Here is a 458,585-nt window from a genome sequence, read left to right as displayed (position 1 = left end):
GGCCCAGAAGATGGGCTACGAGCGGGAGCTCGGCAAGAAGCTGAAGGAACTCCCCTCCATCACCCTCGGCGGCCAGGAGTCCACCCCGCTGGACATGGCGGCGGTCTACGCGACCTTCGCCAACCGCGGCACGTACTGCACCCCCGTGGCCATCGAGTCGATCACGACGGCGGCCGGCCAGAAGCTGTCGGTCCCGCAGACCGAGTGCTCCCGGGCCATGAGCGAGCGGACCGCCGACATGGTCAACCAGATGCTCAAGGGCGTCGTCGAGGACGGCACGGGTACGAAGGCCGGTCTGAGCGACCGCGACAACGCGGGCAAGACGGGTACGACCAACGACCGCAAGGACGCCTGGTTCGTCGGCTACACGCCGAACCTGTCCACGGCGGTGTGGGTCGGTGACGACGTCGGCGAGAAGACCTCGATGTACGACATCACCATCGGCGGCCAGTACTACGACAAGGTCTGCGGTGGCTGTCTCCCGGGTCCGATCTGGAAGATCGCGATGACCGGGGCGCTCAACGCCTCCGAGACCCCCTCCTTCGTCCCGGTGAGCGTGCCGCGCGGTGCGGCTCCCGCGGACAAGGAGAAGGACAAGCGCCCGGGCGCCGACAACAAGCCGGGCGGCCGGCAGCCGGGCACCACGCTCCCGGGTGGGATCGTGATCCCGCCGGACCTGATCGGCGGTACGCACGGCCGTGGCGGCGGCCGTGGGGGCGGCGGAGGCGGCGGAGGCGGCGGCAACGACTGACGCCGGTCTCCCGCGCGGAGCTCGTACGTGAGAAGGCGCCCCACCCGGTCTCGGGTGGGGCGCCTTCGTCGTACGTACGGAAGGGAAGGGAAGGGGAGGTAAGGGAATGGCCGGGCCGCCACGGTAGGGCCGGTGCCGTGCCGCGGGTCACGGGGCTCCCTGGGCGCCCCTCCCGTCCGAGTCCGCCGCTGCGGGAACCGCGCGGTCGGGCCGGTCAGCCGCCCGCGAGGAGCTTCTTCACGGCGGCGGCGACCCGGCCGCCCTCCGCCTGGCCGGCGACCTTCGGATTGACGATCTTCATGACGGCACCCATGGCGCGCGGCCCCTCCGCCCCGGCGGCCCTGGCCTCCTCGACGGCGGCGGCGACGATGCCCTCGAGCTCCTCGTCGGTCAGCTGCTTCGGCAGGTACGCGTCGAGGATCTCGCCCTCCGCGCGCTCGCGTTCGGCCTGCTCGCCGCGACCGCCCTGGGCGAAGGCGTCCGCGGCCTCGCGGCGCTTCTTCGCCTCCTTGGCGATCACCTTCTGCACCTCGTCGTCGGAGAGCTCGCGCTTGGTCTTGCCCGCGACCTCCTCCTTCGTGATGGCGGCGATGGTCAGCCGCAGGGTCGAGGAGCGCAGCTCGTCGCGCTCCTTGATCGCGGCGTTGAGGTCGTCCTGAAGCTTGGCCTTGAGCGTGGTCATGGGCTCAAGTGTGTCAGGGCCGGGCCGTACCGTCCGCACATTTACGCGGCCGGGGTCTGCGACGATAGGGCGATGCGCGCACGGTACGGGATCCCCCTGAAGATCACGGCCGGCCTCACCGCGACGGCGGCGGCCGGACTCGTCTACGCGGCGGGCTTCGAAGCCCGCTCGTTCCGACTCCGCCGGGTGACGGTCCCGGTGCTCCCCCGGGGCATGCGTGACCTGCGGGTCCTCCAGGTCTCGGACATCCACATGGTCAGCGGCCAGCGCAAGAAGCGCGCCTGGCTCCAGTCCCTCGCCGGGCTCCGCCCCGACTTCGTGGTCAACACCGGTGACAACCTCTCCGACACGGAAGCGGTGCCCGAGGTGCTCGACGCGCTCGGGCCGCTGATGGAGTTCCCGGGCGTGTACGTCTTCGGCTCCAACGACTACTACGGGCCGCGGCTGCGCAACCCCGGCCGCTACCTGCTGGAGAAGGTGCAGGGCCGGCACGGCCTCAACGGCAACCCGCCGGTGAAGGGGGCCGTCCACAACCCGTGGGAGGGCATGCGGGACGCCTTCGACGCGGCGGGCTGGGTGAACCTGACCAACGCCCGCGGCCGCCTGAAGCTGCCCGACCTGGACCTCGCCTTCACCGGCATCGACGACCCGCACATCAAGCGGGACCGTTACGAGCGGGTCGCGGGCGGCCCCGACCCGGACGCCGACTTCACGATGGGCGTGGTCCACGCGCCGTACCTGCGGGCCCTGGACGCGTTCACGGCGGACGGCTACGACCTGATCCTGGCCGGCCACACCCACGGCGGGCAGCTGTGCATCCCCTTCTACGGGGCCCTGGTCACCAACTGCGACCTGGACACCGACCGTGTGAAGGGCCTCTCCACCCACACGGCCGGCGGCCACACCTCGTACCTCCACGTCTCCGCCGGCTGCGGCACCAACCGCTACACCCCGGTCCGCTTCGCGTGCCCCCCGGAGGCGACCCTCCTCACCCTGACGGCACGGGACTGAGCACCGTCCGGGCGCGGGCGGGCACGTACGGTGATGTCATGCCGACCCGCCCGCATCCCGTCGTGCCCGCCGTCTTCCGTTGCCTGATCGCGCTGGCCGCGGCGACCGGCATCGTGATCGAGTGCGTCGAGGGCGACCCCCGGGTCGTCTTCAGCTTCTTCACGATCTGGTCGAACACCGCCGTCGCGGTGGTCCTGGGCCTCGGTGCCGTCCGCGCCGGGCGGCGTCAGCCGGCGCTGCCGCCGTTGTGGACGGGCGGGGTGCTGCTCTGCATCCTGGTGGTCGGACTCGTCTTCCACCTGGTCCTGGACAACAGGGCGAGCGGGTTCAACCAGGCCGCGGAGATCGCCCGCCTCACCGGCGCCAGGGCCGTCGCCAACCAGCTCCTGCACACCGTCACCCCGATCGGCGTGCTCCTCGACTGGCTCCTGTTCACCGCCCCCGGCACCCTGCGCCCGCGCCACGCCGCCCAGTGGCTCGCCGCGCCCGGGGCGTACCTGGTCTTCGCCCTGACCCGGGGCGCCCTGGTCTCCCCCGACACGCCCGCCCGCTACCCGTACCCCTTCCTCGACGTCACCGCCCACGGCTACCTCGGCGTCCTCACCCATGCCCTCGTCCTGGGCCTCGGCTTCTGGGCCCTGGGCCTCGCGCTCGTGGCCGTGGACCGCTTCCGACCTGCGGTGGCGCGGCGCGAAAACCGGATTTCGTCTCTGGGCGCGGGTGGGCTAAAGTAATCGATGTCGCCGCGACGTGAAGAGCAGAGCAGCGACATCGGGGTGTAGCGCAGCTTGGCAGCGCGCTTCGTTCGGGACGAAGAGGTCGTGGGTTCAAATCCCGCCACCCCGACAGCCGAAACACCAGGTGAGGCACCTAGGAACGTTCCTAGGTGCCTCACCTGTTTTCGTGTGCCTGTCCGTCTGCGTGACCACCGCTTCTCGCGTGTCTACGGCCGCTGCGGGTGGGCGCGACGATTCCGTCCGTGACCAGGGTGCTGGTCTGGATCACGGGCCGCCCCCGTCGACCGGCCGGGACGATCCCGATCACGGTCGGCACCGCGACGACGAGGACGAACCGCCTCGGCACGGCCGTCGAGCCCGCGGTCGGGGTGCCGGCCGGCTTCTCGCCGCCTCGCGGCCTGCCGTGCTCCCCCGGGAGGCCCGCCGACGCCGGGCGTCCGTGCCGGATCGCCGGCGGTTCCGGCCCGACGCAAGAAGGCTTCAAAAACCGCTCTACGATGGGGCGTCCAAGGGAAGGGTGGGTCTTCAGGTGCTGGTCGCGGACCGATATCGGCTCCATGTGTGCGTCGGGCGTGGCGGCATGGGCGAGGTGTGGCGGGCGACCGACGAAGTGCTCGGCCGTGATGTCGCCGTGAAGCTGATGCTGGGTCAGGACCATGATCCGTCGGCGGCCGACCGGTTCCGGATGGAGGCCCAGACCGCGGCGCGGCTCAGCCACCCGCATGTGGTCGGCGTCTTCGACTTCGGTACGTGGGACGGAAAGCTGTTCCTCGTCATGGAGTTCGTCGACGGCGACAGCCTGGCCGGCGACCGGAACAGGCCCACGGTGCTGACCGCCGAGCAGGTCGCGACGGTGGCCGCGCACGCGGCGGCCGGGCTCGCCGCCGCCCACAAGCAGGGCGTGGTGCACCGTGACATCAAGCCCGGCAACCTCCTGATGGACGCCGACGGCACCGTGAAACTGGCCGACTTCGGCATCGCGCGGTTCGTCGACGACCCCTCGGCCGGGCTCACCACCACCGGGCAGATCGTGGGCACGGGGCTCTACCTCGCGCCCGAGCGGGCGCTCGGACAGCCCGCCTCCCCCGCGTCCGACGTGTACTCGCTCGGCTGCGTGCTCTACCAACTGCTCACCGGTCAGCCGCCGTTCCGCGCCGACACCGCCACCGCGCTGCTCTACCAGCACATCGACACCCCGCCGGCGCCGCCGCGGCAGCTCGGGGTGCCGATACCGGCCGCGTTCGAGGGGTTCCTGCTGTCGCTGCTGGCCAAGCAGCCCGAGCAGCGGCCCGGCGCGCAGGTCATCGCCGACTGGTTCGCCTCCGGGGCCTGGCGGGACCGCCCCATGCCGCTGCCCCAGGCCGTACCGCAGGGCGCGCCCCACCCGGCGCCGCAGATGGTTCCCCAGGCGGCACCGCAGCCGGGTCCGCACACCGCTGCCCATACCCGGCCGCACGCCGCACCCCATGCCGTACCCCATGCCGCGCCGCACGCCGCACCCCCCGGCATCCCCCACGGGATTCCGCAGCAGCGCGGCTCCGCGCCCACGGGAGCGCCCGCGCCCGCGGCGGCGCGAGGGGTCCGGCGGGCCCAGGCGCCCGCCGAGAACCCGCTGGCCGCGATCTCGCGGCGGCGGCCGCGCAGGACCGCCGCCGTCGCCGGGGCCGTCGCCTTCGTCGTCTTCCTGCTGATCGGGATGGCCTGGCTCAGCTGACCGCCCGGGTCGGCCGACGTGACGGGCGCCCGGGCCGGCCGACGTGACGGGCGTCCGGCCTCAGTAGGCGCGGGGGGCCATCACATGGCCTTCCTGCTCCTCGGGGCCGAGCAGCAGACAGCGCGGCATGCCCGGGCCCGGGGTCGCGCGGACGGCAACGAGGGTCGGCGGCTCCGTCGGCAGCTCGACGTGGACGGTGACCGGCCGGTCGGCGTGGCTCGTGGCATGGCCCGTCTCCTTGCCGTCGACGAGGACCTCGACCACCGGCGTGTGGCCGGTCTGGACGGTGGCGCTGACCGAGTGGCCGCGGTAGTCGATGTGGAAGTGGTGTCGTGCTCTCATGACGTCGCCTCCGGGCCCTCTGGCCGCCGCACCTGAGCACGCTCCCGCATGCCGTCTCCGCCGACGCGTCCGCACAGGGCGTCCCCTTCAGCGTAGGACGCCGGGGAGTGTCCGACACGCGGTGGTGTTCCGGGGGCCTCCGCCCGGAGCACCGTCCCTGGCGCCGGAGGTCCGTGGGGAGCGGTCCCGTAGGGCGGGCCGTCACGCCAGGACGTACGCGAGGCAGCCCATCAGCACCAGGCCCAGGCAGATGCCCAGGTTCACCGCCCGGTACTCCAGGAAGACCGCCGCGAACTCGCGGATGGTCGCGCTCGGCCAGAAGTACGCGGCGGTCGGCGAGCCGACCACCTGGCCGTTCACGCCCGCCTTGCGTGCCATCAGGGCGGCCCGGAAGGCGTGGAAGTTGTTGGTGACGATCACGCACTCCGAGCCGGGCCGCTCGGCCTCCATGAGGGCCTTGCTGAACAGCATGTTCTCCTCTGTGGTGCGCGAGCGGTCCTCGCGCAGGATCCGGTCGGCCGGGAAACCGCGTTCCACCAGGTAGTCGGCCATCGCGTGCGACTCGGCCAGCTCCTCGTCGGGGCCGCGGCCGCCCGAGGTGACCAGCACCGGGATGCGGTCCACCTCCCGGCGCTCGGCCAGCGTCTCGTACACCTGCCGGCCCCGCTCCAGGCGGCTGGCGAGCAGCGGCGGCACGTGGCGGCCGCCTGTCAGGCCGGAGCCGAGGACGACGACCCAGTCGGCGTCGCGGCGGATGCGCATGCGGCCGTAGAGGAAGGCGTAGCCGACGAAGCAGAGGAAGAGGAAGGAGACGTAGCCGAGGACCATCAGCAGGGTGCCGACGACGATGGCGAGCGTCTTGGACTGGGAGACGACGGCGGCGGTCATCAGGGCCATGACGCCGAGGATGCCGAGCCCGGCGAGCAGCGAGAGCAGGTTGGCGGGGCGCACGCCCTCCTTGCGGACCATCTGGACGCCGTTGGCGCACAGCAGCCCGGCGAGCGCGACCGGGCCGAGGGCGAGCACGAGCAGCACGACGACCATGACCGTGACGGCGACGCCGCGCGGGGCGCCCTGGAGGCCGGCGAGCAGGCCGAGGCAGAGGAAGGTGACGGCGAGGCCGAGATGGACCGCGTTGCTGAAGCGCCGCCGGTCGCGCAGCACACCGGCCCCGAAGAGGGCGAGGAAGACGGCGGCCACGACGTAGGCGAACATGACGTCATCGTAGACACCGCCGCCGACAACCGGCCCTGCCGCGGGGGGAGATGAAGCGAGGCGGGGGCGGACGAGGCCGACGAGGCCGACGAGGCCGACGAGGCCGACGAGGCAGTGTTTGGCGGGGGAGGCAGGGGCCCCGGGGGCCGGGCCGACGGGGGCGACGGCGGGGGCGGAGGGCGGCGGGGGCGACGGGGGCGGGGGCGGGGGCGGAGAACGAACTGAAGGAGCGGCGGGGATCCCCCGTGATGCGCGACGACGTGGAGGACGGCGCCCCGCCGCAGCGTTCGGCGGTCGATCCGGCGGGCGGGCGGTGATCAGGCCGAACCGCTCGGAGCGCCGGGCGTGACGCCTCGACCGGCCGGCCGGCCGGAGTTATCCACAGGTTGCGGGCATGGCGACCGCATTGTCGGGCGGGCGGCGCATGATGGCTCCATGACTGAGAGCAAGGACGAGAGCACGGCGGACGGCGGGTCGGCATTCGAGGGGTTCGCGGACGCGCCGCCGTGGGAGCAGCGGTTCCGCGCGCCGCGGGTGTCGCTGCCGGAGTGGGCCGAGGAGGCACCGGACCGTTCGCTGTTCGTGTCGAACGCGACGGGGACGTACGAGCTGTACGCGTGGGACCGGGCGACCGGCCGGCAGCGGCAGGTCACCGACCGGCCGAACGGGACGACGGACGGCACGCTGAGCCCGGACGGCCGGTGGATCTGGTGGTTCAAGGACAGCGACGGTGACGAGTTCGGGGTGTGGATGCGCCAGCCGTTCGACGGCGGCGAGGACGAGCCCGCCGTGCCGGGTCTCGCGCCTTCCTACCCGGCGGGCCTCGCCCTCGGCCGGGACGGCACAGTCGTGGTGGGCCGCTCGACCGACGAGGACGGGTCGACGGTGCATCTGCTGCGGCCGGGCGCGAAGGAGCCGGTGGAGATCTACCGGCACCGGCAGTCGGCCGGGGTCGGCGACCTGTCGTACGACTCGGGCCTGATCGCCGTCGAGCACACCGAGCACGGCGACGCGATGCACTCGGCGATCCGGGTGCTGCGCACGGCGGACGCGTCGGTGGTGGCCGAGCTGGACGACACCAAGGGCGGCACGGAGGAGCTGGGCCTGAGCGTCCTCGGCTTCGCCCCGGTGGCCGGGGAGACGCTGCTGCTCGTGGGGCACCAGCGGCGCGGCCGCTGGGAGCCGATGCTGTGGGACGTGGCCACGGGCACGGAGACCGATCTGCGGCTCGACCTGCCCGGCGACGTGTCGGCCGAGTGGTATCCGGACGGCTCGGGGCTGCTGATCGTGCACAGCTTCGAGGCGCGCAGCGAGCTGTGGCGGTACGAGATCGCCACCGGCGCCCTGGTCCGGGTGGAGACCCCGGCCGGTTCGGTGTCGAGCGCGACGGCCCGCCCCGACGGCTCCGTGGAGTACCTGTGGTCCTCGGCCGCCCATCCGCCGGTGGTGCGGTCCACGGACGGCTCGGTCGTGCTCGACCCTCCGGGCCCCGAGGCGCCTCCTTCGGTGCCGGTGGAGGACGTGTGGGTGGAGGGGCCGGGTGGACGGGTGCACGCCCTGGTGCAGCGCCCGGCACAGGGCGAGGGCCCGTTCCCGACCGTCTTCGAGGTGCACGGCGGTCCGGCGTGGCACGACAGCGACGCCTTCGCCTCCGGCCCGGCCGCCTGGGTCGACCACGGCTACGCGGTGGTGCGGGTGAACTACCGCGGCTCCACCGGATACGGCCGGGAGTGGACGGACGCGCTCAAGCACCGGGTCGGGCTGATCGAGCTGGAGGACATCGCCGCGGTCCGCGAGTGGGCGGTGGACAGCGGGCTCGCCGACCCGGAGCGGCTGGTCCTGGCCGGCGGCTCCTGGGGCGGCTATCTCACCCTGCTCGGCCTCGGCACCCAACCGGACGCCTGGGCGGTCGGCCTGGCCGCCGTGCCCGTCGCCGACTACGTGGCGGCGTACGAGGACGAGATGGAGGCCCTGAAGGCCCTGGACCGCACCCTGCTCGGCGGCTCGCCCGAGGAGGTCCCCGAGCGGTTCGCCGCCTCCTCGCCGCTGACGTACGTGGACGCGGTGAAGGCTCCGGTGCACATCTCGGCCGGTGTGAACGACCCGCGCTGCCCGATCCGGCAGATCGACAACTACGTCGACCGGCTGGCCGCCCGCGGCGCGGTGCACGAGGTGTACCGGTACGACGCGGGGCACGGCTCGCTGGTGGTCGACGAGCGGATCAAGCAGGTCGCCCTCGACCTGGACTTCGCGTCCCGTCACCTGGGGACGCCGGCGCCGCAGGGGACCCGGAAGGAGGTGGGCTGAGCGGTCTTGCGTACCGTGGGAGCGTGTACCGGTTCCTGAGAACGCCCCGCTGGTGGGGGATCAACGTCTTCGTCCTCCTCGCCATCCCGTTCTGCCTGTTCATGGGGACCTGGCAGATGGGCAAGTTCGAGGACCGCGTCGACTCCCACCGGGAGGCGGAGCGGCGGCCCGATCCTTCGACCCGGGCGGCCGAGGCCCTGGACGCGCTGCTGCCGGTGGACAAGGAGACCTCGGGGCGGATCGCGCGGGCCAGCGGGCGGTACGGGGAGCAGTTCCTGGTCCCGGACCGTGATCTGGACGGCCGCTCCGGCTCGTACGTGCTGACGCTCCTGAGGACGGACGGCGGCAAGGCGCTGCCCGTGGTCCGCGGCTGGCTCCCGTCGGGCGGCGAGGCCCCGGCCCCGCCGCCGGGCGAGGTCACCGTGACGGGCGCGCTCCAGGCCTCGGAGAACGCCGGTACGAAGGGGGTCCGCGCGGCGGGCGGTCTGCCCGAGGGGCAGCTCGGCATGATCAGCGCCGCGTCCCTGGTGAACGTGGTGTCGTACGACGTCTACGACGCCTGGATCACCCTGACGGACTCGCCGGCCGGGCTCACCCCGGTGCCGGCGGCGGCCGCCGCTGGCACCGGCCTCGACGTGAAGGCGTTCCAGAACCTGGGCTACACGGCCGAGTGGTTCGTCTTCGCCGGCTTCGTGGTCTTCATGTGGTTCCGGCTGCTCCGCCGCGAGGTGGAGGCTTCCCGGGACGCCGCCCTCGGGCTCTAGCCGCGCCCTCCGGTTCTCCCCCGGGCTCTGCCCCCGGGGCTTTCTCCCGGGCTCGGCCCTCGGGGCTCCTTACCGGGCTCTCCCTTCGGGGCTTTCTCCCGAGCTCTGCCCTCGGGGCTTCCCGGGCTCTGCCCCGGTGCTCTGGTGCCGGGGCGTGCGGGCGGTCCTCGCTCAGGAGGCGTCCAGGACCCCGGTTCGGTAGAGGGTGCCCGCGCACGCGTTCGGGATGGTGGCCGCCGCGACCGGGCTGCCGGGGTCGGCGGTGTGGGTCACCTCGATGCTGCCGTCCGCCGGGGTGCCGTCCGTGCCGAGCTGGGTGGAGACCGTGCCGTCGTCGGGACTCGTGCCCGTGGAGCCGGTGGCGCCGCCGCTCGACGGCGAGCCGCCGTCCGGTGTGGGGGTCGGGGTCGGCGTCGGGTTGGGGCCCGTGGTGGGGCAGGTCTCGCTGGGCACCCAGGCGAAGCGGACCTCGTAGGCGTTGTCGGGGGTGAGCAGCAGCGAGGGCGACTCCTGCGAGGGGTCGGGCAGACCGCTCGCGGCGTCGCCGGGGGTGTGCTCGACGACCGTGATCTTCGACTGGTCGGCCGCGCCCCGTGCCTCGAAGCCGAACCGTCCGTCGCCGCCGACGCGACAGTCGCGGCCGGAGACGTTGGCGATGCGGAAGGTGCCGTAGACCTTGCCGGTGGAGTCGGGGGCGCCCGTCGTCGCGGAGCTCACGGCCAGTTGGTCGGCCGCGCAGACCGGCCGCTCGTCCGAGGAGCCGGACGGGGCGGTGCTGCCGCCGTCGCCGCCACCGCCGGGGCCGTCCGACGGCGCGGTGGGCCGTCCGGCGCCCTCGGCCTCGCCCTCGCTGGGCTCGGCCGTGCCGGACGGCGGGCCGGCGCTCTTCTGCCCGCCCTCGATGCCGGTCTCCGTGCCGGTGCCGCCCTGGGCCTGCTCGCCGTGCCCGGCGTTGACCGGCTGGTCGGCGGAGATCCCGCCGGACGAGGCCACGTGCACCAGGGCCGGGACGGCCGTGCCGACCAGGACGATCGCGGCGGCCATGCCGACCACGGCCTGCCGCTTGCGGGCGCGGCGGGCGGGCACGGCACGGCGGAGGTGGTCGAGCGCGCCCTCGGAGGGCTCGAGCCCGGCCACCGCGCCCTGGAACAGCCGCCGCAGCGCCAGCTCGTCGGGCGTGCCGTTCTCCGGCGCGTCGCCCGGCGCTTCGTTCACCATCCCGCGTCCACTCAGGTCGTCCTGGTCGTCGCCGCGCCGATCGTCCTGATCGCCCCGGCCGTGCTCGTCGTGCTCGTGGGGCTCGCGCGCCCCAAGGGGTTCGTGGGGCCCGACGTGCCCCTGTGGCCCGCGCGGCTCGTGTGGCTCGTGCACCTCGTGCGGTTCGGCGTGCCCACCAGGCCCCTCGTGCCCACCAGACCCACCAGACCCCGCGTGCCCACCAGGCCCACCAGGGCCCGCGTGCCCACCCGGTCCGTGCCCACCAGGCCCGCGCTCGCCACGCTCGCCGCGCCCACCGTACTCGCCGTACTCGCCGTACTCGCCGTGCTCGTCGCGTCCGTCCCGCTCGGGGCGTTCGCCGCCCTCGCCGTACCCGAGGCGCTCTCCCCGCTCGCCCCGCTCCGGTCGCTCGCCCAGCGGCCCGCTCATGACGTGGCCTCCATGGCTATGCGCAGCGCCGCGATGCCACGGGAGCCGTACGCCTTGACCGAGCCCAGCGAGATGCCGAGGGTCTCGGCGACCTGGGCCTCCGTCATGTCGGCGAAGTACCGCAGCACCAGGACCTCGCGCTGCCGCCGCTGGAGTCCGCGCATCGCCTTGATGAGCGCGTCCCGCTCCAGCTGGTCGTAGGCGCCCTCCTCGGCGGAGGCCATGTCGGGCATGGGCTTGGAGAGCAGCTTGAGGCCGAGGATGCGCCGGCGCAGCGCGGAGCGCGAGAGGTTGACGACGGTCTGCCGCAGGTAGGCCAGGGTCTTCTCGGGGTCGCGCACCCGGTTGCGCGCCGAGTGGACGCGGATGAACGCCTCCTGCACGACGTCCTCGCAGGAGGCGGTGTCGTCGAGGAGGAGCGCGGCGAGACCGAGCAGCGAGCGGTAGTGGGCGCGATAGGTCTCGGTGAGGTGGTCGACGGTGGTACCGGCAGCCATCGTCTCGTCAGCGCCCTCGCGGGGCGACGGAATGCCGCTCACGGCGGCCGGACGGGTCCTGAGGGGCATGGGCGCGATCACCGGCATGCCGCTGACCGGGCGCGGCCGCCGAAGCGGGCGCACCGCGGTGCCGTGCAGCGGGATGACCGCCGCCATGTCGAGTACCTCTGCCACGCCTGTTGGACACGCTTCCCCCCGTCAGGGTTGTACGCGTACGCCACCGTTTTTGACGGTGCGTCGTTTGCCCTCATGCGTACCCGTTCTCCCCGATGCCCCGCTTGTGCGGCGTGCTCCACGACACATGCTCCTGGGTGCCCGCGAAGACGCTCCCGCCCGACCACTGGTTGCGGAAGGGGGGAAGAGCATCGTCGTCCAGGACATCTGACCTGATCAAGAGGCACCGGACGCCGATTTGCTCACAGGGCCTTCAAGGTCTTCACAGAGCCTACAAAGACGGCCGGTCAGGCGATGCCGATTTCCGGACACCCGACGAGCCCTCCGGCGCCGGGCCGCGAGGCGCCCTCGGGCACATCGGGTACATCGGGCACATCGGGCACAGTGGACCGTCGCGTTCACGAGCGGGCGGCTTCGCCCGCGATGCGCTCCGCGATCTGCACGGCGTTCAGCGCGGCTCCCTTGCGCAGGTTGTCCCCGCACACGAAGAACTCCAGGGCCCGTTCGTCGTCCATCGACCTGCGCACCCGCCCGACCCACGTCGGGTCGGTGCCCGCCACGTCCGCGGGCGTCGGGAAGTCGCCCGTGGCCGGGTCGTCGTACAGCACCACGCCGGGCGAGGTCGCCAGGATCTCGTGGGCGCGGGCGACGGTGACCGGCCGCTCGAAGCGGGCGTGCACGGAGGCGGAGTGTCCGGTCACGACGGGGACGCGGACGCAGGTGGCCGCGACGCGCAGCCCCGGCAGGTCCAGGATCCTGCGGGTCTCCTCACGGATGCCCAGCTCCTCCGAGGACCAGCCGTCCGCGGCGGGCACGCCCGACCAGGGCAGCACGTTGAGGGCGAGGGGGCCGGGGAAGGGACCGGTGTGGTCGCCGACCGCCCGCCGTACGTCTCCGGGGTGGGTGCCGAGCTCGCTGCCGGCGACCAGGGCCAGCTGCCGGCGCAGCGCTTCCGTGCCGGCGCCTCCGGCGGCGCTGGCGGCCTGCTGGGCGGTGACGACGAGCTCGGTGAGCCCGAACTCGGCGTGCAGGGCGCCCACGGCGACAATCAGCGCCAGGGTGGAGCAGCCGGGGCTCGCGACGATGCCGCGTGGCCGGATCCGTACGGCGTGCGGATTGATCTCGGGGACCACGAGCGGCACGTCCGGGTCGGCCCGGAACGCCGTCGAGGTGTCCACGACCACCGCGCCCTTGGCGGCGGCGATCGGCGCCCACTGGGCCGCCACGGCGTCGGGCACCAGGAAGAGGGCCAGGTCGACGCCCGTCAGCGCCTCCTCGCCGAGGGCGAGGACCTCGCACTCCTCCCCCCGTACGGCCAGCTTGCGGCCGGCCGAGCGGGGGGAGGCGAGGAGACGGATCTCGCCCCAGACGTCCGCGTGGTGCGTGAGCGCCTGGAGCAGCACCGCGCCGACGGCCCCGGTCGCTCCCACGACCGCGAGCGTCGGCCTGCGGCTCGTCAAGATGTCACCGAAGTCGTCACCACGAAGATGTCACCACGAAGTCGTCACCACGAAGATGTCACCACGAGGTCAGCGGCCGGTGCCGCCGTAGACGACGGCCTCGTCGGAGTCGCTGTCCAGGCCGAAGGCGGTGTGGACGGCGCGCACGGCCTCGTTGACGTCGTCGGCGCGGGTGACGACCGAGATGCGGATCTCGGAGGTGGAGATCAGCTCGATGTTGACGCCCGCGTCGGACAGCGCGCGGAAGAAGTCCGCGGTGACGCCCGGGTTGGTCTTCATTCCGGCGCCGACCAGGGAGATCTTGCCGATCTGGTCGTCGTAGCGCAGCGAGTCGAAGCCGATCGTGGCCTTCGTCTTCTCCAGGGCGTCGATGGCCTTGCGGCCCTCGGCCTTGGGGAGGGTGAAGGAGATGTCCGTCAGACCGGTGGAGGCGGCGGACACGTTCTGCACGATCATGTCGATGTTGATCTCGGCGTCCGCGACGGCCCGGAAGATCGCCGCGGCCTCGCCCGGCTTGTCCGGCACGCCGACGACGGTGATCTTCGCCTCGGAGGTGTCGTGGGCGACACCGGAGATGATGGCCTGCTCCACCTTGGAGTCCCCTGTCGGTTCGTTGCTGACCCACGTGCCCTGGAGCCCCGAGAAGGAGGAGCGGACGTGGATCGGGATGTTGTAGCGGCGTGCGTACTCGACGCACCGGTGCAGCAGCACCTTGGAGCCGGAGGCGGCGAGCTCCAGCATGTCCTCGAAGGAGATCCAGTCGATCTTCTTCGCCTTCTTCACCACGCGGGGGTCGGCGGTGAAGACGCCGTCGACGTCCGTGTAGATCTCGCAGACCTCGGCGTCGAGCGCGGCGGCCAGGGCGACGGCGGTCGTGTCGGAGCCGCCGCGGCCCAGGGTGGTGATGTCCTTCTTGTCGGCGGACACGCCCTGGAAGCCGGCGACAATGGCGATGTTGCCCTCGTCGAGCGCGGTCCGGATGCGGCCCGGCGTGACATCGATGATGCGCGCTTTGTTGTGGACCGAGTCGGTGATGACACCGGCCTGGCTGCCCGTGAACGACTGGGCCTCGTGACCCAGGTTTTTGATCGCCATGGCCAGAAGGGCCATGGAGATCCGCTCTCCGGCGGTCAGCAGCATGTCGAATTCACGCCCGGCCGGCATCGGCGATACCTGCTCGGCGAGATCGATCAACTCGTCCGTCGTGTCGCCCATCGCGGAAACCACGACGACCACCTGGTGGCCGTTCTTCTTGGCTTCCACGATCCGCTTGGCGACGCGCTTGATGCCTTCGGCATCGGCAACGGAGGAGCCTCCGTACTTCTGCACGACAAGGCCCACGTGCGCTCCTCGCTCAGTCCTTGCCACAGCTGGCACTGCGGTCGGTTCAGTCTAACGAGGGACCGAAAAACGCCACCGTGATATCAGATGGTGAGATTCAGCGTTCGAAGATCGGGACCGGGGTGGCCGTCCGCACCGCTGTGACCAGGACGGGAGGCTCGAAACACGCCCTTCACAAACGTCCGCCATACGAGACCACATTGGCGTGACCTGGACACCTTCCCTTCCCGGGTGCGAATCTCCCGCCATGCCTCATCCCTCCCGCCTCGCCGCCGCCGCAGCGGCCTTCGCGTTCGTCGCCCTCGCCGCGTCCGCCTGCGCGCCGCAGCCCGAGGCCGGCGGCTCCGGCCCGTCCGGTGCCGCGTCCGGCTCCGCCTCGGCCGCGGGCACTCCCGCGTCCTGCGCCCCGGACGCGCTGGCCACCAAGGCCAGGGGAAAGCTGACCGTCGGCACCGACACGCCCGCGTACGCGCCCTGGTTCCAGGACGACGACCCGGCCAACGGCAAGGGCTACGAGTCCGCCGTCGCGTACGCGGTCGCCCGCGAGCTCGGCTTCGCCAAGGAGGACGTGGTCTGGCAGAAGGTCGCCTTCAACAACGCCTTCGCCCCCGGCGAGAAGACCTTCGACTTCGACATCAACCAGGTCTCCGTCAACGAGGACCGCCGCAAGGCCGTGGACCTGTCCACCGGCTACTACGACGTCCGCCAGGCCGTCATCGCGCTGAAGGACTCCGAGGCGGCCAAGGCGACCACCCTCGCCGAACTCAAGGGCGCACGGCTCGGCGCGCAGGTCGGCACGACCAGCCTCGACGTCATCAACGAGCAGATCCAGCCGCGGCAGCGGCCGTCGGTCTTCCAGAAGAACGACCTGGCCAAGGCCGCGCTCAAGAACGGCCAGGTCGACGCGATCGTCGTGGACCTGCCCACCGCGTTCTACATCACCGGTGCCGAGGTCCCCGAGGCCAAGGTCGTCGGCCAGTTCGCGACGACGCCCGGCGCCGGCGCCAAGGAGCAGTTCGGCCTCGTCCTCGACAAGGGCTCCGCGCTCACCGCCTGCGTCTCCCGGGCCGTCGACGCACTGCGCGCGGACGGCACCCTCGCCGCCCTCGAGAAGCAGTGGCTGTCCGACGCGGCGGGCGCACCGGTGCTGAAATGACCTTCGCCAAGGAAGACGCGCCCCGGGACGGGACACCGTCGGACAAGGGCGGGGACACGGGCAGGGGCCCAGGCCAGGACAAGGACCAGGGCCGGGGCCCGGACCGGGGCCCGGACGAAAACCAGGGCCCGGACAAGGACCAGGGCCGGGGCCCGGACCGGGGCCCGGACAAAAACCAGGGCCCGGGCCCGGACGCGTACACGCCGTCCGCGCGGCGCATCGAGCGCGAGCGCTTCAAGCGCTCGCGCACCCGCCGCGCGACGGCCGTCGCCGCCCTGAGCACCCTCGTCACCCTGGCCGTCCTGTACGTGGTCGTCACGGGCTCCCCCGGCTGGCCGCGCACCAAGGAGACGTTCCTCGACGGGGAGTACGCGCGCCAGGCGCTCCCCCTGGTCCTCGACGGCCTCTGGCTCAACCTCCGCCTGCTCGCCGTCTGCGGCGCCGTCACCCTCGTCCTCGGGCTGCTCCTGGCCGTCGCCCGCACCCTGCGCGGCCCCGCGCTCTTCCCGCTGCGCGCCCTGGCCACCGCGTACGTCGACTTCTTCCGCGGCCTGCCGCTCATCATCTGCCTGCTCGCGGTGATCTTCGGCCTGCCCGCGCTGCGCCTCCAGGGCGTCCCCACCGACCCGGTCGTGCTGGGCGGCATCGCGCTGTCCCTGACGTACTCGGCGTACATGGCCGAGGTCTTCCGGGCCGGCATCGAGAGCGTCCACCCCAGCCAGCGGGCCGCCGCCCGTTCGCTCGGCCTGTCGAGCGCGCAGACCATGCGCTTCGTGGTGCTGCCCCAGGCCGTGCGGCGCGTGGTGCCGCCGCTCCTCAACGACCTGGTCTCGCTCCAGAAGGACACCGGCCTGGTCTCCATCGCGGGCGCGGTCGACGCCGTGTACGCGGCGCAGATCCTGGCCAGCAAGACCTTCAACTACACCCCGTACGTCGTCGCGGGCCTGGTGTTCGTCGTGCTCACCATTCCCATGACCCGGTTCACCGACTGGGTCACGGCGCGGATGAACCGGCGCCAGTCGCAGGGAGGCACCGTATGACGGAGAACCCCGGCCCCGTCCTCCGGCTCGAATCCGTCCGCAAGACGTACGGCTCCGGCTCCGGCGCCACGGTCGTCCTGCGCGACGTGGACCTAGAGGTCCCGCAGCACACCGTCACCGTCCTCATCGGCGCCTCCGGCTCCGGCAAGTCGACGCTGCTGCGCTGCTCCAACCTCCTGGAGGAGATCGACGACGGCGCGATCTTCCTGGACGGCGAGGAGATCACCGACCCGCGCACGGACCCCGATGCCGTACGGCGCCGGATCGGCGTCGTCTTCCAGGCGTACAACCTCTTCCCGCACATGAGCGTGCTCGACAACATCACGCTCGCCCCGCGCCGCGTCCACCGCACCGAGCGCCGGGAGGCCGAGGAGCGGGCCCGCGATCTGCTCGACCGGCTCGGGCTCGCCGGCAAGGCGGGCGAGTACCCGGACCGGCTCAGCGGCGGCCAGCAGCAGCGCGTGGCCATCGCCCGCGCCCTCGCGAACCGGCCGCGGCTGCTGCTGCTCGACGAGGTGACGGCGGCGCTCGACCCGGAGCTGGTCGGCGAGGTCCTGGGCGTGGTGCGGGACCTCAAGGAGGAGGGCATGACGATGGTCATCGCCACCCACGAGATGGGCTTCGCCCGCGAGGTCGCCGACCAGGTCTGCTTCCTGGAGAACGGCGTGATCCTGGAGCGCGGCACCTCGGCGGAGGTGTTCGGCGCCCCCGCCCACGAGCGCACGCGCCGCTTCCTGCGCCGCATCGTGGAGGCGGGGCGGCTGTAGGGCGGGCGGCGGGTGGAGGGCGAGCCCCGGGGCCGGACACACCCGGGGCGCCTTCCCGGGGCGTACGGCCCCCCACTCAGGCTCCAGTCCTCCGGTCGCACGGCCCCGGCTCAGGCTCCGGTCCTCCGGTCGTACGACCCCGGCGCAGGCTCCGGTCCTTCCGTCGTACGGCCCCGGCTGCAGCCCTCTGGTCGTGCGACCCAGGCCCCCCGGCCCTGGCCCTGGCCCCGACTGCCGTCCTACCGCACTACGCCTTGCGCCGCACCAGACCGAGCGGGCCCGCGATCTCGCGGGCCATCACGCGGCCCGCCTCCTCCGCGAGGTCCTCCTCCGTGAGGTCCTCGTCCGTGTCGAGCCCGTCGAGCTCGGCGAGCGGCTGGTCGAGGCGGATGTGGGCGATCAGGGACTGCAGCGCGCGCAGGGTGGCGGAGGCGGTGGGGCCCCAGTTCGAGAAGTACGAGAACTGCCACCACCACAGCGCCTCGCTGGTCCGGCCCGCCCGGTAGTGGGCGAGGCCGTGCCGCAGGTCCGTGATGATGTCGGCGAGGCTGTCGGAGATCCGGGCCGGGACCGGCGCCTTGCGCGGCTCGTACGGGTCGAAGACCTCGGAGAAGACGTCCACCGGCTCCAGGAGCGCCGCGAACCGCTCGCGCAGCTCGTCCACGTCCATGTCGGGGCCCGTGTCGGTCTCGTACTGCTCCTCGGGGACGAAGTCCTCGTGCGCCCCCAGCCGCCCGCCCGCGAGCAGCAGCTGGGAGAGCTCCAGGAGCAGGAAGGGCACGGCGCTGCCCGGCTCGTCGCCCTTGGCGACCTCGGTCGTGGCGACGATGAAGCTCTCGATCGAGTCCGCGATCTGGACGGCGAAGTCGTCCGGGTCCTGCGTGATGGAGTGCAGCGTGGGATCAGACATCGAGGAGCCTCCCTGCGAGTGCGCCGTCGCGCGCACGGACCCGGTCGTCGTCATACATCTAGCAGGCGCCGCCCCTCGAAGGCACGTCCCAGGGTGACCTCGTCGGCGTACTCCAGGTCACCGCCGACCGGCAGGCCGCTGGCCAGACGGGTCACCTTCAGGCCCATGGGCTTGATCATCCGCGCGAGGTACGTCGCGGTGGCCTCGCCCTCCAGGTTGGGGTCGGTGGCCAGGATCAGCTCCGTGACCGTGCCGTCCGCCAGGCGGGCGAGCAGCTCACGGATGCGCAGGTCGTCCGGGCCGACGCCCTCGATGGGGCTGATCGCGCCGCCGAGCACGTGGTAGCGGCCCCGGAACTCCCGGGTCCGCTCGATCGCCACGACGTCCTTCGGCTCCTCGACCACGCAGATGACGGTCTGGTCCCGGCGCGGGTCACGGCAGATGTTGCACAGCTCCTGCTGCGCCACGTTGCCGCAGACCGCGCAGAACCGGACCTTCTCCTTGACCTCCAGGAGCGCCTGGGCGAGCCGCCGCACATCGGTCGGCTCGGCCTGGAGGACGTGGAAGGCGATCCGCTGGGCGCTCTTGGGACCGACGCCGGGCAGCCTGCCCAGTTCGTCGATGAGGTCCTGAACCACGCCTTCGTACAACGGAACGCCCTTCGGGAGTGCTTGATTCTTACGGTAATGGCTGGGATCCAGCCGCAGAAGGTGTACGGATCAGAAGAGGCCGTACGGAGGGGCCGGACGAGGCCGTACGGAGGGGCCGGACGAGGCCGTACGGATCGGGCCGGACGAGGCCGTACGGAGGGAACGGCCTACGGACCCGTCGCCCTCAGAAGCCGAGGCCCGGCATGCCCCCGAGGCCCTGCGCCAGCGGGCCCAGCTTGGCCTGCTGCAGCTGCTGGGCGTTGTCGTTGGCGGCCTGCACGGCGGCCAGGATCAGGTCGGCGAGCGTCTCGGTGTCCTCCGGGTCGACCGCCTTGGGGTCGATCACCAGGCCGCGCAGCTCGCCCGAACCGGTCACGGTCGCCTTGACCAGGCCGCCGCCCGCCTGGCCCTCGACCTCGGTCGCCGCGAGCTCCTCCTGGGCGCGGGCGAGATCCTGCTGCATCTTCTGGGCCTGCTGGAGGAGCTGCTGCATGTTGGGCTGGCCACCACCGGGGATCACGGTCACTCCAAACGTTCGGTGTCTCGGTGAACCGAGCCTACGTGCTCGCGGAGCGGGGTGCCGACACAACTCTTTCGAGTGAGAAACTGCGTGCTCCTCTACCTGATCACGACCCTCTTGCGGGCGGAAATCCCGGGATTCCGGGCCCACAGCCCACCATTCGGCGGTAGGAAGGGCAGGCACCACGTGCACCGCACGTCACAGAAGGACACGAGCGCTGAGCTGAACAGAGGAGTTCCCCGGTGAGCCAGCAGCCGGACATGCAGCCGCAGCCGGGGAATCCCGAAGGTCCGGACACGCCCGCGACCCCGGGGCGCTCCGGCGGCCCGGAGAAGCCCGGACGTCCGGCCGCCCGTCCCGACCTGACCGGGGCCCCGTTCCCGCTCGGCGACTGGGGCGAGCCCGCCGAGCGGCTGGACGAGCTCTACCGCTGGGTGGAGTCCCACGCGCTGCGCACCGCCGAGTGGTACCTCTCCGACCGCGTCCGGAAGCGCCGCTGGGCACGCGTGCTGCGCGTCGGCACCGCCCTCGGGGTGATCGCCGGAGCGGCGCTGCCGCTGCTCGACCTCGCGGGGGCCGTCGAGGGGGCGGCCGGCTGGGGCTACCTCTCGCTGCTCCTCGGCGCCGCCTGCCTGGCCTGCGACCGCCACTTCGGCCTGACCTCCGGCTGGATCAGGGACATGGCCACCGCCCAGGCGGTGCAGCGGCGGCTCCAGGCCCTCCAGTTCGACTGGGCCTCGGAGAGCGTGCGGGAGGTCCTCGGCCCCACCGAGGGCACGGCCGGCGAGGCCGCCGAGCGCTGCCTGGGCGTGCTGCGCCGCTTCCAGGAGGACGTGACCGAGCTCGTTCGGGCGGAGACCGCCGACTGGATGGTCGAGTTCCGCTCGGGCCCGGCGCCGCTGGCCCTGCAGTCGGTCGGCACGGCCCCGGCCCGGCCCGAGACCAGTCACCCCGCGGGCCGTTTCCCGCTGCCGCCGGGCACCCGGCCCAACATGCCCCGGCAACGCCCGCCGGAGCCGCGCTGATGGTTGCGGGGGCGGCCCGGTCGGGGGCCCGTACGGGAGGGCGTCCCGTACGGGGGGTCCCGTACGGGTACGGCGACCCCCTGGCCGTATCGGTACCCAAGGAGAACGGGCCCGACGCTTGGGAGGGCCCGACGCTTGGGAGGGCGCGGCGCCCGGGGGCGCGGCGCCTCTCCGCCCCGGGGGCTAGCTCAGGATGATCATGGAGCCCTGGCCGAGGCTCCGGGTCGCCGCCGCGTGCAGGCCGAGCCAGACGTGGCGCTCCCGGGCGAAGGGGCTGTCGTCCTGGTACGGGACCGGGGCGGCGGGCTCCTCCAGGGCGGTGGGCCGGTCCGGGGGCCGCGGGGCGGCGGGCGGGTTGGCCGGGTCGATGCCGATCGCGGGCGCCACGAACTCCAGCTCGCGCAGCAGCCCGTGCGAGGAGCCGAGCGGGCCGCCGCCCTCCAGGAGCCGGTCGTTGCTCAGCGGCGCGGGGAAGTCGACCGGCACGTAGGCACCGGCGTGGTCGTAGTGCCACACCAGGTGGGACTGCTGGGCGGTCGCCTCGAACATCTCCAGGAGCTGCTCGTAGTCCCCGCCGAGCTCGCCGACCGGTTCGACGGGCAGTCCGCACATCTGGAGCAGATAGGCGCGGCGCAGGAAGTGCAGGGCCTCGTAGTCGAAGCCGGCGACGGGGGCGACGTCCCCGGACAGTCCCGGCATGTACGCGTAGACGGGCACGGTGGGCAGGCCGGCCGCGGTCAGGGCGTGGTCGTAGGACGCGATCTCTTCGGCGAAGGGGTTGTCGGGGCTGTGGCACAGCACGTCGACGAGGGGGACCAGCCACAGGTCACAGGCCAAGGGATGCTCGCTCTCCGTCAGTTGCGCGGTCGTCCCGCGGATCGGTCACGGGGACCGCCAGGGTAGTCCGGCCGCGTCGCACGGGCGACGCGTACGGGGGGACTGCCCCCGGAAGGGCCGCCTCAACCCGCGCGGGCGTCCAGCCGGTCCGCCCACTCCAGCGACCGCGCGTTGTACTCCCGTACGACCGCGACGGCCCCGTCCCCGTCGCCGCGCGTGATCGCGTCCACCAGGTCGACGTGGCCGCTCCACAGCCAGCCGAGCAGGTCGCGGTCGGAGCGCAGGTAGGGCACGGAGAACACCCAGGCCTGGACGCGCAGCCGGTGCAGGAAGTCGGCGATGTAGTCGTTGGCGGAGACCAGCCGGCCCAGCTCGCGCCAGTAGCGGATGTCGTAGCCGATGAGGACGTCGAGGTCACCGGCCCGGGCCGCGCGGGCGGCCGCCTCGCCCCGGCGCCGTATCGACACGAGGGCGACCCCGGCGGAGACGTCCGGGTCGGCGGTGCCGGCGCCCGGCGGGGCCTGCGGGGGCGGCGTGGTGCGCGGGGCGTGTCGGCGGAAGATGCCGTCGACGACGAGCATCCGGGCCTCGACCATGCCCCGGTAGTCGTCGACCGAGAACTGGTGCACGCGGAAGCCGCGGTGCTGGTCGGAGTCGAGGAGCCCCTGGGCGCAGAGGTCGACGAGGGCTTCGCGCACGGGTGTCGCGGACACTCCGTACTGCTCGGCGATCTGCTTCACGGTGAATTCCTCGCCGGGCTGGAGACGCCCTGCGAGGACCTCGTCACGGAGCGCGTCCGCGATCTGCCGCCGCAGGGTATTGCGGGTGACAGCTCCGCTCGCGGGCATGTGTGCGGCCCCCTCCGTCCGGTTCCCGGACACCCTAGTCGAGACCACGGAGGGGGCCGATCACGTCACGCGCCGTGCGCCGGGCGCGGGTGGTGAGCCGGTCAGACCGTGTGCCGGTCGGCCACGGTGAGCGCCGCGTCGAGGGCGGCGAGGCCCTCCTTGGCCTCCGCCTCGCTGATGTTGCAGGCGGGGACGGCGTGGGTGCGGTTCATGTTCACGAAGGGCCACAGGCCGTTCTTCTTCGCCTCGGCGGCGAAGGCGGCCATCGGCGCGTTGGCCTCGCCCGCCGCGTTGTACGGGACGAGCGGTTCGCGGGTCTCCTTGTTCCTGACCAGGTCGAGCGCCCAGAAGACGCCGAGTCCGCGTACCTCGCCGACCGAGGGGTGGCGCTCGGCGAGCTCGCGCAGGCCGGGGCCGAGGACGGTCTCGCCGATGTGGGCGGCGTGCTCGACGACCTTCTCGTCCTCCATGACGTGGATGGTGGCGACGGCGGCGGCGCAGGCCAGCGGGTGACCGGAGTAGGTCAGACCGCCCGGGTAGGGCCGCTTGTCGAAGGTGGCGGCGATCTCCTCGCTGATGGCGACGCCGCCGAGCGGCACGTATCCGGAGTTGACGCCCTTGGCGAAGGTCAGCAGGTCGGGCACGACGTCGAAGTGCTCGGCGGCGAACCACCTGCCGGTGCGGCCGAAGCCGGCCATGACCTCGTCGAGGATGAGGACGATGCCGTACCTGTCGCAGATCTCGCGCACGCCGGCGAGGTAGCCGGGCGGCGGGATCATGATGCCGGCGGTGCCCGGGACGCTCTCCAGGATGATCGCGGCGATGGTCTGCGGGCCCTCGAAGGCGATGGTGTCCTCGAGGTGCTGGAGGGCCCGCGCGCACTCCTCCGCCTCGGTGGTGGCGTAGAAGGGCGAGCGGTAGAGGAACGGCGCCCAGAAGTGCACGACGCCGGCGGAGGCGGTGTCGGAGGCCCAGCGGCGCGGGTCGCCGGTCAGGTTGATCGCGGTGGAGGTGGCGCCGTGGTACGAGCGGTAGGCGGAGAGCAGCTTCGTACGGCCCGTGTGCAGCCGGGCCATGCGGACGGCGTTCTCGACGGCCTCGGCGCCGCCGTTGGTGAAGAAGATCTTGTTGAGGTCGCCGGGGGTGCGCTCGGCGATGAGGCGTGCGGCCTCGGAGCGGACGTCCACGGCGAAGGCGGGCGCGAAGGTGGCGAGCTTCCCGGCCTGCTCCTGGATGGCGGCGACGACCTTGGGGTGCTGGTAGCCGATGTTGGTGTAGACGAGGCCGCTGGTGAAGTCGAGGTAGCGGTTCCCGTCGTAGTCCCAGAAGTACGAACCCTCGGCGCCGGCGACGGCGAGCGGGTCGATCAGGCCCTGGGCGGACCAGGAGTGGAAGACGTGCGCGCGGTCGGCCGCTTTGACGGCCGCACCGGCCTGGGGGTCGGGTTCGACATGAGGGGTCATGCGTCGAGCGTAGGTATGCGCAGGTGGGAGGGGCCATGACCATCTTGTCCACCGAGACGGGGGCGGACCCGACACGTTGACTCCCTCGACGAATTCCGAACGCCATTGACAGCATCCTGTCATCATGACAGCCTTCTGTCATAGGGAGATTCGTCCCACGGAGCCGGGGAGGCCGCCATGACCAGCACCGCCCGCACCACCGACGCCAGCACCACCAACGCCACCACCGACGCCCGCACCACCGTCCATCTCGCCGTCTACGACACGCTCGCCGACTGGGAGACGGGCCACGCCACCGCCTGGCTCGCGCGCGCCGGCTACACGGTCCGGACCGTCGGCACGACCGCCGGGGAGCCCGTGACGACGATCGCCGGCATCCGGATCGTCCCGGACCTCTCCCTCGCCGACCTCACGCCCGAGGACAGCGCCCTGCTGATCCTCCCGGGCGCCGAGCAGTACGACGAGGGCGACGAGCTCGCCCCCTTCACCGCCAAGGCCCGCGCCTTCCTCGACGCCGGTGTCCCCGTCGCGGCGATCTGCGGCGCCACCGCCGGGCTCGCCAAGGAGGGCCTGCTCGACGACCGCCCGCACACCAGCGCCGCCTCCTTCTACCTGGCGGCCACCGGCTACAAGGGCGGCGAGCGGTACGTGGAGGCCGACGCCGTCAGGGACGGCGACCTGATCACCGCGGGCCCGACCGAACCGGTCGCCTTCGCCCGTGAGATCTTCGCCCGCCTCGGCGCGTACGAGGGCAAGCGGGACGCCTGGTACCGGCTCTTCCACCATTCCGACCCGGCGGCCTTCGCCGAGCTCAACGCGGACGAGGACTGACCCCGTGACCCGCGCGCAGCAGGAGGCCCTGTCCCGCACGGCGCTGGGCGTCTTCCGTCTCAACGGCCAGTTCCTGGCCGTCTCCGAGAGACTGGCCGCCCCGGCCGGCCTGACCGCCGCCCGGTGGCAGGTCCTCGGCGCCGTACTGACCGAGCCGCTGCCGGTCGCCGGGATCGCCCGCGTCATGGGCATCACCCGCCAGAGCGTCCAGCGCGTCGCCGACCTGCTCGTACGGGACGGCCTGGCCGCCTACGCCCCGAACCCCGCCCACCGCCGGGCCAAGCTCCTCACCCCGACGGAAACCGGCCGCGCCGCGATCCGGCGGATCGACCCGGGCCACGCGGACCTGGCGGCCCGCCTCACGCGGGAGCTGGGCGGCCAGGAGGCGTTCGACGAGACCGTACGGGTCCTGGAACGGCTCTCGAAGGCGATGGAGGCACTGGAGGCCGTCGAGGCAGGCGAAACGGCGGGCGGCGAGGACTGACCCCACCCCCAGGGGCTTTGGCCAAAGCTTGGCCGGTTCCGTCGCTGTCCGACGGACGGTGGGCGCCTAGTCTGCCCGTCTGCCCTACCGTACGGACACCGCGGGGGAGGCCGGATGGCAGGCGACGACGGGACCGCGGCACGGCACGAGCGGACCTGCGTGGGGTTCGCGGTGGACGAGGCGTACGCACTGCCGATGGCCGTCGCGGGACGCTCGCTCATCGACCACCACGCCGGGGCCGAGCCCCTGGAGATCGTGGTCCTCGACCTCGGCATCACCGCGCCCACCCGCGCCCGCGTCCTCGCCTCCTGGCCGCCGGGCACGCGGGTCCGCTTCGTCCCGCTCCCCCGCGAGAACCTCGACGGACTCCCGCTCTCGGACCACGAGTTCGTCCTCCACCTCAACCGCAACGTCTACGGCCGCTGGTTCCTGCCCGAGCTCCTCCCCGCCGCCTACCGGCGCCTGATCTACCTCGACGCCGACATCCTGGTGCTCCGCGACCTGTCCCCGCTGTGGCGCATCGACCTCGGAGGGCAGCCGTTCGCCGTCGCGCAGGACAAGGGCATCCCGTACGTCTCCTCCGACCTGGGCGTGCCGGACTACCGCGAGCTCGGACTCCCCGCGCGCACCAAGTACTTCAACGCGGGCGTCATGGTCATCGACCTCGACCGCTGGCGGACCGCCCGCATCCGCGAACGCGCCCTGCACTACGCGCGGAGCCACCCGGACATGCGCTTCGCCGACCAGGAAGCGCTCAACGCGGTGAGCGGCGGCGCGTGGGCCGAACTCCCGCCGGAATGGAACTGTCCGGTCGACGAGGAGCTCCTCGGCCCCCGCCACGACGCCGCCCCCCGGATCATCCACTTCCTCGGCCCCGACAAGCCCTGGCTCACCGACGTCGCGTGGGCCCCTTACTGCCAGGCCGCCTACACGACGTACCTGCGCCGGACGGCGTGGGCGAAGGAGCTCCCGGCCCTACCGGTGCCGCGCCGGCGCGGCGGTCACCAGTAAGTCGCCCTGCCGGATGCAGACGCACTCGTGACGAGGCAGAACGAGATAGGCGAGATAGGTGAACATGCCGCCCGGCACGAAGGCGTCATGCGTCCTCGTCCGGGTCGTACTCCCGCCAGCGCTCACTCGGACACCGCCCGTGTGGCCTCGTCGTCCACTGCGCGGAGTTCGTCCATGGCGGCCCGGAAGGCCGGATCGCCCTTGCCGCCAGTGTGGTGCAGCACGTCCAGAGCCTGACGGCGCCGGTCGCCAGATCGAGCCGCCGCTCGCTCTCCACCTCCCGGGGCCCAGACGACGAGCCAGCCGTGAATCGGCCGCCCGTCACACGAGCAGCTCCGTCACGGCACTCCGCAGGAGCAGCGGATGGACGAACCGGTCCGGGCCGGTCGGCGGGAACCGCCAGGCGAGCGGCCAGGTCCTGCCCGTCAGCGCGGGCACCGGCACGTAACTCACATGGGCGGGGCCTGAATTGAACCGCGTCACCCCACGGGGCCACGACCGGTGGGCCGTCGTCCCCGGCGGGAGGAGGAAGTAGACCCCGCGCCGCCCGTTCTCCTCCACGACGACCGGCCCCGGCTCCCCTCCGGTGAGGACCCCCATCCATTCGGCGAGGCGCCGGCCGTCGTCCCCGTCGACGCGGACGGCGTCGAATTGCACACCGGCCTTGCGGAGCTGGAAACCGGAATGGGGAATCCAATCACACGGGACCGAATCCCGCTCAGATTTTGAGGCATTCACAGGGACATGTTCCCGCGCCGACGCTAGCGTTTTCCACGACTGCGAGGGCGCGTCGGCAACCCGTTGACCTGCGTCAACGCGCCTTGCAGGCAGTCGAATTCGGCGGGGAGCAGTTGAGACCGGTTGAGATCGGTCGAGACCGAATGGGGACGCGAATGGCACGATCGGAAAACAAGGAAACGGCGGGCCCGGCGGCACGCATGGCCGCGGTGCTGGCAAAGCGAATGCGCCAGCGCGCGGGACTGACGCAGGAGCAGTTGGGGGCGCGCATGGGGTACAGCGGCGCGGCGGTGAGCGCGATGGAGACGCTGGCGCAGCCGGTGAGCGACGAGATGCTGGTGAAGCTGGAGGAGGTGCTGGGGGACGGGACGGGGGTGTTCGAGGAGCTGCGGGAGCTCGTACGGATGGAGAAGCTGCCGCAGAAGTTCCGGGGATACCTTCCGATCGAGCAGAAGGCCCTGAGCCTCTATCTGTACGCGAACCAAGTCATTCACGGGCTGTTCCAGACGGAGCGGTACGCCCGGGCCCTGATCAACGGGAGCTACCCGGAGACGACCCCGGAGCGGGTCGAGGAGCTGGTCCAGATGCGCATGGGCCGCAAGGCCCTGTTCGACCGCAGGCCGTCCTGCATGATCGAGCTGGTGCTGGACGAGTCGACGCTGCGGCGACCGTTCGGCAGCTGGGAGATCATGAGCGAACAGCTTGAGTATCTGGTGGAGTGTGCTGGGCGGCGCAATGTCAGCCTCTTCGTCCTGCCTCTGGACGCCGGCCTGAAGGGGGAGTACGCAGCCGACCGGGGTGAGCTGAACCTCGTCGAGACACCAGAGCATGACCGGCTCGTCTACCTGGACGTACAGGACGAGAGCCTGCTGATCAGCGACCCGGCGAAGGTGACCACATACTCCCAGCGCTATGCGAAGATCCGGTCACAGGCCCTGAGCGCCGACGCGTCCGTGACGCTCATCAAGCGGTTGGCAGGAGACGGAAGATGAACAAGCCCCTGAGCTGGTTCAAGTCCAGCTACAGCGACGGCAGTGGCGGCAACTGCGTCGAGGTCGCCTTCGACTGGCACAAGTCCTCGTACAGCGACGACAGTGGCGGCAACTGCGTCGAGGTCGCCACCTGCCCCCACGCCGTCCACGTCCGTGACTCCAAGACGCAGGACGGCCCGACGTTCGCCGTCGAGCCGTCCGCGTGGTCCTCGTTCGTCGCCTGGCAGGGCTGAGGAGCCCCGGTCTAGCAGTAGAGGTTGGAACCGGTCGGGACGCCCAGGATCTGGGTGAACTGCTGGTACTTGGTGACCCGGCTCTGCACCTGGGCCGGGTTGCCGCCGTTGCATTCCAGGGCGCCGTTGATGGAGCGGATGGTCTCGCCGAAGCCGGCGCCGTTGACCATGGCGTTGTGGGCGGTCATGGTGCCGGGGCCGTTCTGGGTGTTCCAGTACCAGAGGCCGGTCTTCCAGGCGACGGCCGGTTCGCGCTCGACGCGGTAGGGGTCGTTCAGCAGGTTGATGCCGAGGGCGTCGCCGGCCGCCTTGTAGTTGAAGTTCCAGGAGAGCTGGATCGGGCCGCGGCCGTAGTAGGCGGCCTGGCCGGCGGGGCAGCCGTAAGGCTGGGTGGCGTCGCAGTAGTGCGGGTAGTTGGCGGTGTTCTGCTCGACGACGTGGACGAGGCCGCCGGTCTCGTGGTGGACGTTGGCGAGGAAGGCGGCGGCCTCCTGCTTCTTCACGGTGTCGCTGCCGGTGGTGGCGAAGCCCGGGTACGCGCTGAGCGCGGCGGTGAGACCGGCGTACGTGTAGAAGGGGTTCCGGCTCGGGAACATCTGGTTGAACTGGGCCTCGGAGACGACGAATCCGGAGGGCGTGGGCGGCGGAGTCGTGCCCCCGCCTCCGCAGGCGCCCTCGTCACGCCAGACGTCGGCGGAGCCGGGACGCTCGTTCTGGGTCCACCACTTGGCGTACCAGTTGCGGCCGTTGTACGAGGCGGTCATGCCGCCGGTGTAGACGCTGGAGGAGTTCCAGGCGGCGACGCAGGCGGGGGCGGCGCCGGCCTGCGCGGTGGGGAGGAGTACGGCGAGGCCGACGACCGTACAGATCGCGGCGAGGACAGTGAGCAGACGTCGCAGCATGCGCTCGTCCTTCCGGTGGGGGAAGGCAAGCACAGCGCGATTGGTCTGGACCTGTCAATGGTCTGGACCGGACCGAACCGGTCCGAACGAGGCCGCACTTTTCCGCTCAGGCGGAGCGCGCGACACTGACGGCCCATTCTTGAACCGGTTCGCATATGGGCAGGCCGGCGTCTACGACTACGGCGAAGTCCTCGGTGACCGTGCCGCCGGACGAGGCCCTGCTCGGCGACGGCTACGTCGTCACCCAACGGCGAGGTCTATCTGTACAACCACGCCGGCGCCGTCGATCTCCTCGCCGACGTGCAGGGGTACTACGTGGACGGCCCCGGATCGCGGTACGAGCCGCTGGTCCCGGCCCGGCTCATGGACACCCGTAACGGGACGGGCGTGGTCAAGGCCAAGGTCGGCCCCGGACGTACGGTGACGCTGCCCGTCGCGGGGCGGTCGGGTGTCTCGGGCATCGACGTCACGGCGGTCGTGCTCAACGTGACCGCCACCAACACCACGGCGCCCACGTACGTCACCGCGTACCCCTACGGCACCGCCCGCCCCGGCGCGTCCCACCTGAACGTGCCCGCCGGGGCGACCGTGCCCAACCTCGTCACCGTCCCGGTGAAGGACGGAAAGGTGACGTTCTACAACCACGCCGGCACGACGGACCTCATCGCCGACGTGCAGGGTTACTTCGCAAAGTGACCCCGGCGGCCCCCGCTCCGGCCGGATCTCAGATCATCAGGATGATCCGGCCGGGCCGGTGGCCCGATTCCGCGCGGCGGTGGGCCTCGGCGGCCTCTTCCAGGGGCATGACGTCGGCCACTCGGGTGATGAGCTGCCGGTCCGCCACCTGCTGGAGGATCTCCTTCAGGGCACGGGCGTCGGGGGTCGCGAGGGCGGTCTCCACGCGGATCTCCCGCTCGGCGGCCGGCGCGCGGTCCGGGGCGAGGGCGAGGAAGACGCCGCCGTCCTTCACCGCGGCGAGCATCGGCGGGCCGGTCAGGGCCCCGTCGAAGACGGCGTGCACGCGTTCGGGGGCGTGATCGAGGACCCTGGTGAGCACCTCCGCCGGTTCGCCGCGGGTCACGCAGTGCTTGGCGCCGAGGACCTTCAGCTCGCTCTCGTCGCCCTCGTAGGAGACGGCCACCACCTCCAGGCCGGCCGCCGCCGCGAACTGGACGGCGAAGCGTCCGACCACCCCGCTGGCGCCCGTGACCAGCAGCGTCGACCCGGCCGGGAGCCGGAGCCGGTCCAGGGCCTGGCGGGCGGTGACGGCGGCGAGCGGGACGGAGGCGGCCGCCGTGAAGTCCACGTCGTCCGGGACGGGCGCCAGCCAGGCGGGGTCGACCTGGATGACCTCCGCGTAGGTGCCCTCGCCGCTCAGCTCCTGGAGCCAGGGCCGGAAGCCCGCCACCCGGGTGCCGGCCGGGAGGCCGCCCTCGGGGCCGGGGGCCGGGTCGAGCAGCCGGCCGGCGAAGTCCGTGCCCAGGACGAACGGCGGCCGCAGGTCGCCCGTCTCGTGGACGTACAGGCCCGCGCGGATCCTCAGGTCCGCGACGGTCACACCGGCCGCCTTCAGCCTCACCCGCACCCGGCCCGGCACGTCACCGGCCTCGGGCTCGGGGCGGCGGGCCATCCTCAGCACCTCGGGTCCGCCGTACTCGCTCACTTCGACGACACGCATGGGGTTCTCCTCCTGCGGAAGGCCCCCTCGTCGCCATTAGACCCACGCCCGCCACCCCCGGCAACAGATGACGGAAGGCGGAACTCCAGGTGGCGGTACGCGGGCTCCCCCACCGGAGCCGCACACACGTCCGTACGGTGGCGTCCGTGGACTGGGTCAGCCCCGAGAACGTCATCGCCGTCCTCACCGCGCTGCTCGGTGTGGCCGTCACCCTCGCCTCGCTCGTGATCGAGCGGCGGATACCGCGCCGCAAGCGGATCGGATACCGGGTGCAGCTGGACACCCCGGTGGGTGAACGGGACGACGCCCGCCTGGGACTGTTCAACGAGCAACCGAACATGGCGGACGCCACGCTCGTCCTGCTGCGGATCGAGAACGACGGCGGCGTCTCGATCGGCCGGGAGGACTACCACGGCGAGACCCACGGACTGACGGTCTCCTTCACCGGCCGGACGGTCCGGGCCGCCGCCCTCACCCACACCCCGTCCGGCACCGCCGCGCTCGGCCGGCACGGCTCCGAGATCAGGCTGCCCCGGGTGCCGCTCAACCGCGGCCAGTACGTCAAACTGCTCGCCCTGCTCACCGGCGGGCCCGTCGGCAGCCCCGTCACCGTCACGGGCGAGATCCGCGACGGCGACATCCACGTCAACCACAGCACCACCGTCGACGACAAGACGCCCGTCTTCAGCCGCGCCGCCCGCGCCGTCACCGTCACCCTCACCGCCTGCGTCGTCGCCCTCGCCTCGATCATCGTGGTCCGCGACGACACCCCGCCGCCCATGGGCTGCGCCCGGGGAACCCTCACCGTCACCGGATCCACCGCCTTCGCCCCCGTCGTCCGCGAGCTCGCCCGGCAGTACGAGAAGGACTGCGACGGCGCGAGCGTCGTCGTCGACGCCCACGGCTCCGCCGCCGGCATCCGCCGGCTCGCCGCCGAGGGCGCCCGGACCGCCGACGGCTCCCCCGCCCTCATCGCCCTCTCCGACGGCCGGAAGCCCGGCGGCCACCCGCAGCTGCGCGAACACATGGTCGCCGTCTCCCTCTACACCCTCGTCCTCAACGACGACGTCCCCCTGGAGAACCTCACCCTGGACCAGATCCGCCGCCTCTACCGCGGCGAGACCGACAACTGGCGCCGGCTCGGCGGCCCCGACCTGCCCGTCCGGCTGGTCAGCCGCGACGCCAACTCCGGTACCCGGGAGGTCTTCCAGCGCCGGGTCCTCGGCCGCAACGAACCCGCCCACTCCTCCCGCGACTGCGCCCACAAGGACGACCCCGAGGCCCGGGTGGTGCGCTGCGAACTCGACAGCACCGAGCAGGTCCTGTCCACCGTCGCCGCCCTGCCCGGCGCCCTCGGCTACACCGAGCTGCGTTCCGGCACCGGCCTCGCGGGCCTGCACCGGATCGCCGTCGACGGCCGCCGGCCCGCCCTCGACGAGATCGGCGCGTCCCCCTACCCGTTCCGGGAGATCACCTACGCCTACACCTGGGGCCAGCCGCCCGCCGACTCGCTGACCTCCAGTTTCCTCACCTACCTCAGCCGCGGCGGCGGCCAGGCCGTCATCTCCACCCACGGCCACCTTCCCTGCTCCACCCCGAAGGGCCTGAGGATCTGCGGCGAAGGATGAGACGCCCTCGCGGCGGCCGGTCACCGAACGCCCGGCACCGCCCGCGAGCGCGTCTGGCATCCTCTAGCGACGTGGATCCCTTGAACGCGGAAGACCCGGTCACCATCGGTCCGTTCCGGCTGCTCGGCCGGCTCGGCGTGGGCGGCATGGGCCGGGTGTACCTGGCCCGGTCGGCGGGCGGACGTGCCGTCGCCGTGAAGGTCGTGCACCCGGAGCTGGCCGCCCAGGACGAGTTCCGGCGCAGGTTCGCCCGCGAGGTCGCCGCCCTGGAAAGGGTCGGCGGCACCGGCACCGCGCCCGTCCTCGGCGCGGACACCGACGCCGAACTCCCCTGGGTCGCCGTCGGATACGTCCCGGGCCCGTTCCTGCGCACCGTGGTCCACGACGAGTACGGGCCGCTGCCGCCCGCCAGCGTGCGCACCCTCGCCGCCGGTCTCGCCCGCGCCCTCAGCCACATCCACGCCTCGGGCCTGGTCCACCGCGACCTGAAGCCGTCCAACGTGCTGCTGACCGTCGACGGCCCGCAGATCATCGACTTCGGCATCGCCCGCGCCGTCGACACCGTCACCGACGGGGGTCTCACCAGCACCGGCGCGGTCGTCGGCTCGCCCGGCTTCATGTCCCCCGAGCAGGTGCGCGGCGAGAAGCTGACGCCCGCATCGGACGTGTTCTGCCTGGGCTCGGTCCTGGCGTACGCGGCGACCGGCCGTTCCCCGTTCGGCGGGTCCGACAGCGGAGTCCACGCGACGATGTTCCGCATCGCCCACGACGAGCCCGACCTGGCCGGGCTGGCCCCCGAGCTCGCCGGTCTGATCCGGGCCTGCCTCGCCAAGGACCCGGCCGCGCGGCCCTCGGCCACCGAGCTGGCCGACACCCTCCGGGTGACCGACCCGTGGCTGCCCGCCGACGTCCTCGCCCGCCTCGGCCGCCACGCCGCCCGGCTCCTGGAGGCCGAGGACGGCGCACCCGCCGAGGCCGGCGACCCCACGCCCGCGACACCGCTGCCGCAGGCCCGCGCGGCCGCCCCGCGCCGCCGCGGGGGCCTCCTGGCCGCCGTCACCGCCCTCGCCGTGGCGGCCGCGGCGGGGCTGGCGTACGTGTACGGGCCCGGCCTGTTCGGCGCCTTCGCCCGGGGCGACGACGGGCGGAACGGCACGGCGGGCGGCACCACCGGTGCGGCGTCGGCCCGGCCGGCCGCCGGGATCGTCCCGGACGCGTTCCTCGGCGCCTGGGAGGGCGTCCTGCGGGGCACGGCGAACAACCCGTACGAGACCAGCCGGATCGAGATCTCCCAGGGCCCCGCGGGGGCCAGGACGGCCGTCTACACCCATGTCACCGGGGAACGGCTCTGCATCGGCCGGGCGGTGCTGCTGTCCGCCACCGACAGCGAACTGGTCCTCGGCGAGGCCGAGATCACCGAGAGCGTCCCCGCGCAGCGCTGCACCCCCGCCGCCCGGCAGACCCTCCGGCTGCGGTCCACCGACGTCGTCGAGTGGACCTCCGGCGTCGCGAAGAGCACCTTCCAGCGGGTCAAGGCCGGCGCGGACGTCGTCCCCGCCGCCCTCGTCGGCTCCTGGAAGCAGACCCCGCTGCACGCGGTTCCGCCGGACATGGTCGACCGCTACGTCTACCGGGTCACCATCAACCAGGGGCCGGTCGGCGCGCCCCTGGTGCGTTTCGAGCAGTCCTATCCGCGCACCGACAACGAGGGCAACCCGACGGCCGAGGACATCACGTGCGCCTCCACGGCCGTCGTCGCGGGCGCGGGCTCCCTCCTCGTCATCGGCCCGGAGACCCGGGACCCGGACGTCTGGGACCCGGACTGCGTCGAGAACGGCTCCGGCAACTTCCGCATCGTCCGCTACCAGGGCAAGGAACTCCTGCACCTGTACGGGATGTCGGCGGACGGGGAGCCGGGCGAGTACGTCCGCGACTAGGGCCTTTCCGGCCTGATTCGAAAGAAGACCCCAGGGGCGCCGCCAGACACCCCCGAGGGCCCCTCGCGCACCACCACCGGGGCCCGCCCGGCGACGGGCCCCGGTCCGGCGTGTCAGTGCTCGTCGCGCAGCCCGGCCGCCAGGGAGGCCAGCGGCTCGGTCAGCTCGGTGTGGCCGTGGGCGGCCAGCCGGGTGACCGCCGCGTCGAGGCGGGCCAGGGCCGGGGCGGGGCGCTCCAGGTAGATGCCCTCCACGGCGCTCGCGAGGCGGACGCACTCGGCCCACTCGCCGGCCAGGTCCTCGTCCGCGCCCGGCTCTCCGAGCAGGTCCATGGCCTTCTCCAGGGCGGTCACGGCGTCCTCGTACGCGCCGGCGTGGGCGTGCACCCTGCCGTACTCGTAGGCCAGTGCGGTGTCCAGGGAGCGGCCCTGGGCCTCGTATCCGGCGGCGCGGGCCTCGTCGGCGACCTTGCCGGCGTCGGCGAGGAAGGCGAGGGCGTCGGGCAGGCCGTCGGCGCCCTCCTGCTGGGCCTGGAGGCGGGCGAGTTCGCGCAGGCAGCTGCTGAGCTGCCCGTAGCGCGGGGACTTCGCGTGGGCGGCGAGCGCCCGGTCCACGGCCGCGCGGGCCTGGGCGAACTCGCCGGATTCGCCGAGGAGCACGGCCGTCTCCGAGGCGATCATGGCGTGGCTGCCCGGGTCGTCGTCCCAGTCGGCCGACTCTCCCGCGAGGGCCACGAACTCCGCCGTGGCGGCCTTGAGGTCTTCGCCCGCGTGCAGCGCGCGGGCGCGGGTCAGCCGCAGCTGGGCGACGAGCCGGTCGTCCATCTCACCGGCGACGACGTCCGGTTCGGCCAGCAGGGAGTCGAGCAGGGCGATGCAGTCCTCGACGCGCCCGAGGTCGAGGCTGAGCTGGGCCGCGTTGCTGTAGGCGCAGAAGGCGTCGGTGCGGTTGCCGTGGCGCAGCTCCGTCTCCGCCGACCGCGTCAGCTGCCGCAGCGCCTCCTCGGGGCGGCCCAGGTGCATGCACGCCTCGGCGAGATCGCCGTGGAGACGGCCGAGGTCGAAGGCGTCGGCGGGCCAGTCGGCGGCCAGCCGCAGGCCCTCGGTCAGCTCCGCGTACGCGGCCTCCGCGTCGTGCAGGGCGAGCTGGAGCCGGCCGCGCAGCCCGAGCACGTGGGGCAGGTGCCAGGCGGGGCCGTGCGTCCTCAGCCGGTCGAGCAGGGCGTCGGTCTCGGTGAGCGCGGCGGGCAGGTCGCCGGAGATGGCGTACGTGCTGGCGCGCATCCGCAGGGCGCCGGAGATCTGCCCGATGACGTCGTGCCGGGTGGCGAAGGCGTGCAGCAGGTCCACCTCGGCGAGGACCGCCGCGACGTTCTCCTCGGTGACCGAGGTCTGCAGGCGCAGGGCGAGCGCGGTCACCCGCAGCCGCAGCAGGCGGGCCTCCTGGTACGGGGCGAGGCCGGGGGTCTCCTCCTGGAGGCGGGTGATCCGCCCGTGGACGGCGGTCAGCGCGGCGGCCCTGGCCTCGGCCCCGTCCGCGCCCGCGGGCCCGTCTCCCGCGGCGGCCTCGACTCCGGCGAGCAGGCCGCAGGCGCGGGCGAGCGCGGCGTGTCCGGGCAGGCCGGCGTCGTCGTAGAGGGCCGCGGCCTCCTCGTAGAGGTCGGCGGACTCGGCGTGCCGCTCCTTCTCGCCGGCCCGGCCCGCCTCGTCGTCCAGGAGGTCCGCGCGCAGCCGTACGAGCGGGCCCACGGCCGGGTCGTCGGGGTGGGAGTAGTCGCGCGCGGTGACGAGCGTCCGCAGCCGGGCCCAGCACCCCTGGGCGTCCGGGTGTCCCTGTTCCTCCAGGGCGCGGGCCCGCAGGACGAGTTCGGGCAGCGTCTCGGGCACCTCGGTGGCGGGACGGGACGGGGGCGCGGCGACCGGAGCGGCGGGCGCGGTCTCGTCGAGGCGGCGGGGGCGCAGGGTCAGTTCCAGCGCGTCGAGGAGCGGGGCCTGGGCGAGGCGGGTCCGGCGGCGGTCGGTGTGGGCCGTGGTGCCGTTGCGGGCGTCGAAGCGGGCCGCGAGGTCGTCGGCGCGGCCGCGGATCTCGGCGCGCAGGCCGGCCACCGTCCAGGTGCGGCCCGCGTATCCGGCGGCGGGCAGGTCGCCGTGGCCGAGGAGCTCGACGCGCTGGAGGAGGACCTCCACGCCGGTGAGGAAGGTGAGCTGGGACAGCGGCGAGTCGACCTCGTCGAACAGGCCGCGGTTCTCGGCGAGCAGTTCCAGGCCGCGTGCCTCGTTGCCGGTGAGCGCGCAGAACTCCAGGTGCCGGCTGACCTCTCCGGACATGGAGGGGTCGCGGCGGCAGGCGCGGTAGCCGGCGAGGTGCATCTCGCGGGCCTGCTCGGTGCGGCCGGTGCGCAGCAGGGGCAGCAGCGCGTACGAGACGGAGCGGGCGGGCTCCTCCTTGCAGGACTCCTGGCCGGCCAGGACCGGCTCCCAGGCGCGCAGGGCCCGCTCGTCGTCGCCCGCCACGAGGTGGTGGCGGGCGCGGCGGCAGGTCTCGCACGCCTCGCAGTCGCTCAGCGGGGTGCGGGTGCGGCCCGCCCACAGCTCGTAGGCGAGCGTGGTGTCCTCGCCGACGTGGGCGGCGAGCTGGTACGCCTGGGCGTAGTAGGGCTGGAGGCCGAGTCCGGCCTTCTCGTACCGGTCGCGCATCTCCGTCAGCCACTGGCGCAGGCTGGTCAGGGGCACCTCGGGAAGGGCGATCAGCGCGCTCGCCACCCACTTGAACCGCCAGAAGATCTGGTGGCGCAGCCGCTCGTCGAAGGCGTCGGGCTGCTCGTCGAAGAGGGTGAGCAGGCGGGCGAAGACGACGGGGGACTTGCGGGGTTCGGCGCCGTAGGTGTACGCGTCCTGGAGTTCGAGGAGGGCGTGGACGAGCGGGACGGTCTCCTGGAACTGCTCGGCGGCCTCGACCAGTTCCTCGGCGGTGATGGTGCGGGCGCGGCCGTAGGGGCGCTGGTCGTTCTCGCGCAGCGCCTGGTACAGCTCGTCGGTGCTCTGGGGGTGGGGTGCGGTGGGCATCGTCAGCTGTCCTTGCGGAGGGCGTGGGCGAGGAGGTCGAGGAAGGAGCGGTTGATGAGGCTCGACTCGGCGGGCCGCAGCGGGCGCCGGGACAGCAGCGCGGCCTGGCCGTAGAGGGCTTCGGCGCTGGTGCGGGCCAGTTCGGGCTCGTCGATGGCGACGGCGGTGCGGACCAGCGGGTTGAGCTGGTTGAGGATCAGCTGGGCCCGGGGGGCCTCCTGGCGCAGGGCGCCGAGGATGTCGCCCCACAGGCCGCCCTCCTGCTCGCGGGCGAGCTGGGAGCGGGTGCGCTCGTGGCGGGCCTCGCGGCTGTCGATGAGGAGGGCGGGCGCGGAGGCGGGCTGGAAGGTGCGCAGCGCGACGTCGCAGTCGAAGACGGCGAGGGCGTCGCGGGCCAGGGCGAGGTAGGGCGCGGCGGCGAGTTCCGTCTCCCGGTCGACGGGGTCGAGGTGGGCGGTGAGGGTGGCCGGGTCGAGGTCGGCGACGCCGACCTCGGGCCGGATCTCGGGGAGCCGGTGGACCAGGTCGCGGTCGTAGGTGTAGCCGCCGTTGACGACGCCGAGCCCGGCGGCCGAGGCGATCGCCGCGACCTGCCGGAACTCCTCGACGCTCGACGTCACGAGCACCGTGCGGTGGGTGCGCGCGAACTCGTCGAGGGTGGTGTGCCCGTCGGTGGTCTCGAACGGCAGCCAGGGCAGCAGCATCCGCAGGATCTCGTCGTCGTGGACGGCGAGCGACTTCACGGCCAGGTGGTGGGTCTGCAGGAAGCGGCCGAGCAGGTCGGGGTCGCTGGCGGCGGCCCGGGCGATCCACGCGCGCAGCCGCTCGGCGAGGGCGTCGCGGACGGCGGCGAGGGTGTCGTCCTCGTACAGCGACTCGCGGGACGCGGTGGGACGCAGGCTTTCGGCGTCGACGACGCAGCGGACGAAGAACGCCCACTCGGGCAGGATCTCCTCGGCCTGTTCCGACAGGAGCATGCCCTTGACGTGCACGCGGTGGCCGTGGCGGCGTCCGGCCGGGACCGCCTCGGGCAGCACGCAGGCGATGCCCTTGAGGCCGACGGCCGGCAGGTCGAGCTCGATGGTGTCCAGGGGCGTGAAGCCGAAGACGTCCGTGCCGTACGCGGCGAGCGCACGCGAGCGGGCTCCGGGCGTGGGGTACGTACGGGCCCAGGGCGCGGGCTCGGGGTTGACGGGGGCGCCGGTGCCGCCGGTGCCGTCGTCGAAGGTCACCGGGTGGCGCAGCAGGGACCCGAAGTGCCGGGCCAGCGCGTGCACCTGGGCGGGGCGGGTCCACTCGCCGGCGTCGACGCGCGGGGTCAGCGTGACGGTGGTGCCGGGGCGGGGGCGGGCGGAGGCGGGCAGGGTGCGGACGGTGTAGCTGCCGTCGCCGCGTCCCCGCCACTCCACGGCGGGGGCGTCGGGGGTGCGGGCGGAGCGGCTGAGGACGTGGATCTCGTCCGCGACCAGGAAGCAGGAGAGCAGGCCGATGCCGAACTGGCCGATGAAGTCGCCCCGCTGTTCGGCGATCCGGTCGGCCCGCTTGCTGCTGCGGCCGATGGTGGCGAGGAAGGTGTGCACGTCGGCCTCGGTGAGGCCGACGCCGTCGTCCTCGACGCGGACGACCGAGCCGTCGGCGAGCAGCCGGATGCCGAAGGCGCCTTCGGGGGCGTCCGGTTCGAGGGCGTGCCGGGCGGTCAGCGCGTCCACGGCGTTCTGGAGGAGTTCGCGCAGGTAGACGCGGGGGCTGGAGTAGAGGTGGTGGGAGAGGAGGTCGACGAGGCCGCGCAGATCCACCTGGAAGGTGCGGTCGGCGCCGGCCGGGTTCGCGGCGGTGTCGGGCAGAGTCATCGGGCAGTCCGGGGTGGGAAGGGCGGTGGGTGGCGTGCGGGCCGGGCCGGGTGCGCGGGGCGGGCCGGTGCGCGGGGGCCGGGCCGGGCACGGGAGCCGGGCACGGGGGCCGGGCCGGTGCGCGGGGCGGCCCTGGTGTGCGGGCCGGGCCGGGTGCGGCGGTGGCGGCGGGTCAGGCGCGGCGGTGGCGGCGGGCGAATTCCTTCTCGGGTTCCGCGAAGTAGGTCCACGGCCAGCTGGTGTATGCACCGTCGAGGGCCTGGAACACCCGCCGGACCGTGTGCCGCTCCCCCGCGAGCGACAGGGCCATGGCGAACATGTTGAAGTCGTTCTGCCAGCCCAGGCGCCGCACGTAGGCGGGATGCAGGATGCTGTGGTCGGCGGCCCGGCGCAGCTCGGCCTGGATCGCCGGGTCCACGAGGCAGTCGGCGTCGTCCGACTCGACCCAGTCCTCGATGTGCGCCATGGCGATCACGCAGCCGAGGGGGTGCCCCTGCGGGGCGCGGGAGAGCGCCGCACGGGCGAAGGCCATGGCCTCGCCGGGCTCGCCGCCCCAGCGCGGCTGGAGCTGCGACAGCCACTCCAGGTGCGTCTCCAGGTCCAGCGGCTCACGGCGCAGGGCGGCGTCGCGCCGGGTCTCGTTGACGGCGGCGCCCAGCGACATGCCGCGGCCGGAGGTGAGGAGGCGGCGCCACGGCGTGACCCAGTCCGGCCGCAGCTCGGCGGCCTCCAGGAGCTGCTCCTCGGCGATGTGGAGCCGCTCGTGGAAGATCCGCCACTGCTCCTGCGTGACGTCCACGGCACGCGCGGAGGTGCGCGCCTCCCAGCCCCACATGATGTGGCGCGCACCGGATATCAGCAGCGCGGTGGCCCGGTGCTCCTTGTCCTCCTCGACGGCCCGGCCGATCCACTCCTCCACGCCGTCCACGTCCGCGACCACACCGAGGACATCGTGCTCACGGCCGAGGTCGAAGGGGGCGAGGGCCTCCTTGACGGCCTCCCATTCGCCCGCGTCGGCCGCCTCCACCGCCGCCAGCACCCGCGTGTCGCCGAGGGCGCGCAGGACGTACATGTCGTTCCTGCGCCTGCGCGGGACGGGCAGGGCGTACGGATCCGCCGCCGGCCCCTCCGTACCCCTGCCGAACAGCTTGCCGAACATGGCCGCGCCCTCCCCTGGTCCGCGTATGAGTCCGGTGCAGCATAGGCGGACCCACCGACACCGCTTCCACTGGGTTTCCGCGGGTGCCTCACCTGCCCGGCGCCGTGTCCGGGGCCGTGGCCGGGGCCGTCTCCCGTGCCGCGTCCCGTGCCGTGTCCGGGGTCGTGTCCCCTGCCGTGTCCGGGGTCGGGCCGAGGTGTCCGTCGGTCGCGGGGAGGCGGGTCACCCGGGCCGCCGCGCGGACGTAGTCCCGGACCTCCGCGCGCGGGTCGCCGGCGCGCCAGGCGAGGGCGAGGCGGGACGGCGTGACGCCGTCGACGGGGCGGGTGACGACGCCGCCACGGGTGAGGAGCGGGGCGTTCCCGGTGGCGACCAGGCAGATGCCGAGGCCGTCGACGAGGGCCTCGTAGGTCTCGTCGGCGGAGGCGATCTCCGCGCCGATACGGGCCGGGCGGCCGGCCCGCGCGTCCAGGGCGAGCCAGTGGTCGCGCAGTTCGGGGGCGGCGGCGGGCAGCGCGAGGAAGGGTTCGTCGAGGAGTTCGGTGAAGGCGACCCGGTCGCGGGCGGCCAGCGGATGGCTCTCGGGCAGGGCGATCAGACGGGGTTCGGCGGCGACGACGATCCAGCGGTAGCGCTCGGCGCCGGCCAGCGGCAGCCAGACGAAGGCGAGGTCGCTGGCGCCGTCGGCGAGCCCCGCGGTCGGGTCCTCCCAGCCGAACTGGCGCAGCCGGAGCCGGACGCCGGGGTGCCGCTCGGTGAAGCGGGACCGGATCGCCGGGAGCAGTCCGCCGCGCCCGGGGCTCGTGGACATGCCGATGACGAGGGTGGCGTCCTGCGCGGAGCGGGCGTCCCGGACCGCGGCCTCGGCGTCGGCCCAGGCGGCGAGCACGGCGCGGGCGTGCGGAATCAGGGCCGCACCGACGGGGGTGAGGCGGACGCCGTGCCGGTCGCGGTCGAAGAGGGGCGCGCCGAGCTGCCGTTCCAGGGCGCGTATCTGTTTGCTGAGACCGGGCTGCGAGACGTACAGCCGCTCGGCGGCGCGGGTGAAGTGGAGTTCCTCCGCGACGGCGAGGAAGTAGCGCAGGTCCCGTCCGTGCACGTCGATGGTCATGACCATGGGCTATCACGACGGTTCTTGGACGGACAACACCCGCCTCGGGAAGGGTGGTTGACGCAAAGAACGCCGAAGAACGAGGGGAACCCCGACATGAGCAAGGTCTGGCTGATCACCGGTGCCAACAGCGGCTTCGGACGCGCCTTCACCGAGGCGGCCGTCGCCGCCGGCGACGTCGTGGTCGCCGCCGCCCGCCGCGCGGGCACCCTGGACGAGCTGGTCGCCGCCCACCCCGACCAGGTCGAGGCCGTCACCCTGGACGTCACCGACCACGCCGCCGTCGAGCGGGTGGTCGGCCAGGTCGCCGAGCGGCACGGACGCATCGACGTCCTCGTCAACAACGCGGGCCGCACCCACGTCGGGTCGGTGGAGGAGACCGGCGACGCCGAGCTGCGCTCGCTGTTCGACGTACACGTCTTCGGTCCGGCCGCCCTGACCCGGGCCGTGCTGCCCCACATGCGGGCCCGCCGCTCCGGCGCGATCGTCCAGCTCAGCAGCGTCGGCGGCCAGATGTCGATGGCCGGCTTCGGCGCGTACAGCGCGACGAAGTTCGCCCTGGAGGGCATGTCGGAGGCGCTGGCCGCCGAGGTCGGTCCGCTCGGCATCCGGGTGCTGATCGTGGAGCCGGGCGCCTTCCGCACCAGCCTCTTCGGCAACCACAGCCTGAGCGAGGGCACCCTCGACGACTACGCGGAGACCGTCGGCGCCACCCGCGCCTACGTCGAGACCGGTGGCGGCACCCAGGCCGGCGACCCGGCGAAGGCGGCCGCCGCCGTCCTGGCCGCCCTCGACGCCGACGAGCCGCCGCTGCGCCTCGCCCTCGGCGAGGACGCCATCGACACGATCCACACCCACCTGGACCAGGTGCGGGCGGACCTGACCGCCTGGGACAAGGTGGGGCGGGACACGAAGCTCGACCAGTAGCGGAACACGGGGGCCCGTACCCGGACGTCGGGGTACGGGCCTCCACGTGCCGGTGGGTGGGCTACGGCCCTACGGCCTCCATTCGCCCGCCGGTCCCAGAGCGGTCTTGCGACAGTCCGGGGTCTGGGCGCGGGGCGTGGTCACCGGCTCACCGTCGAGGGCGAAACAGAGCTGCGCGTGCAGCATCTCGGCCTCGCCGGCGGTGAGCCGAAGGGCGAGGTCCGTGTCGAACCGGCCGTCCCGCTGGAGCCAGAGCGGAATGGAGAGGCCGCCGTCGGCCTCACGGACGACGGGCTTGCCGGGGACCCGGCTGATCCGGAGTCCGGACAGAGGCGCGGCCATCAGACCGTCCCTCCGACCCCGACGAGTCGCCCGTGGATGACCCACGGCCCGACGTCGATCCCGTCCAGCGCCAGGGCGAGGGCGATACGGCGGTCCCGCTGCTCGTGAGCGACGAGGTACGGCCGTACGAGAGGCCCGCCGGGGTCGAGGACGGGTGCGTCGGCACCGGTCGCCGCGCGGAGCGGGGCGGGCACGCGGAGGGGACCGCTACGACGGACGACCAGGCACCGGCCGGTGGCCGTGCGGGAGGCGCTCACGGGGGCGGGCGGGGCGAGCAGTCGGGCGAGTGCGCGGCCCAGGACGGACCGGATACGGTGGTTCATGCTGACGCTCCTGCTAAGCGTTGGCCATGCCCCGGGGTGCTGCTAACACCGCCGGGGCACTGTCGTTCCAGGACGTGACGGAACGGTCACACCGTGGAGTTGAACCGTAGCGCCAACCAACGTGTCTCATCAACGTTTATGCACGCTCAACCGAAATTCGCATATGCCAGTAGCGCCGCGCCCGCGAAACGACGCGTGCCTCACACGAGGTCGTCGAACTCGCCCGCCTTCACCCCGGCCAGGAACGCACGCAGCTTCTCCGGCGACGTCCTGACGATCACCTCGGGGTCGTCACTCTCCCGCACGAGGATGTCGCCACCGTGTGTGGCAAGTTCCAGGCAGTTCCCGTCGGAGTCCTCCGAGAACGAGGACTTGCGCCACTGAATGTCCACTCTTCTCACGCCTTCAGAGTTGCTGAGCTATCTCGCGGATGAAGTCCCGCGAGCGGTCCGGGCCGAGGGATCGCTCCTCCATGCGGTCGAGGACCACGCGGTAGTTGGCCAGATGCGTCTCGGCGTGAAGGAACCTGGACCCCAGCGGGGTGTCCGACTGCACCGTGTCCAGCTGCCCGACCGGCCCGTAGACGTAGAGGGTTGAGCTGCCCGCGCTCGGGAACCCTCCGCCGGCAAACGGCATGACGCGAATCGTGACGTGGGCCCGCTCCGACTGCCGCAGCAGGTGGTCCAGTTGCACCTTGGTCACCGCATCACCGCCGAACCGCATGCGCAATGCGGCCTCATGGATGATGAACGTGCAGGCGGGCGGGTCTGGGCGGTCGAGAACGCAGCTGCGCCGGAGGCGGAAGGCGACCTTGCGTTCGAGATCCTCCGACGACAGCGACGGCACGGCTTCCGCGAAGACGGCGCGTGCGTAGTCCTCATGCTGCAGAAGGCCCGGCATGTGCGTGAGCTGCACGGAGCGGAAGGCCACCGCGTGGTGCTCCAACTCGGCGAGATCGAGGACGCCTGCGGTGAGGACGCCCCGGTATTCGTCCCACCAGTTCGAGCCGCGTTCCCTGGCCATGTCCGCGAGGGCATCGATGTACGCGGCGTCCGGGCACGAGTAGTTCGCAGCCCATACGCGCACCCTGTCGGGGCTGACACCGAAACGGGCGGACTCGGTGTTGCTCATCGTGGTCTTGTCCACGCGGTGCATCTCGGCGGCCTCGGTGAGCGACAGCCCCACCTGCTCCCGCATCTTGCGCAACTCCGCGCCCAGCCTGCGCTACCGCTCCGTCGGCGGCTTCCTCGCGGCCATCGTCTCCCCCTTCCGTACCCTCGGAGGAACCGTAGCGGTGCACGGAAGCCGGTGAGGAGACCCCACCGGCTTCCGTGGCCACCGGCCACCTGTCAGAGGAACGAGTTGATCTCGATCGTCTCGGTACGGCCCGGGCCCACGCCGATCGCGGAGATCGGGGCGCCGGACATCTCCTCCAGGGCCTTCACGTACGCCTGGGCGTTCTTCGGCAGGTCACCGAAGGTCTTCGCCTTGGTGATGTCCTCGGACCAGCCCGGCAGCATCTCGTAGATCGGCTTCGCGTGGTGGAAGTCGGTCTGCGAGTACGGCAGCTCCTCGACGCGCTTGCCGTCGATCTCGTACGCGACGCAGACCGGGATCTGCTCCCAGCCGGTCAGCACGTCGAGCTTGGTGAGGAAGAAGTCGGTCAGGCCGTTGACGCGGGTCGCGTAGCGGGCGATGACCGCGTCGAACCAGCCGCAGCGGCGGTCGCGGCCGGTGGTGACACCGCGCTCGCCGCCGATGCGGCGCAGGTCCTCGCCGTCCTGGTCGAACAGCTCGGTCGGGAACGGACCGGCGCCGACGCGCGTGGTGTACGCCTTGAGGATGCCGATGACCCGGCTGATCTTCGTCGGGCCCACGCCGGTGCCGGTGCAGGCACCGCCGGCGGTCGGGTTCGAGGAGGTGACGAAGGGGTACGTGCCGTGGTCGACGTCGAGCAGGGTGCCCTGGCCGCCCTCGAAGAGCACGACCTTGTCCTCGTCCAGCGCGTTGTTGAGGATCAGGGTGGTGTCGGCGACGAACGGCTTGATCTGCTCCGCGTACTGGAGCATCTCCTCGACGATCTGCGCGGCGTCGATCGCGCGCCGGTTGTAGAGCTTGGCGAGGAGCTGGTTCTTGCCCTCGAGCGCCGCCTCGACCTTCTGGGTGAGGATCGACTCGTCGTAGAGGTCCTGCACCCGGATGCCGACGCGGTTGATCTTGTCGGCGTAGGTCGGGCCGATGCCGCGGCCGGTGGTGCCGATCTTGCGCTTGCCAAGGAACCGTTCCGTCACCTTGTCGAGGGTGACGTTGTACGGCGTGATCAGGTGGGCGTTGCCGCTGATCAGGAGCTTCGAGGTGTCGACGCCGCGCTCGTTGAGTCCGCTCAGCTCGGAGAGCAGGACCGCCGGGTCCACGACGACGCCGTTTCCGATGACCGGGGTGCACCCCGGGGAGAGGATTCCGGAAGGGAGCAGGTGCAGTGCGTATTTCTGGTCGCCTACGACGACCGTGTGGCCGGCGTTGTTGCCGCCCTGGTAACGCACCACGTAGTCAACGGACCCACCGAGCAGGTCGGTGGCCTTTCCCTTGCCCTCGTCACCCCACTGAGCACCGAGCAGCACAAGTGCGGGCACAGGCGTACACCCCTTCCGGGCGGGGCATGTCCAAGGTCAGGGGGCCTACGCCGCCTCACCGGTGTGCCCCGGAATAGACGAAGCCCCTGGCGCAATAGCGCAAGGGGCTCTTGCACAAAGAGACTACCCGAGGAAGGACCGAGGTGTCGGATCACGACCAGCTGCTGGTCATCATCGACCCGGTCGCCCGCCGAATGGACGGCGAGTCCGTGCGGATCGCGAAAGATGTGCTGTCCGCGGGGGCGCAGACGAAGATCTGTCTTCCGGACGGTCCCGAGGAATTCGCCCGCGCCCTGGCGCGGCGCGGCTCCCGGCGGCCCGTGGTCCTCGGGGACGACCGTGCGCTGCTGCGCGCGGTGACCCTGCTGCACCGGGAGCGGGAGGCCGTCTGCGGGGCCCTCTCGCTGGTCCCGATCGGCTCCCCCGACCGGCTGGAGACGGCCCGCGCGCTCGGCGTGCCGCCGGGCACGGTCGCCGCCGCCCGGGCGGTCCTGGACGGGGTGGTGCGCCGGCTCGACCTGCTGGCCGACGACAGCGGCGGTGTCGTCCTCGACCGGCTCGACGTCCCCGCCTCCCGGGTCCTCGCCCCCGCCGCGCCCACGGTCTGGAACACCTGCCGCTCGCTGGTGCGCACCCTGGTCCGTCCGGCGCCGACGGCGGTCGCGGACCGCGGGCACCGGCTGCGGGTGGAGGCGGACGGGGTGCTCCTCGTGGACGTGGACGAGCCGGTCGAGGGCATGACGGTCCGCGCCCTCGGCGGTGCGGCGGCCCTCACCCTGGTCCCGGCGGGCGCCCCGCCCGTCCACGTCACCGCCCAGACCCTCACCGTCACCGGCCCGGCCTTCCGCTACCGCTCCGACACGACGGTCTCGGTCCCGGTGCGCCGGCGGACCTGGACGGTGCGGCCGGGGGTGTGGGGACTGACGCTGCCGACGGCCGCCCTGTCGTCGTCCCTCTGACGGTCCCGGCGCCCCTCCCGCCGTCCCGGCGTCCCTCCCGCCGTCCCGGCGTCCCTCCCGCCGTCCCTCCCGTCGTCCCGTCGTCCCTCCGGCCGTCCCCTGGTCGTGAGCTGGTCATGTCCTGGTCATGGCCTAGGCTGCCCCGGGGCTTCGAGGGGGGATCTTCATGGGCGGGGACAAGGACGGCGCCGCGTTCGACGTGCCGGGGACGCCGGAGGCGCTGGGGCGCTACCGGGAGCGGGCACGCGGCTGGGTGATCGGCGGGGTGCTGGCCCTCGCGGTGGCGGCCTGGCAGCTGGCGCACCGGTGGGGCACCCTCTGGGGCCCGGTGGTGGCGCCCGTCTTCCTGGTCCTCGGCCTGGCCGCCTGCGCCGTGGGGCTGCGTTCGCTGTCCCTCGGCCGCCGGATGGAACACGCCCTGAGGTCCTGGCCCTGGGCCGCTCACCCGGCCGTCCTGGTGCCCCTCGGGCCGTACGGGACGGGTGTGGTCCTGACCGGCCCCGACGGGGCGGAGCCCCAGCCCCTGCTGGTACGGGCGCTGCCGTGGCGCCGGCGCCTCCTGCGGACGGCGCCCGGCGGCGAGCTGTGGTGGTGCGGCGTCCCGGGCCGGGGCGGGGTCCTGACCGCGCGCCGCGGCGGCGGACCGCTCTGGGCGGAGCCCGTACTCGGCGGGAGGACCCGGAACCGGCTCCTGGGCCGGACGGCGGCGGGTCCCGGTCCGGACGCCGCCGAGCCGCCCGCCGCGGATCCGGCGCGGGGACGGCGGCGCAAGGGGCGGTGGCGCTGGGTCGTCCTGGTGGGCCTGCTGGCGCTCGGCTTCGCCCGGCTCTGCACGGAGTCGGCGAAGGAGGACCCGAGGGTGGAGGTCCTCGTCCTCGACCGGGGCCCCGGTGACAGCTGCACGGTGGCGTGGACGGACCCGGTCGACGGCAGGCCGAAGTCGGGGCCGTTCCGGTGCGCACCGGCCCCGGAGCCCGAGCCCGGCCTGTGGCCGGAGCCGTACGAGGACCGGCAGACCGCTTACGTCGTCTCGTACGGGCCCTGGGAAGGCGAGCTGTACAACGCGCGGCGGGAGGGGACGAGCGCCTTCCGCGACGCCGAGGCCCTGCGCGTCCTGGGGGCGGTCACGCTTCTGGTGGGGCTGGTCGGCGGTACGGCCGGCCTGGTGACCCGGCGGCGGCTTGCCGGGCGCACGGCCGTCACCCCGTCGGGGGTCTCCCGCTAGCTAGGCGGAGCCCTCCGCTTCGCTCTCCTTGCGGGCGCGCCAGCGGTCCATGACTCCGGCGATCTCGTCGTGGAGGAAGGCGAAGAACTCGGCGGTCTCGGCCGTGCGGCGGCCGGCGGGAGTGTCGGGGCCGAGGACGTCGGCGCCCTCGCGGAGGACCTTCTCCCAGCGGGCGAGGACCTGGTCCCGACGGGTGAAGGTCTCGTACCAGAGCTCGTTGTGGAGCACGTAGCGGTCCCGGCGCGTGCCGGGTTCGCGTTCGCGGCTGACCATGCCGACCTGGGTGAGGTAGCCGATCGCACCGGAGACGGCGGCCGGGCTGATCCGCAGACGCGCTGCGAGTTCGGCCGAGGTCAGGGAACCGGTCTCGGAGGCGAGCAGGGCCGCGAAGACGCGGCTCGCCATGCGCTGCATGCCGGCGGCGGTCATCTCGGCCGCGAAGCGCTCCACGAAACGGGCTACGGCCTCGTCGTTCGTCGTCATCTCACTCACCCCTCCGACTTTATACGCTTCCTTAACTTCACAAATTTGTGAAAGGAGCGTAATTTGAAAAACATGACGAAGGCAATCAGCATCGCCGGGCTGCACAAGACGTTCGGCCGCACGCACGCGCTGGACGGCCTCGACCTCGCGGTGGAGACCGGCGAGGTCCACGGCTTCCTGGGGCCCAACGGCGCCGGGAAGTCCACCACCATCCGGATCCTCCTCGGGCTCCTGCGGGCCGACTCCGGCACCGCGATGCTGCTCGGCCGGGACCCCTGGGCCGACGCCGTCGAGCTGCACCGGCGGCTCGCGTACGTCCCCGGCGACGTCACCCTGTGGCGCAACCTCTCCGGCGGCGAGGTCATCGACCTCTACGGGCGCCTCCGTCAAGGCGGCGGCGCGAAGCGCGTCGGGCAGGGGGGTGGCGGGCGACGGGCGGACGGCCTCGACCGGCGGCGGCGCGACGAGCTGATCGAGCGCTTCGAGCTCGACCCCACCAAGAAGGGCCGGACCTACTCCAAGGGCAACCGGCAGAAGGTGGCGCTCGTCGCCGCGTTCGCCGCCGACGTCGACCTGCTGGTCCTCGACGAACCCACCAGCGGCCTCGACCCGCTGATGGAGGAGGTCTTCCAGAACTGCGTCAACGAGGCCAGGGAACGCGGCACGACCGTCCTGCTGTCCAGCCACATCCTCAGCGAGGTCGAGACCCTCTGCGACCGCGTCAGCATCATCCGCAAGGGCCGCACGGTCGAGTCCGGCACCCTCTCCGAGCTGCGCCACCTCACCCGTACCAGCGTCACCGCCGAACTCGCGGGGCCCCCGAACGGCCTCGCCCGCCTCCCCGGTGTCCACGACCTGGACGTGCAGGGCAACCGCGTGCGGCTCCAGGTCGACACCCACCAGCTCGACGCCGTGCTCAGGTCGCTCACCGCGTCGGGCGTGCGGAGCCTCACCTCCACCCCGCCCACCCTGGAGGAGCTCTTCCTCCGGCACTACGCGGAAGAGGCGGCCGCGTCATGAGTACGTCCGAACTGACCGCCACCGGAGCCCTCACCCGGCTCGCCCTGCGCCGCGACCGGCTGGTGCTGCCGGTCTGGGCCCTGCTCACCGGCGGCATGGTAGCCAGTGGCGCCGAGTCCCTGGAGGGCTTGTACGGCACCGCCGGGCAGCGCGCCGAGCTGGCCGCCTCCATGAACGCCAACAGCTCGATGCGCTCGCTCTACGGGCCGGTCCTCGACGACTCCCTCGGCGGCCTGGTCGCCTGGCGGTTCGGGACCATCGCCGCCGTCCTCGCCGCTGCCATGAGCCTGATCATCGTGGTCCGGCACACCCGCGAGGAGGAGGAGACCGGTCGGCAGGAGATGCTGTCGGCCGCCGCCGTGGGCCGCCGCGCCCCGCTGACCGCCGCCCTCCTGACCGCCCTCGCCGCCAACGCCGCCCTCGCCCTGATCGTGACGGCCGGACTCGCCGGCCAGGGCGCGGCCGGGGCGCTCGCGCTCGGCCTCGCGATCGGCGCCACCGGCATGGTCTTCGCCGGCGCGGCCGCGATCGCCGCCCAGCTCACCGAGAGCGCCCGGCTCGCCAAGGGCCTGACGGCGGGTGTCCTGGGTCTGGCCTTCGTCCTGCGGGCGGCCGGCGACGCCGGGAACGCCGCCGGGGACTCCGTCCTGACCTGGCTCTCCCCGATCGGCTGGGCCGGGCACGTCCGCGCCTTCGCCGGCGAACGCTGGTGGGTGCTCCTGCTGCCCGCCGCCGCCGCCCTGGTGCAGACGGCCGTCGCGTACCGCCTGACCGCGCGCCGCGACCTCGGCATGAGCTTCCTGCCGACCCGGCCGGGTCCCGCCGACGGACGGCTCGCGACGGCGGGCGCGCTCGCCTGGCGGCTCCAGCGCGGCACGCTGTTCGGTTGGTCGGCCGGCTTCCTGCTCGGCGGACTCGTCTTCGGCGGCATGGTCGAGGGCGCGGCCGACATCGTCGGCGACAACGAGCGGGCCCGGGAGATCTTCGAGCGGATGGGCGGCCAGGCCGCCCTCACCGACGCCTTCCTCGCCACCATGGTCGGACTCTTCGGCATGGTCGCCGCCCTGTTCGCGGTCGGCTCCGTGCTGCGGCTGCACGGCGAGGAGACCTCGCAGCGCGCCGAACCCCTCCTCACGGCTGCCGTCGGCAGACTGCGCTGGGCAGCCGGTCACCTGGTCATCGCGTTCGCCGGGCCGGCGCTGATCATGCTGCTCGCCGGGCTCGGCCTGTACGGCGGACACGGCGAGGCCCTCGGCCCGGTCCTGGGTGCCGCGCTGGCCCAGCTCCCCGCGATCTGGACTCTGGCGGGCCTCGCGGTCCTGCTGTGGGGGGGGCCGTCCCGAAGGCCGCCGTGGCCGGGTGGGGCGTGGCGGGCGTCTGCCTGGCCCTCGGCTGGATCGGCCCGGCACTCGGCCTGCCGCAGGCGGTCCTGAACCTCTCGCCCTTCGGCCACCTGCCCAAGCTGCCGGGCCAGGAGACGGCCTGGACCCCGCTCCTCGCCCTCACCGCCCTCGCCGCCGCCCTGGTCGCGGCGGGGCTCGCGGGGCTGCGCCGCCGGGACATGGCGAGCTGACCGTCCCACCGGTGAGACACCCCGAGGGCACGGCCGACGCACCGGCCGGGCCCTCGGCCCTCACACCCCGGCCCTCACACCTCCACCATCAGCGACTCGAAGCCCCTGATGACGTAGCCCGGCTTCCACACCGGCTCGGCCGCGAGCCGCATCCCCGGCGCCCGGCGCAGCAACTCGCCGAATACGGCCGTCAGTTCAAGGCGGGCGAGCGGGGCGCCGAGGCAGTAGTGGATGCCGGCGCCGAAGGAGACGTGGGGGTTGTCGGCGCGGGTGAGGTCCAGCCGGCCGGCGGTCGGGCCGAAGCGGGCGGGGTCGCGGTTGGCGGAGCCGAAGAGCAGGGCGACCTCGGAACCGCGCGGGATGACCTGGCCGTCGATCTCGATGTCGTCCAGGACCCAGCGCTCGAACATCTGGAGCGGGGTGTCGTAGCGCAGAATTTCTTCCACAGCTGTGGACAACTTCTCGGGATGCGCGGCGTCCGGGCGGACGCCCTCCTTCAGCAGCCGCCACCAGCCGTTGACCGTGGTGTTCACGGTGGCTTCGTGGCCGGCGTTCAGGAGCAGCACACAGGTGGAGATCATCTCCTGCTCCGTCAGCTCCGCCACGCCGATCAGCGCCGAGATCAGGTCGGCGCCGGGCTCCTTGCGACGCCGGGCGATCAACTCCCTGAGGTAGTCGGAGAATTCGACCGCCGCACGGACCGCGCGGCGAGCCGTCTCCTCCGACGGGTTCAGCTCGAACATCCCGCAGATGTCCGCCGACCAGGGCCGCAGCCGCCCGCGCTCCTCCTCGTCCTCGGGGATCCCCAGCATCTCGGCGATCACCGCCACCGGCAGCGGCGCGGCCACCACCGCGAGCAGGTCGCCGCCGCCCGCCGCGACCAGCTCGCCCACCAGACCGGCAGCGAGGCGTCGTACGGCCGGCGCCAGGTCCTCCACCGTCCGGGGCGTGAACGCCTTCGACACCAGGCGCCGGATCCGGGCGTGGTCGGCCGCCTCCAGATCGAGCAGCCCGTGGTCGTTGAGGGTGTGGAACGGCTCGTGGGCGGCCGGCGGGGCCTCGCGCCCGAACTCCTCGTGGGTGAAGCGGTGCGTGTACGTACGGCCCAGGCGCCGGTCCCGGAGCAGCGCCGACACGTCCTCGTGGTGCGGGATCAGCCACTGGCGGGTGGGGGCGAACCAGTGGGCGCGGCCGGTGGCGCGCAGGCGCGCGTAGGCGGGATAGGGGTCCGCCACGAACTCCGGGGACCAGGGGTCGAAGGGGGCGTCAGGGGCGTCAGGGGCGTCAGGGGCGTCGACAGCGTCCATGGACGGACGCTACCCCCGCGGCCTCCGTCATCCACCGACCCGCACCAGCCGCGCCTCGTACGCGAAGACCGCCGCCTGCGTCCGGTCGCGCAGCCCCAGCTTCACCAGGATCCGGCTCACGTGCGTCTTGATGGTCGACTCGGCGACGACGAGGTGGTCGGCGATCTCGGCGTTGGACAGGCCCTGCGCGATCAGCACCAGGACCTCGGTCTCGCGCTCGGTCAGCTCCCCGATCTGCGCCATCGCGGGCGGGCGGGGCGCGACGGCCGCCGACCTGGCGAACTCGGTGATGAGCCGCCTGGTGACGGTCGGGGCGAGCAGCGCCTCACCGGCCGCGACCACCCGGACGCCCTCCGCGAGCTGCCGGGCCGAGGCGTCCTTGAGCAGGAAGCCGGAGGCCCCGGCGCGCAGCGCCTGGTACACGTACTCGTCCAGGTCGAAGGTGGTGAGGACCAGCACCTTCGCGTCGGCGTCGGCCGCGACGATCTCGCGGGTGGCGTCGATGCCGTTGAGCTCGGGCATCCGGATGTCCATCAGGACCACGTCGGGGCGCAGCGCGGCGACCTGGGCGACGGCCTCGCGGCCGTTGACCGCCTCGCCGACGACCTCGATGTCCGGCATGGCGCCGAGCAGCACGGAGAAGCCCTCGCGGACCATCATCTGGTCGTCCACGATCAGCACACGGATCACGGCCGCGACTCCTCTCGCGTCTCGCCGCGCGGCTCGTCACGGACCTCGTCGCGGGCCACGGGGACGAAGACCGTGACCTCGTAGCCCCCGTCGGCGGACGGCTCGGCGGTCATCTCGCCGCCCAGCATGGCGACCCGCTCCCGCATGCCGGTGATGCCGTGGCCGGCGCCCGGGGACGCCTTGACCAGGCCGCGGGCCGGGCCGTTCGCGATCCTGAGGCCGAGACCGCCGAGGACGTGGCTCACCTCCACCTTCGCGGCGGCGCCGGGCGCGTGCCGCAGCACGTTCGACAGGGCCTCCTGCACGATCCGGTACGCCGAGAGCTCCACGCCCTGCGGCAGCTCCCGCACCGATCCGGTGACCGTGAGCTCGACGGCCAGCCCGGCGTCCCTGACGTTGGCGACCAGACCGTCGAGGTCGGCGAGCGTCGGCTGCGGCGCGTCGGGCGCCTCGTAGTCCTCGGCCCGTACGACCCCGAGGATGCGGCGCAGCTCGGTCAGCGCGGCCACCGCGTTCTCACGGATGGTGACGAACGCCTGCTCCAGCTCCGGCGGCGGGTTCTCCACCCGGTAGGGGGCGGCCTCGGCCTGGATGGCGACCACCGACATGTGGTGGGCGACGACGTCGTGCAGCTCGCGGGCGATGGTGGTGCGCTCTTCGAGCAGGGTCCGCCGGGACCGCTCGACGGCGGTCACCGACTGCTGGACGCTGACCTCGCGCGCGGCGTCGCGGCGGACCTGGCGCATGGCGACGACCAGCAGGAACAGCGCGGAGAAGAACAGCATCTGCGGGGCGTCCGAGCCGTAGCCGCCGAGGAGGACGGTGGCGAAGAGGGCGTAGGCGCCCGTCACCAGCCACATCCAGCCGGCGGTACGGGGCCGGGTGCGGGCCGCGACGACGACGAGCACGATGAGGTGGGCGCCGAAGGAGTTCGGCGACCACGGCCAGCCGTCGCCGTACCCGCTCGCGTACGCCAGGAAGGGGGTGGTGGCCAGCGAGGCCCAGAACGCGAGGACCGGGCGGACCAGGGTGAGCAGCACCACGACGGCGGGGACGCCCGCGTGGACCATCACCAGCAGGCCGATCGCGTGACGCATGCTCTCGTAGCCCATGAGGAAGACGATCAGCGCCAGGAAGGCGACGACGGCATGCGGAAGCAGGCCGGCGTGGACGCGTATCCGCCCCGGCAGGTGCCGGAGCAGGCCCCGCTCCACGTCCATGCGCGGCAGCGGGCGGTAGGCGAGGGCGTCGTCGAAGAGGTCCGCACGCAGACCGCCGAGCGCCTTCAGCGTCAGGCGGAGCTCGGGGCTGCGGCTCGATCCGGTGGTCTGGGTGTCGGTCACGCATGCCACCGTACGGGGGACCGGGGACGCGGTCGTCCGGCTGGATGCGGATCCTGCCGCGTCCCCCCTGAGTACTACGGGCCGCCGGGGGCCGTCAGCCGCGGGACGCGGCGGCGTGCTCGGCGGCCCCCTGCGGGAAGGTGCGCGCCGGGCGGCCGGTGACGCGAGGGGAGGACTTGCGGTCAGCTTCCGTCCGCTTCCTTCCGCGGCTCCCCGCTCCCTTCCGCGACTCTCCGCTCCCTTTCGCGGCTCCCCGCTCCCTTCCGCGACTCTCCGCTGCCTTCCGCGGCTCCCCGCTGCCTTCCTCGCGGCGCGGGTCCGGCCGGTTCTCCTCGGCGGCCTGGCACGTCCCGCCGGGTCCTCTCCGGCGCCTCAGAACGCCAGTTGCGCGATCTCCTCCGCGACCACCGCGCAGGCGTCGGCCGCCGGGTCGATCAGCGGGAAGTGGCCGACGTCCTCCAGGAGCGTCAGGCCGACCGTCTCGCCCGCCTTCGCCGCCGCCTCCACGTAGGCGTCCGCGACGGCGGCCGGGACGACGATGTCCTCGCGGCCCTGGACGACGGTCGTGGCGATGCCGGTGGGCAGGAGCCGGGACGGGTCGGCGAGGGCGGAGCGCTCGGCGAGACGGTCGGTGCCGCCGAGGAGTTGGGTCACCGCGCCGCCGCACACGTCCAGTTCCACGGCCCGGTCGAAGTGCGCGATCGGCGCCAGCGCCACCACGCCGCGCAGTTCCGGGGCGGCCGGCAGGCGCCAGGGCGAGCCGGCCGGCAGGACGTGGCGGGCGGCGGCCCACAGGGCGAGGTGGCCGCCGGCGGAGTGGCCGGTGAGGACGATCCGGCGGGTGTCGGCCTGCGGCAGGTGCGCGACGGCGAGGCCGGTCACCGCGTCCAGGGCCGCCGCCACGTCGTCGAAGGTCTCGGGCCAGCGGCCCGCGACCGGACCGGTCGCCCCCTGACGGGGGATGTCGCCGCCGCGCCGGTACTCGACGTTCGCCACGGCGAAGCCGCGCCGGGCCAGGAAGTCCGCGAACGGGGTCAGATGCCGCCGGTCGTACGGTGAGCGCCAGGCGCCGCCGTGCAGGGCGACGACCAGGGGCGCGGACGGGCTGCCGTCGCGCGGGGCGTAGAAGTCGACGACCTGGTCGGGGTGTGCGCCGTAGGCGGCGGAGGCGTCCGGGGCGACGGCCGGGTGCGAGAAGGCCGACGCTTCTTCGGCGGCGTCGCGCGCGGCGGGGTCCGGCATGCTGCTTCCAACCTCCTCGAACGGGGCCGATGTTGGCGAAGCCATCGGCCTGACCTGCGGGGACCGTACCAGGAGTACGGCACCCGCAGATCACGCGATCAGGAGATGATCCGACCGGGACCGGGCCCGGACCGTCTTCGGAGCGGGCGCTATCCCGCGGGGATGTCCCGCAGCACCTCGCCGAGGACCCGGGCCGCCCGCTCCGCGTCCGCGAAGCCGACGTACAGCGGGGTGAAGCCGAAGCGCAGCACGTCCGGGCGGCGCAGGTCGCCCACCACCCCGCGCCGGATCAGCTCCGCCATGACCGCGGGTGCCTCGGCGCAGCGCAGGGCGACCTGGCTGCCGCGCTCCGCGTGCGCCTCGGGGGTCACGGAGGTGACCCGGCCCTCGGGGGCGTAGGCCCGTACGCACTCCAGGAAGAAGTCCGTGAGGGCCAGGGACTTGGCCCGCACGTCCTCGATCCGGACCCCGTCCCAGACGTCGAGCGCCGCCTCGAGGGACAGCATCGACAGGATGTCGGGGGTGCCGACCCGGCCGCGCGGGGCGCCCTCGGCGGCCCGGTAGTCCGGGGTCATGCCGAACGGGTCGGCGTGCGAGTTCCAGCCGGGCAGCGGCGAGTCGAAGCGGGCCTGGTGGCGCTCGGCGACGTACAGGTACGCGGGCGCGCCGGGGCCGCCGTTGAGGTACTTGTACGTGCAGCCGACGGCCAGGTCGACGCCGTGCGCGTCCAGGCCGACCGGCAGGGCACCGGCGCTGTGGCACAGGTCCCAGACGGCGAGGGCCCCGGCCGCGTGGAGGGCGGCCGTGACGCCGGGCAGGTCCTGGAGCCGGCCGGTGCGGTAGTCGACGTGGTTGACGAGGGCCAGGGCGGTGCGCCCGGTGACCGCGCCGGGCATCTCGGCGGGGTCGAGGGGCACGATCCGGTGACCCGTCATGCGGGCCGCGGAGGCGGCGATGTACCCGTCCGTGGGAAAGGTCGTCGCGTCGACGAGGATCTCGTCCCGGTCCCCGCCCGCGAGGCGGGTGGCCGCGACGACCGCCTTGAAGACGTTGACGCTGGTCGAGTCGCCGACCACGATCTGCCCGTCGGCGGCGCCGACGAGCGGTGCGATCCGGTCGCCGATCCGCTCGGGGGCGGTCCACCAGCCGGACTCGTCCCAGGAGCGGATGCGCAGCTCGCCCCACTGGCGGGTGATGACGTCGGCCATGCGGGCGGGGACGTGGGCGGGCAGCGCGCCCAGCGAGTTGCCGTCGAGGTAGACGGTGTCGTCGAGGGCGAACTTCTCCCGGTGCTTGGCGAGTTCGTCTGCGGCGTCGAGGCGCGCGGCCTCGGCGGTGTACGCGGCCGTGGAGGTGTCAGACATGGCTGCGCGCCGTCCACAGCTCGGGGAACACGTTCTTCTGCGCCCGCTTCTCCAGCCAGGCCACGCCTGCCGAGCCGCCGGTGCCGGTCTTGGCGCCCATGGCGCGCCGGGTGGCCACCAGGTGGTCGTTGCGCCAGCGCCAGACGAGCTCGGCGACGTCGCTCAACGCCTCGCCGAGCCGCACGAGTTCGGCGTTCTGGTCGGGGTCGGCGTAGATCCCGGCCCAGACGCGCTCGACCTCGGCGTTCGGCTCGTAGCGCAGCGACGGGTCGCGGTCGAGGACCTCGGCGGGCACGGGCAGGCCGCGCCGGGCGAGCAGCCGCAGCGTCTCGTCGTAGAGGCTGGGCTCCTGGAGCGCCTTCTCCAGCTCGGCGTGGACGCGGGGCGCGCCGCGGTGCGGCACCAGCATGGAGGCCGACTTCTCGCCGAGCAGGAACTCCATGCGCCGGTACATCGCCGACTGGAAGCCCGATCCCTCGCCGAGGGCGCCGCGGTAGGCGTTGAACTGGGCGGGGGTGAGCTGGGCGAGCGGCCGCCAGGAGTGGTTGAGGGCCTCCAGCTCGCGGACGGAGCGCTTGAGCGCGTCCATGGCGACGGGCAGGTCGTCACGGCGCAGTGCGTGGCTCGCGGTCTCCCACTCGTGGACGATCACCGTGAACCACAGCTCCATGACCTGGGTGGTGACCAGGAAGACCATCTCGCCCGGGTCGTCCGAGCGCAGGTGCTGGAGGTGGGTGAGGACGTCCGCCTGGACGTAGTCCTCGTACGGCGTCGTGCCCGCGAAGTCGAGGTTCGGCGCGTCGGCGGACGCACCGGCTCCGGAGGCATCGGGAGAACCTGGGAAGGTCGACATTTCTGTCTCCTCGATACGTACTACCGGGTAGCGGTCCGCTCCTTCCGTGTGACGACGGAGCCCCGGTCCCCTCGGGAGGCGGGCGTCGTCGCGCGCGCTCCCACGCGCATCATGACACGATCGGCCCGGTGATGTAGATCCCTTCTTCGTCATACGGATACGCGTTCGAGCGGCAGCCGTGGAGCCCCTTGATCTGCTGCATCATGACGGGCGCGGGCTTTCCCGGCCCGGGGCAGCCCATGTGCTGCCGGATGCCGATCTCGTGCCCGACCTCGTGGTTGATGATCAGGTGCCGGTATTCGGAGGCCGGTCCGGCGAAGGTCGGCGAGCCGAGCAGCCAGCGCTTGAGGTTGACCACGACGCCGGAGGTGGTCTCGCAGTTCAGCTCGCCGCGGGTGTTCAGGCCGCCCGCCGCGCACAGCCGGTCGGCGGTGTCGGGAGTGGCGATCCGGATGACGAAGTCGGCGTTCTCGCTGACCAGCTGGAAGCGGCCGCGGCCGTGCGCGGCCCAGCCGCGCGGGTGGGCCAGGATGCGCTGGATCTCCTCGGCGGCCTCACGGGCGGACACGTCGATGCCGTCCTCGACCTGCACGCGGTAGCGGCGCAGCGAGCCGGTGGTGCCGACGGCGTCGCCGGTGGCACGGGCGGTGGTGAAGGTGCCGGCGCCGGACCGGGGCACCACGGTCTTCTTCGGCGTGGGCACGGGGGGCGGCGGTTCCGGCTTCCGGGAGGGCGTGGCGGGCCGTGCCGGCGGCGCGGGCGGGACCGTGGCGGTCCCGTGGCCCGGACCGGCGGTCGCCGGAGCCGGGGTCGGGGCGGGAGCGGCGGCGTCGGCCCGGCCGTTGTAGTGGGCGAGCGCCGCCCCGCCGCCGAGCGAGACCAGCGCGAGGGCGAGCGCGGAGAGGACGAGCCGCCCCGCCACCCCCCGTTTGCCCCGTCTTCTCCCTTTCCGGCGACTTCCCGTCGCGGCCCGCTTCCCCAAGACAGTTCCCCCCTGCACGCGGTCCGAAGGATCGTACCGGCGCTTCGAACGCGCTCGAACAGCGCGGGGAGTGCCTGTCCGGAATGCCCCCGCCACGAGGACGGGGGCCTTCCGGCCGGATCAGCGGGCGTCAGCGGGGGCCGGTGAAGGCCGGTGAGGGCGGGTGAGGGCGGGTGACGGCCCTCAGCCCAGCGTGTCCGCCGCCGTCTGCGAGGAGTCCCGCAGGAAAGTGGTGCAGCGCTCGTACTCGTCCTTCTCGCCGATCTCGCCGGCCGCCCGGGCCAGCGCGTGCAGGGCGCGCAGGAAGCCGCGGTTCGGCTCGTGCTCCCACGGCACCGGGCCGTGGCCCTTCCAGCCGTTGCGGCGCAGGGCGTCAAGGCCCCGGTGGTAGCCGGTACGGGCGTAGGCGTACGACTCGATCACGCGCCCGCCCTCGTACGCGTCGTCGGCGAGCTGCGCCCAGGCGAGCGAGGAGGTCGGGTACTTCGCCGCGACGTCGGCCGGTGCGGCACCGCTCGCGAGCAGCTCGCGCGGCTCCGGGTCGTCGGGCAGGTGGGTGGGGGCCGGTCCCCCCAGCAGGTTCTCGTGGATGGCCATGGGCCCCAGTCTGCCTCAGCTCCCGCCGTCCGGGCCGCCGGGCGGCGCGGGCCGCTCCCCCGGACCGCCGGGCGGGGCCGGGCGCCCTCCGGGCGGGCCGGGCCGGGCCTCCCGCGCCCGGCCCGGGTCCAGCGGCGGAGCCGTCACCCCGCAGTGCACCCGGCACTCGGGATGGCAGCCCGCCCGGGCCGGGACCCGCAGCGTGAACCAGGCCAGCACCGCTCCCGCCACCAGGACCCCGGCACAGATCGGCATCGCCCGCCGGAAGGTGGCGCCGAACTCGGCCGCCGAGCGGTACGCCTCCGGTCCCGTGCCCGCGAGCAGCGGCAGCGCGGCGACCGCGACCAGGCCCGCCGCCCGGGCCGCCGCGTTGTTGATGCCGCTCGCCAGGCCCGCCCGGGAGACGTCCACGGAACCGAGCACGGCCGCCGTGAGCGGGGCCACCAGGACGGTCATGCCGAGACCGAGGACGAGCAGGGCCGGCAGCACGTCCAGGGCGTACGAGGCGTCCGCACCGGCCCGCAGCATCAGCAGCATCCCGGCCGCGCACAGCAGCGGCCCCACGGTGAGCGGCAGCCGCGGGCCGGTCCGCTCCCCCAGCTCCCCGGCCTTCGCCGAGAGCAGCAGCATCAGGACCGTCGTCGGCAGCAGGGCCGTACCGGCGCCGAGGGCCGAATAGCCGGAGACCACCTGGAGCTGGAGGGCCGCCAGGAAGAAGAAACCGCCGAACGCCGCGTACACGCACAGCGTCACCAGGTTCACCGCCGTGAACAGCCGGGAGCGGAAGATCGACGGCGGCACCATCGCGTCCTCGCCGCGCCGCCGCTCCGCCGCCACGAACCAGGCACCGAGCAGCACCCCGGCCGCGCCGGCCCACCACGCCTCGCCGATCAGCGCGTACGTCACCAGCGCGAGCGCCGACGCCCCGAGGACCGCGCCCGGCACGTCGAAGCGGCCGTGCGCCGCCTCGTCCCGCGACTCGGGCACGTGCCGCAGCGCCACCGGCACGCACACCAGCGCGAGCGGCACGTTCAGCAGGAACACCCACCGCCAGCCGGGGCCGTCCACCAGCCAGCCGCCGACGAACGGGCCGACCGCCGCGCCGACCCCGCCGAAGCCGGACCACAGGCCGACCGCCCGGGCCCGGTCGTCCGGGTGGAAGCTCGCCTGGATCAGCGCGAGCGAACCGGGCGTGAGCAGCGCCCCGCCGACCCCTTGGAGGGCGCGGGCGGCGATCAGCACGCCCGCGTCCGGGGCGAGCCCGCACAGCAGCGAGGCGGCCGCGAACCACACGGTGCCGACCACGAAGACCCGCCGCCGCCCGTACCGGTCGCCGAGCGCCCCGCCGAGCAGGATCAGACCGGCGAGGGTGAGCATGTAGGCGTTGACGGTCCACTGCAGTCCGGCCAGGTCGGCGCCCAGGTCCTCGCCGATGTGGGGCAGGGCGACATTGACGACGGTGGAGTCGAGCAGCGCCATCCCCGAACCGAGGACGGTCGTGAACACGATCCACCGCCCGGTTCCCGAGGCGAGCCGGATGTCCATGCCTGCATGGTCCCGCGCACGGCGAGGCCCCGCCCACCGGAACGGCGGACGGGGCCCTCACCCGTCAGGGTGCTGCACGGCTCAGCGCGTGAAGTTGAAGTACTTCCACGGGCCGTAGGAGGTGGCGTTCACGTTGTCGCCCGCGGCGCCGTCGATGTAGGCGGAGCGGATGCGGAACTTGTGGCCCGCCAGGACCGGGTCGCCGTCGAAGCGCACGTACGACCTGCCGTACCGGTCGAGCAGGAAGAACTCCGGCCCGAGGTCACGCCAGGCACCGGAGTACCACATCTGGGCGTCCAGACGGGTGCTGCGGTTCGGGTACGCGTTGTGCCAGGTGGTGATCAGCGCGTAGTCCGACGTGCGGTACGTCTGGTAGTACGTGGTGCCGATCTTGGTCCACTTGTAGTGGCGCGACAGCGAGGTCGTCACGCCGGCGCGGGTGTACGCACCGGACTTGGCCTGCGTCCAGGCGTAGCGGCCGTCACCGGCGAAGACCGCGGTGACCGTGGTGTCGCGGTTCATCCACATCGACGCGGACAGCTTGCCGACCGAGTTGACCGTGCCGCGCTTGAGCAGCCGCTTGGGCTCGGGGCCCCACGGGTCGGCCCAGATCTCGACGACGCGGTTCTTGTACGTCGGGCCGAGGGTGGCGGTGTACGTGAGGGTGGTGCCGTAGTTGACGGTGGTGCCGTTGCGGTCGAGCGTCAGCGCCGGCCGCAGGTGCGAGACCCGGACCAGGGCGGACCCGGCGGCAGCCGCGCGCTCGGCGTCGCCCGCGTACGCCACCTTGTACGTGACGCCGCCCGCGACGGTCGGAGTGTCGCCGAAGGAGAACGCGCCGTTCGCGCCGAGCGCCTTGGTGCCGAGCGACTTGCCCTGCGGGTTCTCGGCGTCGAAGCGCGTCACGGAGACGGGCGTGCCGGCCGGCAGCGCCAGGGTGGAGGCGACGGTGCCGGTGATGGTGAGCGGCTTGAGCACCGGCGCGGTGGCCGGGGCCTTGACGGTCACCGTCGGCAGCGACTTGGTCGGCTCGTCCAGAACGTGCAGGCGGACCGAGGCGTCGGAGTTGCTGGTCACCGCGAAGAGGCGACTGCCGCCCGGCTCCCAGGCGAGACCGCCGTGGGCCAGGCCGTCCCCGCCGCTGCTGCTGCCGGTGCCGGGGAAGTCGTACTGCCGGACCGAGGTCTTGTCCTGGGGCCGGTAGACGAAGACATCCTTGCCGTACGTCGAGTTGGAGCCCGCCGCGACGGTGCCGTCGGGCGCGACGGCCACGGCGGCACCGTGGTAGTCACTGGCGAGGGTGTTGACCTCGGCGAGGTCCGCGCTCTGGAAGACGTGGTGCGCGTTGCCGGGGTTGGCCGTGATGATCTGGCTGCCGTCCGGCGTGAAGGCCAGGTCGGTGGTGATGCCGGTCAGCGCGTTGTCGTTGCGTACGGTGCGGGTCGCCGTGCCCGTGGTCACGTCGTACGCCGCCAGCCTGAAGCGGTGGTAGTACGAGGACGCGGCGGCGATCGTGTTCGGATTGGCCGGCGAGACCACGAGCCTCGGGGCACCCGAGTAGTTCGTCTCGCTGTCCTGGGCCAGCGCCACGACCGGCTCGGTGCCGGTGAGGTCGAGCGAGCCGATGTCGCCCTTGTCGCCGTTTCCGTAACCGAACCAGATCTTGCCGCCCGCGAGCACGAGGTGCTGCGGGTCGGTTCCCTCACCGGTCGCGTAGCGAGCCTTCTCGGTGACCGTCTCGGTCTCCAGGGTGACGACGGCATCCGCGCCCGGAACGGCCGCGTAGAGCTGCGTCGAGTCCGCGGAGAGCGCGAGGCCCGTGACGCCCGGCAGGCCGGTGGCGGTGCTCAGCACCCGGCCCGCGTAGTCGGTCGCGACGACCTTCCCGAGGTACGGGTCGCTGATGAAGATCTTCTGGTGGACGCCGTCCACCACCATGTCGCCCACGGACGACACCGGCAGGGCGACGCTGCTGTCCGCAGCAGCCGAGCCCGCCGTACCCGCGACCAGTGCCGCGGAGCTGAAGAGGACCGCGAGCGAGGTCGCGGCCGAGAGAGTGCGCTTACGCACGATGAAGAGACCCCCCAAAAATGGCCTCCGGCCCCCAGAAACGGGGCACGGTGATGCGCAGCCTAGATCACGCCCCGGACACCGCGCCTCCCGGTATCCGTCAACGCGTCAACTTCAGGAAAGTCGATAACTCAGCCAGGTCGTCGCATCATGTCCGCAGCCGTCCCGCCGCCCTCACCAGTGCGGCCACGCCCCGCTCGGCCTTGGCCCGGGAGCAGCCGACGTTGAGCCGGACGAAGCCCGGGGTGCCGTAGACGCCGCCCGGCATGACCGCGACCTTCTCGGTCCTTACGAGCTCCTCCTGGAGGGCGGTCTCGTCGATGCCCAGCGGACGCAGGTCGATCCAGGCGAGATAGCCGGCCTGCGGCGGGGCCCAGCGGACGTCCGGGAGGCCGGCGGCGAGCCGCTCGCGGACCAGGTCCATGGTGCCGGCGACGTACGCCCGCAGCGCGTCCAGCCAGGGCGCGCCGTGACGGTAGGCGGCGATGTGGGCGGTGAGGGACAGCACGGCCGGGGAGGCCAGGCCCTCGCCGGTCTCCATGCGGCGGACGAAGGCGGCCCGCTCGTCGGGGTCGCCGAGGAAGCCGTACGAGCCGGAGAGCGCGGGAAAGTTGAAGGCCTTGGTGCCGGAGGTGACCAGGGCCCAGCGCCGGCCGCGCCCGGATTCGGTGATCGCCGTCCACGGCACGTGGCGGTGGCCCTCGGCGGTCAGGTCGGCGTGGATCTCGTCGCTGACGACGGCGGCCCCGTGCCGCTCGGCGAGCCGGGCGAACTCCTTCAGCTCCTCCTCCCGCCACACCCGGCCGGTCGGGTTGTGCGGGGAGCAGAGCAGCAGCATCCGGCTGTCGGGCCGGGCCAGCTCGTGTTCCAGGGCCTCCGTGTCGCCGACGGGGACGCCGCGCAGGTCGCGGCCGAGGCCCGTGACCGCCTTGCGGAAGCCGTCGTAGGTGGGGGTGTGGACGACGACGCCGTCACCGGGCTCGGTCCACATCCGGAGCAGCTGGGAGAGCTGGTTGAGCACGGAGGGCGCGTAGACCATGGCCTCGGGGTCGACGGCGGTGCCGTAGCGGGTGGCGTACCAGTCCCGTACGGCCTCGCGGAACTCGCCGAGCCGCCAGTCGGTGTAGCCGAAGACCCCGTGGTCGACCCGCGCGCGCAGGGCGTCGAGGACGGCCGGCGGGGAGGCGAAGTCCATGTCGGAGATGGTGAAGGGCAGCAGGTCGGGGACGCCGAAGCGGTCCGCGACGCCGTCCCACTGCACCGACCAGGTGCCGCGCCGGTCCGTCTCTCGGTCGAAGTCGAACACCCTGCCTCACTTCCGGATACGACGACGGGCCCGGCACCACTCTCGTGGTGCCGGGCCCGTTCGCACAACCGCGCGAGGCGGCGCTTACTTCAGCTTCTGACCGGCCGAGCGGAGCGCGGCGCAGGCCTCGGCGACCCGCTGGGCCATGCCGGCCTCGGCGAGCTTGCCCCAGGTGCGCGGGTCGTAGGTGGACTTCTTGCCGACCTCGCCGTCGACCTTCAGGACGCCGTCGTAGTTCTTGAACATGTGGTCCGCCACCGGACGCGTGAAGGCGTACTGGGTGTCGGTGTCGAGGTTCATCTTCACCACGCCGTTCTCGATGGCGGTGGCGATCTCCTCGGCGCTGGAGCCGGAGCCGCCGTGGAAGACGAAGTCGAACGGGGACGCCTTGCCGTACTTCTCGGCGACGCCCGCCTGGAGGTCCTTGAGCAGCTCGGGGCGGAGCACGACGTTGCCCGGCTTGTAGACGCCGTGGACGTTGCCGAAGGAGGCGGCCAGCAGGTAGCGGCCCTTCTCGCCCAGGCCCAGGGCCTCGGCGGTGCGGATGGCGTCGTCGACGGAGGTGTACAGCTCGTCGTTGATCTCGTGGCTGACGCCGTCCTCCTCGCCACCGGTCGGGGTGATCTCGACCTCGAGGATGATCTTGGCGGCGGCGGCCTTGGCGAGCAGCTCCTGCGCGATGGACAGGTTGTCCGCGAGGGTCTCGGCGGAGCCGTCCCACATGTGCGACTGGAAGAGGGGGTTCACGCCACGGGACACGCGCTCGGCGGAGATCTCGAGCAGCGGGCGGACGTAGCCGTCCAGCTTGTCCTTCGGGCAGTGGTCGGTGTGCAGCGCGACCGTGATGTCGTACTTCGCGGCGACGATGTGCGCGAACTCGGCCAGGGCGACGGCGCCGGTGACCATGTCCTTGTTGTGCTGGCCGCCCAGGAACTCGGCACCGCCGGTCGAGATCTGGATGATGCCGTCGCTCTCGGCCTCCGCGAAGCCGCGCAGCGCGGCGTGGAGCGTCTGGGACGAGGTGACGTTGATGGCCGGGTAGGCGAACTTGCCTGCCTTCGCCCGGTCGAGCATCTCGTTGTAGACCTCGGGGGTTGCGATGGGCATTCGTCCGCTCCTTGTGATGTGCGGGGGTGTGCGTTGCTTGTCCCTGACCATGGGGGCGACGTCATCGTCGCCCCCATCCTTCCAGACTCTTCTGCGCACTCCCACAGGCACTACGCGACGAGGGATGGAGTGTTTCACGTGAAACACTCCACCCCTCGGCAAAACAGCAGGTCAGGCCCCGTTTGGGCCCGGTCCGGCAGCTACGTCACGACTTCGCGGCGGTTACGCCAGCCCGAGATCCGACAGCTCGTAGCCGGTGAGGTACGGCAGCCCCGCCTCGGCGATGGCCCCGGCGGCGCCCCGGTCCACGATCGTGGCCACCGCGACGACCTCGCCGCCGGCCTCCCGCACGGCCTCGACGGCGGTCAGCGGCGAGCCGCCGGTGGTCGAGGTGTCCTCGACCACCAGGCAGCGACGGCCCTTGACGTCCGTCCCCTCGATCCGGCGCTGCATGCCGTGCGCCTTCTGCGCCTTGCGGACGACGAAGGCGTCGAGGCGCTGACCGCGCGCGGCGGAGGCGTGCAGCATCGACGTGGCGACCGGGTCGGCGCCCAGGGTGAGCCCGCCCACGCAGTCGAAGTCCAGGTCGGCGGTGAGGTCCAGCATCACCTGGCCGACCATCGGCGCGGCCTCGCCGTCCAGCGTGATCCGGCGCAGGTCGATGTAGTAGTCGGCCTCACGACCCGACGAGAGGGTCACCTTGCCGTGCACCACGGCCTTGTCCTTGATCTGCTGGAGCAGCTCAGCGCGTACGTCAGTCATGCGCACGAGCTTAAAGCCGGCCGCTCACAGCCGCCGCCAGGCCCAGGTCGTCTCGACCTCCAGCGGGTCGATGGGGGTGACCAGGCGCGGGAGGGTGTTGAGGCCGTTCGGGGGGCCGGACTGCGGCTCGACGCAGACCGCGTCCGCCGGCTCGTCGTAGACCACGACCCACTCGGCCCGGCTGGTGAGCCGCAGCTGGAGCTCGCCGGGCCAGGTGAGGGTGAAGTCGACGCCGCCCGGCATGCCGAAGCAGTCGTCCCAGGGGCGCGGCGTCGGGTCGATCCGGCGGCCGGTGGGCAGGTGGTTCTCGCCGCGCTCCTCCTGCCAGGCGGGGCTGAAGTCGAGCTCCACGTCCGGGCCGCCGAGACTGCGGCGGAACCAGGGGTGCCAGCCGGCCTGCGCCGGGAAGGAGTCCCGGGCCGTCTCGACGCCCAGCCGGAGGGTGAGCGCGTCCTCGGTCAGCTCGAAGACCTGGGTGACCAGGCCCTCGTACGGCCACGGGTCGGTCAGCTCGGTGGTGAACGCGGCCGTCGTCGCGGTGACCTCGGCGGTCTTCCACGCCACGTCCCGGACGGTGCCGTGGAGGGCGTGCGGGGCCGCGTGCTCGCTGACGGGCAGCTGGTGGACGGTGGCGCCGTCACGGAAGCGCCCGTTCTCGGTCCGGCCGGCCCAGGGGGCCATCACGAAGGACCCGTACCGCGCTCCCTGGAGCAGCAGTTCGGTGCCGCCGATGCGGAGGCTGTCGATGCGGCAGCCGTGCTCCGGGTCGATCGTCACCTCGGCCTCGCCGGCCGTCAGTCGCGTCAGATTGCTCACGACCCGACCATAGGCGATGCCCCGCCGCCGTCGTGGCGGATCGTCAGCGGCGGCGCCGCAGCGCACGGCCGACCACGACCGCGGAGGCGATGGCGAGGGCGGCGGCCGGGGCGATCCAGCGCAGGGTGGCCGTGGCGCTGGAGCTCTCGGCGGCCGGGACGGGGGCGTAGCGGCCGCGCGGCGGGGCGTGGTCGACCTCCTCCGCGCTCCTGCCGATCATGGTCCGCCGGGCGTGCGCGGCCTCGGCGGGCTGACGGCCCGGGACGAGGTCGTCCTCCTCGTCGCCGTCGTCGAAGGGCGCGTCGAGAGGACCGTCGGCGGCGTCGGCGTCCGCGTCGAAGGTCTCGTCGGCCAGCGGGTCGAGGGAGGGCAGCGGGACGGGGGTGTCGAAGACGGAGGGACGGCCGGGCTCCTCCACGCCGTCGTCGACGCCGTCGTCGTCGCTCGCCGCCTGCGCCTCGGCCTCGCGTGCCTCCGCCTGTGCCTCCGCCTCGCGTGCCTCGGCGGCCATCTCGGCCTCCACGTCCGCGACGGCGACCAGCGCCTCGGCGAAACGGTCCAGCAGCCGGGCGCCCGCCGTGGCGCGGGCCTCGGTGTCGGTGTCCGCGAGCCGGCCGGTCGCCGTCACCTCTCCGGTGAAGCCGATCGTGGTGCCCTCGGACACGGGGGAGAGCGCGACGGTGAGGGTCAGCGCGGCCGTGCCCTTGCCCCGCACCTCCGTGCCCTCGCCCTCGACCGCGAAGCGCCCGTCGCGCTCGGCGATCCGCAGCGCCCCGCGGTAGGTGATGGTGTTGCCGCCGATCCGGACCTTCAGACGGCCCGCGAGCGGGCCGTCCTCCCCTTCGGCGTCCTGCTGGAAGCCGGGCACACAGCGCGCGACCCGGGCGGGGTCCGTCAGCGTGGCGCGCAGGACCTCGGCCGGGACCGGGACGAACACCTCATGCTCCATGGGAACCGAGCCTACTCAGCCGGGGCCCGCGCGTCGCCTGTCACGCGCACTCGCCGCGGCACCGCCGCCCCGCCGCCCCGCGGCGCCCTCGGCGACGGTGCCGCCCCCGCCGCGACGGTGCGGTTCAGTACCGCGGGTGTACCAGCGTCGACGGCGGCAGCCCGGTGGCCGCTGCCGTGCGGGTGCGTTCGACGTGGGTCTGGGCCGAGGTGAGGACGTCGGGGGTCAGGAAACGCAGCCGGGGGGCCTGCGGGGCCAGGGCCAGGGCGGGGGGCCTGGCTCCGGGTGCGGCGAGCAGGAAGCCCCACTCGCCCCTCGCCCCGGCCGGGCCGTCCGGGGAGCGGCCGGTCCGGTCGGGTCCGGCGGACGGGCCCGTCACCCGGCCGCCGGCTCCGTAGGGGCGGGTGGCGAAGCCCGCCGCCCGCAGGGTCGCGTCGACGGTCCAGTAGGTGTGGGGACGGGCGGCCGCCGACCCGGCGTGGACCACGAGCCGCCCACCGTCGGCGAGGGCGCCCGCGGCCAGCCCGTAGAACTCCTCGGAATAGAGCTTGGCGCCGGCGGTGACGCCGGGGTCGGGGAGGTCGGAGATCACCACGTCGTACCGTTCCTGCACGGGCCGGGAGCGGCGCAGCCAGCGAAAGGCGTCCCCGTGGGCGACGGTCACCCGCGGGTCCCGGAAGGCGTACCCGTTGAGCGCGGACAGGCCGGGATCGGTGCGGGCGAGGGAGACGACGCCGGGGTCGAGTTCGACGACGGTGACCGCGCGGACGTCCGGGTAGCGCAGCACCTCGCGGGCGGCGAGGCCGTCGCCGCCGCCGAGGATCAGCACGCGGGCGCGCCGGCCGTTCATCGCGGGGTGCACCAGGGCCTCGTGGTACCGGTGCTCGTCCTGACCGCCGACGCGCAGCCGGCCGTCCAGGAACAGGTCGGGAGGCCCGCCCCGCTCTCCGGTGACCACCACTTCCTGGAGCTCCGTGCGCAGGGCGACCCGGATGCTGTCGCCGTACACCGCCCGGCGCGCGGCCCGCTCGAAGTCGTCGACGAGCACGGTCGCGGTGGCGAGGACGGCGAGCACCGTGACGTTGACGGTGATGAGCAGCGCCCGCGAGCGGGCCGTCAGGTCGTGCCGGAACAGCCACAGCACGAGGCCGCCGCCCGCCACCGCGTTGACCGCACCGGTGACGAGCGCGCCGGTGAGCTGCCCGAGCCAGGGCAGCAGCAGGAACGGGAAGGCGAGCCCGCCGACGAGCGCGCCCACGTAGTCGGCGGCGAAGAGGTCGGCGACCGTCCCGGCGGCGTCCTGCTGCTCCGGCCGGTCCTGCCCGTCACGCTCCTCCCGCCCGTCACGCTCCTCCCGCCCGTCACGCCCGTCCTGCCCCTGACGCCCGTCCTTTCCGCGATCCCCCTCCGGCCGCTGACGCCGGTCGGGCAGGCCGGGCCCGCCCGGCCCGGGGCCCGTGGGCGGCTGGGCCGAGCGGGCCGACTCCGCCCGCTGGATGAGCGACATCAGCAGCGGAATCTCCGCCCCGATCAGCACCCCGATGGCTAGGGAGAACGCCACCAGCACGTAACGGGACTCGCCCAGCCAGGCGAAGGCCGCGTACAGCACCATCGCCGAGCAGCCGCCGAGCAGCGCCAGGCCGCCCTCGACCAGGCCGAACCCGACCGCGGCACGGCAGCGCAGCCGCTTGGCGAGCAGCGAGCCGACCCCCATCGCGAAGACCATGACGGACAGCACGACGGATGCCTGGGTGACCGAATCGCCGATCAAATAGGAAGCCAGGGCGACCAGTTCGAGCTCGTAGACCAGTCCGCAGGCGGCGCAGACGAAGACCACCGCGAGCACCGGATACCGCACCGCACCGGGCCGCGCCGCCCGCTCGGTCGGCAGGGTCGGGGGCACGGGCGGGTCGGTCATGCCGTAACGCTACGTCAGGCATGAATCGCTCCCTGTCACCCGCACGAGTGCACCTGAGGCATGTGTACGCCCCGCCGGGGCACCACGGCACCCCGGCGGGCCGGCGTCAGGGGGTCAGGGGGTCAGAGCGTCGCGGGCATCCGGGCTCCGATCCGGGTTCTGGTCACCACCAACTGCCCTTCCTGCGGGTACGCGTGCCAGGTGCGCCAGCGCACCTGACCCTCGTGCCGGTGCGCCAGCATCGCCGTGAAGGCGTGCGGCGATCCGGGGAAGGTCCCCGCCAGACCGTGGGGGTGGTCGGCGACGAGGGCCAGGAGCTCCTGCGCGCGGCCCGCGAACGAGCCCTGGTTCAGGTTCTCGACGCGCGCCGCGAATTCGTACTCCCACTCGCCCACCCGCTTGGACACGCCCAGCGGCAGCGGTGTGCTGCTGCCGGGCATGCAGGCGACGGTCTCGGAGCAACTGCGGTCCGCCTCCTCCAGGAGCACCTGGTGGGAGGCACCGAGCAGCCGCAACTGCAGCTTGGCTCCGGCGAGTTCGAGGTCGAGCACGGCGAGCGCGGGCAGCGGATCGCGCCCCAGCGCCCAGGCCAGGTCGGCCGCGCGCGTGTCGGTGTAGGAGGTCTTCAGGGTCGTGAGCATGGGTCGGCTCCGCAAACACGGTTTGACGGGTGGGCCGGGGGCGTCCCGGTGAAGGCTTTCGACCGGGAGTGGGGATCGCCGGCTCGGGTCCACACACGGTCCGAGGGCTGGATGTTCTCGACAGCGAGGGAATCATGAACCGTGGGCAGCTCGCTGTGTTTTTACCCAACTTGACGTGGTTTCCATCCCCTAGGGGGCTCTTGAGTTCAACTGTTCAGTGGGAATCGGGCGTGTGGCTCCCGATCCACGTCAACACCTGTTCCCGCGCACGGTGTTGCGGGGCCGCCCCGTCAGCGGCCCCGCGCCCCCGCGCCGTCTCGGTCGCCCCGCGCGCCCTTCAGTCGCCACCCCCGCCGCCGCAGCCGCCACCGCCCCCGCAGGACGAGCCGCAGCCGCCCCCGGAGGAACCCCCGCTCGACCAGCCGCCGCCCCCGCCCCGGCGCCGCCGGCGGGAGCCGCCGCTCACCGCCGACGCGAAGCCGATGACCACCAGGGCGCAGATCACCACGATCACTACCGCTTCCATGTGTCCCCCGTACGTGAGTCCGTATCCGTCGTCCGGACCGCCGTCCGGTCCGTTATCCGGTGACTTGGGAGCCTTTCGCGCTCCGTGCCAGGGGGATGCCCGTCCCGCCGCGCGGCCAAAGCGCACTTGAGCAAGTCCAGAGCTTCGCCGGAGGATGACCGGCATGACACGACCGCTGCTCAATCGCCGGCTCGCGGAGTTCGGGACGACGATCTTCGCCGAGATGTCCGCGCTGGCCGTCCGGACCGGTTCGATCAACCTGGGCCAGGGCTTCCCGGACACCGACGGCCCCGAGGAGGTCCGCGAGGCCGCCGTCCGGGCACTGCGCGACGGCCGGGGCAACCAGTACCCGCCGGGCCCTGGCGTCCCCGAGCTGCGCACCGCCGTCGCCGCCCACCAGCGGCGCTTCTACGGCCTGGACGTCGACCCCGACACGGAGGTCCTGGTCACGGCGGGCGCGACGGAGGCGATCGCGGCGACGCTGCTGGCGCTCCTGGAACCGGGCGACGAGGTGATCGCCTTCGAGCCGTACTACGACTCGTACGCGGCCTGCATCGCGATGGCCGGCGGCCGGCGCGTCCCCCTGACGCTGCGCGCCCCCGACTTCCGCCCCGACCTGGACGCCCTGCGGGACGCGGTCACGGACCGCACCCGGCTGCTGCTCCTGAACTCCCCGCACAACCCCACGGGCATGGTCCTGTCCCGCGAGGAACTGACGGCGATCGCCGAGCTCGCGGTGGAACGGAACCTGCTGGTCGTCACGGACGAGGTCTACGAACACCTGGTGTTCGACGGCGAACACGTCCCGCTGATCTCGCTGCCCGGCATGCGCGAGCGCACGGTCCGCATCTCCTCGGCCGGCAAGTCCTTCTCCTTCACCGGGTGGAAGGTCGGCTGGGTCACCGCGGCCGCGCCGCTGCTGTCGGCCGTCCGCTCGGCGAAGCAGTTCCTGACGTACGTGTCGTCCGGCCCGTTCCAGTACGCGGTGGCCGAGGCGCTGGCGCTGCCCGACGCGTACTTCACGGGCTTCCGTGACGGGCTGGCCGCCAAGCGCGAGCTCCTCTCCGCCGGTCTGGCGGAGGCGGGATTCGAGGTCTACCGCCCCCAGGGCACGTACTTCGTCACCACGGATGTCGCCGCGCTCGGCGAGAAGGACGCCCTCGCCTTCTGCCGCTCGCTGCCCGAGCGCTGCGGCGTCGTCGCCGTCCCCAACTCCGTCTTCTACGACGACGAGAAGGCCGGTCGCACCCAGGTCCGCTTCGCGTTCTGCAAGCGGACGGGTGTGCTGGAAGAGGCGGTCGAGCGCCTCGGTCGGCTGACTCACTGAGCGCGAGCCGGACGAACGTGCAGGCACAGGGCCCGGCCCTTCGGCCGGAGCCCGTGCTGTACGGGAACTACGAGCTACTCGGTGTCCTTGGGGTGCCGGGTGGATGCATAGACCAGGATGACGGTCGACGTCTCGGGGCTGACCAGGTAGCGCACGCGGGCGCCACTCGTCACCTCGAACTCCCATTGCTCCAGCGCCGAGCCCTTCCACTCCTTGGTGGCGAGCCTCCCGCGTAACTGGTGCTGACGGTTCCAGTTGTCACGCGACAGCGGGTCGGTGCGCAACGCCTCCAGGCATCGGTGAGCGCTGGGCAGTGCAGCGCGGCACAGCTCCTCCCACCCCGTCACCGCCTCCGTGGTCCCGAAGACCACGTTCCAGCCGCTCAGGGGTGGGACACTGACACGATCGCCCTTCTTCGGGCTCACCCGCCCACCTCGACCGGCCCCAGGTCATCCCCGTCGAGCGGACGCTGAGCTTCCTTGAGCTGCTCCGGATCAGCGTTGATACGAGCCGTCGCCCTCCAGGACACCAGCGCACGGTGCACGGCCTCCCGAGCACCCAGCTCCGCCGCGTCGGACAGAGCTTCCAGGAGTTCCACGGTGAAGGCGCGCATCTCCTCGTCGTCCAGGTGCCGCACCCACGGGAAGACGTCGGGCAGAGCCAGCAGAAGCGACCGGGCCCCGTCATCGTGCTTCATGAGCGCGAGGAAGAGTCGGGACGCCGTCGTGAGGTTCTCCTCGGTGCGCTCCGCGTGCACGGCCGTCGTCAGCACCATGTCGGGTGCGTCCCGGTGCGTGACGCGCAGAGCTCCGAGGGCGGCGGCCCGGGCGGCTACGGCCTTCGGGTTTCTCGACAGATCTGTGAACGAAACCGACTCGGGCTCGGCTCCCAGGTAAGCAAGGCTCATGCTCGGATTGTACTCAGACTGCATTCTGAGTGGCACAGTTCATGGGCACTCCGCGCTCATGCCGTGCCCCTCTGCAAGCGGGAGGAGGTCCTGCGGGAGGCCGTCCCCCCGGCCGCCGGGGCACCGCGCCGCCTGCCGGTAGGGTCCCCTCGCCCGGTCGAACGACCGTCGCGTCCGTCACCCATGGGGGGTAACGCATGTCCGCACCGCAGTACCGGCCGAGCCGCAGAACGGCCCTGATCGCCCTCGCCGGCGTGGCGGCGGGCGGCGCGCTGCCGATGGCCGCCGCGTCCGCCGCCGCGGCGCAGACGCCGACCACGGCGACGACGGTGCCGTCGGCCGGGGTGAGCGGGGCGGCCGCTCCGGCCGGTCCCGGGACCCGGCTGCCGATGCTGGTCGACCCGACCGACGCATGGCACTTCGCCCCGCACCCGGCGGGCGCCCTGACCACCCGTACCGTTCCGGGCGGTCTGGAGGTCTCCGACGACCGGGGCGTGCTCGCCACCCTCACCACCGGGGCGCGGACGGTGACGCTGCGCGGGCCGAAGCGCTGGTTCACCGAGCAGAAGAAGGCCGTCAGGGACGCCTTCGACCGCGTGCCGCCCGGCGGCGGGTGGGGCATGTCGCCCGGCGGCGGCACCTGGTCGCACCACAACGGCGTCGCCGCCGACTACTTCGTCGAGAGCGGCCGGGCGGCGATCACCCTCGCCGCCGGCAAGAGCCGCTACTCCCTGCTGCCCGACAAGGCGATCGGCGACCTCCACGCGGCCGCCCGCTTCTCCTTCGACCGGCTGCCCGCCGGCGCGCCCGTCTCGCTCGCCCTCGTCTTCTCCGCCCGGGACGTCAACAACCACTACCGCGCCCGGCTGATCGTCACCCCCGCGGGCGAGGTCCAGCTCGTCCTGGAGAAGGAACTGGCCGACACGCCGGTCACGCTGAGCGCGCCCGTCACCGTCGGCACCGGCTTCGCCGCCTACGACCACTGGTGGGTGCGGGTCGACCGGACGGGCGACCTGCTGCGCGCCCGCGCCTGGAAGCACGTCACGGGCGGGGAGGAACCCGACCTCTGGCACCACAGCGTCCACGACCCGGAGAAGGACCCGTCGAAGGTCTTCCGCACCGGAGCCGTCGGCGTCCGCGGTCTCGCCTCCACCGGCGCCACCGTGACCCCGCAGGCCCGGATCTACGACGTCGTCCTCGACTCGGCCACCTGGACCGATCCGCCGCTCGTCACCCACGACACCTGGGTACGGGTGCTGCCCGAGCCCTTCGACGGCACCTGGACCCCGGCCGTGGAGCAGCGGATCCGCGCGTGGGCCGGTGACACCTCCCCGGACGTCCTCGCGTACGCGAGCATGTACCGGCCCTTCGCCCCGGCGGTCACCGACCCCGCCCGGCAGGGCGCGCGGGTCCTCGGCGAGGCCGGCTACAGCAAGGCGGACCCGACGACCGGCCTGCGCAAGGTCGGCGCCGACTTCCACGAGTACATGGGGCTCGACTGGGACTTCCCGGCGAGCGGCGAGCACGCGGTCGCCGACCCGGACTTCAAGGGCCACCTGGACTGCTCGGGCTTCGTCCGGATGGTCTACGGCCACCACATGGGCATCCCGATGGTCCTGTACCGGCAGTTCGACGGCCGCACCCTGCCGCGCGAGTCCAAGGACCTCGCGGCCTCCGGCCCCGGCGTGAAGATCGCCGACGGCGGCGTCGGCCAGGCGCCGCCGCTCGACGGCCTGCGCATCGGGGACGTGGTCTTCTTCGACACCGACGAGGACTCGGACGCGGGCGGCCACATCGGCATCCACATGGGCACGGACCAGCACGGCGGACTGCGCTTCGTCTCCAGCCGCAAGACGCCGAACGGGCCCACCCTCGCGGACGTCGGCGGCAAGTCGATCCTCAACGGCGCGCCGAGGACCGAGACGAGCAGCGGCGACCTGTACACCCATGCGCTGCGGGTGATCCGCCGCTTCTGATCCGCGCGCCCCCTCCGTGCGCCGCGTCTTGTCCGGTAAACCGATTTGTCGGATGGATCCCGGATTCCCGCGCGCACGGAGGTGCCCCCTGTCCGCCGAGACGCTCGACCGCCCGGCTTCCACCGCTGTCCCCGCCCGGCGGCTGCCCCGCCCGCTGGACTCGCTGCACCGCGCGGCGCCCGCCCTCGGGCTGTTCGCCGCCGCGCGGGTCACCGGGATGCTGGCGCTCGCCCTGTGGGCGTGGCACACGGGGCGGTCGCCGCGCGCGCTGCTCGCGAAGTCCTGGGACTCGGACTGGTACCTCCGGATCGCCGCCCACGGCTACGGCCGCACGCTGACCTGGCCCGACGGGGCCGTCCAGTCGGACCTGGCCTTCTTCCCGCTCTATCCGGCACTCGTGCGGGCGGTCACCACCGTGCTGCCCGTGGCGGGCGGCACGGCCGGGCTGCTGCTGTCCTGGCTCGCCGCGGGCGCCGCCGCCTGGGGGATCTACCTGGTCGCGGAGCGGCTCGGCGGGCGGCCCGTGGCCGTCCTGACGGTGCTGCTGTGGGGGCTGCTGCCGCACTCGATCGTGCTGTCGATGGCGTACACCGAGCCGCTGATGACCGCCTTCGCGGCCTGGTCCCTGTACGCGGTGCTGACCCGGCGCTGGCTGTGGGCGGGCACCCTCGCCGCGCTCGCCGGGCTCTCCCGGCCCAACGGGGTCGCCGTCGCCGCGGCCGTCCTCGCCGCCGTCGCCCTGGAGCTGTGGCGGCGGCGCGGCCGGGCGGGGTGGCCGCTGTGGGCGGGGGCCGTGTTCGCGCCCGCGGGCTGGCTCGCGTACGTGCTGTGGGTCGGCGCGCGGCGCGGTGACCTGCTGGGCGGCTACTTCGCCGTGCAGGAGGGCTGGACCTCGCGCTTCGACTTCGGGCACGGCGCGCTGGTGTTCGTGCGGGACATGCTGAAGGGCCCGACGCAGTTCGGCTACGCCATGGCCCTGGTCATCACGGCGGCCGGGGTGCTGCTCTTCGTGCTGCTCGCGCTGTTCGACCGGCCGCCGCTGCCGGTGCTGGTCTACGCCGGGGTGCTGGTGCTGATCACCGTCGGCGGCTCGGGCTTCTTCGAGTCCAAGCCGCGCTTCCTGCTGCCGGCCTTCCCGCTGCTGCTGCCGCTGGCCCGCGCCATGACGAGAGCCCGGCCGGGCGCCGCGATCGTGGTGATCGCGGGCCTGGCCGGGCTCTCGTTCGCGTACGGGGTCTACGTGCTCGCGTTCGCCCGCATGGCCCTGTGAGGCGGAGGGCTACTCGGCGGCGTCGCCGGGCGCCTTGTCCTCCGGGGACTCCAGGCCGAACTGCTCGACGATCCACTTGTCGAACTCGATCGACGCGCGGACCCAGCTGACCGTGGAGGACACGAAGTGCTCCAGGGCCACGCCGGTGCCGATCAGCATCTGGGCCTCACCGATGAGACGGAGGGTGGCGGAGCCGTCCTCCTCCTCGTGCAGGTGGGTGTAGACCTTGGGCCACAGGGTGCGGCGGTTCCAGTCGTCGATCGCGTCGAGGATCCTCGCGCGGTCGTCCGCCGCGTGCGGGCGGTCGTAGAACGTGCGGACGGAGAAGACCTGCTGCTCGGCCTCGCCGCGGAACATGAAGTACGTGCGGAATTCCTCCCACGGCGCCGCGAGGTCACCCTCGTCGTCGACGACGTACTTCAGCTCCATCTGGTCGAGGAGCTGCTTGACCAGGTCCTGGTCGGGGACGACGGGGCCCGCCGGTCCTGCTGCCTGAGGCTGGGGCTGGGCCCCGAAATTCGGAATCGAGGACGGGTCGATGCTCACCGGGTTCTTCCCTTCGTACGGATGCCCGCCATCCTCCCCCATGCCGGGCGGTACGTGGCAAGTCCCCACGGCGCGGATCCGCTGCGGGCTGACAGGATCCCGCCCCTCGGAGCACATCCGCCGGGGGGGCCGGCCGACGTCGCGCCTACCCCGTACGGGGGCGGGGACACCACCCCCGTACGGGTCGCGGGTCACGACGTACGGGCCGGCCCGCCGGAGCGGACCCCGTTCAGGAGGCGCGGCCCACCAGGAGGCCGTCCTCGAAGCGGTCCACCCGCACCGTGTCGCCGTCGCGGACCTCGCCCGCCAGGATCTCCTTGGCGAGCCGGTCGCCGATGGAGGTCTGGATCAGGCGGCGCAGCGGCCGGGCGCCGTACGCCGGGTCGTTGCCCCGGTCCGCGAGCCAGGCCAGCGCCTCGGGCGTGACCTCCAGGGTGAGCCGGCGGTCCGCGAGGCGGCGGGCCAGGCGGTCGATCTGGAGCCGCGCGATGCGGGCCAGCTCGTCCTGGGCCAGGGCGGAGAAGACCACGATCTCGTCGAGCCGGTTCAGGAACTCCGGCTTGAAGCTCGCCCGCACGACCTCCAGGACCTGCTCACGCTTCTCCTCCGGGCTGGTCAGCGGCTCCATCAGGAACTGGCTGCCCAGGTTGGAGGTGAGGATCAGGATCGTGTTGCGGAAGTCGACCGTGCGGCCCTGGCCGTCGGTGAGCCGGCCGTCGTCGAGGACCTGGAGCAGGATGTCGAAGACCTCCGGGTGGGCCTTCTCCACCTCGTCCAGGAGGACGACGCTGTACGGGCGGCGGCGGACGGCCTCGGTGAGCTGGCCGCCCTCCTCGTAGCCGACGTAGCCGGGGGGCGCGCCGACCAGCCGGGCGACGGAGTGCTTCTCGCCGTACTCCGACATGTCGATGCGGACCATGGCCCGCTCGTCGTCGAAGAGGAAGTCGGCGAGGGCCTTCGCCAGCTCGGTCTTGCCGACGCCGGTCGGGCCGAGGAAGAGGAAGGAGCCGGTGGGCCGGTCGGGGTCGGCGATCCCGGCGCGGGTGCGGCGCACCGCGTCCGAGACGGCCCGCACGGCCTCGCTCTGGCCGATCAGCCGCTTGCCGAGCTCGTCCTCCATGCGCAGCAGCTTCTGCGTCTCGCCCTCCAGGAGGCGGCCGGCGGGGATGCCGGTCCAGGCGCCGACGACGTCGGCGATGTCGTCGGGGCCGACCTCCTCCTTGACCATGGTGTCCTTGGCGGCCTCCTGCTGGGCCTCGGCCTCGCTGGCGGCCGCGAGCTCGCGCTCCAGGGCCGGGATCTCCCCGTACAGCAGCTTGGAGGCGGTGTCGAAGTCGCCGTCGCGCTGGGCGCGCTCGGCGCGGCCGCGCAGCTCGTCGAGCTGTTCCTTGAGCTCGCCGACCCGGTTGAGGGACTGCTTCTCCTTCTCCCAGCGGGCGGTCAGTCCGCGCAGCTCCTCCTCGCGGTCGGCGAGGTCGCGGCGCAGCTTCTCCAGGCGCTGCTTGCTGGCCTCGTCGGTCTCGTTCTTCAGCGCGAGCTCCTCCATGCGCAGCCGGTCGACGGAGCGCTGGAGCTCGTCGATCTCGACCGGGGAGGAGTCGATCTCCATGCGGAGCCGGGAGGCGGCCTCGTCGACCAGGTCGATGGCCTTGTCGGGCAGGAAGCGGGAGGTGATGTAGCGGTCGGAGAGGGTCGCGGCGGCCACCAGGGCGGAGTCGTTGATCTGCACCTTGTGGTGGGCCTCGTAGCGGCCCTTGAGCCCGCGCAGGATGGCGACGGTGTCCTCGACGCTCGGCTCGGCGACCAGGACCTGCTGGAAGCGGCGCTCCAGGGCGGGGTCCTTCTCGATCCGCTCGCGGTACTCGTCGAGGGTGGTGGCGCCGACCATGCGGAGCTCGCCGCGGGCCAGCATCGGCTTGAGCATGTTGCCGGCGTCCATGGCGGAGTCGCCTCCGGCGCCCGCGCCGACGACGGTGTGCAGCTCGTCGATGAAGGTGATGATCTTCCCGTCGCTCTCCTTGATCTCGGACAGGACGGTCTTCAGGCGCTCCTCGAACTCGCCGCGGTACTTGGCGCCGGCGACCATGGCGCCGAGGTCGAGCGCGACCAGGCGCTTGTCGCGCAGCGACTCGGGGACGTCGCCCTTCACGATCCGCTGGGCGAGGCCCTCGACGACGGCGGTCTTGCCGACGCCGGGCTCGCCGATGAGGACGGGGTTGTTCTTGGTGCGCCGGGAGAGGACCTGGACGACGCGCCGGATCTCGTGGTCGCGGCCGATCACCGGGTCGAGCTTGCCCTCGCGGGCGGCGGCGGTGAAGTCGGTGCCGAACTTCTCCAGGGCCTTGTACGAGCCCTCGGGGTCGGCGGTGGTCACCCGGCGGGTGCCGCGGGTCTGCTCGAAGGCGTCCTGGAGGCGGCGGGCGGTGGCGCCCTGCCCGTCGAGGACCTCGCCGGCCCGGCCGCCCTTGGCGGCGATGCCGATGAGCAGGTGCTCGGTGGACAGGTACTCGTCGCCGAGCTTCTTCGCGCGCTCGGCGGCGTCGGCGATGACGGCGAGCAGCTCGCGGTTCGGCTGCGGCGGCGCGACGGTGGAGCCCGTGACGCTGGGCAGGGCGGCGAGCAGCCGCTCCGCACCGCCCCGGACGGCGGCCTGGTCGGCCTCCACGGCGGCCAGCAGGTCGGTGATGTTCTCGTTCTCCTGACCCTCCAGCAGCGCGAGCAGCAGATGTGCGGGGGTCAGGTCGGCGTGCCCCTGGGACACGGCGCGGCTGCTGGCCGCGTTCAGCGCGTCCCGGCTCCTGTTGGTCAGTTCGGCGTCCACGGGCGGACTCTCCTCCTCGGGGTCCAGGGGTCTTCGACTCCTATGCCTCTTCCTTCATGACTCCTCTAGCGTACACAAACTTGAGTCCGTTCCGCTCAAGGTGTCGGGGACGGGTCCGCCGGGAGTAGGTTCCGGGACATGGCCATCGACCCGAGCAAGCCGAGCGACTCGTATCTCGCCTTCTGGCGCGAGTACCACATGTGCACGCTGACCACACCCCGGCCCGACGGCACCCCGCACGTGGTGGCCGTCGGCGTCACGTACGACCCGGAGGGCGGCGAGCGCGGCATCGCCCGCGTCATCACCAACAAGCACAGCCGCAAGGTGGCCAACGTCCTGGCGGCGGGCGCGGACGGCGCGCGGGTCGCGGTCTGCCAGGTGGACAAGGGGCGCTGGGCCACACTGGAGGGCGTGGCGCGGATCCGCACCGAGGCGGAGGTCGTCGCTGACGCGGTGGAGCGCTACGCGGCCCGCTACAACCGGGTCCCGACGCCGAACCCGGACCGGGTCGTGATCGAGATCGCGCTCACCCGCGCGATGGGCCGGGCCTGATCCGTACGCCTCCCGGAGCTCAGGGACCTGCGGGACCTGCGGGACCTGCGGGACCTCCGGACCTGCGGGAGCTTCCTGGACCCCCAGGTCCTCCCGGACGACGCACAGCGGCGCCATCGCGTTTCAGGTCCGCGATGGCGCCGCTGTGTGGGGGAAGCACCTGAACGATCTGCAACGACGGGGGAATCGTTCAGGCACTGCGGGGGGTGGCGGTGATGGTCTCGGATTCGACCAGCTGGGGTTCGACCAGCTGGTGGTCGCGCTGGTCGAGATTGACGAAGATCATGCCGTACCGGATGGCACAGCGGACGGGTTGCGGGGCGCCGCGCGGGCGGCGAAGACACCGGTAGGCGCGAATGTCCTCGTCGTCTTCGCGGACGACGACGATCGGCTCCCCGAAGAGGGTGACCATCAACGACTCGCCACGGCGCGGCACCGCGGTGACGAGATCGATGAAGTGCCACCCGGACCGGTAGGCGCTCGCCATCTCGCGTCGGAAACGAGGATCTTCGGGAACCGTCATGCCCCCTCGGACTCCCATCCAGGATCGGAGGCCGCGGCGGGAGCCACGCCCCAGCCCGGGTCGCCGTTGAGCACCGGCGACAGTCCCCAGCCCGGGTCGGCGTTCACGACCCTCGTCTGCGAACCCCACCCCGGGTCCTCGGTTGCCGTGACCGCTCCCACAGCGGCAGCAGCCATCAGTGCGACACCGGCTACGGTGCGTATGAGCTTCTTGGACATGACCGAGCAACCTCACTTGAAGGTGTGTAACAACCTGCTCCCCCGCAAGTCACGACGATGGCTCACTCATCCCGTTTCCACCACTCGCTCAATGCATCATGTTCCTGTAATGCAAAAGCCTGGGGGTGTACGTATGCGGATAGAACCTGACGAACCGGGACATTCTCACACGCACGCAGACCTGTGCGAAGCGGGCACCCGGCTCTACACCGAGGCCCTTCGCTCCGGTCGCATCGCCCGTTCCGAGATCGGGCCCGCCCCCTGCCTCATGGACCTCGACCTGCTGCGTCCCGACCCCGACGACGCCGAATGGCTCCGCCCGGTCGCCCCTTCGGCCGCGCTCGCCCGGCTCCTGCTCCCCATAGAGAAGGAGATACAGGAACGCCGGCGCCTGACCCTCACCCTCTCCGACGCGTTCGAGCCGTTCATGACCCTCGGCGCCCGCGACCCCTCGATGACCCACGCCATCACGGTCCTCGAGGGCCTGGAGCGCATCAACGCCAGCCTGGACCGCGCCGTCGCCGAGTGCACCTCCGAACTCCTCACCGTACAACCGGGAAAGGGCCGCAGCGCCCACACCTTCGGAGAAGCACTCCGACGGGTCCGCCCCCTGCTCGGCAAGGGCATCAGGATGCGCACCCTCTACCAGCACACCGCGCGCCACCAGCCCATCACCCTGGCCTACCTCGAACGCATAGGGCCCGAGGTGGAGGTCCGCACCCTCGAAGAGATCATCGACCGGCTCATCATCGTCGACCGCAAGGTCGCCTTCGTGCCCGCGAGCCGCGACCGCACCATCGCGCTCGAACTGCGCCACCAGGGGCTCGTCGAGTATCTCGGCGGCGTCTTCGACCAGTTCTGGCTCCAGGCCACCCCCCTCGACGCCCCCGTCGCCTACGAACCGCCGCAGGGCGGCATCAGCGGCGTCCAGCGCTCCATCGCCAAACTCCTCGTCGAGGGACACGTCGACGAGGCCATCGCCCGCCGCCTCGGCATGAACGTCCGCACCTGCCGCGCCCACATCGCCAAGCTCGCCGCCGCCCTCGGCAGCGGCAGCCGCGCCCAGCTCGGCTACCTCATCGCCCGCTCCGGCATCCTCGAACGGGACAACTGACCAGCGTGTACGCCCACATCGACCTCGACGGCCCCGCCGGCACCCTGCGCGTCACCGGCCACCGGATGCCCACCGTGGAACTCCTGCGGACCCCCGGCACCGCCCCCGACGACCACACCCCCATCGGCACCCGCGACCCCGCCCTGCTCACCCTCACCGTGGACGGACGACCGGCCGGCCTGCGCCCCGCCAAGGGCCGCCTCTCCCGCCGCTCCTACCGCGTCGACGCCGTCGTCTCCCAGGCCCGCTACCGGCTCGTGCCCTGCTCCTACGGAGAGAGCCGGCTCACCCGCGACGGACGGCCGCTGGGCACCCTGGAGTCCACCGGCGACGGCCGCGTCGACGCCGACTGGTCCCCCGACGCCACCCCGCGGGACCGGGCCGTCGGAACCGCCCTCGCCGCCGCCTTCGGCACCGGCGCCCAGCCCTGGTGGCAGACCGCCGCCGACATCGTGGGCGAGCTCATCCCCTGAAGCACACGTCCTCGTTTCCCCCGAGGACACGACGAGGCCCCCTCCGCCGGAACGGAAGGGGCCTTCGGGAGACCTGAAGGAGCGTCGGAGAACGACGGCTACTCGCCGCGCTTGTGACCCGGCCGCCACACCACGAGGGCGCTCGCCTGCTGCACGTCCTGGTACGGGACCAGGTCACGGCGGTACGAGGCGTGCACCTGGGCCTCGCGCTGGCGCATGGCCGCCGCCGCGCCCTCGACCGCCGACGACAGCTCCGCCACCCGCTGCTGCAGCGCCGCGACCTGGTTCTCCAGCTCGATGATGCGCTTGATGCCGGCCAGGTTGATGCCCTCGTCCTGCGACAGCTGCTGCACCTGACGGAGCAGCTCGATGTCACGGGCCGAATAACGGCGTCCGCGGCCCGCCGTGCGGTCCGGGGACACCAGGCCCAGACGGTCGTACTGACGCAGCGTCTGCGGGTGCAGACCGGAGAGCTGGGCCGCCACCGAGATGACGTACACCGGCGTCTCGTCGGTCAGTTCATAAGGGTTACGGCGACGGCCGTCCATCTCCTCAAGCTCCCTTCGCGGCCTGGAACAGCTCTGCCCTGGGGTCCTCGCCCGCCATGGCCTCGCGGTACGTCTCCAGGGCCTCACGGGCCTTGTCGTCCAGCTCCTTCGGCACCGCGACCTCCACCGTCACCAGCAGGTCGCCGCGCGTGCCGTCCTTGCGGACCGCGCCCTTGCCCCGGGCGCGCATGGTGCGGCCGTTGGGAGTCCCGGCGGGCAGCTTCAGGGTGACCGCCGGGCCGCCCAGGGTCGGCACCTTGATCTCGCCGCCCAGCGCCGCCTCGTCGAACGTGACGGGCACCGTGACGGTCAGGTTGTCGTCCTTGCGGCCGAACACCGGGTGGGCGTCGACGTGCACGACCACGTACAGGTCGCCGTTCGGCCCGCCGCGCTCGCCCGGGGCGCCCTTGCCGCGCAGCCGGATCCGCTGGCCGTCGAAGACACCGGCGGGGATGCGGACCTGCATGGTGCGCGAGGACTTGGCGCGCCCGCTGCCCTTGCAGATGTCGCAGGGCGTCTCGGCGATCAGGCCGCGCCCTTTGCAGTCCACGCACGGGTCGGTCAGCGAGAAGCCGCCGCCGCTGCCGCGCGAGACCTGTCCGGTGCCGACGCAGGTCGGGCACACCCGCGGCGTGCCGTTCTTGTCGCCGGTGCCCGAACACGCCTTGCAGGGCTGCTGGCTGGTCATCCGCAGCGGCACGGTCGCGCCCTCGATGGCCTCGGTGAAGCTGAGCGTCACCTCGGACTCGATGTCCTGGCCGCGGCGCGGCTGCGTACGGGTGCCGGCCCCGCCGCCCCGGTTGAACAGGCCGCCGAAGACGTCCCCGAGACCGCCGCCGAAGCCGCCGGCCCCGCCGGGGCCCTGGGCACCGCCGAAGAGGTCGCCCAGGTCGAAGTTGAACGAGCCCCCGCCCGGGCCGCCGGCCCGGAAGCCTCCGTTGCCGAACAGGGCGCGGGCCTCGTCGTACTCCTTGCGCTTCTTGGGATCGCCGAGGACGTCGTTCGCCTCGGAGATCTCCTTGAAGCGCGCCTCGGCGCCGGCGTCGTTCTTGTTGGCGTCCGGGTGGTTCTCGCGGGCGAGCTTCCGGTACGCCTTCTTGATCTCCGCGTCGGTGGCGTCCTTGGGGACGCCGAGAACCTTGTAGTAGTCCTTCTCGACGAAGTCCTTCGTGCTCATCGACGTCCCTCCTCTCGGACGATCACAGCGCTAGCCCTCGTCGGGGCCACCGCTCTCCTCGTCGGCCTTCTTCTCGTCCTTGGCGGCCGGGGCCGCACCCGGCTGCGGCTCGGCGACGGCCACCCGGGCGGGCCTGATGGTCCGCTCGCCGATCCGGTACCCAGGCTGCAGGATCGCCACGCAGGTCGTCTCGGTGACGTCCGGCGCGTAACTGTGCATCAGGGCCTCGTGCACGGTCGGGTCGAAGGGCTCGCCCTCCTTGCCGAACTGCTGCAGGCCCATCTTGGCGACGACCGTCTCCAGCGACTCGGCGACCGACTTGAAGCCGCCCACGAGCTCACCGTGCTCCCGGGCGCGGCCGATGTCGTCGAGCACGGGAAGGAGCTCGGTCAGGAGGCTCGCGACGGCGATCTCCTTGACCGTGACCCGGTCCCGCTCCACGCGGCGGCGGTAGTTCTGGTACTCGGCCTGGAGCCGCTGGAGGTCCGCGGTGCGCTCGTTGAGCGCGGTGCGGGCCTGGTCCAGCTGCGCCAGCAGGGCTACGTCCGTAGCGTCCCCGGCCGGGGCCGCCCCCTCCGCCTGGTCGGCGGAGTCGGCGGCCTGCGGCTCCTCGGGCGTGCCGTCGGCGGGGACGTCGGGCTTCTCCTCAAAACCCGGGGTCTCCTCCGACATCAGGCAGCGCCACCCTTCGGCTTGTCCTCGTCGACGATCTCGGCGTCGACGACGTCGTCGTCCTGGGCCTGGCCCTGGCCGGCGTCGGCGCCGCCCGCGGCCTGGGCGGCCTGGGCGTCGGCGTACAGCGCCTGGCCGAGCTTCTGGGAGACGGCCGCGACCTTCTCGGTGGCGGTGCGGATCTCCGTGGTGTCCTCGCCCTTGAGCTTCTCCTTCAGCTCGGCGACGGCGGACTCGACCTCGGTCTTGACGTCACCGGGGACCTTGTCCTCGTTGTCCTTGAGGAACTTCTCGGTCTGGTAGACGAGCTGCTCGCCCTGGTTGCGGGTCTCGGCGGCCTCGCGGCGGCGGTGGTCCTCCTCCGCGTACTGCTCGGCCTCCTGGCGCATCCGGTCGACCTCGTCCTTCGGCAGCGAGGAGCCGCCGGTGACGGTCATCTTCTGCTCCTTGCCCGTGCCGAGGTCCTTCGCGGTCACGTGCATGATGCCGTTGGCGTCGATGTCGAAGGCGACCTCGATCTGCGGGACGCCGCGCGGGGCCGGCGGGAGGCCGGTGAGCTCGAACATGCCGAGCTTCTTGTTGTACGCGGCGATCTCGCGCTCGCCCTGGTAGACCTGGATCTGCACGGACGGCTGGTTGTCCTCGGCCGTCGTGAAGATCTCGGAGCGCTTGGTCGGGATCGTGGTGTTGCGCTCGATCAGCTTGGTCATGATGCCGCCCTTGGTCTCGATGCCGAGGGACAGCGGGGTGACGTCGAGGAGCAGGACGTCCTTGACCTCGCCCTTGAGGACACCGGCCTGCAGGGCGGCACCGATGGCGACGACCTCGTCCGGGTTCACGCCCTTGTTGGCCTCGTTGCCGCCGGTCAGCTCCTTGACGAGCTCGGCGACGGCCGGCATGCGGGTCGAGCCGCCGACGAGGACGACGTGGTCGATCTCGGAGAGCTGGATGCCCGCGTCCTTGATGACGTTGTGGAACGGGGTCTTGCAGCGCTCGAGGAGGTCCGCGGTCAGCTGCTGGAACTGGGCGCGGGTGAGCTTCTCGTCCAGGTGCAGCGGGCCCTCGGCGGAGGCCGTGATGTACGGGAGGTTGATCGTGGTCTCCGTGGAGGAGGACAGCTCGATCTTGGCCTTCTCGGCGGCCTCGCGCAGACGCTGCAGCGCCATCTTGTCCTTGGACAGGTCGACGCCGTGGCCGTTGGCGAACTGCTTCACCAGGTAGTCGACGACGCGCTGGTCCCAGTCGTCACCACCGAGGTGGTTGTCACCGTTGGTGGCCTTCACCTCGACGACGCCGTCGCCGATCTCCAGGAGGGACACGTCGAAGGTGCCGCCACCGAGGTCGAAGACGAGGATGGTCTGGTCGTCCTTGTCGAGGCCGTACGCCAGGGCGGCGGCGGTCGGCTCGTTGACGATGCGCAGGACGTTGAGGCCCGCGATCTCGCCGGCCTCCTTGGTGGCCTGACGCTCGGAGTCGTTGAAGTACGCCGGGACGGTGATGACCGCGTCGGTCACCTTCTCGCCCAGGTAGGCCTCGGCGTCGCGCTTCAGCTTCTGGAGGATGAAGGCGGAGATCTGCTGCGGGTTGAAGTTCTTCCCGTCGAGCTCGATCTTCCAGTCGGTGCCCATGTGGCGCTTCACGGACCGGATGGTCCGGTCGACGTTGGTGACCGCCTGACGCTTGGCGACCTCGCCGACCAGCACCTCGCCGTTCTTCGCGAAGGCGACGACGGACGGCGTGGTCCTGGCGCCCTCGGCGTTGGTGATGACGGTGGGCTCGCCGCCTTCCAGAACGCTGACGACGGAGTTAGTCGTGCCCAGGTCGATGCCGACCGCACGTGCCATTTCGATTCCTCCAGCTGACCGACTTGAGTGGAACTGACTCAAGGATGCACCAGGGCCGGGCGAGAGTCAAAGGACCTGAGTCGACAGGACTCAACTCTTCGCCATCCGCCCCGCTCAAAGGGCGCGTCGCTGCGGCAGTCGGCGGGCGCGCCGTGAGAGGGTCGGGCAGGAGTCGGACATATCCCATGATTCTCGCCGGAGGGTGTGAGCGCATGACGGCGAAGCGCGCGATGGACCTCGTGGGCGGCCTCGCCCTCCTCGTCCTGCTCGCACCGGTGATCGCCGCCGTGGCCCTGTCGATCGCCCTCGGCCCCGGCGGCCCGCACCGGGTGCTCCGCCGCCGTCCGGTGGCGGGCCGGGGCGGGCGGACCTTCACCCTGCTGACCTTCCGCACCAAGAGCCCGCTGGCCCATCTGCCCCAGCTGCTGCACGTCGTGGCGGGCCGGATGTCCCTCGTGGGGCCGTGCCCGCTGGCGCCCGGCCACCGGGAGTCCGTCGGCGAGGGCCGGCGCCGGCTCTCGGTGCGGCCCGGGATGACCGGACCGTGGCAGATCAGCGGCCGTTCGGAGCTGCCATGGGAGGAGCGGGAACTGCTCGACCTCCACTATGTGGACCATCACTGGCTCGGCATGGATCTGGCCGTTCTGGCGCGTACGCTTCCAGCAGTCCGTCGACGTCGCCAGACGACCCGCACGGCAGGCCGGACACCGGGACGTGCGGGCGACGCAGGCCGGGTGGCAAGGGTTGCCTGAGCGACACAGATCACCGTGAGCTCCGCTACAAGAGCGGCGCCCACACCGGTAATCTCGGCACGGACTGAATAAGTTACCGCTTAGTAGGCGTCCAGCTTAGTAGGCCCGCCCGAGGAGCCCCTCATGCAACTCGCCGCGATCATTGTGTCGCTGACCCTGACCGTGGTCGGCGTTGCGCTGCTCGCCCGCGCCATCGGCCAGTTCGTCCGGTACTTCAAGCTCGGCCAGCCGGTGCCCGCCGGCACCCGCACCGACAACCCGTACCAGCGCAGCGTCACCCTGGTGCGGGAATTCCTCGGCCACACCCGGATGAACCGGTGGGGCATCGTCGGTTTCGCGCACTGGTTCGTGGCCGTCGGCTTCCTGACCCTGCCGCCGACGATCGTCACCGCGTACGGCCAGCTGTTCCAGGCCGACTGGACGCTGCCGCTGCTCGGCGGCTTCCTGCCGTACGAGCTGTACATCGAGTTCATCGGCGCGATGACCACGCTCGGCATCGCCGCGCTGATCGTCATCCGGCTGCTCAGCCTCCCGCGCCGGGCCGGCCGCAAGTCGCGCTTCGCCGGCTCCAAGGCCGGCCAGGCGTACTTCGTCGAGTACGTCATCCTCACCATCGGCCTGGCGATCTACGTCCTGCGCGGCCTGGAAGGCGCGATCCACCACGTGGAGCACTACGAGGCCGCGTACTTCGCCTCGTACCCGCTGGTCCTGGCCTTCAAGGGGCTGAGCGTCGGCGCGCTGCAGAACCTGGTCTACCTCTTCGCCATGATCAAGCTGAGCACGACCATGATCTGGATGATCACGGTCTCGCTCAACACCAACATGGGCGTGGCCTGGCACCGCTTCCTCGCCTTCCCGAACATCTGGTTCAAGCGCAACGCCACGGGCGAGACCGCCCTCGGCGCGCTCCAGCCGATGACCTCCGGCGGCAAGCCGATCGACTTCGAGGACCCGGGCGAGGACGACGTCTACGGCGTCTCCCAGGTGGAGCAGTTCTCCTGGAAGGGCCTCCTCGACTTCTCCACCTGCACCGAGTGCGGCCGCTGCCAGTCGCAGTGCCCCGCCTGGAACACCGGCAAGCCGCTCTCCCCCAAGCTCCTGATCATGTCGCTGCGCGACCACGCGCACGCCAAGGCGCCGTACCTGCTCGCCGGCGGCGGCAAGACCATGGAGGGCGAGGAGAAGGCGTCCGCCGAGGCCCTGAAGGACGTCCCGGCGGCCGCGCTGGCGGAGGCCGAGCGTCCGCTGATCGGCACCGTCGAGGAGAACGGCGTCATCGACCCCGACGTCCTGTGGTCCTGCACCACCTGCGGCGCCTGCGTCGAGCAGTGCCCGGTCGACATCGAGCACATCGACCACATCGTCGACATGCGCCGCTACCAGGTCATGATCGAGTCGGCGTTCCCGTCCGAGGCGGGCACCATGCTCAAGAACCTGGAGAAGAAGGGCAACCCCTGGGGCCTGGCCAAGAAGCAGCGCGTCGAGTGGACCAAGGAGGTCGACTTCGAGGTCCCGATCGTCGGCAAGGACGTCGAGGACCTCACCGAGGTCGACTACCTCTACTGGGTCGGCTGCGCCGGCGCCCTGGAGGACCGGGCCAAGAAGACCACCAAGGCCTTCGCCGAGCTGCTGCACATCGCGGGCGTCAAGTTCGCGATCATGGGCGGCGAGGAGAAGTGCACGGGTGACTCCCCGCGCCGCCTGGGCAACGAGCCGCTGTTCCAGCAGCTCGGCCAGGAGAACGTCGCGATGCTGAACATGGCGTTCGGCGAGGACGACGAGGACGAGTCGACGAAGAAGCCGAAGTCGGCGAAGAAGATCGTCTCCACCTGCCCGCACTGCTTCAACACCATCGCCAACGAGTACCCGCAGCTCGGCGGCGAGTACGAGGTCATCCACCACACCCAGCTGCTCCAGCACCTCATCGACGAGGGCAAGCTGATCCCGGTCACCCCGGTGGACGGCCTCATCACCTACCACGACCCCTGCTACCTGGGCCGGCACAACAAGGTCTACACGCCGCCGCGCGAGATCATGTCCGCCGTCCCGGGCCTGCGCCAGCAGGAGATGCACCGCCACAAGGAGCGCGGCTTCTGCTGCGGCGCCGGTGGTGCCCGGATGTGGATGGAGGAGCGGATCGGCAAGCGCATCAACACCGAGCGCGTGGACGAGGCCCTGTCCCTCAACCCGGACATCGTCTCCACCGCCTGCCCGTTCTGCCTGGTCATGCTCACGGACTCCGTGAACGGCAAGAAGAACGACGGCAAGGCGAAGGAGAGCCTCCAGGTCGTCGACGTGGCCCAGCTGCTGCTCGACTCGGTGAAGACCCCGGCCGACCCGGGCCCGGAGGAGCCGGCCGAGGCGCCGGAGCCTGAGCCGGCCGCCTAGCCACTCGGCAGGACCGGTACGTGACGGAGGGCCGTCCCGCGCGATGCGGGGCGGCCCTCCGCCGTTACGGAGAGGGGGGGCGGGCCTCCGCCGTTACCGCGACAGGGGGCGGCCCTCGGCCGTTACCGCGAGAGGGGGGCGGGCCTGCCGTTACCGCCGGTGCGGGCAGGCGGCTCTCGGCCGTACCGCCGATCCGTCCCGGCGCGCCGGGGCCGGCCGCCCGCGCGCCCTGCAGCACCCCCCTGACGGGCCCCTTCCGGCCCCGTTCCGGCCCCGTTCCGGGCCCCCTAGGGAATCCCTAGGGGATGTCACAGCTCTGCCGCACTATCCCTCCGGGGCGCGAGCGCACGGCAGGACCGGGTACGTTCATTGACGTGGCTGGATTCAGGAACGGACGCGGCCGGGCCGGCGGCCCCCCGCGACAACAACCGCAGCAGGCGCCGTACGGGTACAACGCGCCCCCGCCGGGCTACCCGCAACAGCAGCAGTGGTCGCAGCAGCAACGGCAGCAGCAACCGCCGCAGGGGCACGGGGAGCCGGAGTACTTCGGCGACCCCTACGCGCCCCAGGCGCAGCAGCACCCGCAGCAGCACTACGCCGCCAACAACCCGGGCCACACCCAGGTCTTCAGCGTCCATGACGACCCCTACGGGCAGGGCACCCCGTACCAGGCCGGCGCGGCCCCCGTCCCCACGGGCCCGCGACTGCCCTGGAAGGCCCTCCTGAGCGGCATCGTGCTGCGTCCGGCGGACACGTTCCTGCGGATGCGCGACCACGCCGTGTGGGGCCCCGCGCTGGTCGTGACGTTCCTCTACGGGCTGCTGGCGATCTTCGGCTTCGACCAGGCCCGCGAAGAGGCGATCAACGCGACCCTGTCCAACGCCGTTCCGTACGTCGTCCTGACCGGCGTCGGCTTCGTGATCGGCGGCCTGGTCATGGGCGCCGTCACCCACACCCTGGCCCGCCAGCTCGGCGGCGACGGCTCCTGGCAGCCGACCGTCGGCCTGTCCATGCTGATCATGTCCCTCACGGACGCCCCGCGCCTCGTCCTCGCCCTCTTCCTGGGCGGCGAGAACGGCCTGGTCCAGGTCGTCGGCTGGCTCACCTGGCTGGCCGCGGGCGCGCTCTTCACCGTGATGGTGAGCCGCTCCCACGACCTGCCCTGGCCCAAGGCCCTGGGCGCGTCGGCGATCCAGCTGGTGGCGCTGCTGAGCCTGATCAAGCTGGGCACGCTGTAGTCACCCCGTACGGGAAGGGCCCCCGCCGACATCGGTCGGCGGGGGCCCTTCCCGTACGGGTGTCCCGCGGGGTCGGCTCGTCTCAGGCGTCGAGGACCTGGCCCTCACGGCGCACGACGGGCGGCTCGACGGACCAGGGGAAGTTGATCCACTCGTCGGTCTTCTTCCAGACGTACTCGCACTTCACGAGGGAGTGCGACTTCTCGTAGACGACCGCGGAGCGGACCTCGGCGACGTGGTCGACGCAGAAGTCGTGGACGAGCTTGAGGGTCTTGCCGGTGTCGGCGACGTCGTCGGCGATCAGGACCTTCTTGTCGGAGAAGTCGATCGCGTTCGGCACCGGCGCCAGCATGACCGGCATCTCCAGCGTCGTGCCCACGCCCGTGTAGAACTCCACGTTCACCAGGTGGATGTTCTTGCAGTCCAGGGCATAGGCCAGACCGCCGGCGACGAAGACGCCGCCGCGGGCGATGGAGAGCACGATGTCCGGCTCGTAGCCGTCGTCGGCGATGGTCTGGGCGAGCTCGCGGACGGCGCGCCCGAAGCCCTCGTACGTCAGGTTCTCGCGTACTTCACTCATGCCGGCTACCGCCTCACACCTGGGTCCGATGGAAGTTCATGTACGAGCGGGAGGCCGTCGGCCCCCGCTGGCCCTGGTAGCGGGAGCCGTAGCGCTCGCTCCCGTACGGGTACTCGGCGGGGGAGCTCAGGCGGAACATGCACAGCTGCCCGATCTTCATCCCCGGCCACAGCTTGATCGGCAGGGTGGCGAGGTTCGACAGCTCCAGGGTGACGTGCCCGGAGAATCCGGGGTCGATGAACCCGGCGGTCGAGTGCGTCACCAGACCGAGCCGCCCCAGCGAGCTCTTGCCCTCCAGCCGGGAGGCGATGTCGTCCGGCAGGGTGATGACCTCGTAGGTCGAGGCGAGCACGAACTCACCCGGGTGCAGGATGAACGCCTCGTCGCCCTCCGGCTCGACCTGGCGCGTCAGGTCGAGCTGCTCGACGGCGGGGTCGATGTGGGGGTGGCGGTGGTTCTCGAACACCCGGAAGAAGCGGTCAAGCCGCACGTCGATGCTCGAGGGCTGCACCATGGATTCGTCGTACGGGTCGATGCGCACCCGGCCGGCATCGATCTCGGCCCGGATGTCCTTGTCTGAGAGAAGCACGATCCCACGATACGCAGAGGGCACGGAGCTCCCCCAATCGGGAAGACCCCGCGCCCCTGGCCATCAGCGCCGATCGAGCTCCACGGGCACCGCGTGCCGCAGCCGCGCACACCGTGGACACCGAACGAGCCGCCCGGGCCCGATCCGCCCGGCCCCGAGCTGCTGCAGCGGGAACGAAGCGGTGCTGAATACGTGCCCTTCGGCACAACGGACGACGGTGCGCTCCATCGGACCCATCAAGTCCCTTCCCCGACAAGTGGTGGACGAGACAGCCACATTAGGGGAACAAGAGGACACCACTCCACGCGGCACTCCGCACACGCACGGCCGCCCTGAGAGAGGAGGGCGCTTCGCCTGATGTGCGGCATGGGGTACACTGTGCAATGCCGCATTGATCTTCAGGCGGTACTGCGGATGTAGTTTAATGGTAGAACATGAGCTTCCCAAGCTTATAGCGCGGGTTCGATTCCCGTCATCCGCTCCACGACAAAGCCCCAGGTCAGAGACCTGGGGCTTTGTGTTGTCCAGACCTCCTCAGGCGCCCCGCACCACCCAGGCACCACTGCCTTCTTTTCCTGCTCCCCGCACCTTCTCCCGGGTCGCCCCACCATCCGGTCCGAACCGCCGGCCACCTCCTTCTGTCGGTCATGGCCCGAGTGCTGGTAGATCTGAGCTCCACCGCCACCGCCGGCGGGAAGGTCCTCGGGTTCGACTTCGCGCAGGGCCAGGCGGGGGTCGGCCAGGTGGATGGGGGGCATGGGTGCGGGCCCACCCGCGAACCAGTCGGACGAGGACTGACATCGAGATGGCGGTGAAGGCTTCGATCTCCTCGCGCGGATCGGCCGTCACGCCGCCGTTTCAGCGCCCCCCGCGCACAGGGCGGCGTGGACGCACCGGGCGCTGCTGGCGATGCCGGAGTTCAGCTGTTCCACGGGGAGGTCGAGAACGGGGCACTGACTCGTACACCTGGACCGAGCGGTCCGGTCTTCTCGTCCTGGCGTCAAGGGCTGGGAAGATGACTGCGGCAGCTGACCCCAGTGACAGTGGGTCAGCCACCCTCTTTCGTCCACGGCTATGACCATGTCCCGGCACAGCCGGCGAGCACTCACGCCAGATAGTCGAAGGCGCCTGCAACAGCCGAGTCAGCCAAGGACCAGGGATTCGTCTCCGAAGTCTGCTACAAGCTTGAGCTGCCCTCCCAGAGCCGCCACGTAGGAGGCCAGGGTCTCGACTTCAGAGCGCCTTACCTCGCCTCTCTCGATGGCTGAGACGCGGCCCTGAGTGACGCCCAAGATCTCTGCGACCTGGTTCTGTGTGATGTGCTGACGCTTCCGCACTTCCGCCAAGCGGTACGCCCGAACCTCGGCAAGCATCTGCTGCGTCCCCGCCTCGATCCTTTCCTTCTCTTCGGGCGTGAACGCGAAATCTTCCTTAAGGTCGTCCCACGAGGTGGCGCCGCCCTTGTTGGTGGTCATGCCTGCGTCTCCTCTCGGTAGATCGCGTATGCCGCTTCGGCCTGTTCGATTGCGCTCGGGTACCAAGTCTGCCAGTTCCCCGACTTGTCGCCGCCGACCAGGATCACCGCGTTCCGGTCGGGGTCGAAGACGAATAACAGTCTGACCTCAGTTGATCCAGACGAGCCTGGCCGGAGCTCCTTGAGGTTCGGCAGCTTCGATCCCTTAATGCGATCGACCAAGGGACGCCCCAACGTGGGGCCTTCCTGCTTGAGGACGTCAAGGGCACTGGCGATCTGCACCAGCGTCTCCCGGTCGGTGCGACGTAGTCCATGAAGCCAGGCAAGCGCCGGCTCGATGACCTTGATCTCGTATGGCATAGGTCCCTCTGGTCAACTAATACCCCTGCATAGTATCACCTACACGTGATACTCGCAGGTGACGAAGGATGTCCGCATGGACCGCACTGCTGGTGATCCCACAGCAGTGCTCGGTCGCATGGGGCTCCACCCTCGGCTGACCGAGGAACCCGGTCCGGCGCGAAAGGCCGAACGCCGTCTATGGCCGGTCATCGGCGGAGGTCCCCGATCGATGGAGCGCGGTGTGCTACGCCCAGCCCCACGCTGTCGGCCGACTGAGAAGGCGGCAGGAGGGCGGACGCCCCGGTTCGTGTCGGGCTTCCTGCCGTCCCTCCAGCCGTCCGGTAGATCGCTCGGGCTCATAATGCGCGGGTGAACAGACCTCCCGTGCCGTTGCCCGCCGAGCACATACCGCCCGGCACCGCCGAGTGGCGGACTCCGGACGCCGAGCGCTGGCTCGCTGCCGCGCCCGCCCGGTGGGCACGCCCTCTGTGGACGCTGCTGGTGCTGGTCGCCTCGCTGGCGTGGGACGTCGCGGAGGCTCCCGTCGCCCCCTGCACGTCCGCCGCCCCCTGCGGGACCGACTGGCTGGGCCTCGGGACAGCCGTCGTGTTGCTGCTGACCCTGTACTGGGTGTGGCGGCAGCCACGGCTCGCGCTCGTGGGGCTCGCGGCCGCGCTGACGGGGTTCGCCGTGAAAGGCGGCTTCACGTCGGCGCTCGGCGAACCGTCCGCGGTCGCGTTCCTGATGGCCGCCGCGTTCACCACCGCCGGGATCATCCATCGGCTGGCCGCCGCCGGGCGGCAGCGGGCGCGGGCCCTGGAGGCGGCCGGGCCGGTCGCGCAACCGCTGCCCGCCGCCGCGCGGACGTTCCGCCGGGGCCGGCTCTCCTTCGTCCTGGCCGCCCTGCTGCTGGGCGTCGCCGGGTTCGGCTGCTGGCAGGTGCAGCAGGTCGTCGACGCGTACGAGGAGCGGGCCGCGGGAGCCACGCACCTGTCGGGGCGGGTCACGGCCCTGGAGCGGGACGACGACGACATCGACATCGTCGAGGTGGAGGCCGACGGGCGTACCCATCGCTTCGAGACGGCCTATCCCGAGGACTTCCCCGTGGGCAGCCGGGTCGACATCGTCGTGAACGGCGACTGGGCGGCGCTGGTCGCGGAGCCGTACGACGCCGTCGGCTGGGAGCTGCTGGCGTTGGTCGGCTTCGTCGCAGGGCTGGCGTTCCTCGCCAACGGCGCGGACGGGCGGGGGCGTTCGCAGCGGCTGCGGCGCGAACCGCTGCCGGTGCTGCGCGTGCTGGTGCGCGAGGGTCACGACGACGGCCGCACCTGGGTGTTCGCGGCCGACGACCCGGAGGGTCTTCGGCCGATCCTGCACTTCCATTCGCTATACGCCTTCGAGGAAGAAGAAGAGGAAGAAGCGGAGGACGATGACGGCGGCGACGCAGCCGTCGTCGAACTCGACAAGATCACGGAGATTCTCAGGGGCGAGGATCCTCCCCCGCCGCTACGGGAGGCCGTTCTGTACGGCGTCCCCCATGCCGGCGCCGAAGTCGCCTTCGTCGCGTTCGACGACGAAGACGACGTCGAGGTGTCGGTGCAGTGCAGTGTCACCGCGGTGAAGTCGGCCGGCCCGGCGTTGACGGAGCGCGGTCGGCGGCGCCACGAGCGGGAGGACCCGCAGCGGCCCTTCGACGGGATCGCCGCCGGCATGACGCCCTCGGCGGGCCCGCGCACGTGGACGGCTCACGGCTTCTCGCGCGCCGTGGGTCTCGGCCTGCTGCTGGTGCAGGGAGGCGGCATCTGGGCCGCCCTCGCGGACGGACCGTCGTGGCACTGGCTGTGGCTCGCCGTGGGTCTGCCGTGGCTGGTGACGGCCGTGGCAACGGCGCTCACCTGGCGGATCACCGCCGACCGCGACGGGCTGTGGGTGACCGGGGCGTGGCGCGTGAGGCGGGTTCCGTGGAACGTGATCACGTCCGTGCGCCACTCCGACGACGGCATCCGGATCGGCCGGGCCAAGGACTCTTCCGTCGAGCTGTCCCCCACTGGCTGGGCATGGCTGGAGCGCCGCCTGGGCCGCGAGCCGCATGCGCTGCGCACCGCCGAGGAGCTGCGGGCGCTGCTGCTCCACCCGGACCTACGGCCGCTGGAAGAGGCGCCGGCGGGACGGCAGGGCATGCCGGTCGGACCGCCACTCGTGGCGCTGTCGACGCTGTGGGGCGTGGCGGTGCTGCTCCTGCTGTGACCGGACCGCTTCGGCGTTCCGGGGGCCGCGACCGCCCGTCAGCCGGCGCTCATCGGTCCTGGAGTGCCGGAGCGGTGTGTCGGCCCCGTCCCCGAAGCTCGCGTCGGCGCACGAACCACAGCCTTCGGTCGCGTCCGCGGCGGCGGGACGAGGACCGCGGCACGGTCGCGCCGGTCCCGGAACGACATTCGGCTGGATCCGTCTCGACAGCTACACCTGGGCAGCCGCGGCCAATCTGCGCCAGCACCTGAAGAAGCACCGGGGAGGCCGGGAGATCTCGCGCTACGATGCCCGGCCGGGCGACGTCGTCTTCGGCTACTACAGGTCTTCGAAGACGTGGAACCACGCCGGGGTCGTCACCGGCGGCAAGGGGGACAAGATCACCATCACCCAGCACGGCCGGGTCCAACGACAAGGACCTGAGCGCCGTCAGCATCGTTCGCCCCGGGAAGCGCAGTTGAGGCGGGCAGCGGGGTCGGTGGGACTGGCAGGAGCGCTCGTACTCCTGCTCGGCGGCTGCGATGCCCTCGCCACCGACAAGACCCCCGAGCGCACCAAGAACGGCATCAACGAGCTGGAGCTGACGGTGACGGGGCGCCCCACGCCCGGGAGCCTCGCCACCACCGAGCACGTCCTGGCGCGGCTGAAGGCCCGCGACGCCGAGGGCCTGGCCGAGTTCGCCAGGGAGGACGGCGAGACGAAGAACGACGCGAAGCGCTGGGTGGCCCGCTGGGGCGACGCCGCGCAGCGCCCGGCCACCGCGGCCTTCAGCCTGGGAGAGAAGGACGCCTCCGTCGACGTCCGCTTCACCGGTGAACGCGCCACGCTCTCCCTCCTGCTGATGCCGCAGGACGAGAGCGACGCCTACGCGGACGAGTACGTGGTGGTCCTCCGGGAGGACCAGTGACGTAGGCAGCCGCCCCGCCGGGCGGCCGGCGGGGGCTCACGCACGGCCGTGAGCAGGTGCGGGGGTGCCCCCGCCCGGTTTCTCCGGGCGGGGGCACCTCGCGTTCTCGCGCCTCCTCGCCCGTCTCGGGGCCGGGCCACGGGCCGGGCGGCGCGGTCAGCGCGGTCAGCGCGGTCAGCGCGGTCAGCGCGGTCAGCGGGTGATGGTCCACCGCTGGCCTTCGGAGGCCTCGCAGGTCCACACGCCGAGCTTCTTGTAGTCCTCGTGGTAGGTCAGGCAGTCCTGGTCGCTGATCCTGATCTGGTAGGTGCCGTCACCGAAGGGGAGGACCTCCCACTTCTGCGTCGAGCTCGCCTTCCACGTGCTGATCTGGGCGTAGTACGTGCTGGTGTTCTCGGTGAGGACCGGGCCGTGACCGTTGGCGATCTCGTAGCGTCCGCCGCCCGCGTCCTTCAGCGTCCAGGTGCCGTTCGTGGTGCCGAGCGCGCCCGCCACCACGGACGAGCCGGAGGAGGTGTTCGTCGCGACCGCTCCGAGGTTGTTGACGGTCCTCAGCTGCACAGGGACGCCGACCGGAGGACGTCCGGACTCCGAGAGGGGAGCCTCCGGCCCGCTGTGGGAACGGAAGGCCGGGGGCGGGCCGGGGTGGGCCGGCACGCCGGGGATGGGCGTCACCTCGCCCGGACCGGGGGTCTCGCCCTTGGGCACACCGGGGGTCACCGGTGCCATCGTGGGGCGGAAGTCAACGGTGGACCCGTTGCGGTCCCACAGGCCGTAGAAGCCCCAGTTGATCCAGCCGCCGTCACCGTGGTTGGTGAAGCTGCCGCCGCCCGAGAAGATCCAGATGCGGTACGTCTGGTCCTCCCGCGAGGTCTCGTCGTGGTATTCGACGTCGCCCTGGAACGCCACGTCCTGGAGGTTCTGCGTGTAGTGGTTGACGAACCACGGGTCTCCGAAGGCGTTCTTGCCCTTGATGTCGAAGATCATGATGTTGTAGTTGCCGCCGGTGTGCAGCGTCAGCATCTCGAGCAGGCCCTTGACGAAGTTCTCCCTGGCCAGCCTCTTCGTCTCGGCGCTCTCCTTGGCCGCGATGATGCACCACGTCAGCGTGCCGGTCCCGAACGAACCGGGAGCCACCGTGTCCGCCGCGTTGCAGTTGTCCGCGGCGCCGTCGGCCCTGGCGGTCTGCGCCGTCCCCCCGACCAGCAGGGCGCTCGTACAGGCGGCGGCCACGAAAGCGGCCTTGTGCTTCTTCACCGGTGGACTCCTCGAAGGCGGGACGCGAAAGATCGGCGGTCCCCACCCTCGTCCGCTCCCCTAACGTCCTGCTAGTGATCCGCTCACGCCCCGGCGAGGGCGTGGGCGACGAGGGCCTGGGCGACGAGGGCGTGGGCGACGAAGGCCCCGTACTTCTTCACCGGGGCGACGACGAAGGCCCGGGTCGGGGACCCGGGCCTTCGCTCCTGCGTGAGCAGCGGTCCTACGCCTTCGTCACGCGGCGCTCGAACGCGGTGAAGGCGGCCTCCTGACGCCACTGGACCCGGGCCTTGAGGCTGCGGTCGAGGAGGCGGCGGCAGGAGGGGCGGGGGGTGTCCGTGCCGGGGCGGTCGTGGGCGCAGGGGCCGGCGAGGCGGTGGCCGTCGCGGGCCGGGGCGCCCTGCCAGATGCTCGCGCCGGGCAGGAAGGCGTGTTCCAGGGACGCCCGCGCCAGGTCCTTCAGGTCGCGGTAGCCGAGGCCGTAGGTCTCGGCGGCGTACTGGTACTCGTGGCTGATGTCGATGCGCGAGACACCGGGGTCGTCGGTGGCGAGGACGACCGGGACGCCGTGGGCGCGGTACGTCTCGAAGGGGTGGTCGGCTCCCTTGACGCCGAGGATCTGCGCGTTGCTGGTGAACGGTACCTCCACGGCGATCCGCCGCTCGGCCATCGTCCGGGCGAGCCGCCGCCAGTCGTCCTCGTGGACCAGGTCGACTCCGTGGCCGATCCGCTCCGCGCCCGCGACGTTCACCGCCTCGCCGATGTGGAAGGCGAGGTCCTCGGGCTTGACCAGACCGGGCCACAGCTCGCCGGCGTGGAGGGTGAGGTGCGCGCCCGGATAGACGCCCCGCAGGTACTTCAGCATCCGCATCTGGAGGCGGTAGTTCTTCAGGGAGCTGTCCCAGTCCTCGGGCTGGACGAGGTTCACGGCGACGAACCGGTCGTCCCGCTCGGCCAGCCGCATCCCGAGCGCCATCTGGGTGAACACCCGCTCCGGCGAACTGCCCCGCGACACCTGGGAGATCCACCGTACGGTCAGACGGCAGGCGGCCTCGGGCCGGGGCGTGTCGCAGGCCGCCTCCCGGCGGAACTCGGCGTCGCCCTCGTCCGCCTCGCGGCGCGCCTCGGCGACCAGCCGGTCGAGGCGTCCGCCCGCGACGAGCTTGCCGTGGAGCCGGGCGAGGTCCGCGTCCCAGCCGACCTCGGTGGCCAGCTGCTTCGCCGCCTCCGACGCGGGCGAGATCATGGTCTCCAGATAGAACTGGTTCTGTGCCGCGACGTCGTTCGCCACGGAGGCGAGCAGCTTGCCCCGGTGCTTCCACGTGACCTCGCCGAACTTCCCGAACGTGTCGAAGAAGTGGTCGTGCCCCGACTGCCCCGGCGGGAAGCCCTCCATGGACCAGGCCCGCACCAGCGTGTCGTGGAAGGCCCGGTCGGTCCGGGCGTCGGCGGCGGGCCGCTTGCCCGGGCCGCACGGAGGCGGCACCGCGGTCGTCGTGGCCTCGTCGATGCACAGGCCGTCCTCGCCGGCGAGGGCGATGAGGTACTCGGTCGACACGGCGCCGGAGAGGTGGTTGTGCAGTTCGCCGCCCTTGGGCAGGGCCCGGAAGAAGGCACGCAGCGCATCCGGTTCGTCCCGGATCGCCGCGAGCCGCGCCGAGGCGAGGGCCTCGCCCGGCGTCAGGGGCTTCACAGCCGCCGCCGAGGACGGGCCCGCCGGCAGGGTGGCGGGAAGGGCCGCGGACCGGGCTGCGGACGGGGACGCGGGCGAGGCCGCCGCGGCGGGAGCCGGCAGGGCCGCCGGGAGAAGGCAGAGAGCGGACAGGACGCTCATGCCGATGCCGACCGGGGCCCGGAAGCGTGGGCGACGATGCGGGGAACGCCCAGGGAGAGTGATCACAGCCGCATGATCACGAATGCCGGCCGGTCCCCCCGCTCCCGACGGGCCGGTCACCGGCCGTTCCACACGACCGGGTGACACCTCCGGGTTCGGCCGGCCGAGGGCGGTGCGACGTAGGGTGGACGTGTCGGGAGACGTGCCGGGCACCGGATCCCCCGGGTGTCGCCCGGGGCGGTTCGCCCCCGGCTCCGCGCGTGGGCGCGTCCGCCCGGGAGAGGACGGTGCCGCTTTGGAACGGAACGACCAGGAAGCCCAGGAAGCCCAGGAAGCCGCGGAGGCGCTGGAGGCCGAGGAGGCCCTGCCGCCGCCCGGCCATGCCGAGGTGCGCATCGTCGCCGCCACGCCGGACGCCGCCCGCGTCGTCGCAGACCTGCTGCGCCACTGCTTCGCCGGCGGCGAGCAGCGCAGCTATCCCGCCCCGGGCGGGGGCACCCGCCTGCACCTCACGGTCGACACCTCACGCACCGCCGAGCCGGCCCGGTCCTGGCTGGCCACGAGCCGACCCCCGAGCGGCGCCGGCCCCCACTCCGAGGAGCCCTGACCCGCCGCCCGCGGCGGGGCGCGGCGCACGGCGGGGCGCACGGCGGGGCGCGGCGCACGACGCGGCGCGGCGCACGACGCGGCGCGGCGCACGGCGAAGGCCCGGTTCGGTGACCCGGGCCTTCGTCGTGTTCGGCTCGTACGGCCTCCCGGCCGGGCGCGCCGGTCGGATCCGCCCGGGCCTGCCGGTCAGGTCGCGGCGGCCGGGGACTGGGAGCCGCGGGCCCCGTTGCGGAGCTGCTCGTTGATGCGGCGGGCTTCTTCCAGCTGGTCCTCGAGGATGACGATGCGGCAGGCGGCCTCGATGGGCGTGCCCTGGTCCACGAGCTCACGGGCCCGGGCGGCGATGCGCAGCTGGTAGCGGGAGTAGCGCCGGTGGCCGCCCGCGGAGCGCAGGGGGGTGATCAGGCGATGGTCGCCGAGGGCGCGGAGGAAGGCGGCGGTGGTGCCCAGCATCTCGGCGGCCCGGCCCATCGTGTAGGCGGGGTAGTCGTCGTCGTCGAGGTTGTCGGCGGGGCGGGGACTGCCAGGGGGCATAGACCTCTTCTTTCGGGAACGCGTCGGGGGGCCCGGGTGCCGTGACGGCACCCGGGCCCCGAGCTTTCAACACCATCTACCGGCAGACTGCGCCGGCCTTCTGTGTCCGCACGTGCCGCCCGGACGGGCGGGACTGCGGGGATCGCGGATGCGTGACCGGGGACCACCTTCCCATCGGGGGCCTGCGGTACCCGGGCGGACTGCTTCCTCGCCCGGGCGATCCTGACGGTGCTCTGCTCCTTACTTCGGTTGCGTGTTGCCTACTGCTACCTACTGCTGGTTACTGCTTCGGGTACTGCTCGCACGGCAGTCCGTCCCTGCCGTGCCCACGTGACTTCTGGGGTACGTCCACGACAGTAGCGCCACCGCGAGCGAATGTCTACCGTCGCCACGACAGATTTCCTGCCGGGCCCACTCGCGGCTTCCTGCCCCGCGCACACCCGGAGCCCCCACCGCGGCGGGATGAGAATTCAAGGGACCGCGCGCTCAGGCTTTTTACCGTTGAAAAAGAGCGGGGCAATTCTCCCGTCATCGGGCGCCGTGGCGTGCTAGCTTGGATTTCAGTTGCAGTTGTGGTTCCCAAAAACTTGGTAGTCCGGTCACGCCGGCGGGGTAATCATCACGGCGACACGGTGTCCGCACAGTGCGTACGCCGATGAGCCCCAAAGGAGATATGACATGACTACTGGCACCGTGAAGTGGTTCAACGCGGAAAAGGGCTTCGGCTTCATCGAGCAGGACGGTGGCGGCCCCGACGTGTTCGCCCACTACTCGAACATCGCCGCCCAGGGCTTCCGTGAGCTGCAGGAAGGCCAGAAGGTCAACTTCGACATCGCGCAGGGCCAGAAGGGCCCGACGGCCGAGAACATCGTTCCCGCCTGATCTGCCGCGCACGACGTAGCTGGGGCCCGCATCCTTCGGGGTGCGGGCCCCAGCTGCACGTCCTCGTTCCGCCGCAGTCCGGCGGATCACCTTCCCGCAGTTCATGCATTCCATGCAGTTCATGCGGTTCATGCAGAACCATTCGACGACGTCTCGAAATTCCTACCGCTCGTTCGCCGCGGGAATTCCCTGATGTGCGCCGGCATCCGCGCCGTATCAAGGAAGGCTCCGCATGAACAGCACCCGAACGATTGAAGGCCACGTCACCGACGAGGCCGAAACACACGTCTGGGACGACATGACCGTCGAAGTGGCCCTGGCCGTCATGACGAGCGCCCGCGCCGGGCACCTGGTCGTCCGTGACGGCGACGGCCGGCGCACCGGGCTTGTCACGCAGGCCCAGCTCACCGGCTTCCGGGCCAGTCCCGCGTACACCGACCGGGTACGGCTGCGCGACCTTTCCCGCCCCCACCGGGGTCTGCCGCGCTCCGGGCGTCCCCTGCCCACCGCCGCACCCGCGTCACCGCCGAACCCGTGTTCTCTCTTCCCTCTGTGAGGTCCCTATGCGCTGCGTCATCGCCCGCTTCCCGTTCGAGCTGACGAAGAACGGTGTCCTGGAGACGATGAAGGGCATCAAGCCCGAGCCCGTCACCGGAGAGTCGGTGGTCATCGGTCGCCGTGAGTACCCCGCCAAGCAGGTCGGCGCGGTCATCACGCGGCAGGACCGGCGTGACTTCACCGCCCACGAGGTCGTCCGGGCCATGACCAAGCTCGGCTTCACCTGCCGCGCCGCCCGTTCGGAGACCACCCCGCCCGACGCCGGCCTCAGCCCGGTCCAGCAGGCGTCCGCCCTGCTCGGCACGTCCACGGCGCTCTGACCGCCGTACGGACGCGTCACCAGGCGACGCACGTGTAAGGAAGGGCCCGGCCGGTGCACACCGGCCGGGCCCTTCTCGTGTCTCGTGCCCTGTCTCGAACGTCTCGTACGTCTCGTACGTCTCGTACGTCTCGTACGTCTCGTACGTCTGGTCGCGTACCCGGTCAGTGGTCGGAGTAGCTGAAGTCCCCCACCGTCCAGGCGCTGACGTCGGCGATCGCCACGCGGTACATCCCGCCCGTCTCCGGGATGCCCACCGTGCCCTGGATGATCCGGGCGACGTGGAAGTGCAGATGGGTCGGCGGCCCGTCGTTGCGTGACGGCTTCTCGAAGGCGCCGGCGAACTCGCCCAGGCGGGTCGAGTCCGTCAGGACCTCCGTCACCCGCTGCCGCCACACCGCTTCGGGAGCCAGGCGCCCCGTGATGACGGCCCCGCCGGTGATGACGGTCAGGGACATCTGATTGCTCTGCCCGGACTCGACCGTTGCGGCGATGTCCACGAGCAGTTCGTCAGGCTTCGGCATGGAAGCCGATTGTATTCGCCCGCCCGTCCGGCCGACATGGGCACCGCCGGGTGACCGCCCCCGCGCGGGCGCGCGCGTCGCCAGGGCCGGGCGGCGGTACCGGCGGCGCGGATCTCGGCATTACCCTCGGTGATGCGCCGGAACGCCGGCGCGTGCGCCGTGCCAGGCGGACCGCCCCCGTTCGCAGTACCTCTTCGGGGCCCTCGACGCGTCCTCCAGAGAGGTGAGAATGACAGCAGACGACCCCCTCGGCCGTCTCGAAGACGACGACTACCCCGCCTACACGATGGGGCGGGCCGCCGAGATGCTCGGCACGACCCCCGGCTTCCTTCGCGCCCTCGGGGAAGCCCGGCTGATCACCCCGCTCCGCTCGCAGGGCGGCCACCGGCGCTACTCCCGCTACCAACTGCGGGTCGCCGCCCGCGCCCGCGAACTCGTCGACCAGGGCACCCCCATCGAGGCCGCCTGCCGCATCATCATCCTGGAGGACCAGCTCCAGGAAGCACAGCGCATCAACGCCGAATACCGCCGGGCGGCGGGCGAACCACAGCCGCCGGCCGGGGACCGGGACCCCCGGGTGGACTGACCGGGAGGACCGACCGGGAGGACCGACCGGGAGGACCGACCGGGCGGTGCGAGGGGCTGAGGAGACCGGGCCGACCGAGCGGGCTCGGGGACGGGCGGACGGAACGACGCGCCGAGGGCCGGCCGGGCCCATGTGCCGCGCCGGTACGCCCCCCTGACGCCCCCTCACGCCCCGTACGGCGGCGCCACGCAGCGCCCCTGTTACCGCGTGGGCGATACGATGCGCCATCGCGACCGGCTCTTTTCACAAGATTTGCATGGGGGATTCCGAAAGATGAACGTCCCGCGTACGCCCACGGTCTCGATCGTCGTCCCGGTCTACAACGCGATGCCGTACCTGGAGCTCACCCTCCAGTCGATCGAGCAGCAGACCATCGGCATGGAAGCCCTCGAGATCGTCGCCGTCGACGACGGCAGCACCGACGGCAGCGGAAAGCTGCTCGACGCGTGGGCCGAGCGGTACCCCCGGACCATGAAGGTCGTGCACCAGGAGGCGTCCGGCGGGCCGAGCCGGCCGCGGAACGTCGGCCTCGAACACGCCACCGGCACCTACGTGTTCTTCGTCGACGGCGACGACGCCCTCGGGCCCGAGGCGCTGGAGCGGCTCGTCGCGATGGCCGAGAAGAACGGCTCGGACATCGTCCTCGCGAAGCTGATCGGCGTCGGGCGGCGGGTGCCGAAGCAGGTCTTCGCCCAGAACGTGGACAAGGTCGACCTCTCGAAGGGCGACGCCTACTACACGCTCATGCCGTTCAAGCTGTTCCGGCGCGAGATGATCGAGAAGCACTCCATCCGCTTCCCCGAACACATGCGGATCAGCGAGGACCAGTACTTCGTCGCCCAGGCCTATCTGCGCAGCAAGGTCATCTCGATCGTCGGCGACTACGACTGCTACTACGTCGTCAAGCGGGGCGACGAGGGCAACATCACCGCGCACGGCATCGACTTCACCGTGGCCCTCACGCAGGCCGACGAGATGGTCGGGCTCGTCACCGGACTCACCGAACCGGGCTCGCTGCGCGACCACTTGGTGGGCCGTCACGTCAACGTCGAGATGATCCGGCGCTTCGACCAGCGCTTCCTCGACGCCGACCACGATGAGCAGAAGCGCATGGTCGAACTGGCCCGCCCGTACGCGCGGAAGTGGATCAGCCCCGCGATCCTCGCCAAGATGCCCGTGCACGAGAAGCTCGTCGCCCACTGTCTGCGCGAGGGCCTCGTCGACGAGCTCGCGGAGGTCGTCGCGTGGCAGCTGGCCGGCCGCCCCGGCAAGGCGCTGGTCCGCGACGGCAGGCTGTACGCCACGCCGCCGTTCCCGGCCGCCGACTCCCCCGTGTTCGCGGAGCTGTGCGACATCACGTCGGCGATGACCGGCGTCAGCCCGCGCCGCCGCGTCGACCGGCTCGCCTGGCGCGGCACGGTCCTGGAACTGGCCGGCTACGGATACCTCGACCAGGTCGACACCGACGACCTCGTCACCGAAGTGGTCCTGAAGCACGCCGGCACCGGCCGCGAGGTCGCCGTCACCGCCGAACAGGTGCCCTCGCCGCACCTCACCGTCAGCCGCGGCAAGGAGGTCCACGACTACGGGCGCGCCCGCTTCCGGGCCTCCGTGGACCTGGCCACCGCGGACAACGGCGCGCCCCTCCCCAAGGGCGACTGGCACCTCTCGCTGCGCTGTTCGGCCAAGGGCCTGACCGCGAGCGGCGGCCTCGGCACCGCGCTGGGCGGCAAGGTCAGCAAGCGGGCCGACGAGCACGCCGTGTCCCTGCCCGGGGCCGGCAAGAAGCTGCACACCGTGCGGGTCGGGCCCAAGGAGGGCAAGCTGCTGCTCCAGCTCAGGCCGGCGCCCTCGGCGGTCACCGCGTACGCGGTCAGCTTCGGCTGGAAGGCGGCCCGCGCCGTCAAGGCCCGCATCAACTGGAAGTGACCGGGGGCCGGACTCCCTCCGGCCCGCGGCGTACGCGATCATGCGGTGTATGAACTCTCCGGCACCTGCGCTGCGTTGCGCGATCCTCGACGACTACCAGGGCGTCGCCCTCTCCTCGGCCGACTGGAGCCGGGTCGAGGGGCGGGGCGACGGCCGCGTCGAGGTGCGCGTGCTGCGTGAGCACCTCACCGACCGGGAGGCGCTGGTCGCCGCCGTCGAGGACTGCGAGATCCTCGTCGTGATGCGCGAGCGCACCCCCCTGGACGCGGAGCTGCTGGCCCGGCTCCCCCGGCTCCGGCTGATCGTCACCTCCGGGATGCGCAACGCGTCCGTCGACGTGGCGGCGGCCCGGGCGCGGGGCGTCACCGTCTGCGGTACGGACAGCAGTCCGGTGCCGCCGACCGAGCTGACCTGGGCGCTGATCCTGGGCCTGGCCCGGCAGACGCACGTGGAGGGCCGGGCGATGCGGGAGGGCGGGCCGTGGCAGTCGACGGTCGGCATGGACCTCGCGGGCCGCACGCTCGGACTCGTCGGCCTCGGCAAGATCGGCGGCCGGGTGGCCCGGATCGGCCTCGCCTTCGGCATGGACGTGGTCGCCTGGAGCCCCCACCTGACGGACGAGCGGGCCGCCGAACACGGCGTGCGGCGGGCGGCGAGCCTTCCCGGCCTCCTCGGCGCCGCCGACGTCGTCTCCCTGCACCTGGTGCTCTCCGACCGCACCCGCGGGCTGCTCGGCGAGCCGGAGCTGCGGGCGATGCGCTCGCACGCGTACCTGGTCAACACCTCCCGCGCGGGGCTCGTCGACGGTCCGGCGCTGCTGCGGGCGCTGCGGGAGGGCTGGATCGCGGGGGCGGGCCTCGACGTCTACGAGACGGAGCCGCTGCCGGCCGACGACCCGCTGCGGACGCTGCCGAACGTGCTCGCGCTGCCGCACCTGGGATACGTGACCGAGGCCAACTACGCCCGCTACTTCGGGCAGGCCGTCGAGGACATCGAGGCGTTCCTCGCCGGGGCGCCGGTCCGCGAGCTCTCCTGACCCTCGCCGACGGCCCCGTGCCCGGCCCCGGAACCCACCGGCCCCGTACACCGCGGTGGGTGTACGGGGCCGGTCGGGCGGTACGCGGACGGGCTCAGGCGGACGGAGCGGCCGCCCCGAGCGCCTGTGCGGAGGCGGGTCGCGGTGCGAGCAGCCGCTGGGCGAGCAGCCCGAAGGCGAGTCCGAAGGCCACCCACAGGGCGGCCTGGATGCCCAGGGTCGCGAGCCGGAACTCCCACAGCACGGCGGCCGGGAAGTCGGCGGCGACCGCGTCCCCGTTGCCGGGCAGGAACGCGCAGGCGATCGCGACCGCGGCGACGAAGCCCGCGCCGGCGACGACGGTCGCGTTCCAGTTGCCGAGGCGCGGGGCGAGCCGGCGGCCCGCGACGACCGCGGCGATGCCCAGCAGCACGCTGAGCAGGACCATCAGGAAGAAGAGCGCGGTGCGCTTGCCGATGGTGTCCGGGTTGCCGACGGCCGGAGGGGTCGCCGGGTACTTGAGGAACGGCACCAGATAGACGGTGGTGAAGGCCGCCGCCGCGACGAGCGCCGCCGTGGCCTTCGGGGTGAACCGGCCGAGCCGTCCCAGGGCGAAGCAGAACGCCAGGGACGCGATGCCGCCGAGGGCGACACCGTAGACGAGGACACCGGTGGCGAGCCCCGCCGTGGACTGGAGGTCCCGGCTGACGAGCTCTTCCTCGGCCTGCTCGGCCGCGCCCGTGCCGTGGCCACCGCCGTGGCTGTGCGCGGCGGCGTGCTCCGCCTTGGCGGCGGCCTCCTCGACGGCGATCGAGGCGTCGACGGACGGCTCACCCACGACGTACGCGACGGCGAAGGCGAACAGCCCGGCGATCAGGCCCGCGAGCATGCCGCGGACCAGGAGCTTTCCCACGAGCGAGCCCGTGGGAGCGGAAGGGTCGGACATGGTGCGGTGGCCCCTCAGTGGCAGGGGAAACCGAGCAGGTGGCGACCGTCGTGCACCCACTCGTGCACGCCCTCGCCCGCGAAGAGCGAGGTCGCCCCCTGCTCGGCACCGACGAAGTAGAGCGCGACGAGCGCCAGGATGCCGACGAAAGCCGCCCACGGCAGCACCGCGCGGACCGGCAGCGAGACCGGGGCGACGGACGGGGTGGACGTGACGGCGGGCGACGCAATGGCCTCGGCCATGGTGGAACCTCCTCGGGAACGCGCGTCCCATACGGTGGTGCGCGACGACGGTCGTCGGGTCTGACTCGCCTTTCCCGGCGTACCGTTGGACACCGGGGCGGCTCACAGTGGCGCGACCGTGCCGGACTTGCACCGGACTTCCGTCTCGCCGTCGTCGTTCTGTGGAAATGTCGACTGACCGTACCGCGCCGAACACTCCCCGCCAAGAGCGCCCGAAGCGCCGACCCGCGAAGTGAGGGATGAATCACCCATGGCCGCGCCCCCGTCCGGGCCCCCGTCCGGGCCGCCGTCCCCGCCCGGGACCGTGCACCTGTCGCTGTTCGCCCCGGCCGTGAACGCCGCCCTGCGCGAGGCCCGGTTCGACGACGACGGGCCGCTGGAGCCCGTACGTGAGCGAAGGGTGAGCCCGCTGTGTCCGGCGCGCCGGGTGCGGACGCTCCGGTCGCCCTCGGCCCGCTGCCGGGAGACGGCCGAGCTCCTGGGCCTTGCGGACGTGCCGGCCGAACCGGCCCTTGCGGGCTGCGCGATGGGCCGGTGGCGGGGCCGGAGCCTGGACGAGCTGGCCGCACGGGAGCCGGAGGCCGTGGCCGCCTGGCTGTCCGACCCGGGCGCGGCCCCGCACGGCGGCGAGTCGCTGCGGGAGCTGCGCGAGCGGGTCGTGACCTGGATGGAGGCGCTGGAGCCGGGCACCGTCTTCGCCTTCGCCGAGCCGGACGTGATCCGCGCGGCCGCCGCCCACGCCGTCGGCGCACCCGAGGCCGCCTTCTGGCGCCTCGACGTGCGCCCGCTGACCAGGGTCGACCTGTCCGGCCGCGCGGGCCGCTGGAACCTGCGACTCGGGGCGCCGCTTCCGTAGCGGGGGGGGCGGCGACCCTCAGCCCAGGCCCGCGCGGGCGAGGTCCAGGAACTCCTCGTCCGTCAGGCCCAGGCGGCGGGCCTCGGCGGCGAGGGTGCGGAGGCTGTCGACGAGTCGGGCGCGGTCGGGGGCGCGGGCGCCCGGCACGATCACCGCGCCCCGGCCGCGGCGCAGTTCGATCAGGCCCTCTTCGCGCAGCCGCTGGTAGCCGCGCAGCACGGTGTGGACGTTCACCCCGAGGGAGTCGGCGAGTTCCCGTGCGGCCGGCAGGCGCTCGCCGGGCGAGGCGCTGCCGTCGGCGAGCGCGCCCCGGACGCAGGAGGCGATCTGGTCGCCGAGCGGCACGGAGGAGGCGGGGTCGACGCGGAAGAGCACGGTCAGATCCTCTCACCGGGTGCGGCGGGCGGGTGGTTCGCGGCGTCCGCGCGGGCCCGCTCGACAAGGGTGTCGAGGAGGGCGGTGGCCGTCCGGGCGTCGGGGACGGTGACGGCGAACTCGCGGCCGTCGTCCCGGCGTACGACGAGGGCTTCGCCGGAGCGCAGGACGAGGCCGGTGCGGTGGGCGCGGACGCGGTAGCCCCAGCCGCCGAAGTCGGCCACCGGGTCGACGTGCCGGACCGCGGCGGAGGCCACCTCATCGAGCGGGATCCGGACGCGCGGGCGGGGCAGCAGCATCGGCGTGACGGTCAGCCCGCGCCGGTCGACGGTGACCCGGACCCGGGAGAGGGCGAGGCCGGGCACGCCGACGAGCGGGCCGGCCGCCGCGATCAGCGCGTACGGCCAGGGCGCGAGGAACAGGGCGAGGAGGCCGCCGGCGAGGCCGGCCAGGAGGAAGGCGGCGGCGAGCGCGGTGAGCGGGCGGGAGCCGGTGGCGCGGGACCAGCCGGCGACCTCGTGCGCGCCGAGCGCGAGGCGGGGGGCGGGCGGCTCGGCGGGCGGCGCGGAGGGCTCCTGCGGGACGAGCCGGGTGAGCGCCAGACCGGTGAGGGCGGCGAGTCCGGCGCCGCCGGCCGCCAGGGACAGGACGGCGAGGGGGTAGCGGGCTTCCGGCGCCGCCGCCGCGTCCAGGTTGCCGCGCAGCAGCAGGGCGAGGAGCCCGCCGAGGAGACCCGCGGTGGCCCAGGCGCCCCAGAGGGCCGCACGGCGGACGAGCAGGGTCCAGCCGGCGCCGAGCGCCAGGAGGAGGCCGGTGCTGACGACGGTGTAGGCGCCGAGTCCGGTGAATCCGTCGGGCGTTCCGCCGGCGGCGGAGAAGTGCGTGGCCAGGGGGTCCGGAAGGCGGTCGTGCCAGAGGGCGAGCAGGAGGAGGTGGACGGCGAGCGCGAGGACGAACGGTGCCGCGGCGAGCGGACGGAGACGGTTCACGGAGAGCCCTCCTGGTTCTAGTTGTTTGCACTCTACTAGAACAAGTTGGTAGGCGCCGCCCCCGGGGGCGTGTTCCGGGTCGCCCGGCACCACGGTCGCGGCGGCAAGGGGCGCGGTCGGGTCGCCGGCGGCAAGGGCGCGGTCGCCGGCGGCGGCGACGCCACGCCGCTCCAGCCCTGCGCGCCGGACCCGGCGGCCGTGATGAAGACGGGCCGCGACACGGCGGCCGTCCGCAGCCGCTCCCCGAACCGGGCCTCGGGAACGTGGAAGCGGCGGCCGCCGTCAAGGACGCGGCCGCCGCCAAGGGCTCCTCGTGACGCCGACGCCTACGAGCGCGTCTTCTTCGGGGCCAGCGTCCTCATCTCCCACACCGGCCGGCTGGGCCTGACGCCCTCGCGGGACGGCGTGGCGGTCGGGGCGGTGGGGATCCCGGCGCTCGGCGTCGCCTCCGGCGCCGGGGTCGTCGCAGGGGCCGCCGGGGTCGTCGCCGGGGCCTGCGAGGTGCCGCGCGGCTTCGGGGTCTTGCCGCCGTCGCCCGGGCCGGAGCCCGAACAGGCCGCCAGGGCCAGGCCGAGGCCCAGCACCGTCGCCGCCATCACCGTTCCACGGGCTCGCACGCCCACCACCCCACCCCAGGTCTCGCCCGGATCGTAGCTCAGCCGTCCGCGTCGTCCGCGTCGTCCGCGCCGCCTTCGAGGTCGCCCTCCGTCTCCAGGAAGACCTGCCGCAGCGCGGCCAGGGTCTCCGGGTCCGGCTTCTCCCACATGCCGCGGGACTCGGCCTCCAGGAGCCGCTCGGCGATGCCGTGCAGCGCCCACGGGTTGGCCTCCTTCAGGAAGGCCTGGTTCTCCGGGTCGAGGACGTACGCCTCGGTCAGCTTGTCGTACATCCAGTCGGCGACCACGCCCGTCGTGGCGTCGTAGCCGAAGAGGTAGTCGACCGTCGCCGCCAGCTCGAAGGCGCCCTTGTAGCCGTGGCGGCGCATCGCCTCGATCCAGCGCGGGTTCACCACGCGGGCGCGGAAGACGCGCGAGGTCTCCTCGACGAGCGTGCGGGTGCGGACGGTCTCCGGGCGGGTCGAGTCGCCGATGTACGCCTCCGGGGCGGTGCCCCGCAGCGCGCGCACGGTCGCCACCATGCCGCCGTGGTACTGGAAGTAGTCGTCCGAGTCGGCGATGTCGTGCTCGCGGGTGTCGGTGTTCTTCGCCGCGACCGCGATCCGCTTGTACGCGGTCTCCATCTCGGCGCGCGCCGGGCGGCCCTCCAGGCCGCGCCCGTACGCGTAACCGCCCCACACCGTGTACACCTCGGCCAGGTCGGCGTCGGTGCGCCAGTCGCGCGAGTCGATCAGCTGGAGCAGACCCGCGCCGTAGGTGCCCGGCCGGGAGCCGAAGATACGGGTGGTGGCGCGCCGCTCGTCGCCGTGCTCGGCCAGGTCCGCCTGGGCGTGGGCCCGGACGAAGTTCTCCTCGGCCGATTCCTCCTCCAGCCCGGCCACCAGCCGGACCGCGTCGTCGAGGAGCCCGATGACGTGCGGGAACGCGTCCCGGAAGAAGCCGGAGATGCGCAGCGTGACGTCGATGCGCGGGCGGCCCAGCTCGGCGAGCGGGATCGGCTCCAGGCCGTTGACGCGGCGGGAGGCGTCGTCCCACAGCGGGCGGACGCCCAGCAGGGCGAGGGCCTCGGCGACGTCGTCGCCGGCGGTGCGCATCGCGCTGGTGCCCCACAGGGACAGACCGACCGAGGTCGGCCACTCGCCGTTGTCGGCGCGGTAGCGCTCCAGGAGCGAGTCGGCGAGCGCCTGGCCGGTCTCCCAGGCGAGGCGCGACGGCACGGCCTTGGGGTCGACCGAGTAGAAGTTGCGGCCGGTCGGCAGCACGTTGACCAGGCCGCGCAGCGGCGAGCCGGAGGGGCCGGCCGGGACGAAGCCGCCGTTCAGGGCGTGCACGGCATGGGTGAGCTCGTCGGTGGTGGCGGCGAGGCGCGGCACGACCTGCTCGCAGGCGAAGCGCAGCACGGCCGCCACGTCCGGACCGTGCGCGGCGGCGACCGCCTCGACCGCGTCCACGGACCAGTCGGCCGCCTCCATCGCCTCGACCAGCGCGCGCGCCGTCGCCTCGGCCTCGTCGGCACCCGAGCGGGTCGCGGCCGACTCGTCCAGGCCCAGGGCCTCGCGCAGTCCGGGCAGCGCCTGCGTACCGCCCCAGATCTGGCGGGCGCGCAGGATCGACAGGACCAGGTTCACCCGCTCCGGGCCGGTCGGGGCGCCGCCGAGGACGTGCAGGCCGTCACGGATCTGGGCGTCCTTGACCTCGCACAGCCAGCCGTCGACGTGCAGCAGGAAGTCGTCAAAGCCGTCGTCGTCGGGCCGGTCCTCGAGGCCCAGGTCGTGGTCGAGCTTCGCGGCCTGGATCAGCGTCCAGATCTGGGCGCGGATCGCGGGCAGCTTCGACGGGTCCATGGAGCTGATCTGCGCGTACTCGTCGAGCAGCTGCTCCAGGCGCGTGATGTCGCCGTACGACTCGGCGCGGGCCATCGGCGGCACGAGGTGGTCGACCAGGGTGGCGTGGACGCGGCGCTTGGCCTGGGTGCCCTCGCCCGGGTCGTTGACCAGGAACGGATAGACCAGCGGCAGGTCGCCGAGGGCCGCGTCCGGGCCGCAGGCGGCGGACAGGCCGGCGTTCTTGCCCGGCAGCCACTCCAGGTTGCCGTGCTTGCCCAGGTGCACCATCGCGTCGGCGCCGAAGCCGCCGTCCTCGGCGCGGGCGGCGATCCAGCGGTAGGCCGCCAGGTAGTGGTGGGACGGCGGCAGATCGGGGTCGTGGTAGATCGCGATCGGGTTCTCGCCGAAGCCGCGCGGCGGCTGGATGAGGATCAGCAGGTTCCCGCGGCGCAGGGCCGCGAGCACGATGTCGCCCTCGGGGTTGCGGGAACGGTCCAGGAACATCTCGCCCGGCGGCGGGCCCCAGTGCTCCTCGACCTCGTCGCGGAGCTCCTTCGGCAGCTGCCCGTACCAGCGCTTGTAGTCGGCGGCCGGGATGCGGACCGGGTTGCGGGCCAGCTGCTCCTCGGTGAGCCAGTCCTGGTCGTGGCCGCCGGCCTCGATCAGGGCGTAGATCAGCTCGTCGCCGTCGCCGGACACCAGGCCGGGGATCTCGTCCTCGGGCCCGAAGTCGTAGCCCTCGGCGATGAGGCGCTTGAGGAGCGCGACGGCGGAGGCCGGGGTGTCGAGACCGACGGCGTTGCCGATGCGGGAGTGCTTGGTGGGGTACGCGGACAGGACGAGCGCCAGCTTCTTCTCGGCGTTCGGGATGTGCCGCAGGCGGGCGTGGCGGACGGCGATGCCGGCCACGCGGGCGGCACGCTCGGCGTCGGCCACGTACGCCGGGAGGCCGTCCTCGTCGATCTCCTTGAAGGAGAACGGGACGGTGATGAGCCGGCCGTCGAACTCGGGGACGGCGACCTGGCTGGCGGCGTCCAGCGGGGACAGGCCCTCGTCGTTCTCCTCCCAGGCGGACCGGGAGCCGGTCAGGCACAGCGCCTGGAGGATCGGCACGTCGAGCGCGGCGAGCGCGCCCGCGTCCCAGGCCTCCTCGTCCCCGCCGGCCTGCGCCTCGGCGGGCTTGGTGCCGCCGGCGGCGAGGACCGTCGTGACGATCGCGTCGGCGCTGCGGAGGGCGTCGAGCAGCTCGGGCTCCGGGGCGCGCAGGGACGCCACGTACAGGGCCTTCGCCTGCCCGCCGGCCTCCTCGATCGCGTCGCACAGGGCGCCGACGAAGGCGGTGTTGCCGCTCATGTGGTGGGCGCGGTAGTAGAGCACGGCGACGACCGGGCCCGTGGTGTTCTTCGGGGTGCGCTCCAGCGGGCCCCAGGTGGGGGCGGGCGCCGGGGCCTCGAAGCCGTGGCCGGTGAGCAGGACGGTGTCGGAGAGGAACCGGGCCAGCTGCTCCAGGTTGGCCGGGCCGCCGTGCGCGAGGTAGGCGTGGGCCTCGGTGGCGACGCCGATCGGGACGGTGGACGCCTCCATCAGCTGGGCGTCGGGGGCCTGTTCGCCGCTGAGCACGACCACCGGCTTTCCGGCGGCCAGGACCGCGTCCAGGCCCTCCTCCCAGGAACGCAGGCCCCCGAGGAGGCGTACGACGACGAGCTCGACGCCGTCGAGGAGTTCCGCGAGTCCCCCGGAGCCTTCGGCCTGGGAGGTGTCCCCGGCGAGGGGCAGCCGGGCGGGGTTCGCGAACCGGTACGGGACCGGGCCACCGGCCGCGCGGGCGCTGAGCAGGTCGGTGTCGGAGTGCGACAGCAGCAGGAGCATGGCGAGCTCGGGCCCTTCCTCGGGGTTGTCCGCGCCCCGGGTGGTCGTATGGACGGCGGGAGTTCCTGGCTCACCGGCACCGGGTCGCGCTGGCGCGCGGCCGGACCGGCTCACAGTGGCGGGACCGCGCCGGATTCTCACCGGGCTTCCTCCCCGGGGCCCTGGGACCCCATGCCGGTCTGCATCCTAGATCGTGCGGTCGGCGGGCCGGAGGGGACGCGAGAGTCGGCCGGATCACACCCGGTGGTCGGCCGGTTTCCCGTGGGTATGCTCGCCGCCATGCCGCCCACCCCACCCTCGACGCCCGAACCGGGCGAAGCTCGCATACGGGACCGTGGCGACGCCTGCCCGGGGGCGCTGCGCCTGCACCCGGCCGACGACGGCCACCTGGCCCGACTGCGGCTCCCGGGAGGACGCCTGACGGTACGTCAGGCACGGGTGCTGGCCGCGGCGGCGGAGGCCCTGGGCGACGGGCGGATCAGCATCACCTCGCGCGGGAACGCCGAGCTGCGGGGCCTCGCCGACGACTGCGGCAGCCGCCTCGCCGCCCTCCTCGACGACGCGGGCCTGCTGCCCTCCCCCAGCCACGAACGCGTCCGCAACATCGTCGCCTCCCCGGCCGCCGGCCTCGACGGACTCGGCCACGGAGCGGCCCAGTTGTGGACCCGCGAGCTGGACTCCCTGCTCTGCGCGCAGCCCTGGACGGCGGCGCTTTCCGGCCGTTTCCTCTTCGTCCTGGACGACGGCCCGGGGGACGTGGCGGGGCTCGGCGGGGATGTGACCTTGATCGCAGTGGAGGCGGCCGGAGCACCCGGGGCACTGCTGCACGTCGGGGGGCAGGGCTTCCTGGTCGCGGGCGAGGACGCGGCGCGCGCCGCGCTCGCCGGGGCGGAGGCGTTCCTGGCGGCGGCGCGGGCGGCCGGGAACGGGGCCTGGCGGGTGCGGGAGCTGCCCCCGGGCACGGCGCTCGACGTGGCCGGCGCTCTCGCGCGCGCCGGCATCGAGGCCCGGCCCGTACCGGATGCGACGCTCCCACAGGGCGAACCGCCCGTGCCGGGAGTCCTCGGCGCGAACGGCCTGTACGTCCTCGCCCCCCTCGGCCGCCTCACCGCCACCCAGCTGCGCGCCCTGGCCGACGGGGCGGAGGAGCTGCGGCTCACGCCGTGGCGGGGGGTGGTCGTCGTGGACGGGGCGGAAGGGGGGCAGGGCGGTCACGAGCGCGCCGCCCGGTCCGCTGCACCACGCACGGGGGGCGGCCCGGACCAGGTCGCCGAGCCACCTGCTGCGCCCCGCGCCGGGGGCGGCCCGGGCCCGGACCAGGTCGCCGAGCCCCGCACCGGGCACGGCCCGGACCAGGTCGCCGAGCCCCGCACCGGGCACGGCCCGGACCAGACCGCCGAACCATCTGCCACACCCCGCGCCGGGGGCGGCCAGGACCAGGCCACCGAGCCCCGCACCGGGCACGGCCCCGACCGGGCCACCGAGCCATCCGGCGGCCCCGCCCCTGGCACGTACGCCCCGCAGGACCGGCTCGGCCGGCTCGCCGCGCTCGGGCTGGTCGCGTCCGCCGCCGCGCCCCTCGCCGGGGTCAGCGCCTGCACCGGGCGGCCCGGGTGCGGCAAGGCCCTGGCGGACGTCCGGGCGGACGCCGGGCGGGCGCCGGCCGGAGGGCTGCCCGTGCACTACTCGGGGTGCGAGCGCCGCTGCGGGCACCCGCACGGCGCCTGGGTCGACGTCCTCGCCGTCGGCGACGACCGCTACCTGGTGGACGGCGCCCCCACCCCCCGTACCTCCCTGACCGACGCAGTCGCCACTGCCCGCACCACGAGATGAGCGAGAGCAACAGGATGTTCGAGTACGAGAAGGACGGCGCGGAGATCTACCGCCGCTCCTTTGCCACGATCCGCGCCGAGGCGGACCTCGCGGGCCTGCCCGCCGACGTCGCCCAAGTCGCGGTGCGGATGATCCACGCCTGCGGCATGACCGACCTCGTCAAGGACGTCGCCCACTCCCCCGCTGTCGTGACCGCCGCCCGCGCCGCGCTGCGCGCCGGCGCGCCCATCCTGTGCGACGCGCAGATGGTCGCCAGCGGCGTCACCCGCAAGCGGCTGCCCGCCGACAACGACGTGCTGTGCGCCCTGTCCGACCCGGCCGTGCCCGCCCTCGCCGCCGAACTCGGCACCACCCGCTCGGCCGCGGCCCTGGAGCTGTGGCGGGACCGTCTGGAGGGCTCCGTGGTCGCCATCGGCAACGCGCCGACCGCGCTGTTCCACCTCCTGGAGATGATTGCGAAGGGTGCGGGCAAGCCCGCGGCCGTCCTCGGGATACCGGTCGGGTTCATCGGCGCGGCCGAATCGAAGGACGCCCTCGCCGAGAACACCCTCGGCCTCGAGTACCTCGTCGTCCGGGGCAGGCGCGGCGGCAGCGCGATGACCGCCGCCGCCATCAACGCGATAGCGCACGAAGCGGAGATCCAGGCATGAGCGGCACCACCACCGGCAGGCTCTACGGCGTCGGGCTCGGCCCCGGCGACCCGAACCTCATGACCGTGGCCGCCGTGAAGGCCATCGCCGAGGCCGATGTGATCGCGTACCACTCGGCCCGCCACGGCCGTTCCATCGCCCGGTCCATCGCCGCGGAGCACATCCGCGAGGACCACATCGAGGAGCGGCTGATGTACCCGCTCACCGTGGAGACCACCGACCACCCCGGCGGCTACCGGGGCGCGCTCGACGACTTCTACGAGGAAGCCTCGGCTCGGCTGGCCGCCCACCTCGACGCCGGGCGCACCGTCGCCGTGCTCGCCGAGGGCGACCCGCTCTTCTACGGCTCGTACCAGCACATGCACAAGCGGCTCGCGGACCGCTACGACACGACCGTCATCCCCGGTGTGACGTCGGTCAGCGCCGCCGCGGCCCGGCTCGGGCAGCCGCTGTGCGAGGCCGAGGAAGTGCTCACGATCATTCCCGGCACGCTGCCGGAGGACGAGCTGACCGCCCGGCTCGCCGCCACCGACTCGGCGGTCGTGATGAAGCTCGGCCGCACCTTCCCGACCGTGCGGCGCGCCCTGGAGCGGGCGGGACGCCTGGAGGACGCGCGGTACGTGGAGCGGGCGTTCATGCCGGGCGAGCGGACGGACGCGCTGGCCGACGTGGACCCGTCGACGGTGCCGTACTTCTCCGTGGCCGTGCTGCCCTCCCGCATCGACGCCGTCGCCCCGGAGTCCCGGGAGGCCGTCGGCGAGGTCGTGGTGGTCGGCACCGGACCGGCCGGGGCGCCCTGGCTGACCCCGGAGTCGCGCGGCGCGCTCGTCAACGCCGACGACCTCGTCGGCTACACCACCTACCTGGACCGGGTCCCGGTGCTGCGGGCCGGCCAGCGGCGGCACGGTTCCGACAACAAGGTGGAGTCGGAGCGGGCCGAGTTCGCCCTCGACCTGGCCCGACGCGGGCGGCGGGTCGCCGTCGTGTCGGGCGGCGACCCGGGCGTGTTCGCCATGGCCACGGCCGTCCTGGAGGTGGCGTCGGAGGAGCGGTACGCCGACGTGCCCGTACGGGTCCTGCCGGGCGTGACCGCCGCGAACGCGGCCGCCGCCGCCGCGGGCGCCCCCCTCGGCCACGACTACGCCACCATCTCGCTCTCGGACCGGCTCAAGCCCTGGGAGGTCATCGCCACCCGCGTGCGCGCCGCCGCCGAGGCCGACCTGGTCCTCGCCATCTACAACCCGGGCTCGCGCTCCCGCACCCACCAGGTGGCCGCCGCCCGCGACCTCCTCCTGGAGGTCCGCTCCCCCGACACCCCGGTGGTCGTCGCCCGCGATGTCGGCGGCCCCGAGCAGTCGGTCCGGGTCCTCACCCTGAAGACCCTGGACCCGGCCGAGGTCGACATGCGCACCCTGCTCCTCATCGGCTCCTCCCAGACCCGCGTCACGGAGCGCGCCGACGGCCGGACGATCGCCTGGACACCGCGGCGGTACGGCTGACCGCGCCGCGGGAGACGCCCGTCAGAACTCCTGCTGCTCGACCCCGGGCGGCAGGAGGCAGGGGGTATGGACGATGAGAGTGATCAGCTCGTCGTCCAGGTCCCCGGCGCTGACGAAGAAGCGCTCCTTCGGCTGCTTGGCGTCCACGAGATTCGCGGGGTCCATCGTCGGATCGGATCGATAGCCGACGATCTCGAAGCCACGTTTCTCGAGCTCTGCCTTGATCGCGCGGATGCCGGCCGCCTGCCGAGCCCGGGGCAGCTTCGCACGGGCGTCGTACATCAAGACGAACCGTCCGTCGTCGGCCGACTCACCGTTCTTCCCCGAACAGTCGTGGAAATTCGCCTGCCGGTCCGCCGGGATGATCTCCGCCTCCGCGGTCCGGGCCATGGACTCGGTCCAGTGCTCGGCCCATGCCTCGGCCTCCGCCTTGCTCATTCGGGGAAGCGGATCGTTCTTGCCGTCGCTGGACACACAGCCTCCCAGAAGCAGGGCGAGAGTCGGTACAAGGGCGAGCGAGGCCCTGCGAATCGTGGGCATGGGCCCGGCACTCCTCCTAGTCATGGGCGAGGGGCGTTCTCGGCTGCTTGTCGGCGATGATGCGCCCTTGGTTGTTCAGGCTCTCGCTGCCGTCGTCCCAGTAGCCACTGTGCCCGCTGGTGTCGACGTACATCCGCCGGCCTCCGAACTCAGGTTCCTTCGGATCGGCGCCGAGGGTCCTGTCGGCCGTCCAGTTCACGACGCCGTCGTCCGGCGCCGCGCCAGCCCAGAGCCGCGACGGGGAGACGTGAAGTTGGTCCGCCCGGTCCACGTTCAGGCCCGGACTGCCGACGACGATCATGTCGTCCGTGTCCAGGCCACGGCCGCCTGCGTCCCCCGTACCCACCATCGTGGACCCGTAGCTGTGCCCGATGACGGTCATGTGGGTGCGCTCCCCCTGGTGGGCGGCGCGCAGCCCGTGCGTGAAGTCACGCAGGGTCTCCGCGTCGTCCTCAGCCCGGCCCGGCGTGGCGATGCCGAGGTTGAGATAGAGATCGGCCGGCCTGGACGGATCCACATCCGCCTCTGGCGCGTCATAGTCGAGCCAACTGATGACAGCGATGTCCTCCTCCCGTCTTCTGTTCCAGGCACCCGCCGCTTCCTGCAACTTCTCCGCCCGGCTGATCTGGTCCCCGAAGTTGTCGAGCTGGTTGCTCGTCCCCGCCACCGAGACGGCCGTGTGCCGGGCCGTGTCCGGGTTGCCGACCGAGACGATCGCGCGGCCGTCCTCCCTCGTGTCGAAGCCCAGGAGGTAGAGCTGCTTGTGCGCGGGCGCGGTGTCGGACCTGTCCAGGCGGTCTTTCAGGGCGGTCAGGCTCCGGTAGCTGTACCGGTCGTGCCATCCGAGGCTGCCCTCGCGCAGTGCGTAGTCGTTGAGCCGGAGGTCGAGTGCCGTCCTGTTCGCCTGGTCCCTGGCGACGGCCGGCAGCCCGTCCAACGCACCCACCTCCGCCGGGAAGGCGGCCAGGTAGAGCCGCTGCTTCTCGTCTCCCAGGCCAGCCCACCAGTCGGCGGTCCGCCGGGGGTCCGTCCCGTCGGGGAGGTCCTTCACGTCGATGCCCGCGAAGACCGCGACGCGTGCGGCGTCCTCACGCGCGTGAGCCCCGCCGTACCGCTTGTCGAGGTCGAACGGGTCGATCTGGCGCAGGATCGCCGCCGCTTCGGTACTCGCCCTGGTCGCTTCGTCCACGGCCTCGTCGATACGGGCCCGAAAGCCTCCGAGCCCCGCATTGGCCCGCTGTTGGACGGCCTGGTAGTCGGGGTCGTTGTGGTACGCCGGGTCCGCGGCCTGCTTCCCCTCGACCCAGCCGTCGTCCCGCACCCGGTGACCGGCGGCCTCCGCGTCGGCCACCGCCGCCCGGAGCTTGCGCTGGGCCGCCATCATCTTGGTGCCCAACGCGTCCAGGGTCGTGGAGATCAACTGGACGTTGGTCCGTGCCGTGCCCAGTTTGCTCTCCGTCGCCTCCATGGCACCGAAGCCGTAGGTGGCGCTGACGCCTGTCCAGCCGGCCTTGTGCAGCGGCCCGGTGACGCGCCTGCCGCTGCCCGTCTGCGTCTTGCCCAACACGTCGGCGAGTTTCTTCCAGGAGGCCACGGCACTGTCGAGGTCCGCGAAGTCCTGCTTCATGAGCTGGGCGAAGTTCTCCGGCACGCCGGGTCACCAGCCCCGGAAGCAGGCCAGCACGTCCTGCTCCATGATGTCGCGTCCGGCCGCGAGGTGCCGCAGGCCCTCCGCGTGCGCGGCGAGGTCGTCTCCCAGGCCGCTGAGTGCCGGTCCCCAGCCTTCGCCGGTCGCCGCCATGCGCGGTCCGACCGTCCACGCGCTGAACGCCGTCGCCGCGGCCGCCAGGTCCCTCAACGCCTTGCGCAACGGCTCTCTCAGGTCCGTCACCAAGGTGTCGGCGGCGCCGGCCGAGGCCCGTAACTCCCCCGGCGAGATATCGAGATCCCACCCCATGTGTACCCCCGTGCACACTCGCTCTTCAACGGCAGAGGGAGACTAGCGGGAATCTTCCCCGCGTGAACGTCAGCAAAGCGAAGACCTACGATTTCCAGCCAGAGTTCGGGAAGGGTCTCCTCCACCACGTTCGCGATCGCACTCCCAGGGCGTCTCCCCGCTACCCCGCGCCGTTACGGGTGAACGTTCCCAGCCCCTCGTGGTTCAGGTACTCCACCGTGAAGGACCTGCCGTCCGGGGTGAAGGTGACGCCCGTGCGGCCGACGGCGTTCTCGCCGGTGGTCTCGAAGCTGAAGGTGTCGCCGGCGTAGTGCGTCAGGCGGTACGTCCGGGGCTGCGGTCCCAGGCGGAGGGCGAGGGCGCCGTCCTGGGCGGTGACGACCTGGGCGCGGCCGTAGTAGGCGTTGTCGAAGGTGCCGGTGTAGGTGGCGGCGGGCTTCGCGGGCGGGGCGTCGCGCGGCGGGCGGGCGTAGTCGGTCTTCGACCGGGCTTCGTCCGCCTGCTGCTGGTAGACCGCGTCCACAAGGGGGATCCAGTCGCGGCTGATCTCGCCGGTCTGAGCGATGTCGAAGAAGTCGAGGGCGACGGCGTCGGCGACGCCGACCGGCGAGGCGTTGGTGAGCACGACGATGCCGAGCTGTTCCCCGGGCAGCATCGTGACGTTGGTGTGCGCGCCCTCGGCGAACGCTCCGGTGTGCGAGAGCCTGAGCCTGCCCTCGTCGTCGTAACTCACGTTCCAGCCCAGGCCGTAGAAGCCGGTGTGCCCGGCCGGGGCGCGGGGCGGGCTGGCGACCGACTCGGGCCAGTGGGTGCGCACCAGGGCCTCGGCGTCGATGACCTTCCGGCCGTCGAGGGTGCCGTTCGCGAGCTGCAGCCGCAGCCAGGTCGCCATGTCGCGGGCGGTGGAGCTGACGCCTCCGGCCGGGGACTGGGCGTCGGGGTCGCGCACGAACCGCGCCTGCCAGGCGCCGCCGGCCCTGACGTGTCCCCAGGCCCGGTCGGCGGACTTCTCGAAGTCCTCGAAGCGGGAGCTCGTGGAGTCCATGCCGGCCGGCGCGTACAGGACGTCCTCGGCGAGCTTCTCCCAGGGCACGCCCTTCTCCTCGGCGACGGCCTCGGCGGCCGCCGTCAGGCCGAAGTTGGTGTAGGCGTAGCTCGCGCGGAACGGCGTCAGCGGCTCGTGGCGCAGGTGGGACAGGATGTACGCCCGGTCGTAGCCGAGGTCCTCCAGCAGGTCCCCGGCGTGGTCGGGAAGGCCGCTGCGGTGCGCGAACAGGTCGGCGACCGTCACGTGGGAGGTGACCCACGGGTCCTTGAGGCGGAAGTCGGGGAGGTGCGGCGCGACCGGTTTCTCCCAGCCCTTCGTGCCGACCGCGCCGGACACGACGGTCGAGGCGATCGGCTTGGAGACCGACGCGAGCTGGAAGACGGTGTCGGCGTCGACGGCGGCCTTCTCACCGGCCTTGCGCACCCCGTACCCCTTGAGGTGGAGCACCTTCCCGTCGTGCACGACGGCCACGGCCACGCCGGGCACGCCGGTGCGTTTCATGGCCGCCTGGACGACCCCGTCGAGCCGGTCGACGGCCCGCCGGACCTCCGCGTCGTCGAGCTCGGGCGGCGGCTGTGCCGGTGGCGGCGTGGGTCCGGGGGTGGTGGCGGCCGGAGGGGCGGGGGGCGCGGCCGCCGTGACGCCGAGCAGCGCCGTCAGTCCCGCCGCGGCAAGCCATCGAACGGTCCTCATTCCTCCATTGAACGGCCCCCGGCCGTGCCTGTCGCGCGCAGCCAGTCCGCCGCCTCCCGCGGGGTCGCGGCCGTCGGCACGCCCTCCGGTACGGGCGGTCGGCGGACGATCACGACCGGGATGCCGGCCTCGCGGGCGGCGGCGAGCTTGGGCGCGGTGGCGGCGGCGCCACTGTCCTTCGTCACCAGGACGTCGAGGCGGTGGCGTGCGATCAGTTCCCGCTCTCCCTCCAGGGTGAACGGCCCCCGGTCCAGGAGGACTTCGGTCCGGGCCGGCATCGGCGGCTCGGGCGCGTCCACGGAGCGGACCAGGAACCACTCGGGTCGCCCGGCGAAGGCCGCGAGGCCCATCCGGCCGGTGGTGAGGAAGACCCGGTCGACGGGGCCGCCGAGGCGGTCGAGGGCAGCCGCCGCCTCGTCGAGGGACGCCACCTCGTGCCAGTCGTCGCCCTCGACCGGGACCCAGCCGGGGCGGCGCAGCGCCAGCAGGGGAACATGGGCGGTGGCGGCCGCCCGGGCCGCGTTGAAACTGATCCGCTCCGCGAAGGGATGGGTGGCGTCGATGACCGCGTCCACGGCGTGCTCCCGCAGCCACGCGGCGAGCCCGTCCGCCCCGCCGAAGCCGCCGATCCGCACCTCGCCCACCGGCAGCCGGGGCACGGCCACCCGCCCGGCGAGCGAGCTGGTCACCCGCAGCCCGGGGCGCGGCGGCCCGGAGTGCAGCAGCCCGGCCAGGGAGCGGGCCTCGGTCGTCCCGCCGAGGATGAGTACGTGCATGGGAATCCTGGGAGTCCGTTCATGAGTTCCGGCGGGCGTGCGGCCCAACTCAAGCACACCGGTCTGCGGCCCGGCTGGACGACCGGTGCCTGCGCGACGGCGGCGACGACCGCCGCGTACACGGCGCTGCTCACCGGAGAGTTCCCCGACCCGGTGACGATCACCCTGCCCAAGGGCCAGACGCCGGCGTTCGCGCTCGCGGCGGAGCACCTGGGGCCGGACGCGGCCATGGCCGCCGTCGTGAAGGACGCGGGCGACGACCCGGACGTCACGCACGGGGCGCTGATCCGCTCGACGGTACGGCTCCTGCCGGCCGGCTCCGGTGTGGTGTTCCGGGCCGGCGAGGGCGTGGGCACGGTCACCCTGCCGGGGCTGCCGCTTGAGGTGGGCGAGCCGGCGATCAACCCCGTGCCCCGGCAGCTGATGCGCGCGCACGTGGCGGAGGTCGCGGCGGCGCACGGCGGCACGGGCGACGTGGAGGTCACGATCTCCGTCGACGACGGCGCCGAGATCGCCCGCTCCACCTGGAACCCGCGGATCGGCATCCTCGGCGGCCTGTCCATCCTCGGCACCACCGGCGTCGTCGTGCCCTACTCGTGCTCCGCCTGGATCGACTCCATCCGCCGCGGGGTCGACGTGGCCCGCGCCGGCGGCCTCACCCACGTCGCCGGCTGCACCGGTTCCACCTCCGAACGGACGGTGACCGAGCTGTACGACCTGCCGGAGATCGCGCTGCTCGACATGGGCGACTTCGCGGGCGCCGTCCTCAAGTACGTCCGCCGCCATCCCGTGGACCGGCTCACGATCTGCGGCGGCTTCGCGAAGCTGTCCAAGCTGGCCGCCGGCCACCTGGACCTGCATTCCGCCCGCTCCCAGGTCGACAAGACCTTCCTCGCCGAGCTGGCCCGCACGGGCGGCGCGTCCGAGTCCCTGGCCCAGGAGATCGCCGACGCCAACACGGGCCTGGCCGCCCTCCGCCTCTGCGAGGCCGCCGGGGTCCCCCTGGGCGACCTGGTCGCCGCCCGCGCCCGTGACGAGGCCCTGGCGGTGCTGCGGGGGGCGCCGGTGTCCGTGGACGTGGTGTGCATCGACCGGGCGGGGGCCGTGGTGGGACGCTCGGCGGTGGCGGGGCCGTAGGGACGACGGGCGGGGCCGGGCCCGCCGGGGCCGGGGCTGCCGGGTCGGGGCAGGGCCGGCCTGTCGGGCGGGGCAGGGCCTGTCGGGGCCGGGGCTGCCGAGTCGGGGCAGGGCCGGCCTGTCGGGCGGGGCAGGGCCTGTCGGGCGGGGCGGGGCCGGGCGAGACCAGGGGCGCACCGTGAAGCACCGGGCCGGAACGGGCGGCTCCTGCCGGGCCGGGGCCGGGGCCGTAGGAACACCGGACCGGCCCGGACCGGCCCGTAAAAGCGCACGACAAGCCGGCCGTCCCGCCCCCACAATCGTCCGATGGCCGACTTCTCCCACAAGCCCACCCTCACCGGCGACCGCGTCGTGCTGCGCCCCGTCACCGAGGACGACGTCCCCGCGCTGCTGCCGATGTTCCAGGACCCCGAGATCGCCCGCCTGACCGGCTGCCACACCGACTTCGACGAGTCCGGGCTGCGCCGGTGGTACGGATCGCGGGGCGACCAGAACGACCGGCTCGACCTCGCGGTCGTGGAACGGGCCACGGGGCGGGTGGTGGGCGAGGCGGTGCTCAACGAGTGGGACCCCGACAACGAGAGCTGCGCCTTCCGGATCTGCTTCGCCCCGGCCGGCATCGGCCGCGGGCTCGGCACGGAGGCCACCCGGCTGATCGTCGGCCACGCCTTCGAGGCCGTCGGCCTCCACCGCGTCTGGCTGGAGGTCTACGCCTTCAACCCGCGCGCCCGCCGCGCCTACGAGAAGGCCGGCTTCCGCACGGAGGGCACCCTGCGGGGCGCGCTGCTGTGGGAGGGCCAGCGGGTGGACGCGACGGTGATGGCGGTGCTGGCGCCGGAGTGGGGCGTCACCGCGTGAGCGTCGGGTAGCCGATCTCCGCCATGTCCTCGGCGAGGTCCGCGAGCTCCGCCTCCGGGTTGAGGGCGGCGACCACCGCCGCGGTCAGGGGGCGCAGGGCGAGGACGTGGCGGACGGCGTCGATGTCGACGTCCGTCTCGTGGTAGTCGGAGGCCCATTCCGCGTACGCCTGTGCCGAGCGGTCGACGAGCAGCTCGAAGACGTACGCGGCGCCGTCGGGATCGTCCCCGTCCCGGGCGGGGAAGTCGACGGTGCCGGTCCGCCACGCGGTGTCGGCGGCCTCGCGCCACAGGCAGCAGGTGACCGTGGGGGTGCCGTCCTCCGCGCAGAACGCGGGCTCCGTCACGTACGGCCGGAAGACCTCCGGTACGGAGTCGAGGACGCCGGGCCAGGGCGCGGGGGTGTCCGTGCGGGCCCACGGGCTCATCGGCGACTCGTGGTCGAAGCCCCGGGCGTAGGCCCCGGCGTCGGAGAACACGATCGCGTACTCGTCGCCCATGCCGTTCCGCATGGAAGCCATCTGCTCGCCCTCCTCCCCGTGCGCGTCGAAGGAGTAGTACCGGTCCTCCCACTCCGGGCTGAGCACCGCGTCCAGCATCGCGAGCCCACGGCAGTGGTCGCGCAGTTCCCCGATGCCCGGCAGCGCCCGGGCCACGTCGTAGACGGTCACGGGACCCATTGCAGCGCACGGCACCGACAGCCGACGTGCGGGGCCCGGGCGGCGCCCCTAGGCTCGGCAGGGCAACCCCCCGACGCAACCCCCGACGCATACGAAAGGGAGGAATCCCCATGGCGAAGCGCGGCAACAAGAAGCGGGCCCGTAAGAAGAAGAAGGCCAACCACGGCAAGCGGCCCAACGCCTGAGCACCCGGCCGCCCGCCGCCCGGGCACCGCTCAGCAGGTGTGGCGGTCCCGGGCCGGGTCGTAGAGGTGGCTGTCGCGGAACTCCGAGGCGGCCAGCGTGCGGCCCACGAGGATGACGGCGGTCTTGGTGATGCCGGCCGCCTTCACCTGGTCCGCGATGTCCTCCAGGGTGCCGCGCAGCACGACCTCGTCGGGCCGGCTGGCCATCGCGACGACGGCGGCCGGGCAGTCGGCGCCGTAGTGGGGGACCAGCTCGGAAACGATCCGGTCGGCGTAGCGGGCGCCGAGGTGGAGGACGAGCAGGGCGCCGCTGCGGCCGAGGGTGGCGAGGTCCTCGCCCTGCGGCATCGGCGTGGCCTGCTGGGCGATGCGGGTGAGGATGACGGTCTGGCCGACGGTCGGCACGGTCAGTTCCCGCTTGAGCGCGGCGGCGGCGGCCGCGAAGGCGGGCACGCCGGGCACGACCTCGTAGGGGATGCCGGCCGCGTCCAGGCGCCGCATCTGCTCGGCCATGGCGCTGAAGACGGACGGGTCGCCGGAGTGCAGCCGGGCCACGTCCTGACCGGCCTCGTGGGCCGCGGTGATCTCGGCGACGATCTGGTCGAGGTCCATCTTCGCCGTGTCGACCAGCCTGGCGTCCGGCGGGCACTCCGCGAGCAGCTCGCGCGGGACGAGGGAACCGGCGTAGAGGCAGACCCCGCACTTCGCCAAGGTCCGCGCGCCGCGCACGGTGATCAGGTCGGCCGCGCCGGGGCCCGCGCCGATGAAGTAGACGGTCATGCTTCCTCTTCCTTGATGACGGACCACTGCGTGACGGGCATGGCCTGGCGCCAGCCCGTGAAGCCGCCCACGGGCACGGCGGCGGCGACGGCGAGCCGGATCAGCTCGCCGCCGTGGCGCCGGTGGCGGGCGGCGAGCACGGCCTCGGACTCCAGGGTCACCGTGTTGGCGACGAGCCGGCCGCCGACCGGGAGCGCGTCCCAGCAGGCGTCGAGCAGGCCGGGGACGGTGAGTCCGCCGCCGATGAAGACCGCGTCGGGGGTCGGCAGACCCGCCAGCGCCTCGGGGGCGGCGCCCGTGACGACCTTCAGGCCCGGTACGCCGAGGGCGGCCGCGTTGCGGACGATACGGGCGGCCCGCTCGGGCGACTTCTCGACGGCGAAGGCCCGGCAGGCGCGGTGGGCCCGCATCCACTCGACGCCGATCGAGCCGGAGCCGCCGCCGACGTCCCAGAGCAGTTCGCCGGGGGCCGGCGCGAGGGCGGCGAGGGTGGCGGCGCGGACGTAGCGCTTGGTGAGCTGGCCGTCGTGCTCGTACGCCTCGTCGGGCAGGCCGGGAGTGGTGCCGAGCCGCAGGGTGTCCCGGTCGCGCACGCAGTCGAGGGCGAGGACGTGCAGGGCGTCGGTCCGCTCGTGGGGCCAGTGGGCGGCGGTGCCGTCGAGGATCCGCTCGCGCGGGCCGCCGAGCTGTTCGAGGACCCGGATCCGGGTGCCGCCCCAGCCGCGCTCGCGCAGCAGCGCGGCGACCCGTGCGGGCGAGTCGGGGCCCTCGCCGAGGAGCAGCAGGCGGCGGCCGTCGTGGAGGGCGGCCGTGAGCGCGTCCAGGGGCCGCGCGACCAGGGAGATCGTCTCGGTGGCCTCCAGGGGCCAGCCGAGCCGGGCGCAGGCGTACGAGACGGAGGACGGGTGCGGCTGCACGTGGAGGGCGGCGGGGCGGTCCGGCCCGAGGGCCTCGGTGAGGGTGCGGCCGATCCCGTAGAAGAAGGGGTCGCCGCTGGCGAGGACGGCGACGCGGCGGCCCGCGTGGGCGGCGAGCAGGCCGGGCACGGCGGGCCGCAGGGGGCTCGGCCAGGGGACGCGGGTGCCGGGGCAGTCGGCGGCGGGCAGCAGGTCGAGCTGGCGGGGGCCGCCGATCAGGACCTCGGCGGAGCGCAGGGTCCGGCGGGAGGTCTCGGGGAGTCCGTCCCAGCCGTCGGCACCGATCCCGACGACCGACACCACCGGGCCGGGCTGCCGCACGGGCTCGGGGCCCGAGGGGTCCCGCTGCTGCGGCGGCTCGGGCTGCTCCGAGGCACCCCGCTGCTGCGGCGGCTCGGGCTGCTGGACGGGCTCGGGCTGCTGGACGGGCTCCGCCGGCTCCGGCTCCGGCTCCTGCGACGGCTCCGGCTCCGGCTGCTGCACGGGCTCAGACGGCTCCGAGGGCTCCGAGGGCCCCGAGGGCTGCGGCTGCTCCGGTATCGCGGCGTTCACACCGGCCGACTCTACGGGAGGGCGGAAACGGGCCGCTCAGTGGCTACTTCTGGGCGTTCTGACCGACGTAGAAGAGCAGCCAGACGAAACCGGCGAAGGCGTGCGTCGCGAACACGTACACAAAGACGCGGAGCATCACGCCCCGCTCCTTCCAGCGCTCCGTGTCGTGCGGGTCTGCGGCCACGCACCCCAGCGTAGCGGGGCCGGGAATAGGGCTCGGGGGTGCGCCGTTGGACGAGATGATTTAAGCTTCAACCAATACAGCCCGCGAGAGGTGAGCACGATGCAGTTCGGGATCTTCACCGTCGGTGACGTGACGACCGACCCCACCACCGGCCGCACCCCCACCGAGCACGAGCGGATCAAGAACACCGTCGCCATCGCGCTCAAGGCCGAGGAGGTCGGCCTGGACGTCTTCGCCACCGGCGAGCACCACAACCCGCCGTTCGTGCCGTCCTCCCCCACCACCCTCCTCGGGCACATCGCGGCCCGCACGGAAAACCTGATCCTGTCCACGTCCACGACCCTCATCACCACCAACGACCCGGTGAAGATCGCCGAGGACTACGCGACCCTCCAGCACCTCGCCGACGGCCGGGTCGACCTGATGATGGGCCGCGGCAACACCGGCCCGGTCTACCCGTGGTTCGGACAGGACATCCGCCAGGGCATCCCGCTCGCCATCGAGAACTACGCGCTCCTCCACAGGCTGTGGAGGGAGGACGTGGTGGACTGGGAAGGGAAGTTCCGCACCGCCCTCCAGGGCTTCACCGCCACCCCGCGCCCGCTCGACGGCGTCCCGCCGTTCGTCTGGCACGGCTCCATCCGCTCCCCGGAGATCGCCGAGCAGGCCGCGTACTACGGCGACGGCTTCTTCGCCAACCACATCTTCTGGCCCAAGCAGCACACCGAGAAGATGGTCCGCCTCTACCGCCAGCGGTACGCGCACTACGGCCACGGCACCCCCGAGCAGGCGATCGTCGGCCTCGGCGGCCAGGTCTTCATGCGCAAGAACTCCCAGGACGCCGTACGGGAGTTCCGCCCGTACTTCGACAACGCGCCCGTCTACGGCCACGGCCCCTCCCTGGAGGAGTTCAGCCGCGAGACCCCGCTGACCGTCGGCTCGCCGCAGGAGGTCATCGAGCGCACCCTGTCCTTCCGGGAGTACGTCGGCGACTACCAGCGCCAGCTCTTCCTGATCGACCACGCGGGCCTGCCGCTGAAGACCGTCCTGGAGCAGCTGGACCTGCTCGGCGAGGAGGTCGTCCCAGTGCTGCGCAAGGAGTTCGCGAACCTGCGGCCGGCCGGTGTTCCGGACACCGCCCCGCTGCACCCCGCCGTCCTGAAGAACGCCACGGAGAACACCGTGACGGACGCCGTGAAGAAGCAGGAGGTCTGACCACCATGCGCACCCTCAGACTGGTCGCCGTCTCGGCCGGACTCAGCAGCCCCTCCTCCACCCGGCTGCTCGCCGACCGCCTGCTGCAGGCCGCCCGGTACCGGCTCGCCGAGCAGGAGTACGCGGTCGACGTCGAGGTCGTCGAACTGCGCGACCTGGCCGTCGACATCGCCAAGAACCTCGTCACCGGCTTCCCCTCCGAAAAGCTCCGGCAGGCCGTCGACGCGGTCACCGGCGCGGACGGGGTCATCGCGGTGACCCCGGTCTTCACGGCCTCGTACAGCGGCCTGTTCAAGTCCTTCTTCGACCTGGTCGACCCGACCGCGCTCACCGGCACGCCCGTCCTGGTCGGCGCGACCGGCGGCACCGCCCGCCACTCGCTCGTGCTCGACCACGCCCTGCGGCCGCTCTTCGCCTACCTGCGGGCCGTCGTCGCACCGACCGCCGTCTACGCCGCGTCCGAGGACTGGGGCTCCGGCGGCGACGAGTACACCGAGGGCCTGCCGGCCCGGATCACCCGGGCGGGGAACGAGTTCGCGGACATGGTCGCCGCCCGGCCGGGCAGAAGGGCCGAAGAGGAAGAAATCGTCCCGTTCGAGCAGCAGTTGGCCGATCTGCGACTGGATTGACCTGAGGCTTCCCGGGCGGCGGAACGGAGGTCCGTGTGATGAGCGGCAGAATCGTGGTGGGCGTGGACGGATCGGAGCCGTCCCTGAAGGCGCTGCGGTGGGCGGCCGGGCAGTCGGCGCTCACCGGGAACTCGCTGCACGCGGTGATCAGCTGGGACTACCCGGCGTCCTGGGCCACGGCCATCCCGGGCGTGCCGCCCGGCTTCGACCCGGAACAGACCGCCAAGAAGATCCTGGACGAGTCCCTCGACAAGGCCCTCACCCCGGAACAGGCCGCCAGGGTCACCCGCACGGTGGTGGCCGGCAACCCGACCCAGACCCTGGTCGACCAGGCCGAGGGCGCGGAGCTCCTGGTCGTCGGCGACCGCGGCCACAGCGGCTTCAAGGCGGCCTTCCTGGGCTCCGTCTCGACGAACGTGGCCCAGCACGCGCCGTGCCCGGTGGTGGTGGTCCGGGGCACGTTCACGCAGCGGTAGCGCGCGTGGCGCTGGGCGGCACCCCGGTCGTGAAGGGGTGCCGCCCAGCTCCGCGCGAGGGCGAAAGGCGCCGCGCACCCTCCGCGCGGGGGCGAGAGGCGCCGCCCCGCCGCGCGGAGGGGAAAGGCGCCGCGCAGCTCCGCGCGGGGGCGAAAGGCTCCCGCCCCGCCGCGCCGCCGCGCCGCCGCGCCGGCGTCACTTGCGGTTGTACAGGCGCATCGTCACCGCACCGAAGACCACCACGAACAGCGCCGACCACCCCAGCGACCACGCGATGTCCGCCGCCGGCCAGTTGCCCGCCATCAGTTCCCTCACGGCCGTCGCCAGATGGGTCACCGGGCTGTTGTTGACGAAGGCCTGGAGCCAGCCGGGCATGGTCCTCGGGTCGACGAAGACGTTGGACAGGAAGGTCAGCGGGAAGATCACCATCATGCTGACGCCCATGACCGACTTCTCGCTGCGCAGCAGCAGTCCGAACATGGTCCAGATCCACGAGAACGCGAACGAGAAGACCAGCAGCAGCGCCACCCCGAGCAGCACGCCCGCGACGCCGCCGTCCGGGCGGTAGCCGATGACGATGCCGACCGTGAGCATCACGGCGGAGGCGATCAGATAGCGCACGACGTCGCCGAGCAGATAGCCCACCATGGGAGCCGGCCGCCAGATCGGCAGCGTGCGGAAGCGGTCGAAGACGCCCTTCTCGATGTCGGTGTTGACCGAGACCCCCGTGTACATCGTGATCATCACGACGCTCATCACGAGGATCCCCGGCAGCAGGAACTGGATGTACGCCGAGACCGAGCCGGCCAGCGCGCCCCCGAAGAGGTACGTGTACATCAGCACCATCATGATCGGGAACGCCGTCACGTCGAAGAGCTGCTCCGGCACGTGCTTGATCTTCAGCATGGCCCGCCAGCCGAAGGTCAGGGACGCGGAGAGCGCGCTGGGCCGCGGCGGCCGGGTGTGGCCCACCAGGAGGGCGGCGAGCTCCTCGGCCTTGGGGGCGACGAAGTCGAGGGCGTCGGTGTTCTGGGTGTCCTTGCCGGTGGTGACGGTGGTCATGCCGGCGTCTCCTTCGGGTCGTGGGCCGGCGTGCGGGCGGCGGGCGCGCGGTCCGTCAGGGCGAGGAAGACCTCGTCCAGACTGGGCTGGCCGAGCCCGAAGTCGTCGACCATGATCCCGGCCCGCGCGAGTTCGGTGAGCGCCCGCGCGGCCTGTTCGGCGGCGCCGAGGCCGGTCCCCCGGCCGTCGAGGGTGGCGGTCAGCGCGACCGGGTCCGGGTCGAGCTGGACGGTGGCGTCGAGGGCGGTGGTGAGGACGCGCTCGGCCTCCGCGCGCTGCTCGGGGTCCCGGAGCCGTACGCGCACGGAGCCCGAGCCCACGGACGCCTTCAGCTCGCCCTTGGTGCCCTCCGCGATGACCTTGCCGTGGTCGATGACGGCGATCCGGGAGGCCAGCTGGTCGGCCTCGTCCAGGTACTGGGTGGTGAGCAGGACCGTGGTGCCCTGGGCGACCACGGCGCGGACGATGTCCCAGACCTGGTTGCGGCTGCGCGGGTCGAGGCCGGTGGTCGGCTCGTCGAGGAACAGCAGGTCGGGCACGTTGAGGATGGACGCGGCGATGTCGATGCGGCGCCGCATGCCGCCGGAGTAGTTCTTCACCTGCCGGTCCGACGCCTCCGCGAGCCCGAACGCCTCGAGGAGCTGCGCGGACCGCTCCCGCGCGGCGGAGCGGCCGTGGCCGAGGAGCCGGCCGAGCAGGACCAGGTTCTCGGTGCCGGTGAGGTCCTCGTCGACGGAGGCATACTGGCCGGTGAGGCTGACCCGGCCGCGTACGGTGTCGGCGTCCTCGACGACGTCCTTGCCGAAGACGCGGGCGCGGCCGCCGTCGGGGCGCAGCAGGGTCGCGAGCATCTTGACGGCGGTGGTCTTGCCGGCGCCGTTGGGCCCGAGGACGCCGTAGACGGTGCCGGCCGGGACGCGCAGGTCGATGCCGTCGACGGCACGGTTGGTGCCGAAGACCTTGACCAGCCCTTCGGTCTCGATGGCGAGGTCGGTCATGCGCCTGTCCTCCTGGGGGCGGCGGTACGGCTCCGGGCGGGGCTCCGGGGTCTGGGGTCTGGGGCCTGCCGTGCCGGCAGCTGCGGGGCCGGGGCCTTGCGGGGCTGCGACCCTGCGGGGCCGGGGCCCGGGCCGTGGGGCGGCGGGTCGGGGCGGGGGTCCGCGGGCCCGTGCCGTGGGGCGGGGGCCCGGGAGTTCGGAGCCGCTTCAACCAGTTTCCGGCCAGGGAGCCGCTGGTGCCAGGGGACGAGGCCGGCTCCGTCGCGCGGCGGAGGCGGCCGGGCCTGCGGGCCGACGCGCCGCGGGGGAGCCGGGCGGCAGCCTGAGGCCATGGTGAAGATCAAGGCGCTTCCCGATGTACCGCGCTGGGCGGCGGTCGCCGCCCACGCCGTCCCGCTGGCCGTCCTGCCCTCCGGGCTGTGGCGGCTCGCGCTCGTCGCCGGGCTCCCGGTCACCCAGGACGCCGGCGACGGCACGACGGGCCTCGGCGAGTCCGTCTACGTCGTCTCGCTCAGCGTCGTCTCCGAGCTGCTCGCTTTCCTGACGCTGGGCCTCGTCCGCTCCTGGGGCGAGGTGTTCCCGCGCCGGCTGCCCTTCCTCGGCGGGCGGCGGGTGAACCCGGCCGCCGCGACCGGGGCCGCCCTCGCCGGAGCGGCGGGGCTGAGCGCGCTCGCGGCCTGGGGCGGGTACGCCGCATCCGCAGGACTCGGCCCGGGCGTCCCGGCCTCACCGGCGCAGGACGCCCTGCTCGTCGCCTGCTACGCGCCGCTGGCGGCCTGGCCGCCGCTGCTCGTGGCGGTGGCCCTCTCCTACCACCGGCGCCGGACCCGCGGCCGTGGTCCCGGCCGTGGCCGGGGTCCCGGCCGTGGTCAGTACGGGGCGGGGCGGCCGGCCGCGTCCTCGTGGGTGTAGAAGAGGTAGAAGGCGGCGGCGGAGACGGCCGCGGCGACCACGAGGCCGAGCACCGTCGCCGCGTAGACGCTGGCGTCGGAGAGGCTGAAGAGGAAGCCGATCGCGATGCCGGCCAGACCGCCCCAGGCGGCGGCGCGCAGCTCGCGCGGCAGGGCGCGGCCGTAGCGGCGGAGTCCGTGGACGGCGAGGGCGAGGACGAGGCCGCTGACGACGCCGAGCCAGAACTGTCCCCAGCTCGGTTCGCCACCGTGACGGACGACGGTGGGGGCGTACAGGCCGTAGACGATGCCGAGGGCGAGGGGCAGCCCCCAGCCGCGGCTGCTCAACCGCTGCTGTCCGGGCTGTCCCGACTGTCCGGGTTGTCCGCGTCCGTGCCGTCGGCGCTCTCTGCGGGCGGGTACCGCTGCGTGTGCGGCCATGGCGGAGGCTCCTTCCGGGCGCCTTTCCTGCACCCTCCAGAGCACACCCGCGCGGTACCCCCCGCAAGTGGATCAGCCGGCCGTGGCCGGTTCGCCCGCCGGCGTCGCGGGACGCACGGCGACCGCGTCGATCTCGAAGAGCATGCCGGGCAGGGCGAGGGAGGCGACACCGCTCAGGGTCTGGGCGGGCAGCCGCTCCCCGAAGGCGGCGTGCAGGGCCTTGCCGAGGACCTCCAGCTTGGCGAGGTCGTGGTCGACGACGTACGAACCGAGTCGGACGACGTGGGCGAGGCCGAGGCCCACGCCTTCCAGGGCCAGCCGGAGGTTCGCGAGGGCGAGCTCGACCTGGGCGGCGAAGTCGCCGGGGACCGGGGCGCCGGTGGCGTCGGAGGCGTACTGGCCCGCGATGAAGACGAGTTCACCGGGGGCGGAGGCGGCGTGGCTGTAGCCGAAGGGGGCGGGGTCGTGGAGGGTGGCGGGGTTGGTGAGGGTGCGCTGGTCGTGGTCGGCGTTCATGACGTTCTTCTCCGATCGGGACGTCCGGCACCCGGCACCCGGCACCCGGCGTCCTGCATCCGACGTCCTGCATCCGGAATGAAGGTCGGTCGTGACGGGCGGCGGCGGTGACTGGGGCTGGTGGCCGGGGTTGGTGGCCGGGGGTGGTGGCCGGCGGCGCGGGCGGCGGTGGGTGACCGGCGGCATGGCGGCTGGTGTGGACGGGCGGACGGTGGACGGTCAGGCGGTCGCGATCCAGCGGCGGATGCGGTCCGGGGCGCCCGGCGCCTGCCGTTCCGCCTCACGACGCACGTCCTCGAGGGTCCGGGCGGCGAGTTCGCGGCGCCAGGCCAGCTCGGCCCGGGCCATCGCGCCGGCGATGGCGCACTCGACGGCGGGCACCTCGACGCCTCCGCCCCCGCCCCCGCCGTCACCTGCCCCACCGCCGGGGCCCTGGGCGCGGATCTCGGTGCAGCGGAAGGCCTCCTCGGGACCCTCGATCGCCGTGACCACGTCCATCAGGGTGATGCGGTCCAGCGGGCGTGCCAGCCGGAAGCCGCCTCTGGGGCCGGAGACGGAGCCGAGGATGCCGGCCCGGACGAGGGCCTGGAGCTGCTTGTTCAGATAGGCGGCGGGCAGGTCGTGGTAGGCGGCGAGCCGGGCGGCCGTGACGGCTCGCTCCCCGCCGGTCCAGGCGAGGTTGAGGCAGCTGTGCAGTGCCCATTCCACGCCCTCGTTCATCCTCATATCCTGGATATTAGTTATCCAGGATATGAGGGGCAAGCCCCCTGTCTCACCCGAACGGCCCAGCAGAAGGTTCGTGCTCGAACGACCGCTCCGACGATGAGGCCATGAGCCAGAACACGACCCACGACCCGACCCGGGACAAGACGACGGCGCGCAGCGGGTGGGCCGCCGGAGGAACCCTCTTCGCCGGCGTCCTCATGCTGGTCACCGGGGCCATGGACATCCTCCAGGGCATCGCGGGCATCGCCGAGGACGACATCTACGCCCGCGTCGGCGACTACGTCTACGAGTTCGACCTGACGACCTGGGGCTGGATCCACCTCTGCCTCGGCGTCGTCGTCGCCATCGCCGGCTACGGCATCCTCACCGGCGCCGAGTGGGGCCGGGTCGCCGGCATCGCCCTCGCCTCGCTGAACGTCGTCGCCCAGTTCCTGTTCCTGCCCTACCAGCCGTGGTGGGCGCTGTTCTCCATGGCGGTGTCCGTCTTCGTCATCTGGGCGCTGGCCGTGGACGACTCCTACGGCAGGGCACGCCCGTGAAGCGCGCCCGGACCGCCCTCGCCGTCCTGGCCGGGCCGGCCGTCCTGGCCGCGTTCGCCCTGACCGGCTGCGACCAGGCGCAGGAAAAGGCCGGCGAGATCGTCTCCTCCGCCACGGGAGCGGTCGCCTCGGCGGCCGAGGAGAAGATGAACCAGGTCAAGGACGGCGTGAACGCCACCGGCGACGTCAAGGCCGGGCCCACGTCCACGGACGGCGACCGGACGGTCGCCGAGGTCACCGCCACCAACCCCAAGGACAAGAACGCCGACTACACGATCCGGGTCGACTTCCGCGACGACCGGGGCAACCTGCTCGACACCGTCGTCCTGAACGTGGGCGGGGTCGCGCCCGGCGCGTCCAAGACCGCGACCGCCCGCAGCAACCGGTCCCTCTCCGGCGCCACCAAGGCGGAGATCGCGCAGGCCCTGCGGCACTGACGGCTCCCCCGACCTGCACGGCGCGCGGAGATCGGCCACGCTGGAGGACATGGACAACGACGAGATCCTCGAGAACATCGGCGCGCTCGTCGAGGAGGAACGCGCCCTGCGGCAGCGCACCGGCGGCCTCCTGGACGAGGAACGCACCCGCCTCGCCGAGCTGGAGGTCCAGCTCGACCAGTGCTGGGACCTGCTGCGCCAGCGCCGCGCCAAGGCCGAGTTCGGCGAGGACCCGGACACGGCGGCCATCCGCCCCGCGGCGGAGGTGGAGGGCTACCGCAGCTGACCGCACCGGCACGCCTTCCCCCGGGGCCGGGCCGGCACCTCCTCGGCTCGAGCCCGTGCGGTCCGTCGTGCCACGCCGTAGGGGGCATTCGTCCCGCTGGGGATCCCCCACGGCGGGACGAACGCCCACCACGGGGGCGAGCAGAGGCACCGCAACCCGGGGCGCGGCGCGCCGACGGCCTGCGCGGAGGCACCGCAACCCGGCGCGCGGCACGCCAACGGCCTGCGCGGAGGCACCGCCCTCCTTCCTCCGCCCCCTCCCCTACCGTGACCCCATGGCGAACCCCGCACGGCTGTCCCCCCTCTCGCCCCCCGCCTGGCTCACCGCCGGGCTACGGCCGCAGCCCACGCCCATTCCCCGGGCCGCCGTCGTGCGCGCGTCCGTCGCGCTGGGGGCGCCGCTCGCCGTGGGGCTGGCGGCCGGGCAGCCGGCGTACGGGGCGCTGGTGTCGATGGGCGCGCTCTCCGGCGTCATCGGGGACACCGCCGACGCGTACCGGATGCGGATCTTCAACATCGCCGTGCCCCAGCTCTTCGGCGCCCTCGGCGTCACCCTCGGCACGCTCGTCCACGGCCAGGGCTGGCCCGCCGTCGCCGCGCTCACCCTCGTCGCGCTCGTGTCGGGGATGATCTCCTCGATCGGCGCCGTGGCCTCCGTCTCGGGTCTGCTCCTCCTCCTGAACGCCGTCGTCGGCGCGGGCCTGCCGATGCCCGGCCCCTGGTGGAAGGCGCCCCTCCTGCTCACCCTCGGCGGCGGCGTCGTCCTGGTGCTCACCCTGCTGGGCTGGCCCCTGCGCGGCGGGCAGCCGGAGCGCAGGGCGGTCGCCGGCACCTACCGGGCGCTGGCCGAGCTGTTCGAGGCCGCCGGCACCGACGCGTACGACGAGAAACGGCAGGCCGTCACCGCCTCGCTCAACCAGTCGTACGACCTCGTCCTCGCCCGCCGCGCCCGCCAGCACGGCCGGGCACCCACCCTCGTACGGCTGCTCGCCCAGCTCAACGTGCTGATCCCGCTCCTGGAGGCCGCGCCCGCCGCCCACTTCGCGGCCCGCCGCTTCCACCGGACGCTGCCGCCGGAGATCCCCGCCGCCGTGCGCACGCTGGCCGACGCCGTCGAGGAGAGCCGCACCGGCACCCCGGAGCTGTCCCTCCCCGAGGCCCGCCGCCCGTCGGAGAAGGCCGTCGACGAGGCCCTGCGGTACGCGGCGACCGTCGTGCACGAGGCGGAGCCGAGGCCGTACAACGTCGACGACCGGCTCGGTCGGCCCGCCGCCCTGCGGGTACGGGTGCGCCGCGCCACCCGGAACGTGCTGCTGTCCGGGGCGTCCTGGCGCTACGGCCTGCGGCTCGCCCTGTGCATCGGCCTCTCCCAGGCCCTCGTGTCGCTGATCGCCGTGCCCCGCTCCTACTGGGTCGCGCTCACCGTCACCTTCGTCCTGAAGCCCGACTTCGGCTCGGTGTTCTCCCGCGCGGTGCTCCGCGCGTTCGGCACCGCCGCGGGGCTCCTGGTGGCCGCTCCGCTGCTCGCCGCCGTGCCGCGCGGGTGGTGGGACGTGCCGGTGATGCTGGTGCTCGCCGCGCTGATCCCCGCGTTCTCGGCGAAGGGGTACGCCTTCCAGACCGCGGCCATCACCCCGGTGATCCTGCTCCTGTCCGACCTGCTCAACCACCAGGGCTTCCACTTGGTCCTGCCGCGCCTGTACGACTCGCTGATCGGCTGTGCCATCGCGCTGGTCGCCGGGTACCTGCTGTGGCCGGAGTCCTGGCACACCCGGGTCGCGGACCGGCTCGCCGACGCGGTCGCTGATACCGCCGCGTACGTCCGCCTGGCCTTCGGGCCGGGCGGGGACGAGGAGAGCGCCGCGCGGGGCACGGGCGCACCGGGAGGCACAGGCGGAACGGGCGGAACGGGCGGAACGGGCGCGCCGGGCGAGGCGGGCGGAACGGGGGTGCCGGGAGACACAGGCGTAACGGACGTGCCGGGCGAGGCGCGCGGCACGGGGGTGCCGGGCGAGGCGCGCGGCACGGGTGATCAGGCCGCCCGGCACCGGGCCCGCCGCAAGCTGTACCGCGACATGTCGACCGTGCGGTCGGAGTTCCAGCGCGCCCTGACCGAGCCGCCGCCCGCAGGTGACCTGGCCGCGGCCTGGTGGCCGCTCGCCATCGCCGTCGAGCGGATCGTGGACGCGACGACCGCCGCCCGGATCCGCGTCGACCACGGCGCCCCGCCCCCCGACCCGGCCGAGGTCGACGCCGTGGAACGGCAGCTGCGGGAGCTCGCCGAGGGACTGCGGTCCAGCGACGTCCTGGTGGAGGTGCGGGCGGACCTCGGCGGCGACGAGGACGGCGTCCTCGCCGCCCTGCGCCAGGAGGTACGGGCGGCCCGCGCCATCGCGACCCCCGGCGAGGACCGGACCCGCGCCCGCGACCGGGACTCGGCAGGCGCAGGGGACCGGGCCGGGGCAGGGGACCGGGACCGGGCCCGGGCAGGGAACGGGGACCGGGCAGAGGACCTGGTTGGGGAGCGGGACGGGGGCCAGGTCGAGGACCGCGACCAGGGCCGGGGCCCGCTCCGCGACCGCGACCGGCGCCGGGCCCCGAGCCCGGCCCCGGACCGGTCGTCCGAGCCGTAAACCTCGCCAAAGGGGCGTACCGGAGCCCTTACCGGCGGTTGCGGAATCCAACCCTCCCACCGCCGTTACCGGATCCCACGCGTACGACTACGATGCGCACGAATTCACCGTGATTCCGGTCCCTCCCAGGCCGCAAGCGACCTGGTGGCACGGTGACTTCGCCCTGCGCCGCCCCTCCCCCCACCGCCACGGACCGCCCCTCCTCCTCCCCCCGCCCCCGAGGACACCGCCATGCGCACTACCCCCGGCAGAGCATCCGGCAGGACCCCCGGCAGAGGTCTCCAGCCCAATGCCCTCGGCACCTTCGACACCATCGTGATGGCCGTGGCGGGCAGCGCTCCCGCGTACTCGCTCGCCGCCACCACCGCCGTCCTCGCCGGCGCGGTCGGACTCGCCGGGCCCGCGGCCCTGCTGTACTGCGCGATACCGATGCTCGGCATCGTCCTCGCCTACGCCCGCCTCGGCCGGATCGACGTCAACGCGGGCGCCGGATACTCCTGGGTGGGCCGCACCCTCCACCCCTTCCTCGGCTTCCTGTCCGGCTGGGCGCTGGTCTTCGCCGCCACCGTCTTCATGGTGGCGGGATCGCTGCCGGCCGGCTCCCTCACGCTCTCCCTCTTCGCCCCCGAACTCGCCGGGAACACCGCGCTGGCCTGCGCCGTCGGCGCCGGCTGGTTCCTGATGATGCTGCTGGTCGTCCTCGGCGGCGCCCGCCTCACCGTACGGGCCCAACTGCTCATGACCGGCGTCGAGATGCTGATCCTGGTGGTCTTCGTCCTCGCCGCGCTGCTGCACCGCGGCCACGCCACCGCCTTCGACTGGTCGTGGTTCGGCCTCGGCCACTTCGGCGGCACGTCCGGCTTCGCGTCCGGTGCACTGATCGCCGCCTTCTACTACTGGGGCTGGGACGTCACCAGCAACCTCAGCGAGGAGACCCGCGACAGCCGCCGCACCGCCGGCCTCGCCGCACTCGTCGGCATCGGCGTGGTCTTCCTGCTCTTCGAGGCGTTCACCGTCGCCGTCAACGTGCTGCTGACGGCGGAGCAGATCGAACGCGGCGGCGCGAACGTGCTCGCCGTCCTCGGGCAGGAGATCTGGCCGGGGGTCGGCGGCAAGCTGCTGGTCCTGGCCGTCCTCCTGTCGACCGTCGCCACCCTGGAGACCACCCTCATCCAGGTCACCCGCTCCCTGTTCGCGATGGGCCGCGACCGCACCCTGCCGGCCGCCCTCGGCACCGTCCACCGCCGCTGGAACACCCCGTGGGTGGCCGTCGCGGCCGTCGGTGCCGCCGCCCTCGTCATGTTCGCGGCCGCGGCCGCCGCCGGCTCGATCGAGCAGGTCCTCGGCGACGCGGTCAGCGCGATCGGGCTCCAGATCGCGTTCTACTACGCCCTCGCGGGGATCGCCGCCGTCGTCGCGTACAAGGGGCTGCTGCTGTCCTCGGTACGGGACTTCGTCCTCGGCGGGGTGTGGCCGGTGCTGGGCTCGGCGTTCATGATGTGGGCGTTCGTCGAGTCGCTCGGCGAACTGTCCACGGCGTCCCTCGCGATCGGCCTGGGCGGGCTCGCCGCCGGCGTCGTACCGATGCTCGTGTACTGGCGGAAGGGCAGCGCCTACTACCGTCCGGCCCGGCTCGACGCCTCCCGGGCGCTGGCCGCCGCGGAGACCTTCGCCTCGCCGGACTCGCCGCGCGCGCGTCGGGTCGACGAGTCACTGGCGACCGACTTCTGACGGCCCCCGCCGCACCACGGCACCGTGCTCCACCACGCCGCATGACCGCCCCACCGGCCCCCATCGCACCACACGCATCACCGCATCACCGCATCACACGCATCACCGCATCACCGCACCACCCGCTCCACCCGCACCACCCGCACCACCGCACCACCGCACCACCGCACCCGAGGGAGGTATCCGGATGGCCGCGCTGCGCCGCCCGTCCCGCCCGTCCCGCCCGGGCCGCTCGGCCCGAGGGGGCCGGTTCACGCCGGACTTCGACCCGGACTTCGGCGACCGGGCGCTCACCGAGGCCCGGCACGACATGGTCATCGGCCGCTGGCAGGGCGTACGGGACCTGCTGAAGTCGACCGGCGACGACTGGCAGCGCCGTACCCACCGGCTGCGGCTGCTGTCGCACGCCGCCGCCGGCAGCTCCACCGTCGAGGCGTGGCGGGCGGCCGAACCGGGCAACCCGGACGCGGCGGTGCTGCGCGCGGCGACCGAGGTGGTACGGGTCTTCGACGCGGCCATCGCGGCCGGCCGGGGCGCCGCGGTCGACCGGGGCAGGATCGACGCCGCCGTCGACACCTGCCTCGCCGCGGCGGCCGCCGCGCCCGCCGACCCCATGCCGTGGGTCTCGCTGCTCTCGGTCGCCCGGCTGTACGAGGGCGGGGTCCCGCGCCGCCAACTGCGGCACTGGTTCGACGAGTTGCGGCGCCGCGACCCGTACAACACCGAGGGTCACACGCAGGTGCTGCGCTACTGGTCGGCCCGGTGGCACGGCACGCACGGGGCCATGTACGACTTCGCGCGGGACGCGGCGGGCGTGGCGCCGCCCGGCTCACCGCTGCCGATCCTGGTGCAGATCGCGCGGGTCGAGGAGTACCGCTACATCGCGGACGGGGCACTCGGGCGCGGCCCTGTGCGCGGCTTCGACCAGCACTGGAAGCACGAGCTCGCGGTGACCGAGCTGCGCCGCACCCACGCCCGCTGGATCGGCGGCCGCGAGCCCGGCTCCCCGGTCCGCCCGGAGGAGGTGGCCGAGCTCAACTACCTCGCGCACGCCGCCTGTTACGCGGGCGAGGCGGAGGTGGCGCGGGCGGTGTTCGGACTGCTCGGGGCGCGGGCGGCATGGGTGCCGTGGGTGTACACGGGTGCGCCGGAGGAGCAGTTCGCCCGGTTCAGGGAGGGGTGGGGCGTGGGGGTGGACTGAGCCCACCCCCACGTGGCGCGCCACCCCACAGGGGGCGCCCCACCACAGGGGGCGCCCCGCCACACGGGGGCGTCGGACGCCCGGTGCGTCAGACGCCGATGTCGCGGCCGTCGGTGCGCCAGACGGCGACGACGGACGGGCGGACGATCTTGCCCGGCCCGTCGGGCCAGGCCGAGGCCGGCTTCTCGACGGAGGCGCCGTCCACCTCGCCCGGGTGCTGCACGGCGACCAGGACCCGGCGGTCCTGGATGATCGGGCCGCAGGTCTCGGCGCCGACCGGCACGGTCAGGAACTGCTTGAGCTCACCTCGCCGCTCGCCCTGCGTGGCGACGCCGAACAGGCCGTCGTGCGAACCGAGCTGGTTGCCGTCGGTGGAGAGCCACAGGTTGCCGTGCGGGTCGAAGGCCACGTTGTCCGGGCAGGAGATGGGGCTGACCTTCTCCTTGGGGAAGCCGGCGAAGTACGTGGCCGGGTCCTCCGGGTCGCCGGCGACGAGGAAGAGGCGCCAGGCGAAGCCGTCGCTCGCCGGGTCGTCCCAGTGCTCGGCGAGCTCCAGGACCTGGCCGTGCTTGTTGCCGTTGCGCGGGTTGGCCTCGTCGGCACCCGCCTTGCCGGGCTTGCCGCGGTCCTTGTTGTTGGTGAGGGCGACGTAGACGCGGCCGGTGCGCGGGGACGGCTCGACGTCCTCGGGGCGGTCCATCTTCGTCGCGCCGACCTTGTCACCGGCGATGCGGGTGAAGACGAACACCTCCTCGGCAGTCATGCCGGGCACGTGCGAGACGGCCCCGTCGGGGCCGGCGGTGGCCAGCGGGATCCAGCTGCCGGAACCGTCGAACTCGCCGTCGTTCGGGAGCTTGCCGCTGCCGTCGAGCTCGGCGGCCGGGGAGTCGCCGGTGAGCTTGGCGACGTAGAGGGTGCCCTCGTCGAGGAGGGTGAGGTTGTGCTCGCGGGCGGCCCGCGAGCCGCCCTTCTTCATCCGCTTGGACGAGACGAACTTGTAGAAGTAGTCAAAGCGCTCGTCGTCGCCCATGTAGACGACGGGACGACCGTCGGCGGTGAGGCGGGGCTGCGCGGCCTCGTGCTTGAAGCGGCCGAGGGCGGTGCGCTTTTGGGGCGTGGAGTCGGGGTCGTACGGGTCGAGCTCGACGACCCAGCCGAAGCGGTGGGCCTCGTTGGGCTCCTGCGCCAGGTCGAAGCGCTTGTCGAACCGCTCCCACTTGCGCTCGGAGGCGCCGCCGGTCATGCCGTACCGCTTGTCGGTGGCGCTCGACCCGTTGGCGAAGTACTGGTTGAAGTTCTCCTCGCCGTGGAGGGTCGTGCCCCACGGGGTGGTGCCGCCGGCACAGTTGTTGAGGGTGCCGAGGACGGTGCGCCCGGCGGGGTCGGCGGAGGTCCTCACGAGGGCGCCGCCGGCGGCCGGGCCGGTCAGCTCGAACGCGCTGGTGGTGTGCAGGCGCCGGTTGAGGGGGTGGCGGGTGACGGGCGTCAGCCGGCCGGTGCGGTGCTCCTCCTGGACCACGACGACGGACAGGCCGTGCGCGGCCCAGGCGATCTCCACCTGCTCGCGGGTCGGGTTCTCGGGGTCGTACCCACGGAACATCAGGACCTCGTCGGTGTACTCGTGGTTGGCCACGAGCACCTGGCGGTGCGGCTCGCCGCGCAGCGGGAGCAGGGAGAGGAAGTCGTTGTTGTAGCCGAACTGGCCGGCCTGGGCGCGGGCGGTCTGCTTCTCCGGGTCGAAGGCGGGCGCGCCGCGCAGGATGGGCTCGCCCCAGCGGATGACGACGTTCTGGGAGTAGCCGGCGGGGACGGTGACCTGGTCGGCGGTGTTGGGCGCGACGGCCTCGAAACGCAGACCACGGGCGCCGGTGGCCTTGGAACCGGGCTTGTGCCCGGCCGCGGGCCCCTGCGCGGGGTGCGCCTCGGCGGCGGGCGCGGCACCGACCGCGAGGGCCCCGCCGGCGGCGGAGGCGACGGTCACGACGGCGGCGGCGCGCATCACGGAACGGCGCGAGAGCGCCCCGGCTATGACGTCCCCGACGTACTCGTTGTCACTGGTGTTGGGCACCTCCTGGAAACAGGCGTCCCCGCACCGGAACCGGCAGGTCATGGCGGAACGACCGCCTCCGTGTGAGTGGTTGCTCAGCATCGGCAGCAGTTTGCGCACTTCGTCCTCCATGACTTCGGTTCACGTCCGGCGGCGACGTTATGTGCGCACCTCTGCACGGTGGCGGCGACGGAGTGAACGCACGATGAATGCGCGGCGACCGGGGACGCCCGGGTCGTAGGGAGGAGGGGAGGTGGCCGCTAACCTTACGTGTCCGCCCTGGCCAGGGATGAAGGACGCATACGCACACAACTCATGCGAAGGGGTTCGCCCATGGGTATTCGGAGTTTGCTGCGCAAGGTATTCGGCCGCGACCGTACGAACGCCGCCGAACCCGAGGTCCCGGCAACCTCCGTCCCGCCCCAGGCCGACGCCCCGGCCCCGGAGTCGACGGCGAACGCGACGGTCGCGGCGCGAGCGGAGACGGCGAAGACGGCGGAGGCGAAGGCCACCACGGACACGCGGACGTCTGCGGGGACGGGCGGGCCGGCGAAGGAAACCGCCGAGACCCCGGCGCCCACCGGAACGGCGGCCGACCCGGAGTCGGCCTCGGCGGCGACCGCCGCCGAACGCGCGGCGGCGGACCTGGTGGCGGCGGCCTTCGACAACCCGAAGATCCCGCCGGCCCGGAGGGCGTCGTCGTCGGGGTCGGAGCGGGGTACGGCCGAGGCGGAGCCGGATGCGGCCGGGACGGGCGCTGGGACGGCCGAGGCGGGCATCGGCGCGGCCGAGGCGGAGCCGGGTACGGGTGCGGGTGCGGGTGCGTCCGGGACGGAGCCGGCTACGGGTGCGGGTGCGGGTGCGGGTGCGTCCGGGACGGAGCCGGCTACGGGTGCGGGTGCGTCCGGGACGGAGCCGGCTACGGGTGCGGGTGCGTCCGGGACGGAGCCGGCTACGGCGAAGGCTCCGGAGGGCGCGGCTGCCGCGGGCGACGCGGCGGAGGCGGACGGCGCCGAGGCGGAGGCGGCCTCGGCCGACGCCGCCGACACGACCGGGCCGGAGGCGGATGTCGCCGAGGCCACCAAGACCGAGGTGAGCGAGACGACCGCGGCCGACGCCGCTGACGCCACGGAGCCCGCAGCGGACGCCGTGGACGCCGACGCGGAGCCGGCGCCCGCCCCCGCCGCGAAGGCGGAGGAGGCCGACCAGGAGCCGTCGGCCGACACCGCTGCCCCGGAAACGGACACCGCACCGGCGAAGGCCGTCGAGCCGACGGCCGAGGCCGCTGACGTGGAGGCGCAGGCGCAGACGCAGACGCAGACGGACGAGACCACGCCCGCCGCCGTCGCGGCGGAAGAGCCCGGGACCGACGACGCGGCTGCGGACGAGGCGACCGCCGAGGCTTCGGCCGACGAGCCGTCGGCCGCCCCGGTGGTGGCGCAGGCCGAGGACGCCGTCGCCGAGGCCGGGACCCCGGCCGACGACGCCGCCGCGGCGGAGCCGGAGAACGGCGTCGCGGACGCGCAGCACCCGACCGCCGGTTCGGCGGAAACCACGCACCCGACCGAGGAGCAGCCGGCCGCGGAGCCCGCCGGCGACGCCGCCACGCCCGAGACCCCCACGGCCGAGGCCGACGCCGACGCCGACGCCGAGGCCGACGCGGAGGCGCAGCCCGCGCCCGCCCCCGCCGAGACGGGCACCGCGACGGGCACCGAGGCCGACGTCCCCGCCCCGGCGCAGCCGCGGGCCGACACGGCAGAGGAGCCCACGCCGGAAGCCGTGGCGGCCGAGGCCGACGCCCCGGTCGCGGCCGAGGACGAGGCCACCGACGCCCCGGCCCCGGCACAGCCGGACGTCACGGAGGAGGCGGCCGAGGACGACACCGCCTCCGCACGCCCCGCCCTCGCCCTCGCCCGGCTGAAGGCCGACGCGCCGCACCTCGCCGACGCCTACAAGGCCGCCGGTGCCGTACTGAAGAAGCAGGGGCTCACCGGGGCGCGGGCGGCCGTGTACCTGGTGGTGGACCGGTCCGGGTCGATGCGTCCGTACTTCAAGGACGGGTCCGTGCAGCGGCTCGCCGAGCAGACCGTGGCGCTCGCCGCGCACCTGTCGGAGGACGCCGCCGTGACCGCCGTCTTCTTCTCGACGGACATCGACGGGACCGCCGAACTGCGCCCCGCCGACATGACCGCCGACCGCGTCGAGACGATCAACGCGGGCCTCGGCCGGCTGGGCCGCACCAACTACCACCGCGCGGTGGAGGAGGTCCTCGCCCTGCACGAGAAGTCGGCGGACCCGGCCCGCCCCGCCCTGGTGGTGTTCCAGACGGACGGCGCGCCGGAGTCGAAGACGGCCGCGACGCAGGCGCTGACGGAGGCCGCGGACCGCCCGTACGCGACGCACTGGCGGTTCACGGTGTGGGGCGAGGAGGACAACAAGGCCTTCGACTACCTGCGCAAGCTCGCCACCCCCCGTACGGGTGTGCACTTCGCCGGCCCGACGCCGGTCGAGACCCCGCACGCCGCGTTCTACCGGGGCCTGCTCGCCGACTGGTCCCTCTGACACACGGCCCAAGGAGCCTCAAGAACCACCCACCACCCCACGGGCACCTGGGAGTGCGAGCGGATGGCGAATGCCACGCTCCCAGGTGTCCCGTCCCGTTCCTCCTGTGGACCTGACGGATAGCCATGGCCACATCTTCACCGCACGGTCTGCCTTCTACCGCCGGGCGTTCAGGGTGGACCGAGCATTTCCGCAGGTGAGTGCCCCTCTCTACAGGTGGAGACCTGGCACAGCCTGGCCTCGGACGAATCGTTGCGATGGACTCGACGGTCTACAGTGACGATCGGGCGAGCACCGCTGGGGGGATGGCTTGTACGACGATCCGATCACGCCACAGGAGTGGGAGGACGTGGCTCAGGAGCGTCGGGTCGATGCCATGGAGCTGCATCGGGCAGGACGGCACCTCGCCTGCCTCTACTACCTGGGCTTCGCGGCGGAGTGTCTCGCCAAGGCGTTGTGCGCCGCCCAGGGTCGTCCCGCCCCGCGAGGCCATGACGTCTTGGCGCTCATCGAGCACGCGGGCTTCAGTTCTCAAGTCCTGCCCCAGAACACGCGGAACTTTCTCACGGACCGCGACGTCAGCCTGCGCTATCAGGCTGCCTTGCCTGATGATGTCAAGATTGACGACGAGATCGAGGCGGCCAGGCGCTTCATGATCTGGTGCATTACCCAGCTGCGACGGCGCCCGCGAGCGCGGGGTGCGAAAGCGCACAGGAGGAAGGCTCAGTGACACAGCCGGACAGCATCGACCTTGTGGAGGGGGTGCTGCGGGACGCTCTGGGAGGCCAGGTCCGCGTGACCGCCGACCCCTTTATCGGTGTGCGCGTAACAGCGATCACCGAGGCGTTCAGAGGCATGTCTCCTCGCAAACGCCGGGAACGGGTCCAGGCGCTGGTGCCCGACGCGAACATCGTTCGACATGATCTGCTGACACCCGACGAAGCAGCGTTCATGGAGCAGGACGAACTGAGCCCTGCCCCCGTACAGGCCGAACTGCCGCTGTGGCCTGAGGCACTGGCGAGTGGCAAAGCCGAAGAGATCACCGTTCGCTTCCCGTCAGAGAACTACGGCACCCTTCCGTCCCCTGTGGTGTCGACGTTCTATTCGCTCCGCGGCGGGGTCGGACGGTCCACCGCGCTCGCACACGCCGCCCGCATCATCGCCGGCCAGGGACTGACCGTTCTCTGCATCGACATGGACCTGGAGGCACCAGGCCTTGCCGCCCTTTTCGACGTGGAAGAACGTGTCACCGAGAACATGGGAGTCGTCCCGCTCCTCGCATCAGCAGAGGTGAGCGGCGAGATCCCTCCTCTCGATGATCACGTGCTCAGGGTCACGGAAGACTCGGGTTTGTTCCTTCTGCCGGCGGGTTGCCCCGGCGCCGAGTACGCCCGCCTCCTTTCCCACCTCGACCCTTCCGCCTGGTACGGCGAAGACGAAGTCAACCCCTTGCGCTTGCTGGTGAAGGCCGTCTCTGGACTCCCGGAGGAGCCTGACGTCGTCCTGATCGACTCCCGTACAGGGATAAGCCCGCTCGCGGCTCCGCTGTTGTTCGATGTCTCCGATATCAACGTCATCGCCTTCTATCCCCATCCACAGGCCAAGGCTGGTACGCGTGCACTCACGCGAGCGCTGCTGGCGGCGAAGTCGAGCCGGTCCACCGATGAACACCCGTACACGCCTGAGGTCCGCTTCATCGCCTCGCCGGTCCCGACCACCGAGAAAGTTCGCGAACTCTATGCTGAGCGGGCCCAGGACTGGATCAACGAATGGCTGTCCGTCGCCCGGAACTCTCAAGGCGGGCCCGCCTTCGAAGCTCTTGAAGAAATCGTTCAGGTCATCGGATACCAGGAGGCGCTGGCTTCCTCCGATTCGGTGATGCGCGTCCAAGGTACGGACGACTTCACGGTGGTGGCCGACTGGATCACCGGGCTTGTCGAGCCAAAGGATGTACTCGGCGAGGGAAATCAGGAAGACTCTGAGCCGAGCAAGGAAGAAGTACTCTCCTCGCTTCAGTTCGCGGGAGAGACAGCTGAGAAGCAGGAGCTGGAGGAGTTGCACGGGACTTTTCTCAGTACAGCCGACGTGGACCGTGCGCTCGCCCTTGACACAGTCGTGGTCATCGGCCGTAAGGGCACAGGCAAGACGGCGGTTTTCCGCAGACTTGCCGAATCAGAAACCGCCATCGTCATCACGAGCCCGCCTGGCCTCAACACACACAAGAGCTGGACTCCTGACGCAGACGTGTATTCGGCGCTCGGAACGGAACTCAAGGCTCGCGAACTGGAATGGCGGCAGATGTGGCCCGCCCTCCTCGGGCTCGCCATCCGTCAGCATCTGCCCGACATCCCGGCGCCCAGTTGGACCGAACGTCCGATCGGCGTACCGGATTCGGGGGGAGAATATCTCAAAACGGATCTGGTCAACGACGTAAGGACGCTTCTTTCCCACCCGCAGGCCCCTCTCCTTGCCGGGCAATGGCTTATCGAAATTGACCGCAGCCTTGATGCGGACCATGTGCTCTTGTTCGATGCCCTCGACACCGGATTCGGCAACAGCGAGAACGACCGCAAACGGCGCAATGACGGTGTGGCCGGCCTGCTCACCACCGTGGGTGCGCTTGGCCCCCAGCTGCGGCACCTGAAGTTCAAGGTGCTGTTGCGTGAGGACATCTGGCGCGAAGTGAGTGTGCCGAACAAGTCCCATCTCAGCGCACGATCCGCCCGCCTCAGCTGGTCGAACAAGATGGACTATCTCCGCATCGCCATCAAGCAGGCGTGGCGCTCCAAGCCGTTTCAGCGCCTCGTCACTGCGCGCCTGAACAAGCCGGACTTCAAACAGGACACCCCAGTCGAGTACTGGCCTGAGGAATTCGTGCGTATCGCATGGGTAATTCTCGCAAGTGAGCGTGTCTCTGGCGGTCGCACTGCGTACACGGATAACTGGGTGTGGTCCCGGCTGGCCGATGCCAATGGCGATCACGCTCCTCGGGCGCTCGCGCAGATGATGACGGCCGCAGTTGACTTGGAGCGGGGATTCGAAGCCGGGAATCGCTACTCTCGGTCCATCATCAGGCCTCGGGCCCTCGTCGAGTCACTGGACGAGGTCAGCGATTCCGCCCTCGACGCACTGCAGCGGGACGAGTTCCCCGAGCTTGCCCCGGTCTTCAGCCAGCTACGGGTAATTGGTTCGACCCCGTTTCCTGCCGAACTCCTGGACGGCACAGCGCCCGACCTTGTTCGCCTGGCCCGCGAGGTCGGACTGCTCGAAGCCGTCTCCGGTCCACGCGACAAGACTGAGCGCTACCGTGTGCCCGAGTTGTATCGCAAGGCCCTCAGCATGACCCGCAAGGGTCAGGCCTGATCGGTGACCCCGTTGCGTGGCGGCGCGGTGGCACGACCGCGCCGCGACCCGGACATCGCCGCTGGTGAGGGGATCGATCGAGTGCGTGAAGGTGTCATCCCTGGCACGGGCCACGGAGGGGCCTCCGTGGGCCCCGGCTTTTAACCGTGTGAGGACCGCTCCTCCCGGCCGTTAAAATTCGCACCATGGCGGCCACTGGATCAGAGAAGCAGGGAACGAAGGCGTACTACGTCTCGACCCCCATCTACTACGTCAACGACGCTCCTCACCTGGGCCACGCCTACACGACCGTCGCAGGCGACGTGCTCACCCGCTGGCACCGCCAGCGGGGCGAGAAGGTGTGGTACCTCACCGGCACGGACGAGCACGGTCAGAAGATCATGCGCACCGCGGAGGCGAACGACGTCACTCCTCAGGAGTGGTGCGACAAGCTCGTGGAGGAGGCGTGGAAGCCCCTCTGGGAGCACCTGAACATCGCGAACGACGACTTCATCCGCACCACGCAGAAGCGTCACACCGACCGCGTCCAGGAGTTCGTGCAGGACCTGTACGACAAGGGCGAGATCTACAAGGGCGGCTACGAGGGCCCGTACTGCGTGGGCTGCGAGGAGTACAAGCTCCCCGGTGACCTCATCGAGGCCGAGGACGGCACGAAGCTGTGCGCCGTCCACAAGAAGCCGGTGGAGATCCTCAAGGAGGAGAACTACTTCTTCAAGCTGTCCGCGTACGGCCCGAAGCTGCTGGAGTTCTACGAGGCGAACCCGGGCTTCATCCAGCCGGAGTCGGCCCGCAACGAGGTCGTGAACTTCGTCAAGCAGGGCCTCGACGACCTGTCGATCTCCCGCTCGACCTTCGACTGGGGCGTCCCGGTGCCGTGGGACGACAAGCACGTCATCTACGTGTGGATCGACGCGCTCCTGAACTACGCGACGGCCGTCGGCTACGGCTCCGACCAGGCGAAGTTCGACGAGACGTTCCCGGCGAACGTGCACCTCATCGGCAAGGACATCCTCCGCTTCCACGCGATCATCTGGCCGGCGATGCTGATGGCGCAGGGCCTGCCGGTGCCGGGGCGCGTGGTCGCGAACGGCTGGCTGATGGTCGGCGGCGAGAAGATGTCGAAGTCGAACCTGACCGGCATCAAGCCGCAGGACCTGACCTCGCACTTCGGCGTCGACGCGTACCGCTGGTACTTCCTGCGGGCGATCGCGTTCGGCCAGGACGGTTCCTTCTCGTGGGAGGACTTCTCCGCCCGCTACACCTCCGAGCTGGCCAACGACTACGGCAACCTCGCCTCGCGCGTGGCGGCGATGGTCGGCAAGTACTTCGGCGGCGAGCTGCCGGCCTCCGCGGCCGACGGCGACGCGGAGAAGGCGATCCACGAGGGCCTGGCGAAGGCCGTCGCGGTCGCCGACCAGAAGATCGGCGAGGAGCTGGACTTCCAGGCCGGCATCCTGGCGATCTTCGACTTCGTGAAGCAGGTCAACGGCTACATCACGGAGCAGGAGCCGTGGAAGGTCGCGAAGGACGAGTCGGACGAGGGCCGGGCCCGCCTGGCGACCATCCTCTACACGGCCGCCGAGTCCCTGCGCGCGGTCGCGGTCCTGCTGAACCCGGTCATGCCGGAGACCTCCCAGAAGCTCTGGGACTCGCTCGGCGCCGAGGCCGCCCTGGGCGCGCTCGCCGCGCAGCCGGTCCAGTCCGCCGCCACCTGGGGCAAGCTCCCCGCCGGCGCCACGGTCACGAAGGGCGCGGTCCTCTTCCCGCGCCTGGAGGACCCGAAGAAGGACTGACGCCGAAGGACCGACTCCCTCGGTCCCGCGACACACCGAAGGCCGTCGCCCCGCGCAGGGGCGGCGGCCTTCGCCGTCTCCGACGACATGACAGAAAAGCCCCTTCTCGTTGCGAACGGAAACTCGGCCCTGCGACCATCATCAGCTCAGGCAACCGTGGGCAGGCCGGGGGGCGGCGCGCAAGGAAGGTCTCGCGGTATTCGCGTGCGCACACGGCGGGGACGGAAGCCGTGAACTCGGGGGAGTGAGCGATGAGCGGGAACGATCCGGATCTCCAGGCGTCCGATGACGCCCTGGCGCAGATCGCGAAGGGGATCGACAAGGCGCACGGGGAGCTGAAGGACCTGTCACTCGGCCAGTCGGCCGTCACGGGCCGGGGTTTCTCCAGGCTGGCCCTGACCGGTGTGCAGCTGGGCCACCCGGGGCTGACGGAACAGTTGCAGACCTTCTGCGAGCGGTGGGGTTGGGGTGTACGCGGCCTCATGCAGAAGGCGAACGGATTCACCACGGCACTGGGGCTGTCCGCCGGGGCCTTCGGGGAGCAGGAGCGGTACGTCAAGGACACGTTCAAGATCGTCATGAACGCGGGCAACGGCAACCCGCACCTCTCCGAGGACGAGGTCACGCAGAAGAGCTGGGCCGAGATCGAGCGGCAGTCCCCGTTCGACGGCGCCGACTGGAGCGCGGAGTCCTTCTCCCAGGCGCAGGGCAGCGTCGAGCAGACCTGGCGCGACACCGCGTACGACGTCCGGGACGGAATCCTCGGCCCGCAGGCGGAGGCGCGCATGCGCGCGCGGCTGGAACCCACGGAGGAAGCGGACGGCCGGGCACAGGAGCCGAACCGGGGGGATCGCTGAGCCATGCCGGACTGGGGAGAGCTGTTCGACAAGGGGGCCGACGCCGTCGGCGACGGCATCGACTGGGGCAAGCGCAAGCTCGGTGAAGGCGTCGACGCCGCGACGAACGTCGCCGGTGACGGTCTGGAGCGCGTGGGAGCCGAGGGCTGGGCGGACAAGGTCGAGGACTGGGGTGACGGTGCCGCGTCCCGTCTCGGGGCGGAGGTGAGCGAGGCCCAGCTCGGGCAGACGGACGATCCGGACGAGCTGATCCACGGCAAGCCCGGGGACATCACCGCCGCGGTGGCGAACTTCCGTGACTTCCAGTCGGCCTTCGGCAGCGTCGGCAAGGGCCTGAAGGCGCTGGACTCCGACCGCTGGAAGGGCGAGGCGGCCCGGGCCTTCCGTGAAGAGTTCCAGGCACTGCCGCCCGACTGGCTGCGGGCGGCGGACGCCTTCGGCGCCGCGGCCGGTGCCCTGGAGGCGTACGCGCACACGGTGACCTGGGCGCAGGGCAAGGCGCGCGAGGCGATCGAGCTCCACAGGGACGGTGACGACGCATCCCGGGCGGCCGCCGCCGCGTACGAGAAGAAGTACGACGCCTACCGGGCCGCCTTCCACAGCGACCGTCCGCTGCCGGAACCGGCCCCTTACACCGACCCGGGCGAAGCCCACCGTGCTCGCGCCCGTGACCTGCTCGCCGACGCACGACGCCAGCGCGACGAAGCGGCGGAGCGGGCGAAGTCGGCCCTCGCCTCCGCCCTGGCCCACGCCCCGGCGGAGCCGTCCGCCGCGGACCGCCTCGGCATGGACTTCACGGACCACGCCCTGGGGATGAGCGCGGAGCTGCTCCACGTCGCGGGCGGTGTCACCAAGGGCGTCGTCGGCCTCTCGAACTACCTCCGGGCGACCAACCCGCTGGACCCGTACAACGCGACGCACCCGGCCGAGTTCTACGAGAACGTCCACATGACGCTGGCCGGTCTGGCGTCCACCGCGGCCCACCCGGACCGGGCGCTGAAGAACGCGTGGGAGACGGCGAAGGCCGACCCGAGCGAGTTCGTGGGCCGCCTCATACCCGAGCTGATCGGCACGAAGGGCGCGGGCGGCCTGAAGAGCCTCACCCGGCTGAGGAACGTCGACACCCCTCCGGCCGACGGAGGCAAGGGAACGGTCCGCGAACAGCAGAAGGAGGCGCCGGACCCCGCCTCCCGTCAGGGGAACGAGAAGCGGGAGTGCAACGACCCCGTCGACATGGCCACCGGCCGGGTCACTCTCCCCCAGACGGACATCGCCCTGCCCGGTGCGCTGCCGCTGCTCCTCAGCAGGTACTTCGAATCGTCCTTCCGCGCCGGCCGCTGGTTCGGCCCCTCGTGGGCGAGCACGCTCGACCAGCGCCTGGAGATCGACGCCCGGGGCGTGGTGCAGCTGTGCGAGGACGGCAGCATCCTCGCCTACCCGCATCCGGCGCCCGGCGTGCCGGTCCTGCCGACGCACGGCATCCGCCGCTGGGCACTGGACCGCAGCCCCACCGGTGACGCGTACACAGTGACCGATCCGGAGACGGGAATCGTCCGCCGGTTCGCCACCACCGCCGCGGGGGACGAGGCCGTTCTCGTCCAGATCGACGACCGCAACGGCAACTGGATCACCTTCGGCTACGACGCGGGGGGCGCGCCGACGGAGGTCGTCCACCACGGCGGATACCGGCTCCGCCTGACCACGGATGGATCACGGGTCACGGCCCTGCACCTCGGCGAGCGGGAGCTGCGCCGCTACGACTACACCGACGGCCACCTCACCTCCGTCGCCGACTCCGCGGGCCGGCCGCTGTGCTTCGGCTACGACGAGCGGGGTCGGATGACGTCGTGGACCGACAGCAACGGCCACCGCTACGACTACGTCTACGACGAGCGCGACCGCTGCGTCTTCCAGTCGGGCCGCGACGGCGTCATGGCCGGCCGCTTCACCTGGGGCGACGGCGAGACGACCTTCACGGACGCCCTCGGTCGCACGACCCGCTTCGAGGTGGACGAGCGCGCCCGGGTCACCGCCGAGACCGGTCCGGACGGAGGCGTCACCCGCTTCACGTACGACGCCCGGGGCAGGCTGCTCTCCCGGACGGACCCGCTGGGTCACACCACCGCGTTCGTCTATGACGAGGAGGGCCGGCTCACCTCTGTCACCCGTCCCGACGGCCGCGTCGTGTCGGCGGAATACGACGACCTCGGCCTTCCCGTCCGGGTGAGGCGGGCGGACGGCACGACGATCCGCCAGACCTACGACGACCGGGGAAACCGGACGTCGGTTACCACGCCTTCGGGCGAGCGCACCACGTTCTCGTACGACGACCGGGGGCGCCTCACCTCCGTCACGGACCCGCTGGGCGCCGTCACCCGCGTCCGCACGGACGAGCGCGGCCTGCCGGTGGAAGTCACCGACCCGCTGGGTGCGACGACGACGTACGAGCGGGACGCCTTCGGCCGTACGGTCCGGATCACGGACGCGACGGGGGCGCAGACCCGGCTGGAGTGGACGCCCGAGGGCCGCCTCACGCGCCGGACCCATCCCGACGGGGCGGCCGAGACCTGGACGTACGACGGCGAGGGCAACTGCCTGACCCATACGGACCGCATGGGCGGCACCACGGCCTACACATACGGGGACTTCGATGTCCTCGCCTCCCGCACCGACCCGGACGGGACGCGCTACTCCTTTACGCACGACGCGGCGCTTCAGCTGACCCGGGTCACCAACCCTCAGGGTCTGACGTGGGACTACAGCTACGACCCGGCGGGCCGCCTGGCCACGGAGACGGACTTCGACACCCGGACACTGACCTACGCGTACGACGGGGCGGGCCGCCTGGCGGCCCGTACGAACGCGCTCGGCCAGCGGGTGTCCTTCGAGCGGAACGAACTCGGCCAGGTCGTCCGCAAGGACGCGGACGGCACGGTCACCACGTACGAGTACGACGTCTTCGACGAGCTGGCGGCGGCGGTGAGCCCGGAGGCGACGCTCACCCGGATGCGCGACCGCTACGGCCGGCTCCTCTCCGAGACCGTCAACGGCCGCACCGTCTCCTTCTCCTACGACTCCGTGGGGCGCAGGACGGGCCGCACGACCCCGGGTGGCGCGGTCAGCGCGTGGTCGTACGACGCGGCCGGCCGCCGCACCGAGCTCACCACGTCCGGGCGGGCGCTGTTGTTCGCGCACGACGCCGTGGGCCGCGAAATCGCCCGCTCCGTCGGTGACTTCGTCACCCTCACGTCGGCCTTCGACGAGGGGGGCCGGCTGACCACGCACGAGGTCACGAGCCGGGGCCGCCGCGTCCAGCATCGCGCGTACCACTACCGCCCCGACGGGAACCTGATCGGCATCGACGACGAGCTCGCCGGCCCGCGCCGCTTCGACCTGGACGCGGCGGGCCGGGTGACCGCGGTGCACGCCGGCCGCTGGACGGAGCGGTACGCGTACGACGAGGCCGGCAACCAGACCCTGGCCGACTGGCCCCGCGACCCGGACGCCGCGGGCCCCCGTTCGTACACCGGCACCCGCATCACCCGGGCGGGCTCGATCCGCTACGAACACGACGCGCAGGGCCGGGTCACGCTCCGCCGGAAGTCCCGCCTGTCGAAGAAGCCGGACACCTGGCGCTACCGGTGGGACGCCGAGGACCGACTGACGTCCGTCACCACCCCCGACGGCACGGAATGGCGCTACGTCTACGACCCCCTGGGCCGCCGCATCGCCAAGCACTCGGAGACGGAGACCGTCCACTTCACCTGGGACGGCACCACGCTGTGCGAGCAGTCCACGGAGACCCTCACCCTCACCTGGGACCACGACGGCCTGCGCCCCCTCGCCCAGACGGAACGCCGCCACGCCACCGACGAGACCCGCTTCTTCGCCATCGTCACCGACCTGATCGGCACCCCGACCGAACTCGTCGACGAGTCGGGCGCCCTGGCCTGGCGCGCCCGCACCACCCTCTGGGGCACGACGGCCTGGACCCGCGACGCCACGGCCTACACCCCGCTCCGCTTCCCGGGCCAGTACTTCGACCCGGAGTCCGGCCTCCACTACAACTACTTCCGCTACTACGACCCGGCGTCGGCCCGCTACCTGAGCCAGGACCCCCTGGGCCTGACCCCGGCCCCGAACCCGGCGACGTACGTGGACAATCCGCATACGTGGAGCGACCCGCTGGGGCTCGCACCGTGCCCGTACGTCGATGAGCGCAAGCTGGACTACCTCTTCAACAGGGACATCAAGCCGGACGACCACAACACGGCGCGAGCACGGCAGAACGCACAACAGCTGAAAAGCATAGGTTTTCACGACACACCGGCCTCGAGGCAGTACGTACTGGAGCACCTTAAAGAGGCTACGACGCGTGGCTTTGATCGTACTTTCACAAATCAATGGGGAGAGTTCGGTGAAGTAAACTCCGTGCTCTACGGGCCCCACGGCGCACGGCAGGTCGAAGCTACCTGGCAAATAATGCCGGACGGCGGCCTCAGATTCTCCACGGTGATCTTCAAGGGGGGCACCTAGTGACACATGAGGAATTCACGGTACCGGACCTTCAGAACTTCGCCGAAGCCATCGGCGCCGAACCGACGGAGACACAAGAGGGGATCTATGAGATCGATCTGACGGAAGTGGGGTCAGAGCCGATTCGCTTCAGTTTCAGCCCCGCAGGACGCTCGGTTCGCATGGTCTGGAAAGTGGGCGACGACGTGCGAGTCGATATCTACAGAGAGGGGGCCACACGTCTATGGATCGACGAAGCGAACGGCGAAACGTCATTGTGCACCGAGTTCTCGATGGGGTCGGTGCGAGGAGTCCTGCGCCTGCGGGTATTTCCGTCCGCCGCCCTCAGGGACGAACTGCTTTTCCATTGATCGACCAAGTGGTCTGAGCGAGACGGGCTTCGGCGGACCACTCGACCAACTTCGTATCCGCCGCCTTGCGGGACCGAAGCCGAACTGCGCGCGAGTCCGTCCACCCGCCTCCGTGATCTCACGGCGGCCAGTAGGGTCCGCGTAGCCCGCTGGCGCGCTCATGCCCAGGGAATCGTCAGCCAGGGACTGCCCGGGTCCGTCGTCAGGACGCGGTGGGTGCGCAGGATGGTCTCGTACCACTCGCCGAATTCCTCCTCGTCGAAGTGGAGGCACCGGCCGAGAGATCGTACGGAGAACCGGGCTGCTCACGGTCGGCCCAGAGGTCGTACTGCCGAGGGCCCGGACCGTCTCCTACGACGGCTCCGGGCCCTCCTCACGTCCGCGTCCGGCTCGTGCTTACCGCGCCGCGTCCGGGTGCACGGCCTCCGTCACCGGGCGGCCCTCGACGACCTTGGTCTCGGCCGGCTTGCGCAGGGCGATGTGGAGCTCCTTCAGGCGGGACTCGTCCAGCTCCGTCGGCGCGCCCATCATCAGGTCCTGGGCGTTGCCGTTGAGCGGGAAGGCGATGGTCTCGCGGATGTTGGGCTCGTCGGCGAGGAGCATCACGATGCGGTCCACGCCCGGGGCGATGCCGCCGTGCGGGGGGGGCGCCGAAACGGAAGGCGCGGAGCATGCCCGCGAACTCCTGCTCGACGGTGTCGCGGTCGTAGCCGGCGATCTCGAAGGCCTTCAGCATGATCTCGGGCTCGTGGTTCCGGATCGCGCCGGAGGACAGCTCCACGCCGTTGCAGACGATGTCGTACTGCCAGGCCAGGATGTCCAGCGGGTCCTTCTCCTCCAGGTCCTTCATGCCACCCTGCGGCATGGAGAACGGGTTGTGGGAGAAGTCGATCTTGCCGGTCTCCTCGTCCTTCTCGTACATCGGGAAGTCGACGATCCAGCAGAAGCGGAACACGCCCTCCTCGAAGTGGCCGGCGCGCTTGGCGGCCTCGACGCGGACGGCGCCCATGATCTTGGAGACCTCGTCGAAGTCGCCCGCGCCGAAGAAGATCGCGTGGCCGGGCTCCAGGCCGAGGCGCTCCACGAGGGCCTTGACGTTGTCCTCGGTGAGGAACTTGGCGATGGGGCCGGTCAGGGCGTTCCCCTCGCCGACGCGCACCCACGCCAGGCCCTTCGCGCCCTGCTCGACGGCGAAGTCGCCCATGGCGTCGAAGAACTTGCGCGGCTGGTCGCCCGTGTCCGGCACGGCGAGGGCGCGCACGTGCTTGCCGGCGAACGCCTTGAACTCCGAGCCCTCGAAGACGTCGGTGACGTCGACGAGCTCCAGCTTGGCGCGCAGGTCCGGCTTGTCGGAGCCGTACTTCAGCATGGCCTCGCGGAACGGGATCCGCGGGAACGGGGAGGTGACCGGGCGGCCGCCGCCGAACTCCTCGAACAGCTCGGTCATGAGCTTCTCGATCGGCTGGAAGACGTCCTCCTGCTCGACGAAGCTCATCTCGACGTCGAGCTGGTAGAACTCGCCCGGCGAGCGGTCGGCGCGGGCGTCCTCGTCGCGGAAGCACGGCGCGATCTGGAAGTAGCGGTCGAAGCCCGAGATCATCAGCAGCTGCTTGAACTGCTGCGGCGCCTGCGGCAGCGCGTAGAACTTGCCCGGGTTCAGGCGGGAGGGGACCACGAAGTCACGGGCGCCCTCGGGGGAGGTCGCGGTGAGGATCGGGGTCGCCATCTCGTTGAAGCCGAGGGCCACCATCTTCTGGCGGATCGCGGCGATCACGGCCGAGCGCAGCATGATGTTGCGGTGCATGCGCTCGCGACGCAGGTCGAGGAAGCGGTACTCGAGCCGCCGCTCCTCGTTGACGCCGTCGTCGGTGTTGATGGTGAAGGGGATCTGCTGGGCCGCGCCGAGCACCTCGACCTCGGCGGCCTCGATCTCGATCTCGCCGGTGGCGAGGTCGGGGTTGACGTTCTCCGCGCCGCGCGAGACGACCTTGCCGTCGACGCGGACCACGGTCTCCTTGGTCAGCTTGTCGAGGACCTCGGCCGCCGGGGTGCCGGGGCGGGCGACGAGCTGGGTGATGCCGTAGTGGTCGCGCAGATCGATGAAGAGGATGCCGCCCAGGTCGCGCCGATTGTGCAGCCAGCCGCTCAGCCGGACGTCGGTGCCGACGTCAGAGGCGCGGAGCTCGCCGCAGGTGTGGGACCTGTACCGATGCATCGTCGTTCATCCAGTCTTCGGGATCGGTGGTGGGGAAGCCTGATAAATCAAGCCGTACCAAGCCTACCGGGCTGCCCGGGGCGGCGATCCGAATACTCTCGGTGGTGACCTGTGGCGACGTGGTGTCCGATATTCATAAAGTAGGGCAATGCGCACCGAGGACGTCCTGGCCGCCATCGCGACCGGCCTGTGGCGCTGGGACAACGCCTCCGGGATCGTCACGCTCGACGCCGAGGCGGCCCGGCTCCTCGGGCTGCCCGCCGAGCCCGTCCGGCTCAGCGAGGCGGCGGTGCGTTCGCGCTTCCATCCGGTCGACTGGAACGAGATCGACGGCGTGGTCGGCCTGGCCGTCGCCGAGGGCACGCTGGCCGAGGCCCGGCTGCGGATCATGGACGGGGACGGCCGGGTGCTCCGTACGGTACGGAGCAGGTCGAAGCCCCTGATCGAGGGAAACGACTACCAGCTGGTCGGCACCCTCCAGGAGGTCGCCGAACCCCAGCCCGGCACCGCCGCCCGCACCCCCGTCACGGGTGACTGGCGCCGCTCCCGCGAGGCGTTCCTCCTCGACGCCGGCCGGGCGCTCGCCGAGGCGCGGTCGACGGCCGAGGTGCTGCGGGTGGCGGCGTCGCTGTCCATGCCCGGGTTCTCGCCGGACGGGCTCGCCGTCTTCGGCATGTCGGGCGACCGGCTGACGATCATCGGGCACCACGGCCACGGCGACGGCGACGAGGGCCCGTTCACCTCGATGACCCTGGACACCGACTACCCGGCGGCCGAGGTGGTGCGGACCGGACGGGCGATCTACCTGCCCAGCCCCGAGGAGTACGCGCGCCGCTTCCCGATGACCTGGCCGCTGGCCCAGCGGTTCGGCCGCCGCTCCTGGGCCTTCGTCCCGCTCGTCGTCGCCGGCCGGACGATGGGCGCGTGGATGGCCGCGTTCAAGCATCCGGTGGCGTTCACGCCCGACGAGCGCTCCGTCCTGACGACGGTCGCCCGGATGCTCGCTCAGGCCCTGGCCCGGGCCGGGGTGGCCGAGTCGGAGCGCGAGCTGTCGCTCGGCCTCCAGCGGACGATGATGCCGGTGCTCGGCCCCGGCATCCCGGGGATCCGGGTGGCCGCGCGGTACGTCCCCACCGGCGGCGGGCTCCAGGTCGGCGGCGACTGGTACGACATGATCCGGCTGCCCGACGGGGCGGGCGCGGGGCGGATCGCCCTGGTCATCGGCGACGTACAGGGGCACGACGTGCGGGCGGCCGGGCTGATGGGGCAGCTGCGGATCGCGCTGCGGGCGTACGCCTCCGAGGGGCACGGGCCCGACGCGGTGCTCTCGCGCGCCTCCCGTTTCCTCCACGGGCTCAACGACGGCGCCGACATGGGCGCCGGCGCGGGGGAGGACGGCGACGGGCCCCGGTTCGCGACCTGCCTCTACCTGGAGGTCGACGTGGAGAACGGCACGGTGGAGATCGCGCGGGCCGGGCACCCCGATCCGGCGGTGCGGATGACCGACGGAACGGTTCTGCTCCGGCCCACGGCCGGTGGTCTGCCCCTCGGCATCGACCCGGACAGCGACTACCCCACCACCCGCCTCACCCTCGAACCCGGCGAGACCCTCATGATCTGCACCGACGGGCTCCTGGAGACCGGCGGCCACGACCTGGACAGCGGCTGGGAACGGGTCAGGAAGCTCCTGGAGTCCGACGACGGCGAGGACCTGGAGGCGCTCGCCGACCGGCTGGTCGAGGCCGTCCACGGGCCCGGCTCGCACCACACCACGGGCCCGCTCGCCGACCGCCGCGAGGACGACATCGCCGTCCTGCTGCTCTCCCGGCAGGGCACGGCGGTACGGGAGGCCCCGCGCCGCACGATGATGACCGTCGCCCAGGCCGAGCCCGAACGCATCGCCGCCGCCCGCGAGCAGGTGCGCCAGCTCCTGCACGACTGGTCGGACGAGGACCAGGTCGACTCGGCGGTCCTCATGGTCTCCGAGATGGTCACCAACGTCCTCGTGCACACCGACGGCGACGCCCTGCTCGTGGCCGAGGTCGTCTGCCTGGAGAACGCGCGCCGGCTGCGGGTCGAGGTGGCGGACACCAGCGACGACCTGCCGCACAAGCGGCACCCGGGCGAGATGGCGTCCAGCGGGCGCGGGCTGATCCTCATGGAGATGCTGGCGCACGCGTGGGGCGTGGACCCGCGCGGCGAGGGCAAGGCGATCTGGTTCGAACTGCACGAGCCGCCGTCGGGGCAGGGGCCCTGTGCGGAGCGGGTCCCCGGGCAGGCTCCGCCCGGCTGACGGGCGGGGGCCGCCCACCGGGCGGAGACTGGTGTCGTACGGCCGCAGGGGCACCACCCGCCGGGGGGACCACGGAGCTCGTCATGGACACCCACAAGGTCGGCAGCGACACCACCGTCCTGGCCGACAGCCTCGAGATACCGGGCATCGGCCACATCCCCGTCAACGCCTACGTCCTCACCGCCCGCGAACCCGTCGTCGTCGACACCGGACTCTCCCTCTCCGACCGCGACTTCGTGGCCACGATCGGCGAGGTCGTGGACCCCGCCGACATCCTCTGGATCTGGCTCACCCACCCCGACCGGGACCACACGGGCGGCATCTTCGACCTGCTCGTCGCCGCGCCGAGAGCACGGGTGGTGACCACGTTCATCGGCGCCGGGATCATGACCACCGAACGCCCGCTGCCGATGGACCGCGTCTACTTCCTCAACCCCGGCCAGTCCCTCGACGTCGGCGACCGCTCGCTCCACGCCTTCCGGCCGCCGCTCTTCGACAGCCCGGCCACGGTGGGCTTCTACGACGACAGGACCCGGATCTGCTTCAGTTCCGACTGCTTCGGCGGGCCCGTGCCGACCGCCGAGCTCGCCGAGAGCGGGCACGCGAGCGACCTCAAGCCGGAGGAGCTGCGGGAGGCGCAGCTGCTGTGGGCGACGCTGGACAGCCCGTGGGTGCACATCGTGGACCCGGTGAAGTACGCCCGGTGGGTGGACCAGTTCCGGGAGATGAATCCGGAGATCGTCCTGAGCACCCATCTGCCGCCGGCCGTGCGGATGGTGGACCGGATGATCGAGACGCTCACGATGGCGCCGGACGCGGACCCGTTCGTGGGCCCGGACCAGGCGGCCCTGGAGGAGATGCTGAAGTCCTTCCAGCCGGGAGGCATGCCGGCCGCGACGACCTGAGGATCACGGCTCCGCGGCGCGGGCACCGCCCGCCGCCCCGGTACCGCCCGCCCCGGCTCCCCGTCCGTACCGCGTGCGCAGCTCGCCGATCACCCCGAACGCGGCCGCCGTCAGCGGCACGGCGAGCAGCATGCCCAGGATCCCGGCCACGGACGCCCCGGCCGTGATGGCGAGCATCACCACGGCCGGGTGCATCTGCACGGTCCGGCTCTGGATCACCGGCTGGAGGACGTGCCCCTCCAGGACCTGCACGGCGAGGACGACGCCCAGCGCCCACAGGGCGATGACGAAGCCGCGGTCGGCGAGCGCGACGAGGACGGCGACGGCGCCGGAGATGACGGCACCGAGGTACGGGATGTAGGCGCCGACGAAGACGAGGGCGCCGAGCCCGACCGCCCCGGGCACGCGCAGGACCAGCAGCCCGACGGTGATGAAGGTGGCGTCGATCAGGGCGATGAGGGTCGTGCCGCGCATGAAGCCCTCGACGGCCTCGAAGGCGCGCCGCCCCATCGCCTCGACCGTGTCGCCGGTGGAGGCGGGGGCGAGGGAGCGCAGCGCGCCGACGGCCCGGTCGGAGTCGCGCAGGAAGAAGAAGACGAGGAGCAGCGCGAGGACGGCGGTGGCCATCATCTCGCCGACCACGCTGAGCCCGGAGATCACTCCGGAGGCGGCGGTGCCGCCGAACCTCTGGAGCAGCTCCCTGGAGTTCGCGGCGAGGTCGTCGAGGGAGGTGCCGGCGGCGCCGAAGTGCCCGGCGATGTCCCGCGCGGCCCGCCGCACGGAGGAGACGATCTGGTCGCCGGTCTCCAGGAGCGCGGCGACCACGATGTACGTGGCACCGCCGACGACCGCGAGGACGGCGAGGACTGTGAGCCCGGCGGCGAGCGACCTCTGCACCTTCATGCGCAGCAGCCGCCGGTGGAGCGGACCGAGGAGCGCGGTGCCGAGGAGCGCGAGCAGGACGGGGGTGACGGCCGTCCTGAAGGTGACGCACAGCCGGACGAGGACCGCGGCGACCCCGGTGACGAGCAGGAAGACGACGCACCAGGCGGCGGTGCGGCGGACGCCTTCGGGCAGGAGCGGTCGGGTGGTCTGCACCCGACCACCGGATCACGCCCGGCGGCGCGTCGTCGCGCGCTGGAGGCCGTACGAGTGACGCGCCGTCAGCTCGTACGGCCCAGGGGGCATAGGGCTCCCCGCATCCCGGCGCGGCACCCGGACGCGGGAGGCCAGACCCGGGGAGCCGGACGCGGAAGGCGGACCCGCGAGCCGGACCAGGGGAGCCGGACGCGGAAGGCCGGACCCGGGGGCGCTGGCCCCAGGGGGCCGGACGTGCCGGGGCCGGCCGCGTCAGCCCGTACGGCCCCGGTGCGGACGGACCGCCGTCACTCGCCCATGCCGTGCACGGCCGGGATCGTGCCGAGGCGGCCCGCCTGGAAGTCCTCGAACGCCTGGCGGAGTTCGGCCTGGGTGTTCATGACGAACGGGCCGTAGTGCGCCATCGGCTCGCGGATCGGGCGCCCGCCGAGGAGGACGACCTCCAGGTCCGGGGTGTTGCCGTCCTGCTTCTCGTCGGCGCGGACGACCAGCCGGCCGCCCTTGCCGAAGACGGCGGTCTGGCCCGTGTGGACCGGGCGCCGCTCGCCGCCGACCGTGCCGCGTCCGGCCAGCACGTACGCGAGGCCGTTGAAGTCCTCGCGCCACGGCAGGCTGATCTCGGCGCCGGGCCGCAGGGTGGCGTGGATCATCGTGATGGGGGTGTGGGTGATGCCCGGGCCCTCGTGGCCGTCGAGCTCGCCGGCGATGACGCGGAGCAGCGCGCCGCCGTCCGGGGAGGTCAGGAGCTGGACCTGGCCGCCGCGGATGTCCTGGTAGCGGGGGGCCATCATCTTGTCGGCGGCCGGCAGGTTGACCCACAGCTGGAGGCCGTGGAAGAGGCCGCCGCTGACGACGAGGTGCTCCGGCGGGGCCTCGATGTGCAGCAGGCCGGCGCCGGCGGTCATCCACTGGGTGTCGCCGTTGGTGATGGTGCCGCCGCCGCCGTTGGAGTCCTGGTGGTCGAAGACGCCGTCGATGATGTAGGTGACGGTCTCGAAGCCGCGGTGGGGGTGCCAGGGCGTGCCCTTGGGCTCGCCGGGGGCGTACTCCACCTCGCCCATCTGGTCCATCATGATGAACGGGTCGAGGTACTGGTAGTTGATGCCGGCGAAGGCGCGGCGCACCGGGAAGCCCTCGCCCTCGAAGCCCGAGGGCGCCGTGGTCACGGCGAGCACGGGGCGGGCGGCGGCGTCGGCGGGGGCGGCGACGCGGGGCAGGGTGAGCGGGTTCTCGACAGTCACGGCAGGCATGACGGACCTCCTAGTGCGACCTTGTACGACCACTTTAGTTGAACAATGAACTTCCTGCCACCCGGAACGCCGAGCGCCCGGGAGGAATTCCCCTCCCGGGCGCCCATCACCGCCGTCGCGTCCTCAGCCGTACATCCGGCGCATCGCGTAGTCGACCATCTGCTCCACCGCCTTGGCGTCGAAGACCATCCGGTGGTCGCCCTCCATGTCGAGGACGAAGCCGTAGCCGGTCGGCAGCAGGTCGATCACCTCCGCACCCGTGATCACGAAGTACTTGGACTCCTTGCCCGCGTACCGCCGCAGCTCCTTGAGCGAGGTGAACATGGGGATCACCGGCTGCTGGGTGTTGTGCAGGGCCAGGAAGCCCGGGTTGTCGCCCCGCGGGCAGTAGACCTTCGAGGTCGCGAAGATCTGCTGGAAGTCCTCGGCGGACAGCGTGCCGGTCGTGAAGGCCCGCACCGCGTCGGCGAGCGAGGGCGGCGACGGCTCCGGGTACAGCGGGGCCTGCTGCTGTCCGTACCCGCCGCCCGGCATGCCGCCCTGCATGCCGCCCTGCCCCGGCATGCCGGGCTGCCCCTGCGCGTACTGCGCCTGCGGAGGGGGACCGTACTGCTGCTGCGCACCCGGATTCTGCTCGTAGCCGTACATGGGGTCAGCCTATCGAGCGGCCGTCGCGGTGCGTCCCGCGTCACAGATGTCCGGATAGGGGTTGCCCTTATTACCGGTGGGTAGCATCATCGTAGAGAGCGTGGGCTACTCACGGGTAGCCACCGGTAGACATCCGCCTCCCCGAGCCTTTACGGAGCCGTCGCCATGGGGCACTACAAGTCGAATCTCCGCGACATCGAGTTCAACCTCTTCGAGGTGCTCGGCCGCGACAAGGTGTACGGCAGCGGTCCGTTCGAGGAGATGGACGTCGAGACCGCCAAGAGCATCCTCGACGAGATCCGCCGCCTCGCCGAGAACGAGCTCGCGGAGTCCTTCGCCGACGCCGACCGCAACCCGCCGGTCTTCGACCCGGAGACCAACACGGCCCCGGTCCCGGCGTCCTTCAAGAACTCCTACAACGCCTTCATGGAGTCCGAGTACTGGCGTCTGGGCATCCCGGAGGAGATCGGCGGCACCGTCTCCCCCCGCTCGCTCATCTGGGCCTACGCGGAGCTGCTGCTCGGCTCGAACCCGGCCATCTGGATGTACTCCTCCGGCCCGGCCTTCGCCGGCATCCTCTACACCGAGGGCAACGAGGCGCAGAAGAAGATCGCCAAGATCGCCGTCGAGAAGCGCTGGGGCTCCACCATGGTGCTCACCGAGCCCGACGCGGGCTCGGACGTCGGCGCCGGCCGCACCAAGGCCATCCAGCAGGAGGACGGCTCCTGGCACATCGAGGGCGTCAAGCGCTTCATCACCTCCGGTGAGCACGACATGGAGGAGAACATCCTCCACTACGTCCTCGCCCGCCCCGAGGGCGCCGGCCCCGGCACCAAGGGCCTCTCCCTCTTCCTCGTCCCGAAGTACGAGTTCGACTGGGAGACCGGCGAGCTCGGCGCCCGCAACGGCGTCTACGCCACCAACGTCGAGCACAAGATGGGCCTCAAGGCCTCCAACACGTGCGAGATGACCTTCGGCGACAAGCACCCCGCCAAGGGCTGGCTGATCGGCGACAAGCACGACGGCATCCGCCAGATGTTCCTCATCATCGAGTTCGCCCGCATGATGGTCGGCACGAAGGCGATCTCCACCCTCTCCACGGGCTACCTCAACGCCCTGGAGTACGCCAAGGAGCGCGTCCAGGGCACCGACCTGGCGAACTTCATGGACAAGACCGCCCCCAAGGTCACCATCACGCACCACCCCGACGTCCGCCGCTCGCTGATGACGCAGAAGGCGTACGCCGAGGGCATGCGCTCCCTCGTCCTCTACACCGCCACCATCCAGGACGAGATCGCGATCAAGGAGGCGGCCGGCGAGGACGCCAAGGCCCTGCACGGCCTGAACGACCTCCTCCTGCCGATCGTGAAGGGCTACGGCTCCGAGAAGGGCTACGAGCAGCTCGCCCAGTCGCTGCAGACCTTCGGCGGCTCCGGCTTCCTGCAGGAGTACCCGATCGAGCAGTACATCCGCGACGCCAAGATCGACACCCTCTACGAGGGCACCACGGCCATCCAGGGCCAGGACTTCTTCTTCCGCAAGATCGTCCGCGACCAGGGCGCGTCCCTGAACGCGCTCGCCGAGGAGATCAAGAAGTTCCTCGCCCTCGGCACCGGCGGCGACGAGCTGGCCGGCGCCCGCGACGCGCTCGCCAAGGCCGCCGTCGACCTGGAGGGCATCGTCGGCGCCATGCTGACCGACCTCACCGCCACCGGCGAGGACGTCAAGAACATCTACAAGGTCGGCCTCAACACCACCCGCCTGCTCATGGCCTCCGGTGACGTCGTCGTCGGCTACCTGCTGCTGCGCGGCGCGGCCGTCGCCGCCGAGAAGCTGGCGGCCGGCGCCTCCGGCAAGGACGTCGCCTTCTACCAGGGCAAGATCGCCGCCGCGAAGTTCTTCGCCGCGAACGTCCTGCCCGGTGTCTCCACCGAGCGCGTCCTCGCCGAGAACGTCGACGGCTCGCTGATGGACCTGGACGAGGCCGCGTTCTAGTACCGCACAGGTACGCGACGTCGTCCGCGCGAGGAACGGCTCGCTCCCGGGGAGGGGAGCGGGCCGTTCTGGTTTGCTTTTGTGGCTCGGTTCGCCTCGGATCTCGTGGGCACCGGCGGGTGCTCGGGGCGGCCGTCCTGCCCTCGGCGGGCGACCGCCGGTGGTCGTGGGCACCCCGAGGGGGGTCGTGGGCGCGGCCCCCGTCCGGCGGTCACGGGCGGTGGGGCGTCCGGAGGCGGATACCCCCCGTCCGCATGCCGGTACCTGCGTAAGGTGAACGGCATGAGTAGCGCAGCCTCCCGCTTCGACCGCGGCCACACCGATGACCTCATGACCTTCCTCGCCGCCTCGCCGTCGCCGTACCACGTCGTGGCGAACACGGCGGAGCGGCTGGAGAAGGCCGGCTTCCGCAGGGTCGAGGAGACCGACGCCTGGGACGGGACGACCGGCGGCCGGTACGTGGTGCGCGGCGGCGCGATCATCGCCTGGTACGTGCCCGAGGGCGCCGCCCCGCACACCCCGTTCCGGATCGTGGGCGCCCACACCGACTCCCCGAACCTGCGGGTGAAGCCGCAGCCGGACTTCGGCCGCGAGGGCTGGCGCCAGGTCGCGGTCGAGATCTACGGCGGGCCGCTGCTCAACAGCTGGCTGGACCGGGACCTGGGCCTGGCCGGCCGGCTCACGCTGCGGGACGGCAGCCACGCGCTGGTGAACGTCGACCGGCCGCTGCTGCGGGTGCCGCAGCTCGCCATCCACCTGGACCGGCAGGTCAACGAGGGCATGAAGCTGGAGCGCCAGCGGCACATGCAGCCGGTCTGGGGCCTGGGCGAGGTGCGCGAGGGCGACCTGATCGCGTTCGTCGCCGAGGAGGCGGGCGTCGACGCCGAGGACGTGGCGGGCTGGGACCTCATGGTCCACGCCGTCGAGGCCCCCGCCTACCTGGGCCGGGACCGCGAGCTGCTGGCGGGCCCGCGCATGGACAACCTGATCTCCGTGCACGCCTGCGCCGCCGCGCTCGCGGCCGTCGCCGCGCACGGCGACGACCTCCCGTACATCCCCGTCCTCGCCGCCTTCGACCACGAGGAGAACGGCTCCGAGGCCGACACCGGCGCCCACGGCCCGCTGCTCGGCACCGTCCTGGAGCGCTCGGTCTACGCCCGCGGCGGCGGCTTCGAGGACAAGGCCCGCGCCCTCGCCGGCTCGGTCTGCCTGTCCTCCGACGTCGGCCACGCCGTGCACCCCAACTACAGCGAGCGTCACGACCCGACGCACCACCCGCGCCCCAACGGCGGCCCGATCCTCAAGGTGAACGTCAACCAGCGCTACGCCACCGACGGCAGCGGCCGGGCCGTGTTCGCCGCCGCCTGCGAGAAGGCGGGCGTGCCGTGGCAGTCGTTCGTCTCCAACAACGACATGCCGTGCGGGACGACGATCGGCCCGATCACCGCCGCCCGCCACGGCATCTCCACGGTCGACATCGGCGTGGCCTGCCTGTCGATGCACAGCGCCCGCGAACTGTGCGGATCCGACGACCCGCACCACCTCGCGAACGCGCTGGTCGCCTTCCTGGAGGGCTGACCGGCCGGCTCAGCCGTCCAGGCCCGCGAGGATCAGCGGCAGGCGGGCCGCACCGCCCTCGGTGATCCTCAGCGGGACGCCCCAGTCCTGCTGGTGGACGTGGCAGGCCGGGTACTCGTTGGCCGGGTCGTCGTCGCAGGAGGCGGCCATCGCCGAGACGTGCAGGACGCCCTCGGTGAGGTCCGGGTTCAGTTCGAGTTCGCGGAACAGGTCCGTGCCCGTGCCCTCGCCCGCGAGGAGCAGCTCCGGCGGGGTCGAGGAGACCAGGAGCCGGGTCGAGGGGCCGTAGCGGTCGTCCAGCTTCTGGCCCTTGGGGGCCTGGAAGACCACGTCGAGGCGGAGGCGGCCCGGGGCGACCTCGGTGGCCTCGCGGCGGGTGCGGTGGGCGACCGCCTCGACCCGCACGGCCTCCTCCGGCAGCCGCAGCCGGGTGAGCCGGTGCCGGGCCGACTCGACGACCACGACGTCCTCGCCGACGACGACCGCGTCGCTCGGCTCGCGCAGATCCGTCGCCAGGGTGGTGACCTCGCCGCTCGCCGGGTCGAAGCGGCGCAGCGCGTGGTTGTACGTGTCGGAGACGGCGACCGAGCCGTCGGGCAGCGCGGTGACGCCCAGCGGGTGCTGGAGCAGGGCCTGGCCGGCCTCGCCGTCGCGGTGGCCGAAGTCGAACAGGCCGGTGCCGACGGCGGTGTGGACGGTCCCCTCCGGGTCGATCCAGCGCAGGGCGCTGGTCTCGGAGTCGGCGATCCACAGCCGGTCCTCGGTGGCGGCGAGCCCGGACGGCTGCGCGAACCACGCCTCGGCGGCGGGCCCGTCGACCAGGCCCTCGTTGGTGGTGCCGGCGGCGACCTCGACGGTTTTCGTCTCCGGGTCGTACGTCCACAGCTGGTGGACGCCCGCCATGGCGATCCACACCTTGCCCCGCCACCAGGCGACGTCCCACGGCGAGGACAGGTCGACCTCCAGGGCCGGTCCCGAGGTGGGGGAGCCCTGCCACCACTGGCGGCCGGTGCCGGCGATCCGCTCGACCGCTCCGGTCTCGGGGTCCAGCAGCTTCAGCGCGTGGTGCACGGTGTCCGCGACGACGACCTTCCCGTCCGGCAGCAGGGCCAGGCCCTGCGGCTCGCGGAACTCGCCCTCGCCGCCGATCCGCCGCACCACGCTCTCGCCGTCCGCCGCCAGCTCGACGAGCTGGTGCCGGGTGGTGTCCGAGACCAGGAAGGTGCCGCCCGGCAGCAGGACCGCCTTGCCGGGGAAGCGCAGGTCGGTCGCGACCGGCTCCGGCGGCACGTACGGGCCGTCGCCGCGGCGCAGCGTGCCCTTCGCCTCGTGCTCGGCCTCCAGCTCCTCGACCAGGGTCCGGATCGCGTTGGCGTGGCCTTCGCCCGCGTGCTGGGCGACGACGTAGCCCTCGGGGTCGATGACGACGAGGGTCGGCCAGGCCCGTACGGCGTACTGCTTCCAGGTCGCGAGCTCCGGGTCGTCGAGGACGGGGTGGTGGACCTCGTAGCGCTCGACGGCGTCGACGACGGCCTGGTGCTCGGCCTCGTGGACGAACTTCGGCGAGTGCACCCCGATGATCACGAGGGTGTCGCGGTGCTTCTCCTCCAGTTCGCGCAGCTCGTCGAGGACGTGCAGGCAGTTGATGCAGCAGAAGGTCCAGAAATCCAAGATCAATATGCGACCTCGGAAGTCGGCGAGCTTCAGGTCCTTCCCGCCGGTATTGATCCAGCCGCCCTTGCCGATCAGCTCGGGGGCACGGACACGGGCACGGCGGGGCGCGGGCGCGGGGGTGGGCGCCGGGGCGGCATCGTTCATGCTTCAAGCTTGCCATCCTGGTATGAACGTCGGGTCACACGCGTACGGCAGGACCTACGACAGGAGGCCGAGGGTTGGCTGCGGACGGGGACGAGAAGACTGCCGACGAGACGGCGCGGGCGGTTCACGGGTTCCTGCCGCTGCCGGGGCCGGTGGAGGACCGTAGGGAGGTGTTCGCCGGATGCGTGGCGGAGGTCGTCCGGGTCCTCGGGCTCGATGTCGCTCGGGAGCCGCAGCCCGGCGATCCACGAACCTGGGTGAACCATGCTCGGACGGCGCTCTACAAGGCCTGCCGCCGGGAGCTGGTCCTCTCCGAGGAGTCCTTCCAGGCGCTGATCAAGGCAGCTGTTCACGACCCCGATCCGAGCTTCAACCGCCAGTTCCTCGAACCCGCGCTGAACGCGTTCGGGCACAGGCGGGTCCAGGCCTCGCTGCTTGGATACCTGCGGGCCGGCACGGACCTTGAGCGGGCGGGCGCGGCGAATGCCTGGTACTGGTCGGCTCTGCCCCTGCGCATGCCCACCGTACGGGCGGAGCATCCCGCAGCCACCGGTCCGGCGGAACCCGACGACGCCGCGACCGTGAGGGCCGAGTGGTACGAAGCCGCGCTGCGCGAGTTCGTGAGCAACGAGCACCTGGACGTCCGGCGCTGCATCCTGCCGGGCCTGCCGCTCCGGAAGTCGGCTTGGCCGCCGGAACTGCACGACCTGGTGGACGCTGCCGTGGCGATAGCCCGGTCCCATCCGGACGAGTACATCCGCCACCGCGTGGAACACCAGGTCGGTGACTGACGCCCTCACTGGGCGCGCTCAACCACGGCGATTCCCGAGAACTCCCGCAGGAACGGGGCGCGGGTGCGGGTGGGGACGCGGAGTCGTCGTTCTTGGCTGAGGGTGCCGCGCGGTTCGGCGTACGGGTGAAACAGGGGTCCGAGCGGGGTGGGTGAGGCGTGTCCTGCCCCGGGCACGCGGCCGTGGCATGGCGAGCATGACCTACGGACCGATCATCCGACTTTTCGGCCACTCCGGTCGTCCGGTCCGCCGGACGGACGGCGGTACGGCCGTCCCAGCGCCAGGAGGTGCCCGTCATGTGGCTGCGGCACGCCCCGCTGTCCCCGCTGCTGCTCCTGCCCGCGCTCCTGGCCCTCCTGCTGACCCTGCTGCTGCCCCTGACGGCTCCGCCCGCCCGGGCCGGCGGAGCCGGGGACGGCGCCCTGGGGCTGACCGTCACCGTGAACACCGTCCGCGCCGGGTGGCCCGCCGTGCGGGTCGGCGCGGTGGTCGTCAAGCGCTACCGCCTGGTCAACCGGGGCGAGGCGGATCTCCACCGGGTACGGGTCACCGACCCCGGCGTGCCGGGCGGCCGGGTCACCTGCCCGGCGGGTCCGCTCGCGGCGCTCACGTCGGTGCAGTGCACGGCCCGCTTCCCGGCCCTGCCCGGCCGGCACACCACGACGGCCCGCGCGACCGGTGACGTCCCCTCCCTCGGCAAGCGCCTCACGGCCACCGCGCGCTCCGGTTACGAGGGCGTGGCCGGTGCCCTCGCCCTGGCGGAGGCGGTCCGCGTGACCGGCCCCGGGGAGGCGGTCGTGCGCTACACCGTGACCAACCGGGGCAACCGGCCCGTCCACGCGATCCGGCTCTCCGACCCGCCCCTGGGCGCCGTGCCGGGCGGGATCGTGTGCGGGGTGCGGCGGTCCGCGCCCCTGCCGTCGCTCGCCCCCGGCGCCTCCGCCGACTGCACGGCGACGGTACGGCGGCCGCCCGGGACCTACCGCAGCGAAGGGCTCGTCTCCGGCAGCGACCGCGTCACGACGGTGGGGGAGCTCGGCGAGCGGGTCCCGGCACCGCCGCTCACCGCCCGCGCCACGGCGGTGTTCCGGCTGGACGCCGTACCGGGGGCGCGTCCGGTGCGGCCGGAGCGGCCGGGCGGGACGGGTGCGTCCCCAGGAGCGCCGGGGACGCCGGGGGCGCCGGGTACTCCAGGGACTCCGGGGACGCCGGGGACGCCGGGTGCTCCAGGGACTCCGGGGACGCCGGGGACGCCGGGTGCTCCAGGGGCTCCGGGGGCTCCGGGGGCAGGCGCTGCGGGTGCGGGAGCCGCCGGTGTGCCCGGGGCGGCGGGTGCCGCCGGAGCCGGTGCCGGGGCCCCCGGTCTCGGCCCCCTGCCGGTCGGTCCTCCCGGCGCGCCCGTCTCCGCCGCGGAGGTCGCCGCCGACGCGGCGGCGGCCGCAGCGGTGGCCGAGGCGGCGGCAGCCGCCCTGGCCGAGGCCGGCGTGCGCGCCCTGACCGGTGGTACGGCTCCGGGCGCGGCCCCGCCCCCGGCCGCCCCGCCGCCCGGTGCCGTACCGCCGCCCGGTGCCGTACCGCCTCCGGGGGCCGTACCGCCTCCCGGCGTCGCCCGCCCGCCGAGCGCCGTGCGCCCACCCGGCGAGGTGCGGCCGCCCGGAGTGCGGCCGCCGGCCGCCGTCGCCGAGGAACCGGGCGAGGTCCCGGCCCAGGTGCCGGCCACCCGGCCCCCCGCGGCGGCGGCCGGCGACGAGGGACTCCTGCCGCGCCTGCACCGCCGCTACCGCGAACTCCCGCAGCTCGGGACCGTCCTGACGCTGCTCCTGATCCTCATCCCGGCCGCCGTCGCCGCCGCCCTGCTCGGTTCCCGCCACCGCTGAGAAAGCCTGCTGAGAGGTCTCATGGCCCTCCTCGAAACCCTCGTCGTCGTCTTCGCCGTCGCCGTGGTCGCCGCGCTCGCCGTGGTCGTCAAGACCAGGCTCTTCCCGCTCCGGGAGGGCGAGGAGCCCCGCGAGGACGTCGCCGAGTACATCTCAATGATGGTGTCGGTCTTCTACGCGCTCGTGCTCGGCCTGTGCCTGGTGTCCGTCTGGGACAACCGCGCCACCGCCGACGACCGGGTGCAGACCGAGGCGAGCGCCCTGCACCAGACCTACCTCCTGGCCGACGCGCTGCCCGCCGCCCAGCGGCAGCCGGTGCGGGACGCCGCCCGCGCGTACGCCGCGCACGTCGTGGAGGTCGAATGGCCCCGGATGGCCGAGCGCGAACCCCTCGGCACGGAGGGCTGGGCGCTGCTCGACCGGCTGCGCACGGCCGGCGAGCTCACCGGCCGCGCCACCCTGTCCCAGCAGATCGCCGCCCAGGAGGTGCTGGCCCAGCTCGGCTACGTCGACGACGCCCGCCGGGGCCGGGAGACCGCGGCCGGGGAAAGCCTCTCCGTGGTCCTGTGGACGGGACTGATCATCGGCGGCGTGCTGACCGTGGCCTTCATGTTCCTCTTCGGCCTCGAACGCAACACCACCCACGTGATCCTGGTGATGGGCCTGTCCGGCTTCATCGCCTTCACCGTCCTGCTGATCTACCAGCTGGACGCCCCCTTCGGCGCCACGCTCGGCGTGGCCCCGGACCCCTTCACCCGCTACTTCCCGCTGTGACGGGGAAGGCATACCGCCATGAAATACCTGGTACGCGACAAGATCTTCGCCGTCGGTGACGACTACTGGATCGAGGACGAGCGGGGCGGGCACGCCTTCCTCGTCGACGGCAAGGCGCTACGGCTGCGCGACACCCTGGAGCTGAAGGACCCGGACGGGCGGGTCCTGGTCACCCTGCGGCAGAAGATGTTCAGCCTGCGCGACACGATGACCGTCGAACGGGACGACAAGCCCCTCGCCACCATCCGCCGCAAGCGCCTGTCGCTGCTGCGCAACCACTTCCGGGTCACCCTGGCCGAGGGCACCGAGCTGGACGTGAGCGGGCGGATCCTGGACCGGGAGTTCGCCGTCGAGTACGACGGCGAACTCCTCGCCCACATCTCGCGCCGGTGGTTCCGCGTCCGCGACACCTACGCGGTCGACGTGGTCCGCGAGGACGCCGACCCCGCCCTGCTGATCGCGGTCGCGGTGTGCGTGATCCGGATGGCCGAACGGGAGCGGGAGGACTGACCGCCCCCGGCACCCTCCTCGTATCGGCCTACAGGGCCTTGGCCAGCGCCTGCTCCAGGTCCTCCCACAGGTCCTCGACGTGCTCGATGCCGACGGAGAGCCGGACCGTGCCGGGGGCGATGCCCGCCGTGGCGAGGGCCCGCTCGTCCAGCTGGCGGTGGGAGGTGGAGGCCGGGTGCATGACGAGGGTCCGCACGTCGCCGAGGGAGACGCTGAGCGACGCGAGGCGGACCGCCTCCACGAAGGCCCGGCCGGCTTCCCGGCCGCCCGCCAGGTCCATGGAGACGACCCCGCCGCCGCCCCTCGGCAGCAGCCGGGCCGCCACCTCGCGGTCCGGGTGCCCGGCCAGGGCCGGGTGGCGGACGGCGGCCACCGCCGGGTGGGCGGCGAGGCGGCCGGCGAGCTCGGCGGCGCTCGCGCTCTGCCGCTCGATGCGCAGCGGCAGCGTCTGAAGCCCGCGCAGCGTCAGCCAGGCGGCGAACGGATCGGTGACGGCGCCCTGTTCCACCGCGTGGTGGCGGATCCGGCGGTGCAGCTCCGCGTCCTTGAAGACGGCGACGCCGCCGAGGACGTCGGCGTGGCCGGCGAGGTACTTGGTCGCCGAGTGCACGACGACATCGGCGCCGTACTCGATCGGCCGGCACAGCAGCGGCGAGGCGAAGGTGTTGTCGACGACGGACGGCACCCCGGCCTCGTGGGCGGCGGCGATCAGCGCGGGCAGGTCGGAGACCCGGGTGGTCGGGTTGGCGATGGTCTCCAGGTAGAGCAGCCGGGTCTCGGGGCGCAGCGCGGCGCGCACCTCGTCCGGGTCGGTGCCGGAGACGTGGCTGACCTCGACGCCCCAGCGTGCGGCGAGGTCGGTGAGGACGGCGTAGGTGCCGCCGTAGAGGCAGCGCTGCGCGACGACGTGTCCGCCGGTGGAGAGCAGACCGAACAGCACGCTGTTGATGGCGCCCATGCCGGAGGCGTACGAGAGGGCGTCGGCGCCGCCCTCGAGCCGGGCGACGGCCAGTTCCAGGGAGCGGACGGTGGGATTGCCCATGCGGCTGTAGAGGAAGGCGTCGGGCGACTCGAAGGCCTCGGCGAGGGCGTCGGCGCTGTCGAAGCCGAAGACGTGCCCCTGGTGGAGGGGGACGCCGAGCGGCCGGCTGCCGCGGATCTCCGGCTGCGGCGCGTGGACGGCGAGGGTCTCGGGGCGGTCGGTGGACGAAGGGGTTGCGGTCTCGGCGCTCATGACGCCCAGTCTGGGGACGGCGGGCTTGCGCCCACAGGACCAATCCCGGCAGATTGGTCCGCCGATGGATCCAATGACACCCGCCGTGGGCGAGCTGGTCGCCTGGCTCGGCCGCTGGTCCGCCGGGCGCGGGCCGCTGTACCTGTTGCTGGCCGCCCGGATGCGGCAGCTGATCGACGAGGGCCTGTTGCCGGCCGGCGCGCGGCTGCCGCCCGACCGGCGGCTCGCGACCGCGCTCTCGGTGGGCCGCACGACGGTGGTCGCCGCCTACGACACGCTGCGCCAGGAAGGCCGTCTGGTGCGCCGTCAGGGCAGCGGTACGCGGGTGGCGCCGGCGGCCCTGGCCCCGCCCGTCCCACGGGTGACGGAGACGTCCAACCCGATGTTCCTGCACCTGCTGGAGCATTCCGGTGACGACGTCGTCCTGCTGAGCTGTGCCGCGCCGCCGTCCCCGCCGCCCGCGCTGGCCGAGGCGTACGCCGGTCTCGTCCTGCCCGCGCACGACCTCGGCTACCACCCGGCCGGGCTGCCCGCGCTGCGCGAGGCCGTCGCCCGGCGGTACGAGGAGCGGGGCGTGCCGACCTCGCCGGCGCAGGTCCTGGTCACCACCGGCGCCCAGCAGGCGATCGGTCTGCTGACCCGGCTCCTGGTGGCGCCGGGCGACGGGGTGCTCGTGGAGGCGCCGACCTATCCGGGGGCGCTCGACCTGTTCCGGGAGGCGGCGGCGGTGCCGCACCCGGTGGCGGTCGGACCCGACGGCCTCGACGTGGCGGAGGCCGTACGGCTGATGGAACGTCACCGGCCGGCCCTCGCCTATGTGGTCCCGCACCTGCACAACCCGACCGGCACGGTCCTGCCGCCCCTGCTCGGGCGGCGTCTGGTGGCGGCGGCGGAGGAGCACGGGGTGCCGCTGGTGGAGGACGAGGTGCTGAGCGAGCTGGGCTTCGGGGACCGCCCGGGGCCGCCGCCGCTGTCCTCGTACGGTACGGAGGTCATCGGCGTCGGCTCGCTCAGCAAGGCGGTCTGGGGCGGTCTGCGGATCGGCTGGGTGCGGGGCCCGGCCCCGCTGGTGGCACGGCTCGCCCGGCTGAAGGCACTGCACGACCTCGGCAGTGACGTTCCGGCGCAGCTGGTGGCGGCGCGGCTGCTCGGCTCCTTCGAGCCGCTGCTGCGGGCGCGGGTGGCGGAGCTGCGCGCCGGTCACGACCTGCTGCGTGCCGAGCTGGGACGCCGGCTGCCCTCGTGGAGCTGCCCGCCGGCCTCGGGCGGGCAGACCCTGTGGGTCGGGCTTCCGTACGGCGACGGGGTGTCGTTCGCGCAGGTCGCGCTGCGCCACGGGGTGGCCGTGCTGCCCGGCTCCACCATGGACGCCCTGGGCGGCAGCGGCCGCATGCTGCGGCTGCACTTCCTGCTGCCGGCGCGGGAGCTGGAGCGGGCCGTGAGCAGGCTGGCCGAGGCATGGGCCGCCTACGTCCCCGAGCCGGGGGCCGGGCCGGGGCCGGCGGTGGGGGCGGGGCCGGCGGTGGGGGCGGGGCCGGGGACACGGCCCGGGCCACCGGCGGGTCTCCGGCCCGCCGCCCTGAACGCCATCACCGTCTGAGGGCGCCGTCCTCCGTCCGGGCAGGGGGCGGGCGTGGGCGCGCGGTCGGCGGGCGGGCGACGGCGTCGTGCCGGGGTGGGGCCGGGGGGGGGCCGGGGGGGAGAGCGGCCGGGACCTGGCGCCCGGGGTCCGCGGACAGGTCGCGGACGCGGGCCCTACGGCACCGGTCCCGCAGCCCGGCCGGTCCTACAGGACCCGGTCCTTCAGCGCCGGGAACTGCTCGCGGGTGGCCGTGACCTTCGCCGGGTCGAGGGTGACGCGCAGGGTCTCCTCGTCGGGGCCGGCCTCCGCGAGGACCTCTCCCCACGGGTCGACGACCAGCGAGTGACCGGCCTGTTCGACCCCCGCGTGGGTGCCGGCGGTGCCGCAGGCCAGGACGTACGACTGGTTCTCGACGGCCCGGGCCCGCGCCAGCAGGGTCCAGTGGCCGAGGCGCCGGGCGGGCCAGCCCGCCGGGACGACGAGGAGCTGGGCACCGGCGTCGACGAGGCCGCGGAAGAGCTCGGGGAAGCGCAGGTCGTAGCAGGTGGCGAGGCCGGCGGTGAGCCCCGGCAGGCCGACGGTGACCAGGTCGGTGCCGGCCGCCATCATCACCGCCTCGCCCTTGTCGAAGCCGAAGCGGTGGATCTTCCGGTAGCTCGCGGCGAGTTCGCCGTCGGGGGAGAAGACCAGCGAGGTGTTGTAGAGGGCGCCGCCCGCGGCCTCGACGACCGAACCGGCGTGCAGCCAGACCTCCGCGTCGCGCGCGGCGGCGGACATCGCCTCGTACGTGGGGCCCTTCAGCGGCTCCGCCTCGGCGACGAAGTCCTCGTAGGCGAAGGCGCCCGTCGTCCACAGCTCCGGGAGGACGACCAGCTCGGCGGCGCCGCGTTCCTCCCGCACCAGCCGCGCCACACGGGCGCGCCGCGTTTCGACCGTCTCGTCCGGATTCACCGCGATCTGGATCAGTGAGGCGCGCACACTACCACCGTCCTGGCATTCGAGCCGTCGACTCCGGCCTACGATCGTCACACGAAAGCACTGCCGGGGTGCCTTCGGGCAGCGTAACTTAGCGACCGAGCCGCCCACGAGTCATGTTTTCAGCCCGCCAGCTAGCCAGCCCGCGCACCGCAGAACCGCCGAGGGGTCCCGTGACCGTCCATCCCAGCCTCCAGAACTACGCCGACGCCTGGACCCACTCCGTCGAAGCGATAGCCGAGCTGGTGCAGCCGCTCGTCGAGGGCGAGTGGAACCGCGCCACACCGTGCCCGGGCTGGTCGGTCCGCGACATCGTCTCCCATGTCATCGGCATGGAGACCGAGATGCTCGGCGATCCGCGCCCCATCCACAGCCTGCCCCGCGACCTCTTCCACGTGCGCAGCGACTTCGCCCGCTACATGGAGATGCAGGTCGACGTGCGGCGGCACCACACCGCGCCGGAGATGACCGCGGAGCTGGAGTACGTCCTGATCCGGCGGGCCCGGCAGCTGCGCAACGAGAACCGGTCGCCCGACACCCTGATCCGCGCCCCTCTCGGCGCCGAGCAGACCCTGGAACTGGCCTACCGGATGCGCGCCTTCGACTGCTGGGTGCACGAGCAGGACCTGCGCACCGCGCTGGGCGTCCCCGGCAACCTGGACTCCCCCGGCGCGTACATCACCCGTGACGTGCTCCTGGAGGCGCTGCCGCACGTGGTGGCGAAGGAGGCGGGGGCTCCGGCGAGTTCGGCGGTCGTCTTCGACGTGAGCGGCCCGGTGGAGTTCCTGCGCACGGTGCGGGTGGACGCCGAGGGCAACGGTTCCGTCGACGGCGCGCCCTCGCTCGGGCCCGCGGTGACGCTGGCGACGGACTGGGAGACCTATGTCCGGCTGGCCTGCGGCCGGGTCCGGCCGGCCGATGTGGCCGACCGGGTGAAGATCGAGGGCGACGAGGACCTGGCCCGCGCGATCCTCGCCCACTTCGCGGTCACGCCGAACTGAGCGGCCCCGAGCCGGCACGTGAGCGGGCCGCGCCGGTCCCCGGACGGGCCTCACGCGTGAGCGGCCCGCGCCGGTCCGCAAGCGGGCCTCACGCCCGGCACGTGAGCGGCCCGCGCCGGTCCCCGAGCCGGCCTCACGCCGGTACGTGAGCGGCCCGCGCCGGTTCCCGAGCGGGCCTCACGCCGGTACGTGCACCGCCTCCACGCGGCTCGCGACCAGCCGTTCGCGCTCCCGGCGGGCGGTGCGGGACTTCAGCCGGAGGATCTGCACGACGCCGAGCGCTTCGAGGACGAAGACGGAGGAGAAGGCGATCCGGTAGTCGTCGCCGGTGGCGTCCAGCAGCACGCCCACCGCGAAGAGCGTCGTCATGGAGGCCACGAAGCCGCCCATGTTGACGATGCCGGAGGCCGTGCCCTGCCGCTCGGGCGGGTTGGCGGGGCGGGCGAAGTCGAAGCCGATCATGGAGGCCGGGCCGCAGGCGCCGAGGACGACGCAGAGGGTGATCAGCAGCCACATCGGCGCCCGGTCCCCCGGATAGGCGAGCGTCGTCGCCCACAGCAGGGCCGTGACGGCGATGGTGCCGAGCGCCAGGGGAGCGCGGGCGGCGTGGTGCCGGGCGATGACCTGCCCGTAGACGAGTCCGACCACCATGTTGGAGAGCACGACCAGGGTCAGCAGTTCGCCCGCGGTCCCCCGTTCGAGGCCCTGGGCCTCGACGAGGAAGGGCATGCCCCACAGCAGCAGGAACACCATGGCGGGGAACTGGGTGGTGAAGTGCACCCACAGGCCGAGCCGGGTGCCGGGCTCCCGCCAGGACTCGGCGATCTGCCGGCGGACGGACGCGCCGCCGGCGCGCGGTGCGGGCGCGGGCTCGTGGCCCTCGGGGTGGTCCTTGAGGAACAGCAGCAGCAGCACGAGGACGAGGACGCCCGCGACGGAACTCCCCGCGAAGGCGGCGGTCCAGCCGACGCCGTGCAGGAGCCGGGAGAGGACGATCGTGGAGACGAGGTTGCCGGCCATGCCGACCAGTCCGGCGAGCTGTGCGACGAGCGGCCCGCGGCGGGCGGGGAACCAGCGGTTGCCGAGCCGCAGCACGCTGATGAAGGTCATCGCGTCGCCGCAGCCGAGCAGGGCGCGGGAGGCGAGGGCCATGCCGTACGAGGGGGAGAGCGCGAAGCCCAGCTGGCCCAGGGTGAACAGCAGCACGCCGAAGGTCAGCACCTTCTTGGTGCCGAGCCGGTCGACCATGAGGCCGACGGGTATCTGCATGCCCGCGTAGACCAGCAGCTGGAGTATGGAGAAGGTGGACAGGGCGGAGGCGTTGACGCCGAAGCGGTCGGCGGCGTCGAGTCCGGCGACGCCGAGCGAGGTGCGGAAGATGACGGCGACGAAGTAGACGGCGACGCCGACGCCCCAGACGAGGGCGGCGCGGCGGCCGCCGGGCGGGTCGCCGGGCAGGCTGACCGCCGGACCGTATCCGTCCCGGCTCACCGCTCCTCACCCCGGGCGAGCACCTTGACCCAGCTGAGGTGCTGGCGCACGCAGTGGGCGGCGCCCTCCACGTCCCCGGCCTTGATCCGGTCCAGGATCTCGGCGTGTTCGGCGATGTTCTTGGCGATCCGGTCGGGCTGCGACTGCATGACGGCGACGCCCATCCGCAGCTGCCGGTCGCGCATCTGGTCGTACAGCCGGGCCAGGATCTGGTTGCCGGCGTGGCGCACGATCTCGGCGTGGAAGCAGCGGTCGGTGACGGCGACCTCGGCGAGGTCACCGGCCTCGGCCCGCCGCTTCTGCTCCTCCAGGAGTTCCTCGAGCCGGGCGATCAGCGCGGGCGGCGCGGGCACGGCCCGCCGTACGGCGAACTCCTCGACGAGGAGACGGGTCTCGACGACGTCCGCGATCTCCTGCGCGGACACGGCGAGCACGAGAGCGCCCTTCTTGGGGTAGAGCTTGAGCAGCCCTTCCATCTCCAGCTTGAGTAGCGCCTCGCGCACGGGCGTCCGGGACACCCCGACGGCCTGGGCCAGTTCCCCTTCGGTGAGGAGGGTGCCTCCCTCGTAGCGGCGGTCGAGCACCGCCTGCTTGACGTGCATGTAGACGCGGTCGGCCGCGGGCGGCTGCTTGGTGCGGGTGGGTGCGACGGCGGGCATGCGCACAGCTTAGATACAACAGGGGTGCAACAGACAGGCCCGTCCGCGATGCGGACGGGCCTGCCGGCGGGTCAGCCGCTCCCGTCGGGCGGGCGGGGCGGCATCAGATCGCTCTCGCTGACGGTGTACGTCAGCGGCGGGTAGACGAAGTCCGTCTCCTCGTTCTCGCGGCGCCGCAGCCGGTAGAACGCGCGCCGCTGCTCCTCGTCGGCGGCCGTCAGGCGCGCTCCCTCCGGCAGGTGGACGTGGCCGTCGTGGTAGCGGACGAGGGTCTTCGACATCCGGAAGGTCACGCCCAGCCACGTGTTGTCCGGTGCCTGGGCGGGCGCGTCGAGGAGGATCCGGTGTCTGAGGCGCCGGTTCGTGGCGGTGGAGAACGCCACGACGCCGTGGTGGGCGAGGGGGATCTCGAACGTCTCCGTTCCGGGCCCCTTCTCCTCGAAGACCAGCTTCCTCGACGGGCCCGCCGAGGGGTCCCGGTAGCAGGAGAACACGGCGATGAAGGAGTTCTCGGCCAGGTCGAGGGCCTGGTCGGAATGGCTCCCCATGGTCCGGTAGGCGTGGGTGTAGCTCTCGACGAGAGCGTTGTCGAAGCGGCCGGGGAGGGCGGCCCGTTCCCGGATGCGTCGCGCGAGGCGTTCGTGGACCGGCCGGAAGGGCTGCGCCGGGCTGCCGTAGCGCGTGGTGGTCCTCACGAGGGGCACCCGCCCCGACTCGTCGATCCTGGTGAGCACGGCGCCTCGCCGGCCCTTTCCCACGTCCTCGAAAAGGACCGAAGCGGAAAGCTCCGCGAAGAGGTCCTCTTCGGTCGCGAGGTCACACAGAATGATCTCGTCGGAAATGCTGGACGACTCGCGGGGCGATTCAGACGTGGGGGGCAAGGTAATCTCCCGCGTTCATGCTGAAGAGGAATTCCTCGCCGTAATCGATGAAGGACGAGGTCCTGTTCTCCTCGGCGTACAGCCGGCGCAGCTCGTCCAGGCCGGCCGGCGTGGGCGGTTGCAGCCTCACCGGTCCGCGGGCCGTCTTGAGGAAGGTGTGGCCGTCCCGGTGGACGGCCTCGGTGCCCGAGCAGCGCACCACGTAACCCAGGCGGGTGGGAAGCAGTGCGGCGTCGAGCGCCGAGGGCCGGATCTCGTGCGTGTACAGGCGGTTGGTGGACAGCGGCATGAAGAAGACGGAGCCGGGATGGAGGGTCAGGCCAAATTCCTCGGGCAGCCCCGCGCCTTCTCCGGCGGGCTCCTTGAGACGGAACCGGAGCCGGGTGAAGGCGCTGACGCCCTTCACGCCGCGGTCGAAGGCGTCCCCGGCCAGGGGCTGCAGCCCGTCGAGGCGGTCGTAGAAGGTGCAGAAGGCCATGATGCCGTTGACGGGCATGTCCTTGGTCTTGTCGGCGTGGGAGGAGATCCTGGCCTTTGACTGTCTGCGCTCGGCCGTGGCACGGGTGTTGTGGTAGATCTGCGCGAGCACGTGGTTGAGCGGTGCGTGGTCCCGGAAGACGGCGGCGGCCTCGCGGTTCAGCTCCTCGACGATGCTCGTGTCGGTCGGGCGGAAGCCTTCGGTCGGCCCCGAGAGGTTCGTGGAGCACCGGAGCAGGCGGAAGTGCAGCTCGTCCCCGTCGCGCGTGACGGGGGTGAGGTAGATGCCGCTGCGATGCGCCGTTCCGGGCTTGGTGGACTCCGTCAGGGACTGGAAGGCGTGCTCCGCGCTGATCCGTGAGAAGTGATCGCCGTCGGGTGCGAAGAAGCGCCGGTAGTACACGCCGAGGCCGTGGACGCGGAGGGGAACGCGGCCGGGGCCGACGGTCGGCCAGGGCACGTCGGCGTCCGCGTGGTCACCGTGTGACGGCTCACGGACGGCGAACACCCGGGCAGCCGCGCGCAGGTGCTCCTCGCCGATCGCGGCCGCCCCGGATATGTCGCCGTACAGGTAGACGGTCTTCCCCGTGAGGCCGGGCGCACCGGAGGCCAGGTCCTCAAGGGTGAGGACGGTCCCGAAGAACTCCCTGACCAGGTCGTCGTCGTGCAGGACCGCAGGTGCGACCAGGATGTTGCCCGCGTCCTCGATGCGGGCTTCGATGGGCTCTGTCGTGTGCATCGCGTGCTCCCCCGTCTCTTCGCAGAGATCGTCTGTCGGGCGCAGCCTACGGGCGGAAGCCGCGAACGCCCGGCCGGGGACGTCGCCGTCCTCGGCCGGGCGTTTCACGTGAAACAGCGCGCGGGCGACTACGCCCAGGTGATGAGCCGCTTCGGCTGCTCCAGTATCGCGGCCACGTCGGCCAGGAACTTGGAGCCGAGCTCGCCGTCGACCAGGCGGTGGTCGAAGGAGAGGGCCAGGGTGGTGACCTGGCGGGGCTTCACCTTGCCCTTGTGGACCCAGGGCTGGAGCTTGATCGCGCCGACCGCGAGGATCGCGGACTCGCCCGGGTTGATGATCGGCGTACCGGTGTCGACGCCGAAGACGCCCACGTTGGTGATGGTGAAGGTGCCGCCCTGCATCGCGGCGGGGGTCGTCTTGCCGTCGCGGGCCGTGGCGACCAGCTCGCTCAGGGACTTCGACAGTTCGGGCAGGGTCTGGGCGTGCGCGTCCTTGATGTTCGGCACGATCAGACCGCGCGGGGTGGCCGCGGCGATGCCCAGGTTGACGTAGTGCTTGAGCACGATCTCCTGGGCCGCCTCGTCCCAGGTCGCGTTGATGTCCGGGTTGCGCTTGATCGCGACCAGGACGGCCTTGGCGATGAGGAGCAGCGGATTGACCCGCAGACCGGCCATGTCCTTGTCGGACTTGAGCTCCTCGACCAGCTTCATCGTGCGCGTGATGTCGAAGGTCACGAACTCGGTGACGTGCGGCGCGGTGAAGGCCGAGCCGACCATCGCCGCCGCCGTGGCCTTCCGTACGCCCTTGATGGGGATACGGGTCTCCCGGGCGTCCGTCGCCCTGGCGGCCGGGACCGCGGCGGGAGCGGGGGCCGTGGGAGCGGACGCCGGGGCCGCGTCCGCCAGGGCGGGCGCGGGTGCCGGAGCCTCGACCGCGGGGGCGGCCGCCCTGTGCACGTCCTCACGGGTGATGATCCCGTCCGGGCCGGTCGGGGTCACCGTCGTCAGGTCCACGCCGAGGTCCTTGGCGAGCTTGCGCACCGGCGGCTTGGCCAGCGGGCGGGCGGCGGTGGCGAGTCCGCCGTGGCCGTTGAGCTCACCCTGGATCGCCGCGGCCGCGGCGGCCTGGCCGGGCACCGCCGCGCCCTTGCGGGCCCGGCGCTTGGTGGAGGCAGCGGCCACGCCGTAGCCGACGAGGACCGGCTGGCGACCCTCCGGCTCGGGCTCGGCGGCCGGCTCGGGCACGGGGGCCGGCTCGGGCACGGGGGCCGCGGCCGGCTCCTGCGCCGGGGCCGCGGGGGCCTCCGGCGCGGCGCCGCCGACGTTCACCGAGATGATGACCTGGCCGACGTCGACCGTCGTGCCCTCGGGGAAGAGCAGTTCGTGGACCGTGCCGTCGAACGGGATCGGCAGCTCCACGGCCGCCTTCGCCGTCTCGACCTCGCACACGACCTGGCCGTCGGTGACGGTGTCACCCGGCTGGACGTACCACTTGAGGATCTCGGCCTCGGTGAGGCCCTCGCCCACGTCGGGCATCTTGAATTCGCGGATCGTCACGGTGCTCTCCTCAGAACGCCAGCGAGCGGTCGACGGCGTCGAGCACGCGGTCCAGGCCCGGCAGGTACTCCTCCTCCAGGCGCGCCGGCGGATACGGCGCGTGGTAGCCGCCGACCCGCAGGACGGGGGCCTCCAGGTGGTAGAAGCAGCGCTCGGTGATGCGGGCGGCGATCTCCGCGCCGGAGCCGAAGAAGACCGGCGCCTCGTGCACCACGACCAGCCGGCGGGTCTTCTCCACCGAGGTCTGGATGGTGTCGAAGTCGAGCGGGGAGATCGAGCGGAGGTCCAGGACCTCGACCGACTTGCCCTCCTCGGCGGCGGCCGCGGCGGCCTCCAGACAGGTCTTCACCATCGGGCCGTACGCGGCGAGCGTCAGGTCGGTGCCCTCGCGGGCCACCCGTGCCTTGTGCAGCTCGCCGGGGATCGCCTCGGTGTCGACCTCGCCCTTGTCCCAGTAACGGCGCTTGGGCTCGAAGAAGATGACCGGGTCGTCGCTCTGGATCGCCTGCTGGAGCATCCAGTAGGCGTCGGAGGAGTTCGCCGGGGTGACCACCTTCAGGCCCGCGACGTGCGCGAAGAGCGACTCGGGGGACTCGGAGTGGTGCTCGACGGCGCCGATGCCGCCGCCGTACGGGATGCGGATGACGACCGGCATCTTCACCGTGCCGAGCGAGCGGGCCCGCATCTTGGCCAGCTGGGTGACGATCTGGTCGTACGCCGGGAAGACGAAGCCGTCGAACTGGATCTCCACGACCGGCCGGTAGCCGCGCAGCGCCAGGCCGATCGCGGTGCCGACGATGCCGGACTCGGCGAGCGGGGTGTCGACGACCCGGTCCTCGCCGAAGTCCTTCTGCAGGCCGTCGGTGATCCGGAAGACACCGCCCAGCTTGCCGACGTCCAGGCCCATGACGACGACCTTGGGGTCGGTCTCCAGGGCCTTGCGCAGCGACTCGTTGAGCGCCTTCGCGAGGGGAAGCTTCTGAACAGCCATCGTTACTCGCCCTCTCCGCCCTCGAAGGACGCCTGGTACGCGGCGAACTGCGCGCGCTCCTCGTCGACGAGCGCGTGCCCGTCCGCGTACACGTTGTCGAACATCGCCATGTGGTCCGGGACGGGCATGGCGCGGACGACCTCGCGGACGTGCTTGCCGAGCGCCTCGCTCTCCGTCTCGAGCTCCTCGAAGAAGGCCGCGTCGGCGTGGCCCTCGCGCTCCATGTACGCCTTGAGGCGCAGGATCGGGTCCTTGGCCTCCCACGCCTCGCGCTCCGCGTCGCGGCGGTAGCGGGTCGGGTCGTCGGAGGTGGTGTGGGCGGCCATGCGGTAGGTGAACGCCTCGATGAGCGTCGGGCCCTCGCCGCGGCGGGCGCGCTCCAGGGCGTCGCGGGTCACGGCCAGGCAGGCGAGGACGTCGTTGCCGTCGACGCGGACGCCGGGGAAGCCGAAGCCGCGGGCGCGCTGGTAGAGCGGGACGCGGGTCTGCTTCTCGATGGGCTCGGAGATGGCCCACTGGTTGTTCTGGCAGAAGAACACGACCGGGGCGTTGTAGACGGCGGAGAACACGAAGGACTCGTTGACGTCGCCCTGGCTGGAGGCGCCGTCGCCGAAGTACGCGATCACGGCCGAGTCCGCGCCGTCCTTGGCGATGCCCATGGCGTAGCCGGTGGCGTGCAGGGTCTGGGAGCCGAGGACGATCGTGTAGAGGTGGAAGTTGTTGCTGTTGGGGTCCCAGCCGCCGTTGTTCACTCCGCGGAACATGCCGAGCAGGTTGGTCGGGTCGACCCCGCGGCACCAGGCGACACCGTGCTCGCGGTAGGTCGGGAAGACGTAGTCGTCGTCCCGCAGGGCGCGGCCGGAGCCGATCTGGGCGGCCTCCTGGCCGAGCAGCGAGGCCCACAGGCCCAGCTCGCCCTGGCGCTGCAGGGAGGTGGCCTCGGAGTCGAAGCGACGGGTGAGGACCATGTCGCGGTAGAGACCGCGCAGTTCCTCCGCGCTCAGGTCGATGTCGTACTCGGGGTGCTGGACGCGCTCACCCTCGGGCGTCAGCAGCTGAACGAGCTCGGGCTCGGCCTGCTGTGCGGCCTGGGCCTTCTTCGCGCTCGCGGCGCTGGTGGTGCGCTTGGCGCCGCTGCTGCGTCGCGTCGTCTTGCGCGCGGCAGTGCTCTCCACGGTCACGTGCGTGCTCCTCCGTCGGTCCGGCCCCCGGGTTCGCCGGTGAGGCCTGGGATCCCCCCTACCAGTGGTAAGGGGAGGCTCCGCCTTCTCCGTACCCTTCGCACGGGGTGGGTGCGACGCGGCCGGGGTGGGGCGTGACAGGTGCCCCGGCGAGCGCCGTCATAGGCACGTTACCCACAGTGCGGCATTCCTGCGAAACCCCGTTTGACCTGCGATTTTGCTTGGATTTCCAAGTAAATCGAGAAAAGCGGGATTCGCCGCTGGTCAGCGCATGGGACAGCGGCCCGACGACGTCGTCGGAACACCCGGCACGTTATCCCGCACACCCCGGGCGCGGGAAGAGCCAATATGTGAGACTGACCGCGTGCGCGAAGAAGGAAAAATCCGGGTATTTCTGCTGGACGACCACGAAGTCGTGCGGCGCGGCGTCCACGAGCTGCTCTCCGTGGAGGACGACATCGAGGTCGTCGGCGAGGCCGGTACGGCGGCGGACGCCCTGGTCAGGATCCCGGCGACCGGTCCGGACGTGGCCGTGCTCGACGTGCGGCTGCCGGACGGCAGCGGTGTCGAGGTCTGCCGCGAGGTCCGTTCGCAGGACGACTCGATCAAATGCCTGATGCTGACCTCGTACGCGGACGACGAGGCCCTGTTCGACGCGATCATGGCGGGTGCCTCCGGGTACGTCCTCAAGGCCATCCGCGGCAACGAGCTGCTGAACGCCGTCCGGGACGTCGCGGCCGGCAAGTCGCTGCTCGACCCGGTGGCGACCGCCCGGGTCCTGGAGCGGCTGCGCGACGGCAACGGCCCGAAGGGCGACGACCGGCTCGCGGGCCTCACCGAACAGGAGCGCAGGATCCTCGACCTGATCGGCGAGGGCCTGACCAACCGGGCCATCGGCGAGCGGCTCCACCTCGCGGAAAAAACGATCAAGAACTACGTCTCCAGCCTGCTGTCGAAGCTGGGCATGGAACGGCGCTCCCAGGCCGCCGCGTACGTGGCACGCCTCCAGGCCGAGCGCCACTGACCCGGGTGCGGGCCGGACGGCCCGCGTCCGGGACCTACGTCCCTGCAGACCGGGGCGGGCGGCCCTTCTCGCGCACGGCACCGGGGCGGAGAGTGGAAGCCATGTCCTGTGAGGAGATCCGCGCCGTCGAGCTGCTGGGCCGCGTGCCGTACGGGCGGGTGGCCACCAGCATGCACGCGATGCCCTTCGTCGCCCCGGCCCGCCACATCGTGGCCGACGGAGGCGTGCTGCTCCGGCTCCACCGGGGACTCGGCCGGCACCGCGCCTGCGAGGGCGGTGTCGTCGCCTACGGCGCGGACAACCTCACCTCCGGGGCCGCCGACCTGTGGTCCGTGCAGTTCACCGGCACCGCCGAGGCCGTCGAACCGACCGAGGCACAGCTCGCGGCCTTCGGCCCGGCCCCCCGCGCGGTGGACGGCGAGCCCTTCGACCCGGTCTACCTGCGCGTCGAGCCCCGGTTCGTCACCGTGCACACCGTCGAGCACGCACCCGCCGCAGAACGGGCCGGCCGATCGACGATAGACGTTCCCACCGCCCCGACGACGGACGTTCCCGCCGCCCCGACGACGGACGCTCCCACCGCCCCGTCGCCCGAGGCGTCCGCCGGGGACCCAGCCGGGGAACCCACCGGGAAACCGGTCACCGAGCGGGCCGGGGAACCCACCGAGGAACCGGCCGCCGAGCGAGCCGGGGGCCTCCGCTCCAGGGAGCGACACCTCCACCACGCAGCGTGATCTACCATCTGGCGAGTGCCGCGCTCATCTGCACCACCCGCTCCTCATCTGGCCCCGCCCGTCGGCGCCCTGCTGCGCCGCTACGCCGACGCCGGTGAGCCGCTGTCCTGCCAGCCGGTCGCCCAGGGGCTGCTCAACCGCGGCTACCGGCTCGCCACCACCCGGGGCTCGTACTTCCTCAAGCAGCACGTGGACGCCCGCACCGCCGACCGGGACACCATCGTCCGCCAGCACCGGGCCACCCAGCGCCTGCACGGCCTCGGGCTGCCCGTCGCCCCGCCGCTGCCGGACTCCGCGGGCCGCACGGTCGCCGTCATCGGCGGCCACTGCTACGCCCTGCACCCCTGGATCGACGGGCGGCACCGCGACGGCGCCCAGCTCACCCGCGCCGGCTGCCGGCGCCTGGGCACGCTCCTCGGGCACGTCCACACCTGCCTGGACCGGGTGATGGGCGCCCCTCCGCCCGACCCGGGACACGAGAGCGCCCGGCCCGAGGACACCTTCCGGCTCATCGACGAACTGCTGCGCCTGGTCCGGGCCCGCCGGCCGCGCGACGGCTTCGACGAGCTCGCCGAGCACCGTCTGCGCGAACGCCGGGTCCTGCTCGCCGCCCATGCCCACCGCCGGCCCCCGGCCGCCGCGGCGACCGGCTGGGTGCACGGCGACTTCCACCCCTACAACCTGCTCTACCGGGGCGCCGAGCCGGCCGCGATCGTCGACTGGGACCGCCTCGGGGTCCGCCCGCGCGCCGAGGAGGCCGTGCGGGCCGCCGCCATCTTCTTCGTACGGCCGGCCGGAGAACTGGCCCTCGACAAGGTGCGGGCCTACGCGCGCGCCTACCGCAGGGCGGCCGGAGCGGACGGCGCCGAACTGGCCGCGGCGGTGGAGCGGGTGTGGTGGGAGCGCCTCAACGACTTCTGGACCCTGCGCTGGCGCTACCAGCTGCACGACCGCAGGGCCGATCCGCAGTTCCCCGCGGTGTCGGCCCTGGCGGTGTGGTGGACCCGTGAATACGAGGCGGTGCGCGACGCGTTCACGGGCTGAGGATCAGCCGGAGCCGTTCCCGCTGCCCGTCCCCGTACCCTTGGAGGTCCCGGTCGTCGTGCCCGTGGAGGTCCCGGTGGACGTGCCCGTGGAAGTGCCGGTCGTCGTGCCCGTGGAGGTGCCGGTGGACGTCCCCGTGGAGGTGCCGGTGGACGTGCCCTCCGTGCTGCTTCCCTCCGTCGAGCCCTCGGTGGAACCCTCCGTCGAGCCCTCGGTGGAACCCTCCGTGGAGCCCTCGGTGCCGGTGCCGCCGTCGGTCGTGCCCGTCGGGTCGGTCGACGGCGTCGGTTCGGTCGTCGGGCGGTACGTCGGCCGGTACGTGGGCGTGTAGGTCTGCTGGCCGCCGCCGGTCGACGAGTCGGGCGTCCGGGTCTCCTGCGACGGCTCCTCGGACGGGCTCGGCGTCTCCTTCGTCGTGGACGGCGAGTCGGTGACGGCCGGCGGCTTGTTGGTGCCGCCGCTCTTCTCCGCGGCCTTGTCCAGCGCGTAGACGACACCGGCGACCATCGCGACCAGCGCGAGCGCCACGAACAGCAGCACCTTGCCGCGTCCGCCGGTCCGGCCGCCCGCGCCCTGCGTGCCGTAGGCGCCGCCCTGCCCGTAGCCGCCCTTGCCGTTGTCGTAGCCCCCGTCGTAACCGCCGTCGTCCGGGTTCATCGGCGGCAGGATCGGGCCCTGCGCGGTCTCGTGGTGCATGGGGTGGCCCATGACGGCCGTCGCCGCCGAACCGCCCGCCGGGGTGCGGAAGCTGTCGTGCGTCTCCACCGGGCCGGTGCTCCACACGCCGGTGTGGCCGCCCTGCTCCTGGAGCATCTGCAGCCCGTACTGGACCAGGCCGCGCATCTCCTCGGCGCTCTGGAACCGGTCGTCCGGGTCCTTCGCGAGGGAGCGCATGACCAGGCCGTCGAGCTCCGGCGGCGCCCCCTCGGCGACCTCGGACGGCGGGATGGGGGCGTCCTGGACGTGCTGGTAGACCACCGACAGCGGGGTCTCGCCGGTGAAGGGAGGCCGCAGCGCGAGCAGTTCGTAGAGCAGGCAGCCCGTCGCGTACAGGTCGGAGCGGTGGTCGACGGCCTTGCCGAGCGCCTGTTCGGGGGAGAGGTACTGCGGCGTGCCCATGACCATGCCGGTCTGGGTCATCGTCGACTGCGCCCCGTGCAGGGCGCGCGCGATGCCGAAGTCCATGACCTTGACGGCGCCGGTGTGAGTGATGATCACGTTCGCCGGCTTGATGTCCCGGTGCACGATGCCGTGCTGGTGGGAGTAGGCGAGCGCCTCCAGGACGCCGGAGACGATGATGAGGGCCTGCTCCGGACCGGGCGCCTCGGCGCTGATCAGCAGGTCGCGGATGGTGCGGCCCTCGACGAGCTCCATCACGATGTACGGCACGGACTGGCTGCCGACCAGGTCCTCGCCCGAGTCGTAGACGGCCACGATGGCATGGTGGTTGAGGCCCGCGACCGACTGCGCCTCGCGCGTGAAGCGGGCCTTGGAGACCGGGTCCTCCGCCAGGTCGGGGCGCAGCAGCTTCACGGCGACCGTGCGCCCGAGGCGCACGTCCTCGGCCGCGAAGACCTCGGCCATGCCGCCTCGGCCCAGCCGGTGGGTCAGTCGGTAGCGACCGTCACCGACGACTCCGCCGACGCCCCACGACTCGGCGGAAGCGTCCGGCACACCGCCACCTGCTCCGGATTCGGGTGCCATCAGTCCTCGCCGTCGTCTCTCGTGCCGTCTCCAGTCGTCACGCTACAGGCTCCGTACGACATCACGGTCCGCGGTGGACCGGCCACCCGGCACCCGGGACGTACGCCTGTGCAAATCCGATGCCGTTCCTGTCACGCTTCCGGAACACCGACGGTGCAGAGGGTCACGGATCGGGCACCGAACCGGTGCGCGGCTTGACGTGTCACTGCCCTCGGGCAGACTTGGCCAGGAAATTCCGGATCAGCGCCGCCGCGCGCGCGTAGGGGGAAGCACGAGATGAGCCAGGACGGCGCACAGGGCCGCTATGCGGGCGGTTCGGTCGCGAACGGCCGCTACCAGCTTCGCGACCTTCTCGGCGAGGGCGGCATGGCGTCGGTGTACCTGGCGTACGACAGCGCGCTCGACCGCCAGGTCGCCATCAAGACGCTGCACACCGAGCTCGGCCGCGAACAGTCCTTCCGCGAACGCTTCCGCCGCGAGGCGCAGGCTGTTGCGAAGTTGTCGCACACGAACATCGTCTCGGTCTTCGACACCGGCGAGGACACCCTCGACGGCGCCGTCATGCCGTACATCGTCATGGAGTACGTGGAGGGCCAGCCGCTCGGCTCGGTGCTCGCCGCGGACATCCAGAGCCACGGCGCGATGCCGGCCGACAAGGCGCTGAAGGTCACGGCGGACGTGCTCGCCGCCCTGGAGACCAGCCACGAGATGGGCCTGGTCCACCGGGACATCAAGCCGGGCAACGTGATGATGACCAAGCGCGGCGTCGTCAAGGTCATGGACTTCGGCATCGCCCGCGCGATGCAGTCCGGAGTCACCTCGATGACCCAGACCGGCATGGTCGTCGGCACCCCGCAGTACCTGTCGCCCGAGCAGGCGCTCGGCCGCGGCGTGGACGCCCGCTCCGACCTGTACTCGGTCGGCATCATGCTCTTCCAGCTGCTGACGGGCCGTCTGCCGTTCGACGCGGACTCGCCGCTCGCCATCGCCTACGCGCACGTGCAGGAGGAGCCGGCGCTGCCGTCCTCGGTGAACCGCGCGGTCACCCCCGCGATGGACGCCCTGGTGGCCCGCGCCCTGAAGAAGAACCCGAACGAGCGTTTCCCCAGCGCCGCCGCCATGCGCGACGAGTGCCTGCGGGTGCTCGCCGCCGGCCAGACCGGTGCGCCGATGATCGTCGCCGGTGGCCCGGTCAACAGCGGGTCGGGCGTCGGCTCCGCGGTCTTCCCGCCCGTCGGCCAGACCCCGCCGCCGTCCGCGCACGGCATCCAGACGCCGTACCAGCCGACCCCCCAGCCCGGCCCCTACGGGGCGCCGACCCCGGCCCCTGCCCCGTCGTACGGCTACCCGCAGCAGGCACACACCCCGCCGCCCGCCTCCGTCTACCAGACCCCGGCGCCGATGGCCACGCCCGGCCCGTACACCGTGCCGCAGCAGGCCGCGCCCGCCGTCAGCGGCGGCGGCTCCTCCCGGGGCGGCACGAACAAGATCGCCATCGGAGCCCTCGGCCTGGTGGTCGTGATCGGCGTGATCGTGGGCGTCTCGCTCATGAACAAGGACCCGGAGGGCGGCGAGAAGGCGGGCGGCGACCCGAGCCAGAGCGTCAGCACGGCTCCCGGTCACAAGGGCCCGGACCTCACCAAGACCATCGCCACGAAGAAGTGCACGGAGCCGCAGGAGTCGAGCAGCGACCCGAGCAAGTTCCAGGTCCCGGACTTCACGTACAAGAACATCAAGTCGGTGAAGGACTGCCTCCAGGCCGCGGGCTGGAAGGTCAAGAGCGAGTCGTCGACGGACGAGGCCACCTACGGCCAGGGCACGGTCATCAGCCAGTACCCGCCCGCGGGCGAGGACATCACGGCCGAGGACGCCGAGTTCACGTTCGTGGTCTCCACGGGCAACCCGCCGCAGCAGTGAGCGGGGAGGGGCGGGCCTGCGCAGCCGCCCCAGAGGCTTCCGACCCGCCGGCCCGCCGCCTATTGGGGCGTCCGGAGGTCCCCGACTGGTCCGCCGGCTCCTGACTCGGCGGCTGGTTCCTGACTGGGCGGCTGGTCCCTGACTCGTCCGGCGCCGCCCGGGATGCCGGGTTCCTCCCGTCATGTGACGCTGAGTCGAACAACTCGGCGGTTCGGTACGGGAGGGGGTCACCCGGTGGCTCCAGGACCACGTCCTCGTGTGCGGGCGCGAGCGCGGGCGTTCACGTCGGCGCTCCCCGGCTGGTGGACCGTCTGCGCCGGCTCGGTGGCGTGCGGGGTGCTCGCCTACGGGTCGGCGGCGTACGGGTCGGCGGCCTCCGGGCCTGACGGGTACGAGGCCGCGTTCGCGCCCCGCGCCACACAGAGCGCCGGCGCACCGGGCCCGCCCGCCGCCGTACGACGCCCCGGGGAGCCGGCCGCCGCGACGACCACCCCGCGTCCTTCCGCGCCCCCCTGGCGCCCTGCGACCGCCTCCGCGACCCGCTCCCCCGCGCCCGCACCGAGCGGGCCCGCCGCCGCCACCGCGCGCCCTCGCCCCTCCTCGGCCTCGTCGCCCGTGCCCTCCTCCGGGCCCGCCGGACCCGCCGGACCCGCCGGACCGGCCGGACCCGCCGCTCCCAAGCCGTCGGAGCCGTCCGACGCACCCGTGTCACCCGGCGCCTCCGCCTCCTTGGCGGGGCGGCCCGCTGGAGAGGGCAGGGAGCGGCCCGGCCGGCCGGCCGACCCCTCCGGCTCGCCGTCCCCCACGGGTCCGGAGGAGCCCTCTCGTACCAAAACGGCAACAGAGGAGGAGCCCTCCGAGGAGCCGGACGAGGGGGTCGACGTGGTACCCGAGACGGACCCTCCGGCCGTCGAGAGTTCGCCCGCGGAGCTGCCCGCGGCTGCTTCCCGGGGTGACACCGAGGCTCCCGTCGACCTCTCCGACCGGCGGATTCCCGTGCTCACGCTGGGCGTGGGGCTGGCTCTGGTGGGCCTCGGCATCGGCTTCCTCGGGGTGCGGATCCGCCGCCGCTGAGCGCGTCGAGGCGGCCCGGGTCCCCCTTGAGGGGGACCGCCGGCGTCCGCCTCAGGGCGCTTGTCGGCGTCGACTTACTCGGTATACATACTCGGTATGTCCATCCGCCACGGGCTTCTCGCCCTCCTCGAACGCGGCCCTCGCTACGGCTCCCAGCTCCGTACGGAGTTCGAGTCCCGCACCGGCTCCACCTGGCCGCTGAACGTGGGCCAGGTCTACACGACGCTCAGCCGGCTCGAACGCGACGGCATGGTCGTCCAGGACGGCGAGGACGCGGCCGGCCACGCGCTCTACGCGATCACCGACAGCGGTCGCGCCGAGCTGCGCAGCTGGTTCGAGAACCCGGTCGACCGCACCAGCCCGGCCCGTGACGAGCTGGCCATCAAACTGGCCATGGCCGTCGGGGCGCCCGGGGTCGACATCCGTGACGTCATCCAGTCCCAGCGCCGGCACACCGTGAAGGCCATGCAGGACTACACCCGGCTGAAGGCCCAGGCCCTCACCGCCGTCGAGAAGAGCGGCGCCCGGGAGCGGGACGACGTCGCCTGGCTGCTCGTCCTGGAGCAGCTGATCTTCCAGACCGAGGCCGAGGCGCGCTGGCTCGACCACTGCGAGTCGCGGCTGATCCGCCTCTCGTCGACCGCCGCGGCGACGGAGGCGGCCGAGGTGGCGAGGCCGGGGCCGGCCGGGGCGGGGGCGGGGGCCGCGGGAGCCGCGGGGGCCGCACCGGCGCCCCCCGTGCCGTCCGCGACTCACCACGGGTCCTGACCACCGGCCCCGGCCACCGGCCACCGGCCCCGGCCCCGCCGAACGGAACCACCCGAGCGGCCTGCACCACCCGAGCAGCCTGAACCACCGCGAACACCCGAACCACCCGAACCACCCGAACCACCCGACCAGACCCATACCGTACGCACGGCGCCGCCGACGGCCTCGCGTCCCGGCGAGGCACGGCCGTTCACCGGCGTACGCCCGAGGGGGAACCATGTCCACACAGCAGCAGCCCGTGCTGCGTCTGCAGAACCTGACCCGTGTCCACGGATCGGGTGCCACCGAGGTGCACGCCCTGCGTGGCATCGACCTCGACGTCCACCCCGGTGAACTCGTCGCCGTCATGGGCCCCTCGGGCTCCGGCAAGTCGACCCTGCTCACCATCGCCGGCGGCCTCGACACCCCCACCTCCGGCCAGGTCTTCGTCGAGGGCACCGATATCACCACGGCGGGCCGCAAGGAACTCGCCGCCCTGCGCCGCCGCAGCATCGGCTACGTCTTCCAGGACTACAACCTCATCCCGGCCCTCACCGCCGCCGAGAACGTCGCCCTGCCCCGCGAACTGGACGGCATATCCGCCCGCAAGGCGCGTGCCGAAGCCCTCGCCGCGCTCGCCGAGATGGACCTCGGCCACCTCGCCGACCGCTTCCCCGACGAGATGTCCGGCGGTCAGCAGCAGCGCGTGGCCATCGCCCGCGCCCTCGTCGGCGACCGCCGGCTCGTCCTCGCCGACGAGCCCACCGGCGCCCTCGACTCCGAGACCGGCGAGTCCGTGCTCGCCCTGCTGCGCTCCCGCTGCGACGCCGGCGCCGCCGGCGTCCTGGTCACCCACGAGCCGCGGTTCGCCGCCTGGGCCGACCGTGTCGTCTTCCTGCGGGACGGCGCCGTCGTCGATCAGACCGTACGCAGCGACGCCGACTCGCTCCTGACCGGCCGGGCGGCCCAGCGGTGACGACCTGGTTCCACTCCTGGCGGGCCGCGGTCCGCATCGCCCGCCGCGACGCCTGGCGCTCCAAGGGCCGCAGCTTCCTCGTCCTCGCCATGATCGCCCTGCCGATCCTGGGCGTGAGCGCCTTCGACCTGACCCTGCGCAGCGCCGAACTCAGCCCCGAGCAGCGGATGGAGCGCACGATCGGTGCCGCCGACGCCCGCTTCTCCGACGCCCGGATGGACGGCGTGGCCATCCTCCAGGACCCCCAGGGCGAGCAGTACACCCCGGTCGAGGACTACGACACCCCGGGCAAGTCCTGGCCCGACGGCCCGACCGACGTCACCAAGGTCATCCCGTCCGGCTCGACGGTGCTGCCCGACAGCAGGGGCAGCGCCAAGCTGACCACCGCGCACGGTCTGCTCCAGGCCGAGGTCCGGGAACTGGCCGCCGCCGATCCCGTCGCCCGCGGCATCATGCGCCTCCAGGAAGGCCGCTTCCCGGAGAAGAACGACGAGATCGCCGCGACCACCCGGTTCCTGGAGAGCAGCGGCCTGTCCGTCGGCTCCACCCTCACCGCCCGCGGCTTCGACCGCACCTATGTGATCAGCGGCTCGTACGAGCTGCCCAACGACCTGACGGCACAGCAGGTCAACGCCCTGCCCGGCGCGTTCCTCGCGCCGTACGCCAAGGCCGTCGAGAAGGCCGGACTGCCGGCGCCCGACGTCTCCACCACCTACCTGGTGAAGAAGTCCGGTGGTTTCACGTGGAACACGGTCCAGGAGATCAACGCCAAGGGCGTCCTGGTCACCTCGCGCGCCGTGGCCCTCGACCCGCCCGCCCGCTCCGAGGTACCGCTCTACCAGAAGGAGGGCTGGGGCGACTACGAGAGCAGCGGGGCCGCCGACGCCGCCGCGCTCGCCGCCGTGGGCACGGTGGTCGGCCTGGCGATGCTGGAGATCTGCCTGCTCGCCGGCCCGGCCTTCGCCGTCGGTGCCCGCCGATCCCGCCGCCAGCTGGGCCTGGTCGGCGCCAACGGCGGGGCCCGCAGCCACATCCGGGCCATCGTGCTGAGCGGCGGCCTCGTCATCGGCGTCGCCGCCGCCGTGGTCGGCACGGTCCTCGCCCTGATCCTGACCTTCGCCCTCCGGCCGCTCCTGGAGGACTACATGGGCCAGCGGTTCGGCGGTTTCACCGTCAAGCCGCTGGAACTGCTCGCCATCGCCGCGCTCGCCGTCCTCACCGGCCTGCTCTCCGCGATCGTCCCGGCCGTCACCGCCTCCCGGCAGACCGTCCTGGCCTCGCTCACCGGCCGCCGCGGCGTGCGCCGCAGCAACCGCGTCCTGCCGCTGATCGGCCTCGGCGCCGTCCTGCTCGGCGCGGTCATCGCCCTGTACGGCTCCGTCGTCTCCGACCAGTTCGTGCTGGTCGCCGGTGGCTCGGCCATCGCCGAGCTGGGCGTGGTCGCCATGACGCCCGCCCTGGTCGGCCTGTTCGGCCGGGCCGGCCGCTGGCTGCCGCTCTCGCCGCGCCTCGCCCTGCGCGACGCCGTCCGCAACCGGGGCCGTACGGCTCCCGCCGTCGCCGCCGTCCTGGCCGCCGTCGCGGGCACCGTCGCCGTCTCGACGTACGGCGCGAGCCACGAAGCCCAGAGCCGGGCCGAATACCGGGCGAGCCTGCCCCACGGCGCCGTCGCGGCGCTCGTCACCGAGGAAGGCGGCCGGGACGTCCCCGCGGTCCGTGACGCCGTGCAGCGGACGCTGCCCGTCGACGTCCGTGCCGACGTGTCCCGGATCGTCGTCGGCAAGCCCGGCTGCGCCCCGTACGGCGAGGGCGAGGGCTGCGGTCGCTTCGAGGTCCTCACCCCGCCGGCCAACGAGTGTCCGCTGTGGGCCCGCACCCCCGACGGTTCCGACCCGTCGGAGAAGTACACCAAGGAACAGCGGCGCGCGCTGGCCAAGGACTGGCGCTGTGTCTCCCACGACGGCGACGGCATCTACGTCGAGGGCGGACTGCTCATCGCCGACGCACCGCTCCTGAAGGTCCTCGGCATCGACGACCCCGGCGCGGCCAAGGCCCTCGCCGACGGAAAGCTCGTCAGCTTCCACAAGCCGGAGGTCGACCGGAACGGCACCGTCGGCATCAAGCTGATCACCGACATCAAGGCCGCCGACCGCGCCTCCGAGCAGAACAAGCCGGCACCGGGCGAGGTCAAGTCCTTCCCCGCCTACCAGGTGCCCGGCTCGCCGAACTCCTACGGCGTGCGCAGCGTGCTCAGCCCCGCCGCCGCCAAGGCCGCCGGACTGACCACCGTCCCGCTCGGCGCCTTCTTCACCACCGACCGGATGCCCGGCACCGAGGAACGGCAGAAGCTCGACGCCGAGATCGCCAAGCTCGGCAGCAACGTCGAGCTGACCGTGGAGCAGGGCTGGGTCAACGAGAGCGGACTGGTGCTGCTCGCGCTGGCCGTGTTCGCCGGCCTGGTCACGATCGGCGCGGCCGGCATCGCCACCGGTCTCGCCCAGGCCGACGCGGAGGCCGACCTCAAGACGCTCGCCGCGGTCGGCGCCCCGCCCCGGGTGCGCCGCACCCTGAGCGGCTTCCAGTGCGGTGTGGTCGCGGCGATGGGTGTGGTCCTCGGCTCGGCGGCCGGTGTCCTGCCCGCGGTCGGGCTGCGGCTCACCGAAGAGCGCGAACAGCTGCGCTTCTACCAGGAAGCCCTCGACAACGGCTGGAGCAGCGGCGACGCCCCGCCGTACGTGCCGGTCGTCGTCCCCTGGGAGACGCTCGCCGTCCTCCTGGTGGCCGTACCCCTCGGCGCCGCTCTGCTGGCGGCCCTGGTGACCCGCTCCCGCGGGGCGCTGGCCCGCCGCGCCGCGCACTGAGCCACCGTTGCCGGACCGTGCCCCTGGACGAGGGTGGATCACCCTCGTCCAGGGGCACACCGTGGGGGAAGGCATGTGTGCGAGAGAATGGCGGCATGGAGATGCCGAGGAATGACAGGTCGCAGGAGAGCCCCCAGGTCCTCATCGTGGGCCAGGACGGGATGGCGCTCGGCGGCACTCAGGGCGACGACGAATCCCGCGAGGTCCCGGTGACGGAAATGGTCGAGCAGCCTGCGAAGGTCATGCGCATCGGCAGCATGATCAAGCAGCTTCTGGAGGAGGTCAGGGCGGCACCTCTCGACGAGGCCAGCCGCGTACGGCTCAAGGAGATCCACGCCAGCTCGGTGAAGGAGCTGGAGGACGGGCTCGCCCCGGAGCTCGTGGAGGAACTGGAGCGGCTCTCCCTGCCGTTCACCGACGAGACCATTCCCTCCGAGGCGGAGCTGCGCATCGCGCAGGCCCAGTTGGTGGGCTGGCTGGAGGGACTCTTCCACGGCATCCAGACGGCCCTGTTCGCGCAGCAGATGGCCGCCCGTGCCCAGTTGGAGCAGATGCGCCGTGCGCTGCCCCCGGGCGCCGCGCACGACGATGACGACGACCAGGGCCCCGGCCGGGGTCGCGCGGTGGGCTCGGGGCCGTATCTGTAGGGGTTTCACGAGCTGAGGTACGGGCGAGGGCCCGGCACACGCGATCGGTTCGCGGTTGCCGGGCCCTCGGCCGTGTCCGGGCCCCTCTCCGGGGCGCCGGTCACTCCTGCGGTGCCAGCAGCAGCACCTTGCCGACGTGGCTGCTCGCCTCGACGGCCCGGTGGGCCTCGGCCGCGTCCGCCATCGCAACGGTGCGGTCCACGACCGGAGTCACCGTGCCCGCACTCACCAGCGGCCACACGTGCTCGCGGACCGCGGCGACCACCGCCGCCTTCTCGTTCAGGGGCCGCGAGCGCAGCGTGGTGGCCAGCACGGCGCCGCGCTTGGCCATCAGGGCGCCCAGGTTCAGCTCGCCCTTGACGCCGCCCTGGAGGCCGATCACGACCAGGCGGCCGCTGACGGCGAGGGCCTTGATGTTCCGGTCCAGGTACTTGGCCCCGACGATGTCGAGGATGACGTCCGCCCCGGCCCCGTCCGTCGCCTTGTGGAGCTCCTCGACGAAGTCCTGCTCGCGGTAGTCGATGAGGATGTCCGCGCCCAGCTCGGCGCAGCGCGCCAGCTTCTCGGGGCCGCCGGCCGTGACCGCCACCCGCGCGCCGACCGCCTTGGCCAGCTGGATCGCCATGGTGCCGATGCCGCTTCCGCCGCCGTGCACGAGCAGTGTCTCGCCCGGCCGCAGGTGCGCCAGCATGAAGACGTTCGACCAGACCGTGCACGCCACCTCGGGCAGTGCCGCGGCGGTCACCAGGTCCACGCCCTCCGGCCGCGGCAGCAGCTGGCCCACGGGCACGGCGACCTTCTGCGCGTAACCGCCGCCGACCAGCAGCGCGCACACCTCGTCGCCGACCGACCAGCCCGTGACGCCGGGGCCGAGCGCGACGATCCGGCCCGAACACTCCAGGCCGGGGTACGGGGAGCTGCCCGGCGGCGGGTCGTAGTGGCCCTGCCGCTGGAGCAGATCGGCACGGTTGACGGCGCTCGCCACCACCTCGACGAGAACCTCGCCCTCGGCGGGGACGGGGTCGGGCACCTCGGCCCAGACCAGCGCGTCGGGGCCGCCGGGTTCGGGAATCGTGATCGCATGCATGCCGGCGAGGCTACTCCTGGCCGGGCCCGGATCCACGGGCCCCGGGCCCGGATCCGGGCTAGTCGGCGGTGGGCGTGGTGAGCGGGGTGACGGGCGCGGCGCGCACGATCGTGATCACCCGGTCGGTCAGCTGGAGCGGGCTGGCGGCGGGATCGTCGTAACTGAGCAGTCGGTGGCCGCGCAGCACGCTCACCACCAGGTCGTCGGTCTCCCGCACGCTGCGGCCGGCCTCGGCCTTGGTCACCGGCCGTTCGACCAGGTCGAGGCCGGAGCCCTGCTGGATGAGGTCCTCCATCACGGTGCCCGCGCTCGGGCTGAGCACCGACAGACCGAGCAGCCGGCCGGCGGCGCTGGCGCTGGTGATCACGGCGTCGGCGCCGGACTGCCGCAGCAGCGGCGCGTTCTCCTCCTCGCGGACCGCGGCGACGATCTTCGCGCCGCGGTTGAGCTGGCGGGCCGTCAGGGTGACCAGCACGGCGGTGTCGTCGCGCTGGGTGGCGATGACGATCTGACGGGCCTTCTGCACCTCGGCGCGCAGCAGTACATCGCTACGGGTCGCGTCGCCGATCACGCCGACGAAGCCGTCGGAGTTGGCCGCCTCGATCACCTTGCTGGAGGGGTCGACGATGACGATCTGGTCCTTCCGCAGCCCCGTCGCGCACAGCGTCTGGATCGCCGAGCGCCCCTTGGTACCGAAGCCGACGATGACGGTGTGGTCGCGCAAGGTGGACCTCCAGCGGTTGAGTCGGAACTCCTCCCGGGTGCGCTCTGTGAGGACCTCGAGGGTGGTGCCGACCAGGATGATCAGAAACAGGACGCGCAGCGGCGTGACCAGCAGGATGTTCACCAGTCGCGCCGAATCGCTGTACGGGACGATGTCGCCGTAGCCGGTGGTGGAGAGGGTGACGGTCGCGTAGTAGACGCAGTCGAGGAAGTCGAGCGTCTCATTGGCGTTGTCGTGATACCCTCCCGGTCCAGGTAGACCAGGAGGACGGTCACGGTCATCACGCCCAAGGCCATCAGGATGCGCTTGGCCACCTGGCGGAGGGGGTTCTCGACCACGCGGCGGGGCAGCCGGATCCGGGAGGTCTCCAGCTTCTCGTCCGCCTGCCGGGCCATCACGTCTCGGCTGGGCAGTTTCACGTGAAACACACTCCTTCGTCCTCACCCTGATCCACCGGCCCAGCCTGATGCATCGGGTGCGCCTGATGCACCTGGGGTCGCTGATGCGCCTCCCCGGGGGCGGCCGACCAGGGAAGGGCGAGGACGTCCAGCGACTGGCCCGGTCGGGCCCCGCCGGGCGGGACCACCGCCATCCCGTCGGCGACGGCGATGCCACGGAGCATCGCCGGACCGTTGTAGTGCAGGGGCACGGCCTCGGCCCCGCGCCGGACGACCGGGACGAGCCGGGTGTCGTACGGGTGCCCCTGGATCTCCTCACGCACCTCCACGCGGTACGGCACGGAGACCGGCCGGCCGGCGAGGGCGCGCAGCAACGGCTCGGCGAGCGTGAGCAGCCCGGAGACGGCGGCCAGCGGATTGCCGGGCAGCCCGACGAGATGGCGCGGCGCGCGGGGGGTGGCGGGCCCTCCGGGGGCGTCGGTCGGGCCGGTGATGTCGGGGGCGGGGGCCGGGATGCCGGGAGCGGGGGTTCCGGGGGCCGGGTTGCCGGGGGCGGGGGTTCCGGGGGCCGGGTTGCCGGGGGCCGGGATGCCGGGGGCGGGGGTTCCGGGGGTGTCGGGGGTGGTCCCGGGGGCGGGGGCACTGGGGGTGGTCCCGGGGGCGGGGGCACTGGGGGTGGTCCCGGGGGCGTCGGCAGGGCCGAATTCCGCGAGGAGCATGGGGTGGCCGGGCCGGACCTTCACCCCGTCCACGAGCAGGGTCGCTCCCGCCTTGGCGAGCACCGGATGGACGTGGTCGACCGGCCCGGCCGCCGTACCGCCCGTGGTGACGACCACGTCGGCGGCGGAGCCGGTCACGGCCGCGTACAGCGCCTCGGCGTCGTCGCCGATCCGGCGGGTGCCGACGACCTCGGCGCCCAGCGCCCGCAGCCAGGGCCCGAGCAGGGGGCCGAGGGCGTCACGGATCAGCCCCTCGTGCGGGAGCCCCGAGGTGAGCAGTTCGTCGCCGAGGACCAGCACCTCCACCCGCGGGCACGGGCGCACGGTCAGCTCGTCGTACCCGGCCGCGGCGGCGAGCCCCAGCACGGCGGGTGTGACGGTGCTCCCGGCGGGCAGCAGCCGGTCGCCCGATCGGCACTCCTGGCCGCGAGGACGGATGTCCTGGCCGGGGACGACCTCCCGCCGGGCGTGCAGCTGACCGGCTGCGTCGGCCTGGGCGTGCTCGCTGCGGACGACGGCGGTCGCTCCGGACGGCACCCGGGCACCGGTGGCGATCCGTACCGCGTCGCCGTCGGCGAGCACCGAGGCGGCGGCGTGCCCGGCGAGGACGGATCCCCCGTGATCGATCCGCCAGGGGCCGGGGCCCGCGACCGCCCAGCCGTCCATGGCGGAGGTGTCGAAGGAGGGCAGGTCGGTGAGTGCGTGCAGCGGCTCGGCCAGTACCCGGCCGAGTGCCCGCCCCAGCGGGACCTGCTCCGACCGCCGGGCGGCGGCGGCCCGCGTCCCGGCCCGCGCGGCGACGGCCCGGGCCTCGGGCCAGGGCGTGGCGCGGTGGGCGTGGGCGCCGCCGGGCGCACGGTCCGTACCGCGCCGCCCGACGAGGGCGAGGGCGTCGTCCACGCCGTCGTCGGACACGGACTCCTCCACGGTCATCCGGCCCCGTCCTGCTCGGCGGCCCAGCGCTGGGCGAGCGCGGCGGCCTTCGCCGCGGCGTCGGCCACCGCCTGCGGGCCGCCGTCCGGCCCGGTCGTCCCGGCCGCCTTCGCCGCCGCGTATCCGACGAGGAACGTGGTCAGCGGCGCCGCGGGCCGCGCGACACCGTGCGCGGCATCGCGCGCGAGGTCGAGCAGCAGGGCGGTGTCGACGTCCAGGTCGATGCCCAGTTCGTCCTTGACTGCGGTGATCCATTCATCCAGCACGTTCCCATGCTCCCTGATCCGCGCACGGGCCGTGGCGATGTCCTCCCAGGTGTCGCAGTCGAATGCCGCCTCCCCGTCGGCCGCGCCGCCGACCCGGACATTGCGCAGGCCCGCCGTGACGGTCCGCAGCGGAGCCCCGTCGAGCCCTCCCCGCTCGGCGGCGACCCGCGCCAGCTCCCGCCACAACGCCCCGACCCGGTACGCGGCCACCAACGGCTGCTCCCGCCCGCCGGAATCGACGCCGACCGCCCCCTCGGCGCCCACCGCCGCCACCAGCGCCTCCACGAGCCGCCGTGCGGCCTCGGCACCGAAGAACGGCAGGTCAGCGGAGAGAACGAGCACGATGCCGTCGCCTGGCGGGACATCCGGCGCCATGCCGCCGGCGTCACCGTGCGACGACCCAGCGAGATGCGAGGGCTCGATCGAGTCCGCGTCCGTGTCCGAGTCCGGTTCGGCAGGGGGGAAGCCCACCACGTCACCGAAGGGAGGGGGCTCGGCCGCTGCCGCCGGGCCGCCGGCCGGCGCCCGGGCACCGGAGGGGCGGGGACCGAGCCCGCCGTCGGCCGCGTCCGGGTGGGGCGATCCGGTACGGAGCGCGGTCTCGGCGTCGCCGGTGGAGGCGGGCTGGGGGCGCGCGGAGGCGCCCGCCGGGGCGGGCCGGGGGCCGGCGGTGACGTCCGCCGGGGTGTCGCCGGCACCGCCGGCTCCGGGCGCCTCGGCGAGGCGGCGCAGGCCCGCGGCGAGCGCGGCGACGGGGCCGCCGCCGGGCGGGTCTTCTCGGGTCCACTCGACGGGGCGTGCGGTGGCCCGGGGAGCGGCGACGACGACGGTGCGGCGGGCGTCGCGGCAGCCCGCGAGGACCCGGTCGAGCAGGGGGCGCCCCCCGACCCGTACCCCGGGCTTGTCGGCCCCTCCGAGGCGCCGGGCGGCACCACCGGCGAGCACGATGGCGTCGTACGCGGTCGTCATCCCAGCAGTATGGTCCGTCCCTCCGAACGGCACCCCGGCCGGGCCGGTCCGTCTCACGGAGGGAGACACCTCACACACCCGGAGGGGCGAACGGCGGGTGCCCGGAAGGGGGGCGACCGGCGCCGAGGACCGGGAGTCCAGCGGTGCGAAGGCGCCGGTGCCGGACGATGGACCGGCGCCGAGGACCAGACGCCCGTCCGCCCGGGGGCGCGGGCACGGAAGGCGGCACGCCCCGAGGACCCGGGACCAGTCGCCGAGGACCAGTCGTCCAGCGGCCCAGAGGCACGGGTGCCGGAAAACCGGCCGCCCAGGACCAAATAGCCACCGCCGCCCGGAGGCGCCGGACGCCCGAATGACCGCCCGCCCGGTCGCCGCCCGCCCGGTCGCCGGGAGCCCGGTCGGATCGAACGTGTCCGGGACCCGGCGTGGGGTTGGGTCCCGGACGAGACCGCCAGGTGCCGCCGGGGCCCCGTGCCCCGGCCTGCGTCCGTCCCGGCGGAGTTCTGCCGAACCGGTCGGCGCCGTCGGGCGCCGCCGGCTCACAGGGTGCGCAGCAGCACCGCCGGGTTCTCGACGCAGTCCGCCACGTAGCGCAGGAAGCCGCCGGCCGTCCCGCCGTCGCAGACCCGGTGGTCGAAGGTGAGCGAGAGCTGCACCACCTGCCGTACCGCCAGTTCGCCCTGGTGCACCCACGGCTTGGGGACGATCCGCCCCACGCCGAGCATGGCCGCCTCGGGGTGGTTGATGATCGGCGTGGAGCCGTCGACCCCGAACACCCCGTAGTTGTTCAGGGTGAACGTGCCGCCGGTGAGGTCCGCCGGAGTCAGCGTCCCCTGCCGTGCCGACTCCGTGAGCCGGGCGAACTCGGCGGTCAGCGACTCGGCCGTGCGGCCGCCCGCGTCCTTGACCACGGGCACGACCAGACCGCGGTCGGTCTGCGCGGCGAAGCCGAGGTGCACGGAAGGCAGTCGCACGATCTCCCGCGCCGCCGTGTCCACCGTGGAGTTGAGCTCCGGGAATCGGGCCAGGGCGTGGGTGCAGATCCGGGCGAGCAGGGCGAGGACGGAGATCTTCGGTCCGCCCGCCGCGTTCATCGCCGCCCGCGCGGCCATGAGTTCGGTCGCGTCGGCGTCCACCCAGCAGGTGGCGTCCGGGATCTCCGTACGGCTGCGGGAGAGCTTGTCGGCGACGGCACCGCGCACACCGCGCAGCGGTACCCGCTCGCCGACGGCGGCCGAGGCGACGGCGGTCGAGGCGACGGCGGCCGTGGCGGCCGGTGCGGGGGCGGGCACGGCGGCGGGCCGCTCCCGCCCGGCGAGGGCCGCCTCCACGTCGGCGCGCAGGATCAGTCCGTCGGGTCCCGAGCCGCGGACCTGCCGCAGGTCGAGCCCCTTGTCCCGGGCCAGCTTGCGCACCAGCGGCGAGATGACGGGCACGGGCCCGACCGGCGCCGCCGGGGCGGCCGGAGGGGCCGCAGCGGGCGCGGCGGCGGTGACGGGCGTGGCAGCCGGCGTGTCGCGCCGCACCCGGCGCCGCCGGGCGGCGGGCCCGGCGGTGCCGTAGCCGACGAGCACGTTGCCGGAGTACTCCGAGGACACCGCGCTCTCCCCGGTCCCGGCGGACGCGGCGGACGCGGCGGCGGAGCCCTGTGCACCACCGCCGGAGGCGGCACCGGCGGAAGCGCCGTCGCCGTCCTCGGCACCGCCGACGGCGACCGTCAGGAGGGGAGCGCCGACGGGCAGTTCGGTGCCCTCGTCGCCGAAGCGGGCGGTGACCACCCCGCCGTAGGGGCAGGGCACCTCCACCATCGCCTTGGCCGTCTCGACCTCGACGACCGGCTGGTCGATGGCGACGACGTCGCCGACGTCGACGAGCCAGCGCACGATCTCGGCCTCGGTGAGACCTTCACCGAGGTCGGGCAGCTTGAATTCGAGCACCTGGGCCATCAGCTGCCCGCCTCCCACTGGAGACGGGCGACCGCGTCGAGGACCCGGTCCACACCCGGCAGATGGTGCCGCTCCAGCATCGGCGGCGGGTAGGGGATGTCGAAGCCCGCGACCCGCAGCACCGGGGCCTCCAGGTGGTGGAAGCAGCGCTCGGTGACCCGGGCGGCGATCTCCCCGCCGGGGCCGCCGAATCCGGCCGACTCGTGCACGACGACGGCCCGGCCGGTGCGCTTCACGGACGCGCAGACGGTCTCGTCGTCGAAGGGCACGAGCGAGCGCAGGTCGACGACCTCCAGGTCCCAGCCCTCCGCCTGGGCGGCCTCGGCGGCCTCCATGCAGACCGGCAGGGAGGGGCCGTAGGTGATGAGGGTGGCGCTGGTGCCGCGGCGGCGCACGACCGCCTTGCCGATCGGTTCGACGGCGGCCGGAGCCTCGGGCGACCAGTCGGACTTCGACCAGTACAGCCGCTTGGGTTCCAGGAAGACGACCGGGTCGTCGGAGGCGATGGCGGCGCGCAGCAGCCCGTAGGCGTCCTCGACGGTGGCGGGGGTGACGACGTGGAGGCCGGGCGTCGCCATGTAGTACGCCTCGGAGGAGTCGCTGTGGTGCTCGACTCCGCCGATGCCGCCGCCGTACGGCACGCGGACCGTGATCGGCATCGGCATCGTGCCCCGGGTGCGGTTGCGCATCCGGGAGACGTGGCTGATCAGCTGCTCGAAGGCCGGGTAGGCGAAGGCGTCGAACTGCATCTCCACGACCGGCCGGAGGCCGTACATGGCCATGCCGACGGCCGTGCCGAGGATGCCCGCCTCGGCCAGCGGCGTGTCGGTGCAGCGGTCCTCGCCGAACTCCTTGGCGAGGCCGTCGGTGACCCGGAAGACGCCGCCGAGGGTGCCGACGTCCTCTCCCATCACGTGGACGGTGGGGTCCTCGGCCATCGCGTCGCGCATGGCGCGCTGGAGTGCCTGCGCCATGGTGGCGGGCTTGGCGGCGGCCTTCGTGGCCGGCCGCGCGGTGGCGTGGGTGGTCATCCCGCCTCGCTCTCGGCGTCGAGCTCCGCCCGCAGCTGCGCCGCCTGCTCGCGCAGCTGCGCGGTCTTCTCGGCGTACACGTGGGCGAACAGGTCCATCGGGTCCAGAACGGGGTCGGCGTTCATCCGCTCGCGCAGCCGGGCCGCCATCGTCTCGGCTTCCTCGGCGGCCGTGCGGCGGCCGTCCTCGTCGAGCAGTCCGCGCTCGGTCAGCTCCCGCTCAAGGATCAGGATGGGGTCGTGCGCCCGCCAAATCTCGACCTCGGACTCGCCCCGGTAGCGGGTGGCGTCGTCGGCGTTGGTGTGGGCGTCGATGCGGTAGGTGACGGCCTCGACGAGGGTGGGGCCGCCGCCGCGCCGGGCGCGGGCCACGGCCTCGGTGAGCACCTGGTGGACGGCTACGGCGTCGTTCCCGTCGACGAGCCGGCCGGGCATTCCGTAGCCGACGGCCTTGTGGGCCAGGGAGGGGGCCGCGGTCTGCTTGGCGAGCGGCACGGAGATCGCAAAGCCGTTGTTCTGCACGAGGAAGACCACGGGGGCCTGCCACACGGCGGCGAAGTTCAGCGCCTCGTGGAAGTCGCCCTCGCTGGTGCCGCCGTCGCCGACCATGGCGAGCGCGACGACGTCGTCGCCCTTCAGGCGTGCGGCGTGCGCGAGGCCCACGGCGTGCGGGAGCTGGGTGGCGAGCGGAGTGCTCAGCGGCGCCACGCGGTGCTCGTGCGGGTCGTAGCCGGTGTGCCAGTCGCCGCGCAGCAGGGTCAGGGCCTGTACGGGGTCGACGCCACGGGCGACGGCCGCCAGGGTGTCGCGGTAGGAGGGGAAGAGCCAGTCCCGCTCCTCCAGGGCCAGCGCCGCGGCGACCTCGCAGGCCTCCTGGCCGGTCGTGGAGGGGTAGACGGCGAGCCGGCCCTGCTTCGTGAGGGCGGTCGCCTGCGCGTTGTACCGACGGCCCCGTACGAGCTCCCGGTAGAGCCGGCGCAGCAGCTCCGGGTCGGCGTCGGCCACGGCGTCCGTGCCGAGCACGCGCAGCGGCTCGGACTCCGGCAGCAGCGGGGCGGGATCGGTGCGCGGCTGCCATGCCGGGGGCGGAGTGGGCCGGTAGGCACGGGCGGCACCGGGGGGCTCTTGGACTGTCGAACTGCGCTGTTGCAACGAGTCCACCTCCTCGTGGGAGCGGGCATAAGACCCGAAGGCGGGTGGCGCGGAATGTGGCGCGCCTCACCTACCGATTGTTCGGTCGTGGAGGCATTTTGGCTACAGGCACCTCCAGCCTGTGGACAAACGGTTCTCCACAGCTTGGGATGGAGGCAGGTCGTCCACGGGAGAGAGGCGGGGGGACATGGCGGATGAACAAATGGCCGACGTCGAGGAGCAGGCGGACACCGAGCTGTTGAACGCGCCCCTGAACGCGCCCCCGGGCGCCACCGTCCCCGCGGGGTCGCCGACCGGCCCTGCCATGGTCCCGCCGATGCCGCCGGCCCGCCCGCTGGACGCCATCGACCGTGACATCCTGCGGCTGCTCCAGGCCGACGGCCGGGCCTCGGTGCGCTCGGTGGCCGAGCGGGTCCACGTGTCGCGCGCCAACGCGTACGCGCGGATCAACCGGCTCATCGACGACGGGGTGATCCGGGGCTTCGGCGCCCGCGTCAACCACGAGCGCGCGGGCCACGGCGCCTCCGCCTACATCACGCTCAAGATCGTCCAGAACTCGTGGCGCACCGTGCGCGAACAGCTCCAGGCCCTTCCGGGCGCCGCGCACATCGCCCTGGTCAGTGGCGACTTCGACGTCCTGCTGCTGGTCCACACCCCCGACAACCGGACCCTGCGCGAGCTGGTCCTGACCCGGCTCCAGTCCATTCCCGAGGTGCTGTCGACCCGCACCCTGCTGGTCTTCGAGGAGACCGACCTCGACCCGGACCCGGACCGCCGCGTCTGACCGGGGAGGACGAGGAGCCCGGCCGGGGTCACCCCGGCCGGGCTCCTCGTCCCGACGCGTCTTCGGCGCCCCGGTCAGCGGGCCGTACGCAGCCCGTCGAAGGCGAGGTGGACGACGGTGTCCGCCAGCTGGTCCCGGTCCGTCGTGGCGTCGGGGTGCGGCCGGTACCACTCCACCAGCGAGTTGATCATGCCGAAGAGCAGCCGGGTGGCGAGCCGGATGTCCACGTCCGCCCGCAGGTCCCCGTCGGCCGCCGCGGCCTTCAGGAGATCGGCCACCCGGTGGTCGAACTCGCGGCGCCGCTCCAGCGCCCACCGCTCGGTGGTCGTGTTGCCCCGCACGCGCAGCAGCAGCGTCACGTACGGCAGTTCGGCGATCAGCACGTCGACGGTGCGCCGGGTCACGTACTCGACCCGTTCGATCGCCCGGCCCCGCCCGGCGGCCGGCTCGTCCAGGATCGCGAAGAGCCCGTCGAGCGCCCGGCTGACGGCCCGCCGCAGCAGCTCCTCCTTGCCGGACACGTGGTGGTAGATCGACGACTTGGAGATCCCCGCCGCCTTGGACAGGTGCTCCATGGAGGTGCCGTCGTAGCCGCGCTCGTTGAAGACCCGGACGGCCACCTGGAGCAGCGTCTCGGGGGTGTAGGTGTCGCGTCGCGCGGTGGTCATCTGCTCTCCTCGGCCGGCTCGGCATAGCCCCGGCGCGCGAGGGCGACGCTCGGCGCGTATCGCCCGGTCGGGTACCGCTTGTGCATCTGGATCAGCAGGGAGCAGGCGCGCCGGAACCCGATTCTCGCCCCCCACTCCAGGGGACCGGCCGGGTAGTTGACCCCGAGCCGCATCGCGGTGTCGACGTCCTCCGCGGTGGCGACGCCCCGTTCGACGGCGTCGGCCGCCAGGTCCACCAGCATCGCGACCGTACGGGCCACGATCATGCCGGGTACGTCCCCGATGACGGAGACCTGCTTGCCGAGCGCCTGGAAGAGACCCACCGCCTCGTCGAGTGCCTCGGCCGGGATGCCCTCACGGGCCGAGAGGACGATCCGGCCCGCCGCCGCGTAGTCGAGCGCCAGGTCGAAGTGGACGATCTTCTCCTGGGGGCGTTCGAAGGAGGTCCGCCCGTCCGCGAGGCGGAGCAGGGCGCCGCTCGGCAGCTCGATTCCGCCGGTCTCGCCCTCCTCCCGCACGACCGTGATCCCGGCCTCCTCGACGAGCCCGACCAGCTGCTCGGCCGGACCGAGGCCGCCGCGGACGGTGATCCGCTCGGGGGCCTTCGCCGGGGCCGCGGTGTGCGGCTCGGGCCGTCCGGCGCCTTCGGCGTACGAGAACCAGCCGTGCCCCGACTTGCGGCCGAGCCGTCCGGACTCGACGAGCCGGCGCTGCGCGAGCGACGGCGTGAACTTGGGGTCCTGGTGGAAGGAGTCCCACACGGACCGGGTGACGGCCTCGTTGACGTCCTGGCCGATCAGGTCGGTCAGCTCGAAGGGGCCCATCCGGAACCCGCCGGACTCGCGCAGGGCCGCGTCGATCGTCGCGGGGTCGGCGACGCCCTCCTCGTGGACCCGCAGCGCCTCCGCGTAGAAGGGGCGGGCGATCCGGTTCACGATGAAGCCGGGGGTGTCGGTGCAGCGCACCGGCGTCTTGCCCCAGCGCCTCGCCGTCTCGTACGCGCGCGTGGCGGTCGCCGGGTCGGTGGCGAAGCCGCTGACGACCTCGACCAGCGGCAGCAGCGGCGCCGGATTGAAGAAGTGCAGACCGACGAACCGGCCGGGGAGCCGCAGTCCGCCCGCGATGGCGGTGACGGACAGCGAGGACGTGTTGGTGGCGAGCACGGCGTCCGCGCCGACGACGTCTTCCAGGTCCGCGAACAGCCGCTGCTTGACGTCGAGCCGTTCGACGATCGCCTCGACGACCAGGGCGGCGCCGGCAAGCTCGGCGAGCGCGTCCGCCGCGTGCAGCCGGGCCAGCGCGGCGTCCCGCTCCGCCGCGTCCAGCCGGCCCTTCTCGACGAGCCGGTCCAGGCGGCCCCCGACGGCCGCCACGGCCTCGGCCGCCCGGCCGGGCGCGCTGTCGTAGAGGCGCACGGGGTGGCCCGCGAGCAGGGCGACCTGGGCGATCCCCTGGCCCATGGTGCCCGTGCCGACGACGGCGACGGCGCGGCTCGGATCCACGGGCCCGGCCGCGTCGGCCGACGGCTCGTCGCTCCCCGGGCGGACGTTGGCGTTGGCGGTCATAGGAGTGATCCTCCCCGATGGGTTTTCCACAGGATCGACGGACCCCCTTGTCCCGACCGATCGTTCGGTTACTCTAACTCCGTACGCGTCTCCCTGCCCAGCTCGACGAGGAGTTGGTCCATCCATGGCCACCGCTCAGCTGACCACCGACCGTCTGGCCGAGAAGCACCGGTCCACACTCGATCAGGCCCTCGCCACGATCCGCACCCGCGCCTACTGGTCCCCGCACCCGGAGCACCCGAAGGCCTACGGGGAGAACGGGTCGCTGGACGCCGCGGCCGGCCTCGCCGCCTATCAGGACCTGCTCGGCAAGCGCTTCGAGCTCGACCAGCCCGGCACCGACGGCTGGACCGGCGGCGAGACCTCGCCGTACGGCCCGGCGCTCGGCGTCGAGTATCCGCACGCCGACATCGACGTGCTGCTGCCCGCCATGCGCGCCGGCACGGCCGCGTGGCGTGACGCCGGGCCCGAGGCCCGCGCCCTGGTGTGCCTGGAGATCCTCGCCCGGATCTCCGCCCGCACCCACGAGTTCGCGCACGCGGTCATGCACACGAGCGGCCAGGCGTTCATGATGGCCTTCCAGGCCGGCGGCCCGCACGCCCAGGACCGTGGCCTGGAGGCCGTGGCGTACGCGTACGAGGAGCAGACCCGCACCCCGGCCGGCCTCACGGCCTGGTCCAAGCCGCAGGGCAAGCGGGACCCGCTGGAGCTCAGCAAGGAGTTCACGCCGGTCGGCCGCGGCATCGGCCTGGTCATCGGCTGCAACACCTTCCCGACGTGGAACGGCTACCCGGGCCTGTTCGCCTCCCTCGCCACGGGCAACCCGGTGCTGGTCAAGCCGCACCCGCGCGCCGTCCTGCCGCTGGCCCTCACGGTCCGCGTCGCCCGCGAGGTCCTCGCCGAGGCCGGCTTCGACCCCAACCTGGTGGCGCTGGCCGTCGAGCGTCCCGGCGAGGGCATCGCCAAGACCCTGGCCGTCCGCCCCGAGATCCGGATCATCGACTACACGGGCTCGACCGCCTTCGGCGACTGGCTGGAGGCCAACGCCCGCCAGGCGCAGGTCTACACCGAGAAGGCGGGCGTCAACACGGTCGTCGTCGACTCCACCGACGACTACAAGGGCATGCTCTCCAACCTGGCGTTCTCCCTGTCCCTGTACAGCGGCCAGATGTGCACCACCCCGCAGAACCTGCTGATCCCCCGCGACGGCATCACCACCGACCAGGGCCCGAAGTCGTACGACGAGGTGGTCGCCGACCTCGCCGCCGCGGTCGGCGGCCTGCTCGGCGACGACGCCAGGGCCAACGCGCTGCTCGGCGCGCTGGTCAACCCGGACGTCAAGGCCCGCCTGGAGGCCGCGGCGGCGCTGGGCGAGGTGGCGCTCGCCTCCCGCGAGGTCGTGAACCCGGAGTTCCCGGACGCCGTGGTGCGCACCCCGGTCATCGTGAAGCTCGACGGCTCCAAGCCGGACTCCGAGGCCGCCTACTTCTCCGAGTGCTTCGGCCCGGTCTCCTTCGCCGTCCAGGTCGACTCGACCGCCGACGCCCTGGAGCTGCTGCGCCGCACGGTCCGCGAGAAGGGCGCCATGACGATCGGTGCCTACACGACCTCCGCCGAGACCGAGCGCGCGATCGAGGAGGTCTGCCTGGAGGAGTCGGCGCAGCTCTCGCTGAACCTCACCGGCGGTGTCTACGTCAACCAGACCGCCGCCTTCTCCGACTTCCACGGCTCGGGCGGCAACCCCGCCGCCAACGCCGCCCTGTGCGACGGAGCCTTCGTCTCCAACCGCTTCCGCGTGGTGGAGATCCGCCGCCAGGCCTGACGCCGAGCCCACCGGAGAGGCCGGCCCGGCCCATCGGTCGGGGGCGGGGAGAACAACGCCCCGCCCCCGCTGCGTCAGTCGATCTCCGCGTACCGCTGCACCCACGCGTGCATCGCGATCGCCGCGGCCGCCCCCGCGTTGATCGACCGCGTGGAACCGAACTGGGCGATGGAGCAGACCATCTCGGCCCGCGCCCGCGCCTCCTCCGTGAGGCCGGGGCCTTCCTGGCCGAACAGCAGCACACACCGCCGCGGCAGCACGGTCCGCTCCAGCGGCACGGCGCCCGGCAGGTTGTCGATGCCGATGATCGGCAGGTCCTCGGCCGCCGCCCAGGCGGTCAGCGCCTCGGTGTCCGGGTGGTGGCGTACGTGCTGGTAGCGATCGGTGACCATCGCCCCGCGCCGGTTCCAGCGCCGCCGGCCCACGATGTGGATCTCCTTCGCCAGGAAGGCGTTGGCCGTCCGCACCACCGACCCGATGTTGAAGTCGTGGCTCCAGTTCTCCACCGCCACGTGGAAGTCGTGGCGCCGGGTGTCCAGGTCCGCCACGATCGCCTCGCGCGTCCAGTACCGGTAGCGGTCCACGACGTTGCGCCGGTCGCCGCCGGCCAGCAGTTCCGGGTCGTACTGCTCGCCCCGAGGCCACGGCCGCGGATGCGGCCCGACGCCGACCTCGGGGCCGTACGCCTCGTCGTACTGGATCGGCTCGCCGTCCTGGACCGGCACGGCCTGTTCTTCGGTGGTGCTCACCCGACGAGGGTACGGGGACTGTGCTCGTCACCCGAACGGCTCCGCTCCGGCGGCACCGCCTCGGCCCGCGGCCTGCGCAGCACCCGGTCGCGGCCGCGCGCCGTCCGCGCGCCCAGCCACACCAGGAACGCCGTCGGCAGGAAGACCGCGTCCGCGGCGATCATCGCGAGCGAGAAGAACGGCAGGCCGAGCAGCACGGCGATGCCGGCGTGCTCCAGCATCATCGCCGCGAGCAGGACGTTCTTGACCTTGCGGTTGAAGAGGGTGAAGGGGAAGGCGACCTGCACCATCACGGTGCCGTAGGTCAGCAGCAGCACGATCAGCCCGCTCGCGCCCAGGAGGTCGGAGAGGGCGGGCCAGGGCGAGAAGTAGTCGAGCTGGAGCGGGTAGTACAGCGCGGTGCCGTCCTGCCAGCGCGAGCCCTGGACCTTGTACCAGCCGGCCGTGGCGTAGATCAGGCAGACCTCGGCCATGATCACGACGAGGGTGGCGTTGTGGGCGAGGTTGGCCACCACGTCGAGAAGCGTGCGCGGCTCCTCGGGGGCGTAGCGGCTCACCAGCCACCACAGGCCCTGCCCCAGCCACAGCACCCACAGCAGCACCAGCAGCCACCACTCGCCGGTGGTGCCGGAGAAGAAGGTGGCGGCCATCAGGAAGCCGCCGAGGACGGTCCACAGCAGGGGCCCCGCGGCCCCGCCGTCGCGGCCGCGCGCGGCGCGCCGGGCGTCGAGCGACCAGACCTGCGCGCAGCGGGTGAGGACGAGGTAGAGCGCCATCAGGTGGATGACGTTGTCGCCTCCGTCGCCCATGAAGATGGAGCGGTTCTGCAGCGAGAGCACTCCGGCCATGAAGACCACCGAGACGGCCCGGGTGTGCCAGCCGAGCAGCATCAGGAGGGCGGAGAGCACCGCGAGGCCGTAGACGATCTCGAACCAGAGCCGGCCGTCCGACCACATGAGCACCGTGAAGGCGTTGTTGTCGGTGATGAGCCGGTGGCCCATCTCCCAGGACCAGGGGCCGTCGGGGCCGTACAGCTCCAGCCGGTGGGGCCACTCGCGGAGCAGGAACAGCAGCCAGGTGAAGGAGAAGCCGATGCGGACGATCGCGGTCTGGTAGGGGCCAAGGGCGTTCGCCGTGACCTTCTGCACGGCGGCGGCGAGCCGCCGGTCGAAGGGCACGCGGGGCCGCTCGGCGGCGGGTGTGCGGCTCATCGGTCGGCCTCCGTACGGGTTCCGGCACCGGCGGGGCGGTCGGCGGGGGTGATCCGCCACCAGGGCGCGGTGCGGAAGACGGGGGCCGTGTCGGCCTTCTCGTTGCTCCAGGCGGGGGCGGGGACACCCCGGGTGGCCGAACGCAGCTGGATCTTCTGCACGGTGCCGCCGAGCGCCCGCTCGTCGAGGCGCAGGAGCACGATCCGCCGCATGTACTCCGCGGAGAGCTCGCCGCGCAGCCCGTTGGGGCGGTGGTCGTCGGTGTGCGAGTTGAGGTAGAAGTCCCAAGCCCGGCGCAGCTCGTTCTGCGCGGTGTGGCTGGGCAGGAAGCTGCCGCGGATCCGCGCCGTGTCCTGGGCGGACAGGTCGATCCACCCGGTGGTGGTGCGGCCGCCGTCCGCGCCGGTGATCTCGGCGCGGACCTCGACGGAGATGTTCTGCTGGAGCGGGTTGGGCGCGAAGAGCTTCCAGTTCTGCTCGAACTCCGGGTAGACCCATTCGTCGACGGCCTCGCCGTGCTGCTTGGTCAGCGTGTTCGAGGGCGCCACGTGCAGGAAGACCATCGCGAGGTGGACGCAGGCGAAGACGCCGAGGACGGCGAGGGCGACGGCCGCGACCACCTGGTACGGCATGGACAGCGCCGCGATGCCGGTCCTCGGCCCTTCCGCCACCCGTTCGGGCGAACCGCCCGGATCGGACCCGCCCGGGCCCCCGTCGTCGTACGAGTCCATCCCGCCCCGCTCCCGCTCATACCTCAGCAGTTATCCACAGGGTTGACACCATACGGGCCGCCGAACGACCATTGAAGTCATTCAACCGAACGATCGGTCGGTAGGGGGTCCGATGACCGCAGGTACGGCAGAGACGACGACAGCGACAGCGGGGACGGAGGCGCCCCAGGCCGCACTCGAAGCGGTGTTCGACGCCGCCGTCGCCGCCGACGAGCGCATCGAGCCCCGCGACTGGATGCCCGACGCCTACCGGGCGGGCCTGATCCGCCAGATCGCCCAGCACGCCCACTCCGAGATCATCGGCATGCAGCCCGAGGCGAACTGGATCACCCGCGCCCCCAGCCTGCGGCGCAAGGCGATCCTCATGGCCAAGGTCCAGGACGAGGCAGGCCACGGCCTGTATCTGTACAGCGCGGCCGAGACCCTCGGCGCCAGCCGCGACGAGCTCCTCGACAAGCTCCACTCCGGCCGCCAGAAGTACTCGTCGATCTTCAACTACCCGACGCTGACCTGGGCCGACGTCGGCGCCATCGGCTGGCTCGTCGACGGCGCCGCCATCACCAACCAGGTCCCCCTCTGCCGCTGCTCCTACGGGCCCTACGCCCGCGCGATGGTCCGCGTGTGCAAGGAGGAGTCCTTCCACCAGCGCCAGGGGTACGAGGCACTGCTCGCCCTCTCCCGCGGCACCGAGGCCCAGCACGCCATGGCCCAGGACGCGGTGAACCGCTGGTGGTGGCCGTCGCTGATGATGTTCGGCCCGCCGGACGACGAGTCCACCCACTCCGCCCAGGCGATGGCGTGGAAGATCAAGCGGCACTCCAACGACGAACTGCGCCAGCGCTTCGTCGACATCGCCGTCCCCCAGGCCGAGAGCCTCGGCCTCACCCTCCCCGACCCCGACCTCAAGTGGAACGAGGAGCGCGGGCACTACGACTTCGGCCCCATCGACTGGGCCGAGTTCTGGGACGTCCTCAAGGGCAACGGCCCGTGCAACGAGCAGCGACTCAACAAGCGCCGCCAGGCCCACGAGGACGGCGCCTGGGTCAGGGACGCCGCCGCGGCATACGCCCAGAAGCACCAGCAGCACACCGGACACCAGGCCGAAGACCATGCCGGACACGAGCCCGGCCACGACACCGGCCGCACGGCCGGACAGCACACGGACGGGGAGGCACGCGCATGACCACCGACGGATGGCCGCTGTGGGAGGTGTTCGTGCGCTCGCGCCGCGGACTGTCCCACACCCACGCCGGCAGCCTGCACGCCCCCGACGCCGAGATGGCCCTGCGCAACGCCCGCGACCTCTACACCCGGCGCAGCGAAGGCGTGTCCCTCTGGGTCGTCCCCTCCACCGCGATCACCGCCTCCTCGCCCGACGAGAAGGACCCCTTCTTCGAACCCTCCGCGGACAAGCCCTACCGCCACCCGACCTTCTACGAGATCCCGGACGGGGTGAAGCACCTGTGACCAGCCAGACCACCACCGTCCCGGCCGCGACACTCGCCCTCGGCGACGACGCCCTCGTCCTCGCCCAGCGCCTGGGGGAGTGGGCCGGCAGCGCCCCCGTCCTCGAAGAAGAAGTCGCCCTCGCCAACATCGCACTCGACCTCCTCGGCCAGGCCCGCGTCCTGCTCTCCCTCGTCGGCGACGAGGACGAACTCGCCTACCTCCGTGAGGAACGCGCCTTCCGCAACTGCCAGCTCGTCGAACAGCCCAACGGCGACTTCGCCCACACCATCGCCCGCCAGCTCTACTTCTCCACCTACCAGCGGCTCCTGTACGGGCGGCTCGCCGCCACCGACGGCCCACTGGCCGGGCTCGCCGCCAAGGCCGTCAAGGAAGTCGCCTACCACCAGGACCACGCCGAGCACTGGACCCTGCGCCTCGGCGACGGCACCGACGAGAGCCACCAGCGGATGCAGCAGGCCTGCGACGCCCTGTGGCGCTACACCGGCGAGCTGTTCCAGCCCCTCGACGGCCTGGACCTCGACACCGAGGCCATGGAGCGCGCCTGGCTCGACTCCGTCACCACCGTCCTCGAAAAGGCCACCCTCACCGTCCCCTCCGGACCGCGCACCGGCGCCTGGAGCGCCGGCGCCGGCCGCCAGGGCCTCCACACCGAGTCCTTCGGCCGCATGCTCGCCGAGATGCAGCACCTGCACCGCAGCCACCCGGGGGCGTCATGGTGACCGGCACCCCGGCCACCACGGCCCCCACCCCGCTCGAAGAGGAACTGGCCCGGATCGCCGGCGCCGTCCCCGACCCCGAGCTGCCCGTCCTCACCCTCGCCGAACTCGGCGTCCTCCGCGGCGTCCACGTCCACGGCCCCGGCCGCGTGGAGGTCGAGCTCACCCCCACCTACACCGGCTGCCCGGCCATCGAGGCGATGTCCTCCGACATCGAGCACGCCCTGCACGAGCACGGCGTGCCCGAGGTCTCCGTCGTCACCGTCCTCAGCCCCGCCTGGTCGACGGACGACATCACCGAGGAAGGGCGCCGCAAACTCGCCGAGTTCGGCATCGCCCCGCCCCGCCCCCAGGGCCCCGCCGGCGGACCGGTCCCGCTCACCCTGGCGATCCGATGCCCCCACTGCGGCTCCACCGACACCGAACTCCTCAGCCGCTTCTCCTCCACCGCGTGCAAGGCACTGCGCCGCTGCACCGCCTGCCGTGAACCGTTCGACCACTTCAAGGAGTTGTAGATGCCGTCCCCCAGCGCCGCACGGGCCGGGTTCCATCCGCTCCGCGTGAGCGAGGTCGAGCAGCTCACCGACGACTCCGTGGCCGTCACCTTCGCCGTCCCGCCGGAACTGCGCGACGCGTTCCGCCACACCCCCGGCCAGCACGTCGCCCTGCGCCGCACCGGACCGGACGGCACGGAGATCCGCCGCACGTACTCGATCTGCGCCCCCGCCGCAACCGAGGACGAGACACCCGTCCTGCGCGTCGGCATCCGCCTCGTCGACGGCGGCGAGTTCTCCACCTACGCCCTGAAAGAACTCGCCGTGGGCCACACCGTCGAGGTCATGGAGCCGACGGGCCGCTTCACCCTGACCCCGCGCCCCGGCCACTTCGCCGCCGTCGTCGGCGGCAGCGGCATCACCCCGGTCCTGTCGATGGCCGCCACCCTGCTCGCCCGCGAGCCCGAGGCCCGCTTCTGCCTCGTCCGCAGCGACCGCACCGCGGCCTCCACGATGTTCCTCGACGAGGTCGCCGACCTCAAGGACCGCTTCCCCGACCGCTTCCAGCTCGTCACCGTGCTCTCCCGCGAGGAACAGCAGGCCGGCCTCCCCTCCGGGCGCCTCGACCGCGAGCGGCTCACCACCCTGCTGCCGACGCTCCTCCCGGTCGGCGACATCGACGGCTGGTTCCTGTGCGGCCCCTTCGGCCTCGTGCAGAACGCCGAACAAGCTCTGCGCGAGCTCGGCGTCGACCGCGGACGCATCCACCAGGAGATCTTCCACGTCGACGACGGCTCCGCACCCGCCCCGGCCCAGACAGCCGACGCGCCCGCCCACGCCACGCTGACCGCCACCCTGCACGGCCGGTCCGGCAACTGGCCGGTCCAGCGGGGCGAGACGCTCCTGGAGACCGTGCTGCGCGCCCGGGCGGACGCCCCGTACGCCTGCAAGGGCGGAGTGTGCGGCACCTGCCGCGCCTTCCTCGTCTCCGGCGAGGTGCGCATGGACCGCAACTTCGCCCTGGAGCCCGAGGAGACCGACGCCGGCTACGTCCTGGCCTGCCAGTCCCACCCCGCCACACCAGAGGTCGAGCTCGACTTCGACCGCTGACCGGCCCGCCCGCCCATTCCCTTCCGGCAGCACCTGCTCTATCTTGACGGACCGTCAGATGACAGTGGGCGCCACCGGGAGGGACAGGACAGTGGACTTCACCTTCACCGAGGAACAGCACGCGGCCGCCGAAACGGCCAAGGCCGTCTTCGCCGACGTCCCACCCGACGCCGTACCCAGCCCCGCCCTCACCCAAGGCGCGGTCGACAACGACTTCGACCGCGCCCTCTGGACCCGGCTCGCCGACACCGACCTGCTCGGCCTCGTCCTCGACCCCACCCACGGCGGCGCGGGACTCGACGCCATCGCCCTCTGCCTCGTCCTGCGCGAATCAGCCCGCGCCCTCGCCCGGATCCCCCTCCTCGAAACCAGCGCGGTCGCCCTCACCCTCCAGCACCACGCCCCCGCCGAAACCACCGACGCCCTGCTCCCCCGCGTCGCCCGCGGCGAACTCGTCCTCACCGCCGCCTCCCACGGCCGCACCGGCCACGACCCGGCCCCCCTCGCCGTCACCGCCCACCGCGACAGCACCGGCTGGACCCTCGACGGCCACACCAGCACCGTCCCCTGGGCCCACCAGGCCGACCGCATCGCCGTCCCCGCGCACACCCCCGACGGCCGCACCGTCCTCGCCCTGCTGCCCCGCGACCACACCGGCCTCACCCTGGCCGACCAGTACGGCACCCACGGCGAACTCCTCGCCGCACTCCACCTCGACGACGTCCGCCTCGACCCCACCGACGTCATCGACACCGAAGGCGCCTGGGAAGAACTCCACGCACTGCTCACCACCGGCACCTGCGCCCTCGCCCTCGGCCTCGGCGAACAGGTCCTCACGATGACCAGCCGGTACACCGGCACACGCGAACAGTTCGGCCACCCCGTGGCCACCTTCCAGGCCGTCGCCGTCCAGGCAGCCGACCGCTACATCGACCTGCGCGCCATGGAGGTCACCCTCTGGCAGGCCGCCGGGCGGCTCAGCACCGCGGCCGACGGCCCACTCCCCGCCGCCGCGGACATCGCCGTCGCCAAGATCTGGGCATCAGAAGGCGTACGCCGCGTCGTCCAGACCGCCCAGCACCTCCACGGCGGCTTCGGCGCCGACACCGACTACCCCCTGCACCGCTACCACGCCTGGGCCAAGCACCTCGAACTCTCCCTCGGCCCCGCCGCCGCCCACGAGGAGGCACTCGGCGACCTGCTCGCCTCCCACCCCCTCGCCTGAGACGCTCCTTACAGCACGTACGCCGGGCTTCCGTCGTCCGTCACCATCGGACGCCCCGCGCCCTCCCACGCCAGCATTCCGCCGTCCACGTTCACCGCGTCGACGCCCTGCGCCACCAGGTACTGCGTGACCTGCGCCGACCGGCCACCCACCCGGCACATCACGAACGCCCGACGCCCCTCCGCCACGGCCTCGGTGACCTCACCGAACCGCGCCACGAACTCACTCATCGGAACGTGCAAAGCACCCTCGACGTGACCGGCCGCCCACTCGTCGTCCTCACGGACATCCAGCACCAGGGCATCGGCCGGCACCGAAGCCACGTCGACCGACGGCAGCGGGGCGAAATTCATGGACCAGGCCTCTCTCGGAAAACTCCGCGCCCCCTCGGGCGCACCACCATCGAACCTACTGCAACAAGCTTTCCCGCCTACGCCACGAGCGCCGCGAGCTCCGCCTCACGCTCACCGACCTGCGCGAGCAACTGCTCGGCGATCTCCTCCAGCAACCGGTCCGGATCATCCGGCGCCATCCGCAGCATCGCGCCGATCGCGCTCTCCTCCAGCTCCCGCGCGACCACCGACAGCATCTCCTTGCGGTGCGCCAGCCACTCCAGACGCGCGTACAGCTCCTCGGCCTCGCTCAGCCGCGACTCCGGCACCGGCCCGGCCGCCCACTCCTCGGACAGCTCCCGCAGCAGACCCTCGTCGCCACGGGCGTAGGCCGCGTTCACCCGCGTGATGAACTCATCGCGCCGCTTGCGCTCGTCCTCGTCCCGCGCGAGATCCGGATGCGCCTTGCGCGCCAGGTCCCGGTACAGCTTGCGGACCTCGTCGGACGGCCGCACCCGCTTCGGCGGCTGCACCGGCCGGTCCGTCAGCATCGCCGCCGCCTCCGCGGACAGGCCGTCGGAGTCGACCCAGTCGTGGAACAGCTCCTCCACCCCGGGCATCGGCATGACCGCGGCCCGCGCCTCCTGCGCCCGCCGCACGTCCTCCGGATCCCCGGTACGCGCCGCCCTGGCCTCCGCGATCTGCGCGTCCAGCTCGTCGAGACGCGCGTACATCGGGCCGAGCTTCTGATGGTGCAGGCGGGAGAAGTTCTCCACCTCGACCCGGAAGGTCTCCACCGCGATCTCGAACTCGATCAGGGCCTGCTCGGCCACCCGCACGGCCTGATCGAGCCGCGCCTCCGGCCGATCACCGTCGGACCGGTCGCCGTCGGACCGATCACGACCGGGTCGTGCGCCCTCAGGTCGTGCGCCCTCAGGCCGCTCGCCCTCGGGTCGCTCCTCGGACCCGTCACCCACGCCCTGGTCCACGCTCACGTCCACGCCCGTCCACGTCGTCGTTCCGGTTCGTCCCGTCCAGCCTACGGTCCCTGGGGGGCCTCCCCCCTCCCTCCCCCTCCCCCCTCCCCTCCCTCCCCGAGAACGTCGCATCGCACAGGACGGACGGCGCCCCGCTCGGCGGCTCGCCTCCGAGCCGCCTGCCGTCAGACGCCGAGCTCCGCCGCTATCCGTCCCGAGCGGATCGCCGACAGCAGGTCGGCGTGGTCCGCGGTGGTGCGGTCGGCGTAGGCGACGGCGAAGGCTGTTATGGCCTCGTCGAGCTCTTCGTTCTTTCCGCAGTAGCCGGCGATCAGCCGCGGGTCCGCGCTGTGGGCGTGGGCGCGGGCGAGCAGGGCGCCGGTCATGCGGCCGTAGTCGTCGAACTGGTCGGCGGTGAGGGCGGCCGGGTCGACGCTGCCCTTGCGGTTGCGGAACTGCCGGACCTGGAAGGGCCGCCCTTCCACGGTGGTCCAGCCGAGCAGCATGTCGCTGACCACCTGCATCCGCTTCTGCCCGAGCACCACGCGCCGTCCTTCGTGTCCGGTGTCGCTCGCGGTGAAGCCGATGGTGGCGAGGTGCGGCAGCAGCGCCGAGGGGCGGGCCTCCTTGACCTGGAGTATCAGCGGTTCGCCCCGGTGGTCGAGCAGCAGCACGACGTAGGAGCGGGTGCCGACGCTGCCGGTGCCGACGACGCGGAAGGCCACGTCGTGGACGGCGTACCGGGCGAGCAGCGGAAGCCGGTCCTCGGAGACGGTCTCCAGGTACGGGCCGAGGGAGGCGGCGACGGCGGCCGCCTCCGCGTCGGGGACGCGGCGCAGTACCGGTGGGGCGTCGACGAAGCGTCTGCCGCCGCCTTCGTCGGCGGGGACGGCTTCGGTGGAGCGCGCGGCGAAGCGGGCGCTGGTGTTGTTGCGCGCCTTGGCCGATACCCGTTCGAGGGTGCCTATGAGGTCGCGGGCGTCGGTGTGGGAGACGAGTTCCTCGTCGGCGATGGCGTTCCAGGCGTCGAGCGCGGGGAGTCTGGCGAGCAGGCGCATGGTGCGCCGGTAGGCGCCGACGGTGTCGAAGGCGGCGGCCCGGCAGGTGTCCTCATCGGCGCCGGCTTCGCGTCCGGCGAGGACGAGGGAGGTGGCGAGCCGCTTGAGGTCCCATTCCCAGGGCCCGACGACGGTCTCGTCGAAGTCGTTGAGGTCGATGACGAGCCCGCCGCGGGCGTCTCCGTAGAGGCCGAAGTTGGCGGCGTGGGCGTCGCCGCATATCTGGGTGGCGATGCCGGTGACGGGGGAGCCGGTGAGGTCGTGGGCCATGAGGCCGGCGGCGCCGCGGAGGAAGGCGAAGGGGCTGGCGGCCATCCTGCCGACCCTGATGGGGGTGAGGCCGGGTACGCGGCCGTGGTTGGACTCTTCGACCGCGCTGGGGGCGTCGGGCCGGTCCGCGGCCAGGTGGAGGGTGGCGTGGGCGGAGCGGGGGAGGTCCTGGCGGAGTTCCTTGCCTCGCTGTTTGGCGGTGGCGGCGGCTCCGTCGGCGGAGCGGCGGGCGAAGCCGGGGACGTGCGGCAGGCGGGCGGAGCCGCCGGTCGCGGACTGGTCGGCCGGGGAAGCGCCGGTGGCGGGCTTGTCTCCCGTGGCCGCGTCGGCCGTCCACGCGCCGGGCGTGGGCGCTCCGGCTGGGGACGCACCGGCTGGGGCCGGGCCGGCCGCGGGCCGGTCGGCCCATGTGTGGTCGCGCTGTCCTGGTACCGCCGTGCTGGTGTCGTCCATGGGACGCCCTCCCCCGCCGTTCACTGTCCTGTCGGCATCGGCTGTGTCGACTGGCCCTGACGGTACCGCCGGGTCCACGAGGCCGTCTGCCCCTGTGGACAACGGCCTGTGGACAACTCTGTTTCGGCAGGTCAGACGGCGACCGCTTCCTCCATCTCCTCCTCCATCTCCTGCTCCGTTTCCTGCCCGGCGCGGGCCGTGGCCCGCTCGTCGGTCCCGGGGGCGGGGTGGCGACGCGCTTCGGTGAGGCCGGCGGTGACGGTCAGGGCGATGCCGGCGAGGAGCCAGAGGGTGAGGACGAGGACGTTGCCGCCGAGGGCGTGGCCGTCGAAGTAGACGTGGCCGCGGACGCCTTCGACGAAGCCGGCGCCGTTCCAGAAGGCGTGCAAGGAGCCGAAGAAGCCGGGCTGGAGTTCGGGCCGGTAGATGCCACCGGAGCTGGTGAAGTTGAGCATCACGAACAGCACCATCACGCCGAGGGTGGTCCAGCGCTTGAGGAAGGTGTGGAGTCCGACGCCGATCAGCAGGATGCCGGCGCAGTACAGCCAGGAGAGGGCCCAGACGCCGCCGAGGCCGTGGTCGACGAGGTGGAAGAGGGGCCCGGCGAAGACGGTGCCGATGAGGCTGACGACGAGGGACATGCCGGCGGCGAGGAGGGCCCTGATGCGCATGGGCAGGACGGCTCCGGCGCCGCCGATGACCGCGACGGAGGCGTAGGAGCCGATGCTGAGGGCGACCAGGAGGAAGAAGATGCCCTGGCCGGTGGGGTCGCCGGAGGCGACGGGGGCGACGTCGGTGACCTTGAGCGGGTCGCCGCGGGTGGCGGCGACCTTGGTGAAGACCTTCTCGACGGCCATGGCGCTGGTGTCGGAGGAGGCGGAGGCGACGAGGAGTTCGGGGGTGCTGCTGTCCGCTGCGGGGATGTAGGCGCCGAAGCTGGACCGGTCGCGCAGGGCGGCGGTGGCGGCGGCGCGGTCGGGGACGGTGCGGACGTCGAGGGCGCCGGCGCCCTTGTCGTGGACGGTCTGCGCGAGGACCTGGGCCTGGGGTCCGGAGCCGACGATGTCGACGCGCAGGTCGTGGGGCTGGGGGGCGTGGAAGGCGCCGAGGTAGGCGAGGCCCATGCCGATGCACATCAGCAGCGGGGTGAGCAGGTGGCCGAGGACGTGGCGCAGTGCTCCCTTGGTGGTCGGTCCTTCGGGCACCGGAACCTCCATGGTTGGCTTTTACAACTAAATAACCGTTGTACTATACAACTGAAAGTGTGGGTCGGGCCAGCCGGCGTCCGGCCCCCGGCGACGAGGAGCGCACCATGAGCGAGGGCGGGCGGGAGACATCCCTCGACACCATCCAGCGGGAGCTGACGGCCTTCGCCCGCCGGGCACGGGCCGCCGCGGCCCGGCTGCATCCCGAGCTGCCGCTGGTCTCGTACACGCTCCTGGCCCACATCGACGACCGGCACGGCTGCCGGGCCACCGATCTCGCGGCCCACTACCTGCTGGACAAGTCGACGGTCAGCCGCCAGGTCGCCGCCCTGGAGAAGCTGGGCCTGGTCGAGCGGCGGCCCGACCCCGACGACCACCGGGTCCAGGTGCTGCACCCGACGGAGGCCGGGACCCAGGTCCTCGCCTCCACCCAGGCCAGCCGGCTCGCCGCGTACGAGGAACGCCTCAAGGACTGGTCGCCCGAGGACCTCGCCGCGTTCGCGTCCTATCTGCTCCGCTACAACGCGGCGGGTGACACCGACGCCCCCGCCGCCCCCGCGCGAAGCGCCCACGAGGAGCCCTGAACAGGAAAGAGGCCCCGGCGGCCTAGAGGCGGGCGTCCCGGGCCAGCAGCGCCGCCTGCACCCGGTTCTCGCAGTTCAGCTTGGCCAGGATCCGGCTCACATACGTCTTCACCGTGGCCTCGCTCATGTGCAGCCGCCGGCCGGCGTCGGCGTTGGAGAGCCCCTCGCCCAGCAGCGCGAGGACCTCGCGCTCACGCTCGCTGAGCGCGGTCAGCCGCCGCCTGGCCTCCTCCGCGCGCGCCGCCTCCCGGCCCGAGGCGAGCTGCTCCACCACATGCCGGGTGGCGGCGGGGGAGAGGTACGCGTCACCCGCGGCAGCGGCCCGCACGGCGCGGATCAGCTCGGCCGGCGCGGTGTCCTTCAGGAGGAACCCGGCTCCGCCGTGTTCGAGGGCGCGCAGCACGTTCTCCCGCTCGCCGAAGGTCGTCAGCACGATTACCTTGGTCATGGGTGCGGCCCGACGCAGCTCCGGCAGGGCGGACAGGCCGTCGAGCACGGGCATCTGGATGTCGAGCAGCACCACGTCGGCCGCGTGGGCGCGCGCCAGGTCGATGGCCTCGCGGCCGTTCACGGCCTCGGCGACGACCTCGATCTGCGGATCGGAGGTGAGGATCATCCGGATTCCGGCCCTGATCAACGGCTCGTCGTCGGCGATCACGACCCTGATCGGCCGCTCCGTCCCGAACGCGGTCCCCGCCGCCCCGCCCGCCTGCTGCTCGGCTGCCGCGCCGACCCCGGCCCCCGACCCGGCTCCCCCGCTGGTCCCCGACCCGGCCCCCGAACCGATTCCTGCCCCTGCCCCTGCCCCTGCTCCTGCTCCGGTCCCTGCCCCGAGCCCTGTCACAGCCACTCCCCACGGCTAGCGGTACGAGCGGGCCTGGTCCCAGGTCAGGGCCCGCCCCGGCGCCGGGCACGAGGGCCCTAGCGCACGACGTCGTACGACTTCTTCTCGATCAGCTTGCCGTCCTTGAAGCAGAACCGGAAAACGGGTTCCGAGTCGAGGCTGTCGCCCATCTCCGTGCTCATGAGCACCAGACACGTCGATCCCTCCGGCTCCGCGGGGCCCTTCCCGTGCAGTCCGGTCGTCGTGATGGTGTCGCCCGAAGGAAGTCGGTCCCGGACCTCCTTCTCGCTCTGACCGACCTTGACGGCGTCGTACTCGGCCGGGTCGATCATCCCCTTCGACATCGAGCCCATCAGGAAGTACAGGCCGAAGCCTCCCGCCACCAGCAGCAGGACGAGGGCCGCGAACGCGATCCCGCAGCCGAGCGCTATCCCGCCGCTCTTGCTCCTGCCCCTGCCCGCCTGCATCGCCATCGCCAGCTCCCGCTCGGTCACCGTCCAGTCGGACGGTCCGACTGCGACCCGACCACGGTGGCCTCCCGGACCCTTCTTCGACTGCTGCCGGAAGTCGTCAGCCGCATCGACGAAAGACGCGGCGTAGGGGACCGCCGGCGGGCCCCCGTACGGCACGGCACCGGAACCGGCTGACGCGTGCCCGGGCGAGGCGGGCACGGCAGGCACCCCCGACGCATGCGCCGCCGACGCGAGCACCGGCCCCCGCGCCGCCGCGCCCGCCACGCCCGCCGACGGATCCGCGTACACGTCCGCGTACGCGTCGGCGTACGGGTCCACGTACGGCGCGGCCTCCACCGCCCCGTACGGCAGGACTCCGGCGACCCGGAAGCCGCCGCCGTCGGCGGGGCCGGCGTGGACGATGCCGCCGACCAGGCGTGCCCGCTCGTGCAGGCCGGTCAGCCCCTGCCCGCCGCTGACGACCTCCGCGGGGCGCTCGGCCGTCTCCTCGTTCAGCACCTCGACCACGAAGGCGTCCGGCTCGTAGCGCACCTCCACGCTGATCGGGGCGCCCGGCGCGTGCTTGTACGCGTTCGTCAGGCCTTCCTGGACTATCCGGTACGCGGCGTGGTCGACGGCTGGCGCGAGCGCCCGGGGCTCGCCCCGTCGGGTCAGGCCGATCGCGGTCCCGGCGGACCGGGCCGCGTCGACGAGTCCCTCGATGCCGGCTGTCCCCCGCGCCGCCCGTCCCGTCTCGTCACCGGGCCGCCCCACCGGCCCGCCGGGCCCCTCGTCCGGGGCCTCGACGCCGTCGCGCAGGATGCCGACGACCTCCCGCAGCTCGTGCATGGCGTCCATGGAGGCGTTCCGCAGGACCGCCACCACCTCGCGCTGGCGATCGGTCAGATGGGGGTCCACCTCCAGGGCTCCGGTGTGCACGGAGATCAGCGCCAGTTGGTGGCCGAGGCTGTCGTGCATGTCCTGCGCGATCCGCTGGCGCTCGCGCATCCTGGCCTGACCCGCGATCATCGCCCGCTCGCGCAGCAGCTGCACGTTCCGCTCCTGGAGGGCGTGCAGCAGGGTCCTGCGCTGGGCCCAGTAGCGGTGGGCGAGCCCGGGTGCGAGCGTCGTCGCCAGGAAGTACAGCGTCGAGATGAACGTGACGGTCAGGATCCGGTGGCCGTCCCACATCTCGAGGACCGTGCCGGCCATGTTGAGGACGTACGCGGCGGTGCCCGCGGCCAGGGCGCGGCCCGCACCCGGGACGTAACGGCCCGCCGACCAGCCGACCAGGATCAGCAGCGCCAGGAAGCCCGGTACGAACGGTGCGAGGAACGAGGTGACGACGAGCGCGGTCACCGGCAGCCGACGCCGCAGCAGCGACAGCACGGCCGAGGCCACGGCGACGCCCGCGAGCGCCCAGCCCTCCCCGCCGAGGAGGTCCTCGGTGCCGGCGGCCAGCAGCGCCATGACGACGGCGAGCACCGCCTCGCCCGCGGTCCTGCGCCGCGACCACTGTCCCGGCACCGCGAACCAGCACCACCCGGCGCGGAGCCAGGCCCTGACGGTCCCGATCTTCGTAGGAGCTTCCACGCTCGCACGATAGGCGCCGCGCCCGACCGCCCGCCGTCCTCTTTCGTCGCGCCCCCGACCGACGAAGGTCGCACCGCTCGCACGGCCCGCGCCTCGGCGAACCCCGGGCCCCACCCGTCGCACGAGCACCATCACCCGCACCGCACCCGCAGCGCCGGCGCCACGCCCACCACCGACAACGCGGAAGCCCCGTAGGTCATTGACCTACGGGGCTTCCGTCTGGTGCGCGAGGGGGGAGTTGAACCCCCACGCCCTTTCGGGCACTGGAACCTGAATCCAGCGCGTCTGCCTATTCCGCCACCCGCGCATTGGGTGGTCTCCGGGCTCCTTCACCTTTCGGTGCGCTCGCCTGGCGACATCTGAAGATTAGCACGTCGCAGACGGTGGATTCACATCCGTTGTTTCGACCCCTCCGCGACGGAGGAGGAGAGAAGAGGAGCAGGGAGGGAAGAGGAACGGGAGCCGCAGCGACCGGCCGAAGCGGTGACGGGCGGGACCGGTGGCCGTGACAGCAGGATCGGAGCCAGGACGGCAGGACCGGAGGCCGGGACAGCAGGATCACCAGACCGCGAAGGACGAGATCGGAGACCGCGTCGGGCAAGATCGCAGACCACGACGGGCAGGACCGGAGGCCGGGACGGGCAAGATCGCAGACCACGACGGGCAGGACCGGAGGCCGGGACGGGTGAGAGGTGGCGCACGCGGCACTTCCGCTCGGTCCCCGGTGCGGGACACTGTCCACAGGCCGCCTCTACGATCCCGGGGGAAAGGCCCGCGGAAGGTCTGTGAGAGGTGACACTCGTCCACAGGGCAGAGAAGGGGAACCAGCCGATTTCCCGACGCGTGGATACGATCAGTAAGCAGTACCAGGACGACGACGAAGGAGGAGGTGCCCCATGGGAGTCCTGAAGCGGTTCGAGCAGCGACTTGAAGGTCTGGTCAACGGCACCTTCGCCAAGGTCTTCAAGTCCGAGGTCCAGCCCGTCGAGATCGCCGGCGCCCTCCAGCGCGAGTGCGACAACAACGCGACGATCTGGAACCGCGAGCGGACGGTCGTCCCCAACGACTTCATCGTGGAGCTGAGCGCGCCGGACTACGAGCGCCTCAGCCCCTACTCGGGCCAGCTCGGCGACGAGCTCGCCGGTCTGGTCCGGGACTACGCCAAGCAGCAGCGGTACACCTTCATGGGGCCGATCAAGGTCCACCTGGAGAAGGCCGACGACCTCGACACCGGTCTGTACCGGGTGCGCAGTCGTACGCTCGCGTCGAGTACGTCACAGCCGCAGCCCGCCGGCGGGCACGCCCCGCATCCCGGTCAGGGGCAGCAGCAGCCGCCGCGCGGTGGCTACGGCTACCCTCCGGCCGGTGCCCCGCCGATGCCCGCGGCGCCGCCGCCGGGCGCCCCGGCGATGCCCGGTCACCGTCCGACGGCTGCGGCCGCGGGCCGTCCCGGCGGTCCCGCGCCCGTGCCCGGTTCGGGCGGCGGGCAGGTCCGCCGCTGGATCGAGATCAACGGCAACCGTCACCAGATTTCCCGCCCGACCCTGGTCCTCGGCCGCAGCACCGACGCGGACGTGAGGATCGACGATCCCGGCGTCTCGCGCCGGCACTGCGAGATCCGGACCGGAACGCCCTCGACGATCACGGATCTCGGGTCCACCAACGGCATCGTGGTGGACGGGCAGCACACCACCCGCGCTACGCTCCGCGACGGCTCGCGGATCGTCGTGGGCAGCACCACCATCGTTTACCGGCAAGCCGAAGGGTGAAGCGGGGGCAATGTCAGAGCTGACCCTGACGGTCATGCGGCTGGGTTTCCTGGCCGTTCTGTGGCTGTTCGTCATCGTGGCCGTCCAGGTCATCCGTAGCGACCTGTTCGGCACGCGGGTCACCCAGCGCGGTTCGCGGCGCCAGGAAGCGCGCCCGCAGCAGGGCGGGCGGCAGGCCGCCGCGCCTCCGCAGCAGCGGGGCGGCCAGCAGGCCGCGGGCGGCGGGCGGCAGCGCCGCGGCGCCCCGACCAAGCTCGTCGTCTCCGAGGGCACCCTCACCGGCACGACGGTCGCCCTCCAGGGGCAGACCATCACGCTGGGCCGCGCCCACGACTCGACGATCGTGCTGGACGACGACTACGCGTCCAGCAGGCACGCCAGGATCTACCCGGACCGGGACGGTCAGTGGATCGTCGAGGACCTCGGGTCCACCAACGGCACGTATCTCGACCGGACCCGCCTCACCACCGCCACGCCGATTCCGCTGGGCGCGCCGATCCGCATCGGCAAGACCGTCATCGAGCTGCGGAAGTAGTACGAAAATGAGCGAGCGGAGCGAGCGCGCCGGGACGGTCCCCACGAAGGGCCGCCCCGAGGACCGCGCGGCAGCCCGGGCAGCGGGCCAGGGCGGGTACGGGCTCCCGACCGGAGGGTGGGCAGTGTGGCTCGAGACCGGCGGCACCCCGAGGCGGCGCCGACAGGGCAGGTGGGCATGAGCTTGTCACTGCGTTTCGCCGCGGGCTCGCACAAGGGCATGATCCGCGAGGGCAACGAGGACTCCGGTTACGCCGGGCCGCGGCTGCTCGCGATCGCCGACGGCATGGGCGGCCAGGCCGCCGGTGAGGTCGCCTCGTCCGAAGTGATCTCGACCCTGGTGACGCTGGACGACGACGTCCCCGGCTCCGACATCCTCACCTCGCTCGGTACGGCGGTGCAGCGCGCCAACGACCAGCTGCGGATGATGGTCGAGGAGGACCCGCAGCTGGAGGGCATGGGCACGACGCTCACCGCCCTGCTGTGGACGGGACAGCGCCTCGGTCTCGTGCACGTCGGAGACTCGCGCGCGTACCTGCTGCGCGACGGCGTGCTCACGCAGATCACGCAGGACCACACCTGGGTGCAGCGGCTCGTCGACGAGGGCCGGATCACCGAGGAGGAGGCCACCACCCACCCGCAGAGGTCGCTCCTCATGCGCGCGCTGGGCAGCGGCGACCACGTCGAGCCGGACCTGTCCATCCGCGAGGTGCGGGCGGGCGACCGCTATCTGGTGTGCTCCGACGGCCTGTCGGGCGTGGTGTCGCACCAGACGCTGGAGGAGACCCTCGCCAGCTACCAGGGTCCACAGGAGACCGTGCAGGAGCTGATCCAGCTCGCGCTGCGCGGCGGCGGCCCGGACAACATCACGGTGATCGTCGCCGACGTCCTCGACGTCGACGGCGGCGACACCCTCGCCGGCCACCTCAGCGACACCCCGGTGATCGTGGGCGCGGTCGCGGAGAACCAGTCGCCGCTGCACGACGGCGGAGCGATGCACACGCCCGCGGGCCGCGCCTCCGGGCTCGGCCGGCCGGCGCCGCACCAGCAGCCGCCGGCGGGCGGTTTCGGCCCGCCCGGAAGCGGCGACGACCACGGCTACGGCGGGATGCCGCCGCAGGGCTCCTTCGGCGCGTACGCGGAGGACGACTTCGTGAAGCCGCGCTCCGGCCGCAAGTGGCTGAAGCGCTCCTTCTTCCTCGTGCTGGCGCTGGGGGTGATCGGCGGCGGCCTGTACGGCGGGTACCGCTGGACGCAGACGCAGTACTACGTGGGCACGAAGGACGATCACGTGGCGCTGTACCGGGGCATCAGCCAGGACCTGGCGTGGGTGAGGCTCTCGGAGGTCGAGGCGGACCACCCCGAGATCGAACTCAAGTACCTGCCGGCGTACCAGCGCAAGCAGGTCGAGGACACCATCGCGGGCGGCAGCCTCGCCAAGGCGAAGACGAAGATCTCCGAGCTGGCGGTGCAGGCGTCGGCCTGCAAGAAGACCGAGCAGCGTCAGAAGGCCGCCGCGGACGCGGCGGACAAGGCGAGCCCGCCGCCGTCCTCGGAAGGCTCCGCGTCGCCGAACCCCAAGCCCACCACAGCCGCGCCGTCCCCCGGGCCCACCCTGTCCTCGGAGGAGCAGAAGCTGGCCTCGAACTGCGGCAAGCAGTAAGCAGACCCGTAGGGGGCCTTTCACCACCATGAGCGTTGTCACCAACACGACCACCATCGGCGCCATCGAGGCGCCGAGCCGCCGGAACACCGAGCTGGCGCTGCTGGCGTTCGCCGTCGCCATCCCCGTGTTCGCGTACCTCAACGTCGGTCTGGCGATCGACGGCAAGGTGCCGCCGGGCATGGCGGGATACGGGCTCGGGCTCGGCCTGCTCGCGGGCGTCGCGCATCTCGTGGTGCGCAAGTGGGCGCCGTACGCGGACCCGCTGCTGCTGCCGCTGGCGACGCTGCTCAACGGGATGGGTCTGGTGCTGATCTGGCGCCTGGACCAGTCGCCGCGCATCATCGCCCGGTACAAGACCTTCAGCCCCGACGCACCCAACCAGATGCTGTACTCGGCGATCGGCATCGCCATGTTCGTGGGTGTGCTGCTGCTGCTGAAGGACCACCGGGTGCTGCAGCGCTACACGTACATCTCGATGGCGGCGGCCCTCGTGCTGCTGCTGCTGCCGCTCGTCCCCGGTCTCGGCGCGGACGTCTTCGGCGCCAAGATCTGGATCAACGTCGGTGGTTTCTCGATCCAGCCCGGTGAGTTCGCCAAGCTGGTCCTGGCCGTGTTCTTCTCCGGCTATCTGATGGTGAAACGGGACGCGCTGGCGCTGGCCAGCCGCCGCTTCATGGGGCTGTATCTGCCGCGTGGCCGGGACCTGGGACCGATCCTGACGATCTGGGCGATCAGCCTGATGATCCTGGTCTTCGAGAACGACCTCGGAACGTCGCTGCTGTTCTTCGGCATGTTCGTGATCATGCTGTACGTGGCGACGGAGCGGACCAGCTGGGTCGTCATGGGTCTGCTGATGTCCACGGCCGGTGCGGTGGTCGTCGGCTCCACCGCCTCCCACGTGAAGTCCCGCGTCGCCGCGTGGCTCGACCCCTTCGAGTGCCTGAAGACGGCTCCCGAAGGCAGCAACATGGCCGCTGCCTGCGACCAGATGTCCCAGGTGCTGATGTCCTTCGGCTCCGGCGGCATCCTCGGCACCGGCATCGGCCAGGGCAACTCGGATCTCATCGGCTTCGCCGCGAACTCCGACTTCATCTTCGCCACCGTCGGCGAGGAGCTCGGTCTCACCGGTGTGATGGTCTTCCTGCTGTTCTACGGGCTGATCATCGAGCGCGGTGTGCGCACCGCCCTCGCCGCGCGCGACCCGTTCGGCAAGCTGCTGGCGATGGGCCTGTCGGGCGCGTTCGCGCTGCAGGTCTTCGTCGTCGCCGGCGGCGTGATGGGCCTCATCCCGCTGACCGGTATGACGATGCCGTTCCTCGCCTACGGTGGTTCGTCCGTGATCGCCAACTGGGCGCTGATCGGCGTGCTGATCCGTATCAGCGACACCGCGCGCCGACCCGCGCCCTCCCCCGCCCCGAACCCCGACGCCGAGATGACGCAGGTGGTCCGTCCGTGAACAAGCCGCTGCGCCGCGTCGCGATCTTCTGCGGCCTGCTGATCTTCGCCCTGCTGGTGCGGGACAACTGGCTCCAGTACGTGCGCGCCGACGAGCTCAACGCCCACCCGAAGAACAAGCGGGTCACGATCGAGCGCTACGCCAGCGAGCGCGGCAACATCATCGTGGACGGCAAGCCGATCACGGGCTCGATCGATTCCAAGGACAACTTCTACAAGTTCAAGCGGACCTATGTGGACGGCCCCATGTGGGCGCCGGTCACGGGTTACGCCTCGCAGGCCTTCGACGCCAGCCAGATCGAGAAGATCGAGGACGGCATCCTCACCGGCAACGACGACCGGCTGTTCTTCGACCGCACCCTCGCCATGTTCACCGGCGAGAAGAAGAAGGGCGGCGACGTCGTCACCACCCTGAGCGGGGCGGCGCAGCGGGCCGCGTACAAGGGCCTCGGGTCGAAGACGGGCGCGGTCGTCGCGATCGAGCCGTCGACGGGCAAGATCCTGGCGCTCGCCTCGACCCCGTCGTACGACCCGGCGTCCTTCGCCGGCTATCACAACGCGGACGCCCAGGCGTGGCAGTCGCTGGAGAAGGACAAGAACAAGCCGAAGCTGAACCGTGCGCTGCGCGAGATCTACCCGCCCGGCTCCGTCTTCAAGGTGGTCACGGCGGCGGCGGCGCTGGAGAACGGCGCGGTCAAGGACATCGACGCGGCGACGGACACCCCCGAGGGCTGGAAGATCCCGCTGTCCCGGGTACCGATGAAGAACCAGCACGGCGGCTGCGCCAACGCGAGCCTGAACGAGGCGCTGCGGGTGTCGTGCAACTCGGTGTTCGCCAAGCTCGGTGACGACGTCGGCCGCGACAAGATGGTCGAGATGGCGGAGAAGTTCGGCTTCAACGAGGAGCAGTTCACTCCGGTCCGCGCGGTCGCCTCCGTCTACGACAAGAAGGCCGACCGGGGTGGAAACGCGCTGTCGTCGATCGGCCAGTTCAACACGGCGACGACGCCGCTGCAGATGGCGATGGTGACGGCCGCGATCGCCAACGACGGCAAGCTGATGCAGCCGTACATGATCGACAAGCTGGTGGCGCCGAACCTCGACGTGATCCAGCAGAACGAGCCGAAGGAGCTGAGCCGCCCGGTCTCGCCGGAGAACGCGCAGCTGCTCCAGCGGATGATGGAGAACGTCGTCGAGAACGGCACCGGCGGCAAGGCCGACCTGAACATGGACGGGGTGAAGGTCGGCGGCAAGACGGGTACGGCGCAGCACGGCGAGAAGAACGCCAAGCGTCCCTACGCCTGGTTCATCTCCTACGCCAAGACCGACCAGGGTTCCCCGGTGGCGGTGGCCGTGATCGTCGAGGACGCGGGCGGCACCGACCGTGAGGACATCAGCGGTGGCGGTCTGGCGGCCCCGATCGCGAAGGCCGTGATGAAGGCGGTAGTGAAGAGCAAGAGCTGATCTTCCGGGCCCGGATACCGGTCGGGTATCAGGTGGCGGTCGGCGGACGAAGCGCCTTCCCGCGGCCGGTAGCGTATGCGCGGACAGCACACACCGCCGGACCACACACGGGTGCGGTCGGGACAGACGGAGAGGGCTGGAGAAGCTATGGAAGAGCCGCGTCGCCTCGGCGGCCGGTACGAGCTGGGCTCGGTGCTCGGCCGTGGTGGCATGGCCGAGGTGTACCTCGCGCACGACACCCGGCTCGGCCGCACCGTCGCCGTGAAGACCTTGCGGGCGGACCTCGCCCGTGACCCGTCCTTCCAGGCCCGGTTCCGCCGTGAGGCCCAGTCCGCCGCCTCGCTCAACCACCCGGCGATCGTCGCGGTCTACGACACCGGCGAGGACTACGTCGACGGCGTGTCCATCCCGTACATCGTGATGGAGTACGTCGACGGCTCGACGCTGCGTGAGCTGCTGCACTCCGGGCGCAAGCTGCTGCCCGAGCGCACGCTGGAGATGACCGTCGGCATCCTGCAGGCGCTGGAGTACTCGCACCGCGCCGGGATCGTGCACCGCGACATCAAGCCGGCGAACGTCATGCTGACGCGTACCGGCCAGGTCAAGGTCATGGACTTCGGCATCGCGCGCGCCATGGGCGACGCGGGCATGACCATGACGCAGACCGCCGCGGTGATCGGCACGGCCCAGTACCTGTCGCCGGAGCAGGCCAAGGGCGAGCAGGTCGACGCCCGCTCCGACCTGTACTCCACCGGCTGTCTGCTGTACGAGCTGCTGACCGTGCGGCCGCCGTTCATCGGTGACTCGCCGGTGGCCGTGGCCTACCAGCACGTGCGGGAGGAGCCGCAGCCGCCGAGCGTCTTCGATCCCGAGATCACGCCGGAGATGGACGCGATCGTCCTCAAGGCGCTGGTCAAGGATCCCGACTACCGCTACCAGTCCGCCGACGAGATGCGCGCGGACATCGAGGCGTGCCTCGACGGCCAGCCGGTCGCGGCGACCGCGGCGATGGGCGCGGTCGGCTACGGCGGGGGCTACGGCGGCTACGGGCCGGAGGACCAGCCGACCACGGCGCTGCGCCAGGCGGACCCGGCGGGCGCCCACACGGCGATGCTGCCGCCCATGAACCCGGACGACGGCTACGGCTATGACGACCGCCCCGACCGCCGGCGCCAGAAGAAGTCGAACACCTCGACGATCCTGCTGGTGCTGGCGGGCATCCTGGTGCTCGTCGGCGCGATCCTCATCGGCCAGTCGCTGTTCGACAAGAAGGACGGCGCGGACCAGGTGCCGGTGCCCCAGTTCGTCGGCAAGACGCTGAAGGAAGCCGAGGGCCTCGCGGCGAACTCGCAGATCAAGGTGGCGCAGAGCGGCACCGAGCGGTGTGATCAGCCCAAGGGCGCGATCTGCAGCCAGACGCCGGTGTACGCGCCCGAGGCGAAGATGAACGCCGGCGAGACGGTGTCCGTGGTGGTCTCCGAGGGCGCCCCGCAGGTCGAGGTGCCGGACGTCACCGAGAAGCAGCAGTCGAGCGCCGAGGAGCAGCTGCGCGAAAAGGGCTTCAAGGTCACCGTGAAGTACGAGGAGTCCGACCAGGAGCCGGGCCGGGTGCTGAGCCAGAGCCCCGAGGGCGGCTCCAAGGCGGAGAAGAACTCCGAGGTCACGATCACCGTGGCGAAGAAGGAGAAGTCGCGCCTGCCGGACGTCACCGGTCGCTCCTACGACCAGGCCGTCCAGGACCTGAAGCTGCTCGGCTTCGAGAACGTCGCCCGTCAGGACGTGGACTCCGACCAGCCCGCGGGCACGGTCATCGGCCAGACGCCCAACGGCAACTCGGACCAGCCGAAGGACGTCCAGATCGCGCTGAAGGTCTCCAAGGGCCCGCAGCAGACGGCGCAGCCGGTGCCGTTCATCATCGGCCAGACCCTCGACGAGGCCCGGGCGACGCTCGCCGCCAACGGCTACCAGCTGGGCAACGTCGACGGCTCCTCCGACGGTGACGCCCGCGTCCACCAGCAGGACCCGATGCCGGGCACGCCGGGCCAGCCGAACCAGGCGGTCAACGTGAAGACGGAGAAGAAGGGCAACGGCGGCGGCTGGTTCGACTAGAGCCGCACGCCCCCATGACGTAAGCCCCGGCATCCAGGATGCCGGGGCTTACGTCATATCGTGCGCGGTGCTAGCGCAGTTCCGCCGGCGGGGTGCGGGCGGCGTCGACCTTCTCGGTGCGTTCCAGCTCGCCCCACACGATGTAGCGGTAGTCCGAGGTGTACATCGGGGTGCAGGTGGTCAGGGTGATGTAGCGGCCCGGCCTGGTCTTGCCCGACTCCTCGGGGACAGGCTGGAGGACGTCCACGTTGTACTTGGTGGTCTCGGGGAGGGTCTTGTAGACCTTGTAGACGTACCAGGTGTCCTTGGACTCAAAGACGATCGGGTCGCCGTTCTTCAGCTTGTGGATGTTGTGGAACTTCGCCCCGTGTCCGTCCCGGTGGGCGGCGAGCGTGAAGTTGCCCTGCTTGTCCTGGGGCAGGGCGGACTTCACGGGTTCGGTGTAGTAGCCGGCGACACCGTTGTTGAGGGTCTCGGAGTCGGTGCCCTTCTTCACCAGCACCTCGTCGCCGCCGAAGGCCGGCACGTGCAGGAAGCCGATCCCGTCCCTGGTGTCGAGCGCGCCGGGGCCGCTGTCGGCCCAGTGGTCGCGGACCTGGTCGCCGTCCTTGTCGGCGGCCCGGTCGGCGAGGACGTTGGTCCACCACAGGGAGTAGACGACGAAGAGGCCGAGGACCAGGCCGGCGGTGATGAGGAGTTCACCGAAGACGCTGATGATCCCGGCGATCCGGTTGCGCGCACGTGCCACTAGGTCGTCCCGTCGAGGTGTGGAGGGTCTCGGTCGTGGGGTCAGCCTACGAGCGCGTCCGGCTTGCCCTTGCTGCGCGGGCGTTCCTCGACGAGCTTTCCCCACACGATCATGCGGTACGTGCTCGTGAACTCCGGCGTGCAGGTCGTCAGCGTGATGTAGCGGCCGGGTCCGGTGAAGCCGGAGCCCTTCGGTACGGGGTCGATGACGGCGACGTTCGACGGCGCGGTCTGCGGCAGGATGCTGGCCATCTCGTACGTGTAGTAGGCGTCGCGGGTCTCGACGACGATGGGGTCGCCGGGTTCGAGGCGGTTGATGTACCGGAACGGTTCGCCGTGGGTGTTGCGGTGCCCGGCGACGGCGAAGTTGCCCTGCTTGTCGGCGGGCATGGCGGTCTTGAGGCTGCCCTCGGCGTAGTGGCCGACCATGCCCTTGTCGAGGACCTTGTTCTTGTCGATGCCCTCGGCGACGGGGACGACGACGTCCAGCTTGGGGATGTACATGATCGCGAAGCCCTCGCCGGGTTCGAAGGCGCCGGGCTTGCGGTCGTCGTGGGACCAGGAGTTCTCGATCCGCTCCTTGGCCTTGTCGGTCTCCTGGCCGGCGCGGACGTTGGTCCACCACAGCTGGTAGGTGACGAAGAGGAGCATGACGACGCCGAAGGTGATGAAGAGTTCACCGACGACCCTGCTGAGGACGACGCCGACGCTGTCCTTGGCGGCGCGGGCGGCACGGCGGGCCTCCACCCGGGACAGCGGCGCTGCCGGCTGTGCGGGCGCGGGCGGCTCGGGGGCGGCGCCGCGGCCCTTGCGCTTGGCCGCGCGACGGCGCTCGGCCCGGCCGGGGCCGGGCGGCGGCGGGGGCGCCTGGTCGACGGTGCGCAGTGCCATCGTCTCGTCGTCCGGCTCCTGTGGGAGGAAGACGGGGTCCGGCTCGGGCGCGTGGCGAGCCTGGGGGCCCGGTGCCGGCTCGTACGAGAGGGGCGGGGGCGGCTGGGAGGCGTACGCGGCGGAGCCGGACGGCTCGTACGCGGCCGGCTGAGGAGCCTCGTAGGGCCCCTGGGGGCCCGGGACGCCCTGATAGGCGTCCGGGCCCGGTATCGCCTCGTAGACGGCCGTCTCGGCCTCGTACGGGGCCTGTGCGGGCGGCACGACACCGGGCAGCGGCCCGGGTCCGGGCGCGGGGGCCGGTCCGGCGGCGGGCTCGGGGGCGGGTGTCGGCTGGGGTTCGGGCTCGTCCGGCAGGTTCGTCGTCCGGAACCACGGCGACCCGGCCGTCACGCGACGGCCTTGCCCACCACCGGCGCGAGTCCCGCCGACCGCGCGACCGCCCCCTTGTCGCCGCACTGCTCCAGCCAGTTGGCGAGCATCAGGTGGCCGTGCTCGGTCAGCACCGACTCGGGGTGGAACTGGACGCCCTCGACGGGCAGTTCCCGGTGGCGCAGCCCCATGATGATGCCGTCCTCGGTGCGCGCGGTGACCTCGAGCTCGGCGGGCAGGGTGCCGGGCTCGGCGGCCAGCGAGTGGTAGCGGGTGGCGGTGAACGGCGAGGGCAGGCCGGCGAAGACGCCCTTGCCCTCGTGGGTGACGGGGGAGGTCTTGCCGTGCAGCAGCTCGGGCGCCCGGTCGACGACGCCGCCGTAGGCGACGGCCATCGACTGCATGCCGAGGCAGACGCCGAAGACGGGCACCCCGGTGGCGGCGCAGTGGCGCACCATGTCGATGCAGACCCCGGCCTGTTCGGGGGCGCCCGGTCCGGGTGACAGGAGCACTCCGTCGAAGCCGTCCTGGGCGTGGGAGAGCTCCACCTCGTCGTTGCGCAGCACTTCGCACTCGGCGCCGAGCTGGTACAGGTACTGAACGAGGTTGAAGACGAAGCTGTCGTAGTTGTCGACGACGAGAATTCGCGCGCTCACTGGCCGTCCACCGTCACATCGTTGAACGGAAGCAGGGGCTCCGCCCAAGGGAACACGTACTGGAAGAGGACGTAGACGACCGCGAGGACCAGCACGACCGAGATCAGCGCCCGCACGAGGGCGTTGCCCGGCAGATGCCGCCAGATCCATCCGTACATGACGTCCGCCGCCCCTTCCGTTCGTTACGGCACCAGAGTACGGGTCGCGGGGGTGCTCGCGGGTCAGCTGTCCAAAGCCTGTGGACGGCCGGCCGTCACCGGCTGGGTGGCGTCCAGGTGGGCCCAGGCGATCAGCCGGTGGCTGCTGCCCCACTCGGGGTCGCACGTGGTGAGGGTGAGATAGCGGCCCGGTCCGGTGAAGCCGGACCCGCGGGGCACCGGTGCGACGACGCCGGTGTCGGTGGGCACCGTCCGGTGGGGAGCGCGGACGATCCGGTAGGTGTACCAGGTCGTCCCGTCGGTGAGGACGACGGCGTCGCCGCGGCGCAGGCGCGGGAAGTCCTTGAAGGGGTCGCCGTAGGTGCGGCGGTGTCCGGCGACGGCGAAGTTGCCGGTGCCGCCGGGGCGGGCGCTGCCGGCGTAGTGACCGAGGCCCTTCTTCAGGGTGCTCGTCCGGGTGCCTTCCAGGACGGGCCACTCCCAGTCCTCGCCGAGGCGGGGGACGTACATGACGGCGAGCGCCCTGCCGTCGGCGTACGGGGCCGGAGCGGGGGCGGGGGCGGAGGGCCCCGGGGGCGGCGCGTCGGAGGGAGTCGTGGGCTCGACGGGGCGGGCGGCCCACTCCCGCTGGAGGCCGGCGAGCTGGCCGGCGGCGGCGGTGTCCGCCCGCACGCCCGTCCAGTACAGGACGTAGACGACGAAGAGGACGATCAGGGCGCCGGTGGTGAGGCACAGCTCGCTGAGGCTCCGTACGACCAGGCGCAGCGCCACCGGCCCCTCCCGGGCAGTCGCCTCAGCTCACGGGCTTCGCGTAGTGGAGGTCCACTGTGCCCGAGTAGCCGGGGAGAGTCACCGTCTTGTGCTCGTCGAGTTTCCAGCCGAGGCCGTACGCCTTCACGTAGAGCTGGTAGTTCTGGACGGCGGGGGAGTCGGCGAGGGCCCGGGTCAGCCTGCCGCGGTCACCGACAGCGGTGATCCTGTAGGGCGGCGAGTAGACGCGGCCCTGGAGGATCAGGGTGTTGCCGACGCAGCGCACGGCGCTGGTGGAGATGAGCCGCTGGTCCATGACCCTGATGCCCTTGGCACCGCCCTGCCACAGGGCGTTGACGACGGCCTGGAGGTCCTGCTGGTGGATGACCAGGTCGTTGGCCTGCGGTTCGGGGTAGCCGGGGGCGGCCTGGGCGTTCGGCGGGGCGTCGTCGAGGGTGACGGTGAGGCCGGCGCCGCGGGCCTCGGTGGTGCCTGCGGTCGCCTCCAGGGCACGCAGGCGCTCGTCCTGGGCCTCGGTGGAGCCGTCGTCGCGGGCGGCGAGGGCGTCGACCTGGCGGCGCAGCGCGGCGGTGGTCTCGTCGAGGCCGGCGTTCTTGTGACTGCGCTCCTGGATCAGGTCGGAGAGCCTGAGCAGGGAGGCGTCGGTGCGCAGATTGGTGCCCTTGGCGGTGTTGAAGCTGGTGACGAAGATGAGTCCGGCGAGGGCGAACACGGCAGCGGTGAGCACCCGGACCGGGCGCCACCTGAGGCTTCGGCCCGGCCGTGCGGGAGTGCCGGCGGAATTGCTCAACGTACCCTGATCCCCTTCGGTGCCGCGGAAGCACTACGCTAACGGACGCCCGGGGGACGCAGCGGTCCTCTACGTCACATCCCGGCGCCAGCCACAGTTCCCTGCGCGGTCACGCAGCGCATCGACAGGAGAGTCCCTCGTGCCGAAGTCACGGATCCGCAAGAAGGCCGACTACACGCCGCCGCCCGCCGCGAAGCAGGCCGCCTCCATCAAGCTGACCAACCGCAGCTGGGTGGCGCCGGTGATGCTGGCGCTGTTCGCCATCGGGCTGGTGTGGATCGTGGTCTTCTACGTCACCGACGGCACGCTGCCGGTCAAGTCCCTGAGCAACTGGAACATCGTGGTCGGCTTCGGCTTCATCGCCGCCGGCTTCGGTGTCTCCACACAGTGGAAGTGAATCCGTCAAGCTCTGCCCTGAGTTATCCACAGTGTTGTGCACAGCACTGGATAACTTAAGAAGATCTGTGGATAACTCCCGCGAGGTTGACGCCGGTACGACCGGTGGCTTTCCCGTACGGCCTCGCTCCGCCCTCCACCCTCGACAGGAAATGCCTGGTCAGCGGTGGAGGGCGCAGTCATGTCCAGACCAGCGTGGCGATCCGGCCACGCACTGTGGATAACTCTGGGGAAAGCTTTCCCTGGAGCTCGTCCACAGCCCTCCCCGCTCAGGTGAGCGCGACGGTGCGGCCCAGCACCATCCCCAGGTCGATCAGGAGCAGCAGCCCGCAGGCCCCGTACTGCACGAGCGCCCGCCGCGCCCTCGGGGCGTGCACCAGCGCGTACGTGAGGACGGCGCCGGCGACGAGACCGCCGATGTGGGCCTCCCAGGAGACGCCCGGACGGGCGAAGGTCAGCACCAGGGAGATCGCCACGAAGAGCAGGACCGGGCGCATGTCGTAGCGCCGGCGCCGGGCGAGGACCACCCAGGAGCCGATCAGGCCGTAGACGATGCCCGAGGCGCCGAGCGAAGCCTGGTTCGGGGCGTCCAGGAGATAGACGAGCGCCGAGCCGGAGAGCCCGGAGAGCAGGCACAGCGCCGCGTAACGGATCCGGCCGAGCTCCGGCTCCACGATGCCGCCGATGATCCACAGGCCCAGCATGTTGAAGACGAAGTGGGCGACGTCCTGGTGGAGGAAGGCGGAGGTGAGCAGCCGGTACCACTCGCCGTCCGCGACGCCGACGACCTCGCCGAGCACCGGGTTGTACGCGAAGCCGATCATGACCAGCTCGTCCGTGAACCGGTCGCCCGCCACCTGGACCGCGAGGAACAGCGCCAGGTTGACCGCGATCAGGATCTTGGTGACGAGCCGTCCGTCCGCCGCCACCCGGCCGCCCGCCAGCGTCCTCGGCTGGTTGGCGTCGGGGGCGTGGCCGGTGCCGGAGCCACCGCGCACACAGTCCGGGCACTGGAAGCCGACGGACGCGGACACCATGCAGTCCGGGCAGATCGGCTTCTCGCAGCGGGTGCAGCGGATGCCGGTCTCCACGTCCGGGTGTCGATAGCAGTGCATGCGGGTCCTCCGAGGACGTCGGCGGGAACGGGTCAGCACGTCGCCCCACCCTCCTGACGGACGGGCGGGGCGGGAAGGTTCCCGGAAGCCCGCGGGTCAGCGGCTCTCGATGACGACGGTCTCGATGACGACGTCCTCGACGGGACGGTTGGTGCTCGGGTTGGTCTCGGCGGCGGCGATCGCGTCCACGACCTTCTTGCTCGCCTCGCCGACGACCTCGCCGAAGATCGTGTGCTTGCGGTTGAGCCAGGTCGTCGCGCCGACCGTGATGAAGAACTGGGAGCCGTTGGTGCCGGGGCCGGCGTTGGCCATCGCCAGCAGGTACGGCTTGTCGAAGGAGAGCTCGGGGTGGAACTCGTCGGCGAACTGGTAGCCGGGGCCGCCCGTGCCGTCCGCCAGCGGGTCACCGCCCTGGATCATGAAGTCCTTGATCACCCGGTGGAAGACGGTGCCGTCGTAGAGGGGCGCCGTGGAGACCTCGCCGGTCGCCGGGTGGGTCCACTCGCGCTCGCCGCGGGCGAGTTCGACGAAGTTGCGGACCGTCTTGGGGGCGTGGAACGGCAGCAGCCGAATCTCGATGTCACCCTGGCTGGTCTTCAGAGTCGCGTACAGCTGCTCGGCCACGTTCGCCTTCCTCCACACCTCGCACCGGCGCGCTCGCGCCCGTGGTCCGAATCCTCGCATGCCCCGGATGCCCGTCCCGCATGCCGGAGCACGGTCCGGCAGGCATGATTCCGAAAAGGATGGAAAGGCGAAAACCCGACATCGCCACCGAGGAGGAGGAATCCCGTGACCCGCATGGACAGCGTGCGCGCCGCGACAGGTTCGGCGAAGGAGAGCGTCCTGCACGCCGCGGAAGTGGTGGCGCCGTACGCCGGCACGGCCAAGGAACAGGCCGTCCTCTATGCCCACGAAGCACGCGCCAAGCTCGCTCCGAAAGTCTCGAAGGCCGCGTCCGCGGCCCGTGTTCAGGCCCGTCGGCAGTACGCGTGCCATGTCGCACCGCACGTGCCGCCGCGGGTCGACGAGGCCGCTCAGCGCACCGCGGCTGTGACCCGCAAGGCCGCCCGTCAGGCGGCCGACTACACCGTTCCGCGTGTCGAGCACGCGGTCGCCGCGACCGGTCCCGTCCTGGAGGAGGCCGGGTCGCGTTCGACTGCCGCCTGGGCCGCGCTGCGCGGTCAGGTGACGCCGAAGGACGTACAGAAGATCATCAGGAAGCACCAGCGGCGGGCCAGGGCCGGTCGCATGGCCAAGGGCCTCGCGGTCCTCGGCGTGCTGGCCGGCGGCGCGTTCGCCGCCTGGAAGTGGTGGGACAAGCAGGCCAACCCCGACTGGCTGGTCGAGCCGCCCGCTCCCACCGAGGTGGACGACAGGACGGCGCGGTCGACGGTCGACGACGACGTCTCGGCCCTCGATCCCGAGGTGGCGGCCAAGGAGGCCGAAGCCGGGACGGAGGCGGAGGCCACGGACCGCGACGAGGAGCGCCGCTGATCACCGGCCGGTCGACGGACGGTCTGCCATGACGGACGAGCTGCTACGGAGCGGACGAGGGGCGCGGCGGAACATCCCGCCGCGCCCTACGCGGCGTGGACGGCCGGAGCGACGGGGGCCGGAGCGGCCCCGGAAGCGGCGGCCGGGGCGGCGAGGGCCGCACCCGTCAGGTCGAACGTGCCGTCCCGGTCCGTGACGGCCGGGGCGTCCGCGCGCAGGTGGCGGACGGAGGGCGAGGAACCGTGCGCCTCGGCGCGGATGCGCTGCTTGATGGTGGGCGGCAGGGCCCGGCCCCGCGCGGCGTGCCACTGAGGGGCCGGCCTCGGTGCCGGTACGGAGGCGAGGGCGCGCGCCGGCGTCGTCGTGGCGGCCGTCGCGGGGGTGGTCGCCGGCTCCTCGCCCTGCTGGAGGGCGGTCCGCTGGGCGGCGGTGGCGGGGCTCGCCAGGCCGAGGGAGGCGAGCAGGGCGAAGAGGACGGAGACGAGGGCGGTCCAGAACTGCTTGACCTTGGCGGTGGCCATGACCCCTCACTTTCGTGATGTCGAGGTGCGGGACGAGTCGGGTGTTCTCGGATGGTTCATTTCGGATTGCGCGCTTTTCGTACCTTCCTCATGATGAGGAAGCGCGCCCTCGTTCCGTGGAGCGACGCCGTCGCCGCGCAGTTCTTCCGATGAACACCACTCGTCCGGCTCAGTGCGCCCCGGCGGTCTCGGCTGCCCGCTCGCCGGACGGCGCCGACGCGGCCCGGGAACGCTCCGCCCAGCGCACCGCCGGCGCGGTGGCGAAGCCGGCCACCACGAAGATCCCGCCCAGGACCAGCCATCCGGCCACGCCCCAGCCGATCAGCAGGGTGGTGACGAGGAGCGGCCCGAGGGTCCTGGCGACCGGCACGCCCGTGCCGTAGAAGCCCTGGTACTGGCCGATCCGGTCGGCCGGCGCCAGGGAGAAGCCGATCTGCCACGACCCGGCCGAGTGGCGCATCTCGGCGATCACCTGCAGGACGGCTCCGGCGACCAGCACCGCGACCGTCGGCCAGGGTCCAAAGCCGGCCGCCGTCACCGCGAACACCGCGCACGAGGCGAGCATCACCAGGCTGGAGCGCGACACCGCCCGGGTCGCCTCCGGCAGCCCGGTCACCGAGCGGGCGGCCCGCACCTGAAAGAGCATCACCGCACCGGTGTTGAGGACGAAGAGCGCCGAGACCGTCCACCCGGGCGCCGCGGTCCGCTCCACGATCCACAGCGGCAGGGCCAGGCTGAGCAGCGGCAGCCGGAGCAGCAGCAGCGCGTTGAGGAGGGTGAGCACGGCGTACGGGCGGTCCCGCAGCACCACGAGCCGCGGTTCGCCGCCGCTCGCCGCCGGGGTGCCCGGCAGCGAGGGCAGGGAGCGCAGCACCAGGGCGCAGAGGAGGAAGCCGGCCGCGTCGAGGGCGAAGACGGCCAGGTAGGCGCCTCGGGTCCCGGCGCTCAGGGCGAGGCCGCCGAGCGCGGCCCCCACGGCGAGGCCGGCGTTGAGCGTGGCCTGGATCCGGGCCAGCATCCCGACCCGGGCGGCGGGCTCGACCAGGCCGGCGAGGAGGGCCTGGCGGGCGGCGGCGAGGCCGCTCTGGGCGGTGGCGTACGCGGTGGCGGCGAGCAGGAAGGGGACGAAGGAGCGGATCAGGAGGAAGGACGCGACGGCCGCCGCGGTGGCCAGGGCGAGCAGGACGGCGTTGCCGCGCGGGCCGCGCCGGTCGGCCAGGTGCCCGAGCGGTACTCCGGCGAGGGAGCCGATCCCCCAGGCCACGGCGAGCCCGGCGCCGATCTGCGGGGCGGAGAGGCCGACGATCCGGGAGAAGTAGAGCGCCGAGGTCACGTAGAAGGCGCCGTCGCCGATGGAGTTGCTGAGCTGGGCGATCAGCAGGTTCCGCTGGGTCCGTGGGGTGCCGCCGGTCTTCTTCGTCTTCGCCATGGACACGACGTTAGGCGCGAGTGGCCCACGACACCTGGTCCATTCCCTCCCCGAAGGAGCGGGCCACTTCCCCCGGCGCACGAAAAAGCTCCCCGCCGCGCGTTTCCGCTGGTCAGGGAGCTCTTGTCCGGAGTGGAGCCTAGGGGAGTCGAACCCCTGACATCTGCCATGCAAAGACAGCGCTCTACCAACTGAGCTAAGGCCCCGGAACGACAACAGAGTACCGGGTCACCCCCCGTATTCCGCAAAAAGATAGGGACTCCCCGTCGGCGACCACGCTCCGTAAGATGCTGATCGGGGTTCGCAGTGGCGAACCCAAGGGATGGGGAGAAGTAGTAATGGATACAGCGCAGCAGGAAGCCACGGCCAGAGCCCGGGAGCTCCAGCGCAGTTGGTACGGGGAGCCGTTGGGGGCGCTCTTCCGCCGGCTGATCGACGATCTCGGACTGAATCAGGCCCGGCTCGCGGCCGTGCTCGGACTGTCGGCGCCCATGCTCTCCCAGCTGATGAGCGGCCAGCGGGCCAAGATCGGCAATCCCGCCGTCGTCCAGCGTGTCCAGGCCCTCCAGGAGCTCGCCGGCCAGGTCGCCGACGGCAGCGTCAGCGCCGCCGAGGCCACCGACCGGATGGACGAGATCAAGAGGTCCCAGGGCGGCTCCGTCCTCACCTCCGGCAGCCAGCCCACCACCACCAGCGGCGCGCCCACCGTGCGCCGGGTGGTCCGCGAGATCCAGTCCCTGCTGCGCTCCGTGGCCGCGGCGGGCGACATCATCGAGGCGGCCGACTCGCTCGCGCCCGCTCACCCCGAACTGGCAGAGTTCCTCCGGGTCTACGGCGCGGGGCGCACCGCGGACGCGGTGGCCCACTACGAGGCGCATCAGAACTGACGCCGGTACGGCATCAACCGAGACGGTACGGGGAGCGGGCGCAGCGCGATGGGTGAGGTCTTCGCTGGTCGGTACGAGCTGATCGATCCGATCGGCCGGGGCGGGGTCGGAGCGGTGTGGCGTGCCTGGGACCACCGGCGCCGCCGCTACGTGGCGGCCAAGGTGCTCCAGCAGAGCGACGCCCACACCCTGCTGCGCTTCGTCCGCGAGCAGGCGCTCAGGATCGACCACCCGCACGTCCTCGCCCCGGCCAGCTGGGCCGCGGACGACGACAAGGTCCTCTTCACCATGGACCTCGTGGCGGGCGGTTCCCTGGCCCACGTCATCGGGGACTACGGCGCGCTGCCGCCCCGCTTCGTGTGCACCCTGCTCGACCAGCTGCTGTCCGGACTGGCCGCGGTGCACGCGGAGGGGGTCGTGCACCGCGACATCAAGCCGGCCAACATCCTGCTCGAAGTCACCGGCACCGGACGGCCGCATCTGCGGCTGTCCGACTTCGGCATCTCGATGCGCAAGGGCGAACCCCGGCTCACCGAGACCAACTACGTGGTGGGCACGCCCGGTTACTTCGCGCCCGAGCAACTGATGGGCGCGGAGCCGGACTTCACCGCCGACCTGTTCGCGGTGGGCCTGGTGGGCCTCTATCTGCTCCAGGGCCGCAGGCCGGACTCCCAGGCCCTGGTGGACCACTTCATGACCTACGGCACCCCGAGCGCCCCGCGGGGCGTCTCCGAGCCGCTGTGGCAGGTGCTCGCCGGGCTGCTCCAGCCCGACCCGCAGGTCCGCTTCAAGACGGCCACCGGCGCGCGGAAGGCGCTGAACGCGGCGGTCGAGCTGCTGCCCGAGCCGGGGCCCGACGAGGAGCAGGTCGAGATCTTCGACCAGATCGGCCCGCTGCCGGCCGGCTTCGGCCCGAACGGCCCCGAGCCCGCCGGGGACCGCCAGGCCGCGGCCCCGCCCCCGCCGAGCCCGTCCGAGACGGGCAGCTTCCACCTGCCGCCACCGCCCCCGGCGCCCCACCAGCCGGTGGTCACCCCACAGGCCCCCGGCTACGGACCGCCACCGGCCCAGGCCGCTCCCCAGCCCGGGGCCCCTCAGCCAAGGGCTCCCCGCCCCGGAGCCCTTCAGCCAGGGGCCACCCCGGCCGTGGCCTCCGCCGCCCGGGCCGGGGTCCCGGCTCCGCCACCCGTACAGCCGCCCGCGCATGGCCCCGCCTCCTTCGCCCAGACACCCACGGCCGGGGCGCCGTACGAACAGGTGCCCCCTCGTTCATACACCGCTCAGGCCGGACCGGTTCCCGCCCGCCGGCCGGGCCCGCCCGCGAAGGTCGCGGTCCCCGTGCTGGTCACCGCGCTCGTCTGCTTCGCCGTCGGGATCTGGGCGCTCATCTCGGCGTAGCGCCCGCGCCCGGCCGCTTCGCCGTCACGGGGTCCGGGCGCTCATCTCGGCGTAGGGCCCGCGCCCGGCCGCTTCGCCGCCACGGGGTCCGGGCGCTCATCCAGGCGTAGGGCCCGCGCCCGACGCCCGCCGGGCGAGCAGCCACCAGGCTCCGAGGCCCAGGACGAGGACCGTGCCGACGCCGATCCCGGCCACGCCGACGACGGTCAGCGTGGCGCTCCTGGCCGCCTGCGGGCCGCTCAGGCCGCTGGCCGCCGCCTCGCGGTCGTCGTCGGTCACCGTGAAGGGCCCGGCGTCGCCGTCGTACGGCGGTGCGGGCCTGGGCTGCCCGGTGACGTTCACCCGCAGGGTCAGCGGCAGGGGCTTGTCCCCGTACGCCTTGGCGACCTCGGGGCTGAGCGTGGCCGACAGGTAGTACCAGCCGGCGAACCGCAAGCCGTTGGTGGCGTCGTCCGAGGCGAAGCGGTTCTCGAAGGCCACGGGCCGCTCCGGATCGAACGCCACGGTCGACGGATCACCGTCGTAGGACAGGTCCCGGCTGGCGACGTAGCCGCGGGCCGGGTTCAGCAGGGACAGCGTGAGCGCGCTGCTGACGTAGTCGTCGGCGACCGGGCTGCTGCCCAGCTCGGCGGTGGCGAAGATCTGCTGGCCCCAGTCGACCGGGACCCGGTAGTACATCGTCTGGCCCGGCTTGATGTCGGTGCGCCACTCGCCCTGGCGCAGCGAGGCCGCGTCGTGGAACCCGCCGCCTCCGTCACGCCGCTGTGGACCGCCGGCGGGCGGCTGGGGCGTGCCCGAGGCCCAGTTCTCCGGCAGCGCGGTCGGGCCGGCGGTCTTGAGGCCCGGCTCGGTCACGTAGCGCAGTTCCAGCTCCCAGTCCGCGCTGTCGGACTCGGAGGTGCGCTCCACGAGGACGTAGTACGCCCCGGCCAGCTGGCAGGCGGAGGAATCCGGTTCGATCGTGCGGTGGGTGTAGGCGGCGATCGGCCGGGCGAAGCCGAAGCCGCCGAAGCTCACCGACTGGTAGCCGCAGTTCGTCCCGGAGCCGTCCTGCATGGTCACCTTGATGCCGTCGCTGTATCCGGCCTTCCCGCCGGGCTTGGGGACGGCCACGACCGAGACGTAGGCGTTCTGGCGGGCGTCGAGGTCGACGCGGTAGTAGAGCTTTCCGTCCTTCCTGATGGTGTCCCGGTAGCTCTGCCCGGCCGTGAGCCGCTCGGCGTCCAGGTTGGAGATGGCACCCTTCACCCGCCGCGCCTTGTCGTCGAAGGCGTAACCGCCGCCCTCACCGGCCGCCCGGGCGCCGCCGGGCAGCGCGAGGGCCGCACACACCGCCGCGGCCAGCACCCCCGCCGTACGACCGGTTCCCCGTAGCCTCTTCACGCGCTTCTCCTCGTCGTCTCCGTGCGCGCCCATCCTGCCCGCTTGCCTGACCGGGACCCTACAAATTTGCGCCGGCAAGCGATCGGTTAACGACCGTGAACAGAGTGAGGCCCCGACCGCTCACCGCGGTCGGGGCCTCACTCACACACGCTCTTCGTCTCACACACCCGAACCTGCGGGCACGGAGTCGGTCGCCTCCGTCCACAGATCCTGCTCGGCGCGATCCGCCTGGATCTGGCGGTACACGAGGAGCCCGCCGATGGCGGCCAGTGCGACCAGGAGAAGCTTCTTCACCGCGCGACCTCGTCTTTCGTTGACGTAGGAGACTTCTGACGCCCACTCTACACACCGACCGATACCGATCGGTGACCTCGCCCGCAACGCGTCCGGGCAAAGCAATCGGCCCGGACGGGTGAACCGTCCGGGCCGATCGTGTCTGTGGGGCTAACAGGATTTGAACCTGTGGCCTCATCCTTATCAGGGATGCGCTCTAACCAACTGAGCTATAGCCCCGCCGCGCTCTGCGGTGTGTGTCCCGCGCGCTGACTCCTGAAGATTAGCGCACGTGGGGGCCAGTCCCAAAATCGGTTCCGTGCCCGGCCCCCGCGCGGGTCACTCGTCCTCGGCGAGGGTGAGCTCCACACCGCCCACGAAGCCGGCCGACAGGTTGTAGATGAAGGCGCCGAGCGTGGCCAGGGCCGTCATCAGGACGACGTCGATCACCGCGATGACCGAGGTGAACATCAGCACCCGCGGCAGCGACAGGAAGGACTGGAGGTCGAAGCCGTTGGACTCGTTGGAGCCGGTGGCCTCGCTGATCGTGCCGCCGACGGTCGAGAAGACGCCCATGGCGTCCATGACCATCCACAGCACCGCCGCGGCCACCACCGTGCAGATGCCGAGCGCGATGGAGAGCAGGAAGCTCACCTTCATCACCGACCACGGATCGGCCTTGGCGACCCGCAGCCGCGCCTTGCGCGTCCGCGGGGTGGTGCGCGCGCCCGTACGCGGCTTGCGCGTGGCCGCGCCACCCTTGCCGGCCGCCGGCACGCCCTGGGCGGGAGTGCCCTGCCCGGGGGTCCCGTACGCCTGCGGCGGGTGGTAGGGACCGCTCTGCGGCTGCGTCCCCCCGCGCTCGCCGGGCAGCGGCCCGTTGTACGTCTCGTACGAGGGACCCTGCCCCCGAGTGTCCGTCACCGTAACCCCCTGGGAGTCCGTGGCGGAGCCACGGGCACCGCTCGATCCTGCGGACCGGCCCTCGGCCGAACCGGCGCCCGTGGCTCCACTCACGCTCTACTCCTCGTGCTCCCCGGTCTCGGGCTCCGTGCCCTCGACCACCTCGGCCGTCTCGGCCGTCTCCCCGGCCTCGGCAGCTTCCTCGATGTCGTCGTCCTCGCCGCCGGCCTCGGCGTTGCGGGCGATGCCGACGACGGCGTCGCGCTTGCCCAGGTTGATCAGCTGGACGCCCATGGTGTCACGGCCGGTCTCCCTGACTTCGTTGACTCGCGTGCGAATCACACCGCCGGACAGCGTGATGGCGAGGATCTCGTCGGTGTCCTCGACCACCAGCGCGCCCACGAGCGAGCCGCGGTCCTCCACGATCTTGGCAGCCTTGATGCCGAGGCCGCCGCGACCCTGGACGCGGTACTCGTCGACCGCGGTGCGCTTGGCGTAGCCACCGTCGGTCGCGGTGAAGACGAACGTACCCGGCCGGACGACATTCATCGAGAGCAGCTCGTCGTCCTCGCGGAAACTCATCCCCTTGACGCCGGAGGTCGCGCGTCCCATCGGGCGCAGCGCGTCGTCCGTGGCGGTGAAGCGGATCGACTGCGCCTTCTTGCTGATAAGCAGCAGGTCGTCCTCGGCGGACACCAGCTCCGCGCCGATCAGCTCGTCGTCGCTGCCGTCCTCCCGCTCGCGCAGGTTGATGGCGATGACACCGCCCGAGCGCGGGGAGTCGTAGTCCTTCAGGGCGGTCTTCTTCACCAGACCGGCCTTGGTGGCGAGCACCAGGTACGGCGCGGCCTCGTAGTCGCGGATCGCGAGGATCTCGGCGATCTGCTCGTCCGGCTGGAAGGCCAGCAGGTTGGCCACGTGCTGGCCGCGGGCGTCGCGGCCGGCGTCCGGCAGCTCGTACGCCTTGGCCCGGTAGACCCGGCCCTTGTTGGTGAAGAAGAGCAGCCAGTTGTGGGTGGTGGTGACGAAGAAGTGGTCGACGATGTCGTCCTGCTTCAGCTTCGTGCCGCGCACGCCCTTGCCGCCGCGCTTCTGCGAGCGGTAGTCCTCGGTCTTCGTACGCTTCACATAGCCGCCGCGCGTGATCGTGACGACGATGTCCTCCTCGGCGATCAGGTCCTCGATGGACATGTCACCGTCGAAGGGCACGAGCTGGCTGCGGCGGTCGTCGCCGTACTTGTCGACGAGCGCCGTGAGCTCCTCGCTGACGATCTGCCGCTGCTTCTCGGGCGAGGCGAGGATCGCGTTGTACTCGTTGATCTTCGCCTGGAGCTCGTCGTGCTCGGCGACGATCTTCTGGCGCTCCAGGGCGGCGAGCCGGCGCAGCTGCATCTCGAGGATGGCGTTGGCCTGGATCTCGTCGATCTGGAGGAGGCCCATCAGGCCCTCGCGGGCAACGTCGACCGTGTCGCTGCGCCGGATGAGGGCGATGACCTCGTCGATCGCGTCGAGGGCCTTGAGCAGACCGCGCAGGATGTGGGCGCGCTCCTCGGCCTTGCGCAGCCGGAACTTGGTCCGGCGCACGATGACCTCGATCTGGTGCGTCACCCAGTGGCGGATGAACGCGTCGATCGAGAGGGTGCGCGGCACGCCGTCGACGAGCGCCAGCATGTTGGCGCCGAAGTTCGTCTGGAGGTCGGTGTGCTTGTAGAGGTTGTTGAGGACGACCTTGGCGACCGCGTCCCGCTTGAGGACGATGACCAGGCGCTGGCCGGTGCGGGAGGAGGTCTCGTCGCGGACGTCGGCGATGCCGCCGATCTTGCCGTCCTTCACCAGGTCGGCGATCTTCTGCGCGAGGTTGTCCGGGTTGACCTGGTAGGGCAGCTCGGTGACCACCAGGCACTGGCGGTTCTGGATCTCCTCGACCTCGACGACCGCGCGCATCGTGATGGAGCCGCGGCCGGTGCGGTACGCCTCCTCGATGCCCTTGCGGCCGACGACGAGCGCGCCGGTGGGGAAGTCGGGGCCCTTGATGCGCTCGATGAGCGCGTCGAGCAGCTCCTCGTGGGTGGCCTCGGGGTGCTCCAGGTACCACTGGGCGCCGGCGGCGACCTCGCGCAGGTTGTGCGGCGGGATGTTGGTCGCCATGCCGACCGCGATGCCGGCGGAGCCGTTGATCAGCAGGTTCGGGAAGCGGGAGGGCAGGACGGTCGGCTCCTGGGAGCGGCCGTCGTAGTTGTCCGTGAAGTCGACGGTCTCCTCGTCGATGTCGCGGACCATCTCCATCGACAGCGGCGCCATCTTGCACTCGGTGTAGCGCATGGCGGCCGCCGGGTCGTTGCCCGGGGAGCCGAAGTTGCCGTTGGAGTCGACGAGCGGCATCCGCATGGCCCAGGGCTGGGCGAGGCGGACGAGGGCGTCGTAGATCGAGGTGTCGCCGTGCGGGTGGTAGTTGCCCATGACGTCGCCGACGACGCGGGCGCACTTGTAGAAGCCCTTCTCGGGCCGGTAGCCGCCGTCGTACATCGCGTACAGCACGCGGCGGTGCACCGGCTTGAGGCCGTCACGGACGTCGGGCAGCGCGCGCGACACGATGACGGACATCGCGTAGTCGAGGTACGAGCGCTGCATCTCGGTCTCGAGCCCCACGGGCTCCACGCGCATGCCCACGCCCGGAACCGTCGGCTCCTCTTCGGGCATCACAGGGGTGTTCTCGTCGGCCATTGCTGGTCTTCAGTCCTTTCGTACGGTCAGCTGAGACCGACTCAGATGTCGAGGAAACGAACGTCCTTGGCGTTGCGCTGGATGAACGAGCGCCGTGCCTCGACGTCCTCGCCCATCAGCACCGAGAACAGGTCGTCGGCCTGCGCGGCGTCGTCGAGGGTGACCTGGCCGAGCACGCGGTGGTCCTGGTCCATGGTGGTGATGCGCAGCTCTTCGGCGTTCATCTCGCCGAGACCCTTGAAGCGCTGGATCGAGTCCTCGCGGATCCGCTTGCCGTTCTGCTTGCCCAGCTCGACCAGGGCGTCGCGCTCGCGGTCCGAGTAGGCGTACTCGAAGTCGTCCCGGCCCCACTTGATCTTGTAGAGCGGCGGGCGGGAGAGGTAGACGTGCCCGGCCTCGACCAGCGGCCGCATGAAGCGGAAGAGGAAGGTCAGCAGCAGGGTGTTGATGTGCTGGCCGTCGACGTCGGCGTCCGCCATCAGGATGATCTTGTGATAGCGGAGCTTCTCGATGTCGAAGTCCTCGTGGACACCGGTGCCGAAGGCGGAGATCAGCGCCTGGACCTCGGTGTTCTGGAGGATCTTGTCGATCCGGGCCTTCTCGACGTTCAGGATCTTGCCGCGGATCGGCAGGATGGCCTGGTACATCGGGTTGCGGCCGGACTTGGCCGAGCCGCCGGCGGAGTCACCCTCGACGATGAAGATCTCGCACTTGGTGGGGTCGTTCGACTGGCAGTCGGAGAGCTTGCCCGGCAGGGACGCCGACTCCAGGAGACCCTTGCGGCGGGTCAGGTCGCGGGCCTTGCGGGCGGCCACGCGCGCGGTGGCGGCGGTGATGCCCTTGCGGATGATGTCCGCGGCCTCGTTCGGGTTGCGGTCGAACCAGTCGGTCAGGTGCTCGAAGACGACCTTCTGGACGAAGGTCTTCGCCTCGGTGTTGCCGAGCTTGGTCTTGGTCTGGCCCTCGAACTGCGGCTCGCCGATCTTGACCGAGATGATCGCGGTCAGACCCTCGCGGATGTCGTCGCCCGTGAGGTTGTCATCCTTCTCGCGGAGCAGCTTCTTCTCGCGCGCGTACTTGTTGACGAGGGTCGTCAGCGCGGCGCGGAAGCCCTCCTCGTGGGTACCGCCCTCGTGGGTGTGGATCGTGTTCGCGAACGAGTACACGCCCTCGCTGTACGACGAGTTCCACTGCATCGCGATCTCGACCGAGAGGAGGCGCTCCTTGTCCTCGGCCTCGATGTCGATGACGGTGGGGTGGATCAGGTCGCCCTTGCGCGAGTTGAGGTACTTCACGAAGTCGACGATGCCGCCCTCGTAGTGGTACTTCACCGTGCGCGCGGCCGGCTCGGCGGCCGCCTCGGCGTCGGGGTCGTCGGCACCGACGGTGGCCTTCGCGGACTCGCGCTCGTCGGTGAGCGTGATCGTCAGGCCCTTGTTGAGGAAGGCCATCTCCTGGAAACGGCGCGAGAGCGTCTCGAAGGAGTACTCGGTGGTCTCGAAGATGTCCGGGTCGGCCCAGAAGGTGACCGAGGTGCCGGTCTCCTCGGTCGCCTCGTGCTTCGCGAGGGGCGCCGTCGGGGCGCCCATCTTGTAGTCCTGCGTCCAGCGGTGACCGTCGGTCCTGATCTCCACCGAGACCTTGGTGGAGAGCGCGTTGACGACGGAGACGCCGACGCCGTGCAGACCGCCGGAGACCGCGTAGCCGCCGCCGCCGAACTTGCCGCCCGCGTGGAGGACCGTCAGGACGACCTCGACGGCCGGCTTGCCCTCGGACTCGACGATGCCGACGGGGATGCCGCGGCCGTTGTCGACGACCCGGACGCCGCCGTCGGCCAGGATCGTCACGTCGATGGTGTCCGCGTGACCGGCCAGGGCCTCGTCGACCGAGTTGTCGACGACCTCCTGCACCATGTGGTGCAGACCGCGCTCTCCGGTCGAGCCGATGTACATGCCGGGGCGCTTACGCACCGCATCCAGGCCCTCGAGCACCTGGATGTTGCTGGCGGTGTACTGCTTGTTCTCGTTGGGGTTGCCGGAATCGGCCACGAAGCGCCCTTTCTGGCACAGCACAAGCCGTTCTCCGGGCATACGGGAGCGGCTGCGTCGTTCGACATGTTCCGCGCGGTGGCGGGATTGTCTTCCAGTCTACCGGTACCACTGACACTCATGGGGGTTTGCCGGTACCTGAATGCTCATGTGCCGCCCTCGGCGGGCGCGAGACGACTCCCCATATCCGGGGAGGGGCTCCAGAGGCCCCTGACGGCCACCTAGCGCTTCGGGCGGTGACCGGTTGTGGGCATGCGGCCCGCGCGGGGTCGCGCGTCCGCCCCGTACCGCTATCCGTACGTATCTCCGGGTCCCGTCGACCCGGGTGCCCGCAGCGGCCCGTAGCCCCGCCGGGGCCCGCCCGGACCCAGGACCTTGATCATCCGTACGGTGCCGTGCCCCAGGTCCTCGTTGAGGCGCGCGACGAGGCGCGGGGCGAGCAGCCGCAGCTGGGTCGCCCACGCCGTCGAGTCGCACTGCACGGTGAGCACCCGCTCCTCGGGGTCCTCGTCGTACTTCAGCGGTACGCAGTGCTTGGCGAGGTCCTCGCCCACGATCTGCGGCCAGCGCCCCATGACCCCGCCGACGGCGGCCGGCGTCTCCCAGCCCCGCTCGGTGATCAGCCGGTTGATCGCGGCGCCCAGCGCCATCGGGTCGCGTCCGTCGGCGCGCGCGCCGGAGCGCAGGCCGCCGCCGCGCCTGGCCTGCTTCTTCTGCTGGGCCGCCGCGCCCCGCGCCTTCGCCTGTTCCTTGGCGGCGCGCAGTGCGACCCGGGCCAGGTCGACCCCGGAGGGCTCGGGCGCCGCCGCGGGCTTGTCCACAGGCTGTGGGGAAGTTTCACCGCCGCCGGTCATGCTCGTGCCACCCTTTCGACCGTTCCGCCGGCCACCGCGTACCGCGTGCCGGCGAGCACGCCCGGCACGTCGTCGTCGACCGCCGCCGTGACGAGGACCTGCTCACCCGGCGCCACCAGTTCCGCGAGCCGCTCGCGCCGGCGCGCGTCCAGCTCGGCGAAGACGTCGTCGAGGACGAGGACCGGCTCGTTGCCCTCGGCGCGCAGCAGGTCGTACGAGGCGAGCCGCAGCGCCAGGGCGTAGGACCAGGACTCGCCGTGGCTCGCGTACCCCTTGGCCGGCAGCTCCCCGAGCTTGAGGAGGAGGTCGTCGCGGTGCGGTCCGACCAGCGTGACGCCCCGCTCGATCTCCTGTTTGCGTACGTCGGCGAGCGCGGCGGTCAGCTGTCCGTACAGCTCCTCGCGGGTGTGCCCGGAGCCGGGCGCGGACGGCTTGTACTCGAGGTGGACCGGTCCGCCGCCCGGGGCCAGCTGCTCATAGGCCTTGTCGGCGAGCGGGCGGAGCGTGTCGATGAGGTCGAGCCGCTGGGCGAGCAGCTCGGCGCCGGCCCGGGCCAGGTGCTGGTCCCAGACGTCCAGGGTGGACAGGTCCATGCCGCGGCCGCCGTGGCGCCGGGCCATGGCCGCGGACTTCAGGAGCGTGTTGCGCTGCTTGAGCACCCGCTCGTAGTCGGAGCGCACGCCCGCCATGCGCGGCGCGCGCGCCGTGATCAGTTCGTCGAGGAAGCGCCGGCGCTCGCCGGGGTCGCCCTTGACGAGGGCCAGGTCCTCCGGCGCGAACAGCACGGTCCGCACGATCCCCAGCACATCGCGGGGTCTGACCTGCGAGGACCTGTTGATACGGGCGCGGTTGGCGCGGCCCGGGTTGAGTTCGAGCTCGACCAGCTGGGAGCGCTCGCCCTGCGTGACGGCGGCCCGGATGATCGCCCGCTCCGCCCCCATGCGCACCAGCGGGGCGTCGGAGGCGACGCGGTGACTGCCGAGGGTGGCGAGATAGCCGACCGCCTCGACGAGATTGGTCTTGCCCTGGCCGTTCGCCCCCACGAACGCGGTGACGCCCGGATCGAGCGGGACCTCGACCCGGGCGTAGGAGCGGAAGTCGGCCAGCGACAGATGCGTGACGTGCATGGTGGGCGCCGACCTTCCCCCGGCGGGCTGTGCACCGCCGGGTGCACAGCCTGTGGATTACTTCTTCGTCTCGACCGCGTGACCGCCGAACTGGTTGCGCAGCGCGGCGATCATCTTCATCTGCGGCGAGTCGTCCTGACGCGACGCGAACCGCGCGAACAGCGACGCGGTGATCGCCGGCAGCGGTACGGCGTTGTCGATGGCGGCCTCGACGGTCCACCGGCCCTCGCCGGAGTCCGACGCGTAGCCGCGCAGCCGCTCCAGGTGCTCGTCCTCGTCGAGGGCGTTGACCGCGAGGTCGAGCAGCCATGAGCGGATGACGGTGCCTTCCTGCCAGGAGCGGAAGACCTCGCGGACGTCGGTGACGGAGTCGACCTTCTCCAGGAGCTCCCAGCCCTCGGCGTAGGCCTGCATCATGGCGTACTCGATGCCGTTGTGGACCATCTTCGCGAAGTGGCCGGCACCGACCTTGCCCGCGTGGACCGAACCGTGGGGACCCTCAGGCTTGAGGGCGTCGAAGATCGGCTGGACGCGGGCCACGTGCTCGGCGTCGCCGCCGTACATGAGCGCGTAGCCGTTCTCCAGGCCCCAGACGCCGCCGGAGACGCCGCAGTCGACGAAGCCGATGCCCTTGGCGGCGAGCTCCTCGGCGTGCTTCTCGTCGTCGGTCCAGCGGGAGTTGCCGCCGTCCACGACGACGTCGCCGGGCGACAGCAGGTTCGCCAGCTCGTCGATGGTGGACTGGGTCGCGGCGCCGGCCGGAACCATGACCCACACCACGCGCGGACCCTTGAGCTTGCCCACAAGCTCTTCGAGGCTGTGGACATCGGCGAGGTCCGGGTTGCGGTCGTATCCGATGACGGTGTGGCCTGCGCGGCGGATGCGCTCGCGCATGTTGCCGCCCATCTTGCCGAGACCGACGAGACCGAGCTCCATCAGAGATTCCTTAAGCGTCGTGTGCGGTTTACCCGGGTCCGAGCCTACGCCCGGACCCCGGCGCACACCTGTGGGGTCAGCCGCTCAGTCGTACCGGCATGATCAGGTACTTGTAGGCCTCGTCGGCCTCCGCGTCGACCGCCGGCCGGCCGCTCAGGAGGGCGGGCTTGGTGGAGGTCGTGAAGGAGAGCTGGGCGACCGGGGAGTCGATCGCGCTCAGGCCGTCCAGGAGGAAGGTCGGGTTGAAGGCGATCGAGATGTCGTCGCCTTCCAGCTGCGCGTCGACCCGCTCCACAGCCTGTGCGTCGTCGCTGGAGCCGGCCTCCAGGATGAGCACGCCCTGCTCGAAGCTGAGCCGGACCGGGGTGTTGCGCTCGGCGACCAGGGCCACGCGCTTGACGGCCTCGACGAAGGGCGCGGTCTCGATCACCGCGATCGAGTTGAACTCGGTGGGGAAGAGCGTCCGGTACTTCGGCAGGTCGCCTTCGAGCAGGCGGGTGGTGGTGCGGCGGCCCGCGCCCTCGAAACCGATCAGGCCCTCGCCCTTGCCGGAGCCGGAGAGCGCCAGGGTGACGGTGTCGCCGCTGGTCAGGGCCTTGGCCGTGTCCAGGAGCGTCTTGGCGGGCACCAGGGCGACGGCCGAGGCGTCCGGCGACTCCGGCTTCCACAGGAACTCGCGGACGGCGAAGCGGTAGCGGTCGGTGGAGGCCAGGGTGACCGTGTCGCCCTCGATCTCGATGCGCACACCGGTGAGGACGGGCAGCGTGTCGTCACGGCCGGCGGCGATGGCCACCTGGGCGGCGGCGGCCGCGAAGACCTCGCCGGGGACGGTGCCGGTCGCGGTGGGCATCTCCGGCAGCGCCGGGTACTCCTCCACGGGCAGGGTGTGGAGGGTGAAGCGGGAGGTGCCGCAGACCACGGTCGCCCGTACACCGTCCGTGGAGATCTCCACAGGGCGGTTGGGAAGGGCGCGGCAGATGTCGGCGAGCAGGCGGCCGGAGACCAGGACCGTGCCGTCCTCCTCGACCTCGGCCTCGACGGAGACCCGGGCCGAGACCTCGTAGTCGAAGCTGGAGAAGCTCAGCGCGCCGTCCTCGGCCTTCAGCAGAAGGCCCGCGAGTACGGGCGCCGGCGGACGGGCCGGAAGGCTGCGGGCCACCCACGCCACCGCCTCCGCGAGTACATCGCGCTCCACCCGGATCTTCACCGGAACCGCCTCCTGCTTGTTGCTGGCTCTTCGTCGACTGCGGGAACCAGTCTGACGTACGCCGCCGACACTCGGTGCGGCTCGGGGTCAAGTCGGGACAAGAGCCGGTCGAGGCTCCGGGCTCGAGTTGTGCACAGGTCCCACTTCGAAGCGGATTCCGGGCTAACTATGAGTGGGAGTAGTAGTAGGGCCTGTGGAAACCGTGGATAACGTCGTCCACGCAGGTCAGACCCAGTTTTTTGTCCACTGCCCCTGTGGGTGACACCGGTGGACAACCGGGGTGCTCTGTGGACACGCGAAAGTTCTGCACACCCGATTCACAGGCCATGGGGAGTTCTCCCCAGTGCTGTCCCCAGCTTTCCCCCGGTTCCCCACAGCCCAAACGTCTCCCTTGGTGTGACGGCTTTCACTCGGCCCGGTGAGGGCGGGCGTTTCGTTGCCGAACAGTGGACAGCGGTGTGGAGAAGCTGTGGGCAACCACCCCCAGCCTGTGGGTTGCCCGTGGACAACCGAGCGGAGCCCCTGTGGACGAAACTTCTGTCCACAGCCTGTGGAGATCGTTTGCCAACAATTCCACACCCCTCTGACCTGGGCAGACGGAGTGTGGCCAGGTCAGCCTGTGGATGCGATCCGGATAACTCCGCAGTCCCCACCCTGTGGACGGGAGATCATCCCGCAATCTGTGGAGAACCCGCCACCGGAACGGAGTAATCGAACAGCGGCCAGACGGGCGACGAGGTCCCGGAACGCCGAAGGGCGCCCCGGGAGGTGCCCCGGAGCGCCCTTCGGAGGGTCGCGTACGGCGTTCTCAGCCGTTCTTGATGCGGTTGGTGAGCTCGGTGACCTGGTTGTAGATCGAGCGCCGCTCGGCCATCAGCGCGCGGATCTTGCGGTCCGCGTGCATCACGGTCGTGTGGTCGCGGCCGCCGAACTGCGCGCCGATCTTCGGCAGCGACAGGTCCGTGAGCTCCCGGCACAGGTACATGGCGATCTGCCGGGCCGTCACCAGGACGCGGCTGCGCGAGGAGCCGCACAGGTCCTCCACCGTCAGACCGAAGTAGTCCGCCGTCGACGCCATGATCGCGCCGGCGGTGATCTCCGGAGCGGAGTCCTCGCCGCCCGGGATGAGGTCCTTGAGGACGATCTCGGTGAGCCCGAGGTCCACCGGCTGCCGGTTGAGGCTCGCGAACGCGGTCACCCGGATCAGCGCGCCCTCCAGCTCGCGGATGTTCCGCGAGATCCGGGAGGCGATGAACTCCAGCACCTCCGGCGGGGCGTTGAGCTGCTCCTGGACCGCCTTCTTGCGGAGGATCGCGATGCGCGTCTCCAGCTCGGGCGGCTGCACATCGGTGGTCAGTCCCCACTCGAAGCGGTTGCGCAGGCGGTCCTCCAGGGTCACCAGCTGCCGGGGCGGCCGGTCCGAGGACAGCACGATCTGCTTGTTGGCGTTGTGGAGCGTGTTGAAGGTGTGGAAGAACTCCTCCTGCGTCGACTCCTTGCTCGCGAGGAACTGGATGTCGTCGACCAGGAGGATGTCCACATCGCGGTAGCGCTTGCGGAAGGCGTCGCCCTTGCCGTCGCGGATCGAGTTGATGAACTCGTTGGTGAACTCCTCCGAGCTCACGTACCGCACCCGGGTGCCCGGGTAGAGGCTCCGCGCGTAGTGCCCGATGGCGTGCAGCAGGTGGGTCTTGCCGAGCCCCGACTCCCCGTAGATGAAGAGCGGGTTGTACGCCTTCGCCGGCGCCTCGGCCACCGCGACGGCGGCCGCGTGGGCGAAGCGGTTCGAGGAACCGATGACGAAGGTGTCGAAGAGATAGCGCGGGTTCAGCCGCGCGTGCTGCTCACCGGGAGCGCCGGACCCGGCGCCCTGCCCGGACGAGGAGCCGCCCATGCCCGGCGCTCCGCCGACTCCCGGCCGGTGGCCCGTGCCGGGACCACCGTGACCCGGGCCGCCGGAGCCCTCGGGACCGGAGAGCTCCGCCCGGTCGGAGCGCTGCTGCTCGTACGCGGGGCGCTCGTCGTACCGCGGCTGCTGGGGCTGCTGCGGGCGGGCCGTCGCGTACGGATCCCGCTCCTGGAAACCGCCGAGCCGCTGCTGCTGCCAGGTGATCTCCTCCTGGGCGCGCGGCCAGACGCCGGGGTCGGGGCGCTGCTGCTGGTACTCGGGGTAGGCGGGGCGGGCGGTCGGCAGACCGTCGTCCGGCATCGGACGCCCGTACTCGTCGTACTTCTCGTACGGCTTGTCGTAGGAGTCGTACTTTCCGTACGGCTGCTGGGCGGGCCGGCCCTGCGGCGCCGGCGGGGCCGGCTCGCCGGCGGAGTCGTCGACGGTGATCGCGATCCGGATGGGCCGGCCGCAGGCGCGGCTGAGGGCCTCGCTGATCAGCGGGGCGAGGCGGCCTTCGAGGACCTGCTTGCCGTACTCGTTGGGCACCGCGAGCAGCGCGGTGTCGGCCACCAGTGCGAGTGGCTGGCAGCGCTCGATCCACTGCTTGTCCTTGGGCTCGATGCCCTGGCCTTCGCCGAGGAGCTGTTCCAGCACGCGTGGCCACACTGCGGCAAGATCGGCAGGTACGTCAGCCACGGGGCACGCTTCCTCGCAGGTCCCACGAATGTGTGGTTCTCGGGACGGTGGGTCGAAGTCCGTTAGGACAGGTAAGGACAGAAGGGAAAAGGTTGCGGAGTCCAGCCACGGTAGTCGCGGCGGCTGACGTGGTTCAAGTTGTTGTCCACAGCCTGTGCACAATGGGGGGTGACGACAGGTCGGTTTGACCGGATGGCGTAGCCGCGCGTACCGTAACCAGGTCGAGTTGTCGATGGCTGCTGCCGCCTGCCTCCGATGGGCAAAGATCACCCTAGGTGATCGCGAAGCGGTGCACTCGGGCGTATTGCGAGCTACTCGTGGGCGCACGGTGACAGCCAGGCGATGTCCCGCCACCACCCGAATCATTTCTGGAGCCCCCGAGTGAGCAAGCGCACCTTCCAGCCGAACAACCGTCGTCGCGCGAAGACCCACGGCTTCCGCCTGCGCATGCGTACCCGTGCCGGTCGCGCCATCCTGGCCGCCCGTCGTGGCAAGGGTCGCGCCCGCCTGTCCGCCTGATCCGCGTACAGGTCATGACGTGCTGCCTACCGAGAATCGGCTGAGGCGGCGCGAGGACTTCGCGACCGCGGTACGCAGAGGACGCCGGGCCGGACGCCCGCTCCTCGTCGTCCATCTACGCAGCGGTGCAACGGACCCGCACGCGCCTGGGGAGAGCGCTCCCCCGACGCGTGCGGGTTTCGTCGTGAGCAAGGCCGTAGGCGGCGCGGTCGTCCGCAACCAGGTGAAGCGTCGTCTGCGCCATCTCATGCGCGAGCGGCTCACCGAGCCGCCCCCCGGTAGCCTGGTGGTCGTACGGGCGTTGCCCGGAGCCGGTGACGCCGACCACGCCCAGCTGGCCCGAGACCTGGACGCCGCTCTCCAGCGGCTGCTGGGAGGGGGCACGCGATGAAGTACCCGCTGCTGGCTCTCATCAAGTTGTACCAGTGGACGATCAGCCCTCTCCTGGGCCCTGTCTGCCGGTACTACCCGTCGTGTTCCCACTACGGATTCACGGCCATCGACCGGCATGGCGCGATCAAGGGCACGGCCCTGACCGCCTGGCGCATCCTGCGGTGCAATCCGTGGTCGCCGGGCGGCGTGGACCATGTCCCCGCGCGCAAGCGGCCGCGCTGGCACGAGATGCTCAGGAACGCGCTGCGCGGCGACCAGGGCGGGATCTCCGCCGAGACGAGCCCGGCCGCAGAGACCTCGCCCAATGCTCAAGGAGCCTGATTAGTGGACACGATTGCCAGTCTGTTCAGCTTCATCACCTGGCCCGTTTCCTGGGTCATCGTCCAGTTCCACAAGTTGTACGGGGCGATCTTCGGCCCCGACACGGGCTGGGCCTGGGGTCTGTCCATCGTGTCCCTGGTGGTGCTGATCCGTATCTGCCTGATCCCGCTCTTCGTGAAGCAGATCAAGGCGACCCGGAACATGCAGGCGCTCCAGCCGAAGATGAAGGCGATCCAGGAGCGCTACAAGAGCGACAAGCAGCGTCAGTCCGAAGAGATGATGAAGCTGTACAAGGAGACGGGCACCAACCCGCTCTCCTCGTGCCTTCCCATCCTGGCGCAGTCGCCGTTCTTCTTCGCGCTGTACCACGTACTGAGCAAGATCGCCTCCGGCGACAAGATCGGTGCCCTGAACCAGCAGCTGGTCGACAGCGCGCGTGAGGCGCACATCTTCGGCGCCCCGATCGCGGCGAAGTTCATGGACACCCCGGAGAAGGTCGAGGCCCTCAACGCCTCGCTGACCGACGTCCGCATCGTCACCGCGGTCATGATCGTCCTGATGTCGGCCTCGCAGTTCTTCACCCAGCGCCAGCTGATGATGAAGAACGTCGACCTCACGGTGAAGACGCCGTACATGCAGCAGCAGAAGATGCTCATGTACATCTTCCCGGTGATCTTCGCCGTCATGGGCATCAACTTCCCCGTCGGTGTCCTCGTCTACTGGCTGACCACCAACGTGTGGACCATGGGCCAGCAGATGTACGTGATCAACCAGAACCCGACGCCGGGCAGCAAGGCCCAGGACGCCTACCTGCAGCGCCTGCTCAAGAGCGTCACCCAGCACGGTGAGGTCCGTGGCCGCGGCCGCAAGCGGGTCGTCAAGGACATCGTCGCCAAGGGCTCGGACCGCAACGAGAACGAGCGCCGCTTCTTCGCGGGCCTGGCCAAGGCCGGCTTCGCTGCCCAGGCCGACGGCACCGTGGTCAAGAGCGACACCGTCTCCGCCGAGGCGGAGGGCGGCGCCGGCACCCGGCGCCAGCAGCCCAAGCGCCAGACCAAGGCCCAGCGCCAGGCCGCGGCCGCCCAGCAGGCGAAGGAGGCCGAGGACGCGACCCTGTCCGTCGAGGCCACGCCCGAGGACAAGCCGGCTCCGTCGCTGGAGAAGGGTCCCAAGCCGCAGGCGAAGGGCGCCAAGCCCGGAGCCCAGGACGCGGCCGACAAGCCGGCACGGCCGAGCCGGGCCAACTCCGGTGGCGCCCGTCAGGGCAAGTCCGGCCAGCGCAAGGGCCCGCAGCGGCCCAAGCACCCCTCCTCCAAGAAGTAAGCCTCCACGAAGCAAGAAGGAGTCCATCCGTGACGGAAGGCATCACCTCCGCCGCCGAGGGTGGCGACACCCTGACCCGCCTGGAGCAGGAGGGTGAGATCGCTGCCGACTACCTCGAGGGCCTGCTCGACATCGCCGACCTCGACGGTGACATCGACATGGACGTCGAGGCGGACCGTGCGTCGGTCTCGATCATCAGCGATTCCGGCAGCCGCGACCTGCAGAAGCTCGTCGGCCGCGACGGAGAGGTGCTGGAGGCCCTTCAGGAGCTGACCCGGCTCGCCGTGCACCGCGAGACCGGTGACCGCAGCCGGCTGATGCTCGACATCGCGGGCTTCCGGGCCAGGAAGCGGACGGAGCTGGCCCAGCTCGGCGCCAAGGCCGCGGACGAGGTCAAGTCCTCCGGTCAGCCGGTCAAGCTGGACCCGATGACGCCGTTCGAGCGGAAGGTCGTGCACGACGCGGTCGCCGCCGCCGGCCTGCGCAGCGAGTCCGAGGGCGAGGAGCCGCAGCGCTTCGTCGTCGTGCTCCCTGCCTGATCCCTCTCGTAGAGTCGGCCCCGTCTGTTCGCAGGCGGGGCCGAACTTTGTCAGCCTGATAGTCAGCCACCACAGTGCGCTCGCGCGGTACGCGTGCGGTACGGAAGGACGGTTCCCCGTGACGGAGGCAGCGGAGCTTCCCCAGGCGCCGGAGCAGGCGCAGACGGTCTTCGGCGAGTACTTCCCCGAGGCGGTCCGGTATGCGGAGCTCCTGGCGGACGCAGGGGTCAAGCGGGGTCTCATCGGCCCCCGCGAGGTGCCCCGGCTGTGGGAGCGGCATCTGCTGAACTGTGCCGTGCTCTCCGAGGTCGTCCCGGAGGGCGTCACCGTCTGCGACGTCGGCTCCGGTGCCGGTCTGCCCGGCATTCCCCTGGCCCTGGTCCGCCGCGATCTCAAGATCACTCTCCTGGAGCCCCTGCTCCGTCGTACGACCTTCCTCCAGGAGGCCGTCGAATTGCTCGGCCTCGACCACGTGACCGTGGTCCGTGGCCGTGCCGAGGAGATGCTGGGCAAGCTACCGTCCGTGCACGTCGTCACGGCGCGGGCCGTGGCGCCGCTCGACCGGCTGGCCGGCTGGGGTGTCCCGCTGCTGCGTCCCTACGGCGAGATGCTCGCGCTCAAGGGCGACACGGCGGAGGAGGAGATCGTCGGTGCCCGTGCCGCACTCTCCAAGCTCGGTGTGGTCGAGGCTTCGGTGCTGCACGTGGGTGAGGGAGTGGTCGACCCGCTGACCACCGTGGTCCGGGTCGAGGTCGGTGAGAGCCCCGGCGGTGTGAGGTTCGCCGCCAAGCGCGCCAAGGCGGCCCGGCCCAGCCGGCCCCGGCGACGTCGCTGAGCCTTTCCGGTCCGTACCCGCTGATCCGTACAAGCTGCGATACGTACAGATTTCGGAGTGTCGAGCGGTCCCGGCCCTGCGGCGCGTGCATCGTGTTTCACGTGAAACGTCGCTCACTGCTGCAGGGGATCATCAGCCGCGGCCGCGCGGCTGGCACGCCCTGGGACCGCAAGCCTCCGGCGAAGCCCCCCGTGAGGGTTAAGGGGTTGTCCACAGAGGTGGATTCATCCACAGAACCACGGGCCTCGCTGGTTCACGACCCCGAAAGCATGGCAGGCTCTGTGCATCGCGAGCCTGAAGCCGAGGAGAGTGAATCCTTGCGGTCCGACGCCAACATCGCGGGACCGATGACCGATCCGGTCCCCGGTCCCCGAACCGAATCGGTAGGGGCGGATGTTTCACGTGAAACACCGCCTCCGATGGACGACACCCCCATCGGTCGTGCAGCCCAGCTGGCCGTAGAAGCCCTGGGCCGTGCGGGTGAGGGACTTCCCCGGCCCGCGCAGACCCGCGTGATGGTGGTCGCCAACCAGAAGGGCGGCGTGGGCAAGACGACCACGACGGTCAACCTTGCCGCCTCCCTCGCCCTCCACGGCGCCCGCGTCCTGGTCATCGACCTCGACCCGCAGGGCAACGCCTCGACGGCGCTGGGCATCGACCACCATGCCGAGGTGCCCTCGATCTACGACGTTCTCGTGGAGAGCAGGCCGCTCTCCGAGGTCGTCCAGCCCGTCCGGGATGTCGAGGGACTCTTCTGCGCCCCCGCCACGATCGATCTCGCCGGTGCCGAGATCGAGCTGGTGTCCTTGGTGGCGCGGGAGAGCCGCCTGCAGCGAGCGATCCAGGCGTACGAGCAGCCGCTCGACTACATCCTGATCGACTGCCCGCCCTCGCTCGGCCTGCTGACGGTCAACGCCCTCGTGGCGGGGGCCGAGGTGCTGATCCCCATCCAGTGCGAGTACTACGCCCTGGAGGGCCTCGGCCAGCTGCTGCGGAACGTCGACCTCGTCCGCGGGCACCTCAATCCCGCCCTGCACGTCTCGACGATCCTCCTCACCATGTACGACGGCCGGACGAGGCTTGCCTCGCAGGTCGCCGAAGAGGTGCGCAGCCACTTCGGCGAGGAGGTCCTGAAGACCAGCATCCCGCGGTCCGTGCGCATCTCGGAGGCACCGAGCTACGGACAGACCGTGCTGACCTACGACCCGGGCTCCAGCGGCGCCCTGTCGTATCTCGAAGCGGCGCGCGAGATCGCGCTGCGCGGTGTCGATCTTCACTATGACGCCACCCAGGCCCATGGGGGACACCCGCACCTGGGCCACCAGAACAGCCAGCGAATGTCGGAGGGGATCCAGTGAGCGAGCGACGTAGGGGGCTGGGGCGTGGGCTCGGTGCGCTGATCCCCGCTGCTCCCCAGGAACGAGAGGTGCCGGTCGTCGGGGTGGGCTCCGCTCCGGCCATGACCTCCCCCGGCGCCATTCCGGCGCTCGGCTCCGAGCGCGGCGTGGCGGCGGCGAAGCTGGCGACCCTTCCGGCGAGCCCGCAGTCCCCGGACTCCGTGGTGCCGGTGGCCGAGACCGAACCGCCGGCTCCGGAGGCCCCCGCCGGGGCGCACTTCGCGGAGCTGCCGCTGGACTCCATCACCCCGAACCCGCGCCAGCCGCGTGAGGTCTTCGACGAGGACGCCCTGGCCGAGCTGATCACCTCCATCAAGGAGGTCGGTCTGCTTCAGCCGGTCGTCGTCCGCCAGCTGGGCCCCGAGCGCTACGAGCTCATCATGGGCGAGCGCCGCTGGCGTGCCTGCCGTGAGGCCGGCCTGGAGCGGATCCCGGCCATCGTCCGGGCCACCGAGGACGACAAGCTGCTGCTCGACGCCCTGCTGGAGAACCTGCACCGGGCGCAGCTGAACCCGCTGGAAGAGGCAGCCGCCTACGACCAGCTCCTCAAGGACTTCAACTGCACCCATGACCAGCTGGCCGACCGGATCGGACGCTCGCGTCCGCAGGTCTCCAACACACTGCGTCTGCTGCGGCTCTCCCCGCCCGTGCAGCGCCGGGTGGCCGCCGGGGTCCTCTCGGCCGGGCACGCCCGTGCGCTGCTCTCCGTGGACGATGCGGAGACGCAGGACAAGCTGGCCTACCGGATCGTCGCCGAGGGCCTCTCTGTGCGGGCCGTGGAGGAGATCGTCGCGGTGATGGGGTCGGAGCCCTCGTCGCCGGTCAAGCCCAAGGGGCCGCGCGCGGGCACCCGCGTCTCCCCGGCTCTGCGGGACCTGGCGACCCGGCTTTCGGACCGCTTCGAGACCCGGGTGAAGGTCGACCTGGGCCAGAAGAAGGGCAAGATCACCGTCGAGTTCGCCTCGATGGAGGACCTGGAGCGGATCCTCGCGACGTTGGCCCCGGGTGAGGGGCGGGTCCTGGATCAGGGCGCCTCGGAGGACAGCCCCGAGCAAGGCTCCGAGGACTGAGCCAGCTGTGCGTCCCAGGGCGGGGCGTGTTCCGGCATGAGCCGGGACACGCCCCGCCCTTTGCCTGTCTGCGGTATCGCCCTGATCCGCTCGTCGTTACGATTCTGTGAGGCGTATTCGTACAGCGATGGCCGAGGGAAGCGAGGAGCAGCCGTGGGGCGTCGGCTCGTACCGCTCACGCTGGACAACCTTCCGGATCTCCCCAAGCGATGTCGTTCCTGTGTCTTCTGGGAACTTGATCCGGTGAGTGGGGAGGCCGCCGTGAAGGCGGGTCGCCCCGAGCTGGAGAAGGAGGCATGGATCTCCGCCGTGCTCCTTGAATGGGGCTCCTGCGGCCGGGTGGTCTATGTCGACGAGGTTCCGGTCGGGTTCGTGCTGTACGCGCCGCCGGCGTATGTGCCCCGCTCCACCGCCTTTCCCACGAGTCCGGTCGCCGCGGATGCCGTGCAGCTGATGACGGCGTGGATCATGCCCGGGTATCAGGGGCAGGGCTTGGGACGGACCATGGTGCAGACGGTGGCGAAGGATCTGCTGCGGCGGGGCTTCAAGGCGATCGAGGCTTTCGGCGACGCGCGCTGGAAGGAGCCGGCCTGCGTGCTGCCCGCCGACCATCTGACGGCCGTGGGCTTCAAGACCGTGCGACCCCACCCGACCTTCCCGAGGCTGCGGCTCGAACTGAGGACGACGCTCTCCTGGAAGGAAGACGTCGAGATGGCCCTCGACAGGCTTCTCGGCGCGGTGCAGAAGGAACCGGTACTGCGGCCTCTCTGATCGAGGAGAGCGGCCGGACAGACGACAGCGGCCCGCCCCCTGAGAGGGGCGGGCCGCTGCTGTTTCACGTGAAACAGCGAGAACGTCAGGCCTTGGGCGCGATGAAGTCGGCCAGGTCGCGCTCGATGGCGGCCTTCGGCTTGGCGCCGACGATCGTCTTGGCGACGTCGCCGTCCTTGTAGACGTTCAGCGTCGGGATGGACATGACGCCGTACTTGGCGGCCGTGGCCGGGTTCTGGTCGATGTTGAGCTTCGCGACGATGATCTCGTCGTGCTCGGAGGCGATGGCCTCGAGCGACGGAGCGATCATGCGGCACGGGCCGCACCACTCGGCCCAGAAGTCCACGAGGACGGGCTTGTCGCTCTTGAGGACCTTCTCCTCGAAGTCAGCGTCGGTAACGGTGATAGTGGCGCCGGCCACGGCGGCCTCCTTCATCGGTGGGGTGTGAGGTGGGGAAGCGGGGGATCAGACCGCGGGGGTCTCGGCGAGGTTCTCGCTGTCGGTCAGCGCGGCGAGGAAGCGCTCGGCGTCGAGGGCCGCGGAGCAGCCGGTGCCGGCAGCGGTGATCGCCTGGCGGTAGGTGTGGTCGACGACGTCACCGGCGGCGAAGACGCCCGGGATGTTGGTGCGCGTCGAGGGGGCGTCGACCTTCAGGTAGCCCTCCTCGTCCAGCTCCAGCTGGCCCTTGAAGAGCTCGGTGCGCGGGTCGTGGCCCACGGCGATGAAGAGACCCGTGACCGGGAGCTCGCTGGTCTCGCCGGTCTTGGTGTTGCGCAGGGTCAGGCCGGTGAGCTTCTGCTCGCCGTGGATCTCGGCGACCTCGCTGTCCCATGCGAACTTGATCTTCGGGTCGGCGAAGGCGCGCTCCTGCATCGCCTTGGAGGCGCGCAGCGAGTCACGGCGGTGGACGATGGTGACCGACTTGGCGAAGCGGGAGAGGAAGGTCGCCTCCTCCATCGCGGTGTCGCCGCCGCCGACGACCGCGATGTCGTGCTCCTTGAAGAAGAAGCCGTCGCAGGTGGCGCACCAGGAGACGCCGCGTCCGGAGAGGGTGTCCTCGTTGGGCAGGCCGAGCTTGCGGTGCTGGGAGCCCGTGGTGACGATGACGGCCTTGGCGCGGTACACGGTGCCGGCGGTGTCCGTGACGGTCTTGATCTCACCGGTGAGGTCCACGGCGACGATGTCGTCCGGCACGAGCTCGGCGCCGAAGCGCTCCGCCTGGGCACGCATGTTGTCCATGAGGTCCGGGCCCATGATGCCGTCGCGGAAGCCGGGGAAGTTCTCCACGTCGGTCGTGTTCATCAGGGCGCCACCAGCGGTGACGGCTCCTTCGAAGACGAGCGGCTTCAGCGACGCGCGGGCCGTGTAGAGCGCAGCGGTGTAACCCGCGGGCCCGGAGCCGATGATGATCACGTTACGGACGTCGCTCACGGGTGTGTTCCTCGTCTCTGCAGACTGCCTACTGCCTACGGGGGGCGGTCGGATCGGTCACTGTCACCCCACCCAACCGATCCTAAGGGGCGTGCATTCCCGCGACGGCCGTCCGGCGTGGCGAAGAGGTCAGGAGCGAGGGACGGATTCCTGGAGGAGCACCTCGGCTGGGCCCTTCCCGGTGCCCGAGGCGCAGGAGGCGTCGAGGACGTAGGCCTGCACCCTGGAGCCGTCCGCGGTGTCGGGCAGGAGGACGAGATAGGCGCGTGTGCCCTGGTAGTCGCCCTGCTGGAAGGCGATGACCGGGTCCGTACGACCGGTCCCGGCCTTGACGCACTCGGGCAGGGCGGGGGGCTGGGCGCGCTTGTCCCCTACCCCGCCCTCGGCGGAGAGCGACGCGGGCGGCGCGCTGCGGTCCTCGGGGGCCTTGAAGACGCCGTTCTGCTGGAGGAGGGCCCGCACCGAGGACTCGACCGGTGCGCCCTCGAACTGGGCCGCGCTCGCGGCGGCGGCATCCGACCTGGTGTCGCCGGAGGTGTCGGCGTCACCGGCGGTCAGGGCTCCGGACTGGACGAAGAACAGGCTGAGGCCCAGGGCAGCGGCGCCGAAGGCGGCGCCGACGACCGCGACCCGGCGACGGGACCGGCGGGAGCGCCCCGGGCCCGTGGCAGCTGCGGGATGTCCTGCGGGTCGCGAGGCGACCGGCAGGGGGGCGGGAGTACGGCTGCGCGACGTTTCACGTGAAACATGCGCGTCGGTGTCGGGCGTCGGCGCGGTGGCGTCGAGGAGGGCCTCGGCGGCAAGGGCGGCATCGATGCGACCGGCGATCTCGGCAGGCATCCGGGGCGGCCCGGGAAGCGTGCCCAGCAGCCCCCGGATCTCCTCTAGGGAGGTCCGTACGTCGGCACAGAGCGAACAGCCGTCGAGGTGCTGCCGCACAGCGGCGGAGCGGGAGGGCGAGAGCAGCCCCTCGGTGAGGTCGGAGATCTCCGAGACGTCCGGGTGCTGAGCCGTGTCGGCCGTGGAAGTCACGCGCGCCCACCTCCGCCCTTCACAGCAGCTGTATTGCCTGGTCCGGTATCCGTCGATCCCGGTACCGCTGGGACGGATGCCCCCGGCGTCCGGTTCCTTCCCCGGTCGAGCAGTTCGTTACCCATCGCGTCGCCGCGCAGATGAGTGAGCATCGGCAGCAGCTTGGCCCGTCCGCGTGCACAGCGGCTCTTCACCGTCCCGGTGGGCACATCGAGGATACGAGCGGCCTCGGCGACCGGGTATCCCTGCATGTCGACGAGGACGAGTGCGGCGCGCTGCTCGGCGGGGAGCGTCGCGAGGGCGGCCAGGAGCTCGCGGTGGAGGTCTTGGCGCTCCGCCGGGGCCTCGGCCGACTCGTGCGGTTCGAGGAGCTGCTCGAACCGGGCGGTGTCGTCCACGGGCGAGGTCCGGCGCGACGCGGTCTTGCGGGCCCGGTCGAGACAGGCGTTCACCGTGATGCGGTGCAGCCAGGTCGTGACGGCCGACTGGCCCCGGAAGGTATGGGCCGCCCGGAAAGCCGACACGAGGGCGTCCTGGACGGCGTCAGCGGCCTCCTCGCGGTCTCCCAGCGTCCGCAGGGCCACCGCCCACAGCCGGTCGCGGTGACGGCGCACGAGCTCACCGAAGGCGTGCGGGTCGCCTGCCACGTGGCAGGCCAGGAGTTCCTGGTCGCTGCGCTCGTCGCGTATGGCGTCGTCCAACGGTGAGCACCTCCCCCCGGGTATGGCGTCAGCTGGTGATCTTGATGTCCGCGATCTCGCCCCGGTAACCGCCACCGCCGCTGGGCAGGTCGGTCAGCCAGACGAGAACGTAGCGCGTCTTCAGGGGCTTGGCGGGCTGGAGGGCCACCTGACTCCCGGACCCGGTGGCCTGTGTGGCGTAGTCACCGGGCTGCCCGGGGTAGGAGGAGGCGTTCTCCGGAGCCGTGCGCAGCTGGACCGACGTCGGACCCTGGAAGGCGACCTCGACCTTCGCGACCTGCTGGACCGTGCCGAGGTCGAGGACGATGCCGACGCCTTCCTTGAGGTTGCCGAACTTGGAGTAGCCGTCGTACCGCATGGTCTTCCATGTGGTGCCCGGGTCGCCGTCGTAGGCGTTCTTTATCTGGCCGGCGTTCTCCGCGCCGTCGCCGAGCGGGTCGAAGTCGTGCGCCTCGACGATCGCGACCGGCTTCCCGGTCGCCACCACGCCCTTCTGCTCCTCGTTCTTCGGCTCCTGCGTGGTCGGCTGGGGCTCGGTTCCGTTGTTCTGATCCAGGAGCCGGTCCGCGATCTGCCAGCTGCCCAGGCCCAGGGCGGCGATCAGGAGTGCCGACACGGCCCACTTGAGCGCCTTGCCGGTACGGCTCTGCAGCGGAGGCGGCGGCATCACCGTGGGCTGGGTGACGGCCGGCCGCGGCTGGGGGCGTCCGTACGTGCCCTGCTGGTAGGTGGTGCGCTGGTACTCGGGCGGGGCGGGCAGCGGGAACTCGGGCTCCGGCGGGCGGATGCGGGGCATCGCCGCGACGGCCTTGGCCAGCTCGTCGGGAGTGGTGCAGGGCGGCTCCTGGCGCGAGGCGGTGGCCCCGTCGTTCGCCAGGGCTCGCATGGCGATCTCCGACAGGCCGCGGTGGACGCCCGCCCGTACCTGGTCCGGAGCGAGCAGCCCGACGCCCTTGGGGAGGCCGGAGAGGCCGTACGCGTCGTTCTCGTACGGCCAGCGCTGGGTGAGCGCCGCGTACAGCAGGGCACCGATGGCTTCGGTGTCCGTGCGCTGCGGGCGTTCGACGCTGATGCCGCGCAGGGCGGCGTTCACGGCGAGGCCACGGATGCGGTACTGGCCGGTGGAGCTGCGCAGGACGGCACTGGGGGTGAGCCGGAGGTGGGAGAGACCTTCCCGGTGGGCGGCGGCCATGGCCTGGGAGACCTGGCTGACGAGCTGATAGGCGTCGTGGGGTTCCATCGGGCCGGCCGCGAGCAGCGCGGTCAGCTCCGTGGAGTCGGGGAGCCACTCGTGGACGACGTAGACCAGGTCGTTCTCCTCGACGGCGTCGAGGACCTGGACGAACCGGGGGTCGCCAAGGAGTGCCGCCGAGCGTGCCGCGGCGAGCACGGACCGGGCCCGGCTGTGGTCGGCGGGCAGGATGTGCACGCCCACGGCCCGGCGCAGTTTCTCGTCCACGGCACGCCAGCTGCTGAATCCGTCCAGACGGGTGACGCACTCCTCCAGCCTGTACCGCCTCGCCAGCTTGTGGCCGCTGTGCAGCTCCGGTGCCGTGATGGAGGGCTGTTCACCGCTCTGTCGTTCGACCGCCTTGTTCTCCGTGGCCTCGGCGGACGTGGCCGCCTTCTTCTGCGCTTCCGCCACCCCGTCGGTCGCGGCCTTGTCCGCCTTGGCGGTCAGCGGGTCTTCGCCGCTGTTGTCGGCCACGTCGACGGCAGCCGTGCTACGTTCCGCCACCGTCGTTCCTGCCTCCCCATCCGTTGCGCCACATCCAACAGCCATGCCAATTGTGCCCACAGTCCAGCGCTATGCACGACACGCGTCGGCAGGCGATGGTTGTGCGAACCCCGCGCGCCCGCGGCGCGGCTAGCGTCCGAGCCGCCCGCGGACCATGCCGACCATGGAGTTGAGCTCCGCGATCCGCATGCGCTTGGCCGCCACGAAGAAGACGCCGAGCAGGACCGCCATGCCGACGAACAGGGCGACGAGCGAACCGAGGGCGCCTTCGCCGAGCACCTTCAGGAGGCCGAAACCGGCTGCTCCGGCGATGACCGCCGCGGGCAGCGAGGCCAGGCACAGGCGGGCGTAGGTGCGCATCACGTGGGCGCCGTCGAGGTCGCCGCCGAGCCGGTTGCGCAGGCGGCGCCAGGCGACGCCGACACCGACGGCGTAGGCGAGGCCGTAGGAGGCGGCCATGCCGACGACCGCCCACTGGGCGGGCAGCACGAAGTAACAGGCGGCCGAGGCCGCCGCGTTGACGGCGGCGACGATGACGGTGTTGTAGAAGGGCGTCCGGGTGTCCTCGTAGGCGTAGAAGCCGCGCAGGACGACGTACTGGACGGAGTAGGGGATCAGACCGAGGCCGAAGGCCATGAGGATGAAGCCCATGCCGCGGGCGGCCTCGACGCCGCTGGAGGCGTAGAGCAAGGTGCACATCGGGACGCCGAGCGCCAGGAAGGCGAACGAGACCGGGACGATGGCCACGGCCGAGTTGCGCAGGCCCTGCGAGATGTCGTCGCGGACGGCGCCCGGGTCGTCGTCGGACGCGGCGCGGGAGATCCGCGGCAGCAGCGCGGCCATGACCGAGACGGTGATGATGGCCTGCGGCATGCCCCAGATCAGCTGCGCGTTGGAGTACGCGAGGAAGCCGGCGCCGTTCCTGCCGGACTCCTCACCGGCCGCGGTGGCGAGCTGGGTGACGACCAGGACACCGGCCTGGTTGGCGAGGACGAAGAGCACCGTCCACTTGGCCAGCTTGATGGTCTTCCCGAGGCCCTGGCCCTTCCAGTCGAAGCGCGGGCGGAAGCGGAAACCGGTCTCGCGCAGGTACGGGATCATCGCGAGCGCCTGGACGGCCAGGCCGAGCAGCGTGCCGATGCCGAGCAGGCGAATGCCCTCGTCGGGGATGGTCTGGACGCCCATCCGGGACTCGGCGGAGGTGCCGTAGACCCAGATGAACAGCCCGAACGTGGCGATCATGACGACGTTGTTGAGGACCGGGGTCCACATCATCGCGCCGAACTTGCCACGTGCGTTGAGGATCTGACCCATCACCACGTGCACGCCCATGAAGAAGATGGTGGGCAGGCAGTAGCGGGCGAAGGTGACGGCGACGCTGTTGGCCGCCGCGTCGTCGGCGATGGTGTGGGACATCAGCTGGATCAGCAGCGGTGCCGCGAACACGGCGATGGCGACGATGGCGCCCAGGGCGACCATGACGAGGGTGAGCAGACGGTTGGCGTACGCCTCGCCGCCGTCCGCGTCGTTCTTCATCGACCGGACCAGCTGCGGTACGAACACCGAGTTGAGGCCGCCGCCGACGGTGAGGATGTAGATCATCGTCGGCAGGGTGTAGGCGACGGTGAAGGTGTCACCGAGCAGCGCGGCGCCGAGGGCACCCGTGATCACCAGGCTGCGGACGAAGCCGGTCAGGCGGGAGACGAGGGTGCCGGCCGCCATCACGGCGCTCGACTTGAGCAGCCCGGAGGCACGGCCGGCCTTCTTCGGGGCGGGCGCGGGCATGGGGTTCGGCTCCGGGGACGGCGGGGGCACCTGGCCGGACGCCTGCTGGTCCCGGTACAGGTGTGCGAAGGCGTCGGGCTCGGGCTCCTCCTCCCCCGCCCGTGTCACCAGGTCGTCGACACCGGTGAACTGGACCGTGCGGGCGTCGTCGCCGTACGGCAGGTGGCGCGAGGGCCCGTCGGGCTCGGGGGCGGGCGTCTGGGCCCAGACCCGGGGGTCCGGCGCGTGCGGGGGCGCGGCCGGCTGCTGGTAGAGCGACTGCGGGTCGGCGTAGGTGCCCGGCGGTGGCGGCGGGTGCGCGGCGCGGTCGTACAGCGCCTCGGTGACCGGATCCTGGGCGGACAGGTCCCGCGCCCGGTAGGGGTCGTGGCTGTAGGCGTCCTGGACGTAGGGGTCCTGGGCGTAGGTGTCCGGCTGGTCCGGTGCGTACGGATCCGGGGTGCCCTGCTGCGGCGGCGGCACCGGCGCGTGGCCGGGCGCGGGGGCCGCGGGCGTTCCACCGGACGGCGCGGTGCCGTCCGCGCCTTGACCGCGGTCACCGTCGTACGGCGCGTTCATGGTTACCCCACCTCATCGTCCCCGGCCGACCGGCCACGACATCGCTCAACGGTCCACTTTCTCACCCGGGCCCGACGGGTCGCCGCTTTCGGGCCCGGTGTCCGGTGTCGGGTCACTCGGCTGCTCGGGTTCGGCCGCCTCCGAGGACGCCTCGGGCTCCGCTTCGTCTTCGGTTCCGGGGCCAGTCCCGGCCGGGTGCTCGGTGTCCGCGTCCGTCTGCGCCTCGGCCGCTGCCTCCGCTTCGGCGCTCCGGGCGGCGGCGCGCTTGCGCTGGCTGTACATCCGGACACCGGCGAGCACGAGCAGCAGTACACCGCCGGCGATCACGAGCATGACCGTGGGAGTGATCTCGGAGACCTTCACGGTGAAGGTCATCGGCTTGCCGTAGGGGGTGCCGTCCGCCGTGTAGAGCTGGGCGGTCATCGGAACCTGCCCGTTGGCGTTGGCCGTGGCGGTGAACTTCACCGACTGGCTGTGACCGCCGTCGATCTTCACCGGCAGCTCGGAGACGGCTTCGCCGCCGTTCAGCTTCAGACGGGTCTTGTTGCCGGAGACCAGCCGCAGCACCAGACCGTCCACGCCCTGGAGCAGCTTGTTCTGCACGGTCACGGGGATGGTGGCGCTGCGTCCGGACAGCAGGAGGTCGGACTTGTCGATCAGCTGGACCTCCGCCGTGAGGCTCCGCAGGTAGTTCAGGACCTCCCTGCGGTAGAGAGCGGCCGAGGGGGCCTGACCGCGCCACGAGGTGGACACCTCGCGGCTGATCGCGTTGGTGAACGGCGGCACCACACGGTCCGGGGCGGTCAGGATGACCTTGAAGTCGTCCAGCTCGTCCCGGGTCGTCTTCATCTGCTCGAAGGCGTCGGTGCCCAGTTCCTGGGCGCGCAGCTTCTTCGGGTACGCGCGGCTGCTGGGCACCCGCTTCGACGCGTCCGGGTCCGGCTTCGCGGTGGCGGCGGCCAAAAGGTCCAGTGGCTGCGTCCAGCGCTGGGCGGAGAGGCCGTGCAGAGCGGCCGCCATGCTTTGGGCCTGCGAGGTGGTCGGCATGCGCTGCGGCGCCACCACGACGCTGCGCTGGTCCTCGGGCAGTTCCAGCGTGATCGCCAGGGACTGGGCGAGGAACTCCTGGACCGCCAGGGTGGAGCCCTCGGCCCTGATCATGTCGCCCTGGAAGGCCGTCGACAGGGTGGCGTCGCTGACGACCGCGGTCGTGCCGCCGCCGATGGGGCGGGCCGAGGTCGGCGTGTACGACAGGTCGTCGCGGAAGCTGTCGCTGCGGGCGATCACGTTGCGCGCGCCCGCGGAGGTGGCGACGGCCATGATCGACGGGTCGACGGCGCCGTCGACGGGCCAGGAGAAGTCGGTGGACGGCTTCACGTGGAGGATCGTCTCGACGGTGGTCGAGGCCAGCGCGGTGGCCTGCTGGAGGTGGCTGAGGGAGCCGGGCACCTCCTTGCCGTGGTGGGCGAGGGAGGCGAGGTCGGGGTCGGCGAAGGGCAGGGCGACCACCTTGCGGCCCTGCACGGCCTTCTCCAGGGCGTTCAGCCACTGCTCGGCGACGGCCTGGTTCCGGCCCGGCACCTCGGTCGTCCCGCTCTTGACCATGTAGGGCTCGGTCATCGCGTTGACGCTGGCCAGCAGGTCGGGGTCGAGCACCCAGGTGACCGGCAGGTCCTTGCCGAGCGCGACCATCTCGTGGAGCCGGCCGCCCGGAGCGAGCTCGGCGGCGAGTTCGTCGTTCTCGAAGACCGGGGTCTGCTGCAGGTTCGCACCGGTCTCCGCGGAGACACGGGCGGTGGAGATCAGCGGCCAGAGGTAGGTGAGCTGCGTCTTCTTCTCGGTGGCCTCGGGCTGGTACGGCAGGAAGGTCCGCTCGATCCCGAGCACCCGGTCGTAGGACTGGCCCCCGGTCCTGCCCGTGAGGGAGACGCCCAGCTGATAGACGCCGGGCTCCTCCAGTTCGAGCTTGGAGACGGGCACGGAGAGGGTGAAGTCCCGGCTGAGTCCGGCGCCCAGCGAGGGGATCTTGACGGTGTAGGGCCCGCCGAGCGCAGCCGGGTCACGGCCGTCCCGGTAGCCGCCGCGGTCGGCGACGGAGTCGATCTCGCTGCGGCTGGTCATCCGGGGGCCGACCCGGAGATCGACCGTGGCTTCGGTCACGGTCTGCTTGCTCTCGTTGGTGACCGTGCCGGTGATGGTGAGGGTGTCGCTCTCCACCGGCGCGGTCGGCGCCAGTGTGTCGACGGACACGTCCACGGTTCCGCCGCCCGAGGACTCGGCGGCCGCCGTGGGGGCGGACACCCCCTGGAGGAGGCCGGCCAGCAGCGGGGCCGCGACGGCGAGGGAGGCCGTGCGCCGCAGCCAGCGGCGGGCAGGTGAGGGAACGGTCCCCTGAATAGCTGCCGCCTCGGCCACGCGTCGCCCGTCCTCGTCGTTGTCTGTGGTGTCAGTGGTGTCGCTGGTTCCCGGTTGCTGTGTCCAGGCATGGTAACGAGGCACGCGGGGGCCAAGTGCCGGGGACTGCTCCAGCGGATGGGGCCGGGCGGTCGGAAAACGGGGACGTCGTGGTGAGCCGGGGCACGTACCCTTTTCTGTTGTGCCGAACGCCAACGAAGACACCCCGACTGCCCTGAGCCAGGTGCAACGCCGCGCGGTCAGTGAACTGCTGCGCGTGTCCCCTGTCGCCGACGACCTCGCCCGCCGTTTCAAGGAGGCCGGGTTCAGCCTCGCTCTGGTCGGCGGCTCGGTGCGCGACGCCCTCCTCGGCCGTCTCGGCAACGACCTGGACTTCACGACGGACGCCCGTCCCGAGGACGTGCTGAAGATCGTGCGCCCCTGGGCCGACGCCGTCTGGGAGGTCGGGATCGCCTTCGGCACCGTGGGCTGCCAGAAGGAGGCCCGCGTCGGAGACGCGGTGCAGCACTTCCAGGTCGAGGTCACCACCTACCGCTCGGAGGCGTACGACCGCACCTCGCGCAAGCCCGAGGTCTCCTACGGCGACTCCATCATGGAGGACCTGGTCCGCCGCGACTTCACCGTCAACGCCATGGCCGTCGCGCTCCCGGAGAAGGAGTTCATCGACCCGCACGGCGGCCTCGAGGACCTCGCCGAGCGCGTGCTGCGCACTCCCGGGACGCCCGAGGAGTCCTTCTCGGACGACCCGCTGCGCATGATGCGGGCCGCGCGCTTCGCCGCCCAGCTGGACTTCGAGGTGGCCCCCGAGGTCGTCACCGCCATGAAGGAGATGTCCGGCCGGCTGGAGATCGTCTCCGCCGAGCGCATCCGTGAGGAGTTCAACAAGCTGCTCCTCTCGGCGAACCCCCGCAAGGGCCTCGGACTCCTGGTCGACACGGGCCTCGCCGACCATGTGCTGCCCGAGCTGCCGGCCCTGCGGCTGGAGAGCGACGAGCACCACCGGCACAAGGACGTCTACGAGCACTCGCTCACCGTCCTCGACCAGGCCATCGACCTGGAGGAGGACGGCCCGGACCTCGTGCTGCGCCTCGCGGCTCTGCTGCATGACATCGGCAAGCCGCGCACCCGTCGCTTCGAGAAGGACGGCCGGGTCTCCTTCCACCACCACGAGGTGGTCGGAGCGAAGATGACCAAGAAGCGCATGACCGCGCTCAAGTACTCCAACGAGATGATCAGGGACGTCTCCCGCCTCGTGGAGCTCCACCTCCGCTTCCACGGCTACGGTGCGGGCGAGTGGACCGACTCCGCCGTCCGGCGCTATGTCCGCGACGCGGGACCGCTGCTCACCCGGCTCCACAAGCTGACGCGCTCCGACTGCACCACCCGCAACAAGCGCAAGGCTGCCGCCCTCTCCCGGACCTACGACAGCCTGGAGGCGCGCATCGCCCAGCTCCAGGAGCAGGAGGAGCTGGACTCGATCCGCCCGGACCTGGACGGCAACCAGATCCAGGAGATCCTGGGCATCCGTCCGGGGCCGGCCGTGGGGCGCGCGTACAAGTTCCTGCTGGAGCTCAGACTGGAGAACGGTCCGATGGGACATGACGCCGCGGTGGCCGCGCTCAAGGAGTGGTGGGCGGCCCAGGAGAACTGAAGCGGCTCGATGTTTCACGTGAAACATCGACCGCGGATCGCCGGGCAGGGGTGATGTTTCACGTGAAACATCACCCCTTTCTGCGGGTGCGGACGAGCGCGAGCGCGACGACGGCATAGAGACCGCCCACCAGAGCCACGATGGCCGGAGAGCGGCCGTCCGGCGGGAGCATCAGTGCCGCCACTCCGGCCGCGCTGACGAAGGCGACGTTGAACAGGACGTCGTACAGGGAGAAGACCCGTCCCCGGTAGGCGTCGTCCACGGCCGTCTGGACGACGGTGTCCGTGGCGATCTTCGCGCCCTGGGTGGCCATGCCGAGCACGAAGGCGGCCAGGAGGAAGGGAGTCCGGGCGAAGGTCAGGCCCAGGGCAGGGGTCAGCACGGCGGCGGCGGACGCGCACACCGTCATCCAGCCGAAGGGGCCGAGCCTGCCGATCGTCCAGGGGGAGATCACCGCCGAGGCGAAGAAGCCGGCACCGGACGCGGCGACCGCGAGCCCGAGCACGGCCAGGCCCTCCGACTCCGTCGTGCTCCACGCGTACCGGCTGAGCATGAGGACCGTGACGAAGAGGGCGCCGTAGCAGAAGCGCATGACGGACACCGCGGCCAGCGCCCGGGCCGCGGGGCGCCGCTCGAACAGGTGCCGCAGCCCGCCGGCCAGTCCTCGTGCGGTGGAGGACAGGGCGTCGAGGAGACCGGGCCGGGTCGGCGCCCGGTCCGGCCCGAGGAGCTCACGGGACATCCGGAGCGAAGCCAGGCCGGAGCAGAGGTAGAGGGCGGCGCCCAGCAGGACGACCACGGCGTCGGAGTCGCCGACGACAAGACGCGTTCCGAAGGCGAGACCGCCGCCGACCGTCGCCGCGAGCGTGCCGGCGGTCGGGGAGAGGGAATTGGCGACGACCAGCCGCTCGTCGTCGACCACGCGTGGCAGCGCGGCCGAGAGTCCCGCCAGGACGAAGCGGTTGACGGCCGTGACGGAGAGGGCGGAGACGTAGAAGAGCCAGTCGGGCACCGAGGCCAGGATGAGCAGCGCGGTGCCGCCCGCGAGGAGGGCGCGCAGCAGGTTTCCGAAGAAGAAGACCTGGCGTCGCCGCCAGCGGTCGAGCAGGACGCCGGCGAACGGACCCACCAAGGAGTACGGGAGCAGCAGGACCGCCATGGCGGCGGCGATGGCGCCCGCGCTGGTCTCCTTCTCCGGGGAGAAGACGACGTAGGTCGCGAGGGCGACCTGGTAGACGCCGTCGGCGCACTGGGAGAGCAGGCGCACGGCGAGCAGACGGCGGAAGTTGCGCAGGCGCAGGAGGACGCGCAGATCACGCACGACGGGCATGGCAGCAAGACTCACATACGACGAGGGTCCCCGGGCACTGCCGCCCGGGGACCCTCCTCATCGATGCGCTCGGCCTTCAGGTCAGCGCTCGACCTCACCCTTGATGAACTTCTCGACGTTCTCGCGGGCCTCGTCGTCGAAGTACTGGACCGGCGGGGACTTCATGAAGTACGACGACGCCGACAGGATCGGGCCGCCGATGCCGCGGTCCTTTGCGATCTTCGCGGCGCGCACGGCGTCGATGATGACGCCGGCGGAGTTCGGGGAGTCCCACACCTCGAGCTTGTACTCCAGGTTCAGCGGAACGTCACCGAAGGCGCGGCCCTCGAGGCGGACGTACGCCCACTTGCGGTCGTCCAGCCAGGCCACGTAGTCGGAGGGGCCGATGTGGACGTTCTTCTCGCCGAGCTCCCGGTCGGGGATCTGCGAGGTGACGGCCTGCGTCTTGGAGATCTTCTTGGACTCCAGGCGCTCGCGCTCGAGCATGTTCTTGAAGTCCATGTTGCCGCCGACGTTCAGCTGCATCGTGCGGTCGAGGATGACACCGCGGTCCTCGAAGAGCTTCGCCATGACGCGGTGCGTGATGGTGGCGCCGACCTGGGACTTGATGTCGTCGCCGACGATCGGGACACCGGCCTCGGTGAACTTGTCGGCCCACTCCTTGGTGCCGGCGATGAAGACCGGGAGGGCGTTGACGAAGGCGACCTTGGCGTCGATGGCGCACTGGGCGTAGAACTTCGCCGCGTCCTCGGAGCCCACGGGCAGGTAGCAGACGAGAACGTCGACCTGCTTGTCCTTGAGGACCTGGACGATGTCGACCGGGGCCTCGGCGGACTCCTCGATGGTCTCGCGGTAGTACTTGCCGAGACCGTCCAGGGTGTGGCCGCGCTGGACCGTGACGCCGGTGTTCGGGACGTCGCAGATCTTGATGGTGTTGTTCTCGCTGGCGCCGATGGCGTCCGCGAGGTCGAGGCCGACCTTCTTCGCGTCCACGTCGAAGGCGGCCACGAACTCCACGTCACGGACGTGGTACTCGCCGAACTGCACGTGCATCAGGCCGGGCACCTTGGACGCCGGGTCGGCGTCCTTGTAGTACTCGACGCCCTGCACCAGCGAGGCGGCGCAGTTGCCCACGCCGACGATGGCTACGCGAACCGAACCCATTTCCGGTTGCTCCCTGTGTGATCGTGGAAGCCCTGCGAGAGCAGGGTTTCACTTGGCGGTGTCGTCGGACGGATCCGGCCGGGTACTGCCCCCGTGCCGGGGCAGGCCGCCCGTTTCTCCAGATTCTTTGTCCTGCTGAGCGGCGCCCTCGGGGGCGTCGGGGCCGGATCGCTGATCCCGCCCCGCCCGCTCGCTCTCGATGAGCTCGTTCAGCCAGCGCACTTCGCGCTCCACGGACTCCATTCCGTGGCGCTGCAGCTCAAGCGTGTAGTCGTCGAGGCGCTCGCGCGTACGGGCCAGAGAGGCGCGCATCTTCTCCAGGCGCTCCTCCAGCCGGCTGCGGCGCCCCTCCAGCACCCGCATGCGCACCTCTCGCTCGGTCTGGCCGAAGAAGGCGAACCGGGCGGCGAAGTGCTCGTCCTCCCAGGCGTCGGGGCCGGTGTGGGAGAGGAGCTCCTCGAAGTGCTCCTTACCTTCGGCCGTCAACCGGTAGACGATCTTGGCGCGCCGCCCTGCCAGGGAGGCCGCCACGGCCTCCTCGGGGGCGCTGCCCGGCTCCTCGATCAACCAGCCGTTTGCGACCAGCGTCTTGAGGCAGGGGTAGAGGGTGCCGTAACTGAAGGCCCGGAAGATCCCCAGTGAGGTGTTGAGCCGTTTGCGGAGCTCGTACCCGTGCATCGGGGCCTCGCGCAGGAGGCCGAGGACGGCGAACTCGAGGATTCCTGAGCGCCTGCTCATCCGTCGCCTCCTCCGCTCCCGGGGAACTGTCTCTCGGACCACGTGCGAAAAACTCGATATGACGAGCCGATGTGCCGCAGTGATGTATCGACTCGATACATCCTGACGATAGAACGGGCCTCTGCGTCCGACAAGTGGGACTCGGGTGAGCGGCGTCACATCGTCAATTCACAGCAATCGACTTGCCGGATTTGGGGTGAAGTTCGGCCCTAGGTGGGTTTTGGCCGTGCGTAGTCTGTGCGGCATGCAGACCACCGGGAACCACGCGATGCCGCAGGGCGTCAGTGAAGCGGGTGACCGGCTGCGGCACGGCGGGGCTTTTTCCGAGGTCCGGCCGTGTGCATTTCGGGGGGACCGGAACTCAACTGCCGCTTCCAGGCGTACGCGCCTGCCCGAGGAGTAGTCGTTCGATGAGCGAGCATCGTCGCAAAATGCCGCAGCAGCAGCCGCCGAGTGGCGGTCGCGCTGCGGCCCGGCGCGCCGCCCAGCAGCCGATGGGCCGCAGGTCGGCCCAGGGCCGCGAGGTCCCGACGGGGTCCCCGTCGGCCTCGTACGGCCCGCCTTCCTCCTACGGGGAGGAGCAGCGTCCCTACGGAGGACGTGCCGAGGCCCGGCGCGCCGCGCAGCGGGGCGGGCGCAGGCGCGCGCCCGAGGCAGGCGGCCCGGGAGGAGCCGGCGGCGGACGGCGCGGCGGGGGCGGCGGCCACGGCGGTGGTCCCGGACGGGGACGCGGGGGCGGTCGTCCGCCCGGCAAGAAGAGGGCCATCGACTACCCGCGGTACGGAAAGTACGGCTGGCGACGCTGGGTGCCCTCGTGGAAGCTCACGACGGGCCTGTTCCTGGCCTTCTTCGGCGGCCTCATGGGCGCGGCGACGATCGCGTACGCCATGGTCGGCATCCCCGACGTGGCAATCAGCGCCAAGGCGCAGAACAACGTCTTCTACTGGTCGGACAAGACCGTGATGGCGGCGACCGGCGGAGAGGTCAACCGCCAGATCGTCGGGATCGAGCAGATCCCGAAGGTCATGCAGGACGCGGTGATCTCGGCCGAGAACAAGACCTTCCGTACCGACTCCGGCATCGACCCCATGGGCATCGGCCGCGCCGTGTGGAACATGGCCAAGGGCGGCGAGACCCAGGGTGGCTCGACCATCACCCAGCAGTACGTGAAGAACAACCGTCTCGACGACCAGTCGCAGACGCTGACCCGCAAGGTGAAGGAACTCTTCATCTCCATGCGTGTCGGCAACGAGATGGAGAAGCCCGACATCATGGCGGGCTATCTCAACACCGCGTACTACGGGCGCGGCGCGTACGGCATCCAGGCCGCGGCCCGCACGTACTTCGGCAAGAACTCCCACGAGCTCGACGCCAGCGAGTCCGCCTTCCTCGCCTCGCTGCTCAAGGGCGCGACGTACTACGACCCGGCCGGAAACCCGGACATCGACCCGGACGCCACCCAGGAAGCCAACACCGAGCGCGTGACGAAGCGCTGGTCGTGGATCCTCGACGAGATGGTCAAGGACGGACACCTGCCGGCCGAGGAGCGGGCGAAGTACCGCGACTTCCCCAAGGTGAAGCCGCGCACCAGCGGCGCCCAGCTCGGCGGCCAGATCGGCTACCTGGTGCGCACCGCCCAGTCGAGCATCCTGAACAACGACGAGCTGGGCATCAGCGAGCAGGACCTGGCCCGCGGCGGCTACGAGGTCTACACGACCTTCGACAAGAAGAAGGTCCAGGCGCTCGAGAGCTCGATCAAGAAGATCTACGAAGAGCACATCGACCCGGAGAAGCGCCCGAAGACGGACACCCACGTCCAGTTCGGCGGCGCCTCGGTCAACCCCGAGACGGGCGCGATCGTGGCCATCTACGGTGGCACCAACGCCACCAAGCACTTCACCAACAACGCGGACGAGACCGGTGCCCAGGTCGGTTCGACGTTCAAGCCCTTCGTGCTGGCGGCGGCGATGCGGGACGGTGTCCGTGACCCCCGTGGAGACGCCGTCCAGGGTCCCTCCACCCGGACGCTCGTCGACCCTGACAAGAGCTACTACAACGCCCAGAACAAGCTGAGGATCAGGAACTACGACGGCACGATCTGGCACGACGAGAACGGCAAGGAGTGGCTCCAGGTCAACGACGACGACGCGAGCTACGACCGGATCAACCTCCGCACGGCGATGATGAAGTCCGCGAACTCGCCGTACGTGCAGCTCGGCATGGACGTCGGCATCGACAAGGTCCGCCAGGCCGCCATCGACGCCGGTCTGCGCGAGGGCTCGCTCGTCAAGGCCAACGTGCCCTCCTTCTCCCTCGGTATCTCCAGCCCGAGTGCGATCCGCATGGCCGGGGCCTACGCGACCTTCGCCAACAACGGCGAGCGCAACGACGTGTACTCGGTGGAGCGGGTCCTCAAGCAGGGCCAGGAGAAGTACAAGCACGAGGCCAAGCCGAAGCGAGTGTTCTCCACGGCCGTCGCCAGCAACATCACCGACGTGCTGAAGGACGTCGTCACGGGCGGCACCGGCAAGAAGGCCGCGCTCGACGACCGTGAGGCGGCCGGCAAGACGGGTACCACCGACGGCAACAACTCGGCCTGGTTCGTGGGGTACACCCCGCAGCTGTCGACCGCGATCGACATGTACCGCTTCGACGACGACGCCACCAACACGAAGCGCAAGTTCGAGTCCATGTTCGGCACGGGCGCCCAGCCGAAGATCCACGGTTCGTCGTTCCCGTCGCAGATCTGGCACGACTACATGACCGAGGCACTCAAGGGCACCGAGCCGAAGAGCTTCCCGGAGCCCGAGGAGCTGGACGCCGAAGGCGTCTACGGCGGCGGCATGGTCAGCCCGACCCCGACGCCCACCCAGACCCCGTCGCAGACGCCGTCGATGACGCCGTCGACGCAGCCGCCCACGCAGAAGCCGACCAAGTCGCCCGACCCGGAGAAGAGCTGCAGCGTCTGGGACTGGCCCTGCAACTCCGACGGCGGCGCCACCACCGGCAACGACAACGGCGGGTCCAACGGCGGACCCACCACCACACCGCCACCGGATCCGACCGACAGCCCGAGCGCCGACAGCGGCGGCGGTGGCGGCGGCGGAAGGCCCAGCGGCGGCGGAACCTGGGGAAGCCTGGGCGGCTGACCCGTCCGGCCCCGCAGCCCTCTCGACGGCCGTCCCGCCCGGCCCGTACCTCGTGTACGGCGCCGGGCGCGGCGGCCCTCGTCGTTTTCCGGGAGGCGTACGGCAGGATGTCCCCCATGCCGAGCCTCCAGAAGACGAGCCCTCCGCAGGACCCGGTGGTCTGCCCGACGCGTCACGACGACGTGGCCGCCTCGGGCAGCGCGCTGATCGGCGGGCCGATCGGACGCCGGGCGCTGCTCGGCGCCGGGCAGCTCACCCCGGTGCGCGTGGTCGTCCTGGTGACGATCGGGATGTTCGCGCTCGGCATGGTGCAGAAGCTGCCCTGCTACAACTGGGCCTGGTTCCGCGGGACCACCTCCCAGTACACCCACGCCTGCTACTCCGACATCCCGCACCTCTTCTCCGGGCGGGGCTTCGCGGACGGTCTCGTCCCGTACTTCGACCGGATCGGCGGCGACATACCGTTCCTGGAGTACCCCGTCCTGACGGGCCTGTTCATGGAGGTCGCCGCCTGGCTGACGCCCGGCGGCGGCGACATGACCGAACGCGAGCAGGCGTTCTGGATGGCCAACGCGGGCCTGCTCATGGTGTGCGCGGCCGTCCTGGCCGTGTGTGTGGCCCGGACCCACCGCCGGCGCCCCTGGGACGGTCTCCTGGTGGCCCTCGCGCCCGCCTTCGCGCTCACCGCCACCATCAACTGGGACCTGCTGGCCGTCGCCCTGACGGCGGCCGCGCTGCTGATGTGGTCGCGCGGGCGGCCGCTGGGCTTCGGCGTCCTGATCGGCCTGGCGACGGCCGCCAAGTTCTACCCGGCCCTGCTGCTCGTACCCGTGTTCCTGCTGTGCTGGCGGGCCGGGAAGTGGCGCGAGTGCGGCACGGCGGTGGCCGGCGCGGCCGGCGCCTGGCTGGTGGTGAACCTGCCGGTGATGCTGCTCGCGCCCGAGGGCTGGAAGCAGTTCTACGTCTTCAGCACGGAACGCAACATCGACTTCGGCTCCGTCTGGCTCTTCATCAGCCAGACCACGGGCGAGTCCATCCGCCCCGAGACGGCGAACTACTACGCGCTGTTCCTGATGATGCTCGCCGTCGCGGGACTCGCCCACCTGACGTTCCACGCGCCCCGCAGGCCCCGTCTCGTCCAGCTCGCCTTCCTGATCGTGGCGGCGTTCGTCCTCACCAACAAGGTCTACTCGCCGCAGTACGTCCTGTGGCTCGTGCCGCTCGCCGCGCTGGCCCGGCCGCGCTGGCGGGACTTCCTGGTCTGGCAGGCGTGCGAGGTCATGTACTTCCTGGGCATCTGGCTCTACCTCGCCTACACCACCAGCGGCAACAAGCAGGGGCTGCCGACCGACGGCTACCAGTTCACGATCGTGCTGCACGTGCTGGGGACGCTCTTCCTGTGCGCCGTGGTCGTGCGCGACATCCTGGTGCCGGACCGGGACGGGGTGCGGCGGGACGGCTCGGACGACCCCTCGGGGGGCGTCCTGGACGGCGCGAAGGACGTCTTCGTGCTCGGCAGGGCGGCGCACCCGGCCCGGCACGCGGCCCCGGCGGTGGAGGGGCCGCGGGTGGACTGGGGCGTTTCCCGGGAGTGACGGGGCGTCCCCCACGGGGACGGCGGCGAGGAGCGGCGAACGGCCCCCGGGTTCTCCCGGGGGCCGTTCAGCGGTGACAGGACGCGGACGCCGGGCGCCCGGCCGGCGGCTCAGCGCTCGACGAGCCGGTCGTACTGGGTCGTGGTGTGGCGCAGGTGGGCGACCAGCTCGTCGCCGACCTTCGGCTCCTGGGCGTCGGCCGGCACGAACAGGATCGACACCTGCATGTGCGGCGGCTCGGCGAACCAGCGCTGCTTGCCGGCCCAGACGAACGGCGAAAGGTTCCGGTTGACGGTCGCGAGACCGGCGCGGGCCACGCCCTTGGCCCGCGGCATCACGCCGTGCATCGCCTTGGGGGCCTCCAGGCCCACACCGTGCGAGGTGCCGCCGGCGACCACGACGAGCCAGCCGTCGGAGGCGGCCTTCTGCTGGCGGTAGCCGAAGCGGTCGCCCTTGGCGACCCGGGTGACGTCGAGCACCGCGCCGCGGTACTCGGTCGCCTCGTGATCCCCGAGCCACAGCCGGGTGCCGATCCGGGCGCGGAAGCGGGTCTGCGGGAACTGCTGCTGGAGCCGGGCCTGCTCCTCGGCGCGCAGATGGCTGACGAACATGGTGTGCAGCGGGAGCCGGGCGGCCCGCAGCCGGTCCATCCAGCCGATGACCTCCTCGACGGCGTCGGTGCCGTCCGTGCGGTCCAGCGGCAGGTGCAGGGCGAAGCCCTCGAGCCGTACGTCCTCTATGGCGGCGTGCAGCTGCGGGAGCTCCTCCTCCTTGATGCCGTGGCGCTTCATCGAGCTCATGCACTCGATGACGACCCGGGCGCCCACCAGCGCGTGCACCCCGTCCACGGAGGAGACCGAGCGGATCACCCGGTCGGGCAGCGGCACCGGCTCCTCGCCGCGCCGGAACGGGGTGAGGACCAGCAGGTCGCCGCTGAACCAGTCCTTGATCCGGGCGGCCTCGTACGTGGTGCCCACCGCGAGCATGTCGGCGCCGAAGCGGGCCGCCTCGTCGGAGAGCCGCTCGTGGCCGAAGCCGTAGCCGTTGCCCTTGCAGACCGGGACGAGGCCGGGGAACTGGTCGATGACGGTCTTCTGGTGCGCCCGCCAGCGAGCGGTGTCGACGTAGAGGGAGAGCGCCATGGCCGGCCCGGAACCTTTCTGGTGGCTGCGGTGTATCAAAGGTGTGTACGAGACTACGCAAGCCTCGCTCGAGTCGTCAGCGACGCGACATGTAGATGTCCAGGGCCTTGTGCAGGAGCTTGTTGAGCGGGAAGTCCCACTCGCCGACGTACTCCACGGCCTCGCCGCCGGTGCCCACCTTGAACTGGATCAGACCGAAGAGGTGGTCGGTCTCGTCCAGCGAGTCCGAGATGCCCCGCAGGTCGTAGACGGTCGCGCCCATCGCGTAGGCGTCGCGCAGCATCCGCCACTGCATCGCGTTCGAGGGCCGGACCTCACGGCCGATGTTGTCGGAGGCGCCGTAGGAGTACCAGACGTGGCCGCCGACGACGAGCATGGTGGCGGCGGAGAGGTTCACGCCGTTGTGCCGGGCGAAGTACAGCCGCATGCGGTTGGGGTCCTCGTTGTTGAGGACGGTCCACATGCGCTGGAAGTACGAGAGCGGGCGCGGGCGGAAGTGGTCGCGGACGGCCGTGATCTCGTAGAGGCGCTGCCACTCGGCGAGGTCCTCGTAGCCGCCCTGGACGACCTCGACGCCGGCCTTCTCGGCCTTCTTGATGTTGCGGCGCCACAGCTGGTTGAAGCCCTTGAGGACGTCGTCGAGCGAGCGGCCGGCGAGCGGGACCTGGAAGACGTAGCGCGGCTGGACGTCGCCGAAGCCGGCGCCGCCGTCCTCGCCCTGCTGCCAGCCCATCTTGCGGAGCCGGTCGGCGACCTCGAAGGCGCGCGCCTCGATGTGGGTGGCCTCGACGTCCCGCAGACGCTTCACGTCCGGGTCCTGGATGCCGGCCTTGATGGCGGCGGCGTCCCAGCGGCGGATGACGACCGGCGGGCCCATCTTCACGGAGAAGGCGCCCTGCTGCTTCAGATGCGCGAGCATCGGCTGCAGCCAGTCCTCCAGGTTCGGGGCGTACCAGTTGATGACCGGGCCCTCGGGAAGGTAGGCGAGGTAGCGCTTGATCTTCGGCAGCTGCCGGTAGAGCACCAGGCCGGCACCGACGAGCTCGCCGGACTTGTCGAACCAGCCGAGGCTCTCCGAGCGCCACTCGGTCTTCACGTCAGCCCACGCCGGGACCTGGCAGTGACTCGCCGCGGGCCGGCTCTGGATGAATGCCAGATGCTGCTCTCGGCTGATGGTCCTCAGGGTCAGGCTCATGCGGGGCGCTCCTCGGCAGGTGTGTCCCCATCGGTTCAGGGGCTCCGGCTCTCGCGCCGAAGCCTACTGCGAGCGGGGAGCACCCCGGATGGCCATGGTGGCCCGTCCGGGCCACGTGCGGGGCGGATCTAGTTGATCACGATGCCGCTGAAGAGCCCTCCGTGGGCCATGCCGAGGTAGAAGCCCACTCCGGCGGCGCCCAGCCCGATGATCAGCAGGAAGCGTTCCCGGGTCGTCGCGGAGATGAACTGGCCGTAGCCGCCGGCGAGGATTCCGAGCAGGCCGGTCCACGAGCTCAGCACGTGCAGGTCGTGGAACTGGGCCGTGACGAAGGAGAGGACGCCGAGCACGAGGGTCACGGCGACGAGGGTGTCCTGGAGCGGGTGAGGCTTGCCGTCCGTGGCGAAGAGGGAGTGTCCGGGGTCGGGTCGCATTGCCTGTGCCATGGGGGCCTCCTGGCGTGCCGTCCTGTCGGCGGCGCCCTGTGACGCCGCCGACATCCGATGTGTCCAGATTGCGTCCCCTCGCCACCGGATTTCAACCGCAGGCCGATGTACGGGTAGTCTGTACGGTCTGCACCGGTGTCTGCCCAGGTCCGTCCTGGATCCCGACAGCACCTCCCTCGCTGGTCGAGGGGGACTGTCAGTGGTGGCCGATACCGTTGTTCACGCATCACGACCCTCCTGCCACGGAACGACCGTGGCCGCTGAGTCCAAAGGAGGTGGGTTCCACATGCGTCACTACGAGGTGATGGTCATCCTCGACCCCGATCTCGAGGAGCGCGCTGTCTCCCCGCTGATCGAGAACTTCCTCTCCGTCGTCCGTGAGGGCAACGGAAAGGTCGAGAAGGTCGACACCTGGGGCCGTCGTCGTCTCGCCTACGAGATCAAGAAGAAGCCCGAGGGCATCTACTCGGTCATCGACCTGCAGGCCGAGCCTGCGGTCGTCAAGGAGCTCGACCGCCAGATGAACCTGAACGAGTCGGTCCTCCGGACCAAGGTCCTCCGCCCCGAGACCCACTGAGCCTTCCGCTCACAGGTACTCGGGTCCGAGTAGCAGCAAGCAGCCAGAAGCAATCCCGCCGAGAGGTTCACCCATGGCAGGCGAGACCGTCATCACGGTCGTCGGCAATCTTGTCGAAGACCCCGAGCTGCGCTTCACCCCGTCCGGTGCGGCGGTCGCGAAGTTCCGTGTCGCGTCCACTCCCCGCACCTTCGACCGTCAGACCAACGAGTGGAAGGACGGCGAGAGCCTGTTCCTGACCTGCTCGGTCTGGCGTCAGGCGGCGGAGAACGTCGCCGAGTCGCTTCAGAAGGGCATGCGCGTCGTCGTGCAGGGCCGTCTGAAGCAGCGGTCCTACGACGACCGTGAGGGCGTCAAGCGCACGGTCTTCGAGCTGGACGTCGAGGAAGTCGGCCCCAGCCTGCGCAACGCCACGGCCAAGGTCACCCGCACCACCGGTCGCGGTGGCCAGGGCGGCTACGGCGGCGGCCAGCAGGGTGGCGGCGGTGGCGGCGGCTGGGGTGGCAACTCCGGCGGTGCCCCGCAGGGCGGCGGAGCTCCCTCCGACGACCCGTGGGCCTCCGGCGCCCCGTCCGGCGGCCAGCAGGGCGGCGGCGGTGGCGGCTGGGGTGGCAACTCCGGCGGCGGCTACTCGGACGAGCCTCCCTTCTAGGGCCCGCGCCCCGGAAGCAGCTCGTACCCAAACTTCTTGATCACACAGGAGAAACACCATGGCGAAGCCGCCTGTGCGCAAGCCTAAGAAGAAGGTCTGCGCGTTCTGCAAGGACAAGGTCGCGTACGTCGACTACAAGGACACGAACATGCTGCGGAAGTTCATTTCCGACCGCGGCAAGATCCGTGCCCGCCGCGTGACCGGCAACTGCACGCAGCACCAGCGTGACGTCGCCACGGCCGTCAAGAACAGCCGTGAGATGGCGCTGCTGCCCTACACGTCCACCGCGCGATAAGGGAAGGGTGACCGAACAATGAAGATCATCCTCACCCACGAGGTCTCCGGCCTCGGTGCCGCCGGCGACGTCGTGGACGTCAAGGACGGCTACGCTCGCAACTACCTCGTCCCGCGCGGTTTCGCGATCCGCTGGACCAAGGGTGGCGAGAAGGACGTGGCGCAGATCCGCCGCGCCCGCAAGATCCACGAGATCGCGACCATCGAGCAGGCCAACGAGATCAAGGCCCAGCTCGAGGGCACGAAGGTCCGCCTGGCCGTTCGCTCCGGCGACGCCGGCCGTCTCTTCGGCTCCGTGACCCCGGCCGACATCGCTGCGGCGATCAAGTCCGCGGGTGGCCCCGACGTCGACAAGCGTCGCGTCGAGCTCGGTTCGCCGATCAAGACCCTGGGCTCGCACCAGGTGTCCGTGCGTCTGCACCCCGAGGTTGCCGCGAAGCTCGGCGTCGAGGTCGTCGCCGCGTAACGCTGCCATCGGGCAGGCTGCGCTCAGCAGTCGCTCAGCAGGAGGAAGGGCCGCACCCCTCGGGGTGCGGCCCTTCCGCCGTTTCACGTGAAACATCCCCGGGTGCGCCTCGCGCCGGGCTCGTGGATCAGCGGGTGGCGCCCGTGACGATCCAGCGGCCGGAGCGGGTGCGGAACCAGAGGGTCGCCAGACGGACGGTCATCATCAGGGTCATCGCCCCCCAGAGCGCCGTCAGACCGCCCCCGAGCGTGGGGACCAGGAGGGCGACGGGGGCGAAGACAGCGAGGGTCAGCAGCATGGCCCAGGCCAGATAGGGGCCGTCGCCCGCGCCCATGAGGACTCCGTCGAGGACGAAGACCACCCCCGAGACCGGCTGTGAGAGCGCCACGACGAGGAGGGCCGGAAGGAGGGTGTCCTGGACGGCCGAGTCACCGGTGAACAGCGGGATGAAGAGCGGCCGGGTGAGAACGATCAGCAAGCCGAGGACCACTCCGGAGACCACGCCCCACTGGATCATGCGGCGGCAGACCTGGCGGGCGCCGTCCGCGTCGCCGGCGCCGAGGTAGCGGCCGATGATGGCCTGTCCGGCGATCGCGATCGCATCCAGGGCGAAGGCCATGAGGCTCCACAGGGACAGGATGATCTGGTGGGCGGCGACATCGGCATCGCCGAGCCGGGCGGCCACGGCGGTGGCGATCATCAGGACGGCCCGCAGCGAGAGCGTACGGACCAGGAGCGGGACGCCGGCCTGGGCGCTGGCCCTGATGCCTGCGGCGTCCGGGCGCAGGGACGCCCCGTGGCGTCGGGCGCCCCGGACGACCACGAACAGATAAGCGGCGGCCATCCCGACCTGGGCGATGACCGTGCCCCAGGCGGAGCCGGCGATGCCGAGTCCCGCGCCGTAGACCAGACCGACGTTGAGGGCGCCGTTGGCCGCGAAACCGGCGATGGCGACGTAGAGCGGGGTCCGGGTGTCCTGGAGGCCGCGGAGAACGCCGGTGGCGGCCAGGACCACGAGCATGGCGGGGATGCCGAGGCTGGAGATCCGCAGATAGGTGATCGCGTAGGGCGCGGCCGTGTCGGAGGCCCCGAAGACGTCCACGAGCCAGGGAGCGGTGGGCAGGGTGAGGGCGACCACGGCGGCGCCCAGCAGGAGGGCGAGCCAGATCCCGTCGATGCCCTGGCGGATGGCGGACTGGAGGTCGCCCGCGCCGACGCGGCGCGCGACGGCGGCGGTGGTGGCGTAGGCGAGGAACACGAACACGCTCACCGCGGTGGCCAGAAGCGTCGAGGCGATGGCGAGGCCGGCGAGCTGGGGGGTGCCGAGGTGGCCGACAATGGCGCTGTCGGCCAGGAGGAAGAGGGGCTCGGCGACGAGAGCGCCGAAGGCCGGGACGGCGAGTGAGACGATCTCGCGGTCGTGTTGCCGACGCACGGTCTTGGGGGTCGCGGGAGCCTGGTGCACAGGCCCAATCTAATCTTCCACAGGTAAGAGATGCAATGGCGTAGTGACTATTACTGACTGTGCGGCAGGGCCTTCGGCTGTGCGCCGTTTGTTCTGATCTTGGCCCTGGGGCCAAAGTTTTTCTCCCCCACAGCCGGTGGATGGAAAAAGTGCAGGTCAGTGGCCCTGTCTAGGGGCAGCTATGAGTTTGTCCACACGGCTGTCCCCTGGTCCGTGCACAGGAACCGGGGAGTTCTCCACAGCTTCTGGGTCTTCACCCACAGGGCCTGTGGATAACCAGATTGGCTGACGCTGCCCGCGGGCCTACCGTGGTCCGGCGCCCGACGCGCCAGAAGCGGAGTCAACGCCTCTTGTTTGTCCGAGCCGTGGCGTAAGAAAAAGTGGCGGTGATGTCCGCGGAGCGGACGGGAGGAGGTGGCTTGGTGAGCATTCCCGAGCCCTTGGACGATCCCTGGGTCGACAGCGGACCCAGTGACCGACTGCCCACCCGTACCCGCGGCGAGTCCCGTGGACGGGGCAGGGGCCGGGAGGACCAGCACGAGCGTGGCAGCGAGGGCGGCTGGGACGGGATCTCCGGCTTCGAGCGGGTCCCTCCGCAGGACCTGGACGCCGAGCAGTCCGTCCTCGGCGGCATGCTGCTCTCCAAGGACGCCATCGCCGACGTCGTCGAGATCATCAAGGGCCACGACTTCTACAAGCCGGCCCACGAGACCATCTACGCGGCGATCCTCGACCTGTACGCGAAGGGCGAGCCGGCCGACCCCATCACCGTCGGTGCCGAGCTCACCAAGCGCGGCGAGATCACCCGGGTCGGCGGCGCCTCGTATCTGCACACGCTCGTCCAGTCGGTGCCCACCGCCGCCAACGCCTCGTACTACGCGGAGATCGTCCACGAGCGCGCCGTGCTGCGCCGCCTGGTAGAGGCCGGCACCAAGATCACGCAGATGGGATACGCGGCGGACGGCGACGTCGACGAGATCGTCAACCGCGCCCAGGCGGAGATCTACCAGGTCACCGAGCAGCGCACCACCGAGGACTACCTGCCGCTCGGCGACATCATGGAGGGCGCGCTCGACGAGATCGAGGCGATCGGCTCCCGCAGCGGCGAGATGACCGGTGTGCCCACGGGCTTCACCGACCTCGACGCGCTCACCAACGGGCTGCACCCCGGTCAGATGATCATCATCGCGGCCCGTCCCGCCATGGGTAAGTCGACGCTCGCGCTGGACTTCGCCCGGGCCGCCTCCATCAAGCACAACCTGCCCAGCGTCATCTTCTCCCTCGAAATGGGACGCAACGAGATCGCGATGCGCCTGCTGTCGGCGGAGGCCCGGGTGGCGCTGCACCACATGCGCTCCGGCACCATGACCGACGAGGACTGGACGAGACTCGCCCGCCGGATGCCGGACGTCTCGCAGGCCCCGCTCTACATCGACGACTCCCCGAACCTGTCGATGATGGAGATCCGCGCCAAGTGCCGCCGCCTCAAGCAGCGCAGCGGCCTCAAGCTCGTCATCATCGACTACCTCCAGCTGATGCAGTCCGGCGGCTCCAAGCGCGCCGAGAGCCGCCAGCAGGAGGTCTCCGACATGTCGCGAAACCTCAAGCTCCTCGCCAAGGAGCTGGAGCTCCCGGTGATCGCGCTCTCCCAGCTGAACCGTGGCCCGGAGCAGCGCACCGACAAGAAGCCGATGGTCTCCGACCTCCGTGAGTCGGGCTCCATCGAGCAGGACGCGGACATGGTCATCCTGCTGCACCGCGAGGACGCCTACGAGAAGGAGTCCCCCCGCGCGGGCGAGGCGGACATCATCGTCGGCAAGCACCGTAACGGCCCGACCGCCACGATCACCGTGGCCTTCCAGGGCCATTACTCGCGTTTCGTGGACATGGCACAGACCTGATCGAAGCCGCTGTCGGTTCTCGTTCCTCGTGGCCCACCCGTCCTTCGTGTCCCGCGTCCGGCCCTAGGGCGGCCCGCCTGTCAGTGAGGCGACCGTCTTGTCGGCGGAGCCAGTCACCGGAAGGATCTTGCCGCGGGTCGCGTCCGGCGGCCCTTCGCGGCTCCGGAGGTTCCCGGCATGAACTACGGCAGCTCCGTCAGGGACGACGGCACTGACGCGGCGACCGAGGCGTTCGTCGCCCATCGCAATCTGCTCTTCACGGTCGCCTACGAGATGCTCGGATCCGCTGCGGATGCGGAGGACGTCCTCCAGGAGACCTGGCTGAGGTGGATCGAGGTCGAGCTCGCGGAGGTCGAGGACCGGAGGGCGTATCTGGTCAGGATCACGACCCGGCAGGCTCTCAACCGCCTGCGCACGATGAAGCGGCGCAGGGAGGCGTACGTCGGGCAGTGGCTGCCCGAGCCGTTGCTGACCGCGCCGGACGTGGCCGAGGACGTCGAGCTCGCCGAGAGCGTGTCGATGGCGATGATGCTCGTCCTCGAGACGCTGTCGCCGACCGAGCGGGCCGTCTTCGTGCTGCGTGAGGTCTTCGACGTCGGCTACGACGACATCGCCGCCGCCGTCGACAAGAGCCCCGCGGCCGTCCGGCAGATCGCCCACCGGGCGCGCCGGCACGTGGACGCGCGCCGCCCCCGCCAGGCGGTCGCCCCGAAGGTGGCCGACGCGGCCCTGGAGTCCTTCCGGCGTGCCGTCGAGTCCGGCGACCCGCAAGGGCTCCTGGACGTGCTCGCTCCGCAGGTCGTCCTGGTGAGTGACGGAGGCGGCTTCAAGCAGACGTTGCTGCGGCCGATCGCCGGCGCCGACAAGGTGGCCCGCTTCATGCTCGGTGGTCTGCACAGGGCCAGGACGCGCACCATGATCGAGATCGGGCTCACCCCGACCGTGGTCAACGGCAGCCCGGCGCTGCTGGTCCGGATGAACGGCGAGGTCGACGGCGTGTTGGCGGCCCGGGTGGAGGACGACCGCATCACCGGTCTCTACTACGTGCGCAACCCCGAGAAGCTGGGCCGTGTCGGATCCGAGACCCCGCTCAGCCTGGGGTGAGCGGCGATGATGAGCGCATGACCTCAACCTTCGAAGCCCTGCTGCCCAGCACGGAACGCGCCCTGTTCCACCGGATCGCCGTCGCACAGTCGGAGGGGCGCGCCCCGTCCTTCGTCGCGGGTGTGGCGCGGGAGGGGGACAGGGTCTGGTTCGGGGCACGCAGTTGTGTCGACGGCCATGCTCCGGATGCCGAGACGCAGTACCGGATCGGCTCGATCACCAAGGTGTTCACCGCCGTTCTGGTGATGCGGCTGCGGGACGAGGGGCTCATCGCGCTCGACGACCCGCTGGAGAAGCACCTAGAGGGCACCGGCGTCGGCGAGGTGACCATCGCTCAACTCCTCGGTCACAGCGCCGGACTGGCGGCCGAGACGCCGTCGCCGTGGTGGGAGCGCACGCCGGGTGCGGCGCGGCCCGAGCTGGCCGACGTCCTCGGGGAGCGGCCGATGCTGCATCCGGTGGGGCGGGTCCATCATTACTCCAACCCCGGTTACACGCTGCTCGGTTCGCTCGTCGAGGCGGTCCGGGGGGTGTCCTGGGAAGAGGCGCTGCGCACCGAGGTCCTGGAGCCGCTGGGCCTGGACCGGACGACGGCCCGGCCCGTGGCCCCGCATGCCGGTGGCTGGGCGGTGCATCCGTGGGCGGATGTGATGATGCCGGAGCCGGCGGAGGATCTGGGGCTCATGGCACCGGCCGGGCAGCTCTGGTCGACGGTCGGTGACCTCTGCCGGTTCGGCGCGTTCCTGGCGGAGGGGGACGACCGGGTGCTGTGCCGGGCGTCCGTCGAGGAGATGCGCGTGCCGGCGGTCCCGCCGGCGGCCGGTGACGGCCAGGGCGGCTACGGTCTCGGGATCCAGCTGCTGCGCAGCGGGGAGCGGACGCTCATCGGTCACACGGGTTCGCTGCCCGGCTTCGTCGCCTGCCTGTGGGTGAGCGTGGAGGACGGCCTTGCCGCGGTGGCTCTCGCGAACGCCACTTCCGGCCCCCTCACCTCTGTCGTGGCGGCCGATCTCGTGCGGATCGTGGCGGAGGCCGAGCCGCGGATTCCGGAGCCGTGGCGGCCCCTTCCCGCGGCGGAGGTGGACGAGGAGTTCCTGGCGCTCACCGGCCCTTGGTACTGGGGGACGTACGCGTACGGGCTGAGGATCGGCGCCGGGCGCGGGGTCGTCCTGGAGCCCCTGCGGGGCACGGGGCGGCGGGCCCGCTTCCGGCCGCTGCCCGAGGGCGGCTGGATCGGTCTCGACGGCTACTACCAGGGGGAGACGCTCCGGGTGGTGCGGCGACCGGACGGCTCGGTGAGCCATCTGGATCTTGGATCCTTCGTCTTCACCCGGGAGCCCTATGAGCAAGGCGACGCCGTGCCGGGTGGTGTGGACGAGGCGGGCTGGCGCGGTCTCTGAGCAGCTCATGTGACGGAGCGCGATGTTTCACGTGAAACATCGCGCTCCGTCACGAAGCCGTACACGACCGACCGCTCACAGGGACAGCTTGAACCCCACGTGCGAGGGCTCGAAGCCGAGGCGCTCGTAGAACCGGTGCGCGTCGGTGCGGGTGACGTCCGAGGTCAGTTGCACGAGCCGGCAGCCCTGCGTACGGGACTCCTCGACGGCCCATTCGATGAGCCGGGTCCCGAGTCCGCTGCCGCGCTCCTCCGCGTGGATGCGGACCCCCTCGATGATCGAGCGGGTGGTGCCCCGGCGGGACAGCCCGGGGATGACGGTGAGCTGGAGCGTGCCGACGACCTTCCCGGCCCGAACGGCGACGACCAGGTGCTGGTTCGGGTCCGGGGCGAGGCGGTCGAAGGCGGCGTTGTACGGGGTGAGATCGTCGGGGGACTCGCGCTGGGCGCCCAGCGGGTCGTCGGCGAGCATCGCGACGATCGCGGGGAGGTCTCCCCGCTCGGCGGGCCGAATCTCAAGATCGCTCATGGGGGGCAGGCTACGCCCCGGGGGCCGGTCGGCTCAGGCGGGGACGCCAAGCCCCTCGACGACGCGGACGAGCGGGGCCAGCTCCGGGTTCTCGGCCGCCTCGTCCAGAGCCTCGCGCAGCGCGGCGTCATTGGTGGGGCGGGCTTCGGCGAGCAGCTTCAGGCCGGCCTCGGTGACATCGGTGTAGATGCCGCGTCGGTCCGTCGCACACAGATACCGGGTGAGCAGACCACGGTCCTCGAGGCGGGTGACGAGCCGGGTGGTCGCACTCTGGCTGAGCACGACGGCGTCGGCGACCTGCTTCATCTGGAGGTGTCCGCCGGGCCCGTCGTGCTGGCGGCTGAGGACGTCGAGGAGGGAGAACTCGCGGACGCTCAGACCGTGCCGGGACTCCAGGGCGCGCTCGATGTGCGCCTCGATCCTGCCGTGCAGGAGGGAGAGGGCGCACCACCCCTGGGAGAGGGCCGTCAGGGCGGGGTCCGTCGCGGTCATGGTCTTCCTCGCTTCCTCGGGCTCTCCTCGGTCCGGAGCGGCTCTCTACCAGAGTAGACGATGATGCGCAAAAGTCGGCGTGCGCAACTAAATCTGGTCCTATCCCGCCGCCACGGTCAGGGGAGCGAACCGGCGGCTCCAGTCGCCCGGGAGGTCCGGAAGCGAGCGGATCATGACGGCGTTGACCGCGATCCGGTCGAGGCCGTTCGCCTTCAGCCAGCTCACCAGCGTGCTGTGACGGGTGTCGACGTCCGTGCGCAGCGGCCGGTCCGTCGCGGCGGCGAGCGAGGCGACCAGTGCCTGCGCCGTACCGGGGTCGTGGGCGATCAGCGGGCCGATGACATGGGTGTCCATGTTGGGCCACAGAGCGCCGAAACCGGTGATCTCCCCGTCCTGCTCCGCGACCCGCAGATGGTCGGCGAAGGCGGGGAGGCGCGTGATGAGGTGGGTGCGATCAGCTCCGAAGACCTCGAGGTCCAGGCGCAGGACGTGCTGGAGGTCCTCCGCGGTCGCGGGCCGGACCGTACGGTCCGGTGCCGGATCCGTCGGGGTGAACCGGCCCTTGAGCATCTCCGCATGGCCGACCGAGGTGAAGCCCAGTTGTTCGTAGAGCGGCTGGCCGTTGCTCGTGGCGTACAGGCTGAGGGGGATGTCGCCGCTCTCGGCGAGGACGTGCCGCATCAGACGGCGTCCGACGCCCTGCCGGGCGTACTGCTCGGCGACGAGGACCATGCCGATGGCGGCGAGGCCAGGGCCGTACGAGGTGACCACGCAGGCGGTGATCAGTCCCTTGCCCGAGGGGTCGTCGATGCCGTACCCCGCCCCCGCGGTGAGCAGCAGTCCCCACTTGTGCTCCTCGCGGAGCCATCCCCGGTTCTCGGAGAGGTCAGCACACGCCAGGAGGTCTTCGGAGGTCAGGCGGCGGATCGGCAGCTGATCGAGCGGAGGGTGCGAGAGGGGCATGGTGATCAGGCTGTCCGACGTGAGGAGGGCCCGTCCACCGCTTTACGGGAAGCGGCCGAGCCGCCGCTGGAGACGTTTCACGTGAAACACCGCGCCCAGGGCGCCCCGCCTCCCGCCTCTGCCCGGCGGAGCAACCGGCCGTACTAGCCTCGGCGTACATGACGACCCTCGAAGGCAGGCGCAGGCTGCACCTCTTCGATCTCGACGGCACCCTGATCCGTGGCTCCGCCGCCGCAGTGGAGATCTCCCGGCAGCTCGGACTGAGCAGGGAGATCGAGAAGCTGGAGCAGGACTTCCTCCTGCGTGGACTCACCCCGGACGAGTTCGCGGTCCAGGCCCGTGAGCTGTGGGCGGAGCTGACCGACGCGCAGGTGACGGCGGCCTTCGAGGGAGCCCCGTGGCTCACCGGCATCCGCGAGGTGTGGGCGGAGATCCAGGCCGAGGGCGGCCACTGTGCGGTCATCTCCCTCTCGCCCGACTTCTTCGTCGAGCGGCTGCTGGAATGGGGCGCCGACGCGGCCCACGGGTCCCGCTGGCCGGCCGTGCCCTTCACCGAGCCGATCCACCGGCCCGGCATCCTCAATGCCTCGGCGAAGGTGCGGATCGCCGGAGAGCTCTGTGCACGCTTCGGCGTCTCACCCGCCGACTGCGTGGCCTACGGCGACTCCATGTCCGACGCGGAGCTCTTCGCCCTCGTCCCCGAGACGGTGGCCGTCAACGCGGACCACCACCTCGCCCACCTGGCACGGCACCGCTACTCCGGAGCCGATCTGCGCGAGGCCTATGCGTTGGTCCGAAAGAGCGCAGCCTAGCCGCCCGGCGCGGGCGAATCACCGGGAATCCCACTTTCTGCCCGTTCTCGCCATCGGACTGCCATCCTGCGAACACGGAGGCCGACTGCGGGGAGGCAAGGACATGACGGATGCTCCGGGTGCGGCTACGGACGCGCTGCCCCGAATACCGGCCGAACCGCCGGCCGTGGAGGAGAACCCCTCGCCCGAGGCGCCCTCCTCCACGGAAGCCGCGCGCCCGGCCGGCGGACCCCCGGCGGCCGGACCCTCGGCGGACGCGGTCCTGGTCCGCCGCACCCTGGCGGAGATCGCCCCGGTGGCCGACCGGGTGACCTCGTACTTCTACGCGCTGCTCTTCACCCGGCGCCCCGAACTGCGGGCGATGTTCCCCGCCGCCATGGACACCCAGCGCGACCGGCTCCTCAAGGCGCTGCTCACGGCGGCCGAGCACCTCGACGACACGACCGTGCTCACCGCGTACCTCCAGAACCTCGGACGCGGGCACCGCAAGTACGGCACCCGGCCCGACCAGTACCCGGCGGTCGGCGAGGCGCTGATCGGTGCGCTCGACCGGTACGCCGTCTCCACCTGGGACGAGCACACGGAAGCCGCGTGGGTCCGGACGTACACGACGATCTCGCAGATCATGATCGACGCAGCTGCCGAGGACGAGCAGCACGCGCCCGCCTGGTGGTACGCCGAGGTGGTCTCCCACGATCTGCGGACCCCCGACGTCGCCGTGATCACGCTCCGGCCGGACCAGCCCTACCCGTTCCTCGCCGGGCAGTACACGACCCTGGAGACGCCCTGGTGGCCGCGGATATGGCGGCACTACTCCTTCGCCTCCGCACCCCGGCCCGACGGACTGCTCTCCCTGCACGTCAAGGCGGTGCCGGCGGGCTGGGTGTCGAACGCCCTGGTGCACCGGGCCCGCCCGGGGGACGTGCTGCGGCTCGGACCGCCCGCCGGTTCCATGACCGTGGACCACTCCACGGACAACGGCCTGCTCTGTCTGGGCGGAGGGACCGGCATCGCCCCGATCAAGGCGCTGGTCGAGGACGTCGCCGAGCACGGGGACCGGCGGCCCGTCGAGGTGTTCTACGGCGCCCGAAGCGGCCATGACCTCTACGACATCGACACGATGATGCGGCTCCAGCAGACCTTCCCGTGGCTCGCCGTCCGCCCGGTCACGGAGAAGGAGGGACGGCTCCCGGACGCCGTGCGCCGGTACGGGCCCTGGGCCGAGTACGACGCCTATCTCTCCGGGCCGCTCGGCATGATCCGCAGCGGGGTGGACGCCCTGAAGGGCGCCGGCATCCCCACCGACCGGATCCGCCACGACTACCTGGGCGAGCTGGTCGCCTCCGCCTAACCGAGGTCGGGGGCGTGCATCGCGCGGACGCCTTCGATGTTGCCGTCCAGGTAGTGCCGCAGTGAGAGCGGCACCAGGTGGACGGCGGCGATCCCGACCCGGCTGAACGGCACGCGCACGATCTCGTACTCGCCCTGCGGCTCCTCGACCTCGGGGCCGTGCCGCTGGGAGGGATCCATCGACTCCAGGCGGCAGACGAAGAAGTGCTGCACCTTCACGCCGGAGACCCCGCCGTCGACGATGTGCTCCACGGTGTCGACGAAGCAGGGCACCACGTCGACGATCTTGGCGCCCAGCTCCTCGTGGACCTCACGGTGCAGGGCTTCGACGACGGTCGCGTCGGTGGCCTCCACTCCGCCGCCGGGTGTCACCCAGTAGGGGTCCATGCCGGGCTTGGTGCGCTTGATGAGGATCAGGTCGTCCCCGTCGAGCAGGATGGCGCGGGCGGTGCGCTTGACCACCGGTCGTTCGGTCATGGGAAGAAAATGGCCGCTCTCCGGTGTCCTGAAACGCGCGCTGTCCGGAAACTCACCACTCCCCCGCGGCCCGCAGCAGCCGATCGTGGGCCCGCGCGATGTGGGGCAGGGCGAGGCTGCCGGTGCGGACGACGAGGAAGTAGGTGCGCAGCGGGGGCACCGGAGGGTCGAGCAGGGCCACCAGCCGCCCCCGCTCCAGGGCGTCCTCGCACAGATAGCGCGGCAGGACGGCGAGGCCCGCCCCGGCGGCGGCGGACTCCAGGACGGCCCGCAGGTCGGGCGCGATCACGGTCGCGGCGGCGGCCGGCTTGGTCTCGAAGACGGCCGCCCAGTAGCGGGTGACGAAGGGCAGCGACTCGTGCACCTCGACCACGGGCAGTTGCTCCAGGACGACCGCACCCCTGCTCAGCAGCACGCCGGGGGAGAGCCGGGCGGCCCAGCGCGGCGCCGCGACCAGGACGTGTTCCTCGTCGCAGAGCGGGGCGGCGGCGAACAGCCCGCCGCGGGGCCGGGCGGTGGCGACGGCCAGGTCGTGGTGACCGGCGGCGAGACCGTCGAGGACGTCCTCCGCGTTGCCGAGGAGGGAGGCGCGGACCGCGAGCCCCTGGGCTACCAGCGGGGTCAGGGCGGGCAGCACCCGGGCCGAGACGAATTCGGGCGGTCCGGCGACGTGCAGGGTGCGCACCCCGCTCTGCTCGTCCAGACCGGTCTCGGCGATCTCCACGAGCGCGTCCAGGTGCGGGGCGGCACGGTGGGCGAGCTCGTCGCCGATGGTGGTGGGGGTGACTCCACGGGCCCGTCTGAGGAAGAGGGGCCGGCCGAGTTGGCGCTCCAGGGTGCGGATCTGGCTGGTGACGGCCGGCTGGGAGAGACCGAGGAGCGCAGCGGCGCGGGTGAAGGAGCCGGCCCGGTGCACCGTGACGAAGGTGCGCAGCAGAGTCAGGTCCATGTCCGCCCCCTCCCGGCCGCAGACGGCCGTTCGACTCAGGCGGTCCGCTGACGGCGCCTCAGGACCGTCCAACTATAAATAAGTCGATAGGTCGCTGTCGCTACCGTGATTGGACACTGACGCAGAGTCAACTAGCCTTGTACGGACAGGTCTCCGCGTGTCGACACCGCAGGGGACCGGGGGCGTTCCGAGCCACGAGGGGGGAGGTTCGGAACGCCCCTTCCTCACCGCGCGGCCTTGTCGAGGGCCCCGAGGGCGTCGGCGATCAGGTCGTCCGGGTCCTCCGCGCCCACCGAGAAGCGGACGAAGCCCTCGGGCACGGCGTCCCCGCCCCAGCGTCCGCGCCGCTCGGCCGTCGACCGCACTCCGCCGAAGCTGGTCGCGTCGTCGACCAGCCGCAGGGCGTCCAGGAAGCGGTCGGCCCACTCCCGGTCCGGCAGGACGAACGAGACGACGGAGCCGAACCGCCGCATCTGCCGGGCGGCCACCTCGTGGGAAGGGTCCCCGGGCAGGCCCGGGTAGCGCAGGCCGGCCACGTCCCGGTGCCCGGAGAGCGCCTCGGCGAGGGCGAGCGCGGTGGCGCACTGCCGGTCGATCCGCAGCGCGAGGGTGGCCAGGGAGCGGTGGGCGAGCCAGGCCTCCATGGGACCGGGGATCGCGCCGACGATCTTGCGCCAGCGCCGCACCTCGGCGGCCCGCTCCGGATCACGGCAGCTGACGTGCCCGAGCAGGATGTCGCCGTGGCCGGTCATGCCCTTGGTGTCGCTGGCCACGGAGAAGTCGGCACCGAGCTGGAGCGGCCGCTGTCCGAGCGGCGTGGCCAGGGTGTTGTCGACGGCGACGAGCGCCCCGGCCTCATGGGCCGCGGCCACCATCCGGCGGACGTCGCACACGTCGAGACCGGGGTTGGACGGGGTCTCCAGCCACAGCAGCCGCGCCCCGGCCAGGACGGAGAGCTGGGCGTCCCCGCCGGTCGGTGCGGTGCGCACCTCGATCCCGTACGCCCGGAGCTGCTCGTGGAGCAGCGGCAGTGCCTGATAGCCGTCGTCGGGGAGGACGACCGCATCGCCGCTTCTGAGCTGGGAGAACAGGACGGCCGAGATGGCCGCCATCCCGGAGGCGAAGACCAGCGTCGACGCGCCGCTCTCCCCCGGCGCCTCCAGTTCGCCGATGGCGCGTTCCAGGTGGGTCCAGGTGGGGTTCTCGTCACGGCCGTACGTGTACGGGCCGGTGGGTTCACCGGGAAGGTGGAAGTGGGCCGCGAAGACCGGGCCCGGGAGGGTCGGCTCGTACTTCACGGGCTCGGGCAGGCCGGCGCGCACCGCCCGCGTCCCGTCGCCGATCCCGCCGTGCCGCTCGCCGCCCGCACCGGCCGCGGCATCCGGGGCGCCGCTCGCCCCGGGCGTGCCGTTGTCGCTCATGCCGACTGCTCCTGTACCTCGGGGTGGACGCCGATGAGGGCGTTCGTCATGGGCCGGCTCTCAGTCGCCGTCGGGGAGGACGACGTTCAGCGCCCAGGAGACGACGGAGATGATCAGACCGCCGAGCACGGCGGTCCAGAAGCCCTCGACGTGGAAGCTGAGGTCGAGCTTGTCCGCCAGCCAGGAGGTCAGCAGCAGCATCAGCGCGTTGACGACCAGGGTGATCAGACCGAGGGTCAGGATGAAGAGCGGGAACGTGAGCAGCTTCACGACCGGCTTCACCAGGAAGTTCACCAGTCCGAAAACCAGGGCCACCAGGATGAGGGTCCAGGCCTTCTTGCCGGTGCTGTCACCGGTCAGTGTGATGTCCTGGAGCAGCCAGATGGCGATACCCAGGGCGCCCGCGTTCGCGAGCGTCTTGACGACGAAATTCTTCATGTGTCAGATCGTGGCAGACACGATCTGGCCAAGGGCAGGGGCGGACGAGCGAATGAAGGCATTCCGACTGGACGAGCTGGAAGCGGAGCGGGCGGCCAACGAGGGCGCCTACCTCCAGTTCCTGCGCGAGCGGAACATGTCGGTCGGCCTGTACGCGCTCGACGCGGGCCAGTTGGACCCGCAGCGGCCGCACGGTCAGGACGAGGTGTACTTCGTGGTCAGCGGCCGGGCCGCGATCACGGTGGGGGCGGAGACGACCCAGGTGGCGCGGGGCAGCGTGGTCTACGTGCCGGCCGGGGTGCCGCACAGGTTCCACCACATCACGGAGGACCTGCGGGTGATGGTGGTGTTCTCGCCGCCGGAGGCCTGACCTCTCTCCCTTCGACGGCGGTCCCGGCCGGGAACCGACCCCTTAGGGGGCGGATCAGGGAAGAGCGGGGGCCGGGAGGCCCCCGTTCGTCCGGTCCTCGCCCCTAGCATCGAGGGTGTCGGCGCACGGCGTGCCGGCGAGCCCTTCGGAGAAGAGGTAAGCGCAATGGCGGTGAAGGAGATTCTCGCGGGGATGCCGTGGTGGGTGAAGTGGGTCGCGATACCCCTCATCGCCCTGCTGGTCTTCGGCGGCCTGATCACCAGCGTCCTGACCTTCGTGGTGGGTCTGCTCTTCAAGCTGCTGGTCTTCGTGGCGCTGGTCGGTGGTCTGATCTACGTGGTCCGGAAGTTCACGTCCTCGTCGACCTCGCGAGGGGACTGGTAGCACGGGTCACAGCTGGTCGAAGCCGGTGCCCGCCGTGAGCCGTTAGCCCGGCCGGGCTAACGCAGGTCGAAACGGGCTTTCGTCACAGGGTCTGCCATTAGAGTGGAAATCCTCTGCCGCCCCCGGGAACCACAGGCATGGACTCCGTGCCGGCCAGCGTGACGGTGTGCGTCCCCGGACGGGTTCGCCACCGGGCCCCGCCGGTCCCAGGCCGCGGTGGGCGCGCGGGGGCGGCCCCCGCGGGCGGGTGCGACGCACTCGTCGACACGCCTGGGGGTGACCTTTGGCCACTGCTTCGCAGCCCGCTGCTCCTACCCTGATCGGTTCGGTCCAGCGGGCGCTGAGACTGCTCGAGGCCGTGGGCTCCCATGCGGACGGCGCCCCCGCCAAACAGCTCGCGCGCGAGGCGGGGCTCTCCCTCCCCACCGCGTACCACCTGCTCCGCACCCTCACGCACGAGGGCTATCTGCGCCGCGAGAAGGGCGTGTTCGTCTTCGGTGAGGCCGCCGGTCGTCTGATCGGCGGCGGCGCTCTGCAGAATCGTCGCACCAAGATCGAGGACTCTCTCGTGCGTTGGCGCGACGCCATCGGCGTGCCCGTCTACTTCGCCGTCTACCGCGAGGGCGAGATCGAACTCGTCGCCGTCGCCGACACTCCCGCGGCCCCCGCCGTCGAGGAGTGGGCGGACTTCCGGGAGACCGGCCACGCGCACGCCATCGGACAGTGTCTGCTGAGTCAACTCGATCTGAAGAGTCGTCAAGACCACCTCGACCGGCACCCGGTAGAGGCCATCACTCCGTATACGGTGCGTAATCGCCGCGCCCTTTTGGACCGTTTGGGCGAAATGGGGCGGATGGAACCCCTGGTGGAGCGTCAGGAATATGCCCTGGGCACGGTATGTGCCGCCATTCCCCTCACCGTGGGGTCCACGGCGGCCGCGATGGCGATCTCGCTGCCCCTGCACCAGGAAGAACGGTTGCTCCCCGCTATCGAACGACTACAGAACGAAATCGGGAGGCTCTTCAGTTCGCTCGCCTTCTCTATCAGTATCTGAAAAATTACTCCTTGTGATCTGCTAGCGCGTGCAGCACGATTGCGTCAAGAGGGCCATGAGGGATCATTCCTGGCCGTTTCGACCACAGCTTTCAGCAGCGTGTTTCCACAACTGCCGATCTACTGCGGGGTAAAAGATGCGAGAGACGGTTCAGGCCGAGGTCCTGATGAGCTTCCTCGTCTCCGAGGAGCTTTCCTTCAGGATCCCGGTGGAACTGCGGTACGAGACCCGCGATCCCTATGCGGTCCGGATGACCTTCCACCTCCCGGGAGACGCACCCGTCACCTGGGCGTTCGGCAGGGAACTGCTGGTCGACGGGATCAACCGGCCCAGCGGTGACGGTGATGTGCACATCGCTCCGACCGAGCCCGAGGGGCTCTCGGACGTGGTGATCAGGCTCCAGGTCGGCAGCGACCGCGCCCTGTTCCGGGCGAGCGCGCCGCCGTTGGTCGCCTTCCTCGACCGTACGGACAAACTGGTCCCGCTCGGTCAGGAACGGACACTGGGCGACTTCGAGGACAACCTGGAGGCCGCCCTCGGACGGATCCTGGCGGAGGAGAACGCGGGCTGAGCCACGACACCGGCCACACACCACACCGGCCGTGGCCGGGGCGGTCGCCGGGTCACTTGGCCCGGCGGCGCCGTCCGCCCCGGCCCTGCCGCTGTCCTCCGGCGCCCGCCCCGGCCCCCGAGGGACCCGCGCCCTGCCCCGGCCGGTCGGCCGAGACGACGAGTGCCGCCAGGCCGGTGGTGACCGGCACCGAGGCGACCAGGCCGATCGAGCCGATCAGTGTGCGCACGATCTCCTCCGCGACCAGCTCGCTGTTGGCCACCGTCCCCACGCTGCTCTGCGCGATCGAGAACAGCAGGAGCAGCGGCAGGGCGGCACCGGCGTAGGCGAGGACCAGGGTGTTGACCACCGATGCGATGTGGTCGCGCCCGATCCGGATCCCGGCCCGGTACAGCGCCCGGGGACCCATCCGCGGATCGGCCTGGTGCAGCTCCCAGACCGCCGAGGTCTGGGTCACCGTCACGTCGTCGAGGACGCCGAGCGAACCGATGATCACGCCGGCGAGGAGCAGGCCGGACATGTCGATGTCCGGGTACAGCCCGTGGATGAGGCCGGTGTTGTCGTCCGTGTTGCCGCTGAGCGAGGCCCAGCCGATGAACAGCGAGCCGAGCAGGCCGATCAACAGCAGCGAGACCAGGGTCCCGAGGACCGCGACCGAGGTGCGGGCCGAGAGGCCGTGGCACATGTAGAGCGCGGCCAGCATGATCGCGCTCGATCCGACGACGGCCACCACCAGAGGGTTCGAACCCTGGAGGATCGCCGGGAGGATGAAGAGGGTCAGCACGAGGAAACTCACGGCGAGCGCGATCAGCGCCATCAGCCCGCGCATCCGGCCGACGACCACGACGGCGAGCGCGAAGATGCCGGCGAGCAGAGCGATCGGCAGCTTCCGGTTCACGTCCGTGACGGAGTACTGCAGGTCGCGCGGCGCGTCCGGCGCGTACGCCACCACCACGCCCTGACCCTCGTCCAGTTGCCGCGGGGCGTCCGGCTGGACGATCTCCGTGAACTTCCGTCCCTTGTCCGGCCCGGTGGTGACCTCGACGGTCGCCTTCTCGCACTGCCCCTGCTGCGACCGGACCGCCTCGCGGCCCTCCGGCGTGGAGGTGTCCCCGGTGGGCGGGACCTGCGCGGCGTTCACGTCCTTGCAGTCGACCCGCTCGACGGCGACGACCTTGCCCTGCTCGGTCTGCCGGTCGAAGCCGACGCCGGTGCGTTCGTGCGCCGGGGCGCCGCCGGGCCACAGCACCAGGAGCCCGACGACCACGGCGGTGGCGAAGGGGATCAGCACCGCGGCGATGACCTTCCGCAGGTGCCGGGAGACCGGGGCGGCGGGGCCGTGGCTGTGCGCATGGGAATGCCCGTGGCCGGGTGCCCGTCCGGGCTCGTGGCCGTGCTCGTGGCCGTGCGGTTCGGGGGTCTGCTGCGAGGAGGTCACCGACCGATCATCGCAAGAACGTCGGGGGCCCCACTGTTCAGCACGCCCGGGATGACGCTAGCGTGGTGACACCTTTGCACACGCGGGAGCTCGGAGCACCGGGCTGAGAGGGCGCTGATCACCGTACGTCCGTACGGGAAGAGGCTGCGCCGACCGCCGAACCTGTTACCGGGTAATGCCGGCGTAGGGAGATAGGTCTCATGACCCTTCAGGATGCACGCACGCCTGCTTCCAGCCAGGACGACCAGAGCGGCCGGCCGGAGCGCACGCCCGGCTGGCACAAGGGATACGTCGAGGGCTCCCGCCCCGACATCCGGGTGCCCGTCCGTCAGGTGCACCTCACCAACGGCAAGGACGTGACGCTGTACGACACGTCAGGGCCGTACACCGACCCCACCGTCGACACCGACGTACGGCGAGGACTGCCGCCGCTGCGCGAGAACTGGATCATCGCGCGCGGCGACACCGAGGAGTACCCCGGCCGTCCCGTCCGACCCGAGGACGACGGCATCAAGCACACCTCGCCGCGCGGCGGCGGGCTCAGGAACCTCGACGCGGTCTTCCCCGGCCGCCCGCGGCTGCCCCGCCGGGGACGCGACGGCCAGGCCGTCACGCAGCTCGCGTACGCCCGCCGGGGTGAGATCACCCCGGAGATGGAGTACGTCGCCATCCGCGAGAACGTCTCCCCCGAGGTCGTGCGGGAGGAGATCGCGGCGGGCCGCGCGGTGCTGCCGGCGAACGTCAACCACCCGGAGATCGAGCCGATGATCATCGGCAAGCGGTTCCTGGTGAAGGTCAACGCCAACATCGGCAACTCCGCGGTCACCTCCTCCATCGAGGAGGAGGTGGAGAAGATGACCTGGGCCACCAAGTGGGGCGCCGACACCGTCATGGACCTCTCCACCGGCCGCAACATCCACACCACCCGCGAGTGGGTGCTGCGCAACTCCCCCGTGCCGATCGGCACCGTGCCGCTCTACCAGGCACTGGAGAAGGTCGACGGCAAGGCCGAGGAACTGACCTGGGAGATCTACAAGGACACGGTCATCGAGCAGGCCGAGCAGGGCGTGGACTACATGACCGTCCACGCCGGCGTGCTGCTGCCGTACGTGCCGCTGACCGCCCGCCGCAAGACCGGCATCGTCTCGCGCGGCGGCTCGATCATGGCCGCCTGGTGCCTCGCGCACCACAAGGAGAACTTCCTCTACACGAACTTCGAGGAGCTCTGCGAGATCCTCGCGGCGTACGACGTCACCTACTCGCTCGGCGACGGCCTGCGGCCCGGCTCGATCGCGGACGCCAACGACGAGGCCCAGTTCGCGGAGCTGCGCACGCTCGGCGAGCTGAACACGATCGCCAAGCGCCACAACGTGCAGACGATGATCGAGGGCCCGGGCCACGTCCCGATGCACAAGATCAAGGAGAACATCGACCTCCAGCAGGAGATCTGCGAGGAGGCGCCGTTCTACACGCTCGGCCCGCTGACCACGGACGTCGCTCCGGCGTACGACCACATCACCTCGGGCATCGGCGCGGCGATGATCGCCTGGTGGGGCACGGCGATGCTCTGCTACGTGACGCCCAAGGAGCACCTGGGCCTGCCCAACAAGGACGACGTGAAGACGGGCGTCATCACCTACAAGATCGCGGCGCACGCGGCGGACCTGGCCAAGGGCCACCCGGGCGCGCAGGAGTGGGACGACGCCCTGTCCGACGCCCGGTTCGAGTTCCGCTGGGAGGACCAGTTCAACCTGGCCCTCGACCCGGACACCGCCCGGGAGTTCCACGACGAGACGCTGCCGGCGGAGCCCGCGAAGACGGCGCACTTCTGCTCGATGTGCGGGCCGAAGTTCTGCTCGATGAAGATCTCCCAGGACATCCGCCGTGAGCACGGCGGGGATCTGAAGGCGGACGAGATCGAGCAGGGCATGGCCGCGAAGTCGGCCGAGTTCGCCGCGTCCGGGAACCGGGTCTACCTGCCGATGGCGGAGTAGGCCGAGTCCGCCGGCGCCCGGCGCGTGCCCGTACGGGCCGGCCCGGCGCCGGACGCCGCCGGCCCGCGACCCCGGGGGAGTCGCGGGCCGGTCCGTGTGGCGTGCGGCGGCGTGGGCCTGTCGGCCGCGTATCGTGCCGGGACACCTCGGCCTGACGGGCGTTGCAGTCCGTCGATGACATTCAGGCGCAGGCTCGCGGCCGACTGAGGCAGTACGCGGAGGGGGATCCATGGACGGCGCCGGGGTGGTGCGGTGGAGGGCGACCGGCACGGTGCGGTCGTTGGTGTGGGACGGGGAGGACCTCGTCGACCGAGTGGACGGAGGCCGGCGCTGGACGTCCGACGGCGTCGAGCACCTGTCAGGACGCGTGTACGCGTACCCCTTCGACCGGGCCGTCGTCTCGCCGTCCGGCCGGTACACCGTCGCGTACACCGAGCGGGGGACGAAGGCGCTGCTCCTCGACGGCCGGCGGATCGTCCGTGAGCTCGACCGGAGCTACTACCACGCCAAGGACTTCGACTATCCGGTGGCGCTGGGCGCGCTCTCCGACGGTCGGGAGGTGCTGGTGCACTGTCCCGAAACCTATGAGGTCATCGAAGTCGAGGACGTGGCAACGGGTGAGCGGCTCACTCACGGCGAGCGGACGCCGACCGACGTCTTCCATTCCAGGCTCGCCATGAGTCCCGACGGCAGACGGCTCCTCTCTGCCGGCTGGCTGTGGAGTCCGTTCGGGATCGCCCGGGTGTACGACCTCGAGCAGGCGCTCACAGAGCCGGCCGCCCTCGACGGTGAGGGCCTCCTGCCCTCATGGAGCTGGGCGAACGCCGAAATCGAGGCGGCCTGTTGGCTCGACGGCGATCGCCTGGCGGTGGCGACGGGTGAGGACGAGGACGAGGACGCCGAGGCCGATGAGGGTGACCCGGCGGTGCTGGGGCCCCGGCAGTTGGGTGTGTGGTCGATGTCGGAGCGGAGATGGTTGCATCGGCACCGGGTCGGCCTTCCGATGGGCACGCTCATCGGGCACGGGCGGACCGTCATCGCGCTGTGCGCGTACGCGCGGCTGATCGACGTGGCCTCGGGAGCCGTTCTCGCGGAGTGGCCGGAGGTGGAGGTCTCACCGCGTGTCGGCAGCTACGGGGTGCGCCACGTACCGACTCCCGTGGCCGCTCTTCATCCGGACGGCAGCCGTCTGGCGGTGGCCCAGCCGGACGGGATCGCGATCATCACGCTTCCTCAGCCGGCTTCCAGTCCGCCGTGAGCACGGCGGTGACCTGACGGCGGACGGACGGGGAGTCGGCCCGGGGCCGTCATTCCGGACGGGGCTCAGGGGAGCCGAAGTCGGGACCGGTGAAGTCGGGGCTCGTGTAGCTCGGGCGCGGTGCCTTGGTGCCCGCGGCGGGGCTGGTGAAGTCCGGGCCGCTGTAACCGACCTTGGGAATGCGGCCCGTCGGGGGCGGGGACTGCCGGGGGAGGGGCGGCGCGGCGGCCGCCGAGGCCAGGGCCTCGCGGAGGAAGGGCAGGATGCCGCGGTCCAGGAGCGCCCGGCACCAGGCGTCCTTCGCGCGCGACAGCTCGTCGTCGGGGGACGGGGCGGGGACCTGGGTGGCGCTGTTGCGCAGCGCTGCCATGAGCAGGCCGACCGCGGCGAAGAGGAGGCCGGCCGCGCCGACGGCGCCGAAGAGCAGCCCCGCGGTGAGCAGCGTGTCGGCGAACGCGGGGGCCGGGTCCAGCATCTTCAGGACCGCGCCGACCAGCAGGAAGATGACCGCCGCCGTGCCCGCGAGGATCGGGGCGAGGACGGTGACGACGGCGACGGCGCCCGCGCCGGCCGAGTCCCCCAGCACCGCGCCCGTACCGGCAGCCGCCGAACGGACCTGCTCGCGGACCTTCACGAAGTGGTCGTACTCGACCGCGGCGGCGGTCGTGATCAGCGCTGTCGCGTTCAGCGCCATCGTGCGCAGCTGGGCGGGTGTGAGCCGCTCGCCGACCTCGGCCAGATCCGGATGGTCCGGCGCGTTGCGCAGTGCGTCGTCGAGGACCCGCTCGAACTCGGCGCGGTCCTCGGTCAGCAGGTGCGGAGCCACGTTCATGTGCATCCCCCGATGCTCCGTAGGGGCCGGAACCGGCCGTCGCGGACGGCGGGTCGGGCGGAAACGGAGGAGAGCCTGCTACGGATGAGCCGATGGTATTGCGCTGACGGCACGTCGTGACAGGGTGTTTCGGGAAATCGACTTCCCCGGATGCGGAGTGTTATGCGTCAGGCGGGCAGCGGGAGTTGGACGACCAGCAGCTTTCCGGCCATGGTCACTCCGCCGTCCATCGCGATGGCCAGACCGTCCGCGTAGACGTGCGGGCCGTCGACGACCGGGCGTTCGCCCTCCTCGCCGTCCTCCGTGCCGACCTGGCCGAGAAGGTACGGGATGGGGCTGTGGCCGTGGACGATCCGGCGCCCGCCGTAGGTGCCGAGCAGTTCCTGCACCGCCTGGGGACCGGTGGCCTCGTCGCGGAAGGCGAAGCGCTTGGTGAACTTGCGGAAGAGGTCCCAGACCTCGTCCGCGTCGTTCCGGGTGAGGATCTCGTGGACGGTGTCGTTGACGTCCTCGATGGTGCTGCCGTAGTCCAGGTAGGCGGTGGTGTCCGAGTGCAGGAGCAGGTGCCCGTCCTCCTCCACCACGGCGTCGAGCCGGGACATCCACTGGAGGTGGACGTCCTGCAGGCGGTCCATGTCCTGTTTCTGGCCGCCGTTGAGGAGCCAGGCGGCCTGGAAGGTGGCGGTGCCGGCGCCGGAGCTGACCGGGGTGTCGCCGAACCGCTTGGCGCCGATGAGGAGCAGCTCGTGGTTGCCCATGAGGGCCTTGCAGTAGCCGCCGGCGGCGGCGGCCTCGGCGGACAGGCGCATGACGAGGTCGATCACGCCGATGCCGTCGGGGCCGCGGTCGGTGAAGTCGCCGAGGAACCACAGGCGGGCGTTGCCGGCGGACCAGACGCCGTTCTCGTCGATCAGGCCCTGGGCGTGCAGGGCCTGGAGGAGCTCGTCCAGATAGCCGTGGACGTCGCCCACGACGTAGAGCGGGCCGCGGCCGTCGGCGGCGGCGGGGACCGGCTGGGGGACGGGCGTGACGTGGACCTGGACCGTGTCGCCCCGGTTGATGACCGGGAGGTCGCGCTCGGTCGGGGTGTAGCCCTCGGGCGGCTCGTCGGTGGGGAAGGCGTTGCCCGGGTGCCCGGCGGAGCCGTACGGCTCGCCGTGGCCGCCGAGCCGGAGCGTGGCGTCGGCCGGGACGGGCGCGGGCGCGGGGAGCGGCTCGACCGGGTGTCCCTGGACGGGCACGCGGGCGTACGGAGGTACACGGAAGTCACGCAACGTCGCCGTGCGCACCACGGGCTCCTGCCCGTCCCCCTGTGTCATCGACCCCTCCACCACCGTCGCGATGCCCTGCACATCGCGGACCGGCCTGGTCGTGGTGGTCCGCGGTGTCGTCCGCCCATCATAGGAATGAGGGTCCTCCTGTGTGACGCACCAGGGGTGGTGAATCCGGGTCCACTCCGGGTTCACCGGTTGTTTCGCCCGAATTGGGAAGGTCCAGGCCAGGGAAGGGACGGGGTGACCCGTAGGTTTACGCCCGTCCCCTCCCCTGCGTGATCCCTCCCCCTCCGCGGGATCAGTCCTTCGAGGGAGAGCGGGGCGGGCTCACGGTGGTCCGCGGCGAGCGCCGCTGGGAGGAGGTGCGGACGATCAGCTCCGTCGGTATCACCTGCTCGACCGGGCCGTCCGTCTCGATTCCCTCGATGGCGTCGATGAGGAGCTGGACGACGGCGGTGCCGATCCGGCGGGGCTTGAGCGAGAGGGTCGTGATGGGCGGTTCGGTGTTGGCGTAGACGGTGGACTCGCTGCAGCACACGAGCAGCAGGTCGTCCGGCACCCGCAGGCCGTAGCGGCGGGCCGCGGCGAGCAGGTCGGTGCCGTTGGGGTCGAAGAGTCCGTACACGGCGTCGGGGCGGTCGGGGCGGGCGAGCAGCCGGTCGGCCGCGACGGCGCCCGCGCACGGGTCGTGCGCCGGATAGGCCTCGTAGACGGGGTCCTGGCCCACCCGCTCGCACCAGTTGAGGTACGCGGTGGTGGAGAGCCGGGTGTAGGTGTCGGTGGTGGTGCCGGTGAGCAGGCCGATCCTGCGGGCGCCGGCGGCGGCGAGGTGGTCGAGGAGGTCGAGGACGGCGGCTTCGTGGTCGTTGTCGACCCAGGCGGTGACCGGCAGGGTGCCGGCCGGGCGGCCGTCGGAGACGACGGGGAGCCCCTGGCGGACGAGCTCGGTGACGACGGGGTCGTGGTCGGAGGGGTCGATGACGACGGTGCCGTCGAGGGCGACGTTCGACCAGACGTCGTGACGGGAGGTGGCGGGCAGGATGACCAGGGCATAGCCGCGGGCGAGCGCGGCCGAGGTGGCGGCTCTGGCCATCTCCGCGAAGTACGCGAATTCGGTGAAGGTGAAAGGTTCATCCCCGTACGTGGTCACGGTCAGGCCGATGAGTCCCGACTTGCCGGTACGGAGGGTGCGGGCCGCCGCCGAGGGGCGGTAGCCCAGTCGGTCTGCGACCTCGCGGACGTGACGGCGGGTGGCGTCCGGGAGCCGGCCCTTGCCGTTGAGCGCGTCGGAGACAGTCGTGATGGAGACTCCGGCGGCGGCGGCCACATCCCGGATGCCCGCCCGGCCCTGCCGGCTTCCTCGGGTCTGTGCCCGGCTCACCTGGTGCTTCCCTGCTGCTGTCATGGCGAGCCGATAGTAGGGCGAGGGAGGCGGGTCGGGCCGGTCGCATATGCAGGCATTGACAGACACGATTCTGCATGATCGTTAATGGTCAACTGCCTTGGATTCCAAGGTGGTTGAGGGGCAACGCGTGGGATCTGCGGTCGTCAATGCCGGTGCGCCTGGGGGGAGGGCGAGGTCTCGAAGAGGTCTCAACTCACCTCTACGGGGGATGCGCGCCACGGCGCTCGCCACCAGCGCGCGCCACCCTTGTGCGCGCCCCCCGGGTTGGTCCGCGGCTCGCGGTCCGTTGCCGCTCCGTTGTCCACAGCCCATTCGCAGGCGAGGCGAATCCTCATAAGGTGAGGAGTATTGGTGGTACGGACGGTCGAGGAGGACACACTGTGAGCGAGAACAGCGGGACGAGCGGGGCCGGCCCGAGGCTGCGGGCCGAGCTGGACGGCATCCCCACCTACAAGCCGGGCAAGCCGGCCGCCGCGGGCGGTCTGGTCGCCTTCAAGCTGTCCTCCAACGAGAACCCGTATCCGCCGCTGCCGGGTGTGATGGAGGGCGTGGTGGCCGCCGCCGGCAGCTTCAACCGCTACCCCGACATGGCCTGTACGGGGCTGATGGCGGAGCTCGCCGACCGCTTCGGCGTGCCCGTCTCCCACCTGGCCACCGGCACCGGTTCGGTGGGCGTGGCGCAGTCCCTGCTCCAGGCCACCTCGGGCCCGGGCGACGAGGTCATCTACGCCTGGCGCTCCTTCGAGGCGTACCCGATCATCACGCAGATCAGCGGGGCCACCTCGGTGCAGGTGCCGCTGACCGAGGGCGAGGTGCACGACCTCGACGCGATGGCGGCGGCGATCACCGACCGGACCCGGCTGATCTTCGTGTGTAACCCCAACAACCCGACCGGCACCGCCGTGCGCCGTGCGGAGCTGGAGCGCTTCCTCGACCGGGTGCCCTCCGACGTCCTGGTGGTGCTGGACGAGGCGTACCGGGAGTTCGTCCGCGACACCGAGATCCCCGACGGCATCGAGCTCTACCGCGACCGGCCGAACGTGGCGGTGCTGCGGACCTTCTCCAAGGCCTACGGCCTCGCGGGCCTGCGGGTGGGCTTCGCGGTGGCCCACGAGCCGGTGGCGGCGGCGCTGCGCAAGACGGCGGTGCCGTTCGGGGTGAGCCAGCTCGCGCAGGACGCGGCGGTGGCCTCGCTGCGGGCGGAGGACGAGCTGCTCGGGCGGGTCGGCTCGCTGGTGGCGGAGCGCGAGCGGGTCCACGCGGGGCTCGTGGCCCAGGGCTGGACGGTGCCGGACACCCAGGCGAACTTCGTGTGGCTGCGGCTGGGCGAGCGGACGATGGACTTCGCGGCGGAGTGCGAGCGGCACGGCGTGGTGGTGCGGCCGTTCGCGGGCGAGGGCGTCCGCGTCACGATCGGTGAGTGCGAGGCGAACGACCTCTTCCTGAAGGCGGCGGAGGGCTTCCGCAAGGAGGCGTAGTCCGTCAGGTCGGGTGGTGGCCGGCCCTCGGGTGACGTGTTCGCCGGGGGTCGGTCGACGTCCGTCAGTCGATGAGTTCCACCCGGATCGGGTCGCCGTCCCTGACGGTGGCCAGGATCCTCGGGTCCCCGTCCAGCCTGCCGAGGATGTTGCAGGGGCTGGCGAGCCGCGGTTCGTCGCCGCGCGAGATGGGGGTGGGGCCGTAGGGGAGGGCGAGGGCGTCCCCCTCGGTCCAGAAGGCCACCGTGCCCGGCGCGACGACCTGCCGCGCGTCCGGCTCGACGGTGACGGAGACCGGAGTGTCGAAGTAGACCTCCTCGCCCCAGGTCCGGGCGGTGGAGGAGATCGGGAGAGCCCCCGCGAGCGCCTTGCTCGTGGGGGTTTCGTCGATGGTGGCGGTGGTGTGGCCGGCGGGCCAGGAGATGCGTATCCGAAGGCTCATGGCCCGGATTCAACAATATGTTGAAGGTCTTGGGAAGAGGTGACCTTCGGCATAGGGGACCCACCTGTACGTACGGATTTCGTATGAGCCATAATGCTTGTGAATGTGAACGCGTTCACAAGCTCGCCTGCTTCCTCCCGAGACGGGAGGGATTGTCAGGGCAGGCCGGCCGTGTGACCACGCGAAGTAAGGAGAAGACGCCGTGGACCTCGCTCTTGCGCCAGAGACTCTGGCGCGCTGGCAGTTCGGCATCACCACCGTCTACCACTTCCTCTTCGTCCCGCTGACGATCTCCCTCGCCGCCCTCACGGCCGGTCTCCAGACGGCCTGGGTGCGCACGGGGAAGGAGAAGTACCTCAGGGCGACGAAGTTCTGGGGCAAGCTCTTCCTGATCAACATCGCGATGGGTGTGGTCACCGGCATCGTGCAGGAGTTCCAGTTCGGCATGAACTGGTCCGACTACTCGCGCTTCGTCGGCGACGTCTTCGGCGCTCCGCTGGCCTTCGAGGCGCTGATCGCCTTCTTCTTCGAGTCGACCTTCATCGGTCTGTGGATCTTCGGCTGGGACAAGCTGCCGAAGAAGATCCACCTGGCCTGCATATGGATGGTGTCGCTCGGCACCATCCTCTCCGCGTACTTCATCCTCGCGGCGAACTCCTGGATGCAGCACCCGGTCGGCTACCGGATGGTGGAGAAGGGGGGCCGCATGCGGGCGGAGCTCACCGACTTCTGGCTGGTTCTGACCCAGAACACCGCGCTCACCCAGTTCTTCCACACCATGACCGCGGCCTTCCTGGTCGGCGGCGCCTTCATGGTCGGCATCTCCGCCTTCCACCTGGCGCGCAAGAAGCACATCCCGGTCATGCGGACCTCGCTGCGGCTCGGCCTGATCACCCTGATCATCGCCGGTCTCGGCACGGCCGTCAGCGGTGACCTGCTCGGCAAGGTCATGTTCAAGCAGCAGCCGATGAAGATGGCCGCGGCCGAGGCCCTGTGGGACGGCGAGGCGCCCGCTCCCTTCTCCGTCTTCGCGTACGGCGACGTCGACAAGGGGCACAACAAGGTCGCCGTCGAGATCCCGGGCCTGCTGTCCTTCCTCGCGAACGACGACTTCAGCTCGTACGTCCCCGGCATCAACGACATCAACAAGGCGGAGCAGGAGAAGTTCGGGCCCGGCGACTACCGGCCCAACATCCCCGTCGCCTACTGGGGCTTCCGCTGGATGATCGGCTTCGGCATGGCCTCGCTGGCCGTCGGCGTCATGGGTCTCTGGCTGACGCGCAAGAAGTTCATGCTCGCCCCGGCGATGCGGACCGGTGACGACGAAGTGCCGCACCTGGTCCTGTTCAAGCGGAAGGCGCTGAGCCCCCGCCTGGGCAGGTGGTACTGGGTCGTCGCCCTGTGGACCATGGCCTTCCCCCTGATCGCCAGCTCCTGGGGCTGGATCTTCACCGAGATGGGCCGTCAGCCGTGGGTCGTCTACGGCGTGCTGCGCACCCGTGACGCGGTCTCCCCCGGTGTCTCCACCGCCGAGGTGCTCACCTCGATGATCACCTTCACGCTGCTCTACGCCGTCCTCGCCGTGATCGAGGTGAGGCTGCTCGTCAAGTACGTGAAGGCCGGCCCGCCCGAGCTCAGCGAGGACGACCTCAACCCGCCCACCAAGATCGGCGGGGACACCCGCGACCCCGACCGGCCCATGGCCTTCTCGTACTGAGGCTCAGGAGATCGAGGCATGGAACTCCACGACGTCTGGTTCGTACTCATCGCCGTCCTCTGGATCGGCTACTTCTTCCTCGAAGGCTTCGACTTCGGGATCGGAGTCCTGACCAAACTGCTCGCCCGTGGCCGCGCGGAGAAGCGCGTGCTGATCAACACCATCGGCCCGGTCTGGGACGGCAACGAGGTGTGGCTGCTGACCGCGGGCGGCGCCACCTTCGCCGCCTTCCCCGAGTGGTACGCGACGCTCTTCTCCGGCTTCTACCTGCCGCTGCTGCTCATCCTGGTCTGCCTGATCGTCCGAGGCGTCGCCTTCGAGTACCGGGTGAAGCGATCCGGGGAGAGGTGGCAGCACAACTGGGAGCAGGCCATCTTCTGGACCTCCCTCCTGCCGGCCTTCCTGTGGGGCGTGGCCTTCGGCAACATCGTGCGCGGCGTGAAGATCGACCGGGAGATGGAGTACGTCGGCACCTTCGGGGACCTGCTCAACCCGTACGCCCTCCTCGGCGGACTGGTCACGCTCACCCTCTTCACCTTCCACGGTGCCGTGTTCGCGGCGCTCAAGACGGTGGGGGACATCCGGGTCCGGGCCCGTGCGCTGGCGCTCAAGCTCGGTCTGGTCACGGCGGTCCTCGCGCTGGTCTTCCTCGGCTGGACCCAGGTGGACAAGGGTGACGGCGGCAGCCTGGTCGCCCTGGTGATCGCGGTGGCGGCCCTGGTGGGGGCGATCGGTGCGATCAGGATCGGCCGGGAAGGCTGGTCGTTCGCCCTGTCGGGCATCACGATCGCCGCAGCGGTGGCGATGCTGTTCCTGACGCTCTTCCCGAACGTCATGCCGTCCTCGCTCGACCCCGCCTGGAGCCTCACGGTCACCAACGCGTCGTCGAGCCCGTACACGCTCACGATCATGACGTGGTGTGCGGCGATCGCGGCCCCGCTGGTGATGCTCTACCAGGGCTGGACCTACTGGGTGTTCCGCAAGAGGATCGGCACGCAGCACATCGCCGAAGCTCACTAGCCGATTCCGGTCGGCCGTCTCAGGGAGCATGTTTCACGTGAAACCGATCGATCCGCGACTGCTGCGTCATGCGCGGGCCACCCGCTTCTTCCTCGGGGCGGTGATCGTGCTCGGCCTCGTCGGGGCCGCGCTGATCGTCGCCCAGGCGATGCTCATCGCCGAGGTCGTGGTGGGCGCCTTCCAGAAGGACCTGTCGGTTTCCGGGCTCACCACGCCCCTGCTGCTGCTCGCCGCGGTGGCGGCGGGGCGAGGGCTCGTCTCCTGGCTCACCGAACTCGCCGCCCACCGGGCGAGCGCGGCGGTCAAGTCCGAACTGCGCGGCCGGCTGCTCCAGCAGGCCGCGCGGCTCGGCCCAGGATGGCTCAGCGGACAGAAGGCCGGCTCGCTGGCCGCGCTCGCGACCCGGGGCGTGGACGCGCTCGACGACTACTTCGCCCGCTATCTGCCCCAGCTGGGGCTCGCGGTCGTGGTCCCGGTGGCGGTGCTCACCCGGATCGTCACCGAGGACTGGGTCTCGGCCGCCGTCATCGTGGTGACGCTCCCGCTCATCCCGATCTTCATGATCCTGATCGGCTGGTACACCCAGGCCCGGATGGACCGGCAGTGGAAGCTGCTGTCCCGGCTCTCCGGGCACTTCCTCGACGTGGTCGCCGGGCTGCCGACCCTGAAGGTCTTCGGCCGGGCCAAGGCGCAGGCCGAGAGCATCCGGTCGATCACCGCGGAGTACCGGCGGGCGACCATGCGGACGCTGCGGATCGCGTTCCTCTCCTCCTTCGCCCTGGAACTCCTCTCGACCCTGTCGGTCGCGCTGGTCGCGGTCGGCATCGGGATGCGACTGGTCCACGGCGGCCTCGACCTCTACACCGGGCTCGTCATCCTCGTCCTCGCGCCCGAGGCGTATCTGCCGCTGCGGCAGGTGGGCACGCAGTACCACGCGGCCGCCGAAGGACTGGCGGCCGCCGAGGAGATCTTCGAGGTCCTGGGGAGCCCCCTCCCGGGCGGCGGTACGGGGCCGGTGCCCGCGTCCGTACGGCTCGAACTGGACCGGGTGACCGTACGTCATGCGGGGCGCGGCGAACCGTCCCTGGACGCGGCCACGCTGACGGTGGAGCCCGACGAGACGGTGGCCCTGGTCGGGCCGAGCGGCGTCGGCAAGTCGACCCTGCTGGACGTGGTGCTCGGCTTCACGGTGCCCGAGGAGGGCGGCACCGTGCGGGTCGGCGGCGCGGACCTCGCCTCGCTGGACCTGGAGGAGTGGCGCTCCCGGATCGCCTGGGTGCCGCAGCGCCCGTATCTCTTCGCGGGGACCATCGCCGAGAACGTACGGCTCGCCCGGCCGGACGCCTCCGACGAGGCGGTACGGCAGGCCCTGCGGGACGCGGGCGCGGACGGGTTCGTCACCGAACTGCCGGAGGGAGCGGACACCGTCCTCGGCGAGGACGGCGCCGGACTCTCCGCCGGTCAGCGCCAGCGCCTCGCCCTGGCACGCGCGTTCCTGGCGGACCGCCCGGTGCTGCTCCTGGACGAGCCGACGGCCGCGCTCGACGGCGAGACCGAGGCGGCCGTCGTCACCGCCGTCCGCCGCCTCGCCGCGGGCCGGACGGTCCTGCTCGTCGTCCACCGCCCGGCCCTGCTCGCGGTCGCGGACCGCGTCGTGCACCTGGCGCGGCGGGGGGAGGGCGACCCCGGGGGCGAGCGTGCGGACGGGCAGGCGGCTTCGGGCGTGCCGGGGACGGCCGGTGCTCCCCGTGCCGGAACCGGTTCGTCCCGCGCGGGCGACGGTGCCGAGGCCGATGGGGGCGGTCACGGCGGGGCGACGAGCTCTGTCTCGAGTGCGGGCGGGGCTGTGGCGGAGCCGGTCGGTCCGGTCGGTGGCGTGCCCGGTGGGGTGGGTCAGGGGCCCGTGGCTGCTCGGAACGGCGGTGCGGCCGAGGCGCGCACCGTGTTCGCGCGGGTGCGCGGCATGGCCGGCGAGCTGCGGGGACGGATGGGTCTCGCGCTGCTGCTCGGCAGTCTGGCGCTCGGGTCCGCCGTGGGGCTCATGGCCGTCTCCGGGTGGCTCATCTCCCGGGCGTCCGAGCAGCCGCCGGTGCTCCACCTGATGGTCGCCGTCACCGCCACCCGTGCCTTCGGCATCGGGCGCGCCGTCTTCCGCTACGCCGAGCGGCTCGTCTCGCACGACGCCGTGCTGCGGATGCTCGCCGATCTCCGGGTGGCCGTCTACCGGCGGCTCGAGCGGATCGCCCCGGCCGGGCTGCGCCGGACCCGCCGCGGTGATCTGCTGACCCGTCTCGTCCAGGACGTCGACGCCCTCCAGGACTACTGGCTGCGCTGGCTGCTGCCCGTGGGCGCCGCGCTCCTCGTCGGTGCCGCATCGGTCGCCTTCACCGCCTGGCTGCTGCCCGAGGCGGGCGCCGTCCTCGCCGCGGGCCTCCTGCTCGCCGGGGTGGCCGTGCCGCTGCTCGGCGCGGCGCTCGCCCGGCGGGCCGAACGCCGGCTCGCACCCGCGCGGGGCGCCCTGACCACGACCGTGGTCGACCTGCTGCGCGGCTGCGCCGAGCTCACCGTGGCCGGGGCCCTGAAGGACCGGGTGGCCCGGTCGGCCGCGGCCGACCGCACCCTCACCGCCATCGCCTCCCGGCAGTCGGCCGCCACCGCGCTCGGTGCCGGTCTCTCCGCCCTGGTGTGCGGCCTCACCGTCGTCGCAGCCGCTCTCGTCGGCGTGCAGGCGGTGCGCGAGGGCCGGCTGGAGGGCGTGGCGCTCGCCGTCGTCGTGCTGACCCCGCTCGCCGCCTTCGAGGCCGTCACCGGTCTGCCGCTCGCCGTCCAGTACCGCCAGCGCGTGCGGCGCAGTGCCGAGCGGGTCTTCGACGTGCTCGACGCGCCCGTGCCCGTACACGAGCCGGCGACGCCCGCCGCCGCCCCCGCCGGTCCCTTCCCGCTGGAGCTGTCCGGTCTGTCGGCGCGGTACGCCGGCCAGGAACGGCCGGCGCTGGTGGACTTCGGTCTCACCCTGGAGGCGGGGCGGCGGGTCGCCGTGGTCGGCGCGTCCGGCTCCGGCAAGACGACGCTCGCCCAGGTGCTGCTGCGCTTCCTGGACGTGGAGCGCGGCACGTACCGGCTCGGCGAGGTGAGCGCCACGGAGCTCGACGGGGACGACGTACGCCGTCTGGTCGGCCTGTGCGCGCAGGACGCCCACCTCTTCGACAGCACGCTCCGCGAGAACCTGCGGCTCGCCCGAACGGACGCGAGCGACGACGAACTGCGCGAGGCGTTGCGACGGGCCCGGCTCCTGGAGTGGGTGGACGGGCTGCCGGACGGGCTCGACACCCTCGTGGGCGAGCACGGTTCGCGGCTCTCCGGCGGCCAGCGGCAGCGCCTCGCGCTCGCCCGGGCGTTCCTGGCCGACTTCCCCGTCCTCGTCCTCGACGAGCCGGCCGAGCACCTGGACCTCGCCACCGCCGACGCGCTGACCGACGATCTGCTGCGGGCCACGCGGGGCCGTACGACCCTGCTGATCACCCACCGCCTGCACGGCCTCGACGCCGTCGACGAGGTCGTGGTCCTGGACCGGGGCCGGACCGTGCAGCGCGGCTCGTACGCGGAGCTGGCGTCGATCGAGGGGCCGCTGCGGCGGATGCTGGAGCGGGAAAGGGCGAGCGATCTGCTGCTGACGACCGGGAACACTCCGACTTTTCTTGCCAAATAGGACTTACTAGGCTCGGGGCCATGACCGCCGCCGCGCCCGACGTCCCGGACCCGCTCGCCTCCTCGGACCCGCTCGAAGCCGCGACCCAGGCCACGCGCAGTCTGCACGGTCTGTCCACGGAGCTGACCGCCCGCGTCCCCCAGCTCCTGGAGGCGATGCGCTCCGTCGGCACCGGCCTGGAGCTGCACTCCACGCTCGACCGGATCTGCGAGACCGCCGCCGAGCTCGCCGACGCCCGGTACGCCGCCATCGGAGTGGTCGACGACGAGGGCGACGGCCTGTCGGACTTCGTCACCCACGGCGTCCCGGACGAGGACGTCCGGCGCATCGGGCGCCGGCCCGACGGGCACGCGGGGCTGCTCGGCGCACTCATCCGCGAGCCCGAGACGATCCGGCTCGCCGACCTGACGGCCGACCCGCGTGCGGCCGGCTTCCCGCCGGGGCACCCCCCGATGCGGACCTTCCTCGGCGTACCGATCCGGGTCCAGGGCGAGATCTTCGGCAACCTCTACCTCGCCGAGAAGAACGGCGGCGGCCCGTTCAACGACTACGACGTCCACATGGTCCGTGTGCTCGCCACCGAGGCGGGGATCGCCATCGGCAACGCGCGCCTGTACGAGGCCGCCCGGCAGCGTGAGCGGTGGATCGACGGCTCCGTCGCCGTCACCACGGCGCTGCTCTCCGGAGGCGACGCCGACGACGCGCTCACCGTCGTCGCCGAGCAGGCCCGGCGGCTCGCCGACGCCGCCGCGGGCATCGTGCTGCTGCCGGCCGAGGACGGCGGCCTGGAGATCGTCGCGGTCTCCTCGCCCCGCCCCTCCAAGACGCTCGGCGTGGTGATCGGGCCCGAGAGCGCCGTGGTGGAACGGCTGATGGAGGGCGAGGCGGTGTTCGTCGCCGACGCCTCCCGCGAGCCGGGGATGGCCCGCCGGCTGTCCGCGCAGTACGGGCCGGCGATGCTGCTGCCGCTGCAGAGCGGCGGCCGGGTGCTGGGCGCCCTCGCCACCCCGCGGGCGCGCGGGGAGCGGCCGTTCACGGAGGCCGAGCGGACCCTGGCCACCCAGTTCGCCTCGCAGGCGGCGCTGGCCCTGATGATGGCCGAGGCGCAGCGGGACCGGGAGCGGCTCGCCGTCTACGAGGACCGCGACCGGATCGCCCGTGACCTGCACGACCTCGTCATCCAGCGGCTGTTCGCCACCGGGATGATGCTGGAGAGCGCCCAGCGCAAGTCCGTCGTGCCGGCCGTGCAGGAAGGGGTCGGCAAGGCCGTGGACGAGCTGGACGTCACGATCCAGGAGATCCGCACCGCGATCTTCGCGCTCCAGCAGGGGCCGGCCGAGGCTCCGTCGGGGCTGCGCACACGGGTCCTGCGGGAGATCAACATGGCGGCGGTGCCGCTGGGCTTCCAGCCGGCCCACCGCTTCACCGGGGCGATCGACACGACGGTCGGCGACCTCACCGGCAAGAACCTGATCGCCGCGCTGCGCGAGGCGCTCTCCAACGCCTTCCGCCACGCGGAGGCCACCCGGATCGAGGTGGCCGTGGACGCGACCGTCACCCTCCCGGACGGCCGCCAGGGCGTGCGGCTCACGGTCGCGGACGACGGCGTCGGCCTCCCCGAGGGCGGCCGCCGCAGCGGCCTGCGCAACCTGGCCCGCCGGGCCGAGTCCCTCGGCGGCGCGAGCTGGTGCGGCCCGGGGATCGGCGACCACGGCGGCGGTACGACGGTGATCTGGGAGGCCCCGCTCTAGGGGGCCCGCCGGTCGTCCCGACGGGTCCGGTCGCCGCGGTCGTCCCGAGGGGGCCGGTCGGTCGCCGCGGTCGTCCCGACGGGTGCCGCCGCGGTCGTCCCGACGGGTCCTACAGCCGCAGGTCCCCCACCGCTTCGGCGACCAGCTGCTCGATGATGAGGGCCACGCCGTCCTCGTTGTTGCCGACCGTGCGGCCGGAGGCGGCGGCGATGACGTCCGGGTGGGCGTTGCCCATGGCGTAGGAGCGGCCCGCCCAGCTGAGCATCTCGATGTCGTTGGGCATGTCGCCGAAGGCCACGACCTGGTCGGGCGTGATGCCGCGCTCGGCGCAGCAGTGGGCGAGGGTGGACGCCTTGGAGACGCCGAGGCCGCTGATCTCCAGGAGGGCGGTCGGGCTGGAGCGGGTGACGGAGGCCAGGTCACCGACGGCGGCGCGGGCGACGGCGAGGAAGTCGTCCGGGTCGAGCTCCGGGTGCTGGGCGAGCAGCTTCAGGACGGGGGCGGCGGCTCCCGGGGTCTCCTCGTAGAGGAGCTTCTCGGCGGTGGCGACGGTGGCGCCGGGGTCGAGGAAGAACGGCGGGTACTGCGGCTCGTAGTGGATGCCGGTGGTGAGCTCGACGGCGAAGCTGGTGCCGCGTGCGGCGGTGCGCAGGGCGCGGACGACGTCCAGGGCGACGGGCCGCCGCAGCGGGCGGACCTCCATGAACGTGCCGCCGGAGTGGAGGTCGACGACCGCGGCGCCGTTGGCGCAGATCGCGAGGCCGTGGCCGTGGACGTGGTCGCTGACGACGTCCATCCAGCGGGCCGGGCGGCCGGTGACGAAGAAGACCTCGATGCCGGCCCGCTCGGCGGCGGCGAGGGCGGCGACCGTGCGCTCCGAGACGGATTTGTCGTCCCGCAGCAGGGTGCCGTCGAGGTCGGTGGCGATCAGGCGCGTCCGCGCGGTTCGGGTTGAGGTCACCGATCCATTGTTCCGTACGAAGTGCACGAGCGTGCGAGGGTGTGCACATCTGAGTGGCCGGTGCGGCTCGCCCAGCCCCCGCACGCCCGGTGCGCCGGGTCAGGCGAGCTGGGCGACCGCCTCGGTGGCGATCTTCTCGAAGACGGCCTCGTCGGCGGCGAAGAGGGAGTCGGGGACCGGCCAGTGGATCACGATCTCGGTGAAGCCGAGCTCCTGGTGGCGGCCGGCGAAGTCCACGAAGGCGTCCAGGGAGCGCAGCACCGTGTTCTGCTCCGGCGTGAAACCGGTCAGGAGGATCTTGTCCAGCTCCGTCACGTCGCGGCCCGCCTCCGCGCAGGCCGTGCCGAGCTTGTCGATCTGGCCGCGCAGGGCCGCCACCGACTGCTCCGGGGTCCCGTCCGCGTACAGCTTGGGGTCGCCGGTGGTCACCCACGCCTGGCCGTGGCGTGCCGCGAGCCGGAGGCCGCGCGGGCCGGTCGCCGCGACCGCGAAGGGCAGCCGGGGCCGCTGCACGCAGCCGGGGATGTTGCGGGCCTCGTCGGCCGAGTAGAAGGTGCCGTGCTGGGTGACGGCCCCCTCGGTGAGCAGCCGGTCGAGCAGGGGCACGAACTCGGCGAACCGGTCGGCGCGCTCGCGGGGGGTCCAGCGCTCCTGGCCGAGGGCGGTGGCGTCGAAGCCGTCGCCGCCCGCGCCGATCCCGAGGGTGATCCGGCCGCCGGAGATGTCGTCGAGCGAGATGAGCTCCTTGGCGAGGGTGACGGGGTGCCGGAAGTTCGGCGAGGTCACCAGGGTGCCGAGCCGCAGCCGCTCGGTTGCCGTCGCGGCGGCGGTGAGCGTGGGCAGGGCGCCGAACCAGGTGTCGTCCCGGAAGGAGCGCCAGGACAGGTGGTCGTAGGTGTAGCCGGCGTGGAAGCCGAGCTCCTCGGCCCGCTGCCATGCGGCGCGGCCGCCCTCGTGCCAGCGGTCGACGGGAAGGATCACGGTGCTCAGGCGCAGGGTCATACGGACGAGCGTACGTGGGGCGCGGTGGCGGGTGCCCGGGGCGGGCCGGGGGCGGCCGGGGGCGGCCGGCGTCTGCGGGAGCCACCGGAGTCGGCCGGGGTCAGCGGGCGTTCCGGGACAGCCAGGGGGTGATCGAGGCGGGGGTGACGAGTTCCTTGTACGTCTCGTCGCCGGGGAGCGGGACGATCAGCCACCAGCCGGGCGGGAAGAACCGGCTCTTCACATGGGCGAGGCCGTCGAGGACGGCGCGCAGGAAGGCCGGGACCGCGTCGCGGGGGACGTCCTCGAAGTCCACTCCCTCGACCGTGATCTTGGCGTCGTCCTCGGGGAAGAGGCGGACGGACAGCGCCGGAGTGCCGCCGAGCTCGACGAACGCCTCGTGGGGGAGGGAGCCGTCGGGGTCGAGGACGGTGAAGGCGCCCGCGGCGGTGCGGCGGGAGGTCTGGTCCGCGCCGATGTCGTCGGTCACGGTCATCTCCAGGCCGTAGTCCCGGGCGATCTCGCGGAGGGCGGCGACGGCCGACTCGGTCGTCGGCAGGTGCGGGTACGGGGCTCCCATGGCCACGATCATGCCTCAGGGCGGCACGGGTGGCAGGGGGCAGGGGCGGCAGGCGGCAGGGGTCAGGGAAGGCGGATGAACTCCGGCGGTACGGCGTCGGTGAGCCAGACGCCGTTGGCGCTGACGTGGAAGACGTGGCCGGCCCGGTGCATGGCACCGGCGTCGACGCTCAGCACCACGGGCCGTCCCCGGCGGGCGCCCACGCGGGTGGCGGTCTCCCGGTCGGGCGAGAGGTGCACGTGGTGGCGGGCCATGGGGCGCAGGCCCTCGGTCCGGATGGCGGGGAGCCGGGCGGCGACCGTACCGTGGTAGAGGTACGCGGGCGGTTCGACGGCCGGCAGGTCGAGGTCGACGGGGACGGTGTGGCCCTGGCTGGCGCGGATGCGGGTGCCCTCGATCGCGAAGCGCTTCTTGTCGTTGGCGGCGACGACGTGGTCGAGCTCGGCGCGGGTGATCGGGAAGCCGTGCTCGGCGGCGGCCCGCAGGAGCGCGTCGATCTCCGTCCAGCCGTGCGGGTCGAGGACGAGGCCGATGCGTTCGGGCTGGTGGCGCAGGTGCTTCGAGAGGTACTTCGACACCTTCACGGTGCGTTTCTCGTCATTCATGAATTCATTGAAGCCGTAGGTTTGTTCCACAGCCAACTGCATTTATCCACAGGAGAATTGGCGACCCTGTGGACAACGGGTCTGCTTTTTACGGCACTTGCCCTATTTGGTTGTCTTTTACGGCATTTGAAGCGAGAGTGTCCAATGCCCGCTTCTGTACCTCTCGTTCGGCCGCTGCCGTGATGAACGCCGCGACGTTCTCGGCGCCAACAAGCCGCTCCACGGCCCGGATCGTGGCCGGCGGAAGCGCCACGGTGCGGGGCTCCCGCTCCTCCGGAGGGGGACCGTCGGGGGACAGGTGGAACTGCAGGTGGCGGGTCGCGAACAGCCTCATGGCCCGGGCCAGTTCGGCGTCCACCGTCTGCTGGGCGAGCGGCCGCAGCCGCCGCACCATCGTCGCCGCCTCCGCCGCGTCCGCGTCCGACGGCGGGCGGTGCTCCAGATAGCGGGCGAAGACGTGCTCGGTCGTGAACTCCAGGAAACGGGCGGCGATCTGTTCGACCTGGCCGCGAAGTTCCCTCAGATGCCCGGTGATCGCCGACAGCGGGACACCCGCCGCGTGCAACTCAGCCGCCACGGCCAGCTCTTGGGGGCTCGGGACGAGGTACTCCTCCGTCTCGCGGCCGGGGATGCGCTCCAGCACGCCGAGCTCGACCGCCTCCCGCACCGCCTCCTCGTCGGGCGTGCCGCCGAAGCGCGCGTCGAGCTCGGCACGAGAGATCCGGTCGGCCTCCTCGTCCGTCCACGGCCCGTCCACCTCGGCGACCAGACCGAGCACTCCGCCCAGTCCGCGCCCGGCGTCCCAGGCCTCCAGGAGCTCCTTGATGGAGGCCAGGGTGTACCCGCGGTCCAGCAGGTCGGCGATCTGCCGCAGCCGCGCCAGATGCGTGTCCCCGTACACGTTCGACCTGCCCCGCCGCTCCGGGCGGGGCAGCAGGCCGCGGTCCTGGTAGGCGCGGATCGTCCGGACCGTCGCCCCGCTGTGATGGGCCAGGTCCTCGATCCGGTACTCCGGCTGTGCTGACTGCTCGGACAAACCCGCTCCCACCGACCGCTCCCTTCACCCGTCGAGGGATCGTACGACCGCGCCGCCCCGCGCTACGCCGGCGGCTGCCACCGGGCGAACGACCGCAGCACACCCGGCGACAGCCGGGACAGCAGGTGGGCACCGCGGGCCTCGGGAGTGACGGGGACGACGGCCTGGTTGCGCAGCACCGCGCGCAGGATCGCGTCCGCGACCTTCTCCGGCGGGTAGTTGCGCAGCCCGTACAGCCGCGATGCCCTCTTCTGGCGCCGCTTCTCCTCGGCCTCGTCCGTCACCCCCGCGAACCGCGCGGTCGCCGTGATGTTGGTGTTGACGATGCCCGGGCAGATCGCCGAGACCCCGATGCCCTGGCCGGCGAGCTCGGCCCGCAGGCACTCGCTGAGCATGAGCACCGCCGCCTTGGAGGTGCCGTACGCGGGCAGGGCCCGGGAGGGCTGGAAGGCGGCGGCCGAGGCCGTGTTGACGATGTGGCCGCCCTGCCCCCGCTCGGCCATCTGCGACCCGAAGACCCGGCAGCCGTGGATGACGCCCCACAGGTTGACGTCGAGGACCCGCTTCCACTCCTCGCTCGTCGTCTCGAAGAACGAGCCGCTCAGGCCGATGCCCGCGTTGTTGACCAGCACGTCGACCACGCCGTACTCGCTCGCCACCTTCGCGGCCAGCTTCTCCATCGCCTGCTCGTCGGCCACGTCGACGGTCTCGCCCCAGGCCGCCGGAGCGCCGATGAGCCGGGCCATCTCCGCCGTACGGGCGGCCCCTTCGCCGTCCCGGTCCACCGCCACGACCCGCGCGCCCGCCTCGGCGAACGCGAAGGCGGTGGCGCGGCCTATGCCGCTGGCCGCGCCGGTCACCAGGACCAGCTGGCCGCCGAAGCGCTCCGCGTACTCCGGCCGGGCGCCGCTCTTCCGGGGCGTCCTCGGCGCCTTGGTCGCCGGGTCCTCGTTCGCCTCGACGAACTCGGTGATCCAGGAAGCCAGTTGATCGGGCCGGGTGCGCGGGACCCAGTGCTTGGCCGGCAGGGTCCGCCGGGTCAGGTCCGGCACCCAGGCCGCCAGGTCGTCGTAGAGCCGCTCGGAGAGGAAGGCGTCACCGGTCGGCGTGATCAGCTGCACGGGCGCGTGGGCATAGGCGTCGGCCCGCGGGCGGGAGAGCCGGGCCCGCACGTTGTCCCGGTAGAGCCAGGCACCGTGCGCCGCGTCGCCCGGCAGGGACGCGGTCGGGTAGTCCCCGGCCGGCACCCGCTCGAACCGCTCCAGGATCCTCGGCCAGCGCTTGCCGAGCGGTCCCCGCCAGGCCAGCTCCGGCAGCACCGGGGTGTGCAGCAGGTACACGTACCAGGACTTGGCGCCCTGGCCGAGGAGCTGGCCGACCCGGCGGGGGGTGGGCCGGGTCATCCTGCTCTTGATCCAGTGGCCGAAGTGGTCGAGCGACGGCCCGGACAGGGAGGTGAAGGAGGCGATCCGGCCCTCCGTGCGCGGGACGGTCACGAACTCCCAGGACTGCACCGATCCCCAGTCGTGGCCCACCAGGTGGACCGGCCGGTCCGGGCTGACCGCGTCCGCGACGGCCAGGAAGTCGTCCGTCAGCTTCTCCAGCGTGAACCCGCCGCGCAGCGGGGCCGGCGCCGTCGACCGGCCGTGGCCCCGCACGTCGTACAGCACCACGTGGAACCGCTCCGCGAGCCGGGTCGCGACCTCGGACCACACCTCCTTGGAGTCCGGATAGCCGTGGACGAGCAGCACCGTCGGCCGGCCCGCATCGCCCAGCTCCGCCACGCACAGCTCTATCCCGCCCGTGCGGACCCGGCGCCCCCGCGCCCCGTCGAGACTCACGCTCACGCTGCCTTCTCCTCGCTCCAGCGCCGCACGTGCGGCAGGTCGTCGTCCAGCCAGAACGCGCTCTGCTCGGGGTCCCGGGAGTCGGTGACGACCAGGATCTCCTCGAACTTCGCGCCCGTCCCCCGGAATCCGAGGTGCGGCTCGACCGCCCACAGGCCGGGCCTGGGCGGGTGGTCGGAGAACCTGTACGGCGACCACAGCGGCGACCAGCCGTCCCGGTGGCCGTGCAGGGCGTCGCTCGCCAGGCCCTTCAGGGACTGGGTGCCGAAGCCGAACAGCGTCGGCGACCAGCGGCGCTCCTTCACCCGGTCGATCTTGTGGGCGATGACGCCGAAGGGGTAGGCCCGGTGCCGGTTCGCATACCCCTGGCGGACCATGAGGCGGTCCACGTCCTCGTAGATCTCCCGCAGGGTGCGGCGCTCGCGCACCTCGCGCAGGATCAGCTCGCGGTGCTCCCGCAGGTCCGCAAGGAGCTTGTCGTGGAGCGGGTCGAGGCCCAGGCAGCCGGAATAGCCGATGTCCGCGGTGTAGCCCTTGTGGACGGGCGCCATGTCGAGGATGAACGGCATGCCGGGCTCCAGGCGCCGGTTGGTCGGGAAGAACTGGAGCGGGATCCTGAAGTCGACGAAGGCGGTGCGGTCCCCGAACCAGGCGAACGGCCGGTGGAACCAGTCCCGCACCCCTCGCGCGGACAGCCACTCGCGCTGCATGCGCGCCGCCTCGCGCTCGGTCACGCCCGGCTTGAGCTGGGCCGCGACGGCCTCCGCGCATGCGTAGGCGAGGCGCTGGACTTCTCTGAAGCCCCGCAGCTCCGCGGTGGATACGCCTGTCACTGCTGGGGTCATGCCACCCGTCCGTCCGTGTGAGCACCCGTAGCGCTACGTGTCCGTAACTTGCCACTGATGAATGTGACAATGCCCGGCGGCGGCGTCAAGGGGCGTGCACGACCCTGTGGAAAACGACGTGGGTAGCAGCTCCCCTACGGGCTTGTACGTCTGAGGTCGGACATGGAACGAGCCGTTGGGCTGACGACCGCCGTGACGTACGCCACTACCGTCGAAGCGTGACTGTGATCGCTACCGAAAGCCTCAGCAAGCGGTTCCCCCGGGTGACCGCTCTCGACCGGCTCTCCCTGGACATCGGGCCCGGTGTGACCGGACTGGTGGGTGCCAACGGAGCCGGCAAGTCCACGATGATCAAGATCCTGCTCGGTCTCTCCCCCGCCACGGAGGGCCGCGCCGAGGTCCTCGGACTCGACGTCGCGACCTCCGGCGCGCAGATCCGCGAGCGCGTCGGCTACATGCCGGAGCACGACTGCCTGCCGCCCGACGTCTCGGCGACCGAGTTCGTCGTCCACATGGCGCGGATGTCCGGCCTGCCGCCGACCGCGGCCCGCGAGCGCACGGCGGACACCCTGCGCCACGTCGGTCTCTACGAGGAGCGCTACCGCCCGATGGGCGGCTACTCGACCGGCATGAAGCAGCGGGTGAAGCTCGCCCAGGCCCTCGTCCACGACCCGCAGCTGGTCCTGCTGGACGAGCCGACCAACGGCCTCGACCCGGTGGGCCGGGACGACATGCTCGGCCTGATCCGGCGGGTGTGGACGGACTTCGGCATCTCGGTCCTGGTCACCTCCCACCTGCTCGGCGAGCTGGAGCGCACCTGCGACCACGTCGTCGTCATCGACGGCGGACGGCTGCTGCGCTCCAGCTCCACCAGCGACTTCACCCGGTCCACCACCACCCTCGCGGTCGAGGTCACCGACTCCGACGCGCACCCCGACGGCACGGAGGCGCTCCGCGCCGCCCTGACCGCCGCCGGCGTCACCCTCCACGCGGGCGTGGAGGACGGCCTGCCCGGCGCCGGCCACATCCTGCTCCTGGAGGCCTCCGGCGAGGAGACCTACGACCTCGTCCGCGACACCGTCGCCGGCCTCGGCCTCGGCCTGGTGCGCATGGAGCAGCGCCGTCACCACATCGCCGAGGTCTTCAAGGCGGCCGACCAGCAGGAGGTGACGGCGCGATGAGCTCCCAGACCCCCGAGACCACGCGGATCCACAACATCGGCTACCGCACGTACGACGGGCCGCGCCTCGGCCGTGACTACGCGCGCCGCTCGCTCTTCTCGCAGTCGCTGCGGGGCGCCTACGGCCTGGGCCGCAGCGCCAAGTCCAAGGTGCTGCCGATGATCCTCTTCGCGGTGATGTGCGTGCCCGCGCTGATCATCGTCGCCGTCGCGGTCGTCGGAAAGCAGAGCAAGCTGTCGATCGAGTACACCCAGTACGCGATCTACCTCCAGCTGGTGATCGCCATCTTCGTGGCCGCGCAGGCGCCGCAGTCCGTCTCCCGCGACCTCCGCTTCCGCACGGTGCCGCTGTACTTCTCCCGCCCGATCGAGCGCGTGGACTACGTCCTCGCCAAGTACGGCGCGATGGCCTCGGCCCTGTTCGTCCTGACCGCCGCCCCGCTCCTGATCCTCTGGATCGGCGCGCTGCTGGCCAAGATGGACTTCGCCGAGCAGACCAAGCTGTTCGGGCAGGGCCTGACCTCCGTGGCGCTGCTCTCGCTGCTCTTCGGCGGCATCGGCCTGGTCATGGCGGCCCTCACCCCGCGCCGCGGCTTCGGTGTCGCCGCCGTCATCGCCGTCCTCGTGATCTCCTACGGAGCGGTCTCCACCCTCCAGGGCATCGCCTACGGCACGGACAACATCGGCGCCGTCAAGTGGATCGGCCTGTTCTCACCGCTCACCCTCATCGGCGGCGTGCAGGCGGCGTTCCTGGGCGCGCCCACCCCCTTCCCCGGAGGGGAGGACGCGGCGCCCGGCACCGGCGTCGGCGTGGTCTACCTCCTGGCCGTCCTCGCCCTGATCGCCGGCTCGTACGGCGTCCTGATGCGCCGCTACCGAAAGGTCGGGCTGTGACCGTGACCGCCCTCCCGTCGCCCACCACCACCCTTCCCGAGAATGGGCCGCGCCCATGAGCGTTCTCTCCATCGACCACGTCTCACGCTGGTTCGGCAACGTCGTGGCCGTCAACGACGTCACCATGACCATCGGCCCCGGCGTCACCGGACTCCTCGGCCCCAACGGCGCCGGAAAGTCCACCCTCATCAACATGATGGGCGGCTTCCTCGCCCCCTCCACCGGCACCGTCACCCTCGACGGGACGACGATCTGGCGCAACGAGGCGGTCTACAAGGAGATCGGCGTCGTCCCCGAGCGCGAGGCGATGTACGACTTCCTCACCGGACGCGAATTCGTCGTCGCCAACGCCGAGTTGCAGGGCCTGGGCGACGCCGAGGCCCAGCGGGCCCTCGCCACGGTGGAGATGGAGTACGCCCAGGACCGCAAGATCGCCACGTACAGCAAGGGCATGCGGCAGCGCGTGAAGATGGCCTCGGCCCTCGTCCACGAGCCGTCCGTGCTGCTGCTCGACGAGCCCTTCAACGGCATGGACCCGCGCCAGCGCATGCAGCTCATGGACCTGCTGCGCCGGATGGGCGCCGAGGGCCGCACGGTGCTGTTCTCCTCGCACATCCTGGAGGAGGTCGAGCAGCTGGCCTCGCACATCGAGGTGATCGTGGCGGGACGGCACGCGGCCTCCGGCGACTTCCGCCGCATCCGCCGGCTGATGACCGACCGGCCGCACCGCTATCTCGTCCGCTCCGACGACGACCGGGCCCTGGCGGCGGCGCTGATCGCCGACCCGTCGACGGCCGGCATCGAGATCGACCACGCCGACGGCGGACTGCGCGTCCAGGCCGTGGACTTCGGCCGGTTCACCGAACTGCTGCCGAAGGTCGCCCGGGAGCGCGGCATCCGGCTCCTGACGGTCTCGCCCTCGGACGAGTCCCTCGAATCCGTCTTCTCGTATCTCGTCACGGCCTGAAAGGAGCCCGACCGATGTACAACCCCACCGTCGCACGGCTCACCTACCGGGCCCTGCTCGGCCGCCGCCGCGCACTCATCCTCTTCGCGCTGCCCGCCCTCCTGCTCGTGATCGCGGCGGCGATCCGCGCCCTCAACGGCGCCGACGACCAGGTCGCCGCCGATGTCCTCGGCGGGTTCGCGCTCGCCACGATGGTGCCGCTGATCGGCGTGATCGCCGGCACCGGCGCCATCGGACCCGAGATCGACGACGGCTCGATCGTCTATCTCCTCGCCAAGCCGGTGAAGCGGCCGACGATCATCTTCACCAAGCTGATCGTGGCCGTCGCCGTCACCATGGTCTTCTCCGCCCTGCCCACCCTCCTCGCCGGGTTCGTCCTCAACGGCAACGGACAGCAGGTGGCGGTCGCCTACACCGTGGCGGCCCTGGTGGCCTCCATCGCGTACAGCGCCCTCTTCCTGCTCCTCGGCACGGTCAGCCGGCACGCCGTGGTCATCGGCCTCGTCTACGCCCTGGTCTGGGAGGCGCTGTTCGGCTCCCTCATCTCGGGCGCCAAGACGCTGAGCGTGCAGCAGTGGGCGCTGGCCCTCGCGGAGAAGGTCACCGGCGACGGTCTGGTCTCCTCCGAGGTCGGCCTGCCCACGGCGGTGAGTCTGCTGGCGGCCGTGACGGTCGCGGCCACCTGGTACGCGGGCCGCAAGCTGCGCACGCTCACGCTCGCCGGCGAGGAGTAGCAGCCCCCGCCGCGGCCCGGGCCCGTACGCCGGGACCCCGGAGGGTCCCTCAGACCGTACGGTTCCGGGCCGCCAGCAGGCCCACCGCGAGCGCCGCGGCGCACACGCCGAGGACGGCGGTGATCGGCAGCGTCCAGGAGCCGGTGGCCTGGTGGAGGGCGCCGGCGGCCAGCGGACCGGCCGCCGCGAGGAGATAGCCGACGGTCTGGGCCATCCCGGAGAGCCGGGCGGCCGTCACCGCGTCGCCCGAGCGCAGCACGATCAGGGTGAGCGCGAGGCCCACCGCCCCGCCCTGCCCCACCCCGAGGACCGCCGACCAGAGCCAGGCGCCCTCCACGGGAGCGACCATAAGGCCGGCGTACCCGGCCGCGACCAGTGTCGTCACGAGGACGACCAGGGGCCGCTGGCTCCGCATCCGGCCGGCCAGCAGGGGGACGGCGAAGGCACCCGCGACCTGGATCAGGTTGTTGAAGGCGAAGACGACACCGGCCGTGGAGCGGCTCATCCCGTGGTCCGTGAAGATCGTCGGCATCCAGGCGATCAGGACGTACGACCACAGCGACTGCAGGCCCATGAACAGGGTGACCTGCCAGGCGAGCGCCGACCGCCACACCGACCGGACCGGCCCGGTGGCGGGGCTCGCGCCCGTCCCCGCCCCGAGCCCCGCGCGGCCGGGGCCCCGGGCGATCAGGACCTGCGGCAGCCAGGCGACGGCCGCCACCACCGCGAGCAGCGACCAGGAGGCGAGGGAGGCCCGCCAGCCGCCGAGCGCCCGCTCCAGGGGCACCGAGGAGGCCGCGACGAGTGTGGCGCCCGCGATCATGGCACCCGTGTAGAGGGAGGTCATCGACGCGGCGCGGTCGGGGAAGTCCCGCTTGATCAGACCGGGCATCAGCACGTTCAGCAGGGCGATGGCCGTGCCGACCAGCACCCCGCCGCAGTAGAGGGCCGCCGCCGACGGCAGGACCCGCACCAGGATCCCGGCGCCGAGCAGCAGCAGGGCGGCGCACAGGACCCGTTCCGCGCCGAAGCGCCGGCCGAGCCAGGGCGCCACCAGCGCGCCCAGGCCCAGGAAGAGCACCGGCACCGAGGTCACCAGGGAGCTGGCGGCCGGGGAGAGCCCGTACGCCTCCGCCATCTCGCTCACCAGCGGCGACACGCTCGCCAGCGCGGCCCGCATGTTGAGCGAGGCGAGCACGATGCCCACGAGGAGCAGGACGGGGTGGGCGAGCAGCGCGCGCCGGGCGGCCGCCCCGGTGGCCGAGGACCGGCGGTGGCCCCGGGCCCCGACCGCGACCCCGGCCCGGGTCCCCGCACCGGCGCCGGGTCCGACCCCGGCGTCCGCCCCCGCCTCCGCGTCGGCCGCCGGCTCCGTATCCGAGAACGAGGACCTCACCGGTCGGCCCCCGCCGCCCGGTCCCGGGTCACCCGGTCCTCAGCCGACCGGTCCTTCGCCGCCCGGCCGGCAGCCACGCCGTCGTCCGCCGCCCCGTCGTCCTTCGCCGCCCCGCCTTCCGGCGCGTCCGTCAGCGCCGCGACCGTCGCCAGCGGCACCCGCAGCAGTTCACGCGCCCCCGCCTCGGCCGCGTCCTCGTCCCCCGCTTCGATGGCGGCGACGAGGGCCTCGTGGGCGTCGATGTCGACCGGCGGCATCGCGTGGTCGCCGAGCGCGTGCACCAGGACCTCGTGGACCTGGGCGGAGAAGAAGCGGTAGACCTCGCGGAAGGCCGCGTTGTGGGTGGCCTCGACGACCGCGAGGTGGAAGGCGAGGTCGGCGTCCGCGTCACGGTCGCCCTCCTCGCGCAGGGTGGCCAGCGCCGCCCGCAGCCTCAGCAGGTCATGGGTGTCGCGCCGGACCGCCGCCAGCCGGGCCGCCTCCGCCTCCAGGGCGGCGCGCAGCTCCAGGACGTCCCGGGCGCCGGCGTGCCGCACGCCGTGCAGCACGGCGGCGGGATCGGCGGTCGACCTGACGAAGGTGCCGTTGCCCTGGCGGGATTCCAGCAGGCCCGAGTGGACCAGGACCCGGACGGCCTCGCGGACGGTGTTGCGGCCCACGCCCAGCGTCTGGGCCAGCTCGTGCTCGGTGGGAATGCGGTCGCCGACCGCCCACTCGCCCTCCGCGAGCTGGGCCCGCAACTGCTCCACGACGGAGTCCGTCAACGAGGTCCGCCCCGCCGCCTTCAGTGCCATGAACGCCTCACTCGTATCCCCTGCCTCAACCCATCGGATTGCCCGGTCATCCTACAACTGTCGGCCTGACGCTCCGGGACTACTGTGGCCTCGTACGTGGACTCGTACGCGACCGAACACCCTCACCACCCTCGGGAGTCAGTCATGTCAGACCGCTTCGACGTCGTCGTACTCGGAGCTGGCCCCGGCGGCTACGTCGCCGCCATCCGCGCCGCCCAGCTGGGCAAGCGGGTCGCGGTCGTCGAGGAGAAGTACTGGGGCGGTGTCTGCCTGAACGTCGGCTGCATCCCCACCAAGGCGCTGCTGCGCAACGCCGAACTCGCCCACATCTTCCACCACGAGGCCAAGACCTTCGGCATCAAGGTCGACGGCACCGTCTCCTTCGACTACGGCGAGGCGTTCCGCCGCAGCCGCACGGTCGCGGACGGCCGCGTCAAGGGCGTCCACTTCCTGATGAAGAAGAACGGCATCACCGAGTTCGACGGCCGGGGCACCTTCGTCGACGCGAACACCCTCCAGGTGGCGAAGTCCGACGGCACCACGCAGACGGTCACCTTCGACCACTGCATCATCGCCACCGGCGCCTCCCCGCGCCTGCTGCCCGGCACCTCCCTCAGCGACCGCGTGGTGTCGTACGAGCAGCAGATCCTCGCCGAGGACGCCCCGAAGTCGATCGTCATCGCCGGCGCCGGTGCGATCGGCATCGAGTTCGCGTACGTCCTGAACAACTACGGCACCAAGGTCACCATCGTCGAGTTCCTGGACCGGATGGCCCCGCTGGAGGACGAGGAGGTGTCCAAGGAGCTCGCGAAGCAGTACCGCAAGCTCGGCATCGACGTCCTCACCTCCACCCGTGTCGAGGCGATCGACGAGTCCGGCCCGCAGGTCCGCGTCACCGTCACCGGCAAGGACGGGGCGAGCAAGGTCCTGGAGGCCGACAAGGTCCTGCAGGCCATCGGCTTCGCGCCGAACGTCTCCGGCTACGGCCTGGAGAACACCGGAGTCTCCCTCACCGAGCGCGGCGCCATCGACGTCGACGGCCGCTGCCGCACCTCCGTGCCGCACATCTACGCCATCGGTGACGTCACCGCGAAGCTGATGCTCGCGCACACCGCCGAGGCCATGGGCGTCATCGCCGCCGAGACCATCGCGGACGCCGAGACGATGGAGCTCGACTACGCGATGATCCCGCGCGCCACCTACTGCCAGCCGCAGATCGCCAGCTTCGGCTACACGGAGGCGCAGGCGCGCGAGAAGGGGTACGACGTCAAGGTCGCCAAGTTCCCCTTCATGGCGAACGGCAAGGCGCACGGCCTCGGCGACTCGACCGGCTTCGTGAAGATCGTCGCCGACGCGAAGTACGGGGAGATCATCGGTGCCCACCTGATCGGCCCGGACGTCACCGAGCTGCTGCCCGAGCTCACCCTGGCGCAGCAGTGGGACCTCACCGTCCACGAGGTGGCCCGCAACGTGCACGCCCACCCGACGCTGGGCGAGGCCGTCAAGGAAGCGATCCACGGCATCGCCGGCCACATGATCAACTTCTGAGTCCTCGCCGCCCTCACCCCCGTACGCCCACCCGGCACGTCCGTCCGGCCCGCCCCGTCATCGCGGGCATCGGCATCGCGGGATAAACCGTTGGTGGGGGCGGGGCGTGGGGGCGCACACTGAGGGCGTACGAGAACGGGGCGGCCGCTTCGAGCGCGCGGAGGCGAACCGCGCGGGCCGCCCCGCCTCGTACCGAGCATTCCGAGCCCGTGCCGGGGACCCGTCTCCCCGCCCGGGACCTCGCCCCCGTGCCAGGAACCGCCCCCGTGCCGGGAAACCGCCCCCGTGCCGGGAAACCCCGTCCGGCCCGTCGGCCTACGAGGCGAGCAGACGCTCCAGGACGACGGCGATGCCGTCCTCCTCGTTCGAGGCGGTCACCTCGTCGGCCACGGCCTTCAGCTCCTCGTGGGCGTTGGCCATGGCCACGCCGTGGGCCGCCCAGCCGAACATCGGTATGTCGTTGGGCATGTCACCGAAGGCGATGGTCTCCGCGGCCTTCACGCCCAGCCGGCGGGCGGCGAGCGACAGGCCGGTGGCCTTGCTGAGGCCGAGCGGAAGGATCTCCACGATGCCCGCGCCCGCCATGACGACGTCGACGAGGGCGCCGACGGTCGTGCGGGCGGCCCGGACCAGCTCGTCGTCGCCGAGCGTCGGGTGCTGGATGTAGAGCTTGGTGAGCGGCGCCGACCACAGCTCCGCCGGGTCCTCGTACGGCACGTACGGCAGCGGGCCGCTCTGCGTCCGGTAGCCGGGTCCGATCAGGACCTCGCCCTCCAGGCCGTCGCGGCTCGCGGCCACGGCCAGCGGCCCGACCTCCGCCTCGATCTTGGAGAGGGCGAGCCCGGCGAGCTGCCGGTCGAGCGTCAGCGAGGTCAGCAGCCGGTGCTCGCCCGCGTGGTAGACCTGCGCGCCCTGCCCGCACACCGCGAGGCCCTCGTAGCCGAGGTCGTCGAGGATGTGGCGGGTCCAGGGCACCGCCCGGCCGGTCACGACGATGTGCGCGGCGCCCGCCGCCGTCGCGGCGGCGAGGGCGTCCCGCGTACGGTCCGAGACGGACTCGTCGGCCCGCAGCAGCGTGCCGTCGAGGTCCGTCGCGACCAGGCGGTAGGGGAAGGGGCTCACTTGGAGATCGGCTCCAGGACCTCACGGCCGCCGAGGTAGGGGCGCAGCACCTCGGGCACGCGCACCGAGCCGTCGGCCAGCTGGTGGTTCTCCAGGATCGCCACGATGGTGCGCGGGACGGCGCACAGCGTGCCGTTCAGGGTGGCCAGCGGCTGCACGACCTTCTTGCCGTCCTTGTCGTCGCGCATGCGGACGGACAGGCGGCGGGCCTGGAAGCCGTCGCAGTTGGAGGCGGAGGTGAGCTCGCGGTACTTGCCCTGGGTCGGGATCCACGCCTCGCAGTCGAACTTGCGGGAGGCGGAGGCGCCCAGGTCGCCCGTGGCGACGTCGATCACCTGGAACGGCAGCTCCAGGGAGGTCAGCCACTGCTTCTCCCAGTCCAGGAGCCGCTTGTGCTCGGCCTCGGCGTCCTCCGGCGCGACGTACGAGAACATCTCGACCTTGTCGAACTGGTGGACGCGGAAGATGCCGCGCGTGTCCTTGCCGTACGTGCCGGCCTCGCGGCGGAAGCACGGCGAGAAGCCGGCGTACCGCAGCGGCAGCTTGTCGGCGTCGATGATCTCGTCCATGTGGTACGCGGCGAGCGGGACCTCGGAGGTGCCGACCAGGTAGTAGTCGTCCTTCTCCAGGTGGTACACGTTCTCCGCGGCCTGGCCGAGGAAGCCGGTGCCCTCCATGGCGCGCGGGCGGACCAGCGCGGGGGTGAGCATCGGGATGAAGCCGGCCTCGGTGGCCTGGGCGATGGCCGCGTTGACCAGGGCGAGCTCCAGGAGCGCGCCGACACCGGTCAGGTAGTAGAAGCGCGAGCCGGAGACCTTGGCGCCGCGCTCGACGTCGATGGCGCCGAGCGCCTCGCCGAGCTCCAGGTGGTCCTTGGGCTCGAAGCCCTCGGCCGCGAAGTCGCGGATGGTGCCGTGCGTCTCGACGACGACGAAGTCCTCCTCGCCGCCGACGGGCACGTCCGGGTGGACGATGTTGCCGAGCTGGAGCAGCAGGGCGCGGGCCGTCTCGTCGGCCTCGTTCTGCTCGGCTTCGGCGGCCTTGACGTCGGTCTTGAGCTGCTCGGCCTTCTGCAGGAGCGCGGCGCGCTCCTCGGGGGTGGCCTTGGGGATCAGCTTGCCGAGCGCCTTCTGCTCGGAACGGAGCTCGTCGAAGCGGACGCCGGACGACCTGCGCCGCTCATCGGCGGAGAGCAGGGCGTCGACGAGCGCGACGTCCTCTCCACGGGCGCGCTGGGAGGCGCGAACACGGTCGGGGTCCTCACGGAGCAGGCGAAGGTCAATCACCCCACCAGGCTACCGGTGCCGCTGGTACCGGCCCTACCCGATATAGCAATGCGTGTCGCTTTGCCCGAATTGCTTTGCTTTCGAGGATTTCGCCCCTCAGGGGAGGCGGGGATAAGGAGAAAGGTTATCCACAGGCTGTGCGAAAGTTCTGTGGACGAACGTGATCGTCGATCTTCGATCTCATTTTCCCACCCCTTCGAGTGGCAATTGTTCTCCCCAGGGGTGGGGTCCGGGACCAGGGCTGACAGTGATTTGTCGACCCGAGACCGCGGTGACCCCACCGGCATGTCGACTTGTCCCCAGGCCGAGCAGGGCCCCTGTGGATAACTCGGGGCTCAGGCCCGGCCGTCCTGCACCCGCGCCAGCCAGTCGGACGCCGCCGTGAACTCGGCGTCCGAGGTCCCGCGCCGCAGCGCCCGTACGTCCTCGGCCGAGACGCCCGCCCGCGGATACGAACCGAGGAACCGCACCTTCGGACAGATCCGCTTCAACCCCATCAGCGCCTCACCGACCCGCCGGTCCGCGATATGCCCCTCCGCGTCGACGGCGAAGCAGTAGTTGCCGATTCCGGCGCCCGTCGGCCGGGATTGGATCAACATCAGATTGACCCCGCGCACCGCGAATTCCTGGAGGAGTTCCAGCAGGGCGCCCGGGTGGTCGTCGCCCAGCCACAGCACCACCGAGGTCTTGTCCGCCCCCGTGGGCGCCGCCGGCCGGGCCGGCCGGCCCACGAGCACGAACCGGGTCTCCGCGTTCTCCGCGTCGTGGATCTCGGTGACCAGCGGCTCCAGACCGTACGTCGCCGCCGCGAACTCGCCCGCGAAGGCCGCGTCGAACCGGCCCTCCTGGACCAGTCGCGCCCCGTCCGCGTTGGAGGCGGCCGACTCCCACACCGCCTCCGGCAGATGGGCCCGCAGCCAGTTCCGCACCTGCGGCTGGGCCACCGGGTGGCCCGTGACCGTCTTGATCTCCGACAGCTTGGTCCCGGGCCGTACGAGCAGCGCGAACGCGATCGGCAGGACCACCTCGCGGTAGATCATCAGCGGCTCGCCCGAGGCCAGCTCGTCGAGGGTCGCGGTCACACCGCCCTCGACCGAGTTCTCGATCGGTACGAGCGCCGCGGCCGCCTCGCCGTTGCGCACGGCGTCCAGGGCGGCCGGCACCGAGACCATCGGCACCAGCTCCCGCGTCGCGGCCTCGGGCAGCGTACGCAGCGCGGCCTCCGTGAACGTGCCTTCGGGACCGAGATACGTATACCGGGTGGCTGACATACGGTCACCCTAATGGCAGCCGGTGCGGGGCGGCCTCCCGCTCAGGACTCGAGCAGCCGCTGCCCCACGTACTCGCCCTGCGCCGCCCCGCCCGGCACCGCGAACAGGCCGCTCGCCTCGTGCCGGATGAACGGGGACAGGGCGTCGCCCCGGTCGAGCTTGCGCTGCACCGGGACGAAGCCCCGCAGCGGATCCGCCTGCCAGCAGACGAAGAGCAGCCCGGCGTCCGGCGTCCCGTCCGGCCCGATGCCGTCGTGGAAGGAGAACGGCCGCCGCAGCATCGCGGCCCCGCCGTTCTGTTCGGGGGCGGAGATCCGGGAGTGGGCGTTGTCGGGGATGACGGTCTTGCCGTCCGGGCCGATCCGGTCCAGATCCAGCTCGGTGGTCTCCGTCCCGCCGGTCAGCGGCGCGCCGTCCGCCTTCCGCCGTCCGATCACCTTCTCCTGCTTCTCCAGCGGCAGCTTCTCCCAGTCGTCGAGCAGCATCCGGATCCGCCGGACGACCGCGTACGAGCCGCCCGCCATCCAGTCCTGCGCGCCGGTCGCGCCCTGCGGCACGAAGATCCGGCGGTCGAAGTCCGGGTCGGACGGCTTGGGGTTGCCGGTGCCGTCGACCTGGCCCATCAGGTTCCGGGCCGTCATCGGCCGGGCGGTGGCACCGGCCGAGCGGTTGAAGCCGTTCATCTGCCAGCGCACCCGGGCCGCCCCGGCCGCGTCCTTCTGGAGCGCGCGCAGCGCGTGGAAGGCCACGAGCGCGTCGTCGGCGCCGATCTGCACCCACAGATCACCCTCCGAGCGCTTCGGGTCGAGGGCGTCGGAGGAGAAGGCGGGCAGCGGGTCGAGCTGCACCGGACGGCGGGCGGCCAGCCCGGTGCGGTCGAAGAAGGTGCGGCCGAAGCCGAAGGTGACCGTCAGGGACGAGGGGCCGGCGTCCAGGGCGATGCCCGTGTCATCGGTCGAGGGCTTGCCCGCCATCAGCGCCCCGGCCGTGGCCGACCAGCGGCGCAGCAGCGCGGCGGCCTCCTTGCGGCCCGCGCCGGGCACGAGGTCGAAGGCGACCAGGTGGCCGCGGGCCTGAAGCGGAGTGGTGATCCCCGCTTGATGTTTCCCGTGAAACATCACCTCGGTCGCACCGACCGCGGTGAGCGGGACCGCCCCTCCGGACGCGGACCCGCCGTCGGACACCGACGCGGAGATCCCGGCACCTCCGGCCGCGCCGATCATCAGTCCGGCCGCTCCGGCCGCACCGACGGTGCCGAGCACGCGCCGGCGGGACATCTCCATACTCTCGTTGCTCACGGGACTCTCGTCGCTCACGGGTCAGCCGATCTTCACGTTCTTCTCGATGGTGGTCTGGTCGATGTCGGAGGTGCGGATCGTCACCTGCATCAGCCACTCGCCCGACATCGGCAGCTGGACGCCGCTCGCCGTCCAGTGTCCGGTCTGGATCCGGTCGGGCAGGACCGGAAGCGGGCCGACGTTCTTCTCCTTGAGGGTGAAGGCGAGCTTTACCTCGGGAACGTCCAGCGCCCGGCCGTTGGGCCGCAGCACATAGAGGTGCAGCGCGTTGGCGCCCGCCCGGCCCGGCGCCAGGGTGATCTGGACCGTGCCCTTGCCGTCGACGCCGCCGGTGTCGAAGGGCAGCCGGACGTCGATCGGGCGGTCGGGCACGGCGGCGGTGCCGGCCGAGGAGCCGCTCCTGCCGGCCGCCTCCTCGGTACGGGCGGGCTCCGTGGAGGTCAGCACGGTCGTCACCGCGAGCAGCACCACGGCGACGGCGGCTTCCGTGAGCACGGAACGGCGCAGTCCGGCCCGCTCGGGGTCGGCGTCCCGCTCCTTCTTCCGCCGGGCGACGGCGACGGCGGCCCGCTGCCGCGCGAGCTGCGCGGCCCGCTCGGGGTCGACGCCGTCCGTGTCCGCGTCGGTGTCCGCGTCGGTGTCCGTGTCCGCGTCCGCGTCGGCGTCCGCACCGGCCTCGGCCTCGGCGTCGGCTTCCCGCACCCCGTCGGCCTCGGCTCCGGCATGGGCCCCGTCGGTCTTGGCCCCGGCCTCGGCCCCGTCGGTCTCGGCTCCGGCATCGGCCGAGGCCCCGGCGTCGGCGGGGTCCGCCTTCGCGGTCCCTGCCGTCTCCTCCGCCGGTTCCCCGAGCCGCCGCACCCAGCGGCGCGAGACCCAGCCGATTCCCACGAGCACGGCGACCAGGCCGATCTTGACCAGGAGCAGCTGCCCGTACCGGGTGTCGGTCAGCGCCGACCAGGTGCCGACCTGCCGCCAGGACTGGTAGACGCCGGTGACCGCCAGGACGACCACCGAGCCGAACGCCACCTTCGAGTAGCGCTCGACCGCCGACCGTTCCACCGGCGGGCCCCACTGGAGGGCGACGAGCAGGGCGGTCAGGCCGCCCAGCCAGGCCGCGACCGCCAGCAGGTGCAGGATGTCGACCGGCATGGCGATGCCGGTCTGGATCCCGGTCGAGGCGTGCTCGGCGAGCGCCCACGTACCGGCGATGCCGGCCGCCACGACCGAGCCGCCGATGGCGAGCCCGAACGTCAGGTCCCGGTGCTCCTTCTCGTCCGACCGCCGGGCGTACGCGCCGAACAGCACGGCCACGAAGAGCGCCGCCGCGCCGAGGAGCAGCAGCCGTGAGGAGAGCGCGGCGCCGGTCTTGGTCTCCAGGACGGCCCGCAGCCCGCCCAGGTCGAAGACGTCACCGAGCCGGCCGGTCCGGGTGTACGGGTGCCGGAGCAGCAGCAGCGCGAGGGTGGCCGCGGTGAGGGCCAGCCAGCCGCGGACCACGAGCCGCTGCACCGGGCGCACGGCGGCCCCGCGCGGCCAGCAGACCAGGACGAAGGCGCCGCCGCCGACGAGGACGACGAAGGCGGCGTACGAGAGGTAGCGCGCGGTCCCGTACAGCGCGCCGACGAGTCCGCCGCCCACGGCCGTGTCGGGCAGGGCGACGGAGGTCTTGGACGGGGCGCCGATGGAGAAGGTGAAGGCGCCGGCGATCGGGTGGCTGTCGGCGGAGACGGTCTGCCAGGCCACGGTGTAGGTGCCGTCGGGCAGTCCGGGCCGCAGGGCGACCCCGTAGCGGACGATCGAGCCGCTGCACAGGTCGCGCATCTCGCCGGTGTCGACGCGCTTTCCCGACGGGTCGAGGACCCGGATGGAGTCGTCGCTCATGGCGACCTGCTCGGAGAAGGTGAGGTTGACCTCCTTGGGGGCGGTGGCGACCACCGCCCCGTCCTGCGGGTCGCTGCCGGTCAGCGCCGCGTGCGCGGACGCGGGGCCCGCGGCGGCGAGCAGCGTGCCCAGGAGCGCGGCGGCGACGAGCAGCAGCCGGGCGAGGGCGGGCCCGAGGCGCGGGGCGGTGGTCGTCATGGGTCGTGTCACGTCCTTGGGCGAGCTCAGTGCTGCTTCGGGTTGTGGTGGGGCGCCTCGACGGGAAGCTCGACCTCGATCGGGTCGGACTTCTCGAAGTGCAGCTCGATGGAGACCTTCTCGCCCTGCTTCGGCTTCTGCTTCAGCCCCATGAACATGATGTGGTTGCCGCCGCGTTCGAGCTTCAGCTCGCCGTTCGCCGGGATGTCGAAGGACTCCACCTTCCGCATCTTCTGGTTCTTCGTCTCGTGGATCTGGACGTCGTCCGAGATGCCGCTCGTGACGGAGGTGAGCTTGTCGGCGGTGTCGCCGCTGTTGGTGATGGTGAGGAAGCCGCCCGCCATGTCCATCACGGGCTGGGGCATGAACGCGCCGCTCACCTTGAGTTCGGGCCCGCTGTCCTTCGACGAGCAGCCGGTCAGCGCGAGCGCGGCGGCCAGGGCGACGGCGGCGGACAGGGCGGTGGTGCGGCGGGTCACGGGTTCTCCCCCTTGATGAGCTTCGGCAGGTCCTCGGCGTACTGCTCGGCGGTGGTGTCCTCGCCGTACAGGACGTAGCCCTGGTCGGTCGTCGGCGAGAAGGCGATCACCTGGGCGCCGTGCATGGAGACGACGCTGCCGTCCTTCTCCTTCTTCGGCGGGTCGATGCCGATGCCGATCGAGCGGGCACCGGCCTGGATCGCCGAGAAGTCGCCGGTCAGCCCCACGAAGGACGGGTCGCCGGCGGCCGGCAGCCACTTGCCGAGCTCGGCGGCGGTGTCCCGCTCCGGGTCGGTGGTGACGAAGACGACCTGGAGCTTGTCCTGGTCCGCCTTGGGCAGCTGCTTGCGCGCGACGGCGATGTTGCTCATGGTCAGCGGGCAGACGTCCGGGCAGTGGGTGTAGCCGAAGTAGATCAGCGTCGGCTTGCCCTTGGTGCGCTCGCGCAGGTCGAACTTCTGGCCCTTGGTGTCCGTGAGGACGAGGTCGGGCTTGGCGAAGGGCCGGTCGAGGACGGTGGCGGCCTCGGCGGGGTCGGTGCCGCCGGAGACCTCGGCGACCGGCGCGCTGCCGGTGCCGGAGGCCCGGTCGTCACCGCCGCCGAGCACGACGGTGGCCGTGATGCCGATCGCCGCGACGATCGCCACGGCGGCGACGACCAGCGGGGCACGGCGGCCGGGACGGCCGCCGTCTGTGGTGTTGTCGGACATGGTGTTCTTTCGGAGATTCGGGTGAGGGGGCGTCAGTCCGTCAGGCCGTCAGGCCGAGCGGCGGCGGCCGGCGAGGACACCGAAGGCGACTCCGGCCAGGCCCACGAGGATGCCGACGACGGCGAGCACCCGGGCGGCGGTGTCGGTCGAGTCGGCGTCCGCGGCCTTCTCGTGCCCGTCGTCCTTCCCGCTCTTGTCGCTCTTGTCGCTCTTGTCGTCGTCGGCGGGCTGGGCGGCGCCGCCGTGGTGGTCGTCGGCAGCGGCGGACAGCTTCAGGACCGGAGCCGGGCTCTCGGGCTCGGCGGCGCCCTCCTTGGGCTCCTCGATCCAGCGGACGACCTCGTTGTTGTCGTAGGTCTGGATCGCCTTGAGGACGAGCCGGTCGGCGTCCTCCGGCAGGCGGCCGAGGGACAGCGGGAACTGCTGGAACTGGCCGGGACCGATCTTCGAACCGTCCGCGGTCCAGGTGACCTTGGCGACGGCCTCGTTGATCTTCTTGCCGTGCAGCTCCAGCGGCTTGGCGAGCTTCGCCCGGGTGACCTCGACCTTCCAGCCGGGGACCGGCTGCGGCATCACGGAGGCCAGCGGGTGGTCGGTCGGGAAGTTGATCTCGACCTTGACGGTGGAGGCGTTGTCGCGCTCGTTCGGCACCTTCACGTTGACGGTCGCGTAACCGCCCTTGGCGGCCTCGCCCTGCGGCTGCACGCTCACGTGCGCGAACGCGGTGCCGGAGAGCAGCAGCACCGACGAGGCGGCCACGCCACCGGCGACGGCGGCGCGGGCGAGGAAAGACCCGGACGGCTGCGTACGGGACGACGGCTGCGTACGGGACGACGGCTGCGTACGGAAGGACGGCTGCGTACGGAAAACGCTCATGGCAAAGACACTCCAGCTCGAAGGAGAGGTGCGGAAGACATCGGCCGGACAGAGATCCGCGGACGGGCGTCCGGAAGACGTCGAAGGGCAGGTGTACGTTCCGCGCGCGCGGGCGCGGACGGCCGCGGACCCACCCCCGCTGGAGCGGTCCGCGTCAGGCTGCGAGGACGCAGGAGGCGGCGGCCGGCGGGCCGCGCCGGATCACCGTGTGCTGGAGTGCCTCCGCCACCGGTGGCGGCGAGGAGTCCGAGGCGGTACGGGCGGGTCCGCCGGGCCCGGTGGCCGGGACGCCCGGCAGGCCGGCGAGCAGGGCCCGTACGAGGTGGAGCGCGGCCCGCAGGGACCGTACGAGCGCGCCCTCGGCGAACTCGGCGGCGCCCTGCGCGGACAGCGCGACGAGCCGGCCGAGCGCGAGGTCGCCGCGCCGCAGCAGCCAGCCGGTCGCGAGCGCGGCCAGCAGGTGGCCGAGCAGCATCGGGAGGCTGGGCACCAGGTCGACGGTCCGCGCGCCGGCGGACGCCGCGCCGGTCATGCCCGTCACCCCAGTCATGCCGGCCAGGTGCTCGTGCACCCCCGCGCCGGTACCGGCCCCGGCCGCCGCTGACGCGGAGGGCGCGAGGCCCGCGTCGCTGACGATCCTGGCCGCGTCGGCCGGGCTCAACGCAGGGGCGCCGCGACCGCACACCAGCTTGGCGGCGAGCCGGATCAGGGTCTCGTCGGCCTGCGGGCCGACGCTCGGCCGGCGCTGGCCGAGCCCGAACAGGGCGTGCAGGGCGAGCTGTCCGGCCGCCAGCGCGCCGACGATGGCGGGCAGCGAACGCTCACGGCCGGCGAACAGCACCGTGAGCCCGAAGACGCCCAGGAATCCGGCGGCCAGCGACCACGGGGCGATCCCCGCGCACGCGGCCAGCGCGTGGCCGAGCGCGGACAGCACGACACAGACCGCGGTGAAGACCGCGGCCCTCAGCATGCGTGGCGCGAGCGCGGGGGCAGACATGGCGGGCCCATCATCGCACCAGGCCCCTGCCTCCCATACGGCAGGTCCGGAAGGTCCCGCTTGGGCGCCTTCGGGGCGACATACACCGCCCACCGGGCGAGTGCATCCGCCGAACGGGCGCTCTTGCCGCCCCCCGGGGCTTACCGACCACCCCGCACGGCAATACGTATCGGTATGTCGTGCCGCAGCATGTCGAGCCGCAGCCAGGAGGCTGAAGCATGAGCATCTGGTGGTCCCTGCATCTGCGGCGCGAGGCCGCGAGCGTCCCGCTCGCCCGACGACTGCTGCTCGGCACGATGGAGACCGCCGGTGTCGATCCGGACGTGTCCTACGAGCTGTCCGTGGCCCTGACCGAAGCCTGCGCCAACGCCGTCGAGCACGGCGGCCGCGAGGCCGTCGGCCGGGGCGCGGCGTCGGAGGCGTACCGGGTGACCGCCTACCTCGACGGCGAGACCTGCCGCATCGAGGTGGCCGACTCGGGTCCGGGCTTCTCCGGCACGGTGGTGGAGCGCCGCACGGCCGCGCCCGACGACGCCGAGCACGGCAGGGGACTGCGGCTGATCGAGGAGCTCGCCGACCACGTCCACTTCGGCCGTACGGGCCGGGGCGGGGCACTGGTCAGCTTCGACAAGATCATCAAGTGGCGGGCGGACGCCCCGCTGGCCCTGACCTGACGCGCGAGGGCCCCCGCCGACGGACGGTCGGCGGGGGCCCTCGTACGGGTCGAGCGGCGCCGTACAGGTCTGACGGTGTCGTACGGGTCGAGCAGCGTCGTCGTACCGGCCGTGGGGCTTCCCACGGCGTGCGGGGGGGGGATCAGCCCTTCAGGCCGGCCATCCACGCCTCGACCTCGTCGGAGCGGCGCGGCAGCGCCTCCGACAGGTTCCGGTTGCCGTCCTCCGTGACGAGGATGTCGTCCTCGATCCGGACGCCGATGCCCCGGTACTCCTCCGGCACGGTCAGGTCGTCCGCCTGGAAGTAGAGCCCCGGCTCGACGGTCAGGCACATGCCCGGCTCCAGCGTGGTGTCGACGTACGCCTCGGTGCGCGCGGCGGCGCAGTCGTGGACGTCCATGCCGAGCATGTGGCCGGTGCCGTGCAGGGTCCAGCGGCGCTGCAGACCGAGCTCCAGGACGCGGTCGACCGGGCCCTCGACGAGGCCCCACTCGACGAGCTTCTCGGCGAGCACGCGCTGGGCGGCGTCGTGGAAGTCACGGTAGGCGGCGCCGGGCTTCACCGCGGCGATGCCGGCCTCCTGCGCCTCGTACACGGCGTCGTAGATCTTGCGCTGGACGTCCGTGAAGCGGCCGTTGATCGGCAGGGTGCGGGTGACGTCGGCGGTGTAGAGCTCGGTGGTCTCCACGCCGGCGTCGAGCAGCAGCAGGTCGCCGGAGCGGACCGGGCCGTCGTTGCGCACCCAGTGGAGGGTGCAGGCGTGCGGACCGGCGGCGGCGATGGTGCCGTAGCCGACGTCGTTGCCCTCGACGCGGGCGCGCAGGAAGAAGGTGCCCTCGATGTAGCGCTCGCTGGTCGCCTCGGCCTTGTCGAGGACCCTGACGACGTCCTCGAAGCCGCGGGCGGTGGAGTCGCAGGCCTTCTGCAGCTCGGCGATCTCGAACGCGTCCTTCACGAGGCGGGCCTCGGAGAGGAAGACGCGCAGCTCCTCGTCGCGCTCGGCGGTCACCTTGTCGACGAGCGCGGCCTCGATGCCGGCGTCGTGGCCCCGGACGTTGCGGACCGGGCCGGTGGCCTCCTTGAGCCACTCGGGCAGCTCGCGCACGTCCTTCGCCGGGATGCCGAGCAGCTGCTCCGCCTCGGCGAGGGAGTGGCGCCGGCCGACCCACAGCTCGCCCATGCCGTCGAGCCAGAACTCGCCGTTCTCGCGGTTCGAGCGCGGCAGCAGGTAGACCGTGGCCTCGTGGCCGCCCTTGACCGGCTCCATGACGAGCACGCCGTCGTGCGTCTGGTCACCGGTGAGGTAGGCGTACTCGGTGGAGGCGCGGAAGCTGTACTCGGTGTCGTTCGACCGGGTCTTCAGGTTTCCGGCCGGGATCACCAGGCGCTCGCCCGGGAAGCGGGCGGAGAGCGCGGCGCGGCGGGCGGCCGTGTGGGCGGCCTGGGGGATCGGCTCCAGGCCGTGCAGCTCGGTGTCGGCCCAGCCGGACCTCATGTTCTCGGCGAGCTCGTCGGAGACGCCCTGGTACAGGCCGTTCTTGCGCTGCTTGATCGGCTGCTCTTCGGATTCCTCCGGGGTCTCCGGGTTCTCCGGCGTGAGCTCCTCGGCCACGGGTCTGCCTCCTTGTGGGTACGACAGTGGTACGACACTGAACCATCACCATCGTACGGTCGTGCGGAAGGGGTCCCAGAGGCGGAAGACCCATGTCCGACGGTCACCCCGCGGTGACTCGGGGCGCCGGCCGAAGCGGGCGCCGGCGAAGCGGGCGGGGACAGCGAGTGGCGGCATGTCGGGTGGCGGCGTGCCGGGTGCCGGTGCCGGGCGGCCTGGTGCCTGGTGCCTGGTGGCGGCGTGGCGGCGTGGCTCGGCGGCGTCAGTCGAAGCGGGCCGCGAGCAGGACGACGTCCTCGCCGTCGGACCCGGGGGCGTCCAGACCCTCGGGCAGCACCGTCCGCAGGACGTGGTCGGCGACGGCACCGGGATCGGCCCGGTCCGCCCTCGGCACGCTCGCCGCGGCGGCGTGCAGCCGCGCGAAGGCCCGGTCCATGGGGTCGCCGGTCCGCCGGAGCAGCCCGTCGGTGTACAGCAGCACCGTTTCTCCGGGCGCGGGCGACAGCTCGACGCTGGGCGCCTCCCAGCAGGCCAGCATGCCGAGGGGAGCGGACAGCGAGGTCTCCACGTACTCGGTGCGGTGCTCGCCCACGACCAGCGGCGGGGTGTGCCCGGCCCCGGCCAGCACGATCCGGCGCGCCTGCGGCTCGCAGTAGGCGAAGAGGGCGGTGGCCGAGCGGGCTGGTTCGGTGAGGCGGAGCAGGAGCTCCAGATCGGAGAGGACGGCGACCGGGTCCTCGCCCTCCATCACGGCGTACGCGCGCAGGGACGCGCGCAGCCGGCCCATGGCCGCCAGGGCGCTCGGCCCGCTGCCGGTGACCGAGCCGACGGCCAGTCCGAGGGCGCCCTCGGGCAGCGGCAGCGCGTCGTACCAGTCGCCGCCGCCCCGCGGGCCGGTGCGGTGCCGGGCGGCGAGCTGGACGCCCGAGATCCGGGGCAGCCGGTGCGGCAGCAGCTCCTCGGTGACGGTGGCGACCTGGGCGCGGGCGCGCTCGACCTCCAGGAGGCGGGCCAGGTGCTCGGTGGCGAACCTGCCGTAGAGGCCGACGAGGTGACGCTGGCGTTCGACGGGCTCGGCGGGCTCGTCGTAGAACCAGACGAGGGCACCGAGCTTCCCGGCCTTCTCGGTGGCGAGCGGCAGGGCGTAGCTGGCGGCGCAGCCGAGGCGGGCGGCGACCTCGCGGTGGCGCGGGTCGAGGTCCTGTGCCCCGCGCAGGTCGGGGATGGCGACGGGGCGGGGCAGGGCACCGTCCGGCAGCGGGTCGAGTCCGTCGAGGATCCGGCCGTACGAGGTGACGCTGCGGGGCACGGTCTCGATGGTGCCGAGTTCGGCGTGCGCGAGGCCGAGACCGACCGTGGTGGCCGGGCCGAGGCCGTCGCCGGGTTCGAGGACCGCCATGCCCCGGCGGGCACCGACCAGACAGGCGCCGGCGCGCAGCACCTCGTGCAGGGCGTCGTCGAGGGTCGAGGTCCTGATCAGGGACTCGGTGTGTTCCTGGAGGAGGGTGAGGTCGGAGACCCAGCCGGCGAGGCGGTCCTGGAGCAGACCGCCGGGGCCCAGGTCGCGGGAGGGCAGCGGCGGGAGGGGGGCGGCGGGTGCCGCAGTGTGCGGGGGAGAAGGAACAGTGGAATCGATTCCGGCCACTTTCGGCGCGCGGGGTGTAGTCATGGCACTCGGCTTTCCGACCTGCGCGTTTCATGCAATAGCATCGCAAACCCCCAAGTCATTCTGCGCCGCTATCCATCGATCCACATCTACACGCACAAGTCGAGCGATGTCCAGCATTGTCACCACGAGACTTCTGGTGTCCGTGAGATCTGACGAGAGGGTTGAAGCCTAGGGGAAGTTGGCCGAAAATTACCCCCGGTGTGCACCATTTGCGGTCGACTGGCGTCGTTTGAAAGCGCGTCATTTTGAGCGAGACGGGTACGTAATCGGTGACGGGCAGGGGCAGTTGGTGACGCCCCTGAATACGGACGCGGAACCCGAGCGTCGTCATCACCGCAGGCCGCACCCCTACCCCACGTGGCGGGGAACGTGTTCCGGCAGGGTCCACCGCTGGAACGACCGCCTGGAAAGACCGCCCGGAAAGACGCCGGGAGCACAGTCCGGCTCGGGCGCGACTCGTACGCGCTGACGCACAGATATACGCACGGTGAAGACATGTGTACGTGCTGTGATCGAAACGTCGTGCACATGGTGTGATGTGGATTCGGCGTTCAACGGAAAGGAACGAGCGCTCATGCGCGAGATCCTCGGAAGGCGACGCAGGCTCCGGTTCGGGCGCGGCAAGCGCGAGGCGGGCACGGAGGGCATGGAGAGCGCGGAGCGCGCGCAGGGCGGGCACGGCACGGAGGGCGCGCTGCGACTGCCCGCCCTGCCGGGCGCCGGGAGAACGCGGCGCGGCACGGCCGGTGCGCCGAGCGCGGGCCGTGGCCGTCGAACCACCCCCGGCCCCGCCGAGGCCGCGCTCCTCTACGCCACCGCGTGGGACTGGCCGGTGCTGCCGGGCGTGGGCCTGCGGGCGGCCGGACCGGTGACACCGGGGCACGACAGCACGGACCTGACGGGCGGCTCGGGCGGGGGCGGTCCGGCCGGTGCGTTCGGTGCGGTCGGCTCGCGGGTGTTCCGGCTGCGGGCGGCCGTGGCGCGGGGGGCCGGATCGTGGGCGGCCGGGTGGCTGCGCGCGGGTGCGCAGGCGCTCGGAGGTACGGGCACGGGGGCGGCCGCCTCCGGGGACGGGGGCACCGGGGATGAGGTCCGCGCGGGCCGGGTCCGCGGGGCCATGGGCGTCCCGCGTGCGGCCGCCGCGGCGCACTGCGCCTGCCCCGACCCCGAGTGCGTCGTGCCCGGAGTGCACCCCTTCGACCCGGGCCTCCTCGCGGCCACGACCGACGCCCGCATGATCCGCTGGTGGTGGAGCAGCCGCCGCCCCGATGCGCCGGTCCTGCTCGCCACCGGCGGCCGCGCCCCCTGCGCGGTGAGCCTGCCGGCCGTCGCGGGCGCCAGGGCGCTCGCCGCGCTCGACGCGCAGGGCATGCGGCTGGGCCCGGTCGTGGCCTCGCCCACGCGCTGGGCGATCCTCGTCGCCCCGTACGACCTCGAACGGCTCGGCGAGCTCCTCTACGCCAAGGACAGCGTGCCCAGCTCGTTGCGCTTCCACGGCGACGGCGGATATCTGCCGCTGCCTCCGTCGGCCACCGCGGCCGGGCAGGTCCGCTGGGAGCGCGCGCCGCTGGAGGGTTCGGCACGTCCGTGGCTGCCGGACGTCGAGGCCGTGGTGGACGCGCTGGTAGAGGCGAGCACGAGCATGCCGGGTGGCGGCAGCAGACTCGCGTACTGACCGGCCCGCCGGGCCTCGCCGGGCTGTCCGGCCCCACTGAGCCCGCCCGGCCACTGGGCGTGTCCGGCCCTCTCGGTCTGTCCGGCCCTCTCGGTCTGTCCGGGCCGTCGGTCCCGCCCTCTCGGTCTGTCCGCCCCCTCGGTCTGTCCGGCCCCGGGCCCGCCCGGTTTCGGGTCTGCCCGGCCCGTCGGGACCCGGCCCTGTCCTGATTCACGCCCGGGCCGTGTCCTGATCCACGTCCCGGCCCGCCAGCGGCCCGCCACCCGAACCGCGACCGATACGCGACTGCTCGGCGACCGGTTCGTGACCGATCCGCGGCCGGTCCGAGTGCGCCTTCACCCGTACGGGTGTGGAGGGCCCCGCCATCCAGGGAAAACGGGCGCGCGGCCGGCCGGGGGCCGGGCGGCCGCGGATATCTTCGCCGGAAGGATCCGTTCCGAGGGTCCTGGATCCGTTCCGGAGAAGCGGGTGGGCCGACGTATGAGGACCGGCGTATGGCGCGTGAGTCCGGCGAAGCTCCGTGGGCTGGGGCTCGGCGCCGCCGTGGTGATCGCGGTACTGGTGCCGATCGCCGCGACGGCCGGCCCCGCCGGAGAACGCCCGCCCGGCCGGGCCGGAGGACGAGCAGCGGGCACGGCCGCGGACCTGGCGCCGGACCCGGCCGGGGTCCTGGCCGGTGACGGGGCGGAAGCGGCGGCCGGCGGCTCGTCGGGCGGCTCGTCCCACGCGTCGTCCGGCGGGCCGTCCGCCGACTCCTCCGCCGACTCGGCCGGCGACTCCGCGGGCGCTCACGGCGACGCGAAGCCCAAGGGAGTGCTCTCGGATCTCGGGCTCGACGCCTCCCACGCGGTCTCCCCGGCCGCCGAGGCCCCTTCGGCGTCCGATCCCTTCCCGTCCGCGACGCGCTGCGGGCCCGAGCTCGCCTCACCCGACGGCGTCGAGGCACAGACCTGCGTGGTGACCGAGGGCGCCGACACCTGGGCGCGTACGTACTACCGCAACACCACGGGCCAGCGGCTCGACGCCGTCCTCACTCTGATGGCGCCCGGCGGGCGAACCGTACAGGTGCGGTGCGCGGTCGAGGCGCGGGACGAACCGGGGACGTGCGAGACGCCGAGGGAGCGCGGGCGCGGAGCCGTCGAGGCATATTCGGCCGTATCGGAATTCGCCGGAGCGGGAGAGGGCGGCAGTGCGCCGCTGTTGCTGCGCTCCGGGAGCAACGCGCCGGAGTCCGACGGGAGTTGAGCCGCGCGCTGCGCGCAGCGGCCTTCCGTGGGCGTCCCGGGGCATGAGAAGACCCGGTCGCTGGCGACGGGGGATGCACCAGCGACCGGGCTTCAAGAACGGTAACAAGAGATCTGCCGTTCGCAAATTCGATCTCGGTTATTCGGACAGGGATTTAGCCCCTCGGACGAGGGGTTGTGGTGGACATCACCGACTGGTCGGTCTGTCAGTCACCGATACCACCTGGGGTATCAGCTGAGCGTGACCTGACGGTTGGTGAGGCCGCCTCGCGCCCTGCGCTCCTCGATGCTCAGCGGGGCGTCCGAGGCGAGCGCCGCGGCGAGCCGCTCGGCGAACTCGGCGGCGGGCTTCTCGCAGTCCTCCGCCGTCATCGAGGTCGGCAGGTCCCACACCGGAACCATGAGCCCGTGGGCCCGGAACGAGCCCACGAGGCGGGTCTCCGGACCGAGCGAGGAGCTGCCGGCGGCCTGCAGGCGGGCCAGCGCGTCGAGGAGCTTCTCCTCCGCGTGCGGCATGACCCAGCGCAGGTGGTTCTTCTCCGGGGTCTCGCACCAGTACGCGGAGTCGACACCGGCCAGCTTCACGGTCGGGATCGCGGCGGCGTTGGCGCGTTCCAGGGAAGCGGCGACCTCGGGGTTGGAATTGTCCGCCGACTCCGGAATCCAGAATTCGAAACCGGAGTGCACGACCGGCGCAAAATCGCTGTCCAGGTCGAGCAGGTCCTGGAGCCGGGGACCCTCCGCCGGTACGCGGCGGGCGGCGACCGGCGTGCCGGGCTCGGCCACCAGGGCGCGCTCCAGGGTGTCGGCGAGGTCGCGGGACAGGTCGCCGGACGAGGTGTCGTTCTGCAGCGCGACCAGCACGGAGCCGTCGTCGCGGCGGAGCGCCGGCCAGGCCATCGGCAGCACGGTCGCCAGCGTCACGGACGGCACGCCCTCGGGCAGTCCGCCCTTGAGGGTGAGCGGTGCGGTCGCGGCGGGGACCAGCTCGCGCAGCGCGACCCAGTCGCACTCGCCGGGCAGCCCCTCGAAGGGGCGCTGGACGTGCTCGGTCACGGCGTGCGCGGCGGCCCGTCCGTGACACGCCTTGTAGCGGCGGCCCGAACCGCAGGGGCAGGGCTCGCGCGCGCCGACGACCGGGATCTCCCCGTTCGTGACCTGTGCCTGGCCGGTCGTGCCGGCCTTGCCGGGCTTCGTCTGGGGGCGCTTCTTGGCCATGGTGTGGCTTTCTCCCGATCGCGGCGGTGCTGTGTCGGGCGCGAGCCTAGCCGTCCGCGGTCCCGCATGCCGGGACCGCGGCTCCCGGGGCCCGGCACGGACTGCCCTGCTCCGGCCCGGGCTGTGCCCTGCTCCGGTCCAGGCTGTGCCCTGCTCCGGTCCGGGCTGCCGGCGCCGTCGGGTCACCCCGCCCGTGCGTCACTCCAGATCGTCGTACGCCTCCAGGAAGTCGAGCCCGCAGCCACCGCCGACCCGCGCCGCGAAGTCCTCGCGGCGATGGCCCTCGGTGACCACGACCCAGACCGTGACCTCGCCCGTCGCGCTGTCCCGTACGCCCCAGTCCTGGGCGAGCGCGCTGATGATGTTCAGCCCGCGACCACCGCGCGCGGTGACCGACGGCGTGGCGGGGACGGGGCGGGTGGGACCACCGCCGTCCGTCACCTCGACCCGCAGTCCACCGGTCTTGTCGATGCTCCAGGCAGCCCGGACATCGCCCTCGCCCACGTGCGCGTCGCGGCCCAGCGGTCTCCCGTGCCGACAGGCGTTGCTGAGCAGTTCCGAAAGGATCAGTACCGCGTCGTCGACGACCGTTTCGGACATCCCGCTGCGGCTCAACTGCTCCCGCATCCGGTGTCGCGCCTCACCCACGCCCGCAGGGCCATGGGGTACGGCCATGCTCGACGACGTGGGCACCTCCTGTGCCACCACCAACGCCACCCCCGAGACCTCCTTTGCCCCACGCCACGTGGTGAATGCCCCAATGGCCTGGACCGGAAACCGGCCAGTCCGCCTCCGGTGACGCACTCGTGACGATCGCGTACGTCCTGAACGCGCCGGTGCACTCCCCCGCACTCCTGTGACAGGTGGTGCGAAAGGGGCGCACGGGGCTGAAGTGCGGCCGGTTAACGGCGGCCGAGCTGGGTCAGCACCTGCTTCGGCCGGTTGGTGATGATCGCGTCGACGCCGAGCCGTTCGCACAGCTCCACGTCCTCCTCCTCGTCGACGGTCCACACGTGCACCTGGTGGCCGGCCTTCTGCAGCCGCAGGATCACGGCGGGGTTGTGGCGGACGATCCGGATGGACGGGCCCGCGATCCGCGCCCCGGCCGGCAGCCGCCCGTCGCGCAGGCGCGGGGTGACGAACTGGGAGAGGGCGACCGTGGGCATGGTCGGCGAGGCCAGCGCGATCCGGTGGAGCGACCGAGGGGAGAAGCTCATGACGCGCACCGGTGAGTCCTCGGGTGCGGCGGGTTTGGCGAGGCCGAAGCGGTCGAGCAGGTGGAGCAGTCTCTCCTCGACCTGCCCGGCCCAGCGGGTGGGGTGCTTGGTCTCGATGGCCAGCTCGACGTGGCGGCCGGCGTCGGAGACGAGTTCCAGGAGGCGTTCGAGGGTCAGGACGGCGGTGGCGCCCGGATCGCCCCGGTCGGGGCTCTCCCCGGCCTCGTCGCGTCCCTTCCAGACGCCGAAGTCGAGGGCGGCGAGATCGGCGAGCTCGAGTGCGGAGACGGCGCCGCGGCCGTTGGAGGTGCGGTTGACGCGGCGGTCGTGGACGCAGACGAGGTGGCCGTCGGCGGTGAGCCGGACGTCGCACTCCAGGGCGTCGGCGCCGTCCTCGATGGCCTTCACGTAGGCGGCCAGCGTGTGTTCGGGGGCGTCCTCGGAGGCTCCGCGGTGGGCGACCACCTGGATCGGGAGGCGGTTCGGTTGCTGCGGTGCGTGGGTCACCGCGTCATGGTAAGGGCGCCCGTTATGCCCTGATGTAAACAATGGGGTGCGGACGCACAGCTCCGGCTTACAGTGGCCTGACGTGCTGTGGGAAAAGCTAAGGGGACAGCTGAGCCCGGCGACCGGCAGCTACCGTGCAGCGACCGTGCAACGAGTGGACGTGGACAGTGAGCGAGGAGAGAGCTGTGAGCACCGAGAACGAGGGCGCGGCGGTTCCGGCTGACCGGAGTGCCCCGTCCGCCCCTCCCGCGCCTCCCGCACCCCCCGTACCTCCGGCCGCCGCGCCGGGAGCCTCGCCCGCGCAGGCCGCCGAACCGGCGGCGGGCCCCGCCGCCGAGCCGATGGCCGAGCCTCAGGCGCCCCACACGTCTCCGGCGCCGGCCGCGTCCGAACCGGCGGCGTCCGAGCCGGTGACGGCTGCCCAGGAGCCGCTGCACACCCCGCCCGCGGCTGCCGCATCCACCCCGGCACCCGCCGCCGCGGGTGCCGGCTGGCCTCCGGCGCCTCCCGTGACCCCGGCCTGGGCCTCGCCCCTGCCGCCCGCCCCGGAGGCCCCGCGCAAGCGCGGCGGCCTGGTGGCGGCCGTCCTCGTGGCGGCCCTGGTGGCCGGCGGCGTCGGCGGTGGCGTCGGGTACTGGGCGGCGTCCGAGCGGGACTCGGGCACCACCACCTCGACCACGATCTCTTCGAGCGACTCCCCCGCCTCCTTCAAGCGCGACCCCGGCACGGTCGCCGCGGTCGCGGCCAAGGCGCTGCCCAGCGTCGTGACCATCCAGGCCAAGTCGGGCGGAGTGGAGGGCGAGGGCGGCACGGGCACCGGCTTCGTCTACGACAAGGAAGGCCACATCGTCACCAACAACCACGTGGTGGCCTCCGCGGCGGAGGGCGGCGGCACGCTCTCGGCCACCTTCTCCGACGGCAAGTCGTACGACGCGGAGGTCGTCGGCCGCGCCGAGGGCTACGACGTGGCCGTACTGAAGCTGAAGAACGCCCCGTCCAACCTCGCCCCGCTGCCTCTGGGCGACTCCGACAAGGTCGCCGTCGGCGACTCGACGATCGCGATCGGCGCGCCCTTCGGCCTGTCGAACACGGTCACGACCGGCATCATCAGCGCCAAGGACCGTTCGGTGGCCTCCGGCGACGGCTCCGGCGGCAAGAACTCGTACATGAGCGCCCTGCAGACCGACGCGTCGATCAACCCGGGCAACTCCGGCGGCCCGCTCCTTGACGCGAGCGGCGCGGTGATCGGCATCAACTCCGCGATCCAGTCGGCGGGCAGCGGCTTCGGCCAGTCCCAGGCGGGCTCGATCGGCCTCGGCTTCGCCATCCCGGTCAACCAGGCCAAGAACGTCGCCGAGCAGCTGATCAAGACGGGCAAGCCGGTCTACCCGGTCATCGGCGCCACCGTGAACATGCAGGACAAGGGCGAGGGCGCGACCATCGCCGAGCAGGGCTCCGGCGGCACCCCGGCCGTCGCGCCGGACGGCCCGGCGGCCAAGGCCGGTCTGAAGCCGGGTGACGTGATCACGGGCTTCGACGACCGCCAGATCGACAGCGGCCCGACCCTGATCAGCGAGATCTGGACCCACAAGCCCGGCGACACGGTCAAGATCACCTACGAACGCGACGGCAAGCCGGCCACGGTCACCCTCACCCTCGGCGAACGCACGGGCGACAACTGACGCTCGCACGGACCGTACGCATCCGCGCCCCGCACCCGCCCCGAGTCCCGCCCGGACGCGGCCCCCCGAGTCTCGCCCGGACGCGGCCCGTCCGCCGCTCGGCCGGCGGCCCTGAGCCACCGTCGAAGAGCGCCGACTCCACGAGATCCGGGCGCGCCGCGGCCGCCGCGGGCCAGGTGTGGGCGGGTTTCCCTGGCGGAGTCCTCCAGCCGGTAGGCTGTAGCCGCTCCGCGCCAGGTGAGGCGGGGCGCGGGTGGGTTGCCCGAGCGGCCTAAGGGAACGGTCTTGAAAACCGTCGTGGCGAGAGTCACCGTGGGTTCAAATCCCACACCCACCGCCAGCTGGAACGGCCCCTGACCAGGATCGATGGTCAGGGGCCGTTCTGGGGTCAGCGCCCGCTTGCTACCGTGGTTCCCCGCCATTTCCCGGGGCGACGGGGACGGATAGGGCACGGTTCGTGCTTACGGCCTCGGCTGCTCCATCACACGGGGCAGCACCAGATCGGAACTACGCCTCGATGCGCTTGCCGGCAGTGCGACCGTGGTTCCAAGCGTCGGCCACCAGCTTGTAGGCCGTGGTGGTACGTGAGCCGGTGCCGCTGTTGTTGAACCCTCCGCGCGACGAACGGCTCAGGATCTCGGAACGCCACTTGGCGGCCGTTCCCATCTTCTGCATCTTCCTCGCCAACTCGGAGTCGTTCACCAGGTCACCCCACCGGCCGATGAACTGCCCGATGCCACCGAGGAGCATTCCATCCCAGGTCTCCGCAGCCCGCCCCCAGGCTTCTTCCGCGATCGTCAGGGTGCGATCGAAGACGGAGGCGCCATAGCGGTCGGTGATCTGCAGCACCCCGGAGACGGCTCCCACGCTGTTCGTGGACGAGGACCCGAGAGCCAGACCGTGCTTCTTCAGGATGCGGTCGGTGTCGACGAAGAGAGGAACACCACCAGTAAGTCCCACGTGATACTCATCGATGGGGCGAGGCTTGTGCGACTCCCGATTCTTGATCAGGAAGAGGATGGCCTCCTGGGGCTGAGTGAGCCCCTCGTGTACGTCGGCGCGAATCGTGGGGATGCCGGCGAGCACGCACGCGCGCCAACGGTGCTGGCCATCAACGATGTACAGGTCGCCATCATCCCTGCGCGAGACGATGATCGAACCGATGGCCTCTCGCACTATGTTGTTCGCGATGTTCTGCGCTCGCCGCTCGTTGAGGGTGCGCTGAGCTTGGGGATCGATGTTGAGCTCAGCCACGGAGAGCTCCTGTCCGTACTCCACGTTGTGGGTCGGAAGCTCGAAGGTGTACCGGGCTTTGGGCATGGCTGTGCCTTCCTGCGCTGTGGTAGGGGGATGTTCGGCTATGCCGGGATGTTGGGAACAGCGCGCTGCCGTATCTAAGCACCCATCACATAAGCCCCTCAAACGTCTAGTTGTCTCTCGGACGTCACCCCGCACGGCCTCCGCGCGTCGCACGGCACCTGGGTCGCTGGCCGGTACGGCGTGATGACGGCTGCCCATCGGCTCGGGCACTCCAACGTGAGCGTCACCACCCGGCACTACACTCGTCCCGTGGCCGGCCGAGATGCCGAGGTCGCTGCCGCGTCTGATGCCTGTGCTCGAGGGGCATGCGGATGCCGATGGGGCACGTAGAGGGCACGACGACGAGGACGACGGCTCCGCTGGCGTCCTCGAACCCCGTCTGACCTGCGCCGGAGCCTGAAGCGGCCTTGATCGTCGAAAGGTCTTGAAGACCGTCGAGGCAGCGATGTCTCCGTGGGCTCAAATCCCACACCCATCGCAGATGAACAGCCTCTGACTGGAAGAACGGTCAGAGGCTGTTCTGTTCGTGCTTCCCGCGAAGGCCTCCTTGTCCCGTGGTTCCCTCCGGTCGGGAATCGGCAGCAAAGCCGTGAAGGCACGTTCGGCTGCCGCCAATCGGCTGCATGGGCGCCCCCGCCCCCGACTACAGGTCGGGCAGCCGTTCGCCGGCCGAGGGGGAGCGTCCCTCTTCGAGCCAGAAGAGGTAGGTCCGCAGATCCGCTGCCAGGCGCCCCGCGAAGGAGGACTCGTAGTCCCGGACGGCGGCGAACACACCCTGCTGAGCCCAGTCGATGGCGTTCCAGTCATGGGCGGACAAGTACTCGATGATCCGACCGCGGTCGCGCCACCACTCCCGAACCGCGTCCGGTGTCCACCTTGTATCGCCGTCGCAGCCGTACCCGAGTAAGGGATCGCAGCAGGCGGCTTCGACCAGTCGCGCCGCCTCCGCGGGCCTTCGGGGCTGCCGGTAGACGTACTCCGTCAGGTATTCACCGCCGTAAAGGACGTGTTGGGGGGCAGAGATGCGACCTGTCCGGCAGGTGTCGGTCTCGCCACCGTAGAAGGGACCCGGGACATTGAGCCAGAGCCGGTCTTCCCAACGTCCTTGGAACACCTCACGGTCCTTGTCGGAAAGGCTGGCAACGGGGTCGTCATACAGGGTCACCGGACTGAGCATAGAAACCCGTGTCCTGCCTGTCGTCGGAGCACCGCCGTCCCGTCCTGGCGATTGACTCCGCAGCTGAGCGAACCCGAGGCTGTGGCGCTGGCGCCGCCCGGCGCCGGTCCGGAGGCCGACGCTCAGGGTGTACGGGCCATGATCGTCGCCGCCGAGGCCAGGGTGGCGTGGACCTCCGGTGCCGGGAGGCCCGTGGTGAGGGCCGCGGTGGTGAGGGCGGCGAGGAGGGGGGCCGGGGCGCCCGTCTCGTAGGCGCGGCAGGCGGCCCAGAAGAGGCGGGTGTTGCGCTGGCCGTGCGGGGAGGCGAGGACGAAGCGGACCAGGGCCTCGGCGGCCGCCGGTGAGGGTGGGACGGGGTGGTCCAAAGGGGCCGGTGGGGCGGGCGGGGCGATGAGGGTGAGCAGCACGGGCGGGCAGGGCGCGGGAGCGAGGCCGGCCGTGCCGGGAGCGAGGCGGTACGTGCCGCGCGAGGTGATCGAACCGGGCCCGACCAGGTAGCCGCCCGAGCCCCGGACGTCGACGCCGGGAGCGAGGCGGCCCGCCGAGTTGGGGACCACGACGTCGGCCGGGCCGGTCAGCCACAGGTGCCGGCCGCCGCCCGGGGTGAGGACCGTGACCGTCGGCGGGACGGTGAACCCGTGCCGCCGGGCCAGTGCCCCGAGCGCGGCCACCCCGTCCGTGCCGCCGCCCCCTTCCTCCTCCGGCGCCGCCTCCCGTACGTCGAGGTCGACTCCGATCAGCCGGTGCGGCGGGCGCCCGCAGGCGATGCCGTATCCCGTCGCCCATGGGGCCGCCGCGAAGAGGGCCCGTACGGCGGCCGGGTCCGTCGTCGCGTCGTGGACGCCGTGGCCGGGCAGGCCGCATTCGCCGCGGCAGGGCGCCGGGCGGTGCTCGCCCCGGTGGGGTGAGCGCAGCGCCGGGAGCTTGGTGCGGGACAGGGGGATGACGGGAAGCCCGCGCTCCGCCGCGGTCAGGGCGTGGGCCAGGGCGAGGGCGTGGTTCAGGGCGGCGGTCTGCCGGGCAGAAGCGGCCATGGACCTAGTTTCGTACACGGGTTCGAATAAGGGAAGAGGGGTCGGGCTTCCCGTGGCCGGCCGGCCCCCGTGCGACGACCTTGACAGGGCTCCCGTATCTGACGGACAGTCAGGAAAGTCGATGGGAGCCCCGACGGGAGGCGTCGCCGTGCACCTCGCCCCGACCGAACGGCAACTGCGGCTGCGCGCCGAGCTCCGCGCGTACTTCCGCGACCTGATGCCCGACGGCCCGCCGCCCGCCACCGACGGCGCCGCGCAGCGGGCGCTGCTGCGCCGGATCGGCGGCGACGGGATGCTGGGACTCGGCTGGCCCGAGGAGTACGGCGGCCAAGGCCGCGGCCCGGACGAGCAGTTCGTCTTCTTCGACGAGGCGTACCGGGCGGGCGCTCCCGTCTCCATGGTCACCCTCAACACCGTCGGCCCCACCCTGATGACGTACGGCACCGACGAGCAGAAGGCGTACTTCCTGCCCCGCATCCTGCGCGGCGAGACCGTCTTCGCCATCGGCTACAGCGAGCCCGGGGCCGGTACGGACCTCGCCTCGCTGCGCACCCGGGCCGTGCGCGACGGCGGTTCGTGGGTCGTCGACGGGCAGAAGGTCTTCACCTCCAACGCGCAGAACGCCGACTGGGTCTGGCTGGCCTGCCGCACCGACCCCGACGCTCCCCCGCACCGGGGCATCTCCCTCGTCCTCGTCCCCACCGACGCCCCGGGATTCTCCTGGACCCCGATCGAGACCGTCGGCGGGCTCACCACGACCGCGACCTACTACGACGGGATCCGCGTCCCGGCCGGGAACCTGGTCGGCGAGGAGAACGGCGGCTGGGGCCTCATCACCAGCCAGCTCAACCACGAGCGGGTCGCGCTCGCCGCGATCGGGATGCAGGCCGAGGACTTCTTCGCGGCGGCGCTCCGGCACGCCCGTGCACCCGATCCGGTGACGGGGAGGCGTCGGATTGACGAGCCGTGGATCCGGATCCGGGCGGCCGAGGCACATGTCCGGCTGGCGGCGACGCGCCTGCTCAACTGGCGTCTGGTGGGGGATGTGAGGGCGGGCGGACCGGCCCCCGGGGACGCGAGCGGAGTGAAGTTCGCGGGAACCGAATCGGCGGTCGAGGTGTACCGAATGTGTCAGGAGATCGCGGGCGGGGCCGGACTGGTCCGAACGGGGTCGCCGGGAGCGTTCGACGGCGGCGAGCTCGAGCGGATGAACCGGGCCGCCCAGATCAACACCTTCGGGGGAGGGGTGAGCGAGGTGCAGCGCGAGATCGTCGCGAGGACGCGGCTCGGCATGAAGGGGAGGCGGCGCCGATGACGGCCGTACGGGGGCTCCCGCCGGAGCATGACCCCCACGACGAGCCGGACCTCTTCCACGCGCGGCTGAAGGCGTACGAGGGGCAGGCCGCCGTCACCGCCGGTGCCGGCAAGGACCTCGTCAACGAGCCCATGATCAGACACTGGTGCGAGGCGATGGGGGACACCCATCCCGCCTACCGGGGGCCCGGGGCGGTCGCGCCGCCGACCATGCTCCAGGCGTGGACGATGGGCGGCCTGTCCGGCCACGCGGGCCGTTCGGGGGCGTACGAGGAGCTGTCCGCCCTCCTCGACGGCGCCGGGTACACGGCGGTCGTCGCCACCGACTGCGAGCAGGAGTACCTGCGGCCGCTCCGGCCGGGGGACGCGATCACCTTCGACGCCGTCATCGAGTCCGTCTCGCCGCGCAAGACCACGAAGCTCGGCACCGGTCACTTCGTCACGACGCGCATGGACGTCCGGGCCTGCGGCGAGCTCGCCGGGACCCACCGCTTCCGGATCCTGAAGTACGCGCCGGTCGCCCGCCCCGTAAAACCACCGCCCGCCGAACCGACACCGACACAGGCACCGACACCGGCACCGACGCAGTCGCAGTCGCAGTCGCACCGGGCGGCAGCTCACGGCGCGGCAGCTCACGGCGAGTCAGCACCCTCCCGCCCCGCCCCGCCCAGGCGGCCCCGGCCCGTCGTCAACCGCGACAACGCGGGTTTCTGGGAGGGCGTGGCCGAGCACCGGCTGCTGATCCAGCGATGTGGCGACTGCGAGGCCCTCCGCTTCCCCTGGCTGCCCGGGTGCAACGCCTGCGGCGCACTGCGGTGGGACACCGTCGAGGCGAGCGGCGAGGGGATCGTCTACTCGTACGTGGTGATGCACCACCCGCCCTTCCCCGCCTTCGACCCTCCCTACGCGGTGGGGCTGATCGAACTGGCCGAGGGGGTGCGGATCGTCAGCAACGTCGTCGGAGTGCCGTACGACAAGGTGCGGATCGGGATGCCGGTCCGGCTGGAGTTCCTCCGGGTGGACGACGAGCTGGAACTCCCCGTCTTCCGGGCGGGCGGGGAGGACTGACATGGACTTCACGCCCACGGAGGAGCAGCAGGCCGCCCGGGACCTCGCCGCCCGGATCTTCGGCGACCTCGCCACGCACGAGCGGCTCGCCGCCGCCGGTACGGGTACGGACGCCGAGCTGTGGAAGGCCCTGTGCGCGGCGGGCCTGATGGAGGCCGTCGAGGAGACCGGACTGCTCGGGCTCGTCCTGCTCGCCGAGGAGCAGGGGCGCACGACGGCGCAGGTCCCGTTCACGGCGAGCGGGGCGTACGGGCTGCTGGCCCTCACCCGCCACGGTACGCAGGAGCAGCGCGCCCGGCTGCTGCCGGGGCTCAGGGACGGCACGACGGTGATCACGGGCGCGTTCCCGGCCCAGGCCCCGGCCCAGGGGGCAATGGAAGCGGCGCGGAGGGCGGTTTCCGGGGCGGGGCCGGGAGAGGGCCCCGCGCCGGGGACGGGGGCGGGATCAGGCTCGGGATCAGCCGCGGGCTCGGGCTCGGGCACGGGCACGGCATCAGACACGGGCTCGGGCGCGGGCGCGGGCGCGGGAGGCGGCCGGCTGACCGGCACCGTCGGGTGGGTGCCCTGGCTGCGCGACGCCACCCATGTGCTCGTCCCGGACGGGGACCGTGCCCTCTGGCTGGTGCGCACGGCGGACCTCCCGGGTCCGGTCGAGAAGGTCGAGCTCACCGCTGCCTGGTCCGCCGGGCGGCTCGTCCTCGACGGGACGCCGGCGGAGCCCGTCGGAGGCCCTGGGCCCGAGGCGTACGAGGACGTGCTCACCGCCGTCCGGATCGCGTTCGCCGGGCTCCAGGCGGGGGTCTGCGCCGGCTCGCTGGCCCGCGCGGTCGCGTACACCTCGACGCGGGAGCAGTTCGGGCGGCCGCTCTCCTCGAACCAGGCGGTGCAGCTGAGGGCCGCCGACGCCCATATGGACACGGAGGCGATCCGGGTCACCGCCTACGAGGCGGCCTGGCGGTACGACCAGGCGCTGCCCGCCGCCGAGCACGCCCTGACGGCCGCCTGGTGGGCCTCCGAGGCGGGCAAGCGGGTGGTGCACACGGGCCAGCACCTGCACGGCGGCATGGGCGCCGACCTCGACCACCCCGTCCACCGCCACTTCCTCTGGGGCCGTCAGCTCGACGCGTACCTGGGCTGCGGCACCGAACTCCTCGCCGAGCTGGGCGATCTGCTCGCGCAAGGAGGACCCGCATGAAGCCGGGCGACGAGCTGGCGCCGCTCACGATCCCGATCACCCGCACCCTGATCGTCGCCGGGGCGGTCGCCTCCCGCGACTACCAGGACGTGCACCACGACGCGGAGCTCGCCCGGGCGAAGGGCTCCCCGGACATCTTCATGAACATCCTCACCACCAACGGGCTCGTCGGCCGCTACGTCACCGACCGCCTCGGCCCCGCCGCCGTCCTGCGCAAGGTCGCCATCCGGCTCGGGGCCCCCAACTACCCGGGAGACACGATGACCTTGGCCGGGACGGTCACGGAGGTGGACGGCGAGACGGTCCGGGTGCGGGTGGTCGGTACGAACGGCATCGGGCACCACGTGACCGGCACCGTCACGGCCACGGTCCCGCCCCCGTCCGCGACCACACCCCCGCCCCCGTCCCCGGCCCTCTCCGCACCCCCACCCCCACCCCCACTCCCACCCCCCTCCGCTCCCCCACTCGCCTCCGCAGGAGAGGGAGCCCGTCACGAGGAGGGCGAGCGATGAGCGTCCGGGGTCGCGATGCGCTGGGCGGCCGGGCCGCCGTCGTGGGCATCGGCGCGACCGAGTTCTCCAAGGACTCGGGCCGCAGCGAACTCACCCTCGCCGTGGAGGCCGTGCGGGCGGCGCTCGACGACGCCGGACTGGTGCCCGGTGACGTCGACGGCCTCGTCACCTTCACCATGGACACCAACCCCGAGATCACCGTCGCCCAGGCGGCCGGCATCGGCGAGCTGTCCTTCTTCTCCCGCGTCCACTACGGCGGCGGCGCCGCCTGCGCCACCGTCCAGCAGGCCGCCCTCGCCGTCGCCACCGGGATCGCCGAAGTCGTCGTCTGCTACCGGGCGTTCAACGAGCGCTCCGGCCGCCGCTTCGGCTCCGGCGTCCACCACAGGGAGCCGTCCGCGGAGGGTGCGGCGCTCGGGTGGCAGCTGCCCTTCGGGCTGCTCACCCCGGCCTCCTGGGTCGCCATGATCGCCCAGCGCTATCTCCACACCTACGGGCTCCCGCCGGACGCCTTCGGCCACGTCGCCGTCACCGACCGCCGTCACGCGGCCACCAACCCCGCCGCCTACTTCCACGGCAAACCGATCACGCTCGCCGACCACGCCGCCTCCCGCTGGATAGCCGAGCCGCTGCGGTTGCTCGACTGCTGCCAGGAGACCGACGGCGGCCAGGCGGTGGTCGTCACCTCCGTCGAACGCGCCCGGGATCTGCGCCGTCCGCCGGCCGTGATCGTGGCCGCGGCGCAGGGCGCGGGGCGCAACCAGGAAGCGATGACCAGCTTCTACCGCGACGGGCTGACCGGGCTGCCGGAGATGGGTGTGGTGGCCCGCCAGCTCTGGCGGAGCTCGGGGCTCGCGCCCGGGGACATCGACGTGGGCATCCTCTACGACCACTTCACGCCGTTCGTGCTGATGCAGCTGGAGGAGTTCGGTTTCTGCGCGCCGGGTGAGGCGGCCGACTTCGTGGCGGCGGACGCGCTGCCGCTGAACACCCACGGGGGTCAGTTGGGAGAGGCGTATCTGCACGGGATGAACGGGATCGCGGAGGCGGTCCGGCAACTGCGCGGCACGTCGGTGAACCAGATACCCGGGGCGGCCCGGACCCTGGTCACGGCCGGCACCGGTGTCCCCACGTCCGGGTTGATCCTGGGCACGGACTCCTGACGCGGCCCCACGCACCCGGCCGCCCTCCACCCCCTCCCGCCCCGGCGTCGTCCCCGCGTCGGCTTCACGGCCTCACCCCCTCCCGCCCCGGCGTCGTCCCCGTGTCGGCTTCACGGCCTCACCCTCTCCCGCCCCGGCGTCGTCCCCGTGTCGGCTTCACGGCCTCACCCTCTCCCGCCCCGGCGTCGTCCTCACGTCCCCCCCCCCGGGGCACCTGACAGCGCGCCGTGCACCCCCGGCGGACCCTGACGCCGGGCGGTCGCGGCTCCACCTACAGGAGGTGCGGAGGACCCCACCCCTACAACCTGAGAGGGAGTGCGGTTCGGGACCTGGGGCCGATCCCCGGGACGGGGGGCCGCTCATAGCGTGGAGCCATGACTCCGCCACCCCCTGGCCCCGTCTGCACCGGCGCCTCGACCCTCGCCGGCCGCCCGGCGCCGCACGCCGCCGCGTACCCCTCCTTCACCTCGTACGTACGCGCCCGCGGTCCCGTCCTCCTGCGCACCGCGCGCTCGCTGACGGCGAACCCGTCGGATGCCGAGGACCTGCTCCAGACGGCGCTCGCCAAGACCTTCGTCGCCTGGGAGCGCATCGAGGACCATCGTGCCCTGGACGGTTATGTGCGCCGGGCGCTGCTCAACACCCGGACGTCGCAGTGGCGCAAGCGCAAGGTCGACGAGTTCGCGTGCGAGGAGCTGCCGGAGCCCGCCGGGCTGCCGGAGCCGGACCCGGCGGAGCGCCAGGCGCTGCACGACGCGATGTGGCGTGCGGTGATGAAGCTTCCCGACCGTCAGCGCGCGATGGTCGTCCTCAGGTACTACGAGGACCTGAGCGAGGCGCAGACCGCCGAGGTGCTCGGCGTCTCCGTCGGCACGGTGAAAAGCGCCGTCTCCCGGGCCCTGGGCAAGCTCCGCGAGGACCCGGAGCTGTCCCCCGTACGGTAAGAACCCCCGGCTCCAGGCGGGTTACCCTCAGTTACGCCAGTGATCGCTGGCAATTTCCATACTCCCGGGTAGTGACATACCGCGTGGTATGTGCGCAGAATCGCCCCACCCCACTCCACCTACTGCCGCGTAGCGCCCACCGGGAGGACGCCGTGCTGAGCACCATGCAGGACGTACCGCTGACCGTCACCCGCATCCTCGAGCACGGGATGCGGATCCACGGGAAGTCCACCATCACCACCTGGACCGGAGAGGCCGAGCCGCAGCGCCGCACCTTCGCGGAGACGGGCGCCCGCGCCGGACAGCTGGCCAACGCCCTGCGCGACGAACTCGGCGTCACCGCCGACGAGCGGGTCGCCACCCTCATGTGGAACAACGCCGAGCACGTCGAGGCGTACTTCGCGATCCCCGCCATGGGCGCGGTCCTCCACACCCTCAACCTCCGTCTTCCCCCCGAGCAGCTGGCCTGGATCGTCAACCACGCCGCCGACCGGGTGGTGATCGTCAACGGTTCGCTGCTGCCCCTCCTCGCCCCGCTGCTGCCGCACCTGCCGACCGTCGAGCACGTCGTCGTGAGCGGCCCCGGCGACCGTTCCGTCCTGGACGGTGCCGCTCCCCGCGTGCACGACTACGAGGAGCTGATCAGCGGCCGCCCCAGCACGTACGACTGGCCCGAGCTGGACGAGCGCGCCGCCGCCGCCATGTGCTACACCTCCGGCACCACCGGCGACCCCAAGGGCGTCGTCTACTCCCACCGCTCCATCTACCTGCACTCCATGCAGGTCAACATGACCGAGTCGATGGGCCTCACCGACAGGGACACGACCCTGGTGGTCGTTCCGCAGTTCCACGTGCTCGCCTGGGGGCTGCCGCACGCCACCTTCATGACCGGCATCAACATGCTGATGCCGGACCGGTTCCTGCAGCCGGCCCCGCTCGCCGAGATGATCGAGAGCGAGAAGCCGACCCACGCCGCCGCCGTCCCCACCATCTGGCAGGGCCTGCTCGCCGAGGTCACCGCCCGCCCCCGCGACCTGACCTCCATGGCCCAGGTCACCATCGGCGGCGCCGCCTGTCCGCCCTCCCTCATGGAGGCGTACGACAAGCTCGGCGTCCGCCTCTGCCACGCCTGGGGCATGACGGAGACCTCTCCGCTCGGCACCATGGCCCACCCGCCGGCCGGTCTGACCGCCGAGGAGGAATGGCCCTACCGGGTCACCCAGGGCCGCTTCCCGGCCGGCGTCGAGGGCCGTCTGGTCGGCCCCGGCGGCGAGGTCCTGCCCTGGGACGGCGAGTCCGCGGGCGAGCTGGAAGTCCGCGGCAACTGGATCGCCGGCGCCTACTACGGCGGCGCAGCGGGCGAGCCCTTCCGGCCCGAGGACAAGTTCAGCGCGGACGGCTGGCTCAAGACCGGCGACGTCGGCGTCATCAGCCCCGACGGCTACCTCACCCTCACCGACCGCGCCAAGGACGTCATCAAGTCCGGCGGCGAGTGGATCTCCTCCGTCGAGCTGGAGAACGCGCTCATGGGCCACCCGGCCGTCGCCGAGGCCGCCGTCGTGGCCGTCCCCGACGACAAGTGGGGCGAGCGCCCGCTGGCGACCGTCGTCCTCAAGGAGGGCACGAGCGCGGACTACGAGGAGCTGCGCGCCTTCCTCGCCACCGAGGGCGGCATCGCCAAGTGGCAGCTTCCGGAGCGCTGGGCGATCGTGCCGGCGGTGCCGAAGACGAGCGTGGGCAAGTTCGACAAGAAGGTGATCCGCAAGCAGTACGCGGACGGCGCGCTGGACGTGACGCAGCTGTAGCGGGAGGCGGGGCGGTACGGGGCGGGGCGCCCGGCCCGTAGCGCCGTACGGACTGACGACGGGTGTACGAGGTGGGCTCCGGCCCTCCCCGTACACCCGTCCGTCGTCCCTCGTGCCGCGTCCCTCGTCCCTCGTGCCGCGTCCCTCGGCCCCCGCGCCGCCACCCTCGGTCCGACTTCGGACTTCCGCCGTCCGTCGCCCGCCCGACGCCTAGTTGGTGCCGATCTTCGCGAGCAGGTCGACGATCCGGGCCTGCACCTCGGCGCTCGTCGACCGTTCCGCAAGGAAGAGCACCGTCTCGCCCGAGGAGAGCTTGGGCAGTTCGGTCTCGTCCAGGTCCGCGGAGGTGTAGACGACGAGCGGAGTGCGGTTCAACTGGCCGTTGGCGCGCAGCCAGTCGATGATCCCGGCCCGGCGGCGGCGCACCTGCATCAGGTCCATCACCACCAGGTTCGGCCGCATCTGCGCGGCCAGCGTGACCGCCTCCGTGTCGGTCGCCGCCCGCACCACCTGCATGCCGCGCCGCTCCAGGGTCGCCGCCAGCGCCTGCGCGATGTCCTCGCTCTCCTCGATCAGCAGCACGCGGGAGGGGTGCTGCTCGCTGTCGCGCGGTGCCAGCGCCTTGAGCAGGACGGCGGGATCGGCGCCGTACGCCGCCTCCCGGGTCGCCTGCCCGAGCCCGGCCGCGAGCAGCACCGGCACCTCGGCGGCGACGGCCGCCTGGCGCAGTGACTGGAGCGCGGTACGGGTGATCGGGCCGGTCAGCGGGTCGACGAAGAGCGCGGCCGGGAAGGCGGCGATCTGTGCGTCGACCTCCTCGCGGGAGTGCACGATCACCGGGCGGTAGCCGCGGTCGCTCAGGGCCTGCTGCGTGGCCACGTCGGGCGCGGGCCAGACGAGCAGGCGCCGCGGGTTGTCCAGGGGCTCCGGCGGCAGTTCGTCGTCGACGGGCTGCGGCAGCGGCTGGTTCGACACCTCTACGGCGCCACCGGGGCCGTCGAGCGGCTCCGGCCCCTCCGCCGAGCCCTCGGCGGGCGCTCCTATGGCGTACGCACGCCCCTCGGGCGCGGGCGTGGGCCCGAGCTTGGGCGCGGCGGGAACCGGCGGGGGCGTGGAGCCCGGCGCCGGTGCGGGGGCGGTGGGTTCCGCCGCCGGGTGGGCTTTGGCCGTCGTGGCCGTGGGGTCCGGCAGCGGCTGGCGGCTCTCCTCGGCGGGGTTGCCGAGCTTGCGCCGCCGCCCGGAGGGAGCGGCGGGAGCGGGCGCCGCGGGCTGGCCCGCCGCGGCCGCCGGGGCCGTCGGCTGGACGAAGGGCACGCCCTGGCCGAGCGTACGGACGCTGAAGGCCCGCCCCTGCGTCGAGTCCTTGGGCGTGGAGCCGGGAGCGGAACCGGGCGCCGATCCGGGCGCGGCGGCAGGGGCAGGTCCGGGCGCGGACCCGGTGGCGTGGCCGTGCGAGTGGCCGGGCGCGGAGCCGGTCACGGGGCCGTGGGTCGGGCCGTTCGCCGGGTCGTCGGCGGAGTGGGCCGCCGGGCCGCCGGCCGGCCCGTTCACCTGCCGGTGCACCGGACCGGACACGGGCATTTCCGGCGGAAGCGGTACGGAGCCGGTGCCGGTCCCGCTGGTGCCGGCGGGCACGGGGCCGGGAGCCCCGGGAGCGGGCCGGGCGCCGGGCAGCGGGTGCGGCTGCGGCGGCGTGTGCTCGTCGTCCGGCAGCACCCGTACGGCCTCGTGGCCGGGGGAACCGGCAGGGTCGGCGAGGCGGTCGGCGTCGGCCGGCGGCAGCGCGAACGGCGTCCGCGGTCCGGCCTCGGCGGCCGCCGCCCGCTCCTGCGCGGCGGCCAGCGCCCGCCGCCGACGCCCGGTGGGCTGCTGTGACTGCTGTGACTGCTGGGGCTGCTCCGGGGACGCGACGGCGGGCAGCGCGAGCGCCGCCGCGGGGGCGGCCTCCACCGGCACGCCCTGCGGCGGCACGGTGTCGCCGAGCGCCGGGCGGCCCTGCGCGCTCTCGGCGGCGGTCACGACGGACCCCTCGGCGGGCCGGCCACGACGGCGGCCGGTGCCGGAGGACTCGGTCCCCCGCACGTTCTGGGCGGGAATCAGGTCGGCCGGAGACCCGGACACGCCCTGCGCCCCCTGAGCCGGCGCCGTTCCGGGTGCGCCCTGGGCCGCACCCTGGGCCCCCGGCAAGCCCGGCATCGGCGGCATCGCCGTTGCGCCCGGCGTCCCCGGCGTTCCGGGCGTACCGGCGGAGGGTGCTCCGTCCGTACGGCCGCGCCGACGCCCGGTCGGCTCGGGCAGGGAGCCGTCCCCGGCGGTCAGCGGGCTCTGCAGGAACGCGTCCGTGGAACCCCGACGGGCGCGCCGCCGGCCACCACCGCCCACCGCCTCCACACCACTGCCCGGAGCGCCACTGCCCGGAGCGCCAGTGGCCGGAGCGTCACTCCCCGGACCGCCACCGGCCGGACCGCCACCGGCCGGGCCGGTGCCGTCGGCCGTGGCGTCGCCGGTGCCGTGCGACGCGGCGGCACCGGCGGCAGCGCGGGGCACGCCGGAGCCGGAGGGCGAGGCCTGCGCCGGAAGCGCGGGACGGGCGGGCGCTCCCGCGCCCGGTTCGGGCCGCTGCGGCTGCTCGGGCGGGGCGACGGTCCCGCGTCCCGCGCCGAGCGGCACCTCCACCACGTAGGCGCTGCCGGTCATGCCCGGCACCTCGTGCGTCTGCACGACACCGCCGTGCGCGGCGACGATCCCGCGCACGATCGGCTGGTGGACGGGGTCACCGCCCGTGTACGGGCCGCGGACCTCGATCCGTACGACCTCACCGCGCTGCGCGGCCGCGACGACGATCGTCGTGTCACCGGCCCCGCCCACGCCACCGGCCTGCGCCGCCCTGCTGCTCTTGCCGGTCGCGTCGACACCGGCCACGTCCGCGACGAGGTGCGCGAGCGCGGTGGTGAGGCGCTCCGCGTCCACCTCGGCCTCGACCGGCGGCGCGTGCACGGCGAACTGCGCGCGCCCGGGGCCGATCAGCTCCACGGCGCCGTCGATGCCGGCCGTCACGACCCGGTCGACCAGCGTCACCGCCTTGTCGAGGGACTCGGCGCCCGCGTCGAGGCGCTGGTAGCCGAGCACGTTGTCGACGAGGGTGGTCATCCGGGCGTAGCCGGCGGCCAGGTGGTGCAGCAGCTGGTTGGCCTCGGGCCACAGCTGGCCGGCGTCGTCGGCGGCGAGGGTGGAGAGCTCGGTGCGCAGCTCCTCCAGGGGGCCGCGCAGCGACTCGCCGAGGACGGCGGTCAGCTGTTCGTGCCGGGCGGCGAGCGCCTCGTACCGCTCCTTCTCCCGCGCCAGCTCCGCCACCCGCTGCTCCAGCTCCGCCGCGTGCCGCTCGGCCAGGTCGGCGAGTTCGGCGGCGTGCTTCTCGGCGAGCTGCTCGTAGGGCCTGCGGTCGGTGAAGGTCATGACGGCGCCGACGAGCTGGTCCCCGTCGCGTACGGGCGCGGTGGTGAGGTCGACCGGGACCCGGTCGCCGTTCTTCGCCCACAGCACCTGTCCGCGGACGCGGTGCTTGCGGCCGGACTTGAGGGTGTCGGCGAGCGCCGACTCCTCGTAGGGGAAGGGCTCGCCGTCGGCGCGCTTGGGGAGGATCAGCGGGTGGAGTTCGGCGCCGCCGAGCTCGGTGGCCCGGTAGCCGAGGATCTGCGCGAAGGCGGGGTTCACGAGGACGACCCGGCCGTCGGTGTCGGTGCCGACGACGCCCTCCGACGCGGCGCGCAGGATCATCTCGGTCTGGCGCTGGGAGCGGGCGAGCTCGGCCTCGGTGTCGAGGGTGCCGGTGAGGTCCCGTACGACCAGCATGAGCAGCTCGTCGCCGGTGTAGCCGTTGTACGAGTCGTAGGCCTCGCGCCCGTCCTCCAGGCTGGCGCTGGTGACCTCGACCGGGAACTCGCTGCCGTCGGTGCGGCGGGCCATCATCCGGGTCGGCCGGGTGCGTCCCCGGTCGTCGGCCCCCTCGGGGCGGCGCATCGAGCCGGGGATCAGGCGCGAGTCGAAGTCCGGCAGGAGGTCGAGCAGCCCGCGGCCGACGAGGGCGGTGCCGGGCGTCTCGAACATGCCGAGGGCGATGGTGTTGGCGTTGACGACGGTGCCGTTGCAGTTGACGAGCACGAGGCCGTCGGGGAGCGCGTCGAGTATGGCTGCGAGGCGAGCAGCGCCTCGGGATGGCCTGCTGCTCACGAGACGCTTCCTCCCTGAACCCACTGCCCTGAACCGCTGCATGTGCCTGCAGCCCTTGCCTGGTGACGGCCGGCCCCATCTTGCCCCTCGGGCCGCGGCCTGTCACGGAGGGAGTCTAAGGGAGGGCGGGCCTCCGCCTCTGGACATGGGGTGGGGGTTGTGTGCTCAGGCCTTGACACGGGGAAGGACGGGCCGGAGGTTCTCCCAGCGGTCGATCTCGCAGCCGTTGGCACGGGAGAAGTGGGCGTCGATGCTGCGGCCCCGCCAGCTGCCGGTGACGTGCGCGGTGGCCGGCCCGCCGTACATCTGGGTGCACATCCGGTCCTCCGGCACGGGGGCGAACGGGTTGTCGCCGGCCTCGGCGAACTGGTCGAGCCGCTTGCAGGCGTTCTCGGCGGCGGGGTGGGTGCCGCCGGGCGTGCCGTCGCCGCACTCCAGCCGGAAGGTGCCGTCGGCGTCCGGGTGGCCGCTCCGCTCGATGCTCACGGTGAGCGTGTCGGGCGCGGAGAGCAGCGGCAGCGGGGGGAGCGGGCCGAGGCCGCCGGTGGTGGTGGCGACGGTCGCGAAGGTGGCGAGGAGGAGGGGACGCAGCATGGGGACTCCTGGATGCGGCGGACGGTCGTTCTTCCCTCCCTAACGCTCCGGTCGGCGCTCCGTTGCGCAACCGGTCCCCGGCCGGATGCGCGGGCGAGGGCTTTGCCCTGGGCCCCCGGGGGCGAGTACGGTGAAACCGATTGGTGACACCCGGCTCGTCTGTGTCATCATCTGCACGCACCACTCGCGTACGCGCGGGGTGCATGGAGGCGTCGCCTAGTCCGGTCTATGGCGCCGCACTGCTAATGCGGTTTGGGTCTTAAAGCCCATCGAGGGTTCAAATCCCTCCGCCTCCGCCATCACGAAGCCCCGGTCCCCAGGACCGGGGCTTCGCTGTGTTTCCCTGTGTCTCGCTGTGTCTCGCTGTGTCTCGCTGTGTTTCGCGCGGGAGCGTGAGCCTCGGGTGGAGCCCGTTCCGCACCGGGCGGGCGAGGACCACGTGCCCGCCTCCGCCCGCGGTGTGACCCCGGTCTCTTTTCCCTGTTTCCGGCCGCACCGCCGTGCCCGGAGGCCCTCCGTCGCCCTGCCGCCCACCTTGATCGCGGAGGGCGTTTTCGCAGGTCACAAGGGGTCTGGCCAATGGATTTCACATGACGGCGGCAGTCATGTAATGTTCTTCCTGTCGCCGCGAGCGGGCCGAAAGGCCGGGGAGCGGAGACAAAAACTAAAAACAAGCACTCGTAGCTTAACGGATAGAGCATCTGACTACGGATCAGAAGGTTGCAGGTTCGAATCCTGCCGAGTGCACACAGATGAGAGGCCCGGACGAGAGTCCGGGCCTCTTGCGTTTCTGGCTTGTGCAGCAGCGGAGTACGGCAACCTGCGGTGCGCACGGACCCCCGGCATCGCCCCTCGCATGCGCCGCAGGCGGTAGCGTCCGGCGGCATGTACGTCTGGTACGCCGCCTACGGAGCCAACACCGACGCCACCCGCCTCGGGCAGTATCTCCGCAGGTGCCGCGAACCGGCCGCGCCCCTCGCGTCCCGGGCCGTCGAGCTCTCCGGGGTCGTCTACTTCGCGACCGAGTCGCCCGTGTGGGGTGGCGGGCGCGGGTTCTACGACCCGGAGGAGCCCGGCACCGTGTACGCGCGGGGGCATCTGATCACCCTCGGGCAGTTCGCCGACATCGCCGCCCAGGAGATGTACCGCGACCCGGCCACCGCCCCGCACCGGGACTCCCGGCTGACCGAGGCCGTCACGCACGGGCGGGTCCGGCTGGGGCCCGGGTGGTACGAGACGGTGGTGTGCGCCGGGGACGTCGACGGGGTCCCGCTGCTCACCTTCACCGCCCCCTGGACGCTGGGCGAGGTCGAACTCCGGGAGCCCGCCGAGGCGTACGTACGGCTCATCGCCAACGGGCTGCGCGCCTCCGGTGCCTGGGCCGCCGAGGACATCGCCGCCTATCTGGCCGGCTGCCCGGGAGCGGTGGGCCGCTACACCGCCGATGACGTGCTCGGCCTCCTCGCCGAAGGGCCCGGCCGACTCCCGCCCACACCTTCGGGTGAACCGAACTGATTTCCATGACAGTCGAATATGCCCTCGGCCTAGCGTGCTGATGGAGGTGATGTCCGATGAACGCCGTCGACGCCGTCGACATCGACGACTTCGTGTACGCCGCCACCGGAGCGCGACTGCGGAGGCTCACGCTGCCGGACGGATCGCACTGGTTCCCCGCCGTGGACGCGGCCCGTCAGCTCGGCCACGCCAGCGCGCGGCAGGCGCTCCGCGCGCACGTCGCCGATGCCCTGCACACCACGCTCGCCGAGCTCCCGATCGACGTCACGGCCCCCGTCGACTCCGGGACTGCGGGAAGCGGACCCGGCGGTAGCGGCGGCTCGGGGAGTCCCGGCACTCCCGGCAGCCCGGGCAGTCCCGGCAGCCCGGGCGGCCCCGGCAGTCCCGGCGGCCTCAAGGGTCTGAAGAAGTCGACCCGGCTCGTGTGCCTCGAAGGACTCGTCCAGCTCGCCGCCGCGTCCACCAGGCCGCAGGCGGCGCCGTTCAAGGCATGGGTCGCCCAGGTCGTCGCCGACGTGCAGCGCGACGGGTCCTACGGGCTCGAACCGTCACCCGTGATCACCGCCGACGGCGGCTTCGGGGCCGATGACGGCGACGGCTTCGGTTGCGGCGCCGGCTACGGCTCCGCGTTCGTGCTTCCCCCGCCCCTCCTCGACGCCCTCGTACGGCTGGAGGAGAGCACCGCACGGCTCGACGACGAGAGCGAACGCGTCGAACTGCTCCGGCAGGCCGGGCGGGACCTCCACCGGATCGCCGCGTCCCTCGAACGCCTCTCCCTCCCGGCCCAGCGCTCCGCACGGCGCGAACCGGGCCCGCCCGCCACCGCCCCTCTCACCCCGCAGCAGCTCCTCGACTCCTGGCGCGCCCGGAACGCGGTGGTGGACGACGACGTCCACGCCGTCGCCGCCTACCTGGCGCCCGCGCTCCTGCGGGGCGGCGTCCGCTACCGCCTGGAGGAGGTGGCCCGCCGCACCGGCCTCACGGCCGAACGGGTCCGGGAGTGCGTGCGCGTGCTCGTCGAGCGCGGCTGCATGCGGCAGGCCGGAGGCCCCGGAGCGGGAAGGGGCGCAGGCACGGGCACCGGGAGCGGTCCTGATGGCGCCGGTCCTGACGGCGCCGGTCCCGATGGCGCCGGTCCTGACGGCACCGGTCCCGATGGCACCGGTCCCGATGGCAGCGGATCCGACGGAGGGTTGCTGTACGTCTTGCCCTGATGCGGCCCCGCCCCGCTGTCAGTGCTCTGCCCGACACTGGACGCATGGTGTGGCGGAGCGGCGGGATCGCGTGGCACGGCGGCGTGCCCGGGCTGCGGTGGGAGGGCGGCCGGGTCAGCGCGCTGTCCCGGGGGCGGGACATCGCCTTCCGGGCCGTGGGCGAGCGGCGGTGCGCCGGGGCCCGGGGGAACCCCTGCCCCGTGGCGGCCGTCGTGGCCGGCCGCGGCACCGGGGGCCGGTGCGCCGACTGCGCACGGCTCGACCGGGCGCACTCCGTGGCAGCCGACACCCTCGCCGACGACCCGCGGCCGTACCGCGTCTATCTCGCCTGGTTCGGGCCCGGCATGGTGAAGGTCGGCATCACCGCGGAGCAGCGCGGTGACGCGCGTCTGCTCGAACAGGGCGCGGTCGCCTTCAGCTGGCTCGGCCGCGGACCCCTGATGGCCGCGCGGCGGACCGAGGAGGTGCTGCGGCACGCCCTCGCCGTGCCCGACCGCATCCCGTACGCGCGCAAGCGGGCCGTCCGGCACGCCCTGCCGCCGGTCGAGGAACGGGCGCACGAGGTCAGGGAGCTGTACGGGCGGGCCGTCGGCGTCGGCGTCTGGGCGGAGACCCTGGAGGCGCTGCCCTGCGAGGTCCGTGACCACGGGGACGTCTTCGGTATCGGTGACCTGCCCCCGTACGACGGGAGCGTCGTCGAGCTCGTCCCCGGCGGGGTCGTCTCCGGGCGGTTGCTCGCCGCGGCCGGACCCGATCTGCACCTCCTCGACCCGAGCGGTCGCCATCTCGCCCTCGACACCCGGCTGATGAGCGGCTGGGCGTTGGAGGCAGCGGCGGCGGGCCACGCCGTGACCGTGCCCGTCACCGCGGCCCTGACCGGCGAGGACGCCCAGGAGCAACTGTTCTGACGGGCGCCCCCAACCAACCCCAATCAACCCTGACCAGCCCAGCCAGCCCAGCCGACCCGACCCGACCCGACCCAACCCACCCCTGATCGCCGCTGACCGGCCCGACCGCCTGCGGCGTCGCCACCGCCCCTACCACCTCGTCCCGAGGCCGCCCGGTGCCCCCGTCGCCCGAAGCTCTGAACCGTAAAGTCTTGGATCCCTTCCGGCGGCTTCCATGGACAGTCCCGGGCGTCCCCCCGCAGGGTGATCACATGACCCAGAGCCTCGTGGGCGGCCTCCAACCGCCCTACTACACCGCTGTCTTCACCTCGATCCGGCCCGACGATCCCGAGGGGTACGCCGAGACCGCCGCCAAGCTGAACGCCCTGGTCGAGGACATCCCCGGCTTCCTCGGCCACGAGGCCGCCCGCACGCCCGGTGGCATCGGCATCACCGTCGCCTACTTCCGCGACCTCGACGGACTCACCGCATGGCAGCACCACCCCGACCACATGGCCGCGAAGCGATACGGCCGGGAGCACTGGTACGAGAGCTACCGCGTGCACATCGGCAAGGTGGAGCGGACCTACGGCTTCGACCGCGAGGACCGCGAGAACCACGAGGACCGCCAGGGCCGCCAGAACCCCGAGATGCCCCACGACCGGGACGTGGTCGATGACCGCGACTGAGGTACGGGCGTGGGCCGACCGCCTCGGCATCCCCGGGCTCGTCGACGTCCACACCCACTTCATGCCCCGCAGCGTCCTCGACAAGGTGTGGGCCTACTTCGACGCGGTCGGGCCCCTCACCGGGCTCGAGTGGCCCATCACCTACCGCGAGGAGGAGGACCGCCGGGTCGCGCTGCTCCGGGAGTTCGGGGTGCTCGCCTTCACCTCGATGCTCTACCCGCACAAGCCGTCCATGGCCGCCTGGCTCAACGACTGGGCCGCCGACTTCGCCGCCCGCGTCCCCGACTGCCTCCACACCGCCACCCTCTTCCCCGAACCCGGCGCCCCCGGCTACGTCCTGCAGGCCCTGGAGCGCGGCGCCCGCGTCTTCAAGGTCCACCTCCAGGTCGGCGGCTTCGACCCCAACGACCCGCTCCTCGACGAGGTGTGGGGCCTCCTCGCCGAGGCGGGGAGCCCGATCGTGATCCACTGCGGCTCGGGCCCCGCCCCCGGCGCGTACACCGGTCCCGGCCCCATCGCACGGCTGCTCGCGCGGTACCCACGGCTGCGGCTGGTCGTCGCCCACATGGGCATGCCGGAGTACGCGGACTTCCTCGACCTCGCCGAGCGGTACGGGGACGTCCACCTCGACACCACCATGGCGTTCACCGACTTCAGCGAGCGGCTCGCGCCCTTCCCGCCCGGCGAGCTCAAGCGGCTCCAGGGGCTCGGCGACCGCATCCTGCTCGGGTCGGACTTCCCGAACATCCCCTATCCGTACGTCCACCAGCTCCACGCCCTCGAACGGCTCGGGCTCGGCGACGACTGGCTGCGCGCCGTCTGCCACGACAACGGCGTCCGGCTGTTCCACCTCTGAGCGCCCGCGAAAGGGTCTGCCGGTCCCGGTCCTTTCTCAGGGGATTCACAGACAGGCGAAAGACGGGTCTCAGGCGCGCCGAGCACCGTGACACGCATGACTGCGACCACCCGCCACTCGCGTACGCGTACCGATCTGCTCCGGTCCGACGGCTCCGCCGTCCGCGTGCTCGTCGTCGACGACGAGGACGCGCTCGCCGAGCTGCTCTCGATGGCCCTGCGCTACGAGGGCTGGCAGGTGCACAGCGCGGGCGACGGGGCCGGGGCGCTGCGGACGGCACGCGCGTTCCGGCCCGATGTCGTCGTGCTCGACATGATGCTGCCCGACATGGACGGGCTCTGCGTCCTGGGGCGGCTGCGGCGCGAGCTGCCCGAGGTGCCGGTGCTGTTCCTGACCGCGAAGGACGCCGTCGGGGACCGGATCGCGGGGCTCACGGCGGGCGGCGACGACTACGTCACCAAGCCCTTCAGCCTGGAGGAGGTGGTGGCCCGGCTGCGCGGGCTCATCCGTCGGTCGGGGGCCGCGCAGGCGCGCAGCGAGTCGCTGCTGACGGTCGGGGACCTCACCCTGGACGAGGACAGCCACGAGGTGACCCGGGGCGGCGAGTCGATCCACCTCACCGCCACCGAGTTCGAGCTGCTGCGCTACCTCATGCGCAACCCGCGCCGGGTGCTGAGCAAGGCGCAGATCCTGGACCGCGTGTGGTCGTACGACTTCGGCGGGCAGGCGAACGTCGTCGAGCTGTACATCTCCTACCTGCGCCGGAAGATCGACGCCGGGCGCAGTCCGATGATCCACACCCGCCGCGGGGCCGGGTACCTCATCAAGCCGGGTGAGTAGCCCACCGTGCGCCACCGCCCCGGTAACCGCCCCGGCGGCGGACCCGGAGACCGCCCCGGTAACCGCCCCGGCGGCGGACTCGGTAACCGCCCCGGCGGCGGACCCGGTAACCGCCCCGGCGGCCGACCCGCCGTCAGGGCGCCCTGGCCGCTGCGCACCCGACTGGTCGTCTCCGCCGTCGCGCTGATCGCGGTCGTCGCCGCCGTCATCGGCACGGTGACGACGATCGCGTTCCGTTCCTACCTGTACGACCAGGTTGACGGGCAGGTGCGGGAGGTCGTCCACCGGGCGGCCGGGCCGCCGGTCTCCGCTCCCGGAGCCTTCGGTCCCTCGTCGGGCCGCGTCGAGGCCCCGCTCGGCTTCGTCATCGGCGGTGCGCCGCTCGGGACGGTGGGCGCCCGGGTCGTGGACGGGGAGGTGAAATCGGCGGACGTCTCCGTTGCCCCGCCGGCGGACGGGAACGGGCCGCTCTACGTACGCCATGGACTCGACGCCGACCAGATCGCGGTGCTCGCCGCCGTCCCGCTCGACGGCGACCCGCACACCGTGTCGCTGCCGGGCGGGCTCGGCGACTACCGGGTCACGTACGGGACCGGCAAGAACGGCGACTTCCTCATCGGCCTCCCGCTCGCCGGGCTCCAGGACGCCCTGTCCACGCTGGTCGTCGTGGAGTTGAGCGTCACCGCCGCCGGGCTCGTCGCCGCCTCGCTGGCCGGCACCCTGGTCGTACGGATCGCCCTGCGCCCGCTGCGCCGGGTCGCCGTGACCGCCGCGCAGGTGTCCCGGCTGCCCCTGCACAGCGGCGAGGTGGCGCTCGACCACCGGGTGCCGGAGGCGCAGGCGGATCCGCGGACGGAGGTCGGGCAGGTCGGCGCGGCGATCAACCGCATGCTCGACCACGTCCATTCGGCGCTCGACGCCCGGCAGCGCAGCGAGACGCGGGTGCGGCAGTTCGTCGCGGACGCGAGCCACGAGCTGCGCACGCCGCTCGCCTCGATCCGGGGGTACGCGGAGCTGACCCGGCGCGGCCGGGAGAAGTGCGGGCCCGACACCCGGCACGCGCTCGGGCGCATCGAGTCGGAGGCGACGCGGATGACGGGGCTCGTGGAGGACCTGCTGCTGCTCGCCCGGCTGGACACCGGACGCCCGCTCTCGTACGAGAGCACCGATCTCTCCCTGCTGGTCGTGGACGCCCTCTCGGACGCCCGCGCGGCCGGGCCCGAGCACTGCTGGCGCCTCGAACTCCCCGACGGGGACGGGAGGGTGACCGTGCCGGCCGACGGCGCCCGGTTCCACCAGGTCCTCGTCAACCTCCTCGCGAACGCCCGTACCCACACCCCGCCGGGCACCACCGTCACCGCCCGCGTGCGTTCGGGGCCGGGGCGCGCGGTCGTCGAGGTCGAGGACGACGGGCCGGGCATCGCCCCCGACCTCCTGCCGTTGGTCTTCGAGCGGTTCGCGCGCGGCGACGCCTCACGCTCCCGCCCCGCGGGCGGCAGCGGGACCGCCGGCAGCACCGGGCTGGGCCTCGCCATCGTGCGGGCCGTGACGCTCGCCCACGGCGGCGAGGTGACCGTCGACAGCGTGCCCGGCCGGACCGTCTTCTCGGTGTCCCTGCCGAAGACCCGCTGAACCCCGTCGACCCACAGCCCCGCCTGAACCCCGTCGACTCACAGCCCCGCCTGAACCCCGTCGACTCACAGCCCCGCCACAGCCGCACCACACCGCCGTGACAGCCGGCCCGGCGAGGGTCGGGGGCATGCGAACGCCCCCGTGTGCCGACACTCTTCCCGCCCGGGAGCACCTCCCCGCGGGCGCGGCCGGACGGCCCGTCCTCGACGTGGTGATCCCCGTCTTCAACGAGGAGGAGGACCTGGAGCCCTGCGTGCTGCGGCTCCACGACCACCTCCTACGCACCTTCCCGTACGACTTCCGCATCACCGTCGCCGACAACGCCTCCACCGACACCACACCGGACGTGGCCCGAGCGCTGGCCGCCCGGCTGCCCGCCGTCCACTCCGTACGACTGGAGCAGAAGGGGCGCGGCCGGGCGCTGCGGTCGGTGTGGTCGGCCTCGGAGGCGCCGGTCCTGGCGTACATGGACGTGGATCTCTCCACCGACCTGAACGCGCTGCTTCCGCTGGTCGCGCCGCTCATCTCCGGCCACTCCGACCTCGCGATCGGATCGCGGCTGACCCGCTCCTCCCGTGTCGTGCGCGGGCCGAAGCGGGAGCTGATCTCCCGTGCCTACAACCTGATCCTGCGCGGCTCGCTCGCCGCCCGCTTCTCGGACGCCCAGTGCGGGTTCAAGGCGATACGGCGGGAGGTGGCCGAGCGGCTGCTGCCGATGGTGGAGGACACCGGCTGGTTCTTCGACACGGAGATGCTGGTGCTCGCCGAGCGGGCCGGGCTGCGGATCCACGAGGTCCCGGTCGACTGGGTCGACGACCCCGACTCGACCGTTCACCTCGTGCGGACTGCCACCGACGACCTGAAGGGCGTGTGGCGGGTGGGGCGGGCCCTTGCGACCGGTTCGCTTCCGCTCGACCGGCTCGCCCGGCCCTTCGGCGACGACCCGCGGGACCGCGAACTGGCCGGTGTGCCGCGCGGCCTTGCCCGCCAGCTGGTCGGCTTCTGCGTGGTGGGGCTGGTCTCGACCCTCCTCTACCTCGCCCTCTACTCCCTCTTCAGGCTCGGCATCGGCGCCCAGTCCGCCAACGCCGCCGCCCTCCTCCTCTCCGCCGTCGCCAACACCGCCGCCAACCGCCGCCTCACCTTCGGCGTACGGGGCCGGGACCGGGCCGCCCGCCATCAGGCGCAGGGGCTGGTCGTCTTCGGCATCGGCCTGGCCCTGACGAGCGGATCGCTGGCCGCGCTCGGTGCGGCGACCGGCGAACCGGCCCACTCGACCGAGCTCGCCGTGCTGGTCGTCGCCAACCTCGCCGCGACCGTCATGCGCTTCCTCCTCTTCCGGCTCTGGGTCTTCCCGGAGCGCGCCCTTTCCGCAAGGACCCCCTCCGCAGGGACCCCCTCCGCAAGGACCTCCTCCGCAAGGACCCCCTCCGCAGGGACCCCTTCCGCAAGGACCACTCGATGAACTCCCTGACCCGACCGCAGCGCCGCCAGCGCCTCCAGGCCCTCCAGCGCCGCCAGCGCCTCTGGCGCCTCCAGGGCCTCCAGCACCTCTGGCGCGGGCGGCCCGACGACGCGCCCTGGGTGCGGCCGGCCTTCCTCGGCCTCCTCCTCGCCACCGCCTTCCTCTACCTCTGGAACCTGAGCGCGAGCGGTTACGCCAACTCCTTCTACTCGGCCGCGGTTCAGGCCGGCAGCCAGAGCTGGAAGGCGTTCTTCTTCGGCTCGCTCGACGCGGCGAACGCCATCACCGTCGACAAGCCCCCGGCCGCCCTGTGGCCGATGGCGCTTTCCGTACGGTTCTTCGGGCTCGGTTCCTGGCAGATCCTGGTGCCCGAGGTGCTGATGGGGGTGGCGACGGTCGCCGTCCTGTACGCGGCGGTCCGCCGCCGCCTCGGCGCGGGCGCCGGACTGGTGGCGGGCGCGGTGCTCGCGCTCACCCCGGTCGCCGCGCTGATGTTCCGCTTCAACAACCCGGACGCGCTGCTCGCCCTGCTCATGACGGTCGCCGTGTACTGCGTGCTGCGCGCCGTGGAGCTCGACCGGGGGGCGGCGCGCTGGCTGGTGTGGGCGGGGGTGGCGCTCGGGTTCGCGTTCCTCGCCAAGACCTTGCAGGCCTTCCTGATCCTGCCGGCGCTCGCGCTGGTGTACGCGGCGTGCGCGCCGGGCGGACCGGGGCGGCGGCTCGGCCGGCTCGGACTGGGCGGGCTCGCGATGCTCGTCTCGGCGGGCTGGTGGGTGGCCGTGGTCGAGCTGTGGCCGGCGGCCTCCCGCCCGTACGTCGGAGGGTCGCAGAACAACAGCTTCCTGGAGCTGACCTTCGGCTACAACGGTCTCGGCCGGCTCAACGGCAACGAGGTCGGCAGCGTGGGCGGCGGTGGCGCCCGCCGTGTGCCCGTCGACCTGCCGGAGGGGGCGGTGCTGGTGGGCCGGGGCGGGGGCGGCTGGGGCGAGACCGGCGTCGGGCGGATGTTCGGTGACGCGGTGGGCGGTCAGATCTCCTGGCTGCTGCCGGCCGCGCTGATCCTGCTGGTCGCCGGGCTCGTGGTGACCCGGCGCGCGGCGCGTACGGACCTGGCCCGTTCGGCGTTCCTCGTCTGGGGCGGCGCGCTGCTGCTGACGACGGCCGTCTTCAGCTTCATGGCCGGCATCTTCCACGAGTACTACACGGTCGCGATGGCCCCGTACCTCGCTGCCCTGATCGGCATGGGCGCGGCGGTGCTGTGGGAGGAGCGGGCCCGGTTCGCGGCCTCGGGGACGCTGGCGGCAACGGTCGCGGTGACGGCGGTGTGGGCCTGGGTGCTGCTCGGCCGTACACCGGACTGGCAGCCGTGGCTGCGCTGGGCGGTGCTGGGCGTGGGCGGCGCGGCGGCGCTCGGGCTGCTGTTCGCGGGCCGGGTGGACCGGCGGATCGGGCTGGTCGCGGCCGGGCTCGGTCTCGCGGCGGGCCTGGCGGGCCCCTTCGCCTACACCCTGGCCACGGTGGCCGCGGGGCACCAGGGCTCGATCGTGACGGCCGGTCCGGCGGGCACGGTCGGTCCGGGCGGTCGCGGCGGCCCGGGCGCCGGCCGGATGTTCGTCGCGTACGCGCCCGGCCAGGACGACGTTCCTGACGGCCGGGCCGGTCAGCCCCCGGCCGACGGCCGGGCCCCGGCGGGCGGTCAGGCCCCCGCTGGTCGGCCCCCGGCAGGCGGTCAGTCCCCCGCGGGCCAGGGCGGAGGCCGGCCCCCCGGTGCCATGGCTCCCGGTGCCGTGGCTCCCGGTGCCATGGCTCCCGGTGAGCGGCGTGGCCTGGGCGGTCTCCTCAACGGCACGCCCGTCGGGGCCGAGGCCCGGCAGGCCCTGCTGGCGGACGCCGACTCCTACACCTGGGTCGCCGCCGCCATCGGAGCCCAGAACGCGGCCGGTTACCAGCTGGCCACCCAGAAGCCGGTCATGGCGATCGGCGGCTTCAACGGCAGCGACCCGTCGCCGACCCTGGCGCGGTTCAAGCAGTACGTGGCAGAGGGGCGGATCCACTACTTCATCGCCCCGGGCGGCGGCTCGGGCGGCGGCTTCGGCGCCGGCGGGAACGGCTCCGCGATCGCGGCGTGGGTCGAGGACACCTTCGAGAAGGTCACCTTCGACAGCACCACGTTTTACGACCTGACCAGCAGGAAGGCCGCCGCGCAGTAGGCCGCCGCGAAAAGTCGCTATACGGCGTACGAGAGCTCCTGTACGGTGTACGAGTCCCGCTCTCGTACACCGTATAGGAGTTGCCCATGACAGCCACCGGCGGCCACCCGCAGCGCTGGCTGATCCTCGGCGTCATCTGCCTCGCCCAGCTCACCGTGCTGCTCGACAACACCGTGCTCAGCGTCGCCATCCCCTCGCTGACCACCGAACTCCACGCGTCCACCAGCGACATCCAGTGGATGATCAACGCCTACTCGCTCGTCCAGTCCGGACTGCTGCTCACCGCGGGCAACGCCGCCGACCGCTACGGCCGCAAGAAGATGCTGGCGATCGGGCTCGCGCTGTTCGGCATCGGCTCGCTCACCGCCGGCCTCGCCGAGTCCAGCGCGCAGCTGATCGCCGCCCGCGCGGGCATGGGCGTCGGCGGCGCGCTGCTCATGACCACGACCCTCGCCGTCGTCATGCAGATCTTCGACGACTCCGAGCGGGTCAAGGCCATCGCGCTCTGGGCCACCGTCGGCTCGCTCGGCTTCGCCGCCGGCCCGCTGATCGGCGGCGCGATCCTCAACCACTTCTGGTGGGGAATGATCTTCCTCATCAACATCCCGGTGGCGCTGATCGGCCTGGTCGCCGTCCTCAAGCTCGTCCCCGAGTCCAAGAACCCGCAGGGAGAGCGCCCCGACCTGCTCGGCGCCCTGCTGTCCACCATCGGCATGACCGCCGCCGTGTACGCGATCATCACCGGCCCCGAGCACGGCTGGACCTCCGCCGAGGTGCTGGTCCCGGCCGCGATCGGCGTCGTCGTCCTGGCCGCGTTCGCCGCGTGGGAGCTGCGCGTCCCGTACCCGATGCTCGACATGCACTTCTTCCGCAACCAGAAGTTCGTCGGCGCGGTCGCCGGCGCCATCCTGGTGATGTTCGGCATGGGCGGCTCGCTGTTCCTGCTCACCCAGCACCTCCAGTTCGTCCTCGGGTACGAGCCGCTGGAGGCGGGTCTGCGGATGGCGCCGCTCGCGCTGACCGTCGTGGCGCTCAACCTCACCGGGGTCGGCCCGCGGATCGTGATGAAGCTCGGCACCCCGCTCACCGTCACCGTCGGCATGACGCTGGTGGCGGCCGGCCTCGGCTCGATCGCCCTGATCGGCGGCGGCACCGACGGCACCTACTGGGGCATGCTGCTCGGCCTGGTGCTCATGGGCACCGGTCTCGCCGTCTCCAACCCGGCCATGGCCAACGCCATCATGAGCGCGATCCCGCCGGAGAAGGCCGGTGTGGGCGCGGGCGTCAACGGCACCCTCGCCGAGTTCGGCAACGGTCTCGGCGTCGCCGTCCTCGGTGCCGTCCTCAACGCCCGGTTCGCCGCGCTCGTCACCGTCACCGCGACCTCGCTGCCCGCCGCCCTCGCCGCGGCCGGAAACGACACCGAGCGGGCGGCGATCTCCGACGCCTTCGCCACCGGGCTCCAGACCAGCCAGCTCGTGGGCGCGATCGCCGTCCTCGCCGGCGGCCTGGTCGCGGCGGCCCTGCTGAAGCGCGCCGAACGCGTCGAACGCGCCGAACGAGCCGAACGAGCCGAACGCGCCGATGCCGCAGGCAAGGCCGCCGAGCCGTCCGATCAGCCGACCGGAGCTGCCTAGCATGGTCGCGAACCACTGACGGACGGAAGGAACGCGATGGTCAAGGCAGCGGATCGGGCCAGGAACCCGGCGCGTTCCAGCGTCTGGCTGGAGAACGGGGACCGCCGGGCCGCCCGCAGCGGGGGCGGCCCGGCCGGGCTCGACCGGGACCGGATCGTCGCGGCGTCGATCCGGATGCTGGACGAGGAGGGCCTGGCCAAGCTCTCCATGCGCAAGCTGGCGACCGAGCTGAACGTCACCGCGATGTCCCTGTACTGGTACGTGGACACCAAGGACGACATCATCGAGTACGCCATCGACACCTGCTACGCCGAGATCGACCTGGCCGAGGTCGACTCCGCCGGCGACTGGCGCGACCGGATCAAGGTGCTCGCCCTGGCCTACCGGCGGATGCTGGTGCGCCACCCGTGGATGTCGCCGTGCGCGGGGCAGTACCTCAACATCGGCCCGCACGCGATCGCCGTCGGCTCCAAGATCCAGGAGGCGGTCCGGGCCAGCGGCCTGCCGCTCGACCGCCAGCCCAGCGCGATGTCGGCCGTCTTCCAGTTCGTCTACGGCTACGGGACCATCGAGTCCCAGTTCCAGCGCCGGGCGAACGAGGCCGGGATGTCGCAGGACGACTTCTACGGGGAGTCCATCAGAGCGTTCCGCGACGACCCGCGGTTCGTGGAGGCGCTGGAACCGATCGCGGAGATCCTCGACGAGCGCGCCTCGCACGGCACCGTCAGCGACATCTGGGACCGCGACTTCGACTACGCGCTCGAGGTCCTGATCGCCGGCATCGAGGTCATGGTCGAGCGGAGCCGTTCCGACCGCCCGGCTGAATGACGGAGCGGCGAGCCGTCCCCTGACCCGCCGCTCCGTACCCGACCCGGCCGCGCCTCCGCTCGAAGCGCGGCCGGGAGTCCTTCCTAGGCGCTCTGCCCGCTCTTCTCGCTCTGCTCGCTCTTCTCGTTCTTCTCCGCAGGCGCCGCGGGTGCCTCGGGGGCCGAGCTGCTCTTCAGCGCGACCTCCTTGATGAAGAGCGTCACCACGAAGGCGAGCAGCGCGAAGGGCGCCGAGTAGAGGAAGACGTCGCCGACGCCGTGCCCGTACGCACTCTCCATGACCGTACGGATCGGGGCCGGCAGCTTGTCCATGTCCGGGATGCCGCCGCCGCCCTGACCCACGGCCCCGGCGGCCTTCGGGCCGAGCTCGGCCAGGCCCTCCTTGACGTAGTCGGTGACCCGGTGGGCCATGACCGCGCCGAGCGCCGAGACGCCGATCGCACCGCCCAGGGAGCGGAAGAAGGTGACGACGGAGGAGGCGGCACCGAGGTCGGAGGGGGCGACCTGGTTCTGGGTGCAGAGCACCAGGTTCTGCATCATCATGCCGAGTCCGAGGCCGAGCACCGCCATGAAGACGGCGATGTGCCAGTACTCCGTGTCGTAACGGATGGTGCCGAGCAGGCCCAGGCCGCCGGTGGCGAGGGCGCCGCCGCTGATCAGCCAGGTCTTCCAGCGGCCGGTCTTGGTGATGATCATGCCGGAGACCGTCGAGGAGACGAACAGGCCGGCGATCATCGGGATGGTGAGGACGCCGGACATCGTCGGCGACTCGTCGCGGGCCAGCTGGAAGTACTGGCTGAAGAAGACCGTGCCGGCGAACATCGCGACGCCCACGAAGAGCGAGGCCAGCGAGGCCAGGGTGATCGTGCGGTTGCGGAAGAGCCGCAGCGGGATGATCGGCTCGGACGCCTTCGACTCGACGAGGACGAAGACCGCGCCGAGGACGATCGAACCGCCCACCATGACGGCGGTCTGCCAGGACAGCCAGTCGTACTTGTCGCCCGCGAAGGTGACCCAGATGAGGAGCAGGGAGACGGCGGCGCTGATGAAGAGGGCGCCGGCCCAGTCGACCTTGACCTGGCGCTTCACGACGGGCAGCTTGAGGGTCTTCTGGAGGACGAGCAGCGCGATGATCGCGAAGGGCACGCCGACGTAGAAGCACCAGCGCCAGCCGAGCCAGTCGGTGTCGGTGATGACGCCGCCGAGCAGCGGGCCGCCGACGGTGGCGACGGCGAAGACCGCGCCGAGGTAGCCGCTGTACCGGCCGCGCTCACGCGGGGCGATCATGGCGGCCAGGATGATCTGGGAGAGGGCGGTCAGACCGCCGACGCCGATGCCCTGGACGACGCGGCAGGCGATGAGCATGCCGGTGTTCTGGGAGAGACCGGCGACCACCGAGCCGGCGACGTAGATGACCAGGGCTATCTGGACGAGCAGCTTCTTGGAGAAGAGGTCGGCCAGCTTGCCCCAGAGCGGGGTGGTCGCCGTCATCGACAGCAGGGCGGCGGTGACGACCCAGGTGTAGGCGGACTGACCACCGCCGAGGTCGGTGATGATCTGGGGGAGGGCGTTCGAGACGATCGTCGAGGACAGGATGGCGACGAACATGCCGAGCAGCAGCCCGGACAGCGCCTCCATGATCTGTCGGTGCGTCATCGGCGGGGCGGCGCCGGGGCCGGCGCTCCCGTGAGGGGTGAGGCCGTCCCGCACACCGGCGTCGGGCGAGGTCGTAGCCATGAACTTCCTTCGTGGTCAAGCGTGATGGGCGTCGAGCGGAGCGGGCGTGAGGCGGGGTGGGCGTCACGCCGGGTGGGCGTCACGCGCAAGAGGCGTGAGGCGGGGTGGGCGTCACGCGGAATTGGCGTGAGGCCGGTGGTCGTCAGGCGGTGCGGGTGTCAGGCGGTGCGGGTGTCAGGCGGTACGGGTGTCAGGCGTGGTGGGCCCGGCAGTCCCCGAAGGAATCGCGGAGGCGGCCGAGCAGTGCGGTGAGCAGGGCGACGTCGTCGTCCGACCACTCCGTGAGGTGGCGGGAGAAGGCGTCGGTGACCCGGCGGTCGAGCTCGCCGAGCATCGCGTACCCCTCGGGAGTGAGCCGCAGGATGCGGGATCGCTTGTCGTCCGGGTCGGGCAGTCGCTCGATCCAGCCGTACTCCACGGTGTGCGCCACGTGGCGACTGCACACCGACATGTCGACGGCCATCAGCTCGGCGAGCCGGCTCGTCCGCATGTCGCCGTGGTGTTTGACCAGGGCGAGCACGGCCGCCGCACCGCCCTGGCAGTGGGCGGGCAGGGCCCGGGAGAGCCCGCGCTTCACGGCGCCGAAGGCGCTCACCGCTCGGGCGAGCTCCTCGTACCGGTTCCGGTTGACCGTCTCCATCGCACACTCCGACATCTTGTTGCTTAGGGCAACGATAGAGATGGATGGTTGCTCCAGGCAAACTAAATCGGTCAAAGCGTGCTAAAGAATCGGCAAAGCGGGTCGGAGGGGGAGGGCGCGTGCAGGTCCGGGGCAGGGCCGGAGGGCGGGGCTTGGGGCCGCCACCCCGACTTCGCTAGGGTCCGGCCCATGGCACACAACCCCCAAGCACCGTACGGCCAGGGCGGCGGTCAGGCCCCCGAGGGCTCCTACGACCCCGCAGGCAGCACCCAGATGTTCCGCGCCTTCGTCGACGAGGGCACCCCGCAGCGGCAGCAGCAGACCGCCGCCGCGACTTCCTCCGGCCCCCGCGTGGGCCTGATCGTCGGCATCGTCGTCGCGATCGCCGTCCTCGCGGGCGTGGCCTGGCTCGCGCTGGGCTGACCACTATCGACCGACCGGCCTTCAGGAGGGCGGTCGGGCCGGAGGCTCCACGGGGGCTTCGGGCCCGGCCGCCCTCTCCGCGTTGTCGCAACCCTCGCCGCGCCGGTGCGCCGGTGCGGCGGTGCGGCGGCGCAGTGGGGGCAAAAGAAAAGGCCGGGAGCCGTATGCGCTCCCCGCCGTACTCAACGTATAGCGCACGGGGGGCCTTGCGGCAAGGCCCCGGTGGTGCCGCACAATCGGCGTCCTTCGCTCGAATCGGGCGAGGGAACCAGCCGAAGGGGGAACCACCGCATGCGCGTGGTGTTGTCGTCGTACGGGTCCCGTGGGGACGTCGAGCCGCTGGCCGCTCTGGCGGTCGTGCTCGGGCGGTCGGGGGCGCGAGTCCGCCTGGTCGCGCCCGAGGACCAGGAGTTCGCCGACCGCCTCGCCGGCGTCGGGGTCGAGATGGTGCCGGTGCGCCTTTCCATCCGCGCGCTGGCGGCAGGGCCGAGGCCGAACTCGGCGGAGGACATGGCCGACCGGGTGGCCGCGCTGGCCGAGGCGCAGTACGAGGCGGTGGCCGAGGCCGCCGAGGGGGCGGACGCCCTCCTGGCGACCGGTCTGTTCCCGGCGGTGACGGGAGCGCGGACGGCCGCCGAGCAGCGGGGCCTGCGCTATGCGTACGTGACCTTCTTCCCCGGGATGCTGCCCTCGCCGCACCACCCGCCGTATCCGCTGCCGGGGCACCCCCTGCCGGAGGGAGTGACGGACAACCGGGTGCTGTGGGACCGGGACGTCGACAGCGTGAACGCCGTCTTCGGCGCGGGACTCACCGCGCTGCGGGCCAAGGTCGGGCTGCCGCCGGTGCCGAGCGTCCGTCATTACGCCATGGGGGAGCGGCCGTTGCTGGCGGCGGACCCGTTCCTCGGTCCGTGGCAGGAGCCGGCGGACCTCGACGTGGCGCAGACCGGTGCGTGGTTCGTGCCGGACGAGCGGCCGCTGCCGGAGGAGCTGGAAGCCTTCCTGAAGGACGGGGAGCCGCCGGTGTACGTGGGCTTCGGCAGCATGGGCATGCAGGGCTCGACGGAACCGGCCCGGGCGGCCATCGAGGCGGTACGCGCCCACGGGCGTCGGGTCCTCGTGTCGCGGGGCTGGGCGGACCTGGGCCTGATCGACGACCAGGACGACTGCATGGCGGTCGGGGAGGCGAACCACCAGCGGCTCTTCCCGAGGGTGGCCGCCGTCATTCACCACGGCGGCGCGGGCACGACCACGACGGCGGCGCGGGCGGGAGTGCCGCAGGTGCTGGTCCCGCAGATCGTCGACCAGCCGTACTGGGCGGCGCGGGTGGCCGAACTCGGCATCGGCGCGGCGCACGACGGCCCGGCGCCGACCTACGCGTCGCTGGCCGCGGCCCTGTCGACGGCCCTGGCCCCGGAGACCGGCGCGGCGGCGAGGGCGGCGGCGGGCAAGGTGCGCACGGACGGGGCGGAGCGGACGGCGAAGCTGCTGGTGGAGGGGTTCGGGGAGCGGGCGTAGGGGGGTGGTGGCCGGGGTGCGGGTCTTGGGTGGTCGGGGTGGGCGTTGCTGGTGGGCTTCTGGATCGGCCGCCCTCTCTCCGAGTGTGGCCCCCTCCACCGACCCCTCAAGGGCGCTCCCTTCGGTCGCGTCGCTGCGCGATTGCGCTTCGCTCCACCCTTGACCGGCCGGCTCCGGGGTCCTTTTCACACTCGGAGGGCGGCCGGGGGGCGTGGCCACGCGGGCAGGCCGGGTATCGGCCGGGCGCCGTGGGCGGGTGGCGCGTTGGTGGGTGGGGGCCGGGTTTGTGGCGGGGGTGGGGGAGGCCGCTCCCCTCGTGGGGGGTGCGCGGCCGTGGAATGGGGTGCCCAATGTCGGTTCGGCGGCGAGCGGTAGTCGGTCGGCTGGGATTCAAGCCCCGCTGGTCACTGTGTGTGGGTGGGGAGGGTGGTCGGGGGCGGCCCGTCGGTGCAAACTGCCCTCTCGCGGGCTGTGATGTGACGGGGCAGGACTCCTGTGACGGGAGATGCGCTTCGGCTGTCTCGGCAAGGGAGTTTGCACCGCTAGGGCGGGGAGACCCGGGCAGGGTCTGGGCCCGAGGGATGCCTGTGCACCGAAGATCGAGTGCGGTCGACTCGGCTCGCTCGAGCTTCAGTTAGTGACCGGCTCGCGGCGATCGGTCATGTGCGCGCCAGGCTCGCCCGAGCGGCGATCATGAAGGCATTCTTGTGCTCTTCCAGGTGCTCGTTGATCTGCACATCCCCGATCTCGCGCCAGACCGCCTGGTTGAGCGCGTGTCCGTAAGCACGAGCGGGGGCCTCCAGGGCCGGGTCACAGAGCAGGGCGACCGCGCGGTCAGCCGTCCAAAGCTTGGTCATGACCTCTTGCGCCCCGGTCATCCAGCCGTCCTCGTCGGCACCCCAAACTTCCGGGCGAGCGTAGGCGGCCCGCTCGGCCAGCTGAGCACAGGCAAGAAACTCCTGGATGGCCTGCACCTGCTCGGCCCGGCGCGCATCGGCCGTCGCAGCCGACTGCCGCCTCTCCTCGGCCTCATCGGCCGACCGCTGGGCGGCACGCTGGGTGAACGCCGTCAGCGCCCCGCCAAGCACCACACCCGCGAGCGAGAACATCGATCCCCACAGTTCCCCCGCCATGCCAACTCTTCCTCTATGACCGGTCCCTGAGCATCAGGGCGCACGTCTTCTCGCCAGGAATGCCTGGGTCGACAAGCCTAGGCTGTTCGAATCTGCGAGACCCAGGGGCTGCCGAAGTGGTGGACACCTGCTGTCGGAACTCGCGAACAAACCAGCCACCCGACTCCACGCCCGCGCACCCCCCCCACGGCGGGAAAGGTCCTCCCTCTCCCCTGCCACTAGCCGAGCCCCCACCCACCAACGTGCCACTGGCCCGCGGCGCCCGGCCGATACCCGGCCCCCTTGCGTGGCCACGCCCCCCGGCCGCCCTCCGAGTGTGTAAAGGACCCCGGAGCCGGGCGGTCAAGGGTGAAGCGAAGCGCAATCGTGCAGCGACGCGACCGAAGGGAGCGCCCTTGAGGGGCCGGCGGAGGGGGCCACACTCGGAGAGAGGGCGGCCGATCCAGAAGCGCACCCGCAACGGACACCCCGAGCACCCAAGACCCGCACCCCGACCACGCCGAAGGAAGAAGTTCGCGCGTTCGTCGTGGAGCTGCTCGCCGCGTACGGCGTTCCCCGCGCCTGGGGCACTGGCTCGGCGCCGCCTAGCTGGCCGGCGCGGTCGGTCTCCTATCCCGGTGCGCCGTCCCGGCGATGGGGATTGTCGTAGCGAGCGGTCGCCGTCCTCGCCCTGGTGTGTACGGGCGGAGTGTTCACAGGCTGTGGACGAACGTCTCCCACACCGACCGCTCGAAGACGACGGCAGGCCCCTCCGGGGCCTTGCTGTCACGTACGGGGACGAGGCCGGGGAACCCGGGGGCGACTTCGAGGCAGTTTCCGCCGTCGCTGTCGCTGTAGCTGCTCTTGATCCAGATCGCCGCGCTGAGCTGGTGCCTCTGCATACTGCTCGAACCCCTTCATCGCCTCGCTGATCAGGGTCGCGGACGCCTGGGCTGACAGAGCGTCCGCCCTGAGCACATCATAGGTCTGGCCATAACGAGCAAGAGCGGCTGGATCATCGTAGAAATGGCCGCTGGTCAGCGATTCCGCGTAGAGCCAGTCCGTGCCGTCTGGCAGGGTGATCAACGACAACGACGTTTTGGGACGGATGAGTTCGGTCGGCCCGGCCGGCGCGACTTGGATGCGGATGTTGGAATACCGACCCACGTCCAGTAGGTGCGCACACTGGTCCCGCATCACCTCGGCGCCTCCGACCACGTTCCGCAGACAGCTTTCGTCGAGCACAACCACGTACAGCGGCCCGCTTTTCGCGAGGAACCTCTGCTGGCGGCTCAGGCGAGCCTTGACGCGCTCCTCCAACTCGTCGCCTTCGGCGACTCGCGAGAAGATCGCACGCGCGTACTCCGGCGTCTGCAACAACCCCGGCACCACCTGCGTCTGGTACTCCCGTAACGCCACCGCCTCCGCGTCCATCTCCGCCCTGCGCTCGAACCAGTCCGGATGCTGCACCTCCGGGTACCAGTCGATCCGCCGCCACAGCCGCAGCAGCACCCCGCCCGTCCCCAGCGCCTCGTCGCACGCCCTCGCGAAGGGCTCCGCCGGCACCCGCTTCGCCGCCTCCACCCGGGCCACCTGCGAGCGGTCGCAGGGGATCAGGCGGGCCAGGCCCTCCTGCGTGAGGCCCGCTGACTCGCGGTAGTGCCGCAGGAGTTCGCCGAAGACCTCCGCCGTCGTGGCGGCGGCCTCGCTCGCCGTCGCGCTCCTCCTGGTCACTCCGAACCCCCTTGTGACAGCAGCCCTTGGCACGCGGTGGGCGTTGTGGCCGCCCCTCCCATTGAGCAACGCTGGAAGCACAGAGAGTAATCGCCCGATCGGGTGAGCGTGGGAGGAACAGCGGATGGCAGGGCACAGGAAGCGCGGCACGGAGGCGGGGTTGCGGCCCGGGGCGTACCTGTACGACCCGGGGGCGGGAAGGGTCGGGGAGTACCGGGGGCAGGCCGGGCCGTACGCGATGCTGCGGCCGCTCGGTGGGGGGCGGGAGTGGCAGGCCGACCCTGAGAAGGTGCGGCCCGCGACCCCGGCCGAGCGGCTGAGTGCCGGCGTGCGGGCGGCGAACGAGCGCACCGAGGTCGCGTACGACCTGAGCCGGCCGCCCGTGCCCGTACCGCACTGCGTCGAGTGCGCCGAGCTCGCCGGCTCCCGGGCGGCGGCCCGCGCCCGTTTCGACTGGAGTGCCGAGACGGACGCGAACGTCCTGCTGCGTCGCCATCAGGCCGATGTCCACCAGGACGAGCGGCAGTGAACGGCCGGGCGGGGTGCCGGCGGAAGGGCCGTGAGGGTGAACGGGCCGGTGCGCGCCGTCTCTCCCCCCAGCGCGTACAGGTACCGGAGAGGTGTCCGCCGTCAGGAGGGTAGGGAGACGATCTGCCAGGCGACCATGCCCATGGCTCCGGAAGCCGCGGTGACATCGATCGGCACGTGCGCGGGAGCGTTCTCGACGCGTTGGGATGCCGGTACTCCGTCACACGGCACGGAGTGGGGTGCCTTGTCGGCGATGACGACCTTGACGGCCCCGGCCCCGACGCAGGCCACGGAGACTGTGTAGGTCTTTCCCTTCTCCAGAGCGGAGCGGTGGTGCACGCCGTCCGCGACCCTCTCCAGGCCGGACTCCACGAATTCCGGGTCATCGGGCGAGACGGTCTCCAGGGCGGCCCTGGCCCGTTCGCCCTGCGCTTCCTCGTCGTCCCCCGCGGGTGCCCGCGTCCCTGTCGGCTTCGTGGTCGCCGATCCCGAGAGAGTGGTCGTCGGTGTCGTGGTGTCACGGCAGCCGCTCGCCAGGAGAGAGGCGAGGGCCATGACCGCGGCCGCGGTCACCGTCCTGCGAAGTGGTGCCGTCATGAGTTCGCCCAGCGGATCGCGAGCGCATACCGGGACCACGGTCCCCCGTTTACTGTGGAACGCACCATTTCCCCCACACCGCATTCTGTTGGTGGCGCTCCTGAGGTCAGTGAGGTGCGCCTGTGCGACGACCGTATCCCTCTTCGGTGCCTGTGCGGCCCGGTGCCGGGCTGCTGATCCGCACCCTCGGCCCCGCTCTCGTTCCTCCGCTCACCGCCACTGCGCGGTGACCTTCCGGGTGTCGACGCGCATGCCGAGCGGCACCCTCCAGGAATCGACGCAGACGGTGTACGTATGCGTCCTGGTCGCTCCGGCGGCGAGCGGGGCGGGCAGGGGCTGACTGGAGTGGACGGTGGCCCAGTGCACGCCGAGGGCGCCGATGACGTGGGTGGCGAAGGCGACCGTGCCCGAACGGACCGCTGTGCCGCCGGCGTTGCGGAAGGTCACAGTGACGTTCTCGCACCAGCGCCGGTCGGTGTCGGTGAGCACCGGGGCGGAGAGGGTGAGTGCGGCCGGCGTCGGCGGGCTCGGGGTGGCCGGGGGCGGTGTGGTCGTCGAGGGGCGCGGGGCCGGCGGGGTCGTGGTGGGCCGGGTCGGGGTTGCCGGGCCGGTCGGGTCGCCGGGTCTTTCCGGGGTACGGGGCGGGGCCGTGGCGCCCGGTACGGCCGGCGGGGCCGTGGCCGTACCCCCGCCGGGACCGCCGGGACCGCCGGAGGAGCCGAGGCCGGGGCCTTCGGCGCGGGCCGCTCCCGGGGCCGTGTCGCTCGTGCTCGGCCGTGGCGACGGGCGGGAGGTGCTGGAGGTGAGTCCGGGGCTCGTGGGGTCCAGCGGGACCAGGGTGACCGATCCGGAGGGCGGTACGGCGCCCTTCTGCCCGGCGCCGGTGCCGACCGCCGCGTACCCGCCTCCGTCGTCACCGGCTCCGCACGCGGTCAGCGCCCCGCCGAGGCAGAGCGCGACCATCATGAGTCCGGGTCGCTTCCTTCGCCGCATGGACATGGCCGTCAGTGTGGCTGACGGAAAGTCAGCGAGGAAGCGAAATGGAGCAACTCGGTTTGGGCGACGCCCGGTCAGTCCGCGATCAGGCCCTCACGGAGCTGGGCCAGAGTGCGGGTGAGCAGGCGGGAGACGTGCATCTGGGAGATGCCGACCTCCTCGCCGATCTGGGACTGGGTCATGTTCGCGAAGAAGCGGAGCATGATGATCTGCCGTTCGCGGGGCGGGAGTTTGGCGAGCAGCGGCTTGAGCGACTCGCGGTACTCGACGCCTTCCAGGGCCGCGTCCTCGTAGCCGAGCCGGTCGGCGAGGGATCCCTCGCCGCCGTCGTCCTCGGGGGACGGGGAGTCGAGGGAGGAGGCGGTGTAGGCGTTGCCGACGGCGAGACCGTCGACCACGTCCTCCTCCGACACCCCGAGCACGGCGGCGAGTTCGGGCACGGTGGGGGAGCGGTCGAGCTTCTGGGCGAGGTCGTCGCTGGCCTTGGTGAGGGCGAGGCGGAGCTCCTGGAGGCGGCGCGGGACGCGCACGGACCAGGAGGTGTCGCGGAAGAAGCGCTTGATCTCGCCGACGACGGTCGGCATGGCGAACGTCGGGAATTCCACGCCCCGTTCGCAGTCGAAGCGGTCGATCGCCTTGATCAGGCCGATGGTGCCGACCTGGACGATGTCCTCCATCGGCTCGTTGCGGGAGCGGAAGCGGGCCGCCGCGTAGCGCACGAGGGGGAGGTTGAGCTCGATGAGGGTGTCGCGGACGTAGGTCCGCTCCGGGCTGTCGGCGGCGGCGCCCTCGTCGTCGAGGGCGCGCAGGCGCAGGAACAGGGAGCGGGAGAGGGTGCGGGTGTCGAGGGCCTCGGGGGCGACGGCCGGCGGGGCGGTGAGCGTCTCGTCGTGGCCGGTGTCCGGTGCGGCGGTGCCGGCCGCCGGAGCCGGGGGGCGTCGCCGTCGCCGTGCCGTGCGGGACGTCGGCGGTCTCCGCGGCGGTCGGCGCCGTCGTCTGCGTGGGCATGGGCGTGAGCGTGAGCACCTTCGAGCTGCCCTGATCTGCGGACATGCCACCCCCTTGAGGTCGCGGACGGTCGTGGCGGCCACGACCATCTGAGGAACGCAGCCTCCACCTGAATACCGGCAGCGGGGCTGCGGCAAACGCGCTCTCAGCAGAATGTCACATGTCGGCAACACGCTGTAGTGACTTGTCGACACGGCGGGGGTGCATATCCGCAGGAAACAAGGGGTGTACGGCATATGCGGCGGCGGAAAACTGCTCCGAACCGGTCTACCCGTTCTGGTTACGCCTCGATCTTGTTTGCGGATCTCAAGCGGGCGAAGCTACGGGCGAGGAGCCTTGACACGTGCATCTGGGAGACCCCGAGCTCCTGGCTGATCTGGGACTGGGTCAGGTTGCTGTAGTAGCGCAGCATCAGGATGCGCTGCTCGCGTTCGGGGAGCTGGACGAGCAGGTGGCGTACGAGATCGCGGTGCTCGACCCCGGCGAGCGCGGGGTCCTCGTAGCCGAGCCGGTCGAGCAGGCCGGGCAGTCCGTCGCCCTCCTGGGCCGCCTCCAGGGAGGTGGCGTGGTAGGAGCGGCCGGCCTCGATGCAGGCGAGCACCTCGTCCTCGCCGATCTTGAGGCGTTCGGCGATCTCGGCGGTGGTGGGGGAGCGGCCGTGGGCGGTGGTGAGGTCCTCGGTGGCGCCGTTGACCTGCACCCACAGCTCGTGGAGGCGGCGGGGGACGTGCACGGTGCGGACGTTGTCGCGGAAGTAGCGCTTGATCTCGCCGACGACGGTGGGCATGGCGAAGGTGGGGAACTGCACGCCCCGGTCGGGGTCGAAGCGGTCGATGGCGTTGATCAGGCCGATGGTGCCGACCTGGACCACGTCCTCCATCGGCTCGTTGCGGCTGCGGAAGCGGGCGGCGGCGTAGCGGACGAGGGGGAGGTTGGCCTCGATCAGGGCGCTGCGGACGCGGTGGTGTTCGGGGGTGCCCGGTTGCAGGTTCTTGAGCTGCCCGAAGAGCACCTGGGTGAGGGCCCGGGTGTCGGCGCCCCGGGTGCTCTGGGGTCGGGTGCGGGGGGCGTCCGGGGTGGTCCCGGACTCGTTCTGGGGCGGGACCTGAGGCGCTGTACTGGCCGGCACGTTCACGCCACCCCTTCACGTCAACTTCGGTCGACTCATCCGTCAAAAGCGGTCATAGCATCACAAGACATGTCCACTGTGTGCAAGCACCGCATAACTACGTGTTGAACGGGGAATCTGGGCTCCGGAGCCCTGCGACAAAACCCCGGGGCCCGCGCCTTCACGGCGTGGGCCCCGGGGAAGCGGGGAGACGGTCCGGCGTGCTCCGGTGCCGTCCTCGGCTCTGGAAGGGGTCGGGGTCAGCCCTGGAACTCGTAGTCGGCGATCACCCACGTGGCGAACTCCCGCCACTGGGCGACACCCGCCTGGTGGGCCGGGTGGTCCAGGTAGCGCTGGAGCGCTTCCTTGTCCTCGACGGCCGAGTTGATGGCGAAGTCGTACGCGATCGGCCGGTCCGTGATGTTCCAGTCGCACTCCCAGAACCGCAGCTCCGGGATCTGCCCGCCGAGGGCGCGGAAGGCCGCCACGCCGGCGACCACGCGGGGGTCGTCGCGCCGGACGCCGTCGTTGAGCTTGAAGAGGACCAGATGGCGGATCACGGCGGTACTCCTGGAAGTCCTGGGTCGTCCCGGGTGCGTGAGGCGCGTGGGGTGCCTTCGCCCTAGTTGACGAGTTCGGTCATGAACTGGCCGACGCCTTGAGCGGCGCTCGATATGCCCTCGAACCCTACCTGGACGAGGTCCGCCGCCCGGGCGGGGGACGTGATGATCGTGTACAGCACAAAGACCACGACCGCGTAGAGCGCGATCTTCTTCGCCTGTGCCATGCCTCTGCCCTCCCCGGCCCTCCCCGGCCTCCCCGGGCCCTGACTGGTCGCGTGAGTCTAACCGAGCCTTTATGGACCAAGGGCCCGGCGATCGAGGTCTTTTGCCGCCCCGGGGGAGGGGGTCGGGCGAGCAGGATGGACGGCGAGCCCAGCGGACCTGGCAGGAGTCCGCCGGGCTGTGGGACCGGCCCTCACTGCGGGGTCCGCGCCGCGAGCTTCCCCCTGACCGCGGCGCAGGACTGGCGGGACCGGTCCTCATCGGGGGGAGCGGCTTGTCCCCCCGATGCCGCTCCCCCCGCTCCCCGCCCAGGCTCCTTGCCCGAGCTCCTCGCCCCAGCCTCTTGTTCAAGCCCCTTGTTCAAGCCCCTTGTTCAACTCGCCCTCCGCGAGGGCATGAAAAAACCTCCCCGAACCGCGTTTCCGCAGTTCGGGGAGGTTTTCTGGCGGTAGCGGAGGGATTTGAACCCTCGGTGAGTTTCCCCACACTCGCTTTCGAGGCGAGCTCCTTCGGCCGCTCGGACACGCTACCGAGAGAGAGCTTAGCCCAAAGGTGCCCGTGGACTGAAATCCATAGGTCGCCGCAGGTGGGAGGCGGCTCAGCGGTCCCGGAAGAAGCGGGTCAACTGCGCCGAGCACTCCGCCTCCAGGACCCCGTGGATCACCTCGGGCCGGTGGTTGAGCCGCCGGTCCCTGACGAGGTCCCACAGCGAGCCGGTCGCGCCGGCCTTCTCGTCGAAGGCGCCGAACACCACCCGTTCGACCCGCGCCTGCACGAGCGCGCCCGCGCACATCACGCAGGGCTCCAGGGTCACCACGAGCGTGCAGCCGGTCAGCCGCCACTCGCCGGTCGCCGCGGCGGCCCGGCGCAGCGCGAGCACCTCGGCGTGGGCGGTGGGGTCGCCGGTGGCCTCCCGCTCGTTGTGGCCGCGGGCGAGGACCGTGCCGTCCGGGCCGAGCACGACCGCGCCGACCGGTACGTCACCGGCCAGCGCGGCCCGCTCCGCCTCGGCGAGGGCGAGCCGCATCGGGTCCCGCCAGGGATCCCGTACGGGGTCGGCCTCCCCGGCGGGGTGGGTCTCCCGTACGGGCTCGGTGTCCCCGGCGGGGTGGGTCTCCCGTAGGGGCTCGGTGTCCCCGGCGGGGTGGGCGTCCCCTACGGGCTCGGCTTCCCTTAGGGGATCGGGGCCCCCTAGGGGACCGGGGCCCCCTACGGGCTCGGCTTCCCTCACGGGGCCGGGGGCGGAATCGGGGGTGGGACCGGACGCGTCCGGTCCCCGTACGGCGTGGGGCACTAGCGCACGGTCTCCAGGATGTCCGAGGCGCCGATCGCGTCCGCGATCTCCCCGAGGGCGTCGGCGTCGGCCTCCAGGGAGAGGAGCTGCCGCTCGGTCAGACCGAGGTCGGACAGGACCTTCCCGTCACCGAGCGGACCCGCCGGGGCGATGCCGGTCGTGGCCACGACGTCGTCCTCGTCCTCCTCCGTCTCCGGCTCGCCGTCCTCGGTGCCGTCGAGGTCGACCAGTTCGTCCAGGTCGCCGACCGGGTCGTCGTCACCGAGGAGCTCGGAGGTGAGGATCTCCCCGTACGAGGAACGCGACGCGGCGGCCGCGTTCGAGACGAAGATCCGGGGGTCGTCCTCACCGTCGACGCGGACGATGCCGAACCACTCCTCCTCCTGCTCGATGAAGACGATCACCGTGTCCCCGTCGTCGGCTGCGGACTCGCGGGCCAGATCGGCCAGGTCCGCCAGCGTCTCCACGTTGTCGAGCTCTGTATCTCTCGCTTCCCACCCGTCTTCGGTGCGCGCGAGCAGTGCGGCGAAGTACACCTGACTCTCCCACTGATCAGAGGTGTGATGATCCGGCGGCGCGCTCCTGATGCCCCGCCCAATCGGCATCGTGACAGAAACCCGGGCCTCAGGAGAGGTCTTCGGCTCTTGCGTCGTGCATCAGTCTGAACGACACCGCGATCGGGCGGGCGTGCGACCCCGGCGCACGGAGGGGGCGCACGGCCGGCGGGGCCCGCAGGCCATCGGGCGTCCGGCGCGGGTCACCCCGAGGGGCCCGGAGGGGTCACCTCGGGGTCACCACCGGAAGGTCCGCATGCGCATCGCCTGCCGCATCCGGGCCGCCCGGGCGCGCCGCGGCTGTACGCGGTCGCGCAGCGCCTTCGCCTCGTTCAGCTCGCGCAGGAACTGGGCGCGGCGCCTGCGGCGCTCCGCGTCGGTCTCCTGCTCCTCGTGGCCCTGGCGGGGCGCCTCGGTCTTCGAGGCCGCCTCACCGGGCGTTTCGTCCAGGTCGTCGGGCATAGGCCACACCACCCCATGACTGGGTCCCTGTGTCCCCACCTTCCCCCCGCGGCCCGGGTTGACGCCAGTCCCGGCCATGGTCCCGGTTACTGTGGGGGCATGCGTCTCCACGTCGTCGATCACCCGCTGGTCGCCCACAAGCTCACCACGCTGCGCGACAAGCGCACGGACTCCCCGACCTTCCGCCGGCTCGCCGACGAACTGGTCACCCTCCTCGCCTACGAGGCGACCCGGGACGTGCGCACCGAGCAGGTCGACATCGAGACCCCCGTCACGCCGACGACCGGCGTGAAGCTCTCGCACCCGCGTCCGCTGGTCGTCCCGATCCTGCGGGCGGGCCTCGGCATGCTCGACGGCATGGTGCGGCTTCTGCCGACCGCCGAGGTCGGCTTCCTCGGCATGATCCGCAACGAGGAGACGCTGGAGGCGTCGACCTACGCCACGCGGATGCCGGAGGACCTGTCCGGCCGCCAGGTGTACGTCCTCGACCCGATGCTGGCGACCGGCGGCACGCTGGTGGCGGCCATCCAGGAGCTGATCAAGCGCGGTGCGGACGACGTGACCGCGGTCGTGCTGCTCGCCGCCCCGGAGGGCGTCGAGGTCATGGAGCGCGACCTCGCGGGCGCGCCGGTGACGGTCGTGACCGCCTCGGTCGACGAGCGGCTCAACGAGAACGGCTACATCGTCCCGGGCCTCGGCGACGCGGGCGACCGCATGTACGGGACGGCCGAGTAGCCGTCCCGTACGGGCTGCGCGATCCGGGCCGCCCCGTAAGGCCCGTAAGGGGGCGGCCGGGCGCAGCGAACGTTTCAGCAGCGGGCCGGAGCCGGCTTGGGCTTGTTGAGCGCGAGCAGCGCCGCGTCCGCCGCCGCCTTCGGGTCGAGGTTCTTGAAGGCCGTACCGATGATCAGGTCGACGTCCGCCGTGGTGCGGGCGTCGACCTTCGTCGTGGCGGCCTTCAGCTGTGTGCCGAGCACGGAGAAGGCGCCCTTGGAGGCGTTCGGCGCGCCGAGCAGGAGGGCGGCGCCGGGGACCTTCTTGTCGTAGGCGGCGGGGGCGTTGCCCACCTTGCCGATGGCGAAGCCGCGCTTCTTCAGCTCGTCCGCGGTCGACTTCGCAAGACCGCTGCGCGGGGTCGCGTTGTAGACGTTGACCGTGATCTGGGCGGGTTTGGGGAGGGCGGCGGGCTGGGCCGTCGCCTTGGGCGCAGGCTTGCAGTCGCCGCGGCCGGCGGCCGTGGTGGTCTTCTTCCCGTCGCCGCCGGAGAAGACGTCGACGAGTTGGAGCGTCCCCCACCCGGCTGCGCCGAGCACGAGCACGGCGGCCGCGGCCCCGAGGACGATCCTGCGCCGGCGGTGGGGGCGGCGCATGCGCGGGTAGACATCCCCCGTGATGCGGTACTTTCCGCCCATTCCGGGGGGAGTGAGCATGCTCATGAGCGCAGCGTAATGCCGCCCGTGGAGGAGCACTACTTGATGATCATGTGATCGCGTCCGGATGGGCGCGAAGTGGCTCCGAAAGGGTCAGCGGAGCGGAGCGGAGGGGAGGGGAGGGGAGGGCCGAGGGCGGGCGGGCCCGCGGGTGGGCAGGCGACGCGGCCGCAGGTGTGCAGGCGGCGCGGCCGCGGGTCCGCGGGGCGCGCGGCGTCGGGCCCGCCGGGGGCCGGGCCGCCCGGCCGGAGGTCAGTCGAGTTCCAGCACCCGGGCGTGCAGCACCTGTCGCTGCTGGAGTGCGGCGCGGACCGCGCGGTGCAGTCCGTCCTCCAGGTAGAGATCGCCCTGCCACTTCACGACGTGCGCGAAGAGGTCGCCGTAGAAGGTCGAGTCCTCGGCGAGCAGCGTCTCCAGGTCCAGCTGGCCCTTGGTGGTCACCAGCTGATCGAGGCGGACCGGGCGCGGTGCCACGTCCGCCCACTGCCGGGTGCTTTCCCGGCCGTGGTCGGGATACGGCCGGCCGTTTCCGATGCGCTTGAAGATCACACGGAGAGCCTACCGGGCGAGCGGCTCCCGGCGCAGCCACGCGGACCCGGTGCAATGCTGGGTCAAACCATATGCAACCGGGACAGAGGTCCGCCATGAGCGTGAGCGATCAGCCCTCCACCAGCCCCTCGGCCGGTCCCCCGCGGCCCTGGGCGGAGATCGCGTCGGGATACGCCTTCGAGGGACCGGCACTCGATCTGGGGGCCGTGCTCTGGGACGGCGACTGTCACCCGGACGCGCGCGTCCGCGTCCCGCTGGCCGTGTTCAACCGGCACGGTCTCGTCGCCGGGGCGACCGGCACCGGAAAGACCAAGACGCTGCAGCTGATCGCCGAGCAGCTGTCCGCGCGCGGCGTGCCGGTCTTCCTCGCCGACATCAAGGGCGATCTCTCCGGGATCTCCGCCCCGGGCGAGGACGGCGAGAAGGTCCGCGAGCGGGCCGCGCAGGTCGGGCAGGAGTGGACGGCGGCCGGGTTCCCGTGCGAGTTCTACGCGCTCGGCGGGACGGAGGCGGGGGCGGGATCCGAAGCAGGGGAAGGGGCAGGGGCAGCGGCAGGGGCCGGCTCAGGCGGGACAAGGGCCGGTGGGGCCGGCACCGGTTCCGGCATCCCCGTCCGCGCCACCGTCACCAGCTTCGGCCCGCTGCTGCTGTCCAAGGTGCTCCGGCTCAACCGGACCCAGGAGCAGTCGCTCGGCCTGATCTTCCACTACGCGGACGCCAAGGGCCTGGAGCTGGTCGACCTGAAGGACCTGCGGGCGGTGGTGGCCTTCCTCGTCTCCGACCTCGGCAAGGCCGAGCTGAAGGGGATCGGCGGGCTGTCGACGGCGACGGCCGGGGTGATCCTCCGGGCGATCACCGCGCTGGAGCAACAGGGCGCGGGCGGCTTCTTCGGGGAGCCGGAGTTCGACACGGCCGACCTGCTGCGCACGGCCGGCGACGGCCGGGGCGTCGTCTCCGTACTGGAGCTGCCGGCCGTACAGGACAAGCCGCAGCTGTTCTCCACCTTCCTGATGTGGCTGCTGGCGGATCTGTACGGCGACCTGCCGGAGGTCGGCGACCTGGAGAAGCCGAAACTGGTCTTCTTCTTCGACGAGGCGCACCTGCTCTTCAACGGGGCGTCGCAGGCGTTCCTGGAGTCGGTCACCCAGACGGTGCGGCTCATCCGTTCCAAGGGCGTCGGGATCTTCTTCGTGACGCAGACCCCCAAGGACGTGCCGTCGGACGTGCTCGCGCAGCTCGGCAACCGGGTCCAGCACGCACTGCGGGCGTTCACGCCGGACGACGCCAAGGCGCTGAAGGCGACCGTACGGACCTTCCCGAAGTCGGCGTACGACCTGGAGGAGGTGCTGACCGGGCTCGGCACGGGCGAGGCGGTGGTCACCGTCCTGAGCGAGAAGGGCGCGCCGACACCGGTGGCGGCGACCCGGCTGCGGGCGCCGCAGTCGCTGATGGCTCCGGTACCGGCGGCCGCTCTGGAGGCGGCGGTGCAGGGTTCGCCGCTGTACGGGCGGTACGCGGAGGTGGTGGACCGCGAGTCGGCGTACGAGCGGCTGACGGCCGAGCAGCGGGCGGCGGAGGAGGCGGCCGAGAGGGCTGCGGCCGAGGAGGCGGCCGAGAGGGCGGCGGAGAAGGGCGCGACGGAGGGCGCGACGGAGGGCGCGACGGAGGGCGGGACGGAGGGCGGGACGGAGCGGGCCTCCGGCAGGGACGGGACGAGGGCTCCTCGTCGGAAGGAGGAGCCCTCGCTCGTCGAACAGGTCGTGGGAAGCGGCCTGTTCAAGTCCCTCGCACGGTCGGTCGGCACCCAACTGGGCCGGGAGATCTCCCGCTCGGTCTTCGGGACGGCCCGCCGCGGGCGCAGGCGCTGACGCCGGCCGGCCGCTTGCTCGTCACCCGGCCTCCCGGCGGTTGCGCGTTACTCGGTGACCTCGTGGTGGTCCTCGTGCAGACCGCCGCCGCTGCCCGCGTCACCGGTGGTGGGGACGGACACGACGGGCTTCTTCAGGGAGCTGATGTCGTGGGCGTAGGTGCCGACGGCGTTGGCGATGACGTCGATGTTGATGTCGAACGCGGTCATGTTGATGTTGTCGATGTCGTCGCCCTTGGCGTGGTAGTTCACGTCGTACGCGACCCCCGCCTGCCCGCCGAACTTCTGCGCCTGGCCCGCGGTCTTGATGCCCTCGGCGCCGGTGAAGGTGCCGCCGGAGGGGATGCCGACCTCGATGAACGGGCCGTAGTCGGAGCGGCCGGTGAAGTCGGTGCCCTCGTGCGGGGTTCCGCGGCGGTCGAGGAAGTCGTTGATGTCGCGCTCCAGCTGGGCGGAGCCCTCGGGGCCGGCGCCCGCGCCGACGCCGTCGGAGTTGTCGCCGTCGTAGACGAAGAGCCCGTAGTTCGGCGAGGCGATCATGTCGAAGTTCAGGTAGAGCTTGATCTCCTTCTTGCCGAGCTCGGAGAGGGTGTTGACGTAGTGCTCGGAGCCGAGCAGGCCGTTCTCCTCGGCGGACCACCAGGCGAAGCGGACCTTGTTGCGGACCTTGTCCTTCGACTGGGCGAGCTCCAGGGCGGCCTGGAGGAGGCCGGCGGAGCCGGAGCCGTTGTCGTTGATGCCGGGGCCGGCGGTGACGGAGTCGAGGTGGGAGCCGAGCACCACGGTGTTGGCGGCGTTGCCGCCCTTGGTCTCGGCGATGACGTTGTTGGTGGAGCGCTTCTCCTGGAGCTGGCGGATCTCGAAGGAGAGGTTCACCGGGCCCTTGGCGAGGTCGGCGGCGAGCTTCTCGCCCTCGGCCTGCGTGATGCCGCCGGTCGGGATCTTTCCGGCGGCCGGGTCGCCCAGGGTGCCGGAGAGGACGCCGTCGGTGTTGTTGTAGACGATGGCGCCGACCGCGCCGGCCGCGGCCGCGGTCTCCTGCTTGACGGCGAAGGCGCAGCCGCCGCGCTTGATGAGGGCGATCTTGCCGGTGAAGGTGCCGGAGGCGTAGTCGCCCGGCTCGCAGCCCGTGGTGCCGTCGGCGTCGACCGGGACGGCGGCGAGGTCGGCCTTGATGCCGCCGACCGGGGTGGACTTGGTGTAGGTCATCGCCCGGATCGGCAGATCGCGCGGGGCGGGGGAGAGGACGGCGGCCTTCTCGGCGAGCGTCTCGGTGTAGAGGAACTCGAACTTCTGGTACGTGACGGCGTAGCCGGCCTTCTTGAGCTGCGCGTACACGTACGCGGCCGAGGCGTCGTGGCCGAGGGAGCCGGCGGCGCGGTGGCCACCGGCCGAGTCGGCTATCGCCTGGAACTTCTGCAGGTGCTTGTAGGCGTCCTGGGCGGACGTCTCGCGGACCAGCTTCCTCGCCAGTTTGGCGGCGTCGCGGGCCGGTGCGGCCCCCGGGTCGGGGGTGGCGGTGGCGGGCGCGGCGAGCACCAGCGGGGTGGCGAGTGCGGCGGCGGCCAGAACGGCGGCGGCTCTGCGCTGGGATGCGTTCACAGAAGTCCTTCCCGAGTCCTACACGTGCGAGGTTGAGGGGAAGTTAGCGATCGCCGGGCGCCTCTGGGAACACATCGCGCACAATTCCTTTCGCCTCTTACAGGATTGACATCAGGAGGTATCAATTCCCGTCGCTTTGGGTGGATTGCGCCGCCTTGCTGGACTTGGACGTTCCGCTGGGCTCGGCCGACTCGGCCGACTTGGCCGACTTGGCCGACTTGGCCGCCTTGGCCGACCTGACCGACTTGGACGACTTGGACGACCTGGCCGACTTGGCCGCCTTGCTGGGTTCGGCGGTCTTGGCGGTCTTGGCGGCGGCCTTCATCTCCTGCTTGTGGGCGCGGACCTTCGCCAGGGACTCCGGCCCGGTGATGTCGGCCGCCGAGCGGTAGCAGTTCTGCTCGCCGTACGGGCCCGCCGCCTCCCGCCAGCCCTCCGGCCGCACCCCGTACTGCTTGCCGAGCAGCGCCAGGAAGATCTGCGCCTTCTGCTTCCCGAAGCCCGGCAGCGCCTCGAGGCGGGCGAGGAGCTCCTTGCCCGTCGTCGCGTCCGACCAGACCGCCTCGGCGTCTCCGCCGTACTCGTCCACCAGGAACCGGCACAGCTGCTGGATCCGCTGGGCCATGGACCCCGGGTAGCGGTGCACGGCCGGTTTCTCGGAGAGCAGCGCGGCGAAGGACTCCGGGTCCCGGGCGGCGATCTCGTGCGCGTCCAGGTCGTCGTGGCCCATGCGGACCGCGATCGTGTACGGGCCGGAGAAGGCCCACTCCATCGGCACCTGCTGGTCGAGCAGCATGCCGACCAGCGCGGCGAGCGGGGAGCGGCCGAGGAGCGCGTCGGCCTCCGGCTGCTGGGCGAGGTGGATCACGGGGCTCATGTACCGATCATCGCGCCGGCCGGCCGCTCCCGCCCGGTGGTTCACCCGCCGGGGCGGTGCGGCGGAGTGGCGGGGTGGCGACCGGTGTGCGGGGTCCGGTCCGGCGGGGTGGACACGGGCGGGGCGCGGTGCCGTCCCGGTCCGGCGGGGGCGGTGTGGCGGGGCGGGGCGCGGTGCGGTGCGGTGCGACGGTGCCGGGTTACGCGGGACGGTCGGCGAAACGGGCGAGGGCGCCCATGACGAGACGCCTGGTCTCGTTCCCGCCCAGGTGTCCGGAGCTCTCCACCACGTGCAGTTCGGCGTCCGGCCAGGCGCGGGCGAGCTCCCAGGCGGTGACCAGCGGGCTGCCCATGTCGAGGCGGCCGTGGACCAGCACGCCCGGGATCCCGGCGAGCCGGTGGGCGTCCCGGATCAGGGCGCCCTCCTCCAGGAAGGCGCCGTGCGCGAAGTAGTGCGAGCAGATCCGGACGAAGCCGAGCCGGTCGTCGTCGATCCGGTCGGTGTACGGGGTGCCCTGGCCCTCCATCGACAGGACCGCGTCCTCCCAGGCGCACCAGTCGGCCGCCGCCTTCTCCCGTACGGCGCGATCGGGGTCGTTCATCCGGGCCGCGTACGCCCCGACCGGGTCCTCCGCGTGGTCGACGGCCGCCCGGAAGCGCTCGTGCGCCTCGGGGAAGAACCGGCCAGCCCCCTCGTACAGCCAGGCCGTCTCCGACCGGCGGGTGGTCGTCACGGCCTGCATGACGATCTCCGTGACCCGCTCGGGGTGCGCCTCCGCGTAGGCCAGGATCAGGGTCGCACCCCACGACCCGCCGTACAGCAGCCAGCGGTCGATCCCCAGGTGGGTGCGCAGCCGCTCCATGTCGGCGACGAGGTGGGCGGTGGTGTTCACCGACAGGTCGGCGGCGGGGTCGCTCGCGTGCGGGGTCGAGCGTCCGCAGCCGCGCTGGTCGAAGAGGACGACCCGGTAGACCGCCGGGTCGAACATCCGGGCCGAGTTCGGCGAGGACCCGGACCCGGGGCCGCCGTGCACGACGAGCGCGGGTTTGCCGGCGGGGTTGCCGTGGACGGCCCAGTGGACCTGGTTGCCGTCACCGACGTCGAGCATGCCCTCGTCGTACGGGGCGGATGGGGGGAAGCGCTCGGGGAGGCGGTCGTCGGAACGTGGGTCGGTGAGGGGCACGCTGCTCATCCGCCCGACGCTACCGGTCGCCGGCCACGCGGTCGCCGGCTTTTCCGCATCGGGGGAGGCGGCGGGGGGCCGGGTCGTCAGCCGCGGGGCGGCCACCTGTGAGGCGTCAGGCGGGGGGCAGCTGCGAGACGACGCCTCAGCTCGTGGTCGGCCTGGAGCCGCCCCCGGGGCCATCACCGGCGAGCCGCCCCGCGAGCCGCCCCCCCCGGGGCCATCACCCGCGAGCCACCCCCCGGGTTATCACCCGCGATCCGTCACCCCGAGCCCCCCGGGGCCCATCACCCGCGAGCCGCCCCCCGGGTTATCACCCGCGATCCGTCACCCCGAGCCCCCCGGGGCCCATCACCCGCGAGCCGCCCCCCGGGTTATCGCCCGCGAGCCGTCACCCCGAGCCCCCCGGGGGCATCACCCGCGAGCCGGCAGCCCGAGCCGTCTCCCGCGAGCCGTCACCCCCGAGGCGTCAGCCGCGTCGCCGGGTTCTCGCACCAGGCCAGGACGGCGGGCCAGGGCCCGTAGCCGCCGTGCTCGGGGTTGAGGTGACCGCCGCCCGGGACGTGGTCGAGGTCGAGCCCGAGCGGGAGGCCGTAATGGACGTCGGCGCCCTCGGGGCAGTACGGGTCCCCGTCCCCGTACACGAGACGGGCCCGCACGCCGCGCTCCGTGAGGTCGAGGCCGTCGGCGAAGGCGGCGATCTCCGGGATGGACGCGGTCACGGCCGGCGACGGCGGCGCGACGAGCAGCACCCGGTCGGCCTCGGGACGCCGCGCGCCCGCGCGCAGCCACAGCAGCACGGACAGGCTGTGCGCCAGGACGACGAGCTCTCCGTCCGCCGGCCGCTTCCCGTGCTCCTCCAGCGCGTCCAGCCACTCATCGAGCACGGGTGCGTCCGCCTGCGGCAGCTGCGGATACCGCACCTCGTGCCCGCGCGCCCGCAGCTCACCGGCGAGCCAGTGCTGCCAGTGGCCGGGTGGACGGTGGTTCTGGAAGCCGTGCAGGACGAGGTAGGTGGTCATGGCACAGATCGTGGGGCCTGGCGGGTGCGGGGTCCAGGGTGGTTTCGAGGGATGGACGGCTCAGGGGGCCCGGGGGAGTTCGGCGCGGCACCGGCCGGGGTGCGGGTGGTCGGGCTTGTTGAACCGACGCACGGCGGTGCCGGGGGAGGCGTACGACGGCCTCGCCCACGTGCCGGTGTCGAGGCCGTCCGGACCGCTCCCGGCGCTCTAGACCTGCTCCTGCTCCTGTTCCGGCTCCGGTTCCGGCTTCGGTTCCTGTTCCGGCTCCGGTTGCTGGGCCCCGTGCGCGGGCTGCCGCAGGTTCAGCAGCTCACGTATGCCGGCCTTGAGCTCCTCGGCCGAGAGGTGCTGGTCCTGGGAGAGGTGGTGCATCAGGCTCGGGGAGAAGGGGGCGAGGAGGAGGTGGGCCAGGAGGGGGGCGTTGGCGGTGGGGCGGGTGTGGGAGACGAGCAGCGTGAGGTGGGTGTGCATCGCCAGGTACGCGCCGCTGGTGTAGCGCGCGGTGGGCGCGGCGGTCTGGGCGGCGAGGAGGATCTCGCGCTGTTCGACGACCCGGTCGACGAGCGCGTCGAGGAAGGCGTCCAGCCGTTCCGCGGCGGGTGCGCCCGGGCCCAGCGGGGGCGGGCCGCTCAGATACGCCTCCTGGAACTGGCGCTCGCGGTCGTCGAGGAGTGCCCACAGCAGCTGGGAGACGTCGCCGAAGCGGCGGTAGACCGTGCCGACGCCGATGCCGCTGGCGTGGGCGACCTGGTTCATGGTGACCGCCTCGGGGCCCTCCTCGGCGACGATCCGGGCGGCGGCGTCGAGGATCTTGCGGCGGTTGCGGGCGGCGTCGGCGCGCTCGGGTGCCGGGCCGCCGACGGTCGGCAGGAGGCTCAGCAGGGGGGTGGGCGCGGGCACGGCCGCCGGGGTGGGAGTGGGGGCGTCGGCCGGGTGGGCCCCGGCCGTGGTGCCCGAGCCCTTGCCTGCGCCCGCGCCCGTCGCCGCGTCGGTGCCGGAATCCGTCTCAGTGCCGCGCCCCGCCTGCGGTTTTCTCGTGCTGTCGCTCATCTGCGGATGCCTGCCTTTCGCGCCGCCCCCTCGGTCCCGTCCCTGCCCCGAGCATACCCGCAGCCCTTGCTAAACGGATAGGTGTCCGCTTAACCTGGGCTCGTTGAAGCGGAAAGTAATCCGGTTTTCAGGAGGGCTCGTCATGTCCGTCAAGGTCGCCGTCATCTACTACTCGGCCACGGGTAACGTCCACCAGCTCGCCCAGGCCGTCGCCGAAGGCGCCGAGAAGGCCGGCGCCGAGGTCCGGCTCCGCCGCGTGCCCGAGCTCGCCCCCGACGCGGCCATCGACTCCAACCCGGCCTGGCGCGCCCACGTCGACGCCACCGCCGACGCCGTCGAGGTCGCCACCCTCGACGACCTGGAGTGGGCGGACGCGTACGCGCTCGGCTCGCCGACCCGCTTCGGCAACGTCGCCGCCCAGCTGAAGCAGTACATCGACACCTCCGGCGGCCTGTGGAACCAGGGCGTGATGGCCGACAAGCCCGCCACCGCCTTCACCAGCGCGTACAACACCCACGGTGGCAACGAGTCGACGCTGCTCGCCCTCTACAACACCTTCCACCACTGGGGTTCGGTCATCGTGTCCCCCGGCTTCACCGACCCGACCGTCTACGCGGCCGGCGGCAACCCCTACGGCACCGCCCACCCCGGCGCCAACGGCGCCCCCGAGGAGAAGGTCCTCGCCGCCGCCCGCTACCAGGGCGCGCGCCTCACCACGATCGCCAAGCGCCTGAAGGGCCTCGCGGTCGACTGACCCGTCCTCCGCGCCTCCACCGCGCACTCCACACCCCGCCTTGTCGCGCCCCCTCCTCCCGTACGGACGAGGGGGCGCCGTCGTTCCTGCCGGACCGCTCGGCGGTGGACGCACGGGAGGGGGGAGGGGAGTCTTTCTGGAGTGAAGTCCCTCTGAGGTGAGGTCCCTCTGAGGTGAAGTCCCTCTGAGGTGAGGTCCCTCTGAGGTGAAGTCCCTCTGAGGTGAGGTCCCTCTGAGGTGAAGTCCTTCCGGGGTGAAGTCCCTCCGAAGTGAGGTCCCTGGAGTGGAGTACGGCTGTCTGCGCTGCTCCGATCCGCACCGCGCGGGCGGACCGGCGCGGCGGGCTACGCCAGCGACAGGAAGAGCTTCTCCAGCCGCGCCCGCATCTGCTCGCGGTCCTCGCCGTTCTTCTGGCCGTCCTCCACGTCCGCCAGGCACTGCTGGAGACCGGTGGCGATGATCGCGAACCCGGCCCGGTCGAGTGCCCGGGAGGCCGCCGCCAGCTGGGTCACGACCTCTTCGCAGTCGCGGCCTTCCTCGATCATGCGGATCACGCCGGAGATCTGTCCCTGCGCCCGGCGCAGCCGGTTCAGCACGGCCTTCAGCTCCGCGCCCGCGAGATCCAGTTCCACAACCACTCCTCCGCAGATACCCCAAGGGGTCGTTTCTCCCCGCCGTGGGGTCCGTTCTCGCTCCAGGATGTCATCCGCCGCGAACGCACCCCTCTCCGGTCGACGCCGACCCGACCCGCGCCCGGGGCGGGCGTCAGGGCGCGTAGCGGCGCAGGAACATCTCCACGCCGTCGGTGAGGAGCCGCTCGCTCAGGTCGTCGCCGAGCTCCGCCCCGTACTGCTCGAAGACCATCTGCGGGAAGACGAGCAGGGAGTAGAGCTGGAGCACCGCGACCTCAAGGTCGGGGATCTCCAGGAGGCCGCGGTCCGCGAGGGCGCGCAGGGCGTCGGCGACGGCCGGGTGATGGCCGGCCGGGCCGCGTTCGCGCCAGGCGCGGCCCAGTTCGGGGAAGCGGTGGGCCTCGGTGGCGACGAGGGTGCGCAGGGCGCGGCCCTCTTCGTCGGCGCGTACGGCCATGATCCAGGCGCGGCCGGCGTCGGTGAGCGCCGTTCTGAGGGCCGCCGGATCCGTGGCGCGTGCGAGCCGGGCGAGGTCGGGGCCCTCGTCGCGATCGCCGTCGCGGGGTTCGCCCAGGGGCTCGTCGAGGGCGCCGACGACCACGGCCGTGAAGAGGGCTTCCTTGCTGCCGAAGTGGTTGTAGACCGTCACCTTGGAGACGCCGGCCTCGGCGGCGATGGCGTCCATGCCGACCCCGAAGCCCTCGCGGAGGAAGAGGGCGCGGGCGGCGCGCACGATGGCCTGGCGCTTGCGGGCGGCGCGGGCCCCGGTGGGTGCGGTCTTGGCGCTTTCCGTCTTGGCGCTCTCGGTCTTCGCGCTCTCGGTCTTCACGCTTTCGGTCTTCGCGCTTTCGGTCTTCGGGGCGTCGGCCTTCATGGGGGCAGCGTACCGGCCAAGTGAACTGAACTGTTGAGTTCAACTGAACTGTTCCGTACAGTTCAGTTATGACGCCTCACTCGGACGCTCATGTCCCCGCCCCCCTCCCCGCCCACGACCACGCCACCGCGCGGCCCCACGACCACGGCCACGGCCACGGCCACGGCCACGACCACGGCCACGGGGCCGCCCCGGACCCCGCTCTCCCGCGCCGCTGGACGGCCCTCGCCCTGCTCTGCGCGGCCCAGTTCATGCTGGTCCTCGACGTCACCGTCGTGAACGTGGCGCTGCCCGCCATCGCAGACGACCTCCACCTCGGCCGTACCGCCCTGACCTGGGTGATCACCGCGTACACCCTCTGCTTCGGCGGCCTGATGCTGCTCGGCGGCCGGCTCGCGGACGCCCTCGGCGCCCGGCGGGTCCTCCTCACCGGGCTCGCCCTCTTCACCGCCGCGTCGCTGCTGTGCGGGCTGGCGCCGAACGCCGGCGTGCTCATCGGCGGCCGGATCGCCCAGGGCGTCGGCGCGGCGCTGCTCTCCCCGGCGGCGCTCGCGCTCGTCACCACCCTCTTCCACGGCCCCGACCGCTCCCGCGCGCTCGGCGTGTGGGCCGCCATCGGCGGCACCGGCTCCGCCGTCGGCGTGATCCTCGGCGGCGCGCTCACGGACGGCCCCGGCTGGTCGTGGATCTTCTTCCTCAACGTGCCCGTCGGCCTGGTCCTGCTCGCCGTGCTGCCCCGGGTCCTGCCCGTCACGGCACCCCGCCGGGCCCGGCTCGACGTTCCCGGCGCCCTGCTCGTCACCGCCGCGACCGGGGCCCTGGTCTACGGCCTGGTGCGGGCCGGCGACACCGGCTGGACCTCGACCGCCACCCTGCTGCCGCTGCTCGCCGCGCCGGTCCTCTACGGGCTGTTCGCGAAGGCGGAGAAGGCCGCCGCCGCGCCGCTGATGGACCCCCGCATGTTCACCCGGCGCCCGGTCGTGGCGGGCTCACTGCTGATGCTGGTCGCCACCGGCCTGCTGATCTCCTTCTTCTTCCTCGGCTCGGCCCTGCTCCAGCACGTCCACCACCTCTCCGCCCTCCGCACCGGCCTCCTCTTCCTCCCGGTCGCCCTCGCCACCGCCGTCGGCGCCCACCTCGGCTCCCGCCTGGTCGGGACGGTCGGCCCCCGGGCCCTGGCCACCGCCGGTGCCGGCGTGACCGCCCTGGCCCTGCTCCCCCTCGCGCTCCTCCCGGCCGATGCCGGTCCCTGGACCACCCTCCTGCCGGCCCTGTCCGCCGCCGCACTCGGTCTGGGCGCCGTCTTCGTCACGGCCACCACCACCGCCCTCGGCCTGACCGCCCCTCACGAGGCGGGTCTGGCCTCCGGGATCGTCAACACCAGCCACGAACTCGGCGGCACCCTCGGCGTCGCGGCCGTCTCCACCCTGGCCGCCCCGGCCCTCCAGGGCCCCGACCCCGCCACCTTCACCACGGCCTTCACGCTCCTCACCACCACGGCCGCCCTCACCACCCTCCTCGCCCCCGCCCTCGTCCCCAAGGGCACACCCCACCTGACGACCGGCCCGCACGCCCACTGAGCGGATCCGCGCGGGCAGCGGACACGGGGCTCGGGGCCGGTCCGAGCACGGAGCGGGCGGTCGCGTGGAGCGGGCGGTCGGGCCGTGCGGCCGCGGCCCTCGCGCGGGACTTCGGTCACGGGTCGAGTCGGGCCGCACGCATCTGCAGGTAGCGCCGTTCCGGGAGGCTGTCGGTGGCGCGGGCGGCCGTGCGGTAGGCGTCGGCGGCGGCGGAGAGGGCGCCGGTGCGTTCGAGGAGGTGGGCGCGGACGGCGGGGAGGCGGTGGGAGTGGGGGAGGCGGGGTTCCAGGGCGGTCAGGGCGGCCAGGCCCGCCTCCGGGCCCTCGACCATCGCCAGGGCGACCACCCGGCCGAGCGCCGCCATCGGATCGTCCGGGGTCGTGGTCAGGAGCACGTCGTAGAGGGCGAGGATCTGCGGCCAGTCGGTGGTGTCGGGGCCCGTCGCCTCGTCGTGGAGGGCGGCGATCGCCGCCTGGAGCTGGTACGGGCCGGGCGGGCCCTCCGCCAGGGCCTCCTCGACCAGGGCGGTGCCCTCCGCGATCGCCGCCCGGTCCCAGCGGGTGCGGTCCTGCTCGTCGAGCGGGATCAGCTCCCCGTCCGGGCCCGTGCGGGCCGCGCTGCGGGCCTCGGTCAGCAGCATCAGCGCCAGCAGGCCCGTCACCGTGCCCTCGTGGGGCAGCAGCCGGCGCACCGCCCGGGTCAGCCGGATCGCCTCGCGGGCGAGGTCGGCCCGGTGGAGCGCCGGGCCCGACGTGGCGGTGTAGCCCTCGTTGAAGACCAGGTACAGCACCTGGAGCACCGAGGCCAGGCGGGCGTCCCGGTCCTGCGGCCCGGGCGGGTGGAAGGGACGGTCGGCCCCGGCCGCGCGCAGCTTCGCCTTCGCCCGGCTGATCCGCTGGGCGACGGTCGCCTCCGGTACGAGGAACGCCCGCGCGATCTCCGCCGTCGTCAGACCGCCCACCGCGCGCAGCGTCAGCGCGATCCGGGCGGCCGGCGGCAGCACCGGGTCGCAGCACAGGAAGAGCAGGGTCAGCGTGTCGTCGTCGGCGGGCGCCGCCCGGGGCTCGCGCGGTTCCAGCCGCCGCGCCGTCTCCTCCCGCCGGGCCCGCGCCTCCTCCGAGCGCAGCGCGTCCGTGAGACGCCGGGACGCCACCCGGATCAGCCAGCCGCGCGGATTGGCCGGCACCCCCTCCCGCGGCCACTGCCCGGCGGCCGCGAGGAGCGCCTCCTGTACGGCGTCCTCGGCGGTGTCGAAGTGCCCGTAACGACGCACGAGCGCGCCGAGGACCTGCGGCGCGTGCAGCCGCAGCAGGTCCTCGACGGTGCGGTCCTCACGGGGCGGGGCGCCGGGCCCCCTCCCGTACGGGCCGGGGGGCTGCCCCCTCCCGTACGGGCTCGGGGGCTCGGTCCCGTACGAGGTGGGGGCGTTCCTCCCGTACGGGCTGGGGGGCTCGGTCCCGTACGAGGTCGGGGCATTCCTCCCGTACGGGCCAGGGGACTGCTTCGCGCCGGGGGGCTCCTTCCCGTACGGGTCGGTCACCCGAGCTCGCCCCCGCCCAGGTCACCGCCGCCCGACTCGTCGACCGGGCGGATCACCACCGGGTAGACCGGAGCCCCGGCCGGCTGCGGGCACTGGGCGACCCGCGCGGCGATCTCGGTCACCCGCTCCAGGTTCGCGCAGTCCAGGACCCAGTAACCGGCGAGCACCTCCTTCGTCTCCCCGTAGGGGCCGTCCGTGACCACCGGACGCCCGTCGGCGTCGGCGGTCACGAACCGGGTCCTGGCCGGCTCGACGAGGCCCTGGGCGTCGATGAGCTCCCCGCTCTCCGCCAGGTCGTCGTTGATCGCGTTCATGTAGGCGAACATCGCCCTGAGCTCCTGCTCGCTCCACGCCGGGCTCTGCTCGCTGGCCCTGCCGTTCATGGCGTCGTAGTCGGCCTGCGCGCCCTGCACCATCACGAGGTACTTCATGACGTCCTCCTGCGCCGGTGGCTGTCGCCGGTGGCGGTCGCCGGTGTCTGAGCCGGTGTCCGTGCCGGCGTTGTCGTTCGTGCCGGTTCTTTCACAGGAGACGTCGGAGCCGGCCCGCGATTCTCGACACTCAGCCCGATCCCACCCGGAGGAAGGAACGATCCCGCTCCCGCACCCGCCCGAGCGGGCCCGCCGCCCGCAGGACGACGTCGAGGACAGCGGCCGGATCCGCGGCGTAGCAGTGTGCGAACCACGCCATGTTCGCCTCCACCACCGCCCACCCGGCCTCCTCAGTCAGGCCCACGTCCACGACCACCGCGCTCGGCAGCGAACCGCCCGCCGCCGCCAGCAGCTCCGCCCCGAAGCGGAGGGCGTCCGGCACGGGCGGGCCCGGGTCGAGGAGCCCGTACGAGAGGTAGCGGCTCGCCGTCACCACCCGTCCGTCCAGGACGAACAGCCGGTACTCGGCCGCGAAGGTCACCGGGTCCGAGACGAGCACCGGGGTGTCCCCGGGCAGGTCGCCGGGCAGCCGGCCGCCGTCCTCGTACACGGCCGGCGGGAAGGACTTGTCGACCGGCGGCTTCACGAAGGCCGGCCGCGCCAGCTCCCGCCGGGCCGCCGCGAGCGTCGTCAGCGAGACCCGGCGCCCCGTGAAGTCCCTCGGCAGCTCCGCGAGCCAGCCCCCCGACGGTTCGAGCAGCCCGAGCCCGAGCCGCCCGGCGCCGAGCCGCGCCACGACCTTGTCGGCGAGCAGCGGACCGCCGTACCAGTGCGGTGCCTCGTCCGGGCGTACGACCGTCTCCGGAGGCCCGTCGAGCACCCGCGTCACCAGGCCGCGCCGCCCGGCGGCCTCGGCAAGGAGAAGGGCGGTGGACGTGCGCTGGGCGGAGATCAGCAGGACGTCGGCCGGGTGCGCGGCCGCGACCGTACGGGGGTCCTGGCTCCGGGGCCGGCGCCCGGGCCGAGGCCGGGAGGAGGAGTGGGCCGTCATCCGGTGGAGAGTTCCTTTTCGAGCGGGGTGCGGAAGCGGGGCGTGACGCGGACCTCGCCGATCCATTCGGCCAGCCGGGCGGCCTCCGCCTCCACGGCCCGTACGGCGTCCCGGCCCAGCCGTTTCCCGCCGCCGAGGCCACCGCCGAGGTTGCCGTCGAGGTTGCCGTCGAGTCCGCCGTCGAACAGCCGCCACACGATCTCACCGTTCGGCCGCTGCGCCCAGCCGCCCACGATCCGGCCGTTCCACCACACGGTCGGTCCGATGTTGCCGCTGCGGTCGAAGAGCGCCGGACGGTGAGCCGGGTCCAGGTACCAGTCGCGGTCCCGCCAGCCCATCGCCGTGGGGTCGAGAGCGGGGAGAAGCGCCGCCCACGGCTCGGCCGTCGCGTCCGGCGACGCCGGTACGGGATCGAGGTCGTCGGGCAGGACGAAGCCGGTGAGCTGCCCGCCGTCCCCCTCCAGGGCGACCTCGACCGCGCCGACGGCGGTCAGCGCACGGCGCACGTCCGTCACCTTCCAGCCCGTCCACCACTTCAGGTCCTCCACGGTCCCCGGACCGTACGCGGCGAGCCACCGCCGCACCAGCTCCGACTGCGCCTCGGCGGGAGGGAGTTCGGCATGCGGCGGGACCAGCGCCCAACGGAAGCGGCTCGACGTCCAGCCGCCCTGCGGCCGGCCCCGGGCGATCCGGCCCTCCATGCCCAGGATCCGCAGCACCCGGCTGGCAACGGACTGCGGCCCCTCCTGCCGGGTCCCCACCCCGTACACGTACTGCGATCGCAACCTCGGCACCGCCTCGCCCAGTTCGGCTCCCGTGGCCTCGCCGCGTTCCGCCAGCACGGCGAGGACCTGGCGCTCGGTCTCGGCGAGCCACGCCTCGTCGAAGTCGCTGCCCGCCGCCAAGTGCTTGACGAGGGTCGCCCGTTCGCGCGCGGCGGCCGTGTCCGCGGTGGAGGAGTGGACGACGGCGGCGAGGGACGCGGGCACCACGAAGACGGTGTGCCGCATGCCGTGCATACGGGTCAGCGTCCGGTCCTCGTACAGCGCGCGCTCCACCTCCGCGACGGGATCGGGGAAGGGGGAGATGGAGGGAGAGGTGGAGATGGCGGGGGAGGTGGAGATGGCGGGGGAGGTGGAGGTGGTGGCAAGGGGAGCGGGATGGAGAACGGGACGGGGGGCGGGATCCGTGGCCGGGGCCTCGGCGGGGGCCGTGACCCGGGCGAGCCGCGCGCCCGCGGCCAGGAAGACGGTCGCCGCGTCCGTCGCGTGCAGGGCCACGAGCGCCCCCGCGACCTCCTCGGCGGTCGCCGCCCGCGCGGAGGGGGCCAGCCGGTGGCGCAGGCCGAGGCGGGCCCTGCGTTCGTCCGGGCCGATCGTCCTCTTCGCCGCGGTCCGCGCCGCTGGGGACTTCGCCGCCGTCTTCGCTCCGGTCTTGGCTCCGGTCCGGGTCCCCGTCTTCGCCCGGGTCCTTCCCGCCGTCTTCGCCCCGGTCTCTCCCGACGTCTTCGCTTCGGAGTCCGCTCCGGTCTGCTGTCCCATGGGGCCAAGGATGCCTCGCCGGCCTCACCCGGCGAGGAAGTCCGTCACCGTCTTCACGAACTCGTCCTCCTTCTCGAAGAAGACGACGTGCCCGGCGTCGATCTCCGCGTACGTGCTCCCGGTGATCGCCGCCGCGAGCTCCCGGCTGTTCTCCACCGGTACGGTCGCGTCCCGCGCGCAGCCGATCACCAGCGTCGGCGCGGTGATCAGGGGCAGCAGCGCCCGGACGTCCACCGCCCGGTCGACGGCGACGTGCCGCAGGGTGCCGGGCGTCGGTGGCATGTTCGGGATCAGCGCCTCGACCTCCTCGCGGCCGATCGCGTTCAGGAAGTCCCGGCTGAAGCCGGTCATCGTCACGAACCGCCCGAAGCCGGCCGGGTCCTGCTCGCCGAGTCGCTGCCACAGCGCGAACAGGTTCCGCAGGTACTCGTCGCCGTCGGTGTACGCCCATCCCGCCACCAGGACCAGCCGGTTCACCAGGTCGGGGCGGAGCGCGGCGACGGCAGCGGCGACCGGGGCACCCATGGAGAAGCCCAGCAGGTCGACCGGGCCGGTGCCGGCGTCCTCGATGACCGCGACGACCTGCGCGGCGAGCGTCTCGACGGTCAGGGGGCCACCGTCGTCGACGGTCCGGTCGGCGCCGGAGAGGTCAGGGGTGATCACCGTCCGCGCGTGCCGCTCTTCGGCTTGTCCTTCGCCTCGCGCTTCGTGCCGCTCTTCGCCTCGTCCTTCGCCTCGCGCTTCGTGTCGCGCTTCGTGTCGGCCGTCGGTGAAGCGGGGTGCGGTCCGGCCCCAGTTGACGACGGCACCGCCGGAGCCGGTGCCGTGCACGAGGAGGAGAGCGGGAAGGCGGCCGGGAGGGGGGTGCGGGAGGCCGGTGGCAGTGGCAGTGGCGGTGGCGGGGGCGGAGGCAGTGACGGAGGCGGAGTGGGAGGGGGTGGCGGGGGCGGAGGCAGTGACGGAGGCGGAGTGGGAGGGGGTGGCGGGGGCGGGGCCCTCGATGTCGTAGTGGACGCGGGCCGTGCCGACGGTGACGGTGGGCATTCTCTGCTCCTCGGGACGGGTACCGGCAGGGGGCCGGTACGGGGACCGGCCCCACGCCGGTACCGGTGGGGCTGACACCGAGGACTGTGCCGCCGTACGGGAACGTCCGGGAGAGACCTTCCTACCCTGGGACCGCCAGTCCCTGGATGAGTCCCGCCGCCTTCGACAGGATGATCGGCATGACGACCGGGATGACGATCGACCGCCGCGAACTCGCCGACTTCCTGCGCCGTTCCCGCGAGCGGATCCGCCCGCAGGACGCGGGTCTGCCGGCCGGTCCGCGGCGCCGCACGCCCGGCCTGCGGCGCGAGGAGGTCGCCCAGCTCGCCGGGATGTCCGCCGACTACTACATCCGCCTGGAGCAGGCCCGTGGGCCGCAGCCGTCGCCGCAGATGCTGGCGGCACTCGCCCGCGCCCTCCGGCTCACCGTCGACGAGCGCGACCACCTCCACCTGCTCGCCGGCCACCGTCCGCCCGCCGGGCCCGCAGCCGGCGACCACGTGGCACCCGGCCTGCTGCACCTGCTCGACCAGCTGACCGGCACCCCCGCGCAGATCCTGAACGACCTCGGGGACGTCCTGGCCCAGAACGCGATGGCCCGGGCGCTGCTCGGCGGGGTGTGCACCGTCTCGGAGCACGGCCGCAACGTGGTGTGGCGGTGGTTCGCGGACCCCGCGGCGCGGGCCGCCTACCCGGCGGAGGAGCACGACCACTACAGCCGCCTCCACGTCGCCGACCTGCGCGCCGCCTTCGGCCGCCGCGGCGGCGACCGGGCAGCGACCCGGCTCGTGGAGCGGCTGCGCGGCGCGAGCGAGGAGTTCGCCGAGCTGTGGGCGCGGCACGAGGTGGCCGTCCGCCGGCACAGCCGCATGCGCGTCCTGCACCCGGTCATCGGCCCGGTCGACCTCGACTGCCAGGTGCTGCTCGCCCCGGAGGGGGACCAGCGCCTGGTCCTCCACACCCCGCCGCCGGGCACGGACACGGGGGAGCGCCTGGCGCTTCTGGGCGTGGTGGGGACGGAGCAATTCGCCGGGGCGGGGGAGGAGCGCTGAGGCCCCGGCCCGTCCGTTCGTGACGGGGTGGGCTGAGACCTTCGGCCAGTTCACGACCGCCGGGGGGGAGAGGTGCTGAGGTCCCCTGCCTGTCCATCCGGCCGGTGGGAGGCGCTCTGACTCCGGGCTGTTCACGGCCGCCGGGGGCGGGTGCTGACGCCCCGGCCTGTGTGCTCCCGCCGGGGGCGGGTGCTGACGCCCCGGCCTGTGTGCTCCCGCCGGGGGCGGGTGCTGACGCCCCGGCCTGTGTGCTCCGGCCGGGGAAGGCGCTGCAGCCCCCGTCACCGCTCCGTGCCCGCCCGCACCCTCCCCTCGGCACCTCCCCCGCTCGGTCCGGGCCTGCTCCTCCCCGCCGTCCTCAGTCCGCCGCAGCCCGCTCTCCCACCGGCCGGCGCCGCAGCGCCGGGTCGGTGAGGGCCGCCGGGCGCCAGACGCCGTCCGGCTGGTAGAGGTTCGTCCCGGGCGGGACGATCGCGTCGATGCGGTCCAGGGCCTCGTCCGGCAGGACCAGTGACGCGCCCTTCAGGAGCCCCTCCAGCTGTTCCCTCGTGCGCGGGCCGAGGATCACCGAGGTCACCGCCGGGTGGGTGGCGGCGAAGGCGACCGCCAGCTCGGGCAGCGTGCAGCCGAGGTCGTCGGCGACGGCGACCAGCTCCTCGACGGCGTCGAGCTTGGCCTGGTTCACCGGGAGGGCGGGGTCGAAGCGGTGCGGGGTGAGGGCGGGCCGCCCGCTGGTCAGGTCGACCGTCCCGCCCCTGCGGTACCGGCCGGAGAGGAAGCCGGACGCCAGCGGCGCCCAGGTCAGCACGCCCATCCCGTACCGCTGTGCCACCGGCAGCACGGAGGTCTCGATGCCACGGGCGAGCAGCGAGTACGGGGGCTGCTCCGTACGAAAGCGGCGCAGCCCGCGCCGCTCGGCGACGGCGTGCGCCTCGACGATCCGCTCGGCGGGGAAGGTCGAGCAGCCGAAAGCCCGGATCTTGCCCTGGGACACCAGGTCGCCGAGGGCGTCGAGGGTCTCCTCGATGTCGGTGCGGTGGTCCGGCCGGTGGACCTGGTAGAGGTCGATCCAGTCGGTGCCGAGCCGCTTGAGGCTGTTTTCCACGGCCCGGACGATCCAACGGCGCGAGCTGCCGCCCCTGTTGGGGCCTTCACCGCCGACGGGGAAGTACACCTTGGTGGCGAGCACGGTCTCGTCGCGGCGGCGCGGGTCGCGCAGCGCCTTGCCGACGATCTCCTCGGACTCGCCGGACGAATACATGTCGGCCGTGTCGACGAAGTTGATCCCCCGGTCGAGGGCGGCATGGATGATCCGTACGGAGTCCTGGTGATCGGCGTTGCCGACCGCCCCGAACATCATCGTGCCCAGGCAGTACGTACTGACTTCGATCCCGGTCCCGCCGAGTACCCGATAGCGCATGCGCCGCACCCTAGGCGTTGAAGTCCACTCCAAGGCAAGGGATTCCGGGGCCGATTCGACGCCGGGACCCCCCCGCGGCCGGCCTACGCGTCGATGTCCGCCAGGAACCCGCTGATCAGGGCGTGCAGGACATCGGGCCGCTCCAGGTGCAGGTCGTGCCCGGTGCCGGGTACACACGCGGCGCGGAGCCCGGGGAGCCGGCGCGCCATCTCGTCGTACTCCTCGTCGGAGACGATCCCGTCCTGCCCGAGGACGGCGAGGACGGGCACGTCGATCGCCGCCCACTCCTCCCACCACGCCCGCCCGGCGTTCTCGGCGAGCGAGGCCACCATGACCTCAGGGTCGAACCGGGGCCACAGGCCGCCGTCCCGCTCCTCCAGCCCGTCCGCCCAGCCTTCCCCTACGGGTCCGCCGCCGAGGTGGGCGACGGCCGCCTCCCGGTCGGGGAACGGCACCGGCCAGGCCCGCAGCCAGTCACCGACCCTCGCCAGGGTGGCCGGGTCCGAGCCGCCGGGCCCGGCCTCGACGAGCACGGCGGCGGCGATCGCCCTCCCGGCGGGCGGGGCAGTGCGCGCGGTGGCGCTGATCCCGCTTCCGGCGGGCGGGGCCGTGCGCGCGGTGGCGGCGGCCGTGAGGAGGGCGGCGTGGCCGCCGTACGACTGCCCGACGAGGATCGTGTCCGTCAGGCCCAGACGGTCGAGCACGGCGAGGACGTCGGCCACGTACGCGGCTCGCGAGACGTCCCCGGGTTGCCGCTCGCTGGCGCCGTGTCCGCGCTGGTCGAGGGCGACGACGCGGTACCCGTCGGCCCGCAGCCGCCGGGCGACGCCGTCCCATTCGCCGGCGTGCCCCGCCAGTCCGTGCAGCAGGAGGAGGGGCCGCCCGGTGCCTCCCCAGTCGCGCAGCGAGAGCCGGACGCCGCCCCCGTTCCCCGCCCGGCCCCCGCTTTTCGTGCGTCCCCCGTTCCCCTCCCGTTCCTCGCACACGTCCCGTACCTCGCGTACGAAGGTGTGCTCGGTCCAGGTCATGCGTACTCCTCGCGGGGGCAGAGCAGCGCGTCCGCGACCGTCGTGCGGGCGTAGAGGACGGACCGGCCGCTGCGGTGGGCGCTGACCAGGCCCGCGTTTCTGAGGGCGACGAGGTGCTGGGAGACGGCGGGCGCCGACAGGCCGAAGGCGGCGGCCAGTTGGGTGGTCGAGGCGGGTGTGTCGAGTTCGGCGAGCAGCAGCGCGCGCGAGCGGCCGAGGACGGCGGCGACGGCTTCGGTGGCGGTGCTGGTGGTGCGGCGCTCCCACAGGTTCCCGACCCCGCGCGCCGGATAGGCGAGTTGGGGCGGGTCGGGGGCCACGGAGCGGGTCAGGACACGCGGCCACGCGAACGCGGAGGGTACGAGCAGCAGCCCCGAGCCCGCCTCGTCGCGGGTGAGCGCGCAGGCCCGCCGTACGAGCCGCAGGGTGCCGTCGTCCCACCGTACGGTCTCGTGCAGTTCGCTGAGCACCCGCGCCGAGCCGTGCTCGGCGACCTGGCGGGCGCGGTGGAAGACGTCGGCCTCCAGGAGGGCGCGGATGCGGGCCCAGTAGGGGGCGAGGGCGAGCTCCCAGTAGGTGCGGATCTCCTCGCAGAGCCGGTCGAGATCGATGTCGCCGGTGGGGATCCCGGCGGGGAGTCCGGTGGGGATCGCGGCGGTGGGGAGCCCGGCGGCGGGGGCGGTGAGGCGGGCGAGGGTGGCGAGGTCGTGGGCGATCTGTTCGGCCGGGGTCCGCCGGATCGCGTCGAGTTCGTCGTCGAGCGTGGGGAAGGGGCCGGCGGGGGTGGGGGTGAGGAAGTCGGCGAGGTAGCCGTGCGCGGGGACCAGCGCGGCGAGCCGGCCCCGATGGAGCCCGGCGCGGCGGACCCGGGGGCGTACCTGGGCGGCCCAACTCCGGTGCACGAGCGGCTCGCTGTCGGTGGCGAGGAGGCGGAAACTGGTGACGACCTCCCACATCGGGGAGACGGCGAAACGGGTCTGGGCGAGGTCGGCGGCGGAGAAACTGAGCCCGGACTCCACGAAGCGCCCCCTGCTGTATCGGTGATGGATTCGGCCTGAGCTTAATGATTGGAGGCGGTGCGGGCCACGGGCGCAGTCTCCTCCCATGCCTCCCTCCTCGTCTTCCTCCGCCTCGTCTTCCTCCGCCTCCTCGACGTCCTCGTTCCGAGGTCTGCCGCCCGTCGTCTGGACGCTCTTCGCGGGGACGGTGATCAACCGCCTCGGCTACCTCGTCACCCCCTTCCTCGTCTTCTTCCTCGCCACGCGCGGTGTCACCGGCACCGAGACCACGTACGTCCTCGGTGCGCTCGGCGCCGGCAACCTCCTCGGGCCGGCCATCGGCGGCGTGCTCGCCGACCGCATCGGCCGCCGGCCGACGATGCTGATCGGCCTCGTCGGCGCCGCCGCCGCGCAGGGCGCGCTGTTCGTCGCGCCTGGGGTGTGGACGATGGCCGCCGCCGCGCTGCTCATCAGCGCCACCGGCATGACCGTCTCGCCGGCCGCGTACGCGTTGATGGCCGACGCCGTCGACCCGGAACGCCGGCAGCGCGCGTACGCGCTCTTCGGCTGGGGCGTCAACATCGGTACGGCGGTCGCCGGCGTCCTCGGCGGTTTCCTCGCCGCCCACGGCTACTGGCTGCTGTTCGCCGTCGACGCCGGGTCGATGCTGCTGTACGCGGTGGTGGTCGCCACCCGCCTGAAGGAACCGTCGCGCGCCCCGCGACCCGCGGGCGACGACGGCATCGGCTACGGAGTCGTCCTGCGCGACCGTCTCGCCGTCGTGCTCCTGCCGCTCCTCGGCGTGCAGCTCTTCGTCTACTCCCTGACGGAGGTCGCCCTGCCGCTGGCCATCCGCGACAGCGGCCTGTCGCCCGCCGTGTACGGGGCGATGGCGGCCGTCAACGCCGTCCTGGTCGTCGCGCTCCAGCCCTTCACGACGGTTCGCCTGGCGCGACTGCCGCGGCTCCGGGTGCAGGCGGCGGGCAGCGCGCTCATCGCGGTCGGCGTCGCCCTCACCGGCCTGGCCGAGGGGGTCGTGGGCTTCACCGTCTCGGTCGTCGTGTGGTCCCTGGGCGAGGTGGTCGTCGCCGGCATCGCCGCCGCGGTGATCGCCGACCTGGCCCCGCCGCACGCCCGCGGCCGCTACCAGGGTGCCTTCGGCTGGACCTGGGGCGTGGCCCGCTTCGGCGCCCTGACCCTCGGGGTCACCCTCTACACCGGCCTCGGCCCCGCCGCGCTGTGGTGGTCCGCCCTCACCGCCGGCCTCGCAGCGGCCGCCGGCACCCTGCTGCTGCGCCGCCGGGTGGAGGCCGCTGCCGAACGAAACGAGCGGGCCGCGGCCGAAGGAAACCAGCGGGCCGTGGCGGTGAGCGGGGTCGCGGAGGTCGACGGTGGCGACGCGGTTGCCGACGGTGGCGACGCGGTGGCCGGAGCCAGGGCCGAGGCGACGGCGGGAGCCAGGACTGAGGCCGTGGCCGGAGCCAGGACCGAGGCGCTGGCCGGGGCCGGGGCCCAGGACGTGGCTCGGGCCGGGGGCAGCGCCGTGGCCGTGGCCGGAGCCAGGACCGAGGCCGGGGACGTGGCCCGGGCCAGGGAGGCGGGCGACGTCGAGGTGACGGGCGGCGCGGTGGGCCGGGTGTGACGGGCCCCCGGGCGTCCCCCCGGGCGTGACTCGCCCCCGGGCGGGACACCGCGTGTCGCGCGATTTCCGCCCCCGCACCCGCCAGGGCTCCTACGCTCGACACGTGACCGAGAACGAGATCAAACTCAAGGCCATCGCCGCTCTGACGGCGTTGCGCGGCGGAGTCGACGAGGGCCTCGTCTCGGACCTTCTGGGCGAGGTGATCCCGGGGCAGTTCGCGGTGCCGGCCGGGGCCACGGCGGAGGAGATCGGCCTGTCCGTCCTCACCCAGCTCTCCGAGCCGGTGAGCGCGCTCGTCAACGGCTTCATCCTGGCCTTCGAGGCGGTGGCCGACGCCCACGACGCCTCGGGCGCGGAGCCGGGCACCGAGCCGATCCTCCAGGAGCTGGCGCTGCGCCTGGCCAGCGACGACATCGACGACTGACGGCGCCCGCCCTGACCCCACCCGCTTCAGGGGCATCCGGCCGGGCGGGGCATGGGCGACGCCCCCTACGGGACGGCCTCCCTACGGGACGGCCTCCCTACGGGACGCCCCCCTACGGGACGGCCGTCCTGCCGGAGCACCGCGGTCAGCGGGGCCGAGCGATCCGCTCGTACACCGTCACCCGGCGGCCGCGGACCTGTTCGTCCGTCACCGGGGTGAAGTGCTCCTTCAGTACGGAGAGCTTCACCCGGTCCCGTTCCGCCGTCACCGGTCTCGCGACCTCCCGTGCGTCCGTGACGAGCAGGATGCGCCGCTGGGCCAGCATGGCGGCCCGTATCCGCTCGGCGCTCGCCTCCACCCCCTTCAGGGTGCCGGACTCCTCGGGGCTCCGGAGCAGGGCGATGTCCCGCAGGCCGGTGAAGGCGTCGGGGGAGACGAGGCGGGTGTCGCGCCGCGCGGCCGGTATGTAGAGCACGGCGTCTCCGGGGCCGCCCAGCCGGCGCACCTCCGACGCCACCGCCAGGACGTCGTCCACGCGGCTGGCCGGAGACCGCTTGGCGAGCGACTGGGGGAGCAGCAGCACCATGGCGACGGCGATCAGCACGGGCAGGAGCCGGCGGGCGCCCTTCGGGAAGCGCGGCCGGGCCGCCCGTACCGCGGCCGCCAGGATCGAGCCGATCAGCAGCGCGAGCCCGAGCATGCTGAAGAGGACGTACCGGTCGAGGAAGAGCGGCTGGACCAGGGAGAGGCCGATCAGGCCGAGCTGGGGCACGGCAAGGAGCGGGAGTCCGACGGTGGTCAACGAGAGCCGGGTGGCGGTCCGGGGGCGGTCGAGGAGCGCCCCGAGCCCGCCGATCGCCAGCAGGATCGCGGGGCCGATCATCATGTGCCAGGTCAGCGGCGGGATCCAGGACACCTGGTCGGACTGGCCGCGGCTGAACAGGATCAGGGGGAGCACTCCGGCCGTGGCGGCCGCCGACGCCGCTGCCCACGGCAGCCACACCCGGCGCGGGGCGCGGGTCAGGAGCAGGGTCAGCAGGTGTGCGGGCAGGAGGAGCAGCGAGAGCCAGTTCAGCAGTCCGCAGACCAGGACGGTGCCGCCGTACGCGACCCAGCGGAGCCTGCGGGGCCGGGCCTTTCCGTCCTGTTGTCCTTCCTGGAGCAGGCCGACGAGCAGGAGCGTCGCGACCGCGGCGCCGGCGGCGACCAGGGCGTACGGGCGGCCTTCCTGCAGGTAGAACTGCACGGCCGGCAGCAACCCCAGTGCCAGCCCCGCCCCGAGGCCCGCCCACGTCCCGGCGAGGCGCCGCCCGATGACTGTCACGCAGCCCGCCGCCACCGCGATGCCGAGCACGGAGGGCAGCCGCAGCACCATGGTGCCGGGGCCGAAGCACGCGAAGAGGCCGTGCATGAGCAGGTAGTAGAGGCCGTGCACGACATCGACGTTCTGCAGCATGCACACGATGTCGGCGGCGGACCGCGTGGCCACCTGCCAGGTCGCGGCCTCGTCCCGCCACACGCTGCCCTGCCGCGACAGGCCCCACAGCCCGAGGGCCACGGTCCACACCCCCGGTATGAGCCAGAGGTACGGGCAGCGCGGGGGAGCGTCGGTGGGGGATGTCATGGAGGTGTGTCCGGCCCTTGGCTCGTGCGGGGAGAGTCCGGCGGGTTGCCTCCCTGCAAGACGCGCTCCCGGACCACCCGTTGAAGACCGCCATCGTTTCGAGACGCACGTCACACCGCCGCGCGCCGCCGCTCCCTCAGGCGCCGGCGCGCCGCCGGCCGAGATCCTCGACGAACTCCACGGACAACGACAGCTCCAGGACGGCGACGGCTCCGATCCCGACCACCACGAGGGCCACGACCGCGGCGACCGCCATCACGATCCGCGTACGTCTCACGGCGGCCGCGTACGCGGCGTCGTCGTCGGCGTCGTTGTGGGTGGCGTCGTCCCAGCTCGGTTCACTCGTGCCCGCCCCCTCGCTCCGGGCCGTACAAGAGGCAGGAGCCAGGCTTGCGGGGCGGAGCGCGGCCCCGGCCCGAGGCGCGGCGCGACCAGTCGCACCTTCCGGCTCGTCCGTGCCACTGTCCAGAAACGTCGAAGGGCCCCACCGTGAACGGTGGGGCCCTTCGACATCGTGCCCGGTGAGGCACTGGCGGAGGATACGAGATTCGAACTCGTGAGGGGTTGCCCCCAACACGCTTTCCAAGCGTGCGCCCTAGGCCTCTAGGCGAATCCTCCGGGGAGAACATTACATGACCGGGAAGGGTGCTTGCGAACGTGCTCCGGAGCGGGGTGCGGCCGAAGGGCGCAGGTCGCCGGGGGTGGGCGAGCAGGGGTGTGGATCGGGTACCCTGGGCGGAGCCCCTCACGTGGCGCTATCTGACTGAACTCCCCCAGGGCCGGAAGGCAGCAAGGGTAGGTCGGCTCTGGCGGGTGCGTGAGGGGCGTTTGCGTTCCCGGGGAGGGTGGCGGCGACCCGGGGTCTCCGAGAGTCCGGCGCCGCCCGTCGGCCCCGGTTGTTCCCGGGCGGCGAGCGCGGGGGGCGTCCCCCTGCACGGGTCGTGTCCGGGCCTTGGTTCGGGCCTCGGTCCGGGCCTCGGACAGGGCCTCGGTCAGAGCCTCGGTCCGGGCCTCGGACAGAGCCTCGGTCAGGGTCTCGGTCAGGGCCTCATGTCCGAGTCTCGGTACCGTCGGGCGGCGCGGCCGGCACGGGGTCTACGGCGCGCCGGTTGCCTCGCCGTGGCGCGGCCGCGACCGGGTCTCCGGCGCGCCGGTCCACTCGCCGTTGATCGTCCCCGCTCGCTCCGGCGGGCCCGTGCATCCGGTCGTTCCCGGGTTGTCGGTGGGCGCCTATAACCTCGTATACGTGTCGTCTCTCGCGCTGTACCGCCGCTACCGTCCCGAGTCCTTCGCCGAGGTCATCGGGCAGGAGCATGTCACCGACCCGTTGCAGCAGGCCCTGCGGAACAACCGGGTCAACCACGCGTATCTGTTCAGCGGACCCCGTGGCTGCGGAAAGACGACCAGCGCCCGGATCCTCGCGCGGTGTCTGAACTGCGAGAAGGGCCCCACTCCGACCCCCTGCGGGGAGTGCCAGTCCTGCCGGGACCTCGCGCGCAACGGGCCCGGTTCGATCGACGTCATCGAGATCGACGCGGCCTCACACGGTGGTGTGGACGACGCCCGTGACCTGCGGGAGAAGGCGTTCTTCGGGCCGGCGTCCAGCCGCTACAAGATCTACATCATCGACGAGGCCCACATGGTCACCTCGGCGGGCTTCAACGCCCTGCTGAAGGTGGTCGAGGAGCCGCCGGAGCACCTCAAGTTCATCTTCGCGACGACCGAGCCCGAGAAGGTCATCGGCACCATCCGGTCGCGCACCCATCACTACCCCTTCCGGCTCGTGCCGCCCGGCACCCTGCGGGAGTACCTGGCCGAGGTCTGCGGGCGCGAGGGCATCCCCGTCGAGGACGGGGTGCTGCCGCTCGTCGTGCGGGCGGGGGCCGGGTCCGTGCGTGACTCGATGTCCGTGATGGACCAGCTGCTGGCCGGCGCCGCCGAAGACGGTGTGACGTACGCCATGGCCACGTCCCTGCTCGGCTATACGGACGGGTCGCTCCTCGACTCGGTGGTGGACGCCTTCGCGGCCGGCGACGGCGCCGCGGCCTTCGAGGTGGTCGACCGGGTGATCGAGGGCGGCAACGACCCGCGCCGCTTCGTCGCCGACCTCCTGGAGCGGCTGCGGGACCTCGTGATCCTCGCCGCCGTGCCGGACGCGGCCGAGAAGGGCCTGGTCGACGCCCCGTCCGACGTCATCGAGCGCATGCAGGCCCAGGCGTCCGTCTTCGGCGCCGCCGAGCTCAGCCGCGCCGCCGACCTGGTCAACACCGGGCTCACCGAGATGCGCGGGGCGACCTCGCCGCGCCTCCAGCTGGAGCTGATCTGCGCGCGCGTGCTGCTGCCCGCCGCCTTCGACGACGAGCGGTCGGTGCAGGCCCGCCTCGACCGGCTGGAGCGCGGGGCCGCCGCCGCGCCGCCCGCCGCCGTCTTCACGACCACTTCGCCCGCGCCGCAGATGGGGTACGTGCCGACGGCCGAGGCCCACGTCCCGGCCCCCGCCGCCCAGCCCGCGGCCCCGGCCCCCGCCGCGGTGCCGCCCGTCCAGCAGGCGCCCGCGCCCGCCCCGCAGGCCCCCGCCCCGGCGGCCACCCCCGCGCCCGCGCCGTCCCCGGAGGCTCCTCGGCCCGGTGCCTGGCCCGGGGCCGCGCGGCCCGGTGGCGGTGCCCCCGGCGCCTGGCCCGGAGCCTCCGCCTCCCAGGCACCGGCCCCGTCACCCGCCGCGCAGCCCCAGGCCCCGGCCGCCCCGCCGCAGGCCGCCGCGTCCGGGCCCGCCGCCTCCGGCGGCATGGCCGCGGGCGCCGCGCAGGTGCGCAACATGTGGCCGTCGATCCTGGAGGCGGTGAAGAACCGGCGCCGCTTCACCTGGATCCTGCTCTCGCAGAACGCGCAGGTCGCCGGCTTCGACGGCACCACCCTCCAGCTCGGTTTCCTCAACGCCGGCGCCCGGGACAACTTCGCGAGCAGTGGCAGCGAGGACGTACTGAAGGCGGCCCTCGCCGAGCAGTTCAACGTGCACTGGCGGATCGAGGCGATCGTCGACCCCTCGGGCGGCGCGAACCCGCCGCCCGCCGCCGGAGGCTTCGGCGGCGGCCGCCCGGCCGCACCCGCCTACCAGCCCGCGTCCGGCTACCAGTCCGCCGCCGCTCCCGCGCCGGGGCACGCCCCGCAGGCCCACGCCCCCGCGCCCGTACAGCCCCAGGGCCCCGGCCAGGGCCCCGGTCCGGGCCAGGGGCAGGCCCAGAACGCGGCCTCCGCGCCCGTACGGCCCCAGCAGCCGGCCCACCAGGCCCCCGCGCCCGCCCCGGCGCACACCCCGCAGGCGCCGCCGCCGGTCGCCCCCGAGGACGACGTGCCCGAGGAGGACGACCCGGACCTCGTCGACTCGGCTCTCTCGGGCCACGAGCTGATCGTGCGCGAGCTCGGCGCCACGGTCCTGGAGGAATACACGAACGAATAGGACCGTCTCGCTCGGTGGCCCGCACAAGGGGCATCCCGCCCCGCGGGCTACCCTGGCTGGCGTGAAGGTCCTCGTCATCGGCGGCGGCGCCCGCGAACACGCCCTGTGCCGCTCTCTCTCCCTCGATCCCGACGTCACCGCTCTGCACTGCGCGCCCGGCAACGCCGGAATCGCGGAGGTCGCCGAGCTCCACCCCGTCGACCAGCTCGACGGCGACGCCGTCGCCGCGCTCGCGACCGAGCTCGGCGCCGGACTGGTCGTCGTCGGCCCGGAGGCACCGCTCGTCGCGGGCGTCGCCGACGCCGTCCGCGCGGCCGGCATCCCGGTCTTCGGCCCCTCCCGGGAGGCGGCGCAGCTGGAGGGCTCCAAGGCCTTCGCCAAGGACGTCATGGCCGGCGCCGGCGTGCCCACCGCGCGCAGCTACGTCTGCACCACCCCCGAGGAGATCGACGAGGCGCTCGACGCCTTCGGCGCTCCCTACGTCGTCAAGGACGACGGTCTCGCGGCCGGCAAGGGCGTCGTGGTGACCGAGGACATCGAGCAGGCCCGAGCGCACGCGCTCGCCTGCGACCGGGTCGTCATCGAGGAGTACCTCGACGGCCCGGAGGTCTCCCTCTTCGCCATCACCGACGGCACCACCGTCGTCCCGCTGCAGCCCGCGCAGGACTTCAAGCGCGCGCTCGACGGCGACCAGGGCCCCAACACCGGCGGCATGGGCGCCTACTCGCCGCTGCCCTGGGCCGACCCCAAGCTGGTCGACGAGGTCATGGCGACCGTCCTGCAGCCGACCGTGGACGAACTGCGCCGCCGCGGCACCCCGTTCTCCGGCCTGCTGTACGCGGGCCTGGCCATCACCGGCCGCGGGGTGCGGGTGATCGAGTTCAACGCGCGCTTCGGCGACCCCGAGACGCAGGTCGTGCTGGCCCGGCTCCGGACCCCGCTGGCGGGCGTCCTGCTGCACGCGGCCAACGGCACCCTCGCCGACCAGCCGCCGCTGCGCTGGAGCGACGAGGCGGCCGTCACCGTGGTCGTCGCCTCCCACAACTACCCGGGCACCCCGCGCACCGGCGACCCCATCGAGGGCTTGGCCGAGGTCGCGGAGAAGGACGCCCCGCACGCGTACGTGCTGCACGCCGGCACCCGGCGGGACGGTGACGCGATCCTGAGCGCGGGCGGCCGGGTCCTCTCGGTCACCGCCACCGGAACGGACCTGACCGAGGCCCGCGAGCGCGCCTACGCGGCGGTCGGCCGTATCCGCCTTGACGGTTCGCAGCACCGTACGGACATCGCGGAGAAGGCCGCCCGGGACGCCCGGAACGCCCGCGGCTGACCTCCGCCCGACGGCCCGGGGCCGGCGCCCCGGAGCCCGCCGTCCCGGGGTCGGCGCCCCGGGACCGACGGCCGCCGGGGCGGTGGGCCCCGGCACGAGAACGCGCGGCCGCGCAGTGAACCGCACGGCCGCGCCACCGTCATCACCTTTGCCCAAAGCCATTCCATCGAGTGACGACTCGGCCATCCGGATGACGCCCGCCGAAGGCCCAACTAGGGTGCGGCGAAGGCGTTCCGCCGATGTTCCGGCACTTGGCCCTACCGACATTGCGATGTCAGTGGCGGGTGCCACAGTGGGGGAGTGAGCAACACCGCCACGGGCAGTCCCGACGAGGGCAGGAGGGGGTGATGTACGGCGTGTCCGGTATCGGATCCGCGACCGGCGAGGAGCTCGGCGCGCGCGCCGCGCGAGCCCGGGCCCTCGCGGTGCTCCGCGTCCGCGGCAGGGCCCTGGGCCTCGCGGTGCTCCCCGCCGCCGTCGCCGTCGTCCTGTACGCGGGCGGCGTCACCGGCCGTCTGACCGGCCCCGGCTGGGACACCGCCCGCTGGGTGGTGACCGCCCTCGCCGTGGTCGTCCTGCTGGTGGCGGCGGCCGTCGCCCTGGTCGTCGCCCGGTCCCGGCCGGCCGTGACGCCGACGGTGGAGCTCGCCGAGAGCTCCGCCCCCGATCTGTACCGTCTCGTGCGCGACCTCGCCGACCGGCTCGGCGTGCCCGCGCCCTCCGCGATAGCCCTCACCCCGGACTGCGACAGCTGGCTGGAGGACCGCTCCCACCCGGCGCACGGCCGCCGGCACCAGGGGAGCGCGCCCGGCGACGCGCCCGTCCTCGTCATCGGTTCGCCGTTCCTGTGGTGGATGAGGGTCGGAGAGCTGCGCGCGGTCCTCGCGCCGGTCGTCGCCGGTACGGGGCCCGCCGCGCACCCCGACATAGCCGCCGCCCGTCGCTTCGTCCGGGGCCTGGACGCCGCGGTGGCCGCGCCCCGCCGACCCGGCCTCGACCCGGTCCGCAGGCTGGGCGCGCAGGGCGTGGGCCGGCTGGCCCGCGTGATGCTCGAGAGCTGCCGGGGCCATGCCGCCGAGATGGAGCGGGGCGTCGCCGCCGCCGGTTCCGAGCGGGCGCAGTCCGTCGACTACGGCGTACGGATCGTCGCCCAGGAGCAGGTCGGCCTCGCCTACGCCGGCTGGGACCGGCTGCTCACCCGGGTCGCGCTGCCCGCCTGGCGGATGGGCCGCTGGCCCGCCCGCCTCGACGCCGGCGTGGTCTCGGCGCTGACCGAGCTCTCCCGCCGCGACCGGCTGGCCGACGGCTTCGCCTCCCGCCTCGGCGAGCGCCCCGCCTGCGACCTCCTGGAGGAGCCGGGCGCGGTCGACGAGGCGACCTCGCTCCTCGCCGCCCAGCTTTTCCACGGTGCCCCGCCCGAATCCGGTCCCGACTGGGCCCCGGTGCAGTGGACCGACTACGCGGACGAGGTCGTCGACCGCACCTGGCGCGCCGACGCGGCCCGCCTCCACCACGTCCTCGACCGCCTGGACGGCAGCCCTCCGCCGCTCTCGGGCCCCACCGGCTCCTCGGGCCCCGCGGGCTCCCCGGGCCCTGCGGAGTCCTCCCGTCCCGCGGGCTCCCCGGACCCCGCGGAGTCCTCCCGTCCCACGGGCTCCTCGGACCCCACCGGCTCTTCCCACCCCTCGGGCTCCGCGCGCCCCGGGGACCTCTCGGTGGTCCCTCCCGAGACGGCCGCTGCGTCGACCGCCCCCGCACCCACCGCCTCTGCGTCGACCGCCCCCGCACCCACCGCCCCCGCACCCACCGCCCCCTCCGACCTCGGTGCCGCGCCCGAAGGGCCCACGCTCGCGCGGGTCATGGCGCATCTAACGGTGCCACAGGGAGGGGCCGACGGCGGGAGCGCGGCCGATGTGCTGGCGGCCGCGCTGACCGCGCAGGCGGCGCGCGAGCAGAGCCGGCGGCCGGTCGTGCCGGCGGCCGAGGGCCCCGACGGGCCGGTGGCGCTGTTCCCGTTGCAGCCGCCCCGCAGCGGGCGGGACCTGCTCGCCGACCACGTGGCCGCCATGGTGTGCTGCGCCGCCGTGGACACGGCGGAGGCGGAGCCGGGCCTGGACTGGCTGGACGGTCCGGCGCTGTTCGTCCGCGGCAAGCGGAGCACGGATCTGTCCGCCGTGGTGCTCGCCCTGGTCGAGGACGGTGACCCGGGCCCCCTGAGGGCCTGGCTGACCAGGACCGGAGTCCCCCCGGAGAAGCCCGTCCGGCTCGTCTGAGCCGGAGGGTCAGGTTCCACTCTCGTCAATTCACGACGAACGGTGACGGAGTGCGTGCGTTATGTGATGTGCTGGAGACCGGCACTGACAGAGGCACGATCCAGCGGCATCGACCAGCCGCACCGAAAGGTCACCACGGACCACGACCGGGGGAGTCGAGGGAGGGGCGCAGCATGGGGGCGGAGCAGATCAGGCGGTGGGAGTCGGGTGCGCTCGCGCACGCCGTGTCGGATCCCTTCGGCCAGGGCCCGCTGCCCTGGCTGCGCGGCTCGGAGAACTACTTCGACGACACCGGCCAGATGGTCCCCTGGTACGCGGACGAGACCCTGGCCCGCGGGGGCGGCGGCGGCCCCCGCACCGCCGACGACGTGCACGGCCAGATCAAGGGCTTCGTGTCCACCGGCGCCGTCGCCCCCGGCGAGGCGATCGACTTCCACATCACGGTGGACCCGCCGCAGCAGTTCTCCGTCGACGTCTACCGCATCGGGCACTACGGCGGCGACGGCGCCTCCAAGATCACCACCAGCCCCCGGCTCTCCGGCATCGTCCAGCCGGCCCCGCTCACCGCCGACCGGACCGTCTCCTGCCACCACTGGTGGCAGTCCTGGCGGCTGCAGATCCCCTCGTACTGGTCGATCGGCGCGTACGTCGCCGTGCTCACCACCGTCGACGGCTACCGCTCCCACATCCCCTTCACGGTCCGCGACAGCCACCCGGCCGACCTGCTGCTCGTGCTGCCGGACGTGACCTGGCAGGCGTACAACCTCTATCCGGAGGACGGCCGCACCGGCGCCAGCCTCTATCACGCCTGGGACGAGGAGGGCCGGCTGCTCGGCGAGGAGGAGGCGGCCGTGACCGTCTCCTTCGACCGTCCGTACGCGGGCGCGGGGCTCCCGCTGCACGTCGGGCACGCCTACGACTTCATCCGCTGGGCCGAGCGCTACGGCTACGACCTGGCGTACGCGGAGACCCGGGACCTGCACGCGGGCCGGGTGGACCCGAGCCGCTACCGGGGCCTGGTCTTCCCGGGCCACGACGAGTACTGGTCGGTGCCCATGCGCCGTACGGTCGAGCTCGCCCGCGACCAGGGCACCTCACTCGTCTTCCTGTCCGCCAACACCATGTACTGGCAGGTGGAGCTCGCCGCCTCGCCGTCCGGCGCGCCGGACCGGCTCCTGACCTGCCGCAAGCGCCGGGGTCCCGGCCGCGCGGCGCTGTGGCGGGAGATCGACCGGCCGGAGCAGCAGCTGCTGGGCATCCAGTACGCGGGGCGGGTGCCCGAACCGCACCCGCTGGTGGTGCGGAACGCCGGGCACTGGCTGTGGGAGGCCACCGGCGCGGGCGAGGGCGACGAGATCCCGGGCCTGGTCGCCGGCGAGGCCGACCGCTACTTCCCGCGCACCGCGCTCCCCGAGCACGAGAGCCGCATCCTGCTCGCCCACTCGCCCTACCGCGACGGCGAGGGCGCGCGGCGGCACCAGGAGACCAGCCTCTACCGGGCCCCGTCGGGCGCGTGGGTCTTCGCCTCGGGCACCTTCGCCTGGTCGCCGGCGCTCGACCGGCCGGGCCACGTGGACGCCCGGATCCAGCGCGCCACCGCCAATCTGCTCGACCGGATCTGCAAGCGGGACTGACCGGCGGGCCCGCCGGTCGCGGCCGCGTCCCGGTGAGGGAGAATCGGACACGCTCCTGGATCAACCTACGCGGAGGAACCGTGTCCGGATTCGTAGAAAAGCCCGAGCCCGTCCAGGTCCCGGGCCTGACCCATCTCCACACGGGCAAGGTCCGCGACCTGTACCGCGACGAGGCGGGCAACCTGGTCATGGTGGCGAGTGACCGTCTGTCCGCGTACGACTGGGTGCTGCCCACCGAGATCCCCGACAAGGGCCGGGTCCTCACCCAGCTGTCGCTGTGGTGGTTCGACCGGCTCGCCGACCTGGTCCCCCACCACGTCCTGTCCACCGACCTCCCGGCCGGCGCCCCCGCCGACTGGGCGGGCCGCACCCTGGTCTGCAAGGCGCTGGACATGGTCCCGGTCGAGTGCGTGGCCCGTGGCTATCTGACCGGTTCCGGCCTGGTCGAGTACGAGCAGTCCCGCACGGTCTGCGGCCTCGCGCTGCCCGAGGGCCTCACCGACGGCTCCGAGCTGCCGGCCCCGATCTTCACCCCGGCGACCAAGGCCGCCGTCGGCGACCACGACGAGAACGTGTCGTACGAGGAGGTCGCCCGCCAGGTCGGCGCGGAGACCGCCGCGCGGCTGCGGCAGACCACGCTCGCCGTCTACAGCCGGGCCCGGGACATCGCGCGCGAGCGCGGGATCATCCTGGCCGACACCAAGTTCGAGTTCGGCTTCGACGGCGAGTCCCTGGTGATCGCCGACGAGGTCCTCACCCCGGACTCCTCCCGCTTCTGGCCGGCCGACCAGTGGCAGCCGGGCCGCGCCCAGCCCTCGTACGACAAGCAGTTCGTGCGGGACTGGCTGACCTCGCCGGCCTCCGGCTGGGACCGCAGGAGCGAGCAGCCGCCGCCGGCCCTCCCGCAGGACGTCGTCGACGCCACCCGCGCCAAGTACGTCGAGGCGTACGAGCTCCTCACCGGCAACACCTGGAGCTGAGCGGGGCACGAGAAAGCCCCCGGTCGGATCGACCGGGGGCTTCTTCGTGGAGCGGACGACGAGATTCGAACTCGCGACCCTCACCTTGGCAAGGTGATGCTCTACCAACTGAGCCACGTCCGCCTGCGCCGTAGCGCGCAGCTAACTATACCCAACCTTTGGACCGCGCGAGACGCACCGCCGTGTGCCGGTTCTCGGCTCCGAGCTTCGCGGCGGCGGAGGAGAGGTAGTTGCGGACGGTTCCGGGGGAGAGCGAGGCCCGTCTGGCGATCTCGGCGACGGGCGCGCCGTCGGCGGCGAGTTCGAGGACCTCGGCCTCCCGGGCGGTGAGCGGGGAGTCGCCGGCGGCGATGGCGTCGGCCGCCAACTCCGGGTCCACGTAACGGTTTCCGTCGTGCACGCTACGGATCAGCTCGGCCAGTCGCCGGGCGCTGACGGTCTTCGGCACGAAGCCGCGGACGCCGGCGGCGAGGGCCCTCTTGAGGTGCCCGGGGCGGCCGTGACTCGTCACGATCATGGTTCTGCAGCGAGGCAGTTGGTCCCGCAGGGATGTGGCCACCATCACACCGTCGGCGCCCGGCATCTGGAGATCGAGGACGGCGACGTCCGGTTCGTGGGCGAGCGCCATGGCGAGCGCCTCGGGCCCGGACGCGGCCTCGGCGACGACAACCAGGTCGTCCTCCAGGGCGAGCAGGGCCGCGAGCGCGCCCCGGATCAGATGCTCGTCGTCGGCGAGCAGGACGCGTACGCGCGCGGTCACGACGCCGTCTCCTTCCTCGAATTCCACGGATCATCGCTCGGGCCGTCCGTACCGGTGCCGCGTACGGACATCCCGCCGCCGCCCCCGACCTGGGCCCCGCCCCCGGGTCCTCCCCCGCTGCCGGCCTCCCTCCGGGCCCCGGCCCCGCTCCCGGCCCCAGCTCCGTTCCCGGCCCCAGCTCCGTTCCCGGCCCCAGCTCCGTTCCCGGCCCCGTCCCTGAGGGGCACCCGGGCCGTCACCCGGAACCAGCCGTCCTTCTGCGGTCCCGCCTCCAGGGTGCCGTCCACCTCCGAGAGCCGTTCCCGCAGCCCCGCGAGTCCCGACCCGGTCCGCCGGGCGGGCCCGGCGCCGTCGGCCGGCTCCCGTACGCCGTCGTTCTCGACGACCAGCAGCACCGCACCGTCCTCCGTCCGCAGCGCTATCCGGCAGCGCCGTGCGTCGCCGTGCCGCAGGACGTTCGTCGTGGCCTCCCGGACCACCCAGCCCAGCGCCGACTGCACCTCGCCGGGCAGCTCGACGCCGATCGGCCCCGTGACGCAGCCGATGCCCGCCGCGGCGAGGACGCCCCGGGCGCCCTCCAGCTCCACCCGCAGGTCGGCCTCCCGGTAGCCGCGGACCACGTCCCGCACCTCGCGCTGGGACTCCTGGGCGATCCGCTGCACCTCGGTCATCTGGGCCACCGCGTCCTCGGCCCGGCCACGCCGGGCGAGCTGCACCGCCAGTTCGCTCTTGAGCGCGATCACCGACAGGTTGCGGCCCATGACGTCGTGGAGGTCGCGGCCGAAGCGCAGCCGTTCCTCGGCGACGGCCAGCCGCGCCCCGAGGTCGCGGGACCGCTCCAGCTCCCACACGATCCGCAGCAGCCAGCCGGAGAACCCGCACGCGAAGACCATGGCGCCGCCGCTCACCGGAACGGCGAACGCGTACGCGACGACCTGCGGCCAGTCCAGGCCGACCGCGAGCGCCGAGAGGCCGGCCGTGAGGGAGGCGAGCAGCACGGTGCCGGCCATCCGGCGCGCCGAGCGCAGGCACACGGCCACCGAACCGAGCGTGAAGGCCGCCGTGCCGACGACGACGGCACCGGCGATGCCCGCGTCCTTCAGCGTGCCCGTGGACTGCAGCGCCATGAGCGCCACCGCTCCGAGCGCGGTCACCGCGATCAGCACGGCGGCGAGCCGCACGGGCCGTTCCCGCCGGTCGAGCTGCCAGCCGAGCGCGCGCGAGGAGAGCACCGCGCACAGGACGGCGTGCGCGACGACCAGCAGCGCGATCACCGCGGCCGGGAGGGCGCCGATCTTCCCCTCGGCGTTGCTGGCGAGCGGGACGAACGCGACGCCGCCGACCTCGAGCAGAGGGAAGAGGTGGAAGGTCCACCGCGTGTACAACTCGACCTTGGCCGCGCTGCTGCGACCGCTCCACCACCCCGTCAGCCTCGACACGGCCGACCCCCGTTCTTCCTGAGCTCCCCGAGGAGGGTGCCCGACTAGCGCCGCGGCTCCCAGCGGAACCACTTCCGGACAGCAAACACGCTCAGCACGATCCAGGCCACCGTGGTGAGGGCCGCGCCCAGCAGCTCCTTGCCGCCGATCCCGCCCGCCCCGCCGGTGCCGAGCCAGCCGGCCCGGACGAGTTCCATCACGCCGCTGAGCGGGAGCAGCGAGCAGACCGAGGCGACCGGGTCCGGCAGCGACTCCACGGGCACCATCAGGCCCGAGCCCATCGCGGAGACCAGGAAGAAGGGCAGGGTGGTCAGGCCCGCGCTCTCCACGGACCGGGTGATCACGGTGGTGAGGGCGGCCAGCGCGGCCAGCAGCCCGGTCCCGGCCAGGACGCCGAGGAGCAGCAGGTCGGGGCGGCGCGGGGCGCCGGCGCCCAGGGCGGCCGGGCCGAGGGCGGTCAGCACCGCGCACTGGACGAGCGCGATCGCCGCGGCCGGGAGGGCGCCGCCGAAGAGGATCTCGGTGTCACGGGCCTCTCCGGTGCGCAGCCGCTTGAGGACCAGTTCCTCGCGGCGGGCGACGTAGGTGGCGACGAGGTTCATGTAGACGACGAGGACGAGGATCATGCCGGTGCCGCCGATGGCGGTGGCCTCGGCGAGGCCCAGGGGAAGGCCGCCCTCGTCCATGCCGCCGAGCGAGGTGCGCAGCAGGAAGACCATGAGCACCGGCATGAGCAGGGCGACGAAGAGGTTGTTCCGGTTGCGGCCGAGGAGGGTGAGCTCGGCCCGTCCGAGGGCGGTCAGGCGCGTGGCGGTGGCGTTCATCGGGCCTCTTCGTGTGCGTGCGGGCGGGCGGGGGCGGTGGCGAGACCTCCGGGGGCTTCGGCGAGACCTCCGGTGAGGTCGTCGGCGCGGGAGGCGATCTCCAGGAAGGCTTCCTCCAGCGAGGCGGACCGGGCGTCGAGCTCTTCGAGCCGTACGTCCGCGGCCCGGGCCCAGCCGAGCAGTTCGCCGAGCGCTTCCTGGAGGTCGTACGTGCGGATCTCCACCCGTCGGCCGTACGCGGCGGCCTTCAGGCCGAGCGGCAGCCGTTCGTGTCCGGTGCCCTCGGGGAGCCGGAAGCGGATCCGGGCGGGCCGGGCGGCGGTGACCTCGGCGGGGGTGCCGGAGGTGACGATCCGGCCGCGGTGCATGATCGCCAGCCGGTCGGCGAGGGTCTCGGCCTCCTCCAGGTAGTGGGTGGTGAGGAGGACGGTGGTGCCTTCGTCGCGGAGCCGGCGGACCAGGTCCCAGGTGTCGCGGCGGCCCTCGGCGTCGAGGCCGGTGGTGGGTTCGTCGAGGAAGAGCACCTCGGGGCGGCCGAGGAGGGCGAGCGCGAGGTCGAGCCGGCGTCGTTCGCCGCCGGAGAGCTGCTTGATCCGGACGCGGGCGCGGTCGGTGAGTCCGACCGCGGCCAGGGCCTCGCCGACGGGCCGGGCGCCGCTGGTGCAGCCGGCCCACATGCGTACGGTCTCGGCCACGGTCAGGTTGGAGGGGAAGCCGCCTTCCTGGAGCATGACGCCGATGCGGGGGCGGACGGCGGCGCGTTCCCGGTACGGGTCGTGGCCCAGGACGCGGGCGGTGCCGCCGGTCGGGGCGGCGAGGCCCTCCAGGAGTTCGACGGTGGAGGTCTTGCCGGCGCCGTTGGTGCCGAGGAGGGCGAAGACCTCGCCCCGGGGCACGGTGAAGGAGATCCCGCCGACGGCCTCGAAGCCGCCGGAGTAGGTCCGGTGGAGGCCGTCCGCCTCGATCGCAGGTGTCATGCGTCCAGGCTCGCGCCGGTCGCGGGCCGTCGGCAGTGCGCGCTGTCACCGGGGCGGCTGACAAATGTCATGGAGGGCGCCGTGGAGGGGCGCGCCGGGTTTTCGGATACGACGAAGGCCCCGGTTCCTGAGAACCGGGGCCTTCGCTCCCTGAGCGGACGACGAGATTCGAACTCGCGACCCTCACCTTGGCAAGGTGATGCTCTACCAACTGAGCCACGTCCGCATTGCTCCCGACCGGCTTTCACCGGGCGGTGCGAGCACCACTCTACCAAACGCACCGGAGTGCTCGGTAACCGTGATGCAGAGCGGGTGACAGGGATCGCACACTGCGCCTTCCCCCTGGAAGGGGGCTGTTCTGCTACTGAACTACACCCGCACGCTGCGTGAGGTCCGGCCCTGCGGCCTCGCCCCTCGGCGTGCTCCAGACTCTAGCGGATCATGGGGGGTGCGGCGCAAATCCGGGTCGCGGTCCCGCCGTGGCCGGGAGGGCCGCGGGGTCAGCCGGCGGCCTGGAAGGCTTCGTAGACCCGCTTGGGGATCCGGCCGCGGGCGGGCACGTCCATCTTGTTGGACTGGGCCCAGGCGCGGACGGCCGCCGGGTCGGGGGCGAGCGCGGTGTGCGTGTAGTCGCTCCGGGCGGCCGGGGCCGGCCTGCCGTCCCGCCCGTTCAGCCGGCGGCCCGCGGCGAGGTAGGGCGCGAGGGCGTTGCGCAGTTTCTTTGCATTGGCGGGATTCAGGTCGATCTCGTACATCTTCCCGTCCAGGCCGAACTCGACCGTTTCCGCCGCTTCTCCGCCGTCGATGTCGTCGAAGAGGGTGACCACCACACGCTGAGCCACGGATATCGGTCCTTTCTTGGGGATCGCCGTCTCCCGAACGGTGCCATCACCACCCTGACGTGCTGTGATGCCGTCATCGCGGCCACCCCTGGCAAATACTGTGCCGTTCTGTATTCCTTTGTACAGCGCGGGGTATCGCATGGGGAAGCCCAGGCAATTGTCTCCGCGTGTCCCGCCTTATTTCGCTGGAATTCAGCGGGGTGTCGCCTCCTGGCCTTTGTAGGATCCTTCAGGCTTCTACCCGCGTAGAATTTGGAGGGAGGTACGCTGAGGGAACCGCCCACGCAACACACCACCGGGAGTGCCAGTGGCACGCGTCGTAGTCGACGTCATGCTCAAGCCGGAGATCCTCGACCCGCAGGGACAGGCGGTGCAGCGTGCACTGCCCCGCCTCGGTTTCGAGGGGATCGCCGACGTCCGCCAGGGGAAGCGCTTCGAGTTGGAGGTGGAGGGACCGGTCGACGACGCCGCCCTCGCCCGCATCCATGAGATGGCCGAAACCTTCCTTGCCAACACCGTGATCGAGGACTTCACCGTCCGGGTCGAGTCCGCCGAGACCGCCGGGGCCTCGTCGTGACCGCACGCATCGGCGTCGTCACGTTCCCCGGGACGCTCGACGACCAGGACGCGCTGCGCGCCGCCCGCCTCGCGGGCGCCGAGCCCGTCTCGCTCTGGCACCGCGACAAGGACCTCAAGCAGGTCGACGCGGTGGTCCTCGCGGGCGGCTTCTCCTACGGCGACTACCTGCGGGCCGGTGCCATCTCCCGCTTCTCGCCGGTGATGGAGACGATCATCGAGCAGGCGAAGGCGGGCATGCCCGTCCTCGGCATCTGCAACGGCTTCCAGATCCTCACCGAAGCCCATCTGCTGCCGGGCGCCATGCTGCGCAACAACCACCTCCACTTCATCTGCCGCGACCAGAAGCTGCGGGTGGAGAACGCGGAGACCGCCTGGACCTCGGACTACACCCGGGGCCAGGAGATCGAGGTCCCGCTCAAGAACATGGACGGCCGCTACGTCGCCGACGAGCGCACGCTCGACGAGCTGGAGGCCGAGGGGCGGGTGGCCTTCCGCTACCTCGACCTCAACCCCAACGGCTCCCTGCGCGACATCGCGGGCATCACCAACGCCGCGGGCAACGTGGTCGGCCTGATGCCGCACCCCGAGCACGCCGTGGAGCCGCTGGTCGGCACCGGCAAGACCGACGGGCTCGGTTTCTTCACCTCGATCCTCAAGAAGCTGGTCAACGCATGACTCTCGACACCGTCAAGCACGCGACCGAGACGCCTGACGTCGAGCAGCCCTGGAAGGAACTCGGCCTCAAGGAGGACGAGTACGAGCGCATCCGCGAGATCCTCGGCCGCCGTCCCACCGGCGCCGAGCTCGCCATGTACTCCGTCATGTGGTCCGAGCACTGCTCGTACAAGAGCAGCAAGGTCCACCTGAAGCAGTTCGGCGAGAAGACCCCCGAGAACGACGCCATGCTCGTCGGCATCGGCGAGAACGCGGGCGTCGTCGACGTCGGCCAGGGCTACGCGGTCACCTTCAAGGTCGAGTCGCACAACCACCCGAGCTACATCGAGCCCTACCAGGGCGCGGCCACCGGCGTCGGCGGCATCGTCCGCGACATCCTCGCCATGGGCGCCCGCCCGGTCGCGGTCGTCGACCCGCTGCGCTTCGGCGCCGCCGACCACCCCGACACCAAGCGCGTGCTGCCCGGCGTCGTCGCCGGCATCGGCGGCTACGGCAACTGCCTGGGCCTGCCGAACATCGGCGGCGAGGTCGTCTTCGACTCCTGCTACCAGGGCAACCCGCTGGTCAACGCCGGCTGCATCGGCGTGATGAAGCACGAGGACATCCACCTCGCCAAGGCATCGGGCCCCGGCAACAAGGTCATCCTCTACGGCGCCCGCACCGGCGGCGACGGCATCGGCGGCGTCTCGGTCCTCGCGTCCGAGACCTTCGACGACACGAAGCCCACCAAGCGCCCCGCCGTCCAGGTCGGCGACCCCTTCCAGGAGAAGCTCCTCATCGAGTGCACCCTGGAGATCTTCAAGGAGAAGCTGGTCGCCGGCATCCAGGACCTCGGCGGCGCCGGCCTGTCCTGCGCCACCTCCGAGCTGGCCTCCGCCGGTTCCGGCGGCATGCGGGTCGACCTCGACAAGGTCCACCTGCGCGACGCGACGCTCTCGCCCGAGGAGATCCTCATGAGCGAGTCGCAGGAGCGCATGTGCGCGATCGTCGAGCCCGACAAGGTCGACCGCTTCCTGGAGATCTGCGAGAAGTGGGACGTCATCGCCGTCGTCATCGGCGAGGTGACCGACGGCGAGCGCCTGGAGATCTTCTGGCACGGCGAGCAGATCGTCGACGTCCCGCCGCGGACGGTCGCCCACGAGGGCCCGGTCTACCACCGGCCGTACGCCCGCCCCGAGTGGCAGGACGCGCTGCAGGCCGACGACGCCGGCAAGCTGCCCCGCCCGCAGGACGGTGCCGAGCTGAAGGACCAGGTCCTGAAGCTGGTCGGCTCCCCGAACCAGGCCTCCAAGGCGTGGATCACCGATCAGTACGACCGCTTCGTGCAGGGCAACACCGTCCTCGCGCAGCCCGAGGACGCGGGCATGGTCCGGATCGACGAGGAGTCGAACCTGGGCGTGGCCATGGCGACCGACGGCAACGGCCGCTACGCCAAGCTCGACCCGTACACCGGTGCGCAGCTCGCGCTCGCGGAGGCGTACCGCAACGTGGCCGCCTCCGGTGCCAAGCCGCTGGCGATCTCGGACTGCCTGAACTTCGGTTCGCCCGAGGACCCGGCCGTGATGTGGCAGTTCGCCGAGGCCACCCGTGGTCTCGCGGACGGCTGCCTCCAGCTGGGCACCCCGGTCACCGGCGGCAACGTGTCGCTGTACAACCAGACCGGTGACGTGGCCATCCACCCGACGCCCGTCGTGGCCGTCCTCGGTGTGATCGACGACGTCAACCGCCGCACCCCGATCGCCTTCGCGGAAGAGGGCCAGCTCCTCTACCTGCTCGGCGACACCAAGGAGGAGTTCGGCGGCTCGGCCTGGTCCGAGGTCATCCACCAGCACCTCGGCGGCCTGCCGCCGGCCGTGGACCTCGACCGGGAGAAGCTGCTCGGCGAGATCCTGATCGCGGCCTCCCGCGACGGCATGATCGACGCGGCCCACGACCTGTCCGACGGCGGACTCGTCCAGGCGGTCGTCGAGTCCTGCCTGCGCGGCGGCAAGGGCGCGCGCCTGGTCGTCCCCGAGGGCCTGGACGCGTTCACGTTCCTCTTCAGCGAGTCGGCCGGCCGCGCGGTCGTCGCCGTTCCGCGCAGCGAGGAGCTCCGCTTCACCGACATGTGCGGTGCGCGGGGTCTGCCGGCGACCCGGATCGGTGTCGTCGACGGCGACGCGGTCGACGTGCAGGGCGAGTTCAGCGTCTCCCTGGAGGAGCTGCGCGCCGTGCACGAGGCGACGATCCCGGGCCTGCTGGCCTGACCATTCCCGCCCGTGCGACAGCCCCCGCCCGTTCTCGGGCGGGGGCTGTGCGCGTCCCCGGTGTCCGAGGGGTCAGTCCGTCTGCTGCTCCCAGAACGCGTCCGCCTCGTCGATGTCCGCGACGCATTCGTCGATGTCGGTCACCTTGCCGCCGACGATGGTGAAGAAGAGCCCGCCCTCCATCTCGATGCCCCGGTCGCCGCGGTCGGCGTGCCACTTGTGCACCGACATGACGTGGCCGCGGCCGTCGGGGTAGATGCCCTTCGTCTCGATCCGGAAGGTGCCGCCGGTGAGCTCCATCAACTGCCCGTAGTGGCCGAGGACGTTGTCGGCGCCCTTGAAGTGGCCCGACATCCGGCTGTCGCCCGGTGAGTGGTGGGTGCAGTCCGCGGTCATCAGCGATCGCAGGGTCTCCATGTCGCCCGTGGAGAAGGCTTCGTAGCCCTTGCGGACCACGGCGGCGTCAGGGTGCTCAGCCATGGCCGATCGACCCCTCTCGTACGTGTGGGTGTGCGGCGGTCCTCCCCCTCCAGTCTCCGACTACCCTCGCCCCCATGCCACCTGCCAGGAAGCGCACCCGCAGCTACGACTCCGCCAAGATCCGGGCCGCCGTGCTCGCCCAGTTCGGGCACGTCGCCGACGCCGTCCGCGGGCTCGCGCCCGATCGACTGGTCCTGCCGTCGGGCCTGGGGGAGTGGACGGTGGCCGATCTCGCCGCGCACATCGCGTGGGTCGCCGACTCCCTGGCGGGCTCGCTCGGCCGCCCGCCGGCCGCCAAGGGCGAGGTCCTTCCCCACCAGTGGCCCTTCACCACGGTCGCGCTCTCCGCGAGGATCGCCGACGCGGCCCGCGAGACGCTGACCGGGGCGCCGCTTCCCGAACTGTACGAGCGGGCCGGCACCCGGCTCGCGGAGGCTCTCGCCGCGCACGACGACGACCGGGTGCTCGACCTGTGGATCGGCCCCATGCGGCTTGCCGACTTCCTCGTCACCCGCACCGTCGAACTGGTCGTCCACACCGACGACCTGAACCGGGCCGCCGGCCTGGACGTCCCCCTGGACCGGCAGGCGCTCGCCGCCTGTACGCGGCTGCTCGCCGACGCCCTCGCGGCGAAGGCCCCCGGCGGCGCGGTCGAGGTGCGGATCCCGCCGTTCGCGGTGGTGCAGTGCGTCGAGGGGCCCCGGCACACCCGGGGCACCCCGCCCAACGTCGTCGAGACGGACCCGCTGACCTGGATCCGGCTGGCGACCGGGCGCACCGGGTGGGCGGCGGAGCTGGACGCGGCGCGGGTGAGCGCCAGCGGGGAGCGGGCCGACCTGACGGCGCTGC

Annotated in this window: 401 protein-coding genes, 13 tRNA genes, 1 other RNA gene, 11 pseudogenes and 2 riboswitches (2 of these 428 running past the window's edge); of the genes and pseudogenes, 188 read left to right on the top strand and 238 right to left on the bottom strand. The window is 72.3% G+C overall.

The features are described 5' to 3' along the window. Positions 1-751, top strand: the 3' portion of a protein-coding gene (locus ABD954_RS18345) for a transglycosylase domain-containing protein (protein WP_345487118.1). It extends 1,502 nt beyond the left edge of the window; the window shows 751 of its 2,253 coding nt (coding positions 1,503-2,253); its start codon lies beyond the left edge, outside the window; the stop codon is at positions 749-751. A gap of 214 nt (positions 752-965) precedes the next feature. Here the strand turns inward: ABD954_RS18345 and ABD954_RS18340 are convergent, their stop codons facing one another. Then, positions 966-1,433 (bottom strand): GatB/YqeY domain-containing protein, encoded by a 468-nt coding sequence (locus tag ABD954_RS18340; RefSeq protein ID WP_345487117.1) that lies wholly within the window; start codon positions 1,431-1,433, stop codon positions 966-968. A 72-nt stretch (positions 1,434-1,505) separates the two neighbouring features. On the opposite strand from ABD954_RS18340, the gene ABD954_RS18335 reads away from it, so the two are divergent. The 4 genes from ABD954_RS18335 (at position 1,506) to ABD954_RS18320 (ending at position 4,895) form a co-directional block, all read left to right on the top strand. Further along, positions 1,506-2,444 (top strand): metallophosphoesterase, encoded by a 939-nt coding sequence (locus ABD954_RS18335; protein ID WP_345487116.1) that lies wholly within the window; start codon positions 1,506-1,508, stop codon positions 2,442-2,444. A 38-nt stretch (positions 2,445-2,482) separates the two neighbouring features. After that, positions 2,483-3,178 (top strand): Pr6Pr family membrane protein, encoded by a 696-nt coding sequence (locus tag ABD954_RS18330; RefSeq protein WP_345487115.1) that lies wholly within the window; start codon positions 2,483-2,485, stop codon positions 3,176-3,178. Positions 3,179-3,216: 38 nt separating this feature from the next. Beyond that, positions 3,217-3,290, top strand: a tRNA-Pro gene (locus tag ABD954_RS18325). A gap of 420 nt (positions 3,291-3,710) precedes the next feature. After that, on the top strand, positions 3,711-4,895 hold the full coding sequence (locus ABD954_RS18320) for a serine/threonine-protein kinase (RefSeq protein WP_345492270.1): 1,185 nt from the start codon (positions 3,711-3,713) through the stop codon (positions 4,893-4,895). A 60-nt stretch (positions 4,896-4,955) separates the two neighbouring features. Here ABD954_RS18320 and ABD954_RS18315 read toward each other — a convergent pair whose 3' ends face one another. Next, the gene (locus ABD954_RS18315; RefSeq protein WP_345487114.1) at positions 4,956-5,237 is read right to left on the bottom strand and encodes a hypothetical protein; all 282 of its coding nucleotides are present in this window, start codon (positions 5,235-5,237) and stop codon (positions 4,956-4,958) included. 201 nt (positions 5,238-5,438) lie between these two features. Further along, positions 5,439-6,452 carry a YdcF family protein gene (locus tag ABD954_RS18310; protein WP_345487113.1) on the bottom strand — a complete coding sequence of 338 codons (1,014 nt, stop codon included), beginning with the start codon at positions 6,450-6,452 and terminating at the stop codon, positions 5,439-5,441. Between the two features lie 50 nt (positions 6,453-6,502). Between ABD954_RS18310 and ABD954_RS18305 the strand changes: the two genes are divergently transcribed. The 3 genes from ABD954_RS18305 (at position 6,503) to ABD954_RS18295 (ending at position 9,523) form a co-directional block, all read left to right on the top strand. Next, positions 6,503-6,769, top strand: a complete 267-nt coding sequence (locus ABD954_RS18305; RefSeq protein ID WP_345487112.1) for a DUF6191 domain-containing protein — start codon at positions 6,503-6,505, stop codon at positions 6,767-6,769. Between the two features lie 118 nt (positions 6,770-6,887). Beyond that, complete coding sequence (locus ABD954_RS18300; protein ID WP_345487111.1) at positions 6,888-8,759, top strand: S9 family peptidase; 1,872 nt, start codon at positions 6,888-6,890, stop codon at positions 8,757-8,759. Between the two features lie 23 nt (positions 8,760-8,782). Beyond that, the gene (locus ABD954_RS18295) at positions 8,783-9,523 is read left to right on the top strand and encodes an SURF1 family protein (protein ID WP_345487110.1); all 741 of its coding nucleotides are present in this window, start codon (positions 8,783-8,785) and stop codon (positions 9,521-9,523) included. A gap of 171 nt (positions 9,524-9,694) precedes the next feature. Here the strand turns inward: ABD954_RS18295 and ABD954_RS18290 are convergent, their stop codons facing one another. The 4 genes from ABD954_RS18290 to ABD954_RS18275 form a co-directional block, all read right to left on the bottom strand. Further along, positions 9,695-10,741, bottom strand: a complete 1,047-nt coding sequence (locus ABD954_RS18290; RefSeq protein WP_345487109.1) for a hypothetical protein — start codon at positions 10,739-10,741, stop codon at positions 9,695-9,697. Positions 10,742-11,166: 425 nt separating this feature from the next. Next, a complete protein-coding gene (locus ABD954_RS18285) occupies positions 11,167-11,754 on the bottom strand; it encodes a SigE family RNA polymerase sigma factor (protein ID WP_345492268.1) in 588 nt (195 codons plus the stop codon). Positions 11,755-12,239: 485 nt separating this feature from the next. After that, the gene (locus ABD954_RS18280; RefSeq protein ID WP_345487108.1) at positions 12,240-13,301 is read right to left on the bottom strand and encodes an aspartate-semialdehyde dehydrogenase; all 1,062 of its coding nucleotides are present in this window, start codon (positions 13,299-13,301) and stop codon (positions 12,240-12,242) included. A 69-nt stretch (positions 13,302-13,370) separates the two neighbouring features. Beyond that, complete coding sequence (locus tag ABD954_RS18275; protein WP_345487107.1) at positions 13,371-14,642, bottom strand: aspartate kinase; 1,272 nt, start codon at positions 14,640-14,642, stop codon at positions 13,371-13,373. A gap of 247 nt (positions 14,643-14,889) precedes the next feature. Here ABD954_RS18275 and ABD954_RS18270 point away from each other — a divergent pair, with 247 nt between their 5' ends. Genes ABD954_RS18270 through ABD954_RS18260 form a run of 3 tightly spaced genes read left to right on the top strand, consistent with a single transcriptional unit; the run spans position 14,890 to position 17,605 of the window. Continuing rightward, complete coding sequence (locus ABD954_RS18270; RefSeq protein WP_345487106.1) at positions 14,890-15,798, top strand: ABC transporter substrate-binding protein; 909 nt, start codon at positions 14,890-14,892, stop codon at positions 15,796-15,798. Next, positions 15,795-16,838, top strand: a complete 1,044-nt coding sequence (locus ABD954_RS18265) for an amino acid ABC transporter permease (protein ID WP_345487105.1) — start codon at positions 15,795-15,797, stop codon at positions 16,836-16,838. Before ABD954_RS18270 ends, ABD954_RS18265 begins: the two co-directional genes overlap by 4 nt. Then, a complete protein-coding gene (locus tag ABD954_RS18260; RefSeq protein WP_345487104.1) occupies positions 16,835-17,605 on the top strand; it encodes an amino acid ABC transporter ATP-binding protein in 771 nt (256 codons plus the stop codon). Before ABD954_RS18265 ends, ABD954_RS18260 begins: the two co-directional genes overlap by 4 nt. 247 nt (positions 17,606-17,852) lie before the next feature. Here the strand turns inward: ABD954_RS18260 and ABD954_RS18255 are convergent, their stop codons facing one another. The 3 genes from ABD954_RS18255 to ABD954_RS18245 form a co-directional block, all read right to left on the bottom strand. Further along, positions 17,853-18,515 (bottom strand): DUF5063 domain-containing protein, encoded by a 663-nt coding sequence (locus ABD954_RS18255; RefSeq protein WP_345487103.1) that lies wholly within the window; start codon positions 18,513-18,515, stop codon positions 17,853-17,855. A gap of 50 nt (positions 18,516-18,565) precedes the next feature. Then, the gene (gene recR / locus ABD954_RS18250) at positions 18,566-19,165 is read right to left on the bottom strand and encodes a recombination mediator RecR (protein ID WP_345487102.1); all 600 of its coding nucleotides are present in this window, start codon (positions 19,163-19,165) and stop codon (positions 18,566-18,568) included. Positions 19,166-19,349: 184 nt separating this feature from the next. Next, positions 19,350-19,685, bottom strand: coding sequence for a YbaB/EbfC family nucleoid-associated protein (locus tag ABD954_RS18245; RefSeq protein ID WP_345492266.1), 336 nt, complete (start codon positions 19,683-19,685; stop codon positions 19,350-19,352). A gap of 260 nt (positions 19,686-19,945) precedes the next feature. Here ABD954_RS18245 and ABD954_RS18240 point away from each other — a divergent pair, with 260 nt between their 5' ends. Then, positions 19,946-20,710 (top strand): SLATT domain-containing protein, encoded by a 765-nt coding sequence (locus tag ABD954_RS18240; RefSeq protein WP_382745730.1) that lies wholly within the window; start codon positions 19,946-19,948, stop codon positions 20,708-20,710. Positions 20,711-20,893: 183 nt separating this feature from the next. On the opposite strand, the gene ABD954_RS18235 is transcribed toward ABD954_RS18240, so the two are convergent. The 3 genes from ABD954_RS18235 to ABD954_RS18225 form a co-directional block, all read right to left on the bottom strand. Beyond that, the gene (locus tag ABD954_RS18235; RefSeq protein ID WP_345487100.1) at positions 20,894-21,547 is read right to left on the bottom strand and encodes a hypothetical protein; all 654 of its coding nucleotides are present in this window, start codon (positions 21,545-21,547) and stop codon (positions 20,894-20,896) included. Positions 21,548-21,669: 122 nt separating this feature from the next. Then, positions 21,670-22,395, bottom strand: a complete 726-nt coding sequence (locus ABD954_RS18230) for a GntR family transcriptional regulator (RefSeq protein WP_345487099.1) — start codon at positions 22,393-22,395, stop codon at positions 21,670-21,672. Positions 22,396-22,496: 101 nt separating this feature from the next. Continuing rightward, entirely contained in the window at positions 22,497-23,858 is a 1,362-nt protein-coding gene (locus ABD954_RS18225) for an aspartate aminotransferase family protein (RefSeq protein ID WP_345487098.1), read from the bottom strand. Positions 23,859-24,035: 177 nt separating this feature from the next. On the opposite strand from ABD954_RS18225, the gene ABD954_RS18220 reads away from it, so the two are divergent. From ABD954_RS18220 to ABD954_RS18210, 3 genes are all read left to right on the top strand, one after another. Beyond that, positions 24,036-24,689 (top strand): DJ-1/PfpI family protein, encoded by a 654-nt coding sequence (locus ABD954_RS18220; RefSeq protein ID WP_345487096.1) that lies wholly within the window; start codon positions 24,036-24,038, stop codon positions 24,687-24,689. 4 nt (positions 24,690-24,693) lie between these two features. Then, entirely contained in the window at positions 24,694-25,173 is a 480-nt protein-coding gene (locus ABD954_RS18215) for a MarR family winged helix-turn-helix transcriptional regulator (RefSeq protein WP_345487095.1), read from the top strand. A 114-nt stretch (positions 25,174-25,287) separates the two neighbouring features. Further along, a complete protein-coding gene (locus tag ABD954_RS18210; RefSeq protein WP_345487094.1) occupies positions 25,288-26,184 on the top strand; it encodes a glycosyltransferase family 8 protein in 897 nt (298 codons plus the stop codon). 321 nt (positions 26,185-26,505) lie between these two features. On the opposite strand, the gene ABD954_RS18205 is transcribed toward ABD954_RS18210, so the two are convergent. Next, the gene (locus ABD954_RS18205; protein WP_345487093.1) at positions 26,506-26,841 is read right to left on the bottom strand and encodes a hypothetical protein; all 336 of its coding nucleotides are present in this window, start codon (positions 26,839-26,841) and stop codon (positions 26,506-26,508) included. 236 nt (positions 26,842-27,077) lie between these two features. Here ABD954_RS18205 and ABD954_RS18200 point away from each other — a divergent pair, with 236 nt between their 5' ends. Together ABD954_RS18200 and ABD954_RS18195 are read left to right on the top strand one after the other, a co-directional pair. Further along, on the top strand, positions 27,078-27,914 hold the full coding sequence (locus ABD954_RS18200; protein ID WP_345487092.1) for a helix-turn-helix domain-containing protein: 837 nt from the start codon (positions 27,078-27,080) through the stop codon (positions 27,912-27,914). Next, a complete protein-coding gene (locus tag ABD954_RS18195; protein ID WP_345487091.1) occupies positions 27,911-28,147 on the top strand; it encodes a DUF397 domain-containing protein in 237 nt (78 codons plus the stop codon). The genes ABD954_RS18200 and ABD954_RS18195 overlap by 4 nt, the downstream gene beginning before the upstream one ends. A gap of 11 nt (positions 28,148-28,158) precedes the next feature. Here the strand turns inward: ABD954_RS18195 and ABD954_RS18190 are convergent, their stop codons facing one another. After that, the gene (locus tag ABD954_RS18190) at positions 28,159-29,049 is read right to left on the bottom strand and encodes a glycoside hydrolase family 19 protein (protein WP_345487090.1); all 891 of its coding nucleotides are present in this window, start codon (positions 29,047-29,049) and stop codon (positions 28,159-28,161) included. A 300-nt stretch (positions 29,050-29,349) separates the two neighbouring features. On the opposite strand from ABD954_RS18190, the gene ABD954_RS18185 reads away from it, so the two are divergent. Continuing rightward, the gene (locus tag ABD954_RS18185; protein WP_345487089.1) at positions 29,350-29,745 is read left to right on the top strand and encodes a hypothetical protein; all 396 of its coding nucleotides are present in this window, start codon (positions 29,350-29,352) and stop codon (positions 29,743-29,745) included. A 28-nt stretch (positions 29,746-29,773) separates the two neighbouring features. On the opposite strand, the gene ABD954_RS18180 is transcribed toward ABD954_RS18185, so the two are convergent. Continuing rightward, positions 29,774-30,727: an NADP-dependent oxidoreductase gene (locus tag ABD954_RS18180; protein ID WP_345487088.1), complete on the bottom strand. Its 954-nt coding sequence runs from the start codon at positions 30,725-30,727 to the stop codon at positions 29,774-29,776. Positions 30,728-30,873: 146 nt separating this feature from the next. Between ABD954_RS18180 and ABD954_RS18175 the strand changes: the two genes are divergently transcribed. Further along, the gene (locus ABD954_RS18175) at positions 30,874-32,355 is read left to right on the top strand and encodes a substrate-binding domain-containing protein (protein ID WP_345487087.1); all 1,482 of its coding nucleotides are present in this window, start codon (positions 30,874-30,876) and stop codon (positions 32,353-32,355) included. Positions 32,356-32,426: 71 nt separating this feature from the next. Further along, positions 32,427-34,292 carry a serine/threonine-protein kinase gene (locus ABD954_RS18170; protein WP_345487086.1) on the top strand — a complete coding sequence of 622 codons (1,866 nt, stop codon included), beginning with the start codon at positions 32,427-32,429 and terminating at the stop codon, positions 34,290-34,292. Positions 34,293-34,405: 113 nt separating this feature from the next. Here the strand turns inward: ABD954_RS18170 and ABD954_RS18165 are convergent, their stop codons facing one another. The 4 genes from ABD954_RS18165 to ABD954_RS18150 form a co-directional block, all read right to left on the bottom strand. Continuing rightward, a complete protein-coding gene (locus ABD954_RS18165; protein ID WP_345487085.1) occupies positions 34,406-37,357 on the bottom strand; it encodes a hypothetical protein in 2,952 nt (983 codons plus the stop codon). 2 nt (positions 37,358-37,359) lie between these two features. After that, positions 37,360-39,207, bottom strand: coding sequence for an HSP90 family protein (locus ABD954_RS18160; RefSeq protein WP_345487084.1), 1,848 nt, complete (start codon positions 39,205-39,207; stop codon positions 37,360-37,362). Between the two features lie 172 nt (positions 39,208-39,379). Beyond that, a complete protein-coding gene (locus ABD954_RS18155) occupies positions 39,380-40,366 on the bottom strand; it encodes a hypothetical protein (RefSeq protein ID WP_345487083.1) in 987 nt (328 codons plus the stop codon). 88 nt (positions 40,367-40,454) lie between these two features. Next, positions 40,455-41,477 (bottom strand): LysR family transcriptional regulator, encoded by a 1,023-nt coding sequence (locus ABD954_RS18150; protein ID WP_345487082.1) that lies wholly within the window; start codon positions 41,475-41,477, stop codon positions 40,455-40,457. Positions 41,478-41,573: 96 nt separating this feature from the next. Here ABD954_RS18150 and ABD954_RS18145 point away from each other — a divergent pair, with 96 nt between their 5' ends. Next, positions 41,574-42,404, top strand: a complete 831-nt coding sequence (locus ABD954_RS18145) for an oxidoreductase (protein WP_345487081.1) — start codon at positions 41,574-41,576, stop codon at positions 42,402-42,404. 69 nt (positions 42,405-42,473) lie between these two features. Here the strand turns inward: ABD954_RS18145 and ABD954_RS18140 are convergent, their stop codons facing one another. From ABD954_RS18140 to ABD954_RS18120, 5 genes are all read right to left on the bottom strand, one after another. Beyond that, positions 42,474-42,746, bottom strand: a complete 273-nt coding sequence (locus ABD954_RS18140; protein WP_345487080.1) for a hypothetical protein — start codon at positions 42,744-42,746, stop codon at positions 42,474-42,476. After that, positions 42,746-43,069 carry a hypothetical protein gene (locus ABD954_RS18135; RefSeq protein WP_345487079.1) on the bottom strand — a complete coding sequence of 108 codons (324 nt, stop codon included), beginning with the start codon at positions 43,067-43,069 and terminating at the stop codon, positions 42,746-42,748. The genes ABD954_RS18140 and ABD954_RS18135 overlap by 1 nt, the downstream gene beginning before the upstream one ends. A 200-nt stretch (positions 43,070-43,269) precedes the next feature. Beyond that, positions 43,270-43,461: a DUF397 domain-containing protein gene (locus ABD954_RS18130; RefSeq protein ID WP_345487078.1), complete on the bottom strand. Its 192-nt coding sequence runs from the start codon at positions 43,459-43,461 to the stop codon at positions 43,270-43,272. A gap of 13 nt (positions 43,462-43,474) precedes the next feature. Next, a complete protein-coding gene (locus ABD954_RS18125) occupies positions 43,475-44,287 on the bottom strand; it encodes a Scr1 family TA system antitoxin-like transcriptional regulator (RefSeq protein ID WP_345492264.1) in 813 nt (270 codons plus the stop codon). 131 nt (positions 44,288-44,418) lie between these two features. Then, on the bottom strand, positions 44,419-45,702 hold the full coding sequence (locus tag ABD954_RS18120) for an adenylosuccinate synthase (protein ID WP_345487077.1): 1,284 nt from the start codon (positions 45,700-45,702) through the stop codon (positions 44,419-44,421). 143 nt (positions 45,703-45,845) lie between these two features. Between ABD954_RS18120 and ABD954_RS18115 the strand changes: the two genes are divergently transcribed. Together ABD954_RS18115 and ABD954_RS18110 are read left to right on the top strand one after the other, a co-directional pair. Then, on the top strand, positions 45,846-46,661 hold the full coding sequence (locus ABD954_RS18115; protein ID WP_345487076.1) for a diacylglycerol kinase family protein: 816 nt from the start codon (positions 45,846-45,848) through the stop codon (positions 46,659-46,661). 166 nt (positions 46,662-46,827) lie between these two features. After that, complete coding sequence (locus ABD954_RS18110; RefSeq protein ID WP_345487075.1) at positions 46,828-47,886, top strand: hypothetical protein; 1,059 nt, start codon at positions 46,828-46,830, stop codon at positions 47,884-47,886. Here the strand turns inward: ABD954_RS18110 and ABD954_RS18105 are convergent, their stop codons facing one another. After that, entirely contained in the window at positions 47,887-48,369 is a 483-nt protein-coding gene (locus ABD954_RS18105) for a GbsR/MarR family transcriptional regulator (RefSeq protein WP_345492262.1), read from the bottom strand. It lies immediately after the preceding gene. A gap of 72 nt (positions 48,370-48,441) precedes the next feature. Here ABD954_RS18105 and ABD954_RS18100 point away from each other — a divergent pair, with 72 nt between their 5' ends. Both ABD954_RS18100 and ABD954_RS18095 read left to right on the top strand, forming a co-directional pair. Beyond that, positions 48,442-49,389 (top strand): ABC transporter ATP-binding protein, encoded by a 948-nt coding sequence (locus tag ABD954_RS18100; RefSeq protein WP_345487074.1) that lies wholly within the window; start codon positions 48,442-48,444, stop codon positions 49,387-49,389. Beyond that, a pseudogene (locus ABD954_RS18095) lies at positions 49,386-50,962 on the top strand (ABC transporter permease). Before ABD954_RS18100 ends, ABD954_RS18095 begins: the two are co-directional and overlap by 4 nt. A gap of 74 nt (positions 50,963-51,036) precedes the next feature. Here the strand turns inward: ABD954_RS18095 and ABD954_RS18090 are convergent. From ABD954_RS18090 to ABD954_RS18005, 18 genes are all read right to left on the bottom strand, one after another. Then, entirely contained in the window at positions 51,037-52,269 is a 1,233-nt protein-coding gene (locus tag ABD954_RS18090) for a cytochrome P450 (RefSeq protein ID WP_345487073.1), read from the bottom strand. Positions 52,270-52,296: 27 nt separating this feature from the next. Then, positions 52,297-52,959, bottom strand: a complete 663-nt coding sequence (locus ABD954_RS18085; RefSeq protein ID WP_345487072.1) for a response regulator — start codon at positions 52,957-52,959, stop codon at positions 52,297-52,299. Then, positions 52,956-54,311: a sensor histidine kinase gene (locus ABD954_RS18080; RefSeq protein ID WP_345487071.1), complete on the bottom strand. Its 1,356-nt coding sequence runs from the start codon at positions 54,309-54,311 to the stop codon at positions 52,956-52,958. The genes ABD954_RS18085 and ABD954_RS18080 overlap by 4 nt, the downstream gene beginning before the upstream one ends. Positions 54,312-54,674: 363 nt before the next feature. After that, positions 54,675-55,544, bottom strand: a complete 870-nt coding sequence (locus ABD954_RS18075; protein WP_345487070.1) for an alpha/beta hydrolase — start codon at positions 55,542-55,544, stop codon at positions 54,675-54,677. Between the two features lie 149 nt (positions 55,545-55,693). Continuing rightward, positions 55,694-56,908 (bottom strand): kynureninase, encoded by a 1,215-nt coding sequence (gene kynU / locus ABD954_RS18070; protein ID WP_345487069.1) that lies wholly within the window; start codon positions 56,906-56,908, stop codon positions 55,694-55,696. After that, positions 56,901-57,761: a tryptophan 2,3-dioxygenase gene (locus ABD954_RS18065; RefSeq protein WP_345487068.1), complete on the bottom strand. Its 861-nt coding sequence runs from the start codon at positions 57,759-57,761 to the stop codon at positions 56,901-56,903. The genes kynU and ABD954_RS18065 overlap by 8 nt, the downstream gene beginning before the upstream one ends. Positions 57,762-57,870: 109 nt before the next feature. Continuing rightward, positions 57,871-58,683 (bottom strand): DUF3152 domain-containing protein, encoded by an 813-nt coding sequence (locus tag ABD954_RS18060; RefSeq protein WP_345487067.1) that lies wholly within the window; start codon positions 58,681-58,683, stop codon positions 57,871-57,873. 243 nt (positions 58,684-58,926) lie between these two features. Continuing rightward, positions 58,927-59,340 carry a DUF3151 domain-containing protein gene (locus ABD954_RS18055; protein WP_345487066.1) on the bottom strand — a complete coding sequence of 138 codons (414 nt, stop codon included), beginning with the start codon at positions 59,338-59,340 and terminating at the stop codon, positions 58,927-58,929. A 15-nt stretch (positions 59,341-59,355) separates the two neighbouring features. Further along, the gene (locus ABD954_RS18050; RefSeq protein WP_345487065.1) at positions 59,356-60,885 is read right to left on the bottom strand and encodes an MFS transporter; all 1,530 of its coding nucleotides are present in this window, start codon (positions 60,883-60,885) and stop codon (positions 59,356-59,358) included. 81 nt (positions 60,886-60,966) lie between these two features. Further along, positions 60,967-62,955 (bottom strand): WD40 repeat domain-containing protein, encoded by a 1,989-nt coding sequence (locus ABD954_RS18045; RefSeq protein ID WP_345487064.1) that lies wholly within the window; start codon positions 62,953-62,955, stop codon positions 60,967-60,969. 148 nt (positions 62,956-63,103) lie between these two features. Then, entirely contained in the window at positions 63,104-64,261 is a 1,158-nt protein-coding gene (locus ABD954_RS18040; RefSeq protein ID WP_345487063.1) for a MalY/PatB family protein, read from the bottom strand. Between the two features lie 84 nt (positions 64,262-64,345). Then, positions 64,346-65,368: a class II fructose-bisphosphate aldolase gene (fbaA, locus tag ABD954_RS18035; RefSeq protein WP_345487062.1), complete on the bottom strand. Its 1,023-nt coding sequence runs from the start codon at positions 65,366-65,368 to the stop codon at positions 64,346-64,348. 222 nt (positions 65,369-65,590) lie between these two features. Continuing rightward, the gene (gene pyrE / locus ABD954_RS18030; protein ID WP_345487061.1) at positions 65,591-66,130 is read right to left on the bottom strand and encodes an orotate phosphoribosyltransferase; all 540 of its coding nucleotides are present in this window, start codon (positions 66,128-66,130) and stop codon (positions 65,591-65,593) included. Positions 66,131-66,154: 24 nt separating this feature from the next. Beyond that, positions 66,155-66,946 (bottom strand): aldose epimerase family protein, encoded by a 792-nt coding sequence (locus ABD954_RS18025; RefSeq protein ID WP_345487060.1) that lies wholly within the window; start codon positions 66,944-66,946, stop codon positions 66,155-66,157. A 43-nt stretch (positions 66,947-66,989) separates the two neighbouring features. Further along, the gene (locus ABD954_RS18020) at positions 66,990-67,895 is read right to left on the bottom strand and encodes an SRPBCC family protein (RefSeq protein ID WP_345487059.1); all 906 of its coding nucleotides are present in this window, start codon (positions 67,893-67,895) and stop codon (positions 66,990-66,992) included. Between the two features lie 124 nt (positions 67,896-68,019). Next, positions 68,020-69,813, bottom strand: coding sequence for a spermidine synthase (locus ABD954_RS18015; protein WP_345487058.1), 1,794 nt, complete (start codon positions 69,811-69,813; stop codon positions 68,020-68,022). A 122-nt stretch (positions 69,814-69,935) separates the two neighbouring features. Next, on the bottom strand, positions 69,936-70,454 hold the full coding sequence (locus tag ABD954_RS18010) for a DUF2617 family protein (protein ID WP_345487057.1): 519 nt from the start codon (positions 70,452-70,454) through the stop codon (positions 69,936-69,938). Between the two features lie 337 nt (positions 70,455-70,791). Further along, complete coding sequence (locus ABD954_RS18005; RefSeq protein ID WP_345487056.1) at positions 70,792-70,980, bottom strand: hypothetical protein; 189 nt, start codon at positions 70,978-70,980, stop codon at positions 70,792-70,794. Positions 70,981-71,134: 154 nt separating this feature from the next. On the opposite strand from ABD954_RS18005, the gene ABD954_RS18000 reads away from it, so the two are divergent. Beyond that, complete coding sequence (locus tag ABD954_RS18000; RefSeq protein WP_345487055.1) at positions 71,135-72,307, top strand: pyridoxal phosphate-dependent aminotransferase; 1,173 nt, start codon at positions 71,135-71,137, stop codon at positions 72,305-72,307. A gap of 74 nt (positions 72,308-72,381) precedes the next feature. Here ABD954_RS18000 and ABD954_RS17995 read toward each other — a convergent pair whose 3' ends face one another. Both ABD954_RS17995 and ABD954_RS17990 read right to left on the bottom strand, forming a co-directional pair. Beyond that, entirely contained in the window at positions 72,382-72,732 is a 351-nt protein-coding gene (locus ABD954_RS17995) for a hypothetical protein (protein ID WP_345487054.1), read from the bottom strand. Then, complete coding sequence (locus ABD954_RS17990; RefSeq protein WP_345487053.1) at positions 72,729-73,214, bottom strand: prevent-host-death family protein; 486 nt, start codon at positions 73,212-73,214, stop codon at positions 72,729-72,731. The genes ABD954_RS17995 and ABD954_RS17990 overlap by 4 nt, the downstream gene beginning before the upstream one ends. Before the next feature lie 197 nt (positions 73,215-73,411). Between ABD954_RS17990 and ABD954_RS17985 the strand changes: the two genes are divergently transcribed. Both ABD954_RS17985 and ABD954_RS17980 read left to right on the top strand, forming a co-directional pair. Next, positions 73,412-75,190, top strand: a complete 1,779-nt coding sequence (locus tag ABD954_RS17985; protein WP_345487052.1) for an NlpC/P60 family protein — start codon at positions 73,412-73,414, stop codon at positions 75,188-75,190. A 52-nt stretch (positions 75,191-75,242) separates the two neighbouring features. Beyond that, positions 75,243-76,460: a glycosyltransferase family 39 protein gene (locus ABD954_RS17980; protein ID WP_382745708.1), complete on the top strand. Its 1,218-nt coding sequence runs from the start codon at positions 75,243-75,245 to the stop codon at positions 76,458-76,460. A gap of 9 nt (positions 76,461-76,469) precedes the next feature. Here ABD954_RS17980 and ABD954_RS17975 read toward each other — a convergent pair whose 3' ends face one another. Both ABD954_RS17975 and clpB read right to left on the bottom strand, forming a co-directional pair. Next, on the bottom strand, positions 76,470-77,006 hold the full coding sequence (locus tag ABD954_RS17975) for a type III secretion system chaperone family protein (RefSeq protein WP_345487051.1): 537 nt from the start codon (positions 77,004-77,006) through the stop codon (positions 76,470-76,472). 229 nt (positions 77,007-77,235) lie between these two features. Continuing rightward, positions 77,236-79,827 carry an ATP-dependent chaperone ClpB gene (gene clpB / locus ABD954_RS17970; RefSeq protein WP_345487050.1) on the bottom strand — a complete coding sequence of 864 codons (2,592 nt, stop codon included), beginning with the start codon at positions 79,825-79,827 and terminating at the stop codon, positions 77,236-77,238. A 138-nt stretch (positions 79,828-79,965) separates the two neighbouring features. On the opposite strand from clpB, the gene ABD954_RS17965 reads away from it, so the two are divergent. Then, positions 79,966-80,379 carry a pyridoxamine 5'-phosphate oxidase family protein gene (locus tag ABD954_RS17965; protein ID WP_345487049.1) on the top strand — a complete coding sequence of 138 codons (414 nt, stop codon included), beginning with the start codon at positions 79,966-79,968 and terminating at the stop codon, positions 80,377-80,379. 190 nt (positions 80,380-80,569) lie between these two features. Here the strand turns inward: ABD954_RS17965 and ABD954_RS17960 are convergent, their stop codons facing one another. Next, positions 80,570-80,902, bottom strand: a complete 333-nt coding sequence (locus ABD954_RS17960; RefSeq protein WP_345487048.1) for a (2Fe-2S)-binding protein — start codon at positions 80,900-80,902, stop codon at positions 80,570-80,572. A gap of 351 nt (positions 80,903-81,253) precedes the next feature. Here ABD954_RS17960 and ABD954_RS17955 point away from each other — a divergent pair, with 351 nt between their 5' ends. Then, entirely contained in the window at positions 81,254-82,234 is a 981-nt protein-coding gene (locus ABD954_RS17955) for a helix-turn-helix transcriptional regulator (RefSeq protein ID WP_345487047.1), read from the top strand. A 5-nt stretch (positions 82,235-82,239) separates the two neighbouring features. Further along, complete coding sequence (locus ABD954_RS17950) at positions 82,240-82,707, top strand: hypothetical protein (RefSeq protein ID WP_345487046.1); 468 nt, start codon at positions 82,240-82,242, stop codon at positions 82,705-82,707. Between the two features lie 98 nt (positions 82,708-82,805). Here the strand turns inward: ABD954_RS17950 and ABD954_RS17945 are convergent, their stop codons facing one another. The 4 genes from ABD954_RS17945 to dnaK are packed head-to-tail and all read right to left on the bottom strand — an operon-like array spanning position 82,806 to position 86,948. Continuing rightward, positions 82,806-83,255 carry a heat shock protein transcriptional repressor HspR gene (locus ABD954_RS17945; protein ID WP_345487045.1) on the bottom strand — a complete coding sequence of 150 codons (450 nt, stop codon included), beginning with the start codon at positions 83,253-83,255 and terminating at the stop codon, positions 82,806-82,808. A gap of 4 nt (positions 83,256-83,259) precedes the next feature. Further along, entirely contained in the window at positions 83,260-84,432 is a 1,173-nt protein-coding gene (gene dnaJ, locus ABD954_RS17940) for a molecular chaperone DnaJ (RefSeq protein WP_345487044.1), read from the bottom strand. Positions 84,433-84,462: 30 nt separating this feature from the next. After that, entirely contained in the window at positions 84,463-85,104 is a 642-nt protein-coding gene (gene grpE, locus ABD954_RS17935) for a nucleotide exchange factor GrpE (RefSeq protein WP_345487042.1), read from the bottom strand. After that, positions 85,104-86,948 carry a molecular chaperone DnaK gene (gene dnaK, locus ABD954_RS17930; RefSeq protein ID WP_345487041.1) on the bottom strand — a complete coding sequence of 615 codons (1,845 nt, stop codon included), beginning with the start codon at positions 86,946-86,948 and terminating at the stop codon, positions 85,104-85,106. The genes grpE and dnaK overlap by 1 nt, the downstream gene beginning before the upstream one ends. Positions 86,949-87,160: 212 nt before the next feature. Between dnaK and ABD954_RS17925 the strand changes: the two genes are divergently transcribed. From ABD954_RS17925 to ABD954_RS17915, 3 genes are all read left to right on the top strand, one after another. Further along, a complete protein-coding gene (locus tag ABD954_RS17925; protein ID WP_345487040.1) occupies positions 87,161-87,700 on the top strand; it encodes a sugar transferase in 540 nt (179 codons plus the stop codon). A 123-nt stretch (positions 87,701-87,823) separates the two neighbouring features. Further along, a complete protein-coding gene (locus ABD954_RS17920) occupies positions 87,824-90,088 on the top strand; it encodes a (Fe-S)-binding protein (RefSeq protein WP_345487039.1) in 2,265 nt (754 codons plus the stop codon). A 374-nt stretch (positions 90,089-90,462) separates the two neighbouring features. Beyond that, positions 90,463-91,326 (top strand): Yip1 family protein, encoded by an 864-nt coding sequence (locus ABD954_RS17915; protein ID WP_345487038.1) that lies wholly within the window; start codon positions 90,463-90,465, stop codon positions 91,324-91,326. Positions 91,327-91,408: 82 nt separating this feature from the next. On the opposite strand, the gene ABD954_RS17910 is transcribed toward ABD954_RS17915, so the two are convergent. Beyond that, positions 91,409-91,906 carry a phosphoribosyltransferase gene (locus ABD954_RS17910; RefSeq protein WP_345487037.1) on the bottom strand — a complete coding sequence of 166 codons (498 nt, stop codon included), beginning with the start codon at positions 91,904-91,906 and terminating at the stop codon, positions 91,409-91,411. Positions 91,907-91,919: 13 nt separating this feature from the next. Next, the gene (dcd, locus tag ABD954_RS17905; protein WP_345487036.1) at positions 91,920-92,495 is read right to left on the bottom strand and encodes a dCTP deaminase; all 576 of its coding nucleotides are present in this window, start codon (positions 92,493-92,495) and stop codon (positions 91,920-91,922) included. A gap of 410 nt (positions 92,496-92,905) precedes the next feature. Between dcd and ABD954_RS17900 the strand changes: the two genes are divergently transcribed. Further along, positions 92,906-92,979 (top strand) — tRNA-Gly (locus ABD954_RS17900). A 658-nt stretch (positions 92,980-93,637) separates the two neighbouring features. Here the strand turns inward: ABD954_RS17900 and ABD954_RS17895 are convergent. Together ABD954_RS17895 and ABD954_RS17890 are read right to left on the bottom strand one after the other, a co-directional pair. Then, complete coding sequence (locus tag ABD954_RS17895) at positions 93,638-93,970, bottom strand: XRE family transcriptional regulator (protein WP_345487035.1); 333 nt, start codon at positions 93,968-93,970, stop codon at positions 93,638-93,640. After that, entirely contained in the window at positions 93,967-94,329 is a 363-nt protein-coding gene (locus ABD954_RS17890; protein WP_345487034.1) for a type II toxin-antitoxin system RelE/ParE family toxin, read from the bottom strand. The genes ABD954_RS17895 and ABD954_RS17890 overlap by 4 nt, the downstream gene beginning before the upstream one ends. A gap of 351 nt (positions 94,330-94,680) precedes the next feature. Here ABD954_RS17890 and ABD954_RS17885 point away from each other — a divergent pair, with 351 nt between their 5' ends. Then, on the top strand, positions 94,681-96,558 hold the full coding sequence (locus tag ABD954_RS17885) for a hypothetical protein (protein ID WP_345487033.1): 1,878 nt from the start codon (positions 94,681-94,683) through the stop codon (positions 96,556-96,558). 478 nt (positions 96,559-97,036) lie between these two features. Beyond that, positions 97,037-97,465: a hypothetical protein gene (locus tag ABD954_RS17880; RefSeq protein ID WP_345487032.1), complete on the top strand. Its 429-nt coding sequence runs from the start codon at positions 97,037-97,039 to the stop codon at positions 97,463-97,465. Between the two features lie 192 nt (positions 97,466-97,657). Here ABD954_RS17880 and ABD954_RS17875 read toward each other — a convergent pair whose 3' ends face one another. Then, positions 97,658-98,722 (bottom strand): hypothetical protein, encoded by a 1,065-nt coding sequence (locus ABD954_RS17875; protein WP_345487031.1) that lies wholly within the window; start codon positions 98,720-98,722, stop codon positions 97,658-97,660. Between the two features lie 223 nt (positions 98,723-98,945). Beyond that, positions 98,946-100,556 carry an adenosine deaminase family protein gene (locus ABD954_RS17870; RefSeq protein WP_345487030.1) on the bottom strand — a complete coding sequence of 537 codons (1,611 nt, stop codon included), beginning with the start codon at positions 100,554-100,556 and terminating at the stop codon, positions 98,946-98,948. 346 nt (positions 100,557-100,902) lie between these two features. On the opposite strand from ABD954_RS17870, the gene ABD954_RS17865 reads away from it, so the two are divergent. Next, positions 100,903-101,163, top strand: a complete 261-nt coding sequence (locus ABD954_RS17865) for a hypothetical protein (protein WP_345492258.1) — start codon at positions 100,903-100,905, stop codon at positions 101,161-101,163. Positions 101,164-101,351: 188 nt separating this feature from the next. Here the strand turns inward: ABD954_RS17865 and ABD954_RS17860 are convergent, their stop codons facing one another. After that, positions 101,352-101,699: a helix-turn-helix domain-containing protein gene (locus ABD954_RS17860; RefSeq protein ID WP_345487029.1), complete on the bottom strand. Its 348-nt coding sequence runs from the start codon at positions 101,697-101,699 to the stop codon at positions 101,352-101,354. A gap of 678 nt (positions 101,700-102,377) precedes the next feature. Here ABD954_RS17860 and ABD954_RS17855 point away from each other — a divergent pair. The 3 genes from ABD954_RS17855 (at position 102,378) to ABD954_RS17845 (ending at position 103,459) form a co-directional block, all read left to right on the top strand. After that, entirely contained in the window at positions 102,378-102,581 is a 204-nt protein-coding gene (locus tag ABD954_RS17855; RefSeq protein ID WP_158991800.1) for a cold-shock protein, read from the top strand. A 232-nt stretch (positions 102,582-102,813) separates the two neighbouring features. Next, positions 102,814-103,137, top strand: a complete 324-nt coding sequence (locus ABD954_RS17850; RefSeq protein WP_345487028.1) for a CBS domain-containing protein — start codon at positions 102,814-102,816, stop codon at positions 103,135-103,137. Between the two features lie 7 nt (positions 103,138-103,144). Continuing rightward, on the top strand, positions 103,145-103,459 hold the full coding sequence (locus ABD954_RS17845; protein WP_345487027.1) for an SCO5918 family protein: 315 nt from the start codon (positions 103,145-103,147) through the stop codon (positions 103,457-103,459). Positions 103,460-103,622: 163 nt separating this feature from the next. On the opposite strand, the gene ABD954_RS17840 is transcribed toward ABD954_RS17845, so the two are convergent. Continuing rightward, positions 103,623-103,982: a hypothetical protein gene (locus tag ABD954_RS17840; RefSeq protein ID WP_345487026.1), complete on the bottom strand. Its 360-nt coding sequence runs from the start codon at positions 103,980-103,982 to the stop codon at positions 103,623-103,625. 229 nt (positions 103,983-104,211) lie between these two features. On the opposite strand from ABD954_RS17840, the gene ABD954_RS17835 reads away from it, so the two are divergent. The 3 genes from ABD954_RS17835 (at position 104,212) to ABD954_RS17825 (ending at position 107,533) form a co-directional block, all read left to right on the top strand. Further along, positions 104,212-104,568, top strand: a complete 357-nt coding sequence (locus ABD954_RS17835; RefSeq protein WP_345487025.1) for a MerR family transcriptional regulator — start codon at positions 104,212-104,214, stop codon at positions 104,566-104,568. Between the two features lie 273 nt (positions 104,569-104,841). Continuing rightward, complete coding sequence (locus ABD954_RS17830; protein ID WP_345487024.1) at positions 104,842-106,497, top strand: glycosyltransferase; 1,656 nt, start codon at positions 104,842-104,844, stop codon at positions 106,495-106,497. Between the two features lie 49 nt (positions 106,498-106,546). Then, positions 106,547-107,533 (top strand): D-2-hydroxyacid dehydrogenase family protein, encoded by a 987-nt coding sequence (locus tag ABD954_RS17825; RefSeq protein WP_345487023.1) that lies wholly within the window; start codon positions 106,547-106,549, stop codon positions 107,531-107,533. A 94-nt stretch (positions 107,534-107,627) separates the two neighbouring features. Here the strand turns inward: ABD954_RS17825 and ABD954_RS17820 are convergent, their stop codons facing one another. After that, the gene (locus ABD954_RS17820; RefSeq protein ID WP_345487022.1) at positions 107,628-108,458 is read right to left on the bottom strand and encodes a CbtA family protein; all 831 of its coding nucleotides are present in this window, start codon (positions 108,456-108,458) and stop codon (positions 107,628-107,630) included. Between the two features lie 14 nt (positions 108,459-108,472). After that, positions 108,473-108,700 carry a CbtB domain-containing protein gene (locus ABD954_RS17815; protein WP_345487021.1) on the bottom strand — a complete coding sequence of 76 codons (228 nt, stop codon included), beginning with the start codon at positions 108,698-108,700 and terminating at the stop codon, positions 108,473-108,475. Positions 108,701-108,950: 250 nt separating this feature from the next. Here ABD954_RS17815 and ABD954_RS17810 point away from each other — a divergent pair, with 250 nt between their 5' ends. Continuing rightward, positions 108,951-109,556, top strand: coding sequence for a histidine phosphatase family protein (locus ABD954_RS17810; RefSeq protein WP_345487020.1), 606 nt, complete (start codon positions 108,951-108,953; stop codon positions 109,554-109,556). An 18-nt stretch (positions 109,557-109,574) separates the two neighbouring features. Here the strand turns inward: ABD954_RS17810 and ABD954_RS17805 are convergent, their stop codons facing one another. The 4 genes from ABD954_RS17805 to cobN form a co-directional block, all read right to left on the bottom strand. Then, positions 109,575-109,931: a GntR family transcriptional regulator gene (locus tag ABD954_RS17805; RefSeq protein ID WP_345487019.1), complete on the bottom strand. Its 357-nt coding sequence runs from the start codon at positions 109,929-109,931 to the stop codon at positions 109,575-109,577. A 2-nt stretch (positions 109,932-109,933) separates the two neighbouring features. After that, positions 109,934-110,920 carry a hypothetical protein gene (locus ABD954_RS17800; RefSeq protein ID WP_345487018.1) on the bottom strand — a complete coding sequence of 329 codons (987 nt, stop codon included), beginning with the start codon at positions 110,918-110,920 and terminating at the stop codon, positions 109,934-109,936. Positions 110,921-111,246: 326 nt separating this feature from the next. Next, positions 111,247-111,537 carry a hypothetical protein gene (locus ABD954_RS17795; protein WP_345487017.1) on the bottom strand — a complete coding sequence of 97 codons (291 nt, stop codon included), beginning with the start codon at positions 111,535-111,537 and terminating at the stop codon, positions 111,247-111,249. Between the two features lie 38 nt (positions 111,538-111,575). Continuing rightward, positions 111,576-115,232 (bottom strand): cobaltochelatase subunit CobN, encoded by a 3,657-nt coding sequence (gene cobN / locus ABD954_RS17790; protein WP_345487016.1) that lies wholly within the window; start codon positions 115,230-115,232, stop codon positions 111,576-111,578. 59 nt (positions 115,233-115,291) lie between these two features. After that, positions 115,292-115,384: riboswitch (cobalamin riboswitch) on the bottom strand. Between the two features lie 127 nt (positions 115,385-115,511). Between cobN and ABD954_RS17785 the strand changes: the two genes are divergently transcribed. Genes ABD954_RS17785 through cobJ form a run of 3 tightly spaced genes read left to right on the top strand, consistent with a single transcriptional unit; the run spans position 115,512 to position 119,214 of the window. After that, on the top strand, positions 115,512-117,065 hold the full coding sequence (locus ABD954_RS17785) for a cobalamin biosynthesis protein CobG (protein WP_345487015.1): 1,554 nt from the start codon (positions 115,512-115,514) through the stop codon (positions 117,063-117,065). Beyond that, positions 117,062-117,715, top strand: a complete 654-nt coding sequence (locus ABD954_RS17780) for a precorrin-8X methylmutase (protein ID WP_345487014.1) — start codon at positions 117,062-117,064, stop codon at positions 117,713-117,715. Before ABD954_RS17785 ends, ABD954_RS17780 begins: the two co-directional genes overlap by 4 nt. Next, on the top strand, positions 117,712-119,214 hold the full coding sequence (gene cobJ, locus ABD954_RS17775; protein ID WP_345487013.1) for a precorrin-3B C(17)-methyltransferase: 1,503 nt from the start codon (positions 117,712-117,714) through the stop codon (positions 119,212-119,214). The genes ABD954_RS17780 and cobJ overlap by 4 nt, the downstream gene beginning before the upstream one ends. A gap of 21 nt (positions 119,215-119,235) precedes the next feature. Here cobJ and ABD954_RS17770 read toward each other — a convergent pair whose 3' ends face one another. From ABD954_RS17770 to ABD954_RS17750, 5 genes are all read right to left on the bottom strand, one after another. Next, on the bottom strand, positions 119,236-119,688 hold the full coding sequence (locus ABD954_RS17770; RefSeq protein ID WP_345487012.1) for a hypothetical protein: 453 nt from the start codon (positions 119,686-119,688) through the stop codon (positions 119,236-119,238). A gap of 82 nt (positions 119,689-119,770) precedes the next feature. Then, the gene (locus ABD954_RS17765; RefSeq protein ID WP_345487011.1) at positions 119,771-121,405 is read right to left on the bottom strand and encodes an alpha/beta hydrolase; all 1,635 of its coding nucleotides are present in this window, start codon (positions 121,403-121,405) and stop codon (positions 119,771-119,773) included. A 6-nt stretch (positions 121,406-121,411) separates the two neighbouring features. Further along, complete coding sequence (locus ABD954_RS17760) at positions 121,412-121,645, bottom strand: hypothetical protein (protein ID WP_345487010.1); 234 nt, start codon at positions 121,643-121,645, stop codon at positions 121,412-121,414. A 226-nt stretch (positions 121,646-121,871) separates the two neighbouring features. Then, positions 121,872-123,452, bottom strand: a complete 1,581-nt coding sequence (locus ABD954_RS17755; RefSeq protein WP_345487009.1) for a serine hydrolase — start codon at positions 123,450-123,452, stop codon at positions 121,872-121,874. Beyond that, the gene (locus ABD954_RS17750; protein WP_345487008.1) at positions 123,449-124,228 is read right to left on the bottom strand and encodes a cobalt-precorrin-6A reductase; all 780 of its coding nucleotides are present in this window, start codon (positions 124,226-124,228) and stop codon (positions 123,449-123,451) included. The genes ABD954_RS17755 and ABD954_RS17750 overlap by 4 nt, the downstream gene beginning before the upstream one ends. A 21-nt stretch (positions 124,229-124,249) precedes the next feature. Here ABD954_RS17750 and ABD954_RS17745 point away from each other — a divergent pair, with 21 nt between their 5' ends. Beyond that, positions 124,250-125,365 (top strand): cobalt-precorrin-5B (C(1))-methyltransferase, encoded by a 1,116-nt coding sequence (locus ABD954_RS17745; protein ID WP_345487007.1) that lies wholly within the window; start codon positions 124,250-124,252, stop codon positions 125,363-125,365. Between the two features lie 306 nt (positions 125,366-125,671). After that, positions 125,672-126,223, top strand: coding sequence for a GNAT family N-acetyltransferase (locus tag ABD954_RS17740; RefSeq protein WP_345487006.1), 552 nt, complete (start codon positions 125,672-125,674; stop codon positions 126,221-126,223). Here ABD954_RS17740 and ABD954_RS17735 read toward each other — a convergent pair. Then, positions 126,213-126,902: a hypothetical protein gene (locus ABD954_RS17735; RefSeq protein WP_345487005.1), complete on the bottom strand. Its 690-nt coding sequence runs from the start codon at positions 126,900-126,902 to the stop codon at positions 126,213-126,215. The two genes, ABD954_RS17740 and ABD954_RS17735, sit on opposite strands and share 11 nt — an antisense overlap. 110 nt (positions 126,903-127,012) lie before the next feature. Here ABD954_RS17735 and ABD954_RS33635 point away from each other — a divergent pair, with 110 nt between their 5' ends. After that, positions 127,013-127,087 carry a 50S ribosomal protein bL37 gene (locus tag ABD954_RS33635; RefSeq protein ID WP_099895366.1) on the top strand — a complete coding sequence of 25 codons (75 nt, stop codon included), beginning with the start codon at positions 127,013-127,015 and terminating at the stop codon, positions 127,085-127,087. A 30-nt stretch (positions 127,088-127,117) separates the two neighbouring features. Here ABD954_RS33635 and cobM read toward each other — a convergent pair whose 3' ends face one another. The 3 genes from cobM to ABD954_RS17720 form a co-directional block, all read right to left on the bottom strand. Further along, positions 127,118-127,867 carry a precorrin-4 C(11)-methyltransferase gene (gene cobM / locus ABD954_RS17730; RefSeq protein ID WP_345487004.1) on the bottom strand — a complete coding sequence of 250 codons (750 nt, stop codon included), beginning with the start codon at positions 127,865-127,867 and terminating at the stop codon, positions 127,118-127,120. After that, positions 127,864-129,087: a precorrin-6y C5,15-methyltransferase (decarboxylating) subunit CbiE gene (gene cbiE, locus ABD954_RS17725; RefSeq protein WP_345492256.1), complete on the bottom strand. Its 1,224-nt coding sequence runs from the start codon at positions 129,085-129,087 to the stop codon at positions 127,864-127,866. Before cbiE ends, cobM begins: the two co-directional genes overlap by 4 nt. Before the next feature lie 292 nt (positions 129,088-129,379). Then, positions 129,380-129,520 carry a DUF6126 family protein gene (locus tag ABD954_RS17720; protein WP_345487003.1) on the bottom strand — a complete coding sequence of 47 codons (141 nt, stop codon included), beginning with the start codon at positions 129,518-129,520 and terminating at the stop codon, positions 129,380-129,382. Positions 129,521-129,619: 99 nt separating this feature from the next. On the opposite strand from ABD954_RS17720, the gene ABD954_RS17715 reads away from it, so the two are divergent. From ABD954_RS17715 to ABD954_RS17705, 3 genes are read left to right on the top strand one after another with little or no spacing between them, the layout of a single operon-like run. After that, complete coding sequence (locus ABD954_RS17715) at positions 129,620-130,735, top strand: LLM class flavin-dependent oxidoreductase (RefSeq protein ID WP_345487002.1); 1,116 nt, start codon at positions 129,620-129,622, stop codon at positions 130,733-130,735. Between the two features lie 5 nt (positions 130,736-130,740). After that, the gene (locus ABD954_RS17710; protein WP_345487001.1) at positions 130,741-131,364 is read left to right on the top strand and encodes an FMN reductase; all 624 of its coding nucleotides are present in this window, start codon (positions 130,741-130,743) and stop codon (positions 131,362-131,364) included. 38 nt (positions 131,365-131,402) lie between these two features. Next, entirely contained in the window at positions 131,403-131,840 is a 438-nt protein-coding gene (locus ABD954_RS17705; protein ID WP_345487000.1) for a universal stress protein, read from the top strand. Between the two features lie 195 nt (positions 131,841-132,035). Here ABD954_RS17705 and ABD954_RS17700 read toward each other — a convergent pair whose 3' ends face one another. Beyond that, positions 132,036-132,902, bottom strand: coding sequence for an ABC transporter permease (locus tag ABD954_RS17700; protein ID WP_345486999.1), 867 nt, complete (start codon positions 132,900-132,902; stop codon positions 132,036-132,038). Further along, positions 132,899-133,900 carry an ATP-binding cassette domain-containing protein gene (locus ABD954_RS17695; RefSeq protein ID WP_345486998.1) on the bottom strand — a complete coding sequence of 334 codons (1,002 nt, stop codon included), beginning with the start codon at positions 133,898-133,900 and terminating at the stop codon, positions 132,899-132,901. Before ABD954_RS17695 ends, ABD954_RS17700 begins: the two co-directional genes overlap by 4 nt. 330 nt (positions 133,901-134,230) lie before the next feature. On the opposite strand from ABD954_RS17695, the gene ABD954_RS17690 reads away from it, so the two are divergent. Beyond that, the gene (locus ABD954_RS17690; RefSeq protein WP_345486997.1) at positions 134,231-134,812 is read left to right on the top strand and encodes a hypothetical protein; all 582 of its coding nucleotides are present in this window, start codon (positions 134,231-134,233) and stop codon (positions 134,810-134,812) included. On the opposite strand, the gene ABD954_RS17685 is transcribed toward ABD954_RS17690, so the two are convergent. The 3 genes from ABD954_RS17685 to ABD954_RS17675 all read right to left on the bottom strand — a co-directional run bounded on the left by ABD954_RS17685 (position 134,770) and on the right by ABD954_RS17675 (position 136,467). Then, positions 134,770-135,231, bottom strand: a complete 462-nt coding sequence (locus ABD954_RS17685) for a hypothetical protein (protein WP_345486996.1) — start codon at positions 135,229-135,231, stop codon at positions 134,770-134,772. The genes ABD954_RS17690 and ABD954_RS17685 overlap by 43 nt on opposite strands. A gap of 72 nt (positions 135,232-135,303) precedes the next feature. Then, on the bottom strand, positions 135,304-135,747 hold the full coding sequence (locus tag ABD954_RS17680) for a RidA family protein (protein ID WP_345486995.1): 444 nt from the start codon (positions 135,745-135,747) through the stop codon (positions 135,304-135,306). Positions 135,748-135,966: 219 nt separating this feature from the next. Continuing rightward, a complete protein-coding gene (locus tag ABD954_RS17675) occupies positions 135,967-136,467 on the bottom strand; it encodes an RrF2 family transcriptional regulator (RefSeq protein WP_345492254.1) in 501 nt (166 codons plus the stop codon). A gap of 110 nt (positions 136,468-136,577) precedes the next feature. On the opposite strand from ABD954_RS17675, the gene ABD954_RS17670 reads away from it, so the two are divergent. The 6 genes from ABD954_RS17670 (at position 136,578) to ABD954_RS17645 (ending at position 143,299) form a co-directional block, all read left to right on the top strand. Then, positions 136,578-137,012, top strand: a complete 435-nt coding sequence (locus ABD954_RS17670) for a DUF7144 family membrane protein (RefSeq protein ID WP_345486994.1) — start codon at positions 136,578-136,580, stop codon at positions 137,010-137,012. Further along, entirely contained in the window at positions 137,009-137,449 is a 441-nt protein-coding gene (locus ABD954_RS17665; protein ID WP_345486993.1) for a hypothetical protein, read from the top strand. The genes ABD954_RS17670 and ABD954_RS17665 overlap by 4 nt, the downstream gene beginning before the upstream one ends. 49 nt (positions 137,450-137,498) lie before the next feature. Then, the gene (locus ABD954_RS17660) at positions 137,499-137,735 is read left to right on the top strand and encodes a DUF2630 family protein (protein WP_345486992.1); all 237 of its coding nucleotides are present in this window, start codon (positions 137,499-137,501) and stop codon (positions 137,733-137,735) included. 274 nt (positions 137,736-138,009) lie between these two features. Continuing rightward, positions 138,010-140,367, top strand: coding sequence for an FUSC family protein (locus ABD954_RS17655; protein ID WP_345486991.1), 2,358 nt, complete (start codon positions 138,010-138,012; stop codon positions 140,365-140,367). Positions 140,368-140,598: 231 nt separating this feature from the next. After that, on the top strand, positions 140,599-142,098 hold the full coding sequence (locus tag ABD954_RS17650; protein ID WP_345486990.1) for an APC family permease: 1,500 nt from the start codon (positions 140,599-140,601) through the stop codon (positions 142,096-142,098). Positions 142,099-142,285: 187 nt separating this feature from the next. Continuing rightward, positions 142,286-143,299 (top strand): hypothetical protein, encoded by a 1,014-nt coding sequence (locus tag ABD954_RS17645; RefSeq protein WP_345486989.1) that lies wholly within the window; start codon positions 142,286-142,288, stop codon positions 143,297-143,299. 88 nt (positions 143,300-143,387) lie between these two features. Here the strand turns inward: ABD954_RS17645 and ABD954_RS17640 are convergent, their stop codons facing one another. Continuing rightward, positions 143,388-145,466: a PhoX family protein gene (locus tag ABD954_RS17640; protein WP_345492251.1), complete on the bottom strand. Its 2,079-nt coding sequence runs from the start codon at positions 145,464-145,466 to the stop codon at positions 143,388-143,390. Between the two features lie 213 nt (positions 145,467-145,679). On the opposite strand from ABD954_RS17640, the gene ABD954_RS17635 reads away from it, so the two are divergent. The 7 genes from ABD954_RS17635 to ABD954_RS17605 all read left to right on the top strand — a co-directional run bounded on the left by ABD954_RS17635 (position 145,680) and on the right by ABD954_RS17605 (position 158,807). Then, complete coding sequence (locus tag ABD954_RS17635; RefSeq protein WP_345486988.1) at positions 145,680-147,908, top strand: VWA domain-containing protein; 2,229 nt, start codon at positions 145,680-145,682, stop codon at positions 147,906-147,908. A 310-nt stretch (positions 147,909-148,218) separates the two neighbouring features. After that, positions 148,219-148,638, top strand: a complete 420-nt coding sequence (locus tag ABD954_RS17630; RefSeq protein WP_345486987.1) for a HEPN domain-containing protein — start codon at positions 148,219-148,221, stop codon at positions 148,636-148,638. After that, on the top strand, positions 148,635-151,271 hold the full coding sequence (locus ABD954_RS17625) for a tyrosine-protein kinase family protein (protein ID WP_345486986.1): 2,637 nt from the start codon (positions 148,635-148,637) through the stop codon (positions 151,269-151,271). Before ABD954_RS17630 ends, ABD954_RS17625 begins: the two co-directional genes overlap by 4 nt. Before the next feature lie 185 nt (positions 151,272-151,456). Then, positions 151,457-153,064 (top strand): methionine--tRNA ligase, encoded by a 1,608-nt coding sequence (gene metG, locus ABD954_RS17620; RefSeq protein WP_345486985.1) that lies wholly within the window; start codon positions 151,457-151,459, stop codon positions 153,062-153,064. Between the two features lie 251 nt (positions 153,065-153,315). After that, positions 153,316-153,921, top strand: coding sequence for a hypothetical protein (locus ABD954_RS17615; RefSeq protein WP_345486984.1), 606 nt, complete (start codon positions 153,316-153,318; stop codon positions 153,919-153,921). Between the two features lie 3 nt (positions 153,922-153,924). Beyond that, positions 153,925-158,457: a putative T7SS-secreted protein gene (locus ABD954_RS17610; protein ID WP_345486983.1), complete on the top strand. Its 4,533-nt coding sequence runs from the start codon at positions 153,925-153,927 to the stop codon at positions 158,455-158,457. After that, positions 158,457-158,807 carry a hypothetical protein gene (locus tag ABD954_RS17605; RefSeq protein WP_345486982.1) on the top strand — a complete coding sequence of 117 codons (351 nt, stop codon included), beginning with the start codon at positions 158,457-158,459 and terminating at the stop codon, positions 158,805-158,807. The genes ABD954_RS17610 and ABD954_RS17605 overlap by 1 nt, the downstream gene beginning before the upstream one ends. Before the next feature lie 158 nt (positions 158,808-158,965). Here the strand turns inward: ABD954_RS17605 and ABD954_RS17600 are convergent. Both ABD954_RS17600 and aspS read right to left on the bottom strand, forming a co-directional pair. Then, a pseudogene (locus ABD954_RS17600) lies at positions 158,966-159,088 on the bottom strand (DUF1266 domain-containing protein); the annotation flags it as partial. 115 nt (positions 159,089-159,203) lie between these two features. Next, positions 159,204-161,022, bottom strand: a pseudogene (gene aspS, locus ABD954_RS17595) (aspartate--tRNA ligase). Positions 161,023-161,170: 148 nt separating this feature from the next. Here aspS and ABD954_RS17590 point away from each other — a divergent pair. Then, positions 161,171-163,315: a SpoIIE family protein phosphatase gene (locus tag ABD954_RS17590; RefSeq protein WP_345486981.1), complete on the top strand. Its 2,145-nt coding sequence runs from the start codon at positions 161,171-161,173 to the stop codon at positions 163,313-163,315. A gap of 83 nt (positions 163,316-163,398) precedes the next feature. Further along, a complete protein-coding gene (locus ABD954_RS17585; protein WP_345486980.1) occupies positions 163,399-164,220 on the top strand; it encodes an oxygen-binding di-iron domain-containing protein in 822 nt (273 codons plus the stop codon). 3 nt (positions 164,221-164,223) lie between these two features. On the opposite strand, the gene ABD954_RS17580 is transcribed toward ABD954_RS17585, so the two are convergent. The 3 genes from ABD954_RS17580 to ABD954_RS17570 all read right to left on the bottom strand — a co-directional run bounded on the left by ABD954_RS17580 (position 164,224) and on the right by ABD954_RS17570 (position 167,216). Continuing rightward, the gene (locus tag ABD954_RS17580; protein ID WP_345486979.1) at positions 164,224-165,318 is read right to left on the bottom strand and encodes an AI-2E family transporter; all 1,095 of its coding nucleotides are present in this window, start codon (positions 165,316-165,318) and stop codon (positions 164,224-164,226) included. Positions 165,319-165,605: 287 nt separating this feature from the next. Then, positions 165,606-166,568 carry a pirin family protein gene (locus ABD954_RS17575; RefSeq protein WP_345486978.1) on the bottom strand — a complete coding sequence of 321 codons (963 nt, stop codon included), beginning with the start codon at positions 166,566-166,568 and terminating at the stop codon, positions 165,606-165,608. A 123-nt stretch (positions 166,569-166,691) separates the two neighbouring features. Beyond that, the gene (locus ABD954_RS17570) at positions 166,692-167,216 is read right to left on the bottom strand and encodes an SseB family protein (RefSeq protein WP_345486977.1); all 525 of its coding nucleotides are present in this window, start codon (positions 167,214-167,216) and stop codon (positions 166,692-166,694) included. A 165-nt stretch (positions 167,217-167,381) separates the two neighbouring features. Between ABD954_RS17570 and ABD954_RS17565 the strand changes: the two genes are divergently transcribed. Together ABD954_RS17565 and ABD954_RS17560 are read left to right on the top strand one after the other, a co-directional pair. Beyond that, the gene (locus ABD954_RS17565) at positions 167,382-169,211 is read left to right on the top strand and encodes an acyl-CoA dehydrogenase (protein WP_345486976.1); all 1,830 of its coding nucleotides are present in this window, start codon (positions 167,382-167,384) and stop codon (positions 169,209-169,211) included. A 282-nt stretch (positions 169,212-169,493) separates the two neighbouring features. Next, the gene (locus ABD954_RS17560; RefSeq protein ID WP_345486975.1) at positions 169,494-170,789 is read left to right on the top strand and encodes a M18 family aminopeptidase; all 1,296 of its coding nucleotides are present in this window, start codon (positions 169,494-169,496) and stop codon (positions 170,787-170,789) included. A 9-nt stretch (positions 170,790-170,798) separates the two neighbouring features. Here ABD954_RS17560 and ABD954_RS17555 read toward each other — a convergent pair whose 3' ends face one another. Continuing rightward, positions 170,799-172,607 carry an NHL domain-containing thioredoxin family protein gene (locus ABD954_RS17555; protein ID WP_345486974.1) on the bottom strand — a complete coding sequence of 603 codons (1,809 nt, stop codon included), beginning with the start codon at positions 172,605-172,607 and terminating at the stop codon, positions 170,799-170,801. A gap of 74 nt (positions 172,608-172,681) precedes the next feature. Between ABD954_RS17555 and ABD954_RS17550 the strand changes: the two genes are divergently transcribed. The 4 genes from ABD954_RS17550 (at position 172,682) to ABD954_RS17535 (ending at position 176,559) form a co-directional block, all read left to right on the top strand. Beyond that, positions 172,682-173,398 carry a hypothetical protein gene (locus ABD954_RS17550; RefSeq protein WP_345486973.1) on the top strand — a complete coding sequence of 239 codons (717 nt, stop codon included), beginning with the start codon at positions 172,682-172,684 and terminating at the stop codon, positions 173,396-173,398. Positions 173,399-173,694: 296 nt separating this feature from the next. Next, entirely contained in the window at positions 173,695-175,275 is a 1,581-nt protein-coding gene (locus ABD954_RS17545; protein ID WP_345486972.1) for a hypothetical protein, read from the top strand. Between the two features lie 21 nt (positions 175,276-175,296). Then, complete coding sequence (locus tag ABD954_RS17540; protein ID WP_345486971.1) at positions 175,297-176,049, top strand: bestrophin-like domain; 753 nt, start codon at positions 175,297-175,299, stop codon at positions 176,047-176,049. 18 nt (positions 176,050-176,067) lie between these two features. Beyond that, positions 176,068-176,559, top strand: a complete 492-nt coding sequence (locus ABD954_RS17535) for an LURP-one-related/scramblase family protein (RefSeq protein ID WP_345486970.1) — start codon at positions 176,068-176,070, stop codon at positions 176,557-176,559. A gap of 28 nt (positions 176,560-176,587) precedes the next feature. Here ABD954_RS17535 and ABD954_RS17530 read toward each other — a convergent pair whose 3' ends face one another. Further along, positions 176,588-177,793: a trans-sulfuration enzyme family protein gene (locus ABD954_RS17530; protein WP_345486969.1), complete on the bottom strand. Its 1,206-nt coding sequence runs from the start codon at positions 177,791-177,793 to the stop codon at positions 176,588-176,590. Between the two features lie 73 nt (positions 177,794-177,866). Between ABD954_RS17530 and ABD954_RS17525 the strand changes: the two genes are divergently transcribed. Continuing rightward, the gene (locus tag ABD954_RS17525) at positions 177,867-179,393 is read left to right on the top strand and encodes an aminotransferase-like domain-containing protein (protein ID WP_345486968.1); all 1,527 of its coding nucleotides are present in this window, start codon (positions 177,867-177,869) and stop codon (positions 179,391-179,393) included. A gap of 186 nt (positions 179,394-179,579) precedes the next feature. Here ABD954_RS17525 and ABD954_RS17520 read toward each other — a convergent pair whose 3' ends face one another. Then, the gene (locus ABD954_RS17520; protein ID WP_345486967.1) at positions 179,580-180,353 is read right to left on the bottom strand and encodes a carbon-nitrogen family hydrolase; all 774 of its coding nucleotides are present in this window, start codon (positions 180,351-180,353) and stop codon (positions 179,580-179,582) included. A 170-nt stretch (positions 180,354-180,523) separates the two neighbouring features. Between ABD954_RS17520 and ABD954_RS17515 the strand changes: the two genes are divergently transcribed. Further along, positions 180,524-181,351 (top strand): maleylpyruvate isomerase family mycothiol-dependent enzyme, encoded by an 828-nt coding sequence (locus tag ABD954_RS17515; protein ID WP_345486966.1) that lies wholly within the window; start codon positions 180,524-180,526, stop codon positions 181,349-181,351. Between the two features lie 177 nt (positions 181,352-181,528). Here the strand turns inward: ABD954_RS17515 and ABD954_RS17510 are convergent, their stop codons facing one another. The 7 genes from ABD954_RS17510 to pdhA (ABD954_RS17480) all read right to left on the bottom strand — a co-directional run bounded on the left by ABD954_RS17510 (position 181,529) and on the right by pdhA (ABD954_RS17480) (position 189,326). Beyond that, positions 181,529-182,842 carry an MFS transporter gene (locus ABD954_RS17510; RefSeq protein WP_345486965.1) on the bottom strand — a complete coding sequence of 438 codons (1,314 nt, stop codon included), beginning with the start codon at positions 182,840-182,842 and terminating at the stop codon, positions 181,529-181,531. Beyond that, complete coding sequence (locus tag ABD954_RS17505; protein ID WP_345486964.1) at positions 182,839-183,501, bottom strand: GntR family transcriptional regulator; 663 nt, start codon at positions 183,499-183,501, stop codon at positions 182,839-182,841. The genes ABD954_RS17510 and ABD954_RS17505 overlap by 4 nt, the downstream gene beginning before the upstream one ends. 71 nt (positions 183,502-183,572) lie before the next feature. Then, positions 183,573-184,343, bottom strand: a complete 771-nt coding sequence (locus ABD954_RS17500) for an alpha-ketoglutarate-dependent dioxygenase AlkB (protein ID WP_345492249.1) — start codon at positions 184,341-184,343, stop codon at positions 183,573-183,575. Positions 184,344-184,365: 22 nt separating this feature from the next. Beyond that, complete coding sequence (locus ABD954_RS17495; RefSeq protein WP_345486963.1) at positions 184,366-185,598, bottom strand: hypothetical protein; 1,233 nt, start codon at positions 185,596-185,598, stop codon at positions 184,366-184,368. 128 nt (positions 185,599-185,726) lie between these two features. Beyond that, positions 185,727-187,133, bottom strand: a complete 1,407-nt coding sequence (locus ABD954_RS17490; RefSeq protein WP_345492247.1) for a dihydrolipoamide acetyltransferase family protein — start codon at positions 187,131-187,133, stop codon at positions 185,727-185,729. Between the two features lie 31 nt (positions 187,134-187,164). Further along, positions 187,165-188,145: an alpha-ketoacid dehydrogenase subunit beta gene (locus ABD954_RS17485; protein ID WP_345486962.1), complete on the bottom strand. Its 981-nt coding sequence runs from the start codon at positions 188,143-188,145 to the stop codon at positions 187,165-187,167. A gap of 2 nt (positions 188,146-188,147) precedes the next feature. Beyond that, positions 188,148-189,326 (bottom strand): pyruvate dehydrogenase (acetyl-transferring) E1 component subunit alpha, encoded by a 1,179-nt coding sequence (gene pdhA, locus ABD954_RS17480; RefSeq protein WP_345486961.1) that lies wholly within the window; start codon positions 189,324-189,326, stop codon positions 188,148-188,150. A 364-nt stretch (positions 189,327-189,690) separates the two neighbouring features. Here pdhA (ABD954_RS17480) and ABD954_RS17475 point away from each other — a divergent pair, with 364 nt between their 5' ends. The 3 genes and pseudogenes from ABD954_RS17475 (at position 189,691) to ABD954_RS17465 (ending at position 192,128) form a co-directional block, all read left to right on the top strand. After that, positions 189,691-190,350, top strand: coding sequence for a response regulator (locus tag ABD954_RS17475; RefSeq protein ID WP_345486960.1), 660 nt, complete (start codon positions 189,691-189,693; stop codon positions 190,348-190,350). Between the two features lie 101 nt (positions 190,351-190,451). Then, positions 190,452-190,832, top strand: a pseudogene (locus tag ABD954_RS17470) (pyridoxamine 5'-phosphate oxidase family protein); the annotation flags it as partial. 267 nt (positions 190,833-191,099) lie between these two features. After that, positions 191,100-192,128 carry a phosphotransferase gene (locus ABD954_RS17465; protein ID WP_345486959.1) on the top strand — a complete coding sequence of 343 codons (1,029 nt, stop codon included), beginning with the start codon at positions 191,100-191,102 and terminating at the stop codon, positions 192,126-192,128. 3 nt (positions 192,129-192,131) lie between these two features. Here ABD954_RS17465 and ABD954_RS17460 read toward each other — a convergent pair whose 3' ends face one another. Further along, positions 192,132-193,832 carry a protein kinase domain-containing protein gene (locus tag ABD954_RS17460; RefSeq protein ID WP_345486958.1) on the bottom strand — a complete coding sequence of 567 codons (1,701 nt, stop codon included), beginning with the start codon at positions 193,830-193,832 and terminating at the stop codon, positions 192,132-192,134. Positions 193,833-194,108: 276 nt separating this feature from the next. On the opposite strand from ABD954_RS17460, the gene ABD954_RS17455 reads away from it, so the two are divergent. The 6 genes from ABD954_RS17455 to ABD954_RS17430 all read left to right on the top strand — a co-directional run bounded on the left by ABD954_RS17455 (position 194,109) and on the right by ABD954_RS17430 (position 202,054). Further along, positions 194,109-195,749 carry a protein kinase domain-containing protein gene (locus ABD954_RS17455; protein ID WP_345486957.1) on the top strand — a complete coding sequence of 547 codons (1,641 nt, stop codon included), beginning with the start codon at positions 194,109-194,111 and terminating at the stop codon, positions 195,747-195,749. Positions 195,750-196,631: 882 nt separating this feature from the next. Beyond that, entirely contained in the window at positions 196,632-196,823 is a 192-nt protein-coding gene (locus ABD954_RS17450) for a hypothetical protein (RefSeq protein ID WP_345486956.1), read from the top strand. A gap of 96 nt (positions 196,824-196,919) precedes the next feature. Further along, positions 196,920-197,591, top strand: coding sequence for a PadR family transcriptional regulator (locus tag ABD954_RS17445; RefSeq protein ID WP_345486955.1), 672 nt, complete (start codon positions 196,920-196,922; stop codon positions 197,589-197,591). Between the two features lie 217 nt (positions 197,592-197,808). After that, complete coding sequence (locus ABD954_RS17440; RefSeq protein ID WP_345486954.1) at positions 197,809-198,546, top strand: ABC transporter ATP-binding protein; 738 nt, start codon at positions 197,809-197,811, stop codon at positions 198,544-198,546. Further along, positions 198,543-201,407, top strand: coding sequence for an FtsX-like permease family protein (locus tag ABD954_RS17435; RefSeq protein WP_345486953.1), 2,865 nt, complete (start codon positions 198,543-198,545; stop codon positions 201,405-201,407). The genes ABD954_RS17440 and ABD954_RS17435 overlap by 4 nt, the downstream gene beginning before the upstream one ends. 95 nt (positions 201,408-201,502) lie before the next feature. Continuing rightward, entirely contained in the window at positions 201,503-202,054 is a 552-nt protein-coding gene (locus ABD954_RS17430; RefSeq protein WP_345486952.1) for a bacterial proteasome activator family protein, read from the top strand. Positions 202,055-202,154: 100 nt separating this feature from the next. On the opposite strand, the gene ABD954_RS17425 is transcribed toward ABD954_RS17430, so the two are convergent. The 8 genes and pseudogenes from ABD954_RS17425 to pdhA (ABD954_RS17390) form a co-directional block, all read right to left on the bottom strand. Then, entirely contained in the window at positions 202,155-203,141 is a 987-nt protein-coding gene (locus ABD954_RS17425) for an NAD(P)H-quinone oxidoreductase (protein WP_345486951.1), read from the bottom strand. Between the two features lie 58 nt (positions 203,142-203,199). Continuing rightward, positions 203,200-204,260 (bottom strand): annotated as a pseudogene (locus ABD954_RS17420) (potassium channel family protein). Positions 204,261-204,280: 20 nt separating this feature from the next. Then, positions 204,281-205,915 (bottom strand): molybdopterin molybdotransferase MoeA, encoded by a 1,635-nt coding sequence (locus ABD954_RS17415; protein ID WP_345486950.1) that lies wholly within the window; start codon positions 205,913-205,915, stop codon positions 204,281-204,283. Then, positions 205,912-206,655, bottom strand: a complete 744-nt coding sequence (locus ABD954_RS17410; protein ID WP_382745726.1) for a DUF6457 domain-containing protein — start codon at positions 206,653-206,655, stop codon at positions 205,912-205,914. The genes ABD954_RS17415 and ABD954_RS17410 overlap by 4 nt, the downstream gene beginning before the upstream one ends. Positions 206,656-206,907: 252 nt before the next feature. Beyond that, positions 206,908-207,150, bottom strand: a pseudogene (gene mobA / locus ABD954_RS17405) (molybdenum cofactor guanylyltransferase); the annotation flags it as partial. A 539-nt stretch (positions 207,151-207,689) separates the two neighbouring features. Beyond that, the gene (locus ABD954_RS17400; RefSeq protein ID WP_345486949.1) at positions 207,690-209,096 is read right to left on the bottom strand and encodes a dihydrolipoamide acetyltransferase family protein; all 1,407 of its coding nucleotides are present in this window, start codon (positions 209,094-209,096) and stop codon (positions 207,690-207,692) included. Then, entirely contained in the window at positions 209,096-210,127 is a 1,032-nt protein-coding gene (locus ABD954_RS17395) for an alpha-ketoacid dehydrogenase subunit beta (protein WP_345486948.1), read from the bottom strand. The genes ABD954_RS17400 and ABD954_RS17395 overlap by 1 nt, the downstream gene beginning before the upstream one ends. Beyond that, complete coding sequence (gene pdhA / locus ABD954_RS17390; protein WP_345486947.1) at positions 210,124-211,287, bottom strand: pyruvate dehydrogenase (acetyl-transferring) E1 component subunit alpha; 1,164 nt, start codon at positions 211,285-211,287, stop codon at positions 210,124-210,126. The genes ABD954_RS17395 and pdhA (ABD954_RS17390) overlap by 4 nt, the downstream gene beginning before the upstream one ends. Positions 211,288-211,465: 178 nt before the next feature. Here pdhA (ABD954_RS17390) and ABD954_RS17385 point away from each other — a divergent pair, with 178 nt between their 5' ends. Further along, on the top strand, positions 211,466-212,062 hold the full coding sequence (locus tag ABD954_RS17385) for an Lrp/AsnC family transcriptional regulator (protein ID WP_382745703.1): 597 nt from the start codon (positions 211,466-211,468) through the stop codon (positions 212,060-212,062). Between the two features lie 74 nt (positions 212,063-212,136). Here ABD954_RS17385 and ABD954_RS17380 read toward each other — a convergent pair whose 3' ends face one another. Together ABD954_RS17380 and ABD954_RS17375 are read right to left on the bottom strand one after the other, a co-directional pair. Next, positions 212,137-212,730 carry a TetR/AcrR family transcriptional regulator gene (locus ABD954_RS17380; RefSeq protein WP_345486946.1) on the bottom strand — a complete coding sequence of 198 codons (594 nt, stop codon included), beginning with the start codon at positions 212,728-212,730 and terminating at the stop codon, positions 212,137-212,139. Beyond that, positions 212,727-214,295, bottom strand: coding sequence for a 3-hydroxyacyl-CoA dehydrogenase (locus ABD954_RS17375; protein WP_382745701.1), 1,569 nt, complete (start codon positions 214,293-214,295; stop codon positions 212,727-212,729). The genes ABD954_RS17380 and ABD954_RS17375 overlap by 4 nt, the downstream gene beginning before the upstream one ends. Positions 214,296-214,419: 124 nt before the next feature. Between ABD954_RS17375 and paaN the strand changes: the two genes are divergently transcribed. Then, entirely contained in the window at positions 214,420-216,117 is a 1,698-nt protein-coding gene (paaN, locus tag ABD954_RS17370; RefSeq protein ID WP_345486945.1) for a phenylacetic acid degradation protein PaaN, read from the top strand. A 74-nt stretch (positions 216,118-216,191) separates the two neighbouring features. Here the strand turns inward: paaN and ABD954_RS17365 are convergent, their stop codons facing one another. From ABD954_RS17365 to ABD954_RS17355, 3 genes are read right to left on the bottom strand one after another with little or no spacing between them, the layout of a single operon-like run. Beyond that, the gene (locus tag ABD954_RS17365; RefSeq protein ID WP_345486944.1) at positions 216,192-216,866 is read right to left on the bottom strand and encodes a TrmH family RNA methyltransferase; all 675 of its coding nucleotides are present in this window, start codon (positions 216,864-216,866) and stop codon (positions 216,192-216,194) included. Further along, positions 216,863-218,077: an HTTM domain-containing protein gene (locus ABD954_RS17360; protein WP_345486943.1), complete on the bottom strand. Its 1,215-nt coding sequence runs from the start codon at positions 218,075-218,077 to the stop codon at positions 216,863-216,865. The genes ABD954_RS17365 and ABD954_RS17360 overlap by 4 nt, the downstream gene beginning before the upstream one ends. Further along, a complete protein-coding gene (locus ABD954_RS17355) occupies positions 218,074-218,808 on the bottom strand; it encodes a DUF5819 family protein (protein WP_345486942.1) in 735 nt (244 codons plus the stop codon). Before ABD954_RS17355 ends, ABD954_RS17360 begins: the two co-directional genes overlap by 4 nt. Positions 218,809-218,920: 112 nt before the next feature. On the opposite strand from ABD954_RS17355, the gene paaA reads away from it, so the two are divergent. From paaA to ABD954_RS17325, 6 genes are all read left to right on the top strand, one after another. Beyond that, on the top strand, positions 218,921-219,991 hold the full coding sequence (paaA, locus tag ABD954_RS17350) for a 1,2-phenylacetyl-CoA epoxidase subunit PaaA (protein WP_345486941.1): 1,071 nt from the start codon (positions 218,921-218,923) through the stop codon (positions 219,989-219,991). Continuing rightward, positions 219,988-220,275: a 1,2-phenylacetyl-CoA epoxidase subunit PaaB gene (gene paaB / locus ABD954_RS17345; protein ID WP_345486940.1), complete on the top strand. Its 288-nt coding sequence runs from the start codon at positions 219,988-219,990 to the stop codon at positions 220,273-220,275. Before paaA ends, paaB begins: the two co-directional genes overlap by 4 nt. After that, the gene (gene paaC / locus ABD954_RS17340; RefSeq protein ID WP_345486939.1) at positions 220,272-220,997 is read left to right on the top strand and encodes a 1,2-phenylacetyl-CoA epoxidase subunit PaaC; all 726 of its coding nucleotides are present in this window, start codon (positions 220,272-220,274) and stop codon (positions 220,995-220,997) included. Before paaB ends, paaC begins: the two co-directional genes overlap by 4 nt. Next, positions 220,991-221,509, top strand: a complete 519-nt coding sequence (gene paaD / locus ABD954_RS17335) for a 1,2-phenylacetyl-CoA epoxidase subunit PaaD (protein ID WP_345486938.1) — start codon at positions 220,991-220,993, stop codon at positions 221,507-221,509. Before paaC ends, paaD begins: the two co-directional genes overlap by 7 nt. Next, positions 221,510-222,598 (top strand): 2Fe-2S iron-sulfur cluster-binding protein, encoded by a 1,089-nt coding sequence (locus tag ABD954_RS17330; RefSeq protein WP_345486937.1) that lies wholly within the window; start codon positions 221,510-221,512, stop codon positions 222,596-222,598. A gap of 91 nt (positions 222,599-222,689) precedes the next feature. Then, positions 222,690-223,823, top strand: coding sequence for an acyl-CoA dehydrogenase family protein (locus ABD954_RS17325; protein WP_345486936.1), 1,134 nt, complete (start codon positions 222,690-222,692; stop codon positions 223,821-223,823). A gap of 8 nt (positions 223,824-223,831) precedes the next feature. Here the strand turns inward: ABD954_RS17325 and ABD954_RS17320 are convergent, their stop codons facing one another. From ABD954_RS17320 to ABD954_RS17305, 4 genes are all read right to left on the bottom strand, one after another. Then, a complete protein-coding gene (locus ABD954_RS17320; RefSeq protein WP_345486935.1) occupies positions 223,832-224,176 on the bottom strand; it encodes a rhodanese-like domain-containing protein in 345 nt (114 codons plus the stop codon). Between the two features lie 77 nt (positions 224,177-224,253). Beyond that, positions 224,254-225,156, bottom strand: coding sequence for a J domain-containing protein (locus tag ABD954_RS17315; RefSeq protein ID WP_382745698.1), 903 nt, complete (start codon positions 225,154-225,156; stop codon positions 224,254-224,256). Between the two features lie 161 nt (positions 225,157-225,317). Continuing rightward, positions 225,318-226,913, bottom strand: a complete 1,596-nt coding sequence (locus ABD954_RS17310) for a DUF2252 domain-containing protein (protein WP_345486933.1) — start codon at positions 226,911-226,913, stop codon at positions 225,318-225,320. 131 nt (positions 226,914-227,044) lie between these two features. Continuing rightward, positions 227,045-228,130, bottom strand: coding sequence for an ABC-2 transporter permease (locus ABD954_RS17305; protein ID WP_345486932.1), 1,086 nt, complete (start codon positions 228,128-228,130; stop codon positions 227,045-227,047). Positions 228,131-228,225: 95 nt separating this feature from the next. Here ABD954_RS17305 and ABD954_RS17300 point away from each other — a divergent pair, with 95 nt between their 5' ends. Next, positions 228,226-228,702 carry a MarR family winged helix-turn-helix transcriptional regulator gene (locus tag ABD954_RS17300; protein ID WP_345486931.1) on the top strand — a complete coding sequence of 159 codons (477 nt, stop codon included), beginning with the start codon at positions 228,226-228,228 and terminating at the stop codon, positions 228,700-228,702. A 22-nt stretch (positions 228,703-228,724) separates the two neighbouring features. Here the strand turns inward: ABD954_RS17300 and ABD954_RS17295 are convergent, their stop codons facing one another. The 3 genes from ABD954_RS17295 to ABD954_RS17285 all read right to left on the bottom strand — a co-directional run bounded on the left by ABD954_RS17295 (position 228,725) and on the right by ABD954_RS17285 (position 231,898). Beyond that, entirely contained in the window at positions 228,725-229,360 is a 636-nt protein-coding gene (locus ABD954_RS17295; RefSeq protein WP_345486930.1) for a response regulator transcription factor, read from the bottom strand. A 263-nt stretch (positions 229,361-229,623) separates the two neighbouring features. Then, positions 229,624-231,723 (bottom strand): sensor histidine kinase, encoded by a 2,100-nt coding sequence (locus tag ABD954_RS17290; protein WP_345486929.1) that lies wholly within the window; start codon positions 231,721-231,723, stop codon positions 229,624-229,626. 88 nt (positions 231,724-231,811) lie between these two features. After that, a tRNA-Leu gene (locus ABD954_RS17285) sits at positions 231,812-231,898 on the bottom strand. Positions 231,899-232,487: 589 nt separating this feature from the next. On the opposite strand from ABD954_RS17285, the gene ABD954_RS17280 reads away from it, so the two are divergent. From ABD954_RS17280 to pknB, 6 genes are all read left to right on the top strand, one after another. Continuing rightward, positions 232,488-233,360 (top strand): FHA domain-containing protein, encoded by an 873-nt coding sequence (locus ABD954_RS17280; RefSeq protein WP_345486928.1) that lies wholly within the window; start codon positions 232,488-232,490, stop codon positions 233,358-233,360. A 10-nt stretch (positions 233,361-233,370) separates the two neighbouring features. Further along, positions 233,371-233,895, top strand: a complete 525-nt coding sequence (locus tag ABD954_RS17275; RefSeq protein WP_345486927.1) for an FHA domain-containing protein FhaB/FipA — start codon at positions 233,371-233,373, stop codon at positions 233,893-233,895. 177 nt (positions 233,896-234,072) lie between these two features. After that, positions 234,073-235,557 (top strand): Stp1/IreP family PP2C-type Ser/Thr phosphatase, encoded by a 1,485-nt coding sequence (locus ABD954_RS17270; RefSeq protein WP_345486926.1) that lies wholly within the window; start codon positions 234,073-234,075, stop codon positions 235,555-235,557. A gap of 28 nt (positions 235,558-235,585) precedes the next feature. Further along, on the top strand, positions 235,586-237,016 hold the full coding sequence (locus ABD954_RS17265; protein WP_345486925.1) for an FtsW/RodA/SpoVE family cell cycle protein: 1,431 nt from the start codon (positions 235,586-235,588) through the stop codon (positions 237,014-237,016). Then, positions 237,013-238,479, top strand: a complete 1,467-nt coding sequence (locus ABD954_RS17260) for a peptidoglycan D,D-transpeptidase FtsI family protein (RefSeq protein WP_345486924.1) — start codon at positions 237,013-237,015, stop codon at positions 238,477-238,479. The genes ABD954_RS17265 and ABD954_RS17260 overlap by 4 nt, the downstream gene beginning before the upstream one ends. A 147-nt stretch (positions 238,480-238,626) precedes the next feature. Beyond that, positions 238,627-240,588: a Stk1 family PASTA domain-containing Ser/Thr kinase gene (gene pknB, locus ABD954_RS17255; RefSeq protein ID WP_345486923.1), complete on the top strand. Its 1,962-nt coding sequence runs from the start codon at positions 238,627-238,629 to the stop codon at positions 240,586-240,588. 70 nt (positions 240,589-240,658) lie between these two features. Here pknB and ABD954_RS17250 read toward each other — a convergent pair whose 3' ends face one another. The 6 genes from ABD954_RS17250 to ABD954_RS17225 all read right to left on the bottom strand — a co-directional run bounded on the left by ABD954_RS17250 (position 240,659) and on the right by ABD954_RS17225 (position 244,970). Continuing rightward, positions 240,659-241,336: a class E sortase gene (locus ABD954_RS17250; protein WP_345486922.1), complete on the bottom strand. Its 678-nt coding sequence runs from the start codon at positions 241,334-241,336 to the stop codon at positions 240,659-240,661. Positions 241,337-241,377: 41 nt separating this feature from the next. Next, on the bottom strand, positions 241,378-242,616 hold the full coding sequence (locus tag ABD954_RS17245; RefSeq protein WP_345486921.1) for a class E sortase: 1,239 nt from the start codon (positions 242,614-242,616) through the stop codon (positions 241,378-241,380). Further along, positions 242,613-243,251: an aminodeoxychorismate/anthranilate synthase component II gene (locus ABD954_RS17240; protein WP_345486920.1), complete on the bottom strand. Its 639-nt coding sequence runs from the start codon at positions 243,249-243,251 to the stop codon at positions 242,613-242,615. Before ABD954_RS17240 ends, ABD954_RS17245 begins: the two co-directional genes overlap by 4 nt. Then, the gene (locus tag ABD954_RS17235; protein ID WP_345486919.1) at positions 243,248-243,409 is read right to left on the bottom strand and encodes a hypothetical protein; all 162 of its coding nucleotides are present in this window, start codon (positions 243,407-243,409) and stop codon (positions 243,248-243,250) included. The genes ABD954_RS17240 and ABD954_RS17235 overlap by 4 nt, the downstream gene beginning before the upstream one ends. A 63-nt stretch (positions 243,410-243,472) precedes the next feature. Further along, complete coding sequence (locus ABD954_RS17230) at positions 243,473-244,180, bottom strand: class E sortase (protein ID WP_345486918.1); 708 nt, start codon at positions 244,178-244,180, stop codon at positions 243,473-243,475. Between the two features lie 22 nt (positions 244,181-244,202). Then, a complete protein-coding gene (locus tag ABD954_RS17225; RefSeq protein WP_345486917.1) occupies positions 244,203-244,970 on the bottom strand; it encodes a DUF881 domain-containing protein in 768 nt (255 codons plus the stop codon). Between the two features lie 139 nt (positions 244,971-245,109). Here ABD954_RS17225 and crgA point away from each other — a divergent pair, with 139 nt between their 5' ends. Then, complete coding sequence (crgA, locus tag ABD954_RS17220; protein WP_345486916.1) at positions 245,110-245,367, top strand: cell division protein CrgA; 258 nt, start codon at positions 245,110-245,112, stop codon at positions 245,365-245,367. 268 nt (positions 245,368-245,635) lie between these two features. On the opposite strand, the gene ABD954_RS17215 is transcribed toward crgA, so the two are convergent. Both ABD954_RS17215 and ABD954_RS17210 read right to left on the bottom strand, forming a co-directional pair. Continuing rightward, complete coding sequence (locus ABD954_RS17215; RefSeq protein ID WP_345486915.1) at positions 245,636-246,481, bottom strand: rhomboid family intramembrane serine protease; 846 nt, start codon at positions 246,479-246,481, stop codon at positions 245,636-245,638. Positions 246,482-246,577: 96 nt separating this feature from the next. Beyond that, positions 246,578-247,105: a peptidylprolyl isomerase gene (locus ABD954_RS17210; RefSeq protein WP_345486914.1), complete on the bottom strand. Its 528-nt coding sequence runs from the start codon at positions 247,103-247,105 to the stop codon at positions 246,578-246,580. Positions 247,106-247,270: 165 nt separating this feature from the next. Between ABD954_RS17210 and ABD954_RS17205 the strand changes: the two genes are divergently transcribed. After that, positions 247,271-247,975, top strand: a complete 705-nt coding sequence (locus ABD954_RS17205) for a DUF5324 family protein (RefSeq protein WP_345486913.1) — start codon at positions 247,271-247,273, stop codon at positions 247,973-247,975. Between the two features lie 86 nt (positions 247,976-248,061). Here the strand turns inward: ABD954_RS17205 and ABD954_RS17200 are convergent, their stop codons facing one another. The 3 genes from ABD954_RS17200 to ABD954_RS17190 form a co-directional block, all read right to left on the bottom strand. Beyond that, positions 248,062-248,496 (bottom strand): DUF6344 domain-containing protein, encoded by a 435-nt coding sequence (locus ABD954_RS17200; protein WP_345486912.1) that lies wholly within the window; start codon positions 248,494-248,496, stop codon positions 248,062-248,064. A 169-nt stretch (positions 248,497-248,665) separates the two neighbouring features. Beyond that, positions 248,666-249,925: an MFS transporter gene (locus tag ABD954_RS17195; protein ID WP_345486911.1), complete on the bottom strand. Its 1,260-nt coding sequence runs from the start codon at positions 249,923-249,925 to the stop codon at positions 248,666-248,668. Positions 249,926-250,058: 133 nt separating this feature from the next. Beyond that, positions 250,059-250,131 (bottom strand) — tRNA-Ala (locus ABD954_RS17190). A 132-nt stretch (positions 250,132-250,263) separates the two neighbouring features. Between ABD954_RS17190 and ABD954_RS17185 the strand changes: the two genes are divergently transcribed. Both ABD954_RS17185 and ABD954_RS17180 read left to right on the top strand, forming a co-directional pair. Continuing rightward, positions 250,264-250,812, top strand: a complete 549-nt coding sequence (locus tag ABD954_RS17185) for a helix-turn-helix domain-containing protein (RefSeq protein WP_345486910.1) — start codon at positions 250,264-250,266, stop codon at positions 250,810-250,812. A gap of 48 nt (positions 250,813-250,860) precedes the next feature. Continuing rightward, positions 250,861-252,210 (top strand): serine/threonine-protein kinase, encoded by a 1,350-nt coding sequence (locus tag ABD954_RS17180; RefSeq protein WP_345486909.1) that lies wholly within the window; start codon positions 250,861-250,863, stop codon positions 252,208-252,210. Between the two features lie 96 nt (positions 252,211-252,306). Here the strand turns inward: ABD954_RS17180 and ABD954_RS17175 are convergent, their stop codons facing one another. The 11 genes from ABD954_RS17175 to dnaA all read right to left on the bottom strand — a co-directional run bounded on the left by ABD954_RS17175 (position 252,307) and on the right by dnaA (position 266,252). Then, positions 252,307-253,593, bottom strand: coding sequence for a hypothetical protein (locus ABD954_RS17175; protein ID WP_345486908.1), 1,287 nt, complete (start codon positions 253,591-253,593; stop codon positions 252,307-252,309). Between the two features lie 159 nt (positions 253,594-253,752). After that, a complete protein-coding gene (locus tag ABD954_RS17170) occupies positions 253,753-253,887 on the bottom strand; it encodes a DLW-39 family protein (RefSeq protein WP_003958712.1) in 135 nt (44 codons plus the stop codon). Positions 253,888-254,032: 145 nt separating this feature from the next. Then, positions 254,033-254,106: transfer RNA gene (locus tag ABD954_RS17165), tRNA-Ile, on the bottom strand. A gap of 99 nt (positions 254,107-254,205) precedes the next feature. Beyond that, a complete protein-coding gene (locus ABD954_RS17160; protein ID WP_345486907.1) occupies positions 254,206-254,790 on the bottom strand; it encodes a DUF3566 domain-containing protein in 585 nt (194 codons plus the stop codon). A gap of 96 nt (positions 254,791-254,886) precedes the next feature. Continuing rightward, positions 254,887-257,493, bottom strand: coding sequence for a DNA gyrase subunit A (gene gyrA, locus ABD954_RS17155; RefSeq protein ID WP_345486906.1), 2,607 nt, complete (start codon positions 257,491-257,493; stop codon positions 254,887-254,889). Between the two features lie 41 nt (positions 257,494-257,534). Beyond that, entirely contained in the window at positions 257,535-259,565 is a 2,031-nt protein-coding gene (gene gyrB / locus ABD954_RS17150; RefSeq protein WP_345486905.1) for a DNA topoisomerase (ATP-hydrolyzing) subunit B, read from the bottom strand. Between the two features lie 266 nt (positions 259,566-259,831). Continuing rightward, positions 259,832-260,395: a DciA family protein gene (locus ABD954_RS17145; protein WP_345486904.1), complete on the bottom strand. Its 564-nt coding sequence runs from the start codon at positions 260,393-260,395 to the stop codon at positions 259,832-259,834. Beyond that, positions 260,392-261,522 carry a DNA replication/repair protein RecF gene (recF, locus tag ABD954_RS17140; protein WP_345486903.1) on the bottom strand — a complete coding sequence of 377 codons (1,131 nt, stop codon included), beginning with the start codon at positions 261,520-261,522 and terminating at the stop codon, positions 260,392-260,394. Before recF ends, ABD954_RS17145 begins: the two co-directional genes overlap by 4 nt. Positions 261,523-261,579: 57 nt before the next feature. After that, on the bottom strand, positions 261,580-262,458 hold the full coding sequence (gene gnd, locus ABD954_RS17135; RefSeq protein ID WP_345486902.1) for a phosphogluconate dehydrogenase (NAD(+)-dependent, decarboxylating): 879 nt from the start codon (positions 262,456-262,458) through the stop codon (positions 261,580-261,582). A gap of 76 nt (positions 262,459-262,534) precedes the next feature. Next, entirely contained in the window at positions 262,535-263,665 is a 1,131-nt protein-coding gene (gene dnaN, locus ABD954_RS17130) for a DNA polymerase III subunit beta (protein ID WP_345486901.1), read from the bottom strand. An 808-nt stretch (positions 263,666-264,473) separates the two neighbouring features. After that, positions 264,474-266,252, bottom strand: coding sequence for a chromosomal replication initiator protein DnaA (gene dnaA, locus ABD954_RS17125; protein WP_345486900.1), 1,779 nt, complete (start codon positions 266,250-266,252; stop codon positions 264,474-264,476). 381 nt (positions 266,253-266,633) lie between these two features. Here dnaA and rpmH point away from each other — a divergent pair, with 381 nt between their 5' ends. From rpmH to ABD954_RS17080, 9 genes are all read left to right on the top strand, one after another. After that, positions 266,634-266,771 (top strand): 50S ribosomal protein L34, encoded by a 138-nt coding sequence (gene rpmH / locus ABD954_RS17120; RefSeq protein WP_125638610.1) that lies wholly within the window; start codon positions 266,634-266,636, stop codon positions 266,769-266,771. A gap of 19 nt (positions 266,772-266,790) precedes the next feature. Beyond that, positions 266,791-267,162 carry a ribonuclease P protein component gene (rnpA, locus tag ABD954_RS17115; protein ID WP_345486899.1) on the top strand — a complete coding sequence of 124 codons (372 nt, stop codon included), beginning with the start codon at positions 266,791-266,793 and terminating at the stop codon, positions 267,160-267,162. Then, on the top strand, positions 267,159-267,485 hold the full coding sequence (gene yidD / locus ABD954_RS17110; protein WP_345486898.1) for a membrane protein insertion efficiency factor YidD: 327 nt from the start codon (positions 267,159-267,161) through the stop codon (positions 267,483-267,485). Before rnpA ends, yidD begins: the two co-directional genes overlap by 4 nt. Before the next feature lie 3 nt (positions 267,486-267,488). Then, positions 267,489-268,808: a membrane protein insertase YidC gene (yidC, locus tag ABD954_RS17105; protein WP_345486897.1), complete on the top strand. Its 1,320-nt coding sequence runs from the start codon at positions 267,489-267,491 to the stop codon at positions 268,806-268,808. Between the two features lie 29 nt (positions 268,809-268,837). Then, positions 268,838-269,347, top strand: a complete 510-nt coding sequence (locus ABD954_RS17100) for a Jag family protein (RefSeq protein ID WP_345486896.1) — start codon at positions 268,838-268,840, stop codon at positions 269,345-269,347. Positions 269,348-269,465: 118 nt separating this feature from the next. Next, on the top strand, positions 269,466-270,182 hold the full coding sequence (gene rsmG, locus ABD954_RS17095) for a 16S rRNA (guanine(527)-N(7))-methyltransferase RsmG (RefSeq protein ID WP_345486895.1): 717 nt from the start codon (positions 269,466-269,468) through the stop codon (positions 270,180-270,182). Between the two features lie 269 nt (positions 270,183-270,451). Continuing rightward, the gene (locus ABD954_RS17090; RefSeq protein ID WP_345486894.1) at positions 270,452-271,540 is read left to right on the top strand and encodes a ParA family protein; all 1,089 of its coding nucleotides are present in this window, start codon (positions 270,452-270,454) and stop codon (positions 271,538-271,540) included. Beyond that, on the top strand, positions 271,537-272,649 hold the full coding sequence (locus ABD954_RS17085) for a ParB/RepB/Spo0J family partition protein (protein ID WP_345486893.1): 1,113 nt from the start codon (positions 271,537-271,539) through the stop codon (positions 272,647-272,649). The genes ABD954_RS17090 and ABD954_RS17085 overlap by 4 nt, the downstream gene beginning before the upstream one ends. Positions 272,650-272,802: 153 nt before the next feature. Continuing rightward, a complete protein-coding gene (locus tag ABD954_RS17080) occupies positions 272,803-273,420 on the top strand; it encodes a GNAT family N-acetyltransferase (protein ID WP_345486892.1) in 618 nt (205 codons plus the stop codon). A gap of 85 nt (positions 273,421-273,505) precedes the next feature. Here the strand turns inward: ABD954_RS17080 and trxA are convergent, their stop codons facing one another. The 7 genes from trxA to ABD954_RS17045 all read right to left on the bottom strand — a co-directional run bounded on the left by trxA (position 273,506) and on the right by ABD954_RS17045 (position 283,081). Further along, positions 273,506-273,841: a thioredoxin gene (gene trxA / locus ABD954_RS17075; protein ID WP_345486891.1), complete on the bottom strand. Its 336-nt coding sequence runs from the start codon at positions 273,839-273,841 to the stop codon at positions 273,506-273,508. Positions 273,842-273,886: 45 nt separating this feature from the next. Further along, positions 273,887-274,852 (bottom strand): thioredoxin-disulfide reductase, encoded by a 966-nt coding sequence (gene trxB / locus ABD954_RS17070; RefSeq protein WP_345486890.1) that lies wholly within the window; start codon positions 274,850-274,852, stop codon positions 273,887-273,889. A 129-nt stretch (positions 274,853-274,981) separates the two neighbouring features. Continuing rightward, positions 274,982-275,884, bottom strand: a complete 903-nt coding sequence (locus ABD954_RS17065; protein WP_345486889.1) for a zf-HC2 domain-containing protein — start codon at positions 275,882-275,884, stop codon at positions 274,982-274,984. Next, positions 275,881-276,585 (bottom strand): RNA polymerase sigma factor SigM, encoded by a 705-nt coding sequence (gene sigM / locus ABD954_RS17060; RefSeq protein ID WP_345486888.1) that lies wholly within the window; start codon positions 276,583-276,585, stop codon positions 275,881-275,883. The genes ABD954_RS17065 and sigM overlap by 4 nt, the downstream gene beginning before the upstream one ends. 28 nt (positions 276,586-276,613) lie before the next feature. Further along, positions 276,614-278,323 (bottom strand): protein kinase family protein, encoded by a 1,710-nt coding sequence (locus ABD954_RS17055; protein WP_345486887.1) that lies wholly within the window; start codon positions 278,321-278,323, stop codon positions 276,614-276,616. Between the two features lie 129 nt (positions 278,324-278,452). Beyond that, positions 278,453-280,666, bottom strand: coding sequence for a murein biosynthesis integral membrane protein MurJ (gene murJ / locus ABD954_RS17050; RefSeq protein ID WP_345486886.1), 2,214 nt, complete (start codon positions 280,664-280,666; stop codon positions 278,453-278,455). Positions 280,667-280,711: 45 nt separating this feature from the next. After that, a complete protein-coding gene (locus tag ABD954_RS17045; protein ID WP_345486885.1) occupies positions 280,712-283,081 on the bottom strand; it encodes a DUF6049 family protein in 2,370 nt (789 codons plus the stop codon). A gap of 181 nt (positions 283,082-283,262) precedes the next feature. On the opposite strand from ABD954_RS17045, the gene ABD954_RS17040 reads away from it, so the two are divergent. Beyond that, positions 283,263-284,732, top strand: coding sequence for a CCA tRNA nucleotidyltransferase (locus ABD954_RS17040; RefSeq protein ID WP_345486884.1), 1,470 nt, complete (start codon positions 283,263-283,265; stop codon positions 284,730-284,732). A gap of 70 nt (positions 284,733-284,802) precedes the next feature. Here ABD954_RS17040 and ABD954_RS17035 read toward each other — a convergent pair whose 3' ends face one another. The 3 genes from ABD954_RS17035 to ABD954_RS17025 form a co-directional block, all read right to left on the bottom strand. After that, positions 284,803-286,062 (bottom strand): MFS transporter, encoded by a 1,260-nt coding sequence (locus ABD954_RS17035; RefSeq protein WP_345486883.1) that lies wholly within the window; start codon positions 286,060-286,062, stop codon positions 284,803-284,805. Positions 286,063-286,143: 81 nt separating this feature from the next. After that, positions 286,144-287,226 (bottom strand): inositol-3-phosphate synthase, encoded by a 1,083-nt coding sequence (locus tag ABD954_RS17030; protein WP_345486882.1) that lies wholly within the window; start codon positions 287,224-287,226, stop codon positions 286,144-286,146. A 48-nt stretch (positions 287,227-287,274) separates the two neighbouring features. Beyond that, positions 287,275-287,964 carry a PadR family transcriptional regulator gene (locus ABD954_RS17025; RefSeq protein ID WP_345486881.1) on the bottom strand — a complete coding sequence of 230 codons (690 nt, stop codon included), beginning with the start codon at positions 287,962-287,964 and terminating at the stop codon, positions 287,275-287,277. Positions 287,965-288,374: 410 nt separating this feature from the next. Between ABD954_RS17025 and ABD954_RS17020 the strand changes: the two genes are divergently transcribed. Both ABD954_RS17020 and ABD954_RS17015 read left to right on the top strand, forming a co-directional pair. Beyond that, positions 288,375-291,113, top strand: coding sequence for a transglycosylase domain-containing protein (locus ABD954_RS17020; RefSeq protein ID WP_345486880.1), 2,739 nt, complete (start codon positions 288,375-288,377; stop codon positions 291,111-291,113). Positions 291,114-291,229: 116 nt separating this feature from the next. Then, entirely contained in the window at positions 291,230-292,708 is a 1,479-nt protein-coding gene (locus ABD954_RS17015; RefSeq protein ID WP_345486879.1) for a glycosyltransferase family 87 protein, read from the top strand. A gap of 110 nt (positions 292,709-292,818) precedes the next feature. On the opposite strand, the gene ABD954_RS17010 is transcribed toward ABD954_RS17015, so the two are convergent. The 3 genes from ABD954_RS17010 to ABD954_RS17000 all read right to left on the bottom strand — a co-directional run bounded on the left by ABD954_RS17010 (position 292,819) and on the right by ABD954_RS17000 (position 295,491). Next, positions 292,819-293,850, bottom strand: coding sequence for an alanine racemase (locus tag ABD954_RS17010; protein WP_345486878.1), 1,032 nt, complete (start codon positions 293,848-293,850; stop codon positions 292,819-292,821). A gap of 76 nt (positions 293,851-293,926) precedes the next feature. After that, on the bottom strand, positions 293,927-295,045 hold the full coding sequence (locus ABD954_RS17005) for a lipid II:glycine glycyltransferase FemX (protein ID WP_345486877.1): 1,119 nt from the start codon (positions 295,043-295,045) through the stop codon (positions 293,927-293,929). 128 nt (positions 295,046-295,173) lie between these two features. Beyond that, positions 295,174-295,491 carry a hypothetical protein gene (locus tag ABD954_RS17000; protein ID WP_345486876.1) on the bottom strand — a complete coding sequence of 106 codons (318 nt, stop codon included), beginning with the start codon at positions 295,489-295,491 and terminating at the stop codon, positions 295,174-295,176. 286 nt (positions 295,492-295,777) lie between these two features. Here ABD954_RS17000 and rpsF point away from each other — a divergent pair, with 286 nt between their 5' ends. The 4 genes from rpsF to rplI all read left to right on the top strand — a co-directional run bounded on the left by rpsF (position 295,778) and on the right by rplI (position 297,480). Continuing rightward, positions 295,778-296,068, top strand: a complete 291-nt coding sequence (rpsF, locus tag ABD954_RS16995; RefSeq protein WP_004950685.1) for a 30S ribosomal protein S6 — start codon at positions 295,778-295,780, stop codon at positions 296,066-296,068. 73 nt (positions 296,069-296,141) lie between these two features. Next, entirely contained in the window at positions 296,142-296,720 is a 579-nt protein-coding gene (locus tag ABD954_RS16990; protein ID WP_345486875.1) for a single-stranded DNA-binding protein, read from the top strand. A gap of 58 nt (positions 296,721-296,778) precedes the next feature. Next, complete coding sequence (gene rpsR, locus ABD954_RS16985; protein WP_128983236.1) at positions 296,779-297,015, top strand: 30S ribosomal protein S18; 237 nt, start codon at positions 296,779-296,781, stop codon at positions 297,013-297,015. A gap of 18 nt (positions 297,016-297,033) precedes the next feature. Then, the gene (gene rplI, locus ABD954_RS16980) at positions 297,034-297,480 is read left to right on the top strand and encodes a 50S ribosomal protein L9 (RefSeq protein ID WP_345486874.1); all 447 of its coding nucleotides are present in this window, start codon (positions 297,034-297,036) and stop codon (positions 297,478-297,480) included. A 127-nt stretch (positions 297,481-297,607) separates the two neighbouring features. On the opposite strand, the gene ABD954_RS16975 is transcribed toward rplI, so the two are convergent. After that, entirely contained in the window at positions 297,608-298,945 is a 1,338-nt protein-coding gene (locus ABD954_RS16975; RefSeq protein ID WP_345486873.1) for an MATE family efflux transporter, read from the bottom strand. Between the two features lie 422 nt (positions 298,946-299,367). Here ABD954_RS16975 and dnaB point away from each other — a divergent pair, with 422 nt between their 5' ends. The 3 genes from dnaB (at position 299,368) to ABD954_RS16960 (ending at position 303,350) form a co-directional block, all read left to right on the top strand. Further along, complete coding sequence (gene dnaB / locus ABD954_RS16970) at positions 299,368-300,846, top strand: replicative DNA helicase (protein WP_345486872.1); 1,479 nt, start codon at positions 299,368-299,370, stop codon at positions 300,844-300,846. A gap of 177 nt (positions 300,847-301,023) precedes the next feature. Beyond that, on the top strand, positions 301,024-301,950 hold the full coding sequence (locus ABD954_RS16965; RefSeq protein WP_345486871.1) for an RNA polymerase sigma-70 factor: 927 nt from the start codon (positions 301,024-301,026) through the stop codon (positions 301,948-301,950). 17 nt (positions 301,951-301,967) lie between these two features. Further along, positions 301,968-303,350, top strand: a complete 1,383-nt coding sequence (locus tag ABD954_RS16960; protein WP_345486870.1) for a serine hydrolase domain-containing protein — start codon at positions 301,968-301,970, stop codon at positions 303,348-303,350. 75 nt (positions 303,351-303,425) lie between these two features. On the opposite strand, the gene ABD954_RS16955 is transcribed toward ABD954_RS16960, so the two are convergent. The 3 genes from ABD954_RS16955 to ABD954_RS16945 all read right to left on the bottom strand — a co-directional run bounded on the left by ABD954_RS16955 (position 303,426) and on the right by ABD954_RS16945 (position 305,333). Beyond that, positions 303,426-303,878 carry a GNAT family N-acetyltransferase gene (locus ABD954_RS16955; protein ID WP_345486869.1) on the bottom strand — a complete coding sequence of 151 codons (453 nt, stop codon included), beginning with the start codon at positions 303,876-303,878 and terminating at the stop codon, positions 303,426-303,428. A 33-nt stretch (positions 303,879-303,911) separates the two neighbouring features. Continuing rightward, positions 303,912-304,370 (bottom strand): MarR family winged helix-turn-helix transcriptional regulator, encoded by a 459-nt coding sequence (locus ABD954_RS16950; RefSeq protein ID WP_345486868.1) that lies wholly within the window; start codon positions 304,368-304,370, stop codon positions 303,912-303,914. Between the two features lie 99 nt (positions 304,371-304,469). Continuing rightward, complete coding sequence (locus tag ABD954_RS16945) at positions 304,470-305,333, bottom strand: GNAT family N-acetyltransferase (protein ID WP_345486867.1); 864 nt, start codon at positions 305,331-305,333, stop codon at positions 304,470-304,472. Positions 305,334-305,491: 158 nt separating this feature from the next. Between ABD954_RS16945 and ABD954_RS16940 the strand changes: the two genes are divergently transcribed. Both ABD954_RS16940 and ABD954_RS16935 read left to right on the top strand, forming a co-directional pair. Next, the gene (locus ABD954_RS16940) at positions 305,492-306,145 is read left to right on the top strand and encodes an HAD family hydrolase (protein WP_345486866.1); all 654 of its coding nucleotides are present in this window, start codon (positions 305,492-305,494) and stop codon (positions 306,143-306,145) included. Next, complete coding sequence (locus ABD954_RS16935; protein WP_345486865.1) at positions 306,117-307,496, top strand: globin domain-containing protein; 1,380 nt, start codon at positions 306,117-306,119, stop codon at positions 307,494-307,496. The genes ABD954_RS16940 and ABD954_RS16935 overlap by 29 nt, the downstream gene beginning before the upstream one ends. Here the strand turns inward: ABD954_RS16935 and ABD954_RS16930 are convergent. The 4 genes from ABD954_RS16930 to ABD954_RS16915 all read right to left on the bottom strand — a co-directional run bounded on the left by ABD954_RS16930 (position 307,493) and on the right by ABD954_RS16915 (position 310,780). Further along, complete coding sequence (locus tag ABD954_RS16930) at positions 307,493-307,972, bottom strand: NUDIX domain-containing protein (protein WP_345486864.1); 480 nt, start codon at positions 307,970-307,972, stop codon at positions 307,493-307,495. The two genes, ABD954_RS16935 and ABD954_RS16930, sit on opposite strands and share 4 nt — an antisense overlap. A 52-nt stretch (positions 307,973-308,024) precedes the next feature. After that, a complete protein-coding gene (locus ABD954_RS16925; RefSeq protein WP_345486863.1) occupies positions 308,025-308,921 on the bottom strand; it encodes a LysR family transcriptional regulator in 897 nt (298 codons plus the stop codon). Positions 308,922-309,145: 224 nt separating this feature from the next. Beyond that, positions 309,146-310,342, bottom strand: coding sequence for a cystathionine gamma-lyase (locus ABD954_RS16920; protein WP_345486862.1), 1,197 nt, complete (start codon positions 310,340-310,342; stop codon positions 309,146-309,148). Positions 310,343-310,402: 60 nt separating this feature from the next. Next, a complete protein-coding gene (locus ABD954_RS16915; protein ID WP_345486861.1) occupies positions 310,403-310,780 on the bottom strand; it encodes a phage holin family protein in 378 nt (125 codons plus the stop codon). 52 nt (positions 310,781-310,832) lie between these two features. Between ABD954_RS16915 and ABD954_RS16910 the strand changes: the two genes are divergently transcribed. From ABD954_RS16910 to ABD954_RS16895, 4 genes are all read left to right on the top strand, one after another. Then, the gene (locus ABD954_RS16910; RefSeq protein ID WP_345486860.1) at positions 310,833-311,150 is read left to right on the top strand and encodes a cupin domain-containing protein; all 318 of its coding nucleotides are present in this window, start codon (positions 310,833-310,835) and stop codon (positions 311,148-311,150) included. Between the two features lie 165 nt (positions 311,151-311,315). Continuing rightward, positions 311,316-311,534, top strand: coding sequence for a DUF5326 family protein (locus ABD954_RS16905; RefSeq protein ID WP_345486859.1), 219 nt, complete (start codon positions 311,316-311,318; stop codon positions 311,532-311,534). A gap of 283 nt (positions 311,535-311,817) precedes the next feature. Beyond that, positions 311,818-312,588 carry an IclR family transcriptional regulator gene (locus ABD954_RS16900; protein WP_345486858.1) on the top strand — a complete coding sequence of 257 codons (771 nt, stop codon included), beginning with the start codon at positions 311,818-311,820 and terminating at the stop codon, positions 312,586-312,588. 136 nt (positions 312,589-312,724) lie between these two features. After that, positions 312,725-313,159: an SsgA family sporulation/cell division regulator gene (locus tag ABD954_RS16895; protein WP_345486857.1), complete on the top strand. Its 435-nt coding sequence runs from the start codon at positions 312,725-312,727 to the stop codon at positions 313,157-313,159. A 52-nt stretch (positions 313,160-313,211) separates the two neighbouring features. Here ABD954_RS16895 and ABD954_RS16890 read toward each other — a convergent pair whose 3' ends face one another. Beyond that, complete coding sequence (locus ABD954_RS16890; protein WP_345486856.1) at positions 313,212-314,597, bottom strand: YibE/F family protein; 1,386 nt, start codon at positions 314,595-314,597, stop codon at positions 313,212-313,214. Positions 314,598-314,797: 200 nt separating this feature from the next. Here ABD954_RS16890 and thiC point away from each other — a divergent pair, with 200 nt between their 5' ends. After that, positions 314,798-316,591: a phosphomethylpyrimidine synthase ThiC gene (gene thiC / locus ABD954_RS16885; protein WP_345486855.1), complete on the top strand. Its 1,794-nt coding sequence runs from the start codon at positions 314,798-314,800 to the stop codon at positions 316,589-316,591. A 229-nt stretch (positions 316,592-316,820) separates the two neighbouring features. Then, complete coding sequence (locus tag ABD954_RS16880) at positions 316,821-317,849, top strand: WD40 repeat domain-containing protein (protein WP_345486854.1); 1,029 nt, start codon at positions 316,821-316,823, stop codon at positions 317,847-317,849. Positions 317,850-317,898: 49 nt separating this feature from the next. Here the strand turns inward: ABD954_RS16880 and ABD954_RS16875 are convergent, their stop codons facing one another. The 3 genes from ABD954_RS16875 to ABD954_RS16865 all read right to left on the bottom strand — a co-directional run bounded on the left by ABD954_RS16875 (position 317,899) and on the right by ABD954_RS16865 (position 321,360). Beyond that, the gene (locus ABD954_RS16875; protein ID WP_345486853.1) at positions 317,899-318,687 is read right to left on the bottom strand and encodes a hypothetical protein; all 789 of its coding nucleotides are present in this window, start codon (positions 318,685-318,687) and stop codon (positions 317,899-317,901) included. Between the two features lie 161 nt (positions 318,688-318,848). Next, positions 318,849-320,000 carry a metallophosphoesterase gene (locus tag ABD954_RS16870; RefSeq protein ID WP_345486852.1) on the bottom strand — a complete coding sequence of 384 codons (1,152 nt, stop codon included), beginning with the start codon at positions 319,998-320,000 and terminating at the stop codon, positions 318,849-318,851. 253 nt (positions 320,001-320,253) lie between these two features. Continuing rightward, the gene (locus ABD954_RS16865) at positions 320,254-321,360 is read right to left on the bottom strand and encodes a LacI family DNA-binding transcriptional regulator (RefSeq protein ID WP_046908646.1); all 1,107 of its coding nucleotides are present in this window, start codon (positions 321,358-321,360) and stop codon (positions 320,254-320,256) included. Positions 321,361-321,740: 380 nt separating this feature from the next. Between ABD954_RS16865 and hisC the strand changes: the two genes are divergently transcribed. Beyond that, a complete protein-coding gene (gene hisC, locus ABD954_RS16860) occupies positions 321,741-322,838 on the top strand; it encodes a histidinol-phosphate transaminase (protein ID WP_345486851.1) in 1,098 nt (365 codons plus the stop codon). A gap of 64 nt (positions 322,839-322,902) precedes the next feature. On the opposite strand, the gene ABD954_RS16855 is transcribed toward hisC, so the two are convergent. Next, positions 322,903-323,280 (bottom strand): cyclophilin-like fold protein, encoded by a 378-nt coding sequence (locus tag ABD954_RS16855; RefSeq protein ID WP_345486850.1) that lies wholly within the window; start codon positions 323,278-323,280, stop codon positions 322,903-322,905. 202 nt (positions 323,281-323,482) lie between these two features. Between ABD954_RS16855 and ABD954_RS16850 the strand changes: the two genes are divergently transcribed. From ABD954_RS16850 to ABD954_RS16835, 4 genes are read left to right on the top strand one after another with little or no spacing between them, the layout of a single operon-like run. After that, the gene (locus ABD954_RS16850; protein WP_345486849.1) at positions 323,483-324,997 is read left to right on the top strand and encodes a cytochrome ubiquinol oxidase subunit I; all 1,515 of its coding nucleotides are present in this window, start codon (positions 323,483-323,485) and stop codon (positions 324,995-324,997) included. An 18-nt stretch (positions 324,998-325,015) separates the two neighbouring features. Continuing rightward, complete coding sequence (gene cydB, locus ABD954_RS16845; RefSeq protein ID WP_345486848.1) at positions 325,016-326,017, top strand: cytochrome d ubiquinol oxidase subunit II; 1,002 nt, start codon at positions 325,016-325,018, stop codon at positions 326,015-326,017. A 28-nt stretch (positions 326,018-326,045) separates the two neighbouring features. Next, complete coding sequence (gene cydD, locus ABD954_RS16840; protein ID WP_382745695.1) at positions 326,046-329,726, top strand: thiol reductant ABC exporter subunit CydD; 3,681 nt, start codon at positions 326,046-326,048, stop codon at positions 329,724-329,726. 20 nt (positions 329,727-329,746) lie between these two features. Continuing rightward, complete coding sequence (locus tag ABD954_RS16835) at positions 329,747-331,477, top strand: sensor histidine kinase (RefSeq protein WP_345486846.1); 1,731 nt, start codon at positions 329,747-329,749, stop codon at positions 331,475-331,477. Positions 331,478-331,586: 109 nt separating this feature from the next. Here ABD954_RS16835 and ABD954_RS16830 read toward each other — a convergent pair whose 3' ends face one another. The 7 genes from ABD954_RS16830 to ABD954_RS16800 form a co-directional block, all read right to left on the bottom strand. Next, positions 331,587-332,438: a Cof-type HAD-IIB family hydrolase gene (locus ABD954_RS16830; protein ID WP_345486845.1), complete on the bottom strand. Its 852-nt coding sequence runs from the start codon at positions 332,436-332,438 to the stop codon at positions 331,587-331,589. Between the two features lie 99 nt (positions 332,439-332,537). Continuing rightward, positions 332,538-333,440, bottom strand: coding sequence for an LLM class flavin-dependent oxidoreductase (locus ABD954_RS16825; protein WP_345486844.1), 903 nt, complete (start codon positions 333,438-333,440; stop codon positions 332,538-332,540). 100 nt (positions 333,441-333,540) lie between these two features. After that, complete coding sequence (locus tag ABD954_RS16820) at positions 333,541-333,999, bottom strand: hypothetical protein (protein WP_345486843.1); 459 nt, start codon at positions 333,997-333,999, stop codon at positions 333,541-333,543. 62 nt (positions 334,000-334,061) lie between these two features. Continuing rightward, positions 334,062-334,604 (bottom strand): RNA 2'-phosphotransferase, encoded by a 543-nt coding sequence (locus ABD954_RS16815; RefSeq protein ID WP_345486842.1) that lies wholly within the window; start codon positions 334,602-334,604, stop codon positions 334,062-334,064. Between the two features lie 88 nt (positions 334,605-334,692). Beyond that, positions 334,693-335,640 (bottom strand): MerR family transcriptional regulator, encoded by a 948-nt coding sequence (locus ABD954_RS16810; protein ID WP_345486841.1) that lies wholly within the window; start codon positions 335,638-335,640, stop codon positions 334,693-334,695. Positions 335,641-335,702: 62 nt separating this feature from the next. Beyond that, entirely contained in the window at positions 335,703-337,481 is a 1,779-nt protein-coding gene (locus tag ABD954_RS16805; RefSeq protein ID WP_345492241.1) for an SDR family oxidoreductase, read from the bottom strand. A gap of 2 nt (positions 337,482-337,483) precedes the next feature. Further along, entirely contained in the window at positions 337,484-338,332 is an 849-nt protein-coding gene (locus ABD954_RS16800; RefSeq protein WP_345486840.1) for a M24 family metallopeptidase, read from the bottom strand. Positions 338,333-338,556: 224 nt separating this feature from the next. On the opposite strand from ABD954_RS16800, the gene ABD954_RS16795 reads away from it, so the two are divergent. The 4 genes from ABD954_RS16795 to ABD954_RS16780 are packed head-to-tail and all read left to right on the top strand — an operon-like array spanning position 338,557 to position 342,107. Beyond that, positions 338,557-339,513, top strand: coding sequence for an ABC transporter ATP-binding protein (locus ABD954_RS16795; protein ID WP_345492239.1), 957 nt, complete (start codon positions 338,557-338,559; stop codon positions 339,511-339,513). Further along, positions 339,510-340,406, top strand: coding sequence for an ABC transporter permease (locus tag ABD954_RS16790; RefSeq protein ID WP_345486839.1), 897 nt, complete (start codon positions 339,510-339,512; stop codon positions 340,404-340,406). The genes ABD954_RS16795 and ABD954_RS16790 overlap by 4 nt, the downstream gene beginning before the upstream one ends. Positions 340,407-340,461: 55 nt before the next feature. Beyond that, entirely contained in the window at positions 340,462-341,373 is a 912-nt protein-coding gene (locus ABD954_RS16785; protein ID WP_345486838.1) for an ABC transporter ATP-binding protein, read from the top strand. A gap of 14 nt (positions 341,374-341,387) precedes the next feature. Beyond that, complete coding sequence (locus ABD954_RS16780; protein WP_345486837.1) at positions 341,388-342,107, top strand: ABC transporter permease; 720 nt, start codon at positions 341,388-341,390, stop codon at positions 342,105-342,107. 49 nt (positions 342,108-342,156) lie between these two features. On the opposite strand, the gene ABD954_RS16775 is transcribed toward ABD954_RS16780, so the two are convergent. Further along, positions 342,157-343,341, bottom strand: a complete 1,185-nt coding sequence (locus ABD954_RS16775) for a CynX/NimT family MFS transporter (RefSeq protein WP_345492237.1) — start codon at positions 343,339-343,341, stop codon at positions 342,157-342,159. Positions 343,342-343,499: 158 nt separating this feature from the next. Beyond that, complete coding sequence (locus ABD954_RS16770; RefSeq protein WP_345486836.1) at positions 343,500-344,297, bottom strand: FadR/GntR family transcriptional regulator; 798 nt, start codon at positions 344,295-344,297, stop codon at positions 343,500-343,502. A 144-nt stretch (positions 344,298-344,441) separates the two neighbouring features. Here ABD954_RS16770 and lpdA point away from each other — a divergent pair, with 144 nt between their 5' ends. Then, positions 344,442-345,845 carry a dihydrolipoyl dehydrogenase gene (gene lpdA, locus ABD954_RS16765; protein WP_345486835.1) on the top strand — a complete coding sequence of 468 codons (1,404 nt, stop codon included), beginning with the start codon at positions 344,442-344,444 and terminating at the stop codon, positions 345,843-345,845. A 315-nt stretch (positions 345,846-346,160) separates the two neighbouring features. On the opposite strand, the gene ABD954_RS16760 is transcribed toward lpdA, so the two are convergent. The 9 genes from ABD954_RS16760 to ABD954_RS16720 all read right to left on the bottom strand — a co-directional run bounded on the left by ABD954_RS16760 (position 346,161) and on the right by ABD954_RS16720 (position 355,963). Next, the gene (locus ABD954_RS16760; RefSeq protein WP_345486834.1) at positions 346,161-346,967 is read right to left on the bottom strand and encodes an HAD family hydrolase; all 807 of its coding nucleotides are present in this window, start codon (positions 346,965-346,967) and stop codon (positions 346,161-346,163) included. Then, positions 346,964-348,253, bottom strand: coding sequence for a serine--tRNA ligase (serS, locus tag ABD954_RS16755; protein WP_345486833.1), 1,290 nt, complete (start codon positions 348,251-348,253; stop codon positions 346,964-346,966). The genes ABD954_RS16760 and serS overlap by 4 nt, the downstream gene beginning before the upstream one ends. A 335-nt stretch (positions 348,254-348,588) precedes the next feature. Continuing rightward, positions 348,589-349,524 carry a prephenate dehydratase gene (gene pheA, locus ABD954_RS16750; protein WP_345486832.1) on the bottom strand — a complete coding sequence of 312 codons (936 nt, stop codon included), beginning with the start codon at positions 349,522-349,524 and terminating at the stop codon, positions 348,589-348,591. A 41-nt stretch (positions 349,525-349,565) separates the two neighbouring features. After that, positions 349,566-350,807, bottom strand: coding sequence for an iron uptake transporter deferrochelatase/peroxidase subunit (gene efeB, locus ABD954_RS16745; protein ID WP_345492235.1), 1,242 nt, complete (start codon positions 350,805-350,807; stop codon positions 349,566-349,568). 36 nt (positions 350,808-350,843) lie between these two features. Further along, entirely contained in the window at positions 350,844-352,901 is a 2,058-nt protein-coding gene (locus ABD954_RS16740; protein ID WP_345486831.1) for a copper resistance CopC/CopD family protein, read from the bottom strand. A gap of 26 nt (positions 352,902-352,927) precedes the next feature. After that, complete coding sequence (locus tag ABD954_RS16735; RefSeq protein ID WP_345486830.1) at positions 352,928-353,380, bottom strand: copper chaperone PCu(A)C; 453 nt, start codon at positions 353,378-353,380, stop codon at positions 352,928-352,930. Further along, entirely contained in the window at positions 353,377-354,090 is a 714-nt protein-coding gene (locus tag ABD954_RS16730) for an SCO family protein (protein WP_345486829.1), read from the bottom strand. Before ABD954_RS16730 ends, ABD954_RS16735 begins: the two co-directional genes overlap by 4 nt. A gap of 48 nt (positions 354,091-354,138) precedes the next feature. Next, the gene (locus tag ABD954_RS16725) at positions 354,139-354,966 is read right to left on the bottom strand and encodes a YcnI family copper-binding membrane protein (RefSeq protein WP_345486828.1); all 828 of its coding nucleotides are present in this window, start codon (positions 354,964-354,966) and stop codon (positions 354,139-354,141) included. Positions 354,967-355,120: 154 nt separating this feature from the next. Beyond that, positions 355,121-355,963, bottom strand: coding sequence for a hypothetical protein (locus ABD954_RS16720; RefSeq protein WP_345486827.1), 843 nt, complete (start codon positions 355,961-355,963; stop codon positions 355,121-355,123). Positions 355,964-356,181: 218 nt separating this feature from the next. Between ABD954_RS16720 and ABD954_RS16715 the strand changes: the two genes are divergently transcribed. Continuing rightward, positions 356,182-356,637 (top strand): ATP-binding protein, encoded by a 456-nt coding sequence (locus ABD954_RS16715; protein ID WP_345486826.1) that lies wholly within the window; start codon positions 356,182-356,184, stop codon positions 356,635-356,637. 142 nt (positions 356,638-356,779) lie between these two features. Here ABD954_RS16715 and ABD954_RS16710 read toward each other — a convergent pair whose 3' ends face one another. Both ABD954_RS16710 and ABD954_RS16705 read right to left on the bottom strand, forming a co-directional pair. After that, positions 356,780-358,249, bottom strand: coding sequence for an aminopeptidase P family protein (locus ABD954_RS16710; protein WP_345486825.1), 1,470 nt, complete (start codon positions 358,247-358,249; stop codon positions 356,780-356,782). A gap of 262 nt (positions 358,250-358,511) precedes the next feature. Then, positions 358,512-359,918: a PP2C family protein-serine/threonine phosphatase gene (locus tag ABD954_RS16705; RefSeq protein ID WP_345486824.1), complete on the bottom strand. Its 1,407-nt coding sequence runs from the start codon at positions 359,916-359,918 to the stop codon at positions 358,512-358,514. A gap of 1,117 nt (positions 359,919-361,035) precedes the next feature. Here ABD954_RS16705 and ABD954_RS16700 point away from each other — a divergent pair. Both ABD954_RS16700 and ABD954_RS16695 read left to right on the top strand, forming a co-directional pair. After that, positions 361,036-361,593 carry a bifunctional DNA primase/polymerase gene (locus ABD954_RS16700; protein ID WP_345492233.1) on the top strand — a complete coding sequence of 186 codons (558 nt, stop codon included), beginning with the start codon at positions 361,036-361,038 and terminating at the stop codon, positions 361,591-361,593. Between the two features lie 501 nt (positions 361,594-362,094). After that, positions 362,095-362,838, top strand: a complete 744-nt coding sequence (locus ABD954_RS16695; protein ID WP_345486823.1) for a hypothetical protein — start codon at positions 362,095-362,097, stop codon at positions 362,836-362,838. Positions 362,839-363,068: 230 nt separating this feature from the next. Here the strand turns inward: ABD954_RS16695 and ABD954_RS16690 are convergent, their stop codons facing one another. The 3 genes from ABD954_RS16690 to ABD954_RS16680 form a co-directional block, all read right to left on the bottom strand. Continuing rightward, on the bottom strand, positions 363,069-364,055 hold the full coding sequence (locus ABD954_RS16690) for a DUF5926 family protein (RefSeq protein WP_345486822.1): 987 nt from the start codon (positions 364,053-364,055) through the stop codon (positions 363,069-363,071). A gap of 198 nt (positions 364,056-364,253) precedes the next feature. Continuing rightward, the gene (locus ABD954_RS16685; protein WP_345486821.1) at positions 364,254-364,859 is read right to left on the bottom strand and encodes an ATP-binding protein; all 606 of its coding nucleotides are present in this window, start codon (positions 364,857-364,859) and stop codon (positions 364,254-364,256) included. 98 nt (positions 364,860-364,957) lie between these two features. Then, entirely contained in the window at positions 364,958-365,779 is an 822-nt protein-coding gene (locus ABD954_RS16680; protein WP_345486820.1) for a glycerophosphodiester phosphodiesterase, read from the bottom strand. Positions 365,780-365,964: 185 nt separating this feature from the next. Between ABD954_RS16680 and ABD954_RS16675 the strand changes: the two genes are divergently transcribed. Together ABD954_RS16675 and ABD954_RS16670 are read left to right on the top strand one after the other, a co-directional pair. Further along, positions 365,965-367,461, top strand: a complete 1,497-nt coding sequence (locus ABD954_RS16675; RefSeq protein WP_345486819.1) for a S1C family serine protease — start codon at positions 365,965-365,967, stop codon at positions 367,459-367,461. A 252-nt stretch (positions 367,462-367,713) separates the two neighbouring features. Continuing rightward, positions 367,714-367,801 (top strand) — tRNA-Ser (locus ABD954_RS16670). Positions 367,802-367,968: 167 nt separating this feature from the next. On the opposite strand, the gene ABD954_RS16665 is transcribed toward ABD954_RS16670, so the two are convergent. The 3 genes from ABD954_RS16665 to ABD954_RS16650 form a co-directional block, all read right to left on the bottom strand. Beyond that, positions 367,969-368,715 (bottom strand): DUF6551 family protein, encoded by a 747-nt coding sequence (locus ABD954_RS16665; RefSeq protein ID WP_345486818.1) that lies wholly within the window; start codon positions 368,713-368,715, stop codon positions 367,969-367,971. A gap of 709 nt (positions 368,716-369,424) precedes the next feature. Next, positions 369,425-369,946 carry a ferredoxin gene (locus ABD954_RS16655; RefSeq protein ID WP_345486817.1) on the bottom strand — a complete coding sequence of 174 codons (522 nt, stop codon included), beginning with the start codon at positions 369,944-369,946 and terminating at the stop codon, positions 369,425-369,427. A gap of 134 nt (positions 369,947-370,080) precedes the next feature. Then, on the bottom strand, positions 370,081-370,992 hold the full coding sequence (locus ABD954_RS16650; protein ID WP_345486816.1) for a bifunctional DNA primase/polymerase: 912 nt from the start codon (positions 370,990-370,992) through the stop codon (positions 370,081-370,083). Positions 370,993-371,140: 148 nt separating this feature from the next. Between ABD954_RS16650 and ABD954_RS16645 the strand changes: the two genes are divergently transcribed. The 7 genes and pseudogenes from ABD954_RS16645 (at position 371,141) to ABD954_RS16615 (ending at position 378,993) form a co-directional block, all read left to right on the top strand. Next, a complete protein-coding gene (locus tag ABD954_RS16645) occupies positions 371,141-372,307 on the top strand; it encodes an acyl-CoA dehydrogenase family protein (protein WP_345492231.1) in 1,167 nt (388 codons plus the stop codon). Next, positions 372,304-373,374 carry a bifunctional MaoC family dehydratase N-terminal/OB-fold nucleic acid binding domain-containing protein gene (locus ABD954_RS16640; RefSeq protein WP_345486815.1) on the top strand — a complete coding sequence of 357 codons (1,071 nt, stop codon included), beginning with the start codon at positions 372,304-372,306 and terminating at the stop codon, positions 373,372-373,374. The genes ABD954_RS16645 and ABD954_RS16640 overlap by 4 nt, the downstream gene beginning before the upstream one ends. A gap of 1 nt (position 373,375) precedes the next feature. Then, a complete protein-coding gene (locus tag ABD954_RS16635) occupies positions 373,376-374,569 on the top strand; it encodes an acyl-CoA dehydrogenase family protein (protein WP_345486814.1) in 1,194 nt (397 codons plus the stop codon). After that, positions 374,566-374,943, top strand: a pseudogene (locus ABD954_RS16630) (MaoC family dehydratase); the annotation flags it as partial. The gene ABD954_RS16635 and the pseudogene ABD954_RS16630, both read left to right, overlap by 4 nt. A 134-nt stretch (positions 374,944-375,077) precedes the next feature. Further along, on the top strand, positions 375,078-376,244 hold the full coding sequence (locus ABD954_RS16625) for a lipid-transfer protein (protein ID WP_345486813.1): 1,167 nt from the start codon (positions 375,078-375,080) through the stop codon (positions 376,242-376,244). Between the two features lie 374 nt (positions 376,245-376,618). Beyond that, positions 376,619-377,188 (top strand): SigE family RNA polymerase sigma factor, encoded by a 570-nt coding sequence (locus ABD954_RS16620; RefSeq protein ID WP_345486812.1) that lies wholly within the window; start codon positions 376,619-376,621, stop codon positions 377,186-377,188. A 152-nt stretch (positions 377,189-377,340) separates the two neighbouring features. After that, positions 377,341-378,993 (top strand): long-chain fatty acid--CoA ligase, encoded by a 1,653-nt coding sequence (locus ABD954_RS16615; RefSeq protein WP_345486811.1) that lies wholly within the window; start codon positions 377,341-377,343, stop codon positions 378,991-378,993. Positions 378,994-379,203: 210 nt separating this feature from the next. On the opposite strand, the gene ABD954_RS16610 is transcribed toward ABD954_RS16615, so the two are convergent. Continuing rightward, a complete protein-coding gene (locus tag ABD954_RS16610; RefSeq protein WP_345486810.1) occupies positions 379,204-383,223 on the bottom strand; it encodes a PAS domain-containing protein in 4,020 nt (1,339 codons plus the stop codon). A gap of 165 nt (positions 383,224-383,388) precedes the next feature. Then, entirely contained in the window at positions 383,389-383,817 is a 429-nt protein-coding gene (locus ABD954_RS16605; RefSeq protein ID WP_345486809.1) for an SSI family serine proteinase inhibitor, read from the bottom strand. Positions 383,818-384,022: 205 nt separating this feature from the next. Here ABD954_RS16605 and ABD954_RS16600 point away from each other — a divergent pair. The 13 genes and pseudogenes from ABD954_RS16600 to ABD954_RS16540 all read left to right on the top strand — a co-directional run bounded on the left by ABD954_RS16600 (position 384,023) and on the right by ABD954_RS16540 (position 397,590). Further along, positions 384,023-384,116: transfer RNA gene (locus tag ABD954_RS16600), tRNA-Ser, on the top strand. A 375-nt stretch (positions 384,117-384,491) separates the two neighbouring features. After that, positions 384,492-384,564: transfer RNA gene (locus ABD954_RS16595), tRNA-Arg, on the top strand. A gap of 138 nt (positions 384,565-384,702) precedes the next feature. Continuing rightward, positions 384,703-385,332, top strand: a complete 630-nt coding sequence (locus ABD954_RS16590; RefSeq protein WP_345486808.1) for a histone deacetylase — start codon at positions 384,703-384,705, stop codon at positions 385,330-385,332. Between the two features lie 56 nt (positions 385,333-385,388). Beyond that, positions 385,389-386,546, top strand: a complete 1,158-nt coding sequence (locus ABD954_RS16585; RefSeq protein WP_345486807.1) for a BRO-N domain-containing protein — start codon at positions 385,389-385,391, stop codon at positions 386,544-386,546. Between the two features lie 44 nt (positions 386,547-386,590). Beyond that, positions 386,591-387,454 carry a DUF2797 domain-containing protein gene (locus ABD954_RS16580; protein WP_345486806.1) on the top strand — a complete coding sequence of 288 codons (864 nt, stop codon included), beginning with the start codon at positions 386,591-386,593 and terminating at the stop codon, positions 387,452-387,454. A 251-nt stretch (positions 387,455-387,705) separates the two neighbouring features. Continuing rightward, the gene (locus tag ABD954_RS16575; RefSeq protein WP_345486805.1) at positions 387,706-388,122 is read left to right on the top strand and encodes an antibiotic biosynthesis monooxygenase family protein; all 417 of its coding nucleotides are present in this window, start codon (positions 387,706-387,708) and stop codon (positions 388,120-388,122) included. After that, complete coding sequence (locus tag ABD954_RS16570) at positions 388,109-388,978, top strand: amidohydrolase family protein (RefSeq protein ID WP_345486804.1); 870 nt, start codon at positions 388,109-388,111, stop codon at positions 388,976-388,978. Before ABD954_RS16575 ends, ABD954_RS16570 begins: the two co-directional genes overlap by 14 nt. Before the next feature lie 96 nt (positions 388,979-389,074). Beyond that, the gene (locus ABD954_RS16565) at positions 389,075-389,818 is read left to right on the top strand and encodes a response regulator transcription factor (RefSeq protein ID WP_345486803.1); all 744 of its coding nucleotides are present in this window, start codon (positions 389,075-389,077) and stop codon (positions 389,816-389,818) included. A 150-nt stretch (positions 389,819-389,968) separates the two neighbouring features. Further along, complete coding sequence (locus ABD954_RS16560; protein ID WP_345492229.1) at positions 389,969-391,450, top strand: sensor histidine kinase; 1,482 nt, start codon at positions 389,969-389,971, stop codon at positions 391,448-391,450. 127 nt (positions 391,451-391,577) lie between these two features. Next, positions 391,578-392,915, top strand: a complete 1,338-nt coding sequence (locus ABD954_RS16555; protein ID WP_345486802.1) for a bifunctional glycosyltransferase family 2/GtrA family protein — start codon at positions 391,578-391,580, stop codon at positions 392,913-392,915. 61 nt (positions 392,916-392,976) lie between these two features. Next, positions 392,977-395,125 (top strand): annotated as a pseudogene (locus tag ABD954_RS16550) (ArnT family glycosyltransferase). Between the two features lie 86 nt (positions 395,126-395,211). Then, positions 395,212-396,762 (top strand): MFS transporter, encoded by a 1,551-nt coding sequence (locus tag ABD954_RS16545; RefSeq protein ID WP_345486800.1) that lies wholly within the window; start codon positions 395,212-395,214, stop codon positions 396,760-396,762. Positions 396,763-396,798: 36 nt separating this feature from the next. Continuing rightward, on the top strand, positions 396,799-397,590 hold the full coding sequence (locus ABD954_RS16540) for a TetR/AcrR family transcriptional regulator (RefSeq protein WP_345486799.1): 792 nt from the start codon (positions 396,799-396,801) through the stop codon (positions 397,588-397,590). 131 nt (positions 397,591-397,721) lie between these two features. Here ABD954_RS16540 and ABD954_RS16535 read toward each other — a convergent pair. Both ABD954_RS16535 and ABD954_RS16530 read right to left on the bottom strand, forming a co-directional pair. Continuing rightward, positions 397,722-399,245, bottom strand: a pseudogene (locus ABD954_RS16535) (MDR family MFS transporter); the annotation flags it as partial. Between the two features lie 271 nt (positions 399,246-399,516). Beyond that, positions 399,517-399,903, bottom strand: a complete 387-nt coding sequence (locus tag ABD954_RS16530) for a MarR family winged helix-turn-helix transcriptional regulator (protein WP_425584041.1) — start codon at positions 399,901-399,903, stop codon at positions 399,517-399,519. After that, positions 399,874-399,955: riboswitch (glycine riboswitch) on the top strand. It overlaps the preceding gene by 30 nt. A 200-nt stretch (positions 399,956-400,155) precedes the next feature. Here ABD954_RS16530 and ABD954_RS16525 point away from each other — a divergent pair. Together ABD954_RS16525 and ABD954_RS16520 are read left to right on the top strand one after the other, a co-directional pair. After that, entirely contained in the window at positions 400,156-400,389 is a 234-nt protein-coding gene (locus ABD954_RS16525; protein ID WP_345486796.1) for a hypothetical protein, read from the top strand. Between the two features lie 291 nt (positions 400,390-400,680). Further along, on the top strand, positions 400,681-401,907 hold the full coding sequence (locus ABD954_RS16520) for a glycosyltransferase (RefSeq protein WP_345486795.1): 1,227 nt from the start codon (positions 400,681-400,683) through the stop codon (positions 401,905-401,907). 659 nt (positions 401,908-402,566) lie between these two features. Here the strand turns inward: ABD954_RS16520 and ABD954_RS16515 are convergent. From ABD954_RS16515 to ABD954_RS16505, 3 genes and pseudogenes are all read right to left on the bottom strand, one after another. Continuing rightward, positions 402,567-403,040, bottom strand: coding sequence for a hypothetical protein (locus ABD954_RS16515; protein WP_345486794.1), 474 nt, complete (start codon positions 403,038-403,040; stop codon positions 402,567-402,569). A gap of 692 nt (positions 403,041-403,732) precedes the next feature. Further along, positions 403,733-403,831 (bottom strand): annotated as a pseudogene (locus tag ABD954_RS16510) (DUF397 domain-containing protein); the annotation flags it as partial. After that, positions 403,806-404,753 carry a helix-turn-helix domain-containing protein gene (locus ABD954_RS16505; protein ID WP_345486793.1) on the bottom strand — a complete coding sequence of 316 codons (948 nt, stop codon included), beginning with the start codon at positions 404,751-404,753 and terminating at the stop codon, positions 403,806-403,808. The pseudogene ABD954_RS16510 and the gene ABD954_RS16505, both read right to left, overlap by 26 nt. A 124-nt stretch (positions 404,754-404,877) precedes the next feature. On the opposite strand from ABD954_RS16505, the gene ABD954_RS16500 reads away from it, so the two are divergent. Then, positions 404,878-405,282, top strand: a complete 405-nt coding sequence (locus tag ABD954_RS16500; protein ID WP_345486792.1) for a hypothetical protein — start codon at positions 404,878-404,880, stop codon at positions 405,280-405,282. A 101-nt stretch (positions 405,283-405,383) separates the two neighbouring features. Here the strand turns inward: ABD954_RS16500 and ABD954_RS16495 are convergent, their stop codons facing one another. The 10 genes from ABD954_RS16495 to ABD954_RS16450 all read right to left on the bottom strand — a co-directional run bounded on the left by ABD954_RS16495 (position 405,384) and on the right by ABD954_RS16450 (position 412,085). Further along, entirely contained in the window at positions 405,384-405,878 is a 495-nt protein-coding gene (locus ABD954_RS16495; RefSeq protein WP_345486791.1) for a hypothetical protein, read from the bottom strand. A 210-nt stretch (positions 405,879-406,088) separates the two neighbouring features. Further along, positions 406,089-406,877 carry a hypothetical protein gene (locus ABD954_RS16490; protein ID WP_345486790.1) on the bottom strand — a complete coding sequence of 263 codons (789 nt, stop codon included), beginning with the start codon at positions 406,875-406,877 and terminating at the stop codon, positions 406,089-406,091. A gap of 71 nt (positions 406,878-406,948) precedes the next feature. Beyond that, complete coding sequence (locus tag ABD954_RS16485) at positions 406,949-407,965, bottom strand: RNA polymerase sigma factor SigF (protein WP_345486789.1); 1,017 nt, start codon at positions 407,963-407,965, stop codon at positions 406,949-406,951. A 197-nt stretch (positions 407,966-408,162) separates the two neighbouring features. Next, positions 408,163-409,011 carry an RNA polymerase sigma factor SigF gene (locus ABD954_RS16480; RefSeq protein WP_345486788.1) on the bottom strand — a complete coding sequence of 283 codons (849 nt, stop codon included), beginning with the start codon at positions 409,009-409,011 and terminating at the stop codon, positions 408,163-408,165. 239 nt (positions 409,012-409,250) lie between these two features. Continuing rightward, on the bottom strand, positions 409,251-409,550 hold the full coding sequence (locus tag ABD954_RS16475; RefSeq protein WP_345486787.1) for a Dabb family protein: 300 nt from the start codon (positions 409,548-409,550) through the stop codon (positions 409,251-409,253). Between the two features lie 62 nt (positions 409,551-409,612). After that, on the bottom strand, positions 409,613-409,777 hold the full coding sequence (locus ABD954_RS16470; RefSeq protein WP_164986384.1) for a hypothetical protein: 165 nt from the start codon (positions 409,775-409,777) through the stop codon (positions 409,613-409,615). A 441-nt stretch (positions 409,778-410,218) separates the two neighbouring features. Beyond that, positions 410,219-410,306: transfer RNA gene (locus ABD954_RS16465), tRNA-Ser, on the bottom strand. Positions 410,307-410,373: 67 nt separating this feature from the next. Continuing rightward, positions 410,374-410,802, bottom strand: coding sequence for a tRNA adenosine(34) deaminase TadA (gene tadA, locus ABD954_RS16460; protein WP_345486786.1), 429 nt, complete (start codon positions 410,800-410,802; stop codon positions 410,374-410,376). A gap of 266 nt (positions 410,803-411,068) precedes the next feature. Next, a complete protein-coding gene (locus ABD954_RS16455; protein WP_345486785.1) occupies positions 411,069-411,605 on the bottom strand; it encodes a tRNA adenosine deaminase-associated protein in 537 nt (178 codons plus the stop codon). Between the two features lie 255 nt (positions 411,606-411,860). After that, positions 411,861-412,085: a hypothetical protein gene (locus ABD954_RS16450; protein ID WP_345486784.1), complete on the bottom strand. Its 225-nt coding sequence runs from the start codon at positions 412,083-412,085 to the stop codon at positions 411,861-411,863. Positions 412,086-412,184: 99 nt separating this feature from the next. Here ABD954_RS16450 and upp point away from each other — a divergent pair, with 99 nt between their 5' ends. Beyond that, complete coding sequence (gene upp / locus ABD954_RS16445) at positions 412,185-412,820, top strand: uracil phosphoribosyltransferase (RefSeq protein ID WP_345486783.1); 636 nt, start codon at positions 412,185-412,187, stop codon at positions 412,818-412,820. A 74-nt stretch (positions 412,821-412,894) separates the two neighbouring features. On the opposite strand, the gene ABD954_RS16440 is transcribed toward upp, so the two are convergent. After that, entirely contained in the window at positions 412,895-413,521 is a 627-nt protein-coding gene (locus ABD954_RS16440) for a LytR C-terminal domain-containing protein (RefSeq protein ID WP_345486782.1), read from the bottom strand. Positions 413,522-413,767: 246 nt separating this feature from the next. Then, positions 413,768-414,064, bottom strand: a complete 297-nt coding sequence (locus ABD954_RS16435) for a type II toxin-antitoxin system VapB family antitoxin (protein WP_003999914.1) — start codon at positions 414,062-414,064, stop codon at positions 413,768-413,770. Positions 414,065-414,159: 95 nt separating this feature from the next. On the opposite strand from ABD954_RS16435, the gene ABD954_RS16430 reads away from it, so the two are divergent. Continuing rightward, a complete protein-coding gene (locus ABD954_RS16430) occupies positions 414,160-415,932 on the top strand; it encodes a helicase HerA-like domain-containing protein (RefSeq protein WP_345486781.1) in 1,773 nt (590 codons plus the stop codon). A gap of 47 nt (positions 415,933-415,979) precedes the next feature. On the opposite strand, the gene ABD954_RS16425 is transcribed toward ABD954_RS16430, so the two are convergent. From ABD954_RS16425 to ABD954_RS16405, 5 genes and pseudogenes are all read right to left on the bottom strand, one after another. Further along, positions 415,980-417,533 (bottom strand): M28 family metallopeptidase, encoded by a 1,554-nt coding sequence (locus ABD954_RS16425; RefSeq protein ID WP_345486780.1) that lies wholly within the window; start codon positions 417,531-417,533, stop codon positions 415,980-415,982. A gap of 280 nt (positions 417,534-417,813) precedes the next feature. Continuing rightward, a pseudogene (locus ABD954_RS16420) lies at positions 417,814-418,410 on the bottom strand (HhH-GPD-type base excision DNA repair protein); the annotation flags it as partial. A 199-nt stretch (positions 418,411-418,609) separates the two neighbouring features. Continuing rightward, positions 418,610-419,602 (bottom strand): prolyl aminopeptidase, encoded by a 993-nt coding sequence (gene pip, locus ABD954_RS16415; RefSeq protein ID WP_345486779.1) that lies wholly within the window; start codon positions 419,600-419,602, stop codon positions 418,610-418,612. 446 nt (positions 419,603-420,048) lie between these two features. Beyond that, the gene (locus ABD954_RS16410) at positions 420,049-420,615 is read right to left on the bottom strand and encodes an RBBP9/YdeN family alpha/beta hydrolase (RefSeq protein ID WP_345486778.1); all 567 of its coding nucleotides are present in this window, start codon (positions 420,613-420,615) and stop codon (positions 420,049-420,051) included. A gap of 207 nt (positions 420,616-420,822) precedes the next feature. Next, on the bottom strand, positions 420,823-421,665 hold the full coding sequence (locus tag ABD954_RS16405; protein ID WP_345486777.1) for a TetR/AcrR family transcriptional regulator: 843 nt from the start codon (positions 421,663-421,665) through the stop codon (positions 420,823-420,825). A 142-nt stretch (positions 421,666-421,807) separates the two neighbouring features. Between ABD954_RS16405 and wrbA the strand changes: the two genes are divergently transcribed. Further along, a complete protein-coding gene (gene wrbA / locus ABD954_RS16400) occupies positions 421,808-422,419 on the top strand; it encodes an NAD(P)H:quinone oxidoreductase (RefSeq protein WP_345486776.1) in 612 nt (203 codons plus the stop codon). A 344-nt stretch (positions 422,420-422,763) separates the two neighbouring features. Here the strand turns inward: wrbA and ABD954_RS16395 are convergent, their stop codons facing one another. Together ABD954_RS16395 and ABD954_RS16390 are read right to left on the bottom strand one after the other, a co-directional pair. Further along, a complete protein-coding gene (locus ABD954_RS16395; RefSeq protein ID WP_345486775.1) occupies positions 422,764-423,051 on the bottom strand; it encodes a metal-sensitive transcriptional regulator in 288 nt (95 codons plus the stop codon). Between the two features lie 133 nt (positions 423,052-423,184). Further along, positions 423,185-423,925, bottom strand: coding sequence for a TetR/AcrR family transcriptional regulator (locus ABD954_RS16390; protein ID WP_345486774.1), 741 nt, complete (start codon positions 423,923-423,925; stop codon positions 423,185-423,187). Between the two features lie 68 nt (positions 423,926-423,993). Here ABD954_RS16390 and ABD954_RS16385 point away from each other — a divergent pair, with 68 nt between their 5' ends. Continuing rightward, entirely contained in the window at positions 423,994-425,505 is a 1,512-nt protein-coding gene (locus tag ABD954_RS16385; protein ID WP_345486773.1) for an MFS transporter, read from the top strand. A gap of 115 nt (positions 425,506-425,620) precedes the next feature. On the opposite strand, the gene ABD954_RS16380 is transcribed toward ABD954_RS16385, so the two are convergent. The 5 genes from ABD954_RS16380 to ABD954_RS16360 form a co-directional block, all read right to left on the bottom strand. Then, entirely contained in the window at positions 425,621-426,817 is a 1,197-nt protein-coding gene (locus ABD954_RS16380; RefSeq protein ID WP_345492227.1) for an RNA polymerase sigma factor, read from the bottom strand. A gap of 224 nt (positions 426,818-427,041) precedes the next feature. Further along, positions 427,042-427,476, bottom strand: a complete 435-nt coding sequence (locus ABD954_RS16375; RefSeq protein ID WP_345486772.1) for a YciI family protein — start codon at positions 427,474-427,476, stop codon at positions 427,042-427,044. Positions 427,477-427,606: 130 nt separating this feature from the next. Continuing rightward, the gene (locus tag ABD954_RS16370) at positions 427,607-428,467 is read right to left on the bottom strand and encodes an ATP-grasp domain-containing protein (RefSeq protein WP_345486771.1); all 861 of its coding nucleotides are present in this window, start codon (positions 428,465-428,467) and stop codon (positions 427,607-427,609) included. After that, positions 428,464-430,008, bottom strand: a complete 1,545-nt coding sequence (locus ABD954_RS16365; protein WP_345486770.1) for a DNA glycosylase AlkZ-like family protein — start codon at positions 430,006-430,008, stop codon at positions 428,464-428,466. The genes ABD954_RS16370 and ABD954_RS16365 overlap by 4 nt, the downstream gene beginning before the upstream one ends. Before the next feature lie 24 nt (positions 430,009-430,032). Next, a complete protein-coding gene (locus ABD954_RS16360; protein WP_345486769.1) occupies positions 430,033-431,052 on the bottom strand; it encodes an alpha/beta fold hydrolase in 1,020 nt (339 codons plus the stop codon). Positions 431,053-431,231: 179 nt separating this feature from the next. Between ABD954_RS16360 and ABD954_RS16355 the strand changes: the two genes are divergently transcribed. Continuing rightward, entirely contained in the window at positions 431,232-432,104 is an 873-nt protein-coding gene (locus tag ABD954_RS16355) for a helix-turn-helix transcriptional regulator (RefSeq protein ID WP_345486768.1), read from the top strand. Between the two features lie 358 nt (positions 432,105-432,462). On the opposite strand, the gene ABD954_RS16350 is transcribed toward ABD954_RS16355, so the two are convergent. The 3 genes from ABD954_RS16350 to ABD954_RS16340 all read right to left on the bottom strand — a co-directional run bounded on the left by ABD954_RS16350 (position 432,463) and on the right by ABD954_RS16340 (position 435,571). Next, entirely contained in the window at positions 432,463-433,524 is a 1,062-nt protein-coding gene (locus ABD954_RS16350) for an aldo/keto reductase (RefSeq protein ID WP_345486767.1), read from the bottom strand. Between the two features lie 83 nt (positions 433,525-433,607). Beyond that, on the bottom strand, positions 433,608-434,552 hold the full coding sequence (locus ABD954_RS16345; RefSeq protein ID WP_345486766.1) for an alpha/beta fold hydrolase: 945 nt from the start codon (positions 434,550-434,552) through the stop codon (positions 433,608-433,610). Continuing rightward, a complete protein-coding gene (locus tag ABD954_RS16340; RefSeq protein ID WP_345486765.1) occupies positions 434,549-435,571 on the bottom strand; it encodes an ArsR/SmtB family transcription factor in 1,023 nt (340 codons plus the stop codon). Before ABD954_RS16340 ends, ABD954_RS16345 begins: the two co-directional genes overlap by 4 nt. 85 nt (positions 435,572-435,656) lie before the next feature. Between ABD954_RS16340 and ABD954_RS16335 the strand changes: the two genes are divergently transcribed. Next, entirely contained in the window at positions 435,657-437,192 is a 1,536-nt protein-coding gene (locus tag ABD954_RS16335; protein WP_345486764.1) for an MFS transporter, read from the top strand. Positions 437,193-437,295: 103 nt separating this feature from the next. After that, positions 437,296-437,616 (top strand): hypothetical protein, encoded by a 321-nt coding sequence (locus ABD954_RS16330; RefSeq protein ID WP_345486763.1) that lies wholly within the window; start codon positions 437,296-437,298, stop codon positions 437,614-437,616. Positions 437,617-437,761: 145 nt separating this feature from the next. Here ABD954_RS16330 and ABD954_RS16325 read toward each other — a convergent pair whose 3' ends face one another. The 3 genes from ABD954_RS16325 to ABD954_RS16315 form a co-directional block, all read right to left on the bottom strand. Further along, entirely contained in the window at positions 437,762-439,240 is a 1,479-nt protein-coding gene (locus ABD954_RS16325; RefSeq protein ID WP_345486762.1) for a hypothetical protein, read from the bottom strand. A 136-nt stretch (positions 439,241-439,376) separates the two neighbouring features. Next, a complete protein-coding gene (locus ABD954_RS16320; protein WP_345486761.1) occupies positions 439,377-439,517 on the bottom strand; it encodes a hypothetical protein in 141 nt (46 codons plus the stop codon). A gap of 253 nt (positions 439,518-439,770) precedes the next feature. Then, a tRNA-Ser gene (locus tag ABD954_RS16315) sits at positions 439,771-439,858 on the bottom strand. A gap of 119 nt (positions 439,859-439,977) precedes the next feature. On the opposite strand from ABD954_RS16315, the gene ffs reads away from it, so the two are divergent. From ffs to ABD954_RS16285, 6 genes are all read left to right on the top strand, one after another. Continuing rightward, positions 439,978-440,072: signal recognition particle sRNA small type (gene ffs / locus ABD954_RS16310), an RNA gene on the top strand. Positions 440,073-440,486: 414 nt separating this feature from the next. After that, positions 440,487-442,697, top strand: a complete 2,211-nt coding sequence (locus tag ABD954_RS16305; protein WP_345486760.1) for a DNA polymerase III subunit gamma and tau — start codon at positions 440,487-440,489, stop codon at positions 442,695-442,697. 61 nt (positions 442,698-442,758) lie between these two features. Next, the gene (purD, locus tag ABD954_RS16300; protein WP_345486759.1) at positions 442,759-444,027 is read left to right on the top strand and encodes a phosphoribosylamine--glycine ligase; all 1,269 of its coding nucleotides are present in this window, start codon (positions 442,759-442,761) and stop codon (positions 444,025-444,027) included. Positions 444,028-444,374: 347 nt separating this feature from the next. Next, positions 444,375-446,300: a hypothetical protein gene (locus ABD954_RS16295; RefSeq protein ID WP_345486758.1), complete on the top strand. Its 1,926-nt coding sequence runs from the start codon at positions 444,375-444,377 to the stop codon at positions 446,298-446,300. A gap of 173 nt (positions 446,301-446,473) precedes the next feature. Beyond that, positions 446,474-447,934, top strand: coding sequence for a N,N-dimethylformamidase beta subunit family domain-containing protein (locus ABD954_RS16290; RefSeq protein ID WP_345486757.1), 1,461 nt, complete (start codon positions 446,474-446,476; stop codon positions 447,932-447,934). Positions 447,935-448,014: 80 nt separating this feature from the next. After that, positions 448,015-448,914, top strand: a complete 900-nt coding sequence (locus ABD954_RS16285; RefSeq protein WP_345486756.1) for a phosphoribosylaminoimidazolesuccinocarboxamide synthase — start codon at positions 448,015-448,017, stop codon at positions 448,912-448,914. Positions 448,915-448,961: 47 nt separating this feature from the next. Here the strand turns inward: ABD954_RS16285 and ABD954_RS16280 are convergent. The 8 genes from ABD954_RS16280 to ABD954_RS16245 all read right to left on the bottom strand — a co-directional run bounded on the left by ABD954_RS16280 (position 448,962) and on the right by ABD954_RS16245 (position 453,756). Next, a tRNA-Gly gene (locus ABD954_RS16280) sits at positions 448,962-449,037 on the bottom strand. 22 nt (positions 449,038-449,059) lie between these two features. Further along, positions 449,060-449,674 (bottom strand): response regulator, encoded by a 615-nt coding sequence (locus ABD954_RS16275; RefSeq protein WP_345486755.1) that lies wholly within the window; start codon positions 449,672-449,674, stop codon positions 449,060-449,062. Continuing rightward, complete coding sequence (locus ABD954_RS16270; protein WP_345486754.1) at positions 449,671-451,113, bottom strand: sensor histidine kinase; 1,443 nt, start codon at positions 451,111-451,113, stop codon at positions 449,671-449,673. Before ABD954_RS16270 ends, ABD954_RS16275 begins: the two co-directional genes overlap by 4 nt. A gap of 44 nt (positions 451,114-451,157) precedes the next feature. Beyond that, positions 451,158-451,937 carry an ABC transporter permease gene (locus ABD954_RS16265; protein ID WP_345486753.1) on the bottom strand — a complete coding sequence of 260 codons (780 nt, stop codon included), beginning with the start codon at positions 451,935-451,937 and terminating at the stop codon, positions 451,158-451,160. Then, entirely contained in the window at positions 451,934-452,914 is a 981-nt protein-coding gene (locus ABD954_RS16260) for an ABC transporter ATP-binding protein (RefSeq protein ID WP_345486752.1), read from the bottom strand. Before ABD954_RS16260 ends, ABD954_RS16265 begins: the two co-directional genes overlap by 4 nt. Before the next feature lie 153 nt (positions 452,915-453,067). Then, positions 453,068-453,140: transfer RNA gene (locus tag ABD954_RS16255), tRNA-Gly, on the bottom strand. 81 nt (positions 453,141-453,221) lie between these two features. Then, positions 453,222-453,293 (bottom strand) — tRNA-Gly (locus ABD954_RS16250). Between the two features lie 121 nt (positions 453,294-453,414). Further along, positions 453,415-453,756 (bottom strand): histone-like nucleoid-structuring protein Lsr2, encoded by a 342-nt coding sequence (locus tag ABD954_RS16245; protein ID WP_345486751.1) that lies wholly within the window; start codon positions 453,754-453,756, stop codon positions 453,415-453,417. A gap of 307 nt (positions 453,757-454,063) precedes the next feature. On the opposite strand from ABD954_RS16245, the gene purS reads away from it, so the two are divergent. From purS to purL, 3 genes are read left to right on the top strand one after another with little or no spacing between them, the layout of a single operon-like run. Beyond that, positions 454,064-454,333: a phosphoribosylformylglycinamidine synthase subunit PurS gene (gene purS / locus ABD954_RS16240; RefSeq protein ID WP_345486750.1), complete on the top strand. Its 270-nt coding sequence runs from the start codon at positions 454,064-454,066 to the stop codon at positions 454,331-454,333. Then, positions 454,330-455,010 carry a phosphoribosylformylglycinamidine synthase subunit PurQ gene (purQ, locus tag ABD954_RS16235; RefSeq protein WP_345486749.1) on the top strand — a complete coding sequence of 227 codons (681 nt, stop codon included), beginning with the start codon at positions 454,330-454,332 and terminating at the stop codon, positions 455,008-455,010. Before purS ends, purQ begins: the two co-directional genes overlap by 4 nt. Next, on the top strand, positions 455,007-457,256 hold the full coding sequence (gene purL, locus ABD954_RS16230; RefSeq protein ID WP_345486748.1) for a phosphoribosylformylglycinamidine synthase subunit PurL: 2,250 nt from the start codon (positions 455,007-455,009) through the stop codon (positions 457,254-457,256). Before purQ ends, purL begins: the two co-directional genes overlap by 4 nt. Positions 457,257-457,328: 72 nt before the next feature. Here purL and ABD954_RS16225 read toward each other — a convergent pair whose 3' ends face one another. After that, on the bottom strand, positions 457,329-457,736 hold the full coding sequence (locus tag ABD954_RS16225) for a nuclear transport factor 2 family protein (RefSeq protein ID WP_345486747.1): 408 nt from the start codon (positions 457,734-457,736) through the stop codon (positions 457,329-457,331). 74 nt (positions 457,737-457,810) lie between these two features. Here ABD954_RS16225 and ABD954_RS16220 point away from each other — a divergent pair, with 74 nt between their 5' ends. Beyond that, positions 457,811-458,585: the 5' portion of a maleylpyruvate isomerase family mycothiol-dependent enzyme gene (locus tag ABD954_RS16220; RefSeq protein ID WP_345486746.1), read on the top strand. 17 nt of this gene lie beyond the right edge of the window; the window shows 775 of its 792 coding nt (coding positions 1-775); it begins with the start codon at positions 457,811-457,813; its stop codon lies off the right edge, out of view.

Origin of the sequence: Streptomyces roseoviridis, from assembly GCF_039535235.1 — a bacterium.
Taxonomy (GTDB): Bacteria; Actinomycetota; Actinomycetes; order Streptomycetales; family Streptomycetaceae; genus Streptomyces; species Streptomyces roseoviridis.
Note: the sequence above shows the minus strand (reverse complement) of the source record. Positions and strands in the feature narration are given on the sequence as shown.

Coding starts and splice junctions, on each gene's coding strand:
- ABD954_RS16720 (WP_345486827.1), bottom strand. CDS start 355,963: ATGTCTGCCCCCGCGCTCGCGCCACGCATGCTGAGGGCCGCGGTCTTC.
- pip (WP_345486779.1), bottom strand. CDS start 419,602: ATGAGCAGCGTGCCCCTCACCGACCCACGTTCCGACGACCGCCTCCCC.
- ABD954_RS16620 (WP_345486812.1), top strand. CDS start 376,619: ATGACTCCGCCACCCCCTGGCCCCGTCTGCACCGGCGCCTCGACCCTC.
- ABD954_RS17945 (WP_345487045.1), bottom strand. CDS start 83,255: ATGGACGGCCGTCGCCGTAACCCTTATGAACTGACCGACGAGACGCCG.
- ABD954_RS16410 (WP_345486778.1), bottom strand. CDS start 420,615: ATGACCACCTACCTCGTCCTGCACGGCTTCCAGAACCACCGTCCACCC.
- ABD954_RS18310 (WP_345487113.1), bottom strand. CDS start 6,452: ATGTTCGCCTACGTCGTGGCCGCCGTCTTCCTCGCCCTCTTCGGGGCC.
- ABD954_RS17590 (WP_345486981.1), top strand. CDS start 161,171: ATGCGCACCGAGGACGTCCTGGCCGCCATCGCGACCGGCCTGTGGCGC.
- ABD954_RS17540 (WP_345486971.1), top strand. CDS start 175,297: ATGGCCCTCCTCGAAACCCTCGTCGTCGTCTTCGCCGTCGCCGTGGTC.
- ABD954_RS17985 (WP_345487052.1), top strand. CDS start 73,412: ATGTCCGCACCGCAGTACCGGCCGAGCCGCAGAACGGCCCTGATCGCC.
- ABD954_RS16940 (WP_345486866.1), top strand. CDS start 305,492: ATGACGACCCTCGAAGGCAGGCGCAGGCTGCACCTCTTCGATCTCGAC.
- ABD954_RS16580 (WP_345486806.1), top strand. CDS start 386,591: ATGGTGTGGCGGAGCGGCGGGATCGCGTGGCACGGCGGCGTGCCCGGG.
- ABD954_RS16825 (WP_345486844.1), bottom strand. CDS start 333,440: ATGACCCTGCGCCTGAGCACCGTGATCCTTCCCGTCGACCGCTGGCAC.
- ABD954_RS17735 (WP_345487005.1), bottom strand. CDS start 126,902: ATGGGTCCCGTGACCGTCTACGACGTGGCCCGGGCGCTGCCGGGCATC.
- ABD954_RS16350 (WP_345486767.1), bottom strand. CDS start 433,524: ATGCGCTATCGGGTACTCGGCGGGACCGGGATCGAAGTCAGTACGTAC.
- thiC (WP_345486855.1), top strand. CDS start 314,798: ATGACCCTTCAGGATGCACGCACGCCTGCTTCCAGCCAGGACGACCAG.
- ABD954_RS17485 (WP_345486962.1), bottom strand. CDS start 188,145: ATGGCTGTTCAGAAGCTTCCCCTCGCGAAGGCGCTCAACGAGTCGCTG.
- ABD954_RS17300 (WP_345486931.1), top strand. CDS start 228,226: ATGAGCGAGGGCGGGCGGGAGACATCCCTCGACACCATCCAGCGGGAG.
- ABD954_RS18155 (WP_345487083.1), bottom strand. CDS start 40,366: ATGTTCGGCAAGCTGTTCGGCAGGGGTACGGAGGGGCCGGCGGCGGAT.
- ABD954_RS17650 (WP_345486990.1), top strand. CDS start 140,599: ATGCGCACTACCCCCGGCAGAGCATCCGGCAGGACCCCCGGCAGAGGT.
- ABD954_RS18135 (WP_345487079.1), bottom strand. CDS start 43,069: ATGAACCACCGTATCCGGTCCGTCCTGGGCCGCGCACTCGCCCGACTG.
- ABD954_RS16290 (WP_345486757.1), top strand. CDS start 446,474: ATGGGGGCGGAGCAGATCAGGCGGTGGGAGTCGGGTGCGCTCGCGCAC.
- ABD954_RS17700 (WP_345486999.1), bottom strand. CDS start 132,902: ATGACCACCGTCACCACCGGCAAGGACACCCAGAACACCGACGCCCTC.
- ABD954_RS17145 (WP_345486904.1), bottom strand. CDS start 260,395: ATGACCGGCGGCGGTGAAACTTCCCCACAGCCTGTGGACAAGCCCGCG.
- ABD954_RS18305 (WP_345487112.1), top strand. CDS start 6,503: ATGAAGCGAGGCGGGGGCGGACGAGGCCGACGAGGCCGACGAGGCCGA.
- ABD954_RS16785 (WP_345486838.1), top strand. CDS start 340,462: ATGAGCGTTCTCTCCATCGACCACGTCTCACGCTGGTTCGGCAACGTC.
- ABD954_RS17395 (WP_345486948.1), bottom strand. CDS start 210,127: ATGACCACCCACGCCACCGCGCGGCCGGCCACGAAGGCCGCCGCCAAG.
- paaN (WP_345486945.1), top strand. CDS start 214,420: ATGGCCACCGCTCAGCTGACCACCGACCGTCTGGCCGAGAAGCACCGG.
- ABD954_RS17705 (WP_345487000.1), top strand. CDS start 131,403: ATGAGCGGCAGAATCGTGGTGGGCGTGGACGGATCGGAGCCGTCCCTG.
- ABD954_RS17185 (WP_345486910.1), top strand. CDS start 250,264: ATGGATACAGCGCAGCAGGAAGCCACGGCCAGAGCCCGGGAGCTCCAG.
- ABD954_RS17755 (WP_345487009.1), bottom strand. CDS start 123,452: ATGAGGACCGTTCGATGGCTTGCCGCGGCGGGACTGACGGCGCTGCTC.
- ABD954_RS17235 (WP_345486919.1), bottom strand. CDS start 243,409: ATGTACGGATGGATCTGGCGGCATCTGCCGGGCAACGCCCTCGTGCGG.
- ABD954_RS17270 (WP_345486926.1), top strand. CDS start 234,073: ATGAGCTTGTCACTGCGTTTCGCCGCGGGCTCGCACAAGGGCATGATC.
- ABD954_RS16345 (WP_345486766.1), bottom strand. CDS start 434,552: ATGACCTGGACCGAGCACACCTTCGTACGCGAGGTACGGGACGTGTGC.
- ABD954_RS16500 (WP_345486792.1), top strand. CDS start 404,878: ATGGCAGGGCACAGGAAGCGCGGCACGGAGGCGGGGTTGCGGCCCGGG.
- ABD954_RS18100 (WP_345487074.1), top strand. CDS start 48,442: ATGACGAAGGCAATCAGCATCGCCGGGCTGCACAAGACGTTCGGCCGC.
- ABD954_RS16650 (WP_345486816.1), bottom strand. CDS start 370,992: ATGGCCGCTTCTGCCCGGCAGACCGCCGCCCTGAACCACGCCCTCGCC.
- dnaK (WP_345487041.1), bottom strand. CDS start 86,948: ATGGCACGTGCGGTCGGCATCGACCTGGGCACGACTAACTCCGTCGTC.
- ABD954_RS17400 (WP_345486949.1), bottom strand. CDS start 209,096: ATGGCCCAGGTGCTCGAATTCAAGCTGCCCGACCTCGGTGAAGGTCTC.
- rpsF (WP_004950685.1), top strand. CDS start 295,778: ATGCGTCACTACGAGGTGATGGTCATCCTCGACCCCGATCTCGAGGAG.
- ABD954_RS17690 (WP_345486997.1), top strand. CDS start 134,231: ATGGTGAAGATCAAGGCGCTTCCCGATGTACCGCGCTGGGCGGCGGTC.
- ABD954_RS16555 (WP_345486802.1), top strand. CDS start 391,578: ATGCGAACGCCCCCGTGTGCCGACACTCTTCCCGCCCGGGAGCACCTC.
- ABD954_RS16335 (WP_345486764.1), top strand. CDS start 435,657: ATGCCTCCCTCCTCGTCTTCCTCCGCCTCGTCTTCCTCCGCCTCCTCG.
- ABD954_RS17740 (WP_345487006.1), top strand. CDS start 125,672: ATGGCCGACTTCTCCCACAAGCCCACCCTCACCGGCGACCGCGTCGTG.
- paaB (WP_345486940.1), top strand. CDS start 219,988: ATGACCACCGACGGATGGCCGCTGTGGGAGGTGTTCGTGCGCTCGCGC.
- murJ (WP_345486886.1), bottom strand. CDS start 280,666: ATGAACGCGCCGTACGACGGTGACCGCGGTCAAGGCGCGGACGGCACC.
- wrbA (WP_345486776.1), top strand. CDS start 421,808: ATGTCCGTCAAGGTCGCCGTCATCTACTACTCGGCCACGGGTAACGTC.
- ABD954_RS16770 (WP_345486836.1), bottom strand. CDS start 344,297: ATGGCACTGAAGGCGGCGGGGCGGACCTCGTTGACGGACTCCGTCGTG.
- ABD954_RS16815 (WP_345486842.1), bottom strand. CDS start 334,604: ATGAATGACGAGAAACGCACCGTGAAGGTGTCGAAGTACCTCTCGAAG.
- ABD954_RS18090 (WP_345487073.1), bottom strand. CDS start 52,269: ATGGACGCTGTCGACGCCCCTGACGCCCCTGACGCCCCTGACGCCCCC.
- ABD954_RS17310 (WP_345486933.1), bottom strand. CDS start 226,913: ATGGACGACACCAGCACGGCGGTACCAGGACAGCGCGACCACACATGG.
- ABD954_RS18195 (WP_345487091.1), top strand. CDS start 27,911: ATGAACAAGCCCCTGAGCTGGTTCAAGTCCAGCTACAGCGACGGCAGT.
- ABD954_RS18160 (WP_345487084.1), bottom strand. CDS start 39,207: ATGACTCTGCCCGACACCGCCGCGAACCCGGCCGGCGCCGACCGCACC.
- ABD954_RS17965 (WP_345487049.1), top strand. CDS start 79,966: ATGGCCATCGACCCGAGCAAGCCGAGCGACTCGTATCTCGCCTTCTGG.
- ABD954_RS17610 (WP_345486983.1), top strand. CDS start 153,925: ATGCCGGACTGGGGAGAGCTGTTCGACAAGGGGGCCGACGCCGTCGGC.
- ABD954_RS18260 (WP_345487104.1), top strand. CDS start 16,835: ATGACGGAGAACCCCGGCCCCGTCCTCCGGCTCGAATCCGTCCGCAAG.
- ABD954_RS17680 (WP_345486995.1), bottom strand. CDS start 135,747: ATGAACGCCGACCACGACCAGCGCACCCTCACCAACCCCGCCACCCTC.
- ABD954_RS16265 (WP_345486753.1), bottom strand. CDS start 451,937: ATGAACGCCACCGCCACGCGCCTGACCGCCCTCGGACGGGCCGAGCTC.
- ABD954_RS17425 (WP_345486951.1), bottom strand. CDS start 203,141: ATGCATGCGATCACGATTCCCGAACCCGGCGGCCCCGACGCGCTGGTC.
- ABD954_RS17180 (WP_345486909.1), top strand. CDS start 250,861: ATGGGTGAGGTCTTCGCTGGTCGGTACGAGCTGATCGATCCGATCGGC.
- fbaA (WP_345487062.1), bottom strand. CDS start 65,368: ATGCCCATCGCAACCCCCGAGGTCTACAACGAGATGCTCGACCGGGCG.
- purL (WP_345486748.1), top strand. CDS start 455,007: ATGACTCTCGACACCGTCAAGCACGCGACCGAGACGCCTGACGTCGAG.
- ABD954_RS17455 (WP_345486957.1), top strand. CDS start 194,109: ATGAGCCAGGACGGCGCACAGGGCCGCTATGCGGGCGGTTCGGTCGCG.
- ABD954_RS17195 (WP_345486911.1), bottom strand. CDS start 249,925: ATGGCGAAGACGAAGAAGACCGGCGGCACCCCACGGACCCAGCGGAAC.
- ABD954_RS16935 (WP_345486865.1), top strand. CDS start 306,117: ATGCGTTGGTCCGAAAGAGCGCAGCCTAGCCGCCCGGCGCGGGCGAAT.
- ABD954_RS16355 (WP_345486768.1), top strand. CDS start 431,232: ATGACGACCGGGATGACGATCGACCGCCGCGAACTCGCCGACTTCCTG.
- ABD954_RS18190 (WP_345487090.1), bottom strand. CDS start 29,049: ATGCTGCGACGTCTGCTCACTGTCCTCGCCGCGATCTGTACGGTCGTC.
- ABD954_RS16390 (WP_345486774.1), bottom strand. CDS start 423,925: ATGAAGGCCGACGCCCCGAAGACCGAAAGCGCGAAGACCGAAAGCGTG.
- ABD954_RS18290 (WP_345487109.1), bottom strand. CDS start 10,741: ATGGTGAACGAAGCGCCGGGCGACGCGCCGGAGAACGGCACGCCCGAC.
- ABD954_RS16575 (WP_345486805.1), top strand. CDS start 387,706: ATGACCCAGAGCCTCGTGGGCGGCCTCCAACCGCCCTACTACACCGCT.
- ABD954_RS16920 (WP_345486862.1), bottom strand. CDS start 310,342: ATGAGCGACAACGGCACGCCCGGGGCGAGCGGCGCCCCGGATGCCGCG.
- ABD954_RS17330 (WP_345486937.1), top strand. CDS start 221,510: ATGCCGTCCCCCAGCGCCGCACGGGCCGGGTTCCATCCGCTCCGCGTG.
- pknB (WP_345486923.1), top strand. CDS start 238,627: ATGGAAGAGCCGCGTCGCCTCGGCGGCCGGTACGAGCTGGGCTCGGTG.
- ABD954_RS16740 (WP_345486831.1), bottom strand. CDS start 352,901: ATGACGACCACCGCCCCGCGCCTCGGGCCCGCCCTCGCCCGGCTGCTG.
- ABD954_RS18140 (WP_345487080.1), bottom strand. CDS start 42,746: ATGGCCGCGCCTCTGTCCGGACTCCGGATCAGCCGGGTCCCCGGCAAG.
- ABD954_RS16910 (WP_345486860.1), top strand. CDS start 310,833: ATGAAGGCATTCCGACTGGACGAGCTGGAAGCGGAGCGGGCGGCCAAC.
- ABD954_RS17280 (WP_345486928.1), top strand. CDS start 232,488: ATGGGAGTCCTGAAGCGGTTCGAGCAGCGACTTGAAGGTCTGGTCAAC.
- ABD954_RS16930 (WP_345486864.1), bottom strand. CDS start 307,972: ATGACCGAACGACCGGTGGTCAAGCGCACCGCCCGCGCCATCCTGCTC.
- ABD954_RS18015 (WP_345487058.1), bottom strand. CDS start 69,813: ATGACCGACCCGCCCGTGCCCCCGACCCTGCCGACCGAGCGGGCGGCG.
- kynU (WP_345487069.1), bottom strand. CDS start 56,908: ATGTCTGACACCTCCACGGCCGCGTACACCGCCGAGGCCGCGCGCCTC.
- ABD954_RS17645 (WP_345486989.1), top strand. CDS start 142,286: ATGGCCGCGCTGCGCCGCCCGTCCCGCCCGTCCCGCCCGGGCCGCTCG.
- ABD954_RS17695 (WP_345486998.1), bottom strand. CDS start 133,900: ATGACCGACCTCGCCATCGAGACCGAAGGGCTGGTCAAGGTCTTCGGC.
- metG (WP_345486985.1), top strand. CDS start 151,457: ATGGCGGCCACTGGATCAGAGAAGCAGGGAACGAAGGCGTACTACGTC.
- ABD954_RS18315 (WP_345487114.1), bottom strand. CDS start 5,237: ATGAGAGCACGACACCACTTCCACATCGACTACCGCGGCCACTCGGTC.
- ABD954_RS16835 (WP_345486846.1), top strand. CDS start 329,747: ATGACCGCCGCCGCGCCCGACGTCCCGGACCCGCTCGCCTCCTCGGAC.
- ABD954_RS16725 (WP_345486828.1), bottom strand. CDS start 354,966: ATGAGCGTTTTCCGTACGCAGCCGTCCTTCCGTACGCAGCCGTCGTCC.
- ABD954_RS18240 (WP_382745730.1), top strand. CDS start 19,946: ATGCAGCCGCAGCCGGGGAATCCCGAAGGTCCGGACACGCCCGCGACC.
- ABD954_RS17920 (WP_345487039.1), top strand. CDS start 87,824: ATGCAACTCGCCGCGATCATTGTGTCGCTGACCCTGACCGTGGTCGGC.
- ABD954_RS17415 (WP_345486950.1), bottom strand. CDS start 205,915: ATGACCGTGGAGGAGTCCGTGTCCGACGACGGCGTGGACGACGCCCTC.
- ABD954_RS17890 (WP_345487034.1), bottom strand. CDS start 94,329: ATGCCATACGAGATCAAGGTCATCGAGCCGGCGCTTGCCTGGCTTCAT.
- ABD954_RS16965 (WP_345486871.1), top strand. CDS start 301,024: ATGAACTACGGCAGCTCCGTCAGGGACGACGGCACTGACGCGGCGACC.
- ABD954_RS16880 (WP_345486854.1), top strand. CDS start 316,821: ATGGACGGCGCCGGGGTGGTGCGGTGGAGGGCGACCGGCACGGTGCGG.
- ABD954_RS16640 (WP_345486815.1), top strand. CDS start 372,304: ATGACGGCCGTACGGGGGCTCCCGCCGGAGCATGACCCCCACGACGAG.
- ABD954_RS17265 (WP_345486925.1), top strand. CDS start 235,586: ATGAGCGTTGTCACCAACACGACCACCATCGGCGCCATCGAGGCGCCG.
- ABD954_RS17910 (WP_345487037.1), bottom strand. CDS start 91,906: ATGAGTGAAGTACGCGAGAACCTGACGTACGAGGGCTTCGGGCGCGCC.
- ABD954_RS16365 (WP_345486770.1), bottom strand. CDS start 430,008: ATGGGACAGCAGACCGGAGCGGACTCCGAAGCGAAGACGTCGGGAGAG.
- ABD954_RS18210 (WP_345487094.1), top strand. CDS start 25,288: ATGGCAGGCGACGACGGGACCGCGGCACGGCACGAGCGGACCTGCGTG.
- ABD954_RS17000 (WP_345486876.1), bottom strand. CDS start 295,491: ATGGCACAGGCAATGCGACCCGACCCCGGACACTCCCTCTTCGCCACG.
- ABD954_RS16325 (WP_345486762.1), bottom strand. CDS start 439,240: ATGACATCCCCCACCGACGCTCCCCCGCGCTGCCCGTACCTCTGGCTC.
- ABD954_RS17380 (WP_345486946.1), bottom strand. CDS start 212,730: ATGACCACCGCGCGACGCGACACCTACACCCCCGAGACGCTGCTCCAG.
- efeB (WP_345492235.1), bottom strand. CDS start 350,807: ATGGAGATGTCCCGCCGGCGCGTGCTCGGCACCGTCGGTGCGGCCGGA.
- ABD954_RS17090 (WP_345486894.1), top strand. CDS start 270,452: ATGGCAGGCTCTGTGCATCGCGAGCCTGAAGCCGAGGAGAGTGAATCC.
- ABD954_RS17785 (WP_345487015.1), top strand. CDS start 115,512: ATGCCGCCCACCCCACCCTCGACGCCCGAACCGGGCGAAGCTCGCATA.
- gyrA (WP_345486906.1), bottom strand. CDS start 257,493: ATGGCCGACGAGAACACCCCTGTGATGCCCGAAGAGGAGCCGACGGTT.
- ABD954_RS17820 (WP_345487022.1), bottom strand. CDS start 108,458: ATGTCCGACCCTTCCGCTCCCACGGGCTCGCTCGTGGGAAAGCTCCTG.
- ABD954_RS17710 (WP_345487001.1), top strand. CDS start 130,741: ATGCGCACCCTCAGACTGGTCGCCGTCTCGGCCGGACTCAGCAGCCCC.
- ABD954_RS17360 (WP_345486943.1), bottom strand. CDS start 218,077: ATGAGCCGCACACCCGCCGCCGAGCGGCCCCGCGTGCCCTTCGACCGG.
- ABD954_RS18150 (WP_345487082.1), bottom strand. CDS start 41,477: ATGACCATCGACGTGCACGGACGGGACCTGCGCTACTTCCTCGCCGTC.
- gnd (WP_345486902.1), bottom strand. CDS start 262,458: ATGGAGCTCGGTCTCGTCGGTCTCGGCAAGATGGGCGGCAACATGCGC.
- ABD954_RS18180 (WP_345487088.1), bottom strand. CDS start 30,727: ATGCGTGTCGTCGAAGTGAGCGAGTACGGCGGACCCGAGGTGCTGAGG.
- ABD954_RS16260 (WP_345486752.1), bottom strand. CDS start 452,914: ATGACACCTGCGATCGAGGCGGACGGCCTCCACCGGACCTACTCCGGC.
- ABD954_RS18225 (WP_345487098.1), bottom strand. CDS start 23,858: ATGACCCCTCATGTCGAACCCGACCCCCAGGCCGGTGCGGCCGTCAAA.
- cobN (WP_345487016.1), bottom strand. CDS start 115,232: ATGCTCCTGCTGCTGTCGCACTCCGACACCGACCTGCTCAGCGCCCGC.
- ABD954_RS17545 (WP_345486972.1), top strand. CDS start 173,695: ATGTGGCTGCGGCACGCCCCGCTGTCCCCGCTGCTGCTCCTGCCCGCG.
- ABD954_RS16950 (WP_345486868.1), bottom strand. CDS start 304,370: ATGACCGCGACGGACCCCGCCCTGACGGCCCTCTCCCAGGGGTGGTGC.
- ABD954_RS16955 (WP_345486869.1), bottom strand. CDS start 303,878: ATGAGCGATCTTGAGATTCGGCCCGCCGAGCGGGGAGACCTCCCCGCG.
- ABD954_RS17015 (WP_345486879.1), top strand. CDS start 291,230: ATGCCGAGCCTCCAGAAGACGAGCCCTCCGCAGGACCCGGTGGTCTGC.
- ABD954_RS17825 (WP_345487023.1), top strand. CDS start 106,547: ATGAACTCTCCGGCACCTGCGCTGCGTTGCGCGATCCTCGACGACTAC.
- cobJ (WP_345487013.1), top strand. CDS start 117,712: ATGAGCGGCACCACCACCGGCAGGCTCTACGGCGTCGGGCTCGGCCCC.
- ABD954_RS18255 (WP_345487103.1), bottom strand. CDS start 18,515: ATGTCTGATCCCACGCTGCACTCCATCACGCAGGACCCGGACGACTTC.
- ABD954_RS17305 (WP_345486932.1), bottom strand. CDS start 228,130: ATGGAGGTTCCGGTGCCCGAAGGACCGACCACCAAGGGAGCACTGCGC.
- ABD954_RS18340 (WP_345487117.1), bottom strand. CDS start 1,433: ATGACCACGCTCAAGGCCAAGCTTCAGGACGACCTCAACGCCGCGATC.
- ABD954_RS16945 (WP_345486867.1), bottom strand. CDS start 305,333: ATGCCCCTCTCGCACCCTCCGCTCGATCAGCTGCCGATCCGCCGCCTG.
- ABD954_RS16360 (WP_345486769.1), bottom strand. CDS start 431,052: ATGCCCACCGTCACCGTCGGCACGGCCCGCGTCCACTACGACATCGAG.
- ABD954_RS17320 (WP_345486935.1), bottom strand. CDS start 224,176: ATGAATTTCGCCCCGCTGCCGTCGGTCGACGTGGCTTCGGTGCCGGCC.
- ABD954_RS17815 (WP_345487021.1), bottom strand. CDS start 108,700: ATGGCCGAGGCCATTGCGTCGCCCGCCGTCACGTCCACCCCGTCCGTC.
- ABD954_RS17960 (WP_345487048.1), bottom strand. CDS start 80,902: ATGACGGTTCCCGAAGATCCTCGTTTCCGACGCGAGATGGCGAGCGCC.
- ABD954_RS16855 (WP_345486850.1), bottom strand. CDS start 323,280: ATGAGCCTTCGGATACGCATCTCCTGGCCCGCCGGCCACACCACCGCC.
- ABD954_RS17655 (WP_345486991.1), top strand. CDS start 138,010: ATGGCGAACCCCGCACGGCTGTCCCCCCTCTCGCCCCCCGCCTGGCTC.
- ABD954_RS16225 (WP_345486747.1), bottom strand. CDS start 457,736: ATGGCTGAGCACCCTGACGCCGCCGTGGTCCGCAAGGGCTACGAAGCC.
- ABD954_RS17005 (WP_345486877.1), bottom strand. CDS start 295,045: ATGAGCCTGACCCTGAGGACCATCAGCCGAGAGCAGCATCTGGCATTC.
- ABD954_RS17845 (WP_345487027.1), top strand. CDS start 103,145: ATGCGCTGCGTCATCGCCCGCTTCCCGTTCGAGCTGACGAAGAACGGT.
- lpdA (WP_345486835.1), top strand. CDS start 344,442: ATGTCAGACCGCTTCGACGTCGTCGTACTCGGAGCTGGCCCCGGCGGC.
- recF (WP_345486903.1), bottom strand. CDS start 261,522: ATGCACGTCACGCATCTGTCGCTGGCCGACTTCCGCTCCTACGCCCGG.
- ABD954_RS17505 (WP_345486964.1), bottom strand. CDS start 183,501: ATGCCCGCCGTCGCACCCACCCGCACCAAGCAGCCGCCCGCGGCCGAC.
- cobM (WP_345487004.1), bottom strand. CDS start 127,867: ATGACCGTCTACTTCATCGGCGCGGGCCCCGGCGCGGCCGACCTGATC.
- ABD954_RS17525 (WP_345486968.1), top strand. CDS start 177,867: ATGACACCCGCCGTGGGCGAGCTGGTCGCCTGGCTCGGCCGCTGGTCC.
- ABD954_RS17810 (WP_345487020.1), top strand. CDS start 108,951: ATGGCCGCGCCCCCGTCCGGGCCCCCGTCCGGGCCGCCGTCCCCGCCC.
- ABD954_RS17460 (WP_345486958.1), bottom strand. CDS start 193,832: ATGGCACCCGAATCCGGAGCAGGTGGCGGTGTGCCGGACGCTTCCGCC.
- ABD954_RS16705 (WP_345486824.1), bottom strand. CDS start 359,918: ATGACTACACCCCGCGCGCCGAAAGTGGCCGGAATCGATTCCACTGTT.
- pyrE (WP_345487061.1), bottom strand. CDS start 66,130: ATGACTGACGTACGCGCTGAGCTGCTCCAGCAGATCAAGGACAAGGCC.
- ABD954_RS17535 (WP_345486970.1), top strand. CDS start 176,068: ATGAAATACCTGGTACGCGACAAGATCTTCGCCGTCGGTGACGACTAC.
- ABD954_RS18200 (WP_345487092.1), top strand. CDS start 27,078: ATGGCACGATCGGAAAACAAGGAAACGGCGGGCCCGGCGGCACGCATG.
- ABD954_RS16525 (WP_345486796.1), top strand. CDS start 400,156: ATGGCACACAACCCCCAAGCACCGTACGGCCAGGGCGGCGGTCAGGCC.
- ABD954_RS16800 (WP_345486840.1), bottom strand. CDS start 338,332: ATGACCCCAGCAGTGACAGGCGTATCCACCGCGGAGCTGCGGGGCTTC.
- paaA (WP_345486941.1), top strand. CDS start 218,921: ATGACCGCAGGTACGGCAGAGACGACGACAGCGACAGCGGGGACGGAG.
- ABD954_RS16430 (WP_345486781.1), top strand. CDS start 414,160: ATGAGCGTGAGCGATCAGCCCTCCACCAGCCCCTCGGCCGGTCCCCCG.
- ABD954_RS17035 (WP_345486883.1), bottom strand. CDS start 286,062: ATGCCCGTCGTGCGTGATCTGCGCGTCCTCCTGCGCCTGCGCAACTTC.
- ABD954_RS17750 (WP_345487008.1), bottom strand. CDS start 124,228: ATGCACGTACTCATCCTCGGCGGGACGACCGAGGCCCGCTCCCTGGCC.
- ABD954_RS17495 (WP_345486963.1), bottom strand. CDS start 185,598: ATGCACACGACAGAGCCCATCGAAGCCCGCATCGAGGACGCGGGCAAC.
- ABD954_RS17850 (WP_345487028.1), top strand. CDS start 102,814: ATGAACAGCACCCGAACGATTGAAGGCCACGTCACCGACGAGGCCGAA.
- ABD954_RS16370 (WP_345486771.1), bottom strand. CDS start 428,467: ATGACGGCCCACTCCTCCTCCCGGCCTCGGCCCGGGCGCCGGCCCCGG.
- ABD954_RS16540 (WP_345486799.1), top strand. CDS start 396,799: ATGGTCAAGGCAGCGGATCGGGCCAGGAACCCGGCGCGTTCCAGCGTC.
- ABD954_RS16295 (WP_345486758.1), top strand. CDS start 444,375: ATGTACGGCGTGTCCGGTATCGGATCCGCGACCGGCGAGGAGCTCGGC.
- ABD954_RS16605 (WP_345486809.1), bottom strand. CDS start 383,817: ATGCTGCGTCCCCTCCTCCTCGCCACCTTCGCGACCGTCGCCACCACC.
- ABD954_RS16405 (WP_345486777.1), bottom strand. CDS start 421,665: ATGAGCGACAGCACGAGAAAACCGCAGGCGGGGCGCGGCACTGAGACG.
- ABD954_RS18330 (WP_345487115.1), top strand. CDS start 2,483: ATGCCGACCCGCCCGCATCCCGTCGTGCCCGCCGTCTTCCGTTGCCTG.
- ABD954_RS18075 (WP_345487070.1), bottom strand. CDS start 55,544: ATGCCGGACCCCGCCGCGCGCGACGCCGCCGAAGAAGCGTCGGCCTTC.
- ABD954_RS16375 (WP_345486772.1), bottom strand. CDS start 427,476: ATGAAGTACCTCGTGATGGTGCAGGGCGCGCAGGCCGACTACGACGCC.
- ABD954_RS18230 (WP_345487099.1), bottom strand. CDS start 22,395: ATGCCCGCGAGCGGAGCTGTCACCCGCAATACCCTGCGGCGGCAGATC.
- ABD954_RS17715 (WP_345487002.1), top strand. CDS start 129,620: ATGCAGTTCGGGATCTTCACCGTCGGTGACGTGACGACCGACCCCACC.
- ABD954_RS17675 (WP_345492254.1), bottom strand. CDS start 136,467: ATGAACGAGGGCGTGGAATGGGCACTGCACAGCTGCCTCAACCTCGCC.
- ABD954_RS16545 (WP_345486800.1), top strand. CDS start 395,212: ATGACAGCCACCGGCGGCCACCCGCAGCGCTGGCTGATCCTCGGCGTC.
- ABD954_RS17020 (WP_345486880.1), top strand. CDS start 288,375: ATGAGCGAGCATCGTCGCAAAATGCCGCAGCAGCAGCCGCCGAGTGGC.
- ABD954_RS18300 (WP_345487111.1), top strand. CDS start 6,888: ATGACTGAGAGCAAGGACGAGAGCACGGCGGACGGCGGGTCGGCATTC.
- ABD954_RS16780 (WP_345486837.1), top strand. CDS start 341,388: ATGTACAACCCCACCGTCGCACGGCTCACCTACCGGGCCCTGCTCGGC.
- yidD (WP_345486898.1), top strand. CDS start 267,159: ATGAAGTACCCGCTGCTGGCTCTCATCAAGTTGTACCAGTGGACGATC.
- ABD954_RS16440 (WP_345486782.1), bottom strand. CDS start 413,521: ATGAGCATGCTCACTCCCCCCGGAATGGGCGGAAAGTACCGCATCACG.
- ABD954_RS17025 (WP_345486881.1), bottom strand. CDS start 287,964: ATGAGCAGGCGCTCAGGAATCCTCGAGTTCGCCGTCCTCGGCCTCCTG.
- ABD954_RS17385 (WP_382745703.1), top strand. CDS start 211,466: ATGGCGGATGAACAAATGGCCGACGTCGAGGAGCAGGCGGACACCGAG.
- ABD954_RS17670 (WP_345486994.1), top strand. CDS start 136,578: ATGAGCCAGAACACGACCCACGACCCGACCCGGGACAAGACGACGGCG.
- paaD (WP_345486938.1), top strand. CDS start 220,991: ATGGTGACCGGCACCCCGGCCACCACGGCCCCCACCCCGCTCGAAGAG.
- ABD954_RS18335 (WP_345487116.1), top strand. CDS start 1,506: ATGCGCGCACGGTACGGGATCCCCCTGAAGATCACGGCCGGCCTCACC.
- tadA (WP_345486786.1), bottom strand. CDS start 410,802: ATGCGGCTCGCCCTCGCCGAGGCGGAGCGGGCCGCGCTGGCCGGTGAC.
- ABD954_RS17570 (WP_345486977.1), bottom strand. CDS start 167,216: ATGTACGGCTACGAGCAGAATCCGGGTGCGCAGCAGCAGTACGGTCCC.
- ABD954_RS17840 (WP_345487026.1), bottom strand. CDS start 103,982: ATGCCGAAGCCTGACGAACTGCTCGTGGACATCGCCGCAACGGTCGAG.
- ABD954_RS16990 (WP_345486875.1), top strand. CDS start 296,142: ATGGCAGGCGAGACCGTCATCACGGTCGTCGGCAATCTTGTCGAAGAC.
- ABD954_RS18105 (WP_345492262.1), bottom strand. CDS start 48,369: ATGACGACGAACGACGAGGCCGTAGCCCGTTTCGTGGAGCGCTTCGCG.
- ABD954_RS17575 (WP_345486978.1), bottom strand. CDS start 166,568: ATGCCTGCCGTGACTGTCGAGAACCCGCTCACCCTGCCCCGCGTCGCC.
- ABD954_RS18285 (WP_345492268.1), bottom strand. CDS start 11,754: ATGCCGGTGATCGCGCCCATGCCCCTCAGGACCCGTCCGGCCGCCGTG.
- ABD954_RS17685 (WP_345486996.1), bottom strand. CDS start 135,231: ATGGCCGCACACGCAGCGGTACCCGCCCGCAGAGAGCGCCGACGGCAC.
- ABD954_RS17895 (WP_345487035.1), bottom strand. CDS start 93,970: ATGACCACCAACAAGGGCGGCGCCACCTCGTGGGACGACCTTAAGGAA.
- ABD954_RS17780 (WP_345487014.1), top strand. CDS start 117,062: ATGAGCGAGAGCAACAGGATGTTCGAGTACGAGAAGGACGGCGCGGAG.
- ABD954_RS17530 (WP_345486969.1), bottom strand. CDS start 177,793: ATGAGCGCCGAGACCGCAACCCCTTCGTCCACCGACCGCCCCGAGACC.
- ABD954_RS16715 (WP_345486826.1), top strand. CDS start 356,182: ATGAGCATCTGGTGGTCCCTGCATCTGCGGCGCGAGGCCGCGAGCGTC.
- ABD954_RS16790 (WP_345486839.1), top strand. CDS start 339,510: ATGAGCTCCCAGACCCCCGAGACCACGCGGATCCACAACATCGGCTAC.
- ABD954_RS17860 (WP_345487029.1), bottom strand. CDS start 101,699: ATGCCCCCTGGCAGTCCCCGCCCCGCCGACAACCTCGACGACGACGAC.
- ABD954_RS18010 (WP_345487057.1), bottom strand. CDS start 70,454: ATGCTCACGACCCTGAAGACCTCCTACACCGACACGCGCGCGGCCGAC.
- cydD (WP_382745695.1), top strand. CDS start 326,046: ATGTTTCACGTGAAACCGATCGATCCGCGACTGCTGCGTCATGCGCGG.
- ABD954_RS17490 (WP_345492247.1), bottom strand. CDS start 187,133: ATGCCCGACGTGGGCGAGGGCCTCACCGAGGCCGAGATCCTCAAGTGG.
- ABD954_RS17445 (WP_345486955.1), top strand. CDS start 196,920: ATGTCCATCCGCCACGGGCTTCTCGCCCTCCTCGAACGCGGCCCTCGC.
- ABD954_RS17555 (WP_345486974.1), bottom strand. CDS start 172,607: ATGAACGATGCCGCCCCGGCGCCCACCCCCGCGCCCGCGCCCCGCCGT.
- ABD954_RS18270 (WP_345487106.1), top strand. CDS start 14,890: ATGCCTCATCCCTCCCGCCTCGCCGCCGCCGCAGCGGCCTTCGCGTTC.
- ABD954_RS16565 (WP_345486803.1), top strand. CDS start 389,075: ATGACTGCGACCACCCGCCACTCGCGTACGCGTACCGATCTGCTCCGG.
- ABD954_RS17870 (WP_345487030.1), bottom strand. CDS start 100,556: ATGAGCGTCCTGTCCGCTCTCTGCCTTCTCCCGGCGGCCCTGCCGGCT.
- ABD954_RS17955 (WP_345487047.1), top strand. CDS start 81,254: ATGCGGATAGAACCTGACGAACCGGGACATTCTCACACGCACGCAGAC.
- ABD954_RS18000 (WP_345487055.1), top strand. CDS start 71,135: ATGACCGGCATGACACGACCGCTGCTCAATCGCCGGCTCGCGGAGTTC.
- ABD954_RS18005 (WP_345487056.1), bottom strand. CDS start 70,980: ATGGAAGCGGTAGTGATCGTGGTGATCTGCGCCCTGGTGGTCATCGGC.
- ABD954_RS16585 (WP_345486807.1), top strand. CDS start 385,389: ATGAACGCCGTCGACGCCGTCGACATCGACGACTTCGTGTACGCCGCC.
- ABD954_RS16590 (WP_345486808.1), top strand. CDS start 384,703: ATGTACGTCTGGTACGCCGCCTACGGAGCCAACACCGACGCCACCCGC.
- ABD954_RS17375 (WP_382745701.1), bottom strand. CDS start 214,295: ATGACCGCCAACGCCAACGTCCGCCCGGGGAGCGACGAGCCGTCGGCC.
- ABD954_RS16865 (WP_046908646.1), bottom strand. CDS start 321,360: ATGACAGCAGCAGGGAAGCACCAGGTGAGCCGGGCACAGACCCGAGGA.
- ABD954_RS16635 (WP_345486814.1), top strand. CDS start 373,376: ATGGACTTCACGCCCACGGAGGAGCAGCAGGCCGCCCGGGACCTCGCC.
- ABD954_RS17565 (WP_345486976.1), top strand. CDS start 167,382: ATGGGGCACTACAAGTCGAATCTCCGCGACATCGAGTTCAACCTCTTC.
- ABD954_RS16700 (WP_345492233.1), top strand. CDS start 361,036: ATGGGCGTCCCGCGTGCGGCCGCCGCGGCGCACTGCGCCTGCCCCGAC.
- ABD954_RS18050 (WP_345487065.1), bottom strand. CDS start 60,885: ATGGACATCCGGCTCGCCTCGGGAACCGGGCGGTGGATCGTGTTCACG.
- ABD954_RS16495 (WP_345486791.1), bottom strand. CDS start 405,878: ATGACGGCACCACTTCGCAGGACGGTGACCGCGGCCGCGGTCATGGCC.
- ABD954_RS16520 (WP_345486795.1), top strand. CDS start 400,681: ATGCGCGTGGTGTTGTCGTCGTACGGGTCCCGTGGGGACGTCGAGCCG.
- dnaJ (WP_345487044.1), bottom strand. CDS start 84,432: ATGAGCACGAAGGACTTCGTCGAGAAGGACTACTACAAGGTTCTCGGC.
- ABD954_RS18145 (WP_345487081.1), top strand. CDS start 41,574: ATGAGCAAGGTCTGGCTGATCACCGGTGCCAACAGCGGCTTCGGACGC.
- ABD954_RS17855 (WP_158991800.1), top strand. CDS start 102,378: ATGACTACTGGCACCGTGAAGTGGTTCAACGCGGAAAAGGGCTTCGGC.
- ABD954_RS16570 (WP_345486804.1), top strand. CDS start 388,109: ATGACCGCGACTGAGGTACGGGCGTGGGCCGACCGCCTCGGCATCCCC.
- ABD954_RS16515 (WP_345486794.1), bottom strand. CDS start 403,040: ATGGCGGGGGAACTGTGGGGATCGATGTTCTCGCTCGCGGGTGTGGTG.
- ABD954_RS17835 (WP_345487025.1), top strand. CDS start 104,212: ATGACAGCAGACGACCCCCTCGGCCGTCTCGAAGACGACGACTACCCC.
- pheA (WP_345486832.1), bottom strand. CDS start 349,524: ATGTCAGCCACCCGGTATACGTATCTCGGTCCCGAAGGCACGTTCACG.
- ABD954_RS17275 (WP_345486927.1), top strand. CDS start 233,371: ATGTCAGAGCTGACCCTGACGGTCATGCGGCTGGGTTTCCTGGCCGTT.
- ABD954_RS16490 (WP_345486790.1), bottom strand. CDS start 406,877: ATGTCCATGCGGCGAAGGAAGCGACCCGGACTCATGATGGTCGCGCTC.
- ABD954_RS16905 (WP_345486859.1), top strand. CDS start 311,316: ATGGCGGTGAAGGAGATTCTCGCGGGGATGCCGTGGTGGGTGAAGTGG.
- rpsR (WP_128983236.1), top strand. CDS start 296,779: ATGGCGAAGCCGCCTGTGCGCAAGCCTAAGAAGAAGGTCTGCGCGTTC.
- ABD954_RS18065 (WP_345487068.1), bottom strand. CDS start 57,761: ATGTCGACCTTCCCAGGTTCTCCCGATGCCTCCGGAGCCGGTGCGTCC.
- ABD954_RS17615 (WP_345486984.1), top strand. CDS start 153,316: ATGAGCGGGAACGATCCGGATCTCCAGGCGTCCGATGACGCCCTGGCG.
- cydB (WP_345486848.1), top strand. CDS start 325,016: ATGGAACTCCACGACGTCTGGTTCGTACTCATCGCCGTCCTCTGGATC.
- rplI (WP_345486874.1), top strand. CDS start 297,034: ATGAAGATCATCCTCACCCACGAGGTCTCCGGCCTCGGTGCCGCCGGC.
- ABD954_RS17980 (WP_382745708.1), top strand. CDS start 75,243: ATGGATCCCGGATTCCCGCGCGCACGGAGGTGCCCCCTGTCCGCCGAG.
- ABD954_RS16625 (WP_345486813.1), top strand. CDS start 375,078: ATGAGCGTCCGGGGTCGCGATGCGCTGGGCGGCCGGGCCGCCGTCGTG.
- ABD954_RS17290 (WP_345486929.1), bottom strand. CDS start 231,723: ATGGTGCTCGTGCGACGGGTGGGGCCCGGGGTTCGCCGAGGCGCGGGC.
- ABD954_RS18165 (WP_345487085.1), bottom strand. CDS start 37,357: ATGCCCACCGCACCCCACCCCCAGAGCACCGACGAGCTGTACCAGGCG.
- ABD954_RS17635 (WP_345486988.1), top strand. CDS start 145,680: ATGGGTATTCGGAGTTTGCTGCGCAAGGTATTCGGCCGCGACCGTACG.
- ABD954_RS17830 (WP_345487024.1), top strand. CDS start 104,842: ATGAACGTCCCGCGTACGCCCACGGTCTCGATCGTCGTCCCGGTCTAC.
- ABD954_RS17215 (WP_345486915.1), bottom strand. CDS start 246,481: ATGCACTGCTATCGACACCCGGACGTGGAGACCGGCATCCGCTGCACC.
- ABD954_RS17010 (WP_345486878.1), bottom strand. CDS start 293,850: ATGGCGCTCTCCCTCTACGTCGACACCGCTCGCTGGCGGGCGCACCAG.
- ABD954_RS17440 (WP_345486954.1), top strand. CDS start 197,809: ATGTCCACACAGCAGCAGCCCGTGCTGCGTCTGCAGAACCTGACCCGT.
- ABD954_RS17200 (WP_345486912.1), bottom strand. CDS start 248,496: ATGGCCACCGCCAAGGTCAAGCAGTTCTGGACCGCCCTCGTCTCCGTC.
- ABD954_RS18020 (WP_345487059.1), bottom strand. CDS start 67,895: ATGGAGCATGAGGTGTTCGTCCCGGTCCCGGCCGAGGTCCTGCGCGCC.
- ABD954_RS16875 (WP_345486853.1), bottom strand. CDS start 318,687: ATGCACATGAACGTGGCTCCGCACCTGCTGACCGAGGACCGCGCCGAG.
- ABD954_RS18265 (WP_345487105.1), top strand. CDS start 15,795: ATGACCTTCGCCAAGGAAGACGCGCCCCGGGACGGGACACCGTCGGAC.
- ABD954_RS17430 (WP_345486952.1), top strand. CDS start 201,503: ATGGAGATGCCGAGGAATGACAGGTCGCAGGAGAGCCCCCAGGTCCTC.
- ABD954_RS17355 (WP_345486942.1), bottom strand. CDS start 218,808: ATGGACTCGTACGACGACGGGGGCCCGGGCGGGTCCGATCCGGGCGGT.
- ABD954_RS18110 (WP_345487075.1), top strand. CDS start 46,828: ATGGGCGGGGACAAGGACGGCGCCGCGTTCGACGTGCCGGGGACGCCG.
- ABD954_RS17560 (WP_345486975.1), top strand. CDS start 169,494: ATGAGTAGCGCAGCCTCCCGCTTCGACCGCGGCCACACCGATGACCTC.
- ABD954_RS16915 (WP_345486861.1), bottom strand. CDS start 310,780: ATGAAGAATTTCGTCGTCAAGACGCTCGCGAACGCGGGCGCCCTGGGT.
- ABD954_RS17030 (WP_345486882.1), bottom strand. CDS start 287,226: ATGGGTTCGGTTCGCGTAGCCATCGTCGGCGTGGGCAACTGCGCCGCC.
- ABD954_RS16730 (WP_345486829.1), bottom strand. CDS start 354,090: ATGTCCGACAACACCACAGACGGCGGCCGTCCCGGCCGCCGTGCCCCG.
- ABD954_RS18055 (WP_345487066.1), bottom strand. CDS start 59,340: ATGGCCATCCACGAGAACCTGCTGGGGGGACCGGCCCCCACCCACCTG.
- ABD954_RS16820 (WP_345486843.1), bottom strand. CDS start 333,999: ATGGGAGCCCCGTACCCGCACCTGCCGACGACCGAGTCGGCCGTCGCC.
- ABD954_RS18220 (WP_345487096.1), top strand. CDS start 24,036: ATGACCAGCACCGCCCGCACCACCGACGCCAGCACCACCAACGCCACC.
- ABD954_RS17585 (WP_345486980.1), top strand. CDS start 163,399: ATGGACACCCACAAGGTCGGCAGCGACACCACCGTCCTGGCCGACAGC.
- ABD954_RS16690 (WP_345486822.1), bottom strand. CDS start 364,055: ATGGCCAAGAAGCGCCCCCAGACGAAGCCCGGCAAGGCCGGCACGACC.
- ABD954_RS16960 (WP_345486870.1), top strand. CDS start 301,968: ATGACCTCAACCTTCGAAGCCCTGCTGCCCAGCACGGAACGCGCCCTG.
- ABD954_RS16450 (WP_345486784.1), bottom strand. CDS start 412,085: ATGCCCGACGACCTGGACGAAACGCCCGGTGAGGCGGCCTCGAAGACC.
- ABD954_RS16470 (WP_164986384.1), bottom strand. CDS start 409,777: ATGGCACAGGCGAAGAAGATCGCGCTCTACGCGGTCGTGGTCTTTGTG.
- ABD954_RS17745 (WP_345487007.1), top strand. CDS start 124,250: ATGAGTTCCGGCGGGCGTGCGGCCCAACTCAAGCACACCGGTCTGCGG.
- ABD954_RS17990 (WP_345487053.1), bottom strand. CDS start 73,214: ATGAGCCTTGCTTACCTGGGAGCCGAGCCCGAGTCGGTTTCGTTCACA.
- ABD954_RS16895 (WP_345486857.1), top strand. CDS start 312,725: ATGCGAGAGACGGTTCAGGCCGAGGTCCTGATGAGCTTCCTCGTCTCC.
- grpE (WP_345487042.1), bottom strand. CDS start 85,104: ATGTCGGAGGAGACCCCGGGTTTTGAGGAGAAGCCCGACGTCCCCGCC.
- upp (WP_345486783.1), top strand. CDS start 412,185: ATGCGTCTCCACGTCGTCGATCACCCGCTGGTCGCCCACAAGCTCACC.
- ABD954_RS16385 (WP_345486773.1), top strand. CDS start 423,994: ATGACGCCTCACTCGGACGCTCATGTCCCCGCCCCCCTCCCCGCCCAC.
- ABD954_RS17660 (WP_345486992.1), top strand. CDS start 137,499: ATGGACAACGACGAGATCCTCGAGAACATCGGCGCGCTCGTCGAGGAG.
- ABD954_RS16925 (WP_345486863.1), bottom strand. CDS start 308,921: ATGGACCTGACTCTGCTGCGCACCTTCGTCACGGTGCACCGGGCCGGC.
- ABD954_RS17925 (WP_345487040.1), top strand. CDS start 87,161: ATGACGGCGAAGCGCGCGATGGACCTCGTGGGCGGCCTCGCCCTCCTC.
- ABD954_RS16870 (WP_345486852.1), bottom strand. CDS start 320,000: ATGACACAGGGGGACGGGCAGGAGCCCGTGGTGCGCACGGCGACGTTG.